The organism is Nonomuraea muscovyensis, from assembly GCF_014207745.1.
Taxonomy (GTDB): domain Bacteria; phylum Actinomycetota; class Actinomycetes; order Streptosporangiales; family Streptosporangiaceae; genus Nonomuraea; species Nonomuraea muscovyensis.
In genome coordinates this window covers 443,674-900,200 of sequence record NZ_JACHJB010000003.1, presented here as the reverse complement: position 1 = coordinate 900,200, position 456,527 = coordinate 443,674, and the positions used below count along the sequence as shown (strand labels likewise).

General features: G+C 71.4%; 423 protein-coding genes and 1 tRNA gene (2 of these 424 only partly in view). 147 read left to right on the top strand and 277 right to left on the bottom strand.

Annotated features, from left to right (window positions below; all coding sequences use genetic code 11):
* Positions 1-58 carry the 3' portion of a DUF305 domain-containing protein gene (locus tag FHU36_RS35950; RefSeq protein WP_312892070.1) on the top strand. 575 nt of this gene lie to the left of the window's left edge, so 58 of the gene's 633 nt are visible here — the last part of the coding sequence; the start codon falls outside the window, past its left edge; its stop codon occupies positions 56-58.
* Between the two features lie 37 nt (positions 59-95).
* Here FHU36_RS35950 and FHU36_RS35945 read toward each other — a convergent pair whose 3' ends face one another.
* Both FHU36_RS35945 and ahcY read right to left on the bottom strand, forming a co-directional pair.
* Positions 96-1,331, bottom strand: a complete 1,236-nt coding sequence (locus tag FHU36_RS35945; RefSeq protein ID WP_185088504.1) for an adenosylhomocysteinase — start codon at positions 1,329-1,331, stop codon at positions 96-98.
* A 195-nt stretch (positions 1,332-1,526) separates the two neighbouring features.
* A complete protein-coding gene (gene ahcY, locus FHU36_RS35940; RefSeq protein WP_185088503.1) occupies positions 1,527-2,954 on the bottom strand; it encodes an adenosylhomocysteinase in 1,428 nt (475 codons plus the stop codon).
* Positions 2,955-3,062: 108 nt separating this feature from the next.
* Between ahcY and FHU36_RS35935 the strand changes: the two genes are divergently transcribed.
* Together FHU36_RS35935 and FHU36_RS35930 are read left to right on the top strand one after the other, a co-directional pair.
* On the top strand, positions 3,063-3,422 hold the full coding sequence (locus FHU36_RS35935; RefSeq protein WP_185088502.1) for a MerR family transcriptional regulator: 360 nt from the start codon (positions 3,063-3,065) through the stop codon (positions 3,420-3,422).
* Positions 3,419-3,910 (top strand): GerMN domain-containing protein, encoded by a 492-nt coding sequence (locus tag FHU36_RS35930; RefSeq protein WP_185088501.1) that lies wholly within the window; start codon positions 3,419-3,421, stop codon positions 3,908-3,910. The genes FHU36_RS35935 and FHU36_RS35930 overlap by 4 nt, the downstream gene beginning before the upstream one ends.
* A 60-nt stretch (positions 3,911-3,970) precedes the next feature.
* Here the strand turns inward: FHU36_RS35930 and FHU36_RS35925 are convergent, their stop codons facing one another.
* Genes FHU36_RS35925 through FHU36_RS35905 form a run of 5 tightly spaced genes read right to left on the bottom strand, consistent with a single transcriptional unit; the run spans position 3,971 to position 7,981 of the window.
* The gene (locus FHU36_RS35925; protein ID WP_185088500.1) at positions 3,971-4,900 is read right to left on the bottom strand and encodes a cation diffusion facilitator family transporter; all 930 of its coding nucleotides are present in this window, start codon (positions 4,898-4,900) and stop codon (positions 3,971-3,973) included.
* Between the two features lie 54 nt (positions 4,901-4,954).
* Positions 4,955-6,061, bottom strand: a complete 1,107-nt coding sequence (locus FHU36_RS35920) for a bifunctional phosphoglucose/phosphomannose isomerase (RefSeq protein ID WP_312892069.1) — start codon at positions 6,059-6,061, stop codon at positions 4,955-4,957.
* Positions 6,058-6,225: a Trm112 family protein gene (locus FHU36_RS35915; protein ID WP_185088499.1), complete on the bottom strand. Its 168-nt coding sequence runs from the start codon at positions 6,223-6,225 to the stop codon at positions 6,058-6,060. Before FHU36_RS35915 ends, FHU36_RS35920 begins: the two co-directional genes overlap by 4 nt.
* Complete coding sequence (locus FHU36_RS35910) at positions 6,222-7,571, bottom strand: phosphomannomutase/phosphoglucomutase (protein ID WP_185088498.1); 1,350 nt, start codon at positions 7,569-7,571, stop codon at positions 6,222-6,224. Before FHU36_RS35910 ends, FHU36_RS35915 begins: the two co-directional genes overlap by 4 nt.
* Before the next feature lie 41 nt (positions 7,572-7,612).
* A complete protein-coding gene (locus FHU36_RS35905) occupies positions 7,613-7,981 on the bottom strand; it encodes a DUF3499 domain-containing protein (protein ID WP_113700081.1) in 369 nt (122 codons plus the stop codon).
* Between the two features lie 134 nt (positions 7,982-8,115).
* On the opposite strand from FHU36_RS35905, the gene FHU36_RS35900 reads away from it, so the two are divergent.
* Positions 8,116-8,556 (top strand): metallopeptidase family protein, encoded by a 441-nt coding sequence (locus FHU36_RS35900; RefSeq protein ID WP_185088497.1) that lies wholly within the window; start codon positions 8,116-8,118, stop codon positions 8,554-8,556.
* A gap of 61 nt (positions 8,557-8,617) precedes the next feature.
* On the opposite strand, the gene FHU36_RS35895 is transcribed toward FHU36_RS35900, so the two are convergent.
* On the bottom strand, positions 8,618-8,878 hold the full coding sequence (locus FHU36_RS35895; RefSeq protein ID WP_185088496.1) for a WhiB family transcriptional regulator: 261 nt from the start codon (positions 8,876-8,878) through the stop codon (positions 8,618-8,620).
* A gap of 320 nt (positions 8,879-9,198) precedes the next feature.
* Positions 9,199-11,526, bottom strand: coding sequence for a hypothetical protein (locus tag FHU36_RS35890; protein ID WP_185088495.1), 2,328 nt, complete (start codon positions 11,524-11,526; stop codon positions 9,199-9,201).
* A 182-nt stretch (positions 11,527-11,708) separates the two neighbouring features.
* On the opposite strand from FHU36_RS35890, the gene cofD reads away from it, so the two are divergent.
* From cofD to FHU36_RS35875, 3 genes are all read left to right on the top strand, one after another.
* Positions 11,709-12,647 carry a 2-phospho-L-lactate transferase gene (gene cofD, locus FHU36_RS35885; protein ID WP_185088494.1) on the top strand — a complete coding sequence of 313 codons (939 nt, stop codon included), beginning with the start codon at positions 11,709-11,711 and terminating at the stop codon, positions 12,645-12,647.
* Positions 12,644-14,041 (top strand): coenzyme F420-0:L-glutamate ligase, encoded by a 1,398-nt coding sequence (locus FHU36_RS35880; RefSeq protein ID WP_185088493.1) that lies wholly within the window; start codon positions 12,644-12,646, stop codon positions 14,039-14,041. The genes cofD and FHU36_RS35880 overlap by 4 nt, the downstream gene beginning before the upstream one ends.
* A gap of 86 nt (positions 14,042-14,127) precedes the next feature.
* Positions 14,128-14,859: a lytic polysaccharide monooxygenase gene (locus tag FHU36_RS35875; protein ID WP_185088492.1), complete on the top strand. Its 732-nt coding sequence runs from the start codon at positions 14,128-14,130 to the stop codon at positions 14,857-14,859.
* Between the two features lie 93 nt (positions 14,860-14,952).
* On the opposite strand, the gene FHU36_RS35870 is transcribed toward FHU36_RS35875, so the two are convergent.
* The 7 genes from FHU36_RS35870 to FHU36_RS35840 form a co-directional block, all read right to left on the bottom strand.
* Positions 14,953-16,704 (bottom strand): substrate-binding and VWA domain-containing protein, encoded by a 1,752-nt coding sequence (locus FHU36_RS35870; RefSeq protein ID WP_312892068.1) that lies wholly within the window; start codon positions 16,702-16,704, stop codon positions 14,953-14,955.
* A gap of 81 nt (positions 16,705-16,785) precedes the next feature.
* The gene (locus tag FHU36_RS35865) at positions 16,786-19,359 is read right to left on the bottom strand and encodes a bifunctional FO biosynthesis protein CofGH (RefSeq protein WP_185088491.1); all 2,574 of its coding nucleotides are present in this window, start codon (positions 19,357-19,359) and stop codon (positions 16,786-16,788) included.
* Between the two features lie 131 nt (positions 19,360-19,490).
* A complete protein-coding gene (locus tag FHU36_RS35860; protein ID WP_185088490.1) occupies positions 19,491-20,387 on the bottom strand; it encodes a DNA-3-methyladenine glycosylase family protein in 897 nt (298 codons plus the stop codon).
* A 51-nt stretch (positions 20,388-20,438) separates the two neighbouring features.
* Positions 20,439-21,533, bottom strand: a complete 1,095-nt coding sequence (gene manB, locus FHU36_RS35855) for a mannose-1-phosphate guanylyltransferase (RefSeq protein ID WP_312892067.1) — start codon at positions 21,531-21,533, stop codon at positions 20,439-20,441.
* A gap of 17 nt (positions 21,534-21,550) precedes the next feature.
* A complete protein-coding gene (locus tag FHU36_RS35850; RefSeq protein ID WP_185088489.1) occupies positions 21,551-22,669 on the bottom strand; it encodes a glycosyltransferase family 4 protein in 1,119 nt (372 codons plus the stop codon).
* A 92-nt stretch (positions 22,670-22,761) separates the two neighbouring features.
* Positions 22,762-23,769, bottom strand: a complete 1,008-nt coding sequence (locus tag FHU36_RS35845) for a lysylphosphatidylglycerol synthase transmembrane domain-containing protein (protein WP_185088488.1) — start codon at positions 23,767-23,769, stop codon at positions 22,762-22,764.
* Between the two features lie 38 nt (positions 23,770-23,807).
* Complete coding sequence (locus FHU36_RS35840; protein WP_312892066.1) at positions 23,808-24,626, bottom strand: class I SAM-dependent methyltransferase; 819 nt, start codon at positions 24,624-24,626, stop codon at positions 23,808-23,810.
* A 154-nt stretch (positions 24,627-24,780) separates the two neighbouring features.
* On the opposite strand from FHU36_RS35840, the gene FHU36_RS35835 reads away from it, so the two are divergent.
* Positions 24,781-25,740, top strand: a complete 960-nt coding sequence (locus FHU36_RS35835) for a lysylphosphatidylglycerol synthase domain-containing protein (RefSeq protein WP_185088487.1) — start codon at positions 24,781-24,783, stop codon at positions 25,738-25,740.
* Here the strand turns inward: FHU36_RS35835 and FHU36_RS35830 are convergent.
* The 3 genes from FHU36_RS35830 to FHU36_RS35820 all read right to left on the bottom strand — a co-directional run bounded on the left by FHU36_RS35830 (position 25,641) and on the right by FHU36_RS35820 (position 29,787).
* Positions 25,641-26,702: a glycosyltransferase family 4 protein gene (locus FHU36_RS35830; protein WP_185088486.1), complete on the bottom strand. Its 1,062-nt coding sequence runs from the start codon at positions 26,700-26,702 to the stop codon at positions 25,641-25,643. The two genes, FHU36_RS35835 and FHU36_RS35830, sit on opposite strands and share 100 nt — an antisense overlap.
* A 2-nt stretch (positions 26,703-26,704) precedes the next feature.
* Positions 26,705-27,598: a glycosyltransferase family 2 protein gene (locus tag FHU36_RS35825; protein WP_312892065.1), complete on the bottom strand. Its 894-nt coding sequence runs from the start codon at positions 27,596-27,598 to the stop codon at positions 26,705-26,707.
* A gap of 95 nt (positions 27,599-27,693) precedes the next feature.
* A complete protein-coding gene (locus FHU36_RS35820) occupies positions 27,694-29,787 on the bottom strand; it encodes a hypothetical protein (protein ID WP_312892064.1) in 2,094 nt (697 codons plus the stop codon).
* 92 nt (positions 29,788-29,879) lie between these two features.
* On the opposite strand from FHU36_RS35820, the gene FHU36_RS35815 reads away from it, so the two are divergent.
* From FHU36_RS35815 to FHU36_RS35800, 4 genes are all read left to right on the top strand, one after another.
* Positions 29,880-31,397, top strand: a complete 1,518-nt coding sequence (locus tag FHU36_RS35815) for a glycosyltransferase family protein (protein WP_312892063.1) — start codon at positions 29,880-29,882, stop codon at positions 31,395-31,397.
* Between the two features lie 144 nt (positions 31,398-31,541).
* On the top strand, positions 31,542-33,170 hold the full coding sequence (locus FHU36_RS35810; protein ID WP_185088483.1) for an LCP family protein: 1,629 nt from the start codon (positions 31,542-31,544) through the stop codon (positions 33,168-33,170).
* Positions 33,171-33,345: 175 nt separating this feature from the next.
* Positions 33,346-34,662: an acyltransferase family protein gene (locus tag FHU36_RS35805; protein ID WP_185088482.1), complete on the top strand. Its 1,317-nt coding sequence runs from the start codon at positions 33,346-33,348 to the stop codon at positions 34,660-34,662.
* 56 nt (positions 34,663-34,718) lie between these two features.
* Positions 34,719-35,687, top strand: coding sequence for a glycosyltransferase (locus FHU36_RS35800; protein ID WP_185088481.1), 969 nt, complete (start codon positions 34,719-34,721; stop codon positions 35,685-35,687).
* Here FHU36_RS35800 and FHU36_RS35795 read toward each other — a convergent pair.
* Positions 35,684-36,613 (bottom strand): hypothetical protein, encoded by a 930-nt coding sequence (locus FHU36_RS35795; RefSeq protein WP_185088480.1) that lies wholly within the window; start codon positions 36,611-36,613, stop codon positions 35,684-35,686. The genes FHU36_RS35800 and FHU36_RS35795 overlap by 4 nt on opposite strands.
* A complete protein-coding gene (locus FHU36_RS35790) occupies positions 36,610-37,053 on the bottom strand; it encodes an RNA polymerase sigma factor (RefSeq protein ID WP_281394556.1) in 444 nt (147 codons plus the stop codon). The genes FHU36_RS35795 and FHU36_RS35790 overlap by 4 nt, the downstream gene beginning before the upstream one ends.
* A gap of 107 nt (positions 37,054-37,160) precedes the next feature.
* Between FHU36_RS35790 and FHU36_RS35785 the strand changes: the two genes are divergently transcribed.
* Positions 37,161-37,874 carry an acetoacetate decarboxylase family protein gene (locus FHU36_RS35785; RefSeq protein ID WP_185088478.1) on the top strand — a complete coding sequence of 238 codons (714 nt, stop codon included), beginning with the start codon at positions 37,161-37,163 and terminating at the stop codon, positions 37,872-37,874.
* Between the two features lies 1 nt (position 37,875).
* Here FHU36_RS35785 and FHU36_RS35780 read toward each other — a convergent pair whose 3' ends face one another.
* The 6 genes from FHU36_RS35780 to FHU36_RS45975 form a co-directional block, all read right to left on the bottom strand.
* The gene (locus tag FHU36_RS35780) at positions 37,876-38,760 is read right to left on the bottom strand and encodes a glycosyltransferase family 2 protein (RefSeq protein ID WP_185088477.1); all 885 of its coding nucleotides are present in this window, start codon (positions 38,758-38,760) and stop codon (positions 37,876-37,878) included.
* A gap of 193 nt (positions 38,761-38,953) precedes the next feature.
* On the bottom strand, positions 38,954-39,721 hold the full coding sequence (locus FHU36_RS35775) for a CDP-alcohol phosphatidyltransferase family protein (protein ID WP_185088476.1): 768 nt from the start codon (positions 39,719-39,721) through the stop codon (positions 38,954-38,956).
* The gene (locus FHU36_RS35770) at positions 39,699-40,739 is read right to left on the bottom strand and encodes an iron-containing alcohol dehydrogenase family protein (RefSeq protein ID WP_185088913.1); all 1,041 of its coding nucleotides are present in this window, start codon (positions 40,737-40,739) and stop codon (positions 39,699-39,701) included. Before FHU36_RS35770 ends, FHU36_RS35775 begins: the two co-directional genes overlap by 23 nt.
* 224 nt (positions 40,740-40,963) lie before the next feature.
* The gene (locus FHU36_RS35765) at positions 40,964-41,695 is read right to left on the bottom strand and encodes a phosphocholine cytidylyltransferase family protein (protein ID WP_185088475.1); all 732 of its coding nucleotides are present in this window, start codon (positions 41,693-41,695) and stop codon (positions 40,964-40,966) included.
* 78 nt (positions 41,696-41,773) lie between these two features.
* Positions 41,774-42,397 (bottom strand): DUF5941 domain-containing protein, encoded by a 624-nt coding sequence (locus tag FHU36_RS45980; protein WP_185088474.1) that lies wholly within the window; start codon positions 42,395-42,397, stop codon positions 41,774-41,776.
* Positions 42,394-43,848, bottom strand: a complete 1,455-nt coding sequence (locus FHU36_RS45975; protein WP_281394514.1) for a CDP-alcohol phosphatidyltransferase family protein — start codon at positions 43,846-43,848, stop codon at positions 42,394-42,396. Before FHU36_RS45975 ends, FHU36_RS45980 begins: the two co-directional genes overlap by 4 nt.
* Before the next feature lie 95 nt (positions 43,849-43,943).
* Between FHU36_RS45975 and FHU36_RS35750 the strand changes: the two genes are divergently transcribed.
* A complete protein-coding gene (locus tag FHU36_RS35750) occupies positions 43,944-45,206 on the top strand; it encodes a bifunctional cytidylyltransferase/SDR family oxidoreductase (RefSeq protein WP_185088473.1) in 1,263 nt (420 codons plus the stop codon).
* Positions 45,207-45,278: 72 nt separating this feature from the next.
* Here the strand turns inward: FHU36_RS35750 and FHU36_RS35745 are convergent, their stop codons facing one another.
* Positions 45,279-46,298 carry a glycosyltransferase family 2 protein gene (locus FHU36_RS35745; RefSeq protein ID WP_185088472.1) on the bottom strand — a complete coding sequence of 340 codons (1,020 nt, stop codon included), beginning with the start codon at positions 46,296-46,298 and terminating at the stop codon, positions 45,279-45,281.
* 81 nt (positions 46,299-46,379) lie between these two features.
* Between FHU36_RS35745 and FHU36_RS35740 the strand changes: the two genes are divergently transcribed.
* The 4 genes from FHU36_RS35740 (at position 46,380) to FHU36_RS35725 (ending at position 50,033) form a co-directional block, all read left to right on the top strand.
* Positions 46,380-47,846, top strand: coding sequence for an LCP family protein (locus FHU36_RS35740; protein WP_185088471.1), 1,467 nt, complete (start codon positions 46,380-46,382; stop codon positions 47,844-47,846).
* A 35-nt stretch (positions 47,847-47,881) separates the two neighbouring features.
* Positions 47,882-48,229 carry an STAS domain-containing protein gene (locus tag FHU36_RS35735; RefSeq protein WP_185088470.1) on the top strand — a complete coding sequence of 116 codons (348 nt, stop codon included), beginning with the start codon at positions 47,882-47,884 and terminating at the stop codon, positions 48,227-48,229.
* Positions 48,230-48,351: 122 nt separating this feature from the next.
* On the top strand, positions 48,352-49,176 hold the full coding sequence (locus FHU36_RS35730; protein ID WP_185088911.1) for an LLM class flavin-dependent oxidoreductase: 825 nt from the start codon (positions 48,352-48,354) through the stop codon (positions 49,174-49,176).
* A 104-nt stretch (positions 49,177-49,280) separates the two neighbouring features.
* Complete coding sequence (locus FHU36_RS35725) at positions 49,281-50,033, top strand: DUF4097 family beta strand repeat-containing protein (protein ID WP_185088469.1); 753 nt, start codon at positions 49,281-49,283, stop codon at positions 50,031-50,033.
* A gap of 103 nt (positions 50,034-50,136) precedes the next feature.
* Here FHU36_RS35725 and FHU36_RS35720 read toward each other — a convergent pair whose 3' ends face one another.
* From FHU36_RS35720 to FHU36_RS35710, 3 genes are all read right to left on the bottom strand, one after another.
* Positions 50,137-51,399 (bottom strand): DUF1266 domain-containing protein, encoded by a 1,263-nt coding sequence (locus FHU36_RS35720; RefSeq protein WP_185088468.1) that lies wholly within the window; start codon positions 51,397-51,399, stop codon positions 50,137-50,139.
* Between the two features lie 603 nt (positions 51,400-52,002).
* Positions 52,003-52,191 (bottom strand): hypothetical protein, encoded by a 189-nt coding sequence (locus FHU36_RS35715; protein WP_185088467.1) that lies wholly within the window; start codon positions 52,189-52,191, stop codon positions 52,003-52,005.
* A 141-nt stretch (positions 52,192-52,332) separates the two neighbouring features.
* On the bottom strand, positions 52,333-53,496 hold the full coding sequence (locus FHU36_RS35710; protein WP_185088466.1) for an acyl-CoA dehydrogenase family protein: 1,164 nt from the start codon (positions 53,494-53,496) through the stop codon (positions 52,333-52,335).
* A 125-nt stretch (positions 53,497-53,621) separates the two neighbouring features.
* Here FHU36_RS35710 and FHU36_RS35705 point away from each other — a divergent pair, with 125 nt between their 5' ends.
* Positions 53,622-54,935, top strand: a complete 1,314-nt coding sequence (locus tag FHU36_RS35705) for a UDP-glucose dehydrogenase family protein (RefSeq protein WP_185088465.1) — start codon at positions 53,622-53,624, stop codon at positions 54,933-54,935.
* Positions 54,936-55,143: 208 nt separating this feature from the next.
* Here the strand turns inward: FHU36_RS35705 and purE are convergent, their stop codons facing one another.
* Genes purE through FHU36_RS35690 form a run of 3 tightly spaced genes read right to left on the bottom strand, consistent with a single transcriptional unit; the run spans position 55,144 to position 57,798 of the window.
* The gene (purE, locus tag FHU36_RS35700) at positions 55,144-55,644 is read right to left on the bottom strand and encodes a 5-(carboxyamino)imidazole ribonucleotide mutase (protein WP_185088910.1); all 501 of its coding nucleotides are present in this window, start codon (positions 55,642-55,644) and stop codon (positions 55,144-55,146) included.
* A 52-nt stretch (positions 55,645-55,696) separates the two neighbouring features.
* Positions 55,697-56,845 (bottom strand): 5-(carboxyamino)imidazole ribonucleotide synthase, encoded by a 1,149-nt coding sequence (locus tag FHU36_RS35695; RefSeq protein WP_185088464.1) that lies wholly within the window; start codon positions 56,843-56,845, stop codon positions 55,697-55,699.
* Positions 56,846-56,856: 11 nt separating this feature from the next.
* The gene (locus FHU36_RS35690) at positions 56,857-57,798 is read right to left on the bottom strand and encodes a hypothetical protein (RefSeq protein WP_185088463.1); all 942 of its coding nucleotides are present in this window, start codon (positions 57,796-57,798) and stop codon (positions 56,857-56,859) included.
* 273 nt (positions 57,799-58,071) lie between these two features.
* Between FHU36_RS35690 and FHU36_RS35685 the strand changes: the two genes are divergently transcribed.
* The gene (locus tag FHU36_RS35685; RefSeq protein ID WP_185088462.1) at positions 58,072-58,551 is read left to right on the top strand and encodes a GtrA family protein; all 480 of its coding nucleotides are present in this window, start codon (positions 58,072-58,074) and stop codon (positions 58,549-58,551) included.
* Here the strand turns inward: FHU36_RS35685 and FHU36_RS35680 are convergent.
* From FHU36_RS35680 to FHU36_RS35645, 8 genes are all read right to left on the bottom strand, one after another.
* Complete coding sequence (locus FHU36_RS35680) at positions 58,535-59,812, bottom strand: ATP-binding protein (RefSeq protein WP_185088461.1); 1,278 nt, start codon at positions 59,810-59,812, stop codon at positions 58,535-58,537. The genes FHU36_RS35685 and FHU36_RS35680 overlap by 17 nt on opposite strands.
* A gap of 3 nt (positions 59,813-59,815) precedes the next feature.
* Positions 59,816-60,484 (bottom strand): response regulator transcription factor, encoded by a 669-nt coding sequence (locus tag FHU36_RS35675; RefSeq protein ID WP_043620820.1) that lies wholly within the window; start codon positions 60,482-60,484, stop codon positions 59,816-59,818.
* A 328-nt stretch (positions 60,485-60,812) separates the two neighbouring features.
* Positions 60,813-61,298, bottom strand: coding sequence for a bacterioferritin (gene bfr, locus FHU36_RS35670; RefSeq protein ID WP_185088460.1), 486 nt, complete (start codon positions 61,296-61,298; stop codon positions 60,813-60,815).
* Between the two features lie 16 nt (positions 61,299-61,314).
* The gene (locus tag FHU36_RS35665) at positions 61,315-61,491 is read right to left on the bottom strand and encodes a (2Fe-2S)-binding protein (RefSeq protein ID WP_185088459.1); all 177 of its coding nucleotides are present in this window, start codon (positions 61,489-61,491) and stop codon (positions 61,315-61,317) included.
* Positions 61,492-61,612: 121 nt separating this feature from the next.
* On the bottom strand, positions 61,613-62,233 hold the full coding sequence (locus FHU36_RS35660; RefSeq protein ID WP_185088458.1) for an MBL fold metallo-hydrolase: 621 nt from the start codon (positions 62,231-62,233) through the stop codon (positions 61,613-61,615).
* A complete protein-coding gene (locus FHU36_RS35655) occupies positions 62,234-63,319 on the bottom strand; it encodes an S-(hydroxymethyl)mycothiol dehydrogenase (protein ID WP_185088457.1) in 1,086 nt (361 codons plus the stop codon).
* Between the two features lie 39 nt (positions 63,320-63,358).
* Positions 63,359-63,883 carry a PH domain-containing protein gene (locus FHU36_RS35650; RefSeq protein ID WP_185088456.1) on the bottom strand — a complete coding sequence of 175 codons (525 nt, stop codon included), beginning with the start codon at positions 63,881-63,883 and terminating at the stop codon, positions 63,359-63,361.
* 33 nt (positions 63,884-63,916) lie between these two features.
* Positions 63,917-64,738, bottom strand: a complete 822-nt coding sequence (locus tag FHU36_RS35645; protein ID WP_185088455.1) for a biotin--[acetyl-CoA-carboxylase] ligase — start codon at positions 64,736-64,738, stop codon at positions 63,917-63,919.
* A gap of 119 nt (positions 64,739-64,857) precedes the next feature.
* Here FHU36_RS35645 and fdhD point away from each other — a divergent pair, with 119 nt between their 5' ends.
* Positions 64,858-65,706 carry a formate dehydrogenase accessory sulfurtransferase FdhD gene (gene fdhD, locus FHU36_RS35640; protein ID WP_185088454.1) on the top strand — a complete coding sequence of 283 codons (849 nt, stop codon included), beginning with the start codon at positions 64,858-64,860 and terminating at the stop codon, positions 65,704-65,706.
* A 64-nt stretch (positions 65,707-65,770) separates the two neighbouring features.
* The gene (locus tag FHU36_RS35635) at positions 65,771-66,892 is read left to right on the top strand and encodes an epoxide hydrolase family protein (RefSeq protein ID WP_185088453.1); all 1,122 of its coding nucleotides are present in this window, start codon (positions 65,771-65,773) and stop codon (positions 66,890-66,892) included.
* 54 nt (positions 66,893-66,946) lie between these two features.
* Here the strand turns inward: FHU36_RS35635 and FHU36_RS35630 are convergent, their stop codons facing one another.
* The 3 genes from FHU36_RS35630 to FHU36_RS35620 form a co-directional block, all read right to left on the bottom strand.
* On the bottom strand, positions 66,947-69,568 hold the full coding sequence (locus tag FHU36_RS35630) for a phosphoenolpyruvate carboxylase (RefSeq protein ID WP_246503050.1): 2,622 nt from the start codon (positions 69,566-69,568) through the stop codon (positions 66,947-66,949).
* Positions 69,569-69,636: 68 nt separating this feature from the next.
* Entirely contained in the window at positions 69,637-71,229 is a 1,593-nt protein-coding gene (locus FHU36_RS35625) for a hypothetical protein (protein WP_185088452.1), read from the bottom strand.
* Positions 71,226-72,011, bottom strand: coding sequence for an ABC transporter ATP-binding protein (locus tag FHU36_RS35620; RefSeq protein ID WP_185088451.1), 786 nt, complete (start codon positions 72,009-72,011; stop codon positions 71,226-71,228). The genes FHU36_RS35625 and FHU36_RS35620 overlap by 4 nt, the downstream gene beginning before the upstream one ends.
* Before the next feature lie 36 nt (positions 72,012-72,047).
* On the opposite strand from FHU36_RS35620, the gene FHU36_RS35615 reads away from it, so the two are divergent.
* The 3 genes from FHU36_RS35615 to FHU36_RS35605 all read left to right on the top strand — a co-directional run bounded on the left by FHU36_RS35615 (position 72,048) and on the right by FHU36_RS35605 (position 74,879).
* On the top strand, positions 72,048-73,634 hold the full coding sequence (locus tag FHU36_RS35615) for an acyl-CoA carboxylase subunit beta (protein ID WP_185088450.1): 1,587 nt from the start codon (positions 72,048-72,050) through the stop codon (positions 73,632-73,634).
* On the top strand, positions 73,631-73,831 hold the full coding sequence (locus FHU36_RS35610) for an acyl-CoA carboxylase epsilon subunit (protein ID WP_185088449.1): 201 nt from the start codon (positions 73,631-73,633) through the stop codon (positions 73,829-73,831). The genes FHU36_RS35615 and FHU36_RS35610 overlap by 4 nt, the downstream gene beginning before the upstream one ends.
* Positions 73,832-73,937: 106 nt before the next feature.
* Positions 73,938-74,879 (top strand): NYN domain-containing protein, encoded by a 942-nt coding sequence (locus tag FHU36_RS35605; RefSeq protein ID WP_185088448.1) that lies wholly within the window; start codon positions 73,938-73,940, stop codon positions 74,877-74,879.
* Here the strand turns inward: FHU36_RS35605 and FHU36_RS35600 are convergent.
* The gene (locus tag FHU36_RS35600; protein ID WP_185088447.1) at positions 74,837-75,844 is read right to left on the bottom strand and encodes an ArsR/SmtB family transcription factor; all 1,008 of its coding nucleotides are present in this window, start codon (positions 75,842-75,844) and stop codon (positions 74,837-74,839) included. The two genes, FHU36_RS35605 and FHU36_RS35600, sit on opposite strands and share 43 nt — an antisense overlap.
* Positions 75,845-75,905: 61 nt before the next feature.
* On the opposite strand from FHU36_RS35600, the gene FHU36_RS35595 reads away from it, so the two are divergent.
* The 3 genes from FHU36_RS35595 (at position 75,906) to FHU36_RS35585 (ending at position 79,826) form a co-directional block, all read left to right on the top strand.
* Positions 75,906-77,477 carry an MFS transporter gene (locus FHU36_RS35595; RefSeq protein WP_185088446.1) on the top strand — a complete coding sequence of 524 codons (1,572 nt, stop codon included), beginning with the start codon at positions 75,906-75,908 and terminating at the stop codon, positions 77,475-77,477.
* 112 nt (positions 77,478-77,589) lie between these two features.
* Positions 77,590-79,320, top strand: coding sequence for an AlkA N-terminal domain-containing protein (locus FHU36_RS45175; protein WP_185088445.1), 1,731 nt, complete (start codon positions 77,590-77,592; stop codon positions 79,318-79,320).
* A complete protein-coding gene (locus FHU36_RS35585; RefSeq protein ID WP_185088444.1) occupies positions 79,317-79,826 on the top strand; it encodes a methylated-DNA--[protein]-cysteine S-methyltransferase in 510 nt (169 codons plus the stop codon). The genes FHU36_RS45175 and FHU36_RS35585 overlap by 4 nt, the downstream gene beginning before the upstream one ends.
* Before the next feature lie 284 nt (positions 79,827-80,110).
* Here FHU36_RS35585 and FHU36_RS35580 read toward each other — a convergent pair whose 3' ends face one another.
* Positions 80,111-81,268 (bottom strand): MFS transporter, encoded by a 1,158-nt coding sequence (locus tag FHU36_RS35580; protein ID WP_185088443.1) that lies wholly within the window; start codon positions 81,266-81,268, stop codon positions 80,111-80,113.
* 89 nt (positions 81,269-81,357) lie between these two features.
* Here FHU36_RS35580 and FHU36_RS35575 point away from each other — a divergent pair, with 89 nt between their 5' ends.
* Both FHU36_RS35575 and FHU36_RS35570 read left to right on the top strand, forming a co-directional pair.
* On the top strand, positions 81,358-81,792 hold the full coding sequence (locus tag FHU36_RS35575) for a MarR family winged helix-turn-helix transcriptional regulator (RefSeq protein ID WP_185088442.1): 435 nt from the start codon (positions 81,358-81,360) through the stop codon (positions 81,790-81,792).
* 450 nt (positions 81,793-82,242) lie between these two features.
* Positions 82,243-83,340, top strand: a complete 1,098-nt coding sequence (locus tag FHU36_RS35570; protein ID WP_185088441.1) for a hypothetical protein — start codon at positions 82,243-82,245, stop codon at positions 83,338-83,340.
* 475 nt (positions 83,341-83,815) lie between these two features.
* Here the strand turns inward: FHU36_RS35570 and FHU36_RS35565 are convergent, their stop codons facing one another.
* From FHU36_RS35565 to FHU36_RS35510, 12 genes are all read right to left on the bottom strand, one after another.
* A complete protein-coding gene (locus FHU36_RS35565; RefSeq protein ID WP_185088440.1) occupies positions 83,816-84,937 on the bottom strand; it encodes a hypothetical protein in 1,122 nt (373 codons plus the stop codon).
* Positions 84,934-85,410, bottom strand: coding sequence for a hypothetical protein (locus tag FHU36_RS35560; RefSeq protein ID WP_185088439.1), 477 nt, complete (start codon positions 85,408-85,410; stop codon positions 84,934-84,936). The genes FHU36_RS35565 and FHU36_RS35560 overlap by 4 nt, the downstream gene beginning before the upstream one ends.
* A 478-nt stretch (positions 85,411-85,888) precedes the next feature.
* Positions 85,889-88,579 carry a BTAD domain-containing putative transcriptional regulator gene (locus FHU36_RS35555; RefSeq protein WP_312892061.1) on the bottom strand — a complete coding sequence of 897 codons (2,691 nt, stop codon included), beginning with the start codon at positions 88,577-88,579 and terminating at the stop codon, positions 85,889-85,891.
* A 1,283-nt stretch (positions 88,580-89,862) separates the two neighbouring features.
* Positions 89,863-90,300 (bottom strand): TadE/TadG family type IV pilus assembly protein, encoded by a 438-nt coding sequence (locus tag FHU36_RS35550; RefSeq protein ID WP_312892060.1) that lies wholly within the window; start codon positions 90,298-90,300, stop codon positions 89,863-89,865.
* A complete protein-coding gene (locus tag FHU36_RS35545; protein WP_185088437.1) occupies positions 90,297-90,665 on the bottom strand; it encodes a TadE/TadG family type IV pilus assembly protein in 369 nt (122 codons plus the stop codon). Before FHU36_RS35545 ends, FHU36_RS35550 begins: the two co-directional genes overlap by 4 nt.
* 61 nt (positions 90,666-90,726) lie before the next feature.
* Positions 90,727-91,119 carry a TadE family protein gene (locus FHU36_RS35540; protein ID WP_312892059.1) on the bottom strand — a complete coding sequence of 131 codons (393 nt, stop codon included), beginning with the start codon at positions 91,117-91,119 and terminating at the stop codon, positions 90,727-90,729.
* A 41-nt stretch (positions 91,120-91,160) separates the two neighbouring features.
* Positions 91,161-91,382, bottom strand: a complete 222-nt coding sequence (locus FHU36_RS35535; RefSeq protein ID WP_185088436.1) for a Flp family type IVb pilin — start codon at positions 91,380-91,382, stop codon at positions 91,161-91,163.
* Entirely contained in the window at positions 91,382-92,302 is a 921-nt protein-coding gene (locus FHU36_RS35530; RefSeq protein WP_185088435.1) for a type II secretion system protein, read from the bottom strand. Before FHU36_RS35530 ends, FHU36_RS35535 begins: the two co-directional genes overlap by 1 nt.
* A 320-nt stretch (positions 92,303-92,622) precedes the next feature.
* The gene (locus FHU36_RS35525) at positions 92,623-93,465 is read right to left on the bottom strand and encodes a type II secretion system F family protein (protein ID WP_185088434.1); all 843 of its coding nucleotides are present in this window, start codon (positions 93,463-93,465) and stop codon (positions 92,623-92,625) included.
* A complete protein-coding gene (locus FHU36_RS35520) occupies positions 93,465-94,760 on the bottom strand; it encodes a TadA family conjugal transfer-associated ATPase (RefSeq protein ID WP_185088433.1) in 1,296 nt (431 codons plus the stop codon). Before FHU36_RS35520 ends, FHU36_RS35525 begins: the two co-directional genes overlap by 1 nt.
* The gene (locus FHU36_RS35515; protein WP_185088432.1) at positions 94,757-95,473 is read right to left on the bottom strand and encodes a CpaE/TadZ family protein; all 717 of its coding nucleotides are present in this window, start codon (positions 95,471-95,473) and stop codon (positions 94,757-94,759) included. The genes FHU36_RS35520 and FHU36_RS35515 overlap by 4 nt, the downstream gene beginning before the upstream one ends.
* A 1-nt stretch (position 95,474) precedes the next feature.
* Positions 95,475-96,140, bottom strand: coding sequence for a hypothetical protein (locus FHU36_RS35510; protein ID WP_185088431.1), 666 nt, complete (start codon positions 96,138-96,140; stop codon positions 95,475-95,477).
* Between the two features lie 962 nt (positions 96,141-97,102).
* Between FHU36_RS35510 and FHU36_RS35505 the strand changes: the two genes are divergently transcribed.
* Positions 97,103-102,823, top strand: coding sequence for an FtsK/SpoIIIE domain-containing protein (locus FHU36_RS35505; protein ID WP_246503049.1), 5,721 nt, complete (start codon positions 97,103-97,105; stop codon positions 102,821-102,823).
* Positions 102,824-103,143: 320 nt separating this feature from the next.
* On the opposite strand, the gene FHU36_RS35495 is transcribed toward FHU36_RS35505, so the two are convergent.
* Both FHU36_RS35495 and FHU36_RS35490 read right to left on the bottom strand, forming a co-directional pair.
* The gene (locus FHU36_RS35495) at positions 103,144-104,442 is read right to left on the bottom strand and encodes a WXG100 family type VII secretion target (protein ID WP_185088430.1); all 1,299 of its coding nucleotides are present in this window, start codon (positions 104,440-104,442) and stop codon (positions 103,144-103,146) included.
* 96 nt (positions 104,443-104,538) lie between these two features.
* On the bottom strand, positions 104,539-104,943 hold the full coding sequence (locus tag FHU36_RS35490; protein ID WP_185088429.1) for a hypothetical protein: 405 nt from the start codon (positions 104,941-104,943) through the stop codon (positions 104,539-104,541).
* Between the two features lie 128 nt (positions 104,944-105,071).
* Here FHU36_RS35490 and eccB point away from each other — a divergent pair, with 128 nt between their 5' ends.
* Positions 105,072-106,487 (top strand): type VII secretion protein EccB, encoded by a 1,416-nt coding sequence (gene eccB / locus FHU36_RS35485; protein ID WP_185088428.1) that lies wholly within the window; start codon positions 105,072-105,074, stop codon positions 106,485-106,487.
* A 632-nt stretch (positions 106,488-107,119) separates the two neighbouring features.
* Here eccB and FHU36_RS35480 read toward each other — a convergent pair.
* From FHU36_RS35480 to FHU36_RS35455, 6 genes are all read right to left on the bottom strand, one after another.
* The gene (locus FHU36_RS35480) at positions 107,120-107,884 is read right to left on the bottom strand and encodes a WXG100 family type VII secretion target (protein WP_185088427.1); all 765 of its coding nucleotides are present in this window, start codon (positions 107,882-107,884) and stop codon (positions 107,120-107,122) included.
* A gap of 1 nt (position 107,885) precedes the next feature.
* A complete protein-coding gene (locus tag FHU36_RS35475) occupies positions 107,886-108,998 on the bottom strand; it encodes a hypothetical protein (protein WP_185088426.1) in 1,113 nt (370 codons plus the stop codon).
* A 35-nt stretch (positions 108,999-109,033) separates the two neighbouring features.
* Positions 109,034-110,467, bottom strand: coding sequence for a WXG100 family type VII secretion target (locus FHU36_RS35470; protein ID WP_185088425.1), 1,434 nt, complete (start codon positions 110,465-110,467; stop codon positions 109,034-109,036).
* Between the two features lie 11 nt (positions 110,468-110,478).
* Positions 110,479-110,886, bottom strand: coding sequence for a hypothetical protein (locus FHU36_RS35465; RefSeq protein ID WP_185088424.1), 408 nt, complete (start codon positions 110,884-110,886; stop codon positions 110,479-110,481).
* 66 nt (positions 110,887-110,952) lie between these two features.
* On the bottom strand, positions 110,953-111,285 hold the full coding sequence (locus FHU36_RS35460) for a WXG100 family type VII secretion target (RefSeq protein ID WP_185088423.1): 333 nt from the start codon (positions 111,283-111,285) through the stop codon (positions 110,953-110,955).
* A 35-nt stretch (positions 111,286-111,320) separates the two neighbouring features.
* The gene (locus FHU36_RS35455) at positions 111,321-111,680 is read right to left on the bottom strand and encodes a WXG100 family type VII secretion target (RefSeq protein WP_185088422.1); all 360 of its coding nucleotides are present in this window, start codon (positions 111,678-111,680) and stop codon (positions 111,321-111,323) included.
* Between the two features lie 309 nt (positions 111,681-111,989).
* Here FHU36_RS35455 and FHU36_RS43865 point away from each other — a divergent pair, with 309 nt between their 5' ends.
* Both FHU36_RS43865 and FHU36_RS35440 read left to right on the top strand, forming a co-directional pair.
* Positions 111,990-113,387: a hypothetical protein gene (locus FHU36_RS43865; protein WP_221497093.1), complete on the top strand. Its 1,398-nt coding sequence runs from the start codon at positions 111,990-111,992 to the stop codon at positions 113,385-113,387.
* A gap of 18 nt (positions 113,388-113,405) precedes the next feature.
* On the top strand, positions 113,406-114,215 hold the full coding sequence (locus FHU36_RS35440; RefSeq protein ID WP_185088419.1) for a hypothetical protein: 810 nt from the start codon (positions 113,406-113,408) through the stop codon (positions 114,213-114,215).
* Between the two features lie 30 nt (positions 114,216-114,245).
* On the opposite strand, the gene FHU36_RS35435 is transcribed toward FHU36_RS35440, so the two are convergent.
* The 5 genes from FHU36_RS35435 to FHU36_RS35415 form a co-directional block, all read right to left on the bottom strand.
* Positions 114,246-114,689, bottom strand: a complete 444-nt coding sequence (locus FHU36_RS35435; protein ID WP_185088418.1) for a YbaB/EbfC family nucleoid-associated protein — start codon at positions 114,687-114,689, stop codon at positions 114,246-114,248.
* A gap of 101 nt (positions 114,690-114,790) precedes the next feature.
* Positions 114,791-115,129 carry a YbaB/EbfC family nucleoid-associated protein gene (locus tag FHU36_RS35430; RefSeq protein ID WP_185088417.1) on the bottom strand — a complete coding sequence of 113 codons (339 nt, stop codon included), beginning with the start codon at positions 115,127-115,129 and terminating at the stop codon, positions 114,791-114,793.
* A 2-nt stretch (positions 115,130-115,131) separates the two neighbouring features.
* Entirely contained in the window at positions 115,132-115,521 is a 390-nt protein-coding gene (locus tag FHU36_RS35425) for a YbaB/EbfC family nucleoid-associated protein (RefSeq protein WP_185088416.1), read from the bottom strand.
* Positions 115,518-116,369, bottom strand: coding sequence for a hypothetical protein (locus tag FHU36_RS35420; protein WP_185088415.1), 852 nt, complete (start codon positions 116,367-116,369; stop codon positions 115,518-115,520). The genes FHU36_RS35425 and FHU36_RS35420 overlap by 4 nt, the downstream gene beginning before the upstream one ends.
* A gap of 11 nt (positions 116,370-116,380) precedes the next feature.
* The gene (locus tag FHU36_RS35415; protein ID WP_185088414.1) at positions 116,381-116,656 is read right to left on the bottom strand and encodes a hypothetical protein; all 276 of its coding nucleotides are present in this window, start codon (positions 116,654-116,656) and stop codon (positions 116,381-116,383) included.
* A 16-nt stretch (positions 116,657-116,672) separates the two neighbouring features.
* Between FHU36_RS35415 and FHU36_RS35410 the strand changes: the two genes are divergently transcribed.
* On the top strand, positions 116,673-117,080 hold the full coding sequence (locus FHU36_RS35410) for a hypothetical protein (RefSeq protein ID WP_185088413.1): 408 nt from the start codon (positions 116,673-116,675) through the stop codon (positions 117,078-117,080).
* A 125-nt stretch (positions 117,081-117,205) separates the two neighbouring features.
* Here the strand turns inward: FHU36_RS35410 and eccD are convergent, their stop codons facing one another.
* Positions 117,206-118,561 carry a type VII secretion integral membrane protein EccD gene (gene eccD, locus FHU36_RS35405; protein WP_312892058.1) on the bottom strand — a complete coding sequence of 452 codons (1,356 nt, stop codon included), beginning with the start codon at positions 118,559-118,561 and terminating at the stop codon, positions 117,206-117,208.
* Between the two features lie 274 nt (positions 118,562-118,835).
* On the opposite strand from eccD, the gene eccCa reads away from it, so the two are divergent.
* From eccCa to FHU36_RS35390, 3 genes are all read left to right on the top strand, one after another.
* Positions 118,836-122,834 (top strand): type VII secretion protein EccCa, encoded by a 3,999-nt coding sequence (gene eccCa / locus FHU36_RS35400; protein ID WP_185088411.1) that lies wholly within the window; start codon positions 118,836-118,838, stop codon positions 122,832-122,834.
* A gap of 86 nt (positions 122,835-122,920) precedes the next feature.
* Entirely contained in the window at positions 122,921-123,259 is a 339-nt protein-coding gene (locus FHU36_RS35395; RefSeq protein WP_185088410.1) for a hypothetical protein, read from the top strand.
* A complete protein-coding gene (locus tag FHU36_RS35390) occupies positions 123,256-124,428 on the top strand; it encodes a transglycosylase SLT domain-containing protein (RefSeq protein ID WP_185088409.1) in 1,173 nt (390 codons plus the stop codon). The genes FHU36_RS35395 and FHU36_RS35390 overlap by 4 nt, the downstream gene beginning before the upstream one ends.
* Before the next feature lie 66 nt (positions 124,429-124,494).
* Here FHU36_RS35390 and FHU36_RS35385 read toward each other — a convergent pair whose 3' ends face one another.
* The 3 genes from FHU36_RS35385 to FHU36_RS35375 all read right to left on the bottom strand — a co-directional run bounded on the left by FHU36_RS35385 (position 124,495) and on the right by FHU36_RS35375 (position 128,328).
* Positions 124,495-126,684, bottom strand: coding sequence for a serine/threonine protein kinase (locus FHU36_RS35385; RefSeq protein WP_185088408.1), 2,190 nt, complete (start codon positions 126,682-126,684; stop codon positions 124,495-124,497).
* A 110-nt stretch (positions 126,685-126,794) separates the two neighbouring features.
* Complete coding sequence (gene mycP, locus FHU36_RS35380; protein WP_185088407.1) at positions 126,795-127,934, bottom strand: type VII secretion-associated serine protease mycosin; 1,140 nt, start codon at positions 127,932-127,934, stop codon at positions 126,795-126,797.
* Positions 127,935-128,055: 121 nt separating this feature from the next.
* The gene (locus FHU36_RS35375; RefSeq protein ID WP_185088406.1) at positions 128,056-128,328 is read right to left on the bottom strand and encodes a WXG100 family type VII secretion target; all 273 of its coding nucleotides are present in this window, start codon (positions 128,326-128,328) and stop codon (positions 128,056-128,058) included.
* A 214-nt stretch (positions 128,329-128,542) separates the two neighbouring features.
* Here FHU36_RS35375 and FHU36_RS35370 point away from each other — a divergent pair, with 214 nt between their 5' ends.
* Entirely contained in the window at positions 128,543-130,306 is a 1,764-nt protein-coding gene (locus FHU36_RS35370) for an acetyl/propionyl/methylcrotonyl-CoA carboxylase subunit alpha (protein WP_185088405.1), read from the top strand.
* Positions 130,307-130,440: 134 nt separating this feature from the next.
* Positions 130,441-131,817, top strand: a complete 1,377-nt coding sequence (locus tag FHU36_RS35365; protein ID WP_246503046.1) for a hypothetical protein — start codon at positions 130,441-130,443, stop codon at positions 131,815-131,817.
* Between the two features lie 100 nt (positions 131,818-131,917).
* Here FHU36_RS35365 and FHU36_RS35360 read toward each other — a convergent pair whose 3' ends face one another.
* A complete protein-coding gene (locus tag FHU36_RS35360; protein WP_185088404.1) occupies positions 131,918-135,439 on the bottom strand; it encodes a BTAD domain-containing putative transcriptional regulator in 3,522 nt (1,173 codons plus the stop codon).
* A 275-nt stretch (positions 135,440-135,714) separates the two neighbouring features.
* Between FHU36_RS35360 and FHU36_RS35355 the strand changes: the two genes are divergently transcribed.
* Positions 135,715-136,089, top strand: coding sequence for a hypothetical protein (locus FHU36_RS35355; protein WP_185088403.1), 375 nt, complete (start codon positions 135,715-135,717; stop codon positions 136,087-136,089).
* 12 nt (positions 136,090-136,101) lie between these two features.
* On the opposite strand, the gene FHU36_RS35350 is transcribed toward FHU36_RS35355, so the two are convergent.
* The 3 genes from FHU36_RS35350 to FHU36_RS35340 form a co-directional block, all read right to left on the bottom strand.
* A complete protein-coding gene (locus FHU36_RS35350; RefSeq protein ID WP_185088402.1) occupies positions 136,102-137,106 on the bottom strand; it encodes a LacI family DNA-binding transcriptional regulator in 1,005 nt (334 codons plus the stop codon).
* The gene (locus FHU36_RS35345; protein WP_185088905.1) at positions 137,103-139,925 is read right to left on the bottom strand and encodes a glycoside hydrolase family 3 protein; all 2,823 of its coding nucleotides are present in this window, start codon (positions 139,923-139,925) and stop codon (positions 137,103-137,105) included. The genes FHU36_RS35350 and FHU36_RS35345 overlap by 4 nt, the downstream gene beginning before the upstream one ends.
* Positions 139,926-140,072: 147 nt before the next feature.
* Positions 140,073-141,278, bottom strand: coding sequence for an ROK family transcriptional regulator (locus FHU36_RS35340; protein WP_185088401.1), 1,206 nt, complete (start codon positions 141,276-141,278; stop codon positions 140,073-140,075).
* A gap of 192 nt (positions 141,279-141,470) precedes the next feature.
* On the opposite strand from FHU36_RS35340, the gene FHU36_RS35335 reads away from it, so the two are divergent.
* From FHU36_RS35335 to FHU36_RS35325, 3 genes are read left to right on the top strand one after another with little or no spacing between them, the layout of a single operon-like run.
* Complete coding sequence (locus FHU36_RS35335) at positions 141,471-143,150, top strand: type 2 periplasmic-binding domain-containing protein (protein ID WP_185088400.1); 1,680 nt, start codon at positions 141,471-141,473, stop codon at positions 143,148-143,150.
* Positions 143,143-144,186: an ABC transporter permease gene (locus FHU36_RS35330; RefSeq protein ID WP_312892057.1), complete on the top strand. Its 1,044-nt coding sequence runs from the start codon at positions 143,143-143,145 to the stop codon at positions 144,184-144,186. Before FHU36_RS35335 ends, FHU36_RS35330 begins: the two co-directional genes overlap by 8 nt.
* Positions 144,183-145,079, top strand: a complete 897-nt coding sequence (locus tag FHU36_RS35325) for a carbohydrate ABC transporter permease (protein WP_185088399.1) — start codon at positions 144,183-144,185, stop codon at positions 145,077-145,079. Before FHU36_RS35330 ends, FHU36_RS35325 begins: the two co-directional genes overlap by 4 nt.
* 46 nt (positions 145,080-145,125) lie before the next feature.
* Here the strand turns inward: FHU36_RS35325 and FHU36_RS35320 are convergent, their stop codons facing one another.
* The 6 genes from FHU36_RS35320 to FHU36_RS35295 form a co-directional block, all read right to left on the bottom strand.
* The gene (locus tag FHU36_RS35320) at positions 145,126-147,780 is read right to left on the bottom strand and encodes a cellulose binding domain-containing protein (protein ID WP_185088398.1); all 2,655 of its coding nucleotides are present in this window, start codon (positions 147,778-147,780) and stop codon (positions 145,126-145,128) included.
* Between the two features lie 179 nt (positions 147,781-147,959).
* A complete protein-coding gene (locus FHU36_RS35315; protein ID WP_185088397.1) occupies positions 147,960-150,848 on the bottom strand; it encodes a glycoside hydrolase family 3 protein in 2,889 nt (962 codons plus the stop codon).
* Positions 150,849-150,875: 27 nt separating this feature from the next.
* Positions 150,876-151,703: a carbohydrate ABC transporter permease gene (locus FHU36_RS35310; RefSeq protein WP_312892056.1), complete on the bottom strand. Its 828-nt coding sequence runs from the start codon at positions 151,701-151,703 to the stop codon at positions 150,876-150,878.
* Complete coding sequence (locus tag FHU36_RS35305) at positions 151,700-152,560, bottom strand: carbohydrate ABC transporter permease (protein ID WP_185088396.1); 861 nt, start codon at positions 152,558-152,560, stop codon at positions 151,700-151,702. The genes FHU36_RS35310 and FHU36_RS35305 overlap by 4 nt, the downstream gene beginning before the upstream one ends.
* A gap of 3 nt (positions 152,561-152,563) precedes the next feature.
* A complete protein-coding gene (locus FHU36_RS35300) occupies positions 152,564-153,877 on the bottom strand; it encodes an ABC transporter substrate-binding protein (RefSeq protein ID WP_185088395.1) in 1,314 nt (437 codons plus the stop codon).
* Positions 153,874-156,171 carry a TIM-barrel domain-containing protein gene (locus tag FHU36_RS35295; RefSeq protein ID WP_185088394.1) on the bottom strand — a complete coding sequence of 766 codons (2,298 nt, stop codon included), beginning with the start codon at positions 156,169-156,171 and terminating at the stop codon, positions 153,874-153,876. The genes FHU36_RS35300 and FHU36_RS35295 overlap by 4 nt, the downstream gene beginning before the upstream one ends.
* 109 nt (positions 156,172-156,280) lie before the next feature.
* Between FHU36_RS35295 and FHU36_RS35290 the strand changes: the two genes are divergently transcribed.
* Positions 156,281-158,119 (top strand): beta-galactosidase, encoded by a 1,839-nt coding sequence (locus FHU36_RS35290; RefSeq protein ID WP_185088393.1) that lies wholly within the window; start codon positions 156,281-156,283, stop codon positions 158,117-158,119.
* Positions 158,120-158,141: 22 nt separating this feature from the next.
* Here FHU36_RS35290 and FHU36_RS35285 read toward each other — a convergent pair whose 3' ends face one another.
* Complete coding sequence (locus tag FHU36_RS35285; RefSeq protein ID WP_185088392.1) at positions 158,142-159,536, bottom strand: NAD(P)H-quinone dehydrogenase; 1,395 nt, start codon at positions 159,534-159,536, stop codon at positions 158,142-158,144.
* 73 nt (positions 159,537-159,609) lie between these two features.
* On the opposite strand from FHU36_RS35285, the gene FHU36_RS35280 reads away from it, so the two are divergent.
* Positions 159,610-160,062: a gamma-glutamylcyclotransferase family protein gene (locus FHU36_RS35280; protein ID WP_101783719.1), complete on the top strand. Its 453-nt coding sequence runs from the start codon at positions 159,610-159,612 to the stop codon at positions 160,060-160,062.
* Positions 160,063-160,067: 5 nt separating this feature from the next.
* On the opposite strand, the gene FHU36_RS35275 is transcribed toward FHU36_RS35280, so the two are convergent.
* The gene (locus FHU36_RS35275; protein ID WP_312892054.1) at positions 160,068-161,369 is read right to left on the bottom strand and encodes an MFS transporter; all 1,302 of its coding nucleotides are present in this window, start codon (positions 161,367-161,369) and stop codon (positions 160,068-160,070) included.
* Between the two features lie 110 nt (positions 161,370-161,479).
* Here FHU36_RS35275 and FHU36_RS35270 point away from each other — a divergent pair, with 110 nt between their 5' ends.
* Genes FHU36_RS35270 through FHU36_RS35255 form a run of 4 tightly spaced genes read left to right on the top strand, consistent with a single transcriptional unit; the run spans position 161,480 to position 166,402 of the window.
* Entirely contained in the window at positions 161,480-162,475 is a 996-nt protein-coding gene (locus FHU36_RS35270; RefSeq protein ID WP_185088391.1) for an Lrp/AsnC family transcriptional regulator, read from the top strand.
* Positions 162,472-163,800, top strand: a complete 1,329-nt coding sequence (locus tag FHU36_RS35265) for a M20/M25/M40 family metallo-hydrolase (protein WP_185088390.1) — start codon at positions 162,472-162,474, stop codon at positions 163,798-163,800. Before FHU36_RS35270 ends, FHU36_RS35265 begins: the two co-directional genes overlap by 4 nt.
* A gap of 2 nt (positions 163,801-163,802) precedes the next feature.
* On the top strand, positions 163,803-164,606 hold the full coding sequence (locus FHU36_RS35260; RefSeq protein WP_185088389.1) for a purine-nucleoside phosphorylase: 804 nt from the start codon (positions 163,803-163,805) through the stop codon (positions 164,604-164,606).
* On the top strand, positions 164,603-166,402 hold the full coding sequence (locus FHU36_RS35255) for a phospho-sugar mutase (RefSeq protein WP_312892053.1): 1,800 nt from the start codon (positions 164,603-164,605) through the stop codon (positions 166,400-166,402). Before FHU36_RS35260 ends, FHU36_RS35255 begins: the two co-directional genes overlap by 4 nt.
* 192 nt (positions 166,403-166,594) lie before the next feature.
* Here the strand turns inward: FHU36_RS35255 and FHU36_RS35250 are convergent, their stop codons facing one another.
* The 8 genes from FHU36_RS35250 to FHU36_RS35215 form a co-directional block, all read right to left on the bottom strand.
* Entirely contained in the window at positions 166,595-167,080 is a 486-nt protein-coding gene (locus FHU36_RS35250; protein ID WP_185088388.1) for a GyrI-like domain-containing protein, read from the bottom strand.
* 17 nt (positions 167,081-167,097) lie between these two features.
* Positions 167,098-168,069, bottom strand: a complete 972-nt coding sequence (locus tag FHU36_RS35245) for an RNA polymerase subunit sigma-70 (RefSeq protein WP_312892052.1) — start codon at positions 168,067-168,069, stop codon at positions 167,098-167,100.
* Positions 168,069-168,899 carry a MerR family transcriptional regulator gene (locus FHU36_RS35240; RefSeq protein ID WP_185088386.1) on the bottom strand — a complete coding sequence of 277 codons (831 nt, stop codon included), beginning with the start codon at positions 168,897-168,899 and terminating at the stop codon, positions 168,069-168,071. The genes FHU36_RS35245 and FHU36_RS35240 overlap by 1 nt, the downstream gene beginning before the upstream one ends.
* Before the next feature lie 55 nt (positions 168,900-168,954).
* Entirely contained in the window at positions 168,955-169,569 is a 615-nt protein-coding gene (locus tag FHU36_RS35235) for a hypothetical protein (RefSeq protein ID WP_185088385.1), read from the bottom strand.
* Entirely contained in the window at positions 169,566-170,639 is a 1,074-nt protein-coding gene (locus FHU36_RS35230) for an adenosine deaminase (protein ID WP_185088384.1), read from the bottom strand. The genes FHU36_RS35235 and FHU36_RS35230 overlap by 4 nt, the downstream gene beginning before the upstream one ends.
* Positions 170,640-170,761: 122 nt before the next feature.
* A complete protein-coding gene (locus FHU36_RS35225) occupies positions 170,762-171,115 on the bottom strand; it encodes a cupin domain-containing protein (RefSeq protein ID WP_185088383.1) in 354 nt (117 codons plus the stop codon).
* Positions 171,116-171,119: 4 nt separating this feature from the next.
* Positions 171,120-171,788 (bottom strand): AMIN-like domain-containing (lipo)protein, encoded by a 669-nt coding sequence (locus tag FHU36_RS35220; RefSeq protein WP_185088382.1) that lies wholly within the window; start codon positions 171,786-171,788, stop codon positions 171,120-171,122.
* 122 nt (positions 171,789-171,910) lie between these two features.
* Positions 171,911-173,347, bottom strand: coding sequence for an MFS transporter (locus FHU36_RS35215; RefSeq protein ID WP_185088381.1), 1,437 nt, complete (start codon positions 173,345-173,347; stop codon positions 171,911-171,913).
* A gap of 87 nt (positions 173,348-173,434) precedes the next feature.
* On the opposite strand from FHU36_RS35215, the gene FHU36_RS35210 reads away from it, so the two are divergent.
* Positions 173,435-173,812, top strand: a complete 378-nt coding sequence (locus FHU36_RS35210; RefSeq protein WP_185088380.1) for a MarR family winged helix-turn-helix transcriptional regulator — start codon at positions 173,435-173,437, stop codon at positions 173,810-173,812.
* Positions 173,813-173,940: 128 nt separating this feature from the next.
* Here FHU36_RS35210 and FHU36_RS35205 read toward each other — a convergent pair whose 3' ends face one another.
* The 6 genes from FHU36_RS35205 to FHU36_RS35180 all read right to left on the bottom strand — a co-directional run bounded on the left by FHU36_RS35205 (position 173,941) and on the right by FHU36_RS35180 (position 180,925).
* On the bottom strand, positions 173,941-175,218 hold the full coding sequence (locus FHU36_RS35205; protein WP_185088379.1) for a thymidine phosphorylase: 1,278 nt from the start codon (positions 175,216-175,218) through the stop codon (positions 173,941-173,943).
* A complete protein-coding gene (locus tag FHU36_RS35200) occupies positions 175,218-175,613 on the bottom strand; it encodes a cytidine deaminase (protein WP_185088378.1) in 396 nt (131 codons plus the stop codon). The genes FHU36_RS35205 and FHU36_RS35200 overlap by 1 nt, the downstream gene beginning before the upstream one ends.
* Positions 175,613-176,908 carry an ABC transporter permease gene (locus FHU36_RS35195; protein ID WP_185088377.1) on the bottom strand — a complete coding sequence of 432 codons (1,296 nt, stop codon included), beginning with the start codon at positions 176,906-176,908 and terminating at the stop codon, positions 175,613-175,615. The genes FHU36_RS35200 and FHU36_RS35195 overlap by 1 nt, the downstream gene beginning before the upstream one ends.
* Positions 176,905-178,044, bottom strand: a complete 1,140-nt coding sequence (locus FHU36_RS35190) for an ABC transporter permease (RefSeq protein ID WP_185088376.1) — start codon at positions 178,042-178,044, stop codon at positions 176,905-176,907. The genes FHU36_RS35195 and FHU36_RS35190 overlap by 4 nt, the downstream gene beginning before the upstream one ends.
* Positions 178,044-179,672 (bottom strand): ABC transporter ATP-binding protein, encoded by a 1,629-nt coding sequence (locus FHU36_RS35185; protein WP_185088375.1) that lies wholly within the window; start codon positions 179,670-179,672, stop codon positions 178,044-178,046. Before FHU36_RS35185 ends, FHU36_RS35190 begins: the two co-directional genes overlap by 1 nt.
* 176 nt (positions 179,673-179,848) lie before the next feature.
* Positions 179,849-180,925 carry a BMP family lipoprotein gene (locus FHU36_RS35180; protein WP_185088374.1) on the bottom strand — a complete coding sequence of 359 codons (1,077 nt, stop codon included), beginning with the start codon at positions 180,923-180,925 and terminating at the stop codon, positions 179,849-179,851.
* A gap of 301 nt (positions 180,926-181,226) precedes the next feature.
* Here FHU36_RS35180 and FHU36_RS35175 point away from each other — a divergent pair, with 301 nt between their 5' ends.
* Positions 181,227-183,113, top strand: a complete 1,887-nt coding sequence (locus tag FHU36_RS35175; RefSeq protein ID WP_185088373.1) for a Xaa-Pro dipeptidyl-peptidase — start codon at positions 181,227-181,229, stop codon at positions 183,111-183,113.
* Between the two features lie 118 nt (positions 183,114-183,231).
* Here FHU36_RS35175 and FHU36_RS35170 read toward each other — a convergent pair whose 3' ends face one another.
* The gene (locus FHU36_RS35170) at positions 183,232-184,461 is read right to left on the bottom strand and encodes a M20 family metallopeptidase (RefSeq protein ID WP_185088372.1); all 1,230 of its coding nucleotides are present in this window, start codon (positions 184,459-184,461) and stop codon (positions 183,232-183,234) included.
* 519 nt (positions 184,462-184,980) lie between these two features.
* Here FHU36_RS35170 and FHU36_RS35165 point away from each other — a divergent pair.
* On the top strand, positions 184,981-186,384 hold the full coding sequence (locus FHU36_RS35165; protein ID WP_185088371.1) for a peptide ligase PGM1-related protein: 1,404 nt from the start codon (positions 184,981-184,983) through the stop codon (positions 186,382-186,384).
* Here FHU36_RS35165 and FHU36_RS35160 read toward each other — a convergent pair.
* Positions 186,344-186,550: an SCO4848 family membrane protein gene (locus tag FHU36_RS35160; RefSeq protein ID WP_246503044.1), complete on the bottom strand. Its 207-nt coding sequence runs from the start codon at positions 186,548-186,550 to the stop codon at positions 186,344-186,346. The two genes, FHU36_RS35165 and FHU36_RS35160, sit on opposite strands and share 41 nt — an antisense overlap.
* An 80-nt stretch (positions 186,551-186,630) precedes the next feature.
* On the opposite strand from FHU36_RS35160, the gene FHU36_RS35155 reads away from it, so the two are divergent.
* Complete coding sequence (locus FHU36_RS35155; RefSeq protein ID WP_185088369.1) at positions 186,631-187,755, top strand: D-alanyl-D-alanine carboxypeptidase family protein; 1,125 nt, start codon at positions 186,631-186,633, stop codon at positions 187,753-187,755.
* On the opposite strand, the gene FHU36_RS35150 is transcribed toward FHU36_RS35155, so the two are convergent.
* A complete protein-coding gene (locus tag FHU36_RS35150; protein WP_185088368.1) occupies positions 187,729-188,724 on the bottom strand; it encodes a YihY/virulence factor BrkB family protein in 996 nt (331 codons plus the stop codon). The genes FHU36_RS35155 and FHU36_RS35150 overlap by 27 nt on opposite strands.
* Before the next feature lie 166 nt (positions 188,725-188,890).
* Complete coding sequence (locus FHU36_RS35145; RefSeq protein WP_185088367.1) at positions 188,891-190,201, bottom strand: amidohydrolase family protein; 1,311 nt, start codon at positions 190,199-190,201, stop codon at positions 188,891-188,893.
* Between the two features lie 60 nt (positions 190,202-190,261).
* On the opposite strand from FHU36_RS35145, the gene FHU36_RS35140 reads away from it, so the two are divergent.
* Complete coding sequence (locus FHU36_RS35140) at positions 190,262-190,768, top strand: MarR family winged helix-turn-helix transcriptional regulator (RefSeq protein WP_185088366.1); 507 nt, start codon at positions 190,262-190,264, stop codon at positions 190,766-190,768.
* Positions 190,769-190,795: 27 nt separating this feature from the next.
* Here FHU36_RS35140 and trpS read toward each other — a convergent pair whose 3' ends face one another.
* Together trpS and FHU36_RS35130 are read right to left on the bottom strand one after the other, a co-directional pair.
* Positions 190,796-191,800: a tryptophan--tRNA ligase gene (gene trpS, locus FHU36_RS35135; protein WP_185088365.1), complete on the bottom strand. Its 1,005-nt coding sequence runs from the start codon at positions 191,798-191,800 to the stop codon at positions 190,796-190,798.
* A 14-nt stretch (positions 191,801-191,814) separates the two neighbouring features.
* Positions 191,815-193,128, bottom strand: coding sequence for a hemolysin family protein (locus tag FHU36_RS35130; RefSeq protein WP_185088364.1), 1,314 nt, complete (start codon positions 193,126-193,128; stop codon positions 191,815-191,817).
* 84 nt (positions 193,129-193,212) lie between these two features.
* On the opposite strand from FHU36_RS35130, the gene galE (FHU36_RS35125) reads away from it, so the two are divergent.
* On the top strand, positions 193,213-194,160 hold the full coding sequence (gene galE, locus FHU36_RS35125) for a UDP-glucose 4-epimerase GalE (protein ID WP_185088363.1): 948 nt from the start codon (positions 193,213-193,215) through the stop codon (positions 194,158-194,160).
* Positions 194,161-194,356: 196 nt separating this feature from the next.
* Here galE (FHU36_RS35125) and FHU36_RS35120 read toward each other — a convergent pair whose 3' ends face one another.
* From FHU36_RS35120 to FHU36_RS35110, 3 genes are all read right to left on the bottom strand, one after another.
* Positions 194,357-195,331 carry a malate dehydrogenase gene (locus tag FHU36_RS35120; protein WP_185088362.1) on the bottom strand — a complete coding sequence of 325 codons (975 nt, stop codon included), beginning with the start codon at positions 195,329-195,331 and terminating at the stop codon, positions 194,357-194,359.
* 54 nt (positions 195,332-195,385) lie between these two features.
* A complete protein-coding gene (locus FHU36_RS35115; RefSeq protein ID WP_185088361.1) occupies positions 195,386-197,692 on the bottom strand; it encodes a bifunctional serine/threonine-protein kinase/glutamate ABC transporter substrate-binding protein in 2,307 nt (768 codons plus the stop codon).
* A gap of 131 nt (positions 197,693-197,823) precedes the next feature.
* Positions 197,824-198,369, bottom strand: coding sequence for a hypothetical protein (locus tag FHU36_RS35110; protein ID WP_185088360.1), 546 nt, complete (start codon positions 198,367-198,369; stop codon positions 197,824-197,826).
* A gap of 63 nt (positions 198,370-198,432) precedes the next feature.
* On the opposite strand from FHU36_RS35110, the gene FHU36_RS35105 reads away from it, so the two are divergent.
* Positions 198,433-200,151, top strand: coding sequence for a hypothetical protein (locus FHU36_RS35105; protein WP_185088359.1), 1,719 nt, complete (start codon positions 198,433-198,435; stop codon positions 200,149-200,151).
* Positions 200,148-201,140, top strand: coding sequence for a hypothetical protein (locus FHU36_RS35100; protein ID WP_185088358.1), 993 nt, complete (start codon positions 200,148-200,150; stop codon positions 201,138-201,140). The genes FHU36_RS35105 and FHU36_RS35100 overlap by 4 nt, the downstream gene beginning before the upstream one ends.
* A gap of 4 nt (positions 201,141-201,144) precedes the next feature.
* On the opposite strand, the gene FHU36_RS35095 is transcribed toward FHU36_RS35100, so the two are convergent.
* Positions 201,145-202,182, bottom strand: a complete 1,038-nt coding sequence (locus FHU36_RS35095) for a polysaccharide deacetylase family protein (RefSeq protein ID WP_185088357.1) — start codon at positions 202,180-202,182, stop codon at positions 201,145-201,147.
* 187 nt (positions 202,183-202,369) lie between these two features.
* Positions 202,370-202,546: a hypothetical protein gene (locus tag FHU36_RS35090; RefSeq protein WP_185088356.1), complete on the bottom strand. Its 177-nt coding sequence runs from the start codon at positions 202,544-202,546 to the stop codon at positions 202,370-202,372.
* Between the two features lie 109 nt (positions 202,547-202,655).
* On the opposite strand from FHU36_RS35090, the gene FHU36_RS35085 reads away from it, so the two are divergent.
* Positions 202,656-203,129: a MarR family winged helix-turn-helix transcriptional regulator gene (locus FHU36_RS35085; protein WP_185088355.1), complete on the top strand. Its 474-nt coding sequence runs from the start codon at positions 202,656-202,658 to the stop codon at positions 203,127-203,129.
* Between the two features lie 129 nt (positions 203,130-203,258).
* Here FHU36_RS35085 and FHU36_RS35080 read toward each other — a convergent pair whose 3' ends face one another.
* The 4 genes from FHU36_RS35080 to FHU36_RS35065 all read right to left on the bottom strand — a co-directional run bounded on the left by FHU36_RS35080 (position 203,259) and on the right by FHU36_RS35065 (position 208,286).
* A complete protein-coding gene (locus FHU36_RS35080) occupies positions 203,259-203,732 on the bottom strand; it encodes a nuclear transport factor 2 family protein (protein ID WP_185088354.1) in 474 nt (157 codons plus the stop codon).
* A 237-nt stretch (positions 203,733-203,969) separates the two neighbouring features.
* The gene (locus FHU36_RS35075; RefSeq protein WP_185088353.1) at positions 203,970-204,728 is read right to left on the bottom strand and encodes a glucose 1-dehydrogenase; all 759 of its coding nucleotides are present in this window, start codon (positions 204,726-204,728) and stop codon (positions 203,970-203,972) included.
* A 152-nt stretch (positions 204,729-204,880) separates the two neighbouring features.
* Positions 204,881-205,399 carry an SRPBCC family protein gene (locus tag FHU36_RS35070; RefSeq protein WP_185088352.1) on the bottom strand — a complete coding sequence of 173 codons (519 nt, stop codon included), beginning with the start codon at positions 205,397-205,399 and terminating at the stop codon, positions 204,881-204,883.
* A gap of 91 nt (positions 205,400-205,490) precedes the next feature.
* Positions 205,491-208,286 (bottom strand): ATP-binding protein, encoded by a 2,796-nt coding sequence (locus tag FHU36_RS35065; RefSeq protein ID WP_185088900.1) that lies wholly within the window; start codon positions 208,284-208,286, stop codon positions 205,491-205,493.
* 630 nt (positions 208,287-208,916) lie between these two features.
* Here FHU36_RS35065 and FHU36_RS35060 point away from each other — a divergent pair.
* Together FHU36_RS35060 and FHU36_RS35055 are read left to right on the top strand one after the other, a co-directional pair.
* Positions 208,917-209,078, top strand: coding sequence for a hypothetical protein (locus tag FHU36_RS35060; RefSeq protein WP_185088351.1), 162 nt, complete (start codon positions 208,917-208,919; stop codon positions 209,076-209,078).
* Positions 209,015-209,779 (top strand): alpha/beta hydrolase, encoded by a 765-nt coding sequence (locus FHU36_RS35055; protein WP_312892049.1) that lies wholly within the window; start codon positions 209,015-209,017, stop codon positions 209,777-209,779. The genes FHU36_RS35060 and FHU36_RS35055 overlap by 64 nt, the downstream gene beginning before the upstream one ends.
* Before the next feature lie 87 nt (positions 209,780-209,866).
* On the opposite strand, the gene FHU36_RS35050 is transcribed toward FHU36_RS35055, so the two are convergent.
* Genes FHU36_RS35050 through FHU36_RS35040 form a run of 3 tightly spaced genes read right to left on the bottom strand, consistent with a single transcriptional unit; the run spans position 209,867 to position 212,549 of the window.
* The gene (locus tag FHU36_RS35050; RefSeq protein ID WP_185088349.1) at positions 209,867-211,084 is read right to left on the bottom strand and encodes an NADP-dependent isocitrate dehydrogenase; all 1,218 of its coding nucleotides are present in this window, start codon (positions 211,082-211,084) and stop codon (positions 209,867-209,869) included.
* Between the two features lie 53 nt (positions 211,085-211,137).
* Entirely contained in the window at positions 211,138-211,431 is a 294-nt protein-coding gene (locus FHU36_RS35045) for a DUF3017 domain-containing protein (RefSeq protein ID WP_185088348.1), read from the bottom strand.
* Complete coding sequence (locus FHU36_RS35040; protein ID WP_185088347.1) at positions 211,428-212,549, bottom strand: citrate/2-methylcitrate synthase; 1,122 nt, start codon at positions 212,547-212,549, stop codon at positions 211,428-211,430. Before FHU36_RS35040 ends, FHU36_RS35045 begins: the two co-directional genes overlap by 4 nt.
* A 181-nt stretch (positions 212,550-212,730) precedes the next feature.
* Here FHU36_RS35040 and FHU36_RS35035 point away from each other — a divergent pair, with 181 nt between their 5' ends.
* Positions 212,731-213,375, top strand: a complete 645-nt coding sequence (locus tag FHU36_RS35035) for an FHA domain-containing protein (protein WP_185088346.1) — start codon at positions 212,731-212,733, stop codon at positions 213,373-213,375.
* Here FHU36_RS35035 and FHU36_RS35030 read toward each other — a convergent pair.
* Together FHU36_RS35030 and FHU36_RS35025 are read right to left on the bottom strand one after the other, a co-directional pair.
* Entirely contained in the window at positions 213,370-214,494 is a 1,125-nt protein-coding gene (locus tag FHU36_RS35030) for an anhydro-N-acetylmuramic acid kinase (protein ID WP_185088345.1), read from the bottom strand. The two genes, FHU36_RS35035 and FHU36_RS35030, sit on opposite strands and share 6 nt — an antisense overlap.
* Before the next feature lie 8 nt (positions 214,495-214,502).
* A complete protein-coding gene (locus FHU36_RS35025; protein WP_185088344.1) occupies positions 214,503-216,053 on the bottom strand; it encodes a glycoside hydrolase family 10-like protein in 1,551 nt (516 codons plus the stop codon).
* Between the two features lie 87 nt (positions 216,054-216,140).
* On the opposite strand from FHU36_RS35025, the gene FHU36_RS35020 reads away from it, so the two are divergent.
* The gene (locus FHU36_RS35020; protein ID WP_185088343.1) at positions 216,141-217,580 is read left to right on the top strand and encodes a glycoside hydrolase family 3 protein; all 1,440 of its coding nucleotides are present in this window, start codon (positions 216,141-216,143) and stop codon (positions 217,578-217,580) included.
* Positions 217,577-218,482, top strand: a complete 906-nt coding sequence (locus FHU36_RS35015; protein WP_185088342.1) for a MurR/RpiR family transcriptional regulator — start codon at positions 217,577-217,579, stop codon at positions 218,480-218,482. The genes FHU36_RS35020 and FHU36_RS35015 overlap by 4 nt, the downstream gene beginning before the upstream one ends.
* A gap of 7 nt (positions 218,483-218,489) precedes the next feature.
* Here FHU36_RS35015 and FHU36_RS35010 read toward each other — a convergent pair whose 3' ends face one another.
* Positions 218,490-219,410, bottom strand: a complete 921-nt coding sequence (locus FHU36_RS35010) for a TIGR03619 family F420-dependent LLM class oxidoreductase (RefSeq protein ID WP_185088341.1) — start codon at positions 219,408-219,410, stop codon at positions 218,490-218,492.
* A gap of 295 nt (positions 219,411-219,705) precedes the next feature.
* Here FHU36_RS35010 and FHU36_RS35005 point away from each other — a divergent pair, with 295 nt between their 5' ends.
* Both FHU36_RS35005 and FHU36_RS35000 read left to right on the top strand, forming a co-directional pair.
* The gene (locus FHU36_RS35005; RefSeq protein WP_185088340.1) at positions 219,706-220,866 is read left to right on the top strand and encodes a CynX/NimT family MFS transporter; all 1,161 of its coding nucleotides are present in this window, start codon (positions 219,706-219,708) and stop codon (positions 220,864-220,866) included.
* Between the two features lie 21 nt (positions 220,867-220,887).
* Positions 220,888-221,310 carry a DUF6157 family protein gene (locus FHU36_RS35000; protein WP_185088339.1) on the top strand — a complete coding sequence of 141 codons (423 nt, stop codon included), beginning with the start codon at positions 220,888-220,890 and terminating at the stop codon, positions 221,308-221,310.
* Positions 221,311-221,507: 197 nt separating this feature from the next.
* Here FHU36_RS35000 and FHU36_RS34995 read toward each other — a convergent pair whose 3' ends face one another.
* Both FHU36_RS34995 and FHU36_RS34990 read right to left on the bottom strand, forming a co-directional pair.
* Positions 221,508-222,110, bottom strand: coding sequence for an HAD domain-containing protein (locus FHU36_RS34995; RefSeq protein WP_185088338.1), 603 nt, complete (start codon positions 222,108-222,110; stop codon positions 221,508-221,510).
* A gap of 201 nt (positions 222,111-222,311) precedes the next feature.
* Positions 222,312-223,157, bottom strand: a complete 846-nt coding sequence (locus FHU36_RS34990) for a bifunctional methylenetetrahydrofolate dehydrogenase/methenyltetrahydrofolate cyclohydrolase (RefSeq protein ID WP_185088337.1) — start codon at positions 223,155-223,157, stop codon at positions 222,312-222,314.
* Positions 223,158-223,314: 157 nt separating this feature from the next.
* Between FHU36_RS34990 and FHU36_RS34985 the strand changes: the two genes are divergently transcribed.
* Positions 223,315-224,235: an ROK family protein gene (locus FHU36_RS34985; protein ID WP_185088336.1), complete on the top strand. Its 921-nt coding sequence runs from the start codon at positions 223,315-223,317 to the stop codon at positions 224,233-224,235.
* Here FHU36_RS34985 and FHU36_RS34980 read toward each other — a convergent pair.
* The 3 genes from FHU36_RS34980 to purN all read right to left on the bottom strand — a co-directional run bounded on the left by FHU36_RS34980 (position 224,208) and on the right by purN (position 226,825).
* A complete protein-coding gene (locus tag FHU36_RS34980) occupies positions 224,208-224,396 on the bottom strand; it encodes a hypothetical protein (protein ID WP_185088335.1) in 189 nt (62 codons plus the stop codon). The genes FHU36_RS34985 and FHU36_RS34980 overlap by 28 nt on opposite strands.
* A 234-nt stretch (positions 224,397-224,630) precedes the next feature.
* The gene (gene purH / locus FHU36_RS34975) at positions 224,631-226,199 is read right to left on the bottom strand and encodes a bifunctional phosphoribosylaminoimidazolecarboxamide formyltransferase/IMP cyclohydrolase (RefSeq protein WP_185088334.1); all 1,569 of its coding nucleotides are present in this window, start codon (positions 226,197-226,199) and stop codon (positions 224,631-224,633) included.
* Positions 226,196-226,825, bottom strand: coding sequence for a phosphoribosylglycinamide formyltransferase (gene purN, locus FHU36_RS34970; protein WP_185088333.1), 630 nt, complete (start codon positions 226,823-226,825; stop codon positions 226,196-226,198). Before purN ends, purH begins: the two co-directional genes overlap by 4 nt.
* Before the next feature lie 76 nt (positions 226,826-226,901).
* On the opposite strand from purN, the gene FHU36_RS34965 reads away from it, so the two are divergent.
* Positions 226,902-227,321, top strand: coding sequence for a hypothetical protein (locus tag FHU36_RS34965; RefSeq protein ID WP_312892048.1), 420 nt, complete (start codon positions 226,902-226,904; stop codon positions 227,319-227,321).
* A gap of 168 nt (positions 227,322-227,489) precedes the next feature.
* Here FHU36_RS34965 and FHU36_RS34960 read toward each other — a convergent pair whose 3' ends face one another.
* Complete coding sequence (locus tag FHU36_RS34960) at positions 227,490-229,124, bottom strand: cell division protein PerM (protein WP_185088332.1); 1,635 nt, start codon at positions 229,122-229,124, stop codon at positions 227,490-227,492.
* 196 nt (positions 229,125-229,320) lie between these two features.
* Here FHU36_RS34960 and FHU36_RS34955 point away from each other — a divergent pair, with 196 nt between their 5' ends.
* The 9 genes from FHU36_RS34955 (at position 229,321) to FHU36_RS34915 (ending at position 238,682) form a co-directional block, all read left to right on the top strand.
* Positions 229,321-229,824 (top strand): MarR family winged helix-turn-helix transcriptional regulator, encoded by a 504-nt coding sequence (locus FHU36_RS34955; protein ID WP_185088331.1) that lies wholly within the window; start codon positions 229,321-229,323, stop codon positions 229,822-229,824.
* A gap of 261 nt (positions 229,825-230,085) precedes the next feature.
* Complete coding sequence (locus tag FHU36_RS34950; RefSeq protein WP_185088330.1) at positions 230,086-231,363, top strand: FAD-dependent oxidoreductase; 1,278 nt, start codon at positions 230,086-230,088, stop codon at positions 231,361-231,363.
* A 94-nt stretch (positions 231,364-231,457) separates the two neighbouring features.
* Positions 231,458-232,837 carry an MFS transporter gene (locus tag FHU36_RS34945; RefSeq protein ID WP_185088329.1) on the top strand — a complete coding sequence of 460 codons (1,380 nt, stop codon included), beginning with the start codon at positions 231,458-231,460 and terminating at the stop codon, positions 232,835-232,837.
* Positions 232,837-233,655 (top strand): FAD binding domain-containing protein, encoded by an 819-nt coding sequence (locus FHU36_RS34940; protein WP_185088898.1) that lies wholly within the window; start codon positions 232,837-232,839, stop codon positions 233,653-233,655. The genes FHU36_RS34945 and FHU36_RS34940 overlap by 1 nt, the downstream gene beginning before the upstream one ends.
* A complete protein-coding gene (locus FHU36_RS34935) occupies positions 233,652-235,991 on the top strand; it encodes a xanthine dehydrogenase family protein molybdopterin-binding subunit (RefSeq protein WP_185088328.1) in 2,340 nt (779 codons plus the stop codon). Before FHU36_RS34940 ends, FHU36_RS34935 begins: the two co-directional genes overlap by 4 nt.
* On the top strand, positions 235,988-236,485 hold the full coding sequence (locus tag FHU36_RS34930) for a (2Fe-2S)-binding protein (RefSeq protein WP_185088327.1): 498 nt from the start codon (positions 235,988-235,990) through the stop codon (positions 236,483-236,485). The genes FHU36_RS34935 and FHU36_RS34930 overlap by 4 nt, the downstream gene beginning before the upstream one ends.
* Entirely contained in the window at positions 236,482-237,156 is a 675-nt protein-coding gene (locus FHU36_RS34925; RefSeq protein ID WP_185088326.1) for an SRPBCC family protein, read from the top strand. The genes FHU36_RS34930 and FHU36_RS34925 overlap by 4 nt, the downstream gene beginning before the upstream one ends.
* Positions 237,149-237,820, top strand: coding sequence for an isochorismatase family protein (locus tag FHU36_RS34920; protein ID WP_312892046.1), 672 nt, complete (start codon positions 237,149-237,151; stop codon positions 237,818-237,820). The genes FHU36_RS34925 and FHU36_RS34920 overlap by 8 nt, the downstream gene beginning before the upstream one ends.
* On the top strand, positions 237,813-238,682 hold the full coding sequence (locus FHU36_RS34915) for an alpha/beta fold hydrolase (protein ID WP_185088325.1): 870 nt from the start codon (positions 237,813-237,815) through the stop codon (positions 238,680-238,682). Before FHU36_RS34920 ends, FHU36_RS34915 begins: the two co-directional genes overlap by 8 nt.
* A 56-nt stretch (positions 238,683-238,738) precedes the next feature.
* Here FHU36_RS34915 and FHU36_RS34910 read toward each other — a convergent pair whose 3' ends face one another.
* The 4 genes from FHU36_RS34910 to sucC form a co-directional block, all read right to left on the bottom strand.
* A complete protein-coding gene (locus tag FHU36_RS34910) occupies positions 238,739-239,491 on the bottom strand; it encodes a maleate cis-trans isomerase family protein (RefSeq protein WP_185088324.1) in 753 nt (250 codons plus the stop codon).
* 16 nt (positions 239,492-239,507) lie between these two features.
* Positions 239,508-240,539: a 2,5-dihydroxypyridine 5,6-dioxygenase NicX family protein gene (locus FHU36_RS34905; protein WP_185088323.1), complete on the bottom strand. Its 1,032-nt coding sequence runs from the start codon at positions 240,537-240,539 to the stop codon at positions 239,508-239,510.
* A 306-nt stretch (positions 240,540-240,845) separates the two neighbouring features.
* Positions 240,846-241,721, bottom strand: a complete 876-nt coding sequence (sucD, locus tag FHU36_RS34900; protein ID WP_185088322.1) for a succinate--CoA ligase subunit alpha — start codon at positions 241,719-241,721, stop codon at positions 240,846-240,848.
* A 3-nt stretch (positions 241,722-241,724) separates the two neighbouring features.
* Complete coding sequence (gene sucC / locus FHU36_RS34895) at positions 241,725-242,906, bottom strand: ADP-forming succinate--CoA ligase subunit beta (RefSeq protein WP_185088321.1); 1,182 nt, start codon at positions 242,904-242,906, stop codon at positions 241,725-241,727.
* Positions 242,907-243,394: 488 nt separating this feature from the next.
* On the opposite strand from sucC, the gene FHU36_RS34890 reads away from it, so the two are divergent.
* The gene (locus FHU36_RS34890; RefSeq protein ID WP_185088320.1) at positions 243,395-244,267 is read left to right on the top strand and encodes a hypothetical protein; all 873 of its coding nucleotides are present in this window, start codon (positions 243,395-243,397) and stop codon (positions 244,265-244,267) included.
* A 124-nt stretch (positions 244,268-244,391) separates the two neighbouring features.
* Here the strand turns inward: FHU36_RS34890 and galE (FHU36_RS34885) are convergent, their stop codons facing one another.
* A complete protein-coding gene (galE, locus tag FHU36_RS34885; protein WP_185088319.1) occupies positions 244,392-245,378 on the bottom strand; it encodes a UDP-glucose 4-epimerase GalE in 987 nt (328 codons plus the stop codon).
* A 261-nt stretch (positions 245,379-245,639) separates the two neighbouring features.
* On the opposite strand from galE (FHU36_RS34885), the gene FHU36_RS34880 reads away from it, so the two are divergent.
* Positions 245,640-246,656: a L,D-transpeptidase gene (locus tag FHU36_RS34880; RefSeq protein ID WP_185088318.1), complete on the top strand. Its 1,017-nt coding sequence runs from the start codon at positions 245,640-245,642 to the stop codon at positions 246,654-246,656.
* Positions 246,657-246,677: 21 nt separating this feature from the next.
* On the opposite strand, the gene FHU36_RS34875 is transcribed toward FHU36_RS34880, so the two are convergent.
* Positions 246,678-247,190 (bottom strand): hypothetical protein, encoded by a 513-nt coding sequence (locus FHU36_RS34875; protein WP_221497086.1) that lies wholly within the window; start codon positions 247,188-247,190, stop codon positions 246,678-246,680.
* A 344-nt stretch (positions 247,191-247,534) separates the two neighbouring features.
* Here FHU36_RS34875 and FHU36_RS34870 point away from each other — a divergent pair, with 344 nt between their 5' ends.
* Positions 247,535-248,134, top strand: a complete 600-nt coding sequence (locus FHU36_RS34870; protein WP_185088317.1) for a YciI family protein — start codon at positions 247,535-247,537, stop codon at positions 248,132-248,134.
* An 8-nt stretch (positions 248,135-248,142) separates the two neighbouring features.
* Here the strand turns inward: FHU36_RS34870 and pcrA are convergent, their stop codons facing one another.
* Positions 248,143-250,392, bottom strand: coding sequence for a DNA helicase PcrA (pcrA, locus tag FHU36_RS34865; protein ID WP_376774183.1), 2,250 nt, complete (start codon positions 250,390-250,392; stop codon positions 248,143-248,145).
* A 96-nt stretch (positions 250,393-250,488) separates the two neighbouring features.
* On the opposite strand from pcrA, the gene FHU36_RS34860 reads away from it, so the two are divergent.
* Entirely contained in the window at positions 250,489-251,208 is a 720-nt protein-coding gene (locus FHU36_RS34860) for a PIG-L deacetylase family protein (protein ID WP_185088316.1), read from the top strand.
* 95 nt (positions 251,209-251,303) lie between these two features.
* On the opposite strand, the gene FHU36_RS45165 is transcribed toward FHU36_RS34860, so the two are convergent.
* The 8 genes from FHU36_RS45165 to FHU36_RS34820 all read right to left on the bottom strand — a co-directional run bounded on the left by FHU36_RS45165 (position 251,304) and on the right by FHU36_RS34820 (position 257,410).
* Positions 251,304-251,732 (bottom strand): PIN domain nuclease, encoded by a 429-nt coding sequence (locus FHU36_RS45165; protein ID WP_185088315.1) that lies wholly within the window; start codon positions 251,730-251,732, stop codon positions 251,304-251,306.
* The gene (locus FHU36_RS45160) at positions 251,726-251,926 is read right to left on the bottom strand and encodes a type II toxin-antitoxin system VapB family antitoxin (protein ID WP_185088314.1); all 201 of its coding nucleotides are present in this window, start codon (positions 251,924-251,926) and stop codon (positions 251,726-251,728) included. Before FHU36_RS45160 ends, FHU36_RS45165 begins: the two co-directional genes overlap by 7 nt.
* 155 nt (positions 251,927-252,081) lie before the next feature.
* Positions 252,082-252,786: a CPBP family intramembrane glutamic endopeptidase gene (locus FHU36_RS34845; protein ID WP_185088313.1), complete on the bottom strand. Its 705-nt coding sequence runs from the start codon at positions 252,784-252,786 to the stop codon at positions 252,082-252,084.
* A gap of 129 nt (positions 252,787-252,915) precedes the next feature.
* Positions 252,916-253,173 (bottom strand): WhiB family transcriptional regulator, encoded by a 258-nt coding sequence (locus FHU36_RS34840; protein WP_185088312.1) that lies wholly within the window; start codon positions 253,171-253,173, stop codon positions 252,916-252,918.
* 82 nt (positions 253,174-253,255) lie between these two features.
* Positions 253,256-253,891 (bottom strand): neutral zinc metallopeptidase, encoded by a 636-nt coding sequence (locus tag FHU36_RS34835; protein WP_312892045.1) that lies wholly within the window; start codon positions 253,889-253,891, stop codon positions 253,256-253,258.
* Positions 253,892-253,895: 4 nt separating this feature from the next.
* The gene (locus FHU36_RS34830) at positions 253,896-255,296 is read right to left on the bottom strand and encodes a glutamate-cysteine ligase family protein (protein WP_312892044.1); all 1,401 of its coding nucleotides are present in this window, start codon (positions 255,294-255,296) and stop codon (positions 253,896-253,898) included.
* A gap of 270 nt (positions 255,297-255,566) precedes the next feature.
* Positions 255,567-256,205 carry a response regulator gene (locus FHU36_RS34825; protein WP_185088309.1) on the bottom strand — a complete coding sequence of 213 codons (639 nt, stop codon included), beginning with the start codon at positions 256,203-256,205 and terminating at the stop codon, positions 255,567-255,569.
* On the bottom strand, positions 256,202-257,410 hold the full coding sequence (locus tag FHU36_RS34820; RefSeq protein WP_185088308.1) for an ATP-binding protein: 1,209 nt from the start codon (positions 257,408-257,410) through the stop codon (positions 256,202-256,204). The genes FHU36_RS34825 and FHU36_RS34820 overlap by 4 nt, the downstream gene beginning before the upstream one ends.
* A 112-nt stretch (positions 257,411-257,522) precedes the next feature.
* On the opposite strand from FHU36_RS34820, the gene FHU36_RS34815 reads away from it, so the two are divergent.
* The 8 genes from FHU36_RS34815 to FHU36_RS34780 all read left to right on the top strand — a co-directional run bounded on the left by FHU36_RS34815 (position 257,523) and on the right by FHU36_RS34780 (position 267,833).
* On the top strand, positions 257,523-259,244 hold the full coding sequence (locus tag FHU36_RS34815; protein WP_185088307.1) for a PspC domain-containing protein: 1,722 nt from the start codon (positions 257,523-257,525) through the stop codon (positions 259,242-259,244).
* Entirely contained in the window at positions 259,234-259,461 is a 228-nt protein-coding gene (locus FHU36_RS34810; RefSeq protein ID WP_185088306.1) for a hypothetical protein, read from the top strand. Before FHU36_RS34815 ends, FHU36_RS34810 begins: the two co-directional genes overlap by 11 nt.
* A gap of 73 nt (positions 259,462-259,534) precedes the next feature.
* A complete protein-coding gene (locus FHU36_RS34805; RefSeq protein ID WP_185088305.1) occupies positions 259,535-260,017 on the top strand; it encodes a (2Fe-2S)-binding protein in 483 nt (160 codons plus the stop codon).
* Positions 260,014-262,413: a xanthine dehydrogenase family protein molybdopterin-binding subunit gene (locus FHU36_RS34800; RefSeq protein WP_185088304.1), complete on the top strand. Its 2,400-nt coding sequence runs from the start codon at positions 260,014-260,016 to the stop codon at positions 262,411-262,413. The genes FHU36_RS34805 and FHU36_RS34800 overlap by 4 nt, the downstream gene beginning before the upstream one ends.
* Entirely contained in the window at positions 262,410-263,264 is an 855-nt protein-coding gene (locus tag FHU36_RS34795; protein WP_185088303.1) for an FAD binding domain-containing protein, read from the top strand. The genes FHU36_RS34800 and FHU36_RS34795 overlap by 4 nt, the downstream gene beginning before the upstream one ends.
* 78 nt (positions 263,265-263,342) lie before the next feature.
* Positions 263,343-264,035, top strand: a complete 693-nt coding sequence (locus FHU36_RS34790) for an SRPBCC family protein (RefSeq protein ID WP_185088302.1) — start codon at positions 263,343-263,345, stop codon at positions 264,033-264,035.
* A gap of 31 nt (positions 264,036-264,066) precedes the next feature.
* Complete coding sequence (locus FHU36_RS34785; protein WP_312892042.1) at positions 264,067-266,772, top strand: bifunctional glycosyltransferase/CDP-glycerol:glycerophosphate glycerophosphotransferase; 2,706 nt, start codon at positions 264,067-264,069, stop codon at positions 266,770-266,772.
* The gene (locus FHU36_RS34780) at positions 266,769-267,833 is read left to right on the top strand and encodes a glycosyltransferase (RefSeq protein WP_185088300.1); all 1,065 of its coding nucleotides are present in this window, start codon (positions 266,769-266,771) and stop codon (positions 267,831-267,833) included. The genes FHU36_RS34785 and FHU36_RS34780 overlap by 4 nt, the downstream gene beginning before the upstream one ends.
* Positions 267,834-267,964: 131 nt before the next feature.
* Here FHU36_RS34780 and FHU36_RS34775 read toward each other — a convergent pair whose 3' ends face one another.
* The 3 genes from FHU36_RS34775 to FHU36_RS34765 are packed head-to-tail and all read right to left on the bottom strand — an operon-like array spanning position 267,965 to position 271,340.
* Complete coding sequence (locus tag FHU36_RS34775) at positions 267,965-269,014, bottom strand: sulfotransferase family protein (RefSeq protein WP_185088299.1); 1,050 nt, start codon at positions 269,012-269,014, stop codon at positions 267,965-267,967.
* A gap of 20 nt (positions 269,015-269,034) precedes the next feature.
* Entirely contained in the window at positions 269,035-269,844 is an 810-nt protein-coding gene (locus tag FHU36_RS34770) for a CDP-alcohol phosphatidyltransferase family protein (RefSeq protein ID WP_185088298.1), read from the bottom strand.
* A 47-nt stretch (positions 269,845-269,891) separates the two neighbouring features.
* Positions 269,892-271,340: a glycosyltransferase family 2 protein gene (locus FHU36_RS34765; protein WP_185088297.1), complete on the bottom strand. Its 1,449-nt coding sequence runs from the start codon at positions 271,338-271,340 to the stop codon at positions 269,892-269,894.
* 156 nt (positions 271,341-271,496) lie between these two features.
* On the opposite strand from FHU36_RS34765, the gene FHU36_RS34760 reads away from it, so the two are divergent.
* Positions 271,497-271,997, top strand: coding sequence for a GNAT family N-acetyltransferase (locus FHU36_RS34760; RefSeq protein ID WP_185088296.1), 501 nt, complete (start codon positions 271,497-271,499; stop codon positions 271,995-271,997).
* Positions 271,994-273,037, top strand: coding sequence for a pseudaminic acid synthase (pseI, locus tag FHU36_RS34755; RefSeq protein ID WP_185088295.1), 1,044 nt, complete (start codon positions 271,994-271,996; stop codon positions 273,035-273,037). Before FHU36_RS34760 ends, pseI begins: the two co-directional genes overlap by 4 nt.
* A gap of 4 nt (positions 273,038-273,041) precedes the next feature.
* Here pseI and FHU36_RS34750 read toward each other — a convergent pair whose 3' ends face one another.
* Both FHU36_RS34750 and FHU36_RS34745 read right to left on the bottom strand, forming a co-directional pair.
* On the bottom strand, positions 273,042-274,007 hold the full coding sequence (locus FHU36_RS34750) for a PseG/SpsG family protein (protein ID WP_185088294.1): 966 nt from the start codon (positions 274,005-274,007) through the stop codon (positions 273,042-273,044).
* Entirely contained in the window at positions 274,004-274,744 is a 741-nt protein-coding gene (locus tag FHU36_RS34745; protein WP_185088293.1) for a cytidylyltransferase domain-containing protein, read from the bottom strand. Before FHU36_RS34745 ends, FHU36_RS34750 begins: the two co-directional genes overlap by 4 nt.
* Before the next feature lie 93 nt (positions 274,745-274,837).
* Here FHU36_RS34745 and pseB point away from each other — a divergent pair, with 93 nt between their 5' ends.
* On the top strand, positions 274,838-275,821 hold the full coding sequence (gene pseB / locus FHU36_RS34740; RefSeq protein ID WP_185088292.1) for a UDP-N-acetylglucosamine 4,6-dehydratase (inverting): 984 nt from the start codon (positions 274,838-274,840) through the stop codon (positions 275,819-275,821).
* A complete protein-coding gene (locus FHU36_RS34735; RefSeq protein ID WP_185088291.1) occupies positions 275,821-276,948 on the top strand; it encodes a DegT/DnrJ/EryC1/StrS family aminotransferase in 1,128 nt (375 codons plus the stop codon). The genes pseB and FHU36_RS34735 overlap by 1 nt, the downstream gene beginning before the upstream one ends.
* A gap of 106 nt (positions 276,949-277,054) precedes the next feature.
* Here the strand turns inward: FHU36_RS34735 and FHU36_RS34730 are convergent, their stop codons facing one another.
* From FHU36_RS34730 to FHU36_RS34720, 3 genes are read right to left on the bottom strand one after another with little or no spacing between them, the layout of a single operon-like run.
* Positions 277,055-279,421, bottom strand: coding sequence for a glycosyltransferase family 2 protein (locus FHU36_RS34730; RefSeq protein WP_185088290.1), 2,367 nt, complete (start codon positions 279,419-279,421; stop codon positions 277,055-277,057).
* Between the two features lie 15 nt (positions 279,422-279,436).
* On the bottom strand, positions 279,437-281,047 hold the full coding sequence (locus tag FHU36_RS34725) for a class I SAM-dependent methyltransferase (protein ID WP_185088289.1): 1,611 nt from the start codon (positions 281,045-281,047) through the stop codon (positions 279,437-279,439).
* The gene (locus FHU36_RS34720) at positions 281,044-281,703 is read right to left on the bottom strand and encodes a hypothetical protein (protein WP_246503041.1); all 660 of its coding nucleotides are present in this window, start codon (positions 281,701-281,703) and stop codon (positions 281,044-281,046) included. The genes FHU36_RS34725 and FHU36_RS34720 overlap by 4 nt, the downstream gene beginning before the upstream one ends.
* Before the next feature lie 343 nt (positions 281,704-282,046).
* Here FHU36_RS34720 and FHU36_RS34715 point away from each other — a divergent pair, with 343 nt between their 5' ends.
* The 9 genes from FHU36_RS34715 to FHU36_RS34675 all read left to right on the top strand — a co-directional run bounded on the left by FHU36_RS34715 (position 282,047) and on the right by FHU36_RS34675 (position 291,539).
* Positions 282,047-282,292: an acyl carrier protein gene (locus tag FHU36_RS34715; protein WP_185088287.1), complete on the top strand. Its 246-nt coding sequence runs from the start codon at positions 282,047-282,049 to the stop codon at positions 282,290-282,292.
* A gap of 25 nt (positions 282,293-282,317) precedes the next feature.
* Complete coding sequence (locus tag FHU36_RS34710; protein ID WP_312892041.1) at positions 282,318-283,043, top strand: SDR family NAD(P)-dependent oxidoreductase; 726 nt, start codon at positions 282,318-282,320, stop codon at positions 283,041-283,043.
* A gap of 26 nt (positions 283,044-283,069) precedes the next feature.
* A complete protein-coding gene (locus FHU36_RS34705; protein ID WP_185088285.1) occupies positions 283,070-284,383 on the top strand; it encodes an AMP-binding protein in 1,314 nt (437 codons plus the stop codon).
* A 43-nt stretch (positions 284,384-284,426) separates the two neighbouring features.
* The gene (locus tag FHU36_RS34700; protein WP_185088284.1) at positions 284,427-285,458 is read left to right on the top strand and encodes a LuxE/PaaK family acyltransferase; all 1,032 of its coding nucleotides are present in this window, start codon (positions 284,427-284,429) and stop codon (positions 285,456-285,458) included.
* On the top strand, positions 285,458-286,750 hold the full coding sequence (locus FHU36_RS34695) for an acyl-CoA reductase (protein ID WP_185088283.1): 1,293 nt from the start codon (positions 285,458-285,460) through the stop codon (positions 286,748-286,750). Before FHU36_RS34700 ends, FHU36_RS34695 begins: the two co-directional genes overlap by 1 nt.
* A 97-nt stretch (positions 286,751-286,847) precedes the next feature.
* Positions 286,848-287,489 carry a polysaccharide deacetylase family protein gene (locus FHU36_RS34690; RefSeq protein WP_185088282.1) on the top strand — a complete coding sequence of 214 codons (642 nt, stop codon included), beginning with the start codon at positions 286,848-286,850 and terminating at the stop codon, positions 287,487-287,489.
* Between the two features lie 36 nt (positions 287,490-287,525).
* Entirely contained in the window at positions 287,526-288,971 is a 1,446-nt protein-coding gene (locus FHU36_RS34685) for a hypothetical protein (protein ID WP_185088281.1), read from the top strand.
* A 29-nt stretch (positions 288,972-289,000) separates the two neighbouring features.
* Positions 289,001-289,675, top strand: a complete 675-nt coding sequence (locus FHU36_RS34680) for a TetR/AcrR family transcriptional regulator (RefSeq protein ID WP_185088280.1) — start codon at positions 289,001-289,003, stop codon at positions 289,673-289,675.
* A 253-nt stretch (positions 289,676-289,928) separates the two neighbouring features.
* A complete protein-coding gene (locus FHU36_RS34675; RefSeq protein WP_185088279.1) occupies positions 289,929-291,539 on the top strand; it encodes an FAD-dependent monooxygenase in 1,611 nt (536 codons plus the stop codon).
* Between the two features lie 111 nt (positions 291,540-291,650).
* Here FHU36_RS34675 and guaA read toward each other — a convergent pair whose 3' ends face one another.
* From guaA to FHU36_RS34660, 3 genes are all read right to left on the bottom strand, one after another.
* Positions 291,651-293,198 (bottom strand): glutamine-hydrolyzing GMP synthase, encoded by a 1,548-nt coding sequence (gene guaA / locus FHU36_RS34670; RefSeq protein ID WP_185088278.1) that lies wholly within the window; start codon positions 293,196-293,198, stop codon positions 291,651-291,653.
* An 81-nt stretch (positions 293,199-293,279) separates the two neighbouring features.
* A complete protein-coding gene (locus FHU36_RS34665; RefSeq protein WP_185088277.1) occupies positions 293,280-294,098 on the bottom strand; it encodes an SDR family NAD(P)-dependent oxidoreductase in 819 nt (272 codons plus the stop codon).
* A 193-nt stretch (positions 294,099-294,291) separates the two neighbouring features.
* Positions 294,292-295,647, bottom strand: a complete 1,356-nt coding sequence (locus FHU36_RS34660) for a pyridoxal phosphate-dependent decarboxylase family protein (RefSeq protein ID WP_185088276.1) — start codon at positions 295,645-295,647, stop codon at positions 294,292-294,294.
* 59 nt (positions 295,648-295,706) lie between these two features.
* Here FHU36_RS34660 and FHU36_RS34655 point away from each other — a divergent pair, with 59 nt between their 5' ends.
* The 3 genes from FHU36_RS34655 to FHU36_RS34645 are packed head-to-tail and all read left to right on the top strand — an operon-like array spanning position 295,707 to position 297,857.
* On the top strand, positions 295,707-296,183 hold the full coding sequence (locus tag FHU36_RS34655) for an Lrp/AsnC family transcriptional regulator (protein ID WP_185088275.1): 477 nt from the start codon (positions 295,707-295,709) through the stop codon (positions 296,181-296,183).
* 24 nt (positions 296,184-296,207) lie between these two features.
* Positions 296,208-296,957 carry an N-acetyltransferase gene (locus tag FHU36_RS34650; RefSeq protein ID WP_185088274.1) on the top strand — a complete coding sequence of 250 codons (750 nt, stop codon included), beginning with the start codon at positions 296,208-296,210 and terminating at the stop codon, positions 296,955-296,957.
* A gap of 36 nt (positions 296,958-296,993) precedes the next feature.
* Positions 296,994-297,857: an SDR family oxidoreductase gene (locus FHU36_RS34645; RefSeq protein ID WP_185088273.1), complete on the top strand. Its 864-nt coding sequence runs from the start codon at positions 296,994-296,996 to the stop codon at positions 297,855-297,857.
* A gap of 40 nt (positions 297,858-297,897) precedes the next feature.
* Here the strand turns inward: FHU36_RS34645 and FHU36_RS34640 are convergent, their stop codons facing one another.
* Positions 297,898-298,896: a PLP-dependent cysteine synthase family protein gene (locus tag FHU36_RS34640; protein ID WP_185088272.1), complete on the bottom strand. Its 999-nt coding sequence runs from the start codon at positions 298,894-298,896 to the stop codon at positions 297,898-297,900.
* Positions 298,897-299,028: 132 nt separating this feature from the next.
* On the opposite strand from FHU36_RS34640, the gene FHU36_RS34635 reads away from it, so the two are divergent.
* Positions 299,029-299,850: a hypothetical protein gene (locus FHU36_RS34635; protein ID WP_185088271.1), complete on the top strand. Its 822-nt coding sequence runs from the start codon at positions 299,029-299,031 to the stop codon at positions 299,848-299,850.
* A 36-nt stretch (positions 299,851-299,886) separates the two neighbouring features.
* Here the strand turns inward: FHU36_RS34635 and FHU36_RS34630 are convergent, their stop codons facing one another.
* Entirely contained in the window at positions 299,887-301,392 is a 1,506-nt protein-coding gene (locus FHU36_RS34630; protein ID WP_185088270.1) for a succinic semialdehyde dehydrogenase, read from the bottom strand.
* 74 nt (positions 301,393-301,466) lie between these two features.
* Here FHU36_RS34630 and FHU36_RS34625 point away from each other — a divergent pair, with 74 nt between their 5' ends.
* The 3 genes from FHU36_RS34625 (at position 301,467) to FHU36_RS34615 (ending at position 306,860) form a co-directional block, all read left to right on the top strand.
* A complete protein-coding gene (locus FHU36_RS34625; RefSeq protein ID WP_185088269.1) occupies positions 301,467-303,581 on the top strand; it encodes a serine/threonine protein kinase in 2,115 nt (704 codons plus the stop codon).
* Positions 303,582-303,613: 32 nt separating this feature from the next.
* Positions 303,614-305,590: a beta-propeller domain-containing protein gene (locus FHU36_RS34620; protein ID WP_185088268.1), complete on the top strand. Its 1,977-nt coding sequence runs from the start codon at positions 303,614-303,616 to the stop codon at positions 305,588-305,590.
* An 88-nt stretch (positions 305,591-305,678) separates the two neighbouring features.
* Positions 305,679-306,860: a helix-turn-helix transcriptional regulator gene (locus tag FHU36_RS34615; protein WP_185088267.1), complete on the top strand. Its 1,182-nt coding sequence runs from the start codon at positions 305,679-305,681 to the stop codon at positions 306,858-306,860.
* An 8-nt stretch (positions 306,861-306,868) separates the two neighbouring features.
* Here FHU36_RS34615 and FHU36_RS34610 read toward each other — a convergent pair whose 3' ends face one another.
* Positions 306,869-307,501, bottom strand: a complete 633-nt coding sequence (locus tag FHU36_RS34610; RefSeq protein WP_185088266.1) for a LysE family translocator — start codon at positions 307,499-307,501, stop codon at positions 306,869-306,871.
* A 115-nt stretch (positions 307,502-307,616) separates the two neighbouring features.
* On the bottom strand, positions 307,617-307,742 hold the full coding sequence (locus tag FHU36_RS45970; RefSeq protein ID WP_281394509.1) for a hypothetical protein: 126 nt from the start codon (positions 307,740-307,742) through the stop codon (positions 307,617-307,619).
* A 284-nt stretch (positions 307,743-308,026) separates the two neighbouring features.
* Between FHU36_RS45970 and FHU36_RS34605 the strand changes: the two genes are divergently transcribed.
* Positions 308,027-308,926, top strand: coding sequence for a YhjD/YihY/BrkB family envelope integrity protein (locus FHU36_RS34605; RefSeq protein ID WP_185088265.1), 900 nt, complete (start codon positions 308,027-308,029; stop codon positions 308,924-308,926).
* Positions 308,927-308,994: 68 nt separating this feature from the next.
* Here the strand turns inward: FHU36_RS34605 and FHU36_RS34600 are convergent, their stop codons facing one another.
* Positions 308,995-309,570: a TetR/AcrR family transcriptional regulator gene (locus FHU36_RS34600; RefSeq protein WP_246503143.1), complete on the bottom strand. Its 576-nt coding sequence runs from the start codon at positions 309,568-309,570 to the stop codon at positions 308,995-308,997.
* 125 nt (positions 309,571-309,695) lie between these two features.
* On the opposite strand from FHU36_RS34600, the gene FHU36_RS34595 reads away from it, so the two are divergent.
* Both FHU36_RS34595 and FHU36_RS34590 read left to right on the top strand, forming a co-directional pair.
* Complete coding sequence (locus FHU36_RS34595; protein ID WP_185088263.1) at positions 309,696-310,712, top strand: alcohol dehydrogenase catalytic domain-containing protein; 1,017 nt, start codon at positions 309,696-309,698, stop codon at positions 310,710-310,712.
* 22 nt (positions 310,713-310,734) lie between these two features.
* The gene (locus tag FHU36_RS34590; RefSeq protein ID WP_185088262.1) at positions 310,735-311,418 is read left to right on the top strand and encodes an SDR family oxidoreductase; all 684 of its coding nucleotides are present in this window, start codon (positions 310,735-310,737) and stop codon (positions 311,416-311,418) included.
* A 42-nt stretch (positions 311,419-311,460) separates the two neighbouring features.
* Here the strand turns inward: FHU36_RS34590 and FHU36_RS34585 are convergent, their stop codons facing one another.
* From FHU36_RS34585 to FHU36_RS34575, 3 genes are all read right to left on the bottom strand, one after another.
* Complete coding sequence (locus FHU36_RS34585) at positions 311,461-311,769, bottom strand: MiAMP1 family antimicrobial peptide (RefSeq protein WP_185088261.1); 309 nt, start codon at positions 311,767-311,769, stop codon at positions 311,461-311,463.
* A 172-nt stretch (positions 311,770-311,941) separates the two neighbouring features.
* Positions 311,942-313,585, bottom strand: coding sequence for an FAD-dependent monooxygenase (locus tag FHU36_RS34580; RefSeq protein ID WP_185088260.1), 1,644 nt, complete (start codon positions 313,583-313,585; stop codon positions 311,942-311,944).
* 43 nt (positions 313,586-313,628) lie between these two features.
* Complete coding sequence (locus tag FHU36_RS34575; RefSeq protein WP_185088259.1) at positions 313,629-314,591, bottom strand: MBL fold metallo-hydrolase; 963 nt, start codon at positions 314,589-314,591, stop codon at positions 313,629-313,631.
* A gap of 113 nt (positions 314,592-314,704) precedes the next feature.
* Here FHU36_RS34575 and FHU36_RS34570 point away from each other — a divergent pair, with 113 nt between their 5' ends.
* Positions 314,705-315,235: a MarR family winged helix-turn-helix transcriptional regulator gene (locus FHU36_RS34570; protein ID WP_185088258.1), complete on the top strand. Its 531-nt coding sequence runs from the start codon at positions 314,705-314,707 to the stop codon at positions 315,233-315,235.
* Positions 315,236-315,258: 23 nt separating this feature from the next.
* Here FHU36_RS34570 and ppk2 read toward each other — a convergent pair whose 3' ends face one another.
* From ppk2 to FHU36_RS34545, 5 genes are all read right to left on the bottom strand, one after another.
* Complete coding sequence (ppk2, locus tag FHU36_RS34565; protein ID WP_312892040.1) at positions 315,259-316,254, bottom strand: polyphosphate kinase 2; 996 nt, start codon at positions 316,252-316,254, stop codon at positions 315,259-315,261.
* A 369-nt stretch (positions 316,255-316,623) separates the two neighbouring features.
* Positions 316,624-317,577 (bottom strand): serine hydrolase, encoded by a 954-nt coding sequence (locus tag FHU36_RS34560; RefSeq protein ID WP_185088257.1) that lies wholly within the window; start codon positions 317,575-317,577, stop codon positions 316,624-316,626.
* Positions 317,578-317,688: 111 nt separating this feature from the next.
* On the bottom strand, positions 317,689-318,285 hold the full coding sequence (locus tag FHU36_RS34555) for a TetR/AcrR family transcriptional regulator (protein ID WP_185088256.1): 597 nt from the start codon (positions 318,283-318,285) through the stop codon (positions 317,689-317,691).
* 103 nt (positions 318,286-318,388) lie between these two features.
* Entirely contained in the window at positions 318,389-318,529 is a 141-nt protein-coding gene (locus FHU36_RS34550; protein WP_185088255.1) for a ferredoxin, read from the bottom strand.
* A 9-nt stretch (positions 318,530-318,538) separates the two neighbouring features.
* The gene (locus tag FHU36_RS34545) at positions 318,539-319,348 is read right to left on the bottom strand and encodes an oxidoreductase (protein ID WP_185088254.1); all 810 of its coding nucleotides are present in this window, start codon (positions 319,346-319,348) and stop codon (positions 318,539-318,541) included.
* Positions 319,349-319,560: 212 nt separating this feature from the next.
* Between FHU36_RS34545 and rph the strand changes: the two genes are divergently transcribed.
* Complete coding sequence (rph, locus tag FHU36_RS34540; RefSeq protein ID WP_185088253.1) at positions 319,561-322,206, top strand: rifamycin-inactivating phosphotransferase; 2,646 nt, start codon at positions 319,561-319,563, stop codon at positions 322,204-322,206.
* A gap of 68 nt (positions 322,207-322,274) precedes the next feature.
* On the opposite strand, the gene FHU36_RS34535 is transcribed toward rph, so the two are convergent.
* On the bottom strand, positions 322,275-322,877 hold the full coding sequence (locus FHU36_RS34535; RefSeq protein WP_185088252.1) for a TetR/AcrR family transcriptional regulator: 603 nt from the start codon (positions 322,875-322,877) through the stop codon (positions 322,275-322,277).
* A gap of 45 nt (positions 322,878-322,922) precedes the next feature.
* Here FHU36_RS34535 and FHU36_RS34530 point away from each other — a divergent pair, with 45 nt between their 5' ends.
* The gene (locus FHU36_RS34530; RefSeq protein WP_185088251.1) at positions 322,923-323,768 is read left to right on the top strand and encodes an alpha/beta fold hydrolase; all 846 of its coding nucleotides are present in this window, start codon (positions 322,923-322,925) and stop codon (positions 323,766-323,768) included.
* Positions 323,769-323,854: 86 nt separating this feature from the next.
* On the opposite strand, the gene FHU36_RS34525 is transcribed toward FHU36_RS34530, so the two are convergent.
* The 6 genes from FHU36_RS34525 to FHU36_RS34500 form a co-directional block, all read right to left on the bottom strand.
* Entirely contained in the window at positions 323,855-324,268 is a 414-nt protein-coding gene (locus FHU36_RS34525) for a RidA family protein (protein ID WP_185088250.1), read from the bottom strand.
* Between the two features lie 9 nt (positions 324,269-324,277).
* On the bottom strand, positions 324,278-324,910 hold the full coding sequence (locus tag FHU36_RS34520; protein WP_185088249.1) for a helix-turn-helix transcriptional regulator: 633 nt from the start codon (positions 324,908-324,910) through the stop codon (positions 324,278-324,280).
* An 18-nt stretch (positions 324,911-324,928) separates the two neighbouring features.
* A complete protein-coding gene (locus FHU36_RS34515) occupies positions 324,929-326,056 on the bottom strand; it encodes a threonine synthase (protein ID WP_185088248.1) in 1,128 nt (375 codons plus the stop codon).
* An 83-nt stretch (positions 326,057-326,139) separates the two neighbouring features.
* Positions 326,140-327,447 carry a dicarboxylate/amino acid:cation symporter gene (locus FHU36_RS34510; protein WP_185088247.1) on the bottom strand — a complete coding sequence of 436 codons (1,308 nt, stop codon included), beginning with the start codon at positions 327,445-327,447 and terminating at the stop codon, positions 326,140-326,142.
* Between the two features lie 562 nt (positions 327,448-328,009).
* Positions 328,010-328,618, bottom strand: a complete 609-nt coding sequence (locus FHU36_RS34505) for a TetR/AcrR family transcriptional regulator (protein WP_185088246.1) — start codon at positions 328,616-328,618, stop codon at positions 328,010-328,012.
* Between the two features lie 134 nt (positions 328,619-328,752).
* The gene (locus FHU36_RS34500) at positions 328,753-329,673 is read right to left on the bottom strand and encodes an NAD-dependent epimerase/dehydratase family protein (RefSeq protein ID WP_185088245.1); all 921 of its coding nucleotides are present in this window, start codon (positions 329,671-329,673) and stop codon (positions 328,753-328,755) included.
* 153 nt (positions 329,674-329,826) lie between these two features.
* On the opposite strand from FHU36_RS34500, the gene FHU36_RS34495 reads away from it, so the two are divergent.
* Positions 329,827-330,747, top strand: a complete 921-nt coding sequence (locus FHU36_RS34495) for an AraC family transcriptional regulator (RefSeq protein ID WP_185088244.1) — start codon at positions 329,827-329,829, stop codon at positions 330,745-330,747.
* 269 nt (positions 330,748-331,016) lie between these two features.
* On the top strand, positions 331,017-332,801 hold the full coding sequence (locus FHU36_RS45965; RefSeq protein WP_185088243.1) for a S8 family serine peptidase: 1,785 nt from the start codon (positions 331,017-331,019) through the stop codon (positions 332,799-332,801).
* Between the two features lie 43 nt (positions 332,802-332,844).
* Here FHU36_RS45965 and FHU36_RS34485 read toward each other — a convergent pair whose 3' ends face one another.
* On the bottom strand, positions 332,845-334,581 hold the full coding sequence (locus FHU36_RS34485; RefSeq protein WP_185088242.1) for a glycerol-3-phosphate dehydrogenase/oxidase: 1,737 nt from the start codon (positions 334,579-334,581) through the stop codon (positions 332,845-332,847).
* A gap of 78 nt (positions 334,582-334,659) precedes the next feature.
* Complete coding sequence (locus tag FHU36_RS34480) at positions 334,660-335,430, bottom strand: DeoR/GlpR family DNA-binding transcription regulator (protein ID WP_185088241.1); 771 nt, start codon at positions 335,428-335,430, stop codon at positions 334,660-334,662.
* Positions 335,431-335,563: 133 nt separating this feature from the next.
* Between FHU36_RS34480 and FHU36_RS34475 the strand changes: the two genes are divergently transcribed.
* From FHU36_RS34475 to FHU36_RS34445, 7 genes are all read left to right on the top strand, one after another.
* A complete protein-coding gene (locus FHU36_RS34475; RefSeq protein WP_185088240.1) occupies positions 335,564-336,436 on the top strand; it encodes an SIS domain-containing protein in 873 nt (290 codons plus the stop codon).
* A complete protein-coding gene (gene nagA, locus FHU36_RS34470) occupies positions 336,433-337,566 on the top strand; it encodes an N-acetylglucosamine-6-phosphate deacetylase (protein ID WP_185088239.1) in 1,134 nt (377 codons plus the stop codon). Before FHU36_RS34475 ends, nagA begins: the two co-directional genes overlap by 4 nt.
* Positions 337,566-338,474 carry a 1-phosphofructokinase family hexose kinase gene (locus FHU36_RS34465; protein WP_185088238.1) on the top strand — a complete coding sequence of 303 codons (909 nt, stop codon included), beginning with the start codon at positions 337,566-337,568 and terminating at the stop codon, positions 338,472-338,474. Before nagA ends, FHU36_RS34465 begins: the two co-directional genes overlap by 1 nt.
* Positions 338,475-338,544: 70 nt before the next feature.
* Positions 338,545-339,369, top strand: coding sequence for a class II fructose-bisphosphate aldolase (locus FHU36_RS34460; protein ID WP_185088237.1), 825 nt, complete (start codon positions 338,545-338,547; stop codon positions 339,367-339,369).
* 232 nt (positions 339,370-339,601) lie between these two features.
* Positions 339,602-340,636, top strand: a complete 1,035-nt coding sequence (locus FHU36_RS34455) for a MerR family transcriptional regulator (protein ID WP_185088236.1) — start codon at positions 339,602-339,604, stop codon at positions 340,634-340,636.
* Between the two features lie 214 nt (positions 340,637-340,850).
* Positions 340,851-341,597 (top strand): class I SAM-dependent methyltransferase, encoded by a 747-nt coding sequence (locus tag FHU36_RS34450; protein ID WP_312892038.1) that lies wholly within the window; start codon positions 340,851-340,853, stop codon positions 341,595-341,597.
* Between the two features lie 404 nt (positions 341,598-342,001).
* Positions 342,002-342,370 carry a hypothetical protein gene (locus tag FHU36_RS34445; RefSeq protein WP_185088234.1) on the top strand — a complete coding sequence of 123 codons (369 nt, stop codon included), beginning with the start codon at positions 342,002-342,004 and terminating at the stop codon, positions 342,368-342,370.
* A gap of 42 nt (positions 342,371-342,412) precedes the next feature.
* Here FHU36_RS34445 and FHU36_RS34440 read toward each other — a convergent pair whose 3' ends face one another.
* Both FHU36_RS34440 and guaB read right to left on the bottom strand, forming a co-directional pair.
* Positions 342,413-343,534, bottom strand: coding sequence for a GuaB3 family IMP dehydrogenase-related protein (locus tag FHU36_RS34440; protein WP_185088233.1), 1,122 nt, complete (start codon positions 343,532-343,534; stop codon positions 342,413-342,415).
* Between the two features lie 3 nt (positions 343,535-343,537).
* Positions 343,538-345,019 carry an IMP dehydrogenase gene (gene guaB, locus FHU36_RS34435; RefSeq protein ID WP_221497082.1) on the bottom strand — a complete coding sequence of 494 codons (1,482 nt, stop codon included), beginning with the start codon at positions 345,017-345,019 and terminating at the stop codon, positions 343,538-343,540.
* Between the two features lie 419 nt (positions 345,020-345,438).
* On the opposite strand from guaB, the gene FHU36_RS34430 reads away from it, so the two are divergent.
* Together FHU36_RS34430 and FHU36_RS34425 are read left to right on the top strand one after the other, a co-directional pair.
* The gene (locus FHU36_RS34430; protein WP_185088232.1) at positions 345,439-346,452 is read left to right on the top strand and encodes a helix-turn-helix transcriptional regulator; all 1,014 of its coding nucleotides are present in this window, start codon (positions 345,439-345,441) and stop codon (positions 346,450-346,452) included.
* 36 nt (positions 346,453-346,488) lie between these two features.
* A complete protein-coding gene (locus FHU36_RS34425) occupies positions 346,489-346,866 on the top strand; it encodes a DUF5319 domain-containing protein (RefSeq protein ID WP_185088231.1) in 378 nt (125 codons plus the stop codon).
* Positions 346,867-347,062: 196 nt separating this feature from the next.
* Here the strand turns inward: FHU36_RS34425 and FHU36_RS34420 are convergent, their stop codons facing one another.
* From FHU36_RS34420 to groES, 4 genes are all read right to left on the bottom strand, one after another.
* Entirely contained in the window at positions 347,063-347,698 is a 636-nt protein-coding gene (locus FHU36_RS34420; protein WP_185088892.1) for a sigma-70 family RNA polymerase sigma factor, read from the bottom strand.
* A 320-nt stretch (positions 347,699-348,018) separates the two neighbouring features.
* On the bottom strand, positions 348,019-348,672 hold the full coding sequence (locus tag FHU36_RS34415) for a hypothetical protein (RefSeq protein ID WP_185088230.1): 654 nt from the start codon (positions 348,670-348,672) through the stop codon (positions 348,019-348,021).
* Positions 348,673-348,796: 124 nt separating this feature from the next.
* Entirely contained in the window at positions 348,797-350,416 is a 1,620-nt protein-coding gene (groL, locus tag FHU36_RS34410) for a chaperonin GroEL (RefSeq protein ID WP_185088229.1), read from the bottom strand.
* 72 nt (positions 350,417-350,488) lie between these two features.
* Complete coding sequence (gene groES, locus FHU36_RS34405) at positions 350,489-350,800, bottom strand: co-chaperone GroES (protein ID WP_043623565.1); 312 nt, start codon at positions 350,798-350,800, stop codon at positions 350,489-350,491.
* A gap of 288 nt (positions 350,801-351,088) precedes the next feature.
* Here groES and FHU36_RS34400 point away from each other — a divergent pair, with 288 nt between their 5' ends.
* Together FHU36_RS34400 and FHU36_RS34395 are read left to right on the top strand one after the other, a co-directional pair.
* Positions 351,089-352,306: a class I SAM-dependent methyltransferase gene (locus FHU36_RS34400; RefSeq protein WP_312892037.1), complete on the top strand. Its 1,218-nt coding sequence runs from the start codon at positions 351,089-351,091 to the stop codon at positions 352,304-352,306.
* 191 nt (positions 352,307-352,497) lie between these two features.
* The gene (locus tag FHU36_RS34395; protein ID WP_185088227.1) at positions 352,498-354,246 is read left to right on the top strand and encodes a hypothetical protein; all 1,749 of its coding nucleotides are present in this window, start codon (positions 352,498-352,500) and stop codon (positions 354,244-354,246) included.
* Here the strand turns inward: FHU36_RS34395 and sigJ are convergent.
* On the bottom strand, positions 354,243-355,097 hold the full coding sequence (gene sigJ / locus FHU36_RS34390; RefSeq protein ID WP_185088226.1) for an RNA polymerase sigma factor SigJ: 855 nt from the start codon (positions 355,095-355,097) through the stop codon (positions 354,243-354,245). The genes FHU36_RS34395 and sigJ overlap by 4 nt on opposite strands.
* Positions 355,098-355,256: 159 nt before the next feature.
* On the opposite strand from sigJ, the gene FHU36_RS34385 reads away from it, so the two are divergent.
* Together FHU36_RS34385 and FHU36_RS34380 are read left to right on the top strand one after the other, a co-directional pair.
* Positions 355,257-355,646, top strand: coding sequence for a hypothetical protein (locus FHU36_RS34385; RefSeq protein ID WP_185088225.1), 390 nt, complete (start codon positions 355,257-355,259; stop codon positions 355,644-355,646).
* The gene (locus tag FHU36_RS34380) at positions 355,643-356,593 is read left to right on the top strand and encodes an NAD-dependent epimerase/dehydratase family protein (RefSeq protein WP_185088224.1); all 951 of its coding nucleotides are present in this window, start codon (positions 355,643-355,645) and stop codon (positions 356,591-356,593) included. Before FHU36_RS34385 ends, FHU36_RS34380 begins: the two co-directional genes overlap by 4 nt.
* Here FHU36_RS34380 and tsaD read toward each other — a convergent pair.
* The 12 genes from tsaD to FHU36_RS34320 form a co-directional block, all read right to left on the bottom strand.
* Positions 356,574-357,605: a tRNA (adenosine(37)-N6)-threonylcarbamoyltransferase complex transferase subunit TsaD gene (gene tsaD, locus FHU36_RS34375; RefSeq protein WP_185088223.1), complete on the bottom strand. Its 1,032-nt coding sequence runs from the start codon at positions 357,603-357,605 to the stop codon at positions 356,574-356,576. The two genes, FHU36_RS34380 and tsaD, sit on opposite strands and share 20 nt — an antisense overlap.
* Positions 357,598-358,029 (bottom strand): ribosomal protein S18-alanine N-acetyltransferase, encoded by a 432-nt coding sequence (gene rimI, locus FHU36_RS34370; RefSeq protein ID WP_185088222.1) that lies wholly within the window; start codon positions 358,027-358,029, stop codon positions 357,598-357,600. The genes tsaD and rimI overlap by 8 nt, the downstream gene beginning before the upstream one ends.
* 11 nt (positions 358,030-358,040) lie before the next feature.
* Positions 358,041-358,685: a tRNA (adenosine(37)-N6)-threonylcarbamoyltransferase complex dimerization subunit type 1 TsaB gene (gene tsaB, locus FHU36_RS34365; protein WP_185088221.1), complete on the bottom strand. Its 645-nt coding sequence runs from the start codon at positions 358,683-358,685 to the stop codon at positions 358,041-358,043.
* Positions 358,686-358,803: 118 nt separating this feature from the next.
* Positions 358,804-359,754: a phosphotransferase gene (locus FHU36_RS34360; RefSeq protein ID WP_185088220.1), complete on the bottom strand. Its 951-nt coding sequence runs from the start codon at positions 359,752-359,754 to the stop codon at positions 358,804-358,806.
* Positions 359,755-359,786: 32 nt separating this feature from the next.
* Entirely contained in the window at positions 359,787-360,320 is a 534-nt protein-coding gene (locus FHU36_RS34355; protein ID WP_185088219.1) for a class F sortase, read from the bottom strand.
* Positions 360,321-360,323: 3 nt separating this feature from the next.
* Positions 360,324-361,007 carry a hypothetical protein gene (locus FHU36_RS34350; RefSeq protein WP_185088218.1) on the bottom strand — a complete coding sequence of 228 codons (684 nt, stop codon included), beginning with the start codon at positions 361,005-361,007 and terminating at the stop codon, positions 360,324-360,326.
* 165 nt (positions 361,008-361,172) lie between these two features.
* Positions 361,173-361,640, bottom strand: coding sequence for a tRNA (adenosine(37)-N6)-threonylcarbamoyltransferase complex ATPase subunit type 1 TsaE (gene tsaE / locus FHU36_RS34345; protein WP_185088217.1), 468 nt, complete (start codon positions 361,638-361,640; stop codon positions 361,173-361,175).
* Positions 361,637-362,695: an alpha/beta fold hydrolase gene (locus FHU36_RS34340; RefSeq protein ID WP_185088216.1), complete on the bottom strand. Its 1,059-nt coding sequence runs from the start codon at positions 362,693-362,695 to the stop codon at positions 361,637-361,639. Before FHU36_RS34340 ends, tsaE begins: the two co-directional genes overlap by 4 nt.
* Positions 362,696-362,762: 67 nt before the next feature.
* A complete protein-coding gene (gene alr, locus FHU36_RS34335; RefSeq protein WP_185088891.1) occupies positions 362,763-363,881 on the bottom strand; it encodes an alanine racemase in 1,119 nt (372 codons plus the stop codon).
* A gap of 59 nt (positions 363,882-363,940) precedes the next feature.
* The gene (locus FHU36_RS34330) at positions 363,941-365,389 is read right to left on the bottom strand and encodes an NAD(P)H-hydrate dehydratase (RefSeq protein WP_185088215.1); all 1,449 of its coding nucleotides are present in this window, start codon (positions 365,387-365,389) and stop codon (positions 363,941-363,943) included.
* A gap of 10 nt (positions 365,390-365,399) precedes the next feature.
* The gene (locus FHU36_RS34325; protein WP_185088214.1) at positions 365,400-365,750 is read right to left on the bottom strand and encodes a holo-ACP synthase; all 351 of its coding nucleotides are present in this window, start codon (positions 365,748-365,750) and stop codon (positions 365,400-365,402) included.
* Positions 365,751-365,773: 23 nt separating this feature from the next.
* The gene (locus FHU36_RS34320) at positions 365,774-367,180 is read right to left on the bottom strand and encodes a PhoX family protein (protein ID WP_185088213.1); all 1,407 of its coding nucleotides are present in this window, start codon (positions 367,178-367,180) and stop codon (positions 365,774-365,776) included.
* 194 nt (positions 367,181-367,374) lie between these two features.
* Between FHU36_RS34320 and coaA the strand changes: the two genes are divergently transcribed.
* The 6 genes from coaA to FHU36_RS34290 all read left to right on the top strand — a co-directional run bounded on the left by coaA (position 367,375) and on the right by FHU36_RS34290 (position 373,158).
* A complete protein-coding gene (coaA, locus tag FHU36_RS34315; protein ID WP_185088890.1) occupies positions 367,375-368,277 on the top strand; it encodes a type I pantothenate kinase in 903 nt (300 codons plus the stop codon).
* Positions 368,278-368,294: 17 nt separating this feature from the next.
* On the top strand, positions 368,295-369,221 hold the full coding sequence (locus FHU36_RS34310; protein ID WP_185088212.1) for a DUF389 domain-containing protein: 927 nt from the start codon (positions 368,295-368,297) through the stop codon (positions 369,219-369,221).
* Between the two features lie 40 nt (positions 369,222-369,261).
* Entirely contained in the window at positions 369,262-370,170 is a 909-nt protein-coding gene (locus FHU36_RS34305; RefSeq protein WP_185088211.1) for an ABC transporter ATP-binding protein, read from the top strand.
* Positions 370,163-371,020 (top strand): ABC transporter permease, encoded by an 858-nt coding sequence (locus FHU36_RS34300; RefSeq protein WP_185088210.1) that lies wholly within the window; start codon positions 370,163-370,165, stop codon positions 371,018-371,020. The genes FHU36_RS34305 and FHU36_RS34300 overlap by 8 nt, the downstream gene beginning before the upstream one ends.
* Positions 371,017-371,931, top strand: a complete 915-nt coding sequence (locus FHU36_RS34295; protein WP_185088209.1) for an ABC transporter ATP-binding protein — start codon at positions 371,017-371,019, stop codon at positions 371,929-371,931. Before FHU36_RS34300 ends, FHU36_RS34295 begins: the two co-directional genes overlap by 4 nt.
* A gap of 510 nt (positions 371,932-372,441) precedes the next feature.
* On the top strand, positions 372,442-373,158 hold the full coding sequence (locus FHU36_RS34290) for an ABC transporter permease (protein WP_185088208.1): 717 nt from the start codon (positions 372,442-372,444) through the stop codon (positions 373,156-373,158).
* Positions 373,159-373,220: 62 nt separating this feature from the next.
* Here FHU36_RS34290 and glmM read toward each other — a convergent pair whose 3' ends face one another.
* The 3 genes from glmM to rplM are packed head-to-tail and all read right to left on the bottom strand — an operon-like array spanning position 373,221 to position 375,560.
* Complete coding sequence (gene glmM, locus FHU36_RS34285; protein ID WP_185088207.1) at positions 373,221-374,567, bottom strand: phosphoglucosamine mutase; 1,347 nt, start codon at positions 374,565-374,567, stop codon at positions 373,221-373,223.
* A gap of 1 nt (position 374,568) precedes the next feature.
* The gene (gene rpsI / locus FHU36_RS34280; protein WP_185088206.1) at positions 374,569-375,090 is read right to left on the bottom strand and encodes a 30S ribosomal protein S9; all 522 of its coding nucleotides are present in this window, start codon (positions 375,088-375,090) and stop codon (positions 374,569-374,571) included.
* Positions 375,091-375,116: 26 nt separating this feature from the next.
* A complete protein-coding gene (gene rplM / locus FHU36_RS34275) occupies positions 375,117-375,560 on the bottom strand; it encodes a 50S ribosomal protein L13 (RefSeq protein ID WP_185088205.1) in 444 nt (147 codons plus the stop codon).
* A 309-nt stretch (positions 375,561-375,869) separates the two neighbouring features.
* On the opposite strand from rplM, the gene FHU36_RS34270 reads away from it, so the two are divergent.
* From FHU36_RS34270 to FHU36_RS34260, 3 genes are all read left to right on the top strand, one after another.
* Positions 375,870-376,625: a CAP domain-containing protein gene (locus FHU36_RS34270; RefSeq protein WP_185088204.1), complete on the top strand. Its 756-nt coding sequence runs from the start codon at positions 375,870-375,872 to the stop codon at positions 376,623-376,625.
* Between the two features lie 22 nt (positions 376,626-376,647).
* Complete coding sequence (locus FHU36_RS34265) at positions 376,648-378,393, top strand: hypothetical protein (protein WP_185088203.1); 1,746 nt, start codon at positions 376,648-376,650, stop codon at positions 378,391-378,393.
* Positions 378,394-378,681: 288 nt separating this feature from the next.
* Positions 378,682-381,093, top strand: a complete 2,412-nt coding sequence (locus FHU36_RS34260; RefSeq protein ID WP_185088202.1) for a hypothetical protein — start codon at positions 378,682-378,684, stop codon at positions 381,091-381,093.
* Here FHU36_RS34260 and truA read toward each other — a convergent pair.
* The 54 genes from truA to FHU36_RS33990 form a co-directional block, all read right to left on the bottom strand.
* A complete protein-coding gene (truA, locus tag FHU36_RS34255) occupies positions 381,058-382,041 on the bottom strand; it encodes a tRNA pseudouridine(38-40) synthase TruA (protein ID WP_185088201.1) in 984 nt (327 codons plus the stop codon). The genes FHU36_RS34260 and truA overlap by 36 nt on opposite strands.
* 115 nt (positions 382,042-382,156) lie before the next feature.
* Positions 382,157-382,699, bottom strand: a complete 543-nt coding sequence (gene rplQ / locus FHU36_RS34250) for a 50S ribosomal protein L17 (RefSeq protein WP_185088200.1) — start codon at positions 382,697-382,699, stop codon at positions 382,157-382,159.
* A gap of 144 nt (positions 382,700-382,843) precedes the next feature.
* Complete coding sequence (locus FHU36_RS34245; protein WP_101783560.1) at positions 382,844-383,860, bottom strand: DNA-directed RNA polymerase subunit alpha; 1,017 nt, start codon at positions 383,858-383,860, stop codon at positions 382,844-382,846.
* A gap of 101 nt (positions 383,861-383,961) precedes the next feature.
* A complete protein-coding gene (gene rpsD, locus FHU36_RS34240; protein ID WP_185088199.1) occupies positions 383,962-384,588 on the bottom strand; it encodes a 30S ribosomal protein S4 in 627 nt (208 codons plus the stop codon).
* A 20-nt stretch (positions 384,589-384,608) separates the two neighbouring features.
* Positions 384,609-385,013, bottom strand: coding sequence for a 30S ribosomal protein S11 (rpsK, locus tag FHU36_RS34235; protein ID WP_020542285.1), 405 nt, complete (start codon positions 385,011-385,013; stop codon positions 384,609-384,611).
* Between the two features lie 45 nt (positions 385,014-385,058).
* Positions 385,059-385,439 carry a 30S ribosomal protein S13 gene (rpsM, locus tag FHU36_RS34230; protein WP_080043219.1) on the bottom strand — a complete coding sequence of 127 codons (381 nt, stop codon included), beginning with the start codon at positions 385,437-385,439 and terminating at the stop codon, positions 385,059-385,061.
* Positions 385,440-385,674: 235 nt separating this feature from the next.
* Positions 385,675-385,788 (bottom strand): 50S ribosomal protein L36, encoded by a 114-nt coding sequence (gene rpmJ / locus FHU36_RS34225; RefSeq protein WP_003956441.1) that lies wholly within the window; start codon positions 385,786-385,788, stop codon positions 385,675-385,677.
* A gap of 24 nt (positions 385,789-385,812) precedes the next feature.
* Positions 385,813-386,034 (bottom strand): translation initiation factor IF-1, encoded by a 222-nt coding sequence (infA, locus tag FHU36_RS34220; protein WP_012887858.1) that lies wholly within the window; start codon positions 386,032-386,034, stop codon positions 385,813-385,815.
* Between the two features lie 468 nt (positions 386,035-386,502).
* Positions 386,503-386,922: a hypothetical protein gene (locus FHU36_RS34215; RefSeq protein ID WP_185088198.1), complete on the bottom strand. Its 420-nt coding sequence runs from the start codon at positions 386,920-386,922 to the stop codon at positions 386,503-386,505.
* A gap of 105 nt (positions 386,923-387,027) precedes the next feature.
* Complete coding sequence (locus FHU36_RS34210; RefSeq protein ID WP_185088197.1) at positions 387,028-387,462, bottom strand: DUF1707 SHOCT-like domain-containing protein; 435 nt, start codon at positions 387,460-387,462, stop codon at positions 387,028-387,030.
* A 16-nt stretch (positions 387,463-387,478) separates the two neighbouring features.
* Positions 387,479-388,288 carry a type I methionyl aminopeptidase gene (gene map / locus FHU36_RS34205; RefSeq protein WP_185088196.1) on the bottom strand — a complete coding sequence of 270 codons (810 nt, stop codon included), beginning with the start codon at positions 388,286-388,288 and terminating at the stop codon, positions 387,479-387,481.
* 111 nt (positions 388,289-388,399) lie between these two features.
* Complete coding sequence (locus FHU36_RS34200) at positions 388,400-389,050, bottom strand: adenylate kinase (RefSeq protein ID WP_185088195.1); 651 nt, start codon at positions 389,048-389,050, stop codon at positions 388,400-388,402.
* Positions 389,050-390,360 (bottom strand): preprotein translocase subunit SecY, encoded by a 1,311-nt coding sequence (secY, locus tag FHU36_RS34195; protein WP_185088194.1) that lies wholly within the window; start codon positions 390,358-390,360, stop codon positions 389,050-389,052. Before secY ends, FHU36_RS34200 begins: the two co-directional genes overlap by 1 nt.
* Before the next feature lie 171 nt (positions 390,361-390,531).
* The gene (gene rplO, locus FHU36_RS34190) at positions 390,532-390,987 is read right to left on the bottom strand and encodes a 50S ribosomal protein L15 (RefSeq protein WP_185088193.1); all 456 of its coding nucleotides are present in this window, start codon (positions 390,985-390,987) and stop codon (positions 390,532-390,534) included.
* A gap of 2 nt (positions 390,988-390,989) precedes the next feature.
* A complete protein-coding gene (gene rpmD / locus FHU36_RS34185; RefSeq protein ID WP_020542293.1) occupies positions 390,990-391,172 on the bottom strand; it encodes a 50S ribosomal protein L30 in 183 nt (60 codons plus the stop codon).
* 2 nt (positions 391,173-391,174) lie between these two features.
* Entirely contained in the window at positions 391,175-391,804 is a 630-nt protein-coding gene (gene rpsE / locus FHU36_RS34180) for a 30S ribosomal protein S5 (protein WP_049572667.1), read from the bottom strand.
* A gap of 27 nt (positions 391,805-391,831) precedes the next feature.
* Positions 391,832-392,215 (bottom strand): 50S ribosomal protein L18, encoded by a 384-nt coding sequence (rplR, locus tag FHU36_RS34175; RefSeq protein ID WP_101783552.1) that lies wholly within the window; start codon positions 392,213-392,215, stop codon positions 391,832-391,834.
* A gap of 2 nt (positions 392,216-392,217) precedes the next feature.
* Positions 392,218-392,760: a 50S ribosomal protein L6 gene (rplF, locus tag FHU36_RS34170; protein WP_185088192.1), complete on the bottom strand. Its 543-nt coding sequence runs from the start codon at positions 392,758-392,760 to the stop codon at positions 392,218-392,220.
* 16 nt (positions 392,761-392,776) lie between these two features.
* A complete protein-coding gene (rpsH, locus tag FHU36_RS34165; protein WP_138670600.1) occupies positions 392,777-393,175 on the bottom strand; it encodes a 30S ribosomal protein S8 in 399 nt (132 codons plus the stop codon).
* Positions 393,176-393,362: 187 nt separating this feature from the next.
* Complete coding sequence (locus FHU36_RS34160; RefSeq protein WP_020542298.1) at positions 393,363-393,548, bottom strand: type Z 30S ribosomal protein S14; 186 nt, start codon at positions 393,546-393,548, stop codon at positions 393,363-393,365.
* Positions 393,549-393,550: 2 nt separating this feature from the next.
* A complete protein-coding gene (gene rplE / locus FHU36_RS34155; RefSeq protein ID WP_101783550.1) occupies positions 393,551-394,126 on the bottom strand; it encodes a 50S ribosomal protein L5 in 576 nt (191 codons plus the stop codon).
* Positions 394,126-394,428 carry a 50S ribosomal protein L24 gene (gene rplX / locus FHU36_RS34150; RefSeq protein WP_185088191.1) on the bottom strand — a complete coding sequence of 101 codons (303 nt, stop codon included), beginning with the start codon at positions 394,426-394,428 and terminating at the stop codon, positions 394,126-394,128. The genes rplE and rplX overlap by 1 nt, the downstream gene beginning before the upstream one ends.
* Positions 394,428-394,799 carry a 50S ribosomal protein L14 gene (rplN, locus tag FHU36_RS34145; RefSeq protein WP_043623452.1) on the bottom strand — a complete coding sequence of 124 codons (372 nt, stop codon included), beginning with the start codon at positions 394,797-394,799 and terminating at the stop codon, positions 394,428-394,430. Before rplN ends, rplX begins: the two co-directional genes overlap by 1 nt.
* A 187-nt stretch (positions 394,800-394,986) precedes the next feature.
* Positions 394,987-395,292 (bottom strand): 30S ribosomal protein S17, encoded by a 306-nt coding sequence (gene rpsQ, locus FHU36_RS34140; protein ID WP_101783548.1) that lies wholly within the window; start codon positions 395,290-395,292, stop codon positions 394,987-394,989.
* A complete protein-coding gene (gene rpmC / locus FHU36_RS34135) occupies positions 395,285-395,521 on the bottom strand; it encodes a 50S ribosomal protein L29 (protein ID WP_080047279.1) in 237 nt (78 codons plus the stop codon). Before rpmC ends, rpsQ begins: the two co-directional genes overlap by 8 nt.
* Positions 395,521-395,940 carry a 50S ribosomal protein L16 gene (gene rplP, locus FHU36_RS34130; RefSeq protein ID WP_101783547.1) on the bottom strand — a complete coding sequence of 140 codons (420 nt, stop codon included), beginning with the start codon at positions 395,938-395,940 and terminating at the stop codon, positions 395,521-395,523. The genes rpmC and rplP overlap by 1 nt, the downstream gene beginning before the upstream one ends.
* 2 nt (positions 395,941-395,942) lie before the next feature.
* Entirely contained in the window at positions 395,943-396,788 is an 846-nt protein-coding gene (gene rpsC, locus FHU36_RS34125) for a 30S ribosomal protein S3 (protein WP_185088190.1), read from the bottom strand.
* Positions 396,788-397,141 carry a 50S ribosomal protein L22 gene (gene rplV, locus FHU36_RS34120; RefSeq protein WP_101783545.1) on the bottom strand — a complete coding sequence of 118 codons (354 nt, stop codon included), beginning with the start codon at positions 397,139-397,141 and terminating at the stop codon, positions 396,788-396,790. Before rplV ends, rpsC begins: the two co-directional genes overlap by 1 nt.
* Before the next feature lie 28 nt (positions 397,142-397,169).
* A complete protein-coding gene (gene rpsS / locus FHU36_RS34115) occupies positions 397,170-397,448 on the bottom strand; it encodes a 30S ribosomal protein S19 (RefSeq protein ID WP_185088189.1) in 279 nt (92 codons plus the stop codon).
* A gap of 11 nt (positions 397,449-397,459) precedes the next feature.
* Positions 397,460-398,296, bottom strand: a complete 837-nt coding sequence (gene rplB / locus FHU36_RS34110; RefSeq protein ID WP_101783543.1) for a 50S ribosomal protein L2 — start codon at positions 398,294-398,296, stop codon at positions 397,460-397,462.
* A 105-nt stretch (positions 398,297-398,401) separates the two neighbouring features.
* On the bottom strand, positions 398,402-398,704 hold the full coding sequence (rplW, locus tag FHU36_RS34105) for a 50S ribosomal protein L23 (RefSeq protein ID WP_219601697.1): 303 nt from the start codon (positions 398,702-398,704) through the stop codon (positions 398,402-398,404).
* Positions 398,705-398,709: 5 nt separating this feature from the next.
* Positions 398,710-399,372: a 50S ribosomal protein L4 gene (gene rplD, locus FHU36_RS34100; protein ID WP_185088188.1), complete on the bottom strand. Its 663-nt coding sequence runs from the start codon at positions 399,370-399,372 to the stop codon at positions 398,710-398,712.
* Positions 399,369-400,022, bottom strand: coding sequence for a 50S ribosomal protein L3 (gene rplC / locus FHU36_RS34095; RefSeq protein WP_185088187.1), 654 nt, complete (start codon positions 400,020-400,022; stop codon positions 399,369-399,371). Before rplC ends, rplD begins: the two co-directional genes overlap by 4 nt.
* A gap of 14 nt (positions 400,023-400,036) precedes the next feature.
* Positions 400,037-400,345, bottom strand: a complete 309-nt coding sequence (gene rpsJ, locus FHU36_RS34090; protein ID WP_012887830.1) for a 30S ribosomal protein S10 — start codon at positions 400,343-400,345, stop codon at positions 400,037-400,039.
* A 274-nt stretch (positions 400,346-400,619) separates the two neighbouring features.
* On the bottom strand, positions 400,620-401,813 hold the full coding sequence (gene tuf, locus FHU36_RS34085; protein ID WP_101783539.1) for an elongation factor Tu: 1,194 nt from the start codon (positions 401,811-401,813) through the stop codon (positions 400,620-400,622).
* Positions 401,814-401,976: 163 nt separating this feature from the next.
* Complete coding sequence (fusA, locus tag FHU36_RS34080; RefSeq protein ID WP_221497081.1) at positions 401,977-404,025, bottom strand: elongation factor G; 2,049 nt, start codon at positions 404,023-404,025, stop codon at positions 401,977-401,979.
* A 90-nt stretch (positions 404,026-404,115) separates the two neighbouring features.
* Positions 404,116-404,586 carry a 30S ribosomal protein S7 gene (gene rpsG, locus FHU36_RS34075; RefSeq protein ID WP_020542314.1) on the bottom strand — a complete coding sequence of 157 codons (471 nt, stop codon included), beginning with the start codon at positions 404,584-404,586 and terminating at the stop codon, positions 404,116-404,118.
* A 2-nt stretch (positions 404,587-404,588) separates the two neighbouring features.
* Positions 404,589-404,963, bottom strand: a complete 375-nt coding sequence (rpsL, locus tag FHU36_RS34070) for a 30S ribosomal protein S12 (RefSeq protein WP_020542315.1) — start codon at positions 404,961-404,963, stop codon at positions 404,589-404,591.
* A gap of 677 nt (positions 404,964-405,640) precedes the next feature.
* A complete protein-coding gene (locus tag FHU36_RS34065; protein ID WP_185088185.1) occupies positions 405,641-409,516 on the bottom strand; it encodes a DNA-directed RNA polymerase subunit beta' in 3,876 nt (1,291 codons plus the stop codon).
* 17 nt (positions 409,517-409,533) lie between these two features.
* Entirely contained in the window at positions 409,534-413,013 is a 3,480-nt protein-coding gene (rpoB, locus tag FHU36_RS34060) for a DNA-directed RNA polymerase subunit beta (protein ID WP_185088184.1), read from the bottom strand.
* 436 nt (positions 413,014-413,449) lie between these two features.
* Positions 413,450-413,947: a hypothetical protein gene (locus tag FHU36_RS34055; RefSeq protein ID WP_312892033.1), complete on the bottom strand. Its 498-nt coding sequence runs from the start codon at positions 413,945-413,947 to the stop codon at positions 413,450-413,452.
* The gene (locus tag FHU36_RS34050) at positions 413,944-414,471 is read right to left on the bottom strand and encodes an Rv1363c family protein (protein WP_312892032.1); all 528 of its coding nucleotides are present in this window, start codon (positions 414,469-414,471) and stop codon (positions 413,944-413,946) included. The genes FHU36_RS34055 and FHU36_RS34050 overlap by 4 nt, the downstream gene beginning before the upstream one ends.
* A gap of 416 nt (positions 414,472-414,887) precedes the next feature.
* Positions 414,888-416,933, bottom strand: coding sequence for a glycosyltransferase family 39 protein (locus FHU36_RS34045; RefSeq protein ID WP_185088183.1), 2,046 nt, complete (start codon positions 416,931-416,933; stop codon positions 414,888-414,890).
* Between the two features lie 257 nt (positions 416,934-417,190).
* Positions 417,191-417,583, bottom strand: a complete 393-nt coding sequence (gene rplL, locus FHU36_RS34040; protein WP_185088182.1) for a 50S ribosomal protein L7/L12 — start codon at positions 417,581-417,583, stop codon at positions 417,191-417,193.
* 69 nt (positions 417,584-417,652) lie between these two features.
* Entirely contained in the window at positions 417,653-418,177 is a 525-nt protein-coding gene (gene rplJ / locus FHU36_RS34035; RefSeq protein ID WP_185088181.1) for a 50S ribosomal protein L10, read from the bottom strand.
* Positions 418,178-418,414: 237 nt separating this feature from the next.
* Positions 418,415-419,242, bottom strand: a complete 828-nt coding sequence (locus FHU36_RS34030; RefSeq protein ID WP_246503040.1) for an SCO4651 family lipoprotein — start codon at positions 419,240-419,242, stop codon at positions 418,415-418,417.
* Between the two features lie 9 nt (positions 419,243-419,251).
* Positions 419,252-419,791 (bottom strand): SRPBCC family protein, encoded by a 540-nt coding sequence (locus FHU36_RS34025; protein ID WP_312892031.1) that lies wholly within the window; start codon positions 419,789-419,791, stop codon positions 419,252-419,254.
* Complete coding sequence (locus FHU36_RS34020) at positions 419,788-420,381, bottom strand: TIGR03086 family metal-binding protein (RefSeq protein ID WP_185088179.1); 594 nt, start codon at positions 420,379-420,381, stop codon at positions 419,788-419,790. The genes FHU36_RS34025 and FHU36_RS34020 overlap by 4 nt, the downstream gene beginning before the upstream one ends.
* On the bottom strand, positions 420,374-420,706 hold the full coding sequence (locus FHU36_RS34015) for an ArsR/SmtB family transcription factor (RefSeq protein ID WP_185088178.1): 333 nt from the start codon (positions 420,704-420,706) through the stop codon (positions 420,374-420,376). Before FHU36_RS34015 ends, FHU36_RS34020 begins: the two co-directional genes overlap by 8 nt.
* Positions 420,707-420,868: 162 nt before the next feature.
* Positions 420,869-421,588 (bottom strand): 50S ribosomal protein L1, encoded by a 720-nt coding sequence (gene rplA, locus FHU36_RS34010; RefSeq protein WP_221497080.1) that lies wholly within the window; start codon positions 421,586-421,588, stop codon positions 420,869-420,871.
* A gap of 59 nt (positions 421,589-421,647) precedes the next feature.
* Complete coding sequence (gene rplK, locus FHU36_RS34005; RefSeq protein WP_183650935.1) at positions 421,648-422,079, bottom strand: 50S ribosomal protein L11; 432 nt, start codon at positions 422,077-422,079, stop codon at positions 421,648-421,650.
* 117 nt (positions 422,080-422,196) lie between these two features.
* Positions 422,197-422,955 carry a transcription termination/antitermination protein NusG gene (gene nusG / locus FHU36_RS34000; protein WP_185088177.1) on the bottom strand — a complete coding sequence of 253 codons (759 nt, stop codon included), beginning with the start codon at positions 422,953-422,955 and terminating at the stop codon, positions 422,197-422,199.
* A gap of 76 nt (positions 422,956-423,031) precedes the next feature.
* Positions 423,032-423,277 (bottom strand): preprotein translocase subunit SecE, encoded by a 246-nt coding sequence (gene secE / locus FHU36_RS33995; protein WP_101785486.1) that lies wholly within the window; start codon positions 423,275-423,277, stop codon positions 423,032-423,034.
* A 76-nt stretch (positions 423,278-423,353) separates the two neighbouring features.
* Positions 423,354-423,426: transfer RNA gene (locus FHU36_RS33990), tRNA-Trp, on the bottom strand.
* 169 nt (positions 423,427-423,595) lie between these two features.
* On the opposite strand from FHU36_RS33990, the gene FHU36_RS33985 reads away from it, so the two are divergent.
* On the top strand, positions 423,596-424,804 hold the full coding sequence (locus tag FHU36_RS33985; protein WP_185088176.1) for a pyridoxal phosphate-dependent aminotransferase: 1,209 nt from the start codon (positions 423,596-423,598) through the stop codon (positions 424,802-424,804).
* Positions 424,805-424,833: 29 nt separating this feature from the next.
* On the opposite strand, the gene FHU36_RS33980 is transcribed toward FHU36_RS33985, so the two are convergent.
* The 3 genes from FHU36_RS33980 to FHU36_RS33970 form a co-directional block, all read right to left on the bottom strand.
* Positions 424,834-425,346, bottom strand: a complete 513-nt coding sequence (locus FHU36_RS33980; protein WP_185088175.1) for a hypothetical protein — start codon at positions 425,344-425,346, stop codon at positions 424,834-424,836.
* A gap of 87 nt (positions 425,347-425,433) precedes the next feature.
* A complete protein-coding gene (locus FHU36_RS33975) occupies positions 425,434-426,324 on the bottom strand; it encodes a PASTA domain-containing protein (RefSeq protein WP_185088174.1) in 891 nt (296 codons plus the stop codon).
* A complete protein-coding gene (locus FHU36_RS33970) occupies positions 426,321-426,821 on the bottom strand; it encodes a SigE family RNA polymerase sigma factor (protein ID WP_185088173.1) in 501 nt (166 codons plus the stop codon). The genes FHU36_RS33975 and FHU36_RS33970 overlap by 4 nt, the downstream gene beginning before the upstream one ends.
* 68 nt (positions 426,822-426,889) lie before the next feature.
* On the opposite strand from FHU36_RS33970, the gene FHU36_RS33965 reads away from it, so the two are divergent.
* Positions 426,890-427,906, top strand: coding sequence for an adenosine deaminase (locus FHU36_RS33965; protein ID WP_185088172.1), 1,017 nt, complete (start codon positions 426,890-426,892; stop codon positions 427,904-427,906).
* Here the strand turns inward: FHU36_RS33965 and FHU36_RS33960 are convergent.
* Together FHU36_RS33960 and FHU36_RS33955 are read right to left on the bottom strand one after the other, a co-directional pair.
* Positions 427,895-428,638 carry a hypothetical protein gene (locus tag FHU36_RS33960; protein ID WP_185088171.1) on the bottom strand — a complete coding sequence of 248 codons (744 nt, stop codon included), beginning with the start codon at positions 428,636-428,638 and terminating at the stop codon, positions 427,895-427,897. The genes FHU36_RS33965 and FHU36_RS33960 overlap by 12 nt on opposite strands.
* Entirely contained in the window at positions 428,625-429,182 is a 558-nt protein-coding gene (locus FHU36_RS33955; protein WP_246503039.1) for an RNA polymerase sigma factor, read from the bottom strand. Before FHU36_RS33955 ends, FHU36_RS33960 begins: the two co-directional genes overlap by 14 nt.
* Before the next feature lie 164 nt (positions 429,183-429,346).
* Between FHU36_RS33955 and FHU36_RS33950 the strand changes: the two genes are divergently transcribed.
* Positions 429,347-430,030 (top strand): class I SAM-dependent methyltransferase, encoded by a 684-nt coding sequence (locus tag FHU36_RS33950; protein ID WP_246503038.1) that lies wholly within the window; start codon positions 429,347-429,349, stop codon positions 430,028-430,030.
* A gap of 68 nt (positions 430,031-430,098) precedes the next feature.
* Here FHU36_RS33950 and FHU36_RS33945 read toward each other — a convergent pair whose 3' ends face one another.
* From FHU36_RS33945 to FHU36_RS33925, 5 genes are all read right to left on the bottom strand, one after another.
* Positions 430,099-430,986: a carbohydrate ABC transporter permease gene (locus FHU36_RS33945; RefSeq protein WP_246503133.1), complete on the bottom strand. Its 888-nt coding sequence runs from the start codon at positions 430,984-430,986 to the stop codon at positions 430,099-430,101.
* Complete coding sequence (locus FHU36_RS33940) at positions 430,986-431,870, bottom strand: carbohydrate ABC transporter permease (RefSeq protein WP_246503037.1); 885 nt, start codon at positions 431,868-431,870, stop codon at positions 430,986-430,988. Before FHU36_RS33940 ends, FHU36_RS33945 begins: the two co-directional genes overlap by 1 nt.
* 70 nt (positions 431,871-431,940) lie before the next feature.
* On the bottom strand, positions 431,941-433,212 hold the full coding sequence (locus FHU36_RS33935; RefSeq protein ID WP_312892029.1) for an extracellular solute-binding protein: 1,272 nt from the start codon (positions 433,210-433,212) through the stop codon (positions 431,941-431,943).
* 199 nt (positions 433,213-433,411) lie between these two features.
* Positions 433,412-435,274: an acyl-CoA dehydrogenase family protein gene (locus FHU36_RS33930; protein WP_185088169.1), complete on the bottom strand. Its 1,863-nt coding sequence runs from the start codon at positions 435,272-435,274 to the stop codon at positions 433,412-433,414.
* Between the two features lie 101 nt (positions 435,275-435,375).
* Positions 435,376-436,644: an APC family permease gene (locus FHU36_RS33925; RefSeq protein ID WP_185088168.1), complete on the bottom strand. Its 1,269-nt coding sequence runs from the start codon at positions 436,642-436,644 to the stop codon at positions 435,376-435,378.
* An 80-nt stretch (positions 436,645-436,724) separates the two neighbouring features.
* Here FHU36_RS33925 and FHU36_RS33920 point away from each other — a divergent pair, with 80 nt between their 5' ends.
* Complete coding sequence (locus tag FHU36_RS33920; RefSeq protein ID WP_185088167.1) at positions 436,725-437,192, top strand: Lrp/AsnC family transcriptional regulator; 468 nt, start codon at positions 436,725-436,727, stop codon at positions 437,190-437,192.
* Here FHU36_RS33920 and FHU36_RS33915 read toward each other — a convergent pair.
* The 7 genes from FHU36_RS33915 to FHU36_RS33885 form a co-directional block, all read right to left on the bottom strand.
* Positions 437,189-437,731: an RNA 2'-phosphotransferase gene (locus FHU36_RS33915; RefSeq protein WP_185088166.1), complete on the bottom strand. Its 543-nt coding sequence runs from the start codon at positions 437,729-437,731 to the stop codon at positions 437,189-437,191. The genes FHU36_RS33920 and FHU36_RS33915 overlap by 4 nt on opposite strands.
* A 499-nt stretch (positions 437,732-438,230) precedes the next feature.
* Entirely contained in the window at positions 438,231-439,376 is a 1,146-nt protein-coding gene (locus tag FHU36_RS33910; RefSeq protein ID WP_185088165.1) for an acetyl-CoA C-acetyltransferase, read from the bottom strand.
* Positions 439,377-439,429: 53 nt separating this feature from the next.
* A complete protein-coding gene (locus tag FHU36_RS33905) occupies positions 439,430-440,098 on the bottom strand; it encodes a hypothetical protein (protein WP_185088164.1) in 669 nt (222 codons plus the stop codon).
* Positions 440,099-440,122: 24 nt separating this feature from the next.
* Positions 440,123-440,872: a class F sortase gene (locus FHU36_RS33900; RefSeq protein WP_185088163.1), complete on the bottom strand. Its 750-nt coding sequence runs from the start codon at positions 440,870-440,872 to the stop codon at positions 440,123-440,125.
* A 6-nt stretch (positions 440,873-440,878) separates the two neighbouring features.
* Positions 440,879-441,991, bottom strand: coding sequence for a hypothetical protein (locus FHU36_RS33895; protein ID WP_185088162.1), 1,113 nt, complete (start codon positions 441,989-441,991; stop codon positions 440,879-440,881).
* 340 nt (positions 441,992-442,331) lie between these two features.
* The gene (locus FHU36_RS33890; RefSeq protein ID WP_185088161.1) at positions 442,332-443,186 is read right to left on the bottom strand and encodes a class F sortase; all 855 of its coding nucleotides are present in this window, start codon (positions 443,184-443,186) and stop codon (positions 442,332-442,334) included.
* Positions 443,183-444,547: an LPXTG cell wall anchor domain-containing protein gene (locus FHU36_RS33885; protein WP_185088160.1), complete on the bottom strand. Its 1,365-nt coding sequence runs from the start codon at positions 444,545-444,547 to the stop codon at positions 443,183-443,185. The genes FHU36_RS33890 and FHU36_RS33885 overlap by 4 nt, the downstream gene beginning before the upstream one ends.
* Before the next feature lie 167 nt (positions 444,548-444,714).
* Between FHU36_RS33885 and FHU36_RS33880 the strand changes: the two genes are divergently transcribed.
* Together FHU36_RS33880 and FHU36_RS33875 are read left to right on the top strand one after the other, a co-directional pair.
* On the top strand, positions 444,715-445,860 hold the full coding sequence (locus FHU36_RS33880) for an acyl-CoA dehydrogenase family protein (RefSeq protein WP_185088159.1): 1,146 nt from the start codon (positions 444,715-444,717) through the stop codon (positions 445,858-445,860).
* A gap of 41 nt (positions 445,861-445,901) precedes the next feature.
* A complete protein-coding gene (locus FHU36_RS33875; RefSeq protein WP_185088158.1) occupies positions 445,902-446,063 on the top strand; it encodes a hypothetical protein in 162 nt (53 codons plus the stop codon).
* A 2-nt stretch (positions 446,064-446,065) separates the two neighbouring features.
* Here the strand turns inward: FHU36_RS33875 and FHU36_RS33870 are convergent, their stop codons facing one another.
* The 5 genes from FHU36_RS33870 to pdxH form a co-directional block, all read right to left on the bottom strand.
* Complete coding sequence (locus FHU36_RS33870; RefSeq protein WP_185088157.1) at positions 446,066-446,842, bottom strand: alpha/beta fold hydrolase; 777 nt, start codon at positions 446,840-446,842, stop codon at positions 446,066-446,068.
* A 17-nt stretch (positions 446,843-446,859) separates the two neighbouring features.
* Positions 446,860-449,082: an ATP-binding SpoIIE family protein phosphatase gene (locus FHU36_RS33865; RefSeq protein WP_185088156.1), complete on the bottom strand. Its 2,223-nt coding sequence runs from the start codon at positions 449,080-449,082 to the stop codon at positions 446,860-446,862.
* 126 nt (positions 449,083-449,208) lie between these two features.
* Entirely contained in the window at positions 449,209-449,913 is a 705-nt protein-coding gene (locus FHU36_RS33860) for an iron-dependent transcriptional repressor DtxR (RefSeq protein ID WP_185088155.1), read from the bottom strand.
* 198 nt (positions 449,914-450,111) lie between these two features.
* A complete protein-coding gene (locus FHU36_RS33855; protein ID WP_185088154.1) occupies positions 450,112-451,347 on the bottom strand; it encodes an MFS transporter in 1,236 nt (411 codons plus the stop codon).
* A gap of 10 nt (positions 451,348-451,357) precedes the next feature.
* Positions 451,358-452,011 carry a pyridoxamine 5'-phosphate oxidase gene (gene pdxH / locus FHU36_RS33850; protein WP_185088153.1) on the bottom strand — a complete coding sequence of 218 codons (654 nt, stop codon included), beginning with the start codon at positions 452,009-452,011 and terminating at the stop codon, positions 451,358-451,360.
* A 176-nt stretch (positions 452,012-452,187) separates the two neighbouring features.
* Here pdxH and FHU36_RS33845 point away from each other — a divergent pair, with 176 nt between their 5' ends.
* Positions 452,188-453,294 (top strand): citrate synthase 2, encoded by a 1,107-nt coding sequence (locus tag FHU36_RS33845; RefSeq protein WP_185088152.1) that lies wholly within the window; start codon positions 452,188-452,190, stop codon positions 453,292-453,294.
* A 66-nt stretch (positions 453,295-453,360) separates the two neighbouring features.
* Here FHU36_RS33845 and FHU36_RS33840 read toward each other — a convergent pair whose 3' ends face one another.
* Both FHU36_RS33840 and FHU36_RS33835 read right to left on the bottom strand, forming a co-directional pair.
* Positions 453,361-453,750, bottom strand: a complete 390-nt coding sequence (locus FHU36_RS33840; RefSeq protein WP_185088151.1) for a hypothetical protein — start codon at positions 453,748-453,750, stop codon at positions 453,361-453,363.
* Positions 453,732-455,873 carry an amino acid ABC transporter substrate-binding protein gene (locus FHU36_RS33835; protein ID WP_185088150.1) on the bottom strand — a complete coding sequence of 714 codons (2,142 nt, stop codon included), beginning with the start codon at positions 455,871-455,873 and terminating at the stop codon, positions 453,732-453,734. Before FHU36_RS33835 ends, FHU36_RS33840 begins: the two co-directional genes overlap by 19 nt.
* 153 nt (positions 455,874-456,026) lie before the next feature.
* On the opposite strand from FHU36_RS33835, the gene serC reads away from it, so the two are divergent.
* Positions 456,027-456,527: the 5' end (the start) of a phosphoserine transaminase gene (gene serC, locus FHU36_RS33830; RefSeq protein WP_185088149.1), read on the top strand. 609 nt of this gene lie beyond the right edge of the window; only the first 501 of its 1,110 coding nucleotides appear in the window; the start codon lies at positions 456,027-456,029; its stop codon lies off the right edge, out of view.

Below are 456,527 nucleotides of genomic sequence, written 5' to 3'. Positions count from 1 at the left end.
CGAGGACGTCTCGGTCAGCCAGGCCGCTGAGATCCGCCGCATGTCCACCCTGCTCTGAGCGCCTCAGGAGCGCCCTGGAGCGCCCTGGAGCGCTGTCAGGAGCCGACGCGCCAGGAGTGGAGGTAGGCCTCCTGATCGCCCGTCAGCGTGTCGATGCCGATGCCCGTGGCCGCCAGCTTCAGCCTGGCCACCTCCTGGTCGATCTCCTCGGGCACGTCGTACACGCCCGGAGCGAGCCGCAGGCGCTCCCGCGCGAGCCAGGCGACCGCGAGCGCCTGGGCGGAGAACGACATGTCCATCACGGCGGCCGGATGGCCCTCGGCGGCCGTCAGGTTGACCAGCCGGCCCTCGGCCAGCAGCAGCAGGCGGCGGCCGTCGGCCAGGACGTACTCGTCGGTGCTGGGCCGCACCCCGCGGTGCACCTCCACGGCCAGCTCGTCCAGCGCCCGCACGTCGATCTCCACGTCGAAGTGGCCGGCGTTGGCCAGGATGGCGCCGTCCTTCATGGCGGCCAAGTGCTCGGCCCGGACCACGTCGCGGTTGCCGGTCACCGTGATGAACAGGTCGCCCGTCGCGGCGGCCTCGGCCATCGGCCGCACCTCGTAGCCCTGCAGGGTGGCGTCGAGCGCCTTGACCGCGTCGATCTCGGTCACGACCACCCGCGCGCCGAGCCCCTTGGCGCGCTCGGCGACCCCGCGCCCGCAGAAGCCGAACCCGGCCACCACCACGGTCCGCCCGGCCAGCATGGTGTTGGTGGCCCGCATGATGCCGTCGAGCGTCGACTGCCCGGTGCCGTAGCGGTTGTCGAACATCCGCTTGGTCCGCGTGTCGTTCACCGCCACCACCGGGAACCGCAACGCCTTCTCCGAGGCCATCTGGCGCAGCCGGATGATGCCGGTCGTCGTCTCCTCGCAGCCGCCCGAGACGCCCGCCAGCAGGTCGGTCCGCTCGGTGTGCAGGGTGTTGACCAGGTCGCACCCGTCGTCGAGCACGAGGTCGGGCCCGATGTCGAGCGCCTGGTGGATGTGCCGGTAGTAGGTGGCCCGGTCGACGCCGGCCCGGGCGTGCACGGCCACCCCGTACGCCCGCAGCGCCTCGGCCACGTCGTCCTGCGTGGACAGCGGGTTGGACGCGGCCAGCGCGATCTCCGCGCCGCCCGCCCTGAGCGCGCCCATGAGCACGGCCGTCTCGGCGGTCACGTGCAGGCACGCGGCGATCCTCAGCCCGTCGAGCGGCCGCTCCCCGGCGAACCGCTCACCGATCGCGGTCAGCACCGGCATCGACCGGGCGGCCCAGCTGATCTGCCGCTCGCCGCTCTCGCCGAGGTCCATCGATCGTTCTCCCCTCACCAAGCCCGCCGGGCCGCCCGCCTCGCGACCGCGCGAGGCGGGCGGCCCGCAGGAACGCTCGGCACGGCGAGAGACCCGCCTCGCCCCGGGAGCGCCGGGGACAGGGCCCCGGCGTCCGCTGCGGGCGGGGCTCACCGTGCCGGATCGCGGACCGCGTGCGCTCGGCACGCGGCCGGATCAGTAGCGGTAGTGGTCGGACTTGTACGGGCCCTCGACGTGGACGCCGATGTAGGACGCCTGCTCCTTGGTCAGCTCGGTCAGCTTGACGCCCAGGGCGTCGAGGTGGAGCCGGGCGACCTTCTCGTCCAGGTGCTTGGGCAGCGTGTAGACGCCGATGGGGTACTCGGCCGTCTTGGTGAACAGCTCGATCTGCGCGATCACCTGGTTGGTGAACGAGTTGGACATCACGAAGCTCGGGTGGCCGGTGGCGCAGCCGAGGTTCATCAGCCGGCCCTCGGCGAGCACGATGATCGAGTGGCCGTCAGGGAAGATCCACTCGTCGACCTGGGGCTTGATGGTGTTCCTGGTGATGCCCTCGGTGCGCATCAGGCCGGCCATGTCGATCTCGTTGTCGAAGTGGCCGATGTTGGACACGATCGCCTGGTGCTTCATCCGCGCCATGTGCGCGGCGGTGATGATGTTGAAGTTGCCGGTGGCGGTGACGAAGATGTCGGCGATCCCGACGACCTCGTCCAGCGTGGTGACCTGGAAACCGTCCATGGCCGCCTGGAGGGCGCAGATCGGGTCGATCTCGGTGACGATGACGCGGGCGCCCTGGCCGCGCAGCGCGTCGGCACAGCCCTTGCCGACGTCGCCGTAGCCGCAGACCACGGCCACCTTGCCGCCGATCAGCACGTCGGTGGCGCGGTTGAGGCCGTCGATGACGGAGTGGCGGCAGCCGTACTTGTTGTCGAACTTCGACTTGGTGACCGAGTCGTTGACGTTGATCGCCGGGAACAGCAGCTGGCCGTTCTTGTGCATCTCGTACAGGCGGTGCACGCCGGTGGTGGTCTCCTCGGTGACGCCCTTGATGTTCTCGGCGATCCGGGTCCACTTCTTCTCGTCGGTGACCGTGCGCTTGAGCAGGTCGATGATGACGTGCCACTCCTCCGGGTCCTCGGCGGAGGCGGCGGGGACGGCCCCGGCCTTCTCGTACTCGGCGCCCTTGTGGACGAGCAGCGTGGCGTCGCCGCCGTCGTCGAGGATCATGTTGGGCCCGTCACCGCCGGGCCAGACGAGCGCCTGCTCCGTGCACCACCAGTACTCCTCCAGCGTCTCGCCCTTCCAGGCGAAGACCGGGACGCCCTTGGGCTCGTCCACGGTGCCGTCGGGGCCGACGACGACCGCGGCGGCGGCGTGGTCCTGGGTGGAGAAGATGTTGCAGCTCACCCAGCGCACCTCGGCGCCGAGCGCGACGAGCGTCTCGATGAGGACGGCGGTCTGGATGGTCATGTGCAGGGAGCCCATGATCTTCGCGCCACGGAGGGGCTGCGCGGCCGCGTACTCCTCACGAATCGCCATCAGGCCGGGCATCTCGTGCTCGGCGAGCCTGATCTCCTTACGGCCGAACTCGGCAAGTGAAAGGTCGGCGACCTTGAAGTCCATCTGATTCCCTCGCATCACGACTGCTGCACACGTTGTCGCGGACGAGTTTAGGCGCCGTTCCGACGCGGAGCACGCTCAGCGGCCTCTTCCTGACGTAAGAATGTAAGAATGCGCATCACGGAAGCCGCCCAGCGGTTGGGCATGTCCCCCCGAATGCTGAGATACCGGGAGGCTCTGGGTTTACTGCCTCCCGTCCGGGCGCAGGGCGCGCACCGCCGCTTCGGCCCCGACGAGCTGGCCGCGGTGGCCCAGGGGGTGGAGCTGGAGAAGCAATTCGACGTCTCCCCGGCGGCGCTGGCGTTCGCGTTGCGCGTGCTCGGCGAGCCGGCCGTGGCCGCCGCCGTCCGCGACCTCGGCGTGCGGATCGGGCGCATCCCGGTGCCGCGCCGGGCGCTCGACTTCGAGAAGGAAAAGGCCCTGCGCCTGCTTCGAACCCCGGCCCCCGGCCAGACGTCAAAGAAGACATGAAAGAGCTGCTGATGGCCACCGTGCTGACGCTGTCCCCGGCGCACGCGGCGGGCTCCCCCACCCAGGCCGGGACCACGGTGAAGGTCTACTTCGCCAAGGGGTTCGGCATCCCCGGCAAGCTGGTCCCGGTGACCCGGACGGCGCCCCACCGGGGCGTCGCCAGGTTCGCCGTCGAGCAGCTCATCGCGGGCCCGACGGCGAAGGAGCGCGCCAGGGGCCTGCACTCCGAGCTGGCCGGCGCGCTGCGCGGCAGGTCCACCTGCGGCGCCGACTTCACCGTCAAGATCGCCAAGGGCACCGCGACGCTGCGCTTCTGCCGCACCGTGATGGGCAACGGCATCGGCTCCGACGCCCGCGTGCTCAACATGATCGGCACCACGCTCAAGCAGTTCGCGACGGTGAAGAAGGTCGTCGCGCTGGAGAAGAACGGCCGGTGCCTGTTCGACCAGACCGACAGGGGCACGTCCTGCCTGACCGGCCGCGAGTGACCCCGGCGCGGGACGACGGGCGCGTCCCGCGCGGGGATCTCACGCGGCGGGCCAGGGGGCTCAGCCGGACGTGGTGGTCGGCGTGCGGTCGAGGTCGGGCTCCAGATAGATGACCCGGGCGATCGGCACGGCCTCGCGGACGCGCTGCTCGGCCTCGTCGATCCCCCTGGCCACCTCGGCGGCGCTGTCGTTGTGCGCCACCGCGATCTTGGCGGCCACCAGCAGCTCCTCCGGGCCGAGGTGCAGCGTGCGCATGTGGATCACGCGCTCGACCTCCTCGGAGCCCTCCAGCGCGGCGAGGATCTGCCGCTCCATCTCGGGGGCGGCGCCCTCGCCGAGCAGCAGCGACTTGGTCTCGATCGCCAGGATGATCGCGATCACCGCGAGCAGCACACCGATCATGAGCGTGCCGATGGCGTCCCACACCGGGTTGCCGGTGACGACCGCCATCGTGACGCCGAACAGCGCGAAGATCAGGCCCAGCAGCGCGCCGAGGTCCTCCAGCAGGATCACCGGCAGCTCCGGCGACTTGGCCCGGCGGACGAACGCGACCCACGACTGCGAGCCGCGCACCGCGTTGGACTCCTTGATCGCCGTGCGGAACGAGAACGCCTCGGCGATGATCGCGAAGATCAGCACCGCGAACGCCCAGACGGGCGACTCCAGGCCCTCGTCCGACGAGAGCTTGTGGAAGCCCTCGTAGATGGAGAAGACCGCGCCGATCGTGAACAGCACGACGGCCACCACGAAGGCGTAGAAGTAGCGCTCGCGCCCGTAGCCGAACGGGTGCTCCTTTGTACGGCCCCGCTGCGCCCGCTTGCCGCCGATCAGCAGCAGCAGCTGGTTGCCCGAGTCGGCCACCGAGTGGATGCCCTCGGCCAGCATCGACGAGGAGCCGGTGAAGAACGCGGCCACGAACTTGGCCACCGCAATGGACAGGTTGGCCACCAAGGCCGCGATGATCGCTTTGGTACCGCCGCTCGCGCTCACGGGTCTTCTCCACTCATAGCTATAGATCGCCTACAAAGCCCCGAAAAAGGGATCCTAGTGCGAAATCCTGGCCTTCAGCTCCGTGATGGCCGACACCGGGGTGGGGTCCACGCCGTACCCGAGCGCGAGGTAGGTACTCGCGTAGTCGCCGAGCCCGATCAGCGAGGCGAGCCGCTCCAGCGGGTGCTCACCCTCGGCCGCCACCTCGGTGACGGGCACGTCGCGGTCCTGCGCCAGCCGTTCGGACGCCTCGCGCCGCCGCTTCACCTGCGGATGCTCCTCGACGTCGCGCAGCATGACGAGTCTCAGCGTGTGCGGCTGCGTCTCGGCGAAGATGTCGCGCCGCGCGAGCGGGCCGTCGAAGGCCACCACCTGGTTGTGGTTGGCCTCGGGCAGCTCGCCGAAGACCGCCGGATACTTGGCGTTCTCGTTGAGCTGGCAGGCCAGCCGGTAGCCGGCGACGGCGGCGAGCTGCGACGAGCCCCAGATCATCGGGACGCTGCCGGCGAGGTCCATCGCCAGCGCCTTGCCCGGGTTGACGAACGACTCGCTGGACGGCCGGCACCGGTGGGCCATGTCCTCCAGCATCCGGGCCACGTTCTCGAACAGGGCCTCGTCGGCCTGGACCAGGCCGAGCGAGGCGCCGGCCATGACCAGCGGCACCGCCAGCAGCCACACGTTGGCCCGCGGCTGCCCGCTCGCGGGCACCGGCACGTACGTCGCGGACGCCTGCCTGGCCATCGACTCCAGCGGCGAGCCGGGGCTGCCGACGGCGAGCAGCGCGCAGCCGCGCCGCACGGCCTCCGTGACCGCCGACAGCGTCTCCTCGGTACGGCCCGAGCAGGACACCGCGATGACCAGGTCGGCCGCGCCGACCCAGCCGGGCAACTGGTAGGAGCGCACGGTCACGATCGGCACCGGCGCCCCGTTGCCGCAGACGGCTGCCAGGATGTCGCCGGCGATGGCCGAGCCGCCCATCCCGACGACCACGATGGCGCGGGGGCGGCCCGACTCGCGCAGGCGCTCGACACCCGCCTCGGCGGCGGTGCGGTAGCCGGTGCGGACCTGCGCGGCGGACGCGGCGACCGCGAGCAGCATGCCGCCAGGATCGCCTTCGGACAGGTGGTGCTGGTCGTCGAGCCACGCGGGCTCCCAGATCACGGCTTCCTGGCCTCGTCGACGAGCAGCACCGGGATGTCGTCGCGGACCGGGTAGATCAGGCCGCAGCCCGTGCAGGCCAGCTCCTCGGCCTCGGCCTCCGCTCGCAGCGGCGACTTGCACGCCGGGCAGGCCAGGATCTCCAGCAGCCAGTCGTCGATCTTCACACTGACACCCTTCTTACGATGGCGAGCACCTCGTCGGTGACCGCCCTCATCGTGGTCTGGTCGGCCGCCTCGGCGTTGAGCCTGAGCAGCGGCTCGGTGTTGGACGCGCGCAGGTTGAACCACCAGTCGGGAGCGCTGACGGTCAGCCCGTCAAGCTCGTCGAGCGTGCCCCGGTCGCCGAACGCCTCGCGCACCCGCAGCAGCGCCTTGTCCTGGTCGTCCACCGTGCTGTTGATCTCGCCCGAGGCGTGGTAGCGGGAGTAGGCCCCCACGACCCGCGACAGGGGCAGCTCCTGCTCGCCGAGCGCGGCCAGCACGTGCAGCGCGGCCAGCATGCCCGAGTCGGCGAACCAGAAGTCGCGGAAGTAGTAGTGGGCGGAGTGCTCGCCACCGAAGACGGCCCCCGTGCGGGCCATCTCGGCCTTGATGAACGAGTGGCCGACCCGCGTGCGCACCGGCTCGCCTCCGTGCTCGCGGACGATCTCCGGGACGCCCCGCGACGTGATCAGGTTGTGGATGATCGTCGCGCCCGGGTGTTTGGCCAGCTCGCGGGCGGCGACCAGGGCGGTGATCGCCGACGGGGAGACCGACTCGCCGCGCTCGTCGACGACCCAGCAGCGGTCGGCGTCGCCGTCGAAGGCCAGGCCCAGGTCGGCCCCGGTGTCGAGGACGGCCCGCTGCAGGTCGCGCAGGTTGGCCGGCTCCAGCGGGTTGGCCTCGTGGTTGGGGAAGGTGCCGTCGAGCTCGAAGTAGAGCGGGGTCAGCTCGATCGGCAGCCCGTCGAACACGGCAGGCACGGTGAACCCGCCCATGCCGTTGCCGGCGTCGACGACCACCTTGAGCGGCCGGATGCCCGACAGGTCGACGAGCGTGCGCAGATGACCGGCGTAGCCGGCGAGCAGGTCCTTCTCGACCAGCGAACCGGCCGGGGCGCCCGAGGCGCCGACCAGCTCGGCGGCCCGGTCGCGGATCTCGACAAGGCCGGTGTCGCCGCTGATCGGGACCGCGCCGGCGCGGCACATCTTCATGCCGTTGTAGCGGGCGGGGTTGTGGCTGGCGGTGAACATCACGCCGGGCAGGTCGAGGCTGCCGCTGGCGTAGTAGAGCAGGTCGGTGGAGCCCAGGCCCGCGTGGACGACGTCGGCGCCGCGCGACCGAGCGCCGCGCACGAACGCGGCGGCCAGCGGCCCGGACGACTCGCGCATGTCGTGCGCGACCACGGCGGCCCGCGCTCCGGTGATCTCGACGAAGGCGGCCCCCACCGCCTCGGCGGTCTGCTCGTCGAGCTCGTCGGGCACCACACCCCGCACGTCGTAGGCCTTGAAGATCTTGGCGAGGTCGCCCACTCTCCAGCTCCGCCCCTAGGTCGTCTACGTCTGGAACGAGCCTACCGGTCGCGATGTTGCTGGGCGGACCGGAGAACGCGCAGGTGTCCGCGGCGGCCGACCTCGACTCCCTGCCCGACCGGCTCGCCGCCGCCGGAGGGGGTGGGCCTGGCGGCCTCCCGGACGGCGTTGGCCAGCGCCTCCAGGTCGTCGGAGCTGGGTGAGCCGCCGTCGGTGGGCAGGCGCACGACCTCCCAGCCGCGCGGGGCGGTCAGTCGTTCGGCGTGTTCGGCGCACAGGTCGTAGCAGTGTGGCTCCGCGTACGTCGCCAGGGGGCCGAGAACAGCGGTGGAGTCGGCGTATACGTACGTGAGCGTGAAGACGGCAGGCTGGCTGCAGGCGGTGCGGGAACAGCGGCGGACGGGGCTCACGGAGGGACCGTATCTGGTAAGAGTGCGAGGCGCCACTATCTGAGCGCTCTTACCGAGCGTGTCGCCACAATTCGGACACCTGTCGCAGCTTTGAGCCCACATGCCCCGATGCCGTCTCCCCGTAGACTTGCCCTGTGAATCAGAAGCGGGGCCCACGACGGCGTGACCGTCACGGTCGCGGGTTGCGCGGCCCGCTGGCGCCGTCCCACGTTCCCATCGCCCGCTCGCGCAGCGAGCGGTTCGACGACCTGGTGCTCGACGCGGTCGAGCGGCTGCGCCCGCATTGGGGCAGGCAGCTGTCGGCGGTGGAGTTCGCGGTGGAGGACGTGCCGCCGCTCGGCGAGCTGGACGACGGGCCGGGCCTCGGCCCGGACCCCATCCCGCTCGGCCGCGCCCAGGCCGCCAAGGGGCCCGACCCGGCATCCATCGTGGTCTACCGGCGCCCGCTCGAAGCCCGCGCCCGCGACCGCGACACCCTCGGCGCGCTCGTCCACGACACGGTGGTCGAGCAGGTGGCCACTCTCCTCGGCCTGTCGCCCGAGACGGTCGACCCGGGCTACGACGACCGCCGCTGACCCGCAGCACGAAGGGGCCGCGCGGCGACCCGCACGACCCCTTCACCGGTGTTTCCTATCGTTAGACGGCCTCGCGCTTGATCCGTCTGCGCTCCCGTTCTGACAACCCACCCCAGATGCCGAACCGCTCATCGTGCTCAAGCGCGTATTCCAGGCACTCGGCACGGACTTCGCACGATCGGCAGACCTTCTTGGCCTCTCGGGTGGAGCCGCCCTTCTCCGGGAAGAACGCCTCCGGATCAGTCTGCGCGCACAGGGCGCGCTCCTGCCATCCGAGTTCTTCAGCGTCAAGCTGATCCTGTGCGATGACCAGATCGGTCACTGCACACCTCCCTGCCGCCCGCCCGCAATGGAGCCCCCCATGGACGCCTTCCTTATTACCCACCCAAGAGAAGGCGTAACAACATGGTTGTAATTACACGCGCGTGTTGTACGCGGCGTCAAGCGGCATGCCGCTATCCGGGGAAAGACCAGCTCTCGCCCCGGTGTGCTCGGCATGTGATGTTCGCACCTGACCCGGCGCCACGGGATCCATGGCGTTGGCCTGGCGTGTTCAACGCTGTCAGCGGTCGGAACCGTACCAGGGCGGTATAGACGCCCGCCCGTGGCCCACCTTCTCTCTAGCCCTGCTTTGCCGGTTCGTTACCGGCGCGGCTCGTTGGGGGTGTATATGGCTGTGGGGTCGATCGGGTCGTCCCCGTCGCGCCGCTGCTCACCGAGCGCGTCGCCGCTGCGGTAGGACTCCGGGTCGAGCCGGACCGTCGACTCCGCCTGCGGCTCCCAGCCGGACGACGGGGGCTGCTGCTGGTAGGGCTGCGGCTCGTAGGGGGCCGGCTGGGGCTCGTACGACTGGCCGTACTGGCCCGGCGCGGAGGCCGGCCGGCCGTACTGCTGCTGGCCGAACTGCTCGGCCTGCGTGCCGCCGGCGTGGTGCGCGCCGCTCGGCGGCTGCCCGTACTGGGGCTGGCCACCGTACTGGGGCTGCGCCTGCTGCTGGGCGTGGCCGAACGGGTTCTCGTGCGGCGCGGCCTGCGGCTGACTCGGGTAGTCGGGCACCCGCAGCTCCGGCTGCGCCGAGTGCTGGCCCGAGGAGTGCTGGCCGGTGGAGTGCTGGTAGGTCTCGGCCTGCTGGTAGGCGTCGTGGAGCTGCTGGGAGCGCGGGTCCACGGGCGGGTCGGGCTCTTGGTAGGCCGGGGTGGCGAACTCGTGGCCCGAGTAGCCGGTGAACGGCTGTCCGCCCTGCTGCTGGTCAGCCTGCTGGGGGGACGGGGGGAACGGCACGCTGGGCGCGGTCTCGCCGCTCGGGTAGCCGCCCGACGCCGGGGCGTTGAAGGCGTTCGGCTGGACGATCGGCGGCACGTACGGGCCGCTGTCCTGGGAGGTGTACGGGGGCTGCGACGGCTGGTACTGGGCGTCGAGCGGGGTGTAGGCGCCGGGCTGGGGGGCGGGTGGCGCGTAGGGGTCGGCCTGGGAGTCGGCCGAGGGCGGGTAGCCGCCGGCCGGGTGGGTGTCGGCCGGGGCGTAGAGGTTGGGCTGGGAGTCGGCCGTGGAGTAGGAGGGCTGGCCGTACACGCTCGGCTGGCTGTCGGCGGGGACGTAGGGAGCGGGCTGGTACTCGGCGGCCGGCTGGTGCCCGGCGTCGGGCTGGGTCTCCGCGGGCGTGTACGACCCGTGGGCCGGGGTCGGCCGGCCGAACGCCTGCTGGTCGTTCTGGGCGCGGAAGGACTGGGTGGGGTTCGTCTGACCGAAGCCCTGGTCAGCGGACACGCTCTGGCCGAAACCCTGGTCGGCCGGGGTGGCCTGGCCGTAGCCGGGGTCGGCCTGGCCGGGGGGCTGCTGCCCGTAGTCGGGCTGAGCGGGCTGGCCGAAGCCCTGCTGGTCGATCGGGGCGGGCTGGCCGAAGCCCTGCTGGTCGTGCTGGGCGGGGACGGCCTGGGTGGGGTTCGTCTGGCCGAAGCCCTGGTCCGGCTGGGCGAAGGACGGATCCGCCTGGGGGAAGGACGGATCCGGCTGGGCGAAGCCGGGGATGGCGGGTTCGCCGTAGCCGGGGTCGGTCTTGCTGTCACCGGGAGCGGCGGGGAGGGCGGCACGGGGCTGGGGCGTCCGTGGCTGGGGCTGCCGGCCCTCGCCAGGCTGGCCGTAGCCGGGCTGCTGACCGTCACCGGCCTGGCCGTAGCCGGGCTGCTGACCGTCACCGGCCTGGCCGAACCCGGGCTGGGGCGCACCCGGCTGGCCGAACCCGGGACCCTCGCCGCCGGTCTGGCCGAACCCGGGCTGGGCCTCGTCCGGCTGGCCGTAACCGGGCTGCCGGCCCTCGCCGGACTGCTGGGCGAAGCCCGGGTGCTGGCCCTCGACGGGCTGTCCGTAGCCGGGGTGCTGGCCGTAGGGGGCCTGGCCGGGAGGGTGCTGGCCGTAGCCGGCCTGCGGGGCGTAGTCGGCCTGCTGGCCGTACGGGGCGCCCGGAGCCTGCCCGTACTGCGCCTGCTGGCCGTACGGGGCGCCCGGGCCGTAACCCGGACCGGACGCGGGGCGCGCGCTCAGAACCTGCGGCAACAGGTAGACCAGGGCCACGGCGGTCAGGCCGAGCAGGGGCACGCCACTCAGCAGGAACTCGAACGTGGACCACACGCCGCGGCCCGCGAACAGCCCGAGCAGCAGCGACAGGGCGCCGAACACCGTGGCGAGGCCGAGCCCGCCCACCGCGCCGAACGTGACGATCTTGGCCTTCGGGGACGGCTGCCCCACCTTGGTCACCAGGAGCACGGCACCCAGCAGCAGCGCCACCGTCACCGGGCTGGTGAGGCTGAAGAAGTTGGTCGCGGCGCGGTCCGCGATGGACAGGCTGCGGCCGATGCCCGACGAAGAGCCGATCAAGACCCTGCCCGTCGCCAGCAGCACGCTCAGCCCGCCCGCGGCCACCATCAGCCAGGCGGCCGGCTCCTTGAGCCGGTCGACGTCAAGTTTGCTCACAACCACTCCCCAGGGAACCCTTTAGCCCGAAGGGAGTTTGCCACATGACCGCCCTTAGGCGGCACAAGTCACAAAAACCTCTCGTTCCCCAAAGGCACGAGTTTCAACCCTCAAAGCCCGAAATTTCAGGGCAAGAGGGTCCCGGAAAGAAGTTGTCGCAGGCCGGTGGAAGACTGGGCCGCATGCACATCGTGTCCCTCGCCGGCGGCATCGGCGGCGCCCGCTTCCTGCGCGGCCTGCGCGCGACGGCCCCCGACGCCCGGATCACCGTGATCGGCAACACGGGCGACGACATCACCCTGTTCGGCCTGCGGGTCTGCCCCGACCTCGACACGGTCATGTACACCCTGGGCGGCGGCATCGACGAGGACCAGGGCTGGGGCCGCGCCAAGGAGTCGCACGTCGTCAAGGAGGAGCTGGCGGCCTACGGCGTGGAGCCGCAGTGGTTCGGGCTGGGCGACCGCGACTTCGCCACCCACATCGTCCGCTCGCAGATGCTGGAGGCCGGCTACCCGCTCTCCCAGATCACCGAGGCGCTGTGCGCCCGCTGGCAGCCCGGGGTCCGCCTGCTGCCGATGAGCGACGACCGCTGCGAGACGCACGTGGTGATCTCCGACGAGCAGGGGCGGCGCGCGGTCCACTTCCAGGAGTGGTGGGTCCGGCTGCGCGCCTCGGTGCCGGCCGAGTCGTTCGCCCTGGTCGGCGCCGACACCGCCAAGCCGGCCCCCGGTGTCCTGGAGGCGATCGAGGAGGCCGACGTGGTGATCCTGCCGCCGTCCAACCCGGTGGTGAGCATCGGCACGATCCTCCAGGTGCCCGGCATCCGCGAGGCGCTGCTGCCCAAGACGGTCGTGGGCGTCTCCCCCATCATCGGCGGCGCCCCCGTGCGCGGCATGGCCGACGCCTGCCTGACGGCCATCGGCGTCGAGACCACGGCTCAGGCGGTGCTCGGCCTCTACGGCGCCGAGCTGGTCGACGGCTGGCTGGTGGCGCCCGAGGACGACGGGGTCCGGCTGGACGGCGTCCGGGTGGTGGCCCGGCCGATCCTCATGCACGATGCCGACGCCGCGGCCGACATCGCCCGCGCCGCCCTCGACCTCGCACTGGAGCTGGCCCGATGACCGACCACACCCCCGACGCCGCGCCCGCCCCCGCATCCGGCTCCACGTCCGGTTCCTCAGCAGGGACCGGTGCCGGAACCGGGGCCGGGCTCGTCGCCCGGCCCGATGGAGGGAGCGGTGCCGTGCCGCCCGAGCGGGTGGAGGTGATTCCGGTCACGGGCCTCGGCGAGGTGCGACCCGGCGACGACCTCGCGGCCCTGCTCAAGGACGCCGATCTGCGCGACGGCGACATCGTCGTCATCACCTCCAAGATCGTGAGCAAGGCTGAGGGCCGCGTGCGGAACGCGCCCGACCGCCTGGCGGCGATCGAGGACGAGACCGTGCGGGTCGTCGCCCGGCGCGGCGACACGGTCATCTCCGAGACCCGCCACGGGTTCGTGATGGCGGCGGCCGGTGTCGACGCCTCCAACACCGACCCCGGCACCGTCCTGCTGCTGCCCGAGGACGCCGACGCCTCCGCCCGGCGGGTCCGGGCCGCGCTCCCGGCCCGGGTCGGCGTGATCGTCTCCGACACCTTCGGCCGGCCCTGGCGGCACGGGCTGATCGACGTCGCCATCGGCGCGGCCGGTGTGCTCCCGCTGGAGGACTTCCGCGGGCTCAGCGACACACACGGCAACCCGCTCAACGCCACCGTGACCGCCCTGGCCGACGAGATCGCCTCGGCCGCCGAGCTGGTCAAGGGCAAGCTCACGGGCGTCCCGGTCGCCGTCGTGCGGGGGCTGGCACACCTGGTGACCGACGACGACGGGCCGGGGGTCCGGCCGCTGGTGCGGCCGCCCGGCGAGGACATGTTCCGCTTCGGGTCGCGCGACGTGGTGTTCGCCCGCCGTACGATCCGCGAGTTCTCCGACGAGCCCGTGGACCCGGCGGCGGTGCGGCGGGCGGTCGCGGCGGGCATCGCCGCCCCGGCCCCGCACCACACGACTCCGTGGCGGTTCGTGCTGGTCGAGTCGGCGCAGACGCGGCTGAGGCTGCTCGACGCGATGCGCGAGGCGTGGATCGCCGACCTGCGCGGCGACGGGTTCACCGAGCAGTCGATCGCCAAGCGGATCAAACGCGGCGACGTGCTGCGCAAAGCCCCCTACCTCGTGGTTCCGTGCCTGGTGATGGAGGGCTCCCACACCTACCGCGACGACCGGCGCAACGCCTCCGAGCGGGAGATGTTCGTGGTCGCGACGGGCGCGGGCGTCGAGAACCTCCTGATCCAGCTCGCCGTCGAGGGGCTCGGCTCGGCGTGGGTGTCGTCCACGATGTTCTGCCGCCCGGTGGTGCGTGAGGTGCTGGAGCTGCCCGGCTCGTGGGACCCGATGGGCTGCGTCGCGGTGGGCCACGCCGCCGCCCCGCCCCGTCAGCGCCCGCCCAGGGAGCCGGACGACTTCATCGTCGTACGCTGATCTTGACAAGGGCCGTCAGACGCTCTATACGCTTAGGAAAGTTTCCTTTACATTCGTGGTATCCCCCCATGTGAAGGAGCCCTTTCATGCGAAGGACGCTCACGTTACTCGCCGCGGCAGCGATCGCCCTCGCTGCCACGGTGTTCGTCGCCCAGCCGGCGCAGGCCCACGGCTACGTCAACTCGCCGCCGAGCCGCCAGGCGTTCTGCGCCCGCGGCCAGGTGCCCAACTGCGGTGACATCATCTACGAGCCGCAGAGCGTGGAGGGGCCCAAGGGCCTGCGCAACTGCCACGCCAACAACGCCCGCTTCGCGCAGCTCAGCGACGAGAGCAAGCCGTGGCCGGTCACGTCGGTCGGGACGACGGTGACGTTCAACTGGACGTTCACCGCCCGCCACGCGACCAGCACCTACGAGTACTACATCGGCAACACGAGGGTGGCCTCGTTCAGCGGCGGAGGCCAGCAGCCGCCGCCCACGGTCTCCCACACCGTGAACCTGTCCGGGTTCTCCGGCAGGCAGAAGGTCCTGGCCGTCTGGAACATCGCCGACACGGCCAACGCCTTCTACGCCTGCATCGACCTGCGGATCGGCGGAGGCACCGGCAACCCGGAGCCCTCCCCCACGCCGACCGCGAGCCCGACGACCCCGAGCCCGACGCCCACGTCGAGCCCCGGCGGCACCTGGAAGGCGGGCACCGCCTACGGCATCGGATCCACGGTGACCTACGGCGGCGCGACCTACCGGTGCCTCCAGGCGCACACCGCCATCACCGGCTGGGAGCCGCCCAACGTCCCGGCCCTGTGGCAGAGCGTCTGACCGGCCCCTGACAGCCCCCGTCCAGCCGGCCGCCGGCGGCACACGCCCGCCGGCGGCCGTCGAAGCGCGGGGGCGAGGGCGTGAGGGCGGAGGTCAGGCGGCTGGTTTGCAGGTGGGGTGACACAGGCGGCGGGCCAGGGCGGCGAGGTAGACGTCGATGATCTCGCCCGGCTGCTCGGCGACGTGCAGGGAGCCGTTCGTGGCGGCCGCGATCCGGGCCAGGCCGTCGCCGTCCACGTCGTCACCGAACGCGATGAGGACGACCTGGACGGGCTTGTCCGGGTCCCATTCGGCCTTGAGCCGGTCGAGGAGCTGCTGGAGCCGCGTGCCGCGACCGTCGTCCTTGCCGGCGGTGATCACGAGGAGCACGTTGTTCATCTCCTCGCGGTACTCCTTCGTCACCTCCCGGAACCCGCTCAGGATGGCGTCGTGCAGCGAGCTGTCCAGGTCGGGGTGGGCGGTGATCGAGGTGGTCAGCTCGTCGAGCACGCCCCGCCGGACGACCTGCCCGCTGTCCGGCCGGCTGATCGGCCCGAGGCTCACCCGTTCCCGGTAGCCCGTCGCCGTGCCCAGCCTGTCGGCGAACTCCCACATGCCCATGTGCGTCGACTCGGGGAACAACCGCAGCCCGATCTTGGCCGCCTCCAGCGCGACACCGACCCGGGTGACGCCGCCCTTGATCGGCTCGGCCATGTGCTTCGAGGTATCGGCCAGCACCAGGATGTTCGTGGGCGGCGCCAGCCGGCTCCACGCCTGCAGCGCCTCGTCGATGTCCTCGGGCGTCACCGACGGCCGCGCCCGGGGCGCCTCCGCCGGGATTTCAGGCCCCGGCGAGATCGGCGGCAGCAGGCCGTCGCCGGAGCGGAACCCCGCCCGCCGTACCAGTTCCTGGGCCTCGGGGCCGCTCAGCCACTCGGCGAAGAGCGTCGAGGCGTCGGCCACGGCCGGGTCGGTGGCGGTCACGACATAGGGGTAGTCGAGGTTGATCGTGCCCTCGCGCGGATGCAGCGCGACGACCGGGTCGGGCGAGGGCCGGCGGCCGTGGTCCCACACCGACTGCTCGGGCACGATGACGACGGGACGCTGCCAGAACGCGCGGTCGTCCACGGCCGCCAGCATCGTGCGGTAGTCGGGGGCCGAGCCGGCCTGCGCCCAGCGCACGAACGCGGTCAGCGCCTTGTCGGCGTCCGGCCCGGTGCCGACGACGTCCCTGGCGGCGGCGACCGTGGCGATGCCGGCGCCGGCCAGCGACGGGTCGGGCACGCGGACCACGTCGGGCTCGTTCTCGGTGGGCAGCAACCGCCCGCGCACGGTCGCGGGGAAGACCATCCGCCAGTTCATCTGGGTGCCGCCCACGGAGAAGCGCCGCGCCAGCGACTGGCGGGTGGCGAAGACGAGCGGCGAGGTGGCCACCACGCTCTCGCCCGCGGGCAGCGCGCTCGCGCCCTGCTTGCGCGCGAGCCGGATCCACGCCGAGGAGTCGGCGATCCAGCCGTCCGGCCGTTCGTGCAGCACGCCCGCCCGGTCGCCGATCAGCGTCCGCAGCACGGTCGCCGGGGGCTGTTCGGTGACCTGGACGAGCACGCACCGGCCGCCCGACGTCGTCTTCGTCTCGTTGAAGCGGGCCGCGGCGTCCATGGCGACGGGCGCCACATCCACCGCCGCGGCCACGTTGACCAGAACAGGCTCTCGTGTGGCGCACAGTGCGCCACCGCCGCCGAGGAGCACCACGAGTGTGGCCGCGACGAGCACCACGGTGGCCAGCCCGGCCAGCAGACCTCGCTGGAGTGCCTTCCTCCGCCGCAGTTCAGCGCTTAACGCGGCGCGGTGTCGACCCAACCGCACGGTGAACCTCTCTCCACGGGAGTGATGATTCTCCCAGCGCCTCCCCCACCCGAATCAAGTGCTCGCTAGAACATGTTATACCTACACCGTCGGCAGGACCCGGCGCACGCTCTGGCAGACGCCGTCGCTCGCCGCGGACGCGGCCAGTCGCTCGTCGCTCGGGACGCCGTACTCGGTGGTGCGCTGGCGGACCGGCCGGCCCGTCACGCTCGCCATCGCGCGCAGCTCACTGATCGTCTTGTACGAGCCGTTCTCCGACCCGGCCATCCGGCTGATCGTCTCCTCCATGAGGGTGCCGCCGAGGTCGTTCACGCCGCCTTTCAGCACCTGGCGGCACAGGTCGTCCTGCAGCTTGACCCAGGAGCACTGGATGTTGCGTATCGCGCCGTGCAGCAGAATCCTGGCCAGGGCGTGCACGGCGCGGTTCTCGCGGGCGGTGGGGCCGGGCCGGGCGATGCCGGCGAGATAGATCGGCGCGCTGGTGTGCACGAACGGCAGCAGCACGAACTCCGAGAATCCCCCCGTCTCCTCCTGCAGCCGCCTGATCAGCTTGATGTGCCGGACCCAGTGCAGGTGGTTGTCCACGTGGCCGTACATCATGGTGGCCGTGGTCGGGATGCCCACGCGGTGGGCGGTGGTGACGACCTCGATCCACTCCTTGGCGGGCAGCTTGCCCTTCGTCAGCACCCAGCGCACGTCGTCGTCGAGGATCTCCGCCGCCGTGCCCGGCAGCGAGTCGACGCCCGCCTCCTTCGCGGCGTGCAGCCACTCCTCGATCGACAGGTTCGTCCGGCTGGCGCCGTTGACCACCTCCATCGGGGAGAAGGCGTGCACGTGCATGCCGGGCGTCCGGGCCTTGACCGCCCTGGCCAGGTCGAAGTAGGCGGTGCCGGGCAGGTCGGGGTGGATGCCGCCCTGCATGCACACCTCGGTGGCGCCGGCCAGCCAGCCCTCCTCGGCCCGGTCGGCGACCTGTTCGAGGCTCAGCGTGTAGGCGTCGGCGTCGGTCCTGCGCTGGGCGAAGGCGCAGAACCTGCACCCGGTGTAGCAGACGTTGGTGAAGTTGATGTTCCGGTTGACCACGTAGGTGACGTCGTCGCCGGCCGCCTGCGCGCGCAGGTCGTCGGCCAGGACGGCCAGCTCCTCCAGGGCGTCGCCGTCGGCCGACAGCAGGGCCACCGCCTCGTCGTCGGTGAGCCCGGCCGGGTCGGCCGCCGCCTTCCTGAGCGCCTGGCGCAGCTCGCCGGGCGTGCCGCCCCCCGAAGCCGGGGCCGCGCCCGCGGCGGGCGCGAGGCGGTCGCGCAGGGCGTCCCAGTCGCCGTAGACGTCGTCGAAGTCGTCGCGGCGGTCGGTCGTGCGGCCTGTCGTGTCCACCTCGACGTGCAGGTCCACCCGGCCGGACGGGGCGAACCCGCCATCCGGCTCCTGCCACGGCCTGCCCTGGAGCACCGCGTCCTCGCGGGCCAGCCCGGTCTCGGGGTCGGCCAGGGCCTCGACGTGCGCGAACAGCCTGGGGTCCAGCCACGGCTCACCGGCCAGCACGTACTCGGGGTAGATGGTCAGCCGCTCGCGCAGCCGGAAGCCCGCCTCGGCGGTGCGGGCCGCGAGGTCGTCGATCTGCGGCCACGGGCGTTCGGGGTTGACGTGGTCGGGGGTCAGCGGCGACACGCCGCCCCAGTCGTCGATGCCCGCCCGGATCATCAGCTCGTACTCGGAGTCGACCAGGTTGGGCGGGGCCTGAAGGCGCACCCGCGGCCCCATGACCAGCCGGGCCACCGCGATCGTGGCGGCCAGCTCCTGCAGGTCGGCGTCGGGCAGGCCGCGCATGGCGGTGTCGGGCTTGGCACGGAAGTTCTGGACGATGACCTCCTGGATGCCGCCGTACTCGCGGGCCACCCGGCGCATCGCGAAGATCGACTCGGCCCGTTCCTCGACGGTCTCGCCGATCCCGATGAGGATGCCCGTCGTGAACGGCACGTTGGACCGGCCCGCGTCCTCCAGCACGCGCAGCCGGACGGCGGGATCCTTGTCGGGCGAGCCGTAGTGCGGCTGTCCCTTCTCCTCGAACAGCCGCCGCGAGGTCGTCTCCAGCATCATGCCCATCGACGGCGCGACCGGCTTGAGCCGCTGCAGGTCACGCCAGCTCAGCACGCCGGGGTTGAGGTGCGGCAGCAGCCCGGTCTCCTCCAGCACCCTGACGGCCATCGCCCGCACGTACGACAGCGTGTCGTCGTAGCCGTGCGCGTCGAGCCACTCCCGGGCCTGCCGCCAGCGGTCCTCGGGCCGGTCTCCCAGCGTGAACAGCGCCTCCTTGCAGCCCATCGCGGCGCCCTGCCGGGCGATCTCCAGCACCTCGTCCGGGCTGAGGAACGCCGCGGGCACCTTGTGCGGGGCGGTGGCGAACGTGCAGTAGCCGCACTTGTCCCGGCACAGCCTCGTCAACGGGATGAACACCTTGCGGCTGTAGGTGATGACGCCCTCCCGGTCCACCGCCCGCAGCCCGGCGTCGCGCACCCGGGAGGCGTGGTCGAGAAGAGTGTCCAGGTGCGCGCCGCGAGCGTGCAGCAGCACGGTCGCCTCGGTGACGTCGAGGGCCTTTCCGTCACGGGCGCGGGCGAGCGCACGGCGGAGCGCGGAATCACTGACGAGACTCATACAGGGCACACTACGTCCGCCTGGGTTCCTGCCTCGCACCCAGGGCCCGCTTCCCGGCCGCCCGCCGGGCCGGAAAGCGGGGCGGATCAGGCGGCGGGGCAGTCAGCGGCGGGGCGGATCAGGCTGCAGGGTCAGAACGATCGGTAGTCGCGTGCGGCCATACGGGGCCCGCGCGCCGGCGGGCGCACCCCGGTGAGGGTGATGAGGAGCGCGGCCCGGTGCCGGTGTCCCCGGTAGGGCTCCAGCAGCCGCAGCATCCCCGGATCGTCGGTCTTCTGCCCGGTGAGCGCGTAGCCGACGATCTTGGCGAGGTGGAAGTCGCCCACGCTGACCGCGTCAGGGTCGCCGAACGCGCGCTGCCGCACCTCCGCCGACGTCCACACCCCCACACCGGGAAGCGCACGCAGCAGCCGGTCCAGCTCGGCAGTCGTGGCCGCCGCCTCCAGCTTGGCGGCGTGCCAGGCCGCCGTTGCGATGGTCCTGGCGCGTACGGCCTCGGCGCCCGCCCGGTGCCAGTGCCAGGCGGGGATCTGCCGCCACACCTCAGCCTCCGGCACCACCCGCATGCCCTCGGGCGCCGGGCCCGGGGCGGGCTCGCCGTAGCGGTGCAGCAGCCAGCGCCAGGCTCGCCACGCCTCGCGGCCGACGACCTTCTGCTCCAGCACGGCGGGCACCAGCGCCTCCATGACCCGGGCCGTCCGCCCGATCCGCAGCCCCGCGTGCCTGCGCGCCGCCTCGGCCAGCACCTCGTGGCCGGCCTCGAACCCCGCCAGGTCGTCGTCGGCCCCGAGCCACGCGGGCAGCATCTCCAGCAGCCAGCCGGCACCGGCGCCCCACGCCTGCCCGAGCACCGCGCCGTCCTTGACGCTCACCCGTAGCGTGCCGGGACCGTCGGGGGTCCTGGACGTGCGCCACACGGATCCGTCGGGGGTCCGGTGCCAGGTGGGGTCGCCGGAACCGCGCCGGTGCGGGCTCAGCGCGAGCCCGACGTCCAGCGGCCCAGCGGGCACCCACCTGCGTTCCTGCACCCGTCCAGTGTGCCGCCTCCGGGAGCCTGCCCGAGATCCCGGCTCTCAGGGTCAGATGTCGCTGGACCAGCGGACGGCGCATGCGGGCAGCCGGACGCCCGGCCAGACGCGTATGCCCGCCTGCAGCTCGTTGCCCGGACCCACCACGGCGCCGTCGCCGATGACCGCGTCGCGCACCACCGCGCCGGAGCACACCCGCGCGCCGCGCCCGAGCACCGAGTCGGTCACCGTCGCGCCCGCCTCCACCACGCACTCGTCGCTCAGCACGCTGCCCGACACGACCGCGCCCGCCTCCACGACGGCACGGGACCCCACCGCGGAGCCGTTGTTGACCTTGGCCTCCGGGGAGACGTCGGCGCCGTCGAGGGCGAGGTGGTCGCCGGTGGGGCCGGGCAGCGCCGGCGAGGCCAGGCGGCCGAGCACCAGGTCGCGCGAGCCCTGCACGAAGGCGGCCGGGGTGCCGACGTCGAGCCAGTAGGTGCGGTCGTGGTAGCCGAGGACCAGCTCGCCCGACTCGATGAGCCCCGGGAAGGTCTCGCGCTCCACCGACACCACCTCGTCGCGCGGGATCCGGTCGATGACCGAGCGGGTGAAGACGTAGCAGCCGGCGTTGATCCGGTTGGTCACCGGGTTGGAGGTCTTCTCCAGGAAGGCGGTGACGCGCCCGTCGTCGTCGGTCGGCACGCAGCCGAACCGGGTCGGGTCGTCCACCTCCGTCAGATGGAGCGTTACAGCGGCGTTCCTGGCGAGGTGGGTGCGCACCTGGTCGCCGATGTCGTGGCCCGACAGGATGTCGCCGTTGAGCACGAGCACGGGATCGGTGGGCGCCGCGGTGAGACCCTCGGCGGCGTTGCGGATGGCCCCGCCCGTGCCGAGCGGCGTCTCCTCCGTCATGTACTCCAGCGAGAGCCCGAACTCGGCCCCGTCACCGAAGACCGGCTCGAACATCGCCGCCTTGTAGGAGGTGGCGAAGACGATCCTGCGCACCCCGAACGATCGGGCGCGGGCCAGCTGGTGCGCCAGGAACGGCACGCCGGCTGTCGGCAGCAGCGGTTTGGGCGTTCCGAGCGTCAGCGGGCGCAGGCGGGTGCCCTGCCCGCCCACCAGGAGGATCGCTTCGAGGCCTGGCACAGAGGTCTCCGTCACTCAGCGAGGTTATCCGACTATTCGGCGGCACGTTGATAGGAGTTGAGATGCGCCTCGACCGATGCCTCCCAGGTGAACTCACGAGCCCGGGCCAGCCCCGCCTCCCGGAGTCGCCGGCGCTCCTCCGGGGAGGACAGCAGCCGGCCGAGCGCGACCGCGATGCTGTCGGCGTCGGGCTCGGTGTAGGCGACGGCATCGCCCCCCACCTCGGGCAGCGACGTGCGGTGGGTGGTCAGCACCGGCGCGCCGCAGGCCATGGCCTCCAGCACCGGCAGCCCGAACCCCTCGCCGCGCGACGGGAACGCCACCACCAGGGCCCCGCCGAGGAAGCCGGGCAGGTCGGGGGCGCGGAAGAAGCCGGGGCGCACCACCTTGACCGTGGCCTCCACCTCGCGGCAGGCCGCGTCGACGTCGTCCTCGTGCACGCCGCCGCCGAGGACGAGTGCGGGGGCGTCGTCGAGGTTCTTGACGACGGCGGCGAAGCCGCGGATCAGGTTGGGGACGTTCTTGCGGGGCTCCAGGGCGCCGAGGAAGGCCACGTACGGCCGGCCGTGCAGCCCGCAGCGCTCGGCGGCGCGGCGCCGCTCCTCCTCGGAGGGCGGGTGGAACTGGCTGTGGTCGACGCCGTGGTAGGCGACGTCGATGCGGGTCGGGTCGGCGGCGAGCACGCGCACCAGCTCGTCACGGGTCGCCTTGGACGGGACGATGACACGGTTGGCGCGGTGCACGGCGGTGCGGGTGGCCGAGCGGAAGAAGGCGGCCTTGTCGGGGCTGTGCTGCTCGGGCTCGGTGAACCAGGTGACGTCGTGCACCGTGACGACGACCGGCATGCCGGGGTTGATCGGCATCGAGTAGTAGGGCGCGTGGATCACCTGCGCGGCCGCGTGGCGGGCGACCAGCGGCAGGCCGGTCTGCTCCCAGGCGAGCCTGGCCGCCCTGTTGGTGATGGACACGGGGCCGGGGATGACGTCGGCCGAGGGCGCCAGCCGGCGGTATCGCTCGGCATCGGCGCGCTGGCAGACCACGACGAGGTCGGCTCCCACCCTGTCGAGCCCGGCCACCAGCCCGTCCACGTATCTGATCAGGCCGCCGCGGTCCGCGGGGACCGCCGCCGCGTCGACGAGCACTCGAGGCATTACGAAGATCTTCTCCCCTCAAGATCATCGCGGGACGGGTGTCCCCCTCTGCGTTCAGCTTATGACCAGCCTCCCCCAATTGGCGGCTCAAATCACGCACGGCCGCGTCGCGCCGCGATCCCGGCCAAACCCGCGCAGATCAGATCGCCCACGATGATGACGGCGCGGGAGCAGAGGGCCACCGCGATGGCCGCGCCGCTGTCCAGGACAGGGGCCAGCACCGCCACCATGACGGCCTCCCGCACGCCCGCGCCAGCCGGCACGACGAACGTCATGATGCCCAGGCACCACGACAGCGCGAACGCCCCGACGGCGAAGACCAGGCCGGCCTCCGGGAGGACGAAGTACAGGTGCAGGCCGTAGCAGGCCCAGCCGGCCAGCGCCCAGCACAGCGCCGTGAGCATGCCGCGCCGGGTCAGCGGGTGCTCCAGCGGCTCCCGGCCGAGCTTGCGCAGGCCGAACCCGATCACCCCGTTGATCACCTTGGGTTCCAGCAGCACCAGCAGCACGGGCACGAGCAGCAGCAGCCCGCCGTAGCGGTCCCAGCCGAGCGTGACGAGCGTGACCAACAGGCCCGTGGCGAGCTGGATCGGCATCATGAGGAAGAACGCCGCCGCGCTGCGCGCCTTGGGCACGCCGAGGTCGCGCCCCATCTCCATCTGGGCGAGCACGGGCCAGACGGTGCCGGGGATGTACTTGCCGAGCTGGCCGACGAAGAAGACCTTGGTGGCCGGCCGGAACTCCAGCGGCGAGCCGAGGTCGGCCAGCAGGGTGCGCCAGGTGAGCATGGCGCCGAGCAGCGCGGCGACCACGGCCACCAGCGACCCGGCGAGCAGCGCGGGGTTCAGCCGGGCGAACCCGGCCACCACGCCGTCCCACTGCGAGGCCACGGCCCACGCGCCGAACCCGAGGGCGACCAGCAGGAACCCCACCCGCAGCAGCCGCCGGACCCGCGACCGCCCGGCCCCGAGCGCGACCGCCTCCGCTTCCCGCGCGCCGTCCGTGGGGACGCCGTCGTCGGCGGTGCCGTCGTCGCGGGTGCCGTCGTCGCGGGTGCCGTCGTCGGGGGTGCCGTCGTCGGGGGCGCCTTCGTCGCTCATGGGCTCGCGCCGTCCCGCCGTGCCCGCTTCACCCGGCGTCACAGCGGCTGCGGCGGTTGCGGGAGCGCGGCGCCCGCCGGGCGGCGCGGCGTCTTGGTGGCCACCCACAGGTAGGTGGGCACGAGCGGCAGCAACACCTGCAGCGCCGCCCGCGGGGTGCGCGCCAGCACCGTGCGGGCCACCCGCCCGAGCGCCCCCGGGAACAGCTCCGAACCCGCGAACCGCTCCGGCGAGGCGAGCACCGGGATCGTGTAGTCCCACACGTGGAAGGCCCGCAGCATCCTGCGCAGCCCGCGCCGGGTGCGGAAGCGCTCGTAGTAGTGGTCGGCCCGGCCGAAGGCGCGCACGTAGCGGTCGGCCGCCGCGGGCGGCAGGTAGGACAGGAACGGCAGCTTGTAGTGCGGCTCCATGATGCCCAGCCGGTTGCCCAGCCCGAGGTAGAGGACGCCTCGGTCGGACAGCACCCGGTGCATCTCGGCCACCACGGCGTCGGGGTCGACCACGTGCTCGTAGATGTGGTTGAACACGAGCACGTCGAGCGAGCCGTCGGGGAACGGCAGCGCCGTGCCGTCGCCGCAGACGAACGCCACCCGCCCGCCGAACCTGTCGGCGGCCTTGCGCAGCCCCGGCACGTCGATGTCGACGCCCAGCGTGTGGCCGGCGCCGGCGGCGGCCAGCTCGTCGGCGATGAACCCGGCCGAGCAGCCCACATCGCCCACGGTCAGCCCGGTGAGCGGCCCCTGGAAGTGTTCGAGAACCGCGATGATCTTCGCGGCCTTGCGACGGCGCTTGGCCTCGTCGAGCATGGCCGACTGGAACTCGGAGTACTCGAGCTGCGCGACCCGTTCCTTACTCACGCCGCCCTACAGTACCGTCGCCCGTGCCGCCGTCCCGCCGCGAACGGCGGGACGGGCGGCGGGAACAGGCGGCACGAAGGGGCGGCACGAAGGGGCGGAGCGAACGTCCGCGAGGCACCTACCGGCCGGTCACGTTCGCGCGTACCCTTGGCGGATGCTCCGCCGCCTGCTGCGCGTCGTCCTGGCGCTGGTCGCGCTCGGTTTCCTCGGGTACGGCCTGGCCCGCAACTGGGACGAGACCACCGCCAAACTCGCCGGGCTGTCGCCGTGGGTGCTGCTCGGGGCGTTCGCCGCGGTGCTGGCGGGCCAGTTGTGCCATCTGGTCGCCTGGCGGCAGGTGCTGGCCGGGCTGGGCTCGCCGCTGCCGGTGCGGGTGGCCGGACGGATCATGTTCGTGGGCCAGCTCGGCAAGTACATCCCCGGCTCGGTGTGGGCGTACGCGGCGATGATGGAGCTGGGGCGCGACCACGGCAGCCCGCCGCGCCGCACGTTCGCGTGCATCTCGCTGTCGCTGGTGATCAACCTCGGGGTGGCGCTCGCGATCGCCGCCGCCACGCTGGCCGGCCGCGACGCGCTGCGCGAGGCCTGGTACCTGGTGCTGCTCGTGCCGGTGATCGCCGTGTGCCTGCACCCGCGGGTGCTCACCTGGGGCCTCAACCTGGCGCTGCGGCTGGCGCGCAAGGAGCCACTGGAGACCGTGCTGCCCGGCCGCACGGTTCTGGTCGCCACCGCGTGGACGGCGCTCGGCTGGTTCGTCTACGGCCTGCACATCTGGCTGCTCGCGGGCCGGTGGGACCTGTACGTGGTCGCCACCGGCGCCTACGCCTTCGCCTGGGCGACCGGCCTGCTCGCCGTGGTCGTGCCCGCCGGGGTGGGGGTGCGGGAGGGCGCGCTGGTGCTGGTGCTCGCGCCGCTGGTGGGCCAGGGGGCGGCGCTGGCCGTGGCGGTCGTGTCGCGGCTGGCGTTCACGCTGGCCGACGTCGCCGCCGCGGGCGTGGCGTTCCTGCTGGGCCGTCAGAGGCCGAGCAGCGTGCCGGTGTACGCCGACCAGAAGGGCTCCGGGTCCACGGCCTTGACCCCCGACCGCAACCTCTCTGGCTCGCCCGAGGCGTAGAAGCGCTCGATCGCCGCGCGGAGCGCGCCCACGTCACCCGGCTCGACGAGCAGCCCGTCGACCCCGTCGGTGACGTGGTCGGCCAGCGCGCCGACCCGGGTGGCGATCACCGGGACACCGTGCTCGTGGCCGAGCCAGACGTTCTGGCTGGCGGTGGCGTGCCGGTAGGGCAGCACGAGCGCGTCGGCCCGCGCGAACAGCGGCGCCACCTGCTCGGCCGGCACGTAGCCCGGCCGCAGCTCGACCCGGTCGGCGAGGCCCAGCTCCTCGACGAGCGCCCTGGTGGCGTCGAGCCCGCCCCAGAACTCGCCCGCCACGGTCAGCGACACCCCGTCGGGCAGGGCGCGCAGCAGCAGGTCGAGCCCCTTGTACGGCCGCACGATGCCGAAGAACAGCAGCCGCCGGTGCACGGTGGCCGACCGTTCGGCATGGGTGGACGGCAGGTGCGGCGGCAGCCCGGCCACGGCCACCGGCCCGGACGTCAGCGACCGGGCCAGCGCCGCCTGCTCCTCGGAGTGGGTCAGCACGGCGTCGGCCCGCTTGAGCAGCGCCTTCATCAGTGGCTCGTCGTACGGCTTGCGCTCGTGGGGCAGCACGTTGTGGCACAGGGCGACCGCCTTGGCGCGGCGGCGCAGGCCGTACAGGATGCCGAGGTAGGCGGGCACCTGCACGGGGCTGAGCACGGCGAGCACCACCAGGTCGGCCGAGCGCAGCCGCCGCCCGGCGGCGAGCCAGCCGTCGGGGCGCCGCCAGTCGAGCCGGCGCTCGGTGCGCGGGTAGGGGGTGCCCTCGGGCGCGGAGATCGTCTGCTGCCCGGGGTAGAGGAACGACGGGTACTGGGCCCGCCACGACTCGATCACCACGTCGTGGCCCAGCGCGGCCAGGCGGTGCGCCAGCTCGGTGGTGTGCTGCGCCCCGCCCCCCTTGTACGGGTAGGTGGGGCCGATGACGGCGATGCGCACGTTCAGTCGCCCCGCGAGCGCACGATCAGGTCGGCCAGCAGCGCCACCGAGCCGATGAGCAACCCCGACAGGAAGATCATGACGGTGTTGGCCGGGAAGTAGAACGGGTGCTGGACCATGTCCCAGACGCCCTTGACCAGCCCGATCGCCACCAGCCAGAGCGCCGGCGGCATGAGCACCTTGAGCGGGTTGAAGTACATGATCATCCGCAGCACCTGCAGGATGTAGCGATAGGCGTCGGAGACGAAGCTGAACTTCGACGTGCCGGCCCGCTTGGCGTACTCGATCGGCAGGTAGTAGACGTCGTGCTGGTTGGACAGGAACGACAGCGTGATCGTCGTGACGCACGAGAAGCCGGGCGGCAGCAGCCGCAGGTAGGGCCTGGCCACCGACTTGCGGAAGGCCCGCAACCCCGAGTTGAGGTCGGGGATCTTCTGGCCGGCGAGCATCTCGGCCACCTTGCGGATCACCCACTTGGCGGGGACGCGCAGCAGCTTGTGCGAGCCCTCCTCGCTGGTGCGCGCGCCGACGACCTGGTCGACCGCCGGGTCCTTGTCCAGGATGCGCACCAGCTCGGGGATGCGCTCGTTGGGGTAGGTCATGTCGGCGTCGGTCCAGACGACGATCTCGCCCCTGGCCTCCTGGGTGCCGATCCGGCGCACGGTGCCGGAGCCGCCGTTGCGGTGGAAGGCGCGGATGCGCAGGTGCGGGAACCTCGGCGCCGACTCCTGCAGCCGCAGCAGCGTCTCGTCGGTCGAGCAGTCGTCCACGGCGACCAGCTCGTAGGTGTAGCCGCTGGAGTCCATCGCCCGGGTGATGCGCTCGACCTCGTCGATGACGTGGTCCTGCTCGTTGTAGCAGGGCAGGACGATCGTGACGTATGGCGCTTCTTCCACGGTGCTTCCACTCTGGGGGGTCTCTGGCGTGCTCACGTGCGTCGAGGGTACTCTGCCCGGCCGGGAAGCGGGTCCACATCAGGTGTGGCGCCGCGTCAGCCGGCGGCCATCCACACGTTGATCCGCAGCGACCACGTGCCGTCGGGCGGGCCGGTCAGCGACCGCTCGTCCTGCCGGGTGACCAGCGCCATCACCTGCCGGGGCGGACCGTACGGGGCGACCTGGGCGGCCTCGGCGGCCAGCACGACGGGCACCCTCCCGGCTGCGCGCACCCGGTCCATCAACCGGCGCACCTCATGCTCGGGGGCCGTGTCACGGTCGGGATCCCAGCGCACCCGGGCCGCCGGGAGGCCGCACATGCCGCGGACGACCTGCGTGAAGCGCTCGCCGGTGACCCGCTCGACGACGAGGACCGCGGCGTTCGGCGGGATCCGCGCGCACAGCGCGGCCACGGCCGCCGCCTCGCCGCGCTCGACCGGGGTGAACGCCGTGCCGATCGAGGTCACGGCGGGCGGCACGAGCACGAGCAGGGCTCCGGCGCCCGCCACCCACCGCCGGCGGCGCCCCTTCCCGCGCCCCCCGTCGTCCGCCCGGTCGCCCGCCTTGCCGCCCATCTTGTCGCCCGCCCGGTCGCCCGCCTTGTCGCGCACCCATCCCAGCCCCCAGACGGCGAGCAGGACGAGCCCGGGGATCACGACGGGCACCAGGCGGCGCGCCGCCCACGGGTGGTCGGGCGTGATCTCCGGCCGCAGCAGCGTGGTGAGCGTGGTCCAGCCGATCACGGCGAGCGGCGCCAGCCAGGCGGACGAGCGGCCCTGCAACAGCCCGCGCACCAGCAGGGCGGCGGCGAGCGTGGCCAGCAGGACCACCGGCACGCCGACGTACCAGGCGACCCAGTGCAGCGACTCCTCGAAGTAGAGCCGCTCGCCGTCGGCGAACAGGCCGTTGGCCCGCTGGATCTCCTCGATGAACCGCGCGGTCCGCCGATCCTCTGTCGTCTCGGGGGTCCGCCGCACGGTCTGGAACCACGGCCGTACGGCGAGCCCGGCCATCACGAGCACGACGAGCGCGGCCCCCGCACCCGGCAGCCACCCCGGCCGCCGCACGCGCGCCAGCCAGGGGGCCGCCGCCGTGCCGGCCGCGGTCAGGACCAGGACGGCGGCGCAGATGAGCAGCAGCGGCTGGACCGAGCGCGACAGGTACGCGAGATACGGCCGGGACAGCGTGTACGCGGCGAACAGTCCCAGCCCGGCGCCGGCCGCGAGTCCCACGAGCAGCGGCGGCCCGACCGCCCCCTCGGGCCTGGCGAAGCGGCGCAGCGCGATCAGCAGCCCCGCGAACGCCAGCACCGGCAGCACGTCGCGCAGCCCGTCCACCCTGACCAGCACGGCCAGCCCGAACACCAGCCCGGTCACCACGCCCTCGCCCCACCGCGACGCCCCGGCCCGGCCGGCCGCAACGGTCCTGGAGAGGGCGTCGTGGAGCAGCGCCAGGCCGCCGAACAGCAGGATCATCGACGGGATCTCGCTGAACGTGGTGCGCGAGGTGTACAGGACCGGCAGGCACACCGCGAACGCCAGCGCCGCGAGCGGCGCCCACCGCGCCCCGGCCAGCCGCGCCACCACCCCGGCCAGCGTGAGCACGGCGAACGCCCCCAGCACGGCCGGCGTCAGCAGCATCGCTCCCAGCCAGTCACCGGCGGCGAACAGCAGCGGCGCCCCCGGCATGAACTGCGGCACGACGGCCCCGTCCACCTGGTAGAAGCCCATGCTGCCGAAGTCGAGCGCCCGGTCCGCGCCACCGAACGCCTCCGCCCGCGCCGCGATCGGCAGCGAGCCGTGCCCGGCCAGCCAGGCGGCGTACTGGGCGTAGGTGGCCGGATCACGGCGCACGGCGAGCTGCTCGGAGTGCAGCAGCGCGTTGAACACGCCCGAGGCGGCGGCGACGGCGAGCACCGCCCCCGTCCGGAGCGCCGTGGTCTCGATCAGCGGCCCCGGGCGGTGCAACGCGAACCGGGCGAGCAGCGCGGTCACCGCCAGGCCGAGCACCGTCGCCGGCAGCGGCGTGTACCGGCCGGCCAGCAGCAGCGGCAGCCCGGCCAGCAGCCACCCGGCCACGGCGAGGGCGGGCAGCAGCGAGGCCACGGCGAGCACCCTGCCCGCCGACGGCCTTCGTCGCTGGTGGAGCACGCCGGATCCCATCGGTGATCGCGAGGGTATCCAACGTGCCGCCGCACCCGCGATGACACGACCCGGCCCCCGACGCGGGTAGCGTACGCGACGTGCACCACGCCTCAGCTCCGCCCGCCGTCCGGGCCGACGCGGTCCGCGCCCGGCTGACGGTCGCGGCGGCGCGGCGGCACCGCTGGTTCCTCGGGGTGCTGGCCGCCGGCGCCGTGCTGCGCGTGCTGGCCATGCTCGGCTACCGGCCCGCGCTGTGGTTCCCCGACTCCTACACCTACATCGTCACCGTCTTCAGGCCGCGCCCCGACCTGGTGCGCCCGGCGGGCTACTCGGCGTTCCTCAAGCTGCTGGAGCCGTTCCACTCCTTCGCCGTGGTGACGGGGCTCCAGCACCTGCTCGGCCTGGCCACGGGCGTGCTCGTGTACCTCGCGGCGCGCCGGGCCCCCTGGGGGGTGCCGCGGCGGGCGGCCACGCTCGCCACGGTGCCGGTGCTGCTCGACGCCTACCAGATCGAGCTGGAGCACCTGCTGGTCTCCGACACGCTGTTCATGTTCCTGGTGGTGAGCGCGGTGGTGCTGGTCCTGCGGGGCGACCGGCGGGTCGTGGCCGCCGGGCTGCTGCTGGGCGCGGCCACGCTGACCAGGACCGTCGGCCTGCCGCTGGTGGCGGTGCTCGGCGTGTGGTTCGTGCTGCGCGGGCGGGTCCGGCCGGCCGGCGTGCTGGCGCTCGCCGCGCTCGTGCCGGTCGTCGCGTACGGGGCCTGGTTCTCCGCCACCTACCAGCGGCTCGGCATCGTCGGAGCGAACGGCGCGTTCCTCTACGCCCGCACGATGTCGTTCGCCGACTGCGCCGAGATGAACCCGCCGGCCGATCTGAGAGTGCTGTGCGACCCGCGCCCGCCGGAGCGGCGGCCGCCGTCGCAGGAGTACCTCTGGGCCAAGGACTCTCCTCTGGTGATGCTGCCCGGCATCACCTTCACCGCCGAGAACGACGGCCTGGCCGGCCGTTTCGCGACGCTGGCGATCCAGGAGCAGCCGCTCGACTACGCGGCCTCGGTGCTGGCGGAGCTGGGCCGCACGTTCGCGTGGGGCCGCCCGGTCTACCCGGACGCGGAGATCTACGGCTACTACGAGTTCCCCGCGGCGTCGCCGCCCCCGCCGGGCCGGTGGGAGGCGCAGCTCGGCGTGGACATGGGCAGGCGGTACGAGGGGGGCGAGATCGGCACCGAGGTGGCCGAGCCGTTCGCCGGGTGGCTGCGGGCCTACCAGGACGTCGTCCGGCTGCCGGGCACCGTGCTGCTGGTGGTCCTGCTGGTGCCGCCCGCGCTGGCCGTGGTCCGGCTGCGCCGCCCCGGAACCCGCCCCGGGGTGTGGGCCCGGTCGCGCCGCACCGGGACACCGGACCGCCCGATCGGCGGTGCCGGGCCCGCCTGGCTGCCGCCCTGGTCGGTGGCCGTCACCCTGCTCGTCGTGCCGGCCGCCGTGGCGGAGTTCGACTACCGGTACGTGCTTCCGGCCGTGCCCCTGGCCTGCCTGGCCGCCGTTCTCGCCGGCCGCGCTGACCTGGGTGAACGTGATCAATTTGGCAATGATATTCCACGTAATGTCCAGGTCTGAGTATGCTTTGGGCCTGATTCACCAGCGCAGGGTCATGACCGATTCCCTCAGTCATGGCCCCGGGCACGCCGTACGTGACCTAGTCTCGTGGCGCAGAACGACCGAGCCGACGCGCGAGGTGCACCGGACCAGGCGAGGGGGCGCATGACCGACGTGAGAAGCGTGTCCGCCCAGGACCGCAGGTCCGCCCCGACCCAGCCCGGATCCCGGATGGCCCGCAGAGCCGCGGCCGCGGCCCCGCCGCCCCCGCCCGAGGACCTTCCCCCACGCGGCCATCGCGGCCGCGGCGGTGGCGGCGGCAACAGGATGCGCATCCTGGCCTGGGTCAGCATCGCCACGACCACGGTGATGGTCGCGGGCGCGCTGACGGGCTACACCGTCTACCGCGACGCCTTCAGCAACATCAACAAGAAGGACGTCAACAAGGACATCATCAACCCGCGCCCTCCGTCCACCGGCGCGCTCAACGTGCTGCTGGTCGGCTCCGACACCCGGGCCGGCAAGGGGAACGCGAGATACGGCCAGGCCCAGGCCAGGATGGCCGACGCCGGCGGCAAGCGCACCGACACGATGATCCTCATGCACATCTCCCCCAACCGGGACAAGGCGCAGCTCGTCAGCTTCCCGCGCGACTCGATGGTGCAGATCCCCCAGTGCAAGAACGAGACGACCAAACAGGTCATGCCGCCCCGCCGTGACATGATCAACTCGGCCTACAACTCGGGCGGCATCGCCTGCACGATGTCCACGATCGAGCAGCTCACGGGCATCCGCGTCGACCACTTCGTGGAGGTCGACTTCAGCGGCTTCAAGAACATCGTCGACGCGCTCGGCGGCATCGAGATCTGTCTCAAGTCCGGCGTCAACGACAGGGCCTCCAAGCTCACCCTGCCCCCGGGCAAGAGCCGCCTGAACGGCGAGCAGGCCCTCGGCTACGTGCGGCTGCGCAAGTACGGCGACGGCAGCGACATCCAGCGCATCAAGCGCCAGCAGATCTTCCTCAGCAAGGTGGTGGCGAAGGCCACCAGCAGCGACCTGCTCACCGACGTGCCGCAGCTCACCGGCTTCATCAAGGCCGCCGCCCAGTCGGTCACCATGGACCCCGAGCTGGCCAACAACCCCGAGAAGCTGATCGAGATCGCGCAGAGCGCCCAGCAGATGACGGCGGGCGGGGTCAAGTTCATCACGGTGCCGTGGATGCCCGACCCCGAGGACGAGAACCGCGTGGTCTGGAAGGAAGAGGCCAAGGATCTGTGGGCGGCGATCAAGTCCGACATCGAGATCGCCCAGCCCACGCCGTCCGCCAGCGCCAGCACCAAGCCGAAGGTCACCATCAAGCCGGAGCAGGTGCAGGTGCAGGTGCTCAACGGCACCACCACCCAGGGCAAGGCCCGCGAGGTCGCCGACCTGCTCAGCAAGCAGGGCTTCCGGGTCGTCGGCCTGGGCAACTACGCGACCCCCGACGGCACGTCGCTGCCGGCCACGCAGATCCGCTACGCCAAGGCGGCCGCCACCGGCGGCGACTACGCCGAAGCGCTGGCCGGGATGGTGCTGCCCAAGCCCGCGCCCACCGCCGGCAAGGTGCGGCCCAACACCACCGACGTCTACACCTCGCCGGTGCCGCTGCCGTCCACCGCCGCCACGGCCAAGAAGGCGCCGGTCATCCAGCTCGTCGTCGGCGCCGACTTCAAGTCGGTGAAGGTGGAGAAACTGCCCGACAGCGTCAACAACAACACGATCACCGCCAGCCAGCAGAAGAATGTCTGTGTCTGACCTCAGAGTTCGCTGTGTAAGGGCCTCCTATCGGCCCGGCTGAGAGACAGGACCCTTCAGGCGGCGATAATGTGTTGCGGGTCGGCGACGTGATCGCCCTGCGCCGTCAAGGTGCCTCAACGGCACGGCGGCCGTCGTGTTCCCCCGGCCCCGAGCGAAGCTGAGCGACTCCGTAGTGTCTGACCACAAGCACTCCTCTCCGGTCACCTCTCCTCCGAGCCCGGACGGGCCGCCCGCCGACGGCGCCGGCCCCGCCCACACAGGCTCCCGGTGGCCGCTGCCGGAGGAACGCTTCTGGAGCGAGCAGACCGACCCGCAGGTGGCCCCACCATCCGGCCGGCCCGGCCTCGGTCCGCAGCCAGGCATCGGCCCACAGCCGGGCCCTGGCCCGTGGCCCGACACCGGCCCGCAGCCAGGCGCCGGCCCGCGCGCCGGGGTCGCCGTGGAGGCCCCGCCGCGCGAGGAGCAGGAGGCCGCCGAGCAGGCCCCGCCGCCCCGGCGCAAGCGCGACCCCTACCTCGACAACGTCAAGTTCGTCCTGATCGCCCTGGTGGTCGTCGGCCACTCGCTGGTGCCGACGCTCGACGCCGACTCCTCCCGAGCGGCCTACATCTTCATCTACGTCTTCCACATGCCGCTGTTCGTGCTCATCAGCGGCTACCTGTCCCGAAACTTCTGGAACTCCAACGCCAAGACGAACAAGCTCGTCGACACGTTCGTCGTCCCGTACGTGATCGTGGAGGTCGGCTACGCCGCGCTCCGGTCCGCGCTGGGCCAGAAGTGGAGCCTGACGATCATCGATCCGGCCTGGCTCAACTGGTATCTCCTGGCGCTGCTGTTCTGGCGGCTGTCCACTCCGGTGTGGAAGCGGATGAAGCACCCGGTGCCGGTCGCCATCGCGATCTACCTGTTCGCCGGGTTCTCGCAGATCTCCGGTGACTTCAGCATGGACCGGTTCTTCGGCCTGCTGCCGTTCTTCGTCATCGGGCTGGTGATGCAGCCCGAGCACTTCGAGATGCTCGACCGGCGGTGGATCAAGATCGGCTCGGTGTTCGTCGTGCTCGCCGCCGCGGCCGTGGCCGTCTTCATCGCGCCCAAGGCGAAGCTCGCGCCGTTCTACTTCAAGAACAGCTACCAGGACATGGACCTGTCCTGGTACATGGGCCTCGGGCTGCGCACCGGCCTGCTGGTGTGCTCGCTGGCGCTGTGCTTCGCGGTGCTGGCGCTGGTGCCCCGCACCGAGACCTGGTACTCCGACCTCGGCACCCGCACCCTCTACGCCTACCTGCTGCACGGGGTGCCGGTGCTCATCGCCAAGGAGCTGGGCTGGCTCAGCCAGCCGTGGCTGTTCGGCCCGCTCGGCGTGCTCGCCATCAGCTCCAGTTGCTTCGCGCTGGCCATCGTGCTGTGCCTGCCGGAGACCCGCACGGTGTTCAAGTGGCTGCTGGAGCCTCGCCTGACCTGGCTCTATCGCCGCCCCTCCGGAAGTTAAGCGGCAGTTCGGCCCGCATTAACGTCCTTTTCCGGGTCAACGCCGAGCATCGAGCCATGCGCGTATGCGTCGCAACGACCGTTCACCATCCCGAGGACGCCCGGATCATGCACCGGCAGATCCGGGCGCTGCTCGACGCGGGCCACGAGGTGACCTACGTCGCGCCGTTCACGCACTTCAACGTCACCCCGGCGATGGGCCTCACGGCGATCGACGTGCCCCACCGGGCCGGGTACGGCCGGGCCGGCGGCGCCCTGCGGCGCGGAGCCGCCGGCGCCGACCTGCTGATGGTGCACGACCACGCGCTGCTGCGCGCCCTGCCGCACCGCCGCCCGCCCGTGGTCTGGGACGTGCGCGAGGACGTGGGCGCCCGGCGCCTGGCCCGCGCGGAGCGGCGGCACCACCTGTGCACCGCCGAGCTGGTGCCGGAGGCGACGTTCGCCGCCACCGCGCCGCCGCCGCCCGGCGACACCCGGGTGGTGCACCTCGGGCGGCTGTCGGCCGAGCGCGGGGTGGCCGAGCTGATCGCGCTGGCCCGGCGCCTCGCGCCGCACGGCATCCGGATGGACCTCATCGGCGCCGCCGACCCGGCCGTGCGGCCGCTGCTGCGCGACGCCCAGCGCGTCGGGCTGCTCGACTGGTTCGGGTACGTGCCCAACCGGCACGCCCTGCGGATGACCGGCGGCGCGCTGGCGGGCCTGTCCCTGGCCGCCCCGGCGGTCGAGGGGGTGCCGGCCAAGGTGCTCGACTATATGGGCCGGGGCGTGCCCGTGGTGACCACGCCGCAGGCCGGGCCGCTGGTGGAGCGGGTCGGCTGCGGCGTGGTGGTGCCGCTGGACGTGGCGGCCGTGTCGCAGGCCGTACTGGACCTGAAGGAGGACCCGGTGCGGCGCTCGGCGTTCGGCACCCGCGGCCACGCCGAGGCGCGGCTGCGCCACCACTGGCCCGACCAGGCGGCGGCCTTCGTGGCCAGGATGGAGGCGTGGGCCGGCGTCACCGCGCCGGCCCGGCCGGTGACCGTCTAACGAGGGGGGCGTTGCAGATCGAAGGCCACGTCGGCCAGCCTGACGGTCCGCACCCGCGGGTCCTCGATGACCTTGCGCAGCTCCTTCACGGAGACCAGGTTCTCCACGACGGCGTAGGCCAGCCCGTCGTTCGCCGCCTTGCGGAGCCGGGCCAGGGACAGGTCGAAGTGGCGCAGGTTGGCGTCGTCGTGGTCACGCAGCAGCCCGAGCCAGCCGCGGAAGCCCGCCAGGTCGTTCTTGATCTGGTCGGCGCACGTCGTCTCCCCCTCGGGCCGCGGCGCCCAGGCCCAGGTGGTCATGCCCCAGGTGATCGGGTTCGAGCCCGGCCGGCGCTCGTAGACGACCTTCTGCGGGCAGAGCTCGAAGTCGCGCGTGAACGCGATGAGCCGGTCGGGGGGCGCCGGTTCGGCGAACTCGATGACGGCCAGCGCGCTGAGTCCCTCGGGGAGCCTGGCCAGCACCTTCCTGATGTCCTCCTTCGGCTGGAGGTCCGTGCCGACGTTGGCGAGGTTCCCGCTCAGGGTGGTGCCGGCGTAGTTGCCGAGAGGCAGCCTGCCCACCCGGCCGAAGAAGTTCTGCGTGATGGTGTGCGTGGAGCCGCCGGTCCCGGTGAAGCCGCCGACGGCCCTGATCTGGCTGGCCGTGACGGTGAAGCCCATCGACACCGGCGTGAGATCGCAGCAGCTCTCCACCTGCACCTCGTAGGCCGGGTTGTAGATGCTGAACGCCGTGCCCAGCACGTCCGTCATCCGCTGGTCGCGCTCCCCGCGCTTCTGCACCAGCGACAGGCCGGCGGCGGCCAGCAAGAGCATCAGGAGCACGGCCAGGACGACGGAGGCCGTCCTGAACACGCCCCGGCGCACCGCCCTGCGGGTCACCTTCGGGTCGAAGTCAGGCATGTCCAGCACGGCCTCGTCCTCGCTCATCGCACCCCTCCGTAGCTGTCGGCGAAGGCGGCTCGGGCCCGCCACACCGCCGTCTTGATCGTCGCGTGTTTCCGTCCGGTCATCGCGGCCACCTCCACCAGCGAGAAGCCCTCCAGGTAGACGAGCGTGAGCAGCTTGCGGTGCTGCTCCGGGAGCCGGTCGAGGGCGTCGCGGACGTCGAGGGCGGCCACGTGCAGGGGTGGCACGCCCAGTTCGCCGGAGTCGGGCAGCGACAGCTCCCGCCGGGTGCGCCGTACGTGGTCGATGAGGAGGTTGCGGGCGATGGCGAGCAGCCAGGCCGCCGGGTTCTCGCCCCGCCAGCCCAGGAGGGCCCGGGTCGCCTTGACGAACGTCTCCTGGGCGAGATCCTCGGCCAGATGGGGGTCGCGGGTCCGGCGTAACAGGAACCCGCACACGAGCGGCCAGTGCTCGCGGTACAGGTCCTCGATGTCGATGACGCCCTCCGCGTTGTCACGATTGTCACATCACCCCAGACGTGACGGGCGGAGGAATGGTCACATGCCTTTCCGGTTGGTGTACTGGAAGCATGGCATCGCATCTGATCCAGGGGCGAACGGTCAGCATGCCTGTCCGGGTGAGAGACGCGGCCGTCTGCAGCGTCCTTTACACCGTGCGCGCCGACGCGGCCAGGGCGGTGATCGCCTACTCGGGCCTGGAGATCGCCGAGGTGTTCCCCGGCAAGGCCGTCTGCGCGCTGGCGTTCGTCGACTACCGTGACGGCGACCTCGACGCCTACCACGAGTTCGGCGTGGCCTTCCTCGTCCAGCCGCCGGGCCGGGCGGGCGCCACCGGGCTGGGCGAGCTGCGCCACGCCGGGGCGTTCATCCACTGGCTGCCGGTGGACCAGGGGTTCACGCTGGAGGCGGGGCGGACGATCTGGGGCTTCCCGAAGGAGCTGGCCGGCATCGACCTGCGGCTCGGCTCGCCGTTCAAGCGCTGCATCGTCCGCCGCGACGGGCGGCTGGTGCTGGACCTGCTCCTCAAACCCGGGCTCCCGGTGCCCGGGCCCCCCACGCTGACCGGCCTGGACGCCTACACGCACCAGGACGGGGTGACCCGGAAGGTGCCGTGGGCGGTGCGGGCCAGGGGTGTGCGGGCCCGGCTCGGCGGCGCGCTCATCCGGCTCGGCAACCACCCGATCGCCAAGGAGCTCAGCGAGCTGGGCCTGCCCAGGCACGCCCTGCTGACGTCCACCGTGGACCACGCGCAGATGGTCTTCGGCGAGGGTCGGGTGCTCTGAGTCAGACGATCGGCGGGCGGCCGAGCTTGACCATGCGCCAGGCGGTGCGCCACGCCATCGGGCGGCGCTCGCCGGCGGGCGTGCGCAGGCCCTCGGAGAAGCCCGTGAACCACGCCTTCAGCGCCACCCCCGAACCACGCTCGCGGATCAACGTGAGCACGATCCAGTCGACCAGGTAGAGGACCGCCAGCGGCCACGGCAGGTTGCGCCGCGCCAGCCAGACCCGGTTGCGGGCGTTGAGCCGGTAGAACTCGGCATGCCTGGTCGGCGGGACCTGCGGGTGGTACATGACGGTCTGGGCGTCGTACTCGATCCGGTAGCCCTCGCCGAGCAGCCGCCAGGCCAGGTCGGTCTCCTCGTGCGCGTAGAAGAAGCGCTCCGGCAGGCCGCCCACCTGGAGGAAGGCCGAGCGGCGCACCGCCGAGGCGCCGCCGAGGAACGTGGTGACCGGTGAGGACCGCTCCGGGTCGCCCGCGCGCAGGCGCGGAACGTGGCGGCGCTGGCCGACGCCGCCGTCGGGGTCCATCACCCGGAAGGAGATGACCGCCAGGTCGGGCTCGGTGGCGAAACGGTCGCGCACGTGGGCGACGACCTTCTGGTTGGCGTACCAGCCGTCGTCGTCGAGGAACAGCACGACGTCACCCGAGCACTCCTCGACGCCGCGGTTGCGGCCCGCCGGGATGCCGGTGTTGCGGTCGAGCCGGATCGTCTTGACGGTCGCGGCCGAGCCCTCGGGTGGCGTCGCCGACACCTCGGGCACGTCGGCGCCGTTGCCGACGATCACCACCTCGACGTCGCCGTCGATCTGGTTGAGCGCGGACTCGACCGCCCGGTTCAGCTCCGCGACCCGGTTGCCCATGGTGAGGATGACGCACGAGATCTTCAACGAATCATCGTCCTGACGCGTTGAGGTCACGGGCGGAGCATTCTTTCATGATCACCGAGTCTGCTGGTCTGCACATCTCTGATAGGTGGAGCTAAGCGTATCGGAACCGGATGTGAACCCCTACCGAACCGCTGACGTCCGATCAATACGACGGGCGCGGAGCCCCGCTGGTTCCGGGACTTCACGAGCAAGGTCACGCAAGCCGCCTCGACGCGAGGATGCTGATCAGGTGGAGGACCGTCTGGAGGCACGCCGCGACGAAACACGCGACGAGCAGCACCCGGGTGGCCGTGAGATCGCCGATCACCATGTCGATCACCGTGGTCACCACCACGAGCAGCGACAGCTCGATCGGCTGCACGATCCGGTGGAACTTCGTCGCCGCCAGCACCCGCCGGCCCAGCCCCAGCAGCCCGGAGCGGAACTGCACCGCGGACGCCTCCGTCGCGGCCGGCAGGCCGCCCTTGGCCCGCGCCACCTCCACCAGGTCGCTCTCCGCCTTGATGAGGATCGCGCCCAGCGCGGCACCGACGCCCAGCACGGTGTACCAGTCGGGCAGGACGGCCGACGCCCGCCAGCCGAGCCCGACGAGCAGCGCGGCCTCGGTGAAGTAGGCGCCGACCCGGTCGAGGTAGACGCCGGCCAGCGAGGTCTTGCCGGTCCAGCGGGCCAGCTCCCCGTCGGAGCAGTCGAGCAGCAGGTAGACCTGCACGAGCAGGGCGGCGGCCACGACGGCCCAGAACCCCGGCAGGGCCAGCACGACCCCGGCCGCGATCCCGGCGACCGTCATCACCCAGGTGAGCTGGTTGGGCGTGACGGACGTCCTGGCCATCAGCCAGGTGACGTAGACGGAGATCCGGCGCATGTAGAGCACACCGGCCCAGTGCTCGCCGTTCCTGCGCTCCAGGTGGCCCGCGGGCTGGGCCACCCGGCGCAGCTCAGCTACCGAAGGCCCGGACATAGTCCTCAACCCGATCGCGGATCTCGGAGTCCTGCAGGCGCAGGTGCTCCAGGATCGTGTAGCGGCCGGGGCGCGTGGCGGGCGCCAGCGAGACGGCCTCGGCGAACTGCTCGGAACTCAGGCCGATGTCGGCCGGCACCACCGGCAGGCTGTGGCGGCGCAGGCAGCCGGTGACCTGCGCGAGCCGGCCCGCGTCTTCCCTCAGGAAGAAACAGAAGGCGGCGCCGATGCCGGCGAGCTCGCCGTGGTTGGAGGTGCCGGGGAAGAGCTGATCCACGGCATGAAGGATCTCATGATCTCCACCGCTCGAAGGCCGTGAGGACCCGGCGATGACCATCGACATGCCCGACAGGATCAGCGACTCGGCCAGCACCGTCAGGAACGCGTCGGACTCGATCGAGTCGGTGCGGCCGATCAGCGCCTCGGCGGAGGTGCGCGCCATCGAGCAGGCCAGGCCGTCGATGGGCTCGCCGCGCTCGACGTTGCTGAGGATCCAGTCGTCGATGGCCGACAGGTTGCTCACCACGTCGCCCACGCCCGACCGGACGAGCGACTTGGGCGCGTTGTGCACGAAGTCGAGGTCCACCAGGATCGCGAGCGGCATCGGGACGCCGAAGGAGCCCTTGCCGCCCTCGTACGTCAGCGACGCCGTCGGCGAGCAGATGCCGTCGTGGGACAGGTTGGTGGCCACGGCGACCATCGGGATGCCCGCCAGGGAGGCGGCGTACTTGGTGGCGTCGATCGTGCGGCCGCCGCCGACGCCCACCACCACCTCGTAGGCGCCCTTGCGCAGGTCGGCGCCGAGCGAGACCGCGGCGTCGACCGAGCCGTCGGCCACCCTGAAGACCTCGGCCTCGCCGAGCGTGGGCGCGATCAGGCCCTCGATGTGGTCGCCCTGGCCGGGGCCCACGGCCACCGCGACCCGGCCGGAGGTGGCGACCCGGCTGTCGGCGAGCAACGCGCCGAGCTGTGCCACCGCGCCGCGCCTGACCTCCATGGTCAGCGGCGCCGGGAGCATCCGCGCTAGAAGCGGCACCTGGCCCCCTCACCTCTGCGTGCTACAAGCGGCACCTGGCCCCCATTCTCCGTAGCGGACTGCTCGGTAAACGACGTGACGGCTCAACCGGTCGTGCCGGCTGGACGGCACGACCGGGCCGGCCGAGCGTACCGGCCCGGCCGGTCGTGACGGGCGGGCCGGTCGTGACGGGCGGGCCGGCCACGACGGCTCGGTCAACGGACGGCTCAGTAGCGGACGGCGATGGTGCGGGCCTTGGCCAGGTCGTCGTGGTTGTCCACCTCGACCCAGTCGACCTCGCCGATCGGGGCGACGTGGATCGCCTCACCGCGCTCGACCAGCTCCTGGTAGCCGTCCTCGTAGTAGAGCTGCGGGTCGCGCTCGAACGTGGCGCGCAGCGCGTCGGCGAGCCGCTCGGCGGCGCCGGGCCGGATCAGGGTGGCGCCGATGTACTCGCCGTAGGCCACGGCCGGGTCCATCAGCTTGGTGATCCGCTTGAGGGCGCCGCCGTCGAGGGTCACCTTCATCTCCTCGTCGGCGAGCTTCTTGACGTCGTCGACGGCGAGCAGGATGTCGCTGGTCTCGGGCGCGGCCAGGAGCGTCTTCTCGACCGAGACGGGGTGGACGGTGTCGCCGTTGACGAGCAGCGCGCCCTGCGCGAAGTAGTCACGAGCGCACCACAGGGAGTAGGCGTTGTTCCACTCCTCGGCCTTGTCGTTGTGCACGAGCGTGAGCTTGACGCCGTGCCGCCGCTCCAGGTCCTCCTTGCGGTCGTGTACGGCCTGGGCCGCGTATCCGACGACGACCACGACGTCACGCAGGCCGACCTCGGCGAGGTTGCGGAGCGAGATGTCCATGATCGTGGTCTCGCCGTCGACCGGCACGAGCGCCTTGGGCAGCGTGTCGGTGTAGGGCCGCAGACGTCGTCCGGCTCCAGCGGCCAGCACCATTCCCAGCAACGTGCACTCCTTGGTCGAGCATGACTACCTTGGCCCCAAAGGTTAGTTCCCTTTGGGGCCTGCGGGGGTAATCCGCCGTTAGTCTTGCGTTCCCGTCTCGCCCGTCTCCACTCCCGTACGGGGTGAGGCGAGCCAGCACGTGAGGCTCTCCCAGCCGAACAACGCCCACAGGTAGAGCGCGAGCAACACGAATCCGGCCGCCGTCAGGTCGACGAGGACGGCCAGCGCGACCACCAGCATCCGGCCGTCCCAGCCGAGCCCGAACGTCGACAGCCAGGGCGGCGGGTAGACGTGCTGGCGCAGCCGGTAGACGAGGTCGTAGTGGTGGAAGGCCAGGGCGCCGAGCAGCAGGAAGATCAGCACCGGGTTGACGTCGTGGGCGAACCCGCAGGCGGCGATGAACGCGTACTCGATCACCCGCAGGGCAGGCGGCACGAGCCAGTCGAAGCGGCCGTCGTGCGGGTGGGAGCTGCCGGGCCCGGCCAGCAGCAGCGTCACGAGCGGCACGAAGACGGCCAGCCCCTCGCTGCCGGCCACGCCCATGAGCAGCAGCACGCCGACGACGAACGCCCCGGCGATCAGCGGCGGCAGGGGCGGCAGCTGGCCCGCGACCAGCATGCCCATGCCGCGCGAGAGCGGCCCGTCGTCGCGGTAGGTGACGACCGTGCTCCTGGGCACCGGGGTCATGTGCGTCGTGATCATCGAGCCGTCCTCAGCATCCGGCCGGCGAGCTGGTAGGTGACCGCCACGGCCCCCCATACGAGCAGCGCCAGGAACGTCACGCGGGCGTTGAAGACGGCGGCGGTGATCGCGATCAGCGCCATCCGCTCGCCGATGGGCAGCACGACCATCCTCTTCAGCCAGCGGGCGAGCGACTCGCGTTCCATCGCCAGGGCCAGCCGCAGCACGCCCTTGCGCGGCGCGTCGGGCCGGGCGCCGTCGCTCGCCTCCAGCAGCGAGCGCACCGGCTTGGACCACAGCTCGCCGATCCGCCTGGCGTCGGCACGCGACCCGCCGAAGGCGAAGTCGAGCCCGTGCCGGACGACCTGGAGGATCATCGCGGCGACCGCGAGGTGCCAGATGCCGTCGGGGCCGCCGTCGCTCCACGGCAGGCCGGCGGCGTAGCCGATGGCCAGGCCGACGTAGACGACGTACTCCTTGAGCCGGTCGGCCATCCCGTCCATCCACGCGCCGAACGGCGAGAACGAGCGGGTGTAGCGGGCGAGCTGGCCGTCGAGGCAGTCGCACACGAACGACAGGTAGAGCAGCACGGCCCCGGCGACCTGTGCCCCCCGGTCGCCGGCGGAGAACCAGACCGCCGCGAGGAAGGCCAGCGCGACCGAGATGCCGGTGACGGCGTTGGGGGTGAGCCCGAGCCTGGCCGCCGGGCGCACCAGGTGGCGCGACCAGGACGAGACGAAGTAGGTGGCGAAGAAGCCGTCACGGTCCTTGATCGCCGTGTCGAGGCGGACCTGCTCCTCGTCCACCTCGGCGAGCCTGCCGAGGGCGGTGTCGGCGCCGGCCTGGCCGGTGACGCGGTCGGCGTGCAGCGGCCCGAGCCGGGCCGCGCGGACGCGGGCGCCGGCCCTGACCAGGCCCACCAGGAGGAGGTCGACGACCTCCACGGGGGTGACGGGGCCGAGCCGTCCGGCGTCCGCGAGGTCGGCGAGCTCCTCGGCGACGTCGCCCAGCGAGGCGAGGTCGGCCCCGCCCGCCTGAAGGACGCCGCGGAAGGTGGCGTTCGCCTCGGGGACCGTGTGGAAGGAACTGCCGGCGGCGACGACGCGGCCGCCCTCGACCCGGACGGGCGGCCGCAGCGGCCCTCCCCCGGCGTCGCTGGAGACCAGCGCGGCGCTGCCGCGCGCCGGGTGCTCCAGAAGCTGCGCGAGCGCCTCGGTGTGGGCGACGAGGTCTGCCGGCAGCACGACGAGGACGCCCGTCGCGGCGCGCGCGATCTTGGCGATGCCGCGCAGGTCGACGCCCGCCCCGCCGCCCGGCGTCATCACCTGGACGTCGCGGACGGGCAGCCGCGAGAGCTGGTCGTTGATCCGGTCGAGCAGCGTGCCGCCTGCACACGGGAGTCTGCAGGCGGGGGTCGTGGCGAGCAGCACCACCGAGGTGGTCGCGCTCGCGCGGGTCATGGAAGCGGTCAAAGCGCAGGTCCTCCCGGTCGCGCGGGGGTGCGTGGACTCAGCGTAGCGACAGGGCGACGCGATATCACGGACGATGAGACCGTTACGCTCCGGGTATGGATTCCCGGTTGCGTTCTGTTGGGGTGGTCTTGGCGGGCGGCGTGGGGAGCCGGGTCGGGCTGGGCGTGCCGAAGCAGCTCGTCAGGGTCGCCGGCCGGACGATCCTGGAGCACACGATCGCGGTGTTCGAGGCGGCGCCGGAGATCGACGAGGTCGTGGTGCTCATGACTCCCGGTTTCGCCGGCCGGGTCAGGGAGCTCGTCGAGCGGGCCGGCTTCCGCAAGGTGACCCAGGTGGTGGAGGGCGGCGCCAGCCGTACCGAGAGCACCTGGCGGGCGCTGCGGGCGCTCGGGGCGGAGGAGTGCGACGTCCTCCTGCACGACGCCGTCCGCCCCCTCCTGGAGCCCCGGATCATCACGGAGTGTGTCCGCGCCCTGCGGACGCACCAGGCCGTGGAGGTGGCCATCCCCAGCTCCGACACGGTCCTCGTGGCCACCTCCGGCGCCGAGGGGGAGGTCATCGGCGAGGTGCTCGACCGGTCGCGGCTGCGGCGGGCGCAGACCCCGCAGTGCTTCCGGCTGTCGGTCATCCGCGAGGCGTACGAGCGGGCCCTGGCCGACCCGGACTTCTCCCGGCTGCCCGCCACCGACGACTGCGGGGTGGTGCTGCGTTACCTGCCCGACGTGCCGATCCACCTGGTGCCGGGCAGCGAGCGCAACATGAAGATCACCCATCCGGTGGACCTGGAGATCGCCGAGCGGCTGTTCCAACTCCCTGTCGCGCCCGTGGCCGCCGTGCCGGGGGCGCTGGACGGGCGGAGCGTGGTGGTGTTCGAGGGCTCGGGTGCCGTCGGCGAGGGCGTGGCGGAGCTGGCCGGGCGGCACGGGGCGCGGGTGCGGGTGTTCTCGCGGGCGGGTGACGGGGTGCGGGTGGAGGACCAGGAGTCGGTGGCCGGGGCGCTGGCGCTGGCGGGCCGGATCGACCATGTCGTGGACGCCACGGGCCTGACGCCGGGTGAGGGCGCCGGGGCGGCGTACGCGGGGCCGGTGAGCGTGGCCAGGGCCGCCCATCCGCACCTGCGGGACAGCGGCGGCGGGCTGCTGCTGCTCGGGCCGGGCCCGGCCGCGCCGGCGGGGGCCGTGGTGACGGCGCTGGCGCGGGCGCTGGCCGCCGAGTGGGCCGCTGACGGCATCCGGGTCAACTGCGTCACTCCGGGCGCCGGCGACGTGGCCGCCGGGCCGGTCGCGCGGGCCGCTCTCGGACTCCTGACCTCCGGGCTCACGGGCCGGGTCGTGGACGCGGGACTCACCGGGCGCTGAGCCCGGCCGCACGTGGAGACGGCCGCCCTCTCCTGGGAGCGGGCGGCCGTACGGGCGGACGGGGTGGTGCGGTTACGGGCGTGGCGGGCGGGCGAGGCCGCGCGGGCTGGTGAGGAAGCCCCACCCCCACGACAGGTGCATGGTGGCGTACACCAGCGGGAGCCTGATCTTGACCGCGACCGGCTGGCCGCTGCCTGTCAGCACCGAGCCCCCCACGATGGCCAGCGCGTATCCCCCGGGGATGACCAGCCCCAGCGGGAAGAACGGCGAGACCAGCAGCCCGAGCGCCATGGCGAGCACGGCGGCCGGCGGGGCGAGGTAGCGCAGGTTGATCGTGCCCTCGTGGGTGCGCGAGACCACGCGCCGCCAGCGGCCGTAGTGGAAGTACTGCTTGGCGAGCGCCTTGACGTTGGGGCGTGGCCGGTAGGAGACCCGCATGCGCGGCTGGAACCACACCAGGCCGCCGGTCCGGCGGATGCGGTGGTTCATCTCCCAGTCCTGGGCGCGCTGGAAGTGCTCGTCGTAGCCGCCGACCCGGTCGAGGGCCGAGCGCCGGAACACGCCCAGGTAGACGGTGTCGGCCGGCCCGGCCGTGCCGCCGACGTGGAAGGCGGCGGCGCCGACGCCGATCTTGGACGTCATCGCGCAGGCGACGGCCCGTTCGAAGACCGAGACGCCCTCGGCGGCCATCACGCCGCCGACGTTGTCGGCTCCGGTCTCCTCCAGGGTCTCGACCGCGACGCGCAGGTAGTCGGCGGGCAGCATGGCGTGCCCGTCGACCCGGGCGACGATGCCGTTGCGGGAGGCGGCGATCGCGGCGTTGAGCGCGTTGGGGGTGCGGCCGGTGGGGTTGGCCACCACGGTGACACGGCGGTCGGCGGCGGCGATGGCGTCGGCGACCTCCTGGGTGCGGTCGTGGGAGGGGCCCACGGCGAGGACGACCTCGATCTCGCCGGGGTAGCTCTGGGCGAGGACCTGGTCCACGGCCTCGCGAAGGTGCCGCTCCTCGTTGAGGACCGGCATGATGACGGAGATGGGCGGCCAGCTACGCGTCTCCGCTGGCGCGTGCGGCGAGTCGGGGAACTGCTTCATGGCGGGGCTCACGCTACTGTACGGGCAGGGGAGGAAGGCAATCGAACGCCCGATCCTCCGGCCGCACAAGAGGGGGACGGGATGCGCGACCCGGGTGAGGAGGACGCCGGGGTGCAGGTGGGCGGTGACGCCTACGGGGGCGTCAGGCTCGCGAGTGGTCGGCGGCGCAGGCCGGGCAGGGGACCGAAGGCCAGGCGCCGAAACCTGTTGATCTCCGGTCTGCTCTCGGTCGGCGTGCTGGTCGGCACCGGGGTGGTGTGGGCCACTCCCCGCCAGATCGGCTCGGTCGACGCGGGCGTGACGGAGACCGGCTCGCGCGGCGCGATGAACATCCTCCTCGTCGGCGTCGACAAGCGCGACGACCTCTCCCGCAAGCAGCAGAACCAGCTCAAGCTCGGCCGCGAGTCCGGCCAGCGGACCGACACGATGATGGTCATCCACCTGTCCGAGGACCACACCAAGGTCACCGTGGTGAGCCTCCCCCGCGACACCTGGACGACCGTTCCCGGCAAGGGCCAGCACAAGATCAACTCCGCCTACCAGTTCGGCGGTCCCAAGCTCGCGAAGCAGACCGTGGAGCAGGCGACCGGCCTGCAGATCAACCGCTACATCGAGGTGAACGTCCTCGGCTTCATCGACGTCGTCGACGCCCTCGGCGGCGTCACGGTGTGCACGCCGGTGCCGATCAACGACCCCAAGACCGGCCTCAACCTGGCCGCCGGCACCCACCAGCTCCAGGGCCCGCAGGCTCTCGGCTACGCCCGCACCCGCGCGACCGCCCGCTCCGACCTCGACCGCATCGACCGGCAGCAGCAGGTGGTCTCCGCGCTGCTCGACCGGGCGCTGAGTGCCGACACGCTGGCCAACCCGGCGCGGCTGGCCGCGTTCGTCAACTCCACGCTGCGCACCGTCAAGGTCGATCCCGACGACGGGCTGCTCGGGCTGGCGACCCAGCTCAGGGACGTCTCGCTGGACGACGTGCGGTTCGCCGACGTGCCGTTGTCCGACGTCGACTTCAAGTCGCCGACCGGCGAGTCGGCGGTGCTGTGGGACAGGACAGGGGCGCGTGAGCTGTTCCGGCGAATCGCCGCCGACGAGGACCTCGCGCCCGCGCCGACCCCGTCGGCGGCCAAGCCGTCGGCGTCCGGCACCCCCGGGCCGGCCGCGTCCCCCATCCCGCCGGAGCGGATCGCGGTCAAGGTCAAGAACGGCACCACCATCACCGGCCTGGGCGCCCGCACGAAGCAGGCGCTGGTCGCGGCCGGGTTCCAGGTGCCGGGCGAGCCGGGCGACACGGCGCAGCGCGACCACAGGAAGACGGTCGTCCGCTACGCCAAGGGTCGCGAGGACTCCGCCCGGACGGTCGCCGCCGCCATCCCCGGCGCGGAGCTGCGCGAGGCTTCCGACGTCGAGGGCATCGAGGTGATCGTCGGCAGTGACCAGCCGAAGATCAAGAAACCTTCGGCCACGGCCACGCCCGGCGCCAAGCCCTCGGCCGGCCCTACCCCCTCCACCAAAACAGCCACTCAGAACATCTGCAAGAAATAGGCATAAGTCCCCCTACACCGGGCAAGAGCGTTCGCATGGTTGTCAGGTGCTGGCGGGAGGAACCCTGCACGATCGTGCGCATCGTCGGTGATCTCGACGTGACCGCGGCTCCGCGGGTGAAGGCGGAGCTCGACGACGCCCTGCTCGCCGCCGATCCGGTCAATGTGGTCATCGATCTGACCGAGGTGCCGTTCTGCGACTCGGTGGGGCTCGGCGTGCTGGTCGCCGCGCTCAACAACGTCCAGAACCGGCGGGGCCGACTCATCCTCGTGCTCGCCCACGGCATGATCAGCCACCTGCTGACGATCACGAACCTGGATCGTCACTTCGAGACGAGCTGGTCGATGGGCGAGGCCCGGGAGGCCATGGGCGCGGCGGCCTGAGCGCCGCCCGCCCCCTCCCCCTTCCGCCTGCCTCCAGGCGACGCGTTCTCCCGGCATCCTGGATACTCGGGCCGTACGGCTGCTTTCGCTAGCACGGGAGGCCACCTGTGAGGCTTGGAGTCATGTTCGACCGCGACCTGCCGCCGGAGTCGCTCGTGCCGTTCGCGCGCGAACTGGACGGCACGGCGGTGTCCGACCTGTGGGTGGTGGAGGACCTGGGCTGGACGGGCGCGATCTCCTCGGCCGCGACGGCTCTGGCCGTGACCTCGCGGCTGCGGGTGGGCATCGGCATCACCCCCGCGCCGCTGCGCAACCCGATGCTGCTGGCCATGGAGCTGGCCAACCTGGCGCGGCTGCACCCCGGCCGGCTCGCCGCCGGGATCGGGCACGGGGTGCAGGGGTGGATGCGGCAGGTGGGCGCCGCCGTCCCGTCGCCGCTGGCACTGCTGGAGGAGACGATCACGTCCGTACGGGCGCTGCTGCGCGGCGAGACCGTCACCCTGCACGGCCGGGCGGTCCACCTCGACGGCGTCTCCCTCGTCCACCCGCCGGCCGAGCCGCCGCCGGTGCTGGCCGGCGTGGTGAGCCCGCGGTCGCTGGCCCTGTCGGGGCGGGTGGCGCAGGGCACGATCATCCCCGAGGGCCTCGCGCCGGAGCGCGTCCCGCCGATCGTCGAGCAGATCTCGGCCGCCGGGGAGCACGAACTGGTGGCGTTCGCGTTCCTGTACGTCGGCGACGACGCCCGCGAGGTCATGCGGCCGGCCGCGACGGGGCAGGCCCAGTTCCTGGGGGTGACGCCGGAGGAGGTGGACATGGCCGCCGGGTCGCCGGAGCAGGCCGCGGCCCGGGTGCGGGCGCTGTGGGAGGCAGGGGTGTCCACGGTGGCGGTCCGCCCGATGGGGCCCGACCCGCTCTCCCACGTACACAGGCTCCTGTCGGCCCTCTGACGCCGCTCCGCCCGGCCGCCCCGGCGAAACGGCGGCCGAACGGAGGAGGGTGACTCGGTCGGATGGCCGATGGCGCGGCGCCCGCGCCAGGCGACGATCACCACATGAGACGTATCACGGCAGCCGCGACGGCGGCGGCGATGGCCGGGCTGGTCGCGGTCACCTCCTCGTGCGGAGTGGAGCTGGACGCCAAGGAGGTGCACACCTCCCGCACGTTCCCCCACCCGAGCCCGGGCGCCCCGGTGACGATCACCTCCGCCATCGGTGGGCTGCGCATCGTGCCGGGCGCCGCGGGTGAGGTGCGGGTGGACCGGTGGCTGCGCGGCAAGGCGGCCCACGACGACAACGCCTCCTGGTCGTTCGACCGGGGCGCGCTGCGGCTGGGCGCCGACTGCACGATCGTGTTCGGTGACTGCGGCGCCCGCTACCACGTCCGGGTCCCGCCGGGGGTGCGTGTGGTGATCCGCAGCGCGGACGAAGGCGTCGTCGTCCGGGAGCTGGCCCAGGACGTGGAGGTCAGCTCGCCGGGCCCCATCAGGGTGTACGGCACGTCGGGGCGGCTGCGGCTGGTGGGCGGTGACGGCCTGATCGCCGGCGACCGGCTCAGGTCCGCCGATGTCGTGGCGCGCACCACCACGGGCACCATCAACCTGTCGTTCGCCGCACCGCCGGCCCGGCTGGAGATGCGCTCCGGCGACGGACGCGTCACCGCCACGGTCCCGGACGCCCCCTACCAAATCACGGCCGAGAGCCGGCACGGCAAGGAGCGGTCGCAGCTCAGGAGCACCACGAGCGACCGGACCATCGTCGCCAGGAGCGGCACGGGCGACATCCGCCTGCTGACCGGACAAGGCTAGGCGGCCGCCGGTCCGTCCCGGTCAGCAGGCGGACCCTCGGCCTGCCCGGCGCCCTCGTCCTCCCGCACCCGGCCGGGGCTCGGGGAGACGGCGCCGGCCTCGATCAGTGCAGGGGGATGGCGGCCCAGGGGCTCTCGGGGTGGGTCATCAGGGCCCGGTGGGCGTCCAGCACCGTCGTGTACCAGTCGCCGAACGCCTCCTCGTCGAAGTGGAGGCAGCGGCCCAGGACGTAGCCGGCCGAGAACTCGGCCCACGAGCCGTACACGCCCTGCGCGCCCTTGCCCGCCCGTTCGACGGCGTCGCGCAGCTCCGCCTGGGTCGCGTAGCGGGCGCCCCGCCCGCGGCGCGCCACCATCGAGGCCCGGCCGAGGTCCCAGGCGGCGACGCTGCGCACGTACCCGTCCGGCGGCAGCAGCCCGTCGGCCCGGAAGCGCGCCTCGTACCGCATCACCTCGCCCACCAGGCCGCGCAGGATCCTGACGTGCGCGTCGAGCGTGGCGGCGTCGAAGCCGGCGGCGTCGGGGCCGTCCGCCTGCGCGCGCACGGCCGTCTCGACGTGGTCACGCCACGCCACGGGGTCGATCCTGGCGCTCCCGCTCTCGCGGATCAGCAGGTTGCGCACGTCGAGGACGAAGTGCCACTGCCAGGCGCTCACCTCGCAGCGGAGCAGTTGCTCCTGCGTGTCCAGCCAGTCGTCGCGGCCGTCGATGTCCCAGTCACGGCTGAGCCCCTCCACCTCGTTGGCGTAGCCGGCGCCGTGCCAGTCGAGGGTGTTCCAGGCGTCGCCGTTGGCGTAGCAGAGGTGGGCGCCGCAGGCCAGGCCCCGGAGCACGGCCTCGTCGTCGGGCGCACCGGTCCAGCGGGTCTCGACCCGGTCGCACATGCCGTCCGGCTGGAACAGTTCGACGTGCAGATCGCGCCAGACCTCGCGCTCGTCCTCGTCCGCCAGGAACCACTTGGTGCACGGCGTCCCGCCGTTGACGAGCAGGATGTCCACCCCGTCGGGCCAGAGGGCGTCCAGGCCGCCGAGCGTGGTGAACTCGTAGACCACCTCCGGGTGCGGCCGGGGCAGCACGCCCACCGTGTACGCCGGCACGACGCGACGGCCGTCCTGCAACGTCATCACCGTGAGCGGCGCCGTCCCGTCGCTGCCCTCGGCGGCCGGCAGCGGCACCGGCCGGTAGAGCCCCTCGGCGGCGATGAGCCGCAGGTACTCGTAGTGGGCACGCTCCTCGCCCGCCTCGTCCCGCCGCATCAGCTCGTACAGCCGCTGCTCGCGGAGGGCGGGCGCCCGCCACCGGCCGCCGTCGTCGGGGTCCGGCAGGTGGGGCAGGATCTCGTCGTGCATCTCGTCCTCGGCGTGCATCTGGTGCACTATATCCGCAGCGTCACGCCAACTGATCTTCAGTACGCCTCGCCGCCAGGGCGCGGAGCCCTCGCCTCCCGCAAGACCCGGAACACCGCCCACGCCGAGGCAACGGGCGCGACGGCGACGCCCTCAGTCCACGGGGGACGGGCGAGGGCCCCATCGATCTTGGCGACGGTCCCCCCGCGTAGATCACGGACCCGCGCATGCCACGCGCGAGCAGGACCTTGTACACGTGGCGGACCGCGGCCACGGGCGGGCCGATGGTGCATGACCTGCGGGCGGTGCTGGACGCGATCGGCTGGAGCCGACCACGTCTTCGCCCTGCCGAAGAACGACCGTGAGCGGGTCGTACCGCTGCCCGGCCGGGCCGCTGAGGCCATCAAGCGCCACGTCTCGGCCTATCCCGACCCTGGCTTCACCCTCCGTGTGTATGCCCACATGATGCCGGGCTCACATGAACGCGCCAGGCAAGCCATCGACAACCGGCTGTTCCGCCCTCGGGCCACCGGTGTCGAGAGTCAGAAGCTCGCGTAGCCCTCGACGACTTCGCGGAGCGAGCGGACCTCTCCCACGGCGTGGTCCGCTTCCTGCTGCCCGGATCTATTGAGTGATCCCGCGATGGCGAGCAATCCGCGGTAGACGGCGGATGAACTCCGCTTCATCTTCGAAGTCCCATTCCGCGCCATCAGGCTCCGCATGGTACGTCAGGAAGGGAAGTTTGCTCTCCGCCCTTGTACCCGTCTCCTGCGCGGAACGCTCGATCATCGCCCAGAAGCCGTCAACGTCCATGAGACGCGATCATGGCAACCTCCGAGCAGCCTGTACAGATCACGGAACACCGACGGAACGCGGCCCAGTCCACAGGGCTCGGGCATCGCGCGAAACCCGGCAGCGCGCGCCCTCACGTGCCGGGTTTCCGCATGTCAACGCCTACTTCAGGAGCTGCCTGGCCATCACCATACGCTGGATCTGGTTGGTGCCCTCGTAGATCTGGGTGATCTTGGCGTCGCGCATCATGCGCTCGACCGGGAAGTCCTTGGTGTAGCCGTACCCGCCGAGGAGCTGGACCGCGTCCGTGGTGATCTCCATGGCGGCGTCCGAGGCGGCGCACTTGGCGGCGCTCGACAGGAACGTCAGGTCCTTCTGCGGCTGCCCGTGCATGGCCAGCTCCGACTTGGCCGCCGCGTGGTAGGTGAGCTGCCTGGCCGCCTCAAGCTTCATGGCCATGTCGGCCAGCATGAACTGCACGCCCTGGAAGTCGGCGACGGCCTTGCCGAACTGCTTGCGCTCCTTGACGTAGCCGACGGCGTAGTCGAGGGCGCCCTGGGCGATGCCGAGGGCCTGCGCGGCGATGGTGATGCGGGTGTGGTCGAGCGTGGCCAGGGCGGTCTTGAAGCCGGTGCCGGGCTCGCCGATCAGGCGTGATGCAGGGACGCGGACGTCCTCCAGGATGACCTGGCGGGTCGGGGAGGCCTTGATGCCGAGCTTCTTCTCCTTGGGCCCGAACGAGACGCCTTCGTCTGACTTCTCCACGACGAACGCGGAGATGCCCCGGGCCCCGGCCGACGGGTCGGTCACGGCCATGACCGTGTAGTACTCCGACACGCCCGCGTTCGTGATCCACATCTTGGTGCCGTTGAGCACGTAGTGGTCGCCGTCCGCGACGGCGCGGGTCTTCATCGCGGCCGCGTCGGAGCCCGCCTCCGGCTCCGACAGCGCGTACGAGAACATGGCGTCGCCTCGGGCCACCGGTGCCAGGTAGCGCTGCTTCAGCTCCTCCGAGGCCGACAGCAGCAGCGGGACGGTGCCCAGCTTGTTCACGGCCGGGATGAGGGACGACGAGGCGCAGGCCCGCGCCACCTCCTCGATCACGATGACCGTGGCGAGCGCGTCGGCCCCCGCCCCGCCGTACTCCTCCGGCACGTGCACCGCGTGCAGGTCGGCTCCGACGAGCGCCTTGTAGACGTCCCAGGGGAACTCTTCGGTTTCGTCGGCCTCCGCGGCGCGCGGGGCGATCTTCTCGTCGGCGAGGGCGCGGACCGTCTCCCGGAGCATGTCGTGCTCTTCGGCGGGCGCGTACAGAGGGAAGCTCATGCACGAATAGTAGGACGTCCGAGCATCTTGTTACCAGTCGGTACGGTTTGTGAAAAGGCCCAGGTGGCACAGAACGGGGTAACGGCGGCCGGTAGCATGCCTGGGCGATCGAAAGGAGCTCACTCGTGCCATATCGCCTGACGGTGATCGGGACCGGATACCTGGGCATCACGCATGCGGCCTGCATGGCGGATCTCGGATTCGACGTCCTGGGCCTCGACATAGACGCCGACAAGGTCCGCTGTCTCAACCAGGGTGAGCTTCCCATCCACGAGCCCGGGCTCGAACCCGTGCTGCGCCGGGGCCTCGAATCCGGCCGCCTGCGCTTCACCACCTCCTACGAGGAGGCCGCCGCCTTCGGCGACGTGCACTTCATCTGCGTGGGCACGCCGCAGAAGCGCGACGAGTACGCCGCCGACGTCTCCTACATGGACGCCGCCGTCGAGTCGCTGGCCCCCCACCTCGACCGCGAGTGCCTGGTGGTGGGCAAGTCCACCGTCCCCGTCGGCACCGCGAACCGGCTCGCCGACAAGCTCGCCCGGCTGGCCCCGGCGGGCATCGAGGCCGAGCTGGCCTGGAACCCCGAGTTCCTGCGCGAGGGCTTCGCCGTGCAGGACACGCTCACCCCCGACCGCATCGTGATCGGCGTGCGGTCCGAGCGGGCCGAGAAGGTGCTGCGGGAGGTCTACCAGCCGCTGGGCGACGTGCCGTTGGTGGTGACCGACTTCGCGACGGCCGAGCTGGTCAAGACCGCGGCCAACGCCTTCCTGGCCACCAAGATCTCGTTCATCAACGCCATGGCCGAGGTCTGCGAGGCCGCGCACGCCGACGTCAAGCAGCTCTCCGAGGCCCTGGCCTACGACGACCGCATCGGTGGCCGGTTCCTGAACGCCGGTCTCGGGTTCGGCGGCGGGTGCCTGCCCAAGGACATCCGCGCGTTCATGGCCCGCGCGGGCGAGCTGGGCGCCGACCAGGCGCTGACGTTCCTGCGCGAGGTGGACGCGATCAACATGCGCCGCCGCGCCCGCATGGTGGACCTGGCGCGCGAACTCGCCGGCGGCTCGTTCCACGGCTGCACGGTCGGCGTGCTGGGGGCCGCGTTCAAGCCCAACTCCGACGACATCCGCGACTCGCCCGCGCTGGACGTGGCCGTCACGATAGGCCAACAGGGCGGGCAGGTGACGGTGTACGACCCGATCGCGCTGGACAACGCCCGCAAGGCGCACCCGGAGCTCAGGTACGGCGACTCGGCGCTGGAGGCGGCCCGCGGGGCGCACGTGGTGCTGCTGCTCACGGAGTGGCAGGAGTTCGTCGACCTGGACCCCGAGGCGCTGGGACAGGTCGTCGCCACGCGCAGGATCGTCGACGGACGCAACGCGCTCAACGCCGAGACCTGGCGCGCCGCCGGCTGGCACTACCGCGCGCTCGGCAGACCGTAGGTCCATCTGCTGTTACGGCACGGCCAAGCAGGCCGCCACCCGCCGCACGGGGCTGCGGGCCTCCAGGAGGACGCCCGCTGACCGGATGACGGCGGGCCGCCGTAACGCCGTCCTCCTGGCCGTGGCCTCCGTGTCCCGATGGGCCACGGCCTCCGTGACGCGATGGGCCACGGCCTCCGTGGCCTGGTCGTCACCCCACAGGCGGGGCTTATGGCGTGTCGGTGGGCCGCGTGCTCAGGGTGGCCGCTTCGGCGCGCAGCCGCTCGCCCTTGGCGTACGCCTGGTCCTTGAGGCGGTCCTGGAAGTCCTCCATGCGGCGCCGGAGCTCAGGGTCGGCGGCGGCGAGGATGCGCACGGCCAGCAGCCCCGCGTTGCGCGCCCCGCCCACGGCCACGGTGGCGACGGGCACCCCGGCGGGCATCTGGACGATCGACAGCAGGGAGTCCATGCCGTCGAGGTACTTCAGCGGCACCGGCACCCCGATGACGGGCAACGGCGTCACCGAGGCGAGCATGCCGGGCAGGTGGGCCGCCCCGCCCGCTCCGGCGATGATGACGCGCAGGCCCCGGGAGGCGGCCTGGCGGCCGTAGTCGATCATCTCGGTGGGCATGCGGTGCGCGGAGACCACGTCGGCCTCGAACGGCACGCCGAACTCCGCGACGGCCTCGGCCGCCGCCTTCATCACGGGCCAGTCGGAGTCGCTACCCATGACGATGCCGATGGTCACGCCGTCTCCTTCGCGGGTCGCGGGGACATCTCGCTCACGTGTACTCCCCCGTGGTGAGGTAGACGGCGGCGTGGCGGGCCCGGGCGCGCACCGCGTCCAGATCGTCGCCCAGGGCCGTCACGTGGCCGATCTTGCGGCCGGGGCGCACCTGCTTGCCGTAGAAGTGGACCTTGACGCCGGGGTCGTGGGCCATCACGTGCTCGTAGCGCTTGAACAGGTCGGGGTCGTCGCCGCCGAGCAGGTTGGCCATGACGACGACGGGCGCGGTCATGGCCGGCGAGCCGAGCGGCAGGTCGAGGACGGCCCGCAGGTGCTGCTCGAACTGCGACGTGCGCGCGCCCTCGATCGTCCAGTGGCCGCTGTTGTGGGGGCGCATGGCCAGCTCGTTGACCACCAGCCCGTGGCCCGTGTCGAACATCTCGACCGCCAGCAGCCCGGTCACCCCCAGCTCGTCGGCGACCTGCAGGGCGATGCGCTGGGCCTGCGCCGCCTCCTCCGGGTCGAGCCCGGGAGCGGGCGCGAGCACCTCGACGCAGATGCCGTCCTGCTGCACGGTCTCGACGACCGGGTAGCTGACGCCCTGCCCGTGGGGCGAGCGGGCCACCAGCACGGCCAGCTCCCGCTCGAACGGCACGAACGCCTCGGCCATCAGCGGCACCCCGGCCGCGAAGGCGGCCTCGGCGTCGGCGACCGAGCGGCACACCCACACGCCCCGGCCGTCGTAGCCGCCCCTGATCGCCTTGAGGACCACCGGCCAGCCGTGCGCCTCGGCGAAGGACGTGACGTCCTCGACGCCGGACACCCTGGCCCAGGCCGGGCAGGGCGCGCCGATGGCGGTGAGCCGCTCGCGCATGACCGCCTTGTCCTGGGCGTGGACCAGCGCCTCCGCCCCCGGGTGCACCGAGAACCCGTCGGCGACCAGCGCGCTGATGTGCTCGGTGGGGACGTGCTCGTGGTCGAACGTGATCGCGTCGCAGCCCTTGGCGAACGCGCGCAGGTCGCCGAGGTCGCGGTAGTCGCCGATCCGGGTGTCGACGATGACCCGGGCGGCGCTCTCGTCAGCGGTGTTGGCCAGGACCCGCAGCTCGACGCCCAGCGCGATGGCGGGCTGCTGCGTCATCCGGGCGAGCTGGCCCGCGCCGACCACGCCGACGACCGGGCCGATGGGGCTGTAGGAACTCACGTGTGGTGAGCTTACCGGGACGGATCGGTTGCCACGCAGCCGCGCCCCAGTTCAGCGGCCTCGCTCAGCCCGCAGGCCCCCGGCGCAGGCCCCCGGCGCAGGCCCACGGTGGTCGGGCCGTCGGCGGCGCTGACGACGCTGGCCAGCACGACCAGCTCGGAGCCCTCCGGCGACAACCCCTCCAGCGGACGCTTCAGCGCCTTCCGCCCCGGTCCGGGGCGCTGCTCGTACCCGATCCGCAGCACGTCGAAGACCAGCACCGAGCCGGTCGACAGCGCGACCGTCCTGGCGGGCTCCCCGGCCAGCTCGACGTCGATCGACAGGCGGTCGGGCGCGACCTCGGCGGGCTTGCCGGCGAGCTCGTCCAGCAGCTTCCGTACGGGGTCGCCGGACGGGAACCGCACGCCGTTCACCCCGGCCGGGTCGGTGAGGTACGTCAGATGGCGCTGCGGCACCAGCCGGGCGCGCGTGGCCACCTCACGGCCCGCCGCGACGCCGGGGTCTCCCGGGGAGACCGGCTCGCCGTGCGCCGGGACGGGGCCGGCGGCCAGCCGCCAGCGGTCCCCGTCGAGCTGGAACACGTAGTACGCGGGCGACGGCTTCCTGGCCAGGGCGGCGAACCAGTCGCCCGCGTCCGGCAGGAAGAAGACCGGGTCGCCGGGGAGGGCTGGGCGGCCGTTCCGGGTCGCCTCGCAGGCACGGCCGCCCAGCGTCTTCTCCGCCCCCGTGGTGAGCTCGGCGACGGCCGCGCAGTCGCGCCGCCGCCACGCCTCGTCCAGCTCGGCGAGCACCCCGAACGCCCGCTCCGCCGTCGCGGCGTCCACCGGCGGGGCGATCGACTCCGGGACGGCCGACGGGCGCTGTTCGGTCACCACGGTGGCCTCCGGCGGCGCGCCGCATCCGGCCGTCAGCGCGCACAGGCCGGCGAACAGGGCGAGCAGTCGTAGCTGCACGGTCGGGTCCCGAGGGTCATGGCCGTGGGGAACGGCGGTCCGGCTGAGCCATCGCCGGGCGCCCGGCAAGGGCGCGTCCGGGCTCCCGGCGATCTGCTACCGCAGCGTAATGCCCATAATGCGCGTTTGTCCGGGCATAACTTGATATTGGGCGGCCTACCGTCACGAGCAAGGATCTCCCCCTGTCCGACCCGAGCCGACGGCCGTGACCAGTAGGCTGGGTGAGCCCAAGGCTGACAGGCGCCGCGCGCAGGGAAGGACCGACCAGGAGACGTGGACTTCATCAAGCCCCTCTACCAGCGGTTCGAGGCCCTGCTGCGCGAGCTGACCAAGTTCGGCATCATCGGGGCGCTCGCCTTCGTGCTCGACACCGGCATGCTCAACCTGTTCCTGATGCTGGGCCAGGGCCCGATGACGTCCAAGGTGTATGCGGCGGTCGTCTCGACGACCTTCGCCTACGCCGGCAACAGGTTCTGGACGTTCCGGCACCGCGAGCAGAGCGGCCTCGGCCGCGAGTACTTCCTGTTCTTCCTGCTCAACGGCATAGCCCTGCTCATCGGCCTGCTGGTGATCGGCTTCACCCGCTACACGCTCGGCCTGAGCGACCTGCTGAGCCTGAACATCGCCAACATCATCGGCGTCGGCCTCGGCACCCTGTTCCGCTTCTGGTCGTACAAGAAGTGGGTGTTCCTGGAGGCCACCGAGCCCATCCCCACCGAGCTGCCGGACGCCGAGGTCAGGCAGGACCGGTGACGACCCGGGTCGGGCCGTTGTCGTCGGCGGGCCTGAGGAAGATCGCGAACGTCGCCGGGCGTCGCCGTACCAGCTCCAGACGACCGCCGTCGGCGGCGGCCAGGGCGCGGGCGAGCGTCAACCCCAGCCCGGTGCCGCCTCCGCCGCTCACGTTGCGCTCGAAGACCTTGGGCGCGATCTCGTCGGCGATGCCGGGCCCCTCGTCGGTCACCTCGATGACGATGTAGGTGTCGCCCTGGGTGGTGGTGACCGTGACGGTGCCGGCGCCGTGGCGCAGGGAGTTCTCCAGCAGCGTGGCGATGACCTGGCCGAAGCCGCCGGTCGTGGCCAGCGCCTTCAGGCCGCGGGAGCCTTCGAGCAGTAGCGTGCGGTCACCGCCGCGGAAGACCGGCTCCCACTCGGTGATCTGCTGGATGAGCACCTCGTCGATGGCCACCGGCTCGGCCTGCGCGTGGCGCTGCCGCCGGGCCGCGGCGAGGAGTTCGTCGATCACCGCGGTGAGCCGCTCGGCCTGCACGATGGCGGCCTCGCCCTCCTCGCGGACGATCGCCGGCTGGTCGCTGGCCGCGACGATCTCCTCCAGGCGCATGGTCAGGCCCGTCAGCGGGGTGCGTAGCTGGTGGGAGGCGTCCGTGGCGAACTCGCGCTCCCGGGTCAGCAGGTCGGAGATGCGCGTGGCGCTGCGGTCGAGCACCTCGGCCACGCGGTCCAGCTCCGGTATGCCGTAACGGTGCCTGCTCGGCCGGGCGTCACCCGAGCCGAGCCGGTCGGCGATCTTGGCCAGGTCCTGCAACGGCAGCGTCAGCCGGCGCGACTGCACGATGGCCAGCCCCACCGCCACGGCCAGAGCCGCGACGGCCAGGGCCACGATCAGCAGCAGGCGCGCGCGCACGTCCTGCTCGATCTGCTCCCGGTCGCGGCTCACCCGGACGTAGATGCCGTTCTCGGACTGCGCGTCCTCCGCCATCTGCTGGCCCGACGGCGGAGCCGTGCCGACGATGGTGGCCTTGGGCGGGTTCGCGCGTTCGTAGATCTGGATGTGGCGGCCGGGATACTTCTGCTCGAGCTGCTGGGGATCCAGCGGCGTCTCCTGGATGCGGGCGTACTCGACCTCCCCCACGAGGCGAGTCGCCTCCGCCCTGAGCTCCTGGGCCGCCTCGTCGACGATCAGACGGCTGACCACGATGCCCAGCGGGACCCCCAGCAGCAGGACCGCGATGACCGCGACGACCAGAGTCGAGGTGAGCAGACGGCGGCGCATCCCCTACTCGCGTTCGAAGCGGAAGCCGACTCCCCGGACCGTGGTGATGTAGCGGGGCTTGGCCGCGTCGTCGCCGAGCTTGCGTCGTAGCCACGAGATGTGCATGTCGAGCGTCTTGGTCGAGCCCCACCAGTTGGTGTCCCACACCTCGCGCATGATCTGCTCGCGGGTGACCACCTTGCCGGCGTCGCGCACCAGCACGCGTAGCAGGTCGAATTCCTTGGTCGTCAGGTGCAGCTCCTTCTCCCCCATCCAGGCGCGGCGGGAGTCGGCGTCGATGCGCACGCCCTGCACGACCGGGGTCTCGGACGTGCCGCGGCGCAGCAGCGCGCGCACGCGCGCGAGCAGCTCCGCCAGCCGGAACGGCTTGGTGACGTAGTCGTCGGCGCCGGCGTCCAGGCCGACGACGGTGTCGACCTCGTCGACGCGGGCGGTGAGTATGAGAACCGGGGTGCCGTGCCCTTCGGCGCGGATCCGGCGGGCGACCTCCAGCCCGTCCATCTCTGGCAGGCCGAGGTCGAGAACGATCAGGTCGATGCCCCCCGACAGAGCCCTCTCCAGGGCCTGCGGGCCGTCGGGGCTCACCTCAACCTGATATCCCTCACGGCGCAGGGCGCGCGCGAGCGGTTCGGAAATCGAGGTGTCATCCTCGGCGAGAAGTACGCAGGTCATGAAGCGATCGTAGGACCTTAAGCGATCGTTTCCCGGTCACAGCGCACGGTTTGACTCGTCGTTGACCTATCCATTGACCTGGGCAAACGCTGATAAATATCGGCTAGTCATGTTTAAACTACCGCGATTGTCGGGGGGAATGCACAATTTCGATCTTGCCATTCCCCGAAAAGCCTCCGGCGCCCCGGCGTGTCGCGCGCGGGCGCCCCGGCAGAACCAGGCGACAGGAACCAGGCGGCATTCAGCCAGCCAGGACCAGAACGCGCCGCGCCCGCCGGAGGACACTCCGGCGGGCGCGGCGCGTGCGGTGACCGCGGGTGGTCCCGGGTCAGTCGTCGTTGTGCGACGGGTCGGTGTAGCGGGCGAGGTAGAGCTGCTCGCCCAGGCTGTGGATCAGCGCGAGCTCGGTCTCGAGGTAGTCGATGTGGTGCTCCTCGTCGGCCAGGATCTCCTCGAAGATGCGGGCCGAGGTCGTGTCGCCCTTCTCCCGCATGAGCTGGATACCGGGCCGCAGCCGCTGCACGACCCCCAGCTCGATCTCGAGGTCCGCCCGGAGCTGCTCCTCCACGGTCTGGCCGATATGCAGGGTGCCCAGCCGCTGGTAGTTGGGCAGTCCCTCGAGGAACAGGATGCGATCGGTGAGCACCTCGGCGTGGCGCATCTCGTCGAACGACTCGTCGCGGGTGTGCTTGGCCAGCTTGGTGTAGCCCCAGTTCTGCTGCATCTTGGCGTGCAGGAAGTACTGGTTGATCGCGGTGAGTTCAGCGGTCAGCTGCTCGTTGAGCAACTCGATGATCTGCTTGTCGCCCTGCATGAACGGGCCCCTCGTGCTAAGCGGTCGTGAGTTCTTCAGACCGTTTCAGGATCGCACATATCTTCCGAACACAAGAGGCACAATCCCCCCCGGCGCCCGTGGTGTCGCGCACCTGCCGCGCGCTCCTGGCGCCGGCGGCGATGCAGTCGTGGACCTCGTTCTCGGTCACGGCACGACAGACACACACGTACATCGGAGGAGAAGCCTCTCAACACGTCGGAAGCCCGTTAGGTTAGGCACGCCTAATGTAGCTGACTTCGGTAAGGCTTGCCTATGTTAGCCGCGCCACAGATCACGGACTCCCCGGTCAGGCGTCAGTGTCCCCTGGCGATCCACTCCTCCAGGTGCGGCGCCTCGGACCTGATCGACGTGGACTCGCCGTGGCCGGTGTGCACGACGGTCTCGCCGGGCAGCGTGAGCAGCCGGTCGCGGATCGACTCGATGATCGTCTCGAACGAGGAGTAGGACCGGCCCGTCGCGCCGGGGCCGCCCTTGAACAGCGTGTCGCCGCTGAACACCGCGCACAGGTCGGCCGCGTGCAGGCAGACCGCGCCGGGCGAGTGGCCGGGCGTGTGGATCACCTCCAGCGAGATCCCGCCCGCCTCCAGCTTCTCGCCGTCGGCGAGCGGCTCGTAACGCACCGCGTCGCCGTACACCTGCTCCCACAGCACCTGGTCGGCGGGGTGCAGCCGGATCGGCGCGCCGGTGAGCCCGGCCAGTTCGTGGGCGGCGTTGATGTGGTCGTCGTGGGCGTGGGTGCAGACGATCGCCTTGACCGTGCGGCCGCCGACGCGGTCGGCGATGGCCCGCGCGTCGTGCGCGGCGTCGATGACGATGACCTCCCGGGCGTCGCCGACCAACCACACGTTGTTCTCGACGTCCCACGTGCCGCCGTCGAGCGAGAACGTCCCTGAGGTGATGACCCTGTCGAGCATCTAGAGGACCACCACCGATCGCAGCACGTCGCCCTGGTGCATCTTGGCGAACGCCTCCTCGACCTGGTCGAGCCGGATCGTCTCGGTGACGAACCTGTCGAGCGGCAGCCGGCCCTGCAGGAACAGGTCGACGAGCATCGGGAAGTCGCGGCTCGGCAGGCAGTCGCCGTACCAGGACGACTTCAGCGAGCCGCCCCGGCCGAACACGTCGAGCAGCGGCAGCTCCAGCGTCATCTCCGGCGTCGGCACCCCCACCAGCACGACCGTGCCCGCCAGGTCGCGGGCGTAGAAGGCCTGCCGGTAGGTCTCGGGCCGGCCGACGGCCTCGATGACCACGTCGGCCCCGAACCCGCCGGTGAGGTCGCGGATCGCCTCGACCGGGTCGCTCTCACGGGAGTTGACCGTGTCGGTGGCACCGAAGCCGCGTGCCCACTCCAGCTTGCGGTCGTCCACGTCCACCGCGATGATCCTGGAGGCGCCCGCCAGCGAGGCGCCGAGCACGGCCGCGTCGCCCACGCCGCCGCAGCCGATGACCGCCACCGTGTCGCCCCGGGTCACGCCGCCGGTGTTGATCGCCGCGCCGAGCCCGGCCATCACCCCGCAGCCCAGCAGCCCGGCCACCTCGGCGGGCGCCTCGGCCGACACCTTGGTGCACTGGCCGGCCGCGACCAGCGTCTTGCCGAGGAACGCGCCGATGCCGAGCGCGGGCGACAGCTCCGTGCCGTCGTCCAGGGTCATCTTCTGGGTGGCGTTGTGGGTGGCGAAGCAGTACCACGGACGGCCACGCAGGCAGGCGCGGCACTGGCCGCAGACGGCCCGCCAGTTGAGGATGACGAAGTCGCCCGGCTCCAGCCCCGTGACCCCGTCGCCGACCGCCTCGACGACACCCGCCGCCTCGTGGCCGAGCAGGAACGGGTAGTCGTCGCTGATGCCCCCCTCGCGGTAGTGGAGGTCGGTGTGGCAGACACCGCAGGCCTGCACGGCGACCACGGCCTCGCCCGGCCCGGGGTCCGGCACGATCACCGTCTCGACGGAAACTTCTCTGCCTTTACCTCGGGCGATGACACCCTGCACTTCGTACGGCATGGCAGCCATCTTGTGTCAGGAGGGTGATCACCGCAAGACTCAGCGGCTCGCCGGGTCGGCGTCCTGCTCGTCGTCGGAGGCGTCCTCCAGCAGCCGGAACAGATCGCCCCGGACCTCCTGGATCTTCGGGATGTCGCGGAGCACGAGCTGTCCCCGCTCCCCTGCCGACTCCACGGTGAGCGTGCCGCACCCGAGCAGCCGCTCGAGAAGCGTCTGGTCGGAGCTCACCGTGTTGAGCTTGGCCATCGGGATCTCGTCGGTCGACTTGTTGAGCACGCCGGTGCTGATGGTGAACCGGTGGGTGGTGAGCACGTAGCCGGTGTTCTTCCATTGCAGGTAGGGGACGAACGACCAGACGGTGAGCAGACCCAGCGCGACGGCGCAGATGGCGATCCTGGCATAGCCGGCGTACTCCCAGGTGCCCGGCACGAGCCAGAGCCCGGCGCCCGAGGCCGCGGCGATGAGCACGAGCGCGGCGAAGGGCCCGGCCAGTGTCCGCCAGTGGGGATGGAAGGACCTGACGCGCCGCTCACCCTCCGTGAGGTGATGGTCCGGGATGGTCATGGGCAAATGCTGCCACCTCGGCGGGGCGCGCGGCTACCCGCCCGGCCGGACGTGGACGACGTCGCCGGCGCTCAGGGTGTAGCGGTGGCCCTCGGCCACCACCTGGAGGTGGCCCCCGTGGTCGATCCCGCTCGCCCGGCCGGCCAGGAACCGGCCGCCGGGCAGCTCGACCCGCACCTCGCGGCCGATGGTGGCGCTGGAGGCCTGGTAGGCGGCCCGCAGCCCCGACCTGTCGGCGTCGCCGGCGGCCTCGCTCCAGTCGCGGTAGTGCGACTCGACCTCGCGCAGCACGGCGCGCAGCAGCGGGTCGCGGTCGAGGCAGGCGCCCTGCTGGATGGCCAGCGACGTCGCGGTCTCCACCGGCAGTTCGTCGGGCCGGAGCGACACGTTCAGGCCCATGCCGATGACGACGGCGTCCTCGACCCGCTCGGCCAGCACACCGGCCAGCTTGCGCTCGCCGACGAGCAGGTCGTTCGGCCACTTGAGGCGCACGTCCACCTCCGCCAGCCGCCGGACGGCCGAGGCGGCCGCGACGCCGAACAGCAGCGGCAGCCAGCCCTGCGTCTCCACCGGCGGCCGGGGCCGCAGCAGGACGGAGACCGTGAGCCCGGAGCGCGGCGGGGCGGTCCAGACGCGGCCCAGCCGGCCCCGGCCGGCGAGCTGCTCCTCGGCCACCAGCACCGCCCCCTGCGGGGTCCCCTGGCGGGCCAGCGCGGCGAGGTCGGCGTTGGTCGAGCCGGTGCGTTCGACGACGGTGACGCCCGTCCAGACGCTGCCCGGTCGCACCAGGGCTCGGTTCAGCGCCGCCTCGGAGAGAGGCGGGCGCTCCAGGTCGGAGTAGCGCGAGTCGGGCACCCTTCCATCTTGGCGGACCCCGCCGCACGCTCCGTACCGGCCCCTCACCTGCCCGTGTGTCCGCCGTGCGGCGAAGATGGGAGGGTGCGCTACCTCACCCTCCCCATCGCGGGGCGGCCATGACCGGCCGCCCCGGACCCACCACCCGCGTCCGCGTCCGCCGGCTCGTCGGCCCCATCGGCGATGACCGCCGCGACGACCTGGCCACCGAGGAGCCGCTGGAGATCCGGCTCACCTCGCTCGACGGCACGCGCAGGACCGTCGCGATCACCATGCGGACCCCCGGCCACGACTTCGAGCTGGCCGCCGGGTTCCTGCACGGTGAGGGTCTGGTCGCGCCGGACGGCATCGCGGCGATCGGCTACTGCACCGACGAGGACGTCCCGCCCGAGGCCCGCTACAACACGGTCACCGTGCGGCTGCGCGGGCCCGTCCCCGACCTGCCCGCGCTGGACCGGCACTTCGTGACCTCCAGCGCCTGCGGCGTGTGCGGGTCGGCCGGGCTGGACGCGCTGCACGACCGCTGCCGGCCCCTCCCGCGGGGCTCGGTCACGCTCACTCCGGAGATCCTGTACGGCCTGCCGGACCGGCTGCGCGAGGCGCAGGGCGTGTTCGGCAAGACGGGCGGGCTGCACGCGGCGGGCCTGTTCACCGCCGAGGGCGAGCCGGTCGCGGTGCGGGAGGACGTGGGCCGGCACAACGCGGTGGACAAGCTGATCGGCTGGTCGGCGCTGACCGGGCGGTTGCCGCTGGACCGGCACGTGCTCATGGTCAGCGGCCGGACGAGCTACGAGATCATGCAGAAGGCGCTGGCGGCCGGCATCCCGGTGGTGTGCGCGGTGTCGGCGCCGTCGTCGCTGGCGGTGGACCTGGCCAGGGAGTTCGGGATGACGCTGGTGGGTTTCCTGCGCGGCGAGCGCTGCAACGTCTACTCCGGACACGAGCGGATACGCGAAGGAGTGGAATAAAGCGTTCCGTTCTGCTATTCTGGGAACAGAACAAGCCGTTCCGCTTCTTTCGAGAGGGACTCCCATGAGCGCCGAGATCCGCCCGTTCCGCATCGAGATCCCCCAGGCCGACCTCGACGACCTGCGCGACCGGCTGCGCCGCACCCGCTGGACCGGCGAGGTCGCCGGCCAGGGGTGGAGCCGGGGCGTCCCGGTCGACTACCTGCGCGAGCTGGCCGCCTACTGGGCCGACGGCTACGACTGGCGGGCCGCCGAGGCGAGGCTCAACGCGTTCCCGCAGTACCTGACCGAGGTCGACGGCCAGACGATCCACTTCGCGCACGTCCCCTCCGCCAATCCCGACGCCACCCCGCTGCTGCTCCTGCACGACTGGCCCGCCTCGTTCACGGTGTTCGCCGAGGTGATCGAGGAGCTGTCGCGCGACTTCCACGTGGTGGCCGCCGACATGCCCGGCTTCGGCTTCTCCGGCCCGCTGGCCGGCCCCGGCTGGAACCTCGGCCGGATCGCCGGCGCGCTCACCGAGGTGATGGCCAGGCTCGGCTACGACCGCTTCGGCGTGCAGGGCCAGGGCGGCGGCGCCTGGGCCGCCATCGAGATCGGCCGGCAGGCCGCGGACCGGGTCGTCGGCATCCACGTCAACGGCCTGGTCACCTTCCCCTCCGAGGACCCGGCCGACTTCGCCGGGCTGACCGAGGCCGAGCAGGAGCGGCTGGCCCGGCTGCAGAACTTCCGCGACGACATGATGGGCTTCAACGTCATCCAGTCCACCCGCCCGCAGACCCTCGCGTACGGGCTGCACGACTCGCCCGTCGGCCAGCTCGCCTGGATCGTGGAGAAGTTCAAGGAGTGGACCGACGCCGAGCGCGAGCTGCCCGAGGACGCGGTGGACCGCGACCTGCTGCTGACCAACGTCAGCCTCTACTGGTTCACCGGCACCGCCGGGTCGTCGGCCAACCTCTACTACGAGATGGCGCACGACAGCTCCGCCTGGGCGCCCAAGGAACGCGGCACCGTCCCCACCGGCGTCGCCGTCGCGCTGAGCACGGACGTGGCCATCCGCCGCTTCGCCGAGCGCGACAGCGATGTCGTGCACTGGTCGGAGCTGGAGCGCGGCGGCAACTTCCTGCCGGCCGAGCAGCCCGCGGCCTTCGTCGCGGACGTGCGGAAGTTCTTCGCCACGCTCTGACCCGCTGACCGGACCGCCGCGGCCCCCACCGGGGAGGGCCGCGGCCTCCGGCTGTCAGCCCGTGTTCTGCAGGCCCGCCGCCACGCCGTTCACCGACAGCAGGAGCAGCGTGGACAGGCGGTCGCGTTCGTGGTCGGTGAAGGTGCCCGTGCGCAACGCGCGCAGGGCGCGCAACTGCAGGTGCGACAGGGCGTCCACGTACGGGTCGCGGAGCTGCACGGCCCGCGAGAGGACCTTGCGGTTCTCCAGCAGCCGGGTGTGGCCGGTCACCTGGAGCACCAGGGAGCGGGTGCGGTCGTACTCCGCCAGCACCTGCTCGGTGAAGTCGGCCCGGCCGCCCAGCTCCAGATAGTGCTCGGCGATGGACCTGTCGGTCTTGGCCAGTGACATCTCGGCGTTGTCGAGCAGGGCGTTGAACAGCGGCCATTCCCGGTAGGCCGCACGCAGCTCGTCCAGCGAGGCGACCGACGCCAGGCCGGTGCCCAGGCCGTACCAGCCGGGCAGGTTGACCCGGGTCTGTGCCCAGGCGAACACCCACGGGATGGCCCGCAGGTCGTCGAGCGAGCGGGGCGCGCCGAGCCCGCGCCGCGCCGGACGGGAGCCCAGGCGCAGCGAGCCCAGCTCCTCCAGCGGGCTGACCAGGGCGAACCACTCGGGGAAGCCGGCGGCCTCGGTCAGCGACCGGTAGGCCTGCTCCGACGCGGTCGCCACCTGCTCGGCGAGAGCGCGGAACCGGTCCGCGGCGGCGGCCGTGCGCGCCCCGACCGTCGGCGAGGAGGCGAGCAGGACGGCGTTGGCCACCTGCTCCATGTGCCGCCGGGCGATCGCCGTGTGCCCGTAGCGGGCGAAGATGACCTCGCCCTGTTCGGTGACCTTGAAGCTGCCCGCGACCGAGCCGGGCGCCTGCGCGAGCACGGCCCGGTTGGCCGGGCCGCCGCCGCGGCCGAGCGCGCCGCCGCGGCCGTGGAACATGCGCAGCCGCACGTCGTGCTCGGCGGCCCAGGCCGTGAGCTGCTCCTGCGCCTCGTACAGGCGCAGCGTGGCGGCGGCCGGGCCGAGCTCCTTGGCCGAGTCGGAGTAGCCGAGCATGATCTCCATGCGCCGGCCGGTGGTGGCGAGCCGCTCCTGGACCTGCGGGATCTCCAGCATGCCCGACAGCACCCGCGGCGAGTTGGCGAGGTCCTGGCCCGACTCGAACAGCGGCACCACGTCGAGCACCGGCGCCCGCGTGCCCAGCGCGTGCCGGGCCAGCTCGTAGACGGCGGCCACGTCGGAGGAGTCACGGGTGAAGGAGACGACGTAGCGGGAGCAGGCCCGCACCCCGAACCTCTCCTGGATCCAGCCGATCACCCTGATCGTGGCCAGCACCTCCTCGGTGCGCTCCGACAGCTCGCCGCCGGCCCGCACCTCCTCCAGCGCCGCCGCGTGCACCTGGGAGTGCTGGCGCACCTCCAGCTCGGCCAGGTGGAATCCGAACGTCTCGACCTGCCAGACGAGGTGCTGCAACTCCCCGTACGCCTGCCGACCGGCGCTGCCGGCCAGGGAGTTCTGGGCCAGGCGCAGGTCGGCGAGCAGGTCGTCGGGCGAGAGGTAGGCGAGGTCGAGGTCGCGGCGGCGGGTGGCCGCGATGCGGGCGGCCACGAACAGCAGCCACTGCCGGTGCGGCTCGCGCGGCGAGCGGGTGGCCAGCTCGGAGACCAGCTCCGGGTGGGCGTCCTCGGTGGCGGCGATCGCGGCCTTCAGCTCGGGCGAGGCCGGCGCGAACTGCGCGGTGGCGGTGAGCGTGCGCCCGATGCGCGTGGTTGCGGTCTCCAGCGCGCTCAGCACGTGCTCGGCCTGGATCTGGACGGCCTCGCGGGTGACCTTGGCGGTGACGTTGGGGTTGCCGTCGCGGTCGCCGCCGATCCAGCTTCCGTAGCGGATGAACGGCCTGGCCAGCGGCGGGCGGGTGCCGCTGCCCTCGGCCAGGGCCACGTCCAGCGACCGGTAGACCTGGGGCACGACCCTGAAGAGGGTCTCGTCGAAGGCGGCCATGGCCGTGCGCACCTCGTCGAGCGGGTCGAGCTTGCTCGGGCGCAGGTGGGCGGTGCGCCACAGCAGGTCGATCTCCTCCAGCAGCCGCCGTCTGCTCTCGGCCCGCTCGGAGGCGCCGCGGCCCGGCGCGTTGTACTCGGTGAGCTGTCCGCTGATCCGCTGGATCGCGGTGACGACCGCGCGCCTGCGCGCCTCCGTCGGGTGCGCGGTGAGCACCGGGTGCAGCTCCAGGCGCTCGACCAGCTCGGCGACGCGCTCGGCGCCCAGCTCGTGCACGGCGTGCGCCAGCGACTCGCGCTGCACACCGCCCTCGGTGTCGCGCTCGCGCAGCGTGCGGATGCGGTAGTGCTCCTCGGCCAGGTTGGCCAGGTGGAAGTAGCAGGTGAAGGCACGCGCGATCTGCACCGCCCGGTCGACCTCCCACTCGGCGACCATGGCGGTGACCTCGTCGGCCGAGACCTCGCCCCGGCGGGCGGCGATGACGGCCTTGCGCAGCCGTTCGACATCGGCCAGCAGGTCCTCACCGCCCTGTTCGGCGATCACCTGCCCGAGCAGTTTGCCCAGCAGCCGCACATCGTGGCGGAGCTCCTCGGGCATCTCGGTGACGGCGGCGCTACGACGCTCGATCCCCTGGTCAATCATGTCTCGAAGGGTATCCAGTCGTCGTGGACGGCCGTAGCCGGGTCTCACCTAATGGACTAGACCACTGGTCACGAGGGCTTGGACACCGCCGCCACGAGATCCGACAACCGGGCGAAGCCGATCTTCGCGCCGAGCCTGCGGCCGAGCGCGGCGGCCAGCAGCCCGTAGAACGGCGCCACGACGCTGAACCAGGTCAGCCCGAACGCCACCGGCAGCACGAACGGCAACGACCCGGCCACGACGCCCAGCAGCGCGCCCATGGACGAGGCGAACGCCTGGCCGCCCTGGCCGGGGGCGGCGCCGGTGAAGGCGTTCATCCGCTCCGGCACCGTGTAGGGGAGGATGACGCTGGTCACCGAGCCGACGCCGAGGCCCACGCCGAGCACGCCCCACCCGGTCAGCAGCGCGGGCACGATCATCGCGGGATGGCCGGCGAACAGCGCGGCGGCCACGGCGATCACCACCAGCACGGGCGTCGCCACCAGCGCGTTGGCGAGGTGCCGCCCCGCCAGGTCGGTGCGGAAGTGCTCCTCCGAGCCGCAGGCCACGGCGTTCATCCAGTACGACGGGCCGTCGATGCCGAAGGCGTTGCCCGACATCAGGGCGATCATCACGGCGCCGACGCACGTCAGCACGGCAGGCAGCCACGGCCCGGGCGGCCCCTGCGCGTTGCCGCCCATGCTGAAGGCGAGCACCACGGTGACGACGATGGCGGTGAACCAGAGCACCCGCAGCCGCGGCTCCCTGCGCAGGTACTTCAGCTCCTTGGTGACGACGGCGGCCAGCGGCCCGTCGGGCAGCAGCCGGTCGAGCAGGCCGCTCCCCTCGCGCACGGACCCCGCCTGCGTCGAGGCGTCGGGAGTGACCAGGGCCCGGTTCAGCACCTTGATCCACAGCCAGGCGGCCACGAGGACGACGAGCGCCACGACGGTCAGCTCCGCCAGGCCGGCCAGTCCGCCGTCGGCGATGGCGTGGGCCGCCATACCCGGCGGCGTCCACCTGAGCATCCCGGCCACGCCGTGCAGCAGCGCCGCGGGATCGCCGAGCTCGGCGTTGACGAGCAGGTTGGGGAGCTGGGCGAGCAGCACGACGAAGATCGCCGCAACGGCGAGCACGTCACGGCCGCGCCGGGTCCGCAGCGCGCCCGACAGGGACGTGGTGACGAGCCTCGACAGCACCAGGCAGAGCGCGAACTGCAGCAGCACCGCCACCAGCCCCACCAGGAGGCCGCCCACGCCCGTCACCAGCCCGGCCAGCGCGCCGGCCGTGACGACCAGCGTGGCCAGCGGCCACACCCCGGTGGCCGAGGCGGTGAACATGCCGACCGCGAGCTGCCCCGTACGCAGCGGGAACAGCGCCAGCCGCGCCGGGTCGAGCGTGTCGTCCAGGCCGAACGCCAGCAGCGGCACGACCATCCAGCTCACGAGGAAGACCGTGAAGGCCACGATGACCAGGTCGGCGGCGACGTCACGCGGGGCCAGCCGGACCAGCGCCATGAGCGCGAAGCCCGCCGCAGCCAGGACGGCGGCGATGACGAGCGTGAAGATGAAGCCGAGCCTGCGTTCGAGGTCGCCGCGCAGGTTACCGGCGAGCAACCGGAGCTTGAGCCGGGCGAACAGCTCGACCGTGCCCGGCACGCTCCACTGCGGCGGTGCGTTCATCGCGGCCCCTCCGGACCGGCGGGGTGGGCGCCGAGCCAGGTGAGTCCGGCCTCGCCGGTGTCGCGCGGTCCGCCGACCAGGGTGAGGAAAGCCTCGTTGAGGCTGCGTCCGCCGCGCACCTCCGCGAGCGGGCCCTGCGCCACGATGTGCCCGCCGCTCATGACCGACACCCAGTCGCACAACCGCTCGACGAGGTCCATGACGTGGCTGGAGAAGATGACGGTCGAGCCCGAGGCGGTGAAGCGCCGCAGCACCTCGGTGAGCGTGCTGGCGCTGACCGGGTCGACGCCCTCGAACGGCTCGTCGAGGAAGAGCACCGACGGGTTGTGCAGCAGCGCCGCGGCCAGGCCGATCTTCTTGCGCATGCCGGTCGAGTAGTCGATCACGAGCTTGTCGGCGGCGCCGGCCAGGTCCATGACGCTCAGCAGCTCGTCGGCGCGCCGCTCGACGTCGTCCCTGGCGATGCCCCTTAACCGGCCGCTGTAGAGCAGCAGCTCGCGGCCGGACAGCCGTTCGAACAGCCGCAGCCCTTCGGGCAGCACCCCGACACGGGCCTTGACCCGCACCTGGTCGCGCCAGACGTCGAGCCCGTCGACCTCGGCCCGGCCGCCGTCGGGCCGCAGCAGCCCGGTGATCATGCTGAGCGTGGTGGTCTTGCCGGCGCCGTTGGGGCCGACCAGGCCCGCGAAGCTGCCCGCCGGGACGACCAGCTCGACGCCGGCGACGGCGACCTGCGGCCCGAAACGCTTGAAGAGCCCGTGTGTGCGAACCGCGTCCGTCATGGAACCACTGTAGGAGGAGGGATTACCCTTGCGCGCATGACAGCTGCCGAGCACACGCCCGTCGAGCCTGACATCCACACGACCGCCGGGAAGATCGCCGACCTGGAGCGCCGGTTGGACGAGGCCGTGCACGCCGGATCGGCGGCGGCGGTCGACAAGCAGCACGCCAAGGGCAAGATGACGGCCCGGGAGCGGATCCTGGCACTGCTGGACGAGGGCTCGTTCGTGGAGTTCGACGAGCTGGCCAGGCACCGCTCGACGATGTTCGGGCTCGACAGGAAGCGCCCCTACGGCGACGGGGTGGTCACCGGCCACGGCACCGTGGACGGTCGCCAGGTGTGCGTGTTCTCCCAGGACGTGACGGTGTTCGGCGGCTCGCTCGGCGAGGTGTACGGCGAGAAGATCGTCAAGGTGCTGGACATGGCGCTGAAGACGGGCTGCCCGATCATCGGCATCAACGAGGGCGGCGGCGCGCGCATCCAGGAGGGCGTGGTCGCGCTCGGGCTGTACGCGGAGATCTTCAAGCGCAACGTGCACGCCTCGGGCGTGGTCCCGCAGATCTCGCTCATCATGGGCGCGGCGGCCGGCGGGCACGTCTATTCTCCGGCGCTGACCGATTTCATCGTCATGGTGGACCAGACCTCGCAGATGTTCATCACCGGTCCCGACGTGATCAGGACGGTGACGGGTGAGGAGGTCACCTTCGAGGAGCTCGGCGGCGCGCACACGCACAACACCAAGTCGGGCGTGGCCCATTACCAGGCCGCCGACGAGAGCGACGCGCTGGAATACGTCAAGGCGCTGCTGTCCTATCTGCCCTCCAACAACCTGGACGAGGCGCCGGTCTTCGAGGCCACCGCCGGCCTGGAGCCCGACCCCGACCTCGACCTGATGATCCCCGACTCGGCCAACCAGCCCTACGACATGCACCTGGTCATCGAGCACGTGCTGGACGACGGGGAGTTCCTGGAGGTGCAGGCGCTGTTCGCGCCGAACATCGTGGTCGGGTACGGCCGGCTGGACGGGCAGCCGGTGGGCGTGGTGGCCAACCAGCCCATGCATTTCGCCGGATGCCTGGATATCGACGCATCCGAGAAGGCCGCGCGATTCATTCGCACCTGCGACGCATTCAATATCCCGATTCTGACATTTGTTGATGTGCCGGGATTCCTGCCCGGAACGGACCAGGAATGGAACGGAATCATCCGGCGCGGCGCCAAGCTGCTCTACGCCTACGCCGAGGCGACCGTCCCGCTGATCACGGTCATCACCCGCAAGGCGTACGGCGGGGCGTACGACGTCATGGGCTCCAAGCACCTCGGCGCCGACGTCAACCTGGCCTGGCCGACCGCGCAGATCGCGGTGATGGGCGCCCAGGGCGCCGTCAACATCCTCTACCGGCGCGAGCTGGCCGCGGCCGAGCAGCCCGATGCCGAGCGGGCCAGGCTCGTCACCGAGTACGAGGACACACTGGCCAACCCGTACATCGCCGCCGAGCGCGGCTACGTGGACGCGGTCATCAAGCCGTCGGAGACCCGGCCTCAGGTCGTCAGGGCGCTGCGCGCGCTGCGGAACAAGCGAGCCTCCCTGCCGCCGAAGAAGCATGGGAACATCCCGCTATGAGTGGACATCTGCGCATCGTTCGCGGCGACGCGACTTCCGAGGAGATCGCCGCACTGGTGGCGGTGCTCGCCGCGCGGCGCACCGCCCCGGAGGCGCCCGCCGCGCCCCCGGCGCGAACGTGGCGAAACCCCGCCCGGCAGATGCGTAAGCCCCTCTCCCCGGGGAAGTCGGCTTGGCGGACGAGCGCCCTCCCCTAGATGGATCCGAGGAAACGGGTGTCAAGTTCCCGAGGAGTTGGGACTATCTAGAAAAGTAGGAGTATATAGTCGGCCGATCAACTAACGCCGCGGCCTGGAGGACATCATGGGCATCCCTGACCTCATGCCGCATCCTGTGGCAGCGAAGTACGCCGTCCTCGTGGATGTCGGTTATCTGTATGCCGCCGCAGGCGAAGTCCTGCTGGGGGCCAAGGAACGCAAGGAATACCGGGTGGCCGCCGATGAGCTGATCCAGAGCCTGCAGAAACATGCCACAGAACGCATTTCCGGCGAACTCCTGCGGATCTATTGGTATGACGCCGCCCGTGACCGCGTGCCCACCGTCGACCAGCGCGTGATCGCCCAGCTCCCCTGGGTCAAGGTACGGCTTGGCAACCTCAACGCACGCGGCCAGCAGAAAGGCGTGGACGCGCAGATCAGGAGCGACCTGGAGGCGTTGGCCAGGCACCACGCTGTGACCGACACGATCCTGCTGGCGGGCGATGAGGACATGGTGCCCGCGGTGGAGGCCGCCCAGGCGTACGGGGTGCGCATCCACCTGTGGGGCGTCGAGCCGCCGTACGGCACCAACCAGGCCGAACGGCTCGTGTGGGAGTCCGACACCGTCGAAGTGATCTCCGCTGATTTCCTGAGGCCCTTTTTCAGTCGTGCTCCGCAGCCCGTCACGGTGCCGCCGCCCGCCGCCGCGCCGTCGCCCGCCCAGGTGTTCGCCGGGCGCGCGCCCACGAAGCCGCACGTCAAGCCGGGCCAGGTGGCCAAGCTGGGGCCGAGCCGCCCCCGCGTGGAGGACGTCGGCGAGCACGTGGCGCAGAAGTGGATACTCACCCGCGGCCGCGACAACATCCGCGACCTGCTGCCGGGGCCGATCCTGCCGACCGTCATCGACACCGAGCTGCTGATCGAGGCCGAGAAGGAGCTGGGACACTCGCTGCGACCGTTCCCGGAGGCTCGCGTGTGGCTGCGCGACGGCTTCTGGGCGCGGGTCTACCGGGAGTTCGACCTGGGGGTCGGGGTCTCCTCGAAGTGACCTCCCCGCAGCATCGCCTCGGCCACCGCGGTGCGCGCGTACAGGACCCACCGGCCGGTGCGGTGTGAGGTGCACAGCCCGGCGGCGCGCAGCGCGGTGAGGTGCCGGTTGACGCCCGGCTCCGACAGCCCGGCGCGCTGGGCCAGGTCGCGGGTCGAGGCGGGCTGGTCCAGCTCGGCCAGCAGCCGCGCCCGCGTGCGGCCGAGCACCGCCGCCAGCGCCTCCGGCGCGTCCACCGCGCGCCGTTCCCACAGCGTGGCGACACCGCGCGGCGGGTAGCGGACCGTCGGCTGGTACGGCGGCGTCGTGACGGAGAAGACCCGGGGCCAGGCGAACACGCACGGCACCAGCAGCAGTCCCAGCCCGCGCAGCGAGCGCGTCCCGGACACGTACCGGTGTTCCAGGCGCAGGCGGCCGTCCCGCCAGGTGACGGACTCGTCGAGATCGGCCAGCATGCGTCCGGCGCCGCCCTCCGCCAGCAACCTGGCCCGGCGCAGGATCTCGCCTTCGAGCAGCGACCTGATCCGCGGCCAGTACGGGGCCATGGCGGCCTCCCAGTAGGCGCCGACCTCCCCCGCCAGGCGGTCCAGCCCCCTCTCCGGGTCCTCGTACAGGGCCATGACCCGTTTCGTCCGGGGACCTCCCACGCTGTCCAGGTCGGTGCGGACACGGCCGGCGGCGGCGCGCATCGTGGCGAGCTCCAGCTCCAGGTCGGGCATGGAGGTGGACGGCGGCGTGCAGGTGAACCCGGCGATCGAGATGGTCGGCACGGGCACGAGGTCGGACAGCAGCCGCCAGTCGACGTCCGCCAGGCGGCGCCGCACCTGCTGGGCCCAAGGGCGCAGGGCGGGATGGGCAGCGGGGTTCTTGACGACGCGGACACTGGCGATGACCTCGCCGAGAGGTGAGACGGCGAAGCGGATGTTGGCCAGGTCCTGGGCCGTGAACGACAGCTCCAGAGGCATTGGATTAGCGTCTCACGCAATCGATAGCGACTTTTGACGATATTTCAGCATCGTCGGCCGTATGACCTCTTCTGCACCGCCCCTGTTTCGGCAGCGAAGCTTCCGCAACCTGTACGTCGCCGGGGCCGTCAGCCAGTTCGGCAGCCAGATCGGCTACGTCGCGATGCCCCTCCTCGCGGTCACGGTCCTGGCGGCGGGGCCGGGCGAGGTCGCCCTGCTCAGCGCGCTCGGCACGCTGACGGTCCTGGTGCTCGGGCTGCCCGCCGGGGTCTGGGTCGATCGGCTCCGGCGACGCCCCCTCATGATCGCCGCCGACGTGCTACGGGCGCTGGTGCTGCTGTCCGTGCCCGTGGCCTGGTGGTGGGGGTGGCTCGGCATGGGCCAGCTGTACGCGGTGGCCGTGCTGGTCGGGTCCGGGACGCTGGTGTTCGACCTGGCGGCGGTGAGCCTCCTGCCCGGGCTGGTCGGCCGCGAACGGCTGACCTCGGCGAACTCCCTCCTGGTGAGCACCTGGGCGGGGATGGACGTGGCGGGCCGGAGCGTGGCGGGGGTGCTCGTGCAGGTGGCGGGGGCGCCGCTGGCCCTGCTGCTGGACGCGCTCAGCTATCTGTGGTCGGCCACCTGGCTCCGCCGCGTCCCCGACCCTTCCCCACCCGCCGCCCCCTCCCTCGCCTCGCCCGCCGACCTTCCTGCGACCCGCCCCCTCACTCCGCGCGCCACCCTTCCTGCCGCCCTGCCCCTCACTCCGCGCGCCACTTCGCCCGTCACCACCCCGGCCGGCCCATCCCGCACCCCGCCCGCCGGCCCACCCGTCACCCCCTCGCTCACCCCGCCCGCCGGCCCACCCGTCACCCCCTCGCTCACCCCGCCCGCCGGCCCACCCGTCACCCCCTCGCTCACCCCACCTGCCGGCCCACCCGTCACCCCCGGCGCCGCCTCTCCCATCGGCGACGCGGACGCGCCCGTCGGTCCCCTCCGAAGCGGCGACGCCCGGGACGGAGGCGAGCCCGACGAGGCCACCCGAGGCGGGACCGGGCGGCAGATCGCCGAGGGCGTGCGCTTCCTGCTCGGCAATCAGGTCCTCGTCGGGATGACCGTCATGGGCGCGATGGCGAACCTCGCCTTCCCCCTGTGTTCGGTGCTGCTGCCCGTGCTGATCGTCGACGAACTCGACCTGCCGGAGTGGGTGCTGGGGGGCTACCTCGCGGTCGGCGGGCTCGGCACCCTGGCCGGGGCGGCCACCGCCCACCTGATCGGACGCCGGCTCGGAACCGGACGGGCGACGCTCCTGGTGAGCCTGGTCACCGCCCCGCCCTCCCTGGTGATCCCGTTCCTGGACCGCGGCTGGTGGCTGTGGGCAGCGGCGGCGGCGTGGTTCGTGCTGACGTTCCGAACCGGCGTCAACAACGTGCTGCTGGTCAGCGTGCGGCAACGGATCACACCGGACCGGATGCTGGGCCGGACGAACGCCACCATGCGCCTCCTCCTCACCGGCGCCGTCGGCCTCGGCGGGCTGCTCGCCGGGCTGCTGGGCGAGGTGTGGGGCGTGCGGGCGTCCCTGTGGGCAGGCGCGGTGATCATGGCGTCGAGCTGGCTGCCGGTGCTGCTCTCACCACTGCGCCGGGAGCCCTGAATCCTGGTCCGATTCCCGCTGGTCGCCGCGCTCGACCTGCTGACCTGCGATTTCACGGTCACGTCCGATTTCCGCCAGTCGGACCGGCCGGACAGCGCATAACCTCGGTGGCATGTCACCACTCGAGCTCGACTTCGACTCCTGTTACCGGGCGGTCGCCGCCCGGGACGCCCGGTTCGACGGGCGGTTCTACACAGCGGTGACGACGACGCGCATCTACTGCCGGCCGATCTGCCCGGCCCGCACCCCCGCCTCTCGCAACGTGCGCTTCTACCGCCACGCCGCCTCGGCGGAAGCGGCGGGGTTCCGGCCGTGCAAGCGGTGCCGGCCCGAGCTGTCTCCCGGCGACCCGGGCTGGGACGTGCGCGGTGACCTCATCGGCCGGGCGCTGCGACTCATCGACGACGGCGCGGCCGACGACCACGGGGTGTCCGGGCTGGCGAGCCGGCTGCACATCACCGAACGCCACTTGCACCGGCTGTTCGTGGCCGAACTGGGCGTCGGCCCGCTGGCTGTGGCCAGGACGAAGCGGCTGCTGCTGGCCAAGCAGTTGCTGACGGAGACGGCGCTGCCGGTCACGGACGTGGCGTTCGCGTCGGGGTTCGGGAGCGTGCGGCAGTTCAACGCGACGATGCGGGAGACGTACGGGTTCACGCCGAGCGAACTGCGGGCCACCGCGGGCGGCCCCGCCACCAGACGCCCCGCTTCCCCCCGATCCGCCCTCCTGGAGACCACCCCGCGAGCCGCCCCGCCCGGCACCCCTGCCGCCGGCCGCACCACACAGACCTCCACCCCGACCGACAGCCGCACCACACAGACCTCCACCCCGACCGACAGCCGCACCACACAGACCGCCAGGCCGCTCGACGGCGGCGACCCCGCGCGGACCGCCACTCTCGACGGCGATCTCGTCACGCGAGCCGGCGCCGCGGCCCACGGCCGCACCACACCGTCCCCACAGAACGGGCATCCGGAAGGCGCCAGCCCTACCGCGCTGCCGGTCTCCTCGCTCCGACTCCGCCTGCACCGGCGCGACCCGTACGACGCCGAGGCCGTCCTCGCCTTCCTCGCCTCCCGCGCGATCCCGGGCCTGGAGGCCGCCGACCGCTTCTCCTACAGCAGGGCGGTCCCCGGCGGCACCGTCACGCTCACCCCCCAGGGCGGCCACATCGCCCTGGACGTGGCCGTGGACGACACCCGGCAGCTGGCCCGCGTCGTCGCCCGGTGCCGCCGCCTGCTCGACCTCGACGCCGACCCCATCGCGATCGCCGAGGCACTGGGGCAGACGTCACTGGCCCCGCTGGTGGAGGCACGTCCTGGGTTGCGGGTGCCGGGGACGTTCGACGGTTTCGAGCTGGCCGTACGAGCCGTGGTGGGCCAGCAGATCTCGGTCGCCGGGGCACGTACCCTGCTGGGCCGGATCGTGGCCCGAGCCGGCCGCCTCCTGGTCCCGCCCCCTTCCATGGCACCCGGGCCGGCGCTCACCCACCTGTTCCCGGGCCCGGCCGAGCTGCTGCAGGCCGACCTGGAGGGGCTGGGCCTGACGAACCGGCGGGTCGCCACCCTCAAGGAGCTGGCAGCCCGTACCACCGCAGGACAGCTCGACCTCGACGGCGGCCAGGACCCCGCCGAGGCCGTCGCCGAGCTGGTGGACGTTCCGGGCATCGGACCGTGGACCGCCAGCTACATCGCGCTGCGGGCGCTGCGCGACCCCGACGCCTGGCCCACCGGCGACCTGGTGCTCACCAAGCGCATGGCCGCCCTCGGCATTCCCGACGACCACATCGAACGGTGGCGGCCCTGGCGGGCCTACGCCGCCCTGCACCTCTGGAGCTCATCATGATCGACGCACAGGTCCTGCCGACCCCGATCGGCCCGCTCTCCATCCTCCTTCGCGACGGCGTGCTCGTCGCCGGCGGTTTCACCGCCGAGCCGAAGGAGATGTACGCCCGGCTGTCCCCGGAGCTGCAGGCCGAGGGGCTGACCATCGTGGACGACCTCGGCCCCGCCGCGCAGGCCGTCCACGACTACCTGCGCGGCGACCTCGACGCCCTGGACGAGATCCCCGTCGACCAGCCGGGCAGCGCCACCCGCAAGCGCCTCCACAAGGCCCTGCGCGAGGTGCGACCCGGCACGACGGTGTCGTACGCGCAACTGGCCGAGCGCGCCGGACTCCCCCGGACGGCCGCCCGGGTGGCCGGCTCCGCCTGCGCCCAGAACCTGATCGCCCCCTTCGTCCCCTGCCACCGCGTCCTGCCCAGCACGGGTGGCTACGGCGGCTACTACTACGGCGTCCCGGTCAAGGAGTGGCTGCTGGCCCACGAGTCGGGCCGCCTCGCCCTGAGCTGACACCCACCCACCCCGCCTCACCCTGAGCTGATGCCCACCCACCCGCCCGCCTCGCTTCCACCGAACGGGAGGGGGCACGCCAACCCACCCCAGCCGAGAACGCGCCCCGACGAGCCCGCACCCGGCACCCGGCACCCATGGACGCGCGCCCCGACTCCCGTCAGGGCGCGCGTCCTCTCTCTCGTGCGGGTCAGCCGACAGGGCCTGGGACCGTACGCTCCACCCCGCCCGCAATTCGGCGAGCAGGGCCCGAGGACCGTACGGCCCGACCCGGCCCGCGGATCTCACCCGGCGGGCACCAGGGTGCGGCGCGCCTGCAGCGCGGCCAGCCCGGCCATCGCGATCCCCACGACGCCCAGCAGCGCTGCCGTCCAGGCGGGAGCGACGTACCCGAGCCCGGCGTCGATGGTCAGCCCGGCGGCGAAGGACCCGATGGCGTTGCCCACGTTGAACGCCCCGATGTTGGCGGCCGAGGCCAGCATGGGCGCACCCGACGCCGCGTCCAGCACGCGCGTCTGCAGCGGCGGCACCGTGGCGAACCCGGCCACCCCGAACAGCGTGATGACCACGACGAACGCGACCTGGTTGCCCGCCACCACCGCGAGAACCACGGCCAGCACAGTGAGCAGCCCGACGGAGCCGTAGATGGCGGGCATCACGGCCCGGTCGGCGAACCTGCCGCCCACCAGGTTGCCCACCACGAGCCCGACGCCGAACAGCGCCATCACCACCGGCACCGTGGCGGACGAGAACCCGCCCACCTCGGTCATCATCGGCGCGATGAACGTGATCACCGCGAACACCGGCGCGAACCCGAACACCGTCATCAGCAGCGCCAGCCACACGCTCCCCTTGCGGAAGGTGGCCAGCTCGCGCAGCACACCGCCTGTCGGCCGCGGTTGCCTCGGCACCAGGGCCAGCACCCCGATCAGACCGGCCACCCCGATCACGACCACGACCCAGAACGTGGCCCGCCAGCCGAACGCCTGCCCGATCCACGTGCCGACAGGCACGCCGAGCACGTTGGCCAGGGTGAGGCCGGTGAACATGAGCGCGATGGCGCTGGCCCGCTTCTGCGGCGCCACCAGGTCGGCGGCGACCACGGACCCGACGCCGAAGTACGCGCCGTGCGCGAACGCGGCCAGGAACCGGCCGACCATGAGCACGCCGTACGAGGGCGCGAGCGCGGACAGCAGGTTGCCGGCGATGAACAGGACCATCAGGGCCAGCAGCATGTTCTTGCGGGACAGGCGGCTGCCGAGCATGGTCAGCGGCGGTCCGCCGACGGCGACCCCGAGGGCGTACCCGGACACGAGCAGCCCCGCGACGGGGATCGTCACGTCGAAGTCAGCGGCCAGGTCGGGCAGCAGCCCGTTGATGATGAACTCGGTGGTCCCGATGCCGAAGGCGCTGATCGCGAGAGCGAACAGGGCGAGAGGCATAGAATTCTCCTCAGACGACGTTAGTAAGCGTAGGCATTAGTTGCACGCGCCGACTACCCGACCATACAAGCAAGCCGGAGGGATGTCACATGCCGCTACCCGATGACGCCGTCGAGGCGCGCGCCCAGGGCTGGCGCACCCTCGCCGCGCTGCACGCCAGGATCGAGGACAGGCTGGAGAAGGCCCTGCAGAAGGAGCACGGGCTGAGTGTGAGCGAATACACCGTGCTCGACGTGCTCGGCCGGCAGGACGGCTGGCACATGCGCATGCAGCAGCTCTCACGCGCCGTCGTGCTCAGCCAGAGCGCCACGACCAGGCTCGTCACCCGGCTGGAGAACCGCGACCTGCTCCGGCGCTACCTGTGCGAGGACGACCGGCGCGGCATCTACTCCGAGGTCACGCCGGAGGGCCGCGCCCTCCTGGCCCAGGCAGGCCCCACCCACGACGCGGTGCTCAAGGAGGTGCTGGCGGAGGCGGCCGAGCTGCCGGAACTCGCCCCCCTGGCCGCCGTCATCGCTCCCTAGGCCCGTTCCGAGTCGGGCCCATGACGCGGGTTGGCGGCTGCGGAGTCACCGGCCGGTGCCGCGGAGGTGTAGTCCGGCGAGGTGGCCGTCGGGGGGCTTGCCGTAGCGGGTGACCGCGCCGCCATTCCTTGGTATTGCTGACGCAGCTCTCGACAGCGGCGTCCTGCACGAGGAAGCACGCCCTGTCAGCCGTTCATGAGGAGACATGCCCTGTCAGTCGTTCATGAGCAGGCACGCCCTGTCACGTTCATGAGCAGGCACGCCCTGTCACGTTCATGAGCAGGCACGCCCTGTCAGCCGGCGCCTCGATTTCCCCCCCGCCCGAGGGCCCGTCGATCTCCCATCGCGTCTCGCGCCCCGGTGCAGAGTCCGCCCCGGTGCCGCCGGTGTCCCTCCGTATGGTGGGCGCGTCCAGGTTGCCTGTCCCGCATCCACGCGCCGGAGGATTCCGTGACCATCGCTCATCCTGTCGCCACCGTCGCCGCACCGGTGGACCCGGCGTCCGCAGACGCTCCCCAGGTGCTGCACTGGCCAGGACGCAGTCTGCTCGTACAGCGCGGTGACACCGAACTGGTCGCCCTCGATCTGGACGCGGCCGCCGCAGGCGGGCGCCTCGCGGAGGTGCGCTTCCCGGCCCCCTGGCAGCGCCGCTTCGGATCGGTGACGGTGTCGCCGGAGGGTGAGGCGGCGGTGTTCGCCGGCGTGCACGCGGTGCGCTCCAGGGAGGCGACCGGAGCGACGCGGTGGGAGGTGCGGCATGGCTGCTGGGAGGGCGAATCCTCCCATCGACACACGTCGTTCGCCGAATACGCCGACGACGCGGACCACTGCTACGCGGACGGCGGATCGGCCGCCGTCTCCGCCGACGGCAAGCTCGTCTGGGCGCACGTCCGCGGCCCGCTGGGTGACGACGTTGAGGCGGAACCCGACCAGGAACTGTGGCTCGTCCTGGACGCCGCCGACGGCAGGGTCCTGGGACGCGCGGACACCATGACCGTGGCCTCCGGTTCCGAGCACACCCCGCACCCGGACCCCGCGCAGATGGGGCTGAGCGTCGGCGAGGGCGAGGAGGGCTCGCCCGTGCTGTGGGGGCGCTGGGACGGGCAGCGACTGACCGCCGAGCAGTTCGACGTCGAGCGGATCCTGCTGGCGGTGAGCCCGTCCGGCCGACACCTCCTGACCGTTCCCCTCGGGCAGGAGTCCCTGTCGCTGCACCGGGTGGGCGACGGCTCGGCCCTGCGGGAACTGGACGCCCGGGGCACTGTGACGGCGTACCCGGGGAACACCGGCCGGAACAGGGTGTGCTGGGACTACGAGGCGGCCTTCGTGAACGAGGACACCGTGGTCGCCGGCACCTCCGCGTCCGAGGCCCCGAACGGCACGGCCCACCACTGGCTCGTCGACGTGCACGGGATGACCCTGCGTGGAGAGATCTCCTACCCTTTCCCCGTCTCCGGGCCTCCCCGCTCGGCGGGGGACGGCACCTGGTACACGGTTTCCGAGGATCGAACGTGCCTGCACCTGTGGCGGCCGTCTGACGAGGGCTGACGCGGCGCGCCCCGCCGGTGAGAACCGGCAGGCCGCGTTCGGGCGTGGGCGTCCGCCCTGCGAACTGAGTGCGGCAGCAGCCCCCGCCAACCCTCACAAACCCGGCATCCGTCGGATGGTCTCGCAACCCCGAACCATCGCGGAATCCTTGGGCTGCCCAGGCCGCCCGACGGCTCAGACACCCCTCGGCCGGCCCCGACACCCGGCCACTCCGATGCCCCTTACGCGGCAGGTCACCCGACCACTCCGACGCCCCAAACGCGGCAGGTCACCCGACCACTCCGACGCCCCAAACGCGGCAGGTCACCCGACCACTCCGACGCCCCAAACGCGGCAGGTTCACCCAACCACTCCGGCGCCCGTGATCGGCCAGGATGAACCGGCCCTGCAGGAACCTGCGACTGTCCACGACCGCTTGACCGCCCGCGAACTCCAGACGACGCCGGATCCCGTGCGGATCCGAGAGCCGGACCGTCTAGGAGTTCGTCACCGTGCTCTGCACCTCCCCGACCGGCACGTCCCGCGTCACCCCGACCTCGACGGGCGCGTACTGGACGGGCACCACGTTGTCGGCCACCTCGACCGGCCAGACGGTCGTCACGGTGAGCTGGTAGACCTCGCGCGGCTGGTCGAGGGACGCTCGCAGATAGCGCACCCCGCACCGGAACGTACCGCCCTTCACGTACGGCCTGCCGGACGGCCCGCAGTCCTCGCTCACCTCAGCCCGATCCGTGCCGACCCCGGGATCGATCTTGATGCTCTTCAGCGTCGCGACCACGGTGGCGCTCATGACACCGGGAATCGACGCCGTAGCCGAACGGGTCGTCTCACCGAGGCCGTCCAGCCACACCCAGGTCGGCAGGTTGACGTAACTCTTGGCGTCGGGGTTCAGCTTGACGGTCGGCTCCGGCACGGTCAGCGCGGCCCGGGCGATGTCAGCCAGTTCGCGCAGCGTGATCCCCTGCGGGGGCGTGGTGTTGGGCGGCACGAACACGAACAGCTCCATGTCCGTCCAGCACGCCGTGCCCCTGGGGTCGGCGGCGTTGTAGGCAGGGGTCCACCAGCGGCCCGGTTTGCCGATCTTGTCCTTGAACTGCTGGAGGTAGCGCAGGAAACTCGCCTCGTCCGCCTTGATGCGGGCGAAGTGGTCGGCTGAGTTCTCCTGCGCCTTGAGCATCTCCTCGGGGGTCGGGCCCGGCTCGTACCAGCAGGGACTGGTCAGCCGGTAGCCGTCGCTCCGGCCGCCCTTGACACCGTTACCCGTGACGACGATCTTCGAGTGGGTGAGCGTCAGGGACGTCCGACGGCCGTTCTGCTCTCCCCTGGCCCCCGTCCGTCCACCGGGATCGGCGGGATCCACCCAGGCACCGGCGCTCCGAACGCCCCGAAGCCCCTGGACGACCACGCCGTCCCGGCCACTCCGCTCAACGTACGCACCCGCACCGACCTGGCCCGCTCCCCCGGCCTGCGCGCCGGCACCGACCAGACCACCTCCCTGGTCGTGCGCACCCACGCCGGCCTGGCGGCCTGCTTCAACATGCGCACCCACGCCGATCAGCAGCATGCCCGCGGTGAGCACCGGGACGACGAGATTCATCGGCCACACCCTTCCGTGCCGTGAACGAACATTCTGATGCGCCACACCCCGTCATCACCCCGCCGCGCGGCCACAGCCTGCATGTACGGCTCACGCGTCCATTCGGGCTGCGGCGATACCGCCTTGCCGGTACGCGTGGAGATCAGCCGTAACCTCGACTCGTCCACGCACGTGTTGACCTGCACGGCCCTGCCTACGACGGCCTGGACGCGCAGGTTGTAGAGCCTGGCCACCCCCCGCAGTGACCGCTCCTGATCGGCGAACTCGCTCACCCACTCGTGCGCCTGGCTCGCGGCCTCGAACTCCAGGTTGTCGAGATAGCGGTCATCACCGGTGACGACGGCCCGGCGCGAGTTCAGGTAGTAGTCGGCGACCAACCGTAGCCGCGGGTCGGCGCCGGTCGGCCACTCGATGCGCACCCGCACCTTCTCTCCCAGCGTCACCGTCTCGGCGCCCGGCGAGGGAGCCGTCAAGCTGGCAGCGGCAGACGGAGCCGCGCTGCCCCCCGCGGACGGAACCGCCCCGGGCTCCGCGCTCCGCCCACTGGACTCGGGGGTCGCCCCAGAAGACGGAGCCGTGCCGGCCACGGACGCCGGAGCGTCCTTGGGCACGTAAGGCCGCTCGGCCGGCCCACACCCGGCCACCAGAACCACCACCACGCCGATCCCCCACCCACCCCCGACCCGCCACCGCTCAGACCACGACCTCACCACCCGCGCCATCACCGCCCGCAGCTTCACCGCCCACGCCATCACCGCCGACGCCTTCACAGTCCGCGACTTCACAGCGCGTGCTTTCGCCGAGCACGCCGTTGCCGGAGCCTGCGCCGTCAGCGCCTTCACCGCCCACGGCTTCACGCCAGCACCTCCACCGGCCGCGCCCCGGACTCCCGCGAACTCTCCCGCAGCGCCACGAACAGCCCAGGCACGCCCCCCTTCACCGCCCTCGCCTTCATGCCGTCGACTCCCTCACCACGTGGATGCGCCAGGTCGGTAGCAGCTCGTCGATGAGCGCCTCGGTCTCCGGAGCCAGGCCGCCGCCGTATGCGCCGAAGCGCGGCGGCCCCGTCAACGCGTCCACCACGGCGTGCAGCCGTGCCGGATCGCCGGTGGCATGCGTCGCCCGCAGCAGATCGCGCCACAACGCCTCGTCGTCGGCCGCCAGCAGGAGCGCAGCGCGTACAGCCGAGACCGCCGCTTCTGGCGCCCCCTGTTCCAGCCGCATCTCACACAGCCGGCGGGCGGCGTCGGCCACTCCCGCCGACACGTCATACTCAAGATCGTCCGCAGCCAGCCACGCGTACCGGCCATGCGGGCGCCCACTCAGCAGCGGACCCCGCACCAGACCGAGCGCCTTCTCCAGCAGCAGGATCCGCGCGGTCGGATCACGCTCGGCACGGCGTACCAGCTCCCGGAACAGCGTCCAGTCGGTACGCACCCGCGGACCCAGGCTCAACCGGCCGGCGTCGTCGACGAGGAGGTGTTCGGGGCCGACCCAGTCGGCCACCCGGGCGATCGTGGCGTCTCTGACCATGGCCTGAACGCCACGCGGCCACAGCACGCCGCCCAGCACGGCCGGATGCACGCCGCCGGGGTGGGTGGCCAGGTAGACCAGCATCTCGGCCGCCAGACCCATCCGGCCCTCCTCGAGCGGGTCGAGCCCGGAGATCTCGACGGGGCCGAGCAGCCGGATCTCCACCTCGGGCGGATGCAGGTCCTCCAGCGGCCGCACCTGCGACATCGGCTCGCCGTCGTGCCGTCCGGCCGTACGGAACAGGTCGACCAGCGCCTGGTAGTGGCGGCGCGGCAGCAACTGGGCGGTCACCTCGAACCCGAGCTCGGCGATCTTCGCCTTGCCGTCGTCGGTGATCTCCAGGGTCCAGGTGGCGTGCGGCACGTCACCGGCCACGACGTACCCCGCCGTGTCCCGGCGGGCAAGCAGAGCCAGCCGGCGCGCCTCGTCATGGGTGGGCGTCACGGAAGACAGCAGATAGTGGGCGACGCGCGGACTCCCGGTGACGCGGCCGGTGAGCACCTGCTGGCGCGGCGCGGCGGTCGCCTCCAACTCGGGCAGCACCTCGGCCAGGCCGCCCACGGCCCGGACCCGGTCGGGGGCGATCGCGGTCAGCTCCTCGCCGAAGCCGACGAGCGTGATCCGCATGCGGTCCGACCAGCGGTTGGTGGCCAGCTCGACGGCCAGCGCGGCAAGAGCCGCGGTGGTCTGCCGCCCCCGGATGTTGATCAGGCCCTGCGCCGCCTCCAGGTCGACGAGCACCCGTCCGCCCGCGTCGGTGCCGAGCGACACCAGTCCCGGGTACGGCGCTCCGCCCTGCGGACTCTCCGTCAGCAGGCGGCCCTCGTGCGCGTGCAGCCGCCACACCTGTCCGCCGTCCTGGACCGTCCAGGGGGCGGGGGCGTCGCCGTCGGGCGGGTGGATCCACAGGTCGAGGTTGCGGGCCGACAGATGTGCCGCGTACACGATCGGCGGCGTCCGGCCCTGCGCGGCCAGTTCGGTGCCCAGCAACCGCAGGCCGACGTCGAGGATCCGCGTGCCGGGGGCGTCCGCGCCCAGCCTGAGCGCGACCTCGGCCGAGGCGGCGTCGTCACGCGGGCGCACCACCCGCCGACCGAACGCCCGCCGCCACAACTGCTCACGCCGCCGCCTGCCGAGAGCGGCCAGCAGACCCGCCGCGGCGAGCGACGCCCCCGCCAGGTAGTCGACCAGGTCCAAGCCGCCCTGATCCGCCGCCCGGCTTTCATCGGTTGCCCGGCCCGTTCCAGGCTCGGCCTTCGTGTCTCCTGCGCCTCGCCTGCTCTCACCCTCCTGCCCGCGCTGCCGCTTGCCGAGTTCCTCCTTGACAGTCTGCTCCGCCTTGTCGGCGACCCGTCCCGTGGTGGCCGCCTTGCCGGGGTGCTCGCGCAACGTCTGAGCGCGGGCCTGCGTAACGGGTACGGCGTGGACGTTGCGCGCGTCGTCAGGCATGTCGAGGACCCAGCCAGGCCTGATCAGATCGGCCATGCGCAGCCGGGCGCCGTCGGGTTGCTCTTTGTGCTGGTTAAGCCGGAAGATCTCCGGGTATCGCCGTCCGTCGCCCAGGCATTTCTCGGCGATCTCCCACAGGCTCTCGTGGTGGCGGCCGTGGGGCGGCTGCACCACGTACACCTTCTTCGTCCGCTGCGTCTCCAGCACCTGCTCGACGACCGGCGCACTGTACGCGACGGCGGTCATGGGCGGGGCGGCGGGCGCCGGAGTGCCCAGCCTGGCGATGGGAACCGCCACCGCTCCGGCCGTGAACAGCAGGAGCACGGCCGACACCAGGCGGTTGGCCAGGGCCTGCGTCCCACTGGAGAGCGGCACCCTCGCCGGCATCCCGACCCGCCGCACCCCGGCGTACACCTCGACCACCACGCAGGCGAACAGTTGCAGCCAGGCCAGCCACACGAGCAGCACCAGCACGGCGACGATCGTGGACGGCCCGACCTGGTTGAACAGCAGATCCACATCGAGCAGTTCCGCCGCGATCGGCGGGCCGACGAAACTCAACAGGGCGTACGGCACGCCCCCGACGAGCGCGACCAGCACGACAAGGGCGCCGAGCCCCGCGAAAACGTCCCCGACGGTCCGCCTCGCCGGAATCCGCACAGGCGCCGGCACCGCCCCCCGCCCTCGCCCACCAGCACCCACGTGGCCCTGCCCCGCACTCCCAGGCCGCGCCGCATACCCAGGCCGCTGACCACTCGCCCGCTGATCGACCGGCCGTTGACCATCCGCCCGATGGCCACCCGCCCGCTGATCGACCGGCCGCGGCCCGTCCACGTACCTCCCCCCACGTCCACCGCCTCCCGCCTCCCCGACAGACCGCACCCCGGGTCCTCCGCCGGTGCCCGGATACCCCGCCCCGCGATCACTACCCCCGGCACCCGGATACCCTGCCCCGCCACCGGCGCTGCCGGACCTGTCCGCGTATCTCGCCCGGTCACCCCCACGACCTGAGCCACGCTCGTATCCGGCCCCGCCGACCGCCTCACGCGCATATCCCGCGCCACCAGCAGCACCCCCTGGCCCAGACGCATACCCCGCGCCACCAGCAGCACCATCCGACCCAGGCGCATGTCCCACCTCACGACCAGGCCTCTCCGCGTAGCGCGGCCCATTGCCAGAACCTTCGCTTCGGCTCCGATCTCCCGGCCCCAGCCCCGCATACCGCGCCGAATCTCCCGATTCCCCGCCCTCACTCCCAGCCGCCTGCCCCGCCCGATCCGCCTGCCTTCCAGGCCCGACAGAACGCGCCCGATCTTCGGGATCTCCAGCGGAACGTGCAGCCGACTCGGCCCACCCCGCAGTAGTGTCCGAGTCCGATTCGGGATCACGCGACTCCCCGCTTGGATTCACCGACCCTCGCCCGGCGCCGGTCGCCGGGCCCTCCAGAAAGTAGGCCGCCTCCCTCGCGAAGCGGGAGGTCCTACCCGAAGTTCGCGCCCCACGCCCGGCATAGGGAGCCGCCCGTTCACCAGAAGCCGCTGAGCCCATACTCGCTGAGCCAGAACCAGCCCCCGCCGAGCCCGAATGTGCTGAGCCCGCGCTCCCCGAGGCGGAGCCCGGTGCCCCGGAGCCTGCTGGGCCCGAACCTGCTGAGCCTGTCGCATCCGCCGAACCCACAGGACCCACCGAATCTGCCGGGTCTGAGGCTGCTGGGCCCCAGGTTGCTGGGCTGCGCCTGACATCGCCCGCTGCGTCACCCGGAACAGTGGCGGGCTGTTCATCCTCACCCGGAGAGTTCGGACCGGTGAGGCGTGGCCGATCGCCCGCGGGTGTGGGCCCGTAAGGGCGGGAGGGCTCTCGCGTCGGCATCGCCTCTCCTTTCTCGCGTCCAGCGTCGTTGCTCATCGCTCCCTGATCCACCAACTGGCTGGAATCGGTCTGGCTCATCTGGCTTCAGGACCGGCCGTCGCCTCTCCCCGCATGTCGGCCCCCTGGAAGCCCAGCGCGCCGAGGAAGAACGCCTTCCAGGTGACGTTCACGGTGACGGTCACCGTGGTGCCGCCCTGCTCCACGGCACAGGACCCCGCGGACACCCCGTCACCGCCCTGGGCAGCCATCACCTCGTCGGCCCGGCCGCACACCTGTCCTTCGTCCAGCAGCCTCGTCTGGCCGGTGGCGCGCAGGTGGTCGACGTCGATCTGGTCGGCACCCGCCCGCGCGGCCTGCTCGGCGATGTCGGCGGCCCGCAACCGCGCGTTGATCGCCGCGCCGCCGTCCACCAGCAGCCCTGCCAGCAGGAAGACCACCACGGAGAACAGCACGGTGAACACCGACATGGAGCCGCGTTCCCCTTGCCGTCCCACGGCCTCCAGGACCTTCACTCGACCCTCCGGAACTGCTCCAGCGGTACTACAGCCGTGCCCGTCATCTGCTTGGTCGTGTTGAAGCCCAGGAACCCGAGATCGAGCTCGCAGGTGACCTCGGCGTGCACCTGACCGCCCTCCTCGAACCGAGACTCCGCCAGGTCGACCGTGGGCTGCGTGCAGGTGCCCTGCAGCACGTCGGTGGTGACCGCCTCCGCGGCGGTACCGGCCGCGTCGAGCGTCCGCTGCACCGAGGCCGCCCGGGCCGCGTCCCTCGCGGCCCCGTTGACCTCGCCCTGCGCCTCGACCAAGCGCCCCGCTCCCGCCAGGAACATGAGGAACAGCAGGAAGACGGGCGCGAGCATGACCGTCTCCACGGCCATCGACCCCCTTTCCCCTGCCCCACGCCTGCGCGTACGCCGGCGGTTCGTCCCTGTCGCCCGCTCACTCACAGTCGTCGCCCCCGTTGTCCGGCCGGAAGCACTCCACCGGACCGCCGGATGTCGCCGTGATCGTGAACGCGAGCTCGGGCAGCAACGGAACGACCTGCACCGCGCTCCCTCTCACCGTGACGAACCGCTGGTCCGGATCCTTGGCCGACGTGGTCGCCGTGGCATTGCCGAGGAGCCGCGGGCCGATGGCCCGAACGATGTCCGTGGCCTTCGCACTCGCCTCCGCTTCCCAGGAACCCGAGTCGAACGGTGCCGAACGGGCCACCCTTGCACCCTCGCGCGCCGCCGCCTCGGCGACCTGACGACCGTGGAACCAGAGCGCGATCTGGACGATGAGGAGCACGATCGCGAGGACGACCGGCATGAGCAGCGCCAGTTCGATCACGGTGGCGCCGCGTTCTCGACGCGTCCGGAGGCGAGAACGGATCACGTGTCGCCGCTGCCGCCGCCGAAGCTGTTCTGGATGTCGCTCTGCTTCTGCTCCACCAGCGTCTTGATGAGCGTGGCGAGGCCGAGCGCGACGCCGGCGATGATCGCGGTGATGATCACCCACTCGACGGCGGAGGCGCCTCTGGAAGGCGCGGTACGGGCGCGGTGGACGCGTACGCCGAGGTAGGCGCGCAGGTAGACGATCCAGGGATGATTCATCAGGACCCCAACATCTTCATAGCGGCCGGAAAACTGAGAAAGATCACGAACCCCGCACAGAGCAGTAACTGGGCGACGAGCATCGACTGGGAGCGCTCGCCCGCCCGGCCCTCGATCTCGGCCAGCTCACGTCGGCGCAGCGTGGCCGCCCTCGCCGTGAGCGAGGCGCGCACCTTGGCGCCGTCGTCGGCGACCAGTCCGAGGGCGGCGGACAGGTCCCGCAACTCGTCGACGTTGATCTCTTCGCCGAGCTGACCGAGCGCCTGCCACGGGGTGATGCCGACGATCCGCGCACCGCTCAGCGCCTCACGGATGCGGGACATCGCCCAGTTGGGCTGGTCGCCGCTGACCGAGACCGCCATCAGGAGTGCCTCGGGCACGCCGCGACCACCCGCGAGGTTCATCGAGACGAGGTCGAGGAACGCCCCCACCACGTGTCTGAAGTCACGCCGCTTGGCGGCGGCATCTCGTCTGACCTGCAGGTCGGGCAGGAAGAAGAACACCACAGCGACGGCCACGGCGGCCCAGAACGGGATGGCGAGGGACGTGCCCCACCCCATCAGGAAGAGCCAGCCGAGCAGCACCGGGAAGGCGAGCAACCCGGCGGCCGCCAGCAGAACCTTGGTGGCCAGGAAGCCCTCGAACGACCGGCCGACCAGGGCGAGATCGGCCTTGGTGGACCTCACTTCCCAACCGCGCGCCGCGTACAGCTGCGCGAGTCGTACACCGAGCCCACGGCGGAAGGCGCTGACCTCCTCGTCGGGGAGCACGAGCTGCAGCCGCGGCGCGCCCGCGTCCTCGCGCACGGCCTCGATCGCGAGCAGCCGCGCCACCAGCCCGGGCCGTGCCGGGAACAGCGCACGCAGCAGCAGGAACAGCCCGAACCCGAGCACGCCGCCGGCGAGCACGCCCTCAACCATGGCCACCTCCCCGGCCTTCGCCTGCGCGCAGCCCGAGGTCGTCCGCGAATCCGATGACCGCGGCCCCGCCCCGACGCCGAACGCCACCACGCAGCTTGGGGCCCCAGCGCGCGAACGCACCACCACCACGCGCGTCGAAAGCCCGGCCCTCGAACCCACCACCTCGTCTGTCGAGACCGCAGCCCCCGGCCCCGCCACCATCACGCCTGTCGGAAGCACGGTCCCCGAACCCACCGCCCCAGGCATGCGGCCAGGACCGCGAGCGCCGCCGGGCGTGGCCCCGTCGCAGGAGGACGCCTTCCCAGGCCGTGAGTACGCCGTCAACCATTGCCACCTCCGACCAGGAGCCGCGTGGGCTTGTCGAACCGAGCGAGCCGCCGCATCCACGCGAACCCGGCGCCGAACAGTCCGGCCACGACCACGAGCACAGCCTGGCCGAGCAGGCTGCCGTACTCGCTCACGTACGAGGGGTTGAACACGACGAGCAGCGCCGCGAAGACCAGCGCCGTGATGACGACGATCTGCACGCTTCGCCTGGTCGAGCGGCGTTCGGCCTCGACGCGTCGCCGCATGTCGAGTTCCTCGCGAGCCGATACGGCCAGCGCACCGAGCACGTCACGCAGGCCGGGACCGCGCAGTTTGGAGTTGAGTATCAGGGCCGCCACCACCAGGTCCGCCGAAGGATCGTCCAGGTCGTCGGCGAAGAGCGCGAGTGCGTCCGGAAGCGCCATCCGGGTGTGCAGCCGGTCGACCAGGGCCCGCAGGTGGGGTCTCAGCATCGGCGCGGCGGCCCTGATCGAGGCGGGGATGGCCTGTTCGAGCCCGGCCGCGCCGGCGATGGTGTCACGCAGCGACTCGGTCCAGGCGGCCAGTCCTTCGAGGCGGCGCATCGCGTCGCGTTCTTCGGCTGCGCCGCCGGACAGGCCGCGCCAGGCGAACACCAGCAGCACCGTCCCCACCGCGACCACGGGCCAGCCGGTCACCACGAGCACCGCGGTGGCCGCCAGGCCCGCGATCGCCGCGCGGGTGGTGAGCATCTTGACGAGGTGGCGTTTCGGCTGGGCCGGTCTCGGTCGCATGCCGTACAGGGAGAGGACGAGCAGGAACAGCCCGCCTCCGGCGGCCGCGCCGGCGAACATCGCGAGCGGATCCAGGGCGGTCATCACCAACCTCCCGGCGTGTAGCCGTGTGCGACCAGCTCGGGCAGGCACGAGACGGGAGCGTGTGGCACAGCTGCCCCGTCGGGGCCCGGCACGAAGACCTCGCTCGACAGGACCCGGCCGTCGCAACCGTTGACCTCACGGATGCTGGAGACGTAGCGGCGCAGGGTGCCGCCCCGGTGGTAGTCGTTGCGTTTCTCCACGAAGACGACGAAGTCGATGGCGCCCGCGATGAGCATGTGGGTGGCGTCGATGGGAAGGCGTTCGCCGGCCTGCAGCGCGTAGGTGGCGATGCGGTTGAACACCTCCATGCTGGAGTTGGCGTGGATGGTGGACAGGGAACCGTCGTTGCCCTGCGTCATCGCGTTGAGCATGGTGACGATCTCGTCGCCGAGGACCTCGCCGACGATTACCCGGCTGGGGTTCATGCGCAGGGATCTGCGGACGAGCTCGGCCATGGTGATCTCACCCTGACCCTCGGAGTTGGGCAGGCGCTGCTCGAAGGCCACGACGTTGGGGTGCAGCTCGGGGAACTGGTCGAGACCGAGTTCCAGGGCGCGCTCGACGGTGATCAGCCGCTCGCCGGGCGGGATCTCGTTGGCCAGGGCGCGCAGCAGGGTGGTCTTACCGGCGTTGGTCGACCCCGCGATCATGATGTTCTTGCGCGCGACCACGGCGGCCGTGAGGAAACGGCCGATCTCCGGGCTCAGTGTGCCGTTGCCCACCAGGTCGGAGAGGAACACCTTGCCGAGCCGCGACCGGCGGATCGACACGGCGGGCCTCAGCGTGACGTCCATGACGGCGCTGAGCCGGGACCCGTCGGGCAGCCTGAGGTCGAGTTGCGGGTTGGCGGTGTCGAACGGTCTGCTGGACAGACCGGAGTAGGCGGCCAGGATCTGGATCAGTTCGATGAGCTCCTCGTCGGACTCGGCGACGGGATCGTGCATGATCTCCTGGCCGTCGGCGTAGCTGACGAAGACCTTGTCGCAGCCGTTGATGTCGATGTTCTCGACGTCGGGATCGTCAAGGAGCGGCTGGAGACGGCCCACGCCGAACAGGGCGGCGTGGATGCCCGCCGCGAGCGCCTCCTCCTCTTCGACGGTGGGCGGGGTACGGCCCAGGCCGATCTCGCTACGCGCGTGTTCCTCGAGGACCTGCGAGATCAGCGCCCTGGCGAACTGTCTCTCGTCCTCGCCGGTCATCGCGGCCAGGCCGTTGGCCTGGTCGAGCCGGCGCTGATGGGCCAGGCGGTCGCCGACCTCCTGGCGGAATCGCTTGACGAGAGCGTGGTCGATCATGGTTCGCTCACCAACCGCGCCGCGAGGTCGCGTGCCGTACGGATCAGCAGCGAGCGATCGAGGCGGCCGCCCCATTGTCCACGCAGCAACTCGGCGCCCTTCGGGTCGTAGGCGAGCCCGTGCACGAAGCCCACGCTCGGTCCGACGATGCGGCGCACGTCGTCGATCGAGGAGCGGTAGCTGCGCGGGTCGGCGATCACGACCACGCCGTGCGCCTTGGTGATCGACAGGCGCTCGCGCAGGTGAGCGACCTGGTCGAGGGTCGCCCGGGTGAGCAGCACCACCTTGTCGGCCTCCGCCAGCAGATCGGCCGTTTGGGGCTGGGCACCCAGGCGCCCGCAGTCGGCGATCACGTCGGCGTTCGGGATCGCGGCGAGTGAGCGCCCGAGTGGACCCCACAGCCAGGTGAGCCCGGCCGCCTGCTCACCGTGGGTCAGCCCTGCGAGCACGTCGAGACCGCCGATGATCTTCTGCGTGTGGGGGTGGATCTGCGCGTGCTCGAGCCCGCGGCGTGCCGTCGCGGCCAGGGTGAGCAGGCCCTTTCCGGGATTGAGCACGCCGCCGTCGGCGGATGGAAGCCGGTAGGCGATGTCGCCGCCCGCGGGATCGCATTCGGCGAGCAGGACGGGCCGCGGCCACACCGCGGCCAGGGCCGTGGCCGCGGTGGTCACGCCGGGCGCGCCCTTGTCGGCGGCCAGCACGATGAGCGCCACGTCAGCGGGCCCCCGGCAACTCGGCCACCGCGATTTCACCGCTGGAGGCGTAACGGAGGACTTCCGGCGAGACCGACGAGTCGACGATCACCGTGATGAGCCCGTTGCCGCCGGTCCGGCCCGCCTCTCCGACGCTGAAGACGAGCGCGCTCTGCGCCAGCACCCGGCTCTCCGCCTGGCTCGTACGGGCCGGCACGTGCACCACCTGGACCCGGTCGCCCTTCTGCAGTCCGGCGGGCGCCTGCCCGGGTTTGAGCGCAAGCCCCACCTTGGCCTTGCCTGGGCCCAGCTCGGCGCTGGCCTTCACCCCCATGTTGTTGGTGAGGAGGGTGCCGGGCAGGATGGTCACGGCGGCGAAGCTCTTCAGCACCTGTTGCCGCTGTGACCAGTTGACGTAGTCGATGCCGGTGTCGGCGATCTGCACCTCTTCGATCGCCTGCTCGGTGAACTGCTGACCGGCGCCGATCTGCTGCGTCACCCGGACGGCCGAGATGCGATCACCGCTGCGCATCACAAGCAGCGTCGTGGCGAGCGCCCCGCCCAGGATGAGAAGCACGGCGAGGGCCGCCAGCGCAGGCTTCCGCTCGCGTGGCGGGACGGGAAGTTTGCGCGACGCCGGGCCGGACAGTCCTGCCGCGTTGACGACAGGCTTTTCGCTTGTCCTCATGGGTGGGGGGCTCCCATTAGAGAATTGTCGAATTCACGCCATTATGTGCATCCATGGCCACAGGTGGGGCCGGAATGCGAGAAACCATGCTCGTTTCGCAGGTGGGATGGTGTCAACTCGTAATAACCGATGCCTGTTGTTTCTAGCGAGTTGACGCCATCGCTTTTTGGGGCTAACCGTCACAACGGTCACATCCGCCTCCTTTCTCACTGGACTTTCGGTTTCGGACATATACGTCCTTATGGACGCTCTCCTTGAGTGCCTGGCGCGCCCCACCGTCACCGCGTTTCGCCTCGGGCGTCACTTGCGCCGAAGACGCTTTCCGCCACGCCTCGCGGCCCTCATTCGAACTCCGTAGCCAGTCACGTCAGCCGACCTCGCCACGCCGGTCGCCGATCGCCTCCAGACCCCGCGCCACGCCGGCCTCCATCCGGAGAGTGCGCGTAGAGCGCAAGCCAACCAGCTCTTCGGGCGAAGGATCGTGGCATGTCACCATGCTCGCCGGCACGCCTCTCTCACCTCGAACCTTCGCGCACGACGGCTCTTCGCCTGCGCCGCAGCCCTCCGCGCTGTTCGCTCACACTCAGGCACCCTGCCGACGCATACCGCATTTCGGGCACCCGTATTCCACATCCATCATCAATATCCGCACAACGTACTCAAACTCGCCCTATCATGCGCCAGGGAGCACTTGCCTATCTCTGATCCGCGTCTCTCTGATCCGCGTCCGATGATCGAAACTCCAAGGGCCCACGCGGCCGTCTCACTTCGGCGGCCCGGAAGCCCACGCCCGCACTTTAAGCTAACCGCCGCTCAGGGTCGAACGACTTATCCACAGTCGGCCCTTGCCCCGCCGAGTTATCCACAAGCGGTGGCTTCCATGCGTTTGCCGGTAACTCGCGGGCTTAATCTCACACCGGGCGCTAGCGTGGCGCTCGAGATCCGGACCGAGGAGACGGCACATGCGGATCATGCTCACCGTGCTCGGCGAGCAGGGCGACCGTGACATAGTGCTCGACGGCGACGACAGCACGACGATCGCCGAGGTGGGCGAGGCGCTCAGCGGCCGGTCACGGCTGGCCGAGGTCGTCCGGCTGCCCCGCGCACGTGCTCCGTACGGCATGTCGGCACCGCGGCCCGTCGACGCCCGACCGCGCGTGCCCGAGCAGCGCAATCCTCTCAACGGCGGTGCCCACAACCGCTCTGAGCGAGGGGATTCCGCCCAGCCGTTCAGGCGTGAAGGCCCCTGGGGCGGGGGAAGCCGGCAGAGGCCTGGTCCCACGGCCCGCGCTCCCGAGCCGGTCGGGTTCTCCGGCCCGAGCAGGCGTGAGCCGCGTGGAGACACGGTCGAGCCAGGCGCGCGAGGGCCGAAGGGCGCGCCCGGTGAGAACGACCCGGTGCTGTGGCGCAACGGCCGTGCCCTCGACCCGCGGGCTCTGGCGAGGGCGGTGCTGCGCGACGGTGACAAGGTCACGCTAGACCCGCACCTGGTGCGGGCCACGATCGTCGAGGAGCCGGGCGGTGTCGCCGAGGTGCGCGTGGTGGGCGGCCCGGCCGCGGGAGCCGTGCACCGGCTCGGGCTGGGCGTTCACGTCATCGGGTCCGACCCCGGATGCACGATGGCCGTCGCCGATCCGACGGTCGCCCCCGAGGCCGTGACCATGCGCGTCACCTCCGACGCGATCACGGTCGAGCCGGCACGCGCACAGCACGCGGAAGAGGCCCCGCGCCTCAAGCTCAAGGGCCGGTGGGCCGAGGAGGTCGCCGAGCTCACCGCGCGAGTGGCCGAGCGCGAGGCGGCCGCGAGGGCGTCGGAGTCCCGGTCAGTCCCCGAGGTCAACGGCCAACCGCTCGCCGAAAAGGTCGACTGGCCGGAGCATGCCTTGCTGACCTGCGGCTCGTCCGTGTTCACCCTCACCGCGATCGAGCCGCAGGACGCCCATCTCACGCCCAGGGCCGAAGGAGGCGTGGCCTACAACCGGCCTCCCCGGCTGCGTCCATCCGAAGGTCAGCGTGCCTTCGAGAAACCGCGTGAGCCGCGGCGCGCCGAGGGGATGCGACTGCAACTGCTGGCCGCGCTGCTGCCTGCCGTGCTCGGCCTGACCCTGGCGTTCGTCCTGCGCCAGTGGTACTTCCTGCTCATCGCGCTGATGACGCCGATCATCATGATCGGCCAGTGGTGGAGCGACCGCCGCCACGGCAAGAAGCAGCACAAAAAGGCGATCAAAGAGTACAAGGAGCAGCTCAAGGCGTACGAGGAGGCCGTCGAGCGCGCCCGGGCACAGGACGAACTGGTCCGTAGGTCCGAGGCGCCGGATCCGGCCCAGGTCCTGCTCACGGCCACCGGCCCGCGTAGGCGTCTGTGGGAACGGCGGATCCACGATCCTGACGCGCTCCGTCTGCGGGTGGGGCTTGCCGACCTGCCCGCCAATCTCGAGCTCACCGAGGAGCAGGGCGGCGCCATAGATCCACCGATCTGCCGTGCCGTGCCCGTGGCCCTCGCCATGCGCCGACTCGGTGTCGCGGGCGTCACCGGCCCGCGTGACATCGCGACCGGCCTGGCCGGCTGGCTGGTCGGCCAGGCGGCGACCCTGCACAGCCCACGCGACCTCGCGATCGTGATCCTTTCCGCCCACACCGACGGGGAGCAGCGCTGGGGGTGGGTCCGCTGGTTGCCGCACTGCGCGCCGCGCGGCGGCGAAGACTGCGTGGCGCTGGTCGGCACCGGCCCCGATTCCGCGGCGCGCCGCGTCACCGAGCTGGCCGCGCTCATCGACGAGCGCCAGAACACCGCCATCCCCGAGTTCGGCAAGATCCCCACCGGCTGGGACGACCTCGGCGGCCCGGAGACACCCGCGTTCTCCACCTACGACGTGCGGCCCTTCGACGTGCTGGTGGTCCTCGACGGCGCCCAAGCGTTGCGCGGGCTTCCGGGTATGCCGCAGGTGCTGCGCCAGGGCCCCCGCGCGGGGGTCTACACCCTCGCCATCGACGACGACCAGCGGCTGCTCCCTGAGGAGTGCGCGACGGTGGCCGCGTGCGGCTCCAACGGTCTGGTACGGCTGCGCGGCGGTGGTCTGGACGTCATCGGTCCGGTCCTGGCCGACCTCGTCGCGCCCTCGTGGTGCGACCGCCTGGCCAGGGCGCTGTCCCCCATCCGCGACGTCAGCAGAGAAGACCCCTCCGGCAACCTGCCTGACTCCGTTCGCCTGCTCGACCTGCTCGGCCTGAGCACGCCCACCGGCCGGGAGATCGCCGGACGTTGGCGGGCGCGCGGGTCGACGGAGGCGGTGATCGGCATCGGCCCTGAGGGGCGGTTCTCGATCGACCTGGCGCTCGACGGACCACACGGGCTGATCGCCGGCACCACCGGCGCAGGCAAGTCCGAGCTGCTGCAGACCCTGATCTCCGCCCTCGCAGTGGTCAACCGCCCGGACCAGCTCACGTTCGTGCTCATCGACTACAAGGGCGGGGCCGCGTTCAAGGAGTGCGTCCGTCTGCCGCACACGGTCGGCATGGTCAGCGACCTCGACGGCCATCTGACTCAGCGGGCGCTCGACTCGCTGGCCGCGGAGATCCGGCGCAGGGAGCGTCTGCTACTGGCCGCCGGGGCCAAGGACATCGACGACTACACCGCCCTGGCCGGTCGCGTGGGGAAACGGTATGAGCCGATGCCGCGCCTGGTGCTGATCATCGACGAGTTCGCTGCCCTGGTCGCCGAGCTGCCCGACTTCGTGACGGGGCTGGTCGACATCGCGCGCCGGGGTCGCTCGCTGGGCATCCATCTGATCCTGGCCACGCAACGGCCGGCCGGTGTGGTGACGGCCGACATCCAGGCGAACACGTCCCTTCGTGTCGCGCTCCGGGTCACCGAGCCCATGGAATCGGCTGACGTGATCGACATGCCGGACGCGGCCCACATCTCCAAGTCGACGCCCGGCCGGTGCTACGTGAAGTCGGGGGCGGGGGCGGCGACGGCCGTCCAGACGGCTCGGGTGGGCGGCCGTAGCCCGCTGCCGGTCACGGCCGGCGGCGGGGTCAGGCCGTCGTTCCCGGGCAGGCAAGCGGGTTCGGCCGGACGTTTGGGGACGGGTGGCCTCTCGACCACGGGCGGGACCGCCGACCCGCACATCCCAGCCGGTTCGTCGGGACAACACGCCCCGCCGGAGGCTCCGGAACACCCCACCTCATCCGGTGTGGCTGGACACCACGCCGCGCCGGGATTGCCGGCACAACACGCTCGGTTCGGCTCGCGGGGGCAAGGTGGTGCGGGAAGTACTCCAGGGACGGCCGGGAACGGTGCCAGGCCCGGTGACACAGGCAACGTACGGGTGATCGACGTGGATTGGCGATCGCTCGGCCGGGGACTGCCTCCGCCACCGCAGCCGGCGGAGGAGTCGACGGTCACCGACCTGTCGTTGCTCGCCGATGCACTCATCGAGGCCGCCCGGCTCACAGGAGTTCGGCAGCAGCCGAGCCCGTGGCTGGAGCCGTTGCCCTCCCACCTGGTTCTCCGGCCGTCGGATGACACCCGCCACGACACGGTGGCCGCCGGGCGGACAACCGGCATTCCGGAAGACGCCGCCTGGGCCTCTCCTGAGTCATGGGAGGAGGTGGAGCCGCTGGTGTTCGGCCTCACGGACCGCCCCTGGACTCAGGACCGGCAACCGCTCGCGCTGAACCTCGGCCAGGGCGGCCATCTGCTCATCGCCGGCGCGGCCCGCAGCGGCAGGTCCACGGCACTGCGCACGATAGCCGGCGCGATCACGCTGCAGGCTTCGCCTGCCGACGTGCACGTCCACGCCATCGACTGCGGGTCGGGGGCGCTGCTGCCGCTGGTGGCGATGCCGCACTGCGGCGCCGTGGTGACCCGTGACCAACTCGACCGCGTCGAACGCCTCCTCTCCCGGCTCCGCGGGGAGGTCGGCCGCCGTCAGCAGCTGCTGGCCGAGGCCGGGCACGCCTCCCTGGCCGAATACCGCCAGAGCGGCCACCGGCTGCCCTGGCTGGTGCTCATGCTGGATCGGTGGGAGGGGTACGTGGCCGCGTTCGAGGGCTACGACTACGGGAGGCTGACCGAGGCGCTCCTCCAGTTGCTGCGAGAAGGGCCGGCCGTCGGGCTCCGGGCCGTGGTGACCGGTGACCGGTCATGCCTGTTGGGGCAGGTCTCCACGGTGTTCGAAGATCGCTTGATTCTTCGATTGGCGGATTCCGCCGACTACGGGCTGGCCGGGCTCCCGCTCAAGGAGCTTCCGTCGTCCATGCCGCCCGGCCGTGCCTTGTCGGTGGGTGAGCACGGCATCGTCGAGAGCCAGATCGCTCTCCTCGCCGACGATCCCGCCGGCCCCGCCCAGGTGGCCGCCCTCCAGTCGATGACACGCGCGGTCGTGGCCGCTGGAGAGCGGAGACATGCGATGGCCTCGGGGACGTTCTCGGGGATCCGGGCCGGCACCGGGACGGCACGGGGCAGGAGGGGCGCCAGCGCGTCAGGGCGCCTGGCCGGCGCTGAGCATTCGGACCCTGCAGACGAGAGGGCCGCCACTGGCGAGTTGTCACTGCGCATGGACGGGAGTGCGACTCCTGCCGGAGTTCCTCCCTTTTCGGACGGGAGTGCCGCTCCTGCCGGAGTTCCTCCCTTTTCGGACGGGAGTGCCGCTCCTGCCGAGGTTCCTCCCGACATGGACGGGAGTACTGCTCCTGAGTTCTCGGTCCACACGGACGTCGGAGCCGCTGCTGCCGGGTCCTCGTCTCATCCGGACGTCGGGGCCGCTCCTGGCGAGCTCTCGATCCACGCGGATGAGGAAACCGCTCCCGATGAGGGGGACGGCTTCGGCAGTGAGCTCGCTGAGGCTGGTGCAGGCGGCGGAGCAGGTGGCATAGTGACAGCGCTTCGGTCCCCGGTCGGCGGGGAGAGTGGCGACAAGCTCGAAGGCCGCGCGGCCAGGCGGAGCGGCGGTGGTGGGCGAGGAGCCTGGTGGTGGCAAGGAGAGCCGCCGCTGAGGGTGGACGCGTTGCCGATGCGGATCACTGCCGGCCAGGCGCTCGACCTCGCTCCCGGGTTTGTGGCGCCTTCACCGCTATGGGCACTGGTCGGGGCGGGAGGCGACGCCTTGGCACCGCTCGGGATCGACCTGCTGGCGCAGGGACCAGGGGCCGTGATCGCCGGTCCTACGCGGTCCGGACGGTCGTCGGTGTTGCTCACCGCCGCTTTGTCGTTGATGTCGTCTGGGACCCCGGTCCTCGTCGTGGCGCCCAGACGCAGCCCGTTGCGTGCGTTGCAGGGAGCGTTGGCCGTGCTGGACGGCAACGCCCCGGGGCTGCAGGATCTCGTCGCGGGGCTGGAGCGCTATGTGGTGCTGGTGGACGACGCGGAGCTGGTCAGTCCCGACTCGCCGCTCGGGCTGGCGCTGGAGGAGGCTCTCCGGTCAGGTCGGGACGGCGAGCACGGCGTGATCATCGCGGGCGCCACGGGTGATCTTGCCACGGCGTATCGGGGATTCGTGGCCGATGCTCGCAAGTCGCGCACGGGGTTACTGCTGTCCGTTCAGAGCCCTACTGATGGTGACCTCTTCAACATCCGGCTGCCCCGTGGTTCCGTCGGGGGGCCGCCCGGTCGTGGGTTGTTGGTGGCGGCGGGGTCCACCATCCCGGTACAGGCCGCCCTGCCGGACGGTCCCGCCTAAGCTTCTCGCCTCCCGTTGGGTGGCGTCTCCCGAGGACGGCGTCACGCGCGGGATGGCAACTCCCGGGGATGGCGTCTCTCATGGGATGGCGTCTTGCTCAGCATGAACATGCTGTTGATCTACAGCGCGAACCTGCCGTTCGTGCGGAGGCTGTTCGTACGAGCACGAACGTGCGGTTCATGCGGAGCGAGTCCGGGGGCCGGGTAGTCCGGGGGACGAGGTCCGTGTACGGAGATCTGGTGTGCGGGGTCACCTGGCGGCCGACTGGCAGGGACGGGGCGGGTGACGGTCCTGGACCGGCGGGGTGGGGGTTGGCCGATCTAGCCGATCTGGCCGTCCACTACGTTGTCCAGTTTGCCGACCCAGACGTCGTCCTCCTCCTTGAGCCAGGTAGAGGTCTCGTTCGTGCGTTCCTCGCCTGCGCCGCCGGCGCCGCCCATCGGCATCATGGGCATGCCCATGCCGCCCATCCCGTTGGTGCCGCCGCCGCGGAGGGCCGCAGTCTCGGCGGCGGTCAGGGCGTTGCCGTAGCCCGTGCCGAAGCCGGTGCCGGGGGTGGTGCTCGCGGTGGGGACGTAGTTCGGGCTGTACGAGGTGGTGGGGGTGGTGGTCGGCGCCTGATTGCCGAAGGGCTGGCCGTCGATCCGCGGCTGGTAGTCGGCCAGGTTCGTCCCGCGGGTGTCGGTGCCGTCGGGGGTGGTCCTGCTGTCGGGGTTCGTGTCGCCGTTCACGCCGGTGTTCGATCCGTCCGGGAGGTTCGGGTTCGGGATGGACGGCATGCCGGGGCCGCCGGTCTGGCCCGGGGTGCCGCTGCCTGTACCGGTGCCGTTGCCATTACCGGTGCCGTTGCCATTGCCGTTCGGGTCCGTCCCGTTCGGGTCCGTGCCGTTCGGGTCGAGGTCGTCGGGGTTGATGTCCGTGTCCCCGCCGGGCCGGTCGGTGCCGTCCGGGAAGCGCGGGTCGGTGGTGGTGCCGTCCCGGTACGTGGGCTGGTTGATCCCGTCGCCGTTCTGTCCGGGGTTGAAATCGGACGGGTCGTAGCCGGTCGGGGGTGGGGTGGTCGGGCCCCGGTAGTTCGTCAGATCGGTGGGGGTGACGTCCGGCTTCTCGCCCTGGGGGGGCTGGATGTTGGGCAGTTCCTTCTCGACGTAGTCGGGGAAGCGGGTGTGGATCGCCTGGAGGTCGTTGGTGAACGCCTTGAGGTGGTGTCCCGCCAGCTCGTCCTGCGAGCCCCACTCCCAGCCCTGGTCGATCGTGCGGAAGGAGCCCGGCATGGAGTCGTCCCAACTGCCCGGGTCGCCTATCGGATTGCTCCAGGTGGCGGTTCCGTTCTCCACGAACTCCTTGTGTTCACGGATCTTGCTGCTGAGCGTCTCCAGGGGGGTGCCCATGCGGTCGAGCCCGGTGGCCAGGTTGACGATCGTCTGGTGGAGCTGGAGCAGGGCCTTCTGCGCATCGACGGAAGACTCGCCCTCCCAGATCTTGGCCAGCTCGGCGCTCACGTCGTCGATCGCCTTGAGCGCCTTGACCAGCTTGGCGGAGGAGTCCGTATAGGAGGTGGCGGCCGTCCGCACGCTGACGGGATCGAGCGCGGCGATGAAGTTCTTGACTTCGGCCACGTTCCTCCCCTTCGTTTCGCATCCGAAGGAGGCGCCGCTTTGCTTGATCCAATGTGTCTGCTTGGTGGTGTCGCCCATGACGATCCCCCGGCCGCCCTAGATGCCCTGAGTGGAACCGGGGAAGGTCATGTCGTCCCCGGTCTGGTAGATGCCGCCGCCGCCTCGCACCAGGGCGATGGCGATGGCGAACTTCTTGTTGACCTGACCGTAGATCTTGGTGAGCTCCTCGTGGCCCAGATCCAGGGTGTTGGCGAACGCGCGGCCGCCTTCCCAGCGGTCGATGGCCCGCACCTGCGAGGTGAAGCCCGACAGATTGCCCTGCGTGGTGAGGTCCGTCAGCGAGCCCCGCCCCGATCCGGTCAGGTCCTCCAGGGCCTCCTCGAGTCTCGAGGCGAGTTGCTCGAAGCGCTCCTTCGGATTCTCCGGATAGGTGACGTTGTCTCTCTCCGCCTTGAGACCGGGCCACTTCTCCCCGCAGCCCTGGTGCTCTTCTACTGCCACGACACGACCTCCCCAAGGTGCTTGATCGCAACTTTACTCGGATGCCCCCCACGGCGTACAGAAGTTGACATATCCCTCGTGACCCTCATGCGTAACATGTTCCGGGACCTTTAGTGGAACGGAGCGGCATGCAGACCCGGAAGGACCTCTACCAGGCCCACCGCCTGATGATGCAGCGTCTGGGCATGGCGTTGCTCCAGGCGGAGCCGGACGTGCCCGAGTCTCCGATGCGCCGGCACACGGTGGCCATGTTCTGCGGACTCCTGATCGCCGTGCTGGTGACCGCCGGATTCGGGATCTGGGGAATGCTGAAGCCCGGCAACGCGACCAAGTTGACGGACCCCGGTCAGCTGCTGGTCGAGGAGGAGAGCGGGGCGAAGTACGTCTACAGCCAGGAGGAGAAGAAGCTGCTGCCGGTCGCCAACTACGTCTCGGCACGGCTGCTGCTCGACACGCCCGACGTGAAGGTGCGCAACGTGTCGGCGGCCTCGCTGGCCGAGTTCGACCGGGGCCCGTTCGTGGGCATCCCGGGGGTGCCCGACTCGCTGCCCGCGAAGAACAAGCTCGTCAAGGGGCCGTGGTCGGTGTGCGTGGGCCAGACGGCCGACACGGCGGGCGTCACGAAGACGTACGTGACACTGGTGGGCGGCATGAACGTCGGCGGCACGCCTGTCGGCAACGGCGCGATCGTCGTCCGGGACGAACAGCAGCAGGGCTGGGTGATCTGGGGCGACCAGAAGATGAAGGTGGGCCCCGAAGGGGTCAACGCGCTGGGCGCCACCGTCCTCAGGAAGGTGCCCGCAGCCTGGATCAACGCCATCCCGAACGGGCCCGACTTCAGCTTCCCCTCGATCTCGAACCGCGGCAAGGCGGTGCGCGGGCCGGACAACCGCGCCCGGCGGATCGGCCAGATCTTCCTGACGCCGGGCATGGCCGGCACCGCCGACCGGTGGTATGTGCTCCGCCAGGACGGGCTCCTGCCCATCACCGTGACGCAGGCGACGCTGCTGCGCAACGATCCGGCCAGCAAGAAAGCGTACGGCTCGCGGCCCGTCGAACCGATCACCATCGATCCGGCGACGGCGAACGCGGCCCTGTCCAAGGCCTCGATGATCGGTGGCGGGCTGCCGACGACGATGCCCAAGGTGATCACGCCCGCGGCGAACGCTCCACTGTGCGCCGTCTACTCCGACACGCACAACGGCTCCACCAAGGCCAAGATCACCAGTGGGGCCACGATCAGCATCCCGGTGCCGCAGGCCAGCGGGAGCCAGGAGCACTTCGACCAGATCGTGATGCCGCACGGCGGGGCCGCGGTGGCGGGGCTGCTGCCGGGTGACGGGCAGATACGTGCGATCAATACCTTCTACCTGGTGACCGAGCAGAACCGGCGGTTCCCGCTGCAGTCGGGGACGCAGGTGGAGACGCTCGGGTACGACGCGGCCTCGGTGGCGCCGCTGCCGGCGCAGTTGCTGCACATGATCCCGGAGGGGCCGCGGCTGGACCCGGCCGCTGCGCGGACTCCTGTGAAGGTCACGCAGTAGCGGGTGGGGGTGGTGGCTCGGGGTCCTGACGGGTCCCCGGGTCCCCCTGGTCGCATCAGGTCCTGCCGGGTCCCAGCACGACTCGTCGGCTCCTGCCGGGTCATGTCGGGTTGGGGTCACGCTGATTGTCGGGGTGCCAGGCGTTGTCGGGGTGCCAGGCGTTGTCGGGGAGCCAGGCGTTGTCGGGGGTGTGGGACGTCGGGTATGTCGTCAAGGCGCGGGGCGGGTGAGGGCGAGCCGCAATGGCCCCGTGCCTTCCGCGCGTGGAGCCTGGGGAGGCGTGATGTGCTCCTCGGGTCCGAATCCGGGTTCGGGCTCCGGCGCCGGCTCCGGCTTCGGATCGGGGTGCGCGCCGGTGTGAGCACAGGCGCGGGTTCGGGTGCGGGGGGGTGACGCAGACTCGAAGGGCCCGGACGTGAGCACAGGCGCGGGCATGACCGGCTCAGGCGCGGGGGGTGACGCAGACTCGAAGGGCCCGGACGTGAGCGCAGGGGCGGGTGCGGGGATGGGCGTAGGGGTGGGGCGGGGGCAGGCGCGGGCGTGCGTGTGAGCGCGGGCATGGGTGCAGGCTGTTGTGGGCGGGCGCGGGGTCCGCCGAGTCTGTGAGGGGGTGGTGGGCGGGAGTTGGAGCGTCAGGCCATCTGGGTGGGGACCTCGGTGTTGGTCGGCGAGCCGTTCTGCTTGGTCGTGGGGATCGGCTTCTGGACCAGGGCGCCCGAGTTGGGGTCGTTGCCCAGGCCGTACTGTTCGACCATGGGCATGGCCATCATGTTCTGGAACTTGCCCGCCTGCTCCAGGTTCTGCATGCTGACGCCCTGGTAGATGGCGAAGACTCCGGCCGCGAAGATGCCCAGTTTGATGAGGATCGGCCTGAGCGCGGTCCACAGCGCCTTGAGACCGGCGTTGAGGGCGATCTGGGAGGTGACCCAGGTGGCGGGGGTGAGTTTGCCGACGGACACGAGTACGGCCCAGACCACCATCGCCATCGCCGTGGCCACCGCGAAGTAGGAGAGCATCTCGTACTGGTCGGCACTCGACTTGAGCGCGTCGCCGATGCCGTTGCGCCCGGTGCCGAGCTTCTCCAGTTCCTCGATGAACGGCTCGGCCACGGCCTCGTAGGCGATCCTGGCCGCGCCGTCCCAGTGGGCGTCGTTCTTCAGGCGGTCGTTGAGCGAACGGACCGACCTCACCAGCTCTTCGACCTCCTCGGTGAGGCCGCCCTCCGCCTTGGTCTTCCACTCCTTCATCGCCTCGAGCATGCCCTCCGGGTCCGCCATGATCACGCCCAGGCCCGCGGCGATGGCGAACGCGAGGGGCCTCCGGATGATCAGCGAGCATCCCGCGGAGACCGTCGCCGCGATGATGAACCGGTTGCGTGCCCCTGTCAGCTCTGCCACGTCAGGCTCCCTCGTGGCGGAGGACGGCGTCCGTCACGCCCTCCTCGTATTCCCAGTCGTCCGGGTCGCCGCGCAGGAGTTCGGAGCCACCGCCTTCGCGTTCCTTGTCGCCGCCGGCGCCCATGGGCGACATCGGCATGAACGGCATTCCGCCCATGCCGCCCATGGCTGCGGCACCGCCGGGCAGCCGCCCCGCGCCCACCCCCGCGGCGCCGCCGGCGCCCATGCCGGTGCCCGTCGAGGTGCCGCCGCCGGGCACACCGTTGGTGACACGACCGGGGTCGGCGGTGTTCAGGGAGTCGGGGATGCGGGTCTGCGGGTTCGGCAGGGTGGCCGGGTCCACGCCGGACAGGCCGGTCTTCGTGGGGTCCGACAGGCCGCTCAGGGCGGACTTGCTCGGATCCACGGTGGGCAGGTCCGGCTGGTTGATGTTGGGCTGGTTGAGGTTCGGGTTCTGCAGGTTCGGATTCTGCAGGTTCGGGTCCGGGAGGTTCGGATTCTGCAGGTTCGGGTCCTGGAGGTTCGGGTCCGGGAGGTTCGGGTTCTGAGGGTTCGGATTCTGCAGGTTCGGGTCCGGGAGGTTCGGGTCCCGCAGGTTGGGGTCCTGCAGGTTCGGGTCCTGCAGGTTCGGGTCGTTCAGGCCCGGGGTGTTGAGGCCGGCGGGGGAGATGCCCGGGGTGTTCAGGCCGGAACCGTTCAGGCCGTCGAGCCCCGACCCGTTGAGGCCGGAGCCGTTGTAAGGGGGGATCGACGGAATCTGCGGGTTGCCGACGTACGGGTTCTGGGGCGTCGACTGCTCGTCCGCCTCGACGTACTTGGCGTCGGCGATGCGCAGCGCCTCCCGCCACGAGTCGAGCACCTTCTTGGCGGCCTTGATCGTGTCCACCTGCTGGGTGCAGGCCTGCTCGTGGGCGCTGTCACACTGGCGGCCCGTCATGCCGTAACCGAGCCAGCCCAGGGAGATGCCACCCGTCCGGCCGGCGAACGCGGCGAGCTTGTCACCATCAGCGGTGAGGGTCTTGCTGTTGGACTCCAACTTGCCCGGCGCGAACTTGACCCCGGACGACTCCACGTTCGGCAGGTTGCCCAGCGAGTACGGATTGGCGTCAGCCATTGGCCCCCCTCATCAGTGCCGGCTCAGGCGGGTGCTCAGCCGATACGCGGTTCGGTCACGTCGGTTGTGACGGCCCAGACCCCGCGGTCCTCGGGCATGTGCGCGCCGGATTCGGTGGACTCCTCCGAGCCGATGGCCGCGCCCGCGCCGCCCATCGGCAGGAACGGGTACATCGGCGCGTGGCCGGCGTTCGCCGGACGGCCCTGAGATCCCGGGTTGCCCGCGTGCTCTCCCCACTGGTTCGGCCCTCCCAGCACGGCCGGGACGCCCGGCGGGGTGGCGGTCGTCGGCACGAACGGCGTCGAGGTGGTCGCCATCGGGATGGACGTGGTCGGCACGGTGGTGGCGGGGGTGAACGCCGTCGGCGTCGTCACCTGGGTGGGGGTGAAGTTCGCCGCCTGCGTGTACCGGGGGTCGTCCCGGCCGATCACCGAAGGCACGGTGCCGTCGTCGGCACCCGGGCCGGTCCGGGTGGTCCGGTCGGGGTCCGTGGCGGCGGGATCCGTGCCGGTGCCGTCCGGGCCGCCTCCGTCGTGGCCGGTCCCGTTGGAACCGGTCCCGTTGGAGCCGGTGCCGTCCGCCCCCGTGCCGTTCTGGCCTGTGCCGTTCTGGCCTGTGCCGTTCTGGCCGGTGCTTCCGGTGCCGGTGCCGTTCTGGCCCGTGCTTCCCGTACCGGTGCCGTTCTGGCCGTTGCCCGTGCCGGTACCGTCCGAGCCGCGAGTGCCCGTGCCGTCGCCGCCGGAGCCCGGGCCGCCCGTGTCTCCGACGCCCGTGAAGCCGGCGCTGCTGCCCGAGTTGTAGCCGGCCGTGCCGGTCTGACGCCCAGTGGGCGAGATGCCGTTCATGTCGACGGTCTTCTGCGACGGCGGCGCCGCAGGGACGTCGACGGGCGGCAGCTCGTACGAGACGTCCATCGGGACCTGGACGTTGAGCAGCTCGACGATCTTCTCGTTGAGCTCCTTCATCGCCCGCTGCGCCTGCGCGTTCTCGGCGGCGGTCTTGGCGCTCTGCGGGATCTGCGCGTTGGCCTGCTGAAGGTACGGGCTGGCGCCGATGGTGCCGCCGCCGGTGTTCTCCTCGGTCGTCGACACCTCGACGCGGATGTTCCGGACCTTCTCCAAGGTCTCGGGCACCTTCTTGGCGTAACCGCCGAGGGCGTCGTCCATCATCTTCATCTTGCCGGACAGCTCGACGCCGCTCGCGTGCATGAGCTGCATGGCCTTCTGCACCTCGGCCGCGGCGGGGCCCTGCCACGCCTTGGCCAGCGTGGCAGCGTGCTCGTTCAGCGCGGCGACGGCCCGCTCGATCGCCTGCGCCGCGCTGCGGTAGGCCGAGCCCGCGCTGCTGACGTCGCCCGGGCTGGTGTTGGTGAGCAACCGCTCGATCTCGGCCTTGGACGCCTCAACCTCTTTGCCCTCTGGCGTCGCCTCGAAGGAGCGGATGACGAGGACTTTGCGCCGGCTACCCACGGTGCCCTTCCTCAGGCCTCACGGCCACCCTCATTGTGCTGGTTCGTACGAGCGTAGATGTCGGCGTTGGCCTCGATCGCCTTGATCACCTTGTCGAAGGCCTCGGCGAACTCGCTGTACGCCTGGCTGAACTTGGTGCCGGCGCTGTTGGCGCCGACCGTCTTGGTGAACGCGCTGGCGTCGTGCCAGGTGCCGATGTGCGCCTCGGAGAGCTGACACTCGTCCAGCAGGCGCTGCTTGTGATGGCCGAGACCCTGACCGCTGCCATCGGACCCGGAGAAGGCCGACCTCAGCTCGCGGGCGACCGCTCGCATCTTGCCGACCTCGTAGTGCAGCGTGGCCTTGCCGTCGAGGCCGGGCCAGTTGGGGTCGATGTCGAGCGGGTCCTTACCGCCTTCGATAACGTCCTTCTGCGTCATGTCACCCCGTAAAGACGTGTGCTCGGCCATCGCCTCGCGGGCGATGACCGAGTCGACGATTGCGGCTTAGCGACCCGGGTCGGCCCACAGGTTGCGGGCGGCCCGCTCGGCGTTCATGTAGTTCTGGTTGGCGAGACCCACGGCCTGGGCGGCCTGCGTGAGCTGGTTGCCCATCTCCTTCTCCTGGGCGTCCCAGAGCGTCCGGGCCCGGTCGAACTCGGACTTGGCGCCCGCACCGGTCTCGTCGTCGTACCAGGCACCCGCGAGGGTGGCGGCCACGTCCTTGTAGAGCTGGTCGGTGACCCGGTCGAGCTCGGTCACGACCTTGAGCAGGCCCTCCTGCGCGGCCTGCATCTGCGCGAAGTTGACCTGGGTGAAGTCATGCATGCGATCAGCCATAGCGATCTCCGTTCCGTACTGCGGCAGGCGGCGGCTCAGGCCCTGACGTTGATGAGGGCGTCGACACTGTTCTGGTTGCCGCTGACATCCGCGAGCCTCATGTTGTCGTCCGCCTCGGCCGCGGCGGCGCTGTAGATCTTGGCGCTCACGTTCATGTTGTCGTAGATGGTCTCCAGGCTGGCGAGAATCCGCTTGGCACCCTGGTCCCACTGGTCCATGTGGAACTTGTACTTTTCGGCCGCGCCACCCTGCCACGACTTGGCCTGGCCGGAGGCGAGCAGCTCCAGCACGGTGGCGGCGACTCCCTTCCGCAGGCCTTCGATCTGCGTTGCGGCGGCCTGTACCTGGCTCGCCGCCCTCTGGACCTGTTCTGGGCTGGCTCCGTAGTACGACACAGAGATTCCTCTCCCCGGTTTGTTGGGCCTACCGACCTACCGTCAGAGTCCACACAAGCAGACGGAGGGCACGATCGGCACGAAAACAATCAAAGAGCACGGTAGCCATCAGGTGCAACATGCCTAACACGCATGCACATCACAGATAGATGACACAAAAGCCACATTCAGATAAAGTCGCAGGTCAGCGACTTGGGTTGATTTGACGACGATCGTGGAATTTCGGTTAACACCAGGTTGCGGTTTGCCGGTAGGCATCCTGATCGCCCAAGGTTGGGTTAGCGTCTGCGATCAACGGAGGGCAACGGCATGAGCCAGCAAGACGTGGACAGCTTGATCAACTGGGGGGCGAGTGCGTCGTCCCCCGCTGTCGCGACGACGGGCATGCCCAGTGAGACGCTCGCCCAGGACGTCGAATTCGCGGACGGGCGGCAGGTCGTACAGGGTGAGCGCCCGGAGTCCCGCGAGACGGACGCGCGCGGCACCGAAACCGCCGCCGACTCCTCGGATGACGACGAGCCGGGGTGGATCGAGCCGGTGGCGGCGCAAGGGGATCCGCAGTGGGAACCGTCCGACGGCAAGGAGGAGGAGCCCACGCAGGGCTCCCCCGCCGACGAGGACGGCGAGAAGGACGACGAGGGCGGCGACGGCCCCGGCGGGCAGCCGGACACGGTCGATGAGGCCAAGGACCCGGAGAGCGACGACGACTCCGGGGACCAGGGCGACACCGATGACGAGGATCCGGCGGACCCGAACGACCCATCGGACCCGAACGACCCATCGGACCCGAACGACCCCACCGATCCGAACGACCCGACGGATCCGAACGATCCCTCGGACCCGAACGACCCCACGGACCCGAACGACCCCAACGATCCCTCGGACCCGACGGACCCGAACGACCCCACGGACCCGAACGACCCCAACGATCCCTCGGACCCGACGGACCCGAACGACCCCACGGACCCGAACGACCCCAACGATCCCTCGGACCCGACGGACCCGAACGACCCCACGGACCCGAACGATCCCAACGATCCTTCGGACCCGAACGACCCCACCGACCCAGGTGGTCCTGGAACCCCGGATCCCGGCGGTCCAGGAGACGACGGGAAGCCCGGCGATCAGCCCGACCCCGACGTGCCCGACGTACCCACGCCGGGGACCGAGCCTCCCGCGGACGGCGGCAAGCCGGGCGACTCGGGCGAGCCCAGCACGCCCGGCGCCGACCTGCCGTCCGTTCCCGGCGGCGGCGGTGGTGGCAGTCCCTCCGGGACCGGAAACGGCACCGGCGGCGGCCAGAACGGCCCGACGGGCAACACGGGGGGCAAGGATGACAAGGGGGGGAAAGAGGACCCCAAGCCCACGCCGAAGCAGCTACGGGACCAGTACCTCGAAACCGAAGGCGTCTCAGCCGACTGGCGCAACGCCCGTCCTGAGACCCTGAAGGACCTCGGTAAGAAGATCGAGCACGACGTGGCCAAGGATCTGGACAACCTGAACTCCGAGATCAAGCAGATCTCCACCGGGTTCCCCGGATTCGGTGTGCTGGGGATGGTGTTCGTCCCCGCCCACAGCAGCGTCCGGGACACCGCGGCCGGCTACGTCGACGCCGCGCACCAGTCAGTCAAGGGCTGGAACACCCAGCTCCACAACGGCGCAAAGATCATCGAATCGGCCGAAGCAGCCAGCACGGCCAAGTCTTAGGGAGGTGAGCCGCGGACCATGCCTGATATCAAGGACACGGGCACGACCATGTACACCACGGCGCTCGGCCTGACGGTCTACTCCGCCACGGCGTTCGGCCCGCTGGCCGCGATCTCAACGACGATCATCGGCACGCTCTACTCGAGCCCCAGCGACATCCAGGACGCGTCGAACGCGTGGCGGAGCGTCGTGCCCAAGCTGGATGCCTTCAAGGCCAAGCTGGACACCGTGGAGAAGGACGTGCCGGAGGAAGACTGGAAGGAGATGTCCCGGCCGGAGTTCCAGCAGGTGAAGAAGGATTTCCTTGCCCGCAAGGACGACTCCAAGGTGGTCTACACGGGCGTGGCGGACGTCCTCGGCGGCCTGAGCGGCCTGTCGCTGGCGGCGGCCGTCTTCTCGCTCGTCGGCGCGTCCGGCATGGCCATGTGGGCCACGACCATCTATCTCACCCGATGGAACGCCGCGCTCGCATTGGGCGGACAGGCCACCGGCAACATGTACGTTCAGGCGTTCACGAACGGCCTGAAGGTTCTCGCCACCAAGCAGCGCAAGGCCATGCTGATCAGCGCGGGTGTGGCCGTCGGAGCGGCCTCCCTGCTCGCCTCCCAAAAGGCGCAGGAGCTGACCAAGCAGGCCACTCCGGAGAACGCGCCCGACTTCACGCAGGTGTACCTGGAGGGTCTGCCGCAGGAGGGCATGCCCGGCACAGCAGGCCTGCCCAGGACGTCGCCCAGCACCACGACCCGCACGTCCGACACCACGAGCGACACGACCGACGACACCACGGTTCAGGCGCCCGGCGCCCCGAGCGGCACCGTGGCGACCTGAGCCGTCACGCCGCCGCCCGGCCGGGTGCTGTCAGAGGTCGAGGCGGCGGCGGATGCGGTCGAGTTCGCCCATGACGTCCTCGAAGGTGCGGTTGTAGGCGGCCTCGGCGCTTCGGACCTGCTCCAGCGCCGCGTCCGGGTCCTTGATGAAGCGCATCGGGTTGTCCTCCTCGCCGAAGACCTCGCCCATCGCCTCACTGATCTTCTGCTGGAGGTCCTCGGAGGCGTCACGCACCACCTGCTTGACCTTCTCGGCCAGCTCCGACGAGCCCAGCCGCATCGCCTTGGGATGCAGGTCCAGCTCCCGCAAGCCCTCGGCGGCGTACTCGGCCGTGACGAGCCCGTCCTCGTCCTGCGCCCGCCCGACCACGGTGCTCATGGTCTTCTGCAGTTCCTCCATGCGGGCGAACTGCCCGTCGGCGGTCTTCAGAAGCTTGTCAATATCGATGTTCGCGAAGTCCCCGAACTCCTGCACCGGCTGCTCCGTCCTGGAGTGATGAACGTGCAGCAAAGTAGCGTCCGTGGATCATCTGCGCAATCGTGGGGTGTATGCGGTCAGGGTGTGCATACGGGTCATCACCCCCTGGGCCGCGGTGGACCGGCCTCCGGCGCGCCGGAGGTGGCGCGGAGATCCGCCATCAGCTCGTCCCTGACGGCCGCCGCCGCCTCCTCCGCCGCCGTGACCGCCGCCAGGATCGCGTCGGCCAGCCCCGTGGCGTCCAGCCGTCGCCTGCTCCGCGGAGAGATCTCCAGCCGCACCAGGACGCCGAGAGCGTCGGCGGTGGCCACGATCCCGCCCTCGTCGGCCCGGCCGGTGAACTCCCCCGCGCTCCACTCCTCCACCCGCGCCTCGGCCCGTTCGGCGGCGGCGATCAGCGCGTCCAGCCTCGCCTGCGCCTCGTTGAGGTCCTCCACGCTCACTCTCCTCGCAGCAGGTCGCGTACGTGGGCCTCCAACGGGTCCGCGCCTCCTCCGGCCGCCGCGGCCGGGCCCGCGAGCTCCTGGACGACCTCCGTCAGCCGGTCACCCATCGCCTGGTGTGCCGCGACGATGGCCTCCTGGACGGCCTGGGCGAGCTGGTCGTGGTCGAGGTCGCGCAGCCCCCGCGGGTCGATGGTCAGCGCGCGCAGCCGGCCGGTGCCGGACACCTCCGCGCGGACGGCTCCCGACGGGTCGGCACCCGCCAGGCGCTGCTCCTCCAACTCGCCCAGCGCACCGGCGAGGGAACCGGCCCAGCGGCCCGCCTCGGCCAGCAGGCCCGAGAGGTCGCCCTCCCGGCCCGTGCCGAACGCGTCGACGTGCCTCATCCGGCGTCCTTGGACGCGGGGATCCAGAAGTCGTCCACGCGGGCCGGGTCCTCGATCATGGGAGACAGGTGGAGGTCGCGCGCCCCCATCTCCGGGTTCCCCGACTTGTAGAAGGCTCCCCTCAGGTCGTTGAGCTTCAGCTCCAGCTTGTTGAGGTCGCCCTCATAGGAGTTGTAGACGTCGGCGAACTGCTTGACCATGTTGCCGGCCGCGCTCATGAACAGGCCGACCTGGGTCATCAGGGCGACCCGGCCGACCGGGTGGAAGCTCATGGCGGCGACGGTGCGCAGGATGGGGGCCGAGGTGGCGTACAGGCCGAACACCGACAGGTCGTACTCCAGCACCTCCTTGTACTGGCCGTGCATGGCGCCGCTCATCTCGTCGGAGATCTTGCCGAGCTGGCTGTAGAGGCCGTTGACGTTGAACCGGACGTACTGCTGGAGCATCGTCACGGCCTGGCCGTGCCAGTTGGGCGCGATGTCGTCGAAGAAGGAGCGCCACAGGTCGGACCTGGTGCCCTCCAGCAGGCCGGACATGTCCTTCCACTGCTCGCGGCGGGAGTAGAACAGGAACGGGTTGCCGAGGTTGAGCGTGGCGGCCACGTCCAGCGCGAGCGCGGCGATGCCGAGGCCGGACATCGCCATCGCGGCCCTGGTGGTCTGCCGCAGCGGGTTCAGCCCGGCGATCAGCCGCTTGTAGAAGCCGGGGTCGGTGCGCTGCGCGGGAGCGACCGTGACCGTCCTCTGCACGGCGCCGCTGGAGTTGGTGACGTAGAGCTGCTGGTTGGCGTTGGGCACGGTCTGACCGGGCAGGATCAGCTTCGGCGGCTCGCCGGGCGGGGTCGACATGGCGCTGGCCCTCACTTCTTCCCGACGGTGCTGGCCTGCGCGGCCGCGACGTAGTGGTCGGCGGCCCTGGAGACCTTGCCGCTGTCGGTCCTGAGCACGTCCGCCAGGATGCGGGCGCTGTCCTGCCAGGTGTCGGCGATGGCGTTGAACCGGCCGACGAACGCCAGCCCGATGATCGGCACGCCCGCCAGGGGCACGAGGTTCCAGCCGTCGAAGCGGGGCGTGTGCTGCTTGATGGAGTCCACTCCGGTGGCCGAGCCGTCCATGGCGCCGGCGAACTTCCGCACGTAGCCCGCGTCGACGTTGTATCCGCCCGCGGGCCCGCCGGAGCCTGACGCGTCCGGTGCGGGCGCGGGCCTGCCGGGAGCGGCTGTCTCCGGCTTCGGGCGCAGGCCCGGCGCGAGGCAGGCGGGTGGCGGGCACGCGGGAGTGTGCGGGCACGGGCTCACCATCGACGGCGAGGCGGTGGGCGTGGGGGTCCCGGTGGGCGTGCCCGGGGCCGACGGACCGGGCGACACCGTGGCCGACGGGCCGGGCGACACCGTGGCCGACGGGCTGGGCGACGGAGTGGCCGATCCCGGGTCTGTGGGAGTGGCGGCCGGACTGGACGCCGACGGGCTCGGTGAGACGCCGGGGCCGGCGTCGCTCGGGGAGGCACTCCCACCGGGCGGCGGACTTGTCGTGGGGGTCGGTTCATCGGTCGACACCTGATCTTTCTACCGACGATCACGACGAGGCAGCCACCGGGCACCACCTGTTTCCGCAGGTCAGCGGTGAACCTTAACGAAGACTTCATGCCTGTGTCACCGGCCGCTCCCCGGCCGGCCACGCCGCGCTCAGCCGGACAGGCCGCGTACCCAGGTGTAGACCTCCAAGACGCCGAGCGCGAGCGGGAACATCGCGGCGATCAGGATGAGCTCCAGGATGTCGCCCGCACGCCCCCAGAACGGGGACGGCTTGCCCGACGGCAGCCAGACACCCATCCCCATCGCGATGAGCGCCGCCCACAGCAGCCCGATCACCAGCACGGCCCCCATGACGCTGCCCTGGCCCGAGCCCATCGAGATCGCCAGCGTGGCCAGCCCGGCCACCCCGGAGAGGACGAGCCACAGCCGCTGCCCCACGCCCGCGAACACCCGGGCCCGCATGATGATCGTCAGCGACAGGATCACGGCCGCCACCCGTGCCAGCCAGTGGCCGTCGAGCGCCAGGAAGAACTGGGTCCCCCCGGCGACCAGCGCCAGGCCGGCGACCATGCCGGTCACGTAGTTGCGCGCCTGGACGGTGCGGTCCTTGATCTCCGGAGCGTCCAGGAGCTGGTTCTCGTTGCGCAGTTCCTCGGCGTTCGTCGGCATCGAGGGCAGCGGCAGCCGCGCGATGCGGAACGAGAGGGTCGGGATCAGCGGGCTGAACGCCAGCAGGATGGTGGCGGTCATCGCCGCCACTCCGGCCTCGGGCAGCCCGAAGATCATGACGACGGCCGCGCTGATCGCACCCGCCACGGAGGCGATGGCCGTGCCGAGGAAGCCCACCACGCCGTCGGAGATCAGCGCTCCGGCGAACGTGGCGATCAGCGCCGTGCAGGCCAGCGCGGCGAGCAGGTGGGGCGAGCCGAGCGTGAAGAGGCCGGCGGCGCTGGTCGGCGCGAGCAGCCCCGCCAGGAAGGCGTACGGCAGGGCCGCGTAGCCGACCGGCACGCCCGCAGAGGAGTCGGCCACCGCCCGCGACATGATGGCCCCCGTGGCGACCAGCAGGACGGCCAGGGCGCCCGCCACGATGGCGGTCACCGTCCACGGCGGCCCGGCCAGGAACAGGATGGGCGGCCCCACCCAGAGCAGCACCGAGGCGGCGCCCAGGCCGAGGCGGCGCGAGTGCTTGCCCTCCCAGGTCCCCGCCCGCTCCTGGACGCCGGTCGCGACGAGGTCGGCCACGTCGTCGTAGAGCGCCGGCGGCATCGCCGCCTCGCGCGGCCGCAGGTAGAGCACCTCGCCGTCGAGCACGCCCAGCGACGCCAGGCTCTGCCCGAGGTCGAAGGGCGCGCCGCCGAGCCGCTGGAGCACCCAGCCCGGCCCGGCCGCGTTGTCTCCGCCGATCTCGTCCACCGCGCGCAGCAGCCCCGGCATGACGTGCGGCAGCGGGATGTCCACGGGCAGCGCCAGGTCCACCCGCTTGCGAGGCGCCACGATCGTCACGTGGCACAGCGGCGGCAGCGGCGCGGCCGACTGGGGCAGGGCGCCCTGCGGGAGTGGCCCTCGGGTCCCCGGACCGTGAGGCACGGGACCGTGTGGCACAGGGCCGTTGGGCACGGGACCGTGGGGCACAGGGCCCTGGGGCCCTTGAGCCAGCGACCGCACTGATTCCCCCTTTTTCCCACGAGTCACAAGACATGACGAACATATCGGCCACACGGCGGCTCATGTGCTCTGGTAAGAAAGTCTTCCGACCCCCAAGGAGGGCAATTTCAGGGTGAGCATCGTCATCGTGCGGCGCCCCGAGCGCCGCCCCAGTCCCAAACCGCCCCGCGGTGAGATCCTGCTCGAGTCTCCGCCCGAGATCCCGGAGGTCCAGGGCCAGGGTTTCATGATGGCGCTGACCTACATGCCCATGATCGCGGGCGGGGCGGCCATGGCGCTGATGTTCACCTCGGGCGGCACCGGCAATCCGCTCATGTACGTGGCGAGCGGCCTGTTCGCCTTCTCCATGGTCGGCATGACGATCGGCCAGATGGGCCGCCAGGCGGGCGAGCGCAAGCACCGGCTCAACGGCCTGCGCCGCGACTACTTCCGCTACCTGTCCCAGGCCAGGAAGCGCTCCCGCCGGGCCGCCAAGCAGCAGCGCGAGGCCCTGGAGTGGAGCGGGCCCGCGCCCGACTCGCTCTGGTGGGTCGCGATGAGCTCGCGGCTGTGGGAGCGGCGCCCGCGTGACGAGGACTTCGGCACCGTACGGCTGGGCACCGGCGTGCAACGGCTGGCGATCCAGCTCGTGCCGCCGGACTCCAAGCCGATCGAGGACCTCGACGCGCTGTCGGCCGGCGCGCTGCGCAGGTTCGTCCGGGCGCACTCCACGGTCGCCGGGCTGCCCGTGGCCGTGGCGCTCGGCTCGTTCGCCCGGATCAAGCTGCGCGGCGACCCCGTGGCCATGCGGGACCTGGTGCGGGCCATGATCGCGCAGATGACGGTCTTCCACTCCCCCGACGACCTGCGGATCATGGTGTGCGCCGACGACGAGTGGATGCCGCACTGGGACTGGATCAAGTGGCTGCCGCATGCCCTCCATCCGGAGCAGAGCGACGCCGCCGGGCAGGTCCGGCTCATGGCCGAGAACCTGGCCGAGCTGGACCGGCTCGTGGGCGGCGAGCTGAAGGAGCGGGCCCGGTTCAAGCCCGGCTCGCCGGCCGACTCGCTGCCGTACCACGTGCTGATCCTCGACGGCGGGCACGTGCCGGCCGAGTCCCAGCTCGGCACGGACGCCATCCAGGGCGTGACCGTGATCGACCTGTCCGGCGCCTCCGGACCGGTCGACGAGCGGGCCACGCTGCGGCTCGACGTCCAGCCCGACGGCTTCTTCATGGTCAAGATCGACCACGCGGGCAAGGAGAGCACCACCCGGCTGGGTGACCCCGACGGGTTCGACTACCTGCGGGCCGAGGGTCTGGCCAGGCAGCTCGCCCCGCTGCGGCTGTCCACGGGCGCCGGCGGCGGCGAGGTGCAGGACGTGCTGTCGGCCAACACCACGCTGACCGAGCTGCTCGGCGTGATGGACCCGACCCGGCTCGATCCGGCGCAGGTGTGGCGTCCCCGCGCCGCCCGCAACAAGCTACGGGTGCCGATCGGGCTGGGCGCCGACGGCCGCGTGGTCGAGCTGGACATCAAGGAGTCCGCGCAGGGCGGCATGGGCCCGCACGGCCTGGTCATCGGCGCCACGGGATCGGGCAAGAGCGAGCTGCTGCGCACGCTGGTGCTGGGCCTCGCGGTCACCCACTCCTCGGAGATCCTCAACTTCGTCCTCGTCGACTTCAAGGGTGGCGCCACGTTCCTCGGGCTGGAGGAGCTGACGCACGTCTCCGCGGTGATCACCAACCTGGAGGACGAGCTTCCGCTGGTGGACCGCATGCACGACGCCCTGCACGGCGAGATGGTGCGCCGGCAGGAGCTGCTGCGCTCCGCCGGCAACTACGCCTCGCTGCGCGACTACGAGCGAGCCCGGGAGCAGGGCGCGAACCTCACGCCGATGCCCACCCTGTTCGTGGTCCTGGACGAGTTCAGCGAGCTGCTGACGGCCAAGCCGGAGTTCATCGAGCTGTTCGTGATGATCGGCCGGCTCGGCCGTTCGCTCGGCGTGCACCTGCTGCTGGCCTCGCAGCGGCTGGAGGAGGGCCGGCTCCGCGGCCTGGACACCCACCTGTCGTACCGGATCGGCCTGCGCACCTTCTCGGCCATGGAGTCGCGGGTGGTGCTGGGCGTGGCCGACGCCTACGAGCTGCCGTCCGCGCCGGGCAACGGCTACCTCAAGTTCGACACCTCCGGCATGACGCGGTTCAAGGCCGCGTACGTGTCGGGCCCGTACCAGGGCGACCCGCGGCAGGCGGCGGCCGGCGACGGCGACGCGCCGATCCACGAGGTCGTCGAGTACTCCCCGGCCTTCGTGCCGGTGCCCGAGGTGGAGAAGCCGAAGGCGGAGATCGCGCCGGCCGCCGAGAAGGGCCCGCAGGTCAGCCTGCTGGACATCGTGGTGAACCGGCTGAAGGGCGCCGGTCCGCCGGCGCATCGCATCTGGCTGCCGCCGCTGAGCGAGCCGCCCACGCTCACCCACCTGCTGCCTCCTCTGTCGATCACACCCGAGCTGGGACTGTCCACGCCCGGCTGGCCGGGCCGTGGTGGGCTGCACGCGGTGGTCGGCGTCATCGACCGGCCCTTCGAGCAGCGGCGCGATCCGTTCTGGCTGGACCTGTCGGGCGCGGCCGGGCACGTGGGCGTCGCCGGCGGCACGCAGAGCGGCAAGAGCACCGCGCTGCGCACGCTGATCACCAGCATGGCGCTCACCCACACGCCCCGCGAGGTGCAGTTCTACTGCCTGGACTTCGGTGGCGGCGCGCTGGCCACGCTCGACGGGCTGCCGCACGTCGGCGGTGTGGCGACCAGGCTCGACGCCGACCGCGTGCGCCGCACGGTGGCGGAGATCTCCGGGGTGCTCCGGGACCGTGAGCGGGTCTTCGGCGAGCTGGGCGTCGACTCGATCTCCTCCTACCGCCGGCAGCTGGCCGCCGGGGAGATCGAGGGCGACGGGTGGGGCGACATCTTCCTCGTGATCGACGGCTGGCTGACGGTCAGGCAGGAGTACGAGGCGCTGGAGGGCGTGATCACCGACCTGGCCGCGCGCGGGCTCGGCTACGGCATCCACGTGGTGGCCGCCACCAACAAGTGGTCGGAGTTCCGGCCCGGCATCCGCGACCTGTTCGGCACCCGGCTGGAGTTCAAGCTGGGCGACGCCTACGAGTCGGAGATCAACCGCAAGGCCGCCATGGCCGTGCCGGAGGGCGTGCCCGGGCGCGGCCTGACCAAGGAGGGCATGCACTTCCTGTCGGCGCTGCCCCGGATCGACGGCGTGCAGAACGCCGAGGACCTGGCGGTGGGCGTGCGCTCCCTCGTGCAGGGCGTGCGCGACGCCTGGCAGGGCCCGCCCGCGCCGCCGGTGCGGCTGCTGCCCGCGCTGCTGCCGGCCGAGGCGCTGCCCGCCGCGGACCCGGCCGCCCCGAAGCGCATCGCGATCGGCATCGACGAGACGGCGCTCGCGCCGGTGATGCTCGACTTCGAGACCGACCCGCACTTCATCGTGGTGGGCGACACCGAGAGCGGCAAGTCCAACCTGCTGCGGCTCATCGCGGAGAGCATCGTGGCCAGGCAGACGCCGCGCGAGGCGATGATGATCGTCATCGACTACCGGCGCGCCCTGCTGGACACCGCGACGACCGAGCACCGGATCGGCTACGCCGCCTCCAGCACGGCCGCCACCGAGCTGATCAACAACGCCCGGGGGGCGCTGCTCAAGCGGCTGCCGCCCGCCGACCTCACCCCCGACCAGCTCCGCTCGCGGAGCTGGTGGCAGGGCTCCGACCTCTACATCGTGGTGGACGACTACGACCTCGTGGCCGGAGGCACCAACCCGTTGCTGCCGCTGGCCGACCTGCTGCCGCAGGCTCGTGACATCGGCCTGCACCTGGTGCTGGCCCGGCAGATGGGCGGCATCGGGCGAGCCATGTTCGACCCGATCATCACCAAGATCAAGGACCTGGCGAGCCCCGCGCTGATGCTGTCCGGCAACAAGGACGAGGGCTACCTCTTCGGCAACGTGCGCCCGCACCCGCTGCCCACCGGCCGCGGCTACTACGTGGACCGGCGGTCCGGCACGCGCCTGACCCAGACGGCGTTCGTGGCGCCGCCCGCTCCGCCCGCGGAGGGCGCCTGAGGATCTTCAGTCACGGCAGGCGTCACGAGTAACATCATCTTCGTCTTTCCCGACAACGCGCACTAACCGCCAGAAAGGGGCCCGTGGTGGGAGGCGTCGCACTCAGTCAGAAGGCACTTCAGCGACTCCAGGAGTCGGTCCACGACCGTTCCGTGGACCTGGTCAAGCTCAAGGACGGCAAGCCCGCGGCCAAGGCCACGCCGGAGTTCGGCGCCGCGTTCCCGGTGAAGCAGGAGGCCCGGGTGTTCGGCGAGCTCGCCGACTCCGACGCGCTGATCACGGCGCTGAACAGCGTCGAGCAGCGGGTCTCGGACCAGGTCACGGCCGCCAAGGACCGCCTGGACGACGTCGAACGCGCGCTGGACCAGATCCGCCGCAACATGCAGAAGGCGGACAAGGGATCCACCGTGCAGGGCGACTCGTGAGCCTGCGCGACCAGATCGCCGCGCTGGCGCAGGGCAAGAAGTTCACCGACGTGATGGACAAGGTCAAGGACGCCGACCCGGGCGAGATCAGGCGCATCGCCTCGCGGTGGACCGCGAGCGGGAACGACGTCCTGGGCAACATGAACGTGCTCGCGGGCGACGTCCGGCGGGTGGACGACTGGTGGCGCGGCGGTTCGGCGGACGAGTTCGTCTCGTACATGGCCGCGTACGGCAAGGCCGGCCAGGCGCTGGACGACGCGCTGGTCTCCTGCGCCGGCTCGCTCAACGACGTCGCCGACGCGCTGGAGAAGGCCAAGAAGGACGTCGACCGGCTCGGCGGCGACCTGCTCAAGCAGGTCGGGGACATCCGCACCGCGTACGCGAAGGCCGAGAACGACCCCGACGCCACCGAGGCGAACCTCAACCGTGACATCGGCGCCAAGGTCAGCTCGTTCGCGCAGTCCGCGCAGGGCCGCCTCGGCTCCGCCGAGACCGTGATGTCCACGGCGCTGAGCAACATCAACAAGCAGCTCGGCAAGGACGCGAACCTGTTCTCCGGCATCCGGTTCGCCGGCAAGCAGGACTTCGTCGCCGACAAGGTCGGCTGGATCCCGGTGTCCCCCGAGGAGTACCGGCGCACCGTGCTCGCCCAGAACGGCGGCCAGAACGGCGGCGGGGGCTCCCCGGGCGGCTACGGCGAGGGCGGCGGCACCGGCACGTACGGCTACACCGGGACCTCGTCGGGCGGCACCACGCCCCGCCCGAAGGCCGAGGTGGTGGAGTGGATCAAGGAGGCGCTGACCGTCATCAAGTCGCCGGAGATGGCCGCGGTCCTGCGCAAGCGCGGCATCGACGTCAGCGACCTCGATCCGAACGACCCCAAGGACATCGAGCGCATCTGGACCGTCATCTTCCACGAGTCGGGCGGCAACCCGAGCGCGATCAACAGGTGGGACATCAACGCGCAGAACGGCGTGCCGTCGCAGGGCCTCATGCAGACGATCCCGCCCACCTTCAACGCGCACAGCCTGCCCGGTCACAAGCAGATCCTGGAGCCGGTGGACAACATCATCGCCGGCGTCCTCTACACCTACAGCCGCTACGGCGACATGGGACGCCACCCCGGGATCGCGTCCATCGAGAGCGGCGGCGGGTACCGGCCCTACTGACGCGAAGGACCCGCCCCCCTTCCGGGGAGCGGGTCCTCACGTCGTCAGCGGGGCCGCTGTGCGGGGTCAGCCGCAGTTGCCCCAGTCGGCGCTGGTCCGGCTGGAGCCGGCGCCGCCCTCGAAGCGGACGCACTTGCCCTTGCCCTGCATCTTGACCGGGCCGGCGTAGAACTCGAAGTTGCCGCTGTCGGTCCGGCGCCCGCCGCCCTGGATCTCCAGAGTGGCGGTGACCGGGGTGGCCTTGCCGATGTCAGCGGTCTTGAGCGTCACCACGCAGTTCTCGCCGGTGGCGTTGTTGTAGAGCTGGTAGGTGACACCGCCCGCGAACGAGCCCTGCCGCTGGACGTAGAAGCCGGAGCCGCAGACCGAGGTCGGCGTGTGCGGGTTCCTCGTCTGGGTCGGCGTCGGGGTCGGCTTGGGCGAGGCGGTCGTCGGCTTGACCGTCGGCTTCGGCGAGGCGGTCGTCGGCTTGACCGTCACCGTGGCGGTGGGCTTCGGCGACGTGGTGGTGGGCCGGACGGTCGGCCTGGCCGTGTAGGTCGGCGTGGCCGAGACCGTGGGCTTCGGCTGCTCGGTCGGCCGGGTGGACGGCGTCGCGGTCGGCTTCGGCTGCTCGCTGCGCGTCGGCAGGTCGCTCGGCCTCGGCTGCTCCGTGGTGGGCTGCTGGGTGGGTTGCTGGCTGGGCTGTTCCGTGGGCGTGGGGTCCGGCTCCCGGGTGGGCCTGCCCTTCGTCCGCGTCGGCACCGGTTCGCCGGAGATCTGGTCGTCCGGTGTCGGCGAGACCGACGGGGTCGGCGTGACCGTCGTCGTGGCCGTGGCCGTCACGGTCGGCTGGGCCTGGGTGGGCTGGGCGGTGGGCTGCGTCACCGGCTGCGTCGGGTACTGCTGCGTGATGACGGGCTGCGTCGGCAGCGGCGACGGGACCGTGCTCAGCTCCGGCACCGCGATCTCGGTCGGCTCGTCCCTGGGCAGTTCGAACGGCAGCACGCCGGTCGAGGTGGGGTCGGGCGTCTGCGCCCACGGCACGGTGACCTGGGGCTCACCCGAGGCCGGCGGCTGCTGCTGCGTGCCGTCGGCGGGCACGCCCGGCTGGCCGCCACCTCCACCGCCGTCGCCGCCCTCGGCCGCGGCGGACGTGACCGTCGCCGTGGCACCCGGGGCGGCGGCCGACTGCAGCGTCTGCTTCGGCGCGTAGCTGGTCGCGCCCCACAGCCCCAGCCCCGAGACGAGCACGACGGCGCCGAGCGCGCCGACCAGGCCGACGGGGAACGAGCGGCGCGGCGCGGCGGCGGCGGGCTGGACGGGACCCGGTACCGACCACGTCTGCCGGGGCTCGTCCTGGAGGCCCTCGGCCGGCGGCCCCCACATGGGAGGCGGCGGCGCCTGCTGCTGCACGACGACGGGCGGCGGCACGGGCAGCCCCTGGAGGGGCGGCACGTCCTGACCGGGCGGCAGCAGCACCGTGTCACCGGCGGGTACCTGCGGGGGCACCACGATCGGCGGCACCGGGCCGGCGTGGTTGTCACCCAGCAGGCGCAGCAGCGCGTTGTACGTGGTGGGCCGCAGGGCGACCATCTTGGCCAGGCAGGACAGCACGACGCCGCGCAGCGGTTCCGCCAGCTCGCCCAGGTCCGGCTCGGCGTTCATGACGGCCTGCGCCTCGTGGCCGAACGGCGCGCGACCGGTCGCGGCGAACACCACGACCGAGGCCCAGGAGAAGACGTCGGTGTAGGCGTCGAACGGCTCGCCGTTCAACTGCTCGGGCGAGCGGTACCCGATCTCGCCCACCGGCCCGCCGATGGCGGCGTCGGTGACCCGGGGGCCGTCCGCGCTCATGATGACGTTCTGCGGGGTGAGGCCGCCGTGGGCCACCCCCGCCAGGTGGATGGGCGTCAGGGCGGTGAGCACGCCCACCGCGACGCGCTCCAGCGCGTCGCCGGACAGCGGCCCCTCGTCGCGTACGACGTCGGCGAGGCTGCGCCCCTCGATGTGCTCGCGGACGACGTACGGCCGTCCTTCCCACACGCCCGCGTCGACCACCCGCGCGACGTAGGAGCTCGAAATCCGCTCGCCGCCCTTCAGGCGCTGAGCCACGTCCGCCGCGTCCGGCATGGCCGGCAGCATCTTGATCGCGTACGTGGTCTCGTCTTCGCCTTGGCGGCCCAGGTAAACGACCCCGCGCGGGCCTTCGCCGACCCGTTCGAGGATGGTGTAAACGCCTAACTGTTCAGGGTCACGCGGATCCAGGGAGTTCATGGGCGCCCTTTCAGTGACAAATCATGACTCATGGATCATTGAACCAAATCCGTCACTGCAGAATCAGGTGTTTCCGGGCTGCCTGACTGACGTTCACCACATCGAAATGGTCAAACTTGCCGCCCCGGCCGCCAGCCGCGTCGTCTGCCCATCGGCACCACCATCCGGACCACCAGGACGAGCCCCACGAGGGCCAGTGCCGCGGCCCCCACACCGACCGCCACGTCGATCGCGTGCTGGTCCACCGGCGGCCGTTTGGTCACCAGGCCGTCCGGCAGCGGGCCGGCCGGCGGCGGCGCCACCGCCACCTGCTCCGACGGCAGGACCGCGGTCACCGCCAGCAGGGGGTTCACCATGCCCGCGCCCGTGCCGTCGCCGAGCGCGCCGTCGGCGGTCCTCTCGATGCGCCGCCGTACCTGCTCGTTCGTCAGCCGCGGGTGCCGGGCGCGCACCAGCGCCGCGACGCCCGCCACGTACGGCGCCGCGAAGCTCGTCCCCTCCAGGTCGGCGCGGAACGACCGGCCGGTCCAGGTGCTGGTGATCTTCTCCCCCGGCGCCACCACGCCGACCCGCGAACCGGTGTTGGAGAAGGTGGACAGGCTGCCGCCCGGGGAGGCGGAGCCGACCGACAGCACCCCCTCGTACGCCGCGGGGTAGGCGGGCGAGGAGACCCCGCCGTTGTCCACGTTGCCGGCGGCGGCCACGATGACGATGTCGCGCGAGAGGGCGTACTGGACCGCGGCCTTGAGGTCGGGCTGGTCGGTGGCCTGCGCCGAGACGTTGATGACGTCGACGTCCGCCTCTGCCGCCTTGACGATCCCCTCCGCCAGCGTGGCGACGTCGCCTTCCTTCTCGTTGGTCTGCTTGTAGGAGATCAGCCGCGCGGCGGGCGCGACCCCGTGGAAGGGGACGCCCTGCAGGTAGCGGCCGGCGATGATGCCCGCGGTCGCGGTGCCGTGCCCCATGCAGTCACGGTGTCCCGTACGGGTGAGGTCGACCTGCTTGATCACCGCTCCGGCCAGCGACGGGTGCCTGAGGTCGAGGCCGCTGTCGATGACCGCGACCGTGATCCCCTCGCCCCTCGTCAGCTTCCACACGGTGCGCGCGTCCAGCCGGCGCTGCGCCCACGACTCCCCGACCTGCATCGACCCCTTCTCGGGGTTGCAGCGCACGGGCGCGGCCTGGGCGACGCCCGGCGTGACGACGAGCCCGGCGGCCAGCGCGCAGGCCAGGAGTACCCGTGGGATCATGACCAGGAAGCATATATTGTCCGGGTTTTTCGCCCCCACCGAACGGCCGGAGCACGTCACCCGGACAGCGGAAAGCCCCGGCTTGTCGCCGGGGCCCCGACACTGCTCTTACCGGCGACGCTCAGCGGGTCGCGGACTCGATGTTGCCCCGGTAGGTGTTGATGACGCGCGCCGCCTCCTGGAGCTCCTCCGTCATCCGCTGGAACGCGGTCCGGTAGTTCTGCCAGGCACCCTGGAAGCGCTCGGCCCCGGGGCCGGTCCAGGCCGTGCCGACCTTGGCGGCCTCGCGGTCGAGCGCGGTCATCGTGCCCCGCACCGCCTCCGACTGCTGCGTGAACTGCGTCGCCATCAGCTGCATTTCTCCGGGGTCGCCACCGAGCAGGCTCTGGCCCATGCATGCCTCCTGGATCGTCGTGATAGCACGCTCACCTTAGGCGGGCGCCCCGGCCATCGCCCTCGGTTATGCCGAGCGGCTATGGTCGTAAAGGATCACCCGGCTTCGTCCGGCGCCGGGTCGATCCGCACGGTCCCGCGCCTGGGCCGCCGAGGGCCAGGCGCCGGCTGGCACTTACACTCCGTTGAGTGCCGTGGAGGAAGGACGGACGCAGGTGCGCAAGGTTCTGATCGCCAATCGCGGCGAGATCGCCGTACGGGTCGCGCGGGCGTGCAAGGACGCCGGTCTGGCCAGCGTGGCCGTCTACTCCGACGAGGACCTGGACGCCTTGCACGCGCGGGTCGCCGACGAGGCGTACGCGCTGGGCGGCCGCTCGGCCGGTGAGACCTACCTCGACATCGGCAAGCTGCTGGACGTCGCGCGGCGCTCGGGCGCCGACGCGGTGCACCCGGGATACGGCTTCCTGGCCGAGAACGCCTCCTTCGCGCAGGCGGTGATCGACGCGGGCCTGATCTGGATCGGGCCGCCGCCCGAGGCGATCGCGGCGCTGGGCGACAAGGTGCGGGCCCGGCACATCGCCCAGAAGGTGGGCGCCCCGCTGGTGGCCGGCACCAAGGACCCCGTCTCCGGCGCCGACGAGGTGGTGGCGTTCGCCGAGGAGCACGGCCTGCCCATCGCGATCAAGGCCGCCTACGGCGGCGGCGGCCGGGGCATCAAGGTGGCCCGCGCGCTGGAGGAGGTCGCCGAGCTGTACGAGTCGGCGGTGCGTGAGGCCGTGGCGGCCTTCGGCCGGGGCGAGTGCTTCGTGGAGCGCTACCTCGACCGGCCGCGCCACGTCGAGACGCAGTGCCTGGCCGACGCGCACGGCAACGTGGTGGTGGTCAGCACCCGCGACTGCTCGCTGCAGCGGCGGCACCAGAAGCTGGTGGAGGAGGCGCCGGCCCCGTTCCTGACGGAGCGGCAGGTCGAGCTGCTCTACGCCAGCTCCAAGGCGATCCTGCGCGAGGCGGGCTACGTGGGCGCGGGCACGTGCGAGTTCCTCGTCGGCGAGGACGGCACGATCTCGTTCCTGGAGGTCAACACCCGGCTGCAGGTCGAGCACCCGGTGACCGAGGAGGTGGCGGGCGTCGACCTGGTGCGGGAGATGTTCCGCGTCGCCGCCGGTGAGCCGCTCGGCTACGACGACCCGGAGCTGCGCGGTCACGCGATCGAGTTCCGGATCAACGCCGAGGACCCGGGCCGGGGCTTCCTGCCCGCGCCGGGCACGCTGACCGTCTGGCGACCGCCGTCGGGGCCGGGCGTGCGGCTCGACGCGGGCTACGAGGCGGGCATGACGGTGCCGCAGTCGTTCGACTCGCTGGTCGCCAAGCTGATCGTGACGGGCCGCACCCGCGCCGAGGCGCTGGAGCGCTCACGGCGGGCGCTGGCGGAGTTCGAGGTCGGCGGGATGCCGACCGTGCTGCCCTTCCACCGCGCGGTCGTGTCCGACCCGGCGTTCACCGCCGAGCCGTTCGCGGTGCACACCCGCTGGATCGAGACCGAGTTCGCCAACACGATCGAGCCCTACACCGGCGAGGCCGCCGGGCCCGACGGCGAGCCGGCGGCGCGCGAGACGGTGACGGTCGAGGTGGGCGGCAAGCGCCTGGAGGTGGTCCTGCCCGCCGGACTCGGCACGACCGGCGGCGTCGGGGGCGCGGCACCGGCGGGCGCCCGCAGGCCCAGGCGCGGCGCGGGCGGCCCGAAGAAGGCGGCGGCGGGCGGTGACGCCCTGGTGAGCCCGATGCAGGGCACGATCGTCAAGGTCGTCGCCGGCGACGGTGACGTGGTGGCCGAGGGCGACACGGTCGTGGTGCTGGAGGCCATGAAGATGGAGCAGCCGCTGACCGCGCACAAGTCCGGCGCCATCACGGGTCTGAGCGCCGCCGTGGGCCAGACCGTCACCTCCGGCGCCACCATCTGCGAGATCAAGGACGCCTGACGGCCCGGCTCCCGCGGAAGTCGCCGATCTCTCCCGTCGGCGCGCACCTGCGAGCCGCCGGGAGGGTAGCGTGCCCAGTGAGGAACTTTGTCCACCGCCCGTTCGTCCTCATGGGCGAAGGAGGCTTGCTGCCAATGACCCACTCGCTGCGCCGTGCGGGGGCCGCGATCGCGGCTCTGTTCGCCGGTCTACTCGTCGTCTTCGCGCTCACCCCAGCTGCCCAGGCGGCTGTGGCTCCGCCCGACGCGCAGTCCGTCCTGGCCCACTGGAAGGACCAGAAGGACCCGCTCTTCGTCCAGTCCGGCTCCCCGCTGACCTCCGAGGAGCAGTCGGAGATCCGCCAGACGCTCAAGGACTCCAAGGTCAGCGTCTACGTGGCCGCGCTGCCCGACGGCACGCTGGCCAACAACGCCGCCGCCGGGCCCTACCTGCAACAGCTCGCCACCGCGGTCTCCGGGGCCAAGAGCGGGCAGATGACCATCGCCGTGCTCGACGGCAGGTCGCTCTTCGCCGTCTCCAACTTCGGTCGCGGCGCCACCGGCCAGGCCGCCAACCTCGCCACCCGGCACAACGACAACGTGGTGTCCGGCATGCAGGACTTCGTCGAGCGGGTCAACCTGCTCGCCGACAACAAGCGCAACTCCGCGCTGACCTCCGGCCCGGTGGGCGGCAGCGGCGGCGGCACCGGCGTGCTGGTCGGCCTGGGCGTCATCGCGCTGGCCGGCGGTGGCGGCTACTTCCTCTACTCCAAGAACAAGAAGAAGAAGCTGGCCGTCAAGCAGGCCCAGGAGCTGGCCGCGGTCAAGCACACCGTGGAGGAGGACGTCACCAAGTTCGGTGAGGAGATCACCGCTCTCGACACCGACGTCACGCTCGCCGGTCAGGGCGGCCGGCACATCGAGGAGTGGCAGCAGGCGCTCGACTCCTACGAGAAGTCCAAGACGCAGCTCGCCGCGGTGCAGCGGGCCGACCAGATCCGCGAGGTCACCCAGACCCTGGAGGACGGCCGCTACGCGCTCGCGGTGGTGAAGGCCCGGGTCGGCAACCAGCCGGTGCCCGAGCGGCGCGCGCCCTGCTTCTTCAACCCGCAGCACGGCCCGTCGACGCGCGACGTGCGCTGGGCCCCGCCCGGTGGCGCGGTGCGCGACGTGCCCGCCTGCAAGGCCGACGCCGAGGCCGTGGAGCGCGGCTTCGACCCGCAGATGCGCGAGGTCATGGTCAACGGGCAGCGTCGCCCCTACTACGACGCGGGCCCGGCCTACCAGCCGTACGCCTACGGCTACTACGGCGGCTTCGGCGACATCATGACCGGCATGTTCATCGGCACCATGATGGGCAGCATGCTCGGCGGCGGCTGGGGCATGGGCGGCTACGGCGCCGGTTACGCGGAAGGCGCTGCCGACGCGGGCGCCGGTGACTTCGGCGGAGGCGGCGACTTCGGCGGCGGAGGCGGCTTCGACTTCGGCGGAGGCGACTTCGGCGGCGGTGACTTCGGCGGCGGCGACTGGTAGCCGTTTCCCTTCTCGGATGATCGGGCGCGTTCCCTCCAGGGAGCGCGCCCGTCGCGTCTCTCCGGCCGCCTACGGCATCGTCCTGGCCTTCTGACCGGGGCTACCCGTGCCGGTCGAGCGGGACGGCTCCGATCTCGGCCAGGATGCGCCCGGCCTCGGCGCGGGAGGTGTCCGGCCGCCCGGCGCGGGCGGCGGCGTCGGCCAGCAGGAGGAGCGCCCGGCCCTGCCCGAGCCGATACCCGGACCGCCGGTGCAGGGCGAGCGCGCACGCCGCGCGTTCCGCGGCCCGTTCCGGCAGGTCGCGGGCGAGATCGACGGCGGCGAGGACGAGCAGGCCCTGCCCCTCCCACACGCGGTAGCCCGCGTGCCTCGCGACGGCCAGGGCCTGTTCGGCGCCCGCCTCGGCGGCTGCGAGCCGGCCCGCCGACAGGCGGGACGCGGCCAGTTCCAGCCGGATCTGCGTCTCCAGCACGCGGTCTCCCCCGGACTCCAGCGCGGTCAGGGCCGCCTCCAGGTGCCCGGTCGCCGAGGGGTTTCCCAGGTGCCGGTGGGCCGTGCCGAGCGCGGCCAGGGCGGCGGCCCGCACCCGGCCGGCCGAGTCGCGCGTGGCGTGCGCGAGCGCCTCGGCCTCCCGCAGCGCGTGGTCGTAGCGGCCCGCGTCGCAGTGCACCGCGACGCGGGTGGCCCGCACGACCGGCTCCTCCACGGAGCTGCCGATCCGCCGGTAGGCCTCCAGCGCGCGGTCGAAGTGGGCGAGCGCCTGGTCGAACCGGCCGAGCAGGTGGCAGGCGTCGCCCAGCACGGCGAGGGTGGCCGGGTGGCCGTCTCCCGACCCGGCGACGCCGTAGCGCGCCAGCACCTGCTCGCCGTACGACACGGCCTGCTCCAGGTCTCCGGCGTGCAGGGCCGTGAAGGCGAGGTTGACCAGGTTGACCGCCGCGCCCTCCGCGTGGCCGCGCGCCAGGCTCAGCTCCAGACCTCGGCGGTAGTGGCCGGCCGCGTCATCGAGCCGGCCGTGCCAGGAGTGCAGCGTGCCCAGCGTGGTGCACGTCGCCGTCCAGTGCTCCGGCCAGTCCAGCAGGGCGCCCACGCGGACGGCCTCGTCGAGGTGGTGCCGGGCCTCTTCGAGCCGGCCGAGCCTGGTCAGGGTCTGGCCGAGGGCGAGCCTCGCCGCCGCCTGGCCGCGGGCGTCGTCCGCCGTCAGCGCCGCCGTCAGCGCCGCGGCGGCCGTCGCCTCGGCCGCCGCCAGGTCGCCGGACATCCAGAGGTAGCCGCGCAGCGCCAGCGCCAGGTGCCAGGCCTCCTCCCGCGCCGCGCCCGCGGCGGCCTCCACCGTCGCGGTCACCAGGTTCGCCGACTCGGCGTCGAGCCACCTCCGGGCGTCGCGGGCGTCCCGGAACGCGGTGGCGGCCTCGCCGAGCGGCGGCAGGCGCAGCATGTGGGAGTAGAGGAGGTCCGCCGCCGCCTCCACCCCGGACAGGTGCCATCGGCAGACCCGCCGGAGGGCGGCCGCCCGCTCGGTGGGGCCGTCCTCGGCGGCCGCCCGGGCCCGCGCGTGCAGCCTGACCAGGTCGTGGAAGGCGTACCGGCCCGGCGCCCGCTCCTTCAGCAGATGCCGGCCCGCCAGGCGCTGCAGCAGCCGGTCCGCCTCGCCCGCGGCCAGGCCCGTCGCCGCCGCTGCGGCCCCCGGGGAGAAGTCCGCGCCGGGCACGAGGCCGAGGAGCCGGTACGCCCGCCGCGCGTCGGGCCGCAGGGCCGCGTACGACCGGTCCAGCGCGGCCCGTACGGCGGTCTCCGGATCCTCCTCGATCTCCAGGGCGGCGAGCCTGTTGCCCCGGGCCAGTTCCTCGGCGTAGCCGGCGATCGCCCGCCCGGGCCGGTCCGCCAGGTGGGCGGCCGAGATACGCAGCGCCAGCGGCAGCCGGCCGCACAGGTCGGCCAGTCGCGCGGCGGCCTCGGGCTCGGCGTCGATCCGCCGCCGTCCGAGCACCGAGGCCAGCAGCTCGTGTGCCTCCTGCCGGGGCAGGACGTCGAGCGTGATCCGCCGGGCGCCCTCCCTCGCGACCAGCCCGCTGAGGCGGTCACGGCTGGTGACGAGCACGAGACAGCCGGGTGCGCCCGGCAGGAGGGGGCGCACCTGTTCGGCCGAGGCCGCGTCGTCCAGCAGCAGGAGCATCCGCCGGTCGTCGAGGAGCGACCGGTAGCGGGCGGCGGCCTGGGCGGTGTCGGCCGGGATCCGCTCCGGGGGCGTGTCCAGCGCGCGCAGCAGCGCCGTCAGCGCCTCGGCGGCGCTCAGCGGCGGCTCCCGGGAGTGACCCCGGAGGTCGAGGTAGAGCTGCCCGTCGGGGAACCGGTCGCGGACCCGGTGCGCCCAGTGCACCGCCAGCGAGGTCTTGCCGACTCCCGCCGTGCCGGAGACCACCGTGATCGTCACAGTGGTGGGCCGGCCGGCGCTCGCCGTCACCAGGCCGTCCAGCCGGCCGAGTTCGCCGGCGCGGCCGGCGAAGCCGCGGACGTCCATCGGGAGCTGCGCCGGGATGACCTGCCCGGCTTCCCCGACAGGCAGCTCCGAACCGGAGCCGCCCGCCCGGCCGGGCGCGCCGGGCCCGGCGGCGCCGGTGACCGTGCGGCCGTGTGGCTCCTGGCGCAGCACCCGCAGGTGGGCCGCCGCCAGCTCGGGCCCCGGCTCGACGCCCAGCTCGTCCGCCAGCCTGCCGCTGACCGCCACGAACAGGCGCAGCGCGGCGGCCTGGTCCCCGCTACCGGCCGTCGCCAGGACGAGGCGGGCGTGCAGGGCTTCGTGCAGGGGTTCGTCGGCGACGAGCTCGCGTAATCGGGCAGCGGCCCCCTCATGGTCGCCGCTGCCCAGGGCGAGGTCCGCGAAGGCCAGCGCGGCGGCGGTGCGCTCGTGGTTGAGCGCCACGGCGGCGGGGTGCTGAGCGAGCCGGGGGCCGGCGCCGGCCAGCACCGGGCCTCGCCAGCACCGCAGCGCGGCGTCGAGGAGCTCCGTCGCCGCCGCGAACCGGCCCTCGTCGCGGGCGAGCTGCGCGCGGGCGACGAGATCGCCGAACCGCAGCACGTCGTGCGCACCGGCCTCCGGGGACAGGACGTAGCCGCCGGGGCCCAGCGTGATGGCGGAGCCGGGCGTCCGGGTGCGCGTGAGCAGCTTGCGCAGGGAGCCGACGTAGCCCTGCACCAGGCTCAGGCAGGACTTCGGCGGCCGCTCGCCCCAGAGCGTGTCGATGATCTCCTCGCGGTGCACCGGCTGCCCCGGCCGCAGTGCCAGCAGGCCGAGCAACCGGCGCTGCGTGCCCGACCGCACCTCGACGGCCGCGTCGCCGACGCGGACGGAGAGCGGCCCCAGCACGCCGATCCGGAGCGGCTTCGCGGGGCCTGCGGGGACGGCGGCCAGCAGCGTGTCCAGGTCGGCACCGGTGATGTCCAGCGCCTCGGCGAGCCGCCTCAGGGACGAGGCCCGTGGACGGCTCACCCGGCCGGCCTCCAGGTCGCGCAGCGAACGTTCGCTCAACGCGGCTTGAGCGGCCAGTTCCTTCTGGTTGAGGCCTGCTCGCAGGCGACGGTCCCGGATGAACGAGCCCAGCGTGTGCCGCTCCGTCTCCATAGGAAGCCGAAGCTACCACGATGATCGCCAAGGCGCCGGAAACTGCCGGGGTCCTTGCCGGTTCCTGCCGGTCCACCCCTGCGGCGAGGTCTGCCTGACGCCATCGTCGCAGGTCAGAACTTGGTTGAGCGGCCGGCGAGCGCGCCCGCCGGCGGGGAGGACCCTCGTTCGACGACCGGGGTGATTTTCGCTTTCTCGTCGTTACGGTTCACGCCATGGCGAACATCGCGAAATCCGCAGGGGAGTCGCCATGCCGACGACTGGAAAGGACGACCATGTTCAACATCGGACGGCGACTCAGGAGAGTGCTCGGCGCGACGGCTGCCGCCGGAATGGCACTGGCGGTCGCATCCACCCCCGCCACGGCCACGGCCACGACCTCATCGTCGGCGGCCCTGTGCCAGTCGAGCTACCTGGTCTACAAGTACTGGAAGTCGGACAACACGATCGGCACGTGGCGCAAGAACTGCAGCGGCGACTATCCGCTCAACTCGCTCGGCTACAAACTGGAGCCCGGCGGCTGGTCCGGATACATCGACTACAGCGACGGCAGCTGGGACTACTTCTGCGACTTCCGGAACAAGTGGCTGTCGAAGCGGGTCGTCAAGATCACGATGTCCCCCGCCAAGATCGAATACTGTTTCAGCTGAGGACCCCCGGCGTCAGGTGCTGGCGCGGACGGTGAGCTGCGGGGTGAGCAGCGTGGCCTCCGGCACGGAACCACCCCGCAGCTTCTCCATGACCAGCCGGACCGCCTCCCGGCCGACCTCCTCGGCCGGGATGAGGACGGACGAGAGCGGCGGGCTGGCCCGTTCGGCCACGTCGTCGGGGCAGATGGCGACCACGGCCACGTCGCCGGGCACCCGCCGGCCGAGCTGGCGGAGCGAGCCGAGGACGTGGTTGACCGCCGCCTCGTTGTGCACCACCAGGCCGGACAGGCCCGGCCGGTCGGCGAGCAGGCGGCCGACGGTCTCGTGGATCTCGTCGAACGTCTCCTCGCACGGCAGCGCCACCCCGTCGAGGCCGTGGGCCGCGACGGCGTCGGTGAACCCCTCCCGGGTACGGCGTGCGAAGCCGGTGCCGCGTTCGTAGACCACCGAGGGGGCCCCGAGCAGCGCGATCTCGGTGTGCCCCCGTTCGGACAGGTGGGCGACGCAGCGGGCGCCGGCGGCGGCGAAGTCGAGGTCGACGCAGGTCAGCCCGGCGGGCTCGGCGGGGAAGCCGATGAGCACGCTGGGCTCGGCCAGCTCGCGCAGCAGCGGCACCCGGCGGTCGTGCAGCTCGACGTCCATGAGGACGAGCGCGTCGACCAGGGCGCTGGCGGCGACCCGGCGGATGCCCTCGGTGCCCTCGTCGGCGGTCAGCAGCAGCACGTCGTGGTCGAAGCGGCGGGCGGCGGTGACGACCGCGCTGGCGAAGCGCATCAGCACGGGCACGTGCATGCCGGCGCGCAGCGGCAGCACCAGCGCGATGACGTTGGAGCGCTTGCTGGCCAGCGCGCGGGCTCCGGCGTTGGGGTGGTAGCCGAGCGCGCTGATGCTGTCGAGCACGCGCCTGCGGGTGTCGGCCGAGATCGTCCGCTTGCCGCTGAGCACGTAGGAGACCGTGCTGACCGCCACGCCGGCGTGCCGGGCGACCTCGGCGATCGTGACCGTGCGCCCGCTCAAGCACCGCCTCCCAGCCCGTCGCCCGCGTGGGCGCCGTCGAGTTCGAGCCGGGTCAGGGTGATGCCGTCGTCCTCGAACACCACATAAAGATCGTGGACGCCGTCCACGTGCGCAAGCGGAGCCTCGATCGCCCGGAAGACGTACCGGTCGGTGCGGGGGACGGGGAAGGTGGCCAGCGCCGGCCCGTAGAGCGGGTCGCCGAGGTGGAGGGTGACGACTCCGCCCTCCGCGCTGCCCGCGTGCACCACGCAGGAGGCGGCGCCGGTCAGGTCCACCTCGCGGAACGCGATCCAGGCGCCCTCCACCTGCGAGCGGACGGCCTCGCCGTCCTCCCGGGCGGCGTCCACGAAGGCGACCGCGTCGTACTCGTCGTGGTCCACGGCCGCCAGCGCCCCGGAGCGGGGCGGGACGGTCTCGCCCGCCACCTCGAAGCGGGCGCTCAACCGCAGGTCGGTAGCGCTGCGCCCGACCATGAGCTGGTGCGGCGCGCTCTCCACGACGAACCTGCCCCGGGTCACGTCCCAGAAGGCCAGCTCCCGAACGGGCAGCGTCAGGCGCACGGTCCGGCTCTCGCCGGGCGCGAGGCGCACCTTCTCGAAGCCGCGCAGCCGGCGCAGCGGCTGCTTGACCCGGGAGCGCTGCTGGTGCGTGTAGAACTGGACGACCTCGACGCCCTCGCGGGGGCCGGTGTTCGTCACCGTCACCTCGGCCGTCACCTCAGTCGTCACCTCAGCGCCCGCCGGCGACACCCGCAGGTCGGCGAAGTCGAAGGTGGTGTAGCTGAGCCCGTGCCCGAACGGGTAGAGCGGGCTGCCGCGGAAGTACAGGTAGGTGGCGTCGGCCGTGATGATGTCGTAGTCGAGCAGGTCGGGCAGTTCCTGGGCGGAGCGGTACCACGTCTGGGTGAGCCGGCCCTCCGGGTCGGCCTCGCCGAACAGCACCTCGGCCAGGGCGTGGCCGTACTCCTGGCCGCCGTGCGCGGACCACAGCACGGCGGGCGGGCCCTCGCTGGTCCAGGTGAGCGGGTAGCCGCTGCTGATCACCATGACCGTGCGCGGGTTGGCGGCGTGCACGGCGGCGACCACGGCGTCCTGCGCGGGCGCCAGGGCGAGGCTGGTGCGGTCCTCGGTCTCGCGGCCGTTGACCAGCGGGTGGTCGCCGACCACGACGACGGCGACGTCGGCGCTCGCGGCCAGCTCGGCCGCCTGCTCGGCGCCGCTCCTGACGACCTCCAGGGTCAGCCAGAGCGCCTGGTCGGCGTCGTCCACCAGGCGCAGCACCCCGTCGCCGCCCGCTCCGACATAGCAGCCGGAGGAGATGTGGCGCAGCGCGATCGCGCCACGCGGCCGGTCCTCCAGGCGGAACGTCTGGCGGACCTCCCAGCCGTTCGGGCCGGGCTGGTCGTTGACGAGGATCCCGTCGTCGGCGGAGACGAACCTGCCGGTGGCGACGGCCCGCAGCGCGTAGGAGCCGCCGCCCCAGTCGAACAGGTCGAAGGCGCCGGTCCGGTCCGCCGCGGCGGTCGTCGCCGGTCCGCCGGCGCTCAGCGGCCCGCCGGCCGGGTCGGCGGTGACGGGGCCGGCCTCGGCGGTCAGCGTGATCCGGTCCACGGCCTCGCAGAACACGGTCTCGCACCGCTCGGCCAGTCCCGCGCGGGCGGTGACGGCGTACGGGAGGGTGCCGCTGTACCAGTCCTCCATGAGGGTGTCGCCGAGCTGGCCGATCACCGCGATCCTGGTGACGGGGCCGAGCGGCAGCAGTCCGTCGTTGGCCAGCAGCACGAACGACCGGCGGGCCGCCTCCCGGGCCAGCGCCTGGTGCTCGGGCCGGTTGACCACCTCCTCGGTGATGTCGTCGTACGGCGTCGCCGGGTCGAACTCGCCGAGCCGGAACCTGATCGACAGCGCGTGCCGCACCGCCCGGTCCACGTCGGCCTCGGCGAGCAGGCCGCGGTCGACGGCCTCGCGCAGGTGGCCGATCGTGGCCTCGCCGCGGTCGTCGTCCTGGGTGAAGCTGTCGAGCCCCGCCCTGACCGCGTGCGCGTACGCCTCGGGCAGCGTGTCGTGGTAGCGCTGCAGGCCGGTCAGGTTGCCGGGGGCGTAGGCGTCGCTGACCACGAGGATCTCGTCCGGCGCCCAGGCCCGCAGGGCCCGCTCGATCAGCGGGCTGAGGTGCGCGGGCCGGCCGTTGACCAGGTTGTAGGAGGGCATGACGGCGACGGCCGCGCCGCTCTCCAGGGCCGGGCGGTAGGCGGGCAGCTCGTACTCGTGCAGGACGCGCGGCGGCAGGTTGCTGGAGGTGACGCAGCGGTCGGTCTCGTTGTTGTAGCCGAGGAAGTGCTTGAGCGTGGGGGCGGTCTTGAGGATTGTGGGGTCGCTCCCACGAAGACCGCGCGCATAGGCCGTGGCCATCAGCCCGGTCAGCCACGGGTCCTCGGAGTAGCCCTCCTCGTTGCGGCCCCAGCGGGGGTCGCGCAGCGGGTTGACCACGGGCGCCCAGACGTTGCGGCCGGCGCCGGCCGGGTCCTTGTGGTGGAAGGCCAGCACCTCGTCGGAGGTGGCCTCGCCGACCCGGCGAACCAGGTCGGGGTCCCAGGTGGAGGCGAGGCCGACGGCCTGCGGGAAGACGGTGGCCGGGCCGAGCCAGGCCAGCCCGTGCAGGGCCTCGGTGCCGGTGCGGAACGGGCCGACGCCCAGCCGGCCGACCGGCGCCTGGTACTGGTGCAGCAGGCCGAGCTTCTCCTCCAGGGTGAGCCTGCGCGTCAGGTCCGCGATCCGGTCGGGGATCGGGACGTCAGGGTCGCGGAAGGGTTCGTGCATGGCCATCCCTCTGAGAGTGTCGAAGCGCTTCGACGACCGGCCGGGGAAGTTACGGGGAAATTTCGGTGGGTTTCATGAAGGGTGCCCGCCTCTGTGACGTAGGTCAAGGCCTACGCCACACTTTCTGCCAGGTCGGATTCGGCTCCGTCAGGAGAAGCGCGACATGCCGCCGGGCAGGCGGCCCGAGTCGACGGAGTCGAGCACCCAGGCGGCACCACCGAGAGCGGCGGCGTCGTGCCCGAGGGTCGAGGCGACCACCTCACAGCCGCCGGGCGCGATGACCCGCCCGGCGACCTCGTCGCGCACCGCGGGCAGCAGCCACGGCGCGAGCGGCACGTAGTAGCCGCCCAGGATGACCACCTCGGGGTTGAGCAGGTTGGCGATGACGGCCACGCCCCGGCCGAGGCCCCGGCCCACGGAGTCGAGGATCTTCAGGGTGGCCGCCTCGCCCGCGCGGGCGGACCTGACGACCTCCTCGATCTCGACCTGGATCTCGGCCGGTGACGGCTCGCGCCGCAGCACGGCGGCGATGCCGGCCACCGACTCCAGGCAGCCGCGCCGCCCGCAGCGGCAGGCGGGTCCGTCGGGGTCGAGCTGCACGTGGCCGAGCTCGCCGCTGTAGCCGAGGGCGCCCCGCCGCAGCCGGCCGTCGAGGATGACGCCGGCGCCCACGCCGATCTCGCCGGTGAGGTAGACGAGGTCGGCGGCCCCCGCGTGGGAGCCGAAGCGGTGCTCGGCCAGCGCGGCGAGGTTGGCGTCGTTGTCGACCTGGACGGCGAAGCCCGGGTCGCGCAGCGCCTTGGCCAGGTCGCCGCTGACGTCGGCGTCACGCCAGCCGAGGTTGGGCGCGAGCCGCACGACGCCCTGGACGTCGACCAGGCCCGGCACGGCCACGGCCAGCCCGAGGATCTGGCGCTCGTCCTTGGCCATGCGGTTGACCACCCGCCGGATGACGGCGGCGAGGGCGGCCACGTCCTGGCTCACCGACGCGCCGCCGGCGAACGAGCGCCGCCAGGTCAGCAGCCGCTCCCCCGCCAGGCCGGTGGCCACGGCCGAGACGTAGTCGACGTTGATCTCCACGCCGATCGCCGCGTACGGCGAGCCGTCGAGGACGAGCATCGTGGCCGGCCTGCCCACCCGGTTCTCCGTCAGGCCGGTCTCGCGCACCAGCCGGCGGTCGATCAGGTCGGCGACCAGGCTCGAGACCGTCGCCTTGTTCAGCCCCGTGGACGCCGCGATGTCGGCCCGCGAGCACGGCGCGTGCTCGCGCACGAACCGCAGCACGACGGCGAGGTTGGTGGCCCGGACGTCGGCGAAGTCGGCCGGCTGCGGGCCGGTCGTGGATGTGATCAAAATCAGCCCCGTTCCCGCCAGGAGGTGACCCCAGCATGCCGCATCGCGGGTTCCCTTCACCAACCTGTGACCGGAGCGGTCCCTTGTGGCGACGGTCACCCTCCATTAATTTGTTTGATGGGCAGACGAACTAATTCTAACCGTCATCTGTGCTGCCTCGACAACCCCTCCTTCAAGCGAAGGGAGCGCGCCGTGACACTTCCGGCTCAAGGCGCTTCGACGACCCGGCGCGGATTCCTCGGACTGGTCGGCATGACGGCGGCCGGGCTGCTCACCGGATGCAGCGCCCCCAGCACCCCCCGGCCCGGCTCCGGAGGCGCCTCGGCGGCGGCCGGCAACCAGCTCAAGAGCCTGACCCCGACCTTCACCGCCTTCTCCGGCGTCAAGCCCGACCTGCCGGGCACGGTCTCGAACCTCGAAGGCGTCCCCGACATCGCCGGCGGTTTCACCGCCTACCCGGCGAGCCCGGCGCCCGCCCTCACGCAGAAGGCGGGCAAGGGCGGCGCCTACAAGGCCATGACGCCGCTGTGGGGCCCGCCGCCCCCCGGCCTGTCGTCCAACTCCTACTTCCAGGCCGCCAACGCCGACATCGGCGCGACTCTGGAGTTCCAGATCACCGACGGCGTCACGTACGCCGACAAGGCCATCGCCCGCCTCGCCGCCCGGGACATCCCCGACCTCATGGTCATCCCGAGCTGGGAGATCGACAAGATGGCCGACTTCAACCAGGCCGTGGACCAGGCGTTCGAGGACCTCACGCCGTACCTGCAGGGCGACAGGGTCAAGCCGTACGCGCTGCTGGCCAACCTGCCGACAACCGCGTGGGAGTGGTCGGTGTGGAACGGCAAGCTGATGGCGGTGCCGTACCCGACCGAGCCGTACCCGTATGCACTGCTCTACCGCAAGGACCTGTTCGACAAGAACGGCTGGAACCAGAACCCCAAGACCGCCGACGAGCTCTTCCAGCTCGGCAAGGACATCACCGACGCCAAGGCCAAGCGCTGGGCGTTCGGCTCCATCCACGAGATGGCCTGGCCGATCTTCAAGGTGCCGCAGGAGTGGCGCTACGAGGGCGGCAAGCTCGTGCACAAGTACGAGACGCCCGAGTTCGAGCAGATGATCGTGTGGATGCGGAAGGTGTTCGACGAGGAGCTGGTCCACCCGGGCGTCATCAGCAGCAAGGGCACCAACGAGAAGGAGCTCATCGGCGCCGGCCAGATCCTCGTCTACCGTGACGGGCTGGGCGCCTGGAAGGAGCTGCTGCAGCAGCACCGGCCCAAGAACCCGGAGTTCGCCCTCAACGCCTTCCCGCTCTTCTCCCACGACGGCAGCGCGCCGATCATGTATCACAACACCGCGGCCGGGATCTTCACCTTCGTCAAGAAGGGCCTGCCGAAGGCCCAGGTGGAGGAACTGCTGTCGATTCTCAACTGGTGCGCGGCGCCGTACGGCACCAAGGAGTACGAGCTGTCCAACTACGGCGTCAAGGGCAAGCACTTCGAGCTCGGCTCCGACGGCGTGCCCAAGCTGACCGACCTCGGCACCAAGGAGGTGGCCTACACCTACGGCTTCCTCGGCGGGCGCCCCCTGTACGTGGACTGGCCGTTCCCCGAGGACGTCAAGCTCAGCCTCGACTGGCAGAACGCCTCGTTCAAGCACATCGAGCGCAACCCGTTCGCCGGGATCAGGATCCAGCGGCCGTCGAAGTACTCGGGCCTGCAGGTGCCGACGGAGGACAAGTTCACCGACGTCATGCGGGGCCGCCGCCCGGTGAGCGACGTCAGGCAGATCGCGCAGGAGTGGCGGCGCGACGGCGGGGACGAGGCCCGCGAGTTCTACCTGAAGGTCCTGCGGGACAACGGTCGTGCTTAGGCAGGGCGGGACCGTCGAGGACTCCGGGGCGGCGGGTGACCTGACCGCGCCCGCCGCCCCGGTCAGCACGCGCCGGCGCGGCCCGCTCGCCCGGTGGCGGGCCGGGCGGGCCGCCCGGCCCAGGCCGGCCACGTTCGGCGCCCGGCTGCGCCGCGACTGGCAGCTCCTCCTGATGAGCGTCCCGGCGATCGGGCTGCTGCTGGTGTTCCACTACGTGCCGCTGCTCGGCAACGTGATCGCGTTCCAGGACTACTCGCCGTACGTGGGCATCAAGGACAGCCCCTGGGTGGGCCTGGCGAACTTCCAGTGGCTCATGCTCGACGAGAGCTTCTGGCAGGCGACGTCGAACACGCTGACCATCACGGCGTTCCAGCTCGTCTTCTACTTCCCGATCCCGATCGTGCTGGCGATCCTGCTGGACAGCGTGATCCGGCCCAGGGCGCGGCTGTTCATCCAGAGCATCGTGTACATGCCGCACTTCTTCTCCTGGGTGCTGGTCGTCACGCTGTTCCAGCAGATGTTCGGCGGGGCCGGCCTGCTGTCGCAGATCCTGCGCGAGAACGGCCGCTCGGGCATCGACATCATGACGAACCCCGACACCTTCATCCTCCTGGTGACGGCGGAGTCCGTCTGGAAGGACGCGGGCTGGGGGACGATCATCTTCCTCGCCGCGCTGGCCGCCATCGACCAGAACCTGTACGAGGCGGCGGCGGTGGACGGCGCGAGCCGCTGGCGGCGCATGTGGCACATCACGCTCCCAGGGCTGCGGCCGGTCATCATCCTGCTGCTCATCCTGCGGCTCGGCGACGCGCTCAACGTCGGCTTCGAGCAGTTCTTCCTGCAGCGCGACGCGGTCGGCAGGGAGGCCGCCGAGGTGCTGGACACCTTCGTCTACTGGCGCACGCTGCTGACCGGCGAGTGGAGCTACGGAGCCGCGGCGGGCCTGGTCAAGGGCCTGGTCGGGCTCATCCTCATCGTGGTGGCCAACAAGGTCGCCCACCGGTTCGGCGAGCAGGGGATCTACAAACGATCATGACGTCCGCATCCTGGGCGGAGAAGCCCTCCGCCGTCGGCCGCACGGCCAAGACGCTCGTGCTCACACTGATCGCCGCCGCCATCCTGTTCCCCGTCTACATGGTCGTGCTGACCAGCCTGTCCACGCAGGAGACGGTGAGCAGGGCGGGCGGGCTGGTGACCGTTCCCGGGGAGCTCTCGTTCGCCGCCTACGAGCAGGTCTTCGCCGGCGGCGTGGTGACCCGGGCGGTGCTGGTGAGCCTCGGCGTCACCGTGGCCGGCACGGCGATCAGCCTGGTCGTCACGACGCTGGCCGCCTACGGCCTGTCGCGGCCGGGGACGCTGCTGCACCGGCCGCTGCTCTTCCTCGTGCTGCTGACCTTCCTCTTCGGCCCCGGCATGATCCCGAAGTATCTGGTGGTCAGCGGGCTCGGCCTGATCGACTCGTACTGGTCGCTGATCCTGCCGGTCGCGGTGACCGCCTTCAACCTGGTGGTGATGCGGGCGTTCTTCATGAGCATCCCGGCCGAGGTGACCGACAGCGCCCGCGTCGACGGGGCGAGCGAGTTCACGATCCTGCGGCGGATCGTGCTGCCGATGTCGAAGGGCGTGGTCGCGGTGATCGCGCTGCTGTACGCGGTGGGCTACTGGAACGCCTTCTTCGACGCCGTGCTCTACCTCAACGACAGCGCCAAGTGGCCGCTGCAGCTCGTGCTGCGGCAGTACGTCTACCAGGGGCAGTCGATGTTCGCCGGGCAGAGCGGCGACAGCGTCGCGGCGGGCCACAGTCTGCCGCCGAACCTGGCGGTCCAGATGTCGATCGTGGTGATCGCGCTGGTGCCGGTGCTGTTCGTGTACCCGTTCGTCCAGAAGCACTTCACCAAGGGCGTCTTCATCGGCGCGGTGAAGGGCTGAGCCTCCTGGGCAGGGCGCCCGCCGGCCGGCGGGCGCCCATCTCAGGTCACGAGGCGGTGCAGGTGAGGGTCGGTGTGGCGGCCGGGCCGGCGCCGTTGAGGCCGAACGACGTGGTGGCGTTCGGCTGGACGGCGCCGTTGTAGCTCAGGTTGGAGACGGTGACGTCGGCGCCCGCCTGGGTGTGGGAGCCGTTCCAGAGCTGGGTGATCCGCTGGTCGCCCGGGTACTTCCAGGTGACCTTCCAGCCGGCGGTGGCCGCGGTGCCGGTGTTCCTGACCGTCACCTCCGCCGAGAAGCCGCCCGGCCACTGGTTGCCGACGGTGTAGGTCGCCGTGCATGCCTTGCCCACCGTGGGAGTCACCGTGGGAGTCACTGTGGGAGTCACCGTGGGGGTCACGGTCGGGGTCACGGTGGGCGTGGGGCCCGTGCGGTCGCCGTAGATGATGCCGCGGCCGTTCGTGCCGAGGTAGACGCGGCCGTAGATCCGTGGGTCGCCCGTCAGCGCCTCGCCCATGTTGCCCCACTGGTGGTCGTCGTCGTTGACGCGGACCCAGTTCGCGCCCGCGTCGTCGGACCGGTAGAGGCCGGTGACGCCGCCGATGGTCGCGACCGCGAACACCGCCGGGTACGACTGCCCCGGCGCCGCCTTGCCGAAGCCCACGTTCACGGCGGACGTGACGCCGGGCAGCCTGGTGAAGGACGCGCCGCCGTCGGTCGAGCGGAACAGGCCGGTCTCCCCCGCCAGCCAGATGTCGCCCTTCGTGCCCGGCAGCGCCTTGAAGTGGACGTTGCCGGTGGCGGGCAGGCCGGTCGCGGCCGTGGCGGTGAAGGTGGCGCCGCCGTTCGTGCTCAGGTGGAAGCGGCCACCGCCGAAGCCGTAGAAGGTCATCGGATCGACCCGGTCGGACTCGACGACCGCCCCGGTCGGCAGGCCCTGCGACTGCTGCCAGGAGGTGCCGAAGCCGGTCGAGTGGTGCACGGCCACGCCCTTGGGCGCCCAGACGAACCGGGAACCGTCGGCCGCGGCGGCGACGGTGCCGCCCTCGTCGATCCCGCCCGGTTCGCTGCCCTGGAACCAGTTGGCGCCGCCGTCGGTGGAGAAGGCCACGTGGCTGTCGTTCGGCCGGTCGGCGTCGGTGAAGTTGCCGGCGCGGACCAGCACGCCCGGGTTCTTCTCGGCGTAGTCGAGACTGGTGGTGGAGGTGAAGCCGGGCGAGGTGAACATCATCGGCGGCACCGCGTCCAGGTCGGCGTGCCGGAACCCGCCGATGTCGCCCAGCGCGCTGACCAGCGGCGCGCCGCTCGGCGGGCTGACCAGGTCGAGCACCGCCGTCTCCTCCAGGCCCCTGGCCATCGGCCTGATGGTGAACTGGCCGCCGGAGTCCCACTTCGTCAGGTCCTCGGTGCCGTAGACGGTGGCGCCGGTGCCGTACATCATCCGGTCGGAGTCGAACGGGTCGATCTCCAGCGACTCGGTCATCCAGCCCAGCTTGGGCGTCACCTCGGGCGGCTGCGGGTTGCCGCCGAAGGTCAGCCATGGGTTCGCGGAGACGTCCATCTTGTAGCGGAAGCTCCGGTTCGGGTACGAGGTCCAGTCCCAGACGCGGGTCCAGGTGGCTCCGGAGTCGGTGGACCGGAAGAAGATCACGTCCGGCCACCAGGAGATCTGGGTGGCCACCATGAGCGTGCCCGGGTTCTGCCGGTCGAGGGTGAGGCCGCTGTAGCCGAAGTAGGCGTCCGAGCTCGACGACGGGACCGGGCTGACCTGTGTCCAGGTGCCGGTCGCGGTGGCGTAGCGCCAGACGTCGCCCTTGCCGCCGTCGTACGGGCCGCCGGTGTCGCTCGTGGCGATGAACAGGTTGCCGTTGACCGTGTCGAGGACGCCCTTGTGGGCCAGGTAGCCGGTCGGCTGGCCGGGCACCCGCTCCCAGGTGGCTCCGGCGTCGGTGGTGCGGTAGACGGTGTCGTCCTTGTCGGCCACGCCGACGTAGATCGTCCTGGTGGCGTCGCCCTTGGCCGAGGAGCGCGGGTCGAAGGTCACCCAGACGACGCCGGGCCGGTGGCTGAGGTAGCCGTTGGGGTCGCCCGGGTCCTGGGCGTAGTCGCCCGGGTTGGGGAAGCTCGCCACCTTGGCCCAGGTCGCGCCGTGGTCGGTGCTGCGCCACAGGCCGTTGCCGTTGGGGGTGCCGAGGTAGAGGACGCTGTTGCGGTTGGGATCGACGGCGAGCGCCTCGCCCATGCCGCGGCCGGGCATGTTGCCGCCGAGCTTGAACGGCAGGGGGGCGGCCTGCCATGTGGCGCCCTTGTCGGTGGAGCGCAGCACGGCGCCGTTGCCCGGGTCCCAGCTGTTGGTGTACATGCCGGCGGCGACGTAGACGCGGTCGGTGTCCACGGGGTCCGTCGCCAGGCTGACGACGCCGTTCCAGCCCCACCTGTCCCAGCCCACCCAGTCGAGGAGCGGGGTCCACGTCCGGGTGGACTGGTTCCAGCGGTACGCCCCGCCGATGTCGGTGCGGGCGTAGACGAGGTTCTTCTCGGTCGGGTTGAAGACGATGCCGGGCACGAAGCCGCCACCGTCGATGCGGACGTTCTTGAAGGCGTACGGGTCGGAGGCGACGGCCGAGACCGGCGCCATCCGCACAACCACCGCCGCCAGGACCACGGCGACGGCCAGGAGAACGCTGAACAACCTTCGTGGCATGAGCGGATCTGCCTTTCCGGGCACGCCAAGCGGCGCCCCATGAAGCTGGTCCGCCCGGATGACCGCCATGCACGTTCAGGTCGCGGGGACCCTGACCGTCGCCTCGCCTTCGCGCATGAGCCTCACGACGAGGCTCACACACCGGTGACCCCTGGTCAATAGTTGGGACTCACAACCAATCAGCGGGCGAGCGTGACGTCCCTGAGCCGCAGGTCGCCCCTGAACACCAGGTAGAGGTCGCCCGTCCCGGCCTGCACCGCGGCGTCGGCCGTGCCCCACCGGTAGACGCCGCCGGTGGCGGGCGCCTGGACGGTGCCGAGGACCGGGCCGGTCGGCGAGCCCCGGCGCAGCTCGACCGAGCCGCCGGTCACCGACGAGACCGAGGCCGTCAGCCGCGAGCCCCAGGAGGCGCCGGTGAAGGCGATCCAGTCGCCCGCGGACCCGGCCACGACGTCGCCGCTGACCTTGTTCTCGTCGGCGAACTCCACGCCGGAGTAGTCGTCGAAGTCCATCGCCCGAGTCGTCCTGGTCAGGTCCCGGACCGGGATCGTCTCGCCGGTGACCCGCGTCGTGGCGCGGGCCCGGATGCGGTCCGAGGCCGAGCCGACGAGCACGTCGTGGGTGGCCGCCTCGACGACCCACCTGCCCCGGGTGTGGTCCCACACGGCCAGGTCGTCCCGCCGGAGCGGGAAGGTGACCGTCTTCGACTCGCCCGGCGCCAGCGCGATCCGCTGGAAGCCGCGCAGTTGCCTGACCGGCTGCTTGAAGCGGGAGCGGTGCTGGTGGGTGTAGAGCTGGACGACCTCCTCGCCCCTGACCTCGCCGGTGTTGGTGACCTTGACGCTCACCTGGTCGCCGCGGACCCGCAGGCCCTGGTAGCCGAAGGTGGTGTAGCTGAGCCCGTGGCCGAAGGAGTAGAGCGGGTCGCCCTCGTGGTAGAGGTACGTCATCCCGGTCCTGGCCAGGTCGTAGTCGAGGATGCTCGGCAGCTCGTCCGTGGCGTACCAGGTCTGGGTGAGCCGTCCGGCCGGGTTGACGTCGCCGAAGAGCACGTCGGCGACGGCGTGGCCGGTCTCCGAGCCGGCGTGCGTGGTCCACAGCAGCGTCGGCGCGTCCACGATCACCGGGTAGCTGGTCTCCAGCACGACCACGGTCCTCGGGTTGGCCGCGCGCACGGCCTCGATCAGCCGCTTCTGCCCGTCGCCCAGTTGCAGGTTGTCGCGGTCGTGGACCTCGCGGCCGTGCACCCACGGGTGGCTGCCGACGACCACGACCGCCACCTCGGCCCGGCGGGCCTGCTCGGCGGCCGCCGCGATGCCGTCGGAGACGACCTCCTTGGCGAAGCGGGCCGCCTGCGCCTTGGGCGCCAGGCCGAGCGCGCCGTCGGCGGTCACGGTGACGTACGGGTCGGGCAGGCCGTACCAGCCTTCGACGTTCTCGAAGCCGGCGTACCTGATGAGGTGCGAGCCGTCGGCCTGGCGCTCCAGCGCGAACTGCTGCTGCACGTACCAGCCGGTGGGCTCGTCGTCGTCGGTGTCCAGGGAGCGCCAGTCGCCGCCGAGCAGCTTGCCGTTGCCCGCGTTGCGCAGGGTGGAGACCCCGGCGACCCAGTCGGTGAGGTCCCACTGCGAGGCGGGCGTGGGGGTCGTGTCGGTCAGCGCGGCGTTGTCGTCGGGACCGGTGCCGGTGGCGGTGAGGTATTTGCCGGAGTCCAGGTGCTTGAGCGCGACCCGCTCCAGGCCCGCGCCGGTGGTGACGTCGGAGACCCGCTCCTTGATCCCGGCGAGGGGGGTGACCTGGTAGGGCATCGTGCCCGCGTACCAGTCGCTGTGGAGCTTGTCCGACAGCGGGCCCACCACGGCGGCCGAGGCGGGCGACTTCAGCGGCAGCGTGCCGGAGTTCCTCAGCAGGACCGCGGCCTTGGCGGCGGTCTCCCGGTTGAGCTTGCGGTGCGCCGGGCTGTCGATCACGTCAGCGGTGATCTTCTTGTACGGGCCGCCGTCCGGGTCGAGGTGGCCGAGCCGGAACCGGATGGTCAGCGCGTGCCCGACCGCCCTGTCCACGTCGGCCTCGGTGATGAGGCCGCGGTCGAGGGCTGCCGTGAGGTTGGCCACCAGCGGGCCGCTGTCGCTGCCGTCGATGGTGAAGCTGTCCTGGCCCGACTTGAGCACCGCGGCGAACGCCTCGGGCTTGTCGTCGTAGTACTTCTCCACGTCGGTGAGGGCGTGCGGGCCCCACGCGTCGCTGACGTTGTAGAGGGTGCGGTCGGTCCACGACCGCACGACCTCGTTCAGGTCGCCGTTGACGTGGTTGGGCCGGCCGTTGACCAGGTTGTACGACGCCATGACCCCGGTCGCGGCGTCGGCCTTGATCGCGATCCTGAACGCCTGCTCGTAGTACTCGCGCTTGAGCTTCGGCGTGAGGTTGGCGGAGGTGAGGCTGCGGTTCGCCTCGTTGTTGTAGGCGAGGTAGTGCTTGAGCACCGGCGCGGTCTTCAGGTAGAAGGGGTCGTCGCCCTGCAGGCCCCTGCCGTAGGCGGTGGCCATCGCGCCGGTGAGCAGCGGGTCCTCGGAGTAGCCCTCCTCGTTGCGGCCGGCCCGCGGGTCGCGCAGCGGGTCCACGACCGGCGCCCACACCTGTAGGCCCCACAGCGCCGGGTTCTGGGCGTTGTAGCCGCGGGTCTCGTCGCCGACGGCCGAGCCGACCTTCCTGATCAGCTCGGGGTCCCAGGTGCTGGCCAGGCCGACCGCCTGCGGGAACACGGTGCCCCGGGCGAGCTTCTGGTTCCAGTTGTCGGCGAGGTCGTTGGACCAGGCGATGCCGTGCAGCGCCTCGGTGCCGTTCTTGTGGTACGGGATGCCGAGTCGCGGGACGGCCTGCTGCGACTGGTGCAGCAGGCCCAGCTTCTCGGCCAGGGTGAGCCGGCCGAGCAGGTCGCTCACGCGCTGCTCCACCGGCAGCGCGGGGTTGCGGAACGGCAGGTCGTCGGCGGTGGCCGGCGGGGCGGCCAGCAGGGCGGCCGTCAGGGTGAGGGCGAGGACCGCCGGGGTCCGTAAGCGTCGGGACATGGAGTCTGCTCCAGGGGGGCGAGGGGGTTACTTGACGGCGCCGACCGTGACGCCGCGGGTGAGCGTGCGCTGGAAGATGAGGAAGAAGGCGACCGCCGGGACGATGCCGAGCAGGGCCGAGGCGCTGGACATGGTGGCGTCCATGTACTTCTCGCCCTGCAGGACGCCGAGGGCGACCGGCACGGTCTGCGTCTCGTTGGAGATGAGGAAGATGAGCGGGAGGAAGAACTCGTTCCACGTCCAGATGAAGAAGAAGATCACCAGGACGCTGAGCGTGGGCCTGCTGATCGGCACCACGATCTGCCACAGCGCCCGGAAGCGGCCCGCGCCGTCCATCGACGCGGCCTCCAGGATCTCCTTCGGAAACTGGCCGAGGACGGCGCTCAGCAGGTAGGTGCCGAAGGCCGCCTGGATCACCGTGAAGACGATGACCATCGACAGCCGGGTGTCGTAGAGTCCGACCTCCTTCGCCAGGTAGTAGAGCGGGTAGGCCAGCGCCTCCTGCGGCAGCGTGTTGCCCACGAGGAACAGCACGAGGATCCACAGCCGGCCGCGTACCCGGCCGATGCCGAGCGCGTAGGCGTTGAGCACCGACAGCACGACCGCGAGCAGCGCCACCGAGGCGCTGATCACGAAGCTGTTCCAGAGCTTCTCGCCGAAGTCGACGCGGTTCCAGAAGTCGACGATGCCCTGCAGGTAGATCTCCGCCGGCAGGCTGAGCGGTCCGTGGGAGCTGTAGTCGGCGGGCGACTTGACCGCGTTGACCGCGACGAGGAGGAACGGGAACACCATCACGGCGGCCAGCACGACCAGTGCGGCCAGCACGGCCCACCGGCCCGGCCCGGCCGCCCTCACCGGGCACGCTCCTGCACGCGCAGGAACAGGAACGTCACCACGATGATGACCAGGGCCAGCACCGTGGCGATGGCCGAGCCGTACCCGACGTTGCTCTTCTGGAAGAAGTTCAGGTAGGAGAAGTACGACGGCACCATGGTGGCGTTGCCGGGCCCGCCGCGGGTCAGCACGAAGATCGGCCCGAAGACCTTCAGCGCGGCGATCGTGCAGGTCAGCAGCACCACGAACGTCTCCGGCCGGATCTGGGGGATCGTGATGTGCCAGAACCTGCGCCACCACGAGGCCCCGTCGATCTCGGCCGCCTCGTGCAGGGCGGGGTCCGCCCGCTGCAGCCCGGCCATGAAGATCACGACGGGATAGCCGAGCTGGAACCACACCATGACGGCCATCACCGTGGCCAGAGCGAGGTCCGGGTCGCCGAGCCAGTCGAGCCGCAGCCCGAACATCTGGTTGACGGCCCCGTACGACGGGTGCAGCATCCAGCCCCACACCACGCCCGCCACCGCCACGGGCAGCACCTGCGGCAGGTAGTACATCGCGCGCAGCGCGGCGGCCGTGCGGGTGCCGAACCTCCGGCCGATGTAGTCGAACAGGGCGGCGGCCAGCACCAGCCCGAGGACGGTCGGCACGATCGCCATGGCCACGATGAGGCCCACGTTGTGCTGGAACGACTGCCAGAACCGCTCGTCCTCGATGAGCCGGGCGTAGTTGTCCAGCCCGGCCCACTTCGGCGTGCCCACCCCCGTCCAGCGGGTGAAGCTCGTGGCGAGGTTCATCAGGAACGGCGCCACGATCACGGCGAGGAACAGGACCAGGCTCGGTGCGAGGTACCACCAGTAGCCCTTGGTGCGCGCCATGGGCTAACCGCCGATGTCGGCGAGGTTGTCCTCGTACGGCCCCGCGATCTCGTCCAGGACCTGGTCGGGGGTCTTGCTGCCGTTGACGAGGTTCTGCACGCCGGCGACGAGCACGTCGTAGTAGCCGGGGGCGGGCCAGTCGGGGTAGAACGCCAGCCCGTCCGCGGAGGTGAGCTTGTTGAAGCTCTCGATGAGCTCCTTGCTCTTGGCGTCGGTGATGGCGGCCGGGTCGGCGGCCACCGGCACGCCGCCGGAGTTGCCGAGCAGGTTCTGGATGTCCTTGCTCATCGTGATGTCGATGAAGTCGTGGGCGAGGTCCTTGTTCCGGGACTTCTCGGGGACGACCCAGAGGTTGCCGCTGGACCCGGGCGACAGGGTGGCGCCGGGGAACAGGAAGTGGCCCCACTCGAAGTTCTTGATCTCGGAGGCGAGCCGGCCGTACCACCAGCTACCGCTGATCATGATGGGGTACTCGCCCTTCATGAACGCCACTCCCATGTCCTCGGCCTTGAGGCCGCCGGAGTCCTTGGCGATGTAGCCCTTCTTCACCCAGTCGGCCATGGTCTGCGCGGCGTAGCCGAACTCGGGGCCGCGGAAGTCGACCTTGCCCTGGTAGGACTGCAGGGCGTTCACCCACGGCCGCTGCGCCTTGGTCAGCGCGAGCTGGTAGAAGATCTGCTGGGCCGGGTACTCGGCGCCGGCGGAGGCGATGGGCGTCACCTCGGCCTTGACGAAGGTGTCCAGGGCGGCGGTCAGCTCGTCGAACGTGGTGGGCACCTTGACGCCGTGCTTGTCGAAGAGGTCCTTGTTGTAATAGACCATCACGAACTCGCCGTAGTTGGGCACGCCGTACCACGCGCCGGAGCCCATGACGCCCCGCTCGTCGTACTTGGCGGTGACCTGGAGGCCGCCGGGCAGCAGCTTGTCCCAGCCGCGCTTGGTCGCCTCCTCGGTCAGGTCGGCGAGCAGTCCCTGCTTGGACAGCAGGCCGGCGGTGGCGTTGCCCTTGTTGTACTCCATGATGTCGGGCGCCTCGTCGGAGTTGAGCACCATGCTCGCGGTCTTCTGGATCTGCTCGAAGCCCTTCTCCTCGAACTTCACCGTCACACCGGGGTGACTCGCCTCGAACTTCTTGATCGCCTCGGCCCACGCCTTGCCCATGGCGCTGTCGGCGCTCTCGTAGTGCCACAGCTTGAGCACGCGCGGCTCGCCGCTCGCGGCGGGCTTGTCGTCCCCGCCGGACCCGCAGGCCGCCAGCGCCAGCGCCCCGGCGGTCAGCACGGCGGCCAGCCTGACGGCGCTCCTCGACTTCCTCATGATGTCTCCTGACTGATGACGGCCCGGCCGGGCGCGCCCGTTACCGGGGCGAACTCGACCGCGGCGATCCGTTTCGGCCCGGTGACGGCCACGTGCAGCGTGTCGCCGTCCCGGGTGGCCACGACCGCGGTGTCGCCATCGGTGTCGTGGATGCGCGTGTGGCTGTGGCCACCCCCGAAGGCGACAAGGGTGATCTCGTCCGGCGTGCCGACGGTGTCGCCCGGCGTGGTGACCGGGATGAGCGCGCCGTGGCGGACGAAGATCGGGATCTGCTCCAGCGGCTTGGCGACGCGGACGTAGCGGGAGCCGGTGAGCACCTCGCCGGTCCAGTAGTCCACCCACTCGCCGTGCGGCAGGTAGACCTGCCGCGTCCCCTCCGGCGCCGTCATGGGTGCCACCAGCAGGTCACGGCCGAGCAGGTACTCCAGGTCGGCCTGCCAGGCCACCGGATCGCCGGGGTAGTCCACGCACAGCGCGCGCATCATCGGCGCGCCGGTCCGCGCGGCCTCCACCGCCGCCGAGTAGAGATACGGCATGAGGCGGTAGCGCAGCCGCAGCGCCGCCACCGCGTGCTCCTCGACGGCCGGGAACTCCCACGGCTCGCGGCTGGTCGTGCCGTGCAGGCGCAGCAGCGGCGACAGGGCGCCGAACTGGGTCCAGCGGACGTACAGGTCGTCGGTCGGCCTGCCGGTGAAGCCGCCGGCGTCGTGGCTCCAGAACGGCACGCCCGACAGGCCGTGCGCCAGCCCGCCGCGCAGCGTGCTGCCCATGGCCGCGTAGCTCGTGTAGGTGTCGCCGCCCCACTGGGCGCTGTGCCGCTGCCCGCCGAGGAACGACGAGCGCGCCCAGACCAGGCTGTGCCCGTGGACCTCGTGGGTGACCTCGGCGACGGCGTCGTTGAACAGCAGCGTGTAGACGTTGTGCAGGTCGGTGCCGGTCATGCCGTTGGCGGCGACGGCGTCGTGCGGCACGCCCTCGGCGAAGTCGGTCTTGAACGTCTGCACGCCCTGCCGGAGCAGCGGGCGGAGCAGGTCCTTGAACCAGGCGACCGCCTCGGGGTTGGTGAGGTCGACGATCCCGCAGGGCGGGTAGGAGCCGTGCCAGCAGTCGGCCACGTACGGCTCGCCGCCGGGCGTCCTCAGGAAGTAGCCGGCCTCGGCCGCCTCACGGAAGGCCGGGCTGAGGTGGGAGACGTAGGGGTTCATCCACAGGCAGACCTTGAACCCCATCCGGTCCAGCTCGGCCAGCATCGCGCCGGGGTCGGGGAAGCGGTCCGGGTCCCAGCGCAGGTCGGACCAGTGGCCCTCGGTCTGCCAGTAGCAGTCGAGGTGCAGCACGTCGCAGGGGATGCCCTTCTCCCTGATCGTGCGCGCCCTGGCCAGCACCCGTTCCTGGGTGTCGACGAAGAACCCGGACGAGATCCAGGTGCCGAACGCCCACTTCGGCGGCAGCTCCGGCCGGCTGGTCAGCCCGTTGTAGCGGTCCAGCACCTCGGGCGGGGTCGGGCCGGCGATCACGTAGTAGTCGAGCACGTCGTCCGGCACCACGATCTGGACCACGCTGTGCGTCGACTGGCACATGTCGAACTCCGTCGGCGCGCCGCTGTCCACGAGCACGCCGTAGCCCCGGCTCGACACGTACAGGGGGATGTTCTTGTAGGCCCGCTGCGACTCGGCGCCGAAGGCGTCGAAGTTCCACATGAGCGGGCGCTGGCCGCGCTTGTCGAGGGGCGCGAACGACTCGCCGAAGCCGGCGAACGCCTCGTCGGGCGGGGCGGCGAAGCTCTCGTGGTAGGCGACCGGCGAGCCGTCGGCGGTGGAGCGGCCGAACGGCAGCGTGCGCAGCCGGCCACTGATGTCGGTGTGGCCGCGGTCCTGCTCCAGCAGCGTGGTGCCGGAGGCGTCGGTGAAGCGCAGGTGCCAGGGTGACAGGCTGATCTCGGCGCGCAGCGATCCGGCGTCGACGACGATCGGCTCGCCGGGCGCCGCCTCGGCCCGCGCTCCGGCGTACGTGCCGGGCCGCACGAGGGGGATCGCCCGCTCCGAGCGGGGGCGGGCGTCGGCGTCCTCGCTCAGCCGGACCCGGATCACCCCTTCGCCCGCCACGCCGACCTGGACCACGAGGGTCTCCTCGGTGCCGGTCGTCGCCTTGAGCATCACCCCGGCCTCGCCGGCCGCGACCAGCTCGGCGGTGGCCAGCGCCGACAGACCGCCCTCGCCCCGTTCGCGCACGGGCAGCTCGGGCGGGTCGGCGACAAAGTACTCGTGCGCGACCAGCGGGGGACGGTAGGGCATGAAGGCTCCTCAGATGGGCAAGCGCCAACTCCGTGGATTAGTTTGGTCTCCATACCAACAAACGTCAACGGGGAATTTGTTGAGACTCCATCCCAATAGGAGGGCTGCGATGTACTACGGCGGCGACTACAACCCCGAGCAGTGGCCCCGCGAGGTGTGGCACGAGGACGTGGCGCTGATGCGCCGGGCCGGGGTCAACCTGGTGACCGTGGGCGTGTTCTCCTGGGCCCGCCTGGAGCCGTCGCCCGGCGCGCACGACTTCGGCTGGCTGGATGAGGTGCTCGACCTGCTGCACGCCGGCGGGATCCGGGTCAACCTGGCCACGCCGACGGCCTCTCCGCCGCCGTGGTTCCCGGCCGAGGCCCGCAACGTCACCGCCGACGGGGTCCGGCTGGCCCACGGCAGCCGCGACACGTACTGCGTCAGCTCGCCGTACTACCGGGAGCGGTCCCGCGACGTCGCCGCCCGGCTGGCGGACCGCTACGGCGGGCACCCGGCGCTGGCGATGTGGCACGTGCACAACGAGTACGGCTCCTGGTGCCACTGCGAGCACACCGCCGCCGCGTTCCGTGCCTGGCTGCGCGGGCGGCACGGCACCCTGGAAGCGCTGAACGACGCCTGGACGACCGCGTTCTGGGGCCAGCACTACACCGCCTGGGAGCAGATCGAGCCGCCGCGCGCCACCCAGTACCTGCCGAACCCCGCGCACGCCCTCGACTTCCGCCGCTTCCTGTCCGACGAGCTGCTCGGCCACTTCCGCGAGCAGAAGAAGATCCTCGCCCCGACGGGGGCGCCGGTCACCACGAACTTCGTCTTCGGCGCCTGGGTGCCGGTGAACCACCGCGACTGGGCCCGCGAGGTGGACCTGGTGGCCATCGACCACTACCCGGCCGCGGACCCGCCGTCGGAGACCGCCTTCGCCGCCGACCTGGCGCGGCACTGGGCGGGCGGGGAGCCGTGGCTGCTCATGGAGCAGGCGGTGCTGACCTACCGGGACGGCCGGATGCTGGCCAAGAGTCCCGGCGAGATCACCCGGCTCAGCCTGTCACCGGTCGCCCGCGGCTCGCAGGGGGCCATGTTCTTCCAGTGGCGCGCCTCACGCGGCGGCGCCGAGCTGTGGCACGGCGGCATGGTGCCGCACGCGGGCCCCGACTCGGCGGTCTTCCGCGAGGCGTGCGAGCTGGGGGCGCTGCTGTCGCGCCTGCGGCCCGCCGGCCCGGTCCGGGCGGAGGCCGCCGTGCTGTGGGACGCCGAGTCATGGTGGGCCCTGCAGGCGCCCGGCCTGCCCTCGTCCGAGATCGACTACCTCGACGCCGTCCGCCAGGCGCACCGGGTGCTCTACCGCCACGGCGTGACCGCCGACCTCGCCCACCCGTCCGGCGACCTGTCCGGCTACCGGACGGTGCTCGTGCCGAACCTCTACCTGCTCTCCGACGACGACGCAGCCAACCTGCGCCGCTACGCCGAGGGCGGCGGCACGCTCGTCGTCACCTACCTCAGCGGCGTCGCCGACCCGTACGGGCGGGTGCGCACCGGCGGCCACCCTGGAGCGCTGCGCGACCTGCTCGGCATCAGCGTGGAGGAGTTCAGGCCGCTGGAGGGTCCGGTGACGCTGTCGAACGGGGACACCGCGAGCGTCTGGAGCGAGCTGGTGCGGCTGCGCGGCGCCGAGGCGGTGGCCACCTACCCGGACGGCTCCCCCGCGATCACCCGGAACGGCGGCGCGTGGTACGTCTCCACCCGGCTCACCGACGACGGCTACGCCCGGCTGCTCGGCCTGCCCCCGCACCCGGCGGGGCTGGAACTGGTGCGGCGCGGCGACACGGTCTTCGCCGTCAACCACGGCGACCGGCCCTGCCCGGTCCCGCCCGGCCACGACCTGCTCACCTGCACGACGCTCGACACCCTGCCGCCGGGCGGCTTCGCGGTGCTCGACTCGCAGCCGTAGCGGCTGCGCTGCTCGACGGTGCTCAGATGCCGAGCGCGGCCTCGGGCTGCATGAGCCGGCGGGCCGCCTCGGTGATCGAGCCGGACAGCGAGGGGTAGACCGCGAACGTGTGCGCGAGCTGGTCCACGGTGAGGCGCTGCTGCACCGCCACCGACACCGCCAGGATCAGCTCCGACGCGCGCGGCGCCACCACCACGCCGCCGAGCACGATGCCGGTGTGCGGCCGGCAGAACAGCTTGACGAACCCGTCGTGGAAGCCCGACATCTTGGCGCGGGCGTTGGTCGCCAGCGGCAGCTTGACCACGTTGGCCTCGATCTCGCCCGCCTCGATGGCCCGCTGCGCCACGCCCACCGCGGCGATCTCGGGGTCGGTGAAGATGTTGGAGGCCACCGTGGCCAGCCGCAGCGGCTGGACGGCCTCGCCGAGCGCGTGCCAGACCGCGATGCGGCCCTGCATGGCCGCGACGGAGGCCAGCATGAGCACGCCCGTGCAGTCACCGGCGGCGTAGACGCCCGGCGCGGAGGTGCGCGAGACCTTGTCGACCTTGACGAAACCGTACTTGTCGAGCTGGACCCCGGCCTCCTCCAGGCCCATGCCGCCGGTGTTGGGCACCATGCCGACCGTCATCAGCGCGTGGGAGCCCTCGGCGGTGCGGCCGTCCTCCAGGGTCACCACGACGCCGTTCGCCGTGCGCTTGACGGAGGAGGCGCGCGAGCGGCCCATGACGTTCATGCCGCGGCGGCGGTAGACCTCTTCGAGCACCTCGGCGCCGTCGGCGTCCTCGTTGGGCATCATGCGGTCGCGGCTGGAGACCAGCGTCACCTCGCAGCCGAGCGAGCGGTAGGCGCCCGCGAACTCCGCGCCCGTCACGCCGGACCCGACGACGATGAGGTGCTCGGGCAGCTCCTCCAGGTCGTAGAGCTGGCGCCAGGTGAGGATGCGCTCGCCGTCGGGCTCGGCGCCGGGCAGCACGCGCGGGGTGGCGCCGGTGGCCACCAGCACCACGTCGGCCCTGATCGTCCGGTCGCCCGCCTTGACCACCTGCGGGTCGACCAGCCGGCCGCGCGCCTTGACGATCTCCACGCCCTCGGCCGCGACGCGGGCCGCGATGTCGGCCGACTGGGCCTGGGCGAGCTCCTTGACGCGTTTGTTGACCAGGGGCAGGTCGACCGTGGCCGCGCCGATGTCGCCGTCGGGACCGCCGGAGTAGCTGATGCCCAGCGACGGGGCGTCGAGCAGGGCCTGCTTGCGGACCGAGGTCGCGATCAGCGTCTTGGACGGCACGCAGTCGGTGAGCACGCAGGCTCCGCCCGGGCCGTCCTGCTCGACCATCGTGACCTGCGCGCCTAGCTGCGCCGCCACCAGCGCCGCCTCGTAGCCGCCCGGTCCGCCGCCGATGATCACGATCCTAGTCACGCGTACCATTCTTCCGCATGCCTCGGCCTGGCGACGAAACGGGGCGGCCGCCCGCGCGCTACCCTTGGCTGCTGTGCCTGTTTACGCCGCCTACGGCAGCAACATGGACCCGGAGCAGATGGCCATGCGCGCCCCGCACTCTCCGATGCGAGGTGTGGGCTGGTTGCAGGGCTGGCGCCTGACCTTCGGCGGTGAGGACCTGGGCTGGGAAGGCGCCCTGGCCACCATCGTCGAGGACCCCGACGAGCACGTCTTCGTCGTCCTCTACGACGTGCCCGAGTGGGACGAGGCGTCCCTCGACCAGTGGGAGGGCGCCGCCCGCGGCCTCCACCACAAGGTGCGGCTGCGCGTGCAGACGCTCGACGGCGAGCAGGTGGCCTGGTTCTACGTGCTCGACGGCTACGAGGGCGGCCTGCCCTCCGCCCGCTACCTCGGCATCCTGGCCGACGCGGCGGAGCGGGCGGGCGCCCCCGACGACTACGTCAAGAGCCTGCGGGGACGCCCCTGCAAGTCGCTCGGCGGCTGAGCGCCTCAGGCCAGCGGCTGGTCCTTGGTCTCCTTCAGCGCGAAGACGTAGACCAGGGTCGAGATCAGCGCGAGCACCGAGACGTACCACGGGAACAGATGGACCATCTCGGCGTCCTTCAGCGCCGTGCCGATGAGCGGCGCGGTGCCCCCGAAGATCGCGACGGTCAGCGAGTACGGGAAGCCCGCACCCGCGGCCCGCACCCGGGTCGGGAACAGCTCGGAGTTGACCGCGGCCGAGACCGAGGTGAAGCAGCCGAGGAAGACCATTCCGAGGCACTGGACGAACAGCAGGCTGGCGAACGAGTTCGACAGGGTGGCGAGCAGCGGCACCGGCAGCAGCGTGAAGGCCAGCCCGAACGTGATCAGCATCGGCTTGCGGCCGATCTTGTCGGACAGCATGCCGAGCAGCGGCTGCAGCACCATGAAGAACACCAGCGAGATGGTGCCGATGGTCAGTGACTCCGACGCGTCGAACTTCACGCTGAGCTGCGCGTAGGTGGGCAGGAACGTCGTCCAGGTGTAGTAGGAGACCGTGCCGGCCACCGTGATGCCGACGATCATGGCGGCCTTGGCCGGGTAGTGGAGCAGGAACTCGAACATGCGCGGCCGCTCCGCGCGGCCCTGCCTGATGTCCTCGGCGACCGTGCTGGTCTCCTCGGCGCCCCTGCGTATCCACAGGCCCACCAGGCTGAGCAGCGCGCCGACCAGGAACGGGATGCGCCAGCCGTAGTCGTCCATGGCGGCCGTGCCGAGCGTCGCGGCCAGCACCGCGGCCAGGCCGGAGGCGAGCAGCTGGCCGAGCGTGGTGCTGACGTACTGGAAGCTGGAGAACAGGCCGCGGCGGCCGGGTGGGGCCGACTCCACCAGGAACGTGGTCGCGGCGGCGAACTCGCCGCCGACCGACAGGCCCTGGATGAGCCGGGCCAGCGTGAGGATGATCGGCGCCAGCACCCCGGCGGCCGCGTACGTCGGCGTGATGGCCAGCAGCAGCGAGCCGGCGCCCATGAGCAGGATGGTGAACGTCATGGCGGCCTTGCGGCCGAACCGGTCGGCGAAGGCGCCCACCAGCAGCCCGCCCAGGGGGCGCATGAAGAAGCCCACCGCGAAGATGGCGAACGAGCTGAGCAGGGGCACGAGGGCGTTGCCGGTCGCGGGGAAGATCTGCTTGGCGAAGAACACCGTGAGGAAGCTGTAGGCATACCAGTCGTACCACTCGACCAGGTTGCCGACGCTGGCCGCCATGAGCTGGCGGACACGGCTGCGGGGGATGCCGACGGGAGACGGCGCGATGGGGGAGGTCGCCACGGGGGGCTCCTTTGCTTACTGATGCTCTGTCGCCTACTCTGCAAGCGAACGACCAAAACAGTCAAATATTCGGCCAAGTCTTTACAAACCCGACACAGAAACGGCTCTCAGTGGACGTTCTCGACCGGCGGCTGGTCTCCGCTCTCCAGGTAAACCCGCGCGCCGCCTGGGGCGAGATCGCCCGGGCGGTGGGTGAGCACGAACGCACGGTCGCGCGCCGGCTGCAGCGCCTCATCGCCGACGGCGCCGTCCGCGTCACCGCGATCTACGACGACCTGCGCTCGGGCCACGGCCGGCCGGTCCACCTGCACGTCCAGGTCAGGCCCGGCACGGCCGCCGACGTCGCCGAGGCTCTGGCGGGCCGGCCGGACACCCGCTCGGTCTACTCGCTGACCGGAGTGGCCGACATCGGCTGCGAGCTGGTGTCACCGTCGCGGGAGGCGCTGCACGACATCCTGACGGCGCAGGTCGCCGCGATCGACGGCGTGCAGCAGACGCGGACCCAGGTGGTGCTGCACACCTTCCGCACCGTCGCCGAGTGGCACGCCCCCTACCTCGACGAGCGGGAGATCGCCGAGCTGCGCCCGGCCCCGCACGACGGCTCGCCGGAAGGCGCCGCGCCGCCCGACGAGGAGGGCCTGTCGCCCCTGGAGCAGGAGATCGCCGACCTGCTCGTCGCCGACGGCCGGATCGCCTTCACCGCCATCGCCGAACGCCTCGGCATCTCCCTGCCGACGGCCCGCAGGCGCGCCGCCTCCCTGCTCGAACGGCGCCTGCTGCTGCCGCGGGCCGAGGTCGAGCCCGCGCTGCTCGGCCTGGAGGCCGAGGCTCAGCTCTGGTTGAAGGTACGGCCGCAGGGACTCGACCGCGTGGGCCGTACGCTGTCGGCGCATCCCCACGTCCGCTACTGTGCCGCGACGGCGGGCACCCACTCCCTGATCGTCCAGGTGGCGGTGGCCCACGAGGCGGCCCTCTACCGTTTCCTGACGGGTGTCGTCGGCCTGTACGACGAGGTCACCGACATCGACGTCACGCTCATCACCCGCGCCCACAAGCGCGGCCACCTCCGCAAGTCCGGCCTCCGCACCCTGGAAAGGACACCATGACCTCCGCCGAGACTCCCGCCGTGACTCCCGCCGAGAGCGAAGTCGCCGAGCTGTGCGCCGAGCTGATCCGCATCGACAGCAGCAACTACGGTGACGGCAGCGGCCCCGGCGAGCGCGCCGCCGCCGAGGCCGTGATGGCCAGGCTGGCCGAGGTCGGCATCGAGGCCGCCTACGTCGAGAGCGCCCCGGGGCGCGGCAACGTGGTGACCCGCGTCGAGGGCAGCGACCCGTCCCTGCCCGCCCTGCTGGTGCACGGCCACCTCGACGTGGTGCCCGCCAACGCCGCCGACTGGTCGGTGGACCCGTTCGCCGGCGAGGTGCGCGACGGCTACATCTGGGGCCGCGGCGCGGTGGACATGAAGGACATGGACGCCATGATGCTGGCGGTGCTGCGCCAGCTCACCCGTGAGGGCCGCAGGCCGCGCCGCGACCTCGTCTTCGCGTGGGTGGCCGACGAGGAGGCGGGCGGCGTGTACGGCGCCAAGCACCTCACCGCGCACCACCCCGAGCTGTTCGAGGGCGTCACCGAGGCGATCAGCGAGGTGGGCGGCTACTCGCTGGAGGTGGACCCGTCGCTGCGGCTCTACCTCATCGAGACGGCCCAGAAGGGCCTGGCCTGGATGAAGCTCATCGCCGACGGCACGGCCGGGCACGGCTCGATGCTCAACTCCGACAACGCCGTCACCGAGCTCGCCACGGCGGTCGCCCGGGTGGGCGCCCACCAGTGGCCGATCACGCTCACCCCGACCGTGCGGCAGTTCCTCACCGAGGTCGCCGACGCCTTCGGCATCCCCTTCGACGAGGACGACCCCCGGCCGATCCTCGACCGGATCGGGCCGCTGGTGCGCTTCGTCGGCGCGACGCTCAGCCACACCACCAATCCCACCCAGCTCGACGCCGGCTACAAGTCCAACGTGATCCCCGGCCAGGCCACGGCCGTGATCGACGGCCGGTTCCTGCCCGGCCACGAGGAGGACTTCTTCAAGACCGTCGACACGCTCATCGGGCCCCGGGTGCGCCGCGAGTTCGTGCACCACGACATCGCGCTGGAGACCACGTTTGACGGCGCCCTGGTCGAGTCGATGATCGCGGCGCTGAAGGCCGAGGACCCGACCGCGCGGGCGGTGCCGTACTGCATGTCGGGCGGCACCGACAACAAGACGTTCTTCGCCGACCTGGGGGTGCGCGGGTTCGGATTCGTGCCGCTGCGGCTGCCGGCCGACATGGACTTCGCCTCGATGTTCCACGGCGTGGACGAGCGGGTGCCGGTGGACGCGCTGCAGTTCGGGGTGCGGGTGCTGGACAGGCTGCTCATAAACTACTGAACGTGAGCAACGACCCCTACACCCTGGCCGGTGCGGCCGCAGCGGCGCTGCGGGCCGCCGCCGGCCTCGACTCCTTCGACGTGGCCCTCGTCATGGGCTCCGGCTGGGTGCCGGCCGCCGACGCGCTCGGGGAGACGGTCAGCGAGATCCCCTTCACCGACCTGCCCGGCTTCTCCGCTCCGGTGGTGGCCGGGCACGGCGGCAAGATCCGCGTCGTCCGCACCGGCGCCGGGCGGCACGCGCTGGTCTTCCTCGGCCGCAGCCACCTCTACGAGGGGCGGCCCGTCGAGGCGGTGGTCCACGGCGTGCGCACCGCCGCCGCCGCGGGCGTCCGCACGATCATCCTGACCAACGCGGCGGGTGGCCTGCGTCCCGAGACGCAGCGGGTCGGCGACCCGGTGCTGATCAGCGACCACATCAACATGACGGGCGCCAACCCGATCACCGGCACCACGTTCATCGACCTGACCGAGGTCTACTCCAAGCGGCTGCGCGCGCTGGTGCGCGAGATCGATCCGGCCATCGCCGAAGGCGTCTACGTGGCCTTCCGCGGCCCCACCTACGAGACGCCCGCCGAGATCCGCATGCTGCGCACCCTCGGCGGCGACCTGATCGGCATGTCCACGGTCCTGGAGGCCATCGCCGCCCGCGAGGCCGGCCTCGACGTGCTCGGACTGTCCCTGGTCACCAACCCGGCCGCCGGCCTGGCCGGCGACCCGCTCGACCACGAGGAGGTCCTGCAGGTCGGCCGCGCCACCGCCGCCCGCATGGGCGTCCTGCTGGCCAAGGTCGTGGACAGACTGTGAGCGCGGAGGCGAGCGGCCCGGCCGCGGTGGTGGGCGACGAGTTGGTCCGGCGGGCCCGCCAGTGGCTGGCCCAGGACCCCGACCCCGAGACCCGCGCCGAGCTGTCCGGGTTGATCGAACAGGGCGACCTGGCGGCGCTGGCCGACCGGTTCGGCCGCAAGCTGGAGTTCGGCACCGCCGGGCTGCGCGGCGAGCTGGGTGCGGGCCCCAACCGGATGAACCGGGTCACCGTGATGAGGGCCGCCGCCGGCCTGGCCAAGGTGCTCGGCTCCGGCCGCCACGTGGTGATCGGCTACGACGCCCGGCACAAGTCCGACGTGTTCGCCCGTGACACGGCCGCGGTGCTGACCGGCGCCGGCCTGCACGCCTCGGTGCTGCCGTGCCCGCTGCCCACGCCCGTGCTGGCCTTCGCGGTGCCCCACCTGGGCGCCGACGCCGGGGTGATGGTCACCGCCAGCCACAACCCGCCCCGCGACAACGGCTACAAGGTCTACTGGGGCGACGGCTCGCAGATCGTGCCGCCGATCGACCGGGAGATCTCCGCGGCCATCGACGCCGGGGGCCCCGTCGACGAGCTGCCCCTGCACGGGCCGGGCACCCTGACCGAGCTGGGCGATGACATCGTCGACGACTACATCGACGCGATCACCCGGCTGCCTCTGGGCGACGCCCGCGAGCTGCGGGTCGCCTACACGCCGCTGCACGGGGTGGGCGGCGCCACGCTGACCGACGCGTTCCTGCGGGCCGGGTTCGAGAGCCCGATGGCCGTCGAGGAGCAGCGCAACCCCGATCCCGACTTCCCCACCGTGGCCTTCCCCAACCCGGAGGAGCCGGGGGCGATGGACCTCGCCGCCGCGCTGGCCGCCCGCACCGGGGCCGACCTCGTCCTCGCCAACGACCCCGACGCCGACCGGTGCGCGGTGGGCGTGCCGCTGGGCGACGGCTCGGTGCGGATGCTGACCGGCGACGAGGTGGGCGGGCTGCTCGCCGAACACGTGATCACCCACACCTCGGGCGAGCGCATGGTGGCCACCACCATCGTGTCCTCGACCCTGCTGGGCAAGATCGCCCGCGCCCACGGCGTCCGCTACGGCGAGACGCTGACCGGCTTCAAGTGGATCATCAAGGCGGGGCCCGGCCTGGTCTTCGGCTACGAGGAGGCCATCGGCTACAGCGTCGGCACCGACCCCCTGCCGCACGCCGCCGACCCGGACGGCACCGCTCCTCGACCACCGGCGGGTGACGTGGACGGTGCCGCTCCTCGACCACCGGCGGGTGACGTGGACGGTGCCGATCATCGATCGGCGGCGGGTGACGGCGACCGGCTGCCGGTGCGCGACAAGGACGGCATCGGGGCCGCGCTCACGGTCGCCGCGATCGCCGCCGCCGCCAAGCGCGCCGGCCGCACGCTGCTGGACCTGCTCGACGACCAGGCCCGCCGCTACGGCCTGCACGCCACGTCCCAGCTCTCGGTCCGGGTGGACGACCTGTCGCTGATCGCCGGCGCCATGGCCCGCCTGCGCGCCACTCCCCCGGCCACCCTGGGCGGCCGTACGGTGGAGCGCGCTGACGACCTCAGCCGTGGCGACGGCGGCCTGCCCCCGACCGACGGCCTGCGCTACACGCTGTCGGGCGACGCCCGCGTCGTCGTCCGCCCCTCGGGCACCGAGCCGAAGCTCAAGTGCTACCTGGAGGTCGTCGTCCCGGTCACCGGCGACGTCGGCGACGCCCGCTCCCAGGCCGCCGCCGACCTCGACGCCGTCAAGGCCGACCTCAAGGCAACCCTGGGCCTGTGACCCGCCCGCCACGGCGGCGCCGAAGCCCGCCCCGGCGCCTCGCGAGCGCCCATCCTGAACGCGGGGACAGGACCGACCCCGACAGGGCCGAGCCGGCCACGACCGGCTCGGCCCCGGCCGCACGCTTGACGAACGGGTTCACCGTGCGCCGCCCGAGAATGCCGGGCGCCCCCCCTACCTCCCGACGCCGTGTCAGGCCAGGCGGAACTCCACGACCGTGTCCCACTCGGCCGGGTCCGGCTGGACGCGCGGGTCGGTCTGGTAGAGCTCCAGGCGGCAGCCCCAGTGCTCCGTCGTACCGGACTCGGTCATGTCCCACTTCAGGCCCTGCCCGGACGCCCACTTCAGCAGCTCGTCCATGACGCCGGCCAGCTGGTCGGGGTGGCCGTGGTGGGTGACGGTGGCGTAGCGGCCGGCGGGCAGCACGCCGGCCCGGATGTCGCCCTCGCCCTCGACGGGCGCGGCGACGGGCACGCCCGCCTCCACGTCCAGCCCGTCGGCCTCCATGTCGATGGAGTGGTACCTCAGGAACGGCGCCCCGGCGAGGCCGACGCCGCGCTCGGCGAGCCAGCCGATCAGCTCCGCGATGCGGTCGGCGACCACGCCGAAGGTCGTCATGGTGATGGTCTTGCGCACCCCCACGTACGGACGGTCAGGGTGTTCCACGATGTCAGGCATTGTCGTTTCCTTCCTTCTCACCCATCAGTACGGACCGGGGAGCCGAAACTCATCGGCAGCCCGAACATCGGGAACAGCCGGTCGCCGAGATGGGTGGTCACCGCGCTGACGCGCCCCCGCCGCGTCTCGACGACCACCAGCGCGAAGGGCTCCCCACCCAGGTACTGGCCGAAGGCGGCGGCGCCGTTCGCCCGGCCGGCGGGCAGCAGCCGGGAGCCGGCGCAGGGGGCGTCGGAGCCGAGCAGGGCCGCGTGGATGTCGGCACGGCCGCGCAGCCACCACGTGTACGGCGGCATCGTCATCGTGGCGTCCTCGTGGAGCAGCGAGACGAGGGCCTCGACGTCGTAGCGCTCGAAGGCTGCCACGTAGCGGGCCAGCAGTTCCCGGTCCACCTCCTCGCCCACCTCCCCGGACGGCCCCGTGTGCGGCTCGGCGGGGGCGGGCAGCGCCGCCCTGGCCCGCTGGAGCGCGCTGTTGACCGCGGCCACGCTGCCGCCGAGCAGTGCCGCCACCTCGGCCGCGCTCCAGCGCAGCACGTCACGCAGGATGAGGACGGACCGCTGGCGGGGCGGGAGGTGCTGCAGCGCGGCCACGAACGCCAGCCGCACCGACTCCCTGGCCACGGCGACCTCGGCCGGGTCGGCGCCGAGCAGCTGACCGTCGAGCACCAGGCCGTCGGGCACCGGCTGCACCCACCTGTGGGCGGGCAGCGGCTCGCCGAGGTCGCCGCCGGGCGCGGAGTTCGGCGCGAGGTCCATGGCCCGCGCCCGGCGCCGGGTGCCGCGCAGCATGTCGAGGCAGACGTTGGCGGCGATGCCGAACAGCCAGGCGCGCAGCGGCGCCCGGCCCGGGTCGTAACGCTCACGCGCCGCCCACGCCTTGGCCAGCGTCTCCTGCACCGCGTCCTCGGCCTCGAACCCGCACCCGAGCATCCGGTAGCAGTAGCCGGTCAGCTCGGTCCGGTGCCGTTCGAGTTCGGCGGCGTCCACTACTCCCTGGTCACCTCGATCTGCAGCTCGGTCACCCATTCGTCCAGGTTGTCCGGACAGTGCAGGTAGACCTCGCGGGCGAGGGTGAGCGACCGGTAGCCGTGTTCCTCGATCCAGTGGGCCAGCGTCTGGAACGTCGTCCCGACCTCGTCCATCGACCCGTGGTGGATGATCGTGGCCGCGCTCTCGACACCGGGCAGCGCCACGACGTCCACGTCCACGCCCGCACAGGCCGCGTCCACGGACTCTCCGGCCACCGGCATCGCGGCGTGCACCCGTACGGCGCCGTCCTCCTCCGGCAGGTAGTAGGCGATGCCCGGGCCGGCCATCGCGACGCCGGCCGCCTCCAGCCGGGCGCACAGCTCCGCGTACAGCGGCTGGATGACGGGTCCGATGTCGCCGGGCTCGTAGCTCGCCGCGACGGCGCTGAGCTCGCCGACCCGGACCGGCCCCACCTGCTTGAGCACGACCTCGCTGGTCGCCATGCCGCCCTCCCTCTCGATCGAGCGGAGCCTCGCCTCTACGCCGCGCAGCCTGGCTTGGTCGGCTCTGATCCGCTCCGCCAGCTCGGCCCGGCGCAGCCGGACCATGCCGTGCAGCTCGTCGGTGCCGACCTTGTCGTCGAGGATGACGCGGACCTGCTCCAGGGTGAAGCCGAGGTCCTTGAGCGCGACGACGCGGTTGAGCCGTGACAGTTGTGCCGCCTGGTAGGAGCGGTAGCCGGTGACCGGGTCCACGTGCGCGGGCCGCAGCAGCCCGATCGCGTCGTAGTGGCGCAGCATACGCACCGACACGAGCCCGAGCCTGGCGAAGTCTCCGATGCTGAACATGATGCTTCCACCTCTACGCCCTCACACGGTGTCAGGGTCAACCGGCGGGCGTCGGTCAGTCGATGACGATCGCGGCCACCAGCAGCGCGACGGCGACCGCGATCACCGCCAGCGAGTCGTACGCCCAGCGGATCCGCACGGGGGCGGCCTCCTGGGTGCGCCGCCGGGCCGACTCGGCCCGGTCGACGATCTGCTCGCCCACCCAGTCGGCGTGTGTCTTGCCGGCGAACGCCTCCTGCGCCGCCTGTTCGGCCTTGGACAGCACCGGCTCGGTCTGCGGCCGCCCGCGCCGGCGGACCGGCGCCGCCGCCCGCCGCTGCGCCTTGGCCCGCTCGCGGGCGGTGCTCACCGGGGTCCACAGCCGCAGCACCTGCCCGTCGCCGTGGCGGACGTTGATCGAGTGCGACACCGTCACCTCGTCGATCGCCGCCCACGGCAGGACCGCCGTGCGCAGGGGGTTGCGCCCCACGAGCGCGTCCTCGGTGAACAGGGTGACCGGCCGCAGCGCGATCAGGAAGACCAGCGCGGTGAGCACCCCGAGCACGGCCAGCGCCACCAGCGACGGCTTGCCGTTGTAGCGGGCGATCAGGTCCCACACGTTGAGCGCGACGAACGCCACCCACACCCAGCCGAGGACGAACGCGAACTTCGACCGGTACGCCTGCTTCACGGCTGCCACTTGAGCTGCGCGAACCCGGGCTTGATCACGCCGTTGATCAGCGCCAGCCGCTCGTCGAACGGCAGGAACGCCGACTTCATCGCGTTGATCGTGAACCACTGCAGGTCGTCCCAGCCGTAGCCGAACGCCTCCACCAGCTTGGTGAACTCCAGCGACGAGCTGGTGGAGCTCATCAGCCGGTTGTCGGTGTTGACCGTGACCCGGAAGTTGAGGCGGCGCAGCAGCCCGATCGGGTGCTCGGCGATCGAGGGCGCGGCTCCGGTCTGCAGGTTGGAGGTGGGGCACATCTCCAGCGGGATGCGCTTGTCACGCACGTACGCGGCCAGCCGGCCGAGCTTGGCGGTGCCGTCCTCGGCCACGGAGATGTCGTCGATGATGCGCACGCCGTGCCCGAGCCGGTCGGCGCCGCACCACTGGATGGCCTGCCAGATCGACGGCAGCCCGAACGCCTCGCCGGCGTGGATGGTGAAGTGGGCGTTCTCCCGCTGGAGGTATTCGAAGGCGTCGAGGTGGCGGGTGGGTGGGTAGCCCGCCTCGGCCCCGGCGATGTCGAACCCGACCACGCCGACGTCGCGGTAGCGCACGGCCAGCTCGGCGATCTCCATGGAGCGGGCCATGTGCCGCATCGCGGTCAGCAGCGTGCCGACCCGGATGCCGCGCCCCTCGGAGCCGAGCCGGAAGCCCTCCAGCACGGCCTCCACCACCTGGTCGAGGGTGAGACCGGTGGTGGTGTGCTGCTCGGGCGCGAAGCGCACCTCGGCGTAGACGACGCCGTCGGCGGCCAGGTCCTCGGCGCACTCGGCGGCCACCCGGACGAGCGACTCGCGGGTCTGCATGACGCCCACGGTGTGGTCGAACGTCTCCAGGTAGCGCTCCAGCGACCCCGAGTCGGACGCCTCCTCGAACCACTGCCGGAGGTTGCCGGGGTCGGTGGTGGGCAGCCGGTCGTAACCGCACTCGCGCGCCAGGTCCACGATGGTCTCGGCCCGCAGGCCACCGTCGAGATGGTCGTGGAGCAGCACCTTCGGCGCCCGCCGGATCTCGTCAAGCGTGGGGCTCATCAGGCCATGATATGCGGCCGGTGCGCCGCTCTCTCGCCTGTGGCGAGTGTGAGAACCCACGTCGGCGACCCAGGCGAGCCCGGATCCCGGTGGTGTCGCCCCGGCGCCCGTCCCCACCGGTCTCAGGAGGAGCGGTTGGCGGCCTCGGGGCTGAAGGCGGGCAGGCAGACGGCGATGTACTCGGCGCCCTCGGGCCCGGCGCTGTAGCGGACCGTCTCCCCCGGCTCCGTCACGACGCTCTGCCCCGCCGCGACCTCGGTGACGCCGCCGTCGTGCGCGACCACGACCGTGCCGCGCAGCACCACCGTGTACTCGGTGAAGGAGGGCGTCTGGGCCGGCTCCTCCCAACCGGGCGGGGCGACCATGTGGGCGATGGAGATCGCCTCGTCCGCGCTGTTGACCCGTCCCACGTGCTCGTCGATGAGCTTGCCGCCCGGCACGGGGACCCGCGTGGGGCCTTCGATCCTTCTGACCACCCGGTCAGTGTGCCACGTCGATGACGAGCCGGTCCGGACGGGTGTACCCCGCCACCCGGAACGGCCGCGGGGAGCGGGCGGCCAGCCCGATGAGGACGCGCCCCTCGAAGTCGCCGGCCCTGATCACGTCGGTGACGTTGCCCAGCGAGGTGGGGGCGGCGCCGCCCGTCCAGGTGGGCTCACCGGCCTCGGTGTGGGCTACGGCCGGGGTGAGCAGGACGGACAGGCAGGCGCGGCCGCCCAGGTCGATGGGCTTGCCGGAGCCCTCCTGGACCAGCTCGTCCGTCCATTGGACGGTGTGGCCGGGCACCGGGCCGTCGAAGTCGATCACTATCCGGTCGAACGTGGCGTGCCGGCCGAACCGCACCCCCGTCACCAGGGAGGGCTCCCCGCGTGGCACCTCGGTGTGCACGGCGGCCGTGCCGGTGGGCCGGCCGGGGGTGGCGGGCGTCTCCCCCGGCTCCAGCGTCGCCGTGCCCCCGGGCGTCGTCGGGCCGCCCGGCGCGGAGGTGGCCGTCACCGTGACGCCGGTCCCCTCACCGGCACCGGCGCCGCCTGTCCCGCAGCCGGCGGCCCCCAGGCCGCACGCGACCAGGACGGCGGCCCCGGCGGCCAGCCGAAGGGCCGGACGAGGAGCCGGGCGAAGAGCCGGAGAGGTGAGCGTCGGCGCCATGTCAAGGTGATGCCCGCCCCGTGGCCCGCCGAAGCGGCGACGCGGAAGCGGCGGCACCGGAGCGGCACCGAAACCGCACCGAAGAGGGGCCCCGCGCCGCGACGCGGGGCCCCTCGTCACCGTCAGACGATCTCGTACGCCCGAGCCTTCTGGCCCTCCACCTGCTCCTCGACCTGCTCCTCCACCGCGACGGCCGCGCGGCGGGAGCGCAGCCCGAAGGCGGAGATGCCGAGACCGACCAGGGCGAGGATCAGCGACACGACGATGGCCGCGCGCAGCGCCCCGATCGACAGGCCGCCGCCCCCTTCGGAGGTGAGCACCGCGGTGACCACGGCGAGCACGATCGCGCCGCCGACCTGGCCGGAGGTGTTGAGCAGCCCGGAGGCCAGGCCCTGCTCGTCGTCGTCAACGCCGTTGGTGGCCTGGATGTTCAGCGCGGGGAACGACAGCGCGAACGCCACGCCCAGCAGCAGCATGCCGGGGATGACCAGGCCGCCCAGGCTCGGCGTCTCGTCGATGCCGAGGAACAGGGCGTAGCCGCCGGCCAGCGCGGCGGCGCCGACCACGATCAGCTTGCCGGTGCCGAACCGGTCGGCGAAGTCGCCCATCTTGGTCGAGGTGACCGCGACCAGCAGGCCGGCGGGCAGGAACGCCAGGGCGGTGCCGAGGGCCGACCAGCCGAGCAGGTTCTGGAAGTACTGCATGGCCACGAACTGGAAGGCCACGTACGAGCCCATGAGGATGAGCAGGCCCAGGTTGGCCCGCACCAGCGAGCCGGAGCGCAGGATGCCGAGCCGCACCAGCGGGTGCCTCATCCGCAGCTCGGCGAAGACGAACAGCCCGAGCAGCGCGGCGGTCGCGACCAGCGAGCCGACGGTGCGCAGCGAGGTCCAGCCGGCCTCGGGCGCCTGCACGACGGTGAAGACGAGCAGCAGCATCGACGCGGTGATCAGCACGGCGCCCAGCAGGTCGTGGCCGCCCTCGGCGCGCTCCTCGGCGCCGCGCGGCAGCACCTTGAGCGCGGCCACCAGCGCGATGATGGCGACGGGCACGGGCATCAGCAACGTCCAGCGCCAGCCGATCTCGGTCAGCAGACCGGAGAACACCAGGCCCAGCGAGTAGCCGCTGGCGCCGGAGGCGGTGAAGATGCTCAGCGCCTTGTTCCGCAGCGGACCCTCGGGGAACGTGGTGGTGATGATCGAAAGGGCCGCCGGCGCGGTGAAGGCGGCGCCCACGCCCTTGACGAACCGGGCAATGATCAACAGGGTCCCGTCGTCCACCAGACCGCCCAGCAACGACGCCACGGCGAAGACGCCCAGCGCGACCAGGAACACCCTGCGCCGCCCGAGCAGGTCGGCGGTCCTGCCCCCGAGCAACAGAAGACCGCCGTAACCGAGCACGTAACCGCTGACAACCCACTGCAAGGAAGAGGTGGAAAGCCCCAGGTCGTGCTGGATGGAGGGCAGTGCCACACCGACCATCGACACGTCCAGGGCATCAAGGAAGATCACTGCGCAGAGCACGGCGAGCGCGCCCCAGCGGGATGAGGAAGAGGACATGACTCACGAGAGTACATGCAATCACATCTAATGCAAGTGCATTTAATTCCGTTGCATCTTTTTCGGCGCGGTGGTAGCCTCCGCGTCATGGACGAGGAGTTCGTCAAGACCTGGCACTACGTCCTGGCCAAACATGCCAAGGCCGTGTGCTCGCTCGAACGTGAGCTCGGCGACAAGCACGGGCTGGGCGCGAGCGAGTTCGAGGTGCTCGACCGCATCGTCGGCCACGACCGCAAGCTCCGGCTCCAGGAACTGTGCGACGAGGTCCACCTCAGCCAGAGCGCCCTGTCCCGCGTCGTCGCCCGCCTGGAGAAGTCCGGGCTCGTCACGCGCGGCGTCTGCGACTCCGACCGGCGCGGCGTCTTCGTCTGCATCACGGCCGAGGGACGTGCCCGCCACGGCGAGGCTCTCCCGACGCAGCGCGCCGTCCTCGCCGACGTCTTCTCCGACGCCCTCGTCCCCTAGCGTCCCCTGAGGTCCGGGCACTGAGGTCCGGGCGCTGACGTCCGGGCCATGACGCCCGGACGCGCGCGCCCGCGGACACGCACGAAGGCCGCCCCGGCCGGGAGGCGGGACGGCCCGATGCGGCCCGGCTAGGCCGTGATCCGGTCGATGACCAGCGGCAGCAGATCCTGCCCCGCCGCCCCGACCTCGTAGCCGCCCTCCAGCGCCGCCAGCGCCCGCCCGAACCGCTCCGGCTCGTCGGCGTGCAGCGTCATCAGCGGCTCCCCTGCCCGCACCTCGTCCCCGGGCTTGGCGTGCAGCACGATGCCCGCGCCGAAGGACACCGGGTCCTCCTTGCGGGCCCGCCCGGCACCCAGCCGCCAGGCGGCCAGGCCCACGGCGTAGGCGTCGAGCCGGGTCAGCACCCCGGACGCCGGCGCCGCCACGGTCGTCGTCTCGGCCGCCCGCGGCAGCGGCGCGTCCGGGTCGCCGCCCTGCGCGGCGATCATGCGACGCCAGGCGTCCATGGCCGAGCCGTCCTTGAGCGCCTCCGCCGGGTCCTTGCCGCCCGCGATCCCGGCGGCCTCCAGCATCTCGCGCGCCAGCCGCACGGTGAGTTCCACGACGTCGGACGGGCCGCCGCCGGCGAGCACCTCGACCGACTCCTCGACCTCCAGCGCGTTGCCCACGGCCCGGCCGAGCGGCCGGTCCATGGCCGTCAGCAGCGCCACCGTGCGCACGCCCGCGTCCGTGCCGAGGGCCACCATGGTCTCGGCCAGCTCGCGGGCCCGCTCCACGGTCTTCATGAACGCCCCAGAGCCCACCTTGACGTCGAGCACGAGCGAGCCGGTGCCCTCGGCGATCTTCTTCGACATGATGGAGGAGGCGATCAGCGGGATCGACTCGACCGTGCCGGTGACGTCGCGCAGCGCGTACAGCTTCTTGTCGGCGGGCGCGAGGCCCGAGCCGGCCGCGCACACGACGGCGCCCGCCTCGCGCAGCACCGCCAGCATCTCGTCGTTGGAGAGCGAGGCGCGCCAGCCGGGAATCGACTCCAGCTTGTCCAGCGTGCCGCCGGTGTGGCCGAGCCCGCGCCCCGAAAGCTGCGGCACGTACGCGCCGCACGCCGCCACCAGCGGTGCCAGCGGCAGGGTGATCTTGTCGCCGACGCCGCCCGTGGAGTGCTTGTCGGCGGTGGGCCGGTCGAGCGCCGACCAGTCCATCCGCTCGCCGGAGCGGATCATCGCCTGGGTCCAGTCGGCGATCTCGCGCCGGTTCATGCCGTTGAGCAGGATCGCCATGGCCAGCGACGACATCTGCTCGTCGGCGACCACGCCCCGCGTGTAGGCGTCGATCACCCAGTCGATCTGCCCGGTCGACAGCTCGCCGGAGTCGCGCTTGGCGACGATGACCTCGATGACGTCCATCAGGACGTCCTGGACAGGTCGTCGGGGCCGAAGGCGTACGGCAGGATCTCGGCCATCGGCTTGGGGCCGTCCACGGTCTCGACCAGCAGGTCGCGACCGCCGAACTCGAAGAGGAGCTGGCGGCAGCGCCCGCACGGCATGAGCAGCTCGCCGTGGCCGTCGACGCAGGTGAAGGCCACCAGCCGGCCGCCGCCGGAGGCGTGCAGCGCCGAGACCAGGCCGCACTCGGCGCACAGGCCGAGCCCGTAGGAGGCGTTCTCGACGTTGCAGCCGGTGACGGTCCGGCCGTCGTCCACCAGGGCGGCGGCGCCGACCGGGAACTTGGAGTAGGGGGCGTAGGCCTGGTGCATGGCCTCGGTCGCCTGGGCCCGCAGGCCGTCCCAATCGATGGTCATCAGTGCTGTTCCCCCCGGCGGTAGCGCACGCCGTCGGCCTTCGGCATCCGCAGCCGTTGCGAGGCCACGAGCAGCACGAGCAGCGTGAGCACGTGTGGTGTGATGTAGACGAACTCGTTCGGCAGCTTGTCGACCGTCATCCAGAGCCAGACCAGCACGATCGCGCCCGCGGCGGCGCCGGCCAGCAGCGTGTAGTCCCGAGTGCTCCCGGTGACGGCCACCTCGGTCTGCACGGGTGCGAGCATCGCGCGGATCCGGAGGCCGATGTAGATCAGCAGCAGCACCGCGCCGAAGAGCAGGAACGAGGTGACGGCGCCGGAGCTGCGCAGTTGCAGGCCGTCGGCGTAGCCGAACAGCGCGGCGCCGCCGGCCAGGCCGCCGGGCCGCCAGTTGCCGAAGATCATCGCGGCCAGGCCGATGAAGCCGCGGCCCCCGGTCTGCCCCTCGACATATTTCGTGCTGACGAACACCAGGAAGACGCCGCCGAGGCCGGCGAACGCGCCCGAGATGACGACCGCGACGTACTTGATCAGATAGACGTTGACGCCCAGCGACTCGGCCGCCCACGGGTTCTCGCCGGCCGAGCGCAGCCGCAGCCCGAACGCCGTGTTCCAGAGCACGAAGAACGTCAGCGGCAGCATCAGCACGGCCAGGATGACCAGCACGTTCACCCCGTGCGTGAGCCCGCGCAGGATGCCCGCGAGGTCGGACAGCAGGAACCAGTGCGTGCGCTCCAGGCTGCCCAGCAGGTCGGGGCCGGACGACAGGAACGGCAGGCTGACGTCGATCCCCTCGCCCTTCAGCGGCGGCGAGGTGGTGATGCCCGCGCCCGCCTCGCCGGCCGGGGTGCCCTCCTTGTAGAGCACCTCGGACAGGAAACGGGTGACGCCGGGGCCGAGCAGGTTGATGGCGACGCCGCTGATGATGTGGTCGACGCCGAACGTCACGGTCGCCACGGCGTGGATGAGCCCGCCCACGGCGCCCGCGAGCAGGCCCGCGACGAGGGCGGCCACGGGGCCCCACTGGTAGCCGGCCCACCCGGCGAACCAGGTGCCGAGCACCATCATGCCTTCGAGGCCGATGTTGACCACGCCGGCCCGCTCCGCCCACAGCCCGCCGAGGCCCGCCAGGCCGATCGGCACCGACAGCATCAGCGCCGCCGCGAACGTGCCGGACGAGGTGATGTCGTTCTGACCGGATATCACCCTGACCAGCGACATGAGCAGGATGAGCACGGCGACGCCGATGAGCGCCAGGTGGTACTTCCTGACCCGGGTGCCTGCGACGGTCGTCATGCTGCCACCTCAACGGGAGTGTTCCGGCCGAGCTGCTGTGCGGCCCGCCGCTCCTCGCGGCGCAGCGCCATCCGGCTCGTGATCTCGTTCGCGACCACCACCAGCAGCACGATCACGCCCTGCATGATCGCGATGACCGAGGGCGGCACGTTCGCGAACTGCAGCGGACCCTGCGCCCGGTCGAGGAAGCCGAACAGCAGCGCGGCCACCGCGATGCCGGCCGGCCTGTTGCGGCCCAGCAGTGCGACCGCGATGCCGAGGAAGCCGAGGCCCGGCGTGAAGTTGGAGCCGAAGTTGTGCTTGTCGCCCAGGATCTCCGGCAGGCCGATCAGCCCCGCGATGGCGCCGGACAGCACCATCGCCGAGATGACCATCTTCTTCGGGTTGACGCCCGAGGCGAGCGCGGCGGAGGCGTTCAGGCCGCTGGCCTTGACCTCGAAGCCGAAGCGGGTCCGCTCCAGCAGCACCCAGACGCCCACGCCGAGCAGGATCGCCACGACCAGGAAGCCCCACAGCCCGCCGCCGCGCGGCGCGGGCAGGCCGAGCATCTCGAACAGGACGTTCAGGTTGGGGAACCAGGCCGACTCCGGCAGGGTCGGCGTACTGGTGGTGAGCTGCCCCTCCGCCCGCGTGCCGGTGAACGGGCCGCGCACGAGGAAGGCCGCCAGGTTGATGGCGATGTAGTTCAGCATGATCGTGGAGATGACCTCGTTCACCCCCCTGCCGACCTTCATCAGCGCCGGGATCAGCGCGTAGAGCCCGCCGACCGCCGCCGCCACCACGATGATCACCAGGATCTGGATCGGGGCGGGCGCGGTGAACAGCGTGCCGACGTAGGCGGCGCAGATCGCCGCGATCCGGTACTGGCCCTCCACACCGATGTTGAAGAGGTTCATCCGGAAGCCGACGGCCACGGCCAGACCGGCGATGAACAGCGGGACCGCACGGTTGATCATCTGGGTGATGCCGTTGACCACCGCCCGCTCGGTCTCGCCGAAGTTGAACAGCGCCGCGAACGCGGCCTGCGGGCTGGCGCCCGCCGCGCTGATCGCGACGCTGGAGATCGCGACCGCCAGCACGATCGCGACCATGGCGCCTGCGACGGTGAGCAACGCCCGGTAGAGCCCTGCGGGCATCACGTCTCCTCAGTGCCGGTGATGGCGCCGGTCATGTAGCCGCCCAGCCGCTCCGGCGTGACGTCGGACGGGTCGAGCCGGGCGACGAGCCGCCCGCGGTAGATCACCCGCAGCGTGTCGGACAGGCCGATCAGCTCGTCCAGGTCGGCCGAGATCAGCAGCACGGCCAGCCCGGCCGCGCGGGCGTTGCGCAGGTGGTCCCAGATGGCGGCCTGCGCGCCGACGTCCACGCCGCGGGTGGGGTGGGCGGCGATGAGGAAGCGCGGCTCGCCGCTCATCTCGCGGCCCACGATCAGCTTCTGCTGGTTGCCGCCCGACAGGGCGAGGGCCAGGGTGTCGACGCCGGGTGTGCGGACGTCGTACTCCTCGATGATGCGCGCGGTGTCGGCCTTCGAGGCGCGCCGGTCGATCCAGGGACCCTTGCGGGCCGGCTTCCTGGTCTGGTGGCCGAGCACGCGGTTCTCCCACAGCGACGCCTCCAGCAGCAGGCCCTGGCGGTGGCGGTCCTCGGGGATGTAGCCGATGCCCGCCTCGCGGCGCCTGAGCGTGGTCCAGCCGCTGATGTCCTCGTCGCCCAGCGTGATCTCGCCGTGCACGGGCCGGATGCCCATGATGGCCTCGATCAGCTCCGACTGGCCGTTGCCCTCGACACCGGCGATGCCGAGGATCTCGCCGCGGTGGATCTCGAACGACACGTCGTCCAGGAGCAGCCGCCGGCCCTCCTGTCGCAGCCGGTCCACGTACTGGGCGACCGGGACGCCCTTCGGCGCGGGCCGGAACCCCTCGGCCTCCATGGTCAGGCCGGACACCTTCAGCTCCACCGTGTCGGTCACCGTGGACTCGCGGGTCTCGGGCGTCGGCAGCTCGCTGCCGACCATCAGCTCGGCGAGCTGCCGGGCGTTGACCTCGCGAGGGTCCACGCTGGCGACCGTGGTGCCGCGCCGGATCACGGTGATCGCGTCGGCGATGCTCAGCACCTCGTCCAGCTTGTGCGAGATGAAGATGACGGTCAGGCCGCCCGCCTTGAGCTCGCGCAGGTTCGCGAAGAGCTCCTCGACCTCCTGCGGCACGAGCACCGCGGTCGGCTCGTCGAGGATGAGGATGCGGGCGCCCCGGTAGAGCACCTTGAGGATCTCCACGCGCTGGCGGTCGCCGACGCCGAGGTCCTCCACCAGCCGGTCGGGGTCCACGTGCAGGCCGTGGCCGCTCGCCAGCGCCTCGATGCGCCGGCGGGCGCCGGCCCTGTCGAGCACGCCGATCGTCGTCGGCTCGGCGCCGAGGACGATGTTCTCCAGCACGGTGAAGTTGTCGGCCAGCATGAAGTGCTGGTGCACCATGCCGATGCCCGCCGCGATCGCGTCGCTCGGCGTGCGGAACGACCTCTCCTCGCCGTTGACGCTGATGGTGCCCTCGTCCGGCTTCTGCATGCCGTACAGGATCTTCATCAGGGTCGACTTGCCCGCGCCGTTCTCGCCCACGATCGCGTGCACCGTGCCGGGTTCGACGGTGATGCGGATGTCGTGGTTGGCGACGACGCCGGGGAAGCGCTTGGTGATGCCCTCCAGCCGCACGGCGGGTGGCGCCGTGGCGAGGGCCTCGGTGTTCACTGGTCGCTCACCGTTCCTCATTCGCTGCGCGGACCCGTTGGTTGCTCACGTTGACTCCGCTTCGCTGCGAGCCGTCTGGTCCGTCCCGCTCGGGCCAGCCGGCTCCCGGGGTCGCCGGGCACGCTGGATCGGGGCGGATAGAACGAAGGCCCGGGGTTCGGGACTCCGGGCCCTCGTTCGGGGTTTCCTGTTCCAGGTTACGGCTTCGCCGGAACCGTGATCTTGCCGTCGACGATGTCCTTCTTGGCCGTGTCGAGCTTGTCCTTGATGTCGTCGATCTCGCCACCGGTGGTGGCCAGGCCCACGCCGTCGACCTTCAGGTCGTAGGTGACGTTGCTGCCGCCCTTGGCGCCGCCCTGGAAGGCCTTGATGTACTCGAACACGCCGACGTCCACGCGCTTGAGCATCGAGGTCATGATGACCGACTGCAGGTCGGTCTCCTTGATGGTCTGGCGCTGGTCGGAGTCGACGCCGATGGCCTTCTTCTTGGCCGCGGCTGCCGCCTGGAAGACGCCGAGGCCGGAGTCGCCGGAGGCGTGGTAGACGATGTCGGCGCCGTCCTGGTACATCTTCTCGGCCGCGACCTTGCCCTTGTCGGGAGCCTTGAAGCCGCTGAAGTCACCGTCGGGCGTGAGGTACTTGACGTCGATCTTGGCATCCGCCTTGACCGACTTGACGCCGGCCGCGAACCCCGCCTCGAACTTCTTGATCAGGTCGTTCTCGACACCGCCGACGAAGCCGACGTGGCCGCTCTCCGACTTCGTCGCCGCGGCGACGCCCGCCAGGTAGGAGCCCTGCTCCTCGGCGAACAGCAGGCCCGTCACGTTCGGCGCGTTGGAGGCGGAGTCCACGACCGCGAACTGGATGTCGGTGTACTCCTCGGCGACCTTCTTGATGTCCTCGCCGTAGGCGAAGCCGACGCCGATGATCGGGTTGTAGCCCGCGTCGGCGAGCTGGCGCAGCAGCTCGCCTCGGTTGCTGCCGTCGGAGGCCGGGCTCAGCTCCTTGATGTCCGCGCCCAGCTCGGTCTTGGCCTTCTCCAGGCCCGCGTAGGCGGCGTCGTTGAACGACTTGTCGCCGCGCCCGCCGATGTCGAAGGCGAGACCGACCTTGAGAGCACCCGCCTTCGGCGCGTCGCTGCCGGCCCCCGCGCTGGGCTGGGCACTCGCCGAGGTGTCGCCACCCGTGTTGCCGCTACCGCAGGCCGCGGCCGCCATGAGCATGGCGCCGGCCACGGTGCCGACCGCCATCCTGCCGAATCGCTTGCTGAGCAAGTCGACTCCCTTCCATTTTCCCCGCCGTCAGACTTCATCGCAGGCGCGAAGAAAAGTACGGCAACCCTGCACGGAAGATAGTTGGTTGCCCAGGGCGGTCCAAACCGGCACACAGTGTCGAAACCGCTCCGTTATCGACATCAGTCGCGTCCGTGACCTGACCCTGGGGTGGGCCGACGGGGTCGCGCCCGGAAAGATCTCCCGAGGTTGACCCCGGAGGGACCCTTGCCGGGGCGGCGATCATGACAGAGATTCCCGTCATAGACCGATTTTTCGTGTGGAGCTCTCCTGTGGAGATCGCATGCATCCTCGCAAGGTCCTCGCCGTACCGCTGGTCGCGGCGCTCGTCCTCACGCTGACCGCGACGGCGCCCGCGCGCGCCGACGTGCCGGCGATCAAGGTGGCGGACAACGCCACCCAGCCGGTCTTCTCCCGGGCCGAAGCCGTCAGGCAGACGGTCTACGTCGAGGTGGCCGGAACCGACAGCGACGGCGACGGCCGTCCCGACCGCGTCGCCGTGGACGTCCTGCGCCCCAAGGAGACCGAGCAGGGGCTCAAGGTCCCCGTGATCATGGAGGCGAGCCCGTACTACGCGGGCGGCAACGACGTCGTCAACCACGTCGTGGACGTCGACGAGCACGGCAACCCGCTGCCCGGCCTGCGTTCCCTCGCCGGGCAGAAGCTCCTCCCCGAGCCGTTCGACGGGTACTACGACAACTACTTCGTGCCGCGCGGCTACGCGATCGCCCTCGTGGAGAACCTCGGCAGCGGACGCGCCACCGGCTGCCCCACCACCGGCGACCGCAACGAGACCGCGGGCCCCAAGGCCGCGATCGACTGGCTGAACGGCCGCGCCAACGGCTTCACCGCCGAGGGCGAGCCGGTCACCGCCGCCTGGTCCACCGGCAAGGTCGGCATGATCGGCGTCTCCTACAACGGCACCCTGCCCAACGCCGTCGCCGCCACCGGCGTCGAGGGCCTGGAGACGATCGTGCCGATCGCGGCGATCTCCTCCTGGTACGACTACTACCGGGCCAACGGCGGCGTGGTGGCGCCGGGTGGCTTCCAGGGCGAGGACGCCGACGTGCTGGCCAAGTACGTGCTGACCCGCGCCGACGGCGAGCGGGTGTGCGCCCCGGTCATCGAGCACCTCACGGCCGCGCAGGACCGCATCACCGGCGACTACAGCTCCTTCTGGGACGCCCGCAACTACCTCAACGACGTCCGCAGGGTGAAGGCCGCCGTCTTCGTGGTGCACGGGCTCAACGACTGGAACGTCAAGACCAAGCAGTTCGCCCAGTGGTGGTACGCCCTGGCCGAGCAGCGGGTGCCGCGCAAGCTCTGGCTGCACCAGGGCACCCACATGAACCCCTTCAGCCTGCGCACCGCCGAGTGGCTGCGCCAGTTGCACGGGTGGTTCGACCACTGGCTGCACGGCATCGACAGCGGCGTCATGCGCGAGCCGCAGGCGGACGTCGAGACGGCGCCCGGCACGTGGGAGCGGCACCGCTCGTGGCCCGTCCCGGGCACCCGGCCGATCCGCCTCCGGCTCGGCGCCGGCGCCTCGCTCGGCCTGCTCCCCCGCCCGCTCTCGTCCCGGGAGTCGTTCGCGGACCAGAAGACCCGCACCGCCGAGCAGCTGGCCGAGTCGGCACCCGCCCCGGATCCCCACCGCCTGGCCTACCTCACCACCGCCCTCCCCTCCGACGTCCGCGTCTCCGGCACGCCCGCGGTGACCGTACGGGCCTCGCTGCGTGACGGGGCGTCGCCGTACCTGACGGCGCTCCTGGTGGACTACGGCACGGACGTCCGCCCGACCGGCGCCCTCGTCGCCACCGGCGAGACTCTCTGCTACGGCCAGGGGGTCCCCGGCGACACCGGCTGCACCGCCCTGCGCCGCCTGGCCACCGCCGAGACCCCGTACAAGATCGTCACCCGCGGCTGGCTCGACGTCCGCAACCGCCAGCGCCCCGACCGCACCGACCCCGTCCGGCCGGGCCGCGAACACACCTTCACCTGGGACCTCCAGCCGACGGACCACGTCTTCAAGAAGGGTCACCGGCTCGGGCTGGTGATCCTGTCCACGGACCGGGACTACACGCTCCGCTACCCGGAGGGCACCAAGATCACCGTCTCACCGGCCCGCTCCTCCCTCACCCTTCCCCTCACCGTCGGCCACCTCCTCTGACACCCCCGGCATGGTGTGCGGACGGCGTGGGTCCCCTCCTGCGGAACACGCCAGGGGCCCGGCCGCGCGAGCAGCCGGGCCCCTGGTCAGGCTTCCGGTGGCACGCCACCGGGACGGTCTACGCGAGTGTCGTGATCGGGTCCGTGGCCGTGACCGGCCGGGACTCCCACAGGGCGGTCAGGGCGGTGGCCGCCATGAGCCGGACGCCCATGCCGATCGCCTCCTCGTCGACGTCGAAGGTGCCCTGGTGGATGTCGTACGTCCGCCCGCCCGGCGACCGGGTGCCGAGCCGGGCGAAGGCGCCGGGGATGGACTCCAGGTACCAGGCGAAGTCCTCGCCGCCGAGCGACTGCTGGGTGGGGGCGACCGAGCCGGCGCCGAGGGCGCGCTGCGCCGCCTCCGCCAGCATCTCGACGCTCATCTCGTCGTTGACCACCGGCGGCACGCCGCGGGTGTACTCCATCTCGGCCTCGACCCCGTAGGCCCCGGCGACCGACTCCAGGAGCGACTTGATGAGGTCGGGGGCGACGTGCCAGGCGTTCTCGTCGAGGCAGCGGACGGTGCCCTCGGCGATGCCGTCGTCGGGGATGGCGTTGGCGGCGGAGCCGGCCTCGACGCGGCCCCAGACGAGACTGAGCGAGCTGCGCGGGTCGATGCGGCGCGACAGGGCGGCGGGCAGCTCGGTGAGGATCTTGGCCAGGGCGAAGACGAGGTCGGCCGTCAGGTGCGGCCTGGCGGTGTGACCGCCCGGGCCGGACACGCGGACGGCGAGCCGGTCGCAGGCTGAGGTGATGGGGCCCGGCTTGAGCCCGACCTGGCCGACGTCGAGCCGGGGGTCGCAGTGGAGGCCGAAGATGCGGTCGACGCCGCTGATGCCGCCCTGCGCCATGACCTCGAGCGCGCCGCCGGGCAACTCCTCGGCGGGCTGGAAGATGAGGCGGACCCGGCCGGGCAGGAGGCCGGCGGCGGCCTGCTGGGCGAGGAAGAGGGAGGTGCCGAGCAGGATCGTGGTGTGCACGTCGTGACCGCAGGCGTGGCAGGCCCCGGGGACCGTGGAGCGGTAGGCCGCGTCCTTCTCGTCCTGCAGGGGGAGCGCGTCGATGTCGGCGCGCAGCGCCACCGTCGGACCGTCGCCGCTGCCCACGTCGCAGATGATGCCGGTGCCGCGCGGGAGCACGGAGGGGGCCAGCCCGGCGGCGGTGAGCCGCTCGACGATCCGCTGGGTCGTGCGGTATTCGGCGAAGCCCAGTTCAGGATACATATGCAGGTCGCGCCGGAACGCCACCAGATCCCGCTCCGTCTCCGCCAGGAACGCGTCGAGTTCGCCTCGCAGCTCACGTCCCCGCATCAGTCACCGTCCCGTCCCGTGCCGTGCGATGTGTACTGCCCTGAGAAGCACGGCCTATATCGTCAAATATCCTTGTCGTCCCGTCACTCGGCTCACTGTGGCCACTGTCCGGTCAGGGCAGCGGCCCGGCGAATCGCACGCCGAACCCCTGGGTCTCGGTGCCGGGGATCGTCAGCACGGGCGCGGTCTCAGGTCTCCGGACGGAGCTCGACCGCTGCAGCCCGGGATCTCGGCGGGTGGCCGTGAGCCCGATGGCGATGTCTTCGACTTTATCGCTCCCGCGAGCCTCCCCGCGGACAACTACACCAAAAGTTAGCCGACGGCATGCCCGTAACCCCGGGTCATCACAGGGAGTGACGGCCGACTGGCCCGGAAATAGTCACAACGGATCATTAGATGGTGACCCCATGGCGCCGGTCCCAAACGTGGTGGCCGATTCCGAATCCTGTCACCTTACGGCATGGCGATCATACTGCGGCGCTTGCTGCGTTCGCGAAGTATGCGTGTTTCACTCGCCATATGATCACTAAAATCCCGTTCGGGGAGAAGTATGCACAGTTAAGCATCTTCGAGCCGAGCGAGGGGACCCTGGTGGTCGTGCCCTCGCTCTCCCTGCCGCAGGACGAGCTCCGCCGCATCACCGGGGCGAGGTGCTACGAGGAGCGACTCCTGTTCCTCCTCCTCACGCTGCGCGAGCCGGCGGTCAGGGTGGTCTACCTGTCCTCCGCGCCGATCGACCGCGACATCGTCGACTACTACTTCGGGTTCCTGCCCGACCCGGACGACGCCGCCAAGCGGCTCACGCTCATCAGCCTCGACGATCCCTGCTCGCAGCCGCTGACCAGGACCCTGCTGTCACGGCCCGACGCCATCGAGCGGGTCCGGCAGGCCGTGGACGGCGACGCGTGGATGGTCCCGTTCGTGCTGAGCGAACTGGAGGAGGAACTGGCCTCGCTACTCGGCGTCCCCATCTACGGACCGGCCACGTCGCTGGCGCACTACGGCTCCAAGAGCGGAGCGCGCGAGGTCGGCCAGGAGGCGGGCGTGCCGATGGCGCGCGGCTTCGGCGACCTGCGCACGGCGGCCGAGATCCAGGACGCGATCGACGCACTGCCCGGCGAGCGGGTCATGGTCAAGCTGAACGACGGCTACTCCGGCCTCGGCAACGCGATCGTCAGCAAGAACGGCCGCTCGGCCGTCAGCTTCTCGGCCGCGGGCGAGACCTGGGACACCTTCAGCGCCAAGATCGTCGAGCGGGGCGCGGTGGTCGAGGAGTTCATCGAGCACCGGCCGCTGTACTTCCCGAGCGCGCTGGCCAGGATCACCCCCGGCGGCACCTACGACGTCGTCGCCACCCACGACCAGGTGCTCGGCGGCGCCAACAACGACGTGTACCAGGGCTGCACGTTCCCCGCCGCCCCGGAGTACCGGGCCGAGGTCGGGGCGTCGGCCGAGGGCATCGCCCGCATCATGGCGGAGCGGGGCGTGGTCGGGCTGTTCGGGATGGACTTCTTCGCCCTGAAGACCGACGCCGGGTACGCGGCCCTGCTGTGCGAGATCAACCTGCGCATCGGCGGCACCACCCATCCGTTCGGCGCGGCGCTGCTGACCACCGGCGCCACCTACGACCCGGGCACCGGGCTGCTCATGGTCGGCGACCAGCCCAAGTACTACACCGCGACCGACAACTGCGCCGCCGCGTGCCTGCGCGGGCGCTCGCCGGGCGAGGTCGTGCGGATGGTCGAGCGGCTGGGCCTCGGCTTCGACACCGCCCGCCGGACCGGGAACGTCCTCCACCTGCTCGGCGCGATCCCCGAGCACGGCAAGCTGGGCTTCACCTCGATCGGCGACACCCGCGAGGAGGCCGACGAGCTGTACCGGATCACTCGCCTCGCGCTCTGCGGAACGCCCTCCAGCCGATGACGCCCAGCACGGCGCCGAGCACGAGGTTGACGGCGATCAGGACACCGTGCACCACGTAGAAGCTCGTCGGGTGACCGTCGGCCAGGTTAAACCCCAGGTTCACCCACTCGAAAATCATGAACACGCCGAGCATCATGAGGAATCCGGCGATCTTTCGCGACATCATCACCCCTCCAGTATCGAGGCCGGAGCTTCTGGGGATGTGTCGGCACATGTGGAAGAACTCGAAGCTACGCTGAGATCGCCATGTGGAAAAGACTCCTGCCGGTGACGGCACTCCTCACGGCGGTCGCACTCACCGGGACCGCACACGCCTCGCCGACTCCGCCGGTGGGAGGCGAGCAGCTCGGCAGCCGCGGCCTGGTACGCCCCGACGGTGTCAAGGCGCCACCGAAGTCGAAGGCGACCTCGTTCGTCATCGCCGACGCCGAGACGGGCGAGGTGCTCGCGGCCAAGGACGCCCACGGCCGATACCGTCCGGCCAGCACGCTCAAGATGCTGACCGCGGTCACGCTCATCCCGCTGCTCGACAAGGACCTCGCGGTCAAGCCGAGCAGCAACGCCGTCAACCAGGAAGGCAGCGCCGTCGGCCTGACGACCAAACCGATCTACAAGGTCGACGACCTGATGAAGGCGCTGATGATGTCGTCCGGCAACGACGCCGCCATGGCGCTGGCCGAGGCCAACGGCGGCCTGGCCAAGACGCTGCAGGACATGAACACCGCGGCCCGGCGGCTGCAGGCCAACGACACCGTGGCCAAGACGCCGAGCGGGCTCGACAAGCCGGGGCAGAGCAGCTCGGCCTACGACCTGGCGCTGATCGCGCGGGCCGGGCTGGCCGACCCCTCGTTCCGCCGCTACGTCGGCACGAAGGTCGCCAAGTTCCCGGCGCCGAAGAAGTACTACGAGATCAGCAACCACAACAAACTGCTGTGGCGCTACGACGGCATGATCGGCGTCAAGAACGGCTGGACCACCAAGGCGCGGGCCAGCTTCGTCGGAGCGGCCTCCCGCGGCGGCCACACGATCATCGTGGCCATCATGCGGCACGAGGGCTACTTCTGGGAGGAGGTGGCCCAGCTCCTCGACTGGGGGTTCGCCGCCCGGGGCAAGGTCACGCCCGTGGGCCGGCTGGTCGATCCGCTCCCGGCCGAGGCGCCGGTGCAGCAGCAGGTCACGGCCACGCCGTCGCCCTCGGCCGGCGTCGCGGCCCCGGCGCCGCTGCTTGAGGCGGCCGCGGCCAAGCAGACCGACACCAGCCGCACGGTGGGCATCGTCGTGATCGGCCTGGGGCTGCTGTTCGGGCTGGTCTGGCTCGGCTACGGGCTGCGCCGCCGGCGCGGCTCACGCCCCCGTGCCCTCGGGGAGTGACCGGGCGGCCGGCGCGCCCTCGGCGGGCTCCGCGGGCTCGGCGGCCACGCCGTTGGAGGGGATGGGCGAGGGCGAGGGCGGCGGGGAGTACCCCGCCGTCGCCGTCCACGAGGCCACGTACATGACGAGCCGGGCCGAGAGGTTGATCCACAGCAGCAGCCCGACGATCACCGCGAACGTGCCGTAGAGCGGGTTGCTGAGCGTCGCCCCCAGCAGCAGGCCGGCGAGCTGCTTGAGCGCCCCGAACCCGACCGCCCCGAGCAGCGCCCCCTTGGCGATGACCCGGAACGGCTGCGTCGGCCGCGCCACCCAGCCCAGCACGATCACGAAGAGCAGCCAGTCGGCCGCCAGGCTCGCCCCGAGGCCGGCGAGGAACAGCAGGGCCACGTTCACCGGCGTGTCGCCCAGCCCGAGGAACCTCGCCACCACGGCCGTGGCCTGCGTGGCGAACCCCGTCACGACCACCGAGGCGAGCATCGCCGCCCCGAGCATGACGAGCGAGGCCAGATCGCGCAGCTTGCCGCGGACGAAGTCGAGCGGCGGCGCCGTGGTCATCGACATCTCGCGCAGCGCCCCGCGCAGCGCGTCGACGGCGCCCAGCCCGGCGTAGAGCAGGCCGAGCAGACCGATGATCCCGGCGGTCGCCTTGGCCGTGGCGATGGCGTTGATGTCGAGCCGGTCCGCGACGCCCGGCACCTGCTCGGCGACGGCCTTGTTCAGCGCCTCCGTCGCGCTCTGGTCGTTGCTCAGCACGTAGCCGAGCAGGGCGTAGGCCAGCGCGATGAGCGGGAAGAACGACAGGAAGGCGAAGTAGGTCACCGCGCCCGCCAGCCGGTCACCCGACTGGAGCTGGTAGCGCTGGACGGTCCGGATCCAGTGGTCGACCGAGGGACGCCGGACCCGCCAGTACTCGACCCGCCGACGGCCCCACGCCTTCGCCGCCTCGATCCGCTTGCTCAGGCCGGCCATCTCGTTCGCCCCACTCCTCCAGGCACGGGGCCACCGGTCCCTGCCGCTCACCTCTCCGGTGAGAGTCACTGCCCAGCCTCGCCCTGGTCAAGCACCCGCTCCGGCGGACGCCGCGCACACCCCGCAGATGGGCAGGCAGATCTTTCAGTCTGCCGACACGCTCCTCTCAGATCTGCCGACGACGGGAGCCTGCCGCGGTGGCCGTTCTGGCGGTGACCTCGCGGGCGGAGGCGGCGAGCGCGGCCAGGACGTCCGGCAGGTCGTCGCGCAGCAGCCGGCCGTCGCGCTTGACCACCCGGCCGGCGACGAGGACGGTGTCCACGGCGCTGGTGTCGGCGTTGAGCACGACGGCCCCGATCGGGTCGTGCGCGGCGGCCATGCCGAGCGTGTCGGCCCGCAGCAGCACGAGGTCGGCCTGCTTGCCGGGGCGCAGCGACCCGGTCACGTCGGCGAGCCCGGCCACCCGTGCCCCGTCGATGGTGGCCAGCCGCAGCGCGTCGCGCGTGGTGAAGCCGAGTCCCGCGCCGCCGGGCCGCCCGCGCTCCAGCGTGAACGCGGCCCGCATCTGGCTGAACATGTCGCCCGGCGCGCACGTCACCGTGTCGGCGCTGAGCGAGGTGGGAGCGCCGGCGGCGAGCGCCCGGCCGGTGACCGGGTAGCCGATGCCGAGTGTCATCTCGTCGATCGGCGAGACGGACACGCCGCCGCCGCTGTCGGCGATGAGCTTGAGCTGGTCGTCGTCGTAGTGGTTGGCGTGCACGAACGTGGTGGGCGTGGCCAGCAGGCCGTTGTCCCGCAGGAACGCGAGCCCCGCGGTGGCCCCCTCAGGGCCGTACCCCCCGAGGTGGGCGGTGACCGGCAGGCCCAGCTCGCGCGCCAGGCGCCATTCGGCCAGCGCGTGGTCCGGACCGACGATCTCCGGCCCCAGCGCGGCGACCACCATGCCGACCAGGCCGGGCCCGCCGAGGTGGCCTTCGAGGACGGCTCGCCCGTGCCGCAGCAGGTCCTCCGGCGCGCCCGCGTGACAGTAGCCGAAGCGGGCCCTGATGCCGGAGTCGCGCAGGGCTCGCACCCCGGCGTCGGTGTGGGCGCGGGTGAACTGCGCGTTCGCCCAGTCGACCAGCGTGGTGACGCCTGAGTCGAGGCACTCCAGGGCCCCGGCGAGCGTGCCCGCGTACACCTCCTCCGGCCCGTGGGCGGGAGCCAGCTCGCCGAGCACCCGCTGGAGGTAGCCGGCCATGGTCATGTCGGGGTCGATCGCCCGGATGCCGGCCTGCCAGGTGTGCCGGTGGGTGTCGACGAACCCGGGCAGCACGATCCGCCCTGAGGCGTCGATCACCTCGGCGTCCGGCGCGGCCCGCAGACCGGGGCCGACCTCGGCGATCCTGCCGTCTTCGACGCGCACGTCGACCGTCCCGAGCACCACGGGCTGCGGCTCGGTGTCGACGACGACGCCGTTCCTGATCACGATGTTCATGCGAAAAGCTTAAGGAATAGCTTTCTGAAAAGCAATATGGACGCGCGTATCCTCGATGCCATGACACACGACGAGGTGGACGCACTGGCGACGGGCTGGCGGGCGGCCGGGATGCCGGCGACGCTGGTCGCCGCGTTGGAGCTCAGCAAGCGGGCGTCACGCCTCACCGTGCTCTTCGAGGCCGCGGTCAAGGCGGAGCTGGCCGAACTGGGCCTCACCTACGCGGAGTTCGAGGTGCTCGCCGCCCTGGCCCGTACCCCGGCCCCGCACCGGCTGCGGCCGAGCGAGCTGTCGAAGTCGCTCTTCATCACCTCGGGCGGCACCAGCAACGTGCTGCAGCGGCTGACGACCGCCGGGCACGTCGAGCGCACCGACAACCCGGGCGACGCCCGCAGCCGGTGGGTGCAGCTCACCCCCGACGGCCTGCGGCTGGCCCGCACCGCGCTGGAGCTGGCGAGCAGGGCCCAGCAGGACGTGCTCGCCGGCGTGCCGGACGAGGCCGTCCGGCACGCCGCGGACGCCCTGCGCGACGTCCTGGCGATCATCGGCCGCCGCCGGGTGCGCTGAGCTCCGCGGACGCCCCGGCCGGCGAGGTCAGAGTGCGGGCAGGAAGCCGACCCTGTCGCGCACCTCGGCCATGGTGCGCTCGGCCACCTCGCCCGCGCGCTCGGCGCCGATGGCCAGCAGGCGGTCGAGCTCGGCCTCGTCGGCCAGCAGCTTCTCGGTGCGCTCGCGGATCGGGCTGAAGGTCTCGACCACCGCCTCGGCGACGTCCTTCTTGAACGTGCCGTAGCCCTGGCCGGCGTAACGGGCGACCAGGTCGGGAATGGGCGTGCCGGTCAGGGCCGACTGGATGCGCAGCAGGTTGGAGATGCCGGGCTTGTTCTCCTCGTCGAAGAGCACCTCGCTGCCCGTGTCGGTGACCGCCCGCATGACCTTCTTGCGCAGCGGGCCGGGCTGCTCCAGCACGTCGAGGATGCCGGCCGGGCTGGAGGACGACTTGGACATCTTGGCCGATGGATCCTGGAGGTCGGTGATCTTCTCGACTTCCTTGAGGATGTGCGGCTCGGGCAGCGTGAAGGTGTCGCCGAAGCGGTGGTTGAAGCGCTGCGCGAGATCGCGGGTCAGCTCCAGGTGCTGCTTCTGGTCGGCGCCGACCGGGACGCGGCTGGCCTGGTAGAGCAGGATGTCGGCGGCCTGCAGGATGGGGTAGGTGAACAGGCCCACGCTGGCCGCGCTCTCCCCGAACTTGGCCGACTTGTCCTTGAACTGGGTCATCCTGGCCGCCTCGCCCATGCCGGTGAGGCAGATCAGCACCCAGGCCAGCTCGGTGTGCTGCCGGACCTGCGACTGCACGAAGACGGTCGAGCGCTCGGGGTCGAGCCCCGCCGCGAAGAGCTGCGCGGCCGCCACGCGGGTGCGCCGGCGCAGGTCGCCCGGGTCGGTCGGCACGGTGATCGCGTGCAGATCGACCACGCAGTAGAAGGCGTCGTGGGTCTCCTGCAACGGCACCCACTGACGGACCGCACCCAGGTAGTTGCCCAGGTGGAAGGAGTCCGCGGTGGGCTGGATGCCGGAGAGAACACGAGGTCTGGCCATAGCAGGTAATTGTGTCAGGAATCCTGGTCGGGCGGCGACTCGACGGCAGGCCGGCGTTTCACCCGCACCCGGGCGATCCGGCGGCCGTCGAGCTCGGTGACGGTCAGCTCGAAGCCGCTCACCTCCACCACCTCACCCCTGCTCGCGACGTGGCCGAGCATCGCCATCACGAACCCGCCCACCGTCTCGTACGGCCCGCTGGGCAGCCTGATGCCGGTCTCGGCGGCGAAGTCGTTGAGGTTGGTCAGCCCGTCGACCTCGATCTCGCCGGCGGGCAGCACGACGGTGTCGTCCTCGACGTCGTACTCGTCCCTGATGTCGCCGATCAGCTCCTCGACCAGGTCCTCCAGGGTGACGATGCCCGCCGTGCCGCCGTACTCGTCGACCACGATGGCCAGGTGGTGCTGCTCGTCGCGCATCTCCGACAGCGTCGTGAGCACCCGTTTGGAGGCGGGCACGAACTTGACCGGCCGGATGGGCACCAACGTGCTGATGGGCTCGACGCGGCCGGTCAGCACCGGGTCGAGCAGGTCCCTGACGTGCACGAACCCGATGACCTCGTCGTACGACTCGCGGTAGACGGGGAAGCGGGAGTGCGGCATGGCCGCCGCGAGCACCGCCGCCTCGGCCAGCGGGGTGTCGGCCTCCATGAACTCCACCTCGGTGCGCGGCAGCATGACCTCGCGCAGTTGCCGCTTGCCCGCGGCGAACACCTCCGCGATGAGGTTGCGCTCGTCGGCCGTCAGATCGGTGTGGCCGACGACCATGTCGCGGAGTTCCTCGGTGGTCACCTCCTCGGTGTCGGCATGCGGGTTGCCGCCGAGCAGCCGGACGACGCCGTCGGTGGACTTGGACAGCGCCCAGATGATCGGCCGCGACAGGGCGGCGATGCGGTCGAGGAACGGCGCCACGAACAGCGACAGCCCTTCGGCCCGTTGCCTGGCCAGCCGCTTGGGCGCCAGCTCTCCGAGCACCAGCGACACGTAGGAGATGGCCAGCGTCACCAGCACCAGCGCGAGCACGGGGGCGACACCGGCGGGCACCCCCCAGCCCTCGATGACGGGCGTCAACTGCATGCCCAGCCGGTCGGCGCCGAACGCGGCCGACAGCATGGTGGCGACCGTCACCCCGATCTGCACGGCCGACAGGAACCGGTTGGGGTCACGGGCGAGCTTGGCGACGCGCTCCCCGCGCCGTCCGTGCTGGGCGAGCTTGCGGACCTGGCTCTCGCGCAGGCTCACCATCGCCATCTCGGCCGCCGCGAAGTAGCCGCCCACCAGAATGAAGACGAGGACGAGCGCGATGTCGGCGGCGACGTTGTCATACATGGTGGTTGGCAGCGTACTCAACGGCCTTTCACCTATGCTGAACGGCAAGCCGACCAAATCGAACATATTCCAACAGGAGTGGACATGAAGCTACTGGTCACCGGAGGCGCCGGATACATCGGCAGCGTCGTCGCGGCCCAGCTCGTCGAGGCCGGGCACGAGGTGACCGTGCTCGACGACCTCTCGACCGGCCACGCCGACGCCGTACCGGAGGGCGCCCGGTTCGTCCAGGGCTCCATCACCGAGGCCGGAGAGGCGCTGCGGGGCGTCGAGGCGGTGCTGCACTTCGCGGCCAAGTCGCTGGTCGGCGAGTCCGTGCAGCAGCCGGGGCTCTACTGGTCGCACAACCTCGGCGGCACGCTGGCCCTGCTCGACGCCATGCACGAGGCGGGCGTGCGCCGGATCGTCTTCTCCTCCACCGCGGCCACGTACGGCGAGCCCGAGCGCTCCCCGATCGAGGAGGGCGACCCCACGCGCCCGACCAACCCCTACGGCGCCTCCAAGCTGGCCGTCGACACGGCCCTGACCGCCTACGCCGGGCTGCGCGGGCTGGGCGCGGTGAGCCTGCGCTACTTCAACGTGGCGGGCGCCTACGGCCGCTACCGCGAGCGGCACACCGTCGAGACGCACCTCATCCCCAACGTGCTCAAGGTCGCCACCGGCGAGCGGGAGTCGGTCAACGTGTTCGGCACCGACTACCCGACGCCCGACGGCACGTGCGTGCGCGACTACGTCCACGTCGCGGACCTGGCCCGCGCCCACCTGCTGGCGCTGGAGTCGGTCACCGAGGGCCGGCACGAGATCTACAACCTGGGCAACGGCACGGGCTTCTCGGTCCAGGAGGTGATCTCGGTCTGCCGCGAGGTCACCGGCCATGAGATCCCCGCCGTCGTGGGACCGCGCCGTCCGGGCGACCCGGCCGTGCTGGTCGCCTCGTCGCAGCGGATCCAGAGCGAGCTGGGCTGGAAGGCCGAGCGGGCGGAACTGCGCGACATCGTCGCGGACGCGTGGGCGGCGCTGTCCGGCTCCTGAGACCCGGCGTGCGCGGCTTCGCGCCTCCGGACACGGGCACTGCGGGCACACGAAGGCGCGCGCCCCGGACGGGACGCGCGCCTTCGCGGTGGAACACCGGTGCCGCGGAAAGCCCGTGGTGTGCGGGCCCGTGGTGTGCGGGCCCGTGGTGTGCGGGCCCGTGGTGTGCGGGCCCGTGCCGCGGGCGGCGGGGGGCTCAGATGAGGCCGAGCGACTTGACCGCGTCGCGCTCCTCCACCAGCTCCTGCACGCTGGCGTCGATGCGCTCGCGCGAGAAGGAGTCGATCTCCAGGCCCTGGATGATCTCGAACCGGCCGTCGACGGCGCGAACCGGGAACGACGAGATGAGCCCCTCGGGCACCCCGTAGGAGCCGTCGGAGACGATCGCGGCGGAGGTCCAGTCGGTGCCGTTGACCCAGTCGTGGACGTGGTCGATCGCGGCGTTGGCGGCCGAGGCGGCCGAGGAGGCGCCGCGCGCCTCGATGATCGCCGCACCGCGCTTGGCGACGGTCGGGATGAACGTGTCGCGCAGCCACTCGGCGTCGACCTGCTCGGCCGCCACCTTGCCGCCGACCTCGGCGTGGAACAGGTCGGGGTACTGCGTGGCGGAGTGGTTGCCCCAGATCGTCATGTGCTTGATCTCGGTGACCGGCACCTGGAGCTTGGCGGCGAGCTGGGACAGCGCGCGGTTGTGGTCGAGGCGGGTCATCGCGGTGAAGCGCTCGGCCGGCACGTCGGGCGCGTGCTGCTGGGCGATGAGCGCGTTGGTGTTGGCGGGGTTGCCGACCACCAGGACCCTGATGTCGTCGGCGGCGTGGTCGTTGATCGCCTTGCCCTGCGGGCCGAAGATGCCGCCGTTGGCGCCGAGCAGGTCGCCGCGCTCCATGCCGGCCTTGCGCGGCATCGCGCCCACGAGGAGGGCCACGTTGGCGCCGTCGAAGGCCACGTCGGGGTTGTCGGTGATCTCGATGCCGGACAGCAGCGGGAACGCGCAGTCGTCGAGCTCCATGGCGGTGCCCTCGGCTGCCTTCACCGCCTGCGGGATCTCCAGCAGGCTCAGCTTGACCGGGACGTTCGCGCCCAGCAGCTGGCCCGACGCGATGCGGAACAGCAGTGCGTAGCCGATCTGACCGGCGGCACCGGTGATGGTCACCTTGACGGGCGTGGCCATGGCCTTCCCCTAACTCGCAGGACGATTGATTGACGTTCGGATGCTACCCGTTCGTCATCGGCAGGCTTCCATCACGGGCCTCTTCAGCTCCATGTCGAATTCGACGTTCTTGAAATGGCTGGTCAGGAGCTCTTTCATGGCGCCCGTGCGGTAGAGGTCGGCGATCACGGCGTTGACCGCCTCGCACGTCCGCGCGTCGCCCCTGCGGATGCCGACGGCGTAACGCTCGTTGGTGAGCTTGGCGCCCAGCACCTTGAAGCGGAGGTTCTCGCGGCTGGCGAAGCCGGCGAGGATGAGGTCGTCGCCGGGCACCGCGTCGACGCCGCCGCTCCTGAGCAGGTCCATGCACTCGGCGTAGTTGCCCGCCGTGACGGGCTTGACCTTCACCCGGTCCTGGACCTTGCCGACCGAGGGGCTGTTGATCGCGCAGATCTTCTTGCCCACGAGGTCGTCGATCGTCTCGATGCCGCTGCCGCTGCGCACCAGGAGGTCCTGGTGCGCCAGGTAGTAGGGCCCGGCGAAGCTGACCTTGTTCTCGTCGGCCTCGTCGATGGAGTAGGTGGCGAACACCAGGTCCACCGTGCCGTCGGCGAGCAGGTCGGCCCGGTCGCCGCGGGAGGCCCGGACGAACTCCGTCTGCTTCGCGCCGAGCGCCGCTGCGACCTTCTTGGCCAGTTCGACGTCGAACCCCTCGAAGCCGCCGTCACGTTCCAGCCCGATGCCCGGAAGGTCGCCCTTCACGCCGATGACCAGCTTGCCGGTGGCGGCGGCCCTGTCCACCACGCTGGCCGGGTTGCCGGTCCCGCCGGTCGTGTCGCCGCCGGAGAGTCCCGGCTCCTCGCCGAACGCCAGCGGCGACCAGCCCCGTAACACGGCGACGACGGCGAGCGCGCACAGCAGCAGGACCGTGGTGGCCAGGGCGAGCCACCAGCCCCGCCGCCGGCTGCGCCGGGCGAGGCCCGGGGGCGGCGTGGCGGGCGCCGGGGGCCCGCCCGTGTGCGCCTCCGCCGGGGTCGCCGCTCCGGCCTGGGGCTGCGGTCCGGCCGGGTACGGGGCGAGCGGGCCGCCGGACTGCGCGGAGAGCTGCGTGGACGCCCCGGCGTACTGCGGGGACGTCCCGGACTGCGCGGGGAACGCCCCGGCGTGCGGCGGTCCCCCACCGCCCGGGTACGGCGCGGACGCCCCACCGGTGCGCGCGGACGCCTCACCGGCGGGCAAGGACGTCCCGCCCGTCTGTGCGGACGTCCCGCCCCTCTGCGCGGACGTCCCGTCCGTGCGTGCCGACGTCCCGTCCGTGCGTGCCGACGTCCCACCCGTGCGCGCGGACGTCCCGCCGGTCCGCGAGGGCGTCCCGTCGGCGTGTGCGGACGTCGCGTCGCTCCGCGAGGACGTCCCACCCGTGGGAGAGGACGTCCCGCCGAGCGACGCGGACGTCCCGCCCGTGCCGGTCTGGCGGTCGGCGAGCGACGGCGAGACGCGCAGGAACGGCGTGGTGTCGTCACCGGCAACCTCCGCGCCCCGGCTCAGCACCGCCGTGGACGCCCCGGTGGTCTCCGGCTGCCCGAGTAAGCGCAGCAGGATCTGGTCGGCCGACGGCCGTTCCTGCGGCGACTTGGCCAGCGCCGAGCGGACCACGCCGCGCAGCGGCTCGGGCATCGGGCTGACGTCGACCTCGTGGTTGAGGATCCGGTTGAGCACCACGGCGATCGAGTTGCCCTCGAAGGCGACCTTGCCCGTGGCCGCGAACGCGATCGTCGCCCCCCACGCGAACACGTCGGTGTAGGGCCCCACGTCCTCGCCGGCGATCTGCTCGGGCGCCATGTAGGCGGGCGTGCCGATCGCCCGGCTGGTGATGGTGCCGGACGAGTCGATGATCCGGGCGATGCCGAAGTCGACCACGCGCGGCCCGTCGGCGGCGATGAGCACGTTGTCGGGCTTGAAGTCGCGGTGCACGATCGAGGCGTGGTGGATGGCCGTCAGCGCCGTCGCGGTGCCGATGGCCAGCCGGTCGAGCACCGTGCCGCGCAGCGGCCCGTCGGTGTCGACGATCTCCCGCAGCGCCCGCCCCTCGATGTACTCGCTCGCGATGTACGGAGTGTCGCCGTCGAGGTCGGCCTCGATGACCCGGGCCGTGCAGAAGGACGCCACCCGCTTGGCCGCCTTCAGCTCCCTGGCGAAGCGCGACCTGGCGATGGTGTCGCCGCTGAACTTGACGTGCAGCAGCTTGATGGCGGCCTGCTCGCCCTGGTCGTCGACGCCCAGGTAGACGATGCCCTGGCCACCCTCTCCGATCCGTCCGGTAAGCCGGAACGACCCCAGCTCGCCGGGGTCGCCCGTGACCAGCGGCGAGATCTGCGGCATGTCGTCATGTCCCCACGTGTGCAAACGGCCCGACGAGGCAAACTTTACGACGTTCAGAAAGTTCTCAGGGAGGCGTTAACCGTTCGTGACGTGACTCTTCGGGTTCCGTGCCGTCCGACCGGGCCCGTGATTCACCGCGCGCAGGGCGAGTCGAGGTGGAAGCCGAGGTTCGGATCCGCGTACTCCGGGCGGCTGACCGTGGTGGCGCGACTCCCCCACCAGTGCTCGGAGTCGACGACGAGGTCCGGGGGCGCCGTGCGGGCGCTGTCGCAGTCGGTGACGTCGATACCGAGGACGAACGCCGCCCGCTCGCCCGGCGGGATCGTCACGGGCAGGGAGCCGCCGTCCGCGACGGTCACCGACGCGACCCTGACACCGGGCCCCCGCATCGCCACTCCGTTGATCGTGACGGGCAGCCACCCCTCGTTCTCGATCCACCGCTCCATCTCCACCAGGATGGCCCCCGGCCGGCCCAGCTCGTCCTCGAAGGTGCGGGTCCCGATGTCGCGCGGCGTCTCCACCAGGCGGGGCGCCACCGCTCCGCTGCCCCAGCCGAGCGCCGTGACGAGCGCCACCGAGGCGAGCGCCCACGCCGCCCGCAGCACGCGCCGCCGCTCGGCCCGGCCGCCCATGCCCGTCGTCGGTTCGAGCCGTGCCCACACCTCGTCGGCGATCATTGCCCCCCCCTGACTCAAGATTCCGAATTCTGCTACTTTCTCCGGCGTGACGGAAACCGAGTCTTGTTAGCTGTCGTATTTCTGGCCCTGTCGGCGCTGGCAGTTCCGGTCGCCTATTCATGGGCCACCGTGCCGCTGCCCCGATACCTCGCCGACTATTTCGCGCGGAAGCAGACGGTCGCCGTGACCGTTTTCAACGGCGACCGGATCATCCGCTATCTCCAGGTCAGCAGGCGGTTCCGCTGGATCGGCGGGGGCTTGGGAATGGCCCTGGCAGCGACCGTCATGGTGCACGAGGCCACCGTCTCCCCGTACTTTCCGATCACCGGCTGGTTTCTCGGCGGGGTGGCAGCGGAATTCACCTTCACCCGTTTCCGGCCGCGTATGGGCCGCCCGCACGGGATGCGACTCGCCTCGTCACTGCTCGTCGGCATCTGGAGGTTGTCCGCCGCGCTTTCCGCCGCCGTCGCCCTCAGCACGGTGGTGCGGTCGTTCCGGATGGACGTCGGCGTGGCCGAACGCGGGTGGGCCGTGCTCGCGCTCGGCGTCGTACTCGCCGTACACCTGCTCCTGCGGCACCTGAACGGCACGCCCGTGCCGCATGGACCGGCCGACCTGGTCGACGCGGAGCTGGCCATCCGCTCAAGGTCCGCGCGCACGCTCCTGGCCGGCGGCACCGCCGTCGCCCTGTGGACCGCGTCCCGCTGCGGCCTGCCCGAGCTGCCCGCCGGCCTCCGGGGCGGCCCTGAGTTCTTCACCACCGCCCTGCCGATCTTCGCGTGGCTCCTCGCGGCGATCTCACCCTGGCAGGTGACGGCGGCCGCGCGGCGGCGGTTCCCGGCCCCCTTGCCCGCAGTCCTCACGCTGCTGCTCTGTGCGGGCCTGCTGACCCGGTGGCAGAGCGCCGAATCGGCACCGGCCGCCGACGACAGGGCCCGGCTCGCCACCGAGCCGCTGGTTCGCTCCCTCTCCCGCCCGGTCGAGTCCGCCAAGCAACGCCCCGAAGCGGACGGGTGGGAGCTCCTCTTCGGCCCCCACGACGGCGTGGTGTTCACCGAGGCCGAGGTTCGGCTGCCCGGCAGGAGGCCGCAGGGCCGGCCGGCGCCCCTCGCGCTCAGCGGCGACGGCCACCACGTCGCCTACCTCGACCGGCGGTCGCGACGGGTGGTCGCGCTCGACCTGACCACCCTGCGCCCGGCCCACCTCACCGGGCCGCTCGCCGACGCGGCCGTGCCCGGGGTGGTGCTGTCCGCCGACGGGCGCCACGCCGTCCTCACCTCGGGCACCGGCTCCGAGCTGGTGGACATCCGTACGGGCCGGCGGGCCGTGCTGCGCGGCTTGCGGCGGGTCCTCGGCGTCGGCCCCGGCGGCGTCACCGTCGGCACCACGGGCGGCACCACGGGCGGCGAGGCGCTGCCCGGCTCCCCCGACACCGCGCTGCTCACGCTCGACGCACGGGGACGCGAGCTGACCCGGGTGCCGTTCGACCCCACCCTGAAGGCCCGGCTGTCGCCCGACGGGCACACGCTGGCCGTCGTCTCCCCGACGGAGGTGGTGACCATGGATCCCGGCACGGGCCGCGTCCGCGGGCGCGCGCCGCTGGGCATCCCCGACGTGGAGCGGGCCCCGGACGTCCTGGGCTGGTCCGTGGGCGGAGACCTGCTGGTGCGCATCGATCCCTGGGGCTTCGACGAGGCTCTCGACCATCTGGTGGACCCCGCCACCGGCAGGGCCCGCCCGGTGAAGGACCTCACCGGCTCCGTGTTCGGCAGGCTCTCGTGAGGTCGCCGTGGCCGTACGCGGCGGGAGTGCTGGCGCTGCTGGCCGCCGCCTGGGTCGTCGCGCCGCTGGCCGGCGACGGGCCCGAGATGATCGCCGGCCCGCCGCTGACGGCGGGTCCCGGGCCGCGCGAGCTGACGGGCCCGGCGCCGTCCCCCATCCGGTACGCCTACGAGCCGACCTGCCGGGACGACAGCCCCGGGTGCGAGCACTGGATCCTCGTCTCGGCGCGCGGCGAGCGGTGGTGGCTGCCCCACGGCCTCCGCGGTGACGTGTTCGTCCTGTCCTGGGGCGGCACCCGGGCGGTCCACTGGCACGACAAGCAGGCCCGGTACGTGGTCCGCGACCTGACCACCGGCATCACCCGGCCCCTGCCGTACGGACGCGGGAAGGACGCGCTCGATCCGGCCGGGTACCCTCGGCTGCTGTCGCCCGACGGGCGCCACCTGCTCCTGCAGCCGGGCCGGGGGAAACGGCACGGAGAGCTGAGCTCGTCAGAGCCCGGCGGCGGGATCATCGTCGACGTCGAGCGGGGCACCACCCGCCGCCTGCCCCGCGGTGAACGGGGCGTCGCCTGGACCCCCGCCGGGCTCGTCCTGGTGACCGAGAAGCCCGAGTCCGACTCTCCGGGGCACATCACCTCGGCCGCCTACGTGATCCGCTCCGCCACGGGCGGAGCCGTCCGCCGCTTCACGTCGCCCGGCAACCTCGCGCACCGCGGGCTGCCGTCGCCCGCGGCGGACGTGATCGCCTCACCGGCCGCCGAGGTCGCCCCGGACGGCGTCGACCACCTGGGCGTCGTCCTGACCGACACGCGCACGGGCCGGACCGTCCGGACGGTCGTCCCCCGGCTGCCCGCCGGCTGGTGGATCGACCGGATCCTGAGCTGGGCGGACGACGGCGCGCTCGCCGTCACGGTCCGGGGATCGCACCACGAGCGCGCTCTCCGCCTGCTCGACCTGGCCGACGGCACCGTCCGCCCCGTGGCCTGACCTGTCAGTACGGCAGCGCGTACGGCTTGTGCGTCGTGCTCAGGAACGGGTTCTTGAACTTGGGGAACGCCACCGTCGTCACGTCGCCGTCGGAGGTGTAGCGCATGTCCGGGTTGCTCTTCAGCCAGTCGAGCCAGGCCGTGGAGCAGAACTGGGCGCAGTCGCCCTTCTTGTCCATGGCCTTGATCCGGGGGATGCCCAGCGGGTCGAACGACCTGCTGAACGGCGACGACGCCGGGGTGTAGCCGGCCAGGAAGACGCCCTTGTGGTCGTAGGAGGCGGCGCCGAGCCTGCCGCGTGCGGCCCACTCCTTGGTGCTCGGCTGGTTGCCGTACGGCAGGGCGATGGTGACCGGCTTGATCCCGGCCAGCGCGCCGATCTCCTTGGCGATGGCCCCGATCTGCTCCTGGACGCCGCTCTTGGCCATGCCGCGCAGGTTGAGGTGGTCGCGTGTGTGGTTGCCGATGTCGAAGCCGTTGTCCTTGAGCCAGATCAGGACCTGCGCCTGCTCCTCCTTGACGGACTTGCCGAACATGTCGCGCGTCACGTAGAAGGTGGCCACCGGGCGGAAGCCGGGGTGCTTGGCGGCCGCCTCGCGCAGGATGGCGACCGCCGTGTCCGGCTTCGGCTGGCCGGTCTCGTCCAGCGTGAGCTGCGAGGGCGAGGAGTCGTCGAAGGTGATGACGACGGGGTGCTTGCCTGCCGGGATGTCCATCTTGCCGGTGACGAACTCGGCGGCGGTGACGGGTACGTACCCGTCGCGGGCCAGCCGGTCGAGGTCGGCCCGGAACTGCGCCGGACTGCGGTCGTCCGTGGTCGCCGGCTTCTCGGTGATCCGGTGGTACATGAGCACCGGCACCTGCCCCAGCTCGTTCGCCTTGACCTTCGCCGCGGCGGCGGCCCTGGCGGCCTTGCTCTGCTTCGCCGCCGCCGCGTCGGCCGTGGCCGGCGGCTTGGCCTGCGGCGCGGGCTCGGAGCCACAGCCGCTCACGATCGCGGCGATCGTGACCGTACCCACCCCAGTGATGACACGCAGTCGCATCCGAACCCCCCGAGACGCGCACGACTGTTACGCGTGGGTCATACCCAACTGATCGACACGGGATGTCCAAGGGAGGCCCTGAGCAGCGAAAAGGGTCTCAGGCCGCGATTTCGGTGAGGCGCCGGCACCCAGGCGAGCCCGGAGGTTCGGCAACACCGGCTCCGTGTGCTCGGGTGCCGCAGTGTGATCAGGCGAAGTGCATGACGATGGCAAGCCCAACGATGTGCATGAGCACCACCGCGGTGATCAGCGAGATGAACACGAACTTGGCCGGCCCATGCTCGAAGTGCTGCCCCTCCTTCAGGGGCGGCAACTTCGCCTGGCGCTCGGCGATACGTTCTTCCAGCGGCTTACGGTGAAACACTGGGACGTCCCTCCTGGGCCGGCTCGCGAATGATTTGCATACCATCTGTTTGCTGGCTATTAATTTGTACACAAAGCAATCTACCAGAGGCAACAGGAGGCGCCGGCAGATGGAGCCTGTGACAGAGACAACAGATCCCCTGGCACTGGAGCGGCAGGTCTGCTTCGCCCTCAGCATCGCCTCCCGCAGCGTGATCGGCCTGTACCGGCCGCTGCTGCAGCCCCTGGGACTGACCCACCCGCAATACCTGGCCATGCTCGCGCTCTGGCAGCACGAGCCTTTGTCGGTCAAGGAGTTGGGCGAGCTGCTCCAGCTCGACCCGGGCACCTTGTCCCCGCTGCTCAAGCGGCTGCAGGCCCTTGGCTACATCCATCGCGAACGCAACAGCAAGGACGAGCGGGCCCTGGCCGTGACCCTCACTCCCGCCGGCCGGCAGCTGAGGGCGGAAGCAGAGAAGATCCCGCCCGCCATCGTGGCCCGTCTCGGCATGGACCTCGACGAGTTGCATGACCTGCACCGGGCGCTGATGCGAGTGATCGCAGCAACACGTGGCACCAACGCCCCCGAGCCGCAGGACGCCTGACGGCGACGACGGGCTGACCTCGTCGAGCGATGTTCGCCAGACGACCTCCGCCGCAGGTGTGGCCGTTCGCCCGCGAGACCCGCCGTAGATCCGGCGACGGACCTGGATCTACGGCGCGGCGCCGGGTGGTCAGAGGTCGAGGTCGCTCAGGCCAGGGTGATCGTCGGGGCGGCGCCCGAGCGGCCAGTGGAACGTGCGCTCCGACTCCTGGATGGGGAGGTCGTTGATGCAGGCATAGCGGCGGCGCATCAGACCGTCGTCGTCGAACTCCCAGTTCTCGTTGCCGTAGGAACGGAACCAGTTGCCGGAGTCGTCCCGCCATTCGTAGGCGAAGCGCACGGCGATGCGGTTGCCGTCGAAGGCCCACAGCTCCTTGATGAGGCGGTACTCCAGCTCCCGGTCCCACTTGCGGGTGAGGAAGGCGACGATCTCGTCGCGGCCGGTGGCGAACTCCGCACGGTTCCTCCAGCGTGAGTCCACGGTGTAGGCCAGAGCGACCCTCTCCGGGTCGCGGGAGTTCCAGCCGTCTTCCGCCAGGCGGACCTTCTCGATGGCGGTCTCCCGGGTGAACGGCGGGAGCGGAGGGCGTGGCGCGTCTGTCATGTCATCTCCTTAGGTTTGTGTCACTTGCCACACAGCGGTTGCTTGCGTCGGCATCGGCCAGGCCACCGTGTCGCGGTCCTCAGGGCAGGTCGTCCACGTGGTCTCGGCCAGGTGGGCTCCGAAGACGGTGGCCGGCGCCATCGATCCAGAGCAGCGCTGGACCGGGTGAAGAACTTCGCCGAGCGATGTGGTCAGCACCCGCTCCGCGTGAACCGACCCGCTGCGGCAACGGACTTCCTACTGGGCCTTGTACCCGCCGTCGACGTTGAGGATGGTTCCGGTGACGAAGGACGCCGCCGGTGAGGCGAGCCAGGTGATGGCCGCGGCGATCTCCTCCGGGCGGCCCATACGGTTCACCGGCTGAAGTGCCGCGATGGTGGCCTCGTCCCAGGTGCCGGCCTCGATGGCGTTGCTGAGGATGTCGGTCTTGGTCGCGGCAGGGGCGACACCGTTGATGCGGATGTTGTCGGTGGCGTACTCCAGTGCGGCGGACTTGGTCAGACCGACCACGGCATGCTTGGTGGCAGAGTAGTTGGCCGCGTAGCGGATACCACCAAGGCCCGCGATCGAGGCCAGGTTGATGATGGCCCCGCCGGGGTTGTCCTGGCTCAGCATCTGCCGGATCTGATACTTCATGCCCCAGAAGACACCGAGCACGTTCGTGGTGAGCATCTGCTGGAACGTGCTGGTGGATTCGTCGGCCAGACGACCGGTGTCCAGGGAGATACCGGCGTTGTTGACCGCGACATCGAGTCGGCCGAAACGCTCGACGGTGGCGGCGACCAGAGCGACGACAGAATCCTCCGAGTTGACGTCCGCGGCGATGAAGGTGGCTTCGCCGCCGTTGTCGCGGATTTCACGGACGACGGCTTCACCGGCCTCGGTACGGCGGCCAGAGACGACGACGGCGTGGCCGGCGCGGGCGAGGGCAAGGCTGGTCTCCTTGCCGATACCGGTGGTGGCTCCGGTGACCAGGGCGGTGGCGGGGGTGCTCATGACGGTGGATCCTTTCGTGTCCGGGCATCCTGTGATCGGATCGGTCAGTCCTTGGCGAGGAAGGCGAGCAAACCGACGGTGATGAAGGGCATGTCGCTTTCTCCGATCCAGGTCCGAGGACGTTCGTTGTCGCTCGCTCGTGTGCGGGCTGCCTAGGACGGCTCCGTTCCGGAGTCCTGCCCTGCCACGTGCTTCAACCGGCTGAGCAGTTCCCGATGGCCGTCACGGGTCCGTTCCGCGGCGCGCCCGTCTCGATTCGTGATCGCGGTGGCGCCTTTCGCCATCTCTTCGGCGATCACCCGTGTCCCCGAGGGTGTCGGGAGGAGCAGCCATGCCTGATACATGCTCAGGTCAGTGGTGGTGCCCGCCCAGCCGAACCGGGAAGGCGGCACGCATTCACCGACCATCGCGTCCAGCCGCAGCCCGCGAAACTCGATCTGGAACATGGCGCCCGGACCGATCCGGCCCGACGTCCGCACTCGCCGCACCTGCGGGTTCCACGACGGCCACCCATCCACGTCGACCAGATATCCGAACACCCGCTCGGGGGGCGAGTCGATCGACGCTTCGTCGTGCTGGAAAGCGTCCGCATCCGACGGCGTGAGCCCGGCCGGCCAATGGATGTCCGTGTGAGCCGGGGGCTCGCCGGGCCCCGCGCGGTCGCTTCGCATCCGGTTCTCCGTCCAGTTCCTGCGTGCACATCAACTCTGCGCGCGGCGGACGGGAGAGAGACCGGTCAAACGACTTAGCCGATGACTGTGGTCAGCGGTCCTCGGCTGCGTCGGGCGGCGTGGCCTCCTCGGGGAACGCGGCCAGCGCGTCACGCAGCGCGGCTCTGGAGGTGATGCCGAGTTTCGGGAAGATCTGGTAGAGGTGGGCACCGACGGTCCGGTGCGACAGGAACAACCGTTCGGCGATCTGCTTGTTCGTCAGGCCCGAGCCGGCCAGCTCGGCGATTTCGCGCTCCTGCGCGGTCAGCGTGGCAGGCCGCCGGGTGGCGCCCCTCGGTCTCGTCATGCCGGTGGCCCGCAACTCGCCGGCGGCCCGTTCCGCCCAGGGGCGGGCGCCGAGCCGCTCAAAAGCCTCCAACGCGGCGCCGAGCTGGGCGCGGGCCTTGGCGGTCGCCCGCATTCGCCGCAGCCGCTCGCCGTAGGAAAGCCTCACCCTGGCCAGGTCGAACGGCCAACGCTCGACATCGGGCAGCGCCAATGCCGCCTCGAACGACTCCTCGACCCGCTCGTCCTCGGCCGTGATCGCCGCCGCCGCGGCGCTCAGCAGCGCGAGCCGCGGAGACAGCGCGGCGATGTTCGCCTCACCCAGCGCGTCGACGTGCGCGGCCGCCTCGGCGTGCCGGTCGGTGTGCACGGCCGCCTCGACGAGGTCCAGGCAGGCCCACAACGCGTGCGGAACGTACGGGGCGAGACTCCCGGCGGGGCTCAGTGCGCTCGCGTTGCGGTAGGCACTGTCGTAGTCGCCCCGGCCGATGTCGTTGACGGCTCGCGCGTGGAGGGCGAAGCCTTCGGCGGCACGCGCACCGCGCGGGGCGGCGAACCGCAGGATCGCGTCGGTGAGCGCCTGGCTGGTGTCGGCCTCACCGCGGGCCGCCGCCAGCATCGCCTGAACGTAGCGGAAATACCAGGTGAAGAACCTGTAGTCGTGCTCGTCGCACAGCCGCAACCCCTCCTCGGCCAGCTCCGATGCCTGCGCCCACTGCCCGGTGAGGTAGTCGTCGAAGCACAGGTGCAGCAGCGAGCCGAGATGGCGGCGGGGCGGTCCGGCGCCGTCTCGCCCCATGCGGACCACCCGCCAGGCCGCCTCCCGCAGGCCCGCCAGGCGATCGAGGTAGACCGAGCCGGTCCCCAGACGCACGATCCTGGTCGGATCGCTCTCCTCGTGCAGCCCGGCGATCAGCGTGTCCAGGCGGGCCGCGCCGCGATGGCCGGTGCGCGCCGGATCGGCGAACGTCCGGGCCAGGACCCACAGCAGATCGGGCACCTCGGGAGTCAACCGGTCGAGCGCGGCGAAGAACGGCCGCCACATCTGCGGGCGCCCGGCGAACCAGCACAGCAGGAGCAGCGTGTGCAGCGCATCATCCAGCGCGTCATTGTCGGCGCGCCAGCCATGATCACCTGCTTCGATCGCGCCGACCAGCAACCTGTGCGCGGTGTCCACATCGCCCTCGCCGTTGATCAGCACGAAGGCGCTCGCCGCCGCGGCGTACAGGGAATCGCCGCCGGCGGGGTTCGCCCGGCGCACGTCCACGAGCAGCCGGGAGGCATCGCCCAGCTCTCCGCCCGCGTCTGCGCCGATGTAGGCCGCCTCCGCCAGGCGCCGGCTCCGTCCCGCGGCGTCCGGGCTCAGCTCGGCCGCCCGGGTCAGCGAGGCGATGGCGCCCACGGCGTCGCCTCGCCGCAACCTGCGGTGGGCGGCCTCCTCAAGCAGGGCGGCGACCTCCGTGTCCGGGCCGACGGCCGCTTCGCCGAGATGCCACGCCCTGCGCTCCAGCTGCGAGGCCAGCGCCTCGGCCAGGACCAGGTGCGCCCGGCGGCGCTCGGCACCGGTGGACACCTCGACCACCGCCGATCTGATCAGCGGATGACGGAACTCAAGACGCCGCGTCCTGTCCTCGATCCGCACCAACTCGTCGCGCTCGGCCGGCTCCAGGTCATCGAGCCTCTGCTCGCCGGCCGCCGCCAGCACCAGCCCGAGATCGCCGGTGCCGTCCAGCGCCCCCAGCAGCATGAGCTCGCGGCACGGCTCGGGCAGGTCCGACACCCGTGCCGCGAACAGCGCCTGCAGGCGCCGGCTCAGTGGCAGGCCCGAGCCAGGCGCCCAGGCCGACGCGAGACGCTGCGGCCCACTCAGCCCCGCCGCCAGCTCCAGCAGAGCGAGCGGGTTACCTCCCGCTTCCGCGAGCAGCCGCCGGCGCACCCCGAGGGCCAGCCCCGGAAACCGGCTGGTGAGCAGATCCTGAGCCACCGCCGGCGGCAGCGGTCGCAGCACGAGCTCCGTGAGCCCCCCGTGCTCGAAGAAACCACCGGCATTCGACCGCGACGCTGCCAGGAAACCGACCCTGCTTCCCACCACCCTCCGGGCGACGAACCCCAGGACGGCAGCGCTCGCCCGATCCACCCATGGCACGTCGTCGACGACGAGCAGCAGCGGCCCCTCCACGGCGACCTCGCGAACCAGCAGCAGGGCCGCGTTGGACACCAGGAGCCGGTCCGGCGCCGGCCCGCTCCCGAAACCCAGCGCCACCCGCAGGGCGTCGCGGTGGACCGCGGTGAGCGCTTCGAACGCGCCGTACAAGGGGAACAGCAACTGGTTGAGGCAGGAATAGCTGACATCGGCTTCGAACTCCACCCCGGCCGCGCGCAGCACCCGCGTGCCCGACTCCGAGGCGGCCGCCGCCGCGGCGTCGAGCAGCGCCGTCTTCCCCACTCCGGGCTCGCCGGACAGCAGCAACGCCCCGCCGGCAACGGCGGCGTCCTCAAAGTAGGCGCGAATGTAGGACAGCTCCTCGCCGCGTCCCACCAGTGACCGCGCCGCAGGGACCATCGAAGCCACCGAGACACCTCCAGCTTCGTACCCGATCGCCCGCGGCGTGACGGCGGTATCGACCCGATCCCGGCACCACACCGCTCGGACGCGATCGCGGAACGACATGTCTGCCCCAGCCGCGACGCCTACCTGCCGGCAGGCGCACCCAACCGCGACAGGACACTCAAGGGCGTCCGGCCGTACTGCTGGAAGAGCCAGGACTCGCCTTAAGTGTCGCAGTCCCGCCCGCCCACTCGCATCCGTACCCTCCCTGGTCGTGTGCCAGGAGACGCGTCGAGGCGCTGGTCTGCTCACGCGTCCTGCGAGACGTCCGACGCGGTCCGGGTCCAGGTGCCGACATCGCCTGCCACCACCGGGGCGACCGGAAGAGGGCGGTCGTTCGACGGCGCACGAACTCGACCAGCCCGTGGCGATGAGGTTGCCGGGGTCGGACTGGCTCGGCCGTCGTCGAGGTCATCAATCGGGACGAATCTGTGGTGAGGGTGCTATCGTCCGGCTGCAGACGATGAAAGAGCGAGCGCAGGCGTGCCGGAGTGCGCGGATCCGTCCTATCGCCTTGCCGGCTGCCGCAGCGGGGCTCCCGAACTACGCATCCCCGAAGTGGGGATTGCCGTGGGAGGTGACGTCATGGGCGTCAACCAGGCGGTCCATGGCGTAGGAATTACGCCACAGAAATCCGGGGCGCTGCGGCGCGATGCCGTTCACCCGCAGCACATCGACGACCTGTGCTCTGCTGTCTCCGGCTACTTGCTGGATGCGTGCGCGTCCGCCGGAAAGAGGCACGAGTGAGTGGCCACCGCACCCTCCTGCTCGTGCACGGCGCCTGGCACGGCCCATGGTGCTGGCAGCCATTGATCGACCACCTCCCGGATGTCGACGTACGAACGGTCACCCTGTCCAGCAGCGGAAAGGCACCGGCAGTTCTGGGTGACCTCTATGACGATGCGGAGGTGGTCGCCAAGGCCCTCGCCGCCATCGACGCCCCCACCGTGGTGGTCGGCCATTCCTACGGAGGATGCCCGGTCAGCGAAGCTGCCGGAACTGTCGGTAACGTGCGGCGGGTCGTCTACCTGTCCGCCTTGATGCAGGACGTCGGTGATTCGGTCCTCTCACTGGTAGGCGGCGGGTATCCACCCTATTGGGATGTGCACGAGCAGCCTCATGGAAGCCCGGACCACGATTACTTCGAGGTGTCCGAGCCCATGGAGGTCCTGTACGGCGACGTGGAACCACGCCTGGCGCAGCAAGCCGTCGCCAGGCTCGGCCGCCAGTCGCTGGCCTCGGCCGTCCAGCCGCTCACCCGGGCCGCGTGGCACACGGTGCCCAGTACGTACATCCTGTGCGAGGACGACCTCGCCATCCCCCTGCCCGTCCAGGAAGAAATGGCCAGGCGTGCTCAGCGGACCCGCCGGCTGCGCTCCTCGCACTCACCGTTCCTTTCGCGGCCGGCGGAGTTGGCCCTCATGCTCCGAGAAGAACTCGCCGGATAGCGCGGGAGCGCTCATCCGACGCTGGAGGTGCATGCGAAACGGCCCCTACCTTGCGTAGTAATCGCAGGTAGAGGCCGCATTCGACGTCTAGGCGGACATCTTCTTCTTGAGGTTCTCGTCCAGCGCGGCCAGGAAGTCCTGGGTGGTCAGCCACTCGGCGTCGCCGCCGACGAGCAGCGCCAGGTCCTTGGTCATCTGACCGCTCTCGACGGTCTCGATGCAGACCCGCTCCAGCGTGTTGGCGAACTCGGTCACCGCGGGGGTGTTGTCGAGCTTGCCGCGGTGGGCCAGGCCACGCGTCCACGCGAAGATCGAGGCGATCGGGTTGGTGGAGGTGGGCTTGCCCTGCTGGTGCTGGCGGTAGTGACGGGTCACCGTGCCGTGCGCGGCCTCGGCCTCGACGGTGCGGCCGTCGGGCGTCATGAGGACGGACGTCATCAGGCCGAGCGAGCCGAAGCCCTGCGCGACCGTGTCGGACTGCACGTCGCCGTCGTAGTTCTTGCACGCCCAGACGTAGCCGCCCTCCCACTTCATGGCCGCGGCGACCATGTCGTCGATCAGGCGGTGCTCGTAGGTGAGCCCGGCCTTCTCGAAGTCCTCCTTGAACTCGGCCTCGAAGACCTCGGCGAAGATGTCCTTGAAGCGGCCGTCGTAGGCCTTGAGGATCGTGTTCTTGGTGGAGAGGTAGACCGGGTAGTTGCGGGCCAGGCCGTAGCGCATGGACGCGCGGGCGAAGTCGCGGATCGACTCGTCCAGGTTGTACATGGCCAGCGCGACGCCGGGGCCGGGGAAGTCGTAGACGTCCAGCTCGATCGGCTCGGAGCCGTCCTTCGGGGTGAAGGTGAGGGTCAGCGTGCCCGCGCCGGGGACCTTGAGGTCGGTGGCGCGGTACTGGTCGCCGAAGGCGTGACGGCCGACGACGATCGGCTTGGTCCAGCCGGGGACCAGACGCGGCACGTTGGACATGATGATCGGCTCGCGGAAGATGACGCCGCCGAGGATGTTGCGGATGGTCCCGTTCGGGGACCTCCACATCTTCTTCAGGCCGAACTCCTCGACCCGCGCCTCGTCCGGGGTGATGGTGGCGCACTTCACCCCGACGCCGTACTTCTTGATGGCGTTGGCGGCGTCGATCGTCACCTGGTCGTCCGTGGCGTCACGGTGCTCGATGCCGAGGTCGTAGTACTTCAGGTCGACGTCGAGGTAGGGAAGGATCAGCTGGTCCTTGATGAACTGCCAGATGATCCGGGTCATCTCGTCGCCGTCAAGCTCGACGACAGGATTCTCCACCTTGATCTTGGGCATGCGAATGGTTCCCCTTCAATGAATGGATGCGTTGAGGCTATCGGACCGCCATGTCACCGTGCGAAAAGGGACATGATGAACGCCTTCAGCGCGTTGTTCCCCAGCAACATCGAGGTCAGCACGAGCACGAACCCGAACACGCCCAGCGTGATGACGTCGGTCTTCCTGCTGCGGACGGCGAGCGCCCCGCCGTACCCGGCGAAGCGCAGCGCGGCCGCGATCATGATCATTCCCCCCAGTGCGAACCCGCCCCACCTCAGGTCCGCCAGCAGTGCCGTGGCAACGGCGACGACCGCACCCGCCAGGATCAGCGGGTACGGTCCCCAGGTCTCGCCGGAACGGTTCACCGTTCCTCGATCGGCTTCCACTTCTGGTCACGCTCCCCGATGTATTCACTGTCGGGGCGGATCAGCCGGTTGTCGGCGTGCTGCTCGATGACATGGGCCGTCCATCCCGACATACGGCTGATCGAGAAGACCGGCGTGAAGAGGTCGGTCGGAATGCCAAGGTAGTGGTAGACCGACGCCGCGTAGAAGTCGACGTTCGGATACAACCCCTTGGTCTCGAAGACGACCTCCTCCATCTCCTTCGACATGCGGTAGTAGGTGTCGTCACCGGACGCCTCGGCCAGCTCCTGCGACATCTTGCGCAGGTGGGTGGCGCGCGGGTCCTCGGTCTTGTACACCCGGTGTCCGAAGCCCATGATCTTCTCGCCCGCGGCCAGCCTGTCGCGCACGGCCTGGGCCACGCCGGACGGCGAGATCGACTCCAGGGTCTTCATGACCTGCTCGTTCGCGCCGCCGTGCAGCGGGCCCTTGAGCGTGCCGATCGCGGCGACGATGGCGGAGTGCATGTCCGACAGGGTCGCGGCGCACACGCGGGCGGCGAACGTGGAGGCGTTCATGGTGTGGTCGGCGTGCAGCACCAGGCAGGCGTCGAAGATCTCGATCTCGCGCCGCTCCGGCATGCGGCCGGTGACCTGAAGCAGGAAGTTCGCGGCGATGTTCAGCTCGGCGTCGGGCTCGGGCGTCCGGCCCCCGGTGCGGGCCGCGTGGTAGCGGGCGACGAGCAGCGGCTGCTGCGCGGTCAGCCGGGCGGCCTTGCGCAGGTTGGCGTCGGGCTCGATGGAGTCCTTGTCGAGATCGTCGGCGCCCGACAGGGAGACCAGGCTGCGCAGCGCCTCCATCGGTTTCTGCTTCTCGGCGATCTCAGGGATGTTCGCGGACACGAGCGAGCCCAGCTCACGGCCCCGGACCAACTCGGCGCCGAACTCCGCCAGCTCCGCGCGGCTGGGCAGCTTGCCCCGCTGGAGCAGGTGCGCGGTCTCCTCGAACGTCGCTCGGCCGGCCAGGTCATGGATGTCGTATCCACGGTAGAAGAGACGACCGGCCTTCCCGTCGATGTCGCTCAGCGCAGTGGACGCGGCTACGACGTCGGCCAGGCCTTTCGTGGGCTTGTCCGCCATGAGTGTTTCCTCCGCTTATCGTCGCTGGAAGTCTACCCGTGAGCAGGTAAAACCGTCGGCAGAGGTCCAGACCAATTTCATGCGGGATTCTCCTTATGGCAAAGGCGATTCCGCATCCCCTCGGTTGGGTAAGCCGGAGCTGTAGTAATAGTTACGGCGGGCTACCTGGGGAGGAACTGCCGTGGAGGGGCCGTTCATACGCATCGAGGACACCGGCGAGGTGGTCCCGTTGCGCCCCGAGATCACGACGGTGGGGAGGGGCCGCGGTGTCGACATCCGGCTGACCGATCCGAGCGTGTCTCGACTCCATGCCGAGTTCGTCAGGCGAGGACCCTACCTGTATGTCGTTGACCTGGGCCTGTCCCGCAACGGCACGCGGGTGAATGGCAGGCCGATCGCCCGGAGGGTCCTGGACGACGGCGACGTCGTCTCCTTCGGCGCGGCGCGCGGTCGCATCGGCGGAGTCCCCCGCGAGGACTTCACCCCCGAGATCGAGCTCCGCAGGGCGGCGGCGCCCGAGCTGACCAGACGCGAGGTCGACGTGCTGACCTCGCTCTGCCGGCCGGCGCTGTCGGACGAGGCGTTCGTCGCCCCGGCGACCGCCCGCGAGATCGCCGACGACCTCGTCGTGACCGAAGCCGCGGTCAAGCAGCACCTGCTGCGGCTCTACCAGAAGTTCCGGATCCCGGAGGGCACCAACCGGCGCACGCGGCTGGCCAACGAGGTCGTCGCGCTGGGCCTGGTGCGCCCCACCCCTGTGGTGCCACCGCAGCGGGCGGGAGCCGCGGCCGACCAGCCGTCGGCCGCCGGGCGCAGGGCTTCATAGCAGCCGGATCGCGACCGGGGCTTCGGCGAGGGGTTCCGGCAGCGTCAGAGGGTCGGAGCCAGGTGTCACCGTGCCCAGCACGCGCGCCCCCGTGGCGCCCGTGCACCCGGGCACGGTGGCCGGCAGGCCGTGCGCGGTGAGCCAGCCGAAGAGCGAGAAGGCGACGGCCTCCTTCGCTCCGGCCGGCACGCCGAGCTCGTCGCTGGCCATCAGCCGCGTGTGCGGCGCGCGTGCGCGCAGCATGCCCATCAGCGTGGGGTTGCGCACACCGCCGCCCGACACGACCACCGTGTCGAGCCGGTGCCCGCGCAGCTCGGCGGCGACGGTCTCGGCGGTCAGCGCCGTCAGCGTGGCCACCAGATCGGGCAGCGGCAGGTCGGCTCCGGCTCGGGCGCGGACGTAGCCGGGCGTGAAGAGTTCCTTGCCGGTCGTCTTCGGCGGGTCCTGGGCGTAGTAGGGCTCGGTCAGCAGCTCGGCGAGCAGCTTCTCGTCCACCGTGCCCGCCGCGCCGAGCGCGCCGTCCTCGTCGTACGGCGGCGCCGCGGCGTCGATGAGGGCGCACGCGGGCCCGGTGTCGTAGGCGATCGGGCCCGCGGCGGCCGTCCCGGCGACGGTCAGGTTGGCGATGCCGCCGAGGTTGAGCGCTCCGGCGCGGCCGGGCAGCCCCGCCACGAGCAGCAGGTCGAGATACGACACGAGCGGCGCGCCCTGCCCACCGGCGGCGACGTCGCGGACCCGCACGTCCGAGACGACCGGCAGCCCGGTGCGCTCGGCGATCCAGGCGGGCTGGCCGAGCTGCAGCGTGCCCAGCACCCGGCCACCTTCCACCCAGTGGAACAGCGTCTGCCCGTGGGAGCAGATCAGGTCCGCCCTGGGCCCGTGCCGTGCCGCGTCGGCGAACGCCTGGCCGATGAGGGTGTCGAGCGCGCACACCTCCCCCATGTCCACCCGGTTGGGCGGGAGGGCGGCGACGATGCGGGCTCTCAGCCCGGCCTCGTACGGCCGCTCGCCGACGTGCTCGATCCTGCCGATGAGCGTGCCGCCGTCGAGTGACCAGTCGACGACCGCGCTGTCGATGCCGTCGTGCGACGTGCCGGAGATGAGACCGAGAACCCGCATCGCGCTCCCTAGAGGACCCTGAACCCGTTGCTGGGCCTGCTCGTCCGGTTGGCCCGGTCGACCGCCACCACGTAGTAGTGGTCACCCCGCTTGCCGTCGGGGTCCACCCATCGGACCTGCCGGTCGCCGGGGACGACGGCGACGAGGTGACGCGCGTCGCCGAAGGCCCCCGAGGCCGCCCGGTCCGGGAAGCGGAACACCGCGAACTGGAACGGCTCGTCGCGGCCCGTCGCGACCGCCCGCACCTCCACGCCACCGGCCGGGCGGCGCAGCGCGTACGCCACGACGGGACGCCGCGGCCCTTCGCCGCCCGCCAGCCGGGGCAGGACCGGCGCCAGCGCGGGGCGGGTGTAGTGGTCGCCGACGGCCGTGCTGATCGAGGCGATCCGGTCGGCGCGCAGGTCGTTGGCGTTGTACCAGATGTCGCCGGAGATCTCGGGGTGGGCGCGGTTGAGCGTGAGGTGCTTGGACAGCTCGGCCGGGTCCTGCCACGGGGCCGCCTGCGCCGGGTCGCCCGCCTTGTAGGCCGCCTGGCCGATCCACAGCAGCGTGTTCGTGCCGCTCGCCACGTCCGACCACCACGGGACGAGCTTGGAGTAGTCGGCGGGCGGCTGGCCGATGTACCAGTAGAGCTGCGGCGCGATGTAGTCGAGCCAGCCTTTCTTCACCCAGCCGCGCGTGTCGGCGTGCAGGTTGTCGTACGACTGGCCGCCGTTGGTGTCGGAGCCGAGCGGGTCGACGGCCTTGTTGCGCCAGATGCCCGACGGGCTGATGCCCCAGGCGACCTCCGGCCTGACCTCGCGGACGCGCTGCTGCATCTCCGAGACCATGAGGTCGACGTTGTGGCGGCGCCAGGTGGCCAGGTCGGGGAAGCCGGCCCCGTGCTGGGCGAACGCGGCGCTGTCGTCGAAGGCCGTGGTGTTGGTGGGGTAGAAGTAGTCGTCGAAGTGCAGGCCGTCGATGTCGTAGCGGGTGAGCGCGTCGAGCATGGCGTCCTGGCAGAACTTCCGCACCTCGGGCAGGCCAGGGTTGTAGTAGAGCTTGCCGCCGAACGGCAGGATCCAGTCGGGGTGCTTGCGGCCGGGGTGGTCGGGGTGGAGCTGGGCCGGGTCCGGCTGCATGGAGACGCGATACGGGTTGAACCACGCGTGGAAGGCCAGGCCGCGCTTGTGCGCCTCCTCCACGGCGAATCCGAGGGGGTCGTAGCCGGGATCCTGCCCCTGGGTGCCGGTCAGCCAGTGCGACCACGGCTCGAACGGCGACGGCCAGAAGGCGTCGGCGGTCGGCCGGATCTGCACGAAGACCGAGTTGAGCTTGCGCTGCACGGCCAGGTCCATCCAGGCGATGTACTCGGCCTTCTGCTGGTCCACGCTCAGCCCCTGCTTGGAGGGCCAGTTGATGTTGACGACCGACGCGATCCACATGCCGCGCATCTGGCGCAGCGGCGGGACGTAGGCGTCGTCGAGCGAGGACGCGGAGGAGGCTAAGGCGGGCAGCGGTACTGCGGTGGCGGCGGCGGCGAGGGCGAGACCCTTGAGAACTGTCCTTCTGCTGGGCATGGGGGTGGCCTCCGGGAAGCGGTTGTGTCGAGGGCGACGATGACAGAAAATTACCTTCAATTCAACAACCGTGAAGGAAACTGCCACATGTCCGCTGACCTGTACCGACTCGCCCTGGCGGTCCTGCAGCCCGGCTACGAAGAGACCACCGCACCCGACTGGCTGCGCAGGGCCCTGGGCGAGGGACTGGGCGGAGCGGTGCTGTTCGCCCGCAACCGGCCGGACGCGGGGCACGTACGGGCCCTGCGCGCCGAGAATCCCGGCGTCGTCGTCGCCGTCGACGAGGAGGGCGGGGCAGTCACCAGACTGGAGGTGGCCGCCGGCAGCTCCTTCCCCGGCAACCGCGCGCTCGGCGTGATCGACGACGTCGCCCTCACCGAGCGGGTGGGCCGCCAGATCGGCCGGATGCTCGCCGAAGCCGACATCACGCTCAACTACGCGCCCTCGGCCGACGTCAACGCCGACCCGGCCAACCCGGTGATCGGCGTCCGCTCGTTCGGCCCGACGGCGGACCTCGTCGCCCGGCACACCGTCGCCTACGTCCACGGCGTGCAGGGAGCGGGGGTCGCCGCCTGCGCCAAGCACTTCCCCGGCCACGGCGACACGGCCACCGACTCACACCTGGCGCTGCCGACCGTGCACGCCTCCGGACAGGTGCTGGCGGAACGCGACCTGCCGCCGTTCCGCGCCGCGATCCGGGCCGGCGTCCGGGCGATCATGTGCGGCCACCTGCTGGTGCCCGCCCTCGACCCCGAGCTGCCCGCCACGCTCAGCCGCGCCATCCTGACCGACCTGCTCCGGGACGGGCTGGGCTTCGACGGGATGCTGGTCACGGACGCGATCGAGATGCGGGCGGTGGCGGCCAGGTTCACCCCCGGCGAGATCGCCGTGCGCGCCCTCGCCGCCGGCGCCGACGCCATCTGCGCCGGCCTCACCACCGAGCGCACCCTGTACGAGCTGCGCGACGCCATCGTGGCGGCCGTCCGCGAGGGCGTGCTCCCCGAGGAGCGCCTGGCGCAGGCCGCCGCCCGGGTGCGGGCCGTGTCCGACTGGTACGGCGAGCAGGCGGCGCTGCGCGAGAAGGCCCGCGCCGACGCCGACCCCGGCGTGGGCCTCGACGCCGCCCGGGCGGCGCTCACCACGTCCGGGACCGGCCGGCTGACCCGGCCACCGCTCGTCGTGGAGGTCAACACCCGCTTCAGCCAGGCCGTCGACCCGGCCATGCCGGCCGGCCTGACGGCCGCGCTCGCCGAACTGCTGCCCGGCACCGCCCGCGCCCGGCTCGCGGAGGAGGGCGAGCTGCCACCGTTCGACGACCGGCCGGTGGTGCTCGTGGTGCACGACGCCGCCCGGCACGCCTGGGTCCGGGAGCGGGTGGCGCAGGCCGTACGGGTGCGCCCCGACGTCATCGTCGTGGACACCGGTGTCCCGGCCGACCCGCCCGCCGGCCCGCACGCCACCCATGTCGCCACGCACGGCGTCTCCCGCGTCTCGGCACGGGCCGCGGCCGAATGGCTGGTGCGATGACCGGCGGCCGGGTGCCCGGCGCCACCACCCCTGCGCAGCCCGCCAACCCGGTGGCCGCGGTGCGGGCGGTGTTGCCGTCGCTCACGCCCGCGGCGCAGACCATCGCCCGCATCATCCTCAGCGACCCCGAGCTCGTGGTCCGGAGCACCATCACCGAGTTCAGCGCGGTGTCCGGCACCAGCGAGGCGACCATCGTCCGCACCGCCCGCGTGCTCGGCTTCTCCGGCTACTCGCAGCTCCGCTTCGCGCTGGCCGCGGCCGTCGCCAAGGAGCAGGCCAGGGAGCCGGACCGGCTCGTGCCCGGCGACCTCGGCCCCGACGACCCGCTCACCGACGTCATCGCCAAGGTCGCCCGCTCGGAGGCGGAGGCGCTGGCCGACACGGCGGCGCAGCTCGACCCGGTCCTGCTCGGCCGGGTGGTGACCGCCATCGCCGCCGCCCGCCGCGTCGACGTGTACGGCGTGGCCGCCTCGGGCCTGGTGGCCGCCGACATGTCGCAGAAGCTGCTGCGGATCGGCGTGTCCAGCCATCCGTTCGCCGACGCCCACCTCGCCCTCACCAGTGCCGCCCTGCTGCGCCCCGGCGACGTGGCCGTGGCGATCAGTTGCAGCGGCGAGACGCCCGACGTCCTCGTCCCCGCCCGCACGGCCGCCGAGGCGGGGGCCGTGGTCGTGGGCATCACCAACAACCCGCGCTCGTCGCTGGCGGAGGTGGCCCACCACACGATGGTGTCGGCGGGCCGCGAGACCGCCTTCCGGCCCGGGGCGCTGGCCAGCCGCATCAGCCAGCTCCTGATCGTCGACTGCGTCTTCGTCGGCCTCGCCCAGCGCACCTACGACACGGCCAGCGCCGCCATCCACGCCACCCGCGAGGCCACGAACCGCTACCGCCACCGCTCCTGACCCGCGATCACCGGCGATCGCGTGCGCGCGCGACGAACTCCTCCGCGATGTCCATCAGCTCGCCGCGCGCGGACGTCGTCGTCTGCACGTCCACGAACACCTCGTGGGCGCCCGCCTCGGCCAGCGCGTCCAGGTGGCCGGCGATCTGGGCGACGGTGCCGGCGCGCGGCACCTCGCCGGCGGGCACGGGGTCCCGGGTGATCCTGGGGTTGATCCGGATCACCATGCGCAGCGCGGCGGGGTCGCGGCCGGCCTTCTCGGCCGAGCGCAGCGCCGTGTCCCACAGGTGCTTCAGGTACGGGGCGGGCATGGCCGCCCCCAGCCAGCCGTCGGCTCGGCGGCCGACCCGCTCCAGGGCCGCCGCGGTCAGCCCGGCGAGCAGGATCGGCGGCCGGGGGCGCTGGTGGGGCTTGAGGTCCACGCGACACGGCGGCACCGTCCACAACGGCCCCTCGTGCGCCACCACCTCCGCCGACCAGAGGGTCTCCAGCAGGTCCAGCGTCTCCTCCAGCCGCGGGCTCTTCCCCCGCCAGGGCACCCCGGTCGCGGTGTACTCGTCGCCCAGCCAGCCCAGGCCGAGGCCGACGTCGAGCCGCCCGTGGCTGATCAGGTCGAGCGAGGCCAGGCTGCGGGCCAGCAGGACGGGCGGCTGCCACAGCGCGTTCAGCGTGCTGGTGCCCAACCGGACGCGGCTGGTGCCGACAGCCGCGAGCGTCAGCGCCGACAGCGGGTCGAAGAACGTCGCGTACGCCTCGGGGATGCGGCCGTCGCCGCCCGGGTAGCGGTGGCTGGGGGCCAGCGGCACGATGACGCGGTCGGCCGCCCACAGGCTGTCGTAGCCCATGTCCTCCAACCTCGTGGCGGCCTCCCGGATGAAGTCCGGGTCGGCGAACGGGCCGTACTGGGGTACCGCGAATCCGATGCGCATGCCCACCTCCTCTGTGACAGGGCGGCCCGCGCGATCCCCTGCCCGGATGAGCGGAGATCGGCGTGAACGTGGACTGCCGGTGGACAGACGGCCCGGCCGGCTTCGCCCTTGCCCGCCACGCGCCGACGGCCGAACCCTGCCGGACGGACGCGGCCACTTCCAGTGGATCACAACGAAGGACTTTCGACCACGAGCATCCAGGTCTCACGGCTCACCCACCGCGGGTGCGGCCGGCGCCGCGGCGTACCCTGTCCAGATGACCTTGCAGGGACACACCCGGGCACGGACCGGCTGAATGTCGTCACGCACCGTCCTCCTGCTCGGCGGCTTCATCCTCGCGTCGCTCAACCTCCGGCCCGCACTCGCCGGCGTCTCTCCGCTGCTCGACGAGATCATGACGGATCTCGGTCTGACTCCGGCGGGGGGCGGCGCGATCACCACGGTCATGGTGGTGTGTCTCGGGGTGTTCGGGGGCCTCACGCCGATCCTGGCCAGGCACGCCGGCCTCGACCGGACCCTGCTCGCGGGCCTGCTGCTGCTCACCGCCGGCGTCCTCGTGCGGACCGTGGACGGCGTGCCGGCGCTCTACCTCGGCTCCGCGCTGGCCGGCACCGCGATCGCGATCATGAACGTGGCCATGCCGGGCGTGGTCAAGCAGCACTTCCCCCACCAGATCGGGGCGTACACATCGGTCTACGTCTCCGGGCTCGTGGCCGGTGCCGCCGCCGCGTCCGCGCTCATGATCCCGCTGGAGCGGCTCACCGGCCACGGCTGGCGCGGCGTCTCGGCCCTCGTCGCGGTGCCGGCCGTGGCCGCCGCCCTGCTGTGGCTCCCCCAGGCGCTGCGCAGACCGGCGCTCTCCGGTGACCGGCCGCGCCACTTCGCCGCCATCCTGCGCAACCCGGTCACGTGGTGGGTGACGCTGTTCATGGGGGTGCAGTCGCTGACCTTCTACATCATGCTGGCGTGGCTGCCGACGATCTTCCAGGAGTCGGGCCTGCCCGCCGACCAGGCCGGCTACCTGCTCAGCCTGACCAACCTGGCCCAGATCGCCGCCACCCTCGCCGTCCCCGTCCACGCCGGCCGCCGCGCCTCCCAGGTGCCGCACGTGACGGTCGCGACGGCGCTGACCATCGTCGGCTACCTGGGCGTGCTGCTCGCGCCCACGACCCTGCCCTGGCTGTGGATGATCATCCTCGGCCTCGGCCAGGGCGCCGCGATCGCGCTCGCGCTGCTCATCATCGCCCTGCGCGCCCCCGACCCGTCATCGGTGACGGCCCTGTCGGCGGTGGCGCAGTCGTGCGGCTACGTGCTCGCGGCGGCCGGGCCGCTGCTGATCGGGGTGCTCAGGCAGTCCTCGGGCGGCTGGACCGTGCCGCTGCTGGCCGGCCTGGCCTTCTGCCTCGTCCAGGCGGTCGCCGGCCTCTTCGCCGCCCGCCCCCACCTGGCACGCTGACCGATGGGGCATCATGCCCTCGTGGACCTGAACTACTACGACGCCCTCATCGCCGTCGCCGACGACTGCCCCACCCGCAGTGCCGTGGTCCCGGCCCCGCGGGGCGGCAAGAAGACGGTCGCGACGGTGCAGTACGAACTGCTCGCCGACAACCCGGGCATCCTGACCCAGGAGGACGTCCTCTTCGAGACGTGGCTGCGCCGCCAGGAACAGCCGGAGCCCTCGGAGGCCGACCGGGCGCGGCTCCGCGCGGAGTTCTTCGCCAGACCGCAGGCCTGTCTGCGGGCGTCCCCGCTGCCGAAGAAGTACGGCTGGGGCCTGCTCTTCGACGAGGCGGGCCGGGTGAGCCTGTGCCCGGCGGGGTCGGCGGAGTACGAACGGCTCGTCACCGGTGACGAGCCGGGCGTGAAGATCCTCAAAGCCATGCGCTCCCGCCGCACCTGACCGCCCCACCAGCAGGCAACCTCGCCCCATGGGCAAGCGGCCTCCTCCAGACCGCACGCCCACCGCTGTGCGCGAACGACCCGCCGAAACACCCTCCCCCAAGCACGACCCACCATGACCCACGCCCTTCGCCCCACTGGAGCGATCATCGGGGGTCGCACGAGGTGCTCGGCGGCTGGTTCACGCGCAGCGTGTCGTCACGGCGCTGGCGCGATGTCGCCACCGAGAAGACGCCGGGCGACACGGAGGGCGTCGTCCGGGGAGGTTGCACCTGAGGTGGAGCTTGTGGCGAGGCCGCGGTCTCCGGCCGCCGGAGCGGCGACGAAGTCCTCAACAGCATCCATGTGGTCGGGCTGCAAACCACGGCGCGGGGACGGTGCGATCAACAGGGCGCGGCCGGACATGGTCAGTTCCTCGTGCCCCGGCCCCTGGGTCGGCACCTCGACGTCGTCGGTCCAGACGAGCCTGCGGCCCTGGGCCAGAACCTGGCGGGCCGCGGCGAGCTTGGCCGTCGCCGCGGCCGTGCCTGTCAAGTGTTCCGACCAGGCACGACCCAGTCGGGGCAGCCCGAACAGCCGTTCCACCTGGTCGGCGTCAGGGCACCAGGTGCTGCACCACCGGATCTCGACGCGACCCGCGTGGTGCAGGGAGCGGATGCGGTCGACCAGGGCGGGCGCCCAGCGCATCCGGTACACGTCGCCGGCGGAGTAGGCGGTACCGGTGCGCGGCGCACCTCCCCAGCCGGGCCGGGCCGCGTTGATCACTCCGTCCACGTCGAGCAACCACACCGGCCGGTCCATCAGCCGGAACGCCCGTCGTGCACGGGACGGAAGGCGGCCGTGCTCATGATCTGCCTCCTGCGGAGTCAGGTGGCGGCAAGGTCCTGGGGCTCTCGCGGACGGGTGCCGGTCCCGGCCGTTCGGGCAGGGGAGAGCGGTCCCATCCGCGCCTCCGGCCGGCGCTCGGGGGGCGCGGGGGCCGGAGGGCGGCGGCCTTCGCCGCTACAGGCGCTCGGCGGCTTCCACGACGTTGGACAGGAGCAGGGCGCGGGTCATGGGGCCGACACCGCCCGGGTTGGGGGTCAGGAAGCCCGCCACCTCGGCCACGTCGGCCGCCACGTCGCCGGCGATCTTGCCGTCGACGCGGGAGACGCCCACGTCGAGGACGGCCGCGCCGGGCTTGACCATGTCGCGGGTGATGAGGCCGGGCACGCCGGCGGCGGCCACCACGATGTCGGCCCGGCGGACGTGGCCGGCCAGGTCCTGGGTGCCGGTGTGGCAGAGGGTCACGGTGGCGTTCTCGCTGCGGCGGGTGAGCAGCAGGCCGAGGGAGCGGCCCACGGTGATGCCGCGGCCGACCACGGCGACCTCCGCGCCCTTGACGGGCACCCCGTACTCCTGCAGGAGCAGCACGATGCCGTGGGGGGTGCAGGGCAGCGGCGCGTCGACCATGTGGACGAGCCGGCCGAGGTTGACCGGGTGCAGGCCGTCGGCGTCCTTGGCCGGGTCCATCCGCTCGATCAGCGCCATCGTGTCGAGGTGGCGCGGCAGCGGGAGCTGCACGATGTAGCCGGTGCACTCGGGTGAGGCGTTGAGCTCGTCGACGGCGGCCTCGACCTCGGCCTGTGTGGCGGTCGCCGGCAGGTCGACGCGGATGGAGGCGATGCCGACCTCGGCGCAGTCACGGTGCTTGCCGGCGACGTAGATCTGGCTGCCGGGGTCGTCTCCGACGAGGACGGTGCCCAGGCCGGGCGTGACGCCGCGGGTCTTGAGCGCGGCCACCCGGGCCGCGAGGTCTGCCTTGATCTTGGCGGCCGTGGCCTTGCCGTCGAGTTTCACTGCGCTCATGTCGCCCCATCCTTCCACGGCCTTCCCGAGCTGCCGTACGCGGCCTCCTGCCCCTCGGTGACATCGTTGTCATCGGGCGTAGAAGGACATAAAGTGACGGTCGCCAGCCCACCGTTCACCGAGGAGCCCCCTTGCCCGAGACCCTGTGGGAGCGTCGATGAGCTCCGTCCTCGCCATCGACATCGGGGGAACCAAGCTCGCCGCCGCACTGGTGGGCGAGGATGGTTCCGTTTCGGGCTCGGCCATCCGGCCGACGCCGCGCACGGACGTCATGGCCGCCCTGGCCTCCCTCATGGACGAGGTGTGCGCCGGCGGCGAGCGGCCGCAGGCGGTGGGCATCGGCTGCGCCGGCCCGCTGAACCTGGCGGCCGGCACCGTCAGTCCCGTGAACATGCCGAGCTGGCGTGACTTCCCGCTCCGTGACGAGGTGCGGGAGCTGACCGGGTTGCCGACCGTGCTCGCGGGTGACGCGCAGTGCTTCGCACTGGGCGAGCACTGGCTGGGCTCGGGCCGGGGCAGCTCGGCGCTGCTCGGCATCGTGGTCTCGACCGGCATCGGCGGCGGCCTGGTCATCGACGGCGTGCCGCTGCTCGGCCCGACCGGCAACGCCGGGCACGTCGGCCACATGACCGTCGACCCGTACGGCGAGCGATGCGAGTGCGGCGGGCGCGGCTGCGTCGAACGCTACGCCAGCGGCCCCAACCTGGCCCGCTGGGCGCTGGACAACGGCTGGAAGGCCCCGGAGGGCGAGCCGGCCGACGCCCGGAACCTGGCCAGGGACGCCGCCGACGGCGAGCCGGTCGCGGTGGCGGCCTACGAGCGTGCCGCCAGGGCGCTGGCCGGGATGATCGCCTCCGCCGCCGCGGCCGCCGAGGTGACCAGGGTCGTCATCGGCGGGGGCGTATCGGGGGCCGGTCCGGTGCTCTTCGAGCCGCTGGAGCGGGCTCTGGACGACGTGGCGGGGCTCGCGTTCGTCAGGTCGGTGGACGTGCAGCCGACCGTGCTCGGTGTACGGGCGGGCCTGGCGGGGGCCGCCAAGCTGGCCTGGGACTATTCGGACTCGGCCGCGGCGGCCTGAGCCTCGCGCCGCTCGATGATCCTGCGGGTGAAGGGGATCGTCTCAACGGCCCGCACGCCCAGGTAGGCGCCCAGGAACGCGAGCACCACGAGCATGACCGGGCTCATGGCGAACCCGTTCACGGTCACGAAGGCGTACAGGATCGTGTCGAGCAGCACCATAAGGGGACTCCGAGGGCAGAAACAGACGGCGAGGCCCATAGGGTAACCGGACCTCGCCGATGCTCGCCGCCGTTCGGCCGGCTTTGTGGAAAACTCGCCGGCCGAGTCCCGCCCCTGTGGACGCCGCCGCCGAGGACCCCACCCCGATGGACGCCGCCGCCGAGGATCCCACCTCGGTGGACGCCGCGGCGGAGGAGTCCCGCGACCGTGGACTCCTCCGCCGCGGACGGCCGGTCAGTGGAAGAAGTGGCGCGTGCCGGTGAAGTACAGCGTGATGCCGGCCTTCTCCGCCGCGTCGATGACCTCCTGGTCGCGTACGGACCCGCCGGGCTCCACCACGGCCTTGACCCCGGCCTCGATCAGCACCTCCAGCCCGTCGGCGAACGGGAAGAACGCGTCGGAGGCACCCACCGACCCGGCGGCCCGCTCGCCCGCGCGGCTGACCGCCAGGCGGCAGGAGTCGACCCGGTTGACCTGGCCCATGCCGACGCCCACGGTCGCCCCGCCGGAGGCCAGCAGGATGGCGTTGGACTTGACCGAGCGGCCGGCCCGCCAGGCGAACGCCAGGTCCGCCAGCACCTCGGGGCTCGCGGGCTCGCCGGCCTTGAGCTCCCACTGCTCCGGCGCGTCGCCGGGCGCGTCGACCCGGTCGGCCTGCTGCAGGAGCAGCCCGCCGTCGATCCGGCGGAACTCCGACGCGTTGGCCGGCCCCTCGGGGCAGACCAGCAGCCGGATGTTCTTCTTCTTCGTCAGCACGGCCAGCGCCTCGGGCTCGAACGACGGCGCCACCACGACCTCGGTGAACACCTCGGCGATCTGCCCGGCCAGCTCGGCCGTGACCGGCCCGTTGACCGCGATCACCCCGCCGTACGCCGACACCGGGTCGCAGGCGTGGGCCTTGCGGTGCGCCTCGGCCACGTCGGCGCCGACGGCGATGCCGCACGGGTTCTGGTGCTTGATGATCGCCACGCACGGGTCGGTGAAGTCCCAGGCGGCCCGCCAGGCGGCGTCGGCGTCGAGGTAGTTGTTGTAGGACATCTCCTTGCCGTGCAGCTGCTCGGCCTCGGCGAGGCCACCCGAGCCGCCCGAGCCGCCCGAGCCGCCCGAGCCGCCGGCGTAGAGGGCGGCGGCCTGGTGCGGGTTCTCGCCGTAGCGCAGGGTCGCCTTGCGCTCCCAGGTGGCCCCCATGAACGCCGGCCACTCGCCGTCGGGCTCGTACGCGCTGGCGAACCAGGAGGCGACCGCCACGTCGTAGGAAGCCGTGTGGGCGTAGGCGAGGCCCGCCAGCCGCTTGCGCTCGGCCAGGGTGAAGCCGCCCTCGTTCAGGGCGTCCAGCACGTCGCCGTAGGCGGCGGGGTCGACGACGACGGCGCAGGTGCTGTGGTTCTTGGCCGCGCCGCGGATCATCGCCGGGCCGCCGATGTCGATCTGCTCGACGCACTCCTCCGGCGACGCGCCCGAGGCGACCGTCTCGGCGAACGGGTAGAGGTTGACGACCACGAGCTGGAACGGGTCGATCTCCAGCTCGTCGAGCTGCGCCACGTGGTGGGGCTTGGTCAGGTCGGCCAGCAGCCCGGCGTGCACGCGCGGGTGCAGGGTCTTGACCCGGCCGTCCAGGCACTCGGGGAACCCGGTGAGCTGCTCGACCTTCGTCACCGGGACGCCGTAGGAGGCGATGGCGGCCGCGGTGCCGCCGGTCGACACGATCTCCACGCCGGCCGAGTCGAGCGCCCTGGCCAGCTCCTCCAGCCCGGACTTGTCGTACACCGCGATCAGCGCGCGCCGGATGGCGATGCGAGTCACTTGGATTCCCCTCCTGTTTGGTTCCCGATGCGGACGACGCGTCCGCTGACCGTCCAGCCCTCGCGGACCATCCGGCCGACGATCTCGACGAGCAGGTCGCGCTCGACGGTCTTGATGCGCTCGTGCAGGGACGCCTCGTCGTCGTCAGGGAGGACGGCGACCGCCTCCTGAGCGATGATCGGCCCGGTGTCGACGCCCGAGTCGGCCAGCATCACCGTGCAGCCCGTCACCTTGACCCCGTGGGCGAGCGCGTCGCGCACGCCGTGGGCGCCGGGGAAGGACGGCAGCAGCGCGGGATGGGTGTTGACCACCGGGAAGGCACCGATCGTCGGCTCCCCCAGGATCTTCATGAATCCCGCCGCGACCACGAGATCGGGCTCGTACGAGGCGATCCGGGCCGCGACGGCGGCGTCCCAGTCCGCCCGCGATGGGTGATCGGCCAATTTCTCGACGAATGTCGGCACATTGGCCTTCTCCGCCCTGTCCAGCCCCGCGATCCCCTCCCGGTCCGCGCCGACGGCGACCACGCGGGCCCCGTACGACGGGTCGGCGGAAGCGTCCAGGAGGGCCTGTAGGTTGGTTCCAGAGCCGGAAACGAGGACGACGAGCCGCCCAGCCTTAGACACGCATCACTCCAATGGGAGAACCGGGGTGGGGCTGCCAGCGTATCCGCTCCTCACCCGGGCACGCAGAGGAGGTCAGGTGTCGACACCGGTGCAGGCGCCGGCGGGCCAGCAGCCCGCGGATTCCGCGGGCCGCCGCGCGATCTGGTTGTCCATCGCAGCGCTGGCCATGACGTTCATGCTGCCGTTCGCCGGGCTGGTGATGGCGCTGTTCGCCCTCATGGCCGGCATCCGCGCGCTGCCGCAGCTCAAGAGCGTGGGCAGGCCGACCGGCACGGCCGTGGGCGGCATCGCCGTCTCGGCGATCGCGCTGGCGCTGTCGGGCGGCGCCACGGCGATGCAGTTCTACCTGATGGACGAATACTCCGCCTACCAGGAGTGCATGAAGTCGGCCGGCACGGTCACCTCGCAGGGCGAGTGCTTCACCCAGTTCAGGGACGCGGCGCAGCAGAAGCTGCCCCCGGACGTGCTGGAGATGCTGGGCACCGTCCAGCCGTAACCCCGCGGCCCGCCGGCCGTGCCCATCAGCCGCGCCCGCCCGTCACGGCTGTCCGTCACGCCCGCCCGTCGCGCCCGCCCGTCACGCCCGCCCGTCACGGCTGTCCGTCACGCCCGCCCGTCGCGGCTGTCCGTCACGGCCGCCCGTCACGCGCTGTCGGTCGGGCCGTCAGTCGCGGTCCCAGGCGTACGGGTCCAGATAGATGACGTGCCCGCCGCGATCGTCCGACTCGTCCACGATGTCCCTGCGCGGCCCGCCGCGCCCGTCGCGCCCGTCGGCGGCTGGGAGAGGCCGCGCCTGGGCGCGCGTCTCGGCCTCGGCCGAGGCGTGCTCGTCCTGCCAGTCGTCGCGGATGACCGGGATGGGCTGGGTGTCGGCCTCGGTCGCGTCCATCCAGTGGCCCGGCAGCGGGCGGGCGTCGGCCTCGGCCAGGCCCACCTTGCTCGCGGCCCGGGCGATGGCCGCCCCGGCCTTGCGCACGGGCGCCGCGGCCTTGTCGAGCGGCGCGCGAGCCCGCCGGTTGAGCAGCAGCAGGTTGGTCACCCCGGCCGAGATGCCCGCTGCGACCCCCACCTCCAGCGCGACCGACACGGCCACCTGCCACGGCGACGGACCGACGGCCGCCAGCCGCCCGCCGCCGATCGGGCCGCCCGACAGGGCCGCCAGCAGGCCCGCCACGAGCCCGGTGGTGACGCCGGTGAAGAAGCCCCACAGCGGCGCGGCCTCGTACGAGGGTGACGGCGAGACCCTGGCGACCACCACGCCCGCCACCGCCCCCGCCGCGAACGGCAGCGCGACCACGGCCATCATCCAGCCTGGCACGGGACCGCTGTCGGGCAGCGCGCCGAGCAGCGGCAGGCTCGGCACCGTGCCGAGCTGCACGCCCGTGGGCGCCACGAGGGTCCCGGTGCCGATGGCGAACCCCGGCCCGGCGACGTAGGACAGCGCCCAGATGACCACGTTGAGCAGGTAGAGCAGTTGCAGGAGCAGGAGCAGCAACCCGCCCACGAACCCGGGCGACAGCACCCCGGACAGCTCGCGCACCTGCCCGAAGTTGAGCCCGACCGCCACGACCACGAGCAGCAGCCCGGCCGCCAGCAGCACCGCCGTGGCCACGGCGGTGCCGAGGGTCAGCGCGCGCACCCGTTCGGGCAGCAGCCGCAGCATCGCCCGCCACGGCCCGATCGTGCGTGCGGTGGCCAGCGAGCCCGCCAGGAAGGCGAGCGTGAAGTGACTCAGCAGGGCGTCGCCGATGAACGGCTGGGTGATGTCGTTGCGGGCCACGACCGCGATCAGCCCGGCCAGCAGCGCGTACGGCGCAGCCAGCGAGACCCCTGCCTGCGCCACCAGCACGAGCTGCGCCCGGCGGCGGGCGTTGGCCTGCTCGCGCGGGCTGTTCTTCGGCAGCCGGGCGGGCAGCCGCAGCCGCAGGTCGGCGTCGCGGGCCATCCAGCGGGCGGCGCGGTACAGCAGCAGCGCGGGCAGGATGATCAGGCCGAGGGGCAGCAGCCCGACCCGGCCGCCGGGGATCGCGAAGCCCGCGTGGTGGGCGGCCAGCCAGGCCTGCGCCGCCGTACGGAACACCCCGGGCAGCCCGGCGCCCAGCGTGCCGTTGGGCGCCGCGATCCAGCCGACCAGGGTGAGCGTGGTGAGGGCGGCCAGCCCGACGCCAAGTGTGCAGGCGGCGGCCAGCATCCCCGACACAGGCAGCGGCCGCCGGGACTCGTCGTCGTCCGACACCCCGGGGAGCTTGCCGAGAACCGAGCGGGGGGCTGCCCGGAGCTGGTCGAGAATCGCCGTCACAGTAGGCGATTTTCTCAATCTTTTCCGACCGCCGCTTGGTTGACGCGCCGCGCCGGTCCGGCTTTGTGGGCTTTTCCGGACCGTACGACCCCACCGCCCCTGCGCTCACCCCTGACCGGAAACCCCGGCCACGCGGCGGATCCCGGCGATGCGGCCCGCTCACGGTGGCATGGCGGGTTCATGATTAGGTAGACCCATGGCGCGAGAAGCGGACAAGCCGGCGGCACGACGGGGAGGAAGCCGCGGCGAGGCGATCGCCACCCCTCAGGCACTCCTCGCGGCGCCCGGCTACGTGGCCCGGCGGCTCTACCAGTCGTACGTGGCCCTGTGGACGCGCACGGTCGATCCCGTCCTGACAGGCCCGCAGTTCGCGGTGCTCACCGCCGTCGACCACCATCCGGGCGTCGACCAGGGCTCGTTGGCCTCGTCGGTGGCGCTCGACCGGTCCACGATGGCCGACATCGTCCGCCGGCTGGAGGACAACGGGCTGATCGTCCGGCACACGGCGCTGCACGACGGCCGGCGCAAGCTGCTGCACCTGACCGAGGAGGGGTCCCGGCGGCTGGCCGAGGTCAACAAGCGCGCCCGGGAACTCGACGAGCAGTTGCTGAAGGGCTACTCACCGGCCGAGCGCGAGCGCGTGCTGCGCGAGATGACGGCGCTGGCCGCCCAGTGGGAAGGGCTCATGGGCGACGAGTGACGCCGCCGTGGCACGTCCGTTCGTCCTCGCGCACTCCCCTGCGGGTGGCTCGCTGAGGCGGGTCCGGGGGCGACCGTTCGTCGTTTCACTGGGGTTACATCCTCGCTCACCTCTTGCTTTTTCCGGATCGTCCGTGTTCGGATTAATTTCGCCGGGCACACCCTCCGGGGTTCCGCCGCACTGGTGGACGGCTTTGCTTCGCATGCCCGGCTCCACGTTCACGATCCCCTAACGAGTCCGAACACGAGAGTTGGAGGAGCATTGGCGGCGAGCCGGGCGAGTCAGTCGTACCACGTCACGATCGTCGGCGGTGGCCTCGGCGGGCTGACCGCCGCGCTGTCGCTGCGGCAGCGCGGCCTGCGGGTCACGGTGCTGGAGCAGGCGCCCAAGCTGGGCGAGGTCGGAGCGGGCATCCAGACCGCGCCGAACGCCAGCCGGGTCCTGCTCGGTCTGGGCCTGCGCGCCGAACTGGAGAAGATCCGCACCGAACCGCTGGACCAGGTGCGCCGGCGCTGGCAGGACGGCAGCGTCATCGGCCTGACCCCGCTGGGCGACTACTGCAAGCAGGAGTACAACGCCCCCTACTGGCACTACCACCGCGCCGACCTGCACAAGGTGCTGCTCGATGCCTGCGTGGCGGGCGATGGGCCCGGCCCCGTTGTGGAGGTCCGCACCGGCGTCAAGGTCACGGCCGTGGACCGGACGAACCCCGCCCGGCCCACCGCGGTCACCGACGACGGCCGGCGGTTCGAGACCGACGTGCTGGTCGGCGCCGACGGCATCCGTTCCAGCGTGCGCGACGCGCTCGGCCTGCCCGACACCCTGCAGTTCTCCGGAGAGATGGCCTACCGCGTCCTCATCCCCGGAGACAAGATCGCCGCCGATCCGGCGACCCGCTGGCTGGTGGACCGCTTCCAGAGCACCATCTGGTACGGCCCCGACCGGCACCTGGTGCACTACATGATCCGCGGCGGCGAGTGGCTCAACGTCGTCGCGATCGTGCCGTGCACGCCCGAGGTCGAGGAGCGGTGGACCGTTCCCGTCACCGTGGACGAGCTGGCCGACGCCTTTCCCGGCTGGGACGAGCGGGTCGCCCTGATGCTGTCCAAGGCCGAGGGTGACATCTCGGCATGGGCCATGTACCACCGCCGCCGTGACCCGGTGTGGGTGGACGGGCACGTGGCCCTGCTGGGTGACGCGTGCCACGCTATGTTGCCTTACCAGGCACAAGGTGCCTCGCAGGCGATGGAGGACGCGGCCGTGCTCGCTGAGGAGCTCGGCGCCGTCCCGGTCGAGGAGGTGCGTGCGGCGCTCATGCGGTACGTGTCGCGTCGTGCCAAGCACGCCGGGATGGTCCAGGACGCGGCCTGGCGCAACATGAGTCTGTATCACCTGCCTGACGGGCCCGAGCAGCAGGCCCGTGACAGCAAACTGAAGCGATTCGACGGCGAGTCCGACGTTTCGTACCGGTGGTTGTGGAGCGGCAGTCCGCTGAACGACCCCGACGAGGAGACCTTCTCCTACCAGTTCCACAACTAGACCGGCCCGGCACGAGTCCGGCCCGGCCACCCCCGGGGACGCGCCCCCCTATCGCGCTCCCGTCTCCATCGACACCTCACATCCGGGTGGAACCATGAAAACAGGAGACCAGATCGTTCAGGACCTGCCGTGGAAGTGGCGCGTCCAGGGCAAGATCTTCATCATCGGCGGCCTCGGCTACATGTTCGACGCCTGGGACGTCGCCCTGAACGGCTTCCTCACTCCCCTGCTGGGCAAGGAGTTCGGCCTGTCGGTCGGCGAGCGCGGCCTGGTCGCGACCGCCAACCTCATCGGCATGGCCGTCGGCGCCGTCGCCTGGGGCACCATCGCCGACCGGCTCGGCCGCAAGAAGGCATTCAGCCTGACACTGCTCATCTTCGCGCTCTTCTCCGTCGTGGGCGCGCTCGCCCCCAACTACGCGATCTTCCTGATCTTCAGGTTCCTGGCCGGCGTCGGCCTGGGCGGCTGCATCCCCGTCGACTACGCGCTGGTCGGCGAGTTCTCCCCCAGCAGGTTGCGCGGCAAGATCCTCGCCGCCATGGACGTCTGGTGGCCCATCGGCGCGACGCTGAGCGGCGTTGCCGCCACCCTGCTCCAGCCGCTGCCGGGCAACTGGCGGTGGATGCTCGCCGTCATGATCCTGCCCGCCCTGCTGCTGTTCTGGGTACGCCGCGGCATCCCCGAGTCGCCGATCTACCTGGCCAAGGCCGGCCGCGAGCAGGAAGCCCGTCACATCATCGACGACCTGGTGGCCCGCACCGGCGCGGCCCGCGAGCCGTACGTCATCGAGCCACCCGTCGAGGAGAACGGGTCGCGCGGCCTTCGGGCGGCGCTCAGCCAGCTCCGCCTGGTCTGGGCGTTCAGCCCGCGGGTGACCTCCGCCGCCTGGCTGCTGTTCATCACGATCATGACGATGTACTACGTGGCGCTGAGCTGGATGCCGTCGATCCTCATCGCCGAGGGCCACGGCGACTACGCCGCCTTCGCCAAGACCACGCTCATGACCGCGGTCGGCATCGTCGGCGTGCTCGTCTCCGCCTGGCTGATCGAGGCGGTCGGTCGCAAGTGGGCGATCGGCGTGTCGGCGCCCGTGAGCGCCGCGGCCCTGGTGGGCTTCGCGATGTTCCTCGACGTCAAGTCGGCGGCGCTGCTGTGGCTGGGCATCTTCGGCTTCGTCGTCCAGCTCACGATCCCCATCCTGTACGCCTACGTCGCCGAGCTGTACCCGACCCGGATCAGGGCCAGCGGCTTCGGCTGGGCCTCCTCGGCCAGCCGGGTGACCTCCGGCTTCATCCCGCTCATCTTCGGCGGCCTGCTCTGGCCGATGCTGGGGCTCACCATGACGTTCGTCGTCCTGGGAGCCGTGGTGCTCGCCGTCGTCCTGTGGATGGCGGTCGCCGCTCCGGAGACGAAGGGCCGGCCACTGGACCGCATCACCGATCCGTCCGGCGACACGGTGGCCGTGAGGACGTGATGAAGCCCGCGCCGTTCACCTACCACCGCGCCCGGGACGTCGCCGGTGCGATCTCCCTGCTGGCGGAGCTGGGCGAGGACGCCAAGTACATCGCGGGCGGCCAGAGCCTGGTCGCCATGATGAACTTCCGCCTCGCCCGGCCGGCGCACCTGGTCGACCTGACCGGGCTGCGCGGCGAACTGGCCTACCTCCGGGAGGAGGACGGCGCGCTGCGCGTGGGGGCGCTCACCACGCACCACGAGGTGGAGCGGGCGCCGCTCGGACCCGGTTTCGCCGTGCTGCGGGAGGCGATGGAGTGGGTCGGGCACCTGCCCATCCGCACCCGCGGCACGGTCGGCGGCAGCCTCGCGCACGGCGACGCCACCGCCGAGTGGTGCATGCTCGCGCTGCTGCTGGGTGCCGAGGTGGTCGTCCAGGGCGCGGGCGGGCGCCGCCGCGTCCCCGCCGAGGAGCTGTTCCTCGGCTTCTACTCGACGACGCTCGCGCCGGAGGAGCTGATCGTCGAGGTGGTGTTCCCGCGTCCCGCGCCGCGTGCCGTGCTCACCGAGCACGCCGAGCGGCGGGGCGACTTCGCCACCGTGGCCGCCGCCGTCGATCTCGACGCCCACCGCGTCGTGCTCGGCGGCGTCGGCCCCGCGCCGCTGCGGGTGCCGGAGGCCGAGGCGGTGCTGGCGGGCGGCGGGACGTTCGCCGAGTGCGCCGCAGCCGCCGCGGCGGCCATCGACCCGCCGTCCGACGGCAACGGCAGCTCCGCCTATCGCAGGGTTCTCACCCGGACCCTGCTCGTACGCGCCTGCGAGGAGGCGATGACACGATGAGCTGGGTCGGAAGGTCGGCCGCCCGGCGGGAGGACCCGCGGCTGCTGAGCGGCAGCGGGAGGTACGTCGACGACATCCATCTGCCCGGCACGCTGCACGCGCAGTTCGTCCGCAGCACGGTCGCCCACGGCGCCGTGACCGGTGTCGATCTGTCGGCGACGCTGGCCGTGCCGGGTGTGGTGGCGGCGTTCACCGCCGACGACCTGGAGCTGGGCGACATCACGGCGGTCCTCGACCGGCCGCCGTCGGAGTTCGTGCCGACGGCGATGCCGGTGCTGGCCCGCGACCGGGTGCGCTACGTCGGCGAGCCGATCGCGATCGTGCTCGCCGACAATCCCTACGCCGTGGAGGACGGCGTGGAGGCGGCCCGGGTGACCTACGAGGCCGACCGGCCGGTGGTCTCCGCCGAGCAGGCGCTCGCCCCCGGCGCGCCGCTGCTGCACGCCGCCGCCCCGGCCAACACGCTGGTGGACGTGTCGATGTTCGCGACCGAGGGCATCGACGCCGTCTTCGCCGGGGCGCACGAGGTGGTGCGCGTGCGGGCGAACACCGCCCGGCAGAACGCGCTGCCGCTGGAGACCCGGGGCGCGGTCACGAGCTGGGACCCGCGCGAGGAGCAGCTCGTCGTGCACACCTGCACCCAGGTGCCGCACCTGGTCCGCACGTCGCTGGCCGAGTGCCTCGGCCTGGACGAGCGGACCGTGCGCGTGATCGTGCCCGACATGGGCGGCGGCTTCGGGCTGAAGTGCGTCGTCGGCCGCGAGGAGATCGCCGCCGCGGCGGCGGCCCTGCGGCTGCGCCGCCCGGTCAAGTGGATCGAGGACCGCCGCGACGCGCTCACCGCGTCGTTCCTGGCCCGCGAGCAGCACTACGACGTGCGGGCCGCGTTCGACCGGGACGGCAGGATCCTGGCGCTCGACGCCGACATCGTGTGCGACATGGGCGCCTACTCGTGCTATCCGTTCACGGCCGGGATCGAGCCGCTGATGGCCTCGGCGGAGCTGCCCGGCGTCTACCGGGTCCCCGCCTACCGGGTGCGCGCCCGGGCCGTCGCCACCAACAAGGCGCCGTCCGCGCCCTACCGGGGGGTGAGCAGGCCGCAGATCGTCATGGTCATGGAGCGGCTGATGGAACGGGCCGCCCGCGAGCTGGACCTGGACCCGGTGGAGGTCCGGCGGCGCAACCTGATCGTCGAGTTCCCCTACACCGGGGTCAACGACGTCACCTACGACCCGGGCTCCTACCTGGAGTCGCTGAACTGGTGCGAGCGGCTGCTGCGCGACGAGGGCTGGTACGAGCGCCGGGAGGCGGCCGCCGCCGAGGGCCGCTACGTGGGCATCGGCTACTCCTGCTTCAGCGAGCGCACCGGCTACGGCTCCACCGCGTTCGCCAAGCGCAAGATGGCCGTGGTGCCCGGCTTCGACCTGGCAGAGGCGCGGATGGACCTGTCCGGCACCGTGACCGTGACGACCGGGACGATGAGCCACGGGCAGAGCCACGAGACCACGCTGGCCCAGATCGTCGCCGACCGGCTGGGGCTGGACATCGCCCAGGTCAAGATCCATCAGGGCGACACCGACCGGATCCCGTACGGGTTCGGGACGTTCGCCAGCCGGTCGGCCACCATCGGCGGCAGCGCCGTCGCCCGCGCGGCGAGTGCGCTCGGCGCGCGGCTGCTGCGCCTGGCCGCGCACCTGCTGGACACCACCGACGACAACGTCGAGCTGCACGACGGGTCCGTACGGCGGCGTGACGACCACGGCCGTGCCGTGTCCTACCGCGAGCTGGCCGACGTGGCCTACCTGAAGGCGCACCTGCTGCCGAAGGACGCCGAGCCGGGCCTGACCGCGAGCGCGTCGTTCGACGTGCACGGTGACGGCACCTTCTCCAACGCCGCGCACGGCGTGGTCGTGGAGCTGCACCCCGGCACAGGCCAGGTGGAGATCCTGCGCTACGTCTGCGTGGAGGACTGCGGGGTGGCCATCAACCCGCAGGTCGTCGAGGGCCAGTGCCGCGGCGGCATCGCGCAGGGCATCGCCGGGGCGCTGTTCGAGCAGGTCACCTACGACGCCCAGGGCGAGCCGGCGTGCGCGTCGTTCATCGACTACAAGATGCCGACCGCCCACGAGATACCGGACATCGAGATCCACCACCTGGAGACGCCGTGCGCGTTCACCGAGAGCGGCGCGAAGGGCGCCGGCGAGGGCGGCACCATCGGCGCCCCGGCGGCGGTGCTCAACGCCGTGAACAACGCCCTGCTGCCCACCGGGGTGGAGCTGGACGACACCCCCATCAGGCCCGAGACGGTGCAACGGGCGATCGGAGCGTGCCCATGACCGAGAAACTGCTGATCAGCCTGACCGTGAACGGCCGGCGCCACGACGACCTGGTGATCGAGTCGCGCTACACGCTGGTGGACGTGCTGCGCCACCACGTCGGTCTGACCGGCACGCACGTCGGCTGCGAGCACGGCGTCTGCGGCGCCTGCACGGTGCTGCTCGACGGCGCCCCGGTGCGCGCCTGCCTGATCTTCGCCGCGCAGGCCGAGGGTCGGGAGATCCGCACGGTCGAGTCGCTGTCGCACGGCGGCGAGCTGAACGACCTGCAGCGGGCGTTCTCCGCCTGCCATGGGCTGCAGTGCGGTTTCTGCACGCCCGGGTTCCTGATGCTCGCCGAGGGGTTCCTCGCCGAGCGTCCCGACGCGACACGAGAGGAGATCCGCGAGGTGGTGTCCTCGAACCTGTGCCGGTGCACCGGCTACCAGAGCATCGTCGACGCGATCGAGCAGTGCGCCCGCGGGCGGCGCGAGGCACAGGGAGAGGCACGATGATCCTGGACAACGAGATCACCGTGCCCGCCTCGCCCGACGAGGTGTTCGCGCTGATCAGTGACGTGGAACGGGTCGTGACGTGCCTGCCCGGCGCCGCGCTCGACGGCCGCGACGGCGACGCCTACCGGGGCGGGGTCACGGTCAAGGTCGGCCCCATCACCGCCGCGTACACCGGGACCGTCCGCTTCCTGGAGGTGGACGCCGAACGGCGGCTGCTGCGGCTGCAGGGGCGCGGCGCCGACACGCACGGCGGCGGCGACGCCGAGGCCGAGGTCGTTCTCACCGTCGAGGAGGCGCCGGCCGGGTCGCTGCTGCGGGTCCGGACCGATCTGCTGATCCGCGGGAAGATCGTGCAGTTCGGCAAGGGCGCCATCGCGACCGTGTCCGGCAGGCTGCTGCAGCAGTTCGCCGCGAACCTCGCCGCCCTCATCGACTCCGGCGGCGTCACTGCCTCTGCCGCGTCCCCGGCAGCGCCCTCGCCGGCCGCGCCCGCGGGGCTCCCCGCCCGGCCCGCCGCCCAGGAGCTGGACGGCCTCGCGATGCTGCTGCCGCCGGGCGTGGTCAAGTACGCGCCGGTCGCCGCCGCCTTCGTGGCCGGGCTGGTGCAGGGCTGGCTGCTCTGCAAGGTCCGCCTCCAGGCCAAGCTGATCAAGGAGTTGCGCCGTGGCTGACGGCATGTACGGCAGGGACACCGACGACACCTACGCCCACGCCGGCTTCGGCGCCGCGGTCCGCCGCGGCGAACGACCGGTGATCGTCGTCGTGGACCTCACCAACGGCTTCACCGACCCCGCCTACCCGTCGGGAGCCGACCTGTCGGACGTCGTCGCCGCCACCGCGACGCTCATCGAGCACGGCCGCGCGGCGGGCGTGCCCGTCGTGTTCACCACGATCGCCTACACGCCGGCCGAGGCCGACGGCGACATCGTGACCTGGTTGCAGAAGGCGCCCGGTATGCGGGCCATGCGGGAGGGCAGCCCGGCGGTGGCGATCGACGCGCGGCTGCCCCGCCGCGACGAGGACCTGCTGGTTGTCAAGAAGGGCGCCTCGGCGTTCTTCGGCACCGGCCTCGCGGCGGCCCTGACCGGGATGGGCCGCGACACCGTGCTGGTCTGCGGTGCGACCACGAGCGGCTGCGTGCGCGCCACGGCGGTGGACGCGGTCCAGTCGGGGTTCTCGGTGCTGGTTCCGCGCGACTGCGTCGGCGACCGCGCGGCCGGCCCGCACGACGCGGCCCTGTTCGACATCCACGCCAAGTACGGCGACGTCATCGGCGTCGCGGAGGCCGTGGAGCATCTGCGGCAGCTGACCACGGGAGTGCGCCTCGATGTCTGACCGTGTCCCGACCCATGTCCCGGCCCATGTCCCGACCCGTGTCCTGACCCAACCGGCCCTCGCCGACCTGGCCGACGTGCCCGCGCGCTCGCGCTGGGTGCGCTCCGGCCCGCTGCGGCTGCACGTCCTCGACTACGGCGGCGACGGGGTGCCGGTGCTCGTGCTGCCCGGCATCACCAGCCCGGCGATCGCCATGGACTTCGTCGCCCGCGAGCTGACCGACCTGGTCCGGCCGGTCGTGCTGGACGTGCGGGGGCGCGGGCTGTCCGACGACGGGCCCTCGTACACGCTGGAGGACTACGCCGCCGACACCGAGGCGGTGGTCACCGAGCTCGGGCTGGACGGCGCGGTGCTGCTCGGCCACTCGATGGGCGCCCGGATCGCGGGCCTGACCGCCGCCCGGGGCCGTGTTGCGCTGGGCGGCACCGTGCTGGTGGACCCGCCGATGAGCGGGCCGGGGCGCGGGCCGTACCCGACGACGCTGGAGGCGTTCCGCGGCCAGCTCGGGCAGGCGCGGCGGGGCACCGACGCCGACGAGGTGGCCGCGTCGTGGCCGCGCTGGCCGCGCCGGGAGCAGGAACTGCGCGCGCGCTGGCTGGCGAGCTGCGGCGACGTGGCCGTCGCCGAGACGCACCGGGGGTTCGAGAGCGAGGACTTCTTCACGTTCTGGCCCTCGGTGCCCGCTCCCACGGTCCTGGTGTACGGCGCCGACAGCCCCGTGGTCACCGCCGAGGGCGTGACGGAGGCGGCCGCCGCGAACCCCGGCGCGCGGCTGCTGGAGGTGCCCGCCGCGGGCCACATGGTGTTCTGGGACAACCCGGAGGCCGCGCTGGAGGCCGTACGCGCCGTCCTGCGTGGCTAGGCGGACACGCAGGCGAAGGGGGGCCGGTCTGGTGACCGGCCCCCCTCTTTTTGGTGTCAGTACCTGCCGCTGAGCAGGCTGCCCGCCCCGGGGGCGGTGGTCGGCAGGCCCAGTTCCGACAGGATCGTGTACGCGGTGGCCGTGGCGGCCGACAGCACCGGCAGGCCGGCCTCGTCCTCGACGGCCTGCACAACCGGCAGGGACGGCATCTGGACGCAGGCCGACACCACGAGCGCATCGGCGCGGCTCAGGTCGAGCCTGCGCCAGTGCGTGCGCAGGTCCTGGGGGTCGAGGTTGCCGACCGCCAGGTTGTCGGCCACCTCCAGGCTCAGCGCGTCGACCACCTCCACGCCGGCGTCCTCCAGGTACTCGGCGACCTTCGCGGTCAGCGGCTTCATGTAGGGGGTGATGATCGCGACCCGGTCGGCCTTGAGCGCGCCGAGCCCGGTCAGGAGCGCGCCCGCGCTGGAGACGACCGGGGCCTGGCAGCCCTCGGAGCGCAGGGCCTCGCCGATGGCGGTCTCGGCGGTGCAGTGGTAGCCGGGCCCCTGCGCCATGATCGCCACCAGGCAGGCGGTGGCGACCACGTCGGGACGAGCGTCGGCCAGCTCGCGCGCGGCGCGGTCGGCCTGCCCGTTCATGGCCTTGAGCTCCTCGGGGGTGACGTGGCGCATCCGGGCCCTGCTGCTGTGGAAGACGAACCGGTCGCCCGGCTCGGCGTCCTCCTTGGCGCGCAGCATGCGCGGCAGCTCGGTCTCCATGGTCAGGTTGGAGCTCGGCACGATGAGGCCGATGTGGTGGTCGGTCATGGCAATCTCCGGAGGGTTAGCGGCGGCCGGCCGGACGCATCTCGGACACGACCACGTCGCCGTCCACCACGACGGGCTCGTCGTCGAGGAAGAGGCTGCAGCCGCGCATCGGGATGTCGAAGTGGCAGGGGGTGTCGTTCGGGCCGCCCAGCTCGTTGTTGGGGCCGATCGAGAACATGACGTTGCCGTAGAAGGAGCGCAGCTCCATGCCCATCCCGCCGGGGAACTGGGTCAGGCCGTGCCACTGGGCACGCTCGTCCAGGCCCCAGCCGACGTGGGACATGCCGTAGCCGCGCGGGTCGTCGAACGACCTGATGTAGGACGACAGCAGCTCGGCGTCGAGGCCGCCGCGGATGTCGGTGATGAAGCCCTGCTCGACGGTGATCGTGACGGGCGTCTGGACGTAGGTGTTGAACGGCAGCAGCACGTCGCCGGGCGAGAGGACGATCGTGCCGTCCACGCCGTCGTCGGCGCCGCCGGTGAAGACGAACGCGGCCGGCCAGTGGTCCCAGCGGCCGGGTTGGTCGGTGTAGCCGTACTCGCTCATCGTCGGGTAGACGCCGAGCCGGTAGGTGACATCGGTGCCGCCGGGGCTGGTGATCCGCATGCTGCCGGCCTTGCTGAGCAGCTCGGCCCCCACCTCGACCCGCTCGCGCAGCTCGGGCGTGGGCATGAGGCGGGCGAGCAGCGGAGCGGGCTCCACGGCGGTGAGGATACGGGTGCCGGCGTCCTGGATGGCGAACTGCTCCTTGCTGAACAGCAGGAACTTCAGGTCGACGAGCATGTCGGCCTGCTTGAGCGCCTCCACGGCCTGGGGGTTGCCGGCCAGCTCCGACTGGCCGACCGCCCAGGCGCCCGAGGCGGCCGAGGGCGAGGGGAGCCGCATGTGGTAGGCGGACGCCCCGAGGCGGCGGGCGGCGAAGAGGAACGCGTCGGCGTAGTCGAGACGTTCGTTGCCCTCGGAGAGCACCGCCACCGTCTCGCCCTCGTGGACGCCACTGAGCTCCAGCTGGCGCAGGCAGATCTCGTTCAACAGGTTCTGGTCCATCGGATCCCTCCGCGATCACATGGAGTTAGTCCGGACACGGACGATCGTGGCCGGACCGGGGCCCGGAACGCCGAGCCCGGTGAACGAATTAATCCGAACACGGACGAGTCTGTCGGCGCAAGAGGTGAAACGTGTTTGTCACAGCGGATTTGCGTAGAACGTCCTGGGCAGCGCCTCACGAACGTCCCGGCAGCACCTCACGAACGTCCGGAGAGCACCCCGGGAACGTCCGGACGAGCACGCCGGGAAGGCCGGAAAGCGCGCGAGGCCCCGCACCGGTCCGGTGCGGGGCCTCGCGACGAAACGTCAGCGCGCCTGCATGATCTCGCGCATGAGGCGGGCCGTCTCGGAGGGGGTCTTGCCGACGCGGACGCCGACCTTCTCCAGGGCCTCCTTCTTGGCCTGGGCCGTGCCGGCCGAGCCGGAGACGATGGCGCCCGCATGGCCCATCGTCTTGCCCTCGGGGGCGGTGAAGCCCGCGACGTAGGCGACGACCGGCTTGGTGACGTGCTCCTCGATGTAGGCGGCGGCCCGCTCCTCGGCGTCACCGCCGATCTCACCGATCATCACGATCGCGTCGGTGCCGGGGTCCTCCTGGAACGCCTGGAGGGCGTCGATGTGGGTGGTGCCGATGACGGGGTCGCCGCCGATGCCCACCGCCGTCGAGAAGCCGAAGTCGCGCAGCTCGTACATGAGCTGATAGGTCAGCGTGCCCGACTTGGAGACCAGGCCGATGCGGCCCGCCGTGGTGATGTCGGCGGGGATGATGCCGGCGTTGGACGCGCCCGGCGAGGCGATGCCCGGGCAGTTGGGACCGATGATGCGGGTCTTGTTGCCCTTGGCCACCGCGTAGGCCCAGAACTCCGTCGAGTCGTGCACCGGGACGCCCTCGGTGATGACCACGCAGAGCGGGATCTCGGCGTCGATGGCCTCCTTGACGGCGGCCTTGGTGAACGCCGGGGGCACGAAGACGACCGACACGTCGGCGCCGGTCTCCGCCATGGCCTCCGCGACGGTGCCGAACACGGGCAGGCCCTCGTGGGTGATGCCGGCCTTGCGGGCGTTCACGCCGCCGACGACGCGCGCGCCGGAGGCGAGCATGCGCCGGGTGTGCTTGGTGCCCTCACCGCCGGTCATGCCCTGAACGATGATCTTGCTGTTCTCGGTCAGCCAGATAGCCATGTCTCACGCACCTACCGCAGCGAGCTCCGCGGCGCGCTTGGCCGCCTCGTCCATCGTGTCAACCAGCTCGACCCGCGGGAGCGCGGCGTCGGCGAGGATCTGCCGCCCGAGCTGGGCGTTGTTGCCGTCGAGGCGGACCACCAGCGGGTGGGTCACGGCCTCGCCGCGGCTCTCCAGCAGCTTGAAGGCCGCCACGATGCCGTTGGCGACCGCGTCACAGGACGTGATGCCGCCGAAGACGTTCACGAAGATCGACTTCACCGACGGGTCGGAGAGGATGATCTCCAGGCCGGCGGCCATGACCTCGGCCGAGGCGCCGCCGCCGATGTCGAGGAAGTTCGCCGGGGACGGCTTGCCGGGGAAGGCCTCGCCCGCGTAGGCCACCACGTCGAGGGTGGACATGACCAGGCCCGCGCCGTTGCCGATGATGCCGACGTCGCCGTCGAGCTTGACGTAGTTGAGGTCCTTCTCCTTGGCCTTGGCCTCGAGCGGGTCCTCGGCGGCCTTGTCGGCGTACGCCTCGTGCTCCGACTGGCGGAAGACGGCGTTGTCGTCGAGCGTGACCTTGCCGTCGAGGGCCTTGACCTGGCCGTCGGCCGACAGGATCATCGGGTTGACCTCGACCAGGGTCGCGTCCTCGTCGACGAAGCAGCACCAGAGCTTCTCGATCAGCTCGGCCGCGCCGTCGAGCGACTGCTCGGGCAGCCCGCCCGCCACCGCGATCTCGCGCGCCTTGGCCCGGTCCACGCCGTTCAGCGCGGAGACCGGAACCTTGGCCACCTTTTCGGGAGCGGAGTGCGCGACCTCTTCAATGTCCATTCCGCCCGCTGCAGAGCAGATCGCGAGGAATGTGCGATTCGCGCGGTCGAGCAGGAAGGAGAAGTAGTACTCCTCCGCGATCGCGCTGGCCTCCTCCACGAGCACCTTGTGGACCGTGTGGCCCTTGATGTCCATGCCCAGGATGGCCTTGGCCTTCTCGACGGCGTCGGTGGCGTCGTCCGCCACCTTCACGCCACCGGCCTTGCCACGCCCGCCGGTCTTCACCTGGGCCTTGACCACGACGCGGCCGGTGAGCTGCTCGGCTGCCGCCCGCACCTCCTCCACGGTGTGGGCGACGATGCCGCGCGGCACCGGGATGCCGTAGTCCGCGAAGAGCTCCTTCGCCTGATGTTCGAACAGGTCCACGAGGGTCCGTCCTTGCTTATCCGACTGATGTTCGACGGCCCGGGCCACCCCGTGCGTGCCGGGCGTTTCCGCCAGTGAAGCCTAGCCCCAAGCCTGACCTCCCCAGGTCACTGGGTGGGCGATATGCCGTGATGTGACGGTGATCTCACTGTCGCGGCGCGCCGGACGCGCGAACGTCCGGCGGCGTACCGTGTCGATCACTCGGCCGGGCGGCCGCGGATGACCCGCACAATCCGCCATGCTTCCGGACACGAAGTTCGACGCGCCACGAAACCGCTATTCGCCATTCTTGGCGCCATCAGCGGTGCCCGGAAAACGGCCGGGACCATTGCCTAAAGTCACGCTCCCCGACCTCACAGTAAACCCATCACTCTTCTGCACGAGAAATCCACAATTTCCCCTCAGATAAGCCATAGTCCGAGATATCATCGTGATCTTCGCTTGGCAGGATCTCCTCGCGCACAAATGAGAAACGAGAGGGATCCATAATGAAGCGAATCGTCACCGGCCTGGCCTTGGCGTCGGCCGCGGCGCTCATCACGGCCGCCCCTGCGCAGGCCGCGGCACCGAAGAACCCGGTGGTCGCTGTCAAGAAGCAGCTGGTGGCCGGAAAGGGCGTCAAGTTCTCCGAGCGGATCACCGCCTTCGAGGGCGGGCAGCGTTCCGTCTTCCTGCGCCGCACCGGCACGTACGAGTTCAAGGCCTCGGGGATCGTCGCCTCGGACACCACCGGCAAGTTCAACATCAAGGCCAGCGACCTCGGCGAGGACGCCGACTCCGAGTTCGGCAAGATGCTGACCACGCCGGAGCGGGCCATCACGGTCGGCGGTAAGACCTACCTGTCCGGCAGCATGTGGGACAACATCATGGCCGAGGGCGAGTCCTGGTACAAGACGCCCACGGCGCTCCACGGCGGCATCACCGGCGCCTACTCCCAGCCGCTGAACTTCATCGGCGAGCCCGCCACGCTGAAGACCCTGCTCAAGGGCGCCAAGTCCACGGCGGGCGGCTACACCGGCAAGATCACGCTGGGCGAGCTGCGCAAGGTCTCCCCGTGGTTCAAGGGGAGCCTCCTGGGGAATCGCCCGAGCTCCAAGGCGCTGAAGAGCGTCATCAGCTGGAAGCTGACCGTGGACGCCAAGGGCCTGCCCACGCGGGTGGTCTCCACCGTGCCGGCGGCGGCGCTGGGCTCGGGCGCACCCAAGAACTCCGGTTTCAGCATCGACACCCGCTACAGCGACTGGGGCGTGAAGGTCTCCATCAAGGCCCCGTCGGCTGACGACGTGACCTCCGAGCTCAAGGAGGGCGCGGAGATGCCGACCGACCTCAAGGAGATCCCGCTGGGCTCCATCGTGCACTGACGTGCCGACGTTGACGCCTCTCCCCCCTTCGGGTGGGAGAGGCGTCTCTCGTTCCCGGCACTCAACGCGCCTCGTCCGGAACACCCACGCGCCGGTCGCCCGAGGCCGTGACCGACGCGTACGCCTAGCCCCGCAGCCGGGAGTCGCGGACCCGCGCCCACTCCAGCGAGTGCCTGATGCCCTCCTCCACCGAGTGGCGGGCCCGCCAGCCCAGCAGCCGCTCCGCGAGGTCGGTGCGGGTGTACGCCCCCGCCACGTCGCCGGGCCTGCGCTCCGCCTCCACCACCTCGACCGGCCGGTCCACCACGCGGTTGAACGCCTCGGCCAGCTCCCGCACCGTGGTGCCCGTGCCGGTGCCCAGGTTGATCACCGCGCCCTCGGGGAACAGCCCGTCGAAGCGCCGCAGAGCCTCCACGTGGGCCGTGGCCAGGTCCCAGACGTGCACGTAGTCGCGGATGCCGGAGCCGTCGCGGGTGGGGTAGTCGGTGCCGGTGATCCGGAACGGCACGCCGTCCTCGTGCGCCTCGATGAGCTTGCCCAGCGCGTGGCTGGGCCGGCGAAGCTGGAGCCCGGTGCGCATCCGCGGGTCGGCGCCGATGGGATTGAAGTAGCGCAGGGACAGCACCCGGATCGGCTGGGTGGCCGCGACGTCGGCGAACATCGCCTCGCACATCGCCTTCGTGCGTGCGTACGGGCTCTGCGGGTCGAGCGGCGAGCGCTCGTCCACCGTGTGGTCGGCCCCCGTCCGGTAGATCGACGCCGACGAGCTGAACACCATCCGCTCGCACCCGTTGCGCAGCAGGTGGTCCACGAACTCCAGGCTCCTGGCCACGTTCGCCCGGTAGTAGCCCACCGGGTCGGCCACCGAGTCGGGCACCACGATCAGCGCCGCGCAGTGCACGACCGCCTCGATGTCGGGATGCTCGGCGAACACCTTGTCGACCAGCGCCCCGTCGCTGATGTCGCCCTCGTAGAACGCCCTTCCCTCGGCGAACTCCCGCCGGCCCGTGACCAGACTGTCGAGGATCACCGGCTCGATCCCCGCGTCCAGGCACGCGGACGCCACCGTGCTCCCGATGAACCCCGCCCCGCCCGAAATCAACACGCTCATGCCAGTCCCCTGCCTTTCACGGCGCGCGTCACGCGCAGTCCTCGTACGGCCGGGCGCGGGAATCCCACCCCGTCCCCCGCCCTGTTCCGATCATCCCCGACCGCCGGGCCCGCCGACGCCCGCCCCATGCCATGGCGCGGCGGACAGCAACCCGTTACCGGATCGTTAGGGCCATCTCGCCTACGGAGAAAGCCTTTCGTTTGTCTACCTATGCGACGTAGCACTTAGTCCTGGAGTAACCCCGTGAATCCCCTCCCCCGGATGCCGATAGTCGCCGCACTGCTCGCCCTGGCCACGGCGACCGCGTGCACGGCGGAAGGCACGCCCGCCCCGCGCGCGACGGCGACACGAGCCGCGAGCGCCTCGTCCGCCCCCGGCGTGGTCAACGCCGCAGGTGTCGCCGCCCAGGCCGCCCCGACCATGCCGGCCCCCTCACCGACCGCCACGCTGACGAAGACCCCCACCTCGAAGCCCCGGCTCGGCATCGCCGACATCACCCCGATGGGCGAGAAGGCGGAGAAGGTCGGCGTCGGCTTCCCGATCATCGTCACGTTCGACCGCGACGTCCGCGACAGGGCGGCCACCGAGGCGGCGCTGGAGGTCCGGGCGGAGAAGCCGGTCGAGGGCGCCTGGCGCTGGGTGTCGCCGCGCAAGGTCATCTACCGGACGAAGACGTACTGGAAGCCGCACCAGAAGGTGCTCTTCAAGGCCCGCCTCAGCCAGATCCCGGGCAACGAGGCCGCCAAGGACGTCTCGCGCCGCTTCGCGGTGGGCACGGCCAACATCTCGGTCGTCGACACGCGGCGGCACGTGATGAAGGTGCGCCGCGACGGCAAGCTCGCCAAGACCATCCCGATCAGCGCGGGCCGCGGCGGCCTGCTCCGGAACGGCGTGGACGTCTACCTGACGACCAGCGGCGTCCACCTGACCATGGGCAAGAAGGCCCTGGAGACGATGACGTCGTCCTGGATGGGCGTCACGGACCCCAAGGACCCGCGCTACTACAAGGAGCAGATCCTCTGGGCCGTGCGCATCTCCGACAGCGGCGAGTACGTGCACCAGAGCTACGGCGACTACCAGTACCTCGGCCGCTCCAACCAGAGCCACGGCTGCGTCCGCGCCACCCCGGCCGGCGCGAAGTGGTTCTACACCATCGCCCAGCGCGGTGACGTCGTGAAGATCGTCGGCACCAAGCGCAAGCTCGACTGGCGCAACGGCTGGAGTTACTGGCAGCTCAACTGGACCCAGTGGAAGAAGGGCAGCGCCCTCAAGGGCTGACCCGTTCTCCGGCGGAGAGGATCAGGTGCGGCGCTGGTACGACAGGACCAGCGCCGCGAGGAGCGGAGCCCAGGCGACCAGGGGCAGGTAGAGGAAGCCGACCAGCGTGTGGCCGGCTTCGGTCATGCCGGGGTCGGGGAACTGCCACCAGAACACGAACGGGGTCCAGAGTCCCGCGAGCACCACGACCCCGGCCCAGGCGGGGATCAGGACGGCGAGCCGGGGCACGCGACTGCCGCCGACGAGCGGGATCCAACGGGGGAAGACCTCGCCCCACCCGTGCACCAGCCCGAAGGAGAGCAACGCGGCCCCCTCGGTCATGATGCTGAGCAGGACCAGCCAGAGCGGCCCCCACACCCCGGGCGGGCGGATGACGGCGAAGCCCTCCGTCGTGTAGCCGAGAGGGAAGCCCATGGCCATGCCGAGCCGCCACAGGCTGGAGGGCAGGACGGCGACCGCGATGGTGTGTGCCACCCATCGTGTCCAGCGGGGTGCGGTCACGCCAGGAGTGACGGGAGAGGCGGCGGTGTCCATGGACACGATCGTGCTCTGTCCTGGATCGGGCCGGTTCCCCTCCGGGAGCGAACCGCCTCCCCCGCGCGGGGGAGCGGGTTGATCTGTGACAACCACGGCACCCGCGAGACCCCGGTGATCAAAGCCTGGCCGGCCCGCCACCCCCGCGTCCACCTGCGCCCCGCCCCCACCGGCTCCTCGTGGATCAGCCAGGTCGAGCGCTGGTTCGGCTACCTGACCGCCCAGTTGATCCGCCGCGGAGTCCACACGAGCGTCCATCACTGGAGCCGGATCATCCGTCGCCCCATTTCCACCATTTCGGGAGATCGTCATAGTGGGTCATGACGAGTTCATATGATCCCTCAGTGGAGTACTTCTTCTATTGCCGGGACCGGGTCGGCTCCTGGCCGCTGCGTGCCGAGCTCATCGAAACTCACTGGTCGTTCATGGACCCTTACGGCGAGGCGATGATCGCGCGGGGTCCCACGCTGTTGCCGGACGAGACGCCGACCGGCAGCATGCACGTCGTCGACCTGCCGGACGCCACCGCCGCGCGGGCGTTCGCGTTCGACGAGCCGAACTACCGGGCCGGCGTGTACGGCGAGGTGCTCATGCGGCGCTGGCGGGCCATGGTCGGTCGCACGATGTGGGACTTCACCGGCGGCGTCGACGGCTACGAGCGGTTCCTCATCATCGGCCATGCCAAGCCGGGGATGGCCGCCGCCCGTGAGAGCTTGAGCGACGACTACCGCCGTTACCTCACCGGCGCCGACTACGGCGACCGTATGATCGTCGGCGGCTCGCTGCTGTCCGAGGACGGCAACGAATGGATGGGCACCGCCTTGATGGCCGAGCTGCCGGATCGCAAGGCCGCCGAAGCCGTGCTGCCGAACGGCCCCTGCGGGCGGGCCGGGATGTACGAGAGCGTGGAAGTGCACCGCTGGGAGTTCGGCGGCCGGCGCTAGTAGCGTAACTAGAGCTTCTCCAGCGGCGCGTACGCCAGCAGGAGCGTCTTCTCGCCCCCACTGCCGAAGTCGATCTTGACCTTGGTCTTCTCGGCCACCCCGTCCACCGACACGACGGTGCCCAGCCCGAAGGCGTCGTGCGACACCCGGTCCCCCGGGGTCAGTGACGGCACCGCCCGCGAGCTCTTCTTCGGGGCAGCGGCGGCGGGCTCGCGCCGGGTGGCCGCGGTCCAGGCCGTCTTCTCCGGCGGGGTACGCCAGTCGATCAGCTGCCCGGGAACCTCGTTCACGAACCGCGAGGCCGGGTTGAACGACGGCGAGCCCCACGAGCTGCGCACCGCCGCCCGCGTCAGGTAGAGGCGCTTCTGGGCCCGGGTGATGCCGACGTAGGCCAGGCGGCGCTCCTCCTCCAGCTCCTTGGGCTCGCCCAGGGAGCGGACGTGCGGGAAGACGCCGTCCTCCATGGCCGTCAGGAACACCACCGGGAACTCCAGGCCCTTGGCGGTGTGCAGCGTCATCAGCGTGACCACGCCCTGCCCGCCGTCGGCCTCGGGGATCTGGTCGGCGTCGGCCACCAGCGACACCTGCTCCAGGAACTCCACCAGCGTGCCCTCGGGGTTGGCCTCCTCGAACTCCGAGGCCACCGAGACGAGCTCGTTGAGGTTTTCGAGGCGCGACTCGTCCTGCGGGTCCTCCGACGCCTCCAGCTCGGCGCGGTAGCCGGTGGCGACCAGCACCTCCTCGGCCAGCGCCGACGGCGGCATGCCCGCGGCCTTGCCGATCAGCTCCTCGATCATCGCCACGAACTCACGCACGGCGTTGAGCGAGCGGGTCGCCATCCCGTACGCCTCGTCGGCCCTGCGCAGCGCGTCCCAGTAGGAGATGCGCTCGCGCGACGACAGCGCCTCGATCATCGCCTCGGCACGGTCGCCGATGCCGCGCTTGGGCACGTTGAGTATGCGCCGCAGGGACACCACGTCGGCGGGGTTGGCCAGCACCCGGAGGTAGGCCAGCAGGTCCTTGACCTCCTTGCGCTCGTAGAAGCGCACGCCGCCGACCACCTTGTACGGCAGGCCGGTGCGGATGAAGATCTCCTCGAAGACCCGGGAGGCGGCGTTGGTGCGGTAGAAGACGGCGACGTCGCCCGGCCTGACGTCTTCCTCGTCGCAGAGCCGGTCGACCTCCTGGGCGACGAACACGGCCTCGTCGTGCTCGTTGTCGGCCACGTATCCGACGATCTTGGGGCCGTCGCCCTGGTCGGACCAGAGGTTCTTGGGCTTGCGCGACTCGTTGCGCGCGATGACCGCGTTGGCGGCGGCCAGGATGTTCTGGGTGGAGCGGTAGTTCTGCTCCAGCAGGATGGTGCGGGCGTCGGGGTAGTCGCGCTCGAACTCCAGGATGTTGCGGATCGTCGCGCCGCGGAAGGCGTAGATCGACTGGTCGGCGTCGCCGACGACGCACAACTGCGACTGCTCGGCGCCCGACCGGACCAGCTCGCCGTCGCTGGTGCGCAGCTCGGGACGGCCCACCAGCTCCCTGATCAGGATGTACTGGGCGTGGTTGGTGTCCTGGTACTCGTCGACCAGGACGTGCCTGAACCGCATCCGGTAGTGCTCGGCCACCTCGGGGAAGAGCTGGAAGAGCGTCACCGTGTTCATGATGATGTCGTCGAAGTCCATCGCGCCGGACTCGGTGAGCTTGAGCTGGTAGCTCTTGTAGGCCTCGGCCAGCACCTTCTCCAGGTGGGAGCCGGCCTTGTCGAGCGCGGTCTCGTAGTCGATCAGCTCGTTCTTGAAGTTGCTCACCTGGGCCGAGAACGACCTCGGCGGATAGCGCTTGGGGTCGAGGTCCATCTCGCGGCAGACCATCGCCATCAGCCGCTGCGAGTCGGCCTGGTCGTAGATGGAGAAGCTGGAGGGGAAGCCGAGCCGCTTGGCCTCGCGGCGCAGGATGCGCATGCAGGCGCTGTGGAACGTCATCACCCACATCGCCCTGGAGCGCGGCCCGACCAGCTTGTCGATGCGCTCCTTCATCTCGCGGGCGGCCTTGTTGGTGAACGTGATCGCCAGGATCTCGCCCGGATGCGCGTCGCGCTCGGCGAGCAGGTAGGCGATGCGGTGGGTGAGCACCCGCGTCTTGCCCGAGCCCGCTCCCGCCACGATCAGCAGCGGGCTGCCGTGATGGATCACGGCCTCGCGTTGCTGCGCGTTGAGTCCGTCGAGCAAGGGGTGGTCAACAGAGACCTGGGTGGTCGGCACGCATTCTAGGTTAAGACGCTCCACCGACAATCGGCGCCCGGAATGCCGATCGCGGATCGGTGGTTGTCTCCGGTCAGGAGATCAGAAAGGGAGATCATGCTGGCCGAGAGCGAGATCAACAGGGTCCTGACCGTCACGGCCCACCCGGACGACGTGGACTTCGGCGCCGCCGGCGCGGTGGCGCTCTTCGTCGACAGCGGCGTCCAGGTCACCTACCTGCTGGTCACCGACGGCGACGCCGGCGGCAACGAACGCGAGCTCGACAACTCCGGCATGGCCGAGCTGCGCCGGACCGAGCAGACGGCCGCCGCCAAGGCCGTCGGCGTGACGGACGTGCGCTTCCTCGGCCGTTCCGACGGGACGGTGACGCCGTCGCTGGAGTTGCGGCGCGACATCGCCCGCGTCATCCGCCAGGTACGCCCCGATCTGGTGATCACCCACCACCCCGACCGCAACTACCAGTTCGTCGCGCCCAGCCATCCCGACCACCGCGCCGTCGGCGGCGCCACGCTCGACGCGGTCTACCCCGATGCCCGCAACCCCTACGCCTTCCCCGAACTGCTGCGGGAGGAGGGCCTGGAGGCGTGGACGGCGCGTGAGGTGTGGCTGATGGGCGGCATGACGCCCGACCACTGGGTGGACGTCACCGGCGTCCTCGACCGCAAGCTGGCGGCCCTGCAGTCGCACGTGAGCCAGATCGCGCACGTGGAGGGGTTCGAGGAGGCGGTCAAGCGGCGCTGGGCGGCGTGGGCGGCCCGGGCCGGCTTCGGCGAGGGCCGCTACGCGGAGGCCTTCCAGGTCGTCCCCACGGCCTGACCTCCGGTCCGCACCCCACCAGTCCTCACCCCACCGGCACGGCAGCAACACCGCTCTCCGGTCCGGCCTCCGTGCGCGGGCGGAGGCCGGGCACGTCATGACACGGAGCCCGGTGGCACCACCCACAGGGACGGCTGGCCGGTGACCTCGGAGATGACGTCGTAGTCACGGTCGTAGTGCAGCACCGTCGCCCCGTGCATCTCCGCGCAGGCCGCGATCAGCAGGTCGTTGGGCCCGACACCTCGGTGCTGCGACTTACGGGCGAGTAAGCCCTGCACGGCGAGTGCTCGTTCCCGTACTTCGGCATTGAGCTCCAGAAAGCGGAAGTCGTCGCGCAGGTGCCGTGCGTCGAGTTCATACCCTGCCGGATCTCGGGCGCTGAAGAGGACTTCGAGCTGCGTCACCGTGCAGATCGCCAGCATCTTGTCGAGCATGAGCGGCTTCAGCGCACGCCCAACGAGCGGGTTCGGCATGCGCGCCAGCGCGCTCTTGTCGATGAGGTAGACCACGCCGGTGGCTACCACGGATGCTTCATGATCTCCGGATCCAAGAGATCGGTATTGTCCCGTGAGGTCCAGTATTCGAACGCTTCTCGACGCTTTGCCCTTTCGGCGACCTCCGCCAGCGCGGCGTGGACCGTCTCCTTCATGTTCTTCGTCCCAAGCTCCTCCTGAACGACTTCCAGGAGCTCCTTGTCGATGTCGATGACCGTACGCAAGGGGCATCACCTCCGTTACCTCCACCGTATATCACAGATAGTGATCTTGATATACGCACGCTCCGCACTTCATCACCTACGGAACGTGCGCTGCGGAGAACGTAGTGCATCCGGGCCGTTCCTCTCCGTGCACGCCGAGACGCGGTGGAGGATCTTCACCCCTCAGGCGAAATCCCTGTTCCCTGCCTTCCCACGAGGCGGGCGAAGAGGTAGCCGAGGGAGTTGGTGGACAGGTGGAGCATCGACGGGGCCAGCAGCCCGGCCCGGCGGCGCAACTCACAGAAGAGCACCCCCGCCACGCCCGTGGACACCACGCTGCCCGCCACCACCCGGGCCGTGTCGAGGCGGCCCGGGGACTCGCCCGCCGTGAGCGCGCCGAGGGCGGGATTGGCCCGGGCCATGTCGATCGCGGGCAGGATGTGCCACAGCCCGAACAGCGCCGACGACACCGCCGTCGCCGTCACCGTGCCGTGGGTGCGGCGCAGGCCCCCGTACAGGGCGCCCCTGAACCCCACCTCCTCCAGCAGGACCGTGCCGAACGGGACCTGCACGAGGGCCTCCTCCAGCACGCGCGCCCGCGACAGTGACAGCGCGCGCTCGTCGTGGAACAGCGGCCGGGTGCGCGGCAGCGCGACACCGGCCGTGTAGGCGGCGACGACACCGGTGGCCAGGACGGCACCGGCGAGGGCGCCGCGGCGGGGCTGCTCGAACCCGAGCTCCCGCCATGACGCCCCCGACCGGCGCGCCATCGCCACCAGCGCGGCGGTGGCGGCGGCGGAGGTCAGCGGACCGAGGCGCGGGGCGACCTTGTTGTTGAGGACGTTGGCCGCGACCAGCACGGCGATCGAGGGAAGCAGCACCCCTGCAGGCTATGTCGCCTCGACCCCGCCCGTCGGCCGCCGCGGGCACGCAGGCGTTCGCCCGGACGGGGAGGCGGCAGGGCGGAATGCGGACGGCTCAGGAGACGGACGGCTCAGGAGACGGACGGCTCAGGAGACGGCGGGGGTGCGCCAGCCGGCCGGGAAGCGGCTGCGGCGGCGTTCCTGCGGCGTGAGGCCGCCCCAGATGCCTTCCGACTCCCCCGCGCGTAACGCGTAGGACCGGCACTCCTCCAGCACCTGGCACGTGGCGCAGATCGCCTTGGCGCGGGCCTCCTGGGGCGGGGAGGGGGCGAGGGGGAAGAAGAGCTCAGGGTCGCTGGATCTGCAGGCGCCCCCGCGCAGCCAGCCGGTCTCCTCCAAGGGCATGCGACCACGCTATGCCGCGTTCATGATCGGTCGCATCATCCTCTGGGTTGACCCTTGAGTACATCCCAGGAGGGCCCCGGGGTCAGCAGGCGCCGACGCCGCGGTTGTAGCCGGTGGCGAACGCCTGCTGGCGCTGCTCGGCCGTGCCGTGGGCAGCCGGGTTGAGCCAGTCGTCCGTGGGGTCGCCGGCGGCTTCGAGGTTCAGCAGCAGCTCCTCCTCGTCGCCTGGTTCGGCCCGCAGCGACCCCGCCTTGACCAGGGCCGACAGCGTGCCGCCCGCGTAGCAGTCGGCCTGCAGCTCCGCCTCGACGTTCAGCTCGAACCGGGAGTCGAGCTGGGCCTGGACGGCGTGGCCGAGCTCGTGCAGCACGATCATGTACACGGACCCGTCGCCCATCTCGTCCCACAGCCGTTCCATCCAGTCGCGGTCGAAGGCGACGAAGTGGCCGGCGGGGCAGTAGAAGGCGTTGTTGGGCACGGAGGGCTCCCCGGCGCAGCGCGGACCCGACCGCCCGGAGTAGGGCACGAAGTCGATGATCGGCCGGTAGGTCCGGCCGGACGCGCTGAACTGCTGCTTCCAGAACATCTCGCCGAGCCCCCGCGCGCCCCGGACGTCGTCCTCGAACGTGTCGGCGCCCCGTACGTCCCTGGAGGGCACCCCCGTGAGGCCGCACCCGGTGAGAAGGACCACCAGGGCGAGGACGAGGGCGCGTGTCACGCGATCAGACTTCCCAGGTGTGCGCGGGTTCATTCGTGTGCATGCGCTCGATGTACTCCAGCGTCATCCGGCGCAGCGCCTCGTGCCTGTCGCCGCCGATGGCGCGCACCTTCTCCACCTGCCACGTCGCGCCGGTGCGGCCGGTCAGGCAGCGTCCCTCGATGACCCCGAGCAGCCGGTCGGCCACGGCGGTGTCCACGCCGCGCGTGGCGAGGCCCTCGTACGCCAGGGGGAGCAGGCGGCGCAGGACCAGCTCGGCGGCGGACACCTCGCCGATCCCCGGCCAGTACAGCCGCGCGTCCATGCCGTGCCGGGCGGCGGTGGTGAGGTTGTCCTCCGCCGCGGCGAACGACATCTGGCTCCAGATGGGCCGCTCGCCGTGCGGCAGGACGCGCATCAGCCCGTAGTAGAAGGCGGCGTTGGCCGCGATGTCCAGCACGGTCGGGCCCGCGGGCAGCACCCGGTTCTCCACGCGCAGGTGCGGGATGCCGCCGACCACCGCGTACACCGGCCGGTTCCAGCGGTAGATCGTGCCGTTGTGCAGGGTGAGCTCGTGCAGTTCGGGGGTGCGGCCCTGCGCGAGCTCCGCCTCGGGGTCCTCCTCCTCGCAGATGGGCAGCAGGGCCGAGTAGTAGCGGACGTTCTCCTCGAACAGGTCGAAGACGCTGGTGATCCAGCGCTCACCGAACCAGACGCGCGGGCGCACGCCCTGGTGCTTCAGCTCGGCCGGGCGGGTGTCGGTGGCCTGCTCGAACAGCGCGATCCTGGTCTCGCGGTGCAGTTCCTTGCCGAACAGGTACGGCGAGTTGGCGGCGACCGCCACCTGGGCCCCGGCGACGGCCTGGGCGGCGTTCCAGTGGGCCGCGAACGCGTCCGGGCTGACCTGCAGGTGGAGCTGGACGCTGGTGCAGGCCGCCTCGGGGGCGATGCTGGCGGCGTGGGTGTCGAGGCGTTCGACGCCCTCGATGCACAGGTGCAGGTCCTCGCCGCGCAGGGCGAAGATCTGCTCGTTGAGCAGCCGGTAGCGGGGGTTGGCCGACAGCGCGCCCTCGTTGACGTCCTGTTCGCGCAGCGTGGGCAGGATGCCGACCAGGACCAGGTGTCCGCCGCGGGAGCGGGCGAGCTCCTCCGCGTGGTTGAGCCGCGCCCTGACGTCGTCCTCCAGTCTGAGGGCGCCGTCGCCACCCAGGTCCTGGGGCTCGATGTTGATCTCGATGTTGAACTGGCCGAGTTCGGTCGCCCAGTCGGGCCGCTGAATGGCGTCGAGGACGGCTGCGTTGCACATGGCGGGCTCGCCGGCCGCGTCCACGAGGTTGAGCTCGATCTCCAGGCCGGCGAGGGGGCGTTCGTCGGCGAAGCGGGACTCGCCGAGCATCTGGGCGAAGACGTCGAGGCATCGACGCACCTTTTCCCGATATTTCCGGCGGTCGTCCCGGCTGAAAACAACGACCGGCACATCTTTGCCCATATCGGAAATGTCGCACGTAACTGACTGTCATGCCAGCCCACTCCGGGCAACGCCCGCTCACTTTTCCTTAACAGCTCGCGCTTTTCCCGGCCCGCCCCCGGGACTCCGGCGACGCGGTGAGCCCCCAGGGCCGGGCCCGGTCGCCGGTGAGCCCGAGGGGCCGGGCCCGGTCGCGGTGAGCCCCCTGGGGCCGGACGCGGGTGGGAGTCAGACCAGGCGGCGGGCGGTGGCCCAGCGGGAGAGCTCGTGCCGGTTGGAGAGCTGCAGCTTGCGCAGCACCGACGACACGTGCGTCTCCACCGTCTTGACCGAGATGAACAGCTCCTTGGCGATCTCCTTGTACGCGTAGCCGCGGGCGATCAGCCGCAGCACCTCGCGCTCCCGCTGGGTGAGCGAGTCGAGCTCCGGGTCGATCGACGGCGCCTCCGACGAGGCGAACGCGTCCAGCACGAACCCCGCCAGCCGCGGCGAGAACACCGCGTCGCCGTCGGCCACCCGGCGGATCGCGTCGGTCAGCTCCTTGCCGCTGATGTTCTTGGTCACGTAGCCGCGGGCGCCGCCCCGGATGACGCCGATCACGTCCTCGGCGGCGTCCGAGACCGACAGGGCGAGGAAGCGCACCTGCGAGCCGGAGCCGAGCACCCGGCGCAGCACCTCCTGGCCGCCCCCGCCGGGCATGTGCACGTCGAGCAGCACCACGTCCGGCTGCAGCTCGGCGATCGCCTTCACCGCCGTCTCGACGTCCTCGGCCTCGCCGACCACCTGGATCGAGTCGCCCAGCTCGGCCCGCACGCCCGACCGGAACAGCCGGTGATCGTCGACGATCAGCACCCGGATCACGTTCACTCCCTCGTCACCTTCATGGTCAACATCACTTCCGTGCCCTCCCCCGGCTCGGTGCGCACCCTGGCTGTGCCGCCGTGGCGTTCCATCCGGCCGACGATGGACTCCCTGATCCCCATCCTGTCTACCGGCACCGCGTCGAGGTCGAACCCCTTGCCCCGATCCTTCACGAAAATCGTGACCTCTTCACCTTCGACTTCGGCGTACACGGAGATGGTCGGGCTCCCGGAGTACTTGGCGGCGTTGACCATGGCCTGCCGCGATGCCTTCAGCATGGCGGCGAGCTTGCCGGTCGGGTCGAGCTCGACGTCACCCACGCACACCACCTCGATCGCCACGCCGTGGGCGTCCTCCTCCTCGGCGGCGATCCGGCGGACGGCGGCGGCGAGCGTGGCGTCGGCGTCCTGGGCGGGCTGGTAGAGCCAGTTGCGCAGGTCGCGTTCCTGCGCCCGGGCCAGGCGGCTGACCTCGCGGGGATCGTGCGCGACACGCTGGATGAGCGTGAGCGTGTGGAGCACCGAGTCGTGGACCATCGCGGCGACCTCGGCGCGTTCCTCCTGCCGGATGCGCTCGCGCCGTTCGAGCTGGAGCTCCTTCCACAGTCCCGCGAGCCAGGGGGCGGCGATGACGGCGAGTCCGCCGACCACGACCGCGGTGAACAGCAGCCCCCGGCCGGCCTCGGCGAGCTCCCCCTCGATGGCCAGGAAGCCCGCGGCTCCGCCGATGACGAGGGCCACGCCGAGCAGGGTGCGCGCGCGGTTCTTCCTGATGCTCGTGGTGGCGCCGCTCACCCAGCCCTTGCGCCGTTCGGGGTCGGCCTGCTGCCACAGGATGAGCGCGCCGATGCCGCCGACGGCGAACGGCAGCACGCCGATGCCGCCCTTGGACGCGCCGGTCAGCCAGCCGAACGCGAGCAGCGCCACGCCGATCGCGCTGAACGCCGTGAGCTGGCTCCAGTCGCGGGCGGGCGGCGGCCCCTCGTACGGCTCGCGCGGTGAGATCATCCAGAGCACCGCGTAGGCGACCACGCCGACTCCGTCGACCACGCTCAGCAGCACGAACATCAGCCTGATCACCACGGGATCGAGCTTGAGCTGTGCCGCCAGCCCCTGCGCCACGCCGCCGAGCAGGCGGCCCTCCATGGGCCGCATCAACCGGCGGTAGGGCGCGTCGCCACCGGGTTCGGCAAGAGTCATCTGGTCAGCCATAGCATCGCCATCGTCACATGCACGGGACGAAAACGGCATCCGGAACAACCCCCGGGTCGGGTCAGGGGTGTCCCGGATGCAGGAGGCGGCCGGTGGGGGCCACGATGGTTCCATGACGCAAGCACCGCCCAAGGAACCCGGAGCGCCTCCCCGCGTGCTGCGGCGCAGCAGCGAGGGACGTTTCCTCCTGGGCATCTGCGCCGGGCTGGGACGACACACGGGCATCGACCCGGTGGTGTTCCGGGTCGCCTTCGCGGTGCTGCTGTTCGGCTCGGGGATCGGGCTGTTCCTGTACATCGCGGCGTTCCTGCTGATGAAGGACCCGAACGGGCGGCCCGGCTACATCGAGCACTGGACGCAGCGCGACTTCGACGCCGAGACGGTGCTGGCGCTGCTCACGGCGGTGCTGGGGTTCGGGCTGGCGATCAACCTGACCACGGTGTGGCTCGACACGGGCACGCTGGTGGTGGGGGTGCTGCTGGCCGTCTCGCTGCTCGCGGCCCACTCCAGCGGGGTGGACCTGGTGGCTCTGGTCCGGTCGATGCCCGAGCGGCTCAACCGCCGGGCGGCGCCGCCCGCGGCGTTCCCGCCGCCGGTCTCCGCGCCGTCGGAGTGGGTGACGACGGGACTCGGCACGCCCGCGGGGGACGCGGTCCCGGCGCCGGACCGGCGCGAGAGCGCGGCGGAAGGGCCGGCCCCGACGCGGGCCCACGCCACCGAGGAGGTGCACCCGCCGGCGAGGACCGGCGCGGGGCCCACCACGGACCTCGATGCGGACCTCGATGCGGACCCCGGTGCGGAGCCGCGCGTGGAGCCCGGTGCGGGGCCCCGCGTGGAGCCCGGTGGGGAGCACGATAGAGAGCACGGTGCGAACGCGGACGCGCCCGCCGCGGGCGAGGCCGCGACGGCCCGCGCCGAGGCCGCACCCGGCCCCGCCGAAGAGGCGGACCGGCCGCTCGCCTACGGGGAGCTGGGCGAGCCGGAGCGCCAGAGGGACGGCATCGGCGGCTCCCCGGAGAACGCCGTGTACGGCCGGCCGCCGTTCGCCCCGCGCGGCCCGTTCCAGCCGAGCGGCCCCCAACGCCGGCCCGGCGCCCTCCCGGCGGCCGGAGTCGCCCACCCGGGCGGCTTCCAGCCGCTGGACCCGCGCAGACGGGCCGGATACGCCCCCTACGACCCCGCCCGGTACGGCCGGCCGCCGGCGCCGCGCCCCCGGCGGCCCAGATCGTTCATCGGCCTCATCACCGTGTTGCTGGCCATCGTCATTGGAGGCATCGTCGTGGCGGTCCAAGCCGGATCGGGCACGGGAGTGAACCCCACCATCGTGGGCGGCGCCGTGCTGGTCACCATAGGGGCGGGGCTGCTGGTCGCCGCCTGGTGGGGGCGCGGGGCGGGCCTGGTGGCCGCGGGCACCGCCGTGGCGGTGCTGGTGGCGCTGGTGATGACCATCAGCGGGATGCCGCGGGAGGTCGGCAACACCGTCTGGGTTCCGCTCACCGCGGCCGCCGCCGAGAGCCAGACGTACGACATCGGGGTGGGCAACGGGCGGCTGGACCTGTCGGAGATCGAGCTGCCGCCGGGCGGCGACCTGACGGTGCGGGCCTCGGTGCGGATCGGCGAGCTGGCGGTGATCGTGCCGCCGGACGCGCGGGTGGAGGTGCACGCCTCGAACCGGGTCGGCGACATCAAGCTGGACCAGTCGTTGCGGGGCGGCGTGGACGTGACGTGGAACCAGGTGCTGGAGCCGGAGGTCCGGCCCGAGGGGGAGCCGCCGACGATCGTGCTGCACCTGAGGGGCGGCGCGGGCGACATGGAGGTGCGGCGTGCCGCGTGAGCACCACGGCGCACCGGGGGCCGCGCCGGACAGGCGGCGGCGGACGCACCGGACCGACTGGATGGCGCTGCTGAGTGGATTGTTGTTCGTGGTTCTGGGCATTCTCGTACTGACCCGCTCGATCACGGATCCGCTGGTCCTGTCGGGTCTGGTGGTGATGGGACTGGGTTTCGCGGGGCTGGTGGCGGTCATCGCCAGGGTCGTCAGGGGCAAGTGACCCTTGACCGGGATAAACACCGGCGTACCTTGGCATTTATCCATTCATTCCCCCTTGTTTCGAGGGAGGACGTATGCCCCGCATCGCCATAACCGTCGACGGAATCCATTACGAGGAGGACGTCGAACCACGGCTTCTCCTCGTTCACCTGCTACGAGAAAGACTGGGCCGGACCGGCACGCCCGTGGGTTGCGACACCAGCAACTGCGGTGCCTGCACGGTGATGCTCGACGGCAAGAGCGTCAAGAGCTGCTCGGTGCTCGCCGTCCAGGCCGACGGCTGCGACGTCGTCACGATCCAGGGCCTGGGCGCGAACGGCGCCATGCACCCGATGCAGCGGGCCTTCCACGAGGAGCACGCGCTGCAGTGCGGCTTCTGCACGCCCGGCATGGTGATGGCCGCGATCGACCTGCTGAGGGACGACCCCGACCCGTCTGAGGAGACCATCCGCCAGGGACTCGAGGGCAACCTGTGCCGGTGCACCGGCTATTGCAACATCGTCCGCGCGGTACGCAGGGGCGCCCAGGAGATGGGGCAGGCGGTGAGGACGCCATGACGGAGCTGGACCCGGGCCTGCTCGGCGAGCAGATCGCGGAGAGCGGGCAGCTCTCCGAGCCGGACGGCGGCCACGAGATCGGCCGGGCCAGGCGGCGCAAGGAGGACCAGCGACTGCTGACGGGGCACACCCGCTGGACCGACAACCTCCAGCAGCCGGGAATGCTGTACGTGATGTTCATGCGCAGCCCGATGGCGCACGCCCGCATCACCCGGGTGGACGTGTCGGGCGCCCGCGACCTGCCGGGAGTGGTGGCGGCCTTCAGCGGCCGGGACTTCGCCGAGGAGCAGGGCAGCCTGCCGTGCGCGTGGCCGGTGAGCGAGGACATCGTGATCCCCGACCACCCGCCGATGGCCGTCTCGGAGGTGCGCTACGTCGGCGAGGCGGTCGCCTGCGTGATCGCCACCGACCGTTACCGGGCGGCCGACGCGCTGGAGGCGATCGAGGTCGACTACGAGCCGCTGCCCGCCGTCATGGACATGCGCGAGGCGCTCACCCCCGGCAGCCCGAAGGTGCACGAGGCGGGCAACAAGGCGTTCAGCGTGAAGATCACCTCGGGGGACGTCGAGGCGGCGCTGCGCGACGCGCCCGTGCTGATCGACCGGACGTACGTCCAGCAGCGGCTGATACCGAGCGCGATGGAGCCCCGCGCGGTGCTGGCGAGCACCGACGGCGACACGTTCACGCTCTGGTCGTCCACGCAGATCCCGCACGTGCTGCGGGTCATGCTGGCCGTGACGACCGGCATCCCGGAGCACCGGCTGCGGGTGATCGCGCCCGACGTGGGCGGCGGGTTCGGCTCGAAGCTGCAGGTAACGGCCGAGGAGGTGCTGTGCCTGCTGCTCACCCGGCGGCTCGGCGTGCCGGTCAAGTGGACCGAGTCGCGCTCCGAGGGCAACCTGACCGTGCACCACGGCCGTGACCAGATCCAGCACCTCACGCTCGCGGCCGAGGCCGACGGGCGCATCCGGGGGCTGCGCGTGGAGCTGCTGGCGGACATGGGCGCCTACCTGATGCTGGTCACGCCCGGCGTCCCGATGCTGGGCGCGTCGATGTTCAACGGCATCTACAAGATGGAGGCCTACGAGTTCGGCTGCACGGGCGTCTTCACCACCAAGATGCCGACCGACGCCTACCGCGGCGCGGGCCGTCCGGAGGCGACGTTCGCGATCGAGCGGATCATCGACGAGCTGGCGGCCGAACTGGGGATGGACCCGATCGAGGTGCGGCGGCGCAACTGGATCAGGCACGACGAGTTCCCGTACACGACCGTCTCGGGGCTGACCTACGACTCGGGCGACTACGAGGCGGCCACGGAGCGGGCGCTGGCCCTGTTCGGCTACGACAAGCTGCGGGCCGAGCAGGCCGACCGGCGTGACCGGGGCGACCCCGTCCAGCTCGGCATCGGCGTCAGCACCTACACCGAGATGTGCGGGCTGGCCCCCTCCCGGATGCTCGGCATGGCCAACTACGGCGCGGGCGGCTGGGAGCACGGCTCGGTGCGCATGCTGCCGACGGGCAAGGTCGAGGTGATCACCGGCACCTCGCCGCACGGGCAGGGGCACGTGACGGCGTGGAGCCAGATCGTGGCCGACTCGCTGGGCGTGCCGTTCGACGACGTGACGGTGCTGCACGGCGACACGGCCATCGCGCACAAGGGCATGGACACCTACGGCTCACGCTCGCTGGTGGTCGGCGGCATGGCCGTGCTGCAGGCGTGCGAGAAGGTCAAGGTCAAGGCCCGCAAGCTGGCCGCGCACCTGCTGGAGTGCTCGCCGGACGACCTGGAGTTCGACGGCGGCGCGTTCAAGGTGCGGGGCACCGGGGCGGCCAAGACGATCCAGGAGCTGGCGTTCGCCGCGTTCACGGCGCACGACCTGCCCGAGGGCGTGGAGGCACGGCTCGACTCCGACGCCACGTACGACCCGGACAACTACTCCTTCCCGCACGGCACGCACCTGTGCGCGATGGAGGTGGACACCGAGACGGGGCAGGTGCGGATCCGCTCGTACGTGGCGGTGGACGACGTCGGCAAGGTGATCAACCCGCTGATCGTGCGCGGCCAGGTGCACGGCGGCATCGCGCAGGGCATCGCCCAGGCGCTGTTCGAGGAGGCCGTCCACGACGCCGACGGCAACCTGCTGACCACGACGATGGCCGACTACCTGCTGCCGTCGGCGGCCGACCTGCCCGACTTCACCACGGACCGCACCGAGACGCCGTCCACGGGCAACCCGCTGGGCGTCAAGGGCGTCGGCGAGGCGGGCACGATCGCCTCCACGCCCGCCGTGGTGAACGCCGTCGTGGACGCGCTGCGCCCGTACGGGATCCACGACGTCCGCATGCCGTGCACGCCCGAGCGGATCTGGCGCGCGCTGGAAGGAGCCCGGTCATGATCCCCGCCCAGTTCGACTACGTGCGCGCCGGGTCGGTCGAGGAGGCGTGCCAGGCGCTCGCCGCCGACGAGGACGCCAAGGTGCTGGCGGGCGGGCAGTCGCTGCTGCCCCTGCTGCGGCTGCGGCTGGCCTACCCGTCGACGCTGGTCGACATCGGCCGGCTGCCGGAGCTGTCGGGCGTGCACGACCGCGACGACCACGTCTACATCGGCGCGATGACCACGCACGACGAGGTCCTGCGCTCGCCCGTGGTCAACGGCGCCTGCCCGCTGGTGGCACTGGCCGCCGCCACGGTGGCCGACCCGGCGGTGCGGCACCGCGGCACGTTCGGCGGCTCGCTGGCCCACGGCGACCCGGCCGGTGACCTGCCGGCCGTGGTGCTGGCGCTGGACGCCGTCCTCGTGGCCAGGTCGGCGCGGGGCGAGCGGGAGATCCCGGCGGCCGAGTTCTTCGCCGACTACCTGGAGACGGCGCTGGCACCGGACGAGATCCTCGCCGGAGTGCGGATACCGAAGCTCGGTCCCGGCTGGGGCTATCACTACGAGAAGTTCCACCGGACGGCGCAGGCCTGGGCCGTGGTCGGGGTGGCGGCGGCCGTCAAGCGGTCCAACGGCGGCATCGAGGAGGCCAGGATCGGGCTGACCAACATGGGCGCGACCCCCGTGCGGGCCCGCGCGGCGGAGGCGGCCCTGCGTGGCGTGGAGGCCGCCGACCAGGTGCGGGGGGCGTGCGAGGAGGCCGACGCGGACACCTCGCCGCCGGCGGACCTGCACGCCCAGCCGGACTACCGCCGGCATCTGGCCAGGGTGCTGACGCACCGGGCGGTGCGCACCGCAGCCGGGTGGGGCTGACGCACGGGGCGGGGCGTCCCGCGCGGGGACGCCCCGCCCATCGGGGTTCGAGGGAACGGCGGAGAAGGAGCGGATCCGATGGCGATGCGGTTCGAGCACGAGTTCACTGTCCCGGTCCCGGTCGAGCAGGCGTGGGCGGTGTTGCTCGACGTCGAACGGGTGGCCCCGTGCCTGCCGGGGGCCTCGCTCGACACCGTCGAGGGCGAGCGGTTCACCGGCCGGATGAAGGTCAAGGTGGGGCCCATCACCGTGGCCTACCGGGGGACGGCCGAGTTCGAGGACGTGGACAAGGACACCCACACGCTCACGATCAAGGCGTCCGGCAAGGAGGACAGGGGCGCCGGCACCGCCTCCGCCACGGTCAGGGCCAGGCTCACCCCGGCGGGCGGCGCGACGGCCGTCGCCGTGGAGACGTCGTTCAACGTGACCGGCCGGCCGGCGCAGTTCGGGCGCGGCGTCATGGCGGAGGTCGGCGGCAAGCTGATCGACCGGTTCGCGGCCAACCTGTCCGACCTGCTCTCGGAGCAGCACCCCCCGCACGACGAGCCCGCAGGTGACGAGCCCGCCCGTGACGAGCGGGCCGTCCGGGCCGAGTCCGAGGAGGAGGCGCGGCCGGCGGGCACGCTGCGCACCTCGCGCACGCCCGACGAGGAGGCGCTCGACCTGCTGGAGCTCGCCGGGACCCCGGTGCTGAAGCGGCTGGCACCCGTCGCGGCGGCCGTCGCGGCGCTGCTGCTCCTCGGCTGGCTGATTAGGCGACGAATGCGATAAATCCGGCAAAGACCCCTCCAAGCCGGACACTATGTCGCGACCTGCGGGAATGCCCATCGCACGTGTCCGACTCGGGGGGGATGGCATGCCGGCCTGCACTGTTGTCGTGATCGCCTACAACGACGCGGACCGCCTGCCGAGGGCCGTGCGCTCGGTGCTCGACCAGTCTCTCGGCGACCTTGAGGTCGTCATCGCCGACGACGCGAGCACCGACGCCACCCCCCGCGTCGCCGAGGAGCTCATCCGCGCCGACCCCCGCGTGCGCTACCTGCGCCGGGCCGCCAACAGCGGCGGCTGCGGCGCGCCCCGCAACGACGGGCTCGACGCGGCCGAGTCGCCGTACGTCATGTTCCTCGACAGCGACGACGAGCTGCCCAGGCACGCCTGCAAGAGCCTGCTCACCGAGATCGAGCGCACCGGCGCCGACTTCGTCTCCGGGCAGATCTCCCGCCTGTACGAGTGGAGCGGGCGGACCCAGCGCTACTACCCGGCGTTGTTCGCCAGGCGCAGGGTGGTCGCCGGCATCCACGAGGACCCGCGGCTGTTCCTCGACTCCTTCACCACCAACAAGCTCTACAGCGTGCGTTTCCTGCGCGAGCACCTGCTGCGTTTCCCCGAGGACATCCACTACGAGGACCACGTCTTCGCCAGCGAGCTGTACGCCGTCTCCCGGCGCTTCGCCGTCGTGCCGTGGGTCGTCTACCTCTGGCACCGCACCCGCGCCGGCTCGTCCATCTCGCTCAGCATCGGCGACATGGACAACGTCCGCCACCGGGTCGTCGCCGCCCGCCGGAGCGACGCGGTGCTGCGCGCCCACGGCGCGGACGACCTGGTGCCGGCCCGGCAGGACCGCTTCCTGCGCCAGGACCTGCGCGTCTACCTCAACCCCCTGCCCACCCGCGACAGGGTGTGGGCCAAGGAGTTCGCCGCGATCGTCCGGCCGTACCTGGAGGAGATCCCCGCCGAGGTGCTCGACCGGATCGAGCCGATGGCCAGGGTGTGCTGCCACCTCATCCTCGCCGACCGGATCGACGACCTGCTGGTCGCGGCCGGTTCCCTGACCGGGCCGCAGGCGCCGCCGCGTGCCGCGGTACGGCAGGGCGACCGGACGTACTGGGGCACCACCGTCTCCCCCGGCATGGACATCACCCCGCTGCGGCTGGCCGAGCTGCCCTTCAGCGTCAGCAGGCTGCGGCACGAGGTGACCGAGATCTCCGCCGACGGCCAGCGGGTCAGGATGACCGTGCGCACCTTCGACCCGTTCGGCGCGCTGCCGCTGGAGTGGACGGCCTTCCTGCGGCTCGGCCGCGAGCGCGTGCCGATCCACCCGCAGGCCTCAGGCGAGGGCGGCTACGTCAGCGAGGTCACCTTCGCCCCGCGGACCGCGGGCGATCCGCGCATCGGCTTCACCAGCGTCGCGACCGGCCACACCACGACCGACCGGCTGCTGGTGAACCCGGCCATGAAGCCCATCGAGTTGCCCGGCGGCGTCACGGTCTCGGCCGACGGCCCCGCTGCCCACCTGGTCGTGCGCGTCCGCCGCGCCCGGCGGCCCCTCCTGCCGCGGATCAGGCGGGCGCTGCTGCGCAGGGCCGGCACCCCGGCGAACCGGCTGCGGGTCTACAGAACGCTGATCAGGGTCCTGCCGCCGCGCCGGAACCTGGCCCTGTTCGAGTCGGACGTCGGCAAGGGCTGCACCGGCAGCCCGCGGGCGATCTACGAGGAGCTGCGCCGCCGCAAGCTGCCCGTCGACGTGGTCTGGTCGGTGGCGCCCGGCCGCGGTGACGCCCCCGAGGGCGCGCGACTGGTCCGGCGCGGCGGCTGGCGCTACGTCTGGACCCTCGCCAGGGCCGGCGTGTGGGTGGACAGCCACGGCTTCCCGCTCGACTACCCCAAGCCCCGCCGTACCCGCTACCTGCAGACCTGGCATGGCCAGGGCATCAAGTCGATCGGCTTCGACGCGCCCGACCTGCGTGCCGACTTCGACCGGCCGCGCCGGCGCTGGCGCTCCGCCGTCGCCCGCTGGGACGCGCTGGTCTCGCCCAGCGCCGAGTTCACCCGGCACTTCGTCCGCGCCAACGGCTACACCGGGCCCGTCTACCGGTACGGCACGCCGCGCTGCGACGCCCTGGTGCGCGGCACGTTCACGACGGACGTGCGGGCCGCGCTGGAGATCCCGCCCGACCGCAACGTGCTGCTGTACGCGCCGACCTACCGCGACCAGGCCAAGCACAGCGGCAGGTCGGTACGGGCCGATCTGGAGCTGATGGCCGAGGAGCTGGCCGGCGAGTGGGTGGTGATCCTGCGGACCCACCAGGTGGAGTGCTACGCGGTGCCGCCGCACCTGCGCTACTTCGTCCGGCCCGCCGGAACCTATCCCGAGGTCAACGACCTCATGCTGGCCTCCGACGCGCTGCTCACCGACTACTCGTCGGTGATGTGCGACTACGCGCTGACCGGCAGGCCGATGCTCTTCCTCATCGACGACTGGGACGACTACCGGCTGCGCGAGCGTGGCGTCTACCACGACCTGCCGTCGATCGCCCCCGGCCCGTGCGTGACCACGACCGAGGAGCTGGTCGCCTGCCTGCGCGACCTGCCCGCCGTGCACGACTCCTACGCCGAGCGGTACGCCGCCTTCCGCGAGATGTGGTGCGCCGAGGAGCGCGGCGACGCCGCGGCCCGGGTCGTCGAGGACTTCTTCGGAGATTTCATCAAGGCGCGGAGGGTGCCGTGACCATTGTCTTCGCGTGTCTGGAAGCGGACACGCTCGGCGGTGTCCAGCAGGTGACGCACACCCTCGCGCAGGGTCTGGCCGGGCGCGGCCACGACGTCCACGTGATCGGGCTGTACCAGGCGGCCTCGCCGTTCCACTACGTCGACAGCCCGCTCTACCAGGAGCACGTGATCAGCCGCACGGCCGTGGACGGGCAGGGGCGCCTGGCGCGCTGTCACGCCGACCGGCGGCTGGCCCGGCTGCTCGGTTCCGTGCAGCCGGGCTTCGCCGTCATGACCTCACCGTCGGTGGTCACCCGGCTGGTGCGGCTGCTGCCCGGCTCCCTGCGCACCATCGGTCAGTATCACGGCTCGTACGAGCACGCCCGGGACTGCTGGCACCTCGGCTCCATCCGCAAGCACTATCCCGCCCTCGACCAGGCGGTCTTCCTCAGCCGCGACGACGCGTGGATGTTCTCGGAGCACGCGCTGCTGCCCAACACCTGGTCGGTGCCCAACCCGCTGGCCGCCTGGCCGGAGGAGACGGCCATGCTGGAGACGCCCCGGGTGCTGGGGGTGGGCCGGTTGGAAGGGGTCAAGAGGTTCGACCGGCTCATCACCGCGTTCGCCCGGTCCGGGGCGCCCCGCCCGTGGGAACTGCACCTGATCGGTGAGGGCGGCGAGCTGGAGCGGCTGCGCGTGCACGCGGCCGAGGAGGGTGTGGCCGACCGGGTGGTCATCAAGGGACGGGTGGCGGCGGCGCGGATGGCGGGCGAGTACCTGGCCGCCTCGATCGTGGCCGTGACGAGCGAGCACGAAGGGCTGCCGATCGTGCTGCTGGAGGCGGCGGCGCACGGGGTGCCGGCGGTGGCGTTCGACGTGTCGGGCGGGGTACGGTCGGCCGCCCCGGTGCTCGTGCCGGCCGGTGACGTGGGCGCGTTCGCGCGGGAGCTGGCCCGGCTCGTCGACTCGCCGCAGGAGCGGCGGCGGCTGGGCGCCGCCGCCCGCGCCAGGGCCGAGGCGTTCCGCCTGGACCGCATCCTGGACGAGTGGGAGTCGCTGTTCACCCACATCGCCCGCTGAGCGGGCAGTGGGCAACGCCCGCTGAGCGGGCAGTGGGCAACGCCCGCTGAGCGGGCAGTGGGCGACGCCCGTCGAGCGAACGGCGGATGCCCGGAGCGCCCACCCCCGTGCGGCGCTCCGGGCATCCGGCCCTACAGCGAGCGGTCGGCCAGCTCGGGCTCCTCGGCCCGCTGCTGCGGGACCCCGGCGAGCGCCCGCTGGGTGGTGGTGAGCAGCGCGCCCACCGGGCCGGGCTCGCGCAGCCGGTTGATGCGGTCGCGCATGTTCTTGCGCATCCGGCTGGCCCGGCGCTTCTGCGCGGTCTTCTGGAAGATCGCCAGGTGCGCCTTGGAGGCCGGGGGTGCGCCGGTCAGCTCGTAGCCGTTGGCCTCCAGCCGCTCGCCGAGCACCTGCTCGCACAGCGAGATCTCCCAGGCGTCCAGCCGGTTGGCCCAGCTGCCCACGCGGGACCGGGTGACGTCGCCGTGGGTGTTGCTGTGCCAGACCTTGTGCGGCGGCACCGCGACCGCGGCGGCCTCGCGCGGCGAGACCATCGCCGGGTCGAAGTCCTCCTCCAGGAAGAGGCAGAGCTTCTTCAGCTCGGTCGACGGGTCGTCGGTCAGGTCCTCGTAGCGCAGCTCGTAGTAGCTGTCCTCGGGCATCGTCTTGCGCAGCCGGACGCCGGCGTCGATCGCCTCGGCCCAGGTGGAGACGGCGTGGAAGGAGTTGTGGGTGTACCAGGGCATCTCCTTCAGGGAGGAGACGCAGTCGCGGCCGTCCCTGATCAGGTGGATGAACTGGGCGTCGGGGAACATCCTGAGCAGGTAGTCGACCTGCTTGACGTAGCTCGGCCGCTTGTCGCCCCAGCGGGCCTTGTCGAACCGGTCGGCGTACATGCGGAAGGTCGTGCCGAGCACCGAGCCGAGCGAGCCGGGGCCCTCCACCGCCTGCCGGACGTAGTCGTCCTGGTCGATCTTGAGTTCCTTGAACTTGGTGGTGCGGTCACCGGCCACCCACTCGGCCAGCGCGCGGCGGCGCTGGGCGAGGCGCATGTCGCCGAACGTCCGGCGGCGCATGTAGGCGGGAATGAGGAAACGCGTCTCCGGTGGCACCGCGATGCGCGGGTGCGAGTGCAGCATGAGCTGCAGCATGGTGGTGCCGGAGCGCGGGCAGCCGACGACGAACACTGGCCGATCGGACATCTGGTTCTAACCCCCGAAACTTAGACGAGAACGTGCTCTCGGCTCTCCTGCGGGGCCGACACGGTGTGCCTGCGCGTGAAGAGCCACATCCGGTAGACAAGGAAGATCTCGTTGCCGAGCAACAGGGCGCCGGCCACGGCCGACACCGGCACCAGGGCCGCCGCCCCGACGAGGGGCGCGACCACGAACACCGCCGCGTGGAACTCGATACCGCTGATCAGGTGCGTACGGACGCGGCGGCGGGCCAGATACCGGTTGAACCGCCTGCCGAAGGACCGCCGCGAGCCTCCTTTGCGCGGGGCGGGCACCAGCCCGGCCGCCGCGACGCGCTCCGTGGCCTGGGCCCGCGCTTCCTTGATCGTCTCGCGGACCCGCTTCATCTGCGGGGCGTTGACGTACCTGAACAGGTCGAGCACGGCCACTCCGGCGCCGAGCACGATCCAGCGCACCTGCCCCGTGAGCGCGTACTGGCCCCAGGCCAGCCCCCCGGCGCAGAAGACCACCCGCACCCGGTCGCCGACGTAGTCGAGCCAGAGCCCGAAGGGCGTCCCCGTGCCCTTGAGCCTGGCGATCTTGCCGTCCACGCAGTCGATCATGAAACTCAGGTAGAACATGGCCGCCCCCGCGACCAGCTCGTCCGCGGCGAAACACCCTGCGGCGCACAGGCCCAGCACCAGCGAGGTCACGGTCAGCGCGTTCGGCGTGATGCCGGTGCGGTTGGCCACCACGAGAGCGACCCGGCAGGCGACCGGGTCCACGAAGTAGACGGTCCACCAGGAATCTCTGCGCTTGCGGGCCGCGTAGACCTCGGCGAGCGAATAGGTGCTCATGGATTCAGCATGGCTACGCGACGTCATGTCCGTATTACTCTCTGGAACTACTGGGCGAAGTCCATGCCGGTTCTTGACCGTCTCGGCACCGGCAGCCGCCACGCCCGGTGGGCGTCGCCGTCGCGGAAGTGGCCCGTGAGCTCCAGCCCGCGCGCGTCGACCAGGGCGTGCAGCCGCCAGGCGGGCCCGCCGTCCCTGAGCTGCGCAGGGTCGATCTCCGCGAGATACTTGCCGCCCTTGGTGCGGCGGGCCGGCACGGGAACCTCGCGGTTGCCGTCGCTGAGGAAGAGCCGCACCTTGCGCGGCCGGCGCTCGACCCGGTGGATGGCCACGTCGCCGAGCACGGTGAAGCGGGTTCCCGTCCACCAGCAGTCCTCGACCCTGGCCAGCAGCCTCAACTCGTCGGAGGCGTCGTACACCTCGTCCGGGATCCGCAGCGAGCGGTCCCGGAAGTACGGGTAGTCGCCGTACCAGCCGACCTTGCGCAGCCCGCGCGGCACGATGCGCGGCGAGTCGGCCGTGGCGCGCCTGAACTCCCGCACCTCGCGCAGTTGCCTGATCAGGCCGCGCTCCATCAGGTGGAGCTCCAGCCGGCGCAGCGACGGCGCGGTGCCGAGCACGGCCGGGCTGAGCACGGCCAGCCACTGGCGGGCCAGGTCGTGCAGCGGCGGAATGTCCTCCTCGTGGGCCTGTTCCAGCGCCTGGAACAGGAAGACGATGTCCTTCTCCAGCACCAGCCCGTCGAAGGACAGGATCAGTTCGGGCGCCTCCTCCCGCAGGAACGCCCGTACCGCGCAGATGGCCTCCAGCCGGTCGCTCAGGTTGGCCAGCTCGGCGCGCCGCTGGGTGATCGAGACCTCGCCCTCCTCGCGTTTGCGCCAGTGGTAGACGACGTCGGGCAGCACGTCCACACTGTCGGCCAGCACGTGCGCCCGCATGCTGAGCGGCACGTCCTCGTAGATCCCGGCCGGGAAGCGGAGCCGGTGTTCCTGCCAGAAGTCCCTGCGGTAGACCTTGTTCCAGACGGTGCGGTCGCGGACCAGGACCCGCCGGTCCATGATGTGGGTGCGCCGCACCGCCCGCTTGAAGACCTTCTCGTGCAGCGACGAGGCGGCCAGGCCGCCGTCCCGGATCCGCCGCACTCCGCCGCACGCGAGGTCGGAGCCGGTGCGTTCGAGCGAGCAGACCAGCAGCTCGTACGCCTCGGGCGGCACGACGTCGTCGCTGTCGGCGAAGGCGAGATAGGCCCCGCGGGCCCACCGGATGCCCTCGTTGCGCGCCGGCCCGGGACCCCGGTTGGGCTGGCGGACCACCACGAACCTCGGGTCGCGGGAGGCGAAGGCGTCGGCGATCCGCCTGCTGCCGTCCGTCGAGCCGTCGTCGACCAGGATGACCTCGATGTCCGTCAGCGACTGCGCCGCCAGCGACTCCAGGCACTCGGTGATGTACGGCTCGACGTTGTAGAACGGTACGACGACGCTGACCAGGGGCGCCATAGAGCCGGCTCCTTGCATACGGGGGATGGTTAGTCGGCAGCATGCCCCGGTCGTCGCCGCCGGGCGGGTCGCGCTGCCCCTCCCTGATCAGCTCTTTACCAGACACATAATCCGCTACGGTGTGACTCCGTACGGACACAGAACGTAGGGAGAGCTGTGCTGAGGCCGGCCCACGACGACGACCTGCCCGCGCTCCTGCGCTGGCGCAACCACCCGCGGGTGCGCGCGGCCAGCTTCACCACCCACGTGATCGGCGAGGCCGAGCACGCCCGCTGGTGGGCCGCCGTGCGCCGGGACCCGGCCCGGCGCGTGCTCGTCTACGAGCACGACGGATCCGGCGCGGGCGTGGTCGCCTTCTCCGGCCTGGCGCCCGGCGCCACGACCGGCGAGTGGGGCTTCTACCTCGACCTCGACGGGCTGGAGCGGACGGGCGCGGCGCTCGCGGCGTGGGCGGGGCTGGAACGCGCCGCGATCGGCCACGCCTTCGGGCCGCTCGGCCTCACCACGCTGCGGGGCCAGGTGCTCGCGGGCAACGAGCCGGTCCGGCGGCTGCACCGCCGCTTCGGGTTCACCGAGGTCGGCGTGCACCGGCGCGAGGTGGACGGGACGCCCGTGGACGTCGTCACCGTCGAGCTCACCAGGAGGGACCACACATGATCATGATCGCGGACCGCGCCATCGGGGCCGGTCATCCGCCGTTCGTCATCGCCGAGATGTCGGGCAACCACGACGGCAGGCTCCAACGGGCCCTGGCGATCGTCGACGCGGCGGCCGACGCCGGGGCCCACGCGATCAAGCTGCAGACCTACCGGCCCGACACGATCACGGTCAACGCCGACGGACCGGCGTTCCGGCTCGGTGACGGGCACGAGCTGTGGGGCGGCGAGCGCCTCTACGACCTCTACGAGCGGGCCCACACGCCGTGGGAGTGGCACGAGCCGATCTTCGCCAGAGCCCGGCAGCGGGGGCTGGTGGCGTTCTCGTCGCCGTTCGACCCGACCGCCGTCGAGCTGCTGGAGAAGCTGGACGTCCCGGCGTACAAGATCGCTTCGTCGGAGATCGTGGACCTGCCGCTCATCCGGGTCGCCGCCGCCACCGGCAAGCCGTTGATCCTCTCCACGGGCATGGCGTCGGCCGGCGAGATCGACGCCGCCGTGCGCGCCGCCCGCGAGGCCGGTTGCGCCCAGCTCGCGGTGCTGGCCTGCACCGCCAGCTATCCCGCCTCGCCCGCCGAGAGCAACCTGCGCGCGCTGCCGCTGCTGGCCGGGCTGACCGGGGCCGTCGTCGGCCTCTCCGACCACACGCCGGGGCTCGGCGCCGCGCTGGCGGCCGTGGCCCTCGGCGCCTGCCTGATCGAGAAGCACGTCACGCTCGACCGGCGGGGCGGCGGGGTGGACGCGGCCTTCTCCCTGGAGCCCGCCGAGCTGGCGGCCCTGGTCGTGGAGAGCGGGCGCGCCTGGGAGGCGCTGGGGCGGCCGGAGCTCGGGCCGCGGCCGTCCGAGCGCGAGGGGCTGCGGTTCCGGCGGTCGCTGTACGTGGTCAAGGACGTGCGCGCGGGCGAGCGGGTGACCGACCGCAACGTCCGCTCCATCCGGCCCGCCGGCGGGCTGCCCCCCGTGGCGCTGGCCGAGGTGATGGGCCGGCGCTTCACCCGCGACGTGCCGCTCGGCACCCCGCTGAGCTGGGACCTCGTCTAGCCCGCTAGCCGATGAGGGCGAGCAGGGTGTCGGCGACGCGTTCGCGCCCCTTGCCGTCGACCAGGCCGCCGCCGCGCCGCCCGTACTCCTCACGCGCCTCCGGATCGGCCAGCAGGTGGGCGAGGACCTTGGTGGCGGCCGTGTCGGCCACGGGGCCCGCCCCGGCGGCGATGCCCCGCCCCACCAGCGCCTCGTACCCGATGAGCTGGTTGGCGGCCACCCACGTCAGGGCGGTGGGGACCCCGAGGTAGAGCAGCTCCCACACGGCCGAGCCGGCCGCGGTGACCACGAGGTCGGCCTCGGCCATCAGCGCGGGCAGCCGGTCGGTGGGCGGGATGACGGTGAACGCCCCCTCGGCCGCGAACGGCTTGGGGCTGACCACGGTCGCCTGGAACGGCAGGCCCGTGTCGGCCAGGGCCCGCGCCCAGGCGGGGGCCACGCCCGCGCTGTCGGTGCCGCCGAAGAAGCACAGCACCCGCGGCACGGCCCGCCGCACGCCGCCCCTGCGGCGCAGGCGGCGGACGCTGTCGCGCAGCAGCACGTAGCGCGACCCGGCCAGCCGCCGGGTGAGCGGCGGCACCGGTCGCAGCTCGGCGCCGAGGTTCTGGTCGAGGTAGAGGTCGGCGTCCTGGCCCAGCGGGTCGCCGTCGACGATGGCCAGCACCGCGGCCGACCCGCGCACCGCCGCGCCCGTGCCGGCCGGCAGCTCGTAGGAGTCGAGGACGACGGCGTCGAGGCCGAGGTCGCGCACCAGCCCGGCCAGGTGCGCGGGCCGTTCGGGCGCCGGGATGAGCGGCAGCCTGCGCTCCAGGAGCTGCGCCCGCGCCCACGCCGAACCGGCGAGGTCGCCGAGGAAGCACACCTCGACCCGCCGGCCGCGCAGTTCCTCGGCCAGCGCGACGCAGCGCACCAGGTGCCCCACCCCGCACGCCCCTCCCGCGTCACAGCGGACGCCGATGCGCCGCGTCATGCCTCCTGCAGCGCTTTCTGCTGCACGTGCGCGTTGAGCAGGCACACCTCGGGCCGGGCGCGCAGCCAGCTCACCAGCGTCGCGTGCGGCACGCACCGGTCGCCGAACTCGCCGGCGACCCGGGAGATGAGCCGCCAGTCGTCCGGCGTGTCGAGCGTGACCCGCAGCTCGTCGGCGGCGGGCGTGTAGGCCAGGCCGAGCAGCCGGGACCTGCCCGGGTAGGTGTAGACGTAGGAGGTGACGTGGGCGCGGTGGTGGGCCGTGGCCTCCCGGTCGGCCCGCAGCAGCGCCGGCAGGCTCACGATCTCGACGTCGAGGCCGCGCGGCAGCGTGCGCGCCAGGCTCGTGCTCAGGTAGTCGAGGCCGGGCACCGCGCGGAAGACCAGCGCGGCCTCACGGATCACCGCCGGGTCGAGCAGCGGGCAGTCGGCCGTGAACCTCATCACCGCCTCGCCCGGGTGCTCCTCCAGCGCCTCCACGAACCTGGTGAGCACGTCGTCCACCGGCCCCCGGTGCCAGGCCACGCCCAGCCTGCGGCACTCGGCCACCACCGGGTCGTCGGCCGCGTCGGTCGTGGTCGCCACCACCAGGTCGTCCACCGCCTCCGCCTGCCGTACGGCGCGCACCACCCAGCCCAGCACCGACCGGCCGCGCAGCTCGCGCAGGACCTTGCCCGGCAGGCGCGTGGACCCCATCCGCGCCTGAATGATTCCGACAATACGCACCGAAGCCCCCATTCCCCCGTGTGACCGTGTGTCGCCGACCGGTCGCGCTATGCTACCGGCCAGCTCGGACGACTACAGCGCGTCAGCGCGATTCCAGGGGGCCCCGTGAGCATTCTCAGCGGATCGTCAATACTGATCACCGGAGGCACGGGGTCCTTCGGCAAGGCCTTCATCGGCCACGCGCTCGACGCGCTCGACGTGCGGCGCCTGGTCGTCTTCTCCCGCGACGAGCTCAAGCAGTACGAGGTCCGCCAGCAGTTCGGCGACGACAAGCGGCTGCGCTGGTTCATCGGCGACGTGCGCGACCGCGACCGGCTCGCCAGGGCCATGCACGGGGTCGACCACGTGGTGCACGCGGCGGCGCTCAAGCAGGTCGACACCGCCGAGTACAACCCGTTCGAGTACGTCCGCACCAACGTCGCCGGCTCGCAGAACGTCGTCGAGGCCGCCATCGACGCCGGCGTGCACAAGGTCGTCGCGCTGTCCACCGACAAGGCGTCCAGCCCGATCAACCTCTACGGCGCGACGAAACTGGTCGCCGACAAGCTCTTCGTGTCGGCCAACCACTACGCCGCCAGCCATGTCACCCGCTTCTCCGTCGTCCGCTACGGCAACGTGGTCGGCAGCAGGGGCTCCGTGGTGCCGTTCTTCCAGCGGCTCGCCCGCGAGGGCGCCACGCTGCCGATCACCGACAAGCGGATGACCCGCTTCTGGATCACGCTCGACCAGGCGGTCCGCTTCGTCGTCGACTCCTTCGACCTCATGCGCGGCGGCGAGCTGTACGTGCCGCGCATCCCCAGCATGCGCATCACCGACCTGGCCGAGGCGCTGGCACCCCGCAACCCGGTCTACGAGGTGGGCATCCGGCCGGGCGAGAAGCTCCACGAGGAGATGATCGCCCCGGACGACGGCCGCCGCACGCTGCTCCTGGCCGACCGCTACATCGTGCTGCCGACGATCGCGACCTGGGGCTACGTGCCGCCGCAGGGCGGCCAGATGCTGCCGGAGGGCTTCGCCTACCGCTCCGACACCAACGACCGGTGGCTGTCGGTAGAGCACCTGCGCGAGATGGTGGCGGTCGGCGTCTGATGCTGCCCTACGGAAAGCAGTCGATCAGTGACGGCGACGTCGAGGCGGTCGTCGAGGTGCTGCGCGGCGACTGGCTGACCACGGGGCCCGCGGTGGAGCGGTTCGAGACGGAGCTGGCGCGCTGGACCGGGGGCGTTCCCTGCCTGGCCGTCACCTCCGGCACCGCGGCCCTGCACGTCGCCTACGTGGCCGCCGGGGTGGGGCCCGGTGACGAGGTGGTCACCTCACCGCTGACGTTCGTGGCGACGGCGGCGACGGCCGCGCTGCGCGGAGCGCGGGTGGTGTTCGCCGACGTCCGGCCCGACACCGGCACGCTCTGCCCCGACGCCGCCTCGGCCGCCGTCTCCGGGCGCACCCGGGCCGTCACCGCCGTCGACTACGCCGGACATCCCGCCGACTACGACGAGCTGCGCGAGGTGTGCGCGCGGGCCGGGGCCCTGCTCATCGCCGACGCCGCCCACTCCATCGGCGCCACGTACAAGGGCCTGCCGGTGGGGCGGCTCGCCGACCTGACGACGTTCTCGTTCTTCCCCACCAAGACGGTCACCACGGCGGAGGGCGGGGCGGTGGCCGTGGCCGACCCCGAACGGTTCCGGCGGGCCGCCCGGTTCCGCAACCACGGGCTGGTACGCGACCCGGCCGGGCAGCGCGACCCCGGCCACGGCGGCTGGCACCAGGAGGTGCACGAGTTCGGGCTCAACTACCGGCTCCCCGACGTGCTGTGCGCCCTCGGCGCCAGCCAGTTGCGCCGGCTGGGCGCGTTCCGGGCCCGGCGGGCCGAGCTGGTCGCCCGCTACGACGCGCTGCTCGCCGGGGTGCCCGGCCTGACGCTGCCGGCGCGGCGGCCGTACGTGGAGCCGAGCTGGCATCTCTACCCCATCCGGGTGCGTGACGGACGGCGGCGCGAGGTGTACGAGCGGATGCGGGCAGCCGGGATCGGGGTGCAGGTCAACTACATTCCGGCCTACTGGCACCCGGTGTTCGAGGACCTGGGCTACCGGCGCGGCCTCTGCCCGCAGGCGGAGGCCTACTACGCCGAGCAGTTGTCGCTGCCGCTCTTCCCCGACCTGTCGTCCGCCCAGCAGGACCGGGTCGTGGAGTGCCTGACGGCCGTCCTGGGCTCCTGACGTCCGGCGGCTTCGCCTCCGGGCCTCCAGACCTCCGGGCCCCTGGCCTCTTGGCGTTCGGGCGTCAGCGTCCGGGCGTCAGCGTCCGGGCGTCAGCGTCCGGGCGTCAGCGTTCGGCGAGCATGAGGGTGCCGTCGTCGCTCCGGTCCACCTGGAAGCGCCGGCCCGCGACGGTCACCGAGGGGCGGGCCGGGGTGCGTACCAGCGGGCGGAGCGGGCGGCCCTGGTCGATGACGACCTCCCAGCGCGATTCCCGGCCGACGGGCTCGTCGACGTCGCCCAGCGGGACCCGGGCCCGGAAGCGGTGGCCGGTCAACGACAGGGGGAAGTACATCTCCTCGCCGTCGGTGCGGCGGACGAGCCGCAGCACCGGGTCGCCGTCGCCGAGGTCCGCCAGCTCACCCGCGACGAGCAGGGCGTCACCGTCGAGGCGGCACTCACTGACGAACGCCTCCGCTCGCCGCAACCGCAGCCCCCACACGCCCCTGCCGCCGCGCACCGGCACCACCCACACCCCCGCCCGCCGCACCGGCTTGGGAACGACCGGCGGCGCAGAACCGGCCGGCGATCCTGGACCGTCCGGGGTGACAGGACCGTCCGGGGTTGCAGGACCCTTCGGAGTAACAGGACCCTCCGGGGTTGCAGGACCGTCCAGGGTTACCGGACCGTCCAGGGCGCGCGTGCCGGGCACCTGGCGCGGTTCCGGGACGCCGGGTCCGGTGTCCCGGCCCGGCGTCGCGGCGACGGCCTGCTCGGCGTCGCGCCGCCCCGGCCCGGACGTGCGGCGTGGGGCGGGGACGAACGGCGGCCCGGCGTCCCCCCGCCGATCGGCGGCCCGGTCCGGGTCGGTTCCTTGAGCGCGTATCGGACGGGTCGGGCCTCCACCGCCCTGGCGGGGCAGGCCCGCCGGCCGGTCGGGGGTGCCGTCCCGGGCCGGGACGAGGAGAGCCGCCGGGTCGGTGACGCGGCGCTGCGCGGGGACGAACGGCGGCTCGGCGCCCGCCAGGCGGACCGGCGCCGGCACCGAGGGCGGGAGCCAGCGCGGTCCCGCGACCCTGGCCGCCAGCCGCAGCCCCGAGCCCTTGAGCTCGGCCCACAGGTCCCAGCGCCCCTCCCGGGCCAGCCGCGCCGGGCCCAGTGCGGCCGGGTCCAGCGCGAACCCGAAGGAGAAGCCGTGCTCGGGCACCGCACCCCCGTCCTCCCGGGCGACACTGCGCCACGCGGGCGAGACGATCTCGTCCCCCAGCGTCAGCCGGTCGCCCGTGCCGCGTTCCTCCAGCCAGACGCGGGCACGCATCCGCCGCAGGCCCTCGACCGCGAACCGGCCGACCGTCGCCCACGCCTCGCCGCACAGCAGCCCGTCGCGCCAGCCGATGTCGAGCAGCCGGGTGTTCAGGGCCAGCTCGCCCGTCACCTCCGACAGGGGCCTTGGCATGGCCGGATGCCGGGCGTACCAGCGTCTGCGCACGAGACCGTCGGAGCCGAGGCGCGGCCACAGGCGGCCGTCGCGGTCCCGGTCGAACACGGCCGCCAGCTCGGCCGGGCGGCGCAGGTGCAGCAGGCGCACCATGAGCCGGTCCGCGAACGGCAGGTTCAGCAGTTCCTCGGGCGCGACGCCGTCGAGGTAGCCGCCGACGAGGTCGAGCAGCTCGGCGTCGGCCGCGGCGCCCATGCGGGCCACCGCCTCCACCGCGACGGCCATGTCGATGTCGAGCGTGTCGCGGTCGAAGTACGGCTTGAGCTCCGGCGCCCGTTCGGCGAGCAGGGCCGACGTCTCCAGCACCGACAGCAGGCGGTCGCGCAGGTTGGCCGGCTCCAGGCGCCGCTCGGTGATGGAGGAGCGCTCGTCGCGCAGCCTCCAGTGGTAGACGACCCCCTTGAGCACGTCCACCGAGGACGCGCCCACGTGGGCGGCCATGGCGACCGGCTGGTCCTCGTACATCCGCTCGGGGAACCGCAGCCCGAGCGTCTCCCAGAACGAGCGCCGGTAGACCTTGTTCCACAGCATGCGGTCGCGGACCAGCAGCGGGTGGCGGGTGATGTGGGTGCGCCGCAGCGGCCGGGCGAAGGCCTCCTTGTGCGCCCAGGACGGGACGAGCAGGTTGCGGTGGAGCCGCAGGACGTTGCCGCACGCCAGGTCGGACCCGGTGGACTCCAGCGACGACACCAGCCGGTGGAACGCCCGCGGCGGCACCATGTCGTCGCCGTCCACGAACGCCAGGTAGCGGCCGCTCGCGTGCCGCAGGCCGGTGTTGCGGGCCGGGCCGACCCCGTGGTTGTCCTGCCGGACGAGCCGCACGCGCGGGTCGGCCGCCATCCGGGCCTCGACCACGGCCGCGCCGCCGTCGCGGCTGCCGTCGTCGACGCAGATCACCTCCAGGTCGCGCAGGGTCTGCGCGACCAGCGAGTCGAGGCAGGCGCCGAGGTACTTCTCGACGTCGTGGAACGGGACGATCACCGACAGGATGGGCACTGGTGCTCCTCTCGATCAGCCGGACAGCAGGCGCAGCATCCTGCGGGCGACCTTGCGGGGGCGGGCGAGGCGGCGTGAGAGGCGGTAGCCGAGGGTCCTGCGGTGGGCGGCGGCCCGGCGCTGGGTCCTGCGCAGCTTGGCCCTGGCCCGTACCAGCTCCCGTTCGCGGTAGGTGAGCTTGGTCTCCAGGCGGGCGACGCGCGCCAGGGCGGCCGTGAGCTGGTCGGCCAGGCGGTCGCGGGTGCTCAGCAGGTCGCGGTAGGCGGGCGCCGTCCCCGACGGCACGGCCGGTTCGCCCAGCTCGGCGTCGAGCTTGCGCGCCCGGTCGAGCTCGTCCTCGCCGCACGGCCGGCCGGCCATCCCGCACAGGGTCAGCGCGAGCTGGTCGGCCGACTGCGGCCACGGCCACGGGTGGTGGTGTCCGCTCGCCAGCAGGCGTACGGCGAACCGCCACAGGATCCGGCAGAGCACCACCTGGGTGGTCACCGGGCCGACCGGCGCGGGGAGCGGGGTGACCGCGGCGAACCGCTCACCGTCCCAGACCAGGTTGTCGGCGGGCGCGTCGCCGCCCTCCTCGACCCAGTCGGCGAGCCTGGCGAGCAGGTGGCGTACCGCGCGCACGTCCTCCCGGGCGCACGCCTCGACCAGCACCTCCTCCAGGACCCGCCCGCGCGGGATCGGGCGCGGGCTTCCGTCGGGCAGCCGCCTGGTGGTGGTGGCCGTGACCTCGTGCACGACCCGCCCCACCTCGACCAGCCCGGCGGGCAGGAGGCCGGCGAGCGGATCGGCGGCCGGGTCGGCGGCGGGATCGGCGGCGGGTCGGGTCGCCACCGTCACCCACAGGGGCGCGAGGTGCTCGCCGAGGCCGTGCCGGAAGGCCAGCCGGGCGAGCCGGAGCGGGTCGGCCACCAGCATGGTGTCGCCGCCGCGGGCGGCCAGCGGGACCGTGAGCGCCTCCGGCAGTTCCTCCGCGAGCAGCGTGTGTTCCAGCAGCGCGCGGGGCGCGTCCCGGCCGGGATAGGCGGCGTAACGCCCGCCGGCCACCAGGCCCGCCGACGCCAGCGCCGCGTCGAGCGCGGCCGGCCCGCCGGGGTGGGTGGGGTCGAAGCCGTGCGGCTCCCAGTGGCCGTCAGACCCCTCCCGCTCGGGTGGCCTGGCCTCGACGAACCGGTCGATCCCCAGGTCGTTGGGCACCGCGAGGACGAGCCGCCCGCCGGGCGCGACCAGCCGGGCCAGCGCCTCGAACGACTCCCGCCACGACGGCGCCGGCTCCTCGGCGGAGTGCGTGCGTCCCAGGCCGTCGAGCGCCAGCACCAGATCGTACGGCTCCTCCTCGGTCAGCGCCCGCAGCCGGCCGCAGTGGACGGTCAGCGAGCGGTGGCGTTCGCCCAGGGCGCACGCGTCCGGGTAGGAGCGCACGACGACGGCGGCATGGGACGCCCGTTCCAGGGCGACGGCGACGAGCCCGGCCGGGTGCGGGCCGGCCAGCAGCACCCGGCCCCCCACCGGGACGAGCCGCCCCGCCAGCTCCAGGCCGACGCCCCGCCAGTCGGCGGCCGTGTCCGCGTCGGACCAGAGCAGCATCTCGCCACCGATCAGGCGGACGTTGCCCGGGGTCTCGTTCACGCGCATCGCACCCGCTTCCAGCCGAACATTCGCAGCAGCTCCTCCGGTGTCGCCTGATGGTCGAATCCCAGCTCCCGCCGAGCGGCCTCGGCGGCCAGGTCCGGATCGACGCGCACGCCGTGCAGCTCGGGCCACAGCCGCATCCGCCGCGCGGTGCCGCCGTACTCGGGCCGCTCACCCTCGAACTGCATCGGGTCCCCGTAGACGGCGACGTCGCAGCCGACGGACGCGCCGTAGAACAGCGCGCTGCCCAGCCGGTTGGAGGCGACCCTGCGGTGCCGGCGCAGCTCGGCGAGCTGCCCGCGCAGGAAGTCGCGGCCCTTGCCGTCCCAGCGGGACCCGCGGTCGCCGTGGCAGACGAGCCGGAAACCGGCCGACTCGTACGCGCGCCTGATGTCCGGATTGGCGAACTCCAGCCAATAGAGGCACACCGTCACGGGGCCGGTCTCCACCTCGCGTATTTCGGCGGCGAGCCGGGAGTGGTCGCCGCTGACGGCGTTCTTCTCCCAGCCGTGGAAGGGATACCAGATGGTGCCCCGGCGCTCGCTCTCGGGAATCCTGCCGAGGTCCGGCTCCAGGTGGAGCAGGTATGTCCAGGGCGCGCCGATGAGGTAGTGGCCGCGGCGTCCCATGGACCAGCCACGGCGTCTGAGCACGTCACTCCAGATGAAACGGGGATATCCCGGACTGCACCAATGGTCGTTGGGCGGAAATCCGTGCAAATAGTTCCAGCCGTGCTGTACAAACCCCTGGATACGCCGGGGGGTGTCGTCGGACAGCCCGCAGTATCTGGCGAGAATGCGGGAGTGACCGTACCAGTGATTTGATTCGTCCATCATTTCCCCTGTAGCGGTGGGAGCGCCCCGTCCGACATTCCCAGCCGCGCCCGCGCGCCATCCGGCGTTATACGGTTCCATTACCCGCGACGGGGTCTCGGTTTGAGCCGCGCACGATCAGAGCTACACTACGTCTCGGTTCGACCACAGAGAGTGAGTGACGATGACCCACCTCGACCGGCTGCGCGACGTCTTCCGCGCCTCCCTGAGCCTCCCGGCGGGCGCCGATGTCGACGATCTCGAATACCGGGCGATCCCGCAGTGGGACTCGCTGGCCCACATGGCGCTGGTCGCCGCGATCGAGGACGAGTTCGACGTCATGATCGACACCGACGAGATGATCGACATGAGCTCGTTCACGAAGGCGGTCCGGTTGCTGGAGAAGCACGGTGCCGGCGCTTCCTCCTGAGCCGCGTGCCGGCGCCGGTCCGCGCGTGGCGCTGGTCACGGGCTCGACCACGGGCATCGGGCGGGCCGTGGCCGTCACGCTGGCCGCCGCCGGACACGACGTGGTCGTGCACGGCCGCGACGAGGAGCGGGCGGCGAAGGCCGCCGCCGAGGTCGCCGTCGAGACCGGCGGCCGCGCCTTCTCCGCCTACGGCGACGTGGCCGACGCCGAGGCGATCGCCGCCGTGATGCGCGAGATCCACCGCCGTCACGGCCGTCTCGACGCGCTGGTGGTCAACGCGGGCGTCCACGAGCCGGGCCTGCTCGGCATGACGCCCACCGCTTCGGTGTCCCGGCTGTTCAAGGTCAACGCGATGGGCGCGGCCAACACCCTCCAGGCGGCGGTCCGGCTGCTGCGCCGAGGCGCCCGCCCCGCCGTGGTGCTGGTCTCGTCGATCATGGGTCTGCGCGGCGCGCCGGGCCAGGCCGTCTACGCCGCCACCAAGGCCGCGCTGCTCGGGCTGACCGTGGCCGCCGCCAAGGAGCTGGGCCCCGCCGGTGTCCGGGTCAACGCCGTGGCCCCCGGCTACATCGACACCGGCATGCTGGCCTCGCTCGGCGACGACGCGCGGGCGGCGACCGTCGCGGCGACCCCGCTCGGCCGCCTCGGTGAGCCCGCCGACGTGGCCGCCGCCGTGGCCTTCCTGCTCTCCGAGCCCGCTTCCTTCATCACCGGCCAGGTCATCGGCGTCGACGGCGGGCTGGTGCTGTGAGAGCCGACACGACGGATGGACCTGCCATGGACGCATTCCCGCACCCGGACGCGCGGCTCGTCGTCGCCGGCGAGCCGGGCGCGCTCGCGGGCGACGAGCTGGCCGCCCGGGTCGAGCGGGCCGCGCGGGTCCTGACCCGCCTGCCGCCCGGCCCGGTGTTCTGCGGCATGCGCAACGACCTGACCTCGGTGGTGCGCTACCTCGCCGCGCTGCACGCCCGCACGCCCGTCGCGCTGCTCGACGCCGACCTGTCCCCCGGCGCGCTGACCGAGCTGATCAGGAGGTTCCGGCCCACGGCGGTGTTCGGCTTCGCGCACGCCGTCGAGGGCTCGCCGCGTGGCCGCCGCGAGGCGCCCGCCCCCCATCCCGACCTGGCCGTCCTGCTCGCCACGTCGGGATCGACCGGCAACCCCAAGCTCGTCCGGCTGTCCCGGCGGGCCGTGCTGGCCAACGCCCATGCCATCGCCACCACCCTGGCGATCGGCCCCGGCGACGTCGCGCCGACGAGTCTCCCGCTCCACTACAGCTACGGCCTGTCGGTGCTCAACAGCCACCTCGCCGCGGGCGGCACGGTGGTGCTGACCGACGCGGGGCTGCTGGAGCGGTCGTTCTGGACCCACCTCGACGCCCACGGCTGCACGTCGCTGGCCGCCGTCCCCTACCAGTACGAGATGCTGCGCAGGCTCCGCTTCGACCCGGCCGAGCACCCCAAGCTCGCCACGATGACCCAGGCGGGCGGGCGGCTGCGCGCCGAGCTGGTCGGCGAGTTCGCCGCCAAGGCGGGGCGGTTCTTCGTCATGTACGGCCAGACCGAGGCGACCGCCCGCATCTCCGTCCTGGCCCCGGAGCGGCTGGCCGACAAGCCGGGCTCGTGCGGGCAGGCCGTGCCGGGCGGGCGCCTGGCCGTCGAGGACGGCGAGGTCGTCTACCACGGGCCCAACGTCATGATGGGCTACGCCGAGACGGCCGCCGACCTGGCGCGGGGCGACGACCTGGGCGGCGTGCTGCGCACCGGCGACCTCGGTCACCTCGACGACGAGGGCTTCCTCCACCTCACGGGCCGGGTGAAGCGCATCGCCAAGATCTTCGGGGTGCGGGTCAACCTCGACGACGTGGAGGGGCTGCTGCGCGGCTGCGGCCCGGTGGCGGCGACGAGCGGCGACGACCGGGTGACGGTGTGGGCCGAGGGCCTCGACCGCGACGGGTGCGCCCGGCTGGCCCGGCGGCTGGGCACGGAGCTGCGGCTGCACTGGAGCGGCTTCGACGTGCGGGCGGTGGACCGGCTGCCGCTGCTCACCACGGGCAAGATCGACTACCGCGCCCTGGAGTCCCGCACGTGAGCCCGGTCGTGGCGGCTCGGCGGAAGGCGGGCGGAGGGGTGGGATGAGCGTTTTCCGGCTGACCGAGGCCGAGCGGGAGGCGGCGTTGCTGCCCCGGCTGGCCGAGCTGACCGAGCGGCATCGGCGCGACTGCCCGCCGTACCGGCGGATCCTGGCGGCGATCGGGGCGTCGGGCCCGTACGAGCGGGTGGCGGACCTGCCGTGGCTGCCGGTGCGGCTGTTCAAGACGCACGAGTTGCGCAGCGTGCCCGAGGAGCGGGTGTTCAGGGTGCTCACGTCCAGCGGCACCACGGGGCAGGCGCCCAGCCGTGTCTACCTCGACCGCGAGGCGGCGGCGGCGCAGCCGCGCATGCTGGCGGCGACGCTGCGGGCGGTGCTGGGCGGGCGGCGGCTGCCGATGCTCATCGTCGACAGCCGGTCGGTGACCCGCGACCCGGCGCTGAGCGCCCGCGGCGCGGGGGTGCTGGGGATGATGAACTTCGGCCGCGACCACACGTTCGCGCTCGACGAGGGGGGCGGGCTCGACGGGCGGGCGGTCGAGGGCTTCCTGGCGCGGCACGGCCGCGAACCGTTCCTGATCTTCGGGTTCACCTTCATGGCCTGGCTCTACCTGCGGGAGCTGCGGCTCGACCTGTCCCACGGGGTGCTGATCCATTCCGGGGGGTGGAAGAAGCTGGCGGACCAGGCCGTCGACAACACCGCCTTCCGCGCGCGGCTGGGCGAGGAGTGCGGGCTGACCCGGATCCATGACTTCTACGGCATGGTGGAGCAGATCGGCACCGTCTTCCTCGAAGGGCCCGACGGTGACGGGCTCTACTGTCCCGACTTCGCCAACGTGGTGATCCGCGATCCGGAGACGTGGGAGGAGGCGCCGCCGGGCGTGTCGGGGTTGATCGAGGTGGTGAGCACGCTGCCGACGTCCTATCCGGGTCACGTGCTGCTGACCGAGGACCTCGGGGTGGTGCACGGGGTGGACGACGGGGTGTGGCCGGGCAAGCGGTTCTCGGTGCTGGGGCGGCTGCCGCGGGCCGAGACGCGCGGGTGCAGCGACACCTTCGGGCAGGTGGCGGCCTGATGGTTGGACCCTCGGGCGACGCCCCCGGCGACCGACCGCCCGCCGGCCATCCCACCGGTGGTGGTGATGAGGTGGCGGTGCGGTTTCCCGAGGGGGCGTCGGTGGGTGTCGGTGGGCTGCTCGCGGGCCTGACCGGGGCGGGCCTGCTCGGTGCCGGAGACGAGCGGGTGCGTGACTTCCTCGTCGCGTTCGGGCGGCGGCTGCTGCGTCCCGAGCTCGCGCGCCGCCACCCCGAGCTCGCCTCCCTCGGCTTCTTCCTGCGGCCGCGCGAGCTCGCGCGGACCGTCGAGGCGGTGCGCGGCGGCGAGTACGTACGGGTGCCGCGCGGCCTGGTGTTCCACGTTCCGCCCGCGAACGTCGACACCGTCTTCGTCTACTCCTGGGCCCTGTCCGCCCTGATGGGCAACCGCAACGTGGTCCGGCTCTCGACCAGGGCGGGCCCGGTGGCCTCGGTGCTCCTGCGGGCCCTGCAGGAGACACTCGACGAGTCCGGCGGGGCGGTGTCCGAGGCCGTCGCCGCGACCCAGCGGATCGTCTCCTACACCCGTTCCGACGCCATCACCGCCAGCCTGTCGGCGGCCTGCGACCTGCGGGTGATCTGGGGCGGCGACCGCACCGTCGACGAGGTGCGGCGCCATCCGCTCGCGCCCCACGCGCGCGACCTGACCTTCCCCGACCGGTCGTCGTTCGCGCTCGTCCTGGCCTCGGCCTGGCTGGCCGCGCCGGCGGGCACCCGCGAGGCGGTGGCCGACGGATTCGCCGCCGACGCCTACTGGTTCGACCAGGCGGCCTGCTCGTCACCCCGTACCGTCTTCTGGGTCGGCGTGCCCGCCGACTGCGACGCGGCCCGCGACGACTTCACCACGTGCCTGGCGCGGGCGGTGGCGCGGCGGGGCTGGACGGTGGACGCCGCGATGGCGGTCGAGAAGCGGGTCGCCACGTACGGCCTGGCCGCCGACGGCGTGGCGCGGTCCATCGGCTTCCACGGCAACGCGGTGACCGGCGTCGTCCTCACCGCGCCGGAGGCGGCGCCGCGGCGCCGGCTGGGCACGGGCACGTTCGCGCACGCCCGGATCGCCTCTCCGGCCGAGCTGGTCCGCCTGGTGCGGCGCGCCGACCAGACGATGACCCACTTCGGCTTCTCGCGCGCCCAACTGGCGGAGCTGGCGGGTGCGCTGGCGGGGCGGGGCGTCGACCGGATGGTGCCGATCGGTGAGGCGCTCGGCTTCCAGCGCGTGTGGGACGGCTACGACCTGCCGGCCGAGTTCACCCGCCTGGTCACGATCCGCTGACAGCGCACAGGCGGCCGGCACAGGGCCGCACAAGGTGCGCTTTCGCCATAAGGTGGCACCTGTGGTGATTCAGGGGTTACTAGCGGTTTCGCTGGTGATGAGTGGTGCTCCGGAGGCCGGGGCGCAGGCGAAGGTCGACTGCGCGAAGGTGAAGTGCATCGCGCTGACGTTCGACGACGGCCCGGGCGAGCAGACGCCGGCCCTGCTGGACGTGCTGAAGAAGGAGAAGGTCAAGGCCACCTTCTTCCTCATGGGCAAGCACGTCGAGGAGTTCCCGGCCATCGCCAGGAGGACCGCCGCCGAGGGCCACGCGGTGGGCAACCACACCTACGGCCACCAGTCCCTGACGTCCTCGAACGACAGCGAAATCCTCGACGAGCTGCGCGTCACCCAGACGATCATCGAAGAGACCACGGGCCGGCGGGTGACGATGTTCCGCCCGCCGTACGGGCACACCGACGAGCGGGTGCTGCGCCTGGCCGGCGAACAGGGGCTCGCGCAGGTCATGTGGACGGGCACGACGCTCGACTGGAAGCTGCGGGACGCCAAGCGGATCAAGGCGGCCGTGCTCCGGCTGGCCGGGCGTGACGGGGTGATCCTCATGCACGATGTGGTCCCGCAGACCGTCAAGGCGATGCCGTCGATCGTCAAGGAGCTGAAGAAGCGCGGGTATCACCTGGTCACGGTGCCCACGCTGCTCGGCGGCAGGAGGCTCGAAGCAGGGGTCAGCTACCCGTAGGCCGGGGTATGGGTCCCGCTGGCCGGGATTGGAGTCATGCAGAACGCGAAGGCATCGCGACCGGGGACGCTCGCGACATTCCTCGCCATCCAGGCTGTGCTCGTGTGCTGGTGGCTGGCCTACCATCCTGGCCTGTTCAGCCGGGACTCGGTGCTCTACCTGAGCCACACCATGGCCGGTCCCTGGGTGAGCGACCATTCCGTCGTCTACGACGCCCTGCTGTGGCTCAGCGTCCGCGTCAGCGGCGACCTCGGCCTGGTGACCCTGCTCCAGACCACGGCCATGGCCGCCACGCTCACCTACCTGGCCACCGCCCTGCGGGCGCTCGGCGCGCCCCCGCGCTCGACGACGGCGGTCGCCGTGCTGATGCCGTTCCTGCCTCCGGTCGGCGCGTTCGCGGTCACGCTGTGGAAGGACGTGCCGTTCACGCTGTGCGTGGTGGCGATCGCGGCGTCGTGCGCGGGCATGGCTGCGGCGCGGACCGTCACCGTCGGGCGGCTGGCCGGTCTCGGCGTGCTCATGACGGCGCTGGGGTTGTTCCGGGCGAACGGCTTCCTGATCGTGGCGGTCGCCGTCGTCGTGCTGGTGCTGGTGGTCAAGGTCATGAGGGTACGGCTGGCGCTCGTCGGCACGGTCGCGGCGGCCGTCCCCCTCCTGCTCACCAACCTGGTGTTCCCGCTGGTCGGCATCGCCGCCCCGTCGAAGACGTACGTGTACCACACGGCCTTCGGCGACGTCGCGGTGCTCTACCGCGGGCATCCGGAGCTGTTCGGCTACCGGGACCGGGCCGTCATGGCGGCCGTGGCACCGTTGCCGCGCTGGACGGAGGGCGGCACCTGCCACACCATCAACCCGCTGATCTGGCGGAACGACTTCAACTGGCAGCAGGCCGACGCGCACGCGGGCGAGCTGCTGGACCTCTGGAAACGCCTGCTGCTGGAGCGGCCCGGCCTCGTCGTGGACGCCCGGCTCTGCAGGGGCGCCATCGCCTGGAAGATCACGCAGGACGAGTGGGCCGTCGGCGGGGAGACCTACCACTTCTCCCGCCGGCCGACCGCCGAGACCTACGTCGGCCCGGACAAGGTGCCCGACTTCCCCGAGCGGCACCTGTTCTCGTCGCGGCCGATCTCGCAGGAGCTGTACGAGGTGGCCGACTGGTGGCTGGTGACCGCGGCGGCTCCGCGCTACGACTGGCTCATCTGGCGGGGAGCGCTCTGGTCGTACGTGTCGTACCTGGCGGTGGGGCTGGCGGCGTGGGCGCTGCGCAACAGGTACGTGCCGGCCGTGGCGGCGGTGGTGGTGGGGCAGCAGCTCGCCATCCTGGCCAACATCTCGGCCCAGGACTTCCGGTACATGGCGGCGCCCATCCACATCGGGATGCTGCTCCTCCCGCTGCTGGCGGCCTCCCTGGTACGCCCGCTACGACGGGGCCGCCGGCGGGAGACCGTCGAAGAAAAATTGCCGAACACGCATCTTTTCTGATCGCGTAAGTTTTTGCTATCGTTGTCATCGTGGGAGACGAGGACGCTGGGCGCACGAGCCTGAGGGAGCGCAAGAAGCAGCAGACCCGCATCGCGTTGAGCTGGGCGGCCATCCGGCTGACCGTCGAGCGGGGGTGGGACAACGTGCGCGTCGAGGACATCGCCGCCGAGGCCGGCGTCTCCACCCGTACCTTCAACAACTACTTCGCCAGCAAGGGCGAGGCCATCGCGGCCCGGCACCTCGACCGGGCCCGGCTGATCGCGGCCGAGCTGCGCGCGCAGCCCGCCGGCAAGCCCCTGTGGGAGGCCGTCACCAGCGCGGTGCTGACCCGGTTCGCGATGGAGGACGAGGGCTCCGGTGGCGAGGGCTCCACTGGCGGCGACTCCGGTGGTGAGGGCTCAGGGCCGGAGGGGGCTTCCGGTCAGTGGCTGGCCGGGGTCCGGTTGATGGTCACCGAGCCGGCGTTGCAGGCGGAGTTCGTCAAGGCCGGCGTGGCGGCCGAGGCCGAACTGGCCGCCGCGATCGCCGATCGCACCGGCACCGACGTCGCGCGTGACCTCTACCCGCGCCTGGTGGCCGGCGCGGTGGGAGCGGCCATCACGGTCGCCACCGACCAGTGGCTGCGCGCCGAGACGCCGGTCTCGATGGCCGCCCTGCTGCACGACGCGCTCGGCCAGCTCGCGGCCGGACTCCCCCAACCCTGACCGCGCCCTCGACCCCGAAGCTCCTGGCCGCTCCACCCGGCACCATCGTCTCTCCTCGACCGCGCGGCCACGCCTCGATCCCGCCCCTGACGCGCCCGCTTCGACCATGCCCCTGAGCTGCCCGTAAGCACAGTTGCCGGGCCTTCTGACGCACCCCTGCGGCCACCCCGGCCGCGGCCGGGGTGATGCGCCATGCCCGGCGGCGGCCTCATCCAACGACACCGAACAACGGCACCGAACAAGGAGGACCATCATGTCCGCTGACGTCGTCATCGCCGGAGGAGGCCCGAACGGGCTGATGCTGGCCTGCGAGCTGAGGCTCGCCGGAGTGCGGCCGGTGGTGCTGGAACGCCTGCCCGCCCGTACCACGGAGAACCGCGCCAACGGCCTGGTCGGCCAGGTGGTGCGCATGCTCGACCGCCGCGGTCTGCACGAGCGGCTGAGCGGTGACCCGGAGCCGCCGCGACCGGCGCCGCACTTCATGTTCGGCGCGCTGCCGCTGGACCTCACGGCGCTGGACGACAACCCCCTCTACACGCTCCCCGTGCCACAGCTCCGCATCGAGGAGGTGCTGGAACGGCGCGCGGCCGAGTTGGGCGTCGAGATCCGCAGAGGGCACGAGGTGGTGGGGCTGTCGCAGGACGACGCCTCGGTCACCGTCGAGATCTCGGGGCCGGCCGGCGCCTACCGGCTGCGCGCCCGCTACCTGGTCGGGGCGGACGGCGGGCACAGCGTGACGCGCAAGCTGTCCGGCATCGGCTTCCCCGGCGTGACGAGGGATGACACGGTCTCGCGGACCGCCCACGTCACCGTCCCGGCCGAGCTGGTCGACCCCGGCACGGGCGGACTGGACGTGCCCGGGTACGGCGTCGTCCCGCCGTTCACGCACCACCGCACCGAACGCGGGCTGTTCGCGTACGCGCCGTTCCCCGCCCGGCCGGCGCTGGTCACCACCCTTGAGTGGGAGCCGTCCGTGGAGCAGGCGCCGATGACGCTGGACGAACTGCGCGGGAGCGTCCGCCGCGTGCTCGGCGTGGACCTGCCGCTCGACCCGCCCGCGGGCGCTGGACCGCACCTGATGCGCCGGCTGGCCGGGGGCAACACGCGGCTGGCCGACCGCTACCGGGAGGGGCGGGTCCTGCTGGCCGGTGACGCCGCCCACGTGCACAGCGCGATCGGCGGGCCGGGCCTCAACCTGGGGTTGCAGGACACGGTGAACCTGGGCTGGAAGCTGGCCGCCGAGATCCACGGCTGGGGCCCGCCGGGGCTCCTGGACAGCTACGAGAGCGAGCGGCGACCGGTCGCGCAGCGGGTCGTCATGCACACCCAGGCGCAGGCGGCGCTGATCGCTCCGGGCGCCGAGGTCACGGCGCTGCGCGAGCTGTTCGCGGAGCTGCTCGGCGACGGGGACGCAGTCCGCCGCGTCGTGGACCTGATGGCGGGCGGGGACATCCGCTACGCCACGGGCCCGGGCGACACCCACCCGCTGACCGGCCGGTGGGCTCCCGACCTGGTGCTGGACCTGCCGTCGGGACCCGTCCGGCTGGCCGAGCTGACGCGCGGTGCCCGGCCGCTGCTGCTGGACCTGACCGACGACGCGTCCCTGGCCAAGGAGCTGCCGGGCTGGGCCGACCGCGTGGACGCCGTCGCCGCCCGCCCCCGCAGGCCCGCCGCCGGCACCACCGCCGACAGCGGCACCACCGCTGACGTCGGCTCCGGCCGGCCTGCCCACCGGTCGCCCGCCGCGCTGCTCCTGCGGCCGGACTGCTACGTCGCCTGGGCGACGGACTCCGCACGCCCCGGCTCCGGCGAGCGGGAGGCCCTGCGCGCCGCGCTGGCGCGCTGGTTCGGCGCCGCCGCCTGACCCGCTCCGGTCAGGCGGCGGCCGCGGCGGCCGCGAGGCGGATCTGGATCGGCCACCCGCCGGCGATCCGGTCGAGCATGTCGCGCGGCGGGCCGGGGCAGCCGCCGGGCGTCACTCCCACTCGATGGTGCCCGGCGGCTTGCTCGTCACGTCGAGCACCACCCGGTTGACCTCGCGCACCTCGTTGGTGATGCGGGTGGAGATGCGCGACAGCACGTCGTAGGGCACCCGCGCCCAGTCGGCGGTCATCGCGTCCTCGGAGGTCACCGGGCGCAGCACCACCGGGTGACCGTAGGTGCGGCCGTCGCCCTGGACGCCCACCGAGCGCACGTCGGCGAGCAGCACGACCGGGCACTGCCAGATGTCGCGGTCGAGGCCGGCGCGCGACAGCTCCTCGCGGGCGATCGCGTCGGCCTCGCGCAGCAGGTCGAGCCGTTCGCGGGTGACCTCGCCCACGATGCGGATGCCGAGGCCGGGACCGGGGAACGGCTGCCGCCACACCATGGCGGCCGGCAGGCCCAGCTCCTCGCCCGCCCGGCGCACCTCGTCCTTGAACAGCGTGCGCAGCGGCTCGACCAGCTCGAACTGGAGGTCCTCGGGCAGGCCGCCGACATTGTGGTGGGACTTGATGTTGGCGGTGCCGGTGCCGCCGCCCGACTCGACCACGTCGGGGTAGAGGGTGCCCTGCACCAGGAAGTCGACCGGGCCGTCGGCCATGATCGCGCGCTGCTCGTCCTCGAAGACGCGGATGAACTCGCGCCCGATGATCTTGCGCTTCTCCTCGGGGTCGCTGACGCCGTCCAGGGCCTTGAGGAAGCGGTCGGCGGCGTCGACGACGCGCAGCTTGACGCCCGTGGCGGCCACGAAGTCGCGCTCGACCTGCTCGGCCTCGCCCTTGCGCAGCAGCCCGTGGTCGACGAACACGCAGGTGAGCCGGTCGCCGATGGCCCGCTGGACGATCGCGGCGGCCACCGCGGAGTCGACGCCGCCGGACAGCGCGCAGATCGCCCGCCCGTCGCCCACCTGCCGGCGGACCGCCTCGACGGACTCTTCCACGATGTTGAGCATGGTCCAGGTGGGGCGGCAGCCGGCCGCGTCGAGGAAGTGCTTGAGCACGGTCTGGCCGTGCTCGCTGTGCAGCACCTCGGGATGGAACTGCACGCCGTACAGGCCGCGTGCGGGGTGCTCGAAGGCGGCGACCGGCGTCTCGCGCGTCGAGGCGGTCACCGTGAAGCCGTCGGGGGCGGCGGCGACGCTGTCGCCGTGGGACATCCACACCTTCTGGGTGGCGGGCAGCCCGGCGAAGATCACGCCCTCGCGGTGCACGTCGAGCTGGGTGCCGCCGTACTCGGCGACGCCGGTGCGGGCCACCTCGCCGCCCAGCGCGCGGGCCATCGCCTGGAAGCCGTAGCAGATGCCGAACGTGGGGACGCCGGTCTCGAACAGCCCGTGCGGGACGGCCGGGGCGTTGTCGGCGTAGACCGAGGAGGGCCCGCCGGACAGGATGATCGCCTTGGGCTTCTTGGCCAGCATCTCCTCGACCGGCATCGTCGAGGGGACGATCTCGGAATAGACGTGGCACTCGCGCACACGCCTGGCGATCAGCTGCGCGTACTGCGCGCCGAAGTCGACCACCAGCACTGTGTCGAACTCAGACACCGAGACAACCCCCCAAAGGCGAATGCGGTGCCTCTCAGTGTATCGGCACTGCTCATTCGCCCTGGACGGGGCGGGCCCCGGCTACAGCGGGGGCAGCCCGCCCGCGAGCAGGATCTCGGTCTGCCGGCGCAGGCCGGTCTCGTGCTCGGGGTGGGTGATCAGCAGGAAGCGCTCCTCGTGGACGGCGGCGACGACCATGTCGGCGACCCGCGACGGGTCGATGCCCTTGTCGACGGCGGCGTCGACGCGGCCCTGCTGGTCGAGGTCGTCGGGGCCGGGCGCGACGGCCAGGTGGACCGGGCGCACCCGCTCGGAGCGGTTGATCCGGGTGCGGACCGCGCCGGGGCACAGGGCGGTGACGCGGAGCTTGGAGCCGGTGGCGATCAGGTCGTGGGCGAGCGACTGCGAGGCGGCGAGCGCGGCGTACTTGCTGACGGCGTAACCGCCGGCCCGCGGCCCGGCCAGCAGGCCGGCCACCGACACGGTGTTGACGATGTGTCCCTCGGTGTCCTGCTCGATCATGCGAGGCACGAACGCGCCGACGCCGTGGAGCACGCCCCACAGGTTGACGCCGAGCAGCCAGGTGAAGTCCTCGGGGGTGCGCGTCCACAGGTGGCCGCCCTGGTAGACGCCCGCGTTGTTGCACAGGAGGTGGACGGCGCCCAGCTCGCCGAAGGCGCGATCGGCCAGGTGGCGCACGGAGTCCTCGTCGGACACGTCGGTGATCTGGGTGAGCACCTTGGTATCGCCCGCCAGCCGCGCCGTCTCCGCCAGGCCGCCGGGATCGACGTCGGCCAGCATCAGTGACATGCCCTCCGCCGCGAAGCGGACGGCCAGTGCCCTGCCGATGCCGCTCGCCGCGCCCGTGACCACCGCGACCTTGCCGGAGAGTTCTCGCACCCGAAGCCTCCCTAGCGCTCGTTTCGACGCTACAGGATCGGGCCGACGAGTCCAGGGTGCTTCGGCGATTCTCGTCGGCGTCTCTTCAGGCGTCCCGCGAGGCGTCTCTTCAGGCGTCTCTTCAGGCGTCCCGTCAGGCGTCTCTTCAGGCGTCCCGTCAGACGTCCCGCGAGACGGCTCGTCAGGCGGCTCGTCAGGCGGCGATGGCGACGATCTCGTCGAGCAGGGCCTCCAGGGTCCGGTCGTCCGTGGCCGGGGCCATGACCGTGACGCGCAGGTGGCGGACGCCGTTCAGCTCGGTCGAGGAGAGGTGGAACGAGCCGTCCCGCATCATCCGCTCCCGCAGGCCCGCCTGGTCCGCCCCGCCGTACCGGAAGCAGACGATGTTGCTCTCCGGCTCGTACGGCAGGTCGAAGCCGGGCCGCCGGCGGGCGAGCTCCCAGAACCGGTGGGCCGTGTCGTAGCGGCCGGCCACGTAGTCGCCGATGCCGCGCTCGCCGCGCCAGGCGAGGTTCATGAAGATCTTCAGTCCCAGCTCGGCCTTGGTGCACTCGACGGTGCGGTTGATGAGGTCGAAGCCCTGGTCGCCGTAGAAGAGGTAGCTGGCCTCCTGCCTGAAGGCGGCGTCGAGGTCACCCTCCCGGCGGACGAGGACCGCGGCGGCCAGGGACGAGGTGCGCAGCATCTTGTGGGCGTCCCAGATGACCGAGTCGGCCAGGTCGACGCCGTCGAGCAGGTGCGCGTGCCGCTCGCTGAGCAGGGCGGAGGCGCCGTGCGCGCCGTCCACGTGGAACCAGATGCCGCGCTCGCGGCACCACGCGCCGATCGCGCCCAGGTCGTCGTACAGGCCGGTGCCGGTGGCGCACGCACCCGCGACCAGCGCCATCACCCTCTTGCCCGAGACGTCGGGCAGGCGGGTCACGTCGATCCGGCCCAGCGCGTCGGTCTCCAGCGGCACCAGCGAGCGCTGCCCCAGCCCGAGGATGGAGGCGGCGCGCGAGACGGAGTAGTGCGCCGCCGGCGGCGCGAGGATCACCAGGTCGCCGGGGACACCGTTATCCCAGGCGTCCGGAACGGCCCGCGCCCGGGCGGCCAGCAGCGCGGTCAGGTTGGCCAGCGAACCGCCGTGCGTCAGCACGCCGCCCCCGGCCGGGAACCCCACCTTGGCCAGCATCCACCGCAGCACCTCGAACTCCACCGTGGCCGCCGCCGCGCCCATCTCGTAGACGGCCATGGGGTTGTTCGTGGCGCCGTGCACGAAGTCGGCCAGCGCCGCCGGGAAGTCGGGCGAGGCGGTCTGGTGCGCGAGGTAGGCGGGGTGGTGCAGCCGCGTCCCCTCGGCGAGGAAGGTGCGCAGGAAGTCCTCGTACGAGTCCGGCGTCATGCCGCCCTTCTCGATCAGGTCGCGCAGGCCGAGCCGGTCGGCCAGTTCCCGGGGCGGCCGGCGCCTGACCACGGGGGCGGCGCCGCGCTGGCTCTCGTCCACGTACGCGGCCAGGGCCGTCACGGTGATCCCCGCGGCCTCGGTGAACTCCTCAATGTTCCACATACGGAAATGGTGGTTGATTCATCGGTATGTTGCTACTACGACCGAATCGGAGGGCGACAATGGCGCATAATGCCGAACTGGATGCGGTGGACCTGGCGATCCTGGCCGAGTTGCAGAACGACGCGCGGCTGCCCAACAAGGACCTGGCCGAGCGACTCGGCGTCGCGCCGTCCACCGCCCTGGAGCGCGTGCGCTCGCTGCGCCGCCGGGGTGTCATCACGGGCTTCCGGGCCTCGGTGGACACGGCCCGGCTCGGCCGGCCGTTGCAGGCGCTGCTCGCCCTTCGCGTGCGCCCGCACACCAGCCAGCTCGTGGACCCGCTGCGGGCGTTCGTGCTGAACCTGCCCGAGACCATCACCCTGTTCCACGTCGCGGGCGCCGAGGACTTCCTCGTGCACGTCGCGGTGGCCGACGCCGACCACCTGCACCGGCTGGTGCTGGAGAGGTTCCTGATCCGGCCGGAGATCGTGCACCTGCACACCACCCTGGTGTTCAAGACCGAGCACCAGCCGGTGCAGCGACCCTCCGAGCTGTGACGCCTGGATGTCACAATGACCGGCATGTCGCTACGGATCACCACGCTCGCCGAGCGCCCCGAGTTCGCCTCCTCCCTCTGGGACATGGACGACGCGTGGCCGGCGTTCATGATGGAGGACCCGATCGCCGACCTGTTCTACGCGATCGCCGAGCAGGCGTACGCCGACTACGTCCTGGTCGCCGACGACGAGGCCGAGCCCGGCCGGCTGGTCGCGCGCGCGTGCATGATCCCGTACACGTCGAAGGACGCCGAGCTGCCCGACGGCGGCTGGGACACGGTGATCCGGCGCGGCTGGCTGGCGCGCGAGCGAGGGCTCACGACGGACCGGATCTCCGCCCTGGAGATCACCGTGCGGCGCGACCGGCTGGGGACGGGCGTCTCGCCGCGCATGGTGGCCGCGCTGCGCGAGCAGGCCGCCCGGCTGGGGTTCACCGAGCTGGTGGCGCCGGTCCGGCCCAACCAGAAGCACCTGGAGCCGCACACGCCGATGACCGAGTACGCCGCGCGCACGCGGGCCGACGGCCTGCCCTACGACGCGTGGCTGCGCGTGCACGTGCGGGCCGGCGGGCGGATCGTCAAGGTGGCCCCCCGGTCGATGGTGGTCGCCGGCACGCTGGCCGAGTGGCGCTCGTGGACCGGGTCGCCGTTCGACCGGACCGGTCCGGTGGAGGTGCCCGGCGCGCTCGCCCCCGTGCACTGCGACGTGACCCACGACCACGCCGTGTACGTGGAGCCGAACGTCTGGGTCAGCCACATCCTGACGCAGGGCTGACGTTAGCCTTGCCCGGCAGCGGGCAAGCGCTCCACCATGCCTGAGCAACCTGACACCACACCACCGGAGCAGACCCAGCCGTACCCCGGCAGCACCGGCGAGATGGCACCCGAGCCGCGCGACGAGATGCGCGACTACGAGGGCCGCGGCCTGCTGGCCGGCAGGCGCGCGCTGATCACCGGAGGCGACTCCGGAATCGGCCGGGCCGTCGCCGTCGCCTTCGCCAAGGAGGGCGCCGACGTCGCCGTCGCCTACCTCAGCGAGCACGAGGACGCCAACCACACCCGCAAGCTGGTCGAGCAGGCCGGGCGGCGCTGCGTGCTGCTGCCCGGCGACCTGGGCGACCGCGACCACTGCGCGTCGATCGTCCAGCAGACGGTGGGCGAGCTGGGCGGCCTCGACATCGTGGTCAACAACGTGGCCTACCAGGCGCCGGTCGACTCGCTGGAGGAGCTGACGGACGAGCAGTGGGAGCACACCTTCGCGGTGAACATCCACAGCTACTACCGGGTCACCAAGGCCGCCCTGCCACACCTGCGGAAGGGCGCCGCGATCATCAACACGTCGTCGATCAACGGGCTGCGCGGCAACAAGACGCTGCTCGACTACTCGGCGACCAAGGGGGCGATCAACGCCTTCACCTACTCGATGGCCCAGAACCTGGTCGAGCGGGGCATCCGGGTCAACGCGGTCGCGCCGGGGCCGGTGTGGACGCCGCTGATCCCGGCGACGTTCCCGGCGGAGAAGGTCGGCTCGTTCGGCAAGCAGGTGCCGATGCAGCGGGCGGCCCACCCGGACGAGATCGCGCCGTCGTACGTGTTCTTCGCCAGCGAACGGATGTCGTCGTACTACACGGGCGAGATCCTCGCCCCGATCGGCGGCGAGACGCTCCCCGGCTGACCGCTCCGGGCGGCCCCGCCTCCCGCGCGGGATCGCCCGCTCAGCTCGTCCGCCGCAGCACCTCGTCCGCGTGCGCCCGCCAGTCGAGCCCCTTCGCCGCGGCCCACCCGTCGTCGTGGCAGGTCGCCAGGTGCCGGGGGTGCGCGTCGCCGACGACCGACACCACGGTGCCGCCCTCGCCCTTGGCCCGCAGCCGTTCGACGAGCTCCAGCGCGGCCCACAGGGCCGTGCCCGACGAGGCGCCCACGGCCAGGCCCGTCACCGCGCGGATGCGCCGCGCCGCCGCCACGCTCGCCGCGTCGGGCACGGGGACCACCACGTCCACGAGATCGGGCCGGAACCCCGGCTCCATCCGCGGCCTGCCGATGCCTTCGACGCGCGACGGCATGCCGGTCGCGTAGGCGGGCTCGTCGAGCGTCCAGCCGGGGAAGTAGGCGGAGTTCTCCGGGTCGGCCACCGCCACCCGAGGACGGTCCCGGAGTTCGCCGGATCCGTGGCGGGCCCGCCGGCCCAGGGCCGCCGAGGTGGCGCCGGTGCCCGCGCCCACCACGACCCAGTCGGGCAGCACCTGGGCGAACAACTCGTCGGCCAGGTCGTGCTCGGCCGCCCGGCCGAACTGGTCGAGGAAGTGCCCGCCGGCCTCGCGGGCCACCCGCCGGGCCGCGTCGTAGATCGCCAGGGGCGGCGTGACGAAGCGGCACTCCCCGCCCAGCTCCTCCACCGGCCGCGCCCGCTCCTCGCCGCGCGCCCCCGGCATCACCACGATGTACGGCAGGCCGAGCCGCCGGGCGAACCATGCCTGCGCCACCGCCGCGTTGCCGCCGGTGGCCTCAACCACGGGGGTGCCCTCGGTGACCAGCCCGTCGAGCACCGCCTGCCGGAACAGCACCCTGGCGTGCCGGTGCCGCAGGCTGCCGGTGGGCTGCGCCGACTCGTCCTTCAGCAGCAGCCGCACGCCCGGCGCCGCCGCGGGCAGCTCGATCAGCGGCGTCGGCGGGCCCGCCCGCAGCAGGTCCAGCGCTCTCGTCTCCCACGTCATCCGTTCAGCCTCTCATGCGTACTTTTGCGCGCTGTGGACTTGTGCACACAACAGAACTTCTGTCTGGAACACGATGGGCGACGTCAACGAGCGGGCGCCACCGCGCCCGCCAGATCTCTGAAGGAGACGACCATGAACACCTTGCGCCACCGAGTCCTCAGCCTGGCCCTGCTGGGCGGCGCCGTCGCCGGCGCGCTGGCGACCTTGCCGGCGACGGGGCACGCCGCCACGGCGGGCACCTCCAGCGCGCAGGTCCGGACCAACGGCGGGCAGTTACAACTCGACTACACCGGCTCGGCTGACGCCAACAACGTCCTGATCACCAAGGAGGCGGGCGGCGCGATCCGGGTGTCCGACTCGGTGACCATCGTGCCGGGGCCCGGCTGCTCCCGGGCCGACGGCGACCCCACCACGGTCCGCTGCTCGGCCGGCATCGCCAGAATCCTGGCCCGGCTGGGCGACGGCGACGACCGGTTCAGGACGCTGGTCCCGTTCCAGGGTTACGTGGAGGGCGACAACGGCAACGACACCTTCACCGTCGGCGCGGCGGAGGGCAGCGTGGCCAGCCGCATCATGTACGCCGGGCACCTCGGCGAGGACACCACCACCTACGAGGGCGCCTCGGCCGGGGTGACGGTGACGCTGGACTTCGCCTACAACGACGGCCGGCCCGCCTCGGGTACCCGCCCGGCCGACCAGGACAACATCCAGACGGAGAACATCGTCGGCACCTCGTTCGGCGACCGGCTGACCGGCGACCGGCTGGACAACGAGATCACGCCCGGCAGGGGCCGTGACACCGTGTCCGGCGGCAACGGCAACGACCTGATCGACGTCCGCGACGGCGAGGCGGAGAACTCCGTGCAGTGCGGCGACGGCGGCGCCGACCGCGCCGTCGCCGACCGCGCGGCGCTCGACCCGGTCAACGCCGACTGCGAGCAGATCAGCCGGTAGGCATCACGGGGTGGGCCGGTCGCCGGCCCACCCCTCTCACTTCAGGCGCAGCCGCCGCATCGTCTTCAGCGTGGTGCTCAGGACGCCGGCCCACTTCTCGTACGGCACGCCGGCCGGCGGCTCGAACCCGAGCCACGACGCCTGCGAGGCCACGGTCTGCGCCTCGGTGTAGCGCAGCAGGCCCTCCGCGCCGTGCCTGCGGCCCAGGCCGGACGCCTTCATCCCACCCATGGGGGCGTCGTAGGAGGCCCACGCGGAGCCGTAGCCCTCGTTGATGTTCACCGTGCCGGCCTTGATCCGGCCGGCCAGGGCGCGGCCGCGTGCGAGGTTCGCGGTCCAGACGGAGGCGTTGAGCCCGTAGATGGTGTCGTTGGCCAGCTCCACCGCCTCGTCGTCGGAGGCGAACGGGTGCAGGGCGACCACCGGGCCGAACGTCTCGTTGCGGCACAGCTCCATGTCCTGCGTGACGCCGGTCAGCACCGTGGGCTCGTAGAACAGCGGGCCGAGGTCGGGCCTGGCCCGGCCGCCGGCGAGCAGCGTGGCGCCCTTGGCCAGTGCGTCGTCCACGTGCGCGGTGACCGCGTCGAGCTGGCGGCGCGAGGTGAGCGAGCCCATCTGCACCGACCAGTCGTGGCCCGGGCCCAGTTTCATGGCGCGCACCTGCGCCGCGAAGCGCTCGGCGAAGGCGTCGAACACGCTCGCGTGCACGTACAGCCGCTCGATCGACAGGCAGAGCTGGCCCGCGTTGCTGAAGCAGGCGCGGATCGCGCCCTGTACGGCGTGGTCGAGGTCGGCGTCGTCGAGCACCAGCATCGGATTCTTGCCGCCGAGCTCCAGGGAGCAGCCGATGAGCCGCTTGGCCGCCTCCTCGGCGATCTTCCTGCCGCCGCGGGTGGAACCGGTGAAGGCCACGTAGTCGGCGCCGTCGAGCAGCGCGTCGCCGATGTCGGCGGGCTCGCCCAGCACGACCTGCCAGATGTCGCGCGGCATGCCCAGCTCGGCCAGCAGGTCGATGGTCCACAGCGCCGACAGCGCGGTCTGCGTGTCGGGCTTGTGCACGACGGCGTTGCCCGCGAGGAGAGCCGGCACGGCGTCGGTGACGCCGAGCGACAGCGGGTAGTTCCACGGCGTGATCAGCGCGACCACGCCCTTGGGGCGGCGCAGCTCCGCCACGCGCGTCGCCACGGGGAAGACGCCCTGGCGGCGGCGCGGGGCGAGCAGGCGCGGGGCGCGCCGGGCGTAGTAGAGGGCACAGCCCGCGACGTCCAGCACCTCTTCCAGGGCGTGCTTGCGGGCCTTGCCGGTCTCGTTCTGGACGATGTCGAGGATCTCGCCGCGGCGGTCGAGCAGCGCGTCGTGCAGCCGCAGGAAGGGTCGCACCCGCTCGGCGACCGGCCGCGCCGCCCACTCCGCCTGTGCGGCACGGGCCTTGGCGTAGGCCGCGCTGACGTCGTCGGCGCTGGAGACGGGCAGCTCGGCGAGTGGCTCGCCGGTGAACGGCGCGGTGATGCGCCGGGTCGCGCCACTGGACGTCACATGCATGTCCGAAGGATATTCCGGCTTGGCTACCCGCCGGTAGTTTTCCGGGATCCTCGGCAAAGGTCCACAATCGCCTCATGCCTTCCTTTGCTCCGCTCAGACCCGGCGACCCGCGACGGCTGGCGGGCCTGGACCTGATCGGCAGGCTGGGCGAAGGTGGCCAGGGCGTCGTCTACCTGGGCCAGGACACGGCCGGCAGCCACCTGGCGGTGAAGTGGCTGCGCCCCGACCTGTCGGGCGACCAGGTCAGCGTCGAGCGGTTCCTGCGTGAGGTGCAGGTGGCCCAGCGGGTGGCGCCGTTCTGCACCGCGGCCGTCCTCGGCACGGGAATCGAGCAGGACCGGCCCTACATCGTGAGCGAGTTCATCGAGGGCCGGTCGCTGCAGCGGGTCGTGCAGGAGGAGGGGCCGCGCGCCGGGTCCGCCCTGCACCGGCTGGCGATCGGCACGGCCACGGCGCTGGCGGCGATCCACCAGGCCGGCATCGTGCACCGCGACTTCAAGCCGGCCAACGTCATCCTGGGCGCCGACGGCCCGCGCGTGATCGACTTCGGCATCGCCCGCGCGCTGAACGCGACCTCGACGATCAGCAGCATGCCGGTGGGCACGCCCGCGTACATGCCGCCGGAGCAGATCATGGGGCACCAGGTGGGGCCGGCGGCCGACCTGTTCTCGTGGGCCGGCACGATCGTCTTCGCCGCCTCGGGGCACGCGCCGTTCGGCAGCGACACCATGCCCGCCGTGATCAACCGGGTGCTCAACCAGCCGCCCGACGTCGGGGTGCTCGACGGGCCGCTGCGCGACGTGGTGCTCGCCTGCCTGGCCAAGGACCCGGCGCAGCGGCCGTCGGCCGAGCAGGTGATCATGCGGCTGCTCCAGCATCCCGTGAGCGGCCCGCCGGGTGGCTCCGGCATGCTCGCCGAGGCCGCGGCCGCCGCTGCCGCCGGTCCGCCGGCGCCCGCCTACGGCCCCCCGTCCCCGGGGTACGGCCCGCCGCCCTCCTCCGGATTCGGCCCGCCCGCGTACGGCCCGGCATCCGCGTTCAGCACGGCACCCGCGTACGGCACGGCGCCCGCCTACGGCACGGCGCCGCCGACGCGGCCCGGCCGCGGCAGGAAGGGCCCCGTCGTCATCGGCGTGACCGTGGCCGTCGCGCTGCTGATCCTGGCCGGGGTGACGCTGTTCGTCGCCGCCGACAGGCCCGCCGCCACGGCCTCCCGCGCGAGCGCCACCCCCACGGCCGGCCGGACGCCGTCGCCGAGCCCGTCGGCCACGCCGACCCCGTCCAGGAAGCGGCTGGCCGGTGGCCAGATCACGCTCTTCGAGCACCCGTCCGACCCCATCACGCTCACCTCGTACGAGGTCTTCGACAAGAAGACCGACGACTGGGTGGACTACGCCAGGCGGTCGCTGCGCGGCACGTTCGCCAAGCACGCGCGCACCTGGGAGTCCAAGCTCTCCCCCGACGGCCGCTACCTCGCGACCCGGGGCCGCACGTACACCTCCGACGACTACGACTCCATCGTCATCACCGACCGGAAACTGGGCTCCACCTCCTCGGTCAAGACCGTGCGCGATCCGCTGATCAGCAGCATTCGCGCCTGGTCCAGGGACGGCTCGAAGATCCTGCTCAACGTCGAGAGGAAGATCAAGGACAAGAACGGCGAGGACGACTGGATCTACCCGGGCTTCGTCGTCGTCGACGTGGCCGCGGCCAAGGCGAAGGTGCTGACCGTGGCGGGCGGCTCGACGCGCACCACCGGCTTCGGCTGGGACGCCGAGGAGAGCGGCGTGGTCAACGTCCACGGCGAGCGCGGGCTACGCTTCTTCGACGCCTCCGGCGCCGCCACCCGCACGCTGGCGGACGTCGGCTCACTGCCCTCCGGCACCCAGGACATCTTCTCCCCCTCCGGCAAGCTGTTCGCGACGAACTGCCCGTCCGGCGGAGGCGGCGACCACTGCCTCTGGGACACCGGCACCGGCGAGAAGGTGCGCGCGTTCTCCTCCGACTGCGACAAGGTGCTCGGCTGGTACGACGAGACCCATCTCTACTGCTGGGAACAGGACAACTCAGACAAGGACGAGATCCAGGTCGTGAGCTTCGACGGGCGGCTGGTGCGCAAGCTGCTGGAGATACCGGAGGACGTCGACTTCAGCCCGGTCTTCACCGTCAACCCGTCCCGGGGTTCCTGAACCACTCGGCGCGCCGATCCGTCAAGAAGGTCATGAAGACGCTGATGCGTACGGCGGTGGCCGCCGCCGCCCTGGCGACGGCGACCGCCGCGTGCACCTCCACGGCCGCTGACGGCAACCCGGGTGACCCGGCCGGTCCGGACGCCGGGCAGCGGCCGGTGACCGTGCGGCTGGTCGCCTACCGCGGCTGCGACGAGATGCTCGCCGGGCTGCGCGAGCACGCCGCCGAGAACGTCGGACCGTGGGGCTTCGGCGGCCCGCAGGTGCTGCAGATGCGGCGCGACACCGCCATGGAGTCCGACGCCGCCGCCAAGAGCACGATCACTCTGGAGCACTCGACCACGAACACGCACGAGGCCGGCGTGGACGAGCCCGACGTGGTCAAGACCGACGGCAGGCGGGTCATCACGGTCACCGGCGGCACGCTGCGCGTCATCGACGTCGCCACCAGGAAGGTCACCGCCACGCTCCGGCTGACCGAGCGGGCGGAGCCGACCTACGCGCCCGCCGACCTGCTGCTGTCGGGCGACCGGGCGCTGGTGCTCATGCGCGGCGGCGACATGATGTACAAGTCCATCGCCCCCATGGGTGAGACCAGGTACGTCCTCGTGGACCTGGCCGGCGCGCCGAAGGTGCTGGGCTCCGTCAAGCCGCAGGGCTCTCACGTCGATGCGCGCATGGTCGGCTCGACCGTCAGGCTCGTCACCCGCAGCCAGCCCGAGATCACCTTCCCCGAGGCCAAGCCGGACGCCGCCGAGGCCGAACGCACGACGCTCAACCGGGCGGCCGTGCGCAAGGCCCCCGTCGAGGCGTGGCTGCCCAAGGTGGAGATCACCGACGCGTCCGGCGCCGTCAGCAAGCGGTCCGTCCCCTGCGAGCGGGTCAGCCACCCCGCCGACTACACCGGCACGTCCCTGCTGACGGTGCACTCGATCGACCTCGCCCAGGGCCTCACGGCGGCCGGCACCGACCCGATCGGGCTGGCGGCCGACGGCGACATCGTCTACGGCACCGGCCAGAGCCTGTACGTGGCCAGCAACCCCCGCTGGTGGTGGCCGACCGAGCCGGTCGTCATGGAGGACCAGGCACCGGCCGCCGAGCCGTCACCCGGAGAGCCCACGCCCGGCGTGACCGAGGCGAAGGCGCCGCCCGAGGAGACCGAGGTGCACCGGTTCGACGTCACCAGGCCCGGCGCGCCCGTGTACGCGGCGTCGGGCAAGGTGGCCGGCCGGCTGCTCAACCAGTACGCCCTGTCGGAGCACGACGGCCACCTGCGCGTCGCCACCACGACCGGCGGCGACGGCCGGGGGCGGCAGCAGGCGCAGAGCGTCAGCGGGGTCCACGTGCTCAGGGCGTCCGACATGACGAAGACCGGCGAGGTCGGCGGCCTGGGCAAGGGCGAGCGGATCTACTCGGTGCGGTTCATCGGCCCGGTGGGCTACGTCGTCACGTTCAGGCAGGTGGACCCGCTCTACACCCTCGACCTGCGCGACCCGGCCGCACCGAAGGTGACCGGCGAGCTGAAGATCACCGGCTACTCCGCCTACCTCCACCCGGCGGGCGAGGGGCGGCTGATCGGCATCGGGCAGGAGGCCAGCGAGCAGGGCAGGACGCTCGGCACCCAGGTGTCGTTGTTCGACGTCGGCGATCCGGCGAACCCGCGGCGGCTGTCGCAGCTCTTCCAGAAGGACTCGGGCTCCGACGCCGAATGGGAGCCGCACGCGTTCCTCTACTGGCCCAAGACGGGCCTGGCGGTGGTCCCGCTGCACTCCTTCGGCGAGGGCCGGTACGAGTCGGGCGCGCTGGCGTTGAAGATCGACGAGTCGGCCGTGACCAAACTGGGCATGATCACGCATCCGGAGACGCGGCAGGGTGACACCTCCTACCGGCCCGGCATCCAGCGCACGATGGTCATCGGCGACGGCCTGTGGACCCTCTCCGACGTCGGCGTCCAGGTGAACGACGCCACGTCGCTGGCCGAGCAGGCGTGGATCCCGTTCACCATGTGAGGATCTTCTCCGGCACGCTGTATGGACACACTCCCACATATAGTGAAAAATCACCTGACACGGTGTAGTCGGACCGGGCGGGTGCGACATGCCTTTCGTGGGCCGGAAGCGGGAGCTCCATCAGCTTGCCGAGGTCCTCAGCCGCCCGCCGGTCGTCGTCCTGCTGGAGGGCGAGGCCGGTGTCGGCAAGACCCGCCTGCTGCACGAGCTCCACTGGCCGCCCCTGACGATCGGCCGCTGCCACCCGATGCGCTTCCCGTACGGGCCGGTGGTGGAGGCGCTGCGCGACGCCAGCCCGCCCCGCGACCTCAACCCCATCACCGGGGCGCTACGCCCCCTGTTACCCGAGGTCGCCCACCTGCTGCCGCCCGCCCCGCCGCCGCTCGCCGACCGGCAGGTCGAGCGGCATCGGTTGTTTCGGGCCGTGCTGTCGCTGCTGGGATCGTTGCGGCCGATCACGCTGGTCGTCGAGGACGTGCACTGGGTGGATCCCGACACCAGGGAGCTGCTGGCCTTCCTGGCACGTTGCCTGCCCGCGGCCGTCAACCTGGTGCTCACCTACCGCGCCGAGGACCTGAGCCATCCGGTGGCGGAGATGCTCGCCCACCTGCCGCCGCACATCGACCACGCCGAGATCGCGCTGGCCCCGCTCGACCCCGGGGAGACCGCCGAGCTGGCCGAGCAGCTGCTGCCGCACCCCGGCGACCTGTGGCCGCTGAGCAGGGGCGTGCCGTCCGCGATCGAGCAGCTCGCCCGGATGCTGGCCGAGGGTAGGCCGCCGGGCACCCCGCCGGCGCTGCGCGACGCCGTTCTCCTCCGGCTGGCCTCGGTTCCGCTGGCGGCGCGGATGCTCGTCCAGGCCGCCGCCGTGCTCGGCGAACCCGCCACCGCGCGCACGCTCGCCGCCCTGGCCGGCGTCCCGCCCGAGCGCAGCGAGCGCGCGCTCGCCGAGGCGGTGCGGCGCGGCCTGCTCGTGGAGTCCGCCCCCGGCCGGTACGACCTGCGCCAGCCGCTCGCCCGGCAGGCCGTCCGCGACTCGATCACCCCGGCGGCGCGGCGCAGGCTGCACCGCCACCTCGACGCCCCGGCCCCGCCCCAGGGCACCCTGTCGCCCAGGGAGGAGCAGGTGGTGCGGCTGGCCGCCGGCGGCCTCACCAACAGGGAGATCGCCGAGAGCCTCGTGCTGTCACCGCGCACCGTGGAGGTCCACGTGGCCAACGCCCTGCGCAAGCTCGGCCTCACCTCACGCCGGCAGCTCCGGACGACCTAGCGGCGGGGTCATCGCTCCGCGGCGAGCTTCACGCCGAGCCCGATGAAGATCCCGCCCGTCGCCACGTCGATCCGGCGGCGAGCGGCCTGGCGGCCGCGCAGCCAGCCGCCGATCCGCCCGGCGAGCACGCCCACCGTGCCGTCGATCGCGAACTCCAGCACGATGAGCAGCGCCCCCAGGATCGCGAACTGCAGCCACACCTGCCCGAGCTGCGGGCTGATGAACTGCGGGAGGAAGGCGATCGTGAACGTCACCATCTTGGGGTTGACCAGGTTCGTCAGGAAGCCGCTGAGGAACGCCTTGCGACCCGGCATCCCGCCGCCGATCGCCTGTGCCTCCTCGTGCCCGGCCCCGCGCCTGCGGATCATCTGGACGCCGAGGTAGATGAGATAGGCGGCGCCGACGATGCGCACCACGGTGAACGCGACCGGCGCCGCCGCGAACAGCGCGGCCAGCCCGGCGGCGGCCACGGCGACGTGGATGGCCTCGCTCGTGGCCACCCCGGCCGTGGCCAGCAGCCCGGCCCGCGGCCCGCCGCGCATCCCGCAGCCCAGGACGAACAGCATGTCGGGGCCCGGAGTGATCATCGCCACGAGCGTGGTCAGCAGGAAAAGGGTCAGCAGATGGGGGTCGACAGGCATCTCATCATCGTGCCATGGCCGCGTTCCGCGCCGGGAGGGTGTCCACGGCAGGGCGACGGCCCCGACAGCACGGGACGCCGGAGCTCAGCCCCAGCGCCACCACTGCCGACCTCGGTCAGCGAGCCCGCATGTACAGTTCGCCCTCTCTGACCTGCTTGAGCACCATCCCCATCAGCGTGACGCCCATGCCGGTCACGATCACGAGCCCCACGGCCAGCATGACGAAGAACCAGATTCCCATGGCGTACCTCCAGATTTTTCTGCTTGATAGTGCTTTCGGGAGATACGTGGCTGCCGGACGCCCGCCCGCCGCCATCATTCGGCAAAGCCCACGATCCGCCACGGTTCACGCGGTCACCGTACGATCTGATCGTCCAGCACGTCACTCCTCGACGGCGCGCAGATCGTCCGCGAAGCCCGGCTCGACGGCCGCTGCGGGCGACCCAGGGCTCCAGATGTCCTCGGCCGTAGGGGGAGCCCGGCGATAATGGGCTGGCGGTGGCGAGGAGGGTAGGTGCCCCTGGTATGGCGGCGACCGGGTTCGTGGAGCGGCTCGCCGCGCGATGGGCGGGCGCACGTCGCCGTCACCGCCGGCTGGATCATCTGGTGCGTGCGGTGGTGCGCTACGACCAGGCCGACGGCGGCCGGTTGTCGGCCGCACTGACCTATTACGCCTTCTTCGCCACCTTCGCCCTGGCACTGCTGGGGTTCGCCATCCTCGGCCACGTCCTGGACGACCCGGCCGCGCTGGCCGCCGTGCAGCGCTACCTGACGGAGAACTTCCCCCGCCTGGACGTCCAGGCGCTGCGCGACGCCCGAGGCACGGCCGGTCTGATCGCCGTCGTCGGCCTGGTGCCGGCCGGTCTGTTCTGGATGGACACGCTGCGCTCGGCCAGCAGGGCGATCTGGCAGGTGGAGGAGTATCCGGGCACCTTCTGGCTGCGTCAGGTCATCGACCTGGGTGTGCTGATCGGGCTCGGCCTCCTGCTGGCCGCCTCCCTGGCCCTCGCCCTCGGCGCCCAGACGCTGCTGACCTGGCTGGCCGTACACACCGTGGGAGCCGACGCCACCCCGGCACGGTGGCTCCTGGCGGCAGCCGCCTTCCTGCTGGGTGTGGGCGTGAACACCCTGCTGGCCCTCGCACTGCTCAGCGCCCCGCCCCGGCTGCGGTTGCCGCTGCGCCGCATCCTGGGCCCCGCGCTGCTCATCACCGTCGGCCTGGAAATCCTCAAGACCGTCGGCCAGTTCTTCCTCAACCTCACCGCGTCGAATCCCGCCTACCAGGTTGTCGCGGGCGCGGCCGGCATGCTCGTCTTCCTCAAGATTGTCAACCAGCTCATCCTGTTCGCCGCCGCCCTGGCCGCCACCAGCGACCACGGCCAGGTCACCGACCTGGCCACCGTTCCTCGTACGCGAGTTGGCTGACCAGACGGGCCCACAGGCTGCTCTCCACCGCGGGCGGCACCGCACCGCCCGACATCTCCGGCGGCGTTCTAGGGCGTGAGCAGCGGGCCGAACACCAGGGCGAAGAAGGTGTCGAAGGCGGCGGCGGAGCGGTCGGCGCGGGCGCCGAGGAGGGCCCCTTCCCAGGCGTTGACGAGGAAGCGGGCCGTGTCGCCGGGGTCGAGCTCGGCGCGGACCGTCCCGGCGCGCTGGGCCTCGGCGAGGGCGGCGGCGATCGCCTCGGCCCAGGCATGGAAGCCCTCCCGGATCTCCGCCCGGATCAGCTCGTTGTGGTCGGCGATCTCGGCGCCGAAGTTGCCGAGGAGGCACCCCCGGGTGAACTCCTGCGCAACCACGAGGTCGCGCAGCGACTCGAAGTGGGCCCACAGCCTCGCCAGCGGCTCGCCGTCGCCGTGGGCGAGGTCCTCCAGGCGCCGCCCGGCGCCGTAACGACGCAACGCCACCACGGCCAGCGCTTCCTTGCTGTCGAAGTGGTTGTAGAACGACCCCTTGGGCACGCCGGCCGCGTCGGTGATGGTCTTGACGCCGGCCGCGTTGTAGCCGTGGGTGTGGAACTGTTCGAGCGCCGCTTCGACGATCTCCTCGCGCATGCTCCGCCTGGCCATCACGCTTCCAATATGGCCGGTCGTCTCAGGCCGCGTCAAATCCCGGGCAAGCCCATGGGCCCTCGTTTGACACCGTCTAAGACGACCGGTCATATTGAGGGCACCCGAACCCCACTGGAGGAGACATGCCCACGTACCGAGCCGTCGAGGTGACCGGGGCGCGCCGGTTCGACCTCGTCCGCCGCGAGCTGCGGGAGCCGTCCGCCGGCGAGGTGCGGCTGCGCGTCGAGAGTTGCGGCGTCTGCCACTCCGACATGCTCGCGGTCGAGGGGCTGCGCGCCGACCCCGCCCTGCCGCGCGTCCCCGGCCACGAGATCGTCGGCGTGATCGACGCGGTGGGCCCGGGCGTGCGCAGGTGGCGAGCGGGCGACCGGGTCGGCGTCGGCTTCCTCAACGGCCACTGCGGCGAGTGCGACCAGTGCCGGCGCGGCGACTTCGTCAACTGCACCGACCAGCCGCTGACGGGCACCACCGTGGACGGCGGCTACGCCGAGGTGGCCTACGCGCGTGGCAGCGGCCTGGTCCGCGTCCCCGACGGCCTGCCCGCCGTCGAGGCGGCGCCGCTGCTGTGCGCGGGGCTCACCACACTGAAGGCGCTGCAGCGGTCCGGCGCCCGGCCGGGCGCGCTGGTGGCGGTCCAGGGCATCGGCGGCCTCGGCCATCTCGGCCTGCAGTACGCGGCCAGGCTCGGTTTCCGCGTCGCCGCCATCGCCCGCGGCACCGCCAAGGAGGAACTGGCCAGGCGGTTGGGCGCCGACCACTACATCGACAGCACCGCCACCGACCCGGCCGCCGCGCTGCGCGAGCTGGGCGGCGCCGACGCGATCGTCGCCACGGCCTCCGACGGCGCCTCGATGGCGGCACTCGTGCCCGGCCTCGCCCCGCGCGGGCACATGGTGGTCGTCGGAGCCGCGCCCGACCCCATCTCGGTCGGCGCCGCCGACCTCATCTTCGGCACCCGCACCATCAGCGGCGGCCTCACCGGCACGCCCGTCGAGAACGAGGACAACCTCGCCTTCGGCGAGCACCACGGCGTCCGCCCGATGACCGAGGTCATGCCGCTGGAGCAGGCACCCGAGGCGTACGCACGCATGATGTCCGGCCAGGCCCGCTTCCGTGTCGTCCTCGACACGGCCGCCTGAGCCCACGAGAGAAGGAGACGACATGGAGATCAAGAACTCGGTCGCTGTGGTGACCGGCGGCAACCGCGGGCTGGGCAGGCACTTCGTCACCCAGCTCATCGAGCGCGGCGCGAAGGTCTACGCGGCCGCCCGGGTCCCGGAGTCGGTGGACGTGCCCGGCGCCGTGCCGCTGCGGCTGGACATCACCGATCCGGAGTCGGTGGCGGCGGCCGCCCGCGTCGCCGCGGACGCCACGCTCCTGGTCAACAACGCGGGCATCTCGACCCACACACCGCTCCTCGGCGGCGACTTCGACCGGATCCGGCTGGAGATGGAGACCCACTACTTCGGCCCGCTGACCGTGACACGCGCGTTCGCCCCGATCATCGAGGCCAACGGCGGCGGCGCGGTCGTGAACGTGCTGTCGGTGCTCTCCTGGCTGCACGTGCCCGACCACGGCGCCTACAGCGCGGGCAAGGCGGCGGGCTGGGCGATGACCCACGCGGTGCGCGGCCAACTGGCCCCCAAGGGCATCACCGTGACCGGCCTGCACGTCGGGTACATGGACACCGACATGGCCTCGTCCGTCGCGCCCGACCAGAAGACCGATCCGGCACTGGTCGCCGCGGCCACGCTGGACGCCGTCGCCTCCGGCGCGCCGGAGGTCCTGGCCGACGACCTCACCCGCGCCGTCAAGCAGAGCCTGTCCGCCCCGGCGACCAGGTGACCGGAGGCGGACGGGCCCCGGCCCGCCCGCCTTCGCCGGGCGTCAGCACACGATGAAGATGCTCTGCCAGCCGACGGGCGTCCGCTGCTCGGCGTTGCGGTTGGACGGCAGCTCGAAGTGCATCACACCCTGCGTGTCGCGCTGGTTGTACATCCGGCCGCTCTGGCCGTCGCCGTACCACTTGTACGACCCGTGGAAGGGGATGTTGGACGGGCCGCAGCGGTCGATGACCACCGACCGGCCGGTGAAGCCCGGCCCTTCGTAGGCCACGTACTGCGAGGCGTAGGCGGCGCTGCCCATGATCGCGACCATGGCGGCGCTGATGACGGGGACGAGGGCGATTCTCTTCACGACGATCCTCCTGATGCGTCTCAGTGGTCTACCGTGAGTATGCATACCGTAACTCTGTGTAAACGAAACGCGCATCGCAGGGTGTGGACCAGCCACCGAAGGCATCGACGGGGCAAACGGCGGGCACCTGCCGGCCCCGAGCGGCGCCCTGGCGATCTCGGCGGTGTGCCGGCTACGGGCAGGAGTCACCGGGCCCGGCGACGGCGTCCCCACGGTGAGGTGAAGAGCCGAGCGCCCGGCGCAGCGCCCGCGTGACGGACGACGGAGTGGCGCCGGGCAGGACCGCCGCGATGTGCGCGTCCGGCCGCAGGATCCACAGCTCGCCGGGACGAGCGGCGAGGGCCTCGCGCAACGCACCCGCCGGATCGCTGTCGGCCAGGCGCAGCAGCCGCACCGGCGCCGGCGTCGCCAGGCGCGCCGCCCGCCGCACGGGGCCGGTGTCGACTCCGTCGGCGGCGAGCAGCAGGAATCCGTCACGCGCCACCTCCCGCAGCCTGTTCACGCCCGGCGCGGCGGCCGAGATCGGCGCATCGGGAACGAGCACGCCGGGGCAGGGAGGCGGCACCGCCCCGCGTGCCGGGCGACCGGAGAACGGCCGTACCGGCTCCGGGGTCGTGAGCGGCGATCCCACGTACCAGAACGGTTCGGCGAGCCGTCCGGAGTCCACCGCCGCACGAGCCTCCGGATCGGATCCGGCCGCCTCCAGCACGGATGTCCGGTGCCGCCGCCCCCTTTCGTCGTCGGGCACCAGGAAGCGCATCGTCGCGCCGGTGACGTCGAGGTTCTCCAGGGCCGCGGCGTGGCGCTCGGCATGGTAGCTGTCGAGCAGGGCGTCGTCCGCCCAGCCGCGGAGCACGAAGGCGAGCTTCCAGGCGGCGTTCTCGGCGTCCTGCACCCCGGAGTTCAGGCCACGGGCGCCGAAGGGCGACACCAGATGAGCGACGTCCCCCGCGAGCAGGACCCGGCCCACCCGCATGCGGTCGGCGAGACGGGACTGGAAGCGGTACACCGAACTCCACACCACCTCGTAGGGCCGGTCGCCGATGACGGCGCGGATCCGGGCGTCCCGGGCGCCCGACTCCGCTTCCGCGCGATCGTCGTAGTCGGGCGGCACCTGCCAGTCGATGCGGAACGTCGAGCCGGGGCACGGATGGATGAGCACCTGCCGCCCCGGGTTCCACGGCGGGTCGAAGTAGAAGCGCCGCTCCTGGGCCCACCCGGGCAGTTCGGCACGGATGTCGCAGATGAGGAACCGGTCGGCGAACGAGCGGCCGTCGAAGCGCACCCCGAGCATCCTCCGCACCTCCTCGCCCCTCGCCCCGGCGCACGCCAGCAGGTAGGCCGTCCTCATGGTCGTCTCGCCCGCCGGGGTCAGGCAGGTCAGGGTCACCCCGGAGGGATCCTGGGCGATGTCCACGACACGGTGCCCCCAGCGCACGTCGATCAGCGGTTCGGCGGCGATGCGCTCGTCGAGGATCTGCTCGGTGCGCGACTGGGAGATGTTCACGAACGGCGGGAACGCGGGACGGCCCGCCTCCGCGAAGGAGTAGCTGAACAGCTCGCGGTCACGGTAGAACGTGCGGGCGGTGGTCCATGTCAGCCCCTCGTCGGCGATCCGCCGGCCGGCGCCCACCGACTCCCAGATGTCCAGCACGTCACGCTGCTGCACGATCGCCTTCGAGCCGACTCCGTCACGGTGGGGCCGCTGGTCCACGAGCACGACGGGCAGGCCCCAGCGGGCGAGGAGCAGTGCCGCCGTCTGGCCCACGGGCCCGTTGCCCAGCACGGCCACCGCGGCAGTCAGGGTGATGGTCATCTCCTCGGGTCGTCTCCTCGGGTCGTCTCCTCGGGTCGTCTCCTCAGGCCTGCAGCCGAGCCCAGACCTCGCGGTCGCGCTGGGCCGTCCAGATCACGGGCCGTTCGATGCCGGAGAGTTCGTCCCACAGGCGGGCGACGTCGAAGGGCAGGCAGTGCTCGAAGATCGGCCAGCCGCCGTACCGGCCGACGAGAGCGGCCCGTGCGGCCTCGAACGCCTCCTTGAGCGTGCCGCCACGCTCGTGCACCGCGCCGACCTCGCGCAGCATCACCTGCAGGAAGTGACGAGTCTGGCCGATCGCCGCCGCCACGGCGTCCTGCCCGCGCGCCACCGCGCCCCGGCCGCCCACCAGGGTCTCGGCACCGAACGCGGCGACGCGGTCCAACGTGCTCGTGGACCATTCGCGGTGGAAGGCGTCGCCCGTGTAGAGCGCGGCCCGCGACTCGACGAGGTCACCCGCGAACAGGATCTTCTGCTCGGGCAGCCAGGCCACCACGTCGCCGTCGGTGTGGCCGCGGCCGCAGTACTGGAGCACCAGCTCACCGCGGCCCCCGCCCAGGTCGATGGCGAACCGGTCGGAGAACGTGGCGTCCGGCCAGGTGAGCCCCGGGATCGAGTCGGGTTCCTTGAACAGGCGCGGCATCCGCCCGTACTCGGACTGCCAGTCCTGCAGCCCCCTTTCGGCGATCAGCGCGCGGGTGTTGTCGTGCGCGACGATCACCTGAGCGTCGAACGCGCTCGCGCCGAGCACGCGGACCGCGTGGTAGTGGGACAGCACGAGGAACTTGACCGGCTTGTCGGTGTGCTCGCGCAATCTGTCCAGCCACTCGCGGGCCGCGACGGGGGTGGCGAGGGCCTCGAAGCAGACGAGGAAGTCCTCGCCCTCGACCGCCCCCACGTTGGGATCGCCCTCGGCGGTCAGCGTGTACACGCCGTCGGCGAGCACTTCCAGCGTCTGCTGCTTGGCGTCGAGGTCCGCGGATGAGGCGAACGCCTTCTGCGCCACGGCACACCTCCATGTAATCAAAGGTTTTATCATTCAGATGTTAAGCCGACGACACCCCGCGGGGAAGCCCCACCGCGGGAGAAACCCCACCGCACACGCCGTAACCTGGCGCCATGACCGCTCCATCCGACCCGGCAGAGCTGGACTTCCTGTCATTCGTCGACTACGCGGTCAACCGCGCCGGCCGCGAGCTTCCCGAGGTGGACCCGGTCGCCATGCGCCTGGTGCTGACCCTGCACCGGGTGACGAACGCCCTCGTCTACGACCTCGAGTCGTCGGTACACCGGCCCCGCGGCCTCACCTGGCCCGGCTTCCGGGTGCTGTTCGTCCTCTGGCACGTCGGCGCGGCGGAGGCCAAGCGCGTGGCCGAGCTGTCCGGCATGAGCCGGGCAGCCGTCTCCGCACTGATCAACACTCTCGAACGGGACGGGCTGGTGTCACGCAGGCAGGCCGAACACGACCGGCGCGCCGTTCAGCTGAGTCTGACCCCCGCCGGCCGCGAAGCCGTCCGCAGCGCCTTCCTGGCCCACAACGAACGAGAGCGAGCCTGGGTCTCTCCCCTGACCGAGACCGAAAGCGCCACCCTGATCGGTCTTCTCGACAAGCTCATGGCCAGTGGCCGCACCGCCAAGCGCAGGCTTTGACGCACACCCGCATCGGTTCGTCCTCAGCGGGCGGGCGGTCTGGAGCTGGAGGAGGAGGCGCGGTCTTCGTCCAGGATGTCGGCGGCCGGATGGATGATGAGCGGATCGGGGACGCCGACCACCTCATGGTCCTTGCCGTCGTAGTCGAACAGGCTCAGGACGTGACGGATCGCTTCGATGCGGGCGCGCTTCTTGTCGTTGCTCTTGATGACCGTCCAGGGCGCGTGGTCGGTGTCGGTGTGCAGGAACATGTCCTCCTTGGCCTCGGTGTACTCGTCCCACTTCTGGCGGGAGGCCAGATCCATCGGGGACAGCTTCCAGCGCCGGACCGGGTCGACGGAGCGGATGATGAAGCGGGTCAGCTGCTCACCGCGCGACACCGAGAAGTAGAACTTGACCAGGCGGATGCCGTCCTCGACGAGCATCTGCTCGAACAGCGGCGCCTGCCGGAGGAACTGCAGGTATTCAGGTGCGGTGCAGAACTCCATCACCCGCTCGACCCCCGCGCGGTTGTACCAGGAGCGGTCGAAGAAGACCATCTCCCCGGCCGCGGGCAGGTGGGCGATGTAGCGCTGGAAGTACCACTGGGTGCTCTCGCGTTCGCTGGGCTTGTCCAGGGCGACCACGGCTGCCCCGCGGGGGTTGAGATGCTCCCGGAAGCGTTTGATCGTCCCGCCCTTGCCGGCGGCGTCGCGCCCCTCGAACAGGACGACGAGCCGCACTCCGGTGTCCTTGATCCAGTATTGCAGCTTGATCAGCTCGATCTGCAGCAACCGCTTGACGTGCTCGTACTCGCCGCGATCCATGCGGCTGCGATAGGGGTAGTGCTCCCGCCAGGTATCGACCGCCCGGCCGTCGCGGCCGACCAGGACCGGGTCGTCGTCATCGTCGTCGATCACCCGCAGGTGAGGAAGGTCGTCGAGGATCGCGGCCGAGGCCGCCGTCGTCTCCTCACGCACACCGACGGCCAGAATCCCGTCGCCTGCGGCCTTGGCCGCCTCGTCACCCACTGTGTCCACGCCGCTCGCCTACCCCTGCCGACCTCTTCGACACCCGGACCGGATCGTCGCGTCGACGGCGTACCGGATCTCGGCCGCGGTCACCTCGACCTCTTCCGGTCCACCGCCTCCGGCCTCGGCCGGGCCATGCCGACCAGCCTCAGCCGAGCAGGCCGACGTCCCCCTATCGTGGGTTTCGTACCAGAGTTCCGGTCGGTCGCCGCCTATGCCCCGCAGGGAGTCACAGCACTCGGGCTGGGCATCGTCAACGAGATCTTCCACCGTTCAGGTTTCGACTTCGCCGTCTGCGCCGAGCGGCCCGGCATGCGCCAGGCGGGATGGTGGCCCCATGAGGTCCCGGACCGGCCGTCGGCGCCGGTCAGGGTCGCCTCACGTCAAGGCCGCGCGGACTCTCGCGAAGAAGGCGGGATCGGTCGCCATCCGCACGACGAACTGCTGGTGAGCGTAGCTGCGCATCCCGGAGAACCAGGTCGCCTCGGGCAGCCGCCGCAGTGCGAGGACGGTCTCGCGTGGCTTCTCACCTGGCCGGACGGTGTACATGGCCTCGCTGATGACGCCGGGCAGCGCGCCGCCCTTGGTGCCGATGAGGAGCGTGCGGGGGTCGGCGCCGGGCTGGCGCATCGGCCACTCCAGGTGCTTGCTCGCCGTCTTGTCCTTCCTCAGTCCGGCGAGGACTCCGCGCAGAATGCCGGGTTCGACGCGGGTCACGGTTTCGGCCCAGGTAGCCTGCCGGGCGAAACCGGGGAGCGTGAGCCGCACCGGTTTTCCGGCCTTGACGTAGTTCTTCAGGCAGACGTCGGCGGGCGACGTGCAGCCGCCGAAGGCACGGAGCATCTCGCCATTGATGGTGCCGACGCGAGTGTGCGCGATCTTGCGCAGCGCACCGGGGCCGAGGCGGTCGCGCAGCAGGTCGGCGGCGGCGTTGTCACTCTCCTCGATCATGGCGGAGACGACCTGGTCGAGTGTGACGCTCGCACCGGGCTTGAGCCGTTCGAGCGCCGCTTCGTGGGCACCGCCATCGGTGCCGGGCAGGTGGTAGGCGTTCCACAGGGCCACGGGGACGCGTTCGCCCGGCTGGGCCTTTCCGTTGCGGACGGCGTCGGCGTAGGCGGCGAGATGGGTGATCTTGATGGCCGACGCCACGGGGGTGAGGCGATCGGCGTTGTGGCTGATGCCCTGTGTCACCAGCGCGACGTCGTCGGGATGCGCGCGGATGTAGGCGAGTACGGCCTCAGCGTCCTTGAGGTCGGTCGGGGCGGCGACGACGCCGGTCGTCGGGACCGCCAGCACTGTGGTCAGGAGCGTGCCGAGAATGGCTTGCATGCCCTAATTCAACCATAAAACCGAAATTTCGGAATACTGAGTTTTGCTGCGACGCCGTGCGCGGCCGGACTCACGGATCGCTCACCGTCGCCCCAGGACGCCGATGGTCACTCAGGAGATCCGATAGCCGACCTGCTGGAGAATCGCCACGAAGTAGCCCTTGATGGCGTCAGCGCTTCCGGTGTCGGGATAGGCGCCGAGGTGGTGAAGGACCGCGCCACTGAGCATCTCCTGCACGATGCCGAGGTCCCTGTCAGGCGGAAGTTGCCCGCGCTCGCGAGATCGCCGCAAGGTGGCCTGTTCGGCGACCGCACGCCGCCCCCCGTGGGCGTTTCTGTACGCTCGCAGCAGCTCTGGATAGTCGTCCACCGCCCCATAGAGTCGGCGCAGCATGCGGCGGTTGCGGGGATCGCTGAGATACCTCGCCCAGTCGTCGAGCATCCGGTCGATGTCAGGCCACTCCAGGGCGTCGGGAGCGTGGTCCTGGTGCACCGATTCGATCGCCTGGATCAGCAGGGCCGTCTTGTCGGGGAACCTGCGGTAGACGGTGGCCCGTGTCACGCCGGCCCGCTGGGCGACCTGCTCGATGCTGGTTTCGCTCGCGCCCCGCTCGATGAGGAGGTCGAGCGCGGCGCCGAGTACGGCCGCGTCGACCTCCTGGCTGCGCGGGCGCCCCGGCAGGCGGGGGGTGCGCGCGGTGCCGGTCATGTCCTGACGCTCGAGACGCGGGAAGGGAGAAGCAGGCGTGACGCTTCCGCGACGGTGCGGCCGCCGGCCGAGGCGCCGACGATGAGCACGTCGGCGAGGACGCTCATCTCTGCTCCTTCACGTGGATGACCGCGGCCGGACAGAGCATAGCGGCCCCGTCGACGGCCTCATGTGCCTCTGCGCCAGGTGCCGGGTCGCGCAGGAGCACGATGCCGTCCTCCTCCTGATCGACGAACACTTTCATGGGCGGACACTAGTCGATCTTGGTGACCATGGCGTCGAACGCCCGGTCGGGCAGGAGCCTGTTCAGCGTCAGGATCGTCCTGGCCAGCCGGCCGACGGGGTAGCGCGTTCTCGGCCTCGGGGATTCGAGCAGGCCCCTGATCGTCTTGGCGACCACGACGGGGTCGGACGCCCTGGCCGCGCTTTCGGCTCGGTTCGCCATCGCCTCGGCGAGTTCTCTGTACGGTCCTCGTCCGGAGACGGCGCGCAGTTCCCGCGGCATCTCCCGCTCGAATTCGGTCCTGATGATGCCCGGCTGGATGAGCGCCACGTCCACACCGAACGGTCCGCACTCTTGCCGGAGCGAGTCGGAGTACGCCTCCAGGGCGTGTTTCGACGAGTGATACCAGCCGACCAGGGGCAGGGCGATCTCGCCGGCGATCGAGGATACGTTGACGATCGTCCCCGAACGCCGTTCTCGCATGTGCGGCAGGACGAGCTGGGTGAGCCGAGCCGGCCCGAAGACGTTGACCTCGAAGAGATGACGTGCCCGGTCGAGGGGCACGTCCTCGAGCGCGCCGTGCAGTCCGATCCCGGCATTGTTGATCAGCGCGTCGATGCGGTGCTGTTGATCCAGAACGGCACGCACGACACGGCCGACGTCGTCCTCGCTGGTGACGTCCATCGCCACGGCGTGGCCGCCGGCCTGACGCAGCTCGTCCATCCGCCGCACGCGACGCGCGGCGCCGTACACGATGTGGCCGGCTTCGCGCAGTTCCAGCGCGGTGGCGCGGCCGATCCCCGACGAGGCGCCGGTCACGAGGCAGACCTTGGGTGCCATGGATGACCTTCCTTCTCTTCGATCAGGCGAGGCAGGGCAGGCCCACCCCCTCCCCAAATTTGAATGCAGACCTGTACTGTATTGTAATTCCCGAGGAGGCGGTGATGCCGTGAACGACCTCCGCGCGCCGCGGGCTCGCACGAAGTGAGGGTGCATTCGCCGCTGCCGGGTTCCCGGCAGGTCGGTCCACACATGAGAGACGGGAGTCAACCATGGCCGCCTACCTACTCGGGTTCCACGACATCGACAGGACACAGCTCGCCCTGGTGGGCGGGAAGGGCGCCAACCTCGGCGAGTTGTCCGCGATCCGCGAGGTCCGCGTGCCCCACGGGTTCTGCATCACCACCCACGCCTACCGGGATGTCGTGGAGCGTGATGCGGTGGTCAGCGCGCTGATCGACGGGTTGTCCGGGCTGCGGGCCGACGACCGGGCGGGGATCGCCACCCTCGGCGCGCGTCTGCGCGCCGCCATCGAGGGCTTGGCCGTGCCCCAGGAGCTCCAGCGCGACATCGTCCGCCACCTCCATGAGGCCGGCGGCGAACATGTGGCCCGCGCCGTGCGCTCCAGCGCCACCGCCGAGGATCTGCCGTCCAGTTCCTTCGCCGGACAGCAGGACACCTACCTCAATGTCAAGGGTGCGACGGCGGTGATCGACGGCGTACGGCGATGCTGGGCGTCACTGTTCACCGACCGCGCGGTGGCGTACCGCATCCAGAACGGCTTCGACCATCGCGCGGTCCGGTTGTCGGTGGTGGTCCAGCAGATGGTCTTTCCGGACGCTGCGGGCATCCTGTTCACCGCCGACCCCATCACCGGCAATCGGACGGTGACTTCGATCGACGCCGGATTCGGCCTGGGAGAGGCGTTCGTCTCCGGACTGGTCAGTGCCGACAACTACCGGGTCAGGGCCGGACAGATCATCGACAGGAAGATCGCCACGCAGACGAAGGAACTGCGCGCCCTGCCGTCCGGCGGCACCTTGGAGCGGCCGATCGAGCCCGCACGGCAGCGGGTCCAGAAGCTCGGCGACGAGCAGATCCTCCAGTTGGAAGGGCTGGGGCGGCGGATCGAGGCTCATTTCGGCAAGCCGCAGGACATCGAGTGGGCCCTGTACGACGGCGTGTTCTTCGTGCTGCAAAGCCGCCCCATCACCACCCTCTACCCCGTGCCGCCCTCGCACGACGGCAAGAACCACGTGTTCATCTCCTACGGGCACCGGCAGATGATGACCGATGCCTTTCGACCTCTGGGCCTGTCGTTCTTCTCCCTGCTCCACGACAGGCTCGGCCGCACAGCGGGCGTCGTGGCCGGCAACCGCTTCTACAAGGACGTCTCAGCCGAGCTCACCTCGTCCTGGGCCAGGCCCGCCACCCTCAGGAGCCTTGACCAGGTCGACGTCCTGATGGCCGACGCCCTGCGTACCGTGGTGAAGCGGAAGGGGTTCGTCGCCTCATTGGCGCACGGCAGAACCTCGATGCTGGACTTCGGCGAGGGCGGCCTTCTCCCGATCGCCCGCCAGTACCTCAAGCTCTCCCGCGAGGACGACCCCCGTGTGGTGCCCGACCTCATCAAGCACACCGAGGCGACGGTCGACCTGCTCAGGCGCGACATCGCCGGAAAGTCGGGCGACGAACTGTTCGCCTGCATCATCGACGACCACGATGTGCTCGCCGAGCTCACCTTCGACCCGCGCAGCGTGGCGGCCGCCTTTCTCGGCATCCAGTCGGTGAACTGGGTCAACAAGCACATGGAGGCGTGGCTGGGCGTGAAGAACGCCGCTGACGCCATCGCCCGGTCCGCCGACCACAACGTCGTGGCCGCCATGGGGCTCGACCTGCTGGACGTCGCGGACGCGATCCGCGACCACCCCGACGTCATGCGCCACCTGGAGACGGCCGATCACGACAGCTTCTTCGCCGGCCTCGCCGGACTCGAGGGCGGCGAGGCCGTGCGGGACGCCATCCAGCGATATCTGCATGCCTATGGCATGCACTGCGCCGGCGACATCGACATCACCAGGACCCGCTGGAGCGAGGACCCCACGCTGCTCGCCCCGCTCCTCCTCGGCAACATCAGGAACTTCCCACCCGGGGAACGCCGCCGCAAGGCGGAGCTAGGCCGCGCCGAGGCCGAACGAACCATGGACGACCTCCTCGACCGCCTCAGGAAACTGCCAGGAGGCGCGGGCAAGGCGAAGAAGGCGGCCAAGAAGATGAGCCTGATCCGCCACTTCATCGGCTACCGCGAGTACTCCAAGCACTCCCTCCTCCTGCGGTACGAGATCTACAAGCGGGCGCTCATGGAGGAGGCCGCCAAGCTGGTGGATCGAGCGGTCATCAAGGAGCCCGAGGACGTCTACTTCCTGTCCATCGAGGAGTTCAGGAAGGCGGTCGGCACCGGCGAGCTCGACTACACGATCATCACCCGGTGCAGGGAGGCGCACGAGACGTACCGGAAGCTCACGCCACCCCGAGTGATCACCTCCGAGGGCGAGGTCATCTCCGGCGAGTACGACGCCGGCGCCCTGCCGGACGGGGCGCTGGGAGGGATCGCGGTCTCGTCGGGAGTCGTGGAAGGACGGGCGCGGGTCATCCTCGGCATGGCCGAGGCCGACGTGGAGGAGGGGGACATCCTCGTCACCGTCTTCACCGACCCGAGCTGGTCCCCGCTGTTCGTGTCGGTCAAGGGCGTCGTCATGGAGGTCGGAGGAGTCATGACCCACGGTGCCGTCGTGGCCCGCGAATACGGCCTCCCGGCCGTCGCCGGAGTGGAGGGAGCCACTCGGCGCATCAAGGACGGGCAGCGCATCCGCGTGAACGGCACCGAGGGGTTCGTGGAGCTGCTGCCGAGCCCCTGACCGTGCCGCTCGTTGTCACACCTGTCCAGGCCCGCCCGCACTTCGGCACGCCGGACACCACCCGCGTGTCACACCTCGGTGGCAGGGGTCCGCATCGCGTGGACGACGGCGGCGGCCGCGGTGGCCGCGGCGATCACGGGCCGGGTGGAGCGTGCGGTCCTGCCGAGCATGAAGGCGCCTTCCAGCAGGCCGATGACGGACGTCGCGATGTCGCGGGCGGCGGGTTCGGCGATGCCGCATGCCGTGTAGTAGGCGGCCAGGCCGTCGATCCAGCTGTCGAAGACCTCCGCGGCGGCCGTTCGCAGCGTCTCGTTGGTGCTGGCCACTTCCATCGCGATGGTGGCGACGGGGCAGGGGTCGGCGTAGTCGAGTTCCCGCAGGGTCTGGGCGGCGGCGGTGAAGGCCTCGGCGGTGGCGAGGGCGGGGTCGGCACGCGTGCCGAGCTCGGGGAAGAGTTCGGCGATGAGGCGCAGGTAGGCCGCGCCGGAGACTCTGATCACCTCCTCGCCGAGCTGCGCCTTGCCGGCGGGGAAGAAGTGGTAGGCGGAGCCGTAGGGGGCCCGCGCGTCCGCGACGATCTGCTTCATGCCGGTGGCGGCGTACCCCTGACGTCTGAACAGTTCGGTCGCCGCCGTCAGGATGCGGGCCCTGGTATCACCTGTCGTTCTCATGGCGGGTAGTCTCTCACTAGATCGATCTATCTAGAAGGTGGGTCCATGCCTGACATCGAACTGTCCGCCGGCCGGATCGACTACACCGATACGGGAGGCCCCGGCGAGACCGTGGTGCTGGTGCCCGGCCTCGCCTTCGACGACTCGGTGTGGCAGGCGGTGGTGGACGACCTGCGCGCCGACTTCCGGGTCGTCGTCCCGGTCCTGCCGATCGGCAGCCACCGCAGGGCGATGCGGCCCGAGGCCGACCTGTCGGCACGGGGAGTCGCGGACGTGCTCGCCGAGTTCATGGAGCGGCTGGACCTGCGCGACGTCACGCTCGTCCAGAACGACGCGGGCACCGCCCAGTTGCTCGTGGGTGTGCGCGACGCGCGCATCGGCAGGCTGGTGCTCACCTCGTGCGAGGCGCTGGAGAACTATCCGCCCGGCGTCCAGGGCAGGACCCTGCACGCGGCGAGCAGGATCCCCGGCGGGCTCTTTCTCCTGCTGCAGTCCTTCAGGGTGCCCTTCCTCGTACGGATGCCGAGCTCGCTCGGCGGGATGGCCAAGCGCCCCATCCCGTACGAGCTGGTGCGCCGCTGGTACACCCCCTTGCTCACCGACCGCGCGGTGCGCCGGGACTTCGCGAAGTTCTGCGGGAGTGTCGAGAAGGACACCTATCTCCGTGCGGCCGAGCGGCTGCGGGAGTTCCGCGGGCCCGCGCTGGTCGCATGGGGAGCCGAGGACCGCATGATGCCACCGGAGACGGGACGGCGGCTGGCCGCGCTGCTGCCCAGGGGGCAGTACGTGGAGATCCCCGACTCGCGGACCCTCATCCCGCTCGACAACCCGCGCGGCCTGTGCGCGGAGCTGCGCCGCTTCATCAAGGAGACCGGCACCGACCGGGCCTGACCCCGGGTCACGTCACCGGGCGGAGGCCGGGCACGGGCCGCACACCAGGCCATCCCCTTCTAGCTGGAAGGCACGATCGAACTCTCTCAATGGGCGGCGCAGACGGCATGAATCTCGATGGCGGAGCCGTAATGGAGCTCGCTGGCTCCGGCGACCGCCCGGGCAGGCCGATGATCACCGATCCACTCGCGGTAGAGCGCGTCGAAAGCGGGCCAGTTCGAGATGTCCGTAACGTAGCAAGTGACCTGAAGCAACCGGCTGCGATCGGCCCCTACCTCGGCCAGGCAGGCGTCAAGGTTGCGCAGCACCTGCCGGGCCTGCTCCGTGAACGGCTCGCCGGCAAGGACCCTGCCGCCCGCGTCAACCGGCAGCTGTCCCGATATGAACGCCAAGCCGGAATGAACAGATAGGTGCGAATAATGCCCCAAAGGTTGCTGGAGTGCCGGGGAGTTCACGAGTGATATGGGGAGGCGGTGCTGGATCGGCGATCGATTGGTCATCGACGTGCCTCATTTCTGTTTCGCGTAGTTGTAGACGCTCGCTCGAGAGACTCCCAACAGGTTCGCGATGGTGAGAGCCGAGCTGCGGGATTCGAAATAGCCCTCGCGGTGCAGCCGTCGCACGAGTTCCCTCTTGGCTTCCCTTCCCAGGCCGCGAGGGGTCTGGGATCGCTCAGCGGCGAAGGCTTCGATGACGTCCCGCAGTTGCCTGGTTCTGCGGTCACTGAGCGTCTCCACCGGCACGGCCTCGGCCCCGCCGGTCTCGACCACGTTGGCCAGCGTCATGATCAGCGGGGACAGGGCCGATACGTCAAGGTTCAGGCAGAGCGCCGCGATGTAGCGGCCCTCGCTGTTCCTGATCCCGATGGACGTGCTCTTCACCGGGCGACCGTCGGGGAACTGGTTGGGGTAGTTCTGGATGACGCTCGGGAATTCCGGGTCTTTGATGCGCTGAAGCCCGAGTTCGGTCGCGGAGTCGCCGATCTTGCGGCCGGACAGGTTGTTCTCGATCACCCGTATCGCGTGGTCCGGCTGCGTAAGATCGTGGAGGACCACTTCGCACAGTCCAGGAAACATTCTTCCGACGGCGGTGGCGATCTTCTCTGCTTCGTGGAGCAGGTGTTCGTCCTCTGGCGACGTCATGTCAGCCGAACCCCTTCGTCAGATCAGGGCCGCCATCGTGTCGGCTGCCTTGAGCGCTGAGCCGGTGAGAACCACGATCGTAGTCTCATCTGCGCCGATGGTGCCGTTCGCGATGTATCGATCCAGCGCGGCCACTGCCACCGCGCTGGTCGGCTCTGCGTACAGGCCGCGAGCGAGCAGTTGTCGCAGGCTCGCGCGGATGGACTCCTCGTCGATGGCGATGGCCGCGCCGTTCGATCGGCGAATCGCGTCGACCACCTCCCGTAGCCGTACCGGTGCGGAGATGGAAGCCCCTTCGGCGATCGTGGGTGTGCGCGGACTCGGGGCGGTGGACGAGCCGTTGACGCCGTCGGCGATGGCGGCCCAGCTTTCGGGTTGACCGACCAGCAGGCGGGGGCGACGGTCGATCTGGCCGGCTTCGAGAAGCTCGGTGAACGCGATGTCGCAGCCGAGGACGACGCTGCCCGCGCCCGCGACGAGGACCACGTTGTCGGGTGCGCGGAAGCCGAGCATCTCCCACATCTCGTACGCGATGGTCTTGGTGCCCTGGAGGAAGAACGGATGCCAGTTGTGACTGGCGTAGAAGACGCTCGCCGACTGCCGCAGGGCCTCCTCGGCCACCTCGTCCCTGGTCCCCGGATACAGCTCGACGTCGGCCCCGAAGGCCCGGCACTGCAGGATCTTCGCCTCCGACATCGTCGCAGGAGCGAGGATCTTGGCTTGGATCCCGGCCGCCACGCAGTACGCGGAGACCGACGATCCGCCGTTTCCGGAGCTGTCCTCAAGCAGTTCGGTCACACCGAGGCTCGCCAGGTGCGAGACCATGACGGCCGTTCCACGATCCTTGAAGCTGGAGGTGGGATTGAACCATTCGAGCTTGAAATGGATCTTCCTTCCCTGCCAGTCCAACGGCACCTGGGGCGTGAATCCCTCGCCCAGGCTCACGCGCGCCGCAGGGTTCACCGGGATCGCTGCGCCGTAGCGCCACAGCGATCGCTCAGTCGCGTCCACCTGCGACGGAGTGATGCCGGAGAGCGGGCTGAGCATGAGCGGGCCGCCGTCTTCGCCACGCCAGCGCGGCTCCGCCAGGCCATAGCTTCGCCCGCTCCGGTCGACAAGGTGCGGAGTGTCCTTGGGCTGAGTCATTGAGTCTCCTTCTGGGTCTGGATGGGATGGCGGTTCGGGGAGGGGCTCGTGCGACAGGCGGCGGGTCGCACGAGCGATCGTTCTCAGGCGCCGGCCGGCTCGATCAGTTCCTGGTCTCGTTGTCCAGGACGGGGCCGGTCTGGTTCCGCGTGGCGTGGCAGGTCGTCGTCGCGCTCGTGGGGGTCGACCACGTTACGCCCGATGACGGCGGTGGCGATGCCGTTGCCCAGGCAGTTCGTCGCGGTACGCCCCATGTCGAGTATCTGGTCGATGACCAGCAGCAGAGCGACACCGGCGGCCGGAACCCCGAATCCCGGCACCACCGCCGCGACGATGACGAGCGCGCCCCGCGGGACACCGGCCATACCTTTACTGCTGATGAGAAGCACCAGGACCATGAGAAGCTGCTGACCGATGCTGAGGTCCAGATCGTAGGCATTGATCAAGAACGTGCCCGCGAACGTCATGTACAGCATCGAGCCGTCGAGATTGAACGCATACCCCATCGGCAGGACGAAACCGGTCGTCCGACGATCCACCCCGAACTTCGTGAGGGATTCGATCAGCCGGGGAAACGCGGCCTCCGTGCTGGCGGTTGAGAATGCGATGAACATCGGCTCCCGGATGGCGACGACGAGGCGGAACGCCGCCCTGCCGAGGAACAACACCGCGACGCCCAGCATGACGACCCACAGTCCCGCCAGCGCACCGTAGAAGGTCGCGATGAACGACCCGTAGGTGGCGAACGCCTCGAACCCCTCATCCGTGAACGCCGAGGCGACAGCCGCGAAAACCCCCAGCGGGGCCAGGATCATGACGTATCCCGTCATCCGCAGCATGACTGCGGTCAGTTCGTCGATCACCGACCCGATCTTGTTGCCGCCCTCCTTCTTCAGGGACAGCAGCGCGGCGCCGAAGAACATGGCGAAGATCAAGATCTGCATGGGCTGGTTCTCGGCGAGCGCCTTGACGAAGCTCTGCGGGACCAGGTTGACGAGGAACGTTCCAGGGTCGTGGGGCTTGGCTTCGAGCCCGGAGTCCTCGCCGGTCGGCCTGAGGTGCAATCCCTCGCCGACGCCCAGCAGGTGAGCCACGGCGAAGCCCGCCAGGCCGGCGAGGACGGAGGCTGAGGTGAACCACAGCATCGAACGGACGAAGATCTTGCCCAGCCCCGACTTCGCGGCGTTGATGATGCCCGACACTATGGTGGCGAAGATCAACGGCGCGATGACCATCTTGACGAGGTTGAGGAAGAGGTGCGCGATGGTGTCGAACACGTCGATGATGCCCACGCGCACCGCGTCGTCGGTTGTCAGGTGGTGGCAGCCGAGCCCTACACCGACTCCGAGGACGAGGGCTGCGGCAATGGAGATGGCGGCCTTGTTTTTCATAAGCGGTTTCCTGGAAGGCTTATGGGACGCCGGAAGATTCCCCTCATGACCGAGGGTCGGCTTCTGCTTCAGCGCGGTTGCAGCGTGGCGTCTGGTGATGGCGGATGCGCTGATCGGCAGTCGTCGGCCCAAGAGGCGAACTGTCGCCACGAGCCGTCGGTCCCCTTTGGGAGACCGCGTGCCGGGGTGGTTTGCGCGGCCGCCGGATCCGATCAGGGAACAGACGACCGTTCGTGAGGGCTGCGACCGACCGGGTGGTCCTGTGGAGTAGTCGCGGTTTCACCAACTATAGATTCGTTGTCCAAAATTGCAATACCTGTCTAAGTGTCTAAATCTCGCCGTTCGTGGCACCGGCTGGCAGTGGCTCCCTGCCGGGCTCTCCTGACGCTGAGTTCCGGGGGTTGAGCCAGGCACGCCACGACCGAGCACTGGGGATCCACCGGCGCCGATTCTCAGCGGATGGCCAGGGTGGAGAAGCTCGTCGGTCCTTCGCCGAGTCAGGCCGACACCCGGCTCGCCGCCACACGCGCGCTGCGTGCGCCGAGTGGGGCCCCCGAGGGCATCAAGCGGCGGGGGCGCTCATCCGGCGGATCAGGGTGTGCAGATACCGGCGGAACCGGCGCAGCGCCTCGGAGTCCGCCATCGGGAGGCTGGGACGCCGGCCCGTACCTATCGCCGAGCCGGGGCTGGTGTACTGCATGCCGCCGGTCAGGAACCCGTACACGCACCAGATGACGGTCCACGTCAGATGGTCGGCGTCGACGTCCTCGGCGAGCACCTCGCCCGCCACGCCGGTCACCATGGTGATCAGCGGCCGGGCGTACAGCTCCTCCAGCCCACCCACGTCCATGGCGTCGCCCATCCACCGGTGCATCCACAGAGCCAGCACGTACGGGTGGTCCAGGTTGAAGTCCAGATAGGCGTCGACCAGCTCGATCAGTCCCTGCGTGCTGGGTGTGAAACGGGCGACGGCAGCCTCCACGACCTCCCGCTCGGCCCGATGCGCCTGCAGCATCACCTGGCGGTACAGCTGCGCCTTGTCACCGATGCGGGCGAGCACGCTCTCGGCGTCGACTCCCGCCGCCTGAGCTATCAGCGCCACCGATGTGCCGTCGAAGCCCAACTCGGCGAACAACCGGGTGGCGACCCCCAGTACCCGCTGCTCTTCCATCTCCCCCCACACCCCTGTCACTGTACGTGATGGCCTGTGCCTCTTCGTGGAGGCCCCGGGCAGGCTCGGCTCACCGAACAGGGCTGACGCTCAAGCGGGCGGGCGCACGTCGGCCGGCGTCCTGGACAGCCGCGTCATCGCGCGGTCCCGAGGCTGATTGTCTCGGCCAGGACGTCGTCCAGCGGGGTCGGCTTGAGGCCGAACTCCTGCTCGGTCCGGGTGGAGTCGAGGACGTGCGGTCGCTGGTAGAGGTAACGCATCTCGGGGATCTCCGCCATGATCGAGTCCGTTTCGCCGAGCCGTTCCAGCTCCTGGTCCGGCATGGCGCTCAGCGTCGGGGCGGGAGCCCCGGCCACCTCGGCGAGCCGCGCGGTCAACTGCCGGACGGGCAGGTCGGAGGTGGAGGGCACGTGCCAGGCGCGCCCGAAGGCCGCGTCGTGCCGGCTGACCGCGACCAGCGTGCGCGCCACGTCCCAGGTGTGGCTCCAGCTGTGCGCCGCGTCGAGGTCGCCCAGATAGGACACCGGCCGGCCGGCCAGCACCTCGGGGACGACCAGCAGGGTGAAGAGCGAGGCGGCGCCCGCGCCCAGGTAGTCGCTGGCTCGCACTTCCGTGACGCGTACCCGGCCGGCCTCATGGGCAGCGAGCGCGTCGGTCCACATCTGTGCGCGGACGCGGCCCTTCACCGTCGTGGCCGCCATGGGCAGCGTCTCGGTGACGGGCCCGTCCACGAGCCCGTAGCCGTAGGTGTTGCCCAGCATGATGTAGTCCGCGCCGGTGCGTTCCGCGGCGTTCAGGAGCGCTGCCGCCAGGGGCGGCCATTCGGCCGGCCAGCGGTCGTAGGGCGGCATCGCGCAGTTGAACAGCGTGGTCGCGCCCTCCAGCGTCTCGACCAGGCGTCCCGCGGCGGCGTCGATCGCGACCCGTTCGACGAGTGGGTGGTCTGGCCCGTTCCCGCGTCGCGACACCACGCGTACGCGCTGTCCTGAGTCGGCGAGCAGGCGCGCGACGGCGCTGCCGGTGGGGCCGGCGCCCACCACGACATGCAACGACATGGAGTCCCCCAAGGACGTCAGTCATCAGTGGTAACGGACGGGCATCAGGCTCGTCCTGGAGTCGACAGTACGGTCGCCAGGGCAGACGAAACATGGCTGTTCCTCTGGGATTCATGTCTGAGCGTCTGAGCTCTGCACGCTTATAGTGTGGTCATGGATTGGCTCAGCGACGTGCTCACAGCCATCCGGAGCGGGCAGCCTCACGCGGCCCGGACCCGGGCTCAGGCACCCTGGGGAGTGCGCTTCCCGCCGGACGACGCCGCGGGCTGCCATGTGGTGCTGCAGGGCACCTGCTGGGTGATCCCGCCCAGCGGCCCACCGCTCGCGTTGAGCGTCGGAGACGTGGTCTTCGTCCCGCGCGTGACGGGGTACGCCCTGGTAGACCGGCCCGGCAGCCCCGAGATCGAGTTCCGGCCGCGCCCCGACGATGACGCATCCCGACTCGACCAGGTGAACATCCACGGCGAAGGCGCCACCACAACCCTGCTGTGCGCCGCCTACTACTTCGACCGCGACCGCAGCCACCCGCTCCTCGACGACCTGCCCGAGATCGTCCTGCTGCCGGCCGAGGTCGGCCGGCACGCGTCCCTACGCGCCGTCGTCGAACTGCTCGGCAACGAACTGGCCGATCCGCAGGCCGGCACCACGACGATCCTGTCCTCGCTCATCGACATGCTGCTGCTGCTCATCCTGCGGGCATGGCTGAACGAGCAGGCGGCCACCACGGGCACCGGATGGGCCACGGCCCTCAACGACCCCGCGACGAAGGCGGCGCTGCGTGCCATCCACTCCCATCCCGAACGGCAGTGGACCGTCGACCAGCTGGCGGACCTGGCCGGACTGTCCCGGGCCACCTTCGCCAAGCGGTTCAGCACCCTGGCGGGTCGCCCACCTCTGGCCTATCTCACCTGGTGGCGCATGACGATCGCGGCCCGCCTGCTGCGCGACGGCGACGCGCCCCTGCGCACCATCGCCATGCGGACGGGTTACACCTCGGAGTTCGCCTTCGCCAAGGCGTTCAAACGCGAGTACGGCCAGGCCCCAGGCCAGTACCGCAGGCACCTCACCGGCTAGCAGCACCGACATCCGCGCGTTCACCTGACGGGTCGCACCGAGGCTCGTGATCGCGGATGGCGCGCAGGTCATGGACAAGATCCTGAAGTTCCCGGTCCGCCCGGCGTGGGCCCCTGGCGGGCTCCTCTGACGCCGGATTCCGGGGTTGAGCTGGGGCACGGCTACTACGGAGTACGTAGTCGCAATACGTGGGCCTTACGTATGGCCGCCGGCCTGATTTGGGCTCATGTTTTCAGTGATCCCCATCCGCCATCCCAGGAAGGGCTCACATGCGACCACGCACCCCCCTGTTCGCATTAGCCGTCAGCGCTCTGGCGTTGTGCGCGACGCCGCTCCCGGCCTCGGCCGGCCCGCAGGAGGCCCTGCAGGAGAGCGCCTACATCGTCCAGCTCAGCGACAAGCTGCGCGCCGCACCCAAGGCGACCGCCCAGGAGCACGTGCAGCGGTTGGGCGGTGAGCTGGTCGGTGTGTACGAGCACGCCTTCAAGGGCTACACCGCCCGGCTGAGCGCGTCGGCCGCCGAGACGCTCAAGCGGGACCCGAACGTGCTGTCCGTCGAGCCGGACGCCGAGGTGGTGGCGTTCCCGCAGACGACGCCCACCGGCGTCAAGCGGATCTTCGGCCCGGACAACCCGAACCTCGACATCGACGGCACCGACGACGTGCGGATCGACGTCGACGTGGCCGTCATCGACACCGGCGTGGACTTCGACCACCCGGACCTCAACGTCGTCGCGCGGGCGAACTGCCAGTCGGGCTCCTGCACGAACGACTCCGGTGACGACGACAACGGCCACGGGACCCACGTGGCCGGCACCGTCGGCGCGATCGACAACGCGATCGGGCCGGTGGGCGTCGCGCCGGGCGCCCGCATCCACGCGGTGAAGGTGCTGAACTCGGCCGGTTCGGGCACGCTGGCGGGCATCGCCGCCGGCATCGACTGGGTGGCGGCCCGCTCGTCCACCATCGAGGTGGCGAACCTGAGCCTCGGCTGCGACGGCTGCACCAGCAGCGCGATCAGCAACGCCATCACGACCGCGACGAACCGCGGTGTCGTGATCGTCGTCGCCGCGGGCAACAGCAGCAAGGACGCCGCGACCTTCTTCCCGGCCAACCACGCCGACGTGGTCACCGTCTCGGCGCTGACCGACATCGACGGCCTGCCCGGCGGCCAGGGCGGCGACACGCTGTCGTGCCGCAGCGAGCGCGACCAGGACGACACGCTGGCCTTCTACTCCAACTACGGCCGCACGATCGAGGTCGCCGCGCCCGGCACCTGCATCTACTCGACGTGGATGAACGGCGGGTACAACACCATCAGCGGCACCTCGATGGCCAGCCCGCACGTCGCGGGCGCCGCGGGCGTCCTGACCTCGGGCTCGCACAAGCCGGCGGACCGGGCGGGCGTGCTCGCCGTGCGCGACACGCTGATCGCCACCGGGAACTCCGGCTGGACCGACGACTCGTCCGACGGCGTCAGGGAGCCGCTGCTCGACGTGCACGACGCCACCCAGTACCCGCCCGGCAGCGGCGGCGGCAACCGGCCGCCCACGGCGTCGTTCACCTCGTCGTGCACCCAGCTCGCCTGCTCGTTCGACGGGTCCGGTTCCAGCGACTCCGACGGCACGATCGCCTCGTACGCCTGGGACTTCGGTGACGGCACGACCGGCACCGGCGCCACGGCGAGCCACACGTACGGCGCGGCCGGCACGTACACGGTCAAGCTGACCGTGACCGACGACGACGGCGCGACCGCGTCCACCACCAAGCAGGTCGGCGCGGGCACGCCGGCGAACCAGCCGCCGACCGCGAACTTCACGCAGACCTGCCAGGTGATCTTCATCTGGCGCTTCTGCAACTTCAACGGATCGTCCTCGTCCGACCCGGACGGCACGATCAGCTCGTACGCCTGGAACTTCGGCGACGGCACGACCGGCACCGGCGCCACGGTGAGCCACATCTACAGCTCGGGCGGCGCCAAGAGCGTCACCCTGACCGTCACCGACAACGGTGGCGCCACCGGCACGGTGACCAAGACCGTGACGGTGCCGTAGGGCATCTCCCACCGGGCCGGGCGGCGGGTGCCGCCCGGCCCGGTCATGGGTCCGTGGGCGGGGCGACCGGCACGATCTCCGGCGCGCCGAGCCTGATCGCGTCGGCCTCCTGGTCGCTGTCCTGCTGCTGGGACAGCCGTTCGGCCTCCACCCGCTTGGTGTAGTACTCGACCTCGTGCTTGGTCTGCTCGCCGTCCCAACCGAGCGGCCCGGCCATCAGCTCGGCCGCCTCCTGTGCCACGCCCAGGCCGCGGTGGAAGGTCTCGATGGAGATGTGCGTACGGCGGGTCAGCACGTCGTTGAGGTGTCTGGCGCCCTCGTGCGTGGCGGCGTAGACGACCTCGGCGCGCAGGTAGTCGTCGGCCCCGCTGAGCGGCCGGGCGAGCGAGGCGTCGGCCTCGATCAGCTCCAGCACCTCGTCGATCAGCGAGCCGTACCTCTGGAGCAGGTGCTCGATCCGGGCCACGTGCAGCCCGGAGGTGTGGGCGAGCCGGTGGCGGGAGTTCCACAGGGCCTGGTAGCCCTCGGCGCCGGCCAGCGGGACCCGGTCGGTGCACGACGGGGGCACGCGCTGGTCGAGACCGTGCGCGACGGCGTCGACGGCGTCCTTGGCCATCACCCGGTAGGTCGTGTACTTGCCGCCGGCGATCATCACGAGTCCGGGCACCGGGTGGGCGACCACGTGCTCGCGTGACAGCTTCGAGGTCTCGTCGGACTCGCCCGACAGCAGCGGCCGCAACCCGGCGTAGACGCCCTCGACGTCGTCGCGGGTCAGCGGCACCGAGAGCACGGCGTTGACATGGTCGAGGAGGTAGTCGATGTCGAGGCGGGAGGCGGCCGGGTGCGCCTTGTCGAGTGTCCACTCGGTGTCGGTGGTGCCGATGATCCAGTGGCGTCCCCACGGGATGACGAACAGCACCGACTTCTCGGTGCGCAGGATGATGCCGGTGTAGGAGTGGATGCGGTCGCGCGGCACCAGGAGGTGGATGCCCTTGGAGGCGCGCACGTGGATCTGGCCCCGCCCGCCGACGAGCTCCTGGATGTCGTCGGTCCACACCCCGGTGGCGTTGACCACCTGCCGCGCCCGCACCTCCATGTCGGTGCCGGATTCCAGGTCGCGCACCCGCACGCCGGTGACCCGCTCGCCCTCGCGCAGGAAGCCGACGGCCTGGACGCGCGGCGCGACGTGGGCGCCGTAGGTGGCGGCGGTGCGCAGCAAGGTCATGACGTAGCGGGCGTCGTCGACCTGCGCGTCCCAGTACTGGACGGCGCCGGTGAAGGCGGTCCTGCGCAGCGCGGGGGCCAGGCGCAGCGCCCTCCTGCGCGACAGGTGGCGGTGTCCCGGCACGCCGCGGGACAGGCCGGTGGCGTAGCCGAGCGTGTCGTACAGCGCCACCCCCGCCCCCACGTACGGCCGCTCCCAGCCGAAGTGCGTCATCGGGAACAGGAACGGCACCGGCCGCACCAGATGCGGCGCGATCTGCTGCAGCAGCAGGGACCGCTCCCGCAGGGCCTCCCTGACCAGGTCGAAGTTGAGCTGCTCCAGGTAGCGCAGCCCGCCGTGGATGAGCTTGGACGACCTGGAGGAGGTGCCGGAGGCGAAGTCGCGGGCCTCCACGACACCGACGGCCAGCCCGCGCGTGGCCGCGTCGAGCGCGGTCCCCGCCCCCACCACTCCCCCTCCCACGACCATCACGTCCAGCTCCTCGGCGCCCATCCTCGCCAGCGCCGCCGCCCGCTCGGCCGGCCCGAGCCGGGCCACGCCCCTTCCCGCCGCCATGACTCCCCCTGGGGTACGGCCGTCATCCGTGTGCGTTCCCATACCTACCCCCTCGGGCGGAACGATGTACGCCCGGGGTCAGGCCCGGACGACTTTGACGCCCGCGTCGGTGAGCCGGGCGGCCAGGTCGTCGGTGAGCCGGTCGTCGGTGACCAGCGTGTCGATCTCGCCGATGGGGCAGATGCGGGAGAAAGCCCGTTTGCCCACCTTGGAGGAGTCGGCCACCGCCACCACGTGCTCGGCCCGGCTGATGAGCAGGTGGTTGACGCCCGCCTCGCCCTCGTGGTGCGCCGAGGCGCCGAGGTCGGCGTCGATCCCGTCCACGCCGAGGAACGCCACGTCCAGCGTCACCTGCTCCAGCACCCCGGAGGCCAGCGGGCCGATCAGCTCGTACGACTGCGGCCGGGCGACTCCGCCGGTCACCACGATCTTGACGTGCTGCCGGACCGTGAGCTCGGCGGCGATGTTCAGCGCGTTGGTGACGATGGTGAGGCCGGACTCCGGCGTGGCCCTGGTGGCCAGGGCGCGGGCCAGCTCGGAGGTGGTGGTGCCGCCGTTCATGCCGACCACGGCGCCGGGCGCGACCAGCTCGGCCGCGGCGGCCGCGATGCGCTGCTTCTCGTCGGCGTGCCGGGCCGTCTTGTAGCGCAGCGGCAGGTCGTAGCTGACGCTCTGGGCGACCGCCCCGCCGCGGGTGCGCATGAGCATCTGCTGCTGGGCGAGCTGGTCGAAGTCGCGGCGGATCGTCGCGGTGGAGACGTCGAGCGCCTGGGCGGCCTCCTCGACGGACAGGCGGCCCTCCTGGGACAGCAGCTCGAGAATCCCGTTCCAGCGTTCGTATCGGGACACCAGGGCCTCCCTGAGAGTGCGTGCCGTTGGCCGCAAGAGTGGCACACCACGCACGGTCACAGCCACCTACTGCACAATCCTGCTCCTTTCTGCTATAAAAAACACAGAAATAATCACGAATCAGGAGGAACCGGTGACCACCCACACCGAAGCGGAGATCGCCTCTCAGCCGGACTGCTGGCGTCGCGCGGTCGAGGACGTCCCGGCCGGCGTGCTGCCCGAGCCCGGCGAGCGGGTCGCGGTCGTCGGCTGCGGCACCTCCTGGTTCGTCGCGATGGCGTACGCGGCGCTGCGCGAGGCCGCCGGGCAGGGCGAGACGGACGCGTTCGCCGCCTCCGAGATGCCGGCCGGCCGCCGCTACGACCACGTGCTGGCGCTCACCCGCTCGGGCACCACGACCGAGGTGCTGGACCTGCTGAACCGGACCGGCGGCCGGACCACCGCCATCACCGCCGACCCGGAGACGCCCGTCATGCGGGCCGCCGGCCGGGTCGTCGTGCTCGACTACGCCGACGAGCGGTCGGTCGTGCAGACGAGGTTCGCCACGACCCAGCTCGCGCTGCTGCGCGCCAGCCTCGGCGAGGACCTCGCCCCGGCCATCGCCGACGCCGAGCAGGCCGTCGCCGCCCCGCTCGACGCCGGGCTCGTCGAGGCCGAGCAGATCACCTTCCTCGGCACCGGCTGGTCGGTCGGCCTCGCCCACGAGGCGGCGCTGAAGATGCGCGAGGCGTCCCGCTCCTGGACCGAGGCCTACCCGGCGATGGAATACCGCCACGGCCCCATCAGCATCGCCGGGCCCGGCCGCGTCACCTGGATGTTCGGCACGGCGCCGGAGGGGCTGCGCGAGCAGGTCGAGGCCACCGGCGGCGCCTTCCGCCAGAGCGGCCTCGACCCGATGGCCGAGCTGGTCACGGCGCAGCGCGTCTCGGTGGCCCGGGCGTTCGCCAAGGGCCTCAACCCGGACGAGCCCCTCCACCTGACGCGATCTGTGATCCTCTCCTCATGAGCCTCACTCTCTCCGACGCCCGCATCGTCACCCCGGAGGGGACGCACGACGGGTGGCTGACCATCGAAGACGGCCGCATCACCCACGTCGGCCACGGCCCCGCCCCCCGCGACGGCCACAGCCTCGGCGGCCGCTACGTCGCGCCCGGCTTCGTCGACATCCACAACCACGGCGGGTCGGGCGGCTCGTTCCCGGCCGGCGACCACGCCGGGGCGCGCGCGGCCATCGCGCTGCACGAGCGGCACGGCACCACCACCATGGTGGCGAGCCTGGTCACGGCCGCCCTCGGCGACCTGGAGGCCGCCACGTCCTCGCTCGCCGACCTGTGCGACGACGGCCTGCTCGCCGGCCTGCACTTCGAGGGCCCCTACATCGCCAGGGCCCGCTGCGGCGCGCACGACCCGGCGCTGCTGCGCGAGCCGTCGCCACGCGAGTTCGAGCGGCTGGTCAAGGCCGGGCGCGGCCACGTGCGCATGCTGACGATCGCGCCCGAGCTGCCGGGCGCCCTCGACACCATCCGGACGGCCCGCGAGCAGGGCGTGATCGCCGCCCTCGGCCACAGCGACGCCACCTACGAGCAGACCCTGGCCGGCATCGAGGCGGGCGGCAGCGTGGCCACCCACCTGTTCAACGCGATGCCGCCGCTCGGCCACCGCGCCCCCGGCCCGGTCGCCGCGCTGCTGGAGGACGACCGGGTCACGGTCGAGCTGATCAACGACGGGGTGCACGTGCACCCGGCGATGCTGCGGCTGGCCGTCAGGGCCGCCGGTCCCGGCCGGACGGCGCTGATCACCGACGCGATGGCGGCCACCGGCATGGGCGACGGCTCGTACGTGCTCGGCACGATGCGGGTGAACGTCACCGACGGCGTCGCCCGCCTGGCCGAGGGCGGCTCGATCGCGGGCAGCACGCTGACCATGGACGTCGCCGTGCGCCGCGCGGTGCGCGACGTCGGCCTGTCGCTGCCCGAGGCGGTGCGGGCGGCCTCGCTCACGCCCGCCCGGGTGCTGGGCCTCGACGGTGAGATCGGCTCGATCGGCGCGGGCAAGGCGGCCGACCTCGTCGTGCTCTCCGGTGACCTGGAGGTCGCGGGCGTGATGAGGCGCGGCGCCTGGATCGTGGAGCCCTGATGATCCTCACCGTGACGCTCAACGCCGCCCTCGACGTCACCTACGAGGTGCCCGGCGTCGACTGGGACGGGGTCAACCGGGTCCGGTCGGTGCACCGGCGGGCCGGCGGCAAGGGCGTCAACGTGGCCCGCGTCCTGCGCGGCCTCGGCCAGGAGGTGCTGGTCACCGGCCTGGCCGGCGGGGCGACCGGCCGGGCCGTCGAGGCGGACCTCGAAGCCGCCGGGCTGCCCGGCGCGCTGGTGCGGGTGGCCGGCGAGTCGCGCACCACCCTGGTGGTCTCGGGCGGCGCCGAGGGCGGGACGGCCCTGTTCAACGAGCCCGGTCCCGAGGTCACGGCGGCCGAGTTGCGGGAGTTCGTCCGGGTGTACGAGGGGCTGCTGGCGCGGGCCGACGCCGTCGTCGTCTCCGGCAGCCTGCCACGGGGCGTCCCGGCCGACACCTACGCGCACCTCGCCGCCCTCGCAGCCGAGCGGCGGGTGCCCGCCATCGTGGACGCCGACGGCGAGCCGCTGCTGCACGCCCCCGCCGGGCGGCCCGCGATCCTCAAGCCCAACGCCGACGAGCTGACCCGGGCCGTGCCCCACGGAGGCCCGGTCGAGGGGGCCGAGCACCTGCGGTCCCGGGGCGCCGAGTCCGTCGTCGTCTCGCTGGGCGCCGACGGGCTGCTCGCGGTCACACCCGACGGGACGTTCCGGGCGCGCATGCCGTACAAGGTGGAGGGGAACCCGACAGGCGCGGGCGACTCGCTGGTCGCCGGCCTGGCGCTCGGCCTGGTGGAGGGGACGGCCTGGCCGGACCGGCTCCGGCGGGCGGCGGCGCTGGGCGCGGCGGCGGTGGCCGCGCCGGTCGCCGGCGACTTCGACGCCGACGTCTATGCCCACGTGCACCCGCTCATCGACCTCACCTGAGCCGACGCTCTCGACCGACACTTTCCACCGACGCCTTCCATCGACGCCTTCCATCGACAAGGAGCCCGACATGCCCCTCGCCTCGACCGGTGACATCGTCCGCGCGTCGCCCGCCGGCGTCGGCGCGTTCAACGTGATCCAGCTCGAACACGCCACCGCGATCGTCGCCGGGGCCGAGGTCGCCGGCCTGCCGGTGGTGCTGCAGATCAGCGAGAACTGCGTCCGCTACCACGGCGCGCTGGAGCCGGTCGCCCTGGCGGCCCTCGCGGTGGCCCGCCGGGCCGAGGTGCCGGTGGCCGTGCACCTCGACCACGCCACCGACCGGGCGCTCGTCGAGGAGGCGGTGGAGCTGGGGCTGGGCTCGGTGATGTTCGACGCCTCGGCGCTGCCCGACGAGGCGAACGAGGCGGCCACCGCGGAGGTCACCGCCTGGTGCCACGAGCGCGGCGTGTGGGTGGAGGCCGAGCTGGGCGAGGTCGGCGGCAAGGACGGCGTCCACGCGCCGGGCGCGCGGACCAAACCGCACGAGGCCGCCGCGTACGTGGCCCGCACGGGCGTGGACGCGCTGGCCGTGGCCGTGGGCACGTCCCACGCGATGACCACCAAGGACGCCGTGCTCGACCTGGCGCTCATCGCCGAGCTGCGGGCCGCCGTCCCGGTGCCGCTCGTCCTGCACGGCTCCTCCGGGGTGCCCGACGACACGCTGCGCGACGCCGTACGGCAGGGCATGAAGAAGATCAACATAGCCACGCACCTGAACAAGGCGTTCACCGGCGCGGTCCGCGACTACCTGGAGCGCGACGCGAAGGTGGTGGACTCCCGCAAGTACCTCGGGGCCGGCCGCGACGCCGTCGCCCGCGAGGTCACCCACCTGCTGGGCGTGCTCGCCGGCTGACTCACGCCTCCGGTCCGAGCGCGCGTTCCACCGCGGTCGAGACGAGTTCGGCCACCTGCTCTCGGTGAAGACGTCCGGCAGCGTGAGTCGCTCCACGATCAGCCAGTTGAGCGCGAGGTAGACAGCAGCACGGTCCTGATGACCCGCACCCGGTGATCGCCACGACCCATGTCTCCCCCGGCGGCGCCAGAGCCCTTGCGGCTCCCGTAGGGGGAGCCGCAAGGCTGGAGTCATGCACGGCGACACGCTCCACACGATCGGCGACCTGGCCCGGCTGACCGGGCTGACGGTCAAGACCATCCGGTTCTACTCCGACCGCGGGATCGTGCCGCCCACCGGCCGCAACCCGGCCGGCCACCGCCTGTACGGCCCCGACGCCGTCGCCCGCCTCGACCTCGTACGGACCCTGCGCGAACTGGGCCTGGACCTGCCGACGATCCGCCGGATCGCTGACCGGGAGCTCGCCCTCCCCGAGGTCGCCGCGGCGCACGCCGCGGCCCTGGCCGTGCAGATCCGCGACCTCCGCCTGCGCCGCGCCATCCTGACGGCGGTGGCCGAACGCGGATCCGACCCCGAGGAGATGGAGCTCATGCACAAGCTCGCCACCCTGTCCGGAGCCGAACGCCGCCGCCTCGCCGGCGACTTCCTCGACGCCACCCTCGCGGACCCGGCGCTCAGCGGCATCGCGCGGTCACTCACCCCCGAACTCCCCGACGACCCCGAACCCGCCCAGGTAGCGGCCTGGGTCGAGCTGGCCGAACTGACCCAGGACCCGGCCTTCCGCGACACCCTTCGCAACCTGGCCGACCACCACCGGGCCGACCACCACCGGGCGAGCCAGCACCCGACCGACCACCACCGGGCCGACCAGCACCCGACCGACCAGCACCCCGCCGACCAGCACCCGACCGACCAGCACCCCGCCGACCAGCAACGGGCCGGCCGGACGCCCGCCGCAGCTCCACGGCGCGACGCCGCCGCGCTGGCCCGCGACCACGCGGCCCCCGCCCTGACGGCGGGCGTCGATCCCGCCTCGCCCCAGGCCGACGCCGTCGTGGCGGCACTCGCCACGCAGTACGCGAGCGGCCTCGGGCGCCCCGACGACACCGCCCTGCGCCACCGCCTGCTGACCCGCCTGGAGACCGCGAACGACCCCCGCCGCCAGCGCTACCTCCACCTCCTGGCGATCGTCAACGGCTGGCCACCCCCGGAAGACCTCACCCCGGCCCTTGACTGGGCCATCCAGGCCCTGCTCGCCCACACCTAGGAGTGTTCTTCGCGCTGCGCCGCGCTGCAGGCGCGGCCGGCCGAGCCGTCGACGCTGCCACCCGCGGCCCGGATGGGGCTCGGTAGCTCGTCGGCGGCTCGGCGGCTCGCAGTGCCGGCACTACGGCAGGCTGCGACGCTACAGCCCAAAGCGACAACGATTTTCATTGCTACAGTGGGCGCACCGGATGCGACATCCCCCTGGAGGCCGAATCGTGAAGTCTGTCGAACCCCAGCTCGCGCGCGAATGGCTGCAGCGGTGGGACGCCCAGCAGGAACGCTACGTCGCCGCCCGCGAGTCGCGCTTCGCCACGATCGGGCACGTGCTCGCCGCCGCCCTCCGCGACGTGGCCGACCCGCTGATCCTGGACCTCGGGTGCGGCCCGGGATCCCTGTCCGCCCGGATGGCCGGGCGGCTGCCTGCGGCGGAGATCGTCGGCGTGGACGTGGACCCGCTTCTCCTCGCCCTGGCCAGAGGCGGGTATCCCGATGCCGCGCGGTTCGTCGAAGCCGACCTGGGCGTTCCCGGCTGGTCGACCCTCCTCGGGCTGAGCCGGAAGGCGGACGCGGCGATGTCCACCACCGCCCTGCACTACCTGCCGCCCGACGTTCTCGCGGAGGTGTACCTCGAACTGGCCGGACAGTTACGACCCGGCGGGATCTTCGTCAACGCCGACAACCTCTACGACGAGCAACCCACCATCGCCCATCTGGCCGCCGCGGTCAGGCAGTCGTCGGCCGCTGTCCACAACGAGGACTGGAGTTCCTGGTGGCGCGCCGTCGAGGAAGAACCCGCTCTGGCAGATCTTCTGGCCGAACGGGAGGCGCGACCGGGACACGGAGGAGGCGACCACCACGTGCCGGCCTCCGTACACGCGGACCTGCTGCGCAGCGCCGGATTCAGCGAGGTCGGAACGGTGTGGCAGGTCGGCGATGACATGATCCTCGTAGCCGTGCGGTGAGCGCCCTCGGACGCTTGGTAACCCCCTGCCCGCCGGCTCGGCGGGCCGCCGGGAACCCACGTCGTCCACGAAGCGGCTCAACCCCCTGGTACCGGCCCTCGGGGGTAAGCGGCCGGCCGGGCATGCCCGGCTCGGCGGCGGGCTCGCCCTGCCGGGTGATGTCCCACGGTTCGAGCCCCAGCCGGGCCAGCACACGGCGAGAACCCCGGCACCCGCCGCCATCGCCCGCGCCCGTCCCGAACAGCGGGAGGCCGAAGCGGCACAGGCGTCGCCGTGGACCCACCTCGCAGGTCTGCGGGCGGCGCCGATCGAGAGTGGCCGTTACCGACCCGGGATCATGGTGTGACCAGCAGACTGGGGCATCCGCGACGAAAGTCGCCCAGCACTACGTCAGGCTGCGGGACATGACCACCAACGAGGTTCTGGACAACACGGTGCTCGCCGTTCAGCGCGACATGGCCGCGACCGGTGTCGCTGGACGACTCGGCTTCGACACCCCGGAGTGGGACGACCTCGGCTACCTGCGCGTCGAGTACAAGGGTCAGTACTCCAGCTATGGACTGCGTGCCGACGAAGAGCATGAGCCGGTTGCCACCCTCGTCCTGATCGCCGATCTGGCCCAGGAGGTGATCGCCGAGCAGGATGGGAAGATCTGGCCGACCTGTCCAGCTCACTCTCTCGGGCTGCATCCGAAGCAGGCGGGCGGGGCAGCCCTCTGGACGTGCAAGGGCGGAGGCGGTCACGCGGTGGCCGCCATCGGCGAACTGGAGTGACCCGGGCCCACCCACCAGACGGGCGGGCCCGGCGCCAGGGTGTCAGCGCTGCATCGGGGCGACGACCACCTCGACGCGCTGGAACTCCTTGATGTCGGAGTAGCCCGTGGAGGCCATGGTGCGCTTGAGCGCGCCCATGAGGTTCATCGAGCCGTCGGCGACGCTCGACGGGCCGTGCAGGATCTGCTCCAGCGTGCCGACCGTGCCGAACCTGACACGGCGGCCGCGCGGCAGGTCGGGGTGGTGGGCCTCGGAGCCCCAGTGGTGGCCGTGGCCGGGAGCCTCGGTGGCGCGGGCCAGCGGCGAGCCGACCATGACGGCGTCGGCGCCGCAGGCGATGGCCTTGGCGATGTCGCCGGAGGTGCCCATGCCGCCGTCGGCGATGACGTGGACGTAGCGGCCGCCCGACTCGTCGAGGTAGTCGCGGCGGGCCGCGGCCACGTCGGAGATCGCGGTGGCCATGGGCACGGCGACACCGAGGACGTTGCGGGTGGTGTGGGAGGCACCGCCGCCGAAGCCGACCAGCACGCCCGCCGCGCCCGTGCGCATGAGGTGCAGGGCCGCCGTGTAGGTGGCGCAGCCGCCCACGATGACCGGCACGTCCAGCTCGTAGATGAACTGCTTGAGGTTGAGTGGCTCGGCCCGGCCGGAGACGTGCTCGGCGGAGACCGTGGTGCCGCGGATGACGAAGATGTCGACGCCCGCGTCGATCACGGCCTTGTGGTACTGGACGGTGCGCTGCGGCGACAGGCGGACCGCGGTGGTGACGCCGGACGCGCGGATCTCCTCGATGCGGCGGCCGATCAGCTCTTCCTTGATCGGCGCGTTGTAGATCTCCTGCAGGCGCCTGGTGGCGGCCTCGGCCTCCAGCCCGGCGCACTCCTCAAGCAGCGGCAGCGGGTCTTCGTACCGCGTCCACAGCCCTTCGAGGTCGAGCGGCGCCAGGCCGCCGAGCCGGCCGATCTCGATGGCGGTGGCGGGCGAGACGACGCTGTCCATGGGCGCGACGACGACGGGCAGCTCGAACCGGTAGGCGTCGATCTGCCAGGCGATCGAGACCTCCTCCGGGTCACGGGTGCGCCGCGAGGGCACGAGGCCGATCTCGTCCAGCGCGTAGGCCCGGCGGCCCGTCTTCCCCCGGCCGATCTCCACCTGCTGAGTCATGTATTACCTTCTGTGATAGTTCGGGGCTTCCACGGTCATCTGGATGTCGTGGGGGTGGCTCTCCTTCAGCCCCGCCGACGTGATCGGCATGAGCTGGCAGTCGGTGTGCATCTGCTCGATGGTGCGGCAGCCGGAGTACCACATGCCCTGGCGCAGCCCGCCGACGAGCTGGTGGGCGACGGCCGCGACCGGACCGCGGTAGGGCACCTGGCCCTCGATGCCCTCGGGGATGTACTTGTCCTCGCCGCCGACGTCGGCCTGGGCGTAGCGGTCCTTGCTGAAGGAGGCGCCGCCCCGCTCACGGTTGCGCACGGCCCCGAGCGAGCCCATGCCCCGGTAGGACTTGAACTGCTTGCCGTTGATGAAGATCAGCTCTCCGGGCGACTCCTCGCAGCCCGCCAGCAGCGACCCGAGCATGACGGTGTCGGCGCCCGCGGCGATGGCCTTGACGATGTCGCCGGAGTACTGCAGACCGCCGTCGCCGACCACCGGCACCCCGGCCGGTGCGCACGCCAGCGACGCCTGGTGGATGGCGGTCACCTGCGGCGCGCCCACCCCGGCCACCACGCGGGTGGTGCAGATGGAGCCGGGGCCCACGCCGACCTTGACCGCGTCGGCGCCCGCGTCGACCAGCATCTGGGCGCCGGCCCTGGTCGCGATGTTGCCGCCGATGACGTCGACCTTGCTGTTGGACTTGATCTTGGCGACCATGTCGGCCAGACCCTTGGAATGGCCGTGCGCCACGTCCACGACGACGACGTCGACGCCCGCCTCGATCAGCGCCTTGGCGCGCAGCTCCGCGTCGCCGCCCACCCCGATGGCCGCACCGACCACCAGGCGGCCGTCGGCGTCCTTGGTGGCGAGGGGGTACTGCTCGCTCTTGGTGAAGTCCTTGACCGTGATCAGGCCGCGCAGCCTGCCGTCGGGGTCGACCAGCGGAAGTTTTTCGATCTTGTTCTTGCGCAGCAGCGTGAACGCCGCGTCGCGCGAGACGCCGACCGGCGCGGTGACCAGCGGCATCGGGGTCATGACCTCGCGCACCGGGCGGGAGTGGTCGGTCTCGAAGCGCATGTCGCGGTTGGTCACGATGCCGACGAGGGTGCCGTCGACGGCGGTCACCGGGACGCCGGAGATCCGGTAGGTGGCGCACAGCCGCTCCACGTCGGCCAGCGTGTCGTCGGGGGTGCAGGTGACCGGGTTGGTGACCATGCCGGCCTCGGACCGCTTGACCAGGTCGGCCTGCTGGGCCTGCTCCTCGACCGACAGGTTGCGGTGCAGGATGCCGATGCCGCCCTGGCGGGCCATCGAGACGGCCATGCGGGCCTCGGTGACGGTGTCCATGGCCGCGGAGACCAGCGGGATGGACAGCGTGATGCGCCGGGACAGCCGCGTGCGCGTGTCCGCCTCACCGGGCTGGAGGTCTGAATACGCGGGCACGAGCAGCACGTCGTCGAATGTCAGACCTGTCTCGGTGAACTTGGACATGCTGCGGCCCCCTCCTGCCGATGCGCTTATCGCAGACAAGTCTAGGGCCTGGCTCCAAACAGCACCGATGCCGGGAGGACGATGACCCCCACGGCCCGTCGTACTCCCGGCATCGAAAGAGCCGGGGGATGGGACGGTCGGTGATCCGTCCCATCCTCCGGCCACCGGCATCCGGGGCGCGCAAGCGCGTGGCGCCACCGAACCCCCCTCCGCGTCCTGATGGCTCCGCACAGCCGTGGCCCGGTGGTTGCCGACTCTCGACCCAGCGTGGAGGACCCTCGCGCGGGACGGCAATGTGCAAACCTGCAACTGCACGAAGTTGCAGAGACCGCCGACGAGTCGGCGTAAGGGGCGGACAGGTGCCGGCCGCCGCGTTATCCTCGCGACACGCCCGTGTCCCCCGTACGGAGCTCCCTGAGATGCGCAACGAGTTACCCCACGTGTCCTCCCCCTTCGAGACGCTGGGCCTCGATCCGGCTCGGTCGGCCCTCTACACCGCGGTGCTGCGCCTGCACCGGGCCACGCTGGCGGAGGTGGCCGAGGCCATGGGCGGCCCGGCCGACACGGTGAGCAGGCAGCTCGACGACCTGGTCAAGCTCGGCGTGGTCGACGAGCAGTCCGGCGAGTACCTCGCCCGGCACCCGGCCGGCGCGCTGGGCCGCCTGATCGCCGAGCGGCTCGACCGGCTGGCCGAGGAGAGCCGCCGCATCGACTCGGCGCTCGGCTCGATCCGGGGCCTGATCCGCGACTACGACGCGGGGCGCGACTACCAGAGCGGGCCGTTCCCGGTGGAGCTCGCCAGCGGCGCCGACGTGCTGTACGAGAGTGTGATCGGCATGGCCGTGCAGGCGCCGCCGATGACGCTGCTGACCGCCATCCCCGACGAGCGCACCATGGCCGACTTCGTCCGGAAGTTCGCGGACCCGTGGATCGACGCCCAGCGGCGCGGGCTGCTGAAGGTGCGCGCGGTCATCCCGGTGGACACCCTGCCGCTGCCCGGCGTGCGCGACCAGGTCACCCGCCTGCAGGACACGGGTGGCGGGGTGCGGACGCTCGACCGGGTGCCGAGCTGGTTCATGACCGCGGGTCCCGAGGCGGCCGGGCTGCCCGCGCTGTGGGGCGGCAACCTGCCCGACCACGCCTACCATTTCTACCTGGTACGCACCCCGATCGTGGTGGGCGTGCTGGGCTCGCTGTTCGAGGAGTTGTGGGGCCGGGCCGTGCCCATGCCGTGGGAGGGCCGCGGAGACGGCGTGGTGCAGGTGCTCCGGCTCGCGGCGCAGGGCATGTGCGACGAGTCGATCGCCCGCCAGCTCGGGGTCTCGGTGCGCACGGTACGCGCGAGGTTCGCCGACGCGATGGCCAGGTTGGGGGCCCAGTCACGCTTCCACGCAGGGGTGGAGGCCGCCCGGCGCGGATGGCTCACCCATTGAGCACCGCTCAGGCCGCATCGGTCATATGGTGGGAAGGTGTTGGAAGACGTCCCCCGCGATCCGTTCGCGGACGACCCGAACGATCCGTCGGCGGCGATGGGTGAGCTCGACGACGCCGAGCCGCTCACCGCGGCCGAGCGCGACGAGGCCATCACCGACCTCGCCGACGTCGAGGTCTTTCGCTCCCTGCTGGAGCCGCAGGGGGTGCTCGGCCTGGTGCTCGACTGCCCCGAGTGCGGCGAACAGCACTTCTTCGACTGGGAGCTGCTGCGCGGCAACCTCCGCCAGATGATCGAGAAGGGTCAGCCGCAGGTGCACGAGCCGGCCTTCCAGCCTGACCCCGCCGACTACGTGACCTGGGAGTACGCGAGGGGCTACGTCGACGGTGTCATCGACACCGAGGAACGCCACTGATCCGTCGGCATCGAGCCGGCTTCGGGGCCGTCCGCCGGGGCGCCGTCGCCGGGCACATCTCCCGGCACGCCGACTGAGAGACCGGCTGAGACGTCACCGAGAAGCACGGCGAGGAGCCGGGCGGCGGGATCCGCGTCGTCGGGCGGCTCACCACGGGACAGCCCGTCAAGGAGTGCGTCGCTCTCCTCCTCCGGCGTCAAGCCGACTCCAGCTCGGCCATCTGCCGTAACCTCGCGAGCGCCCGGTGCTGGGCGACCCGGACCGCACCTGGTGACATGCCGAGTACATTACCGGTCTCCTCGGCCGACAACCCCGACACCACCCGTAGCAGCAGCAACTCGCGCTGGTTGTCCGGGAGCCGGGCGAGCAGCCTGCGGGCGTGCTCGACCTCGATGTAGCGGACCACGGTCTCCTCGGGCCCCGGCCCGTCGTCGGGCCCGTCGGGCAGGTCCTGGGTCGGCACGGCCGAGCGGACCGAACTGCGCAGCGCGTCGGCCACCTTGTGCGAGGCGATTCCGAACACGAACGAGGCGAACGGACGGCCCATGTCACGGTAGCGGGGCAGCGCGGACAACACCGCGATGCAGACCTCCTGGGCCACGTCGTCGGCTATGTGATATTGCCCGGAAACCCTTCCCAACCGGGCACGGCAATACCGCACCACCATCGGACGCAACTCGCGGAGCAGGGATTCGATCGCACGGCGATCACCCTGTACGGCGAGACTCGTCAGTTCTCTTAGGTCGGAGTCATCCGTTCGTGCCGGAAGTCTCGACGCGAGCCTTACCCCAATTTTGGCGTCGGCGACGCTTCCCTCGCTCACGATAGGCATGATGCCCGCACTGGTCGTACCTGTCGTCATCGCGAACGGCTACGGATTGGTCACATTGATGCGACGATAACGCGGGGTAATCGGTCGGCGACACTAAGCCTTTCATGGCGGCACAATATTTCACCCATTAGGCGAAATTGCGCGACATTTGTCAGGTGGGCCGACGCCTTGCTTACAGGCCGGGTTTACTCGGAAAAAGTCACCATTCCATATCCTCTGGCCGGACCCTCGCGGATATGTACCACGTCACACAACATTCGCGGCCATACGACGTCTCTGCCCCGGCGGAGTCCCTGCGCGGGGTCAGTCATGGCGTCCTGTCACGGCTGGGGGCCGAAGGCGAGCAGGTCGTAGGCGGCAGCCAGGTCGTCCGCCCACGCGGCGGCATGATCGCGCTCGAACGCCGCGAACAGCCGCTCGCGCACCCGGTCGCGGCCCAGCCAGGCGAGCGCCTCGGCCGGCAGCCGCGCGCCGCGCGCCCATGCCGCCACCAGGCCGGCCAGGTGCCGGTCCGCCTCCGGTCCGCTCAGCCCGTCCCACGTGTCGAGGAACGGGCTCGGGTCCACGAGGCGGGCCACGTCGGCCAGGAAGTCGGCCGCGTCACCGAACGCGCCGGCCCGTGCCGGGAACCCGGTGAGCAGCGACCGCCACACCGCCATGAGCCAGCCCTCGACCGCCTCCCGCTCGGCTGCCGGCCAGTCGCCCAGGCCTTCGCGCGCCAGCAGGGCGAACACGGTGCCCGGGAACAGCTCGTGCCCCGTGACGAGCCGCTCCAGCAGCAGGGGCAGCAGGGCCTTCACGTCGTCGGTGGTGCCGATCGTGCCTCCCAGGCCGATCGACAGCCCGAACAGGTGCTCCTCGTCCACCGGCACCCCGCCACGACAGTGCGGGCACCCCTCCAGGACGGGACGCCGGGGGTACCGGTCGAACACCTCCCGCAGCCGCGTCACCGCTCGCGCCACGTCCCGGTCCACCCGCCGAGTCTGGCACAGGCCGCACGACCCGGACCGGCTCGACCGCGACCGGCACGCCCAGGGGCCTCGTGGACACGCGAACGGCCCGCCCCGGAGCGGGACGGGCCGTGCGGTGGTGCTGGGGTCAGTGGCCGTGACCGTGACCGTGGCCCTGGCCGGCGGCCGGAGCCTCCTCCTCGGGCTTGTCCACCACGAGGACCTCGGTCGTGAGCAGCATGCCCGCGATCGAGGCGGCGTTCTGCACCGCCGAGCGGGTGACCTTGACCGGGTCGATGACGCCCTGGCCGATGAGGTCGCCGTACTCGCCCGTCGCGGCGTTGAGGCCGTGACCGGCCGGCAGCTCGGCGACCTTGTGGGTGACCACGTAGCCCTCGAGACCGGCGTTCTCGGCGATCCAGCGAGCCGGCTCCACCAGCGCGCGGCGCACGACGCCGACGCCCGTGGCCTCGTCGCCCGTGAGGCCGAGGTCGTCGAGCTCCTTGGAGACGTGGATCAGGGCCGAGCCACCGCCGGAGACGATGCCCTCCTCGATCGCGGCGCGCGTCGCGGAGATCGCGTCCTCGAGACGGTGCTTCTTCTCCTTGAGCTCCACCTCGGTGGCCGCGCCGACGCGCAGCACGCAGACGCCACCGGCGAGCTTGGCCAGCCGCTCCTGCAGCTTCTCGCGGTCCCAGTCGGAGTCGGACTGCTCGATGGCAATCTTGATCTCCTTGACGCGGTCCTCGATGGCCTGCGCGTCACCGGCGCCGTCGACGATGGTCGTGGCGTCCTTGGTGACGACGATGCGGCGGGCCTGGCCGAGAACCTCGAGACCGACGTTCTCCAGCTTGAGTCCGATCTCCTCGCTGACGACCTGGCCGCCGGTGAGGATGGCCATGTCCTGCAGCATCGCCTTGCGGCGGTCGCCGAAGCCGGGCGCCTTGACGGCGACGGAGGTGAAGGTGCCGCGGATCTTGTTGGTGACCAGGACGGCCAGGGCCTCGCCCTCGACGTCCTCGGCGACCACGAGCAGCGGCTTCTTGGTCTGCGCGACCTTCTCCAGCAGCGGCAGGAAGTCTGCGATCGAGGCGATCTTGCCCTGGGTGAGCAGGATGTAGGCGTCCTCGAGGACGGACTCCATGCGCTCGGGGTCGGTGACCATGTAGGCCGACAGGTAGCCCTTGTCGAACTGGAGGCCCTCGGTGAACTCGAGCTCCATGCCCATGGCGTTGGACTCTTCGACCGTCAGGACGCCGTCCTTGCCGACCTTGTCGAACGCCTCGGCGATCAGGTCGCCGATCTTGGCGTCCTGGGCGGAGATGGTCGCGACGTTCGCGATCTCCTTCTTGTCCTCGACCGGGCGGGCGCTGGCGAGCAGCTTGTCGCTGATCTCCTTGGCCGCCCTGTCGATGCCGCGCTTGAGCGACAGCGGCGAGGCGCCGGCCGCCACGTTGCGCAGGCCCTCACGGACCATGGCCTGGGCCAGGACCGTCGCGGTGGTGGTGCCGTCACCCGCGATGTCGTTGGTCTTGGTGGCCACTTCCTTGGCGAGCTGGGCGCCGAGGTTCTCGTAGCGCTCCTCCAGCTCGATCTCACGAGCGATGGTCACGCCGTCGTTCGTGATCGTCGGAGCACCGAACTTCTTGTCGATGACGACGTTGCGGCCACGCGGGCCGAGGGTAACCTTCACGGCATCCGCGAGGGCGTTGACGCCGCGCTCGAGCGCGCGCCGGGCATCCTCGTCGAACTCCAGGATCTTCGCCATTTTGCTGAAAGTCCTCTCCTGGTGTCGAAGGCCCCGGCCGCAAGAGAGCGCCCGGGGCCCGACACAACCGGCTTACTTCTCGATGATCGCGAGAACGTCGCGGGCGGAGAGCACGAGGTACTCCTCGCCGCCGTACTTGACCTCGGTGCCGCCGTACTTGCTGTAGAGAACGATGTCGCCCTCGCTCACGTCGAGCGGGATGCGCTTGTCGCCGTCCTCGTCCCAGTTGCCCGGGCCCACCGCGAGGACCTTGCCCTCCTGCGGCTTCTCCTTGGCGGTGTCCGGAATGACCAGGCCGGAAGCGGTGGTCTGCTCAGCCTCAAGCGGCTGCACCACAATGCGGTCGCCGAGCGGCTTAACGGGAACCTTGGTGGCGGTCGTCACGATCGGACCTCCCCTTCAGATGTGAATGATCAGAAGAGGCGACCAGCGGGGCCTGCCGTCGCGGGTGCCAGACCTGCCTCGTCGCACGTTGGCACTCTCAAGGGGAGAGTGCCAACAGGAAACATATGCAAGAGGGGCTTGACAGTCAACACGAACGCGTCTGCTCTGAGCGATCAGGACCGAGACATGCCCGTTCACCTAGGAGAACGAGGCTTTCGGCCGGGTTCGCCCCGGCGTGGCCACACGGACGGCGCCCGGACCCCGGGCAAGGCGCTAACGTCGTACGACGTGGACCTCGACGCCTTCACCGAGCTGCTGACCCCGCGCGGCCGGCGCGCCCTGGAGGAGGCACGGGAGCTGCGCGGCGCCGATCCGGTGGCGGCGGCGACCCGGCTGCGCAGGAGCCACGACGCCGCGCTCGCGTCGGCGGCGCTCACCCAGACGGCGCTCAGGGAGCGGGCGAGGGCCAAGTTCGGTGACCAGGCCGAGCTGATGTTCTTCACACCACACGGGCTGGAGCAGGCCACCCGCGCCGACGTCGCCGCGCATCGCGCCCACCGCCTCGTCGCAGGCGCCCTCACGGCTCCGGGTACGGGCGCGGCGGCAGCGGGTGGGCTGCGCGTGGTGGACGTCTGTTGTGGGGTCGGAGGTGACTTCCTGGAGCTGGCCAGGGCCGGCTGCGTCGTGGACGCGGTGGACACCGACCCGCTGACCGTCGCCGTGGCCAGGGCCAATGCCGAGGCGCTCGGGCTCGCCGACCGGGTGACGGTCCGGGTGGCCGACGCCGCCACGGTGTCGCCCGAGGACTACGACGTGCTGTTCGCCGACCCGGCCCGGCGCGGGGCGCGGGGCCGCACGTTCGATCCTCTCGCCTACTCGCCGCCGTGGCCGGTCGTGCTCGACCTGGTCGCCCGCGCGCGGCGCGTCTGCCTGAAGGTGGCGCCGGGCATCCCGTACGAGTTCATCCCCGAGGGCGCCGAGGCCGAGTGGGTGTCCTTCAAGGGGGAGGTGAAGGAGGCGTCCCTGTGGATCGGACCCGGCGCGGCCGGTGAGTGGGTGCGGCGGCGCGCCACGTTGCTGCCGGGCGGGCAGACGCTCTCGGCCACCGGTGCCGCCGCCCCGGTGGGGCCGCTGGGCCGCTACGTCTACGAGCCCGACGGCGCCGCGATCCGCGCGCACCTGGTCGGCGAGGTGGCCGAGCTGGTCGGGGGCCGCCTGGCCGATCCGATGATCGCCTACATCACCGGCGACGAGCCGGTGGACACCCCGTGGGCGGCGCGCTACGAGGTGGCCGAGGCGCTGCCGTTCTCGCTGAAGCGCCTGCGCGCCGCCCTGCGCGAGCGGCACATCGGCAATGTCACCATCAAGAAGCGCGCCTCGGCCGTGGACATCGACCGGCTCCGCGCAGATTTGCGACTTTCGGGGGATAAATCCGGCGTCGTCATTCTCACTCGCGTCATGGACAAACCGTCGGCCCTCATTTGCCACCCCACCTCACCTGCGTAAATGACAAACCAGGGCGATAGCCCGGTAACCCCGATATTTTCCATCGCCCCTGACGGACCTTGATCCAGAGGCTAAGGTGTGCGGGCGTGAGTTCTCCCCCTGCAGCGGCTCACCGCGTTCTCTTATTCATCTGAAAACCGGACCTACCCCACCGCTGCGCGGCAGACCGTCGGCGAGCGAAGGAGCTTTCGGTGGATCATTCCAGCCACACCACCCTTCTCCAGGCAGGCGGGCACACCAACATCCCCGACAGGATGCGCGAGCTGCTGGCGCGCGCCGCCCAGGACCACGTGTACGAGCAGCGCACCCAGGGCGCCGTGCTCGACGAGATCCGCCAGCGGCTCGAAGGGATGGAGTGGCTGCTGCGCGAGGTGCGCGAGCGCGAGCTGGGCGGGCTCAGCGGCACACTGGAGACCGTCAACGGCCGTCTCGACGACATCGCGGCCAAGCCGCCGATGTGGGCCGAAGGGCTGGCCCAGCACGTGGAGGCGGTGCGCGACCACGTCGACGCCGTCGGCGAGCAGGTGGGCACCGTCGACGCCCGCGTCGAGTCGGTCACCCAGCGGGTCGCCCCACTCGGCGAGCTGGCCACGATGTGGGCCGACCTGACGACCATCGGCGGCGGCGTCGAGGAGACGCTCAAGCGCCTGGAGACGGTGCTCGACAGCAGCGAGGGCATCGCCAGGCGGATGGGCGACTTCGCCGCCACGCTGTCCCAGCTCCACTCCAGCATGGAGGTGGCCGCCGGCCGGTTCACCCGGCTGGACAAGTCGATCGCCGAGCTGGCCTCACGCACCGACCACGTGGAAGGCGTGCTGGCCGAGCTGTCGGCGGGCCTCGACGGCCGGCTCTCCGCCACCGCCGAGCTCGTCGGCGCGCAGCTCGACGAGCGGCTGGCCGCCACCCAGCAGCACTTCGGCACCCGCCTCGACGACGCCGAGCACCGGCTCACCGGTCAGCTCCAGGACGCCGAGCAGCGCGTGACCGGGCGCCTCGACGGCCGGCTCAAGGCCATCGAGTCGCGGCTCGACGGCGTCGACGGCCGCATCGAGGCCACCGGCGAGGGCTTCGCCGACCTCGACGGCCGCCTCGACGGCATCGACGGCCGGATCACGGCCATCGACTCCCGGCTGACCACCGTGGACCAGCGGGTCGTCTCCGTCGACGGCCGGCTCGGCGCGATCGACGGCCGGATGGACGGCCGGTTCACCACGCTCGACGACCGCGTGGCCGCCACCGACCAGCACCTGTCCGAGGCCGCGACCCGCAACGAGGGCCGCTTCAACCACCTCGACAACAACCTGGAGTCCCTCGACGAGCGCATCGGCGAGCTGGAGGAGCACCTGACGACCCGCTTCGACCAGGTCGACAGCACCGTCAACGGCCGCTTCAACACCGTCGACACCAAGCTGGCGGCCGGCTTCGAGACCGTGAGCGGTCGCATCGAGGCCGTCGACGGCACGGTGACGACCCGCCTCGACACGATCGACAGCGGCCTCGACACCCGCTTCACCGCCGTAAACAGCAGCCTGCAAACCCGCTTCGACACGGTCGGCACCCGCTTCGACGGGGTCGACGGGCGCCTCACCGACCTGGCGGCCCGCGCCGAGCAGGCCGGCGAGCAGTTGGAGAACGTCGACGACCGCGTCGAGGCCGTCAACCAGCGCGTCGGCCAGCTCCCCGCCACGCTCGCCATCGGCGAACGCATCGACGAGCTGCTCGCCGCGCAGACCGCCGACCAGGCCCAGCGCCTGACCGCCGCGGCCGCCGCGCTCACGGAGATCGTCCAGGCCCGGCCCGACCGCGACGAGCTGACCCAGACCGTGACGGGCATCGTGCACCCGGCCACGACGGGCCTGACCAAGCGCCTGGGCGCCCTGGAGGAGACCATGCTGGCGCTCGCCGAGGCGCTGCTCCGCCCCACCCGCCCCAAGGACTAGCGACTCAGATGGGCGAGCTTGTCGGGGTTCACCAGCCCGTACACCTCCTGGATGCGCGTCCCCGAGGCGTCCGCCTCCATGGTGAGCGCCGCCCGCACGCCGTCGCCCGCCACCAGCAGGCAGGCCGGCACGGGCCCCGGCACCCACCGCACCCGCAGTTCCGCGTACTGCGGGCCCACGCGGGCGAGCAGCCGCCCCACCTTGGCAGCGCCGAGAACGGGGCGCAGCGCGGCCCGCACCCGCCCGCCCCCGTCGTTCCAGAGCGTGACGTCCGGCGCCAGCACCTCGATCAGCTCGGCGAGGCTGCCGCCCACGGCCGCCGCCACGAACCTCTCCGCCACCCTCCGCGCCTGTGCCGGGTCCGCGGTGAAGCGGGGACGGCGGGCGTGCACGTGCTCGCGGGCCCGGTGGGTGAGCTGGCGCACCGCGGCGGGCGACCGGTCGAGGATCCGGCCGATCTCCGCGTGCTCGAACCCGAACGCCTCCCTCAGCACGAACGCCGCCCGCTCCAGCGGTGACAGCGTCTCCAGCACCACCAGCAGGCCCGTGGTGACGCTGTCGGCGCTCGACACCGGGTCGTCGGCGTCGGGCGCCGGCGGCTCGGGCAGCCACGGCCCGACATACTCCTCCCGGGAGACGCGCAGGCCGCGCAGCCGTTCCAGTGAACGTCGCACGGCGATGCGCACGAGGTAGGACCGGGGGTTGCGCACCTGCTCCTGGTCCACCCGGACCCAGCGGAGCCAGGTGTCCTGCACGACGTCCTCGGCGTCGGCCACGCTGCCGAGCATGTCGTAGGCCAGGGTGAACAGCAGCTTGCGGTGCGTCTCGAACACCGTCTGGGCGTCGGCCACGGTCGTCGTCCCCCTTCACGATCTCTTCTCCCCAAACGATGCCTCCGGACCCCCCGAACGTGACATGTGGGACACCTCACAGCCGGGAATGTCACGTTCGCCCGGTCCGCGCCCGTCCGTTGTTCGACGGCGCACAGGCGCGATCCGAGGAGGCTCGACGTGCGAGATCGATTCATCAAGGCCACGGTCGTCGTGGCGGCGGCGCTCATGCTGGTGACCGGCGGCTGGGCACGGCTGGACCCGGCGAGCTTCGCGAGGTGGACCAACTGGCCCGACCACCAGCACTTCCTGCACGACGCGGGAGTGTTCCAGCTCGGCATCGGGCTGATGATGCTCTGCGCGTTGTGGTGGCGGGACGTGGTGGCGGTCGTGCTGGCCGGGTTCGTGTTCACCAACGGCCTCCATGCCGTCAACCACTGGCTCGACCGGCACCTCGGCGGCAGGGACTCCGACTGGTGGACGCTGGCGATCTTCTCCCTGATCGCCGGTGCCGCCCTCGTCGCCCGGCTGCGCGCCCTGAAGGCGAACGACGAGAGGGGGCGGGCATGAGAGTGCTGCTGGCGGGGGCGACGGGCACGCTCGGCACGGAGCTGGTCTCACAGCTCCTGCGGGCGGATCACGAGGTGCTCGGCCTGACCAGGACCGAGGCGGGGGCGCGGCGGCTCGCGGCGGCCGGCGTGACACCCGTCGTCGCCGACCTCCTGGACGGTGCCGCCCTGCTGGACGCGGTGCGGGGCCACCGGGCCGACGCCGTCGTGCACCAGGCGACCGCGCTCACCCGCATGCCGCTGTTCCACCGCGACCTGTACGCCACGGACGCGCTGCGCGAGCAGGGCACCGCCAACCTGCTGCGGGCCGCCGCCGCCGTGGGCGCGCGCCGGTTCGTCACGCAGTCGTTCTTCCTCGGGTACGGCTACCGCGACCACGGCACCGAACCCGTGACCGAGGACCGGCCGTTCGCGCCGCCCGGCCACGGCGCCTTCGAGGTGCACATGAAGTCGATGCGGGCCAACGAGAGGCAGGCGCTCGGCACGCCGGGGATCGACGGGATCGCCCTGCGGTACGGGCTGTTCTACGGCCCCGAACCGTCCACGCGCCGGCTCATGGACCTGGCGCGCAGCCGCCTGCTGCCCGCGGTGCGCCCGGCGGGCGTCGTCTCGCTGGTCCACGTCCACGACGCCGCCTCCGCCGCGGTGGCCGCGCTCGACCGGGGACGCCCCGGGCAGGCGTACAACGTCGCCGACGACGAGCCGGTGGCCTTCGACGCCTACGTCGCGGCGCTGGCGAGGGCGGCCGGCGCGCCGCGGCCGCTCAGGGCTCCGGCCTGGCTGCTCGGCGCCACGCCGTACCTGCACGCGCTGATGGCGCGCACCCGCATCAGGCTGAGCTCCGAGCGCGCGAAACGGGAGCTGGGCTGGTCGCCCGCCTACCCCACGCTCCGGGACGGCTCGGCCACCCTCGCGAGCCGGCCGGCGCTCAGACGTGGACCGTCGTGATCGGCAGCGACGAGTCGGCCGGGATCTCCAGCGCCGACGGGCTGATCCCCGCCGCCACCAGGTCGGACCCCAGCGCCGCGACCATGGCCCCGTTGTCGGTGCACAATCCTGGCCGGGGCACGCGCAGCCGCACGCCCGCCGCGTCGCACCGCTCCTGGGCCAGCGCGCGCAACCGTGAGTTGGCCGCCACCCCGCCACCGATGAGCAGGTCGTGCACGTCGTACTTCCTGCACGCCTGCAGCGCCTTGCGGGTCAGCACGTCGACCACGGCCTCCTGGAACGAGGCGGCCACGTCGGGCACGTGGATCGACTCACCGGCGGCCTCGCGTGCCTCCACCCAGCGGGCCACGGCCGTCTTGAGCCCGGAGAAGGAGAAGTCGAGCGTGCCGTCGTCGATCTTGCCCCGGGGGAAGGAGACGGCCGTGCCGGAGCCGGCGGCGGCCGCCCGGTCGATGTGCGGGCCGCCGGGGAACGGCAGGCCGAGCACCCGTGCCACCTTGTCGAACGCCTCACCGGCCGCGTCGTCGACGGTGGACCCGAGCGAGATCACGTCCTTGGCCACGTCCGGCACGAGCAGCAGCGACGAGTGGCCGCCCGAGACCAGCATGGCGATGCACGGCTTGGGCAGCGGGCCGTGTTCGAGCTGGTCGACGGCGACGTGGGCGGCCAGGTGGTTGACGCCGTAGAGCGGCACGCCGAGGCCGAGGGCGTACGCCTTGGCCGCGGCGACGCCCACCAGCAGCGCCCCGGCCAGACCCGGCCCGGCGGTCACGGCGACGGCGTCGATGTCGGAGAACCTGAGACCCGCCTGGGCGAGCGCCGCCTCCACGGTCGGCGTCATGGCCTCCAGATGGGCGCGTGAGGCCACCTCGGGCACCACTCCGCCGAAGCGGGCGTGCTCGTCCATGCTGGAGGCGATCGTGTTGGCCAGCAGGGTGTGCCCGCGGACGATGCCGACACCGGTCTCGTCGCAGGAGGTCTCGATGCCGAGGACCAGTGGTGCGTCAGCCATCCAGCTTCTTCCTCATCATGATCGCGTCGGTGCCGTCGTCGTAGTAGCGGCGGCGGGTGCCGATCTCCTCGAACCCGAAGTGCTCGTACACGGCGCGGGCCTGGGGGTTGTCGGAGCGCACCTCCAGGAACACCTCCCGCGCCCCGCGCCGGCGCGCCTCGCCCATCAGCTCCGACAGCATCGCGCCGCCGATGCCGGTGCGCTGGTGGGTCTCCAGCACGGCGATGGTCTGCACGTCGGCCTGGTCGGCCGCGGCGGCCAGCCCCGCGTAGCCGACGATCTCGCCCTCGACGACCGCGACCACGTAGTGCCGGGTGCGCGGCTGCTCGGCCAGCTCATCGCGCAGCATGCCCTCGCTCCACGCGTCGAGCGGGAACGTGGTCCGCTCGATCGCCATGACCGTCGGCAGGTCGGCCTCGGTCATCTGACGGAGTCTCACGCCGTCACCCGCTTGGGCGCGCCCGGCGCCACCGCGTCGGGCCGGCGCAGGTAGATGGGGCGCGGCTGGTCGAGCGACGTACCCGCCGCCAGCCGCTCGGCCGCCAGGGCGGCCAGCGATCCCGCGTACGGGTAGGGCGGAGCACTCGACTCGCCCAGGACGTCGGGGTAGAGCGCGGCCCCGGCGCCCACCACGGGCAACCCCGCGAGAGGCACGTCGGCGGGACGGTCGACGAACGGCCCGTCGATCCTGGTGCGCGAGTCGGCGTAGCGGGCCCAGAACACCTCCTTGCGCCGGGCGTCGGTGGCCGCGATGAACGGGCCGTCGAGCCCGCTGCCGTAGGCGACGGCGTCGAGCGAGCAGATGCCGTACGCGGGGACGCCGAGCGTCGTGGCGAGCGCCTGCGCGGTCATCAACCCCACGCGCAGGCCCGTGTAGGGGCCGGGGCCGCTGCCCGCGACGATGGCCGTGACGTCGCGCAGCGACGCCCCGGCCTCGCTCAGCACGGTCTCGATGGTGGGCGCGAGCAGCTCACCGTGACGCCGGGCGTCGATCGTGGTCGACTCGGCGAGCACTCGCGCGCCGTCGTGGAGGGCGGCGGTGACGGCGGGAGTCGCGGTATCAAAGGCCAGGACCAGCACGACTGATTAGCCTACCCGCCGCGCGCCTCCTGCCCGGCCGCGTCGGCCCGGTCCGGCAGAGCGGAGGCAGCGGGCAGCGGGCAGCGGACATCCTGCAGCGGGCAGCGGGCCGGAGGCGTCAGGCCCAGCCCGTGCGATGCCGCAGCCAGTCGAGGGCCGCGACGCCCTGGGCGCGCTGGAACGCCCGCAGGGTCGGCAGCCCCGGCGGCGCGGGCAGCCGGCCGTGCCGCACGAAGTAGCCCGCGACGGCCGCGAGGACGGTGGTGATTGCCGGGTCGGGGTCGGGCAGCAGCTCGTGCGGCGGCGGGCCGCCCTGCATGGCGACCGAGGGCAGCATGCCCACGAGGTCGAACCAGGCGGCCCCGACGCAGGCCCACGGCCAGTCGACCACGTAGACGCGCCCGTCGGCGAGCAGGATGTTGTCGGCGCGCAGGTCGGCGTGCAGGAGCGTGTCACCGGCGGCGGCCTCGGCCCAGCCGGACTCCAGGCCGGCCAGCTCGTCGAGGTGGCGCAGCGCCCACGGGTCGAGGCCGGCGGTGTCCTCGCCGAGCAGCCTCCGCCAGCCGGTGAACGACTCCGCGGACGCCTCGCCGACGGTCGGCGCGGCGATCGGGGCGGGGGTGAGCTCGGCGGACATCCGCCGGACGGCCGCCAGGACGAGGTCGAGCTCGTCGCGCCGCCAGGGCGTCGCCGGATGCCGGCCCGGCACGTCCTCGAAGACGAGGACGACCCAGCCCGCGGCCTCGAAGCTCGTCAGCAGCCGCGGCGCGGGCACGGCCGGGGGCAGCGCGGCGGCGTTGCGCGCCTCGGCGCGGTAGATGGCGACCGCCCGTGCGTTGGGCTCGGGGCCGACGGCCTTGACGAACGCGCGCCGGCCGTTCGCGGCGCGCACCCGTACGGCGGCGGCGGGCGAGAAGCCGCCGGACTGGGTGACCGCCTCGGCCACGGGGGCGCCGAGGAACTCCTCGACCCCCTCTCGGGCGGAGGGGTGCACCAGCTCCCATGGCACCCGCGCCCCGGAGGCGGGCGGACCGACAGGCGAACCCGGCGGGTCGGTGTCCACACTCATGCGTCCATCGTCCCGGAGGGTTCAACCGGTTTTCAGACGCGGGAGGCGTAGACGATCACGTTGTCGACGTACTCGCCCTTGACCCGGTCGAACCGGCCGCCGCAGGTGACCAGTTTGAGCCCGTCCTCCACGTAGACGCGCCGCAGCGGGAACCGGTCCTTGTGCACCTGCTCGACCGCGTCCACCCGGTAGGTGACCACCTTGCCGTCGCTGCGCTCCACCTTGACCTGGTCGCCCTTGCGGACCTGCTTGAGCTTGTAGAAGACGGCGGGCGCGGTCTTGGTGTCGACATGGCCGACGATCACCGAGGCGCCCTTGTCGCCGGGCACCGCGCTGCCGGTGTACCAGCCGGCCAGCTTCGGCTTCTCGTACGGCGGCAGCTCGACCTCACCGTCGTCGGTGCGACCGAGCTTCATCAGCGGCGCCTCCACGTCGATCGACGGGATGTCGATGCTCTCCGGCACGACCTTCTCGGCGGGCGGCGCGGCGGTGTCGATCTCGCCGAACATGACGAGCGCCAAGCCCGTGGCGACGCCCGCAAGCACCACCTGTCCCGTGCGGGCCATGGCTCAGGCCCGGCCGCGGCGCCTGAGCACGATCGCGCCGGCGACGAGAGCGAGGCCCAGCACCACGCCCGCCGGGGCGAGCGGCAGCGACGACTCGTCCTCGGCGTCCTGAGCGAACGTGCCGCCGCCGCCCGCGCGGGGCGCCTTGGTCGGCACGTCGCTGGGCAGCGGGTCCGGCCTGGTGACGCGCAGCGTGGCCCGGCCGGTGTCGTTGGTGCCGTCGCACTTGACGTCGACCCGGTAGGAACCGCGCGCGACCGTGCCGGACACCTGGGCCTCACCGCGCACCCACGGCGTGGACGGCGCGGCGGTGGAGCCGGCCGGGGCCGAGGAGGGCGGGGCGGGGTTGAGCGTGACGCCGGAGAGGAACGCGCGCGAGGTGGCGGTGCCGGTGTGGGCCGGGCCGCCGGAGGGGACGGGGCAGTTGGCCAGGATCCACACCTTGGACGTCTCGCCCGCGGTGACGCGGTCGGGGTTGAGCTGCACGTTGATGGCCGCCCGGGTGGCGGTCGCCGTGGGGGCCGGCGTCGCGGTGGTCGTCGCGGTGGTCGTGGCGGTGGTCGTGGCGGTGGCGGTGGCGGTGCCGGACGGTGAGGGGGTCGGCGCGGAATTGGCCTCCGCCGAGCAGCCCATCGCGCCGATCATGAGGATGGCTCCCGCGCACGCGACTCGTCTGACACTGAGCACCAGCGCACCCCACTTCGCCTGACTTCACCAAGCATCCGCCACGTTTGGGGATGCTTCCCCTCCTGATACCCAGAAAATCTGGGGGAATCCACAGCCAACGATCATGTTTTTGACTTTGGCGGGATACGTCAAGGGTGACAGCCTTACGCGGCGAAAGTGCGGACTTTACGCTTCTCCACGATCAGGCGGCGTGTCGGCCCAGCGGGCCCCGACCCCGCGCAGGCTCACCACGCGGGCGTCGTCGCCGGCCTCGCGGTCGATGTGGATCTCCAGCCGGTCGTCCGACAGGCCCTCGACCAGCCCCTCGCCCCACTCGACGACCGTGACCGACTCCTCCAGGGAGGCGTCGAGGTCGAGGTCGTCCACCTCCAGGTCGCCGCCGAGCCGGTAGGCGTCGACGTGGACCAGCGGCGGGCCCTGGCGCAGTGACGGGTGCACCCGGGCGATCACGAACGTGGGCGAGGTGATCGGGCCGCGCACCTTCAGGCCCTCGGCGATGCCCTGAACCAGCGTGGTCTTGCCGGCGCCGAGGGCGCCGGACAGGACGACCAGATCGCCGGGGCGCAGCCGGGCAGCCAGGCGGGTCCCGTACGCCCGCATGTCGTCGGCCGTGGGCAGCCGTTCGGCGGTCATCGCGCCTCTCCCGTCGCCCGCTTGACCAGATCGCGCAGCGCGTCGTTGATCACGCCGGGGCGTTCAAGCTGGATCAGGTGGGCGGTGTCGGGCACCTCGGTGAGCTGTGCCCGGGGCAGGGCCGCCGCCATGGCCCTGCTGTGGTCGGGCGGGGTCAGCCAGTCGCGGTCGCCCACCATGATGGCGGTCGGCACGGGGTCGAGGACGTGCAGGGCCGACAGCTTGTCGTGGTTCATCAGCGCCGGGTAGAAGTCGGCGACCACCTCGGTCGGCGTCGCCCTGATCATCGACTCGGCGAAGTCGACCAGCGTCGGGCTGACGTTCCTGGAGTCGCCGAAGCCCATGTAGCGGGTGATGAGGAAGGCGATGTCGCTGCCCGCGTGGCGGGTGCGGTCGACCAGCGCGCCCCGGCGGCCGAGCATGGAGACCGTCGTCGGGGCGAGCTTGTGCACCACCTTCGACACCAACGCCGGCAGGCCCAGGGTGATCTCCGCGAGACGGCCGGCCGAGGTGCCGATGAGCGCCACGCCCTTGATCCGGTCACCGAACAGCTCGGGGCGCCGGTCGGCGAGCGCCATGATCGTCATGCCGCCCATGGAGTGGCCGACCAGCACGCACGACCCCGGCACGAACGCCTCGATCACCTCGGCCAGGTCCTCACCCAGCCGGTCGATCGTGCTGTCGTCGGACCCGGCCCGCTGGGAGCGGCCGTGCGAACGCTGGTCCCACAGCAGCAGCCGGTGCTCCTCGCGCAGGTCCTTGCGCTGGAAGTGCCACGACTCCAGGCTGAGGCAGTAGCCGTGGCAGAACACGATCGTCAGCGGGGCGTCGTCGGGGCCGTCGAGCTCGACGTTCAGCTCCACGCCGTCGGAGGTGGTGAACGTGCGCCGCCTGCCGCCCAGCTCGCCGAACGGCTCGTCCGCGTCGGCGTCGGGGCGCAGCCTGATCCGGCCCACCGCGTACCGCTTGGCCAGCGCCGCCGCCGCGACGCCCGCCGACGCCGCGCCGACGATGGCGCCGGCGATGCCGAACCTGCGCCGTGTTGTCGTCGTCATGTCCGACCCTTCTCCGCTCATGGCCACGCCCGTTCCGCCACCCGGGGCCCTTCACACGTGAACGCCTCTACACGTGAACGCGCGGGACCCGCGAACCGATCCTGGTCACGATCTCATGCGTGATGGTGCCGAGGTTATCCGCCCACTCCTGAGCCGTCGGCTCGCCCTGCCCGCCGGGGCCGAACAGCACGACCTCGTCGCCCGCCGCCAGCGGGTCGTCACCCATGTCGATCATGAACTGGTCCATGCACACCCGCCCGGCGACCCGCCTGCGCCGCCCGCCGGCCAGCACCTCGGCCCGCCCCGTCGCGTGGCGCAGGATCCCGTCGGCGTAGCCGATCGGGACCAGGCCGAGCGTGGTCTCGCGGTCGGTGACGTACAGGTGGCCGTAGGAGACGCCCGAGCCGGCGGGCACCCGCTTGGCCAGCGCGATCCGCGCGGTGAGCGTCATCGCCTGCCGCAGCCCGAAGTCGCCCAGCTCGGGGATGGGGCTCAGCCCGTACATGGCGATGCCCGTACGGACCATGTCGTAGCGGGCGCGCGGCAGCGTCATGACGGCGGCGGAGTTGGCCAGGTGCCTGATGACGTCGGAGCCGGCGACGCCCTCCTTCTCGGCCAGCCTGAGCGCGGCCTCGAACGCGTCGAGCTGCGCCTCGATCGAAGGGTGGCCGGGGATGTCGGCGCAGGCGAAGTGGGACCAGAGCCCGACGACCTCGACCGCGCCCTCGGCGCGCAGCGCGGCGGCCCTGGCCAGCAGCGCGGGCCAGGCGGCGAGCGGCGCGCCGCCCCGGCTCATGCCGGTGTCGGCCTCCAGGTGCACGCGCGCGGTGCGGCCGGTGCGCCGGGCCACCGCGGCGATCTCGTCGAGCAGCGCGACGCCGGCCGCCGACAGCTCGACGCCGGCCTCGAGCGCCTGGTCAATCGGCTCGCCGGGGCCGATGATCCACGACAGCACCGGCGCGGTGACGCCGCCCTCGCGCAGGGCCAGCGCCTCCCTGATGTAGGCGGTGCCGAGCCGGCCGGCGCCGCCTTCGAGGACGGCTCCGGACGTGGGCACCAGTCCGTGGCCGTAGGCGTCGGCCTTGACCGCGCCCATCACCTCGGCGCCGCCGGCCCGTTCCTTGAGCAGCGCCACGTTGTGCCTGATCGCGGCGAGGTCGACCCGCGCCGTCGCGGGCGTCGCCATCCGGAAGTCCATCTCCTCATTTTGGCAGGTGGCTCGGGCGGTCGAGCGGGATTCGCCGCTCAGCCCTCGTCGTGTACGCGCCGGATGGCCTCGGGGATCGCCGCGGCCACGTCGGCCGCGTTCAGCGGCGCCCCGTCGGCGGCGATCCGCCCGGCCAGACCGTGCAGGTGGGCGGCGCAGGAGGCGGCGTCGTAGCAGTCGAGACCCTGGGCGAGCAGCGCGCCGGACACCCCGGCCAGCACGTCGCCGGTGCCGCCGGTGGCCAGCCACGAGGTGCCGGTGGCGTTGACCCGTACCGGCCGGTCCGCCTCGGCCACCACCGTGGTCGAGCCCTTGAGCAGCACGGTCACGCCCAGCTCGGCGGCCGCCGCGCGGGCGTGCTCCAGCCGGCCCGCCTCGATCTCGGCCCGGCCGGCCCCGATCAGCCGTGACAGCTCGCCCGCGTGCGGGGTGACCAGGACGGGGGCGGTACGGCGCAGCAGCGACCGGTCGCGGGAGACGAGGGTGAGCGCGTCGGCGTCGACGAGCACGGGCACGTCGCTCGCCAGCACCGAGGCGGCCACCTCGTGGGCCCAGGCCCCCGTGCCGAGCCCGGGGCCGAGCACCCACGCCTGCACCCGGCCGACCCCGTCGATCGAGGGCCGCTCCAGCTCGGTGACGACCGCTTCGGGCCAGTGGGAGCGGACCTGGGCGACGGGCGCGTGCTGCCCGACATGGCGGACCATGCCGGCGCCGGCCCGCAGCGCGCCGCCCACGGCGAGCACGGCGGCACCCGTGTAGAGGTCGCTGCCGGCGGCGATGCCGACCACGCCCCTGCGGTACTTGTCGGACTCCGTGGCCGGTCGCGGCAGCAGGTCCGCCACGTCGGCGCCGGTCAGCGCGGTCACGTCGGGGGCCGGCAGGTAGGGGCCGAGCCCGATGTCGACCAGCTCCACCGCGCCGGCGCGGGCGGCGCCGGGGTCGACCAGCAGCCCGGTCTTGGGGGCGCCCATGGTCACCGTGATCTGCGCCTCGACGGCCGCTCCGGCCACCCGGCCGCTGCTCGCGTCCACGCCGCTCGGCACGTCCACCGCGACGGTGAGCGCCGGAGCGGCGTTGGCGGCCCGGGCCAGCTCCGCGTACGGCTCGCGCAGCGCGCCGGTCGCGCCGATGCCGACGAGCCCGTCGACCACCAGGTCGGCCCGCTCGACGGCCATGACGCCGGCGACCCGGCCGCCCGCCAGCAGGTACGCCTCCAGCCCGCGCTCGTGGGTCCTGGACCCGGCGAGCACGGCCTCCACCCTGGCCCCCCGCCTGGCCAGCAGCGCCCCGGCGTACAGGGCGTCACCGCCGTTGTCGCCGCCGCCGACGAGCAGCGCCACGCGGCTGCCGTACACCCTGCCGAGCGCGGTGGCGCAGACGGCGGCGAGCCCGGCCGCGGCGCGTTGCATCAGCGTGCCCTCGGGCAGCCGCGCCATCAGCGCGTGTTCGGCGGCGCGGATCTGGTCGGCGGTGTAGGCGGTGCGCATGGGTCCGAAGCTATCCCTCCGCGATCACGTAGGCCACGGCGACGCCCCCGTCGTGGCTGAGAGACAGGTGCCATCGCTTGACCCCGAGCTCGTAGGCGACCTCGGCGGCCCGGCCGGTGACGTGCAACTCGGGGCGTCCGCTCGCCCGGCGGCGCACCTCGGCCTCCAGGTGGCTCACTCCCCTGGGGGCGCCCAGGGCCTTGGCCACCGCCTCCTTGGCGGCGAACCTGGCGGCCAGCGAGTGCGCGGGCAGGTCGCGCTCGGCCTCGGTGAACAGCCGCAGGCGCAGGCCGGGGGTGCGTCGCAGCGCCTCCTCCAGCCGCCGGATGTCCACGATGTCCACCCCGATGCCCAGGATCATCTCCCCAGGCTAACGGGGGGCGGTCAGAACGCGCCGCGTTGCCACGGCCCCCAGATGGCGAACGACGCGCCGCGCGTGGACTGGACGTTCACGTAGAGGGTGTGGCCGCCGGGGCCGAAGGTGGTGCCGGCGAACTCGGCCCCCGGGTCCCCCTGGACGGCGGCCAGCCGGCAGAAGTCGAAGATCTCCCCGCGCCGGGTGAGGCCGCGCAGGTGGTTGGCGCCGTCGCCGTCCTCGCACAGCACGAGCGTGCCGCGCGGGCTGACCGTCACGTTGTCGGGCAGGTCGAGCGCCGCCGAGCGGGGCGACTCGTAGACGAGCCTGAGCCGGCCGCTCCACGTCTCGTACGCCCACACCTGGCCCCGGCCGTCGCCGAACCCGCCGGGCGGCGTGTCGCCGGGCGCGGTGGCGCCGCCCTGGGTGGAGACGAAGTAGACGGTGCCCTGGTGGTGGACCGCGCCCTCCAGCCGGGCGAAGATCGCGGCTCCGGCGGCCCGGCCCTGCCGGCCGACGGCCTGGACGGCCTCGCCGTTGGGCGGGCGGCCGGTGAAACGGGGGTCGGGGTCGTCGATGTCCACCCAGGTCGTCGCGTACGTGGTGCCGGGGCGCCGACCGGCGGACAGGTCCGCGCGGGGCATGCCCTCGACCGCGAGCATCTGCAGGCGGCCCCCGTCGAGGAGACGACCGGCCTTGAGGGGGTGCCGGGGCGGCAGGTAGCGGTAGAAGCCGGACGGGAAGTGGTAGCAGTCCTCGGTGAGGTAGAGCGCGCCCGACGCCGGGTCGAAGGCGGCCGACTCGTGCGCGAACCGGCCGGCGGACCGGATGGGCCTGGCGGTGGCCGTACCGCTGACCGGCACCTCGAAGATGTAGCCGTGGCGGCGGGTCAGCTTGGAGTTGTCGCCGCCGGTGGAGTCGTCGCCCACGTCGGGCCCGTTGACGGTCTCCTCGCACGACACCCAGGCGTTCCACGGCATGGGGCCGCCGGAGCAGTTGAGCATGGTGCCGGTGAGGGACGGCCTGCTGCTCAGCACCTCGCCGTGCCGGGTGACCTGGAGCGTCGCCGTGCCGCCGCCGGCCATCGGGTCGTAGGCGCGGTCCTTGTCGCCGAACGCGCCGACGGGGCCGTTGACCTCGTGGTTGCGCACCAGGAAGACCGTGTCGCGCGGGCCGGGGAAGGCGGCCATCCCGTCGTGCCGCCCCGGTACGGGCGAGCCGTCGGAGAAGGTGTCGCCGACGGCGTTGAAGGAGCGGTAGGAGAAGCCGTCGGGCAGGTGCAGCCGGACCTTGCCGTCGCGCAGGTCGCGGGTCGCGCGCAGCGGCCCGTAGCCGGACACCGGCTTGGCCCCGCCCTGGCGGCCGGCGCAGGCGACGCCCGCGAACGGCCCGGCGATGCCGGCGACGGCGGTGGCAAGGAAGCGACGACGGTCCATGGGCCCTCCTCACCCGAACAGTAGCCGCCGGTTCTCGCGGGCATGACCGGTTCGACGGGATGGCGGGCGGCCCTTTCCCCGAACTGAGTGTCGGTAATCCCCCACTCCTGTCCACAGCCTGTGGACAACGCGCCCCACCCGACCGGAGTCGCACCTTCGCGCGTCGCTACGCTGCCTAGGTGAACAACGGCTACGTGGAACTGAGCAGGGAGCAGTGGAGCGATCTCCGCAAGAACACGCCCTTGACTCTCACCGCAGATGAGCTGGAAGAGTTGCGCGGCGTCGACGATCCCATCGATCTCGTCGAGGTCACCGACATCTACCTCCCCCTGACGAGGCTGCTGAACCTGCACTACACCGGATCCAAGCAGCGCAGCAGCGTACTGAGCGCCTTCCTCGGGCACGCGGAGTCGCGCGTGCCGTACGTCCTGGGCATCGCTGGCAGCGTCGCGGTCGGCAAGTCGACCACGGCCCGGTTGCTGCACACCCTGCTGGCCCGCTGGCCGGAGCATCCGCACGTGGAGCTGATCACCACCGACAGCTTCCTCTACCCGAACGCGGTGCTGGAGGCCAGGGGCATCATGCACCGCAAGGGCTTCCCCGAGAGCTACGACCGCAGGGCACTGGTCAGGTTCGTGGCCGAGGTGAAGTCGGGGGCGGCGGAGGTGCGGGCGCCGGTCTACAGCCACCTGGAGTACGACATCGTCCCCGGCGCCCACCAGATCGTGAAAAGTCCCGACATCTTGATCATGGAGGGGCTGAACGTCCTCCAGCCGGCCCCGCCGACCTCTCTCGCGGTCAACGACTACTTCGACTTCTCCATCTACGTCGACGCCAAGGTCGAGAACATCCGCACCTGGTACGTCGAGCGCTTCCACAAGCTGCGCCGCACCGCGTTCGAGGACCCCAAGTCCTACTTCCGCTACATCGCCGAGCTGTCGCAGGAGGAGGCGACGGAGTTCGCGGTGAACGTCTGGCGCGACATCAACGAGCGCAACCTCGTCGAGAACATCGCTCCCACCCGCGGGCGCGCCGACCTGGTGCTCAAGAAGGGCGCCGACCACTCCGTCCGCCGCGTGCGCCTGCGCCGCACCTGATCGACCACAATGAGCGCGTGCTTCATCTTCGAGTGATCAGCCCCGCCGCCCGCACCCGCGAGGTGCTGACGGTGCTGGAGGAGTGCCCGGGGGCCACGAACATCGTCGTGTTCCCCGGCGCGGCCGTCACCCCCCAGGGCGACCTGGTCCAGGCCGACCTGGCCCGCGAGTCGGCCAACGCGGTGATCGGCGCGCTCCCCTGGCTGCACGAGGAGGGCTCGATCGCCCTGGCGCAGATCGACCTCGCCCTGTCGAAGGCCGCCGAGGAGGCCGTCGAGGAGGCGCCGGGCGACCCCGACGACGCGGTGATCTGGGCCCAGCTCGCCCAGCGGGTCTCGGCCGAGTCGCGCATCACCTGGGCGTACCTGGCGTTCCTGACGATCGCCACGCAGCTCGCCGGCATCGGGGTGGCCCTCAACTCCATCGTGCTGATCGTCGGGGCGATGGTGCTGGGACCGGAGTTCGGGGCCATCGCCGCCATCTGCTTCGGGCTGCTGAGCGCCAGGTGGAGGCTGGTGGCCGGCGCCGGCCGGACGCTCGCCGTGGGCTTCGCCATCGCCATCGCGGTGACGTTCGCCTGCGCGCTCGTGTCCGTCCGGCTGGGCTGGATCGGCCCGGCCAACCTCCGGGTGAACGAGGAGGTGCAGTTCATCGTCAAGCCGGACCGGTGGTCGTTCATCGTGGCCATGCTCGCCGGGGCGGCCGGGGTGCTGTCGATCACCGGCGGCAAGTCGTCGGCGCTGATCGGCGTCTTCATCTCGGTGACCACGGTCCCCGCGGCCGGCTACGTGGCGGTGGCGCTGGCGCTGCGCGAGTGGACCGAGGTGGCCGGCTCGGTGACGCAGCTCACGCTGAACGTCGCCGGCATGCTCGTCGCCGGCACCGTCACCCTCGCGATCCAGCGCAGATTCTGGCCTCAAGTAGGACGCGGCTCATCCGTGTGACCGATGCGGCGGCCCGGAGGCGGCGGGTAGGGTCCCGATCATGCACATCCTCGACATCGAGGGGCTGACCAGACGCTTCCCGACCGTAACGGCGCTCGACGCGCTCACGGTCACCACCGGGCCCGGCGTGACGGGGCTCGTGGGGGCCAACGGGGCGGGCAAGTCGACGCTCATCAAGATCCTGCTCGGCCTGCTCCCGCCCACCTCGGGCAGCGCGCGGGTGCTCGGCCTGGACGTCACGACGAAGGGCGCGCAGATCCGCGGGCTCGTCGGCTACATGCCCGAGCACGAGTGCCTGCCACCCGACGTCTCCGCCACCGAGCTGGTCGTCCACCTCGCCCGCATGTCCGGGCTGCCGCGCACGGCCGCCCGCGAGCGGGCCGCCGACGTGCTGCGCCACGTCGGGCTCGCCGAGGAGCGCTACCGCGCCATCGGCGGCTACTCCACCGGCATGAAGCAGCGGGTGAAGCTCGCCCAAGCCCTGGTGCACGACCCCAAGCTGATCTTCCTGGACGAGCCGACCAACGGGCTCGACCCCCGCGGGCGCGACGAGATGCTGACCCTGATCCGGCGCATCGGCACCGAGTTCGGCATCAGCGTGCTCGTCACCTCCCATCTGCTCGGCGAGTTGGAACGCATCTGCGACCACGTGATCGTCATCGACGGCGGGCGGCTGCTGCGCTCCTCCGCGATCGCCGAGTTCACCCAGACCACCCAGAGCGTCACCGTCGAGGTGGACGAGGGCACCGGAGCGCTGGCAGAGCGGCTGGCGCAGCTCGGCCACGGCGTCACCCCGCACGGGCGGATGCTGCTGGTCCAGGTGAACGGTCCCGAGACGCTCGACGCCATCCGCGACGCCGCCGCCGACCTCGACCTCTGCCTCATCCGGCTGGAACGGGGCCGCCAGCGCATCGAGGACGTCTTCAGGGACGAGGCCGCCCATGTCTGAGATCTACGACATCGGCTACCGCCACTACGACGGGCCGCGCCTGGGCCGGGGCCACGCCACGCGCGCCCTCACGGTCCACACCCTGCGCGGCGTCTTCGGGCTCGGCCGCACCGCCCGCGGCAAGATCGTGCCGTTCGGCCTGGCCACCATCATGCTGCTGCCCGCGATCGTGTCGATCGCGATGATGGCCCTGCTGGGCCAGCGCGGCTTGACCTACAGCGCCTTCGCCGTGGTCATGCAGGCGGTGCTCGCCATCTTCCTGGCCGCGCAGGGGCCCACGGCCGTGGCGCCCGACCTGCGCTTCCGGGTGCTGCCGCTCTACCTGTCGCGGCCTGTCACGGTCACCGAGTACGTCACCGCCAAAATCGTGGCGATGACCGTGGCGCTGTTCGCGCTGGTCGCGGCGCCGCTGACTCTCATGTACGTGGGCGAGCTGCTCATCGACCTCGACGGGCCGCCGGCCACCGGCGAGTACCTGGGCGCCATGGCCACCGGGCTGCTGCTCGCGCTGCTGCTGTCGTCGTTCGGCCTGGCCGTCGCCTCGTTCACGCCCCGGCGCGGGCTCGGCGTGGCCTCGGTGATCACCGTCTACCTGCTGTCCTCCGCCTCGGTCCCGATCGTCTACGCCATGCTCGAGTCCGCCGGCAACGACGCCGCCGCCAGGTGGGCCTGGCTGCTCAACCCGTTCTGGCTGGTCGACGCGGTGCAGGTGTGGCTGTTCGGCACCGTGCCCAACGCCGACGGCGACGGCTACCCCGCCGGGCCGATCTCCGGCGTCCTCGTCGTCGTGCTCATCGCCGCAGCGCTGGCGGCCCTCGCCCTCCGCTACCGGAAGGCGGCCTCGCGGTGAACATCGTGCTCTCCCAGGCCTCCCGGTGGTACGGCAACGTCGTCGCGGTCAACGACGTCACCATGACCATCGGGCCCGGCGTCACCGGGCTGCTCGGCCCCAACGGGGCGGGCAAGTCGACGCTCCTGCACATGATGGCCGGGTTCCTCGCCCCGTCGGGCGGGACGGTCACCCTGGACGGCACCACCGTCTGGAAGAACCACCACATCTATCGAAATATCGGTCTCGTCCCTGAGCGGGAGGGTGTGTACGGCTTCCTCACCGGCTGGCAGTTCGTCCTGTCGGCGGCGAAGCTCCACGGCCTGCCCGACCCGGTCGAGGCCGCCCGCAAGGCGCTGGCCACGGTCGAGATGGAGGAGCCCAAGGACCGCCGCGTCGAGACCTACTCCAAGGGCATGCGCCAACGGGTCAAGGTCGCCGCCGCGCTCGTCCACGACCCGGCGGTGCTGCTGCTGGACGAGCCGTTCAACGGCATGGACCCGCGCCAGCGGATGCACCTCATGGACCTCATCCGCACGATGGGCGCCGGGGGCAAGACGATCCTGTTCAGCTCCCACATCCTCGAAGAGGTCGAACGGGTCGCCCAGCACATCGAGGTGCTCGTCGCCGGCCGGCACGCCGCGTCGGGCGACTTCCGGGAGATCCGCCGGCTGATGACCGACCGGCCCCACCTGTTCAGGATCCGCTCCAGCGACGACCGCAAGCTCGCCGCCACGCTGATGCTCGACAGCTCCGCGGGCGGCGTCACGCTCCGGCCCGAGGGACTGGAGGTGCAGGCCGTCGAGTTCCGCCGGTTCGCCCGACTGCTGCCCCAGGTCGCCCGCGCCGAGGGCATCCGCCTGCACGAGGTCTCCCCCGCCGACGAGGACCTGGAAAGCGTCTTCTCGTACCTGATCAACCGGAGCACCTGATGAACCGCCGACTCCCCCCGACCGAGCCGCCGAACGGAGTGAGGCCATGAACCCGCGAGGGAGCGCCGGCGTCTGGACTGAGGAGCGGCGGGAGCGCAGCGACCAGAGCGACGAGGGAAGACGCCGGGTCCCAGCGACCGAGCCGCCGAACGGAGTGAGGCCATGAACCCGCGAGGGAGCGCCGGCGTCTGGACTGAGGAGCGGCGGGAGCGCAGCGACCAGAGCGACGAGGGAAGACGCCGGGTCCCAGCGACCGAGCCGCCGAACGGAGTGAGGCCATGAACCCGCGAGGGAGCGCCGGCGTCTGGACTGAGGAGCGGCGGGAGCGCAGCGACCAGAGCGACGAGGGAAGACGCCGGGTCCCAGCGACCGAGCCGCCGAACGGAGTGAGGCCATGAACCCGCGAGGGAGCGCCGGCGTCTGGACTGAGGAGCGGCGGGAGCGCAGCGACCAGAGCGACGAGGGAAGACGCCGGGTCCCAGCGACCGAGCCGCCGAACGGAGTGAGGCCATGAACACAGTCGTCGCCGGCATCACCTACCGGGCGCTGCTCGGGCGGCGGCGGATCGTGCTGCTGCTCCTGCTGCCGCTCGGCCTACTCGGCCTGGCCGTGCTGCTGCGCCTGACCGGCAACGCCGACCAGCGCTACGCCACGATGCTGATGAACAACTTCGCCCTGGGCACCATGCTCCCGCTGCTCGGCCTCATCGTCGGCACCGGTGTGATCGCTCCGGAGATCGACGACGGCACCGTCATCCACCTGATGTCCAAGCCGATCTCCCGCCCGGTCATCGCGCAGACCAAGTTCGCGGTGGCGGCGTCGCTGCTGGTGCTGTTCGCCGCGGTGCCGACGTATCTCGCGGCCTGGCTGCTGGTGCGCAACGAGGACGGCATCGCCCTCGGGTTCGCCGTCGGCTCGCTGGTCGCGGGCATCGCCTACGCGGCGGTGTTCCTGCTGCTCGGGGTCGTCACCCGGCACGCGGTGACGATCGGCGTCGTCTACGCCCTGGTCTGGGAGAGCCTCGTCGGCAACCTGGTCCCGGGCGCCCAGAAATTCTCGATCCAGCAGTGGGGGCGGACGATCGCCGACCAGATCTCCACCTCACCCTACCTGGAGGCCCAGATCACGCTCGGCTTCGCCGCCCCGGCCCTGGTCATCGCGACCGTGGTCGCCGTCGTGTGGGCCGGCCTGCGGCTGCGCGTCTTCGCCCTCACCGGCGACGAATAGCCCGGACCACGCGAAACCGGGTACGCCACGCGCAGCGCGCATGCCGTACCCGGTGGCGGGCGTCAGACGCAGACGGCGCGCACCACGCCGGCGAGATGCTCGGCGACCTTGGTGGCCTGGTCCTCGGAGGAGGCCTCGACCATGACGCGGATCATCGGCTCCGTGCCGCTCGGCCGGATCAGCACCCGGCCCGTGTCGCCCAGCTCCGTCTCGGCCTCGGTGACCGCCGTCGCCAGCTCGGCCGACTTGGCCTTGCCCTTGTCGACGTCCGTGACGTTGATCAGCACCTGCGGCAGCGGCGTCATGATCGCGGCCAGCTCGCGCAGCGACTTGCCGGACGAGGCGACGACCGCGAGCAGGTGGAGCGAGGTCAGCAGCCCGTCGCCGGTGGTGGCGTGGTCGAGCATGATGACGTGGCCCGACTGCTCACCGCCCAGGTTGTAGCCGTCGGCCTTCATCCGCTCCAGCACGTAGCGGTCGCCCACGGCGGTCTCCACCACGTGGATGCCCGCCTCGCGCATGGCCAGCTTGAAGCCCAGGTTGGACATCACGGTCGCGACCACGGTGTCCTTGGCCAGCTCGCCCCCGGCGTGCATGGCGGCGGCCAGGATCGCCATGATCTGGTCGCCGTCGATCACCGCGCCGGTGTGGTCGACCGCCAGGCAGCGGTCGGCGTCGCCGTCGTAGGCGATGCCGGCGTCGGCACCGCGCGAGATCACGACCTGCTGCAGCTTGTCGAGGTGGGTGGAGCCATGACCGGCGTTGATGTTGAGCCCGTCGGGCCTTGCTCCGATCGCCTCGACCGTGGCCCCGGCCCGCAGCAGCGCCTCCGGCGCCACCATGTGCGCGGCCCCGTGGGCGCAGTCGACGACGACGTGAAGGCCGTCGAGCCCGCCGCGCGCCGTGGACAGCACGTGGGTGATGTAGCGATCAGCCTCACCGTACGCGTCGCGCACCCGCCCCACGGCCGAACCGACGGGGAAGCTCCAGTCCTCGCCCAGCCGCCGCTCGATCTCGTCCTCGACCGCGTCGGACAGCTTGAAGCCGCCGCGGGCCAGGAACTTGATCCCGTTGTCGGGCGCCGGGTTGTGCGAGGCCGACAGCATGACGCCGATATCGGCGCCGAGCGCGGCGGTGAGGTGGGCGACGGCCGGGGTGGGCAGCACGCCGAGGCGCAGCACATCCACTCCGGACGACGCGAGGCCGGCGACCACGGCGGCCTCGAGAAACTCTCCCGAGGCACGCGGGTCCCGGCCTACGACCGCTATCGGACGGCGTCCGGTAGCGGTGAACACGCCTGCATCGCCGAGGACGTGAGCCGCCGCGACCGCGAGGTCCATGGCGAGCTCAGCCGTGAGGTCGCGTCCCGCGACCCCACGTACCCCGTCGGTGCCGAAAAGACGCGCCAACTTAGCGCTTGCTGTACTGCGGAGCCTTACGGGCCTTCTTGAGGCCGTACTTCTTCCGCTCCGTGGCGCGCGCGTCACGGGTGAGGAATCCGGCCTTCTTCAGCGGCGGCCGGTTGACCTCGACGTCCAGGATCGCCAGCGCGCGGGACAGGCCCATGCGCAGCGCACCGGCCTGGCCGGTCACGCCGCCGCCGTCGATGCGCGCGATGACGTCGAACGCCTCCTCGGCGCCGAGCACCACGAAGGGCTCGTTGACGATCTGCTGGTGGACCTTGTTGGGGAAGTACACGTCCAGCGAACGACCGTTGATCGTCCACTTGCCGGTGCCGGGGACGATCCGCACGCGGGCGATCGCCTCCTTGCGGCGGCCGGTTCCGTACGAGTTGCCCGTGGTGACGGGCTTGCGCACAGGGGCGTCAGCGCTGGCAGCGGATTCGGTGGTGTACTCGGAAGGGAACTCCTCGCCGGAGAAGTCCTCCACCTCGGCCTCGACGGCCGTCTCGACACCGGTGGGCTCAGCCACGGTTCTCCTCTAAATCTTTCGAACTACTACTGGGCGATCTGGGTGATCTCGAACGGCACCGGCTGCTGGGCCAGGTGCGGGTGCTCGGCACCCGCGTAGACCTTCAGCTTCTTGGCCATCTTCCGGCCGAGGGAGTTCTTGGGCAGCATTCCCTTGACGGCCTTCTCGACGGCCTTCTCCGGCCGCTTCTCCATGAGCTCGCCGTAGCTCACGGAGCGCAGACCGCCCGGGTAGCCCGAGTGGCGGTAGGCCTTCTTCTGCTCAAGCTTGTTGCCACTGAGCGAGACCTTGCCCGCGTTGATCACGATGACGAAGTCACCGGTGTCGACGTGCGGGGCGAAGATCGGCTTGTGCTTGCCGCGGAGCAGGGTCGCGACGTGGCTGGCCAGCCGGCCCAGCACGACATCGGTCGCATCGATGACGTACCACTGACGCTGGACGTCGGCGGGCTTCGGTGAGTACGTGCGCACGGTCGTAGCCTTCTTTTGCTCGCGTCTTCGGCGCGCTGCCGGATGCGGCAGCGCTGGGGTCGGTCGGTGCGGGCACACGACGGCCCGGACCTTCCGTCTCCGCAAAGATGGGAGATGACGCCGGACGCGCCGCGCATTGGTCACGCTGGACCTATGCACACAACGAACGATGAGGTTACCCGCCCTCACGGGCGCAGGTCAAAACACCGGTAACCCTGAGCGAGTCTACCCGACCACAGAACGGTTCTATTTCGGTTCCCGGCAATCTCTTCTTCACCAGGACCCGACATCTCTATCGTTGACTGCGGTATGCGGCAGACCTCTCACACCCGGCACACCCAGCGGAGCGCCCGGCGCCGGAGCCATCTGGGTGTCGTGGTCTGCCTCATGGCGGCCCTGTTCTTCACGGGCGTGCTTCTCGGACGGCTGAGCGACGACGCCGCCCCGGCCGGCCACATCTACCTCAACGAGACCGCGCCGCCCGCCGCCGCCAAGGCCACCCCGTCACCCAGGAAGGCCCAGCCGCACGCGGGCCGGATCGAGCGCGAGGAGACGACGGAGGTACCCCGCGGTCAGTCGGCCAGAAGCCGGAGCCCCAGGCCGTCGGCCTCGCCGACCGACGAGGTGCGCGGCTTCATCGTCGACGACAACGCCCGGGTGCTCGGCGGCGAGGAGATCCAGCCGGCGCCCGGCATGGCGTCCAAGGTCGTCACGCTCACCAACTCCGCCCGCGCCAGGCAGGGCTGCGGCCCGCTGCGCGTGGACGCCCGGCTGACCCGGTCCGCCCGCGCCCACTCGCTGGAGATGGCCAGGAGCGGCCGTTTCGCGCACGACTCCCCCGACGGCTCGTCGCCGTGGGAGCGGATGGAGCGGGCCGGATACCAGGCGGGCGCCGCCGAGAACATCGGCCGCGGCTACACCAGCCCCGAGGAGGCGGTCAGGGGGTGGCTGGCCAACCCCGCCCATCGCCAGAACATCCTCAACTGCCGGATCCGGGCCATCGGTGTGGGCGTGGCCGACGGTCCGGGAGGGCCGTGGTGGACTCAGGACTTCGGCTACTCCTGAGGCGTCGCGGTAATGTCACCGCATGGCTTTCCCCGATGACCGCGAAGACAGCACGGAGAGCGCCCCGCGCCGCTTCCTGAGGAAGAAGCGTGCCGACGACGCCGAGAGCGCCTCTCCCCGCCGTTCGCGCAAGGGTCGCAAGGAGGCCGCCGACACGGGCGACACGTTCGGCATGACCGACCCCTTCGGCGCCGCCCCGGACCCGTTCGGCGCGGACCCGTCCGGCCCCTTCGGCGGGGGGCCCTCGGGTTCCTTCGGAGGTGGCCCGGCGGGGCCCGGCGGGTCTGGCTTCTTCGGCTCCGACGCCGCCCACGACCCCTTCGACACCGCCGCCTCCGGCCCGGGCGGCCCGGGCTCCGGTCGCGGCGGGCCCGGCGGACCCGGGCGCGGCGCACCCGGCCCGGGCGGGCCCGGACCCGGTGGAGCAGGCCCCGGCGGCCCCGGCGGGCCCGGGCCCTCGCGCCGCGAGCCGTTCGCGCCGGGCGGCCCCCAGCGCGACCCGTTCGACGTCGGAGCCCCTGGCTCGGGCCCCGCCCTCCGTGGCCTGTTCGACGCGGGAAGCCCCGGCGCGGGCCCCGCCCAGCACGACCCCTTCGACGCATCCGCCCAGGGACCGTCCGGTGCCGGGCCGTCGGGCCCCGGGGCGCGCGGCCCGTTCGGCGCGGGACCGTCCGCGCCCGGCCCCGGCGGCCCAGGCGCCCGCGGCTCCGACCCCGCCGGCCCAGGCGCCCGTGGCTCCGACCCCGCCGGCCCAGGCGTGCGCGGTTCCGACGGTCCCGGCACGCGCGGACGCGACCCGTTCGAATCCGGCGCCTCCGGAGCGGGCCCCACCGATCCCGGCACCCGTGGACGCGACCCCTTCGACGCCGCGACCTCCGGATCGCCCCCGTCCCGCCGGGGCTCACGCAGGCGCGCCCCCTTCGGCGGCGACTCGGACGAGCTCGCAATCCCCGGCGCCGAGGGCGGACATCACTCCGGCGCGGCGGACGGCAAGGAGGCCACCGACGACACCAAGACCGCGCAGCGCCGCGACACGTGGAGCCCCTACGCCGAGGGACCGCGTTCCCGCGGGCCGCTCTATGCGGTCCTCGGCGGCGTCGCGGTGCTCGGCCTGCTGGTGGCGGCCCTCGTCGTGATGTTCAAGTCCGGCGACGACGCCACCACCGCCGCGCAGACGACCCGCCGCACCTCCGCCCCGCTGCCGTCGGGCCCGGCCGGCAAGTACGCCTACGCCGGCAGCCGCAAGACGGACCCCGAGCCGCTCACGGTCAAGGAGCTCTTCCCGGGCAAGAAGGTCACCGTCTCCGGGCGCTCGTACCAGCTGACGATCACCAGCAAGCTCAAGAAGTGCGCCGACGGCGCCATGGGCGCCAAGATGCAGAAGGCGCTCAAGGACGGCAAGTGCACCCAGCTCATCCGCGCCAGCTTCCGTGACAAGGCCGGCAAGGTGATCGGCACGGTCGGCGTGGCCAACCTCAGCACCAGCAAGGCCGCCACCAAGGTCACCTCCGTCGGCAGCGACGCCAACTACGTCAAGCCGCTGCCGGGCAAGGACGAGGTCACCAAGCTCGTCGGCTCGGGCAGCGGCGGCGCCAACGTCTGGATGCACGGCCACTACGCGGTCATGATCTGGTTCCAGAACAAGGACGGCAGCAAGCCCGACAAGAAGTCCCAGAAGGCGATCATGCGCGCGGTCGACGACATCACCAAGGCGACCGTCTTCAAGGCCCTCGACGCCCGTTCCCTGACAGGTCACCCGGGGAGCTGAATCCGCCCTTCCAGCGAGAAAAAGGTACGAACCACACGTTCCATCCGACCGGGAACGCCCATACCGCCGTGGCGATCTTGCGTCTCTCGCTAGGCTCCCCCTATGCGTGGCCAGGAACCCGGGTCTGAGCACGATCGTGGGCAAGCCGACGGCTCGGCAGCGGCGACGCCACCGCCGAGCTTCGGCCGGCCCGCCGACCACCGCGCTCCGGCCCCGCAGGGGGCCCCATCGGAGGCGACGTCCCCCGACCACCCGCCGCGTCCACAACCGGACGCGACGGCCTCCGGCATGCCGTCCCCGCCCACGGACGCGACGGCCTCCGGCATGCCGTCCCCGCCCACGGACGCGACGGCCTCCGGCATGCCGTCCCCGCCCACGGACACGACCTCACCGCACGTGCCGTTCCCGGCGGCGGACACGACCTCACCGCACGTGCCGTTCCCGGCGGCGGACACGACCTCACCGCACGTGCCGTTCCCGGCGGCGGACACGACCTCACCGCACGCGCCCTTCCCGACTGCGGACACGACCTCACCGCACGCGCCCTTCCCGGCCGCGGACGCGACGCCCGGCCATGCGGGGCTCTCGCCGTCCCCCACGCCGGCGGCTCCCGCCACGCCGCCCCCTGGCTCCACTCCCCCCGGTCTCACGGCGCACGGCCCCACGACGCCCGACGCTCCCGGAGCCCACGGCCCGGCGCAGGGTCCCGTAGCCGGTCCTGCGGCCGGGCCGGGCGGGGCTCAGCCGCCGACGGGCACGGGAGCCACCCGGCCGACGCCCCCTTCCGCCGCCCAGGGCCGGCCGCCGCAGCCCTCGCCGAGCGGCCTCCCCGCGCCGGCCCCCCACCAGGCGTACGAGGGCGGCCGGGCACCGGGGCCCCTCGCCGCGCCGACCGGTCTCCCCTCGCACGACCACGCCGCCACCCCCTCCGGTACGGCGGGGGACGCCGCCCACCCATGGGAGGTGCCGGCGGCCGACGCCGCACCCTACGACTGGTACGCGGACGAGACGCCCGCCGAGCAGCCGTCCACCTGGGCAGGCGGGCCTGTCCCGGGCACTCCGCGCTGGGAGCCGCCGCCCGCCTTCACCGCCGCCGCGGCCGGCATGCAGGTATGGCCCGCCCCGGTCTCGGACACGCCCGCCATGCCCCCGTGGCCTGCCGCGACCGGCGAGCCCGTGCCAGGTCTGGACGGCGACGAGTCATCGCCCGCCGAGCACCGCCCGGCCCCGGCGACCCCGCACACCCCCACCTCGGACCCGCACACCCCCGCCGCGGACCCGCCCACCCCCAGCGCCACCGCGGAAGCCCCGCAGCCCTCCACGGACCCGAACGCGACCGCCCCCCACGGTCTGGACCTCAACGCGACGGCCCCGCACCCCGCCCCGCACCCCATCGAGGGCCCCCACGCACCCGACGTTCCGGCCCGGCCGAGCGCGCCCTCCCCGCAGGACGAGACCCGGCCGGTCCAGCACCCGACCCCGCCGGGCGCCCCCGCCCCTGGCGCGCGTCCCGCCGAACCCGGCGACATCCCGGTCTGGCCGGCCACTCCCCACACCGCCACCCCGCAGCCTCCCGCCCCCGACGCCTCCCCCGCGCCGCGGCCCGGAGACACACCGCCCCCCACCGCCGGGCCACCCGCCGCACCAGCCGGCCACCAAGCCACCGCGCCACCCCCCGGCGGCCGGCCTGCCGGCCAGCAGGCATCCCCGCCCGGCACCCGGCAGACCGCCCCGGCGGCGGGCTGGCCGCCCCCGCCCCAGACCGAGGAACAGCGACAGGAGGAGCAGCTCCCCGAACTGCCCTTCACCCGCGACATCTGGGGCAAACCCGCCGCACCCGCTCCCCGGCCGCTCCAGCAGCCGCCCACGACGTTCCCGCTGCCCAAGCCCCCGCAGAGCGGCCCCGGCCTGCCGGACGGCCCGTTCAAGCAGCCGCCCGGCCCCACCGAGCCGCCCGCCGAACAACCCGGCAAGAGCAAGCGGGCCCTGCTCGCGACCGTGGGCGTCCTGGTGCTGGCGGGCGTCGCCACCGGCGGCTTCTTCGCCTACCGCTCACTGAGCGCGCCCCCGCCGCGCGCCACGACGGCCGCCACCGCGACGACCCCGCCACCCGCGTCCCCGACCGTCACCGAGTCGGCCCCGTCCGCCTCACCCACGGTCCCTGCCGCGGCCGTACTCGACTCCGACGAGACCGACCCGAAGAAGATGTCGATGTCGGAGGCGTTCCGGCGCAAGAAGGTGGAGGCGGCGGGCGCCGATTTCACCCGGGTCAAGACGCACAACGAGGCGACCTGCAGGGAGGCCGCCTCCGGGCCGTTCGCGGAGGCGCTGCGCGAGGAGAAGTGCAGCCGGGTGCTGCGCGCGACCTACGTCGACGCCAAGCGGCGCTACGCCGTGACGAGCGGCATCGCCGTCTTCCCCAGCAAGGAGGCGGCGCTGCGCGCCGACAAGGCCAAGAACCTGGGCCGCAACGTCTGGTTCCGCCCGCTCCCCGGACCTGCGGGGAGCGGCGCCGAGCGCGTGCACATCGCCGGCGGCTACGCGGCCGGCGTGGTCTGGGGCCGCTACATCGTCTTCAGCTACGCGACCTACGCCGACGGCCACACGCCGGGAGCCAAGGACAAGACGCTGGGAAAGGTGAGCGACGCCTTCCGCGACGAGATGTCACTCGTCCTCGAACGGCGCATCGCCGCCGGCTGACGCGGTGCGTACCCGCCGCGTCGCGGCGGCGCGTGCCGCCAGCTCCGCCTCCGGCGGGTAGCCGACCTCCTCCAGGCACAGCCCGTGCGCGGGCGCCACGTGCACACCCGAGTCGCGTACGGCCCGGCCCAGCACCTGGGCCGGCCACTCCACGGGCCGCCGCCCGTCACCGACGGCCAGCAACGCCCCGACCAGCGCCCGCACCATCGAGTGGCAGAACGCGTCCGCCACCACCGTGGCCACGAGCGGACCGCCGTCGTCGCGCACCCACCGGAGCCGCTGCAGCTCCCTGATCGTCGTCGCGCCGTCGCGCTTCTTGCAGAACGCCGCGAAGTCGTGCTCGCCGAGCAACCGCGCGGCCGCCGCGTTCATCGCGTCCGGTTCCAGCGGCCGGTTGTGCCAGACGACCTCGCGGCGGCGCAGCGGGTCGCCCCCTCCCGGCGCGTCACTCACCCGGTACGCGTAACGGCGGAACAGAGCGGAGAATCGGGCGTCAAAGCCGTCAGGAGCCACGCAGACCCGATGAACCCGCACATCCGGCTCCAGGACCCCGCCCAGCCGCCGCACGAGCGTGGCGAGCCTCTCGTCCACGTCCGGGGGCAACCCCTCCGCGGGCACTCCCTCCGGCGCCCCGTCCAGCCCGCCACCCGGCCGATCGCCCGCGGCGCCGCCCACCCCGGCCCCCGGCTGTGCCGGACGGGTGGTGCGGCGGTTGCGGTCGAGCTCGGCGAGGGCCGCCACCGGCAGGTCCACGTGGGCCACCTGCCCCCGGGCGTGCACCCCGGCGTCGGTGCGCCCGGCCACGGTCAACGCGGGCGGCTCGGCCAGGCGCAGGATCCGGCCGAGCGCCTGCTCGATCTCCCCCTGAACGGTGCGCCGCCCGGGCTGCCGGGCCCAGCCGGAGAAGTCGGTGCCGTCGTACCCGAGGTCGAGGCGGAGCCGTACCACGAACTTCCTCCACACATTGCGCGACACCGGCCCCGCCACGCGACGGGGCCGGAAACGAGAAACGGGCCCGGAACCCCGTGCGGGGAACCGGACCCGGAACAGACTGCCCGAAAGATCAGGCCTCGTCCTTCTTCGCCTCGTCCTTGGCCTCGTCAGCAGACTCGGCGGCGGGAGCCTCGGCGGACTCGTCGGCCTTGGCGGCCGGAGCCTCCTCCGCGGCGGGAGCCTCGCTCTCCTCGGCCTTGGCCGGGGCAGCCGCGGTGGCCGGCGCGTCGGTGCGCGAGACGCGGACCGTGTTCAGCGGCTCGGTCACCAGCTCGATGACCGCCATCGGAGCGTTGTCGCCCTTACGCGCCCCGATCTTGGTGATGCGGGTGTAGCCGCCGGGACGCTCGGCGAACGTCGTCGCGATCTCGGTGAAGAGGTGGTGAACGACGCCCTTGTCCTTGACGACGGTGAGCACCTGGCGACGGTTGTGGATGTCGCCCTTCTTCGCCTTGGTGATCAGGCGCTCCGCCAGCGGGCGGAGGCGCTTGGCCTTGGCAACCGTGGTGCGGATCTTGCCGTGGCGGAACAGGTCCGTGGCGAGGTTCGCCAGGATCAGCCGCTCGTGAGCCGGGCTGCCGCCAAGACGTGCGCCCTTGGTGGGCTTGGGCATGGGAGTTCTCCTTGGATGTCAACCCGCCCCGGCCGTACCAGGTACCGGAGTCGGGCCGGACCGCCGTCGCTGCTGCGATCCGTTACTGTCGTCCGCGCCGAACGGCACGGGGAGAGGTGAGGGCCGCGAGGGCCCTCACCGGGTTCAGTACTGCTCGGTCTCGACGTACGCGCTGTCGTCGTCGTCGTAACCGGCGCCGGCCACCGCGCTCGGGTCGAACCCGGGCGGGGAGTCCTTGAGCGCCAGCGACATCTCGTGCAGCTTCTGCTTGACCTCTTCGATGGACTTGGCACCGAAGTTGCGGATGTCGAGCAGGTCCTGCTCGCTGCGGGCCACGAGCTCACCCACGGTGTGGATGCCCTCGCGCTTGAGGCAGTTGTAGGAGCGGACCGTGAGGTTGAGCTCCTCGATCGGCAGCGCCAGGTCGGCGGCCAGGGCGGCGTCGGTCGGCGACGGGCCGATGTCGATGCCCTCGGCCTCGACGTTGAGCTCACGGGCCAGGCCGAACAGCTCGACGAGCGTCTTACCGGCGGAGGCCACCGCGTCGCGCGGCTTCATGGCCGCCTTGGTCTCGACGTCGAGGATCAGGCGGTCGAAGTCGGTGCGCTGCTCGACTCGGGTCGCCTCGACCTTGTACGTGACCTTGAGCACCGGGGAGTAGATGGAGTCGATCGGGATGCGACCGATCTCCTGGCCCGGCTGCTTGTTCTGGGCGGCGGAGACGTAGCCGCGACCGCGCTCGACGGTCAGCTCCATCTCCAGCTTGGCCTTGCTGTTGAGCGTGGCGATGCGCAGCTCGGGGTTGTGCACCTCGACACCGGCGGGCGGCGCGATGTCGGCGGCGGTCACCTCGCCCGGGCCCTGCTTGCGCAGGTACATCACGACCGGCTCGTCGTGCTCGGAGGAGACGACCAGCTCCTTGAGGTTGAGGATGATGTCGGTGACGTCTTCCTTGACCCCGGGAACGGTCGAGAACTCGTGCAGCACGCCCTCGATGCGGATGCTCGTCACGGCCGCGCCCGGAATGGACGACAGCAGCGTGCGGCGCAGCGAGTTGCCGATGGTGTAGCCGAAGCCCGGCTCCAGCGGCTCGATGACGAACCGGGACCGGGTCTCGTCGATCGACTCTTCGAGAAGAGTCGGGCGCTGAGCGATCAGCATGCGGGTCTCCCCTGTTCGTGCGGCGCCCGCTATATGACGCCACTCCGATGTAACAAGCCTAAATGGCGTACGGCGAACCGTACGCCATTCAGCCGCGAGGACTACTTGGAGTAGTACTCGACGATGAGCTGCTCCTGGACCTGGGTGTCGATCTGCTGCCGGACGGGCAGCTGGTGCACCAGGATGCGGAGCTTGTCGGGAACGACGCCCAGCCAGGCCGGGACCGTGCGCTCGCCGGCGGTGGCGCGGGCCACCTCGTACGGCAGGAGGTTGCGCTTGCTCTCGCGCACCTCGATGATGTCGTGCTCGCGCACGCGGTACGACGGGATGTCGACCTTCTTGCCGTTCACGGTGATGTGACCGTGGCGGACCTGCTGGCGAGCGGCGTCACGCGACTGGGCGAAGCCGGCGCGGTAGACGACGTTGTCGAGACGGCTCTCCAGGATCTGGAGCAGCACCTCACCCGACTTGCCGCTCTTGCCCGCAGCCTCCTCGTAGTAGTTGCGGAACTGCTTCTCGAGGACGCCGTAGATGCGACGGGTCTTCTGCTTCTCGCGAAGCTGGAGCTGGTACTCGGTCTCCTTGGGACGACCGCGACCGTGCTCGCCCGGCGGGTAGGGGCGAATCTCGATGGGGCACTTGGCGGACTCGCACTTGCTGCCCTTGAGGAAGAGCTTGGTCTTCTCACGACGGCAGAGCTTGCAGTCCGCGCCCGTGTAACGAGCCATTTCTCAATCTCTCCTGGAATTCAGACGCGGCGGCGCTTCGGCGGACGGCAGCCGTTGTGCGGAACCGGGGTGACGTCCTGGATCGAACCCACCTCGAGGCCGGTGGCCTGGAGGGAGCGGATCGCGGTCTCACGGCCGGAGCCGGGACCCTTGACGAAGACGTCGACCTTGCGCATGCCGTGCTCCATGGCACGGCGGGCGGCGTTCTCGGCGGCCATCTGAGCGGCGAACGGGGTGGACTTACGGGAGCCCTTGAACCCCACGTGGCCGGCGCTGGCCCAGGAGATCACGTTGCCGTTGGGGTCCGTGATCGAGACGATCGTGTTGTTGAACGTGCTCTTGATGTGGGCGTGCCCGTGAGCGACGTTCTTCTTCTCCTTGCGGCGCACCTTCTTCGGCGCACCCTGACGGCTCTTAGGAGGCATCCTTTGCCTTCACTCCTGAGGTGTTCGGTCTCGCGGCTGCGCGGACTACTTCTTACCGGGCTTCTTCTTGCCGGCCACGGTCTTCTTCTTGCCCTTGCGGGTGCGCGCGTTGGTCTGGGTGCGCTGGCCGTGGACGGGCAGGCCCTTACGGTGCCGGATGCCCTGGTAGCAACCGATCTCGATCTTGCGACGGATGTCGGCCTGGACCTCGCGGCGCAGGTCACCCTCGATCTTGAAGTTCGCCTCGATGTAGTCACGCATCGGGACGAGCTCGGTGTCGCTGAGCTGGTGCACGCGCAGATCGCCGCTGACACCCGTGGCCTCAAGGATTTCCTTGGCGCGGGTGCGGCCGATTCCGTAAATGTAGGTGAGAGCGATCTCCAGCCGCTTCTCGCGGGGGAGGTCGACGCCAACCAGGCGGGCCATGGTCGGGCATTCTCCTTCGGTGTGGCGGAGGTCTTGCGCCTCACTACCCCTCCCCATGCCCGGGGTGAGGGCCCCGGCCTCCGACCGGGGGTCTCCTGAGTGGTACGGCCCGCTGCCCCCGGGCCGGAACCCGGTGACGCCGCCTGCTCAGGTGTGACGCGCTATTACTGACTCCGGCTCCTCATGCGTCGAGCCCGCTCCCTGCTGGGGCGGACTCGGAGGAGCCTTGCGGCGACTAGCCCTGGCGCTGCTTGTGGCGCAGGTTGTCGCAGATCACCATGACGCGACCGTGCCGGCGGATCACCTTGCACTTGTCGCAGATCTTCTTGACGCTCGGCTTTACCTTCATTGTCCTTCGTGTTCCTCAGACGTCTTACTTGTATCGGTAGACGATCCGCCCACGACTGAGGTCGTAGGGGCTCAGTTCCACGACCACCCGGTCGTCAGGCAGAATCCGGATGTAGTGCATCCGCATCCGTCCGCTGATGTGGGCCAGGACCTTATGGCCGTTGTCGAGCTGCACCCGGAACATGGCGTTCGGGAGCGACTCGACCACAGTGCCCTCGATCTCGATGGCGCCGTCTTTCTTGGCCAAAATCCCTCGCGTTTCACTGATCGATCGTCTGAGGCTCCGGTTCACTAAGCAGCCGCGACCTCACGCTTCGAAGAGAGCGGCAACCGGCAAAGGCCGCCGACGCGCGATGGTCATAGTGAGCCGACTAAGGAGTGTACGACACCTGAGACTAAAACGCGAAACGCGTGCCAGGTGTCCTGACACAACCAGGCGCCAGTTTACCCCACTCCGCCGCCCCTCCGGCCCCTTCACCGCGGCCGAGCGACCCCGGCTCCGTGGCCCCGTGATGCCGATGGGTCGCGAGCCGCAACGCGGACAAGCCCGCCGGTTCCCCGGCGGGCCTGTCGCGTCGCTGTCGTGCGCCGTGCCGTCACGGCCGCTTCCCGGCGCCCTCCGCACTGCGCCCCCGTGTGGCTGCCCCGCGGCTCGTAGGAGCCGGCAGTGCGAACCAGCGGGTCCGGGACGGGCTCAGCGGCCGCCGGCCACGCGTCAGTAGATGCGGTACACCTTGCCGCACGCGGTGAACTTCCCGCCCCAGCAGGTGTAGGTGTAGAGCTTCTTGATGCCCTTCTTGGACCAGGTGCCACTGTGCGAGCCGTCCCACTTCAGGGCGAACTTGCCGCCGCCACCGCCGTGGAGCTCGTAGCGGAACCAGACCCAGCCGGCCTTGTTCGTGAACTCCTTGCCGTACCACTTGGTGTGGACCTTGCCCTTCGACTTCCAGGTGTAGCCGTAGGTGTAGGCCTTGTGGTTGGCCGAGTAGAACTTGCCCCACTTGTGCACCGGCGCCGTCTGGGAGGCGGCGGCCACGGGGGCGGAGGCGGTGGCCGCCTGGGCGGCCGGGGCGGTGAGCGCCAGGCCGGTGACCACGGAGCCGGCGAGGGCGGCGGTGGCGAGGATCTTACGCATGTCGTTCCTCCGGTGAGGGGTGTCGTCTGTTCTGGACACCGCTCACGTTAGGAAGATTCGCCGCTACGTTCTGTGGAGGAATGCGCAGAATGCACTTGTGCACACTCAGGACTTCTTCTTGTTGTCCTCGTTCCCGCCGAAGACGCTGCTCACGAGCAGGATGACGCCCCACGGCCCCATCACCCACAGCGGCCACGGGTAGACCATGTCGCCGGAGGTGACGCTGATGATCAGCCAGATGGCCCAGTTGATCGAGCTGGCCATCGCCCAGGCGCCCCAGGCCGCGCGCATGCCGGCGTGCTGCTTCTTCGCGACGGCCGCCTCCGGCACCTTCGCCACCTGGCGCTGGCGCAGGTCCACGTCCGGCAGGTCGGCGGTCAGCCGGGCCAGCTCGCCGTACGTCTTGCTCTTGTAGAGCTGCTCCAGCCGTTCGTTGAACTCGTCCATGGTGAGCCGCCCCACCGCGGTGTGTTCCCGGAGCACTGCGGCCACCCGGTCACGTTCGACGTCGGAGGCTCGCATCTCGGGGCTCTGCGACATGCCCACCACTCCCCGGCTAGTTATGCAGTTGCGCCAGACGCTCCGCGCCCCCGTCGAGGGCGGTCAGCACCCAAGGTCCATTATGTGTCACGGCGACGCTGTGCTCGAAGTGCGCGGACTGTTTGCCGTCGATCGTCACGACCGTCCAGTCGTCGGCCAGGACGCGCGTCCGCTCGGTGCCCAGGTTGACCATGGGCTCGATCGCCAGGCACATCCCCTCCTCCAGGGAGGGACCCCGGCCGGGGCGGCCGTGGTTGGCGATCCACGGCTCCATGTGCATCTCGGTGCCGATGCCGTGGCCGCCGTACTCCGCCGGGATGCCGAAGCGGCCCTGCGACCGGACGTACTTCTCGATCTCGTACCCGATGTCGGACAGTCGCCGGCCGATCGACAGCGCGGCGATGCCCCGCCACATCGCCTCCTCGGTGACCCGCATCAACTCGGTGAGCTTGGGATCGACCTCGCCGACGGGCACCGTCACCGCGGAGTCGCCGTGCCACCCGTCGAGGATGGCACCGCAGTCGATGGAGATGATGTCGCCCTCGCGAAGCTTGCGGGCGTTGGTCGGGATGCCGTGGACGACCTCGTCGTTGACCGAGGCGCAGATCGTCGCCGGGAACCCCTGGTAGCCCTTGAAGGACGGGACGGCCCCCTCGTCCCTGATGGCCTTCTCGGCGATGACGTCGAGGTCGAGCGGCGTCATCCCGGGCTCGACCACGCGCCTCAGCAGGTCCAGCGTGCGTCCGACGACAAGGCCGGCAGCGCGCATCTTGTCGAGCTGCTCGGCCGTCTTGATCTGAATTCCATGCCTGTTCTTCTTGAACACGTCTCGGCACCCCCAGGGTATGCAACGGGCGGACGCGGGAGCCCAATTCCCCCACAATAGCCGCGAGGTGGCACGAAAACTCGTGCCACCTCGGACATTCGATCCTTACAGCTATCCCATGAACGGGCGGATGGCCTCCATGGCCCGCTGGGTGACCTCCTCGACCGGTCCCGTCGCGTCGACCCCGACCAGGATGCCCTCGTCGGCGTAGTAGGCGACGAGCGGCGCCGTCTGCTCCTGGTAGACCTCCAGGCGGTGCCGGATGGTCTCCTCTTTGTCGTCGTCACGCTGGAAGAGCGATCCGCCGCAGGCGTCGCACAGGTCGTCCTGCTTGTCGTCGAACTCGACGTGCCAGATGCGCCCGCACTGGCTGCAGGTGCGCCGCCCGGCCAGCCGCCTGACCACCTCGTCGTCGTCGACGACGAGTTCCAGCACCAGGTCGAGCGCCTGACCCCAGTCCTTGAGCATGTCGCGCAGGATCTCGGCCTGGGGAACGTTGCGGGGGAAGCCGTCGAGCAGGAACCCGTCCTGCGCGTCGTCCTCCGAGAGGCGGTCACGGACCATGGCGATGGTGACCTTGTCGGGCACCAGGTCGCCGCGGTCCATGTAGGTCTTGGCCAACTTGCCGAGCTCCGTGCCGCCAGAGACGTTGGCACGGAAAATGTCACCTGTCGAGATCTTCGGGATGGACAGGTTCGATGCGATGTACTGGGCCTGCGTCCCCTTTCCCGCTCCGGGGGGCCCGACCAGAACGAGACGCACTACCGCAGGAAACCTTCGTAGTTACGCTGCTGCAGCTGGCTCTCGATTTGCTTGACCGTGTCCAGGCCGACACCAACCATGATCAGAATGCTCGTCCCTCCGAACGGGAAGTTCTGGCTCGCACCGGCCACCGAGAGCGCCACGATCGGGACCATGGAGATGAGACCCAGATAGAGCGCGCCGGGCGCGGTCAGACGGGTGAGCACGAAGTTCAGGTATTCAGCCGTCGGCCGGCCCGGACGGATGCCCGGAATGAACCCACCGTACTTCTTCATGTTGTCGGCTACTTCAGGGGGGTTGAACGTGATGGACACGTAGAAGTACGTGAAGAACACGATCAACAAGAAGAACGTGATCATGTAGATCGCCGTGTCGCCCGTGGCGAGGTTCTGCGAGATCCACTGCACGACCGCGTTGGGGTTCTCGGCGTTGGCGAACAGCGAGGTCACCAGCTGCGGCAGGTAGAGCAGCGACGAGGCGAAGATGACCGGGATGATGCCGGCCTGGTTGACCTTCAGCGGGATGTAGGTGGACGTGCCGCCGTACATCCTGCGGCCGACCATCCGCTTGGCGTACTGCACCGGGATGCGGCGCTGCGCCTGCTCCACGAAGACCACCGCGGCGATCATGAAGATGCCGACCACCATGACCACGGCGAAGGTGAACTTGTTGGCCTGGAAGATGTTGGCCAGCTCGGACGGGAAGATCGACACGACGGAGGTGAAGATCAGGATCGACATGCCGTTGCCGACACCGCGATCGGTGATGAGCTCACCGAGCCACATGATGACCGAGGTGCCAGCCGTCATGATGATGACCATCGTGACGATCTGGAAGACGTCGTTCGGGTTGATCAGCACGCTCTGCTGACAGTCGGGGAAGAGCTGACCGGAGCGCGCGAGCGCGATGAAGGCGGTGGACTGCAGGACGCCGAGGCCGATCGTCAGATAACGCGTGTACTGCGTGATCTTGGTCTGGCCTGACTGTCCTTCCTTCTTCAACGCCTCAAGGCGTGGGATCACGACGACGAGCAACTGGAGGATGATGCTCGCGGTGATGTACGGCATGATGCCGAGGGCGAAAATCGACAGCTTCAGGAGCGCGCCGCCGCTGAACAGCTGCACCATCCCGTAAATGTTGCCGGTGTCGCCCGTGCGGGCCTGGTCGTAACAGGCGGCGAGATTCTCGACGTGAACGCCTGGAGTCGGAAGAACCGAGCCAAGGCGGAACAGCGCGATGATGCCCAGAGTGAAGAGCAACTTCTTGCGCAGGTCCGGCGTCCGGAACGCCCGGGTAAACGCGGTCAGCACGGTCCCTCCTGCGCGCCTATACGGCGATGTGGGTATGCGATGGAGCGGGGGTCTGCCATCTGAAGTCTCAGGTACAAACGAGCAGGACAGAATCCTGCCGTCTCGCGAACTCTAACGCACTACGGGCGTGGGAGCCCATTGTCAGGGCCCCCACGCCTCGTCATAGCGAAACTACAGCTCGGTAACGGAGCCACCAGCAGCGGCGATCTTTTCCTTCGCGGCGGCCGAGAAGGCATGCGCCTGCACGTTGACCGCGACGGAGATCTCACCGGTGCCCAGCACCTTGACGAGCTGGTTCTTGCGAACAGCACCCTTGGCGACCAGCGTCTCCACGGTGACGTCGCCGCCCTCGGGGAACAGCTCACCGAGCTTGTCCAGGTTGACGACCTGGTAGGTCGTCTTGAACAGGGCGTTGGAGAAGCCCTTGAGCTTCGGCAGACGCCTCTGCAGCGGCACCTGGCCACCCTCGAACCCGAGGTGGACCCCGGTGCGCGCCCTGGTGCCCTTGGTACCGCGACCGGCGGTCTTGCCCTTGGACGCCTCGCCGCGACCCTTACGGATCTTGGCCTTGTTGGCGCCCGGAGCAGGACGCAGATCGTGAATCTTGAGCGGAGCCTTGTCAGTCATGACTAGTCGACCTCTTCCACCTCGACGAGGTGCGTCACCACGGCGACCATCCCGCGAATCTCGGGCCGGTCCTCCTTGACGACGACATCGCCGATTCGCTTCAGGCCAAGCGAACGCAGCGAGTCACGCTGGTTCTGCTTGCCACCGATCTTCGAGCGAACCTGAGTGATCTTCAGGCGTGCCATGACTAGCTCACCGCCTTCGCCGCGGCGGCCTCGGCGATGCCCTCACGCTGAGCCTTGAGCATCCTGGCCGGCGCGACGTCCTCGATCGGCAGGCCACGGCGGGCGGCGATCTCCTCGGGCCGGGAGAGGCCCTTCAGAGCCGCCACGGTGGCGTGCACGATGTTGATCGGGTTGTCGGAGCCGAGCGACTTGGAGAGCACGTCGTGGATGCCCGCGCACTCCAGGACCGCACGCACCGGGCCACCGGCGATGACGCCGGTACCGGCCGAGGCCGGACGCAGGAAGACGACACCGGCCGCCTCCTCGCCCTGCACGGTGTGCGGGATCGTGCCCTGGATGCGAGGCACCTTGAAGAAGTGCTTCTTCGCCTCTTCGACACCCTTGGCGATGGCCGCGGGGACTTCCTTGGCCTTGCCGTAGCCGACACCGACCAGGCCGTTGCCGTCGCCGACGACGACGAGGGCGGTGAAGCTGAAGCGACGACCACCCTTCACGACCTTGGCCACTCGGTTGATCTTCACTACGCGCTCGATGTACGAGACGCCCTTGTCGGCGGCGCCACCGCGGCGATCGTCACGACGGTCCCGCCGCTCGCCACCGGTGCCGCCACCGCGACGCGGAGCTGCAGCCATCAGTGGTTCCTCATCTCAGTTGCCATATCAGAACTCGAGCCCACCTTCGCGGGCGCTGTCCGCCAGGGCGGCGATGCGCCCGGCGTAGCGGTTGCCACCACGGTCGAACACGACAGCGGTGATCCCGGCTTCCTTGGCCCGCTGAGCGAGGAGCTCGCCGACCTTCTTGGCCTTCTCCGTCTTGTCCGCCTCGAGCGAGCGCAGCGCGGGGTCCATGGTGGACGCGCTGACCAGCGTGTGGCCGACGGTGTCGTCCACGATCTGGACGAACATGTGACGGGTCGAACGGTTGACGACCAGACGCGGACGCGCGGTCGTGCCGACGACGTTCTTGCGGACGCGGCGGTGACGGCGGGCCCGCGAGACGGTGCGGGCAGCCGTGTGCTTGCTGAACGCAGTCTTCGGAGCCATGCCTACTTACCAGCCTTTCCGACCTTGCGGCGGATCTGTTCGCCCTGGTAGCGCACGCCCTTGCCCTTGTACGGGTCGGGCTTGCGCAGCTTGCGGATGTTGGCCGCGACCTCGCCGACCTTCTGCTTGTCGATGCCGTCCACGTGGAACAGGGTCGGCTTCTCAACGCGGAAGGTGACGCCCTCGGGGGCGTCCACGATGACCGGGTGACTGAAGCCCAGCGCGAACTCCAGCTGCGTCGGCCCCTTGGCCTGGACGCGGTAACCGACACCGACGATCTCAAGGGTCTTGGAGTAACCCTGGGTGACGCCCTGCACCATGTTGGCGATGAGCGTCCTGGACAGACCGTGCAGCGCACGGACCTTGTTCTCGTCGTTGGGCCGGGAGACGGCGATGGTGCCGTCATCGTCCCGAGCCACGACGATGGGCTCGGCGACCTTGTGAGAAAGCGTGCCCTTCGGGCCCTTGACCTGGACATCCCGGCCGTTGATCGTGATGTCAACGCCGTTGGGCACAGGGATGGGCAGCCGTCCGATTCGCGACATGCTGGGTTCCTCCCCTCTACCAGACGTAGGCGAGGACTTCCCCGCCCACGCCACGCTTGCCGGCCTGCTTGTCCGTCATGAGACCGTGGGACGTCGAGATGATCGCGACGCCCAGCCCTCCCAGGACGCGGGGCAGGTTGTCCTTCTTCGCATAGACCCGCAGACCGGGCTTCGACACCCGGCGCAGGCCCGCCAGCGACCGCTCACGGGTCGGCCCGAACTTGAGCTCCACCACGAGGTTCTTGCCAACCTTGGCGTCCTCGACGGTCCAAGCCTGGATGTAACCCTCCTGCTGGAGGATCTCGGCGATGTGCGCCTTGATCTTGGAGTACGGCATCGACACGCTTTCGTGGTATGCCGAATTCGCGTTACGCAGACGCGTGAGCATGTCTGCGATCGGGTCGGTCATCGTCATGGCCAGTGGCCTTCCTCGCCGCGGTTTCCAGTCGGCCAAGCGTCCAGTGCGTCAGCACTGCTCTGCCGGTGGACCTTCGGCGCGGTCATGGGCGCTCCGCGTCGGAGCACCCTGGGTTTGACAGTGAATATGTACGGCCCGCTGATGAGCCGCTTGGGGGCGACGGTGGCGCCGCCCCCAAGACTAGCTACCAGCTGGACTTGGTGATGCCAGGCAGCTCGCCCCGGTGCGCCATCTCACGGAAGCACACGCGGCACAGGCCGAACTTCCTGTAGACGGCGCGCGGCCGACCACAGCGGGAGCACCGCGTGTAGGCCCGGACCTCGAACTTCTGCTTGCGCCCCGCCTTGGCGATCAGCGACTTCTTCGCCATGATCAGGCCTCCTTGAAGGGGAACCCGAGGAGCTTCAGCAGCGCCCGGCCCTGGTCGTCGTTCTTCGCGGTGGTCACGATCGTGATGTCCATGCCTCGCGGCCGGTCCACCTTGTCCTGGTCGACCTCGTGGAACATGACCTGCTCGGTCAGACCGAAGGTGTAGTTGCCGTTGCCGTCGAACTGCTTGGGCGACAGGCCGCGGAAGTCCCTGATGCGGGGCAGCGCCAGCGACAGCAGCCTGTCGAGGAACTCCCACATGCGGTCGCCGCGAAGCGTGACGTGCGCGCCGATCGGCATGCCCTCGCGCAGCTTGAACTGGGCGATGGACTTGCGGGCGCGGACGACGGCCGGCTTCTGACCCGTGATCACGGTCAGGTCGCGAACGGCGCCCTCGATGAGCTTGGAGTCACGAGCCGCCTCGCCGACACCCATGTTGACCTTGATCTTCACCAGGCCGGGGATCTGCATGACGTTCTCGATGCCGAACTGCTCACGAAGCTGGGCCGCGATCTCCTCGCGGTACTTCGTCTTGAGGCGCGGCGTCGGGCGCTCGGTCTCTGTGGTCGTGGCGGTCATCAGCTGTCCTCACCCGTCTCGTCGGCCTTCTTCTCATCGGCCTTCTTGTCGGCGGGCTTGTCGTCCTTGAGCTTCTTCACGTTGCTCACATGGATGGGGCCCTCCATGGTCTGCACGCCGCCGGTCTTGGCGCCGCGCGGACCCTGGTGGGTCTCCTTGCCATGCTTGGTGATCATGTTGACGCCCTCGACCACCACGCGCTCGTCGCCCGGGTGGGTGGCGATCACGCGACCCTTGGCACCCTTGTTCTTGCCGGCGATGACCTGAACGAGGTCACCCTTCTTCACGTGCAGCTTCGACATCACAGCACCTCCGGCGCGAGCGAGATGATGCGCATGAACTTCTTGTCACGAAGCTCACGGCCGACCGGGCCGAAGATACGGGTGCCGCGAGGGTCACCGCTGTCCTTGATGATGACGGCGGCGTTCTCGTCGAAACGGATGTAGGAGCCGTCGGGCCGGCGGCGCTCCTTGACCGTGCGGACGACGACGGCCTTGACCACGTCGCCCTTCTTGACGCCCGTGCTGCCGGGCAGCGCGTCCTTGACAGTGGCGACGATGACGTCGCCGATACCGGCGTAGCGTCGGCCCGAGCCACCGAGAACACGGATGCAGAGAATCTCCTTGGCACCCGTGTTGTCGGCGACCTTGAGCCGCGACTCCTGCTGGATCACGTTCTACTCCTGTTAGTCGCGCCGGTTCTCACTCGCGTGAGCCTGGCGGAACCTGCTGTTGTCTTGTTCCTCCGGCCACAGCCCCCGGAGGGGCCGCACCGCAGGCGACGCGAGAGGTCTCACGTCCTTGGACACCGTCATGGGGGGTGTCTCCACCCCCCACGAGGCGCGGTATATCCGAGAAGGGCTACTTGGCCTTCTCGAGGATCTCGACGACCCGCCACCGCTTGGTGGCCGACAGCGGCCGAGTCTCCATCAGAAGCACACGGTCGCCCACGCCGCAGGCGTTGGACTCGTCGTGCGCCTTGTACTTGGTCGTACGGCGGATGACCTTGCCGTACAGCCGGTGCTTGACCCGGTCCTCGACGGCGACGACGACGGTCTTGTCCATCTTGTCGCTGACGACCAGGCCCTCACGGACCTTGCGGAAGTGACGCCCTTCGGCGGTCTCCTCAGCGGCCTGGGTGGTCTCGGTGGTCTCGGTCTCAGCCATCGCTCGTCTCCTTCTCGACCGTGACGATGCCGAGCTCACGCTCGCGCATCACGGTGTAGATACGGGCGATCTCGCGGCGGACAGCACGCAGCCGCCCGTGGCTCTCCAACTGACCGGTCGCCGCCTGGAAGCGGAGGTTGAACAGCTCCTCCTTGGCTTCCTTCAGCTTCTGGACCAGGGTGTCCTGGTCCTCCACTCGCAGCTCGCCGGCGGTCAGGCCCTTAGCCATCACGCCTCACCCACTTCACGCTTAACGATCTTGCACTTCATCGGCAGCTTGTGGATCGCGCGCTGAAGTGCCTCGCGCGCGATCGGCTCCGCCACGCCGGACAGCTCGAACATCACGCGTCCGGGCTTGACGTTGGCGATCCACCACTCGGGCGAACCCTTACCGGAACCCATGCGGGTCTCGGCAGGCTTCTTGGTGAGCGGACGGTCGGGGTAGATGTTGATCCACACCTTGCCGCCACGGCGGATGTGACGGGTCATCGCGATTCGGGCGGACTCGATCTGGCGGTTGGTCACATAGGAGTGCTCAAGCGCCTGGATGCCGAACTCGCCGAACACGACCCTCGTGCCGCCCTTGGCGGCTCCGCTGCGGTCAGGCCGGTGCTGCTTGCGGTGCTTGACCCTGCGCGGGATCAGCATGGTCAGCTCCCTTCAGCACCCGGCTGCGCAGCCGGGCCGGTCTCGGGGGCGGCCTGCGCGGCCGCCTCTGTCCTGGGGGCACGGTCACCTCGGCCGCCACCACGGCGGGCGCCGCCACCGGCGCCACCGCGACGGGGACGGTCGCCGCCACCCCTACGGTCGTCACGCTCGCGACGCTGGCCGGCGCGAGCACCGGCGGCAGCCGCCTCACGCTCGGCGCGGCTGGTCGCGGCCTCACCCTTGTAGATCCACACCTTCACGCCGATGCGGCCGAAGGTGGTGCGGGCCTCGTAGAAGCCGTAGTCGATGTCCGCGCGGAGGGTGTGCAGCGGCACGCGGCCCTCGCGGTAGAACTCCGACCTCGACATCTCGGCGCCGCCCAGACGACCCGAGCACTGCACCCGGATGCCCTTGGCGCCGCTCTTCATGGCCGACTGCATGGCCTTGCGCATGGCACGCCGGAACGACACGCGGCTGGAGAGCTGCTCGGCGACGCCCTGCGCGACGAGCTGGGCGTCGATCTCGGGGTTCTTCACCTCGAGGATGTTGAGCTGGACCTGCTTCTTGGTCAGCTTCTCCAGGTCACCGCGGATGCGGTCGGCCTCCGCGCCGCGGCGGCCGATGACGATGCCCGGACGCGCGGTGTGGATGTCGACCTGGACGCGGTCGGTCGTGCGCTCGATCTCGACCTTGGAGATGCCGGCCCGCTCCATGCCCTTCTGCAGCATGCGGCGGATCGCCACGTCCTCGGCGACGTACGACTTGTACAGCTTGTCGGCGTACCACCGGCTCTTGAAGTCGGTCGTGATGCCGAGGCGGAACCCGTGCGGGTTAACCTTCTGGCCCACTATCGGGTCCTTCCCTTCGGCTCGCGGGACTCCACGATCACGGTGATGTGGCTCGTCCGCTTGTTGATCCGATAGGCACGACCCTGGGCACGCGGACGGAACCGCTTCAGCGTCGGGCCCTCGTCGACCCACGCGCGGCTGACAACCAGCGTCTGGGGGTCGAGGTTGAAGTTGTGCTCTGCATTCGCCATGGCGCTGGAGAGCACCTTGTAGATCGGCTCGCTCGCCGTCTGGGGAGCGAACTGCAGCACGGCCTGCGCCTCCGAAGCGGGCAGCCCGCGAATAAGGTCCACCACGCGGCGGGCCTTCTGGGGCGTGACGCGGACGAACCGCGCCTGAGCCCTGGCTTCCATCGCTTACTCCTCTTACTTCTGAAGGCTGCTATCGCCGGCTGCGGCGGTCTTCCTTGACGTGGCTGCGGAAGGTGCGCGTCGGGGCGAACTCTCCCAGCTTGTGGCCGATCATGGCCTCGGTGACGAACACCGGGACGTGCTTGCGACCATCGTGAACGGCGATCGTGTGCCCGAGCATGTCAGGCACGATCATGGAGCGCCGCGACCACGTCTTGATGACGTTCTTGGTGCCCTTCTCGTTCTGGGCGTCCACCTTCTTGGCGAGGTGGTCGTCCACGAAGGGACCCTTCTTAAGGCTACGTGGCATTTCGGCTGCTCCTACCGCTTCTTCCTCTTGCTCCGACGTCGGATGATCAGCCGGTCGCTGGCCTTGTTCGCCTGGCGGGTACGGCCCTCAGGCTTGCCCTTGGGGTTGACCGGGTGACGACCACCGGAGGTCTTGCCCTCACCACCACCGTGCGGGTGGTCGACGGGGTTCATCGCGACACCGCGGACGGTCGGGCGCTTGCCCTTCCACCTCATGCGGCCGGCCTTGCCCCAGTTGATGTTGGCCTGCTCGGCGTTGCCGACCTGGCCGACCGAGGCCCGGCAGCGCACGTCGACCATGCGCATTTCGCCGGACGGCATACGCAGCGTGGCGTACTGGCCTTCCTTCGCGAGCAGCTGGATCTGGGCGCCCGCGGAACGGCCGAGCTTGGCGCCGCCACCCGGACGGAGCTCCACCGCGTGGATGAAGGTACCGGTCGGAATGTTGCGCAGCGGCAGGCAGTTGCCCGGCTTGATGTCGGCCGCGGGGCCGTTCTCGATGCGGTCGCCCTGCTTGAGGCCGGTCGGCGCGATGATGTAGCGCTTCTCGCCGTCGGCGTAGTGCAGCAGAGCGATGTTGGCGGTGCGGTTGGGGTCGTACTCGATGTGAGCGACCTTCGCCGGAATGCCGTCCTTGTCATGCCTACGGAAGTCGATGATCCGGTAGGCGCGCTTGTGACCGCCGCCCTGGTGGCGCGCGGTGACCCGGCCGTGTACGTTGCGGCCGCCCTTGTTGTGAAGGGGCGCAAGCAACGACTTCTCGGGCGTGCTGCGCGTGATCTCGGAGAAGTCCGAGACACTCGAGCCACGGCGACCCGGAGTCGTCGGCTTGTACTTACGGATGCCCATCTTTTTCGTTCATCCTTCGTCGGTTACATGGGTGAGCCCGCCGCACCGAGGTGCGACGGTCTCTGCCCGCTACGGACCATGCGGCCCGCTTTACATCTATGGCTGCTAGCCGATCTGACCGAAGATGTCGATCCGATCGCCCTCCACCAGGCTCACGATCGCGCGCTTGGTGTCGGGACGCTTGCCGAAGCCGGTGCGGGTGCGCTTGCGCTTGCCCTGCCGGTTGATGGTGTTCACGCTGGTGACCTTGACCCCGAAGATCTGCTCAACGGCGATCTTGACCTGGGTCTTGTTCGCGGTCTTCTTCACCAGGAACGTGTACTTGTTGTTCTCATCGATCAGGCCGTAGCTCTTCTCGGAGACGACGGGCTTGATGATGATGTCGCGCGGGTCGACGACCCTCTCCATGCTCATCAGGCGTCTTCCTTCTCACTCTGCTCGGCCGAACCCGCCGACAGACGCGCCACGACCTGGTCGTACGCCTCCTGGGTGAAGACCACGTCGTCGTGGACGAGCACGTCGTAGGTGTTGAGCTGCCCCGCGTCCAGCAGATGGACCTCGGGAGCGTTGCGCAGGCTCAGCCAGGTCAGCTCGTCGGCCTCGTCGACCACGACGAGCACGGTCTTGGCCTGAGTGATCTTACGAAGGGCCTGCAGGGCCGCCTGGGTCTTCGGCGTCTCGCCGGTGACCAGACCGCTCACCACGTGCACGCGACCGCCGCCGGCCCGGTCGGACAGGGCCCCGCGCAGGGCGGCGACCTTCATCTTCTTGGGCGTGCGCTGCGCGTAGTCACGCGGAACCGGGCCGTGGACGACGCCACCGCCGGCGAACTGCGGGGCGCGGGTCGAGCCCTGACGGGCGCGGCCGGTGCCCTTCTGGCGGTACGGCTTCTTGCCGCCGCCTCGGACCTCACCACGGGTCTTGGCCTTGTGGGTGCCCTGCCGGCGAGCGGCGAGCTGGGCCACGACGACCTGGTGGATGAGAGGAACGTTGACCTTGGCGCCGAAGATGTCTTCGGGCAGGTCGACGGTGCCGGTCTTGGCGCCGCTGGCGTCGAGGACGTCAATGGTGGTCACTTGGCAGCCCCCTTCTTGGCAGCGGTGCGGACGAGGACCAGACTGCCGTTGGCACCGGGGATCGCACCCTTGATCAGGATGAGGCCCTTCTCGGCGTCAACGGAATGAACCTTCAGGCTCTGCACGGTGGTGCGGACGTTACCCATCCGACCGGCCATGCGCAGACCCTTGAAAACGCGGCCCGGGGTGGCGCAGCCACCGATGGAACCCGGCGAGCGGTGCTTGCGCTGCGTACCGTGCGACGCGCCCAGACCACCGAAGCCGTGCCGCTTCATGACACCGGCGAAGCCCTTGCCCTTGCTCTTGCCCGTCACGTCGACGAACTGGCCGGCCTCGAAGGTGTCGGCCAGCAGCTCCTGGCCCAGGGTGTAGTCGCTCGCGTCGTCGGTGCGGATCTCCGCGAAGTAACGGCGCGGGGTGATGTCGTGCTTGCGCAGGTAGTCGCCGAGCGGCTTGTTGACCTTCCGGGGGTCGACCTGCCCGAAGCCGAGCTGGATGGCGGAGTAGCCGTCCTTGTCTGCCGTGCGGACGCGGGTCACCACACACGGACCGGCCTCGACCACGGTGACCGGAACCATCCGGTTGTCCGCGTCGAAGACCTGGGTCATGCCGAGCTTCTTGCCCAGGACGCCCTTGATCGTCTTAGCCATGTCAGTGTGATCCCTCAGAGCTTGATCGAAATGTCGACGCCCGCGGGGAGGTCGAGCCGCATGAGCGAGTCGACGGTCTTGGGCGTCGGGTCGATGATGTCAATCAGCCGCTTGTGCGTGCGCATCTCGAAGTGCTCGCGGCTGTCCTTGTACTTGTGCGGCGAGCGGATGACGCAGTACACGTTCTTCTCGGTCGGCAGCGGCACCGGGCCTGCGACCTTCGCGCCAGTCCGCGTCACCGTCTCGACGATCTTCTTGGCCGAGCTGTCGATGACCTCGTGGTCATAGGCCTTGAGCCGAATGCGGATCTTCTGTCCCGCCATAGTGGCCTCGGTGTCCTTCGCTGTCGTCTGAAAAAGTATCGTGCGGCCTGTTGCCGCTGTAGTGCCGCGGGTGTGAGCCCGCGAAGCTCCACGAAGCAGACGCAGTCGATCTGCCTTTTCTTCCGTGATCCGGCAGTTACTTCGGTCACTTCCGAAGCGACTGCGAGATCACGGCTTTGGCGTGGAGCCGAGGGGCGGGAGCCGGAGCTCCTGTCCCTCTCGTGGTGCGGCGGCCGGCCCTGTCTCCGGGGCCGACCGCCACCCCGCGATCGTGCTACTTGATGATCTTCGTGACCCGACCGGCGCCGACGGTGCGGCCACCCTCACGGATCGCGAACTTGAGGCCTTCCTCCATGGCGATGGGCTGGATCAGCTCAACGCGCATCTCGGTGTTGTCGCCCGGCATGACCATCTCGGTGCCCTCGGGGAGGTGCACGACACCGGTCACGTCAGTCGTACGGAAGTAGAACTGCGGGCGGTAGTTGTTGAAGAACGGCGTGTGGCGGCCGCCCTCGTCCTTGGACAGGATGTAGACCTGGCCCTCGAACTCGGTGTGCGGGGTGGTCGTGCCCGGCTTGATGATGCACTGGCCGCGCTCGACGTCGTCGCGCTTGATGCCGCGGAGCAGCAGCGCGGCGTTGTCGCCCGCGTGACCCTCGTCGAGCATCTTGTTGAACATCTCGATGCTGGTGACGGTGGTGGTCGTCTTCTCCGGCTTGATGCCGATGATGTCGACCTGCTCGTTGACCTTGACGATGCCGCGCTCGATACGACCGGTGACGACGGTGCCGCGACCGGTGATCGAGAAGACGTCCTCGACCGGCATGAGGAACGGCTTCTCCGTCTCACGCGGGGGCTCGGGGACGTTCTCGTCGACGGCGTTCATCAGCTCGATGATGCTGTCGGCCCACTTCTCGTCGCCCTCAAGAGCCTTGAGCGCGGAGACGCGGACGACCGGCAGGTCGTCGCCGGGGAACTCCTGAGCGGACAGGAGCTCGCGGACCTCGAGCTCGACGAGCTCCAGGATCTCCTCGTCGTCCACCATGTCGGACTTGTTGAGGGCCACGACGATGTAGGGGACGCCGACCTGGCGGGCCAGGAGGACGTGCTCCTTCGTCTGCGGCATCGGGCCGTCGGTGGCGGCGACCACGAGGATCGCGCCGTCCATCTGAGCGGCACCGGTGATCATGTTCTTCACGTAGTCAGCGTGACCGGGGCAGTCCACGTGGGCGTAGTGGCGCTTCTCGGTCTGGTACTCGACGTGCGCGATGGAGATCGTAATACCGCGAGCCTTCTCCTCGGGCGCCTTGTCGATCTTGTCGAACGGCGTAGCCTTGTTCAGCTCCGGGAAACGGTCGTGAAGCACCTTGGTGATCGCCGCGGTCAGCGTGGTCTTGCCGTGGTCGATGTGCCCAATGGTGCCGATGTTCATGTGCGGCTTGGTCCGCTCGAACTTGGCCTTAGCCACTGGTTCTCTCCTTGAGAATCTGACTGACTTTCGTCTACACACTCGGGCCCGGGTAATCCCGAATCCCTAAACGGCGGGGCGGCTCGCACCGCCCAGCCAGGGGCCGAAGCCCCGTTGGCGGCCGGCCGCCGGTCTCCCGGCGTCCGGCCATAGGGTCCCGAGACTATTCGCCCCGGGCCTTCGCGACGATCTCCTTGGCGATGCCCGGGGGCACCTCAGCGTAGGAGTCGAACTGCATGCTGTAGCTCGCGCGCCCCTGCGTCTTGCTACGCAGGTCACCCACGTAGCCGAACATCTCAGACAGCGGTACGAGCGCCTGGACGACACGGGCACCGGCCCGCTCGTCCATCGCCTGGATCTGCCCGCGGCGACCGTTGAGGTCACCGATGACGTCACCCATGTAATCCTCGGGCGTGGTGACCTCAACGGCCATCATCGGCTCGAGGAGCACAGCGTCAGCCTTGCGCGCGGCCTCCTTGAAGGCCATCGAGCCGGCGATCTTGAAGGCCATCTCGGAGGAGTCGACGTCGTGCGCCGCACCGTCGGTCAGCGTCACCTTCACGCCCACCATCGGGTAGCCGGCCAGCACGCCGAACTCGGCAGCCTCCTGGGCGCCGGCGTCGACCGAGGGGATGTACTCCCTCGGGACGCGACCGCCCGTGACCTTGTTCTCGAACTCGTAGCCGTCGTTGCCCTCGCCCAGCGGCTCCAGGTCGATGATGACCCGCGCGAACTGACCGGAACCACCGGTCTGCTTCTTGTGGGTGTAGTCGACCTTCTGCACCTTGCGGCGGATGGTCTCGCGGTAGGCGACCTGCGGACGGCCGACGTTGGCCTCGACCCTGAACTCGCGGCGCATACGGTCCACGAGGATCTCGAGGTGAAGCTCGCCCATGCCCCAGATGACCGTCTGGCCGGTCTCCTCGTCACGGCGGACCTGGAAGGACGGGTCCTCCTCGGCCAGCCGCTGGATCGCGGTCGACAGCTTCTCCTGGTCGCCCTTGGTCTTGGGCTCGATGGCGACGTTGATGACCGGAGCCGGGAACGTCATCGACTCGAGCACGACCTGGTTGGCCGGGTCGGACAGGGTGTCACCGGTGGTGGTGTCCTTCAGACCCATCACGGCGACGATCTGACCGGCAATCGCCGACGGGCGCTCCTCGCGCTTGTTGGCGTGCATCTGGTAGATCTTGCCGATCCGCTCCTTCTTGCCCTTCACAGAGTTGATGACCTGTGAACCGGCCTCGAGCGTGCCCGAGTAGATGCGGATGTAGGTGATCTTGCCCAGGTGCGGGTCGCTGGCGATCTTGAAGGCCAGGGCGGAGAACGGCTCGGTCGGGTCCGCGTGCCGCTCGATCTCCTGCTCCTCGTTGCCGACCGCGTGGCCCTTGAAGGCCGGGATGTCGGTCGGCGCGGGGAGGTAGGCGACGATCGCGTCGAGCAGGGGCTGCACGCCCTTGTTCTTGAACGCGGTGCCGCACAGGACCGGGTTGATGGCGCTGCCCAGCGTGGCGCGGCGGATGGCCGCGACCAGCTGCTCCTCGGTGGGCTCGGTGCCCTCGAGGAAGAGCTCCATCAGCTCGTCGTCGTTCTCGGCGACGGTCTCGATCAGCCGGTCGCGCCACTCACGGGCGGCCTCGGCGTGGTCGGCCGGGATGTCGACGGTGTCGTACATCTCGCCCTTGGCCGCCTCGGCGCTCCAGAGGTAGGCCTTCATCTTGATGAGGTCGATGACGCCCTTGAAGTCGGCCTCAACGCCCAACGGCAGCTGGATGACCGCCGGGGTCGCGCCCAGGCGGCTGACCATCATGTCGACGCAGCGGTGGAACTCCGCGCCGACCCGGTCCATCTTGTTCACGAAGCAGATGCGGGGCACGTCGTAGCGGTCAGCCTGGCGCCACACCGTCTCCGACTGCGGCTCGACACCCGCGACACCGTCGAACACGGCGACGGCGCCGTCGAGGACGCGGAGCGAACGCTCCACCTCGATGGTGAAGTCGACGTGGCCGGGCGTGTCGATGATGTTGATGGTGTGACCGGCCCACTCGCAGGTCGTCGCGGCCGACGTAATCGTGATGCCGCGCTCCTGCTCCTGCTCCATCCAGTCCATGGTGGCAGCGCCCTCGTGGACTTCACCGATCTTGTAGTTGATGCCGGTGTAGAACAGGATGCGCTCGGTCGTGGTGGTCTTGCCCGCGTCGATATGGGCCATGATCCCGATATTGCGGACCTTGGCCAGGTCAAGAGCGGTCGTGGTGGCCACTTCTCTCGCGTCCTCGTCGTCTCGTCGAACCCGCCGGGGTTACCAGCGGTAGTGGGCGAAGGCCTTGTTGGACTCGGCCATCTTGTGGGTGTCCTCGCGCTTCTTGACACTCGCCCCGAGGCCGTTGCTGGCGTCCAGGAGCTCGTTCATGAGGCGCTCGGTCATGGTCTTCTCGCGGCGGGCGCGGGAGTACTGCACCAGCCAGCGCAGAGCCAGGGTGGTGCTGCGCGCGGCGCGCACCTCGACCGGCACCTGGTAGGTCGCGCCACCGACACGGCGGCTGCGGACCTCGAGGGTCGGCTTGACGTTGTCGAGCGCACGCTTGAGGGTGACGACCGGGTCGTTGCCCGTCTTCTCCCTGCAGCCTTCGAGGGCGCCGTAGACGATCGACTGCGCGATGGAGCGCTTGCCGTCCAGGAGCACCTTGTTGATCAGGGCGGTCACCAGCGGCGAGCTGTAAACCGGGTCAGCCATGAGCTGACGACGGCCAGGAGAACCCTTACGAGGCATTGTTAGCTCTTCTCCTTCTTCGCGCCGTAGCGGCTACGGGCCTGCTTGCGGTTGCGGACACCCTGGGTGTCCAGCGAACCGCGGATGATCTTGTAGCGAACACCCGGCAGGTCCTTCACTCGACCGCCACGCACGAGCACGATGGAGTGCTCCTGCAGGTTGTGGCCCACACCGGGGATGTAGGCCGTGACCTCGATGCCGTTGGTGAGCCGGACACGGGCCACCTTGCGCAGTGCCGAGTTGGGCTTCTTCGGGGTAGTGGTGTAGACGCGCTGGCACACGCCGCGCCGCTGCGGACTCCCCTTGAGGGCAGGAGTCTTGGTCTTGGAGACCTTGTCCTGCCGGCCCTTGCGGACCAACTGCTGAATAGTGGGCACTGCCACTCCGTTTCGTGCCTGGGCCGGTGTTACGTCATGTTGTGCGATTCGCAGGTGCTGCCGGTGTCATGACCTGCTGATTTTGCTTCCTCCCGCGCCCCCGCGCTCGGGCGTGTCGCGCTGTTCGCACAGACACATCCACGAGGACTTCGAGCCAGGAAGCCGTCCCGCGCTCCCGAATCGAGCGCACGGTCGAGAGCCCGCATAGTAACGGGCACGATGCTCAAGACTACCCAGGCCACTGCGACACGTCAAAGCGGCGCGGCAAAGCGGACAAGCTTTGCCACTCCGGGTCGCAGAGGCCATCTCATCAAGGCCCGACTACAGCTCCGCGTCCATGATATCCGCCCCGCATGCCGTTTCGTCGCGCTTCCTCGTGAAGAGCGTCACGGCGGTAACCCCGATCCCTTGACCGTCACCCCGCCCCGCGCCCCACCAGAGGGGCCCCCGCGGCGCCCACAGGCCCGCCACGTCCCCCGAAACGCACTCCGCGCCCCGCGGGTCCCCTCCGGCCCTCCGAGGGCCCAAGGCCGCGACGGAGGAACCGTACGGGCGCCACGGAGGCACGGCCCAGACGGCCCGGAGACTCGCGGCCCCCGTTCGCGCGGTGAAACGTGACGCGCCCGGGACCTCCGAAGAGGTTCCCGGGCGCGTCACGTGTGGGACGAGTCCCTTGCCTATCGGTTGTACTGCCCGAAGTCGTACTCCTCCAGCGGCACGGCCTCGCCGCTGCCGGTGCCGAAGGTGTAGTCGGCCGCGGAGCCGTCGTAGCCGCCCACCGTGTACATGGCGGCCTTGGCCTCCTCGGTCGGCTCGACCCGGATGTTGCGGTACTGGGGCATGCCCGTGCCAGCCGGGATGAGCTTACCGATGATGACGTTCTCCTTCAGGCCCAGGAGCGAGTCGGACTTGGCGTGGATCGCCGCGTCCGTCAGGACCCTGGTCGTCTCCTGGAAGGAGGCCGCCGACAGCCACGACTCGGTCGCGAGCGACGCCTTGGTGATGCCCATGAGCACCGGGCGGCCGGCGGCCGGCGAGCCGCCCTCCGCCACCGTCTCGCGGTTCATCAGCTCGAAGCGCGGGCGCTCGACGAGCTCGCCGGGCAGCAGGTCGGTGTCACCGGACTCCAGCACGTTCACGCGCTTGAGCATCTGCCGCACGATGATCTCGATGTGCTTGTCGTGGATCGACACACCCTGCGAGCGGTAGACCTGCTGGACCTCCGCCACCAGGTGCAGCTGCACGGCCCGCGGGCCGAGGATGCGCAGCACCTCGTTGGGGTTGACCGCACCGGCGACGAGCTGCTGGCCGACACCGACGCGCTGACCCTCGGAGACGAGCAGGCGCGAGCGCATCGAGACCGGGTAGGCGATCTCCTCCGAGCCGTCGTCCGGAGTGATGACGAGCTTCCGGGCCTTGTCCGTCTCGTCGATGCGGACCCGGCCCTCCGCCTCGGAGATCGGGGCGACACCCTTGGGGATGCGCGCCTCGAAGAGCTCCTGGACTCGGGGCAGACCGTGGGTGATGTCGGCACCGGCCACACCACCGGTGTGGAAGGTACGCATCGTCAGCTGCGTGCCGGGCTCACCGATCGACTGGGCGGCGATGATGCCGACCGCCTCGCCGACGTCCACGAGCTTGCCGGTGGCCAGCGAGCGGCCGTAGCAGGTCGCGCAGACACCGATCTTGGCCTCGCAGACGAGCGCGCTGCGGGTGCGGACGGTCTCGACGCCGGCCTCGACCAGCTTCGTGACGTGGATGTCGTTGATGTCGACGCCCTTGGCCACGACGACCTTGCCGTCGACCTCGACGTCCTCGGCCAGGATGCGGCCGTGCACGTTGGACTCGGCGTTCTCGGCCTTGACCAGGTTGCCCGACGCGTCACGCTCACCGACGTGCAGCGGGACCGCGCGGTCGGTGCCGCAGTCGATCTCGCGGACGATGACGTCCTGCGCCACGTCCACCAGACGACGGGTCAGGTAACCCGAGTCGGCGGTGCGCAGCGCGGTGTCGGCCAGACCCTTGCGCTGTCCGTGGGTGGAGATGAAGTACTCGAGCACCGACAGGCCCTCGCGGAACGAGGCCTTGATCGGCCGCGGGATCGTCTCACCCTTGGTGTTGGACACCAGGCCACGGATGCCGGCGATCTGCCGCACCTGCATCTTGTTGCCTCGGGCGCCGGAGTTGACCATCATCCAGACCGGGTTGGTCGCCGGGAAGGCGTTGACCATGTCGGTCTCGACGTCGGCCGTCGCGTGGGTCCAGATCTCGATGAGCTCCTGACGGCGCTCCTCGTCGGTGATCAGACCGCGCTCGTACTCACGCTGCACCTTGTCGGCGCGGCGCTCGTAGTTCTCCATGATCTCGGACTTGTTCGGCGGCGCGACGACGTCGTCGATGGAGATCGTGACGCCGGAACGGGTCGCCCAGCGGAAGCCGGCGTCCTTGAGCGCGTCGAGCGAGTTGGCGACCTCGACCTTGGGGTAGGTCTCGGCCAGCTCGTTCACGATCGTGGACAGCTGCTTCTTGCCGACCTGGAAGTTGACGAACGGGTAGCTCATCGGCAGCGTCTGGTTGAACAGGCACCGGCCGAACGTCGTCTCCAGGCGGAGCGGGTCACCCTGCTCCCAGCCCTCCGGCGCGACCCAGTCGCGCGGCGGCAGGACGTCCTTGAGCCGGATCTGGATCTTCGCCTGGATCTCCAGCTCGCGACGGTCGAAGGCCATCTGCGCCTCGGCGATGGAGCCGAAGACCCGGCCCTCGCCCTGCGCGCCGTCCTTCTGGGTGGTCAGCCAGTAGAGGCCGATGACCATGTCCTGGGTGGGCATCGTCACGGGCTTGCCGTCGGCCGGCTTGAGGATGTTGTTGGTCGAGAGCATCAGGATGCGCGCCTCGGCCTGGGCCTCGGCCGACAGCGGCAGGTGCACGGCCATCTGGTCGCCGTCGAAGTCCGCGTTGAAGGCGGTGCAGACGAGCGGGTGGATCTGGATGGCCTTGCCCTCGACCAGCTGCGGCTCGAACGCCTGGATGCCCAGACGGTGCAGCGTCGGGGCGCGGTTGAGCAGCACCGGGTGCTCGGTGATGACCTCTTCGAGCACGTCCCACACCACGGGGCGGGCGCGCTCGACCATCCGCTTGGCCGACTTGATGTTCTGCGCGTGGTTGAGGTCCACGAGCCGCTTCATCACGAACGGCTTGAACAGCTCCAGCGCCATCTGCTTGGGCAGGCCGCACTGGTGCAGCTTGAGCTGCGGGCCGACGACGATGACCGAACGGCCGGAGTAGTCGACTCGCTTGCCCAGGAGGTTCTGGCGGAAGCGGCCCTGCTTACCCTTCAGCATGTCGCTGAGGGACTTCAGCGGCCGGTTGCCGGGACCGGTGACCGGGCGACCACGACGGCCGTTGTCGAACAGCGCGTCGACGGCCTCCTGGAGCATCCGCTTCTCGTTGTTCACGATGATCTCGGGCGCGCCGAGGTCGAGCAGCCGCTTGAGGCGGTTGTTGCGGTTGATGACCCTGCGGTAGAGGTCGTTCAGGTCGGAGGTCGCGAACCGGCCACCGTCGAGCTGCACCATCGGGCGCAGGTCCGGCGGGATGACCGGGATGCAGTCGAGCACCATGCCGCGCGGCGAGTTGGTGGTGTTGAGGAACGCCGAGACGACCTTGAGCCGCTTGAGCGCGCGGGCCTTCTTCTGGCCCTTGCCGCTGCGGATGGTCTCGCGGAGGTTCTCGGCCTCGGCGTCCAGGTCGAAGCTGATCAGCCGGTCCTGGATCGCCTGCGCGCCCATGCCACCCTTGAAGTAGCGGCCGAAGCGGTCGCGCATCTCGCGGTAGAGCAGCTCGTCACCCTCGAGGTCCTGGACCTTGAGGTTCTTGAAGCGGCTCCAGACCTCGTCCAGCCGGTCCAGCTCGCGCTGGGCCCGGTCACGGAGCTGACGCATCTCGCGCTCGGCGCCCTCGCGGACCTTGCGGCGCTGGTCGCCCTTGGCGCCAGCGGCCTCCAGCTCGGCCAGGTCGGACTCGAGCTTCTTCTGGCGGGCCTCGACGTCGGCGTCACGGCGCTGCTCGATGTGCTGCCGCTCGACGGAGATCTTCGCCTCCAGCGAGGGCAGGTCACGCTCACGCATCTCGGTGTCGACATGCGTGATCATGTACGCCGCGAAGTAGATGACCTTCTCCAGGTCCTTCGGGGCGAGGTCGAGCAGGTAGCCGAGGCGCGACGGGACACCCTTGAAGTACCAGATGTGCGTGACGGGCGCGGCCAGCTCGATGTGGCCCATCCGCTCACGGCGCACCTTGGCGCGGGTCACCTCGACGCCGCAGCGCTCACAGATGATGCCCTTGAAGCGGACGCGCTTGTACTTGCCGCAGTAGCACTCCCAGTCGCGGGTCGGGCCGAAGATCTTCTCGCAGAAGAGCCCGTCCTTCTCCGGCTTGAGAGTCCGGTAGTTGATGGTCTCCGGCTTCTTCACCTCACCGTGCGACCACTGACGGATGTCGTCGGCCGTCGCGAGGCCGATCCTGAGCTCGTCGAAGAAGTTGACGTCCAGCATTGTTTGCGATCTCCCCCTCAGACTTCTTCCACGCTGCTCGGCTCACGCCGGGACAGGTCGATGCCGAGCTCCTCCGCGGCGCGGAAGACGTCCTCGTCGGTGTCGCGCATCTCGATGGACATGCCGTCGCTGGAGAGCACCTCGACGTTGAGGCAGAGCGACTGCATCTCCTTGATGAGGACCTTGAAGGACTCCGGGATGCCCGGCTCGGGAATGTTCTCGCCCTTGACGATGGCCTCGTAGACCTTCACGCGGCCGAGGACGTCGTCGGACTTGATGGTCAGGAGCTCCTGGAGGGCGTAGGCGGCGCCGTAGGCCTCCAGGGCCCACACCTCCATCTCACCGAAGCGCTGGCCACCGAACTGGGCCTTACCGCCGAGCGGCTGCTGGGTGATCATGGAGTACGGGCCCGTCGAACGGGCGTGGATCTTGTCGTCGACCAGGTGGAGCAGCTTGAGGATGTAGATGTAGCCGACCGCGATCGGGTAGGGGAACGGTTCGCCGGAACGGCCGTCGAACAGCCGCGCCTTGCCGCTCTCCTGCACCATCCGGTCGCCATCGCGGTTGGGGACGGTGTTCTTGAGCAGGCCGACGATCTCGCCCTCGTGGGCACCGTCGAAGACCGGGGTCGCCATGTTGGTGCGCGGCTCGACCGTCTCGAAGCCCTTGTCGCGCAGCCGCTCGGCCCAGGCCTCCTCGATGCCCGAGATGTCCCAGCCTCTGGCGGCGATCCACCCGAGGTGGGTCTCCAGCACCTGGCCGACGTTCATCCGGCCGGGCACGCCGAGGGGGTTGAGGATGATGTCGACCGGGGTGCCGTCCTCCAGGAACGGCATGTCCTCGACCGGCAGGATCTTGGAGATGACACCCTTGTTGCCGTGGCGGCCGGCGAGCTTGTCACCGTCGGTGATCTTACGCTTCTGGGCCACGTAGACGCGGACCAGCTCGTTGACACCCGGCGGGAGCTCGTCGCCCTCCTCGCGGCTGAACACGCGGACGCCGATGACCTTGCCCTGCTCGCCGTGCGGCACCTTCAGCGAGGTGTCACGGACCTCACGGGCCTTCTCACCGAAGATCGCACGCAGCAGCCGCTCCTCCGGCGTCAGCTCGGTCTCACCCTTCGGGGTGACCTTGCCGACGAGGATGTCACCGGGGACGACCTCGGCGCCGATGCGGATGATGCCGCGCTCGTCGAGGTCTGCCAGGACCTCTTCGGAGACGTTGGGGATGTCGCGGGTGATCTCCTCCGGGCCCAGCTTGGTGTCACGGGCGTCGACCTCGTGCTCCTCGATGTGGATCGAGGACAGGACGTCGTCCTGCACCAGCCGCTGGGACAGGATGATCGCGTCTTCGTAGTTGTGGCCCTCCCACGGCATGAACGCCACGAGCAGGTTCTTGCCCAGCGCCATCTCGCCGTTGTCGGTGCAGGGACCGTCGGCGATGACCTGGTTGACCTCGATGCGGTCGCCCTCGGCCACGATGGGCTTCTGGTTGAAGCTCGTGCCCTGGTTGGAGCGCTTGAACTTCGCCACCCGGTAGGTCGTCCGGGTGCCGTCGTCGTTCATGACGGTGACGTAGTCGGCGGAGACCTCCTCGACCACACCCGCCTTCTCGGCGCAGATGACGTCACCGGCGTCGGTCGCGGCACGGTATTCCATGCCGGTGCCGACCAGCGGCGCCTCGCTCTTGAGCAGCGGCACCGACTGGCGCTGCATGTTGGAGCCCATGAGCGCGCGGTTGGCGTCGTCGTGCTCGAGGAAGGGGATCATCGCCGTGGCGACCGACACCATCTGGCGCGGCGACACGTCGATGTAGTCGACCTCCTCGGCACGGGCGAGCTCGGTCTCGCCGCCCTTGGTGCGAACGAGGACCCGGGCCTCGGCGAACGAGCCGTCGGGGTTGAGCCTGGTGTTGGCCTGCGCCTTGACGAAACGGTCTTCCTCGTCAGCCGTGAGGTAGTCGATCTGCCCGGTCACCTTGCCGTCGACGACCTTGCGATAGGGCGTCTCGACGAAGCCGAAGGCGTTGATCCGGCCGTAGGAGGCCAGCGAGCCGATCAGGCCGATGTTCGGACCCTCGGGGGTCTCGATCGGGCACATCCGGCCGTAGTGGGACGGGTGCACGTCACGGACCTCGAAGCCGGCCCGCTCACGGGACAGACCACCGGGGCCCAGCGCGGACAGACGCCGCTTGTGCGTCAGGCCGGCCAGCGGGTTGGTCTGGTCCATGAACTGCGACAGCTGCGAGGTGCCGAAGAACTCCTTGATCGACGCCACGACCGGACGGATGTTGATCAGGGTCTGCGGCGTGATCGCCTCGACGTCCTGCGTGGTCATCCGCTCGCGCACGACGCGCTCCATGCGGGCCAGGCCCAGGCGGACCTGGTTCTGGATGAGCTCGCCGACGCTGCGCAGGCGGCGGTTGCCGAAGTGGTCGATGTCGTCGACCTCGACGATCACGTCGTCGATGGGCGCGCCCTCGGCGGCCGGCATCGACTCCTCGCCGGCGTGCAGCCGGACGATGTACTCGATCGTGGCGACGATGTCGTCCTCGGTCAGCGTGCCCTGCGTGATCTCAGAAGCGACACCGAGCTTCTTGTTGATCTTGTAGCGGCCCACCTTGGCGAGGTCGTAGCGCTTGGGGTTGAAGTACAGGTTTTCCAGCAGGGTCTGCGCCGACTCCTTGGTCGGCGGCTCACCCGGCCGCAGCTTGCGGTAGATGTCGAGCAGCGCGTCGTCCTGGCCGGCCGTGTGGTCCTTCTCCAGGGTGGCCCGCATCGACTCGTACTGGCCGAAACGCTCGAGGATCTGCTCGGTGGTCCATCCCAGCGCCTTGAGAAGCACGGTGACGGCCTGCTTGCGCTTGCGGTCGATGCGCACACCGACGCTGTCGCGCTTGTCGATCTCGAACTCGAGCCAGGCACCCCGCGACGGGATGACCTTGCAGCCGTAGAGGTCCTTGTCGGACGTCTTGTCGACGCTGCGCTCGAAGTAGACACCGGGCGAACGGACCAGCTGGGAGACCACGACACGCTCGGTGCCGTTGATGATGAAGGTGCCCTTCGGCGTCATGAGCGGGAAGTCGCCCATGAACACCGTCTGGCTCTTGATCTCACCGGTGGTGTTATTGATGAACTCCGCCGTGACGAACATCGGGGCGGAGAAGGTCATGTCCTTGTCTTTGCACTCATCTACTGAGTACTTGGGCGGCTCGAACCGGTGGTCGCGGAACGACAAGGACATGGTCCCCGAGAAGTCCTCGATCGGACTGATCTCTTCGAAGATCTCTTCGAGGCCCGACTGGGTCGGGACGTCCTTGCGCCCGGCCTGACGAGCCGCCTCGACCCGGGCCTTCCACTTCTCGTTGCCGAGCAGCCAGTCGAAGGACTCGGTCTGCAGGGCGAGAAGGTCAGGAACTTCGAGGGGCTCCTGGATGCGCGAAAAAGAGACGCGACGGGGACCGGCGGGTACGGCGGAGGCGTTGCGCGAGGCTGCCAACAGATGTCCTTCCGAGGGCTCGCGGCGGACTGACTACACGCACGCCAGACAACCTCGCAACGTGAGCAAGCGGAGCGGGTCGTCAAAGGGCAGCGCAAAGGGGCAGTGTAGCCGAACGGCACACGCCTGTCCACTTCGCCTTCGCTGCATGCTCCACGTTGGTCGCAGCATCGCCCGTCAGAGCTGAAACGTCAAGCCCACAAGCCGGACTTTCCGCCGACTAGAGGCCCGGACGCTGGGTTTTCTCCCCTGTGTGATCGGGCGTCTACCGCCAGGCCCCAAGACGATACCCGCGAACGGGGGCGGTTAACGCTCCGTCACACCGAAGACCGAACCCATGCCGGCGACCGGTGTGGTCGTGACTGAGGTACCCGGCTCGTCGGACTCGCCAAACCTCTTTTTTGGTAACAATTGAACGATGCGCCGCGCCCGGCGATCACGCTGCGCCGATGAGCGTCGACAGGTCGGCCACCAGCCACCGGGAGCCCTGGCGGACCATGAGCAGTCTGGCCCGGTTCTGGATGATCTGTCGCTGCGGCTCGGCCTTGCCGGGAACCTCCTTGACCGTGCCCACGTTCACGAACAGCAGAATCTCGGCCCGGTCGGGCTCGGCCCGCTCCACGGCCGCCGCGACCACCCTCGTGGTCTGGATCGTCTTCTGGGCCCTGGCCTTGGGCGCCAGGGTCTTGGCGAGCCGGCTGTAGTGGCCGGACAGCGGGCCGGTGGTGTGCCCGGCGGCCCGGGCGAGATCCCGCTCGACCGTACGGTGGTCGTACGACAGCAGGGCCGGCGCGATCGACCGCGCGGCCGCCATCGCCTCCGTGCCCGCCGTCTCGGCGTCGCGCACCTCCCGCAGGTCCGACCACATCACCCCGGCCACCGCGCCCAGAGCGAGCACGGCGAGCGCGAGCACCGCGATCAGGACGGTCCTCACACCACCTGCACCGCCTTCGACACCAGCCAGGTGCCGCCGACCTTGGTCAGCTCCATCGACCACCGGTAGAGCCGATCCTGCGGCGGCGTCTTCGAGCCCTCCCACCGGATGTCGACGTCGGCCACGACGAGGGCCGTCGCCGTGCCGCCCGACAAGGAGACCAGCCCCGCCGCGCGCAGCACGCCGGTCTGCACGACCTTGTTCGCCACGGTCGTGGTCCTGAGCCGGTCGAGGCCGGCTTCGTACTCCTTGCGCGCCGCGCCCGTGGACGTGGCGAGGATCCGCCGGACGTCGTCGTCCACCGTCTTGTGGTGCAGCGCCACGAGGCCGGCCGCGTGCGCGCGGGCGGCGTCGAGCGCCGCGCTCCGGTCGTCTGCCCCGGCCTGCGCCTCACGCGCCTGCGCGCCCAGCCAGAAGGCGGCGCCCGCCAGCACCACCAGGAGCGCCGACAGGACCGCGATCACGACGCGGGCCGCCCGTGGGGAGACACCGATGCGGGCCGTCCGTGCGGCGAGACCCGCCACGCGCGCTCACCTCGCTCCCCTCTCCGGTTCGCCGGATCATAACCCGGCGCCTCGCCGCCGCAGCGGGGATTCGGCCGAGGAGGTACGAGACGGCATGGATCGGACGGCTCCCGGGACGGCTCCCCGCACGCGTGTCTCCATGCCCCTGGATCCTGGCCCGTGTCCCCAGTGCCCACGTTCCCGTGTCCGTGCCCCTGTCCCCGTGTCCGTGCCCCGTGTCCGTGCCCCCGTGCCCGTGCCTTCGTCCCCGTGCTGCGCCCGTGTCGCCGCGCGTCCGTGCGGGGGCGTGCGGGGCCGGGTGGAATCAGCTGGTCCCTCGGGTCCGGGACGCCCCGGTCGGCCACCCGCGCAACCCGTGGACGACACGGCCCGTGGACGACATGACCGGCAGCCGGGCCCTATCAGGTCAGGCTCGATCACGGGGTCGGGCCCGACGTGAGGTCGTGGATCGTCACACCGCCCACGCTCGTGCTCGGGAACGTCTCCTGCACCCAGGCCGCGATCCGGGCCGCGGCGTCGCTTCCGCCCGTGCCTCCTGTGCCGCCCGCGCCTCCTGCGCCGCCCGTGCCTGCCGCCATGCCCGTGCCTGCTGAGCCGCCCGCCCGGCCCCGGCCGTTCATGCCGGTCCCGACGAAGTAGTGGATCTTCCCCTCGGCCACGTACCGCTGGAACGCGGCCAGTGTCGGGGCCGGGTCGGTGCCATTGAACCCGCCCACCGCCATCACCGGCAGGCCCGTCGCGAGCTGGTAGCCGGCCGCGTTGTTGGAGCCCACGGTCGCGGCGATCCAGGTGTAGGAGGCCGCGTCGCGCCTCAGGTGGGCGGTCAGCTCGGCGCTGGGCGTGGCGGCGTCGAGCAACCCGCCGGCCCGCCCGCCCCTACCGGCGCCGGGCCCGCCGCCGTCGCCCCAGGCGCGTCCCGTCCCGTCCGTCGTCCCGTCACCGCCCGCGCCCGGGAACGTTCCCGGAAGCCCGCCCTGCCGCGCCGCTGCCGGTGGCCGACCGCCCGCCGCACGGACCGCGCCCCCTCCGAACCCGCCCCCTCCGAACCCGCCCGTCGAGGGACCGGCCGTGGGGATGGCCCCGGTGTGGGGGGAGGACGCGGTCTCCACGGCGTACGCGACCGGCCCCGCCAGGCACACCACCACCGCGGCCGCGGCCGCGGCCGCCACCCCTGACGAGGTCCTCAGCCCCGGCCGGGAGGGCGCGTACCGGCCGGCCACCAGCAGGCCCGCTGCGACGACCAGCCCGCAGACCAGCACCGCCGGCCCCAGCCACGGGTTCCAGTCCGCGCTGCGCGCCAGCAGCACGTACGCCCACCCGGCCGTCACCGCGCTCACCCCGGCCAGGACCCCGCACGCCCGCCGCTCCCACGCGAGCGCCACCCCGGCCCCCACGAGCGCCGCGATCGCCGGTGCCAGCGCCACCGTGTAGTACTCGTGGAAGATCCCCTGCATGAGGCTGAACACCAGGCCGGTGACCAGCAGCCAGCCTCCCCACACGCCGAGCTGCGCCCGCGCCGGGTCGGTCCGCGGCGCCCGCCGCGTCAGCCACAGTCCCGCGGCGAGCAGCGCCAGGGCGGCCGGCAGCAGCCACGAGATCTGCCCGCCGAGCTGGGTGTCGAACAGGCGCAGCGGGCCCGCCTGCTGGTTGGTGTTGCCCAGGCCGCCGTAGTCGCCGCCGTTCAGCCGGCCGATGCCGTTGTAGCCGAGCGCCAGCTCCAGCACGCTGTTGGTCTGCGACCCGCCGATGTACGGCCGGTCCGCGGCCGGCACCAGCGCCACGGCCAGCACCCACCACCCGGCCGACACGACCACGGCCGCGCCGGCGAGCGCGAGCTGCCACACCCGCCGCCACAGCCCGGCCGGCGCGGTCACCAGGTAGACCAGCGCGAACCCCGGCAGCACCAGGAACGCCTGCATCATCTTGGCCAGGAACCCGAGCCCGACGCACGCCCCGGCGAGCACCAGCCACCGGGTGGACGCCCGCTCCTGCGCCCGCACCACGCAGTGGGCGGCCAGGGCCAGCAGCAGCACCAGCGACGCGTCGGGATTGTTGAACCGGAACATCAGCACCGCCACGGGAGTCACCGCCATGACGGCTCCCGCCAGCAGCGCCGCCCACGCGGGAAAGCGGCGGCGCACCGTCGCGTACACCACGGCCACTGTCGCGACGCCCATGAGCGCCTGCGGCGCGAGGATGCTCCACGGGCTCAGCCCGAACAGCCGCACGCTGAGCGCCATCGGCCACAGGGAGGCGGGCGTCTTGTCGACGGTGATGGCGTTGGCGGCGTCCGAGGAGCCGAAGAAGAACGCCTTCCAGCTCTGGCCGCCCGCCTGCACGGCCGCCGAGTAGTACGGGTTGGCCCAGCCGGAGGCGTCCAGACCCCAGAGGTAGAGCGCGGCGGTGGCGGCGAGCAGCCCGCCCAGCGCCCCCAGTCTCTTGGCATGCGCGTTGATGGTCACGACCGCACGCTAGGAACGGCCTCTCGGCGTGCCATGAACCCCGCATGAGAATCTCGTGAGCGCGGTACGGCGCTCCCCCGGAAGACGCCGGACGCGGCCGAGGTGACGCAGGGGCGTGGCGCCCCGTCCGCGTGCCCCCGCGCCGGACCGCACCTCGGCCGGGCATGCAGAAGGGGCGGCACACCCGGCACCTGGGTGTGGCCGCCCCTTCTGGCGAAAGCCTCGACGAGGCGCCGGTGGGGCGCCCCGGAAGGGTGTTACTTGACGGTGACGGTGGCGCCGGCGCCCTCGAGGGCAGCCTTGGCCTTCTCCGCCTGCTCCTTGTTGACCTTGCCGTCGAAGACGGACTTGGGAGCGCCGTCCACCAGGTCCTTGGCCTCCTTGAGGCCCAGGGACGTGAGGGCGCGGATCTCCTTGATGACCTGGATCTTCTTGTCGCCGGCGGCCTCGAGGACGACCTCGAACTCGTCCTGCTCCTCGGCAGCGGCGGCCTCGCCACCGGCGGCGGCCGGGGCAGCGGCGGCGACCGCGACGGGGGCGGCGGCCTTGACGTCGAAGACCTCCTCGAACTGCTTCACGAACTCGGAAAGCTCGAGGAGGGTCATCTCCTTGAACGCGTCGAGCAGCTCGTCGGTGCTGAGCTTCGCCATGATGGTTTCCTCCGTATGGAACTTGCGAAATTTAGGAACGGGACCGCGGGATGTGCGGCAATCCCCGAGTTACTCGCCCGCCTCTTCGCGCTTGGCGCGAAGGGCGTCGGCCAGCTGAGCCATGTTGGTGGGCAGCGCGGCGAACATCGCAGCAGCAGCGCTCTGCTTCGCCTTGATCGCGCCAGCAAGCTTCGCGAGGAGGACCTCGCGGGACTCGAGGTCGGCGAGCTTGGTGATCTCCGCGGCGTCGAGGGCCTTGCCCTCGAGAACGCCACCCTTGATCACCAGAAGGGGATTGGCCTTGGCGAAGTCACGCAGACCCTTGGCCGCCTCGACGACGTCGCCCTTGACGAAGGCGACGGCGGTCGGGCCGAGCAGCAGGTCGTCCAGACCCGTCACGCCGGCCTGGTTGGCGGCGATCTTGGTCAGGGTGTTCTTCGCCACGGCGAACTTCGCATTCTCACCGAGAGTGACGCGCAGCTGCTTGAGCTGGGCAACGGTGAGACCGCGGTACTCGGTCAGAACGGCGGCAGCGCTGCCTTCGAACTCGCTCTTGAGCTCGGCAACCGCTGTCGCCTTATCCGCCCTCGCCATGGGCCTCCTTCCAGATGTGCCGCCGGGAAGGCCCAGAAATGAGAACGGCCCCGGGCGCAGGGGCGCACGGGGCTCACGCACATGGATCAACCACGTGGGGAAACTCGCATCACACCTGCGCTGGCCGTCCGCACGAAGCGGATCCTTCGGTCGTCAGGTCTTGAGGCACCCGACAACGACCGGCGGTCTTTGGCAACGACCAGACTACGGCCTGGCCGCCGAGTTTCCAAATCGCTCTCAGTTGGTGGTCCGCTTGGGCAGCTCACCGACCTGGTCGGCGGGCGGGGCCGCGATGTCGACCGGCTTGTCGAAGTCCTTGAAGAACAGCGTGGCGTTGAGCGTCGCGCCGTCCTTGGCGCCGTTCAGCGCGAGCTTGCGGGGCAGCCCGTCGGAGCCGGCCCACAGGTCGAACTTCACGTCCTTGAGCTCCGCCATCCCCTTACGCGCCTGCTCCTGCTTGTCGGCGGGAAGCTGCTGCACGGCCACGTCCACGGGGAACGTGCCGCTGTAGTGGGTGGTGTCCTCGCCGTTGACGCTCTCCGTGCCGACCGACTTCACGTCCTTGGAGGCCGTGGTCATCTTGGTCACGCTGGCGAGATCGAACTGCTGGATCTGGTCGAGGTACTGCTTGACCTGGCCGGAGGTGTCGGCGTCGGTGAGCGAGACCTTGATCCAGGGCTTGGTGGCGCCCAGCATCTCCTTGAGCGCGTCGACCTTGACGTACAGGGTGTCGCCCTGCAGCACGGCCCGCACGCCGCCGGGGACGCTGCGCTGGCCCAGGTCGACCGTGTCGAGGGTGAGGTCGACGGCCAGTTGCGGCTTGCTCTGGTAGAGCATCCGCCCCTGCACCTTGCCGCCGCCCTCCTGGGGGTGGGTCACGTCGACGACCGCGTCGACGGTGTAGCTGTTGGCCTGCGCCGTCTTCTGCGCAGCCTGCGCGAGCACCTCCGAGGCGGCCAGGTTGACCTGGAGGGGCTGCGCGTTCGATCCACAACCGGCGACCGCGACCGCGACCATGGCGGCGCCGGCCGCGGCGGTGGCGAGACTAATCCTGCGCTTCAGCATGCTTCGACCCTACGTGTCGATTGTCGGGACTGCCGTATTCCCCGAAGATCTCGGGGAAAACCCAGGGTCATCCCCGACCCCCGCCCCCAGCACCTCGTCAAGCCGTTCGAACCCCTCCGACACCCCGCGCGCCATCGGGGAGGCGATCACCAGGTCACGCGCCCGCCTGGACGCGAACAGGTGGGTCGTGGTGAGCGTGGTCACGCCGTCCCGCTCGGCGAAGTCGTGGCCGACCAGGGCTTCGCCCGGATACCAGTGCTCGTCGAACGATTCGGTGTAGCACAACCGGGACGGCTCGGCGATCTCACGGTAGGTGCCACCGCAGGCCATGGCGGCGCCTTCGGGGCCGTCCCAGACGAACCGCCAGGCACCGCCCACCCGCAGATCGATCCGCGCCTCCACGATCGTCCAGCCCCGGGCGCCGTACCACCGCGCGACCAGCTCCGGCCTGGTCCACGCGGCGAAGACCAGGCGGCGGGGCGCCTCGAACGACCGCGTCATGACGATCGCGCGCTCCGACGGCGTCGCCACGGTCACCCGCACGGTCACGGGCGCCACCGCGGATCCCGGCCGATGAAGGCCAGCAGCCTGTCCTGCAGGCGGGCGTCGTCCTCGACGCTCACCTCCGGGCCGAAGACCTCCACCCCAGGCCCGAACGCGCCCGGCGTGCGGAACTTCTCCACCAGGTCCCCGGGCAGGGCCGTCATCGCCGCCCAGGCGCGTTCGACGTCCTCCGGATCCATCGTGTCGTCCTGGAACGTCGCCCGGGCGAGATCCCAGCCGTGCAGCAGGAGATCGTCGCTGAGGACCTGATCGATGTGCCGCTCCGCCGGCACGCGACCGGCCGGGGTGTCGCACGGCCTGCCGGCGAGCGAGGGATCGTCCAGGACCGCCTCCACGTCCGCGCGGGCGGCGCGGAAAGCCGCCACCGGATCGTCGTCCACCGACGGCGCGGGGCCGAGGGAACGCCCGAGGGGCCGCAGCATCGCCTCGTGCATGTCGACGATGTGCCGCACCACGTCCCTGGCCGTCCACTTCTCGCACGGCGAGGGAAGCGACCACTGGTCCGGATGGACGGACACGACCTTGCGTTCGAACGTCTCGGCTCGGCGCCGGTAGCGATCGGCCATCTCACTCATCACGGCCGTTCCTCTCCTTCAGCTCGTCCAGCAGGCCGTCGAGGCTCCGGTAGCGGTCCTCCCACAGGTTCCGGTAGCCCTCCAGCCAGTCGGTGGCGTCCTTGAGCGCGTCAGCCCGCAACCGGCAGGGCCGCCGCTGCCCGTCCCGGCCACGGGAGATCAGCCCGGCGCGTTCGAGAACCTTCAGGTGTTTCGAGATCGCCGGCTGGGTCATGGCGAACGGTTCGGCCAGCTCCGTCACCGTGGCCTCGCCCGCCCTGAGCCGGCCCAGGATCGCCCGGCGGGTCGGGTCGGCGAGCGCCGCGAAAGTGGCGTCGAGGTCCACCCCACATCCCCCTCCTTACACATAACCAATCATTAATATAACCAACTGGTATGTCAAGGTGGCGCGGTAACGCCTGGACGGCGATGCCGTACTCATGCCGGGTCCGGATACGCGACGGCCCCCGCCTGGTGCAGGCGGGGGCCGTCGGTGGTGCGGGTGGGGCTACGCGTCGAGCTCGGCCGTGAGGCCGCGGGTCGCGTTGGGGTCGACGGGGACGCCGGGGCCCATGGTGGTCGAGAAGGTGACCTTCTTGACGTAGCGGCCCTTGGCGGCCGACGGCTTGAGCCGCAGCACCTCGTCGAGGGCGGCGGCGTAGTTCTCGACCAGCCTGCGCTCGTCGAACGACGTCCTGCCGATGACGAAGTGCAGGTTGGCCTGCCGGTCCGTACGGAACTCGATCTTGCCGCCCTTGATCTCGGTCACGGCCTTGGCCACGTCGGGCGTCACCGTGCCGGTCTTGGGGTTGGGCATGAGACCACGGGGGCCGAGGACGCGGCCGAGGCGTCCGACCTTGCCCATGAGGTCAGGGGTGGCCACGACGGCGTCGAACTCGTTGAGCCGGTTGCCCTTGGCGATCTCGTCGATCAGCTCGTCGGCGCCGACGATGTCGGCGCCCGCCTCGCGGGCCGCCTCGGCACGGTCACCGGTCGCGAAGACCAGGACCCGGGCGGTCTTACCGGTGCCGTGCGGGAGGTTGACCGTGCCGCGCACGATCTGGTCGGCCTTGCGAGGGTCGACGCCCAGCCGCAGCGCCACCTCAACGGTGGCGTCGAACTTGGTGGTCGAGGTGCTCTTGGCGAGCTTCGCGGCCTCGGCCGGCGAGTAGAGCTTGTCGCGGTCGATCTTCGCCGCGGCGTCCTTGTGCGCCTTGCTGCGCTGCATGATTTCTCCTTGTGGTCCGCGGGCCAGCGCTGGGCCCTCCCACGGGTGACGAAAAAGGGTCAGTCGGCGACGGTGATGCCCATCGACCGGGCGGTGCCGGCGATGATCTTCTCGGCGGCCTCGACGTCGTTGGCGTTGAGGTCGGGCATCTTGGTCTCGGCGATGCTGCGCAGCTGCTCGCGGCTGAGCTTGCCGACCTTGTCCTTGTGCGGGACCGCACTGCCCTTGTCGAGGCCCAGAGCCTTCTTGATCAGCTCGGGTGCCGGGGGCGTCTTCGTGATGAAGGTGAAGCTGCGGTCCTCGAAAATGGTGATCTCGACGGGGATGATGTTGCCCCGCTGAGCCTCCGTCGCAGCGTTGTACTGCTTGACGAAGTCCATGATGTTGACGCCGTGCGGACCGAGGGCGGTACCGACCGGCGGTGCGGGCGTGGCCTGGCCAGCGGGGAGCTGGACCTTGACGAGCGCCGCGATCTTCTTCTTCGGAGGCATGTGTCCTTCTCCGGGTCCTGATCGTGATGCCGTCCGGGCGCGGGTGCGGCCGGACATGTCGGAAGGCCGCCCTTCGCGAGGGGCGGCCAGCCGAACGTCTAAGTGTATGTGATCGTCTTAGATCTTCGAGACCTGGTTGAACGACAGCTCGACCGGGGTCTCGCGACCGAAGATGGAGACGAGCACCTTGAGCTTCTGCGACTCGGGGCTGATCTCGCTGACCGAGGCGGGAAGCGTGGCGAACGGGCCGTCCATGACCGTGACCGACTCGCCGATCTCGAACTCGACCGCCGGACCGGAGCTGGCCTTGGTGGTGGCCTTCTTGGTCTCCTCGGACGGCTCGGGGGCGAGCAGCTTGGCGACCTCGTCGAGGCTGAGCGGGCTCGGCTTGTTGGACAGGCCCACGAAGCCCGTCACGCCCGGCGTGTTGCGGACGGCGGCCCAGGACTCGTCGGTCAGCTCCATGCGCACCAGCACGTAGCCGGGCAGCACGCGCTCCTTGACCGGCACCTTCTTGCCGCTCTTGAACTCCTGGACGGTGTGCGTCGGCACCTCGACCTGGTAGATGTAGTCCTCCATGTTGAGCGACACGTTGCGGCTCTCGATGTTGGACTTGACGCGGTTCTCGTAGCCCGCGTAGGAGTGGATCACATACCACTCACCGGGCTGGCCACGCAGACCGCGCTTGAACTCCTCGACGGGATCGACGTCGGGAAGGATGTCACCGTCTTCGTCGGCGGCGGGAGCCTCGACGGTCGCCTCGTCGCTCTCCGCGACCTCGGCGTCGACGGTCTCCTCAGCGGCCTCGACGGCCTCTTCCGGCTCGTCACCCCACTGGTCGCGGGGCTCCTCGGCCGACACTGAAGACTCGGACACGGTGACTTTCCTCTTCCGTCGAATTTCGTCGAATCGAATGGCGACTCCGTCAGCCGGTGGCGGCGACGACTCCTGGTCAGGCTCCGCCGAAGACCCGCAGGACGACCCAGCCGAACGCGGCGTCGAGGCCGTACACGATGCCAACCATGATCAGAACGAATATCAGAACGACCGTGGTGTAGGTGACGAGGTCCTTGCGTGTCGGCCAGATGACCTTGCGGAGCTCGTTGACGACCTGCCGGTAGAAAAGGGCAGGCGACGTGCGTGACTTCTTCTCGCCACTGGGCTTGCCTGCGGTCTCGCCGCGCGTGTCGATCGCCACAGTCCTCACCTGAATCTGTCGTATCCAACGCAGTTTGCGGCGCGCTTACACGCCATTATTGCGCGGACCGCACTCGCAGGGCACGAGGGACTCGAACCCCCAACCGCCGGTTTTGGAGACCGGTGCGCTACCAATTGCGCCAGTGCCCTATGTCGTCAACCACACTACCCTGATCGACTCACTGCCTGGACCGAACCGCACGGCGACATGCGGCGGTACGACCAGGCGAAAGTGTATCGGTGCTTGCCCATTACGTCGAACCCATTCTGATCGCCCAGGTCAGGCGCGGCGTGGGAGCGGCATGGGAGCATGGACGACATGTCTGACCGACCTCGCATCTCCGCGCGGATCTCCGCGATATCCGAGTCCGCCACGCTCGCCGTGGACGCCAGGGCGAAGGCGATGAGGGCGGCGGGCCGCCCGGTCATCGGCTTCGGCGCGGGCGAGCCCGACTTCCCCACGCCCGGCTACATCGTCGAGGCGGCGGTGGCGGCGGCGCGCGAGCCGCGTTTCCACAAGTACACCCCGGCCGGCGGCCTGCCCGAGCTGAAGGAGGCGATCGCGGCCAAGACGCTGCGCGACTCCGGCTACCGGGTGGAGCCGTCGCAGGTGCTGGTGACCAACGGCGGCAAGCAGGCCGTCTACGAGGCGTTCGCCACGCTGCTCGATCCGGGTGACGAGGTCCTGGTGGTGGCGCCCTACTGGACGACGTACCCGGAGGCGATCAAGCTCGCGGGCGGCGTCCAGGTGGACGTGGTCACCGACGAGACGACCGGCTACCTCGCGACCGTGGAGCAGCTGGAGGCGGCGCGCACCGGGCGCACCAAGGCGCTGCTGTTCGTCTCGCCGTCCAACCCGACGGGCGCCGTGCACACGCGCGAGCAGACGGTGGAGATCGGCCGCTGGGCGGCCGAGCACGGGCTGTGGGTCGTCACGGACGAGATCTACGAGCACCTCGTGTACGGCGGGACGGAGTTCACCAGCATCGCCACGGCCGTCCCCGAGCTGGGCGACCGGGTCGTCGTGCTCAACGGCGTGGCCAAGACCTACGCGATGACGGGCTGGCGGGTGGGCTGGCTGATCGGCCCGGCCGACGTGGTCAAGGCCGCGACCAACCTGCAGTCGCACGCCACCTCCAACGTGGCGAACGTGTCGCAGATGGCCGCGCTGGCCGCCGTTTCGGGCGACCTGTCGGCGGTGGCGGAGATGCGCGCGGCGTTCGACCGGCGGCGCCGGACGATGGTGCGGATGCTGAACGAGATCCCGGGCGTGTTGTGCCCGGAACCGAAGGGGGCGTTCTACGCGTATCCCTCAGTCAAGGAGCTGGTCGGCAGGGAGCTGCGGGGCAGGCGGCCCGCCTCCTCGGCGGAGCTGGCCGAGCTGATCCTGGAGGAGGCCGAGGTCGCGGTCGTGCCGGGTGAGGCGTTCGGCACGCCCGGCTACTTCCGCCTGTCCTACGCGCTGGGCGACGAGGACCTGGTGGAGGGCGTGAGCCGGCTCGCCAAGCTGCTGGCCGAGGCGCGCTGACCCCCCGGCACGCCCGGCACGGGCCCCCGCTACGGCGTCACCCCGTCGGCGATCTCGGCCAGCTCGCGGGCGAGACCGGGCGTCGCGGCGACGTAGACGGCCGTGCCGGGCCGCTCCAGCCACATGAAGTTGCGCACGTCGCCCCGGGTGCGCCAGTGCAGCGCAGGCTTGCCGTGGTGGGCGACGAGCGACGACCTGGTGACCAGCGTGGCGAACCTCTCGGCCGAGTGGACCCCGCACACCACGCCGACCCGCAGCTCCTCGCCCGCGCCGCGCCACGACAGGCCGTGGACCTCCAGCGGCCGGGTCAGCGACTTGATCCGGCCGAACCGGGGCCCCCGCGACAGCCCCTCGGGCACGTACGTGATCGTCACCGGCACCGAGCCGCAGCTCATCGAGGGGCCGATCGGGGCCGGGGAGGGCGACGGGCCGGGCGGCGCCCCGGTGGGCCCCCCGGTCGGCCCGCCCGCGTCGACGGCGGGCGGCCCCGCGCCGCAGGCGGCGAGGGCGAGCGTGAGGATCGCCGGTGCCAGGCGCCGCATGCCGCCCTCCTGACTCGGTGTGGATACGCTGGGAAAACCTTTCCAGTCTCCTACCGCAGTCCACGCCCGGCGGCAACCCGGACCCGCTCAGCCGGCCGGCTTGATGCCCTCGGCGACCTTCCTGATCTCGGCCTCGGCGTCGACCTGCCCGGCGTAGAACGGGCTGACGTACACCTCGACCGCCAGCCCGTCGCGCAGGAACCAGCCGATCGTGAGCGTCGCGCCCTCGTCCTTGTCACGGGTGACCGTGCCGCCTTCGGTGACGTGGGCCAGGTAGGCCTTCTCTCCGTTGACCTCGGTACGCGGGAAGGTGCCGAGCCTGCGCTCGACGGCCTTGGCCGCGTCGCCCTCGAACACCACGACCTGCACGCCGTAGCCGTCCTTCTCGTCGCCGCCCGGCGCGTAGGAGGTGGTGTAGCTCTTCTCGCCGAACCCGTTCTTGCCCGACCACCTGCTCCATTGCAGCCCTTCGGGCAGGTAGCCGAGGTGGACGCCGCCGAACGTGCGGCCGTCGCCGAGGTCGCCGAGGTCCTGCGGCAGCGAGGTCCGGGGCGGTTCGACGGTCAGCATGACCCGCTCCCCTTCGGCCACCTGCGTGCCCGCCGCCGGCCGCTGCTCGCGCACGTCGCCCTCGGCCGTGGCCGTCTCGGGGTCGTCGACGACCAGCCCGGCCTCGCTCAGTACCTTGACCGCCGCGGCCACGTCCATGCCGACGACGTCGGGGACGGTCACCGAGGCGACCACGACGCGGTCCTGGCCCGCGGTGGCGGCCGGCCGGGAGGGGGGCGGCCCCGCGGTGTTCAGCGCCAGGGGGGCGGCGACGGCGACCGCGGCGGTGACGAGCGCGGCTCCGGCCGTACGGAACCTGATCACGTGGGCACGGTGCCCGCGACGCACCGCGCCGCCGAGCGTCGGCGCGGCCTGCACGTCGGCGACGTGGGCGGCCATGGCATCGGCGAGCGCGTCCTCGACCTTCATCGGAATGCTCCTTCTACGACGTTCATGCGTTCGCGGATGCGGGCGAGCCCGCGCGCGGCCTGGGACTTGACGGTGCCGGTCGAGCAGCCGAGCAGAGCCGCCGTCGCCGCCTCCGACTGGTCCTCCCAGTAGCGCAGCACGAGCACGGCTCGCATCTTCGGTGGCAGCCTGCGCAGCTCCCGGATGAGCGCGTCGCGCAGGTCGAGGTCGGGTGAGGCGGCCGCGGTGTCGGGCGGGCGGGCGAAGGTGATCTCCTGGATCACGCGCCGCCGCCGCGCCTTGCTGATCGCCGCGTTGACGACGACCTTGCGCGCGTACGCCTCGGGGTTGTCGCGGCGGATCCGCGGCCAGTGCCGGTAGACCTTCTCCAGCGCGTGCTGGACGAGGTCCTCGGCGTCGTGCCGGGTGGCGCCGCAGACGAGGATCGCGGTGCGCAGCAGCGATGAGCCGCGCCCGGCGAGGAACTCGTCGAATGCCGCTTCGTCTTCATCCGTCATGAGCGAGGGCTCCTTTCGCCCTCTCCAACGCGTCAGTGCCCCGCCGGGTTGAGTGGCAGGATATGGAAATGCTCCGCCCGCTGGACACGCTGCCCAAGGCCCATCTCCACCTGCACTTCACCGGCTCGATGCGGCATTCGACGCTGATCGAGCTGGCCCGGGAGCAACGACTGCACCTGCCCGACGCGCTGGAGCAGGACTGGCCGCCGCGGTTGCGCGCCACCGACGAGCGCGGCTGGTTCAGGTTCCAGCGGCTGTACGACATCGCGCGGTCGGTGCTGACGAGACCGGAGCACGTCTACCGACTGCTGCGCGAGACCGCCGAGGACGAGGCGGCGGCGGGGTCGCGCTGGCTGGAGATCCAGGTGGACCCCTCGGGCTACGCCCAGCGCTTCGGCGGGCTGACCGCGACGCTGGAGCTGGTGCTCGACGCGATGGGCGAGGCGTCCAGGCACGCGGGCGTGGGGATCGCGCTGGTGGTGGCGGCCAACCGCACCCGCCATCCGCTCGACGCCAACACGCTGGCCCGGCTGGCTGCGCAGTACGCCGACCGGGGCGTGGTGGGCTTCGGGCTGTCCAACGACGAGCGGCGGGCACAGGCGCGCGACTTCGAGCGGGCGTTCCGCATCGCCAAGCGGGCGGGGCTGCTGGCGGTGCCGCACGGGGGCGAGCTGCTGGGGCCGCGCAGCGTGGCGCAGTGCGTCGACGACCTGGGGGCCGACCGGGTGGGGCACGGGGTGCGGGCGGCGGAGGACGCGCGGCTGATGGAGCGGCTGGCCGACCGGCAGATCTGCTGCGAGGTTTGTCCCAGCTCGAACGTGGGGCTGGGGGTGGCCGAGCGGGCCGCCGACGTGCCGGTGCGGCGGCTGTTCGAGGCGGGGGTGCCGATCGCGCTGGGCTCCGACGACCCGCTGCTGTTCGGCTCGCGGCTGTTGCGGCAGTACGAGCTGGCACGGGAGGTCTACCGCTTCCACGACGCGGAGATCGCCGAGCTGGCGCGGCAGTCGATCCGGGCGTCGGCCGCGCCCGAGTCGGTGCGCAAGGAGCTGTTGAAGGGCGTCGACGACTGGCTGTCAGCGAAGTGACGCGGCGATCCGGGCGGCGCGTTCCTTGCCGCCCGCGCCTTCCAGGCGGTGTCCGACGTCGCCGTGCTGCCACAGGAGGGTGGGCCCCGCCTGGCGCAGCGGCACCGAGGCCCCGTCGGCGCGCCTGATGTAGCCCAGGGGGTGCTCGCCGCCGATCCACCAGGCCGTGGTGTCGCCGAGCCGGACCGGCTCGGGGGACACACCGAGCTGCTTGAAGAAGTACGGCTCGGGGGCGCCGTCGAACTGGTCGAGGCGGGTGCCGTCGGGCCAGAGCATGGACACCACCCGGCCGCCGTCGCCGACGAGGACGGTTCGGGGGGCGCCGAGGGCGGCGGGTCTCCTGATCGGAAAGTTGACCAGGGACTCCAGCTTGTCGGGGGCGACCGCGCGCTCGCCCGGCACGGTGGCGGGGGTGCGCACCGGCGCCGGGGCCCGGCCGACGCGCAGCTCGACGCCGGCGTACCTGAGCAGGTGGGCGACGGCCGCGCGGCCCTGGGGGGTGGCGGCGGTGACGGCGACGACGGCGAGCACGACGGCGACGACGACCCGCCACCTGGGCCACCGGCGCCGCGTCCCCAGCCGCCGCGTGTCGCGCGCCTGGTCCGGGGCCGTTTCGAGGCGGGCACGCACGGCGGCGGCGACGTCGTCCGGCGGGGGTGACGGGACGTCGAGGGAGGAGCCGAGGGCCAGCAACTCGGCCTCCAGGTCGTCGAACGGCTCATGCGAGCTCACTGCCCACCTCCTTCCTGAGCCGGGCCAGGCCGCGATGGGTGCGGGACTTGACCGTGCCCACCGGCAGGTCGAGCACCTCGGCCGTCTCGGCCTCCGTCAGCTGAAGGAAGTACCGGCAGACGACCGCCCGGCGTTCCCCTTCGGGCAGGGCGCGGACCGCCCGTAACAGGCGGGCGCGGCGGTCGGTGGCCACGGCGGCGCCCGCCGGGTCGTCGGGCGCCGCCGCCTCGACGCCGGCGCCCAGGCGTACGGCGAGCTCGGAGCGGCGGCCGCGCGAGCGGGTGAGGTTGTGCGTCTCGTTGGCGACGATGCGCAGCAGCCACGGGCGGAACGGCGCGTCGCGGCGGAAGCTCGCCAGGTGCCGGTACGCCTTGACGAACGCCTCCTGCACCACGTCCTCGGCCTCGTCGCCCGCCCCGAGCAGGGCGGCGGTGCGGTGGGCGAGCGCGCTGTAGCGGGCGACCAGGGCCTCGTAGGCCGACAGGTCGCCGGCGAGCGACCGGGTGACTGCCTCGTCGTCGTCCATGGACGAGTCAGATTTCATCGTATTCACGGCGCGCGCGGTAGACCCGCCTTTGGTTCGTCACGTGACCTCAGGCGCCGAGCGGGCACTAGACTCGCAGCCAATCCACGTGAGCCCCCATAAGGAACGGGACTATGTCTTCTGGGTATGACCGTGTAGTGCAACCGGCCGCCGGTGACGAGGCCTTGGAAAACCACCTGGGTGGCGACGAGGCCAAGAACTACCGGCAGTACGAGCTGGACATGGTCGCCCCGCACGTCGGGCGCTCCATGTTGGAGATCGGCTCGGGGCTGGGCCACTTCGCCGAGCAGTTCCTGCCGAGGCTCGATCGGCTCGTGGTGAGCGACTTCGACCCCTACTGCGTCGAGCAGCTCAGGAAGCGTTTCGAGGGGCGCGACGAGATCGACGTGCTGCAGTTCGGCCTGCCGACCGACATCCCGCTGGAGGACAAGGTCGACACGGTGGTGATGATGAACGTGCTGGAGCACATCGAGGAGGACGCGGAGGCGCTGCGCTCGCTGGCCCGCGTCACGCTGCCCGGTGGGCGGATCATCATCTGGGTGCCGGGCTACATGCAGCTCTACGGCGACTTCGACCGCAAGGTGGGCCACGTCCAGCGCTACACGCCCAAGACGCTGCGCGCATCGGTCGCCAAGGCCGGGCTCGACGTCGAGGTGCTGAAGCCGATCAACTTCCTGGGCGGCATCGCGTGGTGGGCGGCGGTGCGCCGGGGCGGGGTGGGCTACCCGGACCCGCGCCTGGTCAAGATCTACGACCGCACGGTGGTGCCGGCGACCCGCTTCATCGAGCGTTTCGTCCGCCCGCCGTTCGGCCAGACCGTCTTCTGCGTCGCGCGCGTGCCCAGCTAGCCGCTGCTCCCCCGCGGGCCGGGGCTGTCCAGCCGGCCCCGGCGGGGCCGGCCGTCGCGTCGAGGGTGCTACTTGATGGACCCGGCGGTGAGGCCGCCGACCACCTTCCGCTCGATGAGGGCGAAGAGGAGGATCACCGGGATGGTGGCGATCACGGACCCGGCGAACAGGTTCTGCCAGTCCACCTGGTACTGCCCGATGAACGAGTTGAGCGCCACGGTCAGCGGCTGGTTGGCGGGCGTGGTGGTGAGGGTGAGTGCCACCACGAACTCGTTCCAGGCGGCGATGAACGTGAAGATCAGCGCCGTGATGACGCCGGGCATGGCCAGCGGCAGCGTGACGCGGAACAGCGCGCCGAAGCGGCCGTTGCCGTCGATGAACGCGGCCTCCTCCAGCTCTCGCGGGATGGAGGAGAAGTACGCGTTGAGGATCCACACGGCGAACGCCAGGTTGAACCCGCCGTTGACGAGGATCAGCGACCAGATGGAGTCGACCAGCCCGAACTGGTAGAACTCCCGGTAGATGCCGACCAGCATGGCCGTCGGCTGGAACATCTGGGTGATCAGCACGAGGATCAGGAACGCCGTGCGCCCCCTGAAGTCGTGCCTGGCCGAGTAGTAGGCCGCAGGCAGCGCCACCAGGAGCACCAGGATCGTCGAGCCGGCCGCCACCTTCAGCGTCACCATGAGGTTGCCCGCCAGGCCGCTGGTCCAGAAGTTGGCCAGGTTGGACCACTCCCACTCCGACGGCAGGAACGTGGCCTCGCGCAGCGTGTCCTGGGGACGCAGCGAGGTCAGCAGCATCACCAGGTAGGGGAAGAGGAAGACGAACGCGATCAGGTAGGCGGCCGCCGCGACGACGACCGTCTTGAGGCCGGGCATCCGCCTGCCCGCGGGCGGCCCGGGGCGCGCGTGGTGACGGGGCGAGGTGGTCGGGGGCGCGGTCGTGACGGCCATCACGCCACCTCCTTGTTCCAGCGGGACACCTTGAGGAAGACCGCGGTCAGCACCAGCACCATGGCGAAGTTGACCACCGACATCGCGGCGGACTCGCCGATGTCGCGGTTCTTGAGGATGAACATGAAGATCGTCGAGGTGGCCGTGGAGTAGCCGGGCTGCCCGTGCGTCATCGCCCAGATGATCGGGAAGCTGTTGAAGACGTTCATCACGTTGATCAGCGCGGCGACGGTCAGCGCGGGGCGCAGCAGCGGCAGCGTGATCGACCAGTACGTGCGCAGCCGCGAGGCGCCGTCCATCCTGGCCGCCTCGTAGACGTCCGAGGGGATGGTGGCGAGCCCGGCGAGCAGCGCGTACGTGGTGAACGGCACCGACACGAAGACCGCGACGAACACCAGCCACGGCATGGCCGTCGAGGCGTCGCCGAGCTGGTCGGCCGAGGCGCCGCCGAGCGCGTCGATGAGACCGAGCTTCAGCCGGATCTGGTTGATCACGCCGACCTCGGGGTCGAGCATCCACTTGAAGATGATCGCCGTCATCAGCACCGAGGCCGCCCACGGCGCGATCAGCGCCCAGCGGGCGTACCTGCGGCCCGGGAAGTGCTGGTTGAACAGCTGGGCCAGCGCCAGGGAGATCAGCACGGTGAGGGCGACGACCGCCACCACCCAGATCACGCTGCGGACCATGATGTCCGCGAAGTCCTTCTCGTCGAACAGCTTCGCGTAGTTGGCCGTCCCGTTGGAACCCTGGACCACGCCCCAGCGGCTGATCTTGAGGAACGAGGAGCGGATCATCTCGATGACCGGCCAGAGCACGACGACCGCGATCAGCACGACCGCCGGTCCGGTCCAGGCGAGCGGTTCGAGAGCACGCAACCTTCTCATGCGGAACCTTCCATCACGGTACGGCCGGCCCCCGGCGTCGCGGGGCGCCGGCCGTACGGACCCGTGCGGGTCAGCTGTTCTCGGCGGTCTTCTGGAGCTCACCGAGGACCTGCGCCGGGTCCTCCTTGACGGCTCCGCCGATGGTCTGCTTGATCGCCGGGTTCACCACGGCCCACTTGGGGTCCTGGAACGGGTAGAAGCTGGCGTTGGGCAGCCCGTCGAGGAACGGCTTGAGCTTCTCGTCGCTCGACAGCTTCTCCACGCCGCTCTTGGTGACGGGCAGCAGCTTGTAGGTGTCGCTGATCTTCTGCGCGGCGTTGCCGGTGTAGAAGAAGTCGAGGAACTTCTTGATCTCGGCGGCCCGGCCGTTCTTGTTGAACGCCATGATCCAGTCCATGACGCCGAGCGTGGTGTCGAGGGGGCCGGCCTTGCCGGGGATCGGGGCGACGCCGTACTTGTCCGTCAGCCCGGCCGCGTCGAAGATCGGGATGGACATGGGGCCGCCGTTGACCATGCCGACCTTGCCGGCGCCGAAGTCCTCCCAGACGGTCTTGCGGTCCTTGGTGCCGGGGTTGGGGGTGGTCAGGCCGGCGTCCACCAGGCCCTTGACGTAGGTGAAGGTCTCGACGTTCTGCGGCGAGTTGATCGCCCACTTACCGGAGGCGTCCTTGTAGCCGCCACCGTTGCCGAGCATCCACAGGAACGACTCGGCCTGCGCCTCCTCCTGGCCGAGCGGCAGGCCGAACGGCTGGCTGACGCCGGCCTTCTTCAGCTTCTCGGCGGCGGCCTTGAGCTCGTCCCAGGTCTTGGGCGGCTCGGCGATGCCGGCCTTGGAGAACAGCTCCTTGTTGTAGAAGAGCGCGCGGGCCGAGGAGACGAACGGGATGCCGTAGGCGGCGCCGTCGACCTTGCCGAACTCGGCGAACTTCTCCAGCATGTCGCCGGACACGTTCGGCGAGAGGATCTCGTCGACCTTGTGCAGCAGGCCGTCCTTGACGAAGCCGGAGTAGTCGCCGGTCTGCAGGATGTCGGGCACCTGCCCGTTCTGCACCATGGTGGCGACCTGCTTGTCGATGTCGTTCCAGTTGATGACCTGGACCTCGACCTTGATGTTCGGGTTGGCCGCCTGGAACTCGTCCACGACGCCCTTCCAGAAGGTCTCGCCGGAGTTGGGCTTGCCGGGGCCGTCGCCGTAGTCGGCGGCGACCATCTTCAGCGTGACCTGGCCGCCACCGGAGGCGTTCTGGTCGCCGGAGGAGCCGGAGTCGCCCGAGCCACAACTGGACAGAACCAGCATGGCCGCCATGCCCGCGGCGGCGCCGCCCACAAGCTTGATGTTCACCGTACTCGTACCGCCTTCTCATCGGACGGGCCTTCTGGTCCGTACCAGTCGCCGCCCACAGGGACCTGGGGACGCGCGAGCCGCTGCTCGCCGCGTTTGCGTCAGAGTAAGCCCCTGTTCAACGGGCGGTCTATACCGGCTGGTCTCTTTTTTGCAACACATCTGCCGGTCTGGTCGGTCAGCCGGTCTAGACCACAGGTCACCGGATCGGGCGTCTGACGTTCTCCCCGCCCTCCGGCGCGCCGACCCACGGGCCGTCGATGGACGGGTCCAGGACGCCCTCCTCGACGAAGGTGTAGCGGCCGTCGAGCACGTAGCGGGCCAGCCGCGCGTCCTGGGTGTCGCTGTTGTCCCACAGCCGGGCGAACAGCGCGTCGATCCGGCCCCTGGCCTGCCGGCAGAACGTGTCGGCCAGCTCGTACGGCCGGTGCCCGAGGTCCGCCTCGTCCTCCCGGGCCTTGACGCAGACCGCCGTCATCGCGAACAGCTCCGCCCCGATGTCGACGATCCGGCCGAGGAACGCCTGCCTGTGCTCCAGCCGCCCCTGCCACCGGGACATCCCGTAGAAGATGGACCGGGCCAGCTTGCGGCCGGTCCGCTCGACGTGGCGCAGGTGGCCGGCCAGCGGGCCGAAGTCGCCGTACGAGGTGGGCAGGTTTCCGGTGCCCGCCACCAGCGAGGGCAGCCACCGGGCGTAGAAGGCGCTCGCCCGCCTCAGCGCCCGGGCCCGGTCCTGGCGGGAGGCGTCCGGGTCGATCAGCTCGCCGGCGGCCGACAGGTGGGCGTCCACGGCCTCACGGGTGATGAGCAGGCGCATGATCTCGGAGGATCCCTCGAAGATGCGGTTGATCCGCGCGTCGCGCAGCATCTGCTCGGCCGGCACGCCCCGCTCGCCGCGGGCGGCCAGCGACTCGGCGGTCTCGAAGCCCCGGCCGCCCCTGATCTGGACCAGCTCGTCGAGCACCTGGTAGCCGAGCTCCGAGGCGTACAGCTTGGCCAGGGCCGCCTCGATCCTGATGTCGTTGCGCCGGTCGTCGGCCAGCCGGCTGGTCAGCTCGCAGACGGCCTCCAGGGCGTAGGCCGTGGCCGCGATGAACGCGATCTTGGTGGCCACCGCCTCGTGGTCGCCGATCCGGCGGCCCCACTGCACGCGGGCGTTGGCCCACTCGCGGGCGATCCGCACCGCCCACTTGGCGTTGCCGGCGCACGTCGCGGGCAGGGCCAGGCGGCCGGTGTTCAGCGTGGTCAGGGCGATCTTCAGGCCCTCGCCCTCGCGGCCGATCAGGTTGCGCGCCGGGACCCTCACCCCGGCGAACTCGGTGACGCCGTTCTCGATGCCGCGCAGGCCCATGAACTGGTTGCGCCGCCTGACGGTGATGCCGGGGCTGTCGGCCTCCACGACGAAGGCGCTGATCTTCTTCCCGGTCCGCGCCATGACGACGAGCAGGTCGGCCACCACCCCGTTGGTGGTCCACAGCTTGACGCCGTCGAGCACGTAGTCGTCGCCGTCGCGCACGGCGGTGGTGGCCAGCCGGGCCGGGTCGGAGCCCACGTCGGGCTCGGTCAGCAGGAACGCCGAGATCTCGCCCCGGGCGCACCGGGGCAGGAACTCCCGCTTCTGCTCCTCGGTGCCGAACAGCTTCAGCGGCTGCGGCACCCCGATCGACTGGTGCGCCGACAGCAGCGTGGCCAGCGCCGGGCAGTAGGAGCCGACCAGCATGAGGGTGCGGCAATAGTACAGGTAGGGCAGGCCGAGGCCGCCGTACTCCGCACCGATCGTGATCCCGAACGCGCCGAGCTCCGCGAGGCCCTTGACCACGCCGTCGGGCACCCGCGCCGTCCGCTCGATCTCGGCCGGATCGACCTGCGCGTCGAGGAACCTGCGCACCGCGCGGACGAAGTCCTCGCCCCGCTTGGCCGCCTCCTCACCGGGCACGGGCGCCGGATGCACCAGGTCCAGCCGGAAGTCACCCAGGAACAGCTGTCGTGCGAAGCTCGGCCGCGTCCACTCCTTCTCACGCGCCTGCTCACCGAGCTCTCTTGCCTTGGCGTACTCGCTCATGGCATCCTCCCGCCGACGTTACGCCCCCCGGCGATCCCTGTGTACCCGGCGATCGCCCGGCCTCACCCCATGAGAGCGTCACACGGCGATCAACACGGCGATCAACGCGGCGACCGGCGGGGCAGCGGCCGGCGGGCGTTCGCCCGGGTCACCGCCAGCGCCACGAGGGCCAGGACGGCGGGCACGACCAGGTAGGCGCCGCAGGCGGCCAGCGCGACGCAGGACAGGACACCGGCCGCCAGCGCCGTCGCCCGCCACCGGCCCCGGGGCAGCAGCCGGGCCGCCGCCGCCGTGCCCGCGACCGTGACGGCGGCCAGGGCCGCCGAGGTGACCCGCATGAGCGCGTCGAGATCCACGGCGAGGCCGAGCATGGGAGCGGCGACCGCCGCGGCCAGCACGACCACGCTGAGCACCGCCACCAGCCCCAGGCTGCGCAGCGGCTCCCCGCCTGGGCCGCCGCCCCTGGCGAACCAGCCCGGCAGCGCGCCGTCCCCGGCCAGCGCGGCGCCGAGGCGGGCGGCCCCGGCGATGTAGGCGTTGACCGCGCCGAACGTCAGCAGCACCGCCACCACACCGGTGACCGGCCGCGCGGCGGCGCCGAACCCCGTCTCCAGCAGCGCGGTGAGCGGCACGGCCGTCGCTCCCGCCCGCTCGCCCAGCACGCCGACCGTGGTGACGGCCACGCCCAGGTACAGCACGCTGATCACGACCAGCGTCACCGCCGTGGCGCGCAGCAGGCCGCGCCGGCCGCCCGCGAACTCGGCCGACAGGTGGCTGGCCGCCTCCCAGCCGACGAAGGCGAACAGCAGCACGCCGGCCGCGCTCGCCACGCCCGCCGCGCCGTTGGGGGCGAACGGGGTGAAACCGGCGGCTTCGGCATGCGGCGCGGCGGTGACCACGGCGACGGCCAGCAGAGCCACCAGCAGGACGACCAGACCGGCCTGCAACCGTCCCGACGTGCGCAGCCCCGCGGCGTTCGCCGCGAACGCCGCGGCCAGCAGGAAGGCCGCCGCCACGGCGTCGTCCACGCCGAGAGCCGCCTCGACGTACCGGCCGCCGACGAGCGCGCCCGCCACGACGCCCACGGGCACCGACCCGTAGAACCACCAGCCGACCACCGCCGACGCGCGCCGCCCGAACGCCAGCCCGGCGAAGCCCGCCACCCCCCCGCCGCCGGGATAGCGGACGCCGAGCGCCGCGAACGTCATCGCCACCGGCACGCTGAGCACCAGCAGAGCCGCCCACGCCAGCACCGAGGCCGGCCCCGCCGCGGCCGCGGCGAGCTGGGGCAGCACGAGCATCCCGGGCCCGAGCACCGCGCCGAGCAGCAACGCGGTGCCCTGTCCCGCACCAAGCCTGTGTTCCGTCATACCGCCTGAAACTAGCCATCCGTACGTCCGTAACATGGCTCCACCGAACGTTCATCCAGAAACGCGGGGAGAATCCCGTCATGGATGAACTTGATTCGGAGATCGTCCGGCTTCTCCAAACGGATGCCCGGCAGTCCAACCGCGAGCTGGCCCGCAGGCTGGGCATCGCCCCCTCGACCTGCCTCGAACGCGTCCGCGCCCTCACCCGGCGCGGGGTGATCCGCGGCTACCACGCCGACATCGACCCGGCGGCGCTGAACCGGAGCGTCCAGGCCCTCGTCTCGGTGCAGGTCCGGCCGCTCAGCCGGGCCGTCATCGACACGTTCAAACAGTCGGCGGCCGAGCTGCCCGAGGTGCTGAGCGTGTTCGTCCTGGCGGGCGGCGACGACTTCCTGCTGCACGTCGCGGTCCAGGACCTCGACCACCTGCACGCCTTCCTGCTGGACCGGCTGAGCAAGCGCCGCGAGATCGCCGGCTTCCGCACCTCGGTCATCTTCCAGCAGGTCCACAACACCGCCCCGGCCCGCCTGCCCGACCCGGAGGACTAGCCGGGGAAGCGGAGATGGGCCACCGGCACGGCGTCCACCAGCCACACCCCGTTGACGCTGACCCGGAACGCGTGCCCGGCGGCGTGCATCGTCCCCGCGTCCACCGCCAGCACGACCGGCCGTCCCCGGCGCGCCCCGACCCGGGTGGCCGTCGCGCGGTCGGGCGAGAGGTGCACGTGATGGCGCCGCATCGGCCGGAGCCCCTCGGCGCGGATCGCGGCCAGGTGCCGGGCCACGGTGCCGTGGTAGAGGTACGGCGGCGGCACGGCCACCGGCAGGTCGAGGTCGACCGGCACCGAATGGCCCTGGTTCGCACGGATCCGGCCGTCCTCCAGCGTGAACCGCTGCTTGTCGTTGCCGGCCACGGCCAGCTCCAGCTCGCGCCGCGTGAGGGCGAACCCGTGCGCGGCCGCGGCCGCCAGCAGCGTGTCGACCTCGACCCAGCCGTGCGGGTCGAGCTCGACGCCGATGCGGCCGGGATCGTGCCGCAGGTGTCTGGACAGGTACTTCGAGACGCGCACCAGTCGCTGATCGTCCATACCCCCGGAAGATAGCGGCCGAATAATCGGTTGCGCCGCCCCCCGGTGATCCGTACTGTCGTGGACATGCGCCTTTACCTGTAATGCGCCGGGGCTGACCCGTTCAGCCCGGCCTCACAGCCAGCCCGACCGCGGGGCGGTGACCACGCCCGCCCGCCTTTCACCCAGACGCGGCAGCTGTGCTTGCCGACCGGCCCGTGGCCGCGTCGCGAGTCACGTAAAGGAGCTTTCTCATGCGAGTACGCGTATCCAACGGATCCAAGAAGAACGTCCCCGGGGTGCCGGGACGCCCGGCGAGGCCGGTCCCACGACAGATTCCCACGATGCCGCAGCGGCCGATCGCCCCGCCGCGGCGCATCCCGCCCAAGGGGCGCTAGACCACTGCCGAGGATGGTGGTGTGTGCGGCGCGCGGCCCCCATACGCCATGGGCCCCCGCACGACGGCACGGCGCCCCGTCCCTCGTTCACGCGAGGGACGGGGCGCCGTGACGGGAGCGGGTCAGAGCCGCTCGATGATGGTGACGTTCGCCTGACCGCCGCCCTCGCACATCGTCTGCAGGCCGTAACGCCCGCCGGTGCGCTCCAGCTCGTGCAGCAGCTTCGTCATGAGGATCGCGCCGGTGGCGCCCAGCGGGTGGCCGAGGGCGATGGCGCCGCCGTTGGGGTTGACCCGGGCCGGGTCGGCGCCCAGCTCCTTGATCCACGCCATCGGCACCGGGGCGAACGCCTCGTTGATCTCCGTCACGTCGATGTCGTCCATCGCCAGGCCCGCCTTCTCCAGGGCCCTGCGCGTGGCCGGGATCGGCGCCGTCAGCATGTACACCGGGTCGTCGCCCATGAGGGCGAGCTGGTGGATCCGGGCGCGCGGGGTCAGGCCGTGCTCGCGCACCGCCCGCTCGGAGGCGATCAGCACGGCGCCCGAGCCGTCGGAGATCTGCGAGGACGTGGCCGCGGTGATCTGGCCGTCCTCCTTGAGGGTCTTGAGCCCGGCCATCTTCTCCAGCGTCGTGTCGGGGCGCGGGCCCTCGTCGTCCTCGACGCCGTTCACGGGCGTGATCTGGTCCTTGAAGTAGCCGTTCGCGACGGCCTTGGCGGCGCGCTGGTGCGACTCGAACGCGTAGCGCTCCAGCTCGTCGCGCGTCAGGCCCCACTTCTGGCACATCAGCTCCGCGCCGCGGAACTGGGAGATCTCCTGCTTGCCGTACCGTTCGACCCACTTGTCGCCGAACGGGAACGGCAGGCCCTTCTCCAGGGCGGCGGTGATCGACGAGCCCATGGGCACGATGCTCATCGACTCGACGCCGGCCGCCACGACGAGGTCCTGGGTGCCGGACAGGACGCCCTGCGCCGCGAAGTGGATCGACTGCTGCGAGGAGCCGCACTGCCGGTCGATCGTGACGCCCGCGGTCGTCTCCGGCAGGCCCGCCGACAGCCACGCGTTGCGCGCGATGTCCATGCTCTGGGGGCCGAACTGCATGACGCAGCCCATGATGACGTCCTCGACCGCCGCGGGGTCGACGCCGGTGCGGTCGATCAGCTCCTTGAGCGTGTGGGCGGCCAGATCAGTGGGGTGGACGGCCGACAGGCCGCCCTTCTTCTTGCCGACCGGGGTGCGGACCGCCCCGACGATGTACGCCTCTGCCACGGTGCCTCCTGAAACCGAGCATTATTCGGTTACTGAGGAGACTACCCGTTTTGTCAGGCGGGCGGGAGGACGTCCTCCGCGGCGTCCACCCGGAACCGCCACCGATCGACCACCAGGCCGTTGAGCCCCTCGGCCAGCCGCAGCGCGAGCGCGTCCAGCCGTTCGCGGTCCTCGCCGCGCAGCTCGACCGCGGTCAGCTCGGTCGCGAACGGCAGCAGCTCCTGCGCGGCCGGCGGACTGCCCTTCTGCGGCACGACCAGGACCCGCAGCCCGTCGACCGTGTAGGCGAAGCCTTCCTCCTCAGGCTCGACCTCGCCCTCGCGCTCCAGCAGCGACACCAGCTCGTCGGCCTCGGGCCGCACCGGCAGGATCACCGCCGGTCCGCCGCCCTCGTCGTCGGCGGGGTCGCTCACCTCGCCCCGGCACACGGCCAGCCCGCCCAGCCGGGAGGCGATCCCCTCGGCGAGGTAGCGGTCGAAGAAGTCGAACGGCAACGGCCCCTCGGCCGCCACCCGGACCGCCCAGACCTCCTCCAGCTCGCCGCCGACCAGGTCGGGCCCGGCCTCGACCGGCGCGTGCACCCGCACGTCCACGGCGACGATGTCGTCACCGTCCGCGCGGGCGCCGGGATCGGCCAGCCGCACGATCCGCAGCAGGTCCGCCTGGCCCGGCCTGGCCGGCAACGCCGCCGTGGGGCCAGTACGCAGTCTCCGCTTCGCCATCCAGCCCATTGCGCGCCTCCGAGATCAGCTTCGATAGGAGCCCGTCATCGTCGCGTAGACGATGATGTTATCGGTGTAGTGACCGATCGTGCGGTCGTACGTGCCACCGCACGTGATGAGGTGCAACTGGGCGTTGGCCTGCTGCCCGTAGACGCGCTGGGTGGGGAAGGTCTTCTTGCTCGCCTGCTCCACGCCTCCGACGGTGAACACCGCCGTCGTCCCGTCCTGGCGCTTGACCTCGATCTGGTCGCCGTGGCGGATCTCGTGCAGGCGGGTGAAGACGGCGCTGCGTGTCCGGGTGTCCTTGTGCCCCAGCAGCACCGCCGGGCCGGCCTCGCCCGGGGTGGACATGTGGCGGTACCAGCCGGTGAGGTTGGGGTCGTTCGGCGGCGGCACCTGGATCGTGCCGTCCTTGGCCAGCCCCACCGACTTGATCGGCGCGTTGATGCCCAGCTTCTTGATCACGATGCGTACCGGGGTGGAGGGCAGCATCGCCGGCGCCGGGTCGATCTGCGGCAGCGGCGGCGGCACCGTGGGGGCCGCCTGGAACATGGCCTGCTCCGGCTGCCCCGTCGCCCGCCCGTCGGGCTGCGCGTCCACCGCCAGGGCGTCGCGCCGCGAGGCCAGCCCGTACTCCTCGGGCGAGCCGAGCACGATCAGCAGCCCGGCCACCACGGTCACCACGCCGGCGACGGCCGCCAGGACCAGCACCAGCCGGAGCGCCCTGCCACCCTGGTCACCGGGCGTGCCTCCGTGGGGATACTGAGGCGCCACGCCGCATCAACTCCGGGAGATCCCACGCCGGCGCATGACCAGCCCACCGGCACCGGCGGCGATGATCAGCAGCGACCCGGCGAGCACGAACATCCGCCCATCGGGCCCGATGTCCCCGCCACCCCCGGTGTCGGCCCCGGCCTTCGGCGTCTTGGACGCCCGCTTCGTGGGGCTCACGGTCACGATCTCCGTCTTGGTCCGGGTCGGCCGCGGCGTGGTCTTGGTGGGGGTCGGCGTCGGGGTGGGAGTGGGGGTCGGCGTGGGAGACGGCGAGGCCGTGGCGGCGCTGACGGTCAGCGTGTAGGTCTTCAGGCCCGAGGTGGGCGCGGTGCACTTGATGGCCGGCGAGGTGGCCGAGGTCCCGATGGCCAGGTCGCCCGGTGTCACCGTGACGGTGCCCGTGGTGGTGGGCTTGAGCTTGACGGTGACGTTGGGAAGGGTCGTGATGGCCTGCCCGGCGGTGGTGGCGCTCATCGCCACCTCGCCGGTCGCCGTGGCCGGCGCGCCCCCTCCAGTGGCCTTGACGGTCGCGAAGAGCTTGCTGCCGGTGGGGAGCCCGGCGGCCGGAGCCTTCAACTGGTCGCCGGTGGTCTGGATGGTGCTCGCCCACGTGATGGACGCGTCCTCGTTGGCCCTCGCGGTGGTCGGCATGGTGAGCAGGACCTTGATGTCGACGTTGGCTTCCGGATCCGTCGAGCTCGTGGTGCCGGGACGGCACACGTAGCTGAGGATGTCGGTACCGGTGCCGGTGCCGTTGCCCTGCCCGACTGTGACTTCCACACTCTCGGTGCTGGTTGTGGTGCACAGGGTCGCGTCAGTGGTGGACGTGGCGTTGGCCAGGCTCAGCCTCAGACTGCTGGCCTCGGTTGACGGCTTGACGGTGACCTTGCCGCCGGTGGTGGCCGTCACGGTAACCGTGCTCGTCACCTGGGCGGAGGGCACGGACGTGTTGTTCGCGGTGACGTTCGCCCCGGGCTTGTCCAGGTCTGCGTGCGTCCCACCGGTCACTAGGAGCTTGCCGGCGACCTTGACCTGCGTGACGGCGGTCGGCACCTGGCGCAACGTCAGCGGGGGAAGGCTCCACTTGACGTCGAATGTGCCGCTGGCTGTGTCCGGCACAATGACAGGGACCGTAAGAGAGGTGTTGGTGAACGGCCCGCCAGAGCAGGAGTAAACGATGTTCAGGGTCTTGTCCACCACCACCGCAGCCGAGGCGGGCGAGGCCAGGGCCAACACCGTACCTGCGGAGAAGACCAGTGCGCCCGTCAGGCCCAAGGCGGATGTCTTGAGGGCGAGGCGGCGGCGCCGCGCCTGGGACGTCAGCACTGTCCTTCTCCGTTTCACCACAGGTTCAACTGGCGTACCAGCCTGGCAGCCAAGGGTCACAGTCAGGTAGAGATCTTACGAATTGTGTCTGTAAATCTCCTGTAAATGACAAAACAGGGACCAACCCCCCAGATCAGCCCTTCTTCTTGGACAGCGTGGCGTACACGATGATGTTGTCCGTGTAGCTGTGCGCCTGCTTGTTGTAGATCCCGCCGCAGGTGATCAGCCGGAGCTGGGCGTCGTTCGTGTTGCCGTACACGCGCTTGGTCGGGAACGTCGACTTGCTGACCTGCTCGATCCCGCTCACCGTGAAGCGCGTGACCTTCTTGTCCGACCGGTACACGTAGATGTGGTCGCCCTTGGCCAGTTCGCGCAGGCGCTGGAACACGGCGGCGCCCTTGCGGGTGCTCACGTGGCCGTTGATCACCGAGGGGCCCTTCTCGCCGGGCAGCGGCGAGTAGCGGTACCAGCCCGTGAGGTTGGGCTTGGACAGGGGCGGCGTGGTCAGGCTGCCCTTGCGGTCGAGCGTGACGGTCCCGATCGAGGCGTTCACCTTGATCTTGGGGATCTTGATCCGGATCGGCTTCGGCTTCGTCTTGGCCGTCGTCGTCTTGACCGGCGGGATCGCGGCCACGATCGGCGCCGCGGCCAGGGGCGGCGGGGCTTCGAGCCGGGCGGGGGTGAGGGGCGCGTTCTTGCCGCCGGGGCCGACCGTCGGAGCGAGGACGAACGCGCCGGCGTTCTGGATCTGGACGGTGCTCGGCTCGGCCTGGGCGACCACCTGCGGCGGGCCCGAGCCGTCGTCAACGGGGGGCGCCATCGACAGCAGTCCCACCATGATGGCGCCCACGCCGCCCAGCGACCCGGCGATCAGCAGGCCGGGCAGCGCCCGGCTCATCGGCGATCGCTCCTCTGCCGAGGCGGGAGCCGGGGTCGAGGTGGGGCCGGAGGTGGGGGCCGGGGTGGCGGCCGGTTCGTGCTCGGTCATCGCTGCGCTCCTCCCGCATGCGTGGCGCGGCGCCGTCGCAGCAGCAGCCCGCCGGTGGCGCTTCCCATCAGCAGCATCGAACCGCCCGCGATCAGCCCGTACGAGCCGGCGCCGCCGGTCTCCGGCGCCTCACCGGTGTCGACTCCCCCCTTGGGGGTCTTGGCCACCTGCGCCTTGACGTACGTGGTTCTGGTCGACTTGGGGGTCGCCGTCACGGTGGTGGTCCGGGTCGGCCTGGGGCTGACGGACACGACGCCGACGTTCTCACCGGGGCCGGGGTTGTAGGAGTTCGTGGGCCCGGCCGGAGGCGTCGTCCCACCGGTGTGGGTCGGGGTGTGGGTCGGCGTGTAGGTCGGGGTGGGACTCTTCGTCGGGGTCAGGGTCGGGGTCGGCGACGGGCTGTTGCCGGGCACGGTCAGCTCGATGGCGCCCGGGTCACCCTGAAGCTTGCAGGTGGCCTCGTTGTGCGTCGGGGGCTCGCCGATCTCTCCGGTCGTCACCTGGAACGCGTCCATGTAGGCCTTCTCGGCCTCGACGTTGACGATCTCGATCGTGTGGGGGCCATACTTCAGCACGGGCGACTTCCAGAGCACTTCCTTGGCACTGGTGCCGGTCATCGGGATGCCATTCCTGTCCTTACCCGGCTCGACCAGCGGGTCCGTAACAGCGTTGCCGTCCAGCAGGACGCGGATGGGGCCGAGGTCCCGCTCGCGCCTGCTGATGTAGGCGACCTGGGTGCCGGTGAACGACAGCTTGGCGCTCGCGTCCTTCTGGCTGGTCTCATGCAGGTCATAGAGATGGTCGCCGAACTCCTCCGCCGTACCGCCGGAGGTCCAGCCTGCCGAGTACGTGACGGCCGCGTTGTTGTCGTTGACCATGACCTCGCCCTTGGCGGGCTTGAACCTGACGAACAGGTCGCTCGGCCGGACGCGGATGGTGCCCGGACGCCGCACCGACCCAGCGTCGGACAGTCCCTCAGGAAGGTCGAGGAAGTCGCCCGGTAGGAGCTCGGGCTGGTCCTTGAACCCCTTGGGCCTGAGCTGACCGTTCCAGGCACCGGTGATGTCGACCACGCCCTCCAGGTTGAGCGTGGAGCCCTTGGCGAAGAAGCCGGGCGAGCCGAACTGCCTGTGGCCTGCATACCGAAGTGCCCAGTTGACGTCGAGCATGCCGCCAGCCTCCAGGCGAGGCGTGACTACGGCCTCCACCTCGACGCCAGGCGCCCCGGCGACTCCGCCCGTGCAGAGGTACTTGGCGATCAGCGAGGCTTGGGCCTGGCCGGGGGCGGATGTCGCAACGAACGCGGCGGATGCGGCCATTCCGACCGATGCGGCGATCAACGCCTTGCGCCACCGATTCACCGGATACTCCGATCACATAGACCGAAAGTAGATCTTAGAGTCGATACCGTCCCCGACCGGCCCGTGTCCGAGACTTGTGATGAAGCCGTGTCCGCCCGCCGAACCGGGTGTACCTCCAGCGACCAGAATCGTATTCTGTCCCCCAGCACACCCGCTAGGAGGCGACGATGAGGCGAGACCTCTTCGACGAGGAGCACCTGCTCTTCCAGGAGACCGTGCGCGAGTTCATGGCGCGTGAGGTCGTGCCCCATCACGAGCGCTGGGAGAAGGACGGCATCGTCCCGCGCGAGGTCTGGAAGAAGGCCGGCGAGATCGGGATGTTCGGGTTCGGGGTGCCCGAGGAGTACGGCGGGGCGGGCATCACGGACTTCCGGTACAACACCGTGATCCTGGAGGAGATCATCAGGCACGGCGCGACCGGACTCGGGTTCTCGCTGCACAACGACGTCATGGCGCCGTACGTCGTCGAGCTGACCGACGAGGAGCAGAAGCAGCGCTGGCTGCCCGGCTTCGTCAGCGGCGAGCTGATCACCGCCATCGCCATGACCGAGCCCGGGGCGGGCAGCGACCTGCAGGGCGTCAGGGCCACGGCGGTCCGCGAGGGCGACCACTACGTGCTCAACGGGCAGAAGACGTTCATCACGAACGGCATCAACGCCGACCTCGTCATCGTGGTGGCCAAGACCGACCCGGAGGCGGGGGCGCGGGGCGTCACGTTGCTGGCGGTGGAGCGCGGGATGGAGGGCTTCGGCCGCGGCCGAAACCTGGACAAGATCGGGATGAAGGCGCAGGACACGGCCGAACTGTTCTTCGACAACGTCCGTGTGCCGGTCGCCAACCGGCTCGGCCCGGCCGAGGGCGAGGGCTTCTTCCAGCTCATGCGCAACCTGCCGCAGGAGCGCCTGTCGATCGCGGTCGGGGCGGTGGCGGCGGCCGAGACGGTGCTGGAGCAGACCATCGCGTACTGCAAGAGCCGGCAGGCGTTCGGCCGCTCGATCGGCTCGTTCCAGAACACCCGGTTCGTCCTGGCGGAGCTGGTCACCGAGACCGACATCGCCCGCCAGTACGTCGACAGGTGCATCCTCGCCCTGAACGCCGGCGAGCTGACCGCGGTGGACGCGGCCAAGGCCAAGTGGTGGACCACCGAACTGCAGACCAAGGTCATCGACCGCTGCCTGCAGTTGCACGGCGGCTACGGCTACATGCTGGAGTACCCGGTGGCCAAGGCCTGGGTGGACAGCCGCGTCCAGACGATCTACGGCGGCACCACCGAGATCATGAAGGAGATCATCGGCCGGTCGTTCGGCTTCTAGAACCGGCGCGGCCCGCCGTCCAAGAGCGCATACTGAACACCATGGACGGCGGGCTGATCCTTCTGGTGTTCCTGGCGTTGCTCTTCGCCTGGGGTCTCAACCGCGTGCGCCGCGCGCTGCGCCTCGGACCCGTCGGCTACCTCGGAGTGGTGATCGTCTTCGTCATCGTCATGCTGCTGCTCTGGGGACAGACCTACGCCTGACCTCAGTCGGTGCTGCCCTCCAGCAGCACCCTGGCCACCAGATCCGGGTCGTCGCTCATCGGCACGTGGCCGCAGCCCTTCAGCAGCTTCACCCGCTGCCCCGACCATCGCGCCGCGCGTACGGCCTGGCGGCGCCGCAGCAGCCGGTCGTGCTCGCCCCAGGCCACGGTGACCGGCACCTTGGGCGGCCCGGGCGGCATCAGGCCGGTGAACGTGGCCAGCGTCGCGTCGAACCCCGGCGCCCGGGCCAGCGCCTGCGAGCCGGCCACCAGGGCCGTCGGCGAGAGCCTGGAGGGGTGGGCGACCACCAGACCGGCCAGCATCGCCCGCCCGACCGGGTCCTCGGCCGCGCGCACGAGCCACTGCGGCGGGATGGCGGCGGCCGCGGCCCGCAGGGCGCGCAGCGCCGCCTGGCAGTAGGCCAGCTCCGCCCGTGACCAGAAGCCCGCCGGGGACAGCGCCGTGGCCGTCCGGACGACGCCGCGCGAGGCCAGCTCCAGCGCGAGGTAGCCGCCGAGCGAGTTGCCGGCGACGTGCGGCTCGCGCACCCCTATCAGCGTGCAGAACGACTCGACGGCATCGGCGAGCGACTCCGCCGTGTAGGGCGTGCCCGGCGGCAGCGGGGGCGAGACCCCGAACCCGGGCAGGTCCACCGCGATCACGGTGCGGGAGGCGGCGAGACGGTCCATGACCGGCAGCCACGCCTGCCAGTGGTGACCGATGCCGTGCATGAGGATGAGCGGCGGACCCGTGCCGCGCCGCTCGAAGGCCAGCTCCATGGCGTCGAGCTAACCACTCAGCGGCTGCGCGTGGGAATCTCGAACCAGACGGCTTTGCCTTCCCTGGTAGGTCGCGAGCCCCAGCGCCGGGCGAGCTGGTCGACCAGGTAGAGGCCGCGGCCGCCCTCGTCGTTCTCGCCGGCGCTGCGGATGCGGGGCAGACGCAGGTCCTGGTCGAAGACCTCGACCCAGACCGCCTCCTCGCCCCGGCGCAGCCGGAGCGTGAACTCCTTCTCGCCGACCACTTCCTCCTCGAAGCCGGGCACGTCCCACGACTCGTCGTCGAAGGCCAGCGCCGGCCCGTCGATCATCAGCTCCCGCCGGGGCACGCTGGTGCTGGCGGCGTGGAGGACCACGTTGGTGACCACCTCGGAGACCAGCAGGCAGGCCAGCTCGGCGCGCTCCTCGGGGACGTTCCAGCCGTCGAAGGCCTCGGACGCCATCCGCCGCGCCTCGCCCACCATGATCGGCTGGGCGGGGAAGGTGCGCTCCTCGACGTCGAGGTCGTCGGTGCTGGAGCGGACCACCAGGATGGCCATGTCGTCGTCGATCTCGCCGGGCACCGCGACCGTGGCGGCCTCGGCGACCCGCTCCACCTCGGCGTCGGCCACCTTGGCGAGCTTGTCGCGCAGCACGCCCAGTGTCTCGGCGTCGGACGGCATCCGGCCGTCGCGGCCGGGACGCCGGTCGACCAGGCCGTCGGTGTAGAGGAGCAGCGCCGCGCCGGGCGGCAGCACCCGCGTCTCCTCCTTGTAGACGAGGTCGGCGTGCAGGCCCTTGGCGCGCACGCCCAGCGGCTGGCCGACCTCCTCGATGTCGAGCTCCAGGCACTGGCCGTCGACCAGCAGCAACGGCGGCGCGTGGCCGGCGTTGGCGAACGACAGGGTCCGTGACCAGGCGTCGTAGACGAGGTACTGGCAGGTGACGATGGGCGGGACGCTGATGTCGGCGCCGCTGTCGTCCTTCTCGGGCGTGGCGATGATGCGCGTCCACTCGTCGAGCCTGGCCAGGATGTCGGCGGGCGACTTGTCGTCCTGTGCGAAGGCCCGCAGCGCGGCCCGCAGCTGGCCCATGATGGCCGCGGCCTTGGCGCCGCGTCCCTCCACGTCGCCGATGACGATGCCGACCCGGCCGGCCGACAGGGGGATCACGTCGTACCAGTCGCCACCGACCTGGGTCTGGATGCCCTGGCCGTGGGAGGCGAGGGGGGCGGCCGGGTAGTAGCGCACCGCGATCTGCAGGCCGTCGAGCTGCGGCAGCGCCCGCGGCAGCAGGTGCTTCTGGAACGACTCGGCGGTGTGGCGCTCCTCCTCGAACAGCAGCGCGTTGTCGATGGCGAGCGCGACCCGGGTGGCGATGGCGCCGACGAAGTCGCGGTCGAAGGCGTCGTAGTGGGGGCTGCGCCGGTCGGTGAGGTTGGACAGCCCGAGGTAGAGCTGGCCGAGCGTCTCGCCGCGCACGCAGAGCGGGGCGACGATGGCGGAGGTCATGCCGACCTCGCCGCAGAGCTTGGCGCTGTCGTCGCTGGGCGCGGGGAAGCTGCTGGCGGCGAAGTCCTCGACGAGGATCGTCTCCTGGCGGCGCATCGCGATGTCGGCGTAGTGGCCGTGGGGGTAGCGGATCTCGGCGCCGACCGGCTTCCAGGTGCCCGGTGGCGGGGTCCAGCCCTGCACGTGCTGCGACACCCTGCGCACCAGCCGGTCGCCCTCCATCAGCTCGATGAAGCAGTGGTCGGCGAACTGCGGGACGAGCATCTCGGCGACGCGCTTGAGCGTCTCCTCGACGTACAGGGAGCCGGCCAGCCGCTCGCCGATGCGCTCGAGCAGCCCGAAGCGGTCCTTCTCGCGCTCGTTGCTGCGCAGCGCCTCACGGGCGGTGATGACGATGCCGGTCACCGAGCCGGAGGTGTGACGCAGCGGCACGGCCTGCGCGCGGACGTAGACGATGGTGCCGTCGGCCCGCCTGACGTCGAAGGTGCCCTCCCACACGCCGCCCTTGAGCACGTGCCTGGAGAGCTCGACGGCCAGCGGGTGGTCCTTCTCCATGAACCCCAGGGAGAGCGCCGACGCGTCGCGGGACGAGGCACCGGGACGGCCGAACAGCTTCTCGGCGAAGGGATTCCAGTAGAGGAGGTTGCTGAAGCGGTCCGTCACGACGACGGCCATCTCGGCATGATCGAGCACGGAGGAGGCGGCCAGATGGTCGACCGCGTCCTCGGACAGATCCCCCCAACGCTTCATCCGGAGTCCACTCCTCGTGGAGGCATGTGCGCAAAGCAGCGAAACACGGGCGCTCCTGCAACAGTCTTGACCGGAGGGGAGTGGAGGGTCTCCCGCAAGGGATTCAACCAAGCAGCAGCGCGCGCGTCAGCGCTTGGAGACGAAAACGTGCGCGGCAACGTCACGCGGAAGCTCCGCGGGAGTGTCGTTCGCGTCACCGTCACCTGTCACCCGCACACCGTCGTCGCTCGCCGCGAGCGTGACCTCGCGTCCGGGTTGTATCCCAACTTGCTTGAGTTTAAGCATCACAGCGGGATCGCTTTGCACTTGTTCGCTAATTCGTCGCACGACTACTGGTGTGTCCCGCGGACCCGCCAGCTCGGACATGGACGCCAGCAGCACCTCACCGAGGTCGCCGGACTCCTGGGCGCCCAGCTCGGCCAGCCCTGGGATGGGGTTGCCGTGCGGGCAGGCCGTGGGGTTGCCGAGCAGCGTCACCAGCCGCGACTCCACCGAGTCGGACATCACGTGCTCCCACCGGCAGGCCTCGATGTGAACCTCCTCCCACGGCAGCCCGATGACCTGGGTCAGCAGGCACTCCGCGAGGCGGTGCTTGCGCATCACCCGGGTGGCGAGAGTGCGCCCCAACTCGGTCATCGACAGGTGCCGGTCGCCCTCGACCCGCACCAGACCGTCGCGCTCCATGCGGGCCACGGTCTGGCTCACGGTGGGGCCGCTCTGCTGCAGGCGCTCGGCGATGCGCGCCCGGAGGGGGACGATGCCCTCCTCCTCGAGCTCGTAAATCGTCCGGAGATACATCTCCGTCGTGTCGATCAGGCCGTGTGCGGTCAAGGCTCCTCCCAACTGCAATGTTACGCCGGTCAAGGCAGGGACTGAGCCCGTCCGCCCCGGGCACAGAAGTAAAGGCACAAACCCTACTTGCAGACAGACCTGCGATGGCAAAGGACGGCAACAACGGAGCCTCCCCATTCCTTCCCGGCCGCCTCGACCTCGACGCGCTGCGCCACGCCGCGGCGGTCCGCGGGCCCGCTAACCGGAGCGGTAGTTCCTGAAGCGGGCCACCGACAGCCCGACGGCCGCCACGGCGGCGGCGCAGGCCAGGCCGCCGCCCACCCACGCCGCCGTCATCCCGAACGTGGCGGCCATCGCCCCGGCCCGCAGGTCGCCGAGGCGGGGCCCGCCGGCGACCACCACCATGAAGACCCCCTGCATCCGCCCGCGCATCTCGTCGGGCGCGTGGAGCTGCAGGATCGACTGCCGCCACACCGAGGACACCACGTCGGCCGCCCCGCCGACCGCCATGAACGCCACCACCAGCCACAGCTCGTGCACGAGCCCGGCGGCGGCCACGGCCAGGCCCCACACGGCGATGACCATGACGAGCGCGATCCCCTGCCGCCTGATCCGCCCGACCCAGCCGGAGAACAGCGCCCCGGCGACCGAGCCGATCGCCATGCCGGAGTTCAGCCAGCCGAGGGCGATCGTGGAGCCGCCGAAGCGCTCGGCCGTCAGCTCGGGGAACAGGGCTCGGGGCAGGGCGAACACCATGGCGATGATGTCGACGACGAACGACATGAGCAGGACGGGACTGCCGAGGATGTGCCGCAGCCCCTCGAAGACCGCTCTGACGCCGGGCCGGGAGACCTCGCCGAGGGGCGGCAGCGAGGGCAGCCGCAGCGCGGCGTACAGGCCGGCGCCGAACAGCAGGGCGTCGAGCGCGTACGCCGCGGCGAACCCGGACAGGGCCAGCATGACGCCGCCGACCATCGGGCCGACGATGGCGCCCATGCTGTAGACCAGCGAGTTGAGGGCGTTGGCGGCCGGCACCAGTTCGGGAGGGAGGAGGCGCGGGATGACCGCGCCCCGGGTCGGTGTGCTGATCGCGTAGCCGGTGGCGCCCAGGGCGACCGCGCCGAGCAGCACGTAGACGTTGTCCAGGTCGAGCAGGGCCTGCGCCACCAGGAGGACGGTGCTGGACCAGGCGATGGCCGAGCCGACGATCAGCAGCCTGCGCCGGTCCACGGCGTCGGCTACCGCTCCGCCCCACAGCCCGAACACCACCAGCGGGAGCAGGTTGGCCAGCCCGAGCAGGCCCACCCAGAGGGAGGAATGGGTGAGCTCCCACACCTGCTGGCTGACGGCCACCACGCTCACCGCGAGGCCGACTCCCGAGACGGCCTGGCCCACCCACAGGCGCCGGTAGGCGGGCACGGCCAGCGGCCTGGTGTCTAACAGATGACGTTTGACGAGTTCCCCGATTGCCACTTGAGGCACGTTATGGGGCAAGCCTCTCCAAAGCCCAGCCGGTCGAGGTTCGCCGGTAGCGGAGCCGGTCGTGCATCCGGTCGAGCTGGCCCTGCCAGAACTCCATCTCCGACGGCACCACCCGGAACCCGCCCCAGAAGTCGGGCACCGGCGGCTCCTCCGGCCAGCGGGCGGCCAGGTCCTCGTAGCGGGCGTCCAGCTCCTCCCGCGAGCGCACCACCGCCGACTGTCGCGACGCCCAGGCCCCGATCTGCGACCCGTACGGCCGGGAGGCGAAGTAGGCGGCCGACTCCTCGTGCGGGAGCCGCACGACCGAGCCCTCGACCCGCACCTGGCGCCGGATCGGGTGCCACGGGAACAGCAGCGAGGCCCGCGGGTTCTCGGCGAGGTCACGGCCCTTGCGCGACTCGAAGTTGGTGTAGAAGACGAAGCCGGACTCGTCGTAACCCTTGAGCAGGACGGTCCTGGCACTCGGCCGGCCGCCCGCCGAGGCGGTGGCCAGCACCATGGCGTTCGGCTCGGGCAGGCCCGCGTCGAGCGCCTCCTGGAACCAGAGGCTGAATTGCGTGACGGGATCGGCCGCCACGCCGGTTTCGAGCAGCGGCTCGCCCTCGTACGTGCGGCGGAGTCCCGCCAGCGAGGGCGGCCGCGAGGTTGCATCCACGAGACGGTATTCTTGCGCGCCCGGCGCCTGACCCCCCACACCACCCCCCACCTGCGGCGATGGAGTTTCGATGGGTCCGGAGACCGAGCATGAGGGGGAAGGGGGTTAAATTGACCCGCCGGTATCTCGACATCAAGGCATTGCCGGAACATGGCAAGAAAGGGAGGCGGCCGAGAATGTCCGACTTCAAACCCGGCCTCGAGGGTGTTGTGGCTTTCGAGACCGAGATCGCGGAACCGGACAAAGAAGGGGGCGCCCTTCGATACCGGGGCGTCGACATCGAGGAGCTGGTCGGCCGTGTCCCCTTCGGGCACGTATGGGGCCTGCTGGTCGACAACAAGTTCCAGCCGGGCCTGCCCCCGGCGGAGCCGTACCCCATTCCTGTCCATTCCGGTGACATCCGCGTAGACGTGCAGAGCGCGCTGGCCATGCTGGCCCCCGCGTACGGCTTCAAGCCGCTGCTCGACATCAGCGACGAGGAGGCGCGCGACCAGCTCGCCCGGGCGTCGGTGATGGCACTGTCCTTCGTGGCGCAGTCGGCGCGTGGCCTCGGCCTGCCGATGGTGCCGCAGAGCCGCGTCGACGAGGCCAAGACCATCGTCGAGCGGTTCATGATCCGCTGGCGCGGTGAGCCCGACCCCAGGCATGTCAAGGCCATCGACGCCTACTGGACCTCCGCCGCCGAGCACGGCATGAACGCGTCCACCTTCACCGCCCGCGTCATCGCCTCCACCGGGGCCGACGTGGCGGCCTCGCTGTCCGGCGCCGTCGGCGCCATGTCGGGCCCGCTGCACGGCGGAGCCCCGGCCCGCGTCCTGCACATGATCGAGGGCGTCGAACAGCTCGGTGACGCCAAGAAGTACGTGCAGAGCGAGCTGGACAAGGGTCAGCGCCTCATGGGCTTCGGCCACCGCGTCTACCGCGCCGAGGACCCGCGTGCCCGCGTCCTGCGTCGCACCGCCAAGGAGCTCGACGCCCCGCGTTACGAGGTCGCCGCGGCGCTGGAGCGGGCGGCCCTGGAGGAGCTGCACGCCCGCAAGCCCGACCGGGTGCTGGCCACCAACGTCGAGTACTGGGCCGCCGTGGTCCTCGACTTCGCCGAGGTGCCGTCCCACATGTTCACCTCGATGTTCACCTGCGCCCGCACGGCCGGTTGGGCCGCGCACATCCTGGAGCAGAAGAAGACGGGCCGGCTCGTCCGCCCGAGCGCCAGGTACATCGGCCCGGCCTCGCGTCCGCTCAGCGACGTGCCGGGCGCCGACGAGGTCGTCGGCACCATCTGAACACCGGCCTGAACACCGGCCCAGCCGGCGTCAGACCACCGCCTGCCTCCGCCGCCCGGGTGCTCGTCACCCGGGTGGCGCCGTGCAGGCGGCCTCCGTCGCCGTCGGCCGGCACACCCAGGCCGCCTGCACCGGCTTGCCCGACTCGACGGTCATGAGCCACACCTCGCGGCCCTGGGCGTCGTGGTCGGTGACGTGGCCGGAGAAGCTCACCGTCCCGGTGGCGCCGTCGAAGCGCAGCCCCCGCAGGTTGTAGTGCACCCCGGCCCGGATGTTCTCCGCGCCGCTCTGGGTGCGGTGGGCGTCGATCGCGATCCCGACGGCCTGTGCCGCGTCGTAGCCGAACGCGGCGTGCGCGGCGGAGTGGACCAGGGAGCCGCCGGCCCACTGCCGCAGCGTCTTCTGTCCCTGGTTCAGCGAGGCGTCGCGGACGTCGGTCAGCGAGACGAACGACATGCTCGTGTCGTGCCCCGCGCCGTTCGAGGCCACGTCGTTGGCGATGGCGCCGGTGAGATCGTCCGAGGCCAGCAGCCTGACCCGGCGCCGCTCGCAGGAGGCCCCCACGCCCGCTTGAGGCTGCTCAGGAAGTCGGCCCTGCCGGTGTAGTAGACGACCTTCGCCCCGGAGGCGCAGGCCTGCTCCATCGCGGCGCCGAGCGAGGCGTCGTCCTCGAAGGCGTGATCCGAGCCGACCCCGGTGTACTCCTGCAGGAACAGCTCCTTCAGGTCCGCGCTGTAGAGCTCCCCCTGCTGCCGCTGCCAGACCACCGCCACGGGCGGCTTCCGGCCCGCGCCCTCGACGAGCCCGAGCGCCTCCAGCCAGTGGACCGTGGCGGTGATCTGGAGGTCGTCCACGACGGCCAGGCGGAAGAGGTACGCGGACCGGTCACCGGCGGCGCCGGCGATCTGGCCGACCGTGCTCACCGTGCTCACCATCGGCAGGTTGGCCCTGGTGAGCACGTCCACCGCCTGCCTGACCTCCTCGCGGCTCCAGGCGAAGCCCACGGCCGCCGTGAGGGTGGGGTCGCGGTCCGCGCGCTCCTCGACGCTCTCGGCCGCGAGCCGGGCGCTGGCGAAGTCCTGGCCGGTGTTGGCGAAGACGACCCTCATCTTCCAGTCGGACTTGCTGCGGTTGTAGCTCGCCTGGTAGGCGCCGATCCCGGCCAGCTCGCCCGCCACAGCCGTCATCTGGCCGTCCTTGAACCTGGCGCCCGGCTGGGTCGTCAGCGGACCCACGTAGGCGATGGTGAAGACCTTGGCCCCGAAGGGGATCTGGGCGTTCTGCTCGTCGATGCGGCGCAGCACCGGCAGGACGAGCGGGTGCGGCGCGATCTTGTCCAGCGGGCCGACGCCCACGCACTGGTCGGCCACCCTGGTCAGCTCGGCCCCGCAGCCCACGGTCGCGACGACGGCCCCGCTGAGCGGCAGCGCGAGCAGCGCCGCCACCACCAGCCAGTAGGCCAGCGGGCGGACGGGCAGCATCCGCCACACGCCGCCGTCGGGGTCCGGCCGCTTCTCCGGGCCGACCTCGACCAGCAGGTACGGGCTGGGCCGGGTGTGGCGCATCCTGTCGCGCCAGGCGCGGTGGAGCGCGACCAGGTCCTCCTCCCGGCCCCGGCTCGGCCGGGCCGGGACCGCCTGCGGCGCCACCGTCGTGGAGGCCACGATCAGCAGCGGGCCGCGCTGGCCCGTGCCGGCCTTGATGTCGTTCACCAGCTCCATGAACCGGCGCCCGGCCGTGCCCGGGTCGGCGTTCGCGAGCCGCATCACGGGATAGGTGTCGCGGCCCCATCCCGGCCACGGGATGATCCGGCGCTGGTAGGCCTGGCGCAGGTCCTCCAGCAGTGCGGCCACCAGCAGCCGCTCGACCTGCTCCGGCCCCGCCTCGCTGACGCGGACGGCGTACTCGATGACGCTCTCCCCCCGCTCCCGCGGCAGGAACGGCGCCCGGCGGAACCAGCGGTAGAAGATGGGGCCCCGGATCAGCAGGACGGCGTGCACCAGGCCGACGACGAGCGCCACGGCGGCGCTCGCCCCCCACAGCAGCAGGGTGAGGCCGTCCACGAAGCTCTGCAGCCCGTACGCGGCCAGACCGGACAGGGGGATCCAGGTGGTCATGGCCCGGCCCACGTAGTCGGCCATGGAGCGCCTGACCCGCCCGGTGCGCGAGCGCGCCTTGCGCCACTCGGCCAGCCACAGCCCGAAGGCGTTGCGCTTGGCCACCGGGTTGGGCGGGGTGCCCGCGTCGGGGATCTCGTTGCCGCGCCGCCCCCAGGCCCACAGCACGAACTGGGTCAGCGGGAAACGCGGCGGCGGGAGCAGCGTGCCGCGCACCCACGTCGAGAGCATGCCCTGTAAGCCCGCCAGCCGCTCCACGATCGCCGCGACGTCGCGGAAGTCGCCCGCGTCGATCTCCGCGTACGGCGTCCGCGCACGGAACCGCCTGGCGGTCTCGGCGGCCTTGCCGGCCGGGTCCCGCTCGCCGGCGAACACCAGGATCGGCAGCCCGCGCTCCCGGGCGAACGGAGACGGCCGGCGCACGGCCTCGTCGATCACCTGGTCCACCGGCTGGCTGGGCATGCGGGATCGGGCCTCCGGACTGATGTGTCGCCCCCGAGTCACTTGTGGCTAGAGGTGAGCGTACGTGATCACCCCGTTCCCATCCAGGGACTCGCGGGTCTCACAATCCGGACCCGGGCCGATCCACCGCGACGCCGTCAGTAGGCTGGTCAGGTGGCTGACATCGTGATTCCCGCTGACATCAAGCCCGCCGACGGCCGTTTCGGCTGCGGGCCCTCGAAGGTTCGCACCGAGCAGCTGGCCGCGCTCGCCTCCTCGGGAGCGAGCGTCATGGGCACCTCCCACCGCCAGAAGCCGGTCAAGAGCCTGGTCGGCCGCGTGCGGGCCGGGCTCGCCGACCTGTTCTCCCTGCCCGAGGGCTACCAGGTCGTGCTGGGCAACGGCGGCACCACCGCGTTCTGGGACATCGCCGCCTTCGGGCTGATCCGCGACCGGTCTCAGCACCTGTCGTTCGGCGAGTTCTCCGCCAAGTTCGCCACCGTCGCCAAGAAGTCGCCGTGGCTCGGCGAGCCGTCGATCGTCAAGTCCGAGGTCGGCACCCACCCGACGGCGGTCGAGCAGGACGGCATCGACGTCTACGCGCTCACCCACAACGAGACCTCGACCGGCGTCGCCATGCCCATCGGGCGGGTGGGCTCCGACGACTCGCTCGTG

Coding starts and splice junctions, on each gene's coding strand:
- mycP (WP_185088407.1), bottom strand. CDS start 127,934: ATGATCCCACGGGTACTCCTGGCCTGCGCGCTGGCCGCCGGGCTCGTC.
- FHU36_RS35725 (WP_185088469.1), top strand. CDS start 49,281: ATGAGACGTATCACGGCAGCCGCGACGGCGGCGGCGATGGCCGGGCTG.
- FHU36_RS34820 (WP_185088308.1), bottom strand. CDS start 257,410: ATGGCTGACCAGATGACTCTTGCCGAACCCGGTGGCGACGCGCCCTAC.
- FHU36_RS33915 (WP_185088166.1), bottom strand. CDS start 437,731: ATGGACGATCAGCGACTGGTGCGCGTCTCGAAGTACCTGTCCAGACAC.
- FHU36_RS34030 (WP_246503040.1), bottom strand. CDS start 419,242: ATGCTGAAGCGCAGGATTAGTCTCGCCACCGCCGCGGCCGGCGCCGCC.
- FHU36_RS35200 (WP_185088378.1), bottom strand. CDS start 175,613: ATGACCATCGATTGGGACGGCCTGCGGGCCCAGGCGACCGAGGCCATG.
- bfr (WP_185088460.1), bottom strand. CDS start 61,298: ATGCAGGGCGACAAGCAGATCATCGAGTTGCTCAACGAGCAGCTGACC.
- FHU36_RS34940 (WP_185088898.1), top strand. CDS start 232,837: ATGAAGCCCGCGCCGTTCACCTACCACCGCGCCCGGGACGTCGCCGGT.
- FHU36_RS35120 (WP_185088362.1), bottom strand. CDS start 195,331: ATGGCCACGCCCGTCAAGGTGACCATCACCGGTGCCGCCGGTCAGATC.
- FHU36_RS35215 (WP_185088381.1), bottom strand. CDS start 173,347: ATGTCCTCTTCCTCATCCCGCTGGGGCGCGCTCGCCGTGCTCTGCGCA.
- FHU36_RS35730 (WP_185088911.1), top strand. CDS start 48,352: ATGTTCGACCGCGACCTGCCGCCGGAGTCGCTCGTGCCGTTCGCGCGC.
- FHU36_RS35845 (WP_185088488.1), bottom strand. CDS start 23,769: ATGAGCGACGAAGGCGCCCCCGACGACGGCACCCCCGACGACGGCACC.
- FHU36_RS34875 (WP_221497086.1), bottom strand. CDS start 247,190: ATGGACACCGCCGCCTCTCCCGTCACTCCTGGCGTGACCGCACCCCGC.
- FHU36_RS35530 (WP_185088435.1), bottom strand. CDS start 92,302: ATGGTTGAGGGCGTGCTCGCCGGCGGCGTGCTCGGGTTCGGGCTGTTC.
- FHU36_RS33945 (WP_246503133.1), bottom strand. CDS start 430,986: ATGGCCGTCACGACCGCGCCCCCGACCACCTCGCCCCGTCACCACGCG.
- FHU36_RS35095 (WP_185088357.1), bottom strand. CDS start 202,182: ATGCGACTGCGTGTCATCACTGGGGTGGGTACGGTCACGATCGCCGCG.
- FHU36_RS45980 (WP_185088474.1), bottom strand. CDS start 42,397: ATGATCACGACGCACATGACCCCGGTGCCCAGGAGCACGGTCGTCACC.
- FHU36_RS34735 (WP_185088291.1), top strand. CDS start 275,821: ATGCTGCCCTACGGAAAGCAGTCGATCAGTGACGGCGACGTCGAGGCG.
- FHU36_RS34465 (WP_185088238.1), top strand. CDS start 337,566: ATGATCCTCACCGTGACGCTCAACGCCGCCCTCGACGTCACCTACGAG.
- FHU36_RS35795 (WP_185088480.1), bottom strand. CDS start 36,613: ATGAGCGAGGACGAGGCCGTGCTGGACATGCCTGACTTCGACCCGAAG.
- FHU36_RS35465 (WP_185088424.1), bottom strand. CDS start 110,886: ATGACGCAGAAGGACGTTATCGAAGGCGGTAAGGACCCGCTCGACATC.
- fusA (WP_221497081.1), bottom strand. CDS start 404,025: ATGGCCCATATCGACGCGGGCAAGACCACCACGACCGAGCGCATCCTG.
- FHU36_RS35750 (WP_185088473.1), top strand. CDS start 43,944: ATGGATTCCCGGTTGCGTTCTGTTGGGGTGGTCTTGGCGGGCGGCGTG.
- FHU36_RS33845 (WP_185088152.1), top strand. CDS start 452,188: ATGTCCGACTTCAAACCCGGCCTCGAGGGTGTTGTGGCTTTCGAGACC.
- FHU36_RS35015 (WP_185088342.1), top strand. CDS start 217,577: ATGACCGGCGGCCGGGTGCCCGGCGCCACCACCCCTGCGCAGCCCGCC.
- FHU36_RS35525 (WP_185088434.1), bottom strand. CDS start 93,465: ATGACCGCCCTGGATCCGCTCGCGATGTTCGCCGGCGCGGCCGCCGGA.
- FHU36_RS35240 (WP_185088386.1), bottom strand. CDS start 168,899: ATGTTCAGCATCGGAGACTTCGCCAGGCTCGGGCTCGTGTCGGTGCGT.
- FHU36_RS34750 (WP_185088294.1), bottom strand. CDS start 274,007: ATGACGCGGCGCATCGGCGTCCGCTGTGACGCGGGAGGGGCGTGCGGG.
- galE (WP_185088363.1), top strand. CDS start 193,213: ATGAAGCTACTGGTCACCGGAGGCGCCGGATACATCGGCAGCGTCGTC.
- FHU36_RS35935 (WP_185088502.1), top strand. CDS start 3,063: ATGCGCATCACGGAAGCCGCCCAGCGGTTGGGCATGTCCCCCCGAATG.
- rpmJ (WP_003956441.1), bottom strand. CDS start 385,788: ATGAAGGTAAAGCCGAGCGTCAAGAAGATCTGCGACAAGTGCAAGGTG.
- sucD (WP_185088322.1), bottom strand. CDS start 241,721: ATGGCTATCTGGCTGACCGAGAACAGCAAGATCATCGTTCAGGGCATG.
- FHU36_RS35375 (WP_185088406.1), bottom strand. CDS start 128,328: ATGGGCCAGAGCCTGCTCGGTGGCGACCCCGGAGAAATGCAGCTGATG.
- FHU36_RS34925 (WP_185088326.1), top strand. CDS start 236,482: ATGATCCTGGACAACGAGATCACCGTGCCCGCCTCGCCCGACGAGGTG.
- rpsH (WP_138670600.1), bottom strand. CDS start 393,175: ATGACGATGACCGACCCGATCGCAGACATGCTCACGCGTCTGCGTAAC.
- FHU36_RS35170 (WP_185088372.1), bottom strand. CDS start 184,461: ATGCGGGGACGTGAGCTGCGAGGCGAACTCGACGCGTTCCTGGCGGAG.
- FHU36_RS35620 (WP_185088451.1), bottom strand. CDS start 72,011: ATGACGGACGCGGTTCGCACACACGGGCTCTTCAAGCGTTTCGGGCCG.
- FHU36_RS35630 (WP_246503050.1), bottom strand. CDS start 69,568: ATGATTGACCAGGGGATCGAGCGTCGTAGCGCCGCCGTCACCGAGATG.
- FHU36_RS34505 (WP_185088246.1), bottom strand. CDS start 328,618: ATGGAAGAGCAGCGGGTACTGGGGGTCGCCACCCGGTTGTTCGCCGAG.
- FHU36_RS34440 (WP_185088233.1), bottom strand. CDS start 343,534: ATGACTCAGCAGGTGGAGATCGGCCGGGGGAAGACGGGCCGCCGGGCC.
- FHU36_RS35050 (WP_185088349.1), bottom strand. CDS start 211,084: ATGCCCAAGATCAAGGTGGAGAATCCTGTCGTCGAGCTTGACGGCGAC.
- FHU36_RS35070 (WP_185088352.1), bottom strand. CDS start 205,399: ATGCGAAGCGACCGCGCGGGGCCCGGCGAGCCCCCGGCTCACACGGAC.
- FHU36_RS35615 (WP_185088450.1), top strand. CDS start 72,048: ATGACAGCTGCCGAGCACACGCCCGTCGAGCCTGACATCCACACGACC.
- FHU36_RS45175 (WP_185088445.1), top strand. CDS start 77,590: ATGTCACCACTCGAGCTCGACTTCGACTCCTGTTACCGGGCGGTCGCC.
- FHU36_RS35155 (WP_185088369.1), top strand. CDS start 186,631: ATGTGGAAAAGACTCCTGCCGGTGACGGCACTCCTCACGGCGGTCGCA.
- FHU36_RS34340 (WP_185088216.1), bottom strand. CDS start 362,695: ATGACGACGACAACACGGCGCAGGTTCGGCATCGCCGGCGCCATCGTC.
- FHU36_RS35565 (WP_185088440.1), bottom strand. CDS start 84,937: ATGAATCTCGTCGTCCCGGTGCTCACCGCGGGCATGCTGCTGATCGGC.
- FHU36_RS35865 (WP_185088491.1), bottom strand. CDS start 19,359: ATGAGTCTCGTCAGTGATTCCGCGCTCCGCCGTGCGCTCGCCCGCGCC.
- FHU36_RS34215 (WP_185088198.1), bottom strand. CDS start 386,922: ATGCGTAAGATCCTCGCCACCGCCGCCCTCGCCGGCTCCGTGGTCACC.
- FHU36_RS34580 (WP_185088260.1), bottom strand. CDS start 313,585: ATGACCATCACCCTGACTGCCGCGGTGGCCGTGCTGGGCAACGGGCCC.
- FHU36_RS35505 (WP_246503049.1), top strand. CDS start 97,103: ATGCGGATCATGCTCACCGTGCTCGGCGAGCAGGGCGACCGTGACATA.
- FHU36_RS34715 (WP_185088287.1), top strand. CDS start 282,047: ATGACCCACCTCGACCGGCTGCGCGACGTCTTCCGCGCCTCCCTGAGC.
- FHU36_RS34995 (WP_185088338.1), bottom strand. CDS start 222,110: ATGGACCGGCCGGTGTGGTTGCTCGACGTGGACGGAGTGATCAACGCG.
- FHU36_RS34630 (WP_185088270.1), bottom strand. CDS start 301,392: ATGCATGTGACGTCCAGTGGCGCGACCCGGCGCATCACCGCGCCGTTC.
- FHU36_RS35580 (WP_185088443.1), bottom strand. CDS start 81,268: ATGCCTCTCGCCCTGTTCGCTCTCGCGATCAGCGCCTTCGGCATCGGG.
- FHU36_RS34330 (WP_185088215.1), bottom strand. CDS start 365,389: ATGCGCACCGCCTACACCGCCGACCAGATCCGCGCCGCCGAACACGCG.
- FHU36_RS34325 (WP_185088214.1), bottom strand. CDS start 365,750: ATGATCCTGGGCATCGGGGTGGACATCGTGGACATCCGGCGGCTGGAG.
- FHU36_RS34770 (WP_185088298.1), bottom strand. CDS start 269,844: ATGAGCACCTATTCGCTCGCCGAGGTCTACGCGGCCCGCAAGCGCAGA.
- FHU36_RS34660 (WP_185088276.1), bottom strand. CDS start 295,647: ATGTGGAACATTGAGGAGTTCACCGAGGCCGCGGGGATCACCGTGACG.
- FHU36_RS35175 (WP_185088373.1), top strand. CDS start 181,227: ATGCATCCTCGCAAGGTCCTCGCCGTACCGCTGGTCGCGGCGCTCGTC.
- FHU36_RS33975 (WP_185088174.1), bottom strand. CDS start 426,324: ATGAAGGTCGAGGACGCGCTCGCCGATGCCATGGCCGCCCACGTCGCC.
- FHU36_RS35535 (WP_185088436.1), bottom strand. CDS start 91,382: ATGAATCATCCCTGGATCGTCTACCTGCGCGCCTACCTCGGCGTACGC.
- FHU36_RS34945 (WP_185088329.1), top strand. CDS start 231,458: ATGAAAACAGGAGACCAGATCGTTCAGGACCTGCCGTGGAAGTGGCGC.
- FHU36_RS35160 (WP_246503044.1), bottom strand. CDS start 186,550: ATGATGTCGCGAAAGATCGCCGGATTCCTCATGATGCTCGGCGTGTTC.
- FHU36_RS35675 (WP_043620820.1), bottom strand. CDS start 60,484: ATGACCTGCGTACTTCTCGCCGAGGATGACACCTCGATTTCCGAACCG.
- FHU36_RS35020 (WP_185088343.1), top strand. CDS start 216,141: ATGTCCGCTGACCTGTACCGACTCGCCCTGGCGGTCCTGCAGCCCGGC.
- FHU36_RS45970 (WP_281394509.1), bottom strand. CDS start 307,742: ATGGGAATCTGGTTCTTCGTCATGCTGGCCGTGGGGCTCGTGATCGTG.
- FHU36_RS35205 (WP_185088379.1), bottom strand. CDS start 175,218: ATGGACGTCATCGAGGTCATCGTCGCCAAGCGCGACTCCGGCGAGCTG.
- rpsJ (WP_012887830.1), bottom strand. CDS start 400,345: ATGGCGGGACAGAAGATCCGCATTCGGCTCAAGGCCTATGACCACGAG.
- FHU36_RS35300 (WP_185088395.1), bottom strand. CDS start 153,877: ATGAGGAAGTCGAGGAGCGCCGTCAGGCTGGCCGCCGTGCTGACCGCC.
- FHU36_RS35520 (WP_185088433.1), bottom strand. CDS start 94,760: ATGATCGACCACGCTCTCGTCAAGCGATTCCGCCAGGAGGTCGGCGAC.
- rpsG (WP_020542314.1), bottom strand. CDS start 404,586: ATGCCTCGTAAGGGTTCTCCTGGCCGTCGTCAGCTCATGGCTGACCCG.
- FHU36_RS35065 (WP_185088900.1), bottom strand. CDS start 208,286: ATGGTCCCTGCGGCGCGGTCACTGGTGGGACGCGGCGAGGAGCTGTCC.
- FHU36_RS33940 (WP_246503037.1), bottom strand. CDS start 431,870: ATGAGAAGGTTGCGTGCTCTCGAACCGCTCGCCTGGACCGGACCGGCG.
- FHU36_RS34555 (WP_185088256.1), bottom strand. CDS start 318,285: ATGACCGGCACCGCGCGCACCCCCCGCCTGCCGGGGCGCCCGCGCAGC.
- FHU36_RS34380 (WP_185088224.1), top strand. CDS start 355,643: ATGAGAGTGCTGCTGGCGGGGGCGACGGGCACGCTCGGCACGGAGCTG.
- FHU36_RS34980 (WP_185088335.1), bottom strand. CDS start 224,396: ATGGTGCTGCTCGACACGATCCTGTACGCCTTCGTGACCGTGAACGGG.
- FHU36_RS34690 (WP_185088282.1), top strand. CDS start 286,848: ATGAGTGGTGCTCCGGAGGCCGGGGCGCAGGCGAAGGTCGACTGCGCG.
- FHU36_RS35785 (WP_185088478.1), top strand. CDS start 37,161: ATGGCATCGCATCTGATCCAGGGGCGAACGGTCAGCATGCCTGTCCGG.
- FHU36_RS34545 (WP_185088254.1), bottom strand. CDS start 319,348: ATGGCACCCAAGGTCTGCCTCGTGACCGGCGCCTCGTCGGGGATCGGC.
- FHU36_RS35720 (WP_185088468.1), bottom strand. CDS start 51,399: ATGCACGCCGAGGACGAGATGCACGACGAGATCCTGCCCCACCTGCCG.
- rplB (WP_101783543.1), bottom strand. CDS start 398,296: ATGGGCATCCGTAAGTACAAGCCGACGACTCCGGGTCGCCGTGGCTCG.
- FHU36_RS35475 (WP_185088426.1), bottom strand. CDS start 108,998: ATGGCTGACGCCAATCCGTACTCGCTGGGCAACCTGCCGAACGTGGAG.
- FHU36_RS34245 (WP_101783560.1), bottom strand. CDS start 383,860: ATGCTGATCGCTCAGCGCCCGACTCTTCTCGAAGAGTCGATCGACGAG.
- rpsM (WP_080043219.1), bottom strand. CDS start 385,439: ATGGCCCGCCTGGTTGGCGTCGACCTCCCCCGCGAGAAGCGGCTGGAG.
- FHU36_RS34570 (WP_185088258.1), top strand. CDS start 314,705: ATGACCGCTCCATCCGACCCGGCAGAGCTGGACTTCCTGTCATTCGTC.
- FHU36_RS35600 (WP_185088447.1), bottom strand. CDS start 75,844: ATGCCTCTGGAGCTGTCGTTCACGGCCCAGGACCTGGCCAACATCCGC.
- FHU36_RS34840 (WP_185088312.1), bottom strand. CDS start 253,173: ATGCCCTTGGAGGAGACCGGCTGGCTGCGCGGGGGCGCCTGCAGATCC.
- tsaE (WP_185088217.1), bottom strand. CDS start 361,640: ATGACCGCCGAACGGCTGCCCACGGCCGACGACATGCGGGCGTACGGG.
- FHU36_RS35545 (WP_185088437.1), bottom strand. CDS start 90,665: ATGGCCGTGGAGACGGTCATGCTCGCGCCCGTCTTCCTGCTGTTCCTC.
- FHU36_RS34065 (WP_185088185.1), bottom strand. CDS start 409,516: ATGCTGGACGTCAACTTCTTCGACGAGCTCAGGATCGGCCTCGCGACG.
- FHU36_RS35735 (WP_185088470.1), top strand. CDS start 47,882: ATGGTTGTCAGGTGCTGGCGGGAGGAACCCTGCACGATCGTGCGCATC.
- rplO (WP_185088193.1), bottom strand. CDS start 390,987: ATGACTGACAAGGCTCCGCTCAAGATTCACGATCTGCGTCCTGCTCCG.
- FHU36_RS34355 (WP_185088219.1), bottom strand. CDS start 360,320: ATGGCCCGCACGGGACAGGTGGTGCTTGCGGGCGTCGCCACGGGCTTG.
- FHU36_RS33905 (WP_185088164.1), bottom strand. CDS start 440,098: ATGGCGAAGCGGAGACTGCGTACTGGCCCCACGGCGGCGTTGCCGGCC.
- FHU36_RS34500 (WP_185088245.1), bottom strand. CDS start 329,673: ATGTCGTTGCATGTCGTGGTGGGCGCCGGCCCCACCGGCAGCGCCGTC.
- FHU36_RS34420 (WP_185088892.1), bottom strand. CDS start 347,698: ATGCCTATCGTGAGCGAGGGAAGCGTCGCCGACGCCAAAATTGGGGTA.
- FHU36_RS35250 (WP_185088388.1), bottom strand. CDS start 167,080: ATGCCTGACATCGTGGAACACCCTGACCGTCCGTACGTGGGGGTGCGC.
- rplR (WP_101783552.1), bottom strand. CDS start 392,215: ATGGCTCCGAAGACTGCGTTCAGCAAGCACACGGCTGCCCGCACCGTC.
- FHU36_RS34430 (WP_185088232.1), top strand. CDS start 345,439: ATGCGCAACGAGTTACCCCACGTGTCCTCCCCCTTCGAGACGCTGGGC.
- FHU36_RS35190 (WP_185088376.1), bottom strand. CDS start 178,044: ATGCCCGCAGGGCTCTACCGGGCGTTGCTCACCGTCGCAGGCGCCATG.
- FHU36_RS35150 (WP_185088368.1), bottom strand. CDS start 188,724: ATGGCCGGCCTGAGCAAGCGGATCGAGGCGGCGAAGGCGTGGGGCCGT.
- FHU36_RS35665 (WP_185088459.1), bottom strand. CDS start 61,491: ATGTACGTGTGTGTCTGTCGTGCCGTGACCGAGAACGAGGTCCACGAC.
- FHU36_RS34320 (WP_185088213.1), bottom strand. CDS start 367,180: ATGGACCGTCGTCGCTTCCTTGCCACCGCCGTCGCCGGCATCGCCGGG.
- FHU36_RS34535 (WP_185088252.1), bottom strand. CDS start 322,877: ATGAGAACGACAGGTGATACCAGGGCCCGCATCCTGACGGCGGCGACC.
- FHU36_RS33890 (WP_185088161.1), bottom strand. CDS start 443,186: ATGACCGAGCACGAACCGGCCGCCACCCCGGCCCCCACCTCCGGCCCC.
- rpsE (WP_049572667.1), bottom strand. CDS start 391,804: ATGGCTGCAGCTCCGCGTCGCGGTGGCGGCACCGGTGGCGAGCGGCGG.
- FHU36_RS35115 (WP_185088361.1), bottom strand. CDS start 197,692: ATGCCGCAGATCTCGCCGCTGGTCACGGGCGACCCCGGCGAGCTGGGG.
- FHU36_RS33985 (WP_185088176.1), top strand. CDS start 423,596: ATGTCTGACCGACCTCGCATCTCCGCGCGGATCTCCGCGATATCCGAG.
- FHU36_RS34290 (WP_185088208.1), top strand. CDS start 372,442: ATGAACACAGTCGTCGCCGGCATCACCTACCGGGCGCTGCTCGGGCGG.
- FHU36_RS34785 (WP_312892042.1), top strand. CDS start 264,067: ATGTCGCGACCTGCGGGAATGCCCATCGCACGTGTCCGACTCGGGGGG.
- FHU36_RS34270 (WP_185088204.1), top strand. CDS start 375,870: ATGCGGCAGACCTCTCACACCCGGCACACCCAGCGGAGCGCCCGGCGC.
- FHU36_RS34985 (WP_185088336.1), top strand. CDS start 223,315: ATGAGCTCCGTCCTCGCCATCGACATCGGGGGAACCAAGCTCGCCGCC.
- FHU36_RS35010 (WP_185088341.1), bottom strand. CDS start 219,410: ATGCGCATCGGATTCGCGGTACCCCAGTACGGCCCGTTCGCCGACCCG.
- rpsQ (WP_101783548.1), bottom strand. CDS start 395,292: ATGGCTGAGACCGAGACCACCGAGACCACCCAGGCCGCTGAGGAGACC.
- FHU36_RS34650 (WP_185088274.1), top strand. CDS start 296,208: ATGTCGCTACGGATCACCACGCTCGCCGAGCGCCCCGAGTTCGCCTCC.
- FHU36_RS35875 (WP_185088492.1), top strand. CDS start 14,128: ATGCGAAGGACGCTCACGTTACTCGCCGCGGCAGCGATCGCCCTCGCT.
- FHU36_RS35290 (WP_185088393.1), top strand. CDS start 156,281: ATGTACTACGGCGGCGACTACAACCCCGAGCAGTGGCCCCGCGAGGTG.
- FHU36_RS35185 (WP_185088375.1), bottom strand. CDS start 179,672: ATGAGGAACGGTGAGCGACCAGTGAACACCGAGGCCCTCGCCACGGCG.
- FHU36_RS34260 (WP_185088202.1), top strand. CDS start 378,682: ATGCCGTCCCCGCCCACGGACGCGACGGCCTCCGGCATGCCGTCCCCG.
- FHU36_RS35220 (WP_185088382.1), bottom strand. CDS start 171,788: ATGGCGCCGACGCTCACCTCTCCGGCTCTTCGCCCGGCTCCTCGTCCG.
- FHU36_RS35635 (WP_185088453.1), top strand. CDS start 65,771: ATGAGCGCCGAGATCCGCCCGTTCCGCATCGAGATCCCCCAGGCCGAC.
- FHU36_RS35140 (WP_185088366.1), top strand. CDS start 190,262: ATGACACACGACGAGGTGGACGCACTGGCGACGGGCTGGCGGGCGGCC.
- FHU36_RS34530 (WP_185088251.1), top strand. CDS start 322,923: ATGCCTGACATCGAACTGTCCGCCGGCCGGATCGACTACACCGATACG.
- FHU36_RS34955 (WP_185088331.1), top strand. CDS start 229,321: ATGGCGCGAGAAGCGGACAAGCCGGCGGCACGACGGGGAGGAAGCCGC.
- FHU36_RS34620 (WP_185088268.1), top strand. CDS start 303,614: ATGAAGACGCTGATGCGTACGGCGGTGGCCGCCGCCGCCCTGGCGACG.
- trpS (WP_185088365.1), bottom strand. CDS start 191,800: ATGGCCAGACCTCGTGTTCTCTCCGGCATCCAGCCCACCGCGGACTCC.
- FHU36_RS35880 (WP_185088493.1), top strand. CDS start 12,644: ATGACCGACCACACCCCCGACGCCGCGCCCGCCCCCGCATCCGGCTCC.
- FHU36_RS35930 (WP_185088501.1), top strand. CDS start 3,419: ATGAAAGAGCTGCTGATGGCCACCGTGCTGACGCTGTCCCCGGCGCAC.
- FHU36_RS34485 (WP_185088242.1), bottom strand. CDS start 334,581: ATGGCGGCGGGAAGGGGCGTGGCCCGGCTCGGGCCGGCCGAGCGGGCG.
- fdhD (WP_185088454.1), top strand. CDS start 64,858: ATGACCGGCCGCCCCGGACCCACCACCCGCGTCCGCGTCCGCCGGCTC.
- FHU36_RS35355 (WP_185088403.1), top strand. CDS start 135,715: ATGTTCAACATCGGACGGCGACTCAGGAGAGTGCTCGGCGCGACGGCT.
- FHU36_RS35680 (WP_185088461.1), bottom strand. CDS start 59,812: ATGCGCCGCCGTCTGCTCACCTCGACTCTGGTCGTCGCGGTCATCGCG.
- FHU36_RS35145 (WP_185088367.1), bottom strand. CDS start 190,201: ATGAACATCGTGATCAGGAACGGCGTCGTCGTCGACACCGAGCCGCAG.
- FHU36_RS35040 (WP_185088347.1), bottom strand. CDS start 212,549: ATGGCGGACAAGCCCACGAAAGGCCTGGCCGACGTCGTAGCCGCGTCC.
- FHU36_RS34695 (WP_185088283.1), top strand. CDS start 285,458: ATGGTTGGACCCTCGGGCGACGCCCCCGGCGACCGACCGCCCGCCGGC.
- FHU36_RS34625 (WP_185088269.1), top strand. CDS start 301,467: ATGCCTTCCTTTGCTCCGCTCAGACCCGGCGACCCGCGACGGCTGGCG.
- purE (WP_185088910.1), bottom strand. CDS start 55,644: ATGGGTAGCGACTCCGACTGGCCCGTGATGAAGGCGGCGGCCGAGGCC.
- FHU36_RS34990 (WP_185088337.1), bottom strand. CDS start 223,157: ATGAGCGCAGTGAAACTCGACGGCAAGGCCACGGCCGCCAAGATCAAG.
- FHU36_RS34600 (WP_246503143.1), bottom strand. CDS start 309,570: ATGGCCAGGCGGAGCATGCGCGAGGAGATCGTCGAAGCGGCGCTCGAA.
- FHU36_RS35510 (WP_185088431.1), bottom strand. CDS start 96,140: ATGAGGACAAGCGAAAAGCCTGTCGTCAACGCGGCAGGACTGTCCGGC.
- alr (WP_185088891.1), bottom strand. CDS start 363,881: ATGGCGACGCCCGCGACGGCGCGGGTCGACCTCGCCGCGATCAGGCAC.
- FHU36_RS35320 (WP_185088398.1), bottom strand. CDS start 147,780: ATGCCACGAAGGTTGTTCAGCGTTCTCCTGGCCGTCGCCGTGGTCCTG.
- FHU36_RS34800 (WP_185088304.1), top strand. CDS start 260,014: ATGACGGAGCTGGACCCGGGCCTGCTCGGCGAGCAGATCGCGGAGAGC.
- rph (WP_185088253.1), top strand. CDS start 319,561: ATGGCCGCCTACCTACTCGGGTTCCACGACATCGACAGGACACAGCTC.
- FHU36_RS35740 (WP_185088471.1), top strand. CDS start 46,380: ATGCGCGACCCGGGTGAGGAGGACGCCGGGGTGCAGGTGGGCGGTGAC.
- FHU36_RS33880 (WP_185088159.1), top strand. CDS start 444,715: ATGAGGCGAGACCTCTTCGACGAGGAGCACCTGCTCTTCCAGGAGACC.
- galE (WP_185088319.1), bottom strand. CDS start 245,378: ATGAGCGTGTTGATTTCGGGCGGGGCGGGGTTCATCGGGAGCACGGTG.
- FHU36_RS33835 (WP_185088150.1), bottom strand. CDS start 455,873: ATGCCCAGCCAGCCGGTGGACCAGGTGATCGACGAGGCCGTGCGCCGG.
- FHU36_RS34590 (WP_185088262.1), top strand. CDS start 310,735: ATGGAGATCAAGAACTCGGTCGCTGTGGTGACCGGCGGCAACCGCGGG.
- FHU36_RS34610 (WP_185088266.1), bottom strand. CDS start 307,501: ATGCCTGTCGACCCCCATCTGCTGACCCTTTTCCTGCTGACCACGCTC.
- FHU36_RS34805 (WP_185088305.1), top strand. CDS start 259,535: ATGCCCCGCATCGCCATAACCGTCGACGGAATCCATTACGAGGAGGAC.
- FHU36_RS34020 (WP_185088179.1), bottom strand. CDS start 420,381: ATGAGTGAGATGGCCGATCGCTACCGGCGCCGAGCCGAGACGTTCGAA.
- FHU36_RS34905 (WP_185088323.1), bottom strand. CDS start 240,539: ATGGACCAGAACCTGTTGAACGAGATCTGCCTGCGCCAGCTGGAGCTC.
- FHU36_RS34700 (WP_185088284.1), top strand. CDS start 284,427: ATGAGCGTTTTCCGGCTGACCGAGGCCGAGCGGGAGGCGGCGTTGCTG.
- FHU36_RS34675 (WP_185088279.1), top strand. CDS start 289,929: ATGTCCGCTGACGTCGTCATCGCCGGAGGAGGCCCGAACGGGCTGATG.
- FHU36_RS35605 (WP_185088448.1), top strand. CDS start 73,938: ATGGGCATCCCTGACCTCATGCCGCATCCTGTGGCAGCGAAGTACGCC.
- FHU36_RS34640 (WP_185088272.1), bottom strand. CDS start 298,896: ATGACGTGGGAGACGAGAGCGCTGGACCTGCTGCGGGCGGGCCCGCCG.
- FHU36_RS33925 (WP_185088168.1), bottom strand. CDS start 436,644: ATGACGGAACACAGGCTTGGTGCGGGACAGGGCACCGCGTTGCTGCTC.
- FHU36_RS34790 (WP_185088302.1), top strand. CDS start 263,343: ATGGCGATGCGGTTCGAGCACGAGTTCACTGTCCCGGTCCCGGTCGAG.
- FHU36_RS35835 (WP_185088487.1), top strand. CDS start 24,781: ATGCTCCGCCGCCTGCTGCGCGTCGTCCTGGCGCTGGTCGCGCTCGGT.
- guaB (WP_221497082.1), bottom strand. CDS start 345,019: ATGTCCAAGTTCACCGAGACAGGTCTGACATTCGACGACGTGCTGCTC.
- FHU36_RS34210 (WP_185088197.1), bottom strand. CDS start 387,462: ATGTCGCAGAGCCCCGAGATGCGAGCCTCCGACGTCGAACGTGACCGG.
- FHU36_RS35715 (WP_185088467.1), bottom strand. CDS start 52,191: ATGGACGTTGACGGCTTCTGGGCGATGATCGAGCGTTCCGCGCAGGAG.
- rplF (WP_185088192.1), bottom strand. CDS start 392,760: ATGTCGCGAATCGGACGGCTGCCCATCCCTGTGCCCAACGGCGTTGAC.
- FHU36_RS35230 (WP_185088384.1), bottom strand. CDS start 170,639: ATGAGCCCCACGCTTGACGAGATCCGGCGGGCGCCGAAGGTGCTGCTC.
- FHU36_RS34880 (WP_185088318.1), top strand. CDS start 245,640: ATGCCGATAGTCGCCGCACTGCTCGCCCTGGCCACGGCGACCGCGTGC.
- FHU36_RS34520 (WP_185088249.1), bottom strand. CDS start 324,910: ATGACGTCGCCAGAGGACGAACACCTGCTCCACGAAGCAGAGAAGATC.
- FHU36_RS43865 (WP_221497093.1), top strand. CDS start 111,990: ATGAGCCAGCAAGACGTGGACAGCTTGATCAACTGGGGGGCGAGTGCG.
- rimI (WP_185088222.1), bottom strand. CDS start 358,029: ATGACCGAGGCCGACCTGCCGACGGTCATGGCGATCGAGCGGACCACG.
- FHU36_RS35165 (WP_185088371.1), top strand. CDS start 184,981: ATGATCACTAAAATCCCGTTCGGGGAGAAGTATGCACAGTTAAGCATC.
- rpmC (WP_080047279.1), bottom strand. CDS start 395,521: ATGGCTAAGGGCCTGACCGCCGGCGAGCTGCGAGTGGAGGACCAGGAC.
- rplQ (WP_185088200.1), bottom strand. CDS start 382,699: ATGCCCAAGCCCACCAAGGGCGCACGTCTTGGCGGCAGCCCGGCTCAC.
- FHU36_RS35365 (WP_246503046.1), top strand. CDS start 130,441: ATGACCCACTCGCTGCGCCGTGCGGGGGCCGCGATCGCGGCTCTGTTC.
- rplA (WP_221497080.1), bottom strand. CDS start 421,588: ATGCAGCGCAGCAAGGCGCACAAGGACGCCGCGGCGAAGATCGACCGC.
- FHU36_RS34795 (WP_185088303.1), top strand. CDS start 262,410: ATGATCCCCGCCCAGTTCGACTACGTGCGCGCCGGGTCGGTCGAGGAG.
- FHU36_RS35810 (WP_185088483.1), top strand. CDS start 31,542: ATGACCGACGTGAGAAGCGTGTCCGCCCAGGACCGCAGGTCCGCCCCG.
- nagA (WP_185088239.1), top strand. CDS start 336,433: ATGAGCCTCACTCTCTCCGACGCCCGCATCGTCACCCCGGAGGGGACG.
- FHU36_RS35775 (WP_185088476.1), bottom strand. CDS start 39,721: ATGTCCGGGCCTTCGGTAGCTGAGCTGCGCCGGGTGGCCCAGCCCGCG.
- FHU36_RS34815 (WP_185088307.1), top strand. CDS start 257,523: ATGACGCAAGCACCGCCCAAGGAACCCGGAGCGCCTCCCCGCGTGCTG.
- FHU36_RS34775 (WP_185088299.1), bottom strand. CDS start 269,014: ATGTCCGATCGGCCAGTGTTCGTCGTCGGCTGCCCGCGCTCCGGCACC.
- FHU36_RS35655 (WP_185088457.1), bottom strand. CDS start 63,319: ATGCCGTACGAAGTGCAGGGTGTCATCGCCCGAGGTAAAGGCAGAGAA.
- FHU36_RS35005 (WP_185088340.1), top strand. CDS start 219,706: ATGTCGTCACGCACCGTCCTCCTGCTCGGCGGCTTCATCCTCGCGTCG.
- FHU36_RS35385 (WP_185088408.1), bottom strand. CDS start 126,684: ATGAACTCCCTGGATCCGCGTGACCCTGAACAGTTAGGCGTTTACACC.
- FHU36_RS35745 (WP_185088472.1), bottom strand. CDS start 46,298: ATGAAGCAGTTCCCCGACTCGCCGCACGCGCCAGCGGAGACGCGTAGC.
- FHU36_RS35650 (WP_185088456.1), bottom strand. CDS start 63,883: ATGACCATCCCGGACCATCACCTCACGGAGGGTGAGCGGCGCGTCAGG.
- FHU36_RS35585 (WP_185088444.1), top strand. CDS start 79,317: ATGATCGACGCACAGGTCCTGCCGACCCCGATCGGCCCGCTCTCCATC.
- FHU36_RS35425 (WP_185088416.1), bottom strand. CDS start 115,521: ATGAGGCACGTCGACGCGTTCGGCACGGGCCGGGAGGGCGACCTCTCG.
- FHU36_RS35210 (WP_185088380.1), top strand. CDS start 173,435: ATGGACGAGGAGTTCGTCAAGACCTGGCACTACGTCCTGGCCAAACAT.
- FHU36_RS34495 (WP_185088244.1), top strand. CDS start 329,827: ATGGATTGGCTCAGCGACGTGCTCACAGCCATCCGGAGCGGGCAGCCT.
- FHU36_RS35660 (WP_185088458.1), bottom strand. CDS start 62,233: ATGCTCGACAGGGTCATCACCTCAGGGACGTTCTCGCTCGACGGCGGC.
- FHU36_RS35030 (WP_185088345.1), bottom strand. CDS start 214,494: ATGCGGGTTCTCGGTCTCATCTCCGGCACGTCGCACGACGGCATCGAC.
- tsaD (WP_185088223.1), bottom strand. CDS start 357,605: ATGGCTGACGCACCACTGGTCCTCGGCATCGAGACCTCCTGCGACGAG.
- FHU36_RS34550 (WP_185088255.1), bottom strand. CDS start 318,529: ATGAAAGTGTTCGTCGATCAGGAGGAGGACGGCATCGTGCTCCTGCGC.
- FHU36_RS35345 (WP_185088905.1), bottom strand. CDS start 139,925: ATGCACGAACCCTTCCGCGACCCTGACGTCCCGATCCCCGACCGGATC.
- FHU36_RS34360 (WP_185088220.1), bottom strand. CDS start 359,754: ATGAGTGTGGACACCGACCCGCCGGGTTCGCCTGTCGGTCCGCCCGCC.
- FHU36_RS35130 (WP_185088364.1), bottom strand. CDS start 193,128: ATGTATGACAACGTCGCCGCCGACATCGCGCTCGTCCTCGTCTTCATT.
- rpsS (WP_185088189.1), bottom strand. CDS start 397,448: ATGCCACGTAGCCTTAAGAAGGGTCCCTTCGTGGACGACCACCTCGCC.
- FHU36_RS35060 (WP_185088351.1), top strand. CDS start 208,917: ATGGGCGTCAACCAGGCGGTCCATGGCGTAGGAATTACGCCACAGAAA.
- FHU36_RS35770 (WP_185088913.1), bottom strand. CDS start 40,739: ATGCTCCCGGCGCCGCTGACCATGGAGGTCAGGCGCGGCGCGGTGGCA.
- FHU36_RS33955 (WP_246503039.1), bottom strand. CDS start 429,182: ATGAAATCTGACTCGTCCATGGACGACGACGAGGCAGTCACCCGGTCG.
- FHU36_RS33930 (WP_185088169.1), bottom strand. CDS start 435,274: ATGAGCGAGTACGCCAAGGCAAGAGAGCTCGGTGAGCAGGCGCGTGAG.
- rplP (WP_101783547.1), bottom strand. CDS start 395,940: ATGCTGATCCCGCGCAGGGTCAAGCACCGCAAGCAGCACCGGCCTGAC.
- pseI (WP_185088295.1), top strand. CDS start 271,994: ATGATCATGATCGCGGACCGCGCCATCGGGGCCGGTCATCCGCCGTTC.
- FHU36_RS35315 (WP_185088397.1), bottom strand. CDS start 150,848: ATGTCCCGACGCTTACGGACCCCGGCGGTCCTCGCCCTCACCCTGACG.
- FHU36_RS34515 (WP_185088248.1), bottom strand. CDS start 326,056: ATGACTCAGCCCAAGGACACTCCGCACCTTGTCGACCGGAGCGGGCGA.
- rpsK (WP_020542285.1), bottom strand. CDS start 385,013: ATGCCTCCTAAGAGCCGTCAGGGTGCGCCGAAGAAGGTGCGCCGCAAG.
- FHU36_RS35075 (WP_185088353.1), bottom strand. CDS start 204,728: ATGAGCACCCCCGCCACCGCCCTGGTCACCGGAGCCACCACCGGTATC.
- FHU36_RS34300 (WP_185088210.1), top strand. CDS start 370,163: ATGTCTGAGATCTACGACATCGGCTACCGCCACTACGACGGGCCGCGC.
- FHU36_RS33875 (WP_185088158.1), top strand. CDS start 445,902: ATGGACGGCGGGCTGATCCTTCTGGTGTTCCTGGCGTTGCTCTTCGCC.
- FHU36_RS33980 (WP_185088175.1), bottom strand. CDS start 425,346: ATGCGGCGCCTGGCACCGGCGATCCTCACGCTCGCCCTCGCCGCCTGC.
- FHU36_RS35080 (WP_185088354.1), bottom strand. CDS start 203,732: ATGACAGACGCGCCACGCCCTCCGCTCCCGCCGTTCACCCGGGAGACC.
- FHU36_RS34445 (WP_185088234.1), top strand. CDS start 342,002: ATGACCACCAACGAGGTTCTGGACAACACGGTGCTCGCCGTTCAGCGC.
- FHU36_RS34935 (WP_185088328.1), top strand. CDS start 233,652: ATGAGCTGGGTCGGAAGGTCGGCCGCCCGGCGGGAGGACCCGCGGCTG.
- FHU36_RS34305 (WP_185088211.1), top strand. CDS start 369,262: ATGCACATCCTCGACATCGAGGGGCTGACCAGACGCTTCCCGACCGTA.
- rplV (WP_101783545.1), bottom strand. CDS start 397,141: ATGGAAGCCAGGGCTCAGGCGCGGTTCGTCCGCGTCACGCCCCAGAAG.
- FHU36_RS34765 (WP_185088297.1), bottom strand. CDS start 271,340: ATGGCGCCCCTGGTCAGCGTCGTCGTACCGTTCTACAACGTCGAGCCG.
- FHU36_RS34560 (WP_185088257.1), bottom strand. CDS start 317,577: ATGCAAGCCATTCTCGGCACGCTCCTGACCACAGTGCTGGCGGTCCCG.
- FHU36_RS35440 (WP_185088419.1), top strand. CDS start 113,406: ATGCCTGATATCAAGGACACGGGCACGACCATGTACACCACGGCGCTC.
- FHU36_RS34525 (WP_185088250.1), bottom strand. CDS start 324,268: ATGACCAATCGATCGCCGATCCAGCACCGCCTCCCCATATCACTCGTG.
- FHU36_RS35265 (WP_185088390.1), top strand. CDS start 162,472: ATGACCTCCGCCGAGACTCCCGCCGTGACTCCCGCCGAGAGCGAAGTC.
- FHU36_RS35850 (WP_185088489.1), bottom strand. CDS start 22,669: ATGCCTCGAGTGCTCGTCGACGCGGCGGCGGTCCCCGCGGACCGCGGC.
- FHU36_RS34635 (WP_185088271.1), top strand. CDS start 299,029: ATGAACACCTTGCGCCACCGAGTCCTCAGCCTGGCCCTGCTGGGCGGC.
- rplW (WP_219601697.1), bottom strand. CDS start 398,704: ATGGAGAGGGTCGTCGACCCGCGCGACATCATCATCAAGCCCGTCGTC.
- FHU36_RS34645 (WP_185088273.1), top strand. CDS start 296,994: ATGCCTGAGCAACCTGACACCACACCACCGGAGCAGACCCAGCCGTAC.
- FHU36_RS35800 (WP_185088481.1), top strand. CDS start 34,719: ATGCGCGTATGCGTCGCAACGACCGTTCACCATCCCGAGGACGCCCGG.
- FHU36_RS35625 (WP_185088452.1), bottom strand. CDS start 71,229: ATGAACGCACCGCCGCAGTGGAGCGTGCCGGGCACGGTCGAGCTGTTC.
- FHU36_RS33920 (WP_185088167.1), top strand. CDS start 436,725: ATGGATGAACTTGATTCGGAGATCGTCCGGCTTCTCCAAACGGATGCC.
- FHU36_RS35710 (WP_185088466.1), bottom strand. CDS start 53,496: ATGAGCTTCCCTCTGTACGCGCCCGCCGAAGAGCACGACATGCTCCGG.
- FHU36_RS35295 (WP_185088394.1), bottom strand. CDS start 156,171: ATGCCCTACCGTCCCCCGCTGGTCGCGCACGAGTACTTTGTCGCCGAC.
- FHU36_RS33840 (WP_185088151.1), bottom strand. CDS start 453,750: ATGTCGTTCGTCTCGCTGACCGACGTCCGCGACGCCTCGCTGAACCAG.
- FHU36_RS34655 (WP_185088275.1), top strand. CDS start 295,707: ATGGCGCATAATGCCGAACTGGATGCGGTGGACCTGGCGATCCTGGCC.
- FHU36_RS34745 (WP_185088293.1), bottom strand. CDS start 274,744: ATGGGGGCTTCGGTGCGTATTGTCGGAATCATTCAGGCGCGGATGGGG.
- FHU36_RS35360 (WP_185088404.1), bottom strand. CDS start 135,439: ATGGAGACGGAGCGGCACACGCTGGGCTCGTTCATCCGGGACCGTCGC.
- FHU36_RS33865 (WP_185088156.1), bottom strand. CDS start 449,082: ATGAAGCGTTGGGGGGATCTGTCCGAGGACGCGGTCGACCATCTGGCC.
- FHU36_RS33970 (WP_185088173.1), bottom strand. CDS start 426,821: ATGACGGATGAAGACGAAGCGGCATTCGACGAGTTCCTCGCCGGGCGC.
- FHU36_RS34685 (WP_185088281.1), top strand. CDS start 287,526: ATGCAGAACGCGAAGGCATCGCGACCGGGGACGCTCGCGACATTCCTC.
- FHU36_RS45965 (WP_185088243.1), top strand. CDS start 331,017: ATGCGACCACGCACCCCCCTGTTCGCATTAGCCGTCAGCGCTCTGGCG.
- rplX (WP_185088191.1), bottom strand. CDS start 394,428: ATGTCGAAGCTGCACGTGAAGAAGGGTGACCTCGTTCAGGTCATCGCC.
- ahcY (WP_185088503.1), bottom strand. CDS start 2,954: ATGGACTTCAAGGTCGCCGACCTTTCACTTGCCGAGTTCGGCCGTAAG.
- FHU36_RS34595 (WP_185088263.1), top strand. CDS start 309,696: ATGCCCACGTACCGAGCCGTCGAGGTGACCGGGGCGCGCCGGTTCGAC.
- FHU36_RS34915 (WP_185088325.1), top strand. CDS start 237,813: ATGTCTGACCGTGTCCCGACCCATGTCCCGGCCCATGTCCCGACCCGT.
- rplL (WP_185088182.1), bottom strand. CDS start 417,583: ATGGCGAAGCTCAGCACCGACGAGCTGCTCGACGCGTTCAAGGAGATG.
- FHU36_RS35460 (WP_185088423.1), bottom strand. CDS start 111,285: ATGGCTGATCGCATGCATGACTTCACCCAGGTCAACTTCGCGCAGATG.
- eccB (WP_185088428.1), top strand. CDS start 105,072: ATGCAGACCCGGAAGGACCTCTACCAGGCCCACCGCCTGATGATGCAG.
- rpmD (WP_020542293.1), bottom strand. CDS start 391,172: ATGGCACGCCTGAAGATCACTCAGGTTCGCTCGAAGATCGGTGGCAAG.
- FHU36_RS35420 (WP_185088415.1), bottom strand. CDS start 116,369: ATGTCGACCCCGCCCGGCGAGCCGCCGAAGCTGATCCTGCCCGGTCAG.
- cofD (WP_185088494.1), top strand. CDS start 11,709: ATGCACATCGTGTCCCTCGCCGGCGGCATCGGCGGCGCCCGCTTCCTG.
- FHU36_RS35305 (WP_185088396.1), bottom strand. CDS start 152,560: ATGGCGCGCACCAAGGGCTACTGGTGGTACCTCGCACCGAGCCTGGTC.
- groL (WP_185088229.1), bottom strand. CDS start 350,416: ATGGCGAAGATCCTGGAGTTCGACGAGGATGCCCGGCGCGCGCTCGAG.
- rplK (WP_183650935.1), bottom strand. CDS start 422,079: ATGCCTCCGAAGAAGAAGATCGCGGCGCTCGTCAAGGTCCAGCTCCCC.
- FHU36_RS35575 (WP_185088442.1), top strand. CDS start 81,358: ATGCCGCTACCCGATGACGCCGTCGAGGCGCGCGCCCAGGGCTGGCGC.
- FHU36_RS33870 (WP_185088157.1), bottom strand. CDS start 446,842: ATGGAGCTGGCCTTCGAGCGGCGCGGCACGGGTCCGCCGCTCATCCTC.
- FHU36_RS34930 (WP_185088327.1), top strand. CDS start 235,988: ATGACCGAGAAACTGCTGATCAGCCTGACCGTGAACGGCCGGCGCCAC.
- rplC (WP_185088187.1), bottom strand. CDS start 400,022: ATGGCTAAGACGATCAAGGGCGTCCTGGGCAAGAAGCTCGGCATGACC.
- FHU36_RS35110 (WP_185088360.1), bottom strand. CDS start 198,369: ATGATCGCCGACGAGGTGTGGGCACGGCTCGAACCGACGACGGGCATG.
- FHU36_RS35325 (WP_185088399.1), top strand. CDS start 144,183: ATGACGTCCGCATCCTGGGCGGAGAAGCCCTCCGCCGTCGGCCGCACG.
- FHU36_RS35610 (WP_185088449.1), top strand. CDS start 73,631: ATGAGTGGACATCTGCGCATCGTTCGCGGCGACGCGACTTCCGAGGAG.
- FHU36_RS34705 (WP_185088285.1), top strand. CDS start 283,070: ATGGACGCATTCCCGCACCCGGACGCGCGGCTCGTCGTCGCCGGCGAG.
- rplJ (WP_185088181.1), bottom strand. CDS start 418,177: ATGGCGAGGGCGGATAAGGCGACAGCGGTTGCCGAGCTCAAGAGCGAG.
- FHU36_RS34605 (WP_185088265.1), top strand. CDS start 308,027: ATGGCGGCGACCGGGTTCGTGGAGCGGCTCGCCGCGCGATGGGCGGGC.
- FHU36_RS35195 (WP_185088377.1), bottom strand. CDS start 176,908: ATGACGACCGTCGCAGGCACCCGGGTCAGGAAGTACCACCTGGCGCTC.
- FHU36_RS33965 (WP_185088172.1), top strand. CDS start 426,890: ATGCTCCGCCCGCTGGACACGCTGCCCAAGGCCCATCTCCACCTGCAC.
- FHU36_RS34160 (WP_020542298.1), bottom strand. CDS start 393,548: ATGGCGAAGAAGTCGCTGATCGCCAAGGCGGGGCGCAAGCAGAAGTTC.
- FHU36_RS34455 (WP_185088236.1), top strand. CDS start 339,602: ATGCACGGCGACACGCTCCACACGATCGGCGACCTGGCCCGGCTGACC.
- FHU36_RS34860 (WP_185088316.1), top strand. CDS start 250,489: ATGCTGGCCGAGAGCGAGATCAACAGGGTCCTGACCGTCACGGCCCAC.
- rplE (WP_101783550.1), bottom strand. CDS start 394,126: ATGACCGCCACGACCACAGAGACCGAGCGCCCGACGCCGCGCCTCAAG.
- FHU36_RS34890 (WP_185088320.1), top strand. CDS start 243,395: ATGAAGCGAATCGTCACCGGCCTGGCCTTGGCGTCGGCCGCGGCGCTC.
- FHU36_RS34265 (WP_185088203.1), top strand. CDS start 376,648: ATGGCTTTCCCCGATGACCGCGAAGACAGCACGGAGAGCGCCCCGCGC.
- FHU36_RS34510 (WP_185088247.1), bottom strand. CDS start 327,447: ATGAAAAACAAGGCCGCCATCTCCATTGCCGCAGCCCTCGTCCTCGGA.
- FHU36_RS35085 (WP_185088355.1), top strand. CDS start 202,656: ATGGAGCCTGTGACAGAGACAACAGATCCCCTGGCACTGGAGCGGCAG.
- FHU36_RS35945 (WP_185088504.1), bottom strand. CDS start 1,331: ATGGACCTCGGCGAGAGCGGCGAGCGGCAGATCAGCTGGGCCGCCCGG.
- FHU36_RS35025 (WP_185088344.1), bottom strand. CDS start 216,053: ATGCCCAGCAGAAGGACAGTTCTCAAGGGTCTCGCCCTCGCCGCCGCC.
- FHU36_RS34910 (WP_185088324.1), bottom strand. CDS start 239,491: ATGACCGACCACCACATCGGCCTCATCGTGCCGAGCTCCAACCTGACC.
- rpsD (WP_185088199.1), bottom strand. CDS start 384,588: ATGGCTCGTTACACGGGCGCGGACTGCAAGCTCTGCCGTCGTGAGAAG.
- FHU36_RS34460 (WP_185088237.1), top strand. CDS start 338,545: ATGCCCCTCGCCTCGACCGGTGACATCGTCCGCGCGTCGCCCGCCGGC.
- FHU36_RS35595 (WP_185088446.1), top strand. CDS start 75,906: ATGACCTCTTCTGCACCGCCCCTGTTTCGGCAGCGAAGCTTCCGCAAC.
- FHU36_RS34615 (WP_185088267.1), top strand. CDS start 305,679: ATGCCTTTCGTGGGCCGGAAGCGGGAGCTCCATCAGCTTGCCGAGGTC.